Annotated in this window: 348 protein-coding genes, 3 tRNA genes and 4 pseudogenes (2 of these 355 running past the window's edge); 176 read left to right on the top strand and 179 right to left on the bottom strand. The window is 53.5% G+C overall.

The window, feature by feature from the left end:
- Positions 1 to 2712, bottom strand: partial view of a hypothetical protein gene (locus Pla144_RS08430; RefSeq protein ID WP_197530507.1) — the 5' portion only. Its footprint begins 741 nt before the window's first position; the window shows 2712 of its 3453 coding nt (coding positions 1-2712); it begins with the start codon at positions 2710 to 2712; its stop codon lies beyond the left edge, outside the window.
- A 454-nt stretch (positions 2713 to 3166) separates the two neighbouring features.
- Positions 3167 to 7201, bottom strand: a complete 4035-nt coding sequence (locus Pla144_RS08425) for a beta strand repeat-containing protein (protein ID WP_146449993.1) — start codon at positions 7199 to 7201, stop codon at positions 3167 to 3169.
- 659 nt (positions 7202 to 7860) lie between these two features.
- Between Pla144_RS08425 and Pla144_RS08420 the strand changes: the two genes are divergently transcribed.
- Positions 7861 to 8319 carry a hypothetical protein gene (locus tag Pla144_RS08420; protein ID WP_146449991.1) on the top strand — a complete coding sequence of 153 codons (459 nt, stop codon included), beginning with the start codon at positions 7861 to 7863 and terminating at the stop codon, positions 8317 to 8319.
- Between the two features lie 312 nt (positions 8320 to 8631).
- Here the strand turns inward: Pla144_RS08420 and Pla144_RS08415 are convergent, their stop codons facing one another.
- The 7 genes from Pla144_RS08415 to Pla144_RS08385 form a co-directional block, all read right to left on the bottom strand.
- Positions 8632 to 9108, bottom strand: a complete 477-nt coding sequence (locus Pla144_RS08415) for a hypothetical protein (RefSeq protein ID WP_146449989.1) — start codon at positions 9106 to 9108, stop codon at positions 8632 to 8634.
- A gap of 258 nt (positions 9109 to 9366) precedes the next feature.
- Complete coding sequence (locus tag Pla144_RS08410) at positions 9367 to 9744, bottom strand: hypothetical protein (RefSeq protein WP_146449987.1); 378 nt, start codon at positions 9742 to 9744, stop codon at positions 9367 to 9369.
- Positions 9745 to 9872: 128 nt separating this feature from the next.
- Positions 9873 to 10211 carry a hypothetical protein gene (locus Pla144_RS08405; protein WP_146449985.1) on the bottom strand — a complete coding sequence of 113 codons (339 nt, stop codon included), beginning with the start codon at positions 10209 to 10211 and terminating at the stop codon, positions 9873 to 9875.
- A gap of 3 nt (positions 10212 to 10214) precedes the next feature.
- Positions 10215 to 11855: a tetratricopeptide repeat protein gene (locus tag Pla144_RS08400; protein WP_197530506.1), complete on the bottom strand. Its 1641-nt coding sequence runs from the start codon at positions 11853 to 11855 to the stop codon at positions 10215 to 10217.
- Between the two features lie 435 nt (positions 11856 to 12290).
- Complete coding sequence (locus Pla144_RS08395; protein WP_197530505.1) at positions 12291 to 12683, bottom strand: zf-TFIIB domain-containing protein; 393 nt, start codon at positions 12681 to 12683, stop codon at positions 12291 to 12293.
- A 318-nt stretch (positions 12684 to 13001) separates the two neighbouring features.
- Positions 13002 to 13823, bottom strand: coding sequence for a PEP-CTERM sorting domain-containing protein (locus tag Pla144_RS08390; RefSeq protein ID WP_146449978.1), 822 nt, complete (start codon positions 13821 to 13823; stop codon positions 13002 to 13004).
- Positions 13824 to 13952: 129 nt separating this feature from the next.
- Positions 13953 to 14966, bottom strand: coding sequence for a PEP-CTERM sorting domain-containing protein (locus tag Pla144_RS08385; RefSeq protein ID WP_146449976.1), 1014 nt, complete (start codon positions 14964 to 14966; stop codon positions 13953 to 13955).
- Between the two features lie 342 nt (positions 14967 to 15308).
- Here Pla144_RS08385 and Pla144_RS08380 point away from each other — a divergent pair, with 342 nt between their 5' ends.
- Both Pla144_RS08380 and Pla144_RS08375 read left to right on the top strand, forming a co-directional pair.
- The gene (locus Pla144_RS08380; RefSeq protein ID WP_197530504.1) at positions 15309 to 15941 is read left to right on the top strand and encodes an ECF-type sigma factor; all 633 of its coding nucleotides are present in this window, start codon (positions 15309 to 15311) and stop codon (positions 15939 to 15941) included.
- Positions 15938 to 19243 (top strand): serine/threonine-protein kinase, encoded by a 3306-nt coding sequence (locus tag Pla144_RS08375; protein ID WP_146449974.1) that lies wholly within the window; start codon positions 15938 to 15940, stop codon positions 19241 to 19243. Before Pla144_RS08380 ends, Pla144_RS08375 begins: the two co-directional genes overlap by 4 nt.
- Before the next feature lie 243 nt (positions 19244 to 19486).
- Here the strand turns inward: Pla144_RS08375 and Pla144_RS08370 are convergent, their stop codons facing one another.
- The 3 genes from Pla144_RS08370 to Pla144_RS08360 form a co-directional block, all read right to left on the bottom strand.
- The gene (locus Pla144_RS08370) at positions 19487 to 19783 is read right to left on the bottom strand and encodes a hypothetical protein (protein WP_197530503.1); all 297 of its coding nucleotides are present in this window, start codon (positions 19781 to 19783) and stop codon (positions 19487 to 19489) included.
- Between the two features lie 332 nt (positions 19784 to 20115).
- Entirely contained in the window at positions 20116 to 21171 is a 1056-nt protein-coding gene (locus Pla144_RS08365; RefSeq protein WP_197530502.1) for a hypothetical protein, read from the bottom strand.
- Positions 21172 to 21269: 98 nt separating this feature from the next.
- The gene (locus tag Pla144_RS08360) at positions 21270 to 22037 is read right to left on the bottom strand and encodes a hypothetical protein (RefSeq protein ID WP_146449967.1); all 768 of its coding nucleotides are present in this window, start codon (positions 22035 to 22037) and stop codon (positions 21270 to 21272) included.
- 235 nt (positions 22038 to 22272) lie between these two features.
- On the opposite strand from Pla144_RS08360, the gene Pla144_RS08355 reads away from it, so the two are divergent.
- Positions 22273 to 22503: a hypothetical protein gene (locus tag Pla144_RS08355; RefSeq protein ID WP_146449964.1), complete on the top strand. Its 231-nt coding sequence runs from the start codon at positions 22273 to 22275 to the stop codon at positions 22501 to 22503.
- Positions 22504 to 22775: 272 nt separating this feature from the next.
- Here the strand turns inward: Pla144_RS08355 and Pla144_RS08350 are convergent, their stop codons facing one another.
- The 5 genes from Pla144_RS08350 to Pla144_RS08330 all read right to left on the bottom strand — a co-directional run bounded on the left by Pla144_RS08350 (position 22776) and on the right by Pla144_RS08330 (position 29319).
- On the bottom strand, positions 22776 to 23921 hold the full coding sequence (locus tag Pla144_RS08350) for a thioredoxin domain-containing protein (RefSeq protein WP_146449961.1): 1146 nt from the start codon (positions 23919 to 23921) through the stop codon (positions 22776 to 22778).
- Positions 23912 to 24541, bottom strand: a complete 630-nt coding sequence (locus Pla144_RS08345; RefSeq protein ID WP_146449959.1) for a DUF1566 domain-containing protein — start codon at positions 24539 to 24541, stop codon at positions 23912 to 23914. Before Pla144_RS08345 ends, Pla144_RS08350 begins: the two co-directional genes overlap by 10 nt.
- A 15-nt stretch (positions 24542 to 24556) precedes the next feature.
- Complete coding sequence (locus tag Pla144_RS08340) at positions 24557 to 25813, bottom strand: PEP-CTERM sorting domain-containing protein (RefSeq protein ID WP_146449957.1); 1257 nt, start codon at positions 25811 to 25813, stop codon at positions 24557 to 24559.
- Positions 25814 to 26032: 219 nt separating this feature from the next.
- A complete protein-coding gene (locus Pla144_RS08335; RefSeq protein ID WP_146449955.1) occupies positions 26033 to 28705 on the bottom strand; it encodes a serine/threonine-protein kinase in 2673 nt (890 codons plus the stop codon).
- The gene (locus tag Pla144_RS08330; RefSeq protein ID WP_197530501.1) at positions 28702 to 29319 is read right to left on the bottom strand and encodes a sigma-70 family RNA polymerase sigma factor; all 618 of its coding nucleotides are present in this window, start codon (positions 29317 to 29319) and stop codon (positions 28702 to 28704) included. Before Pla144_RS08330 ends, Pla144_RS08335 begins: the two co-directional genes overlap by 4 nt.
- 501 nt (positions 29320 to 29820) lie before the next feature.
- On the opposite strand from Pla144_RS08330, the gene Pla144_RS08325 reads away from it, so the two are divergent.
- Complete coding sequence (locus Pla144_RS08325) at positions 29821 to 30015, top strand: hypothetical protein (protein WP_146449950.1); 195 nt, start codon at positions 29821 to 29823, stop codon at positions 30013 to 30015.
- A gap of 623 nt (positions 30016 to 30638) precedes the next feature.
- On the opposite strand, the gene Pla144_RS08320 is transcribed toward Pla144_RS08325, so the two are convergent.
- On the bottom strand, positions 30639 to 31709 hold the full coding sequence (locus Pla144_RS08320) for a tetratricopeptide repeat protein (protein WP_197530500.1): 1071 nt from the start codon (positions 31707 to 31709) through the stop codon (positions 30639 to 30641).
- Positions 31710 to 31996: 287 nt separating this feature from the next.
- Here Pla144_RS08320 and Pla144_RS08315 point away from each other — a divergent pair, with 287 nt between their 5' ends.
- Positions 31997 to 32842, top strand: a complete 846-nt coding sequence (locus Pla144_RS08315) for a fumarylacetoacetate hydrolase family protein (RefSeq protein WP_146449945.1) — start codon at positions 31997 to 31999, stop codon at positions 32840 to 32842.
- 13 nt (positions 32843 to 32855) lie between these two features.
- Positions 32856 to 33986, top strand: a complete 1131-nt coding sequence (locus Pla144_RS08310) for a DUF4185 domain-containing protein (RefSeq protein ID WP_146449942.1) — start codon at positions 32856 to 32858, stop codon at positions 33984 to 33986.
- A 14-nt stretch (positions 33987 to 34000) separates the two neighbouring features.
- Here the strand turns inward: Pla144_RS08310 and Pla144_RS08305 are convergent, their stop codons facing one another.
- Both Pla144_RS08305 and Pla144_RS08300 read right to left on the bottom strand, forming a co-directional pair.
- A complete protein-coding gene (locus tag Pla144_RS08305) occupies positions 34001 to 35815 on the bottom strand; it encodes a sodium:solute symporter family transporter (RefSeq protein WP_146449940.1) in 1815 nt (604 codons plus the stop codon).
- A 52-nt stretch (positions 35816 to 35867) separates the two neighbouring features.
- On the bottom strand, positions 35868 to 38573 hold the full coding sequence (locus Pla144_RS08300; protein WP_146449937.1) for a sialate O-acetylesterase: 2706 nt from the start codon (positions 38571 to 38573) through the stop codon (positions 35868 to 35870).
- 426 nt (positions 38574 to 38999) lie between these two features.
- Between Pla144_RS08300 and Pla144_RS08295 the strand changes: the two genes are divergently transcribed.
- Entirely contained in the window at positions 39000 to 40040 is a 1041-nt protein-coding gene (locus Pla144_RS08295; RefSeq protein WP_197530499.1) for a DUF1559 domain-containing protein, read from the top strand.
- Between the two features lie 76 nt (positions 40041 to 40116).
- Positions 40117 to 40779: an EF-hand domain-containing protein gene (locus Pla144_RS08290; protein WP_146449932.1), complete on the top strand. Its 663-nt coding sequence runs from the start codon at positions 40117 to 40119 to the stop codon at positions 40777 to 40779.
- 68 nt (positions 40780 to 40847) lie between these two features.
- Here Pla144_RS08290 and Pla144_RS08285 read toward each other — a convergent pair whose 3' ends face one another.
- A complete protein-coding gene (locus Pla144_RS08285) occupies positions 40848 to 42644 on the bottom strand; it encodes a DUF4185 domain-containing protein (RefSeq protein ID WP_146449930.1) in 1797 nt (598 codons plus the stop codon).
- A 312-nt stretch (positions 42645 to 42956) separates the two neighbouring features.
- Between Pla144_RS08285 and Pla144_RS08280 the strand changes: the two genes are divergently transcribed.
- The 3 genes from Pla144_RS08280 to Pla144_RS08270 all read left to right on the top strand — a co-directional run bounded on the left by Pla144_RS08280 (position 42957) and on the right by Pla144_RS08270 (position 47190).
- Complete coding sequence (locus Pla144_RS08280; protein WP_146449928.1) at positions 42957 to 43850, top strand: hypothetical protein; 894 nt, start codon at positions 42957 to 42959, stop codon at positions 43848 to 43850.
- A gap of 118 nt (positions 43851 to 43968) precedes the next feature.
- Positions 43969 to 45084, top strand: coding sequence for a PEP-CTERM sorting domain-containing protein (locus Pla144_RS08275; protein ID WP_146449924.1), 1116 nt, complete (start codon positions 43969 to 43971; stop codon positions 45082 to 45084).
- Between the two features lie 33 nt (positions 45085 to 45117).
- Entirely contained in the window at positions 45118 to 47190 is a 2073-nt protein-coding gene (locus Pla144_RS08270; RefSeq protein ID WP_146449922.1) for an alkaline phosphatase family protein, read from the top strand.
- Here Pla144_RS08270 and Pla144_RS08265 read toward each other — a convergent pair.
- From Pla144_RS08265 to Pla144_RS08255, 3 genes are all read right to left on the bottom strand, one after another.
- Positions 47138 to 48052, bottom strand: coding sequence for a GNAT family N-acetyltransferase (locus Pla144_RS08265; RefSeq protein ID WP_146449920.1), 915 nt, complete (start codon positions 48050 to 48052; stop codon positions 47138 to 47140). The genes Pla144_RS08270 and Pla144_RS08265 overlap by 53 nt on opposite strands.
- An 80-nt stretch (positions 48053 to 48132) precedes the next feature.
- Entirely contained in the window at positions 48133 to 49146 is a 1014-nt protein-coding gene (locus Pla144_RS08260; protein ID WP_146449917.1) for an N-acetylglucosamine kinase, read from the bottom strand.
- Positions 49147 to 49192: 46 nt separating this feature from the next.
- A complete protein-coding gene (locus tag Pla144_RS08255) occupies positions 49193 to 50371 on the bottom strand; it encodes a GntR family transcriptional regulator (RefSeq protein WP_146449915.1) in 1179 nt (392 codons plus the stop codon).
- Between the two features lie 222 nt (positions 50372 to 50593).
- On the opposite strand from Pla144_RS08255, the gene Pla144_RS08250 reads away from it, so the two are divergent.
- Genes Pla144_RS08250 through Pla144_RS08230 form a run of 5 tightly spaced genes read left to right on the top strand, consistent with a single transcriptional unit; the run spans position 50594 to position 57211 of the window.
- A complete protein-coding gene (locus Pla144_RS08250; protein ID WP_197530498.1) occupies positions 50594 to 52393 on the top strand; it encodes a class I mannose-6-phosphate isomerase in 1800 nt (599 codons plus the stop codon).
- Positions 52394 to 52407: 14 nt separating this feature from the next.
- Positions 52408 to 54633, top strand: a complete 2226-nt coding sequence (locus tag Pla144_RS08245; protein WP_146449913.1) for a hypothetical protein — start codon at positions 52408 to 52410, stop codon at positions 54631 to 54633.
- Between the two features lies 1 nt (position 54634).
- Complete coding sequence (locus Pla144_RS08240) at positions 54635 to 55423, top strand: SDR family NAD(P)-dependent oxidoreductase (protein WP_197530497.1); 789 nt, start codon at positions 54635 to 54637, stop codon at positions 55421 to 55423.
- 32 nt (positions 55424 to 55455) lie between these two features.
- A complete protein-coding gene (locus tag Pla144_RS08235; protein ID WP_146449908.1) occupies positions 55456 to 56424 on the top strand; it encodes a mannonate dehydratase in 969 nt (322 codons plus the stop codon).
- A gap of 46 nt (positions 56425 to 56470) precedes the next feature.
- On the top strand, positions 56471 to 57211 hold the full coding sequence (locus Pla144_RS08230) for an SDR family oxidoreductase (protein WP_146449906.1): 741 nt from the start codon (positions 56471 to 56473) through the stop codon (positions 57209 to 57211).
- 62 nt (positions 57212 to 57273) lie between these two features.
- Here Pla144_RS08230 and Pla144_RS08225 read toward each other — a convergent pair whose 3' ends face one another.
- The 8 genes from Pla144_RS08225 to Pla144_RS08190 all read right to left on the bottom strand — a co-directional run bounded on the left by Pla144_RS08225 (position 57274) and on the right by Pla144_RS08190 (position 64910).
- Entirely contained in the window at positions 57274 to 58140 is an 867-nt protein-coding gene (locus Pla144_RS08225) for an SMP-30/gluconolactonase/LRE family protein (protein ID WP_146449903.1), read from the bottom strand.
- A 75-nt stretch (positions 58141 to 58215) separates the two neighbouring features.
- On the bottom strand, positions 58216 to 58683 hold the full coding sequence (locus Pla144_RS08220; protein WP_146449901.1) for a hypothetical protein: 468 nt from the start codon (positions 58681 to 58683) through the stop codon (positions 58216 to 58218).
- 124 nt (positions 58684 to 58807) lie between these two features.
- Positions 58808 to 58882: transfer RNA gene (locus Pla144_RS08215), tRNA-Pro, on the bottom strand.
- 85 nt (positions 58883 to 58967) lie between these two features.
- Positions 58968 to 59948, bottom strand: a complete 981-nt coding sequence (locus tag Pla144_RS08210; protein ID WP_146449899.1) for a ParB/RepB/Spo0J family partition protein — start codon at positions 59946 to 59948, stop codon at positions 58968 to 58970.
- Positions 59941 to 60687 carry a ParA family protein gene (locus Pla144_RS08205; RefSeq protein ID WP_146449897.1) on the bottom strand — a complete coding sequence of 249 codons (747 nt, stop codon included), beginning with the start codon at positions 60685 to 60687 and terminating at the stop codon, positions 59941 to 59943. Before Pla144_RS08205 ends, Pla144_RS08210 begins: the two co-directional genes overlap by 8 nt.
- A gap of 319 nt (positions 60688 to 61006) precedes the next feature.
- Positions 61007 to 62368 carry a DUF1015 domain-containing protein gene (locus Pla144_RS08200; RefSeq protein WP_146449895.1) on the bottom strand — a complete coding sequence of 454 codons (1362 nt, stop codon included), beginning with the start codon at positions 62366 to 62368 and terminating at the stop codon, positions 61007 to 61009.
- Between the two features lie 168 nt (positions 62369 to 62536).
- Positions 62537 to 63892, bottom strand: a complete 1356-nt coding sequence (gene ahcY / locus Pla144_RS08195) for an adenosylhomocysteinase (RefSeq protein ID WP_146449893.1) — start codon at positions 63890 to 63892, stop codon at positions 62537 to 62539.
- 298 nt (positions 63893 to 64190) lie between these two features.
- Positions 64191 to 64910 carry a phosphoribosylanthranilate isomerase gene (locus tag Pla144_RS08190; RefSeq protein WP_197530496.1) on the bottom strand — a complete coding sequence of 240 codons (720 nt, stop codon included), beginning with the start codon at positions 64908 to 64910 and terminating at the stop codon, positions 64191 to 64193.
- A gap of 163 nt (positions 64911 to 65073) precedes the next feature.
- Between Pla144_RS08190 and Pla144_RS08185 the strand changes: the two genes are divergently transcribed.
- The 6 genes from Pla144_RS08185 (at position 65074) to acs (ending at position 71490) form a co-directional block, all read left to right on the top strand.
- Positions 65074 to 66588 (top strand): ExeA family protein, encoded by a 1515-nt coding sequence (locus Pla144_RS08185; protein WP_197530495.1) that lies wholly within the window; start codon positions 65074 to 65076, stop codon positions 66586 to 66588.
- Positions 66589 to 66628: 40 nt separating this feature from the next.
- Positions 66629 to 67363 (top strand): polyprenol monophosphomannose synthase, encoded by a 735-nt coding sequence (locus Pla144_RS08180; RefSeq protein ID WP_146449889.1) that lies wholly within the window; start codon positions 66629 to 66631, stop codon positions 67361 to 67363.
- 199 nt (positions 67364 to 67562) lie between these two features.
- A complete protein-coding gene (locus Pla144_RS08175) occupies positions 67563 to 68771 on the top strand; it encodes a 6-phosphofructokinase (protein WP_146449887.1) in 1209 nt (402 codons plus the stop codon).
- 123 nt (positions 68772 to 68894) lie between these two features.
- A complete protein-coding gene (locus Pla144_RS08170; protein ID WP_146449885.1) occupies positions 68895 to 69149 on the top strand; it encodes a type II toxin-antitoxin system Phd/YefM family antitoxin in 255 nt (84 codons plus the stop codon).
- Positions 69150 to 69194: 45 nt separating this feature from the next.
- Positions 69195 to 69404, top strand: coding sequence for a Txe/YoeB family addiction module toxin (locus Pla144_RS08165; protein WP_315851787.1), 210 nt, complete (start codon positions 69195 to 69197; stop codon positions 69402 to 69404).
- Positions 69405 to 69534: 130 nt separating this feature from the next.
- Positions 69535 to 71490, top strand: a complete 1956-nt coding sequence (gene acs, locus Pla144_RS08160; RefSeq protein WP_146449883.1) for an acetate--CoA ligase — start codon at positions 69535 to 69537, stop codon at positions 71488 to 71490.
- A 6-nt stretch (positions 71491 to 71496) separates the two neighbouring features.
- Here acs and Pla144_RS08155 read toward each other — a convergent pair whose 3' ends face one another.
- From Pla144_RS08155 to cimA, 3 genes are all read right to left on the bottom strand, one after another.
- On the bottom strand, positions 71497 to 72804 hold the full coding sequence (locus Pla144_RS08155; RefSeq protein WP_146449880.1) for a PHP domain-containing protein: 1308 nt from the start codon (positions 72802 to 72804) through the stop codon (positions 71497 to 71499).
- A 32-nt stretch (positions 72805 to 72836) separates the two neighbouring features.
- Positions 72837 to 76118 carry a valine--tRNA ligase gene (locus tag Pla144_RS25065; RefSeq protein WP_231936246.1) on the bottom strand — a complete coding sequence of 1094 codons (3282 nt, stop codon included), beginning with the start codon at positions 76116 to 76118 and terminating at the stop codon, positions 72837 to 72839.
- Positions 76119 to 76212: 94 nt separating this feature from the next.
- Positions 76213 to 77772: a citramalate synthase gene (cimA, locus tag Pla144_RS08145; RefSeq protein ID WP_146449879.1), complete on the bottom strand. Its 1560-nt coding sequence runs from the start codon at positions 77770 to 77772 to the stop codon at positions 76213 to 76215.
- Between the two features lie 364 nt (positions 77773 to 78136).
- On the opposite strand from cimA, the gene Pla144_RS08140 reads away from it, so the two are divergent.
- Entirely contained in the window at positions 78137 to 79732 is a 1596-nt protein-coding gene (locus Pla144_RS08140; RefSeq protein ID WP_146449878.1) for an SPFH domain-containing protein, read from the top strand.
- Positions 79733 to 79826: 94 nt separating this feature from the next.
- Here the strand turns inward: Pla144_RS08140 and Pla144_RS08135 are convergent, their stop codons facing one another.
- From Pla144_RS08135 to truB, 3 genes are all read right to left on the bottom strand, one after another.
- Entirely contained in the window at positions 79827 to 80633 is an 807-nt protein-coding gene (locus Pla144_RS08135) for a PEP-CTERM sorting domain-containing protein (RefSeq protein WP_146449877.1), read from the bottom strand.
- A gap of 396 nt (positions 80634 to 81029) precedes the next feature.
- Positions 81030 to 84062, bottom strand: coding sequence for a DNA translocase FtsK (locus Pla144_RS08125; RefSeq protein ID WP_146449876.1), 3033 nt, complete (start codon positions 84060 to 84062; stop codon positions 81030 to 81032).
- A gap of 480 nt (positions 84063 to 84542) precedes the next feature.
- Positions 84543 to 85415: a tRNA pseudouridine(55) synthase TruB gene (gene truB / locus Pla144_RS08120; RefSeq protein ID WP_146449875.1), complete on the bottom strand. Its 873-nt coding sequence runs from the start codon at positions 85413 to 85415 to the stop codon at positions 84543 to 84545.
- Positions 85416 to 85559: 144 nt separating this feature from the next.
- Here truB and rsmG point away from each other — a divergent pair, with 144 nt between their 5' ends.
- Positions 85560 to 86240, top strand: coding sequence for a 16S rRNA (guanine(527)-N(7))-methyltransferase RsmG (gene rsmG / locus Pla144_RS08115; protein ID WP_231936245.1), 681 nt, complete (start codon positions 85560 to 85562; stop codon positions 86238 to 86240).
- Between the two features lie 110 nt (positions 86241 to 86350).
- Positions 86351 to 86689 (top strand): DUF3467 domain-containing protein, encoded by a 339-nt coding sequence (locus tag Pla144_RS08110; protein ID WP_146449874.1) that lies wholly within the window; start codon positions 86351 to 86353, stop codon positions 86687 to 86689.
- Positions 86690 to 86764: 75 nt separating this feature from the next.
- Here the strand turns inward: Pla144_RS08110 and Pla144_RS08105 are convergent, their stop codons facing one another.
- Both Pla144_RS08105 and Pla144_RS08100 read right to left on the bottom strand, forming a co-directional pair.
- Positions 86765 to 88534 (bottom strand): TIGR03545 family protein, encoded by a 1770-nt coding sequence (locus tag Pla144_RS08105; RefSeq protein ID WP_197530493.1) that lies wholly within the window; start codon positions 88532 to 88534, stop codon positions 86765 to 86767.
- On the bottom strand, positions 88531 to 89046 hold the full coding sequence (locus tag Pla144_RS08100) for a TIGR03546 family protein (RefSeq protein ID WP_146449872.1): 516 nt from the start codon (positions 89044 to 89046) through the stop codon (positions 88531 to 88533). Before Pla144_RS08100 ends, Pla144_RS08105 begins: the two co-directional genes overlap by 4 nt.
- 217 nt (positions 89047 to 89263) lie before the next feature.
- Between Pla144_RS08100 and Pla144_RS08095 the strand changes: the two genes are divergently transcribed.
- Positions 89264 to 89337 (top strand) — tRNA-Met (locus tag Pla144_RS08095).
- Positions 89338 to 89459: 122 nt separating this feature from the next.
- On the opposite strand, the gene Pla144_RS25060 is transcribed toward Pla144_RS08095, so the two are convergent.
- The 7 genes and pseudogenes from Pla144_RS25060 to Pla144_RS08065 all read right to left on the bottom strand — a co-directional run bounded on the left by Pla144_RS25060 (position 89460) and on the right by Pla144_RS08065 (position 94824).
- Positions 89460 to 89630 (bottom strand): hypothetical protein, encoded by a 171-nt coding sequence (locus tag Pla144_RS25060; RefSeq protein ID WP_231936244.1) that lies wholly within the window; start codon positions 89628 to 89630, stop codon positions 89460 to 89462.
- A gap of 413 nt (positions 89631 to 90043) precedes the next feature.
- Positions 90044 to 90559, bottom strand: a pseudogene (locus Pla144_RS25505) (phage integrase SAM-like domain-containing protein); the annotation flags it as partial.
- 3 nt (positions 90560 to 90562) lie between these two features.
- Complete coding sequence (locus Pla144_RS08085) at positions 90563 to 90790, bottom strand: helix-turn-helix domain-containing protein (RefSeq protein WP_146449871.1); 228 nt, start codon at positions 90788 to 90790, stop codon at positions 90563 to 90565.
- Positions 90783 to 91163, bottom strand: coding sequence for a TubC N-terminal docking domain-related protein (locus Pla144_RS08080; RefSeq protein ID WP_146449869.1), 381 nt, complete (start codon positions 91161 to 91163; stop codon positions 90783 to 90785). The genes Pla144_RS08085 and Pla144_RS08080 overlap by 8 nt, the downstream gene beginning before the upstream one ends.
- 14 nt (positions 91164 to 91177) lie before the next feature.
- Positions 91178 to 93601 (bottom strand): DUF3987 domain-containing protein, encoded by a 2424-nt coding sequence (locus tag Pla144_RS08075; protein WP_146449866.1) that lies wholly within the window; start codon positions 93599 to 93601, stop codon positions 91178 to 91180.
- Positions 93588 to 93842 (bottom strand): helix-turn-helix domain-containing protein, encoded by a 255-nt coding sequence (locus Pla144_RS08070; protein WP_146449863.1) that lies wholly within the window; start codon positions 93840 to 93842, stop codon positions 93588 to 93590. The genes Pla144_RS08075 and Pla144_RS08070 overlap by 14 nt, the downstream gene beginning before the upstream one ends.
- A 184-nt stretch (positions 93843 to 94026) precedes the next feature.
- Positions 94027 to 94824: a hypothetical protein gene (locus tag Pla144_RS08065; protein WP_146449861.1), complete on the bottom strand. Its 798-nt coding sequence runs from the start codon at positions 94822 to 94824 to the stop codon at positions 94027 to 94029.
- Between the two features lie 423 nt (positions 94825 to 95247).
- Here Pla144_RS08065 and Pla144_RS08060 point away from each other — a divergent pair, with 423 nt between their 5' ends.
- Positions 95248 to 96144, top strand: a complete 897-nt coding sequence (locus Pla144_RS08060) for a class I SAM-dependent DNA methyltransferase (RefSeq protein ID WP_197530492.1) — start codon at positions 95248 to 95250, stop codon at positions 96142 to 96144.
- Positions 96145 to 96414: 270 nt separating this feature from the next.
- On the opposite strand, the gene Pla144_RS08055 is transcribed toward Pla144_RS08060, so the two are convergent.
- The 3 genes from Pla144_RS08055 to Pla144_RS24505 are packed head-to-tail and all read right to left on the bottom strand — an operon-like array spanning position 96415 to position 97690.
- Positions 96415 to 97002, bottom strand: coding sequence for a proprotein convertase P-domain-containing protein (locus Pla144_RS08055; protein ID WP_146449858.1), 588 nt, complete (start codon positions 97000 to 97002; stop codon positions 96415 to 96417).
- Positions 96981 to 97502 (bottom strand): hypothetical protein, encoded by a 522-nt coding sequence (locus Pla144_RS08050; RefSeq protein WP_146449855.1) that lies wholly within the window; start codon positions 97500 to 97502, stop codon positions 96981 to 96983. The genes Pla144_RS08055 and Pla144_RS08050 overlap by 22 nt, the downstream gene beginning before the upstream one ends.
- A gap of 17 nt (positions 97503 to 97519) precedes the next feature.
- Positions 97520 to 97690, bottom strand: a complete 171-nt coding sequence (locus Pla144_RS24505) for a hypothetical protein (protein WP_197530491.1) — start codon at positions 97688 to 97690, stop codon at positions 97520 to 97522.
- A gap of 166 nt (positions 97691 to 97856) precedes the next feature.
- Here Pla144_RS24505 and Pla144_RS08045 point away from each other — a divergent pair, with 166 nt between their 5' ends.
- The gene (locus tag Pla144_RS08045) at positions 97857 to 99437 is read left to right on the top strand and encodes a class I adenylate-forming enzyme family protein (protein ID WP_197530490.1); all 1581 of its coding nucleotides are present in this window, start codon (positions 97857 to 97859) and stop codon (positions 99435 to 99437) included.
- A gap of 210 nt (positions 99438 to 99647) precedes the next feature.
- Here the strand turns inward: Pla144_RS08045 and yciA are convergent, their stop codons facing one another.
- The 5 genes from yciA to Pla144_RS08020 form a co-directional block, all read right to left on the bottom strand.
- On the bottom strand, positions 99648 to 100085 hold the full coding sequence (gene yciA / locus Pla144_RS08040) for an acyl-CoA thioester hydrolase YciA (RefSeq protein ID WP_197530489.1): 438 nt from the start codon (positions 100083 to 100085) through the stop codon (positions 99648 to 99650).
- Positions 100086 to 100526: 441 nt separating this feature from the next.
- Complete coding sequence (locus tag Pla144_RS08035; protein WP_146449850.1) at positions 100527 to 101351, bottom strand: enoyl-CoA hydratase/isomerase family protein; 825 nt, start codon at positions 101349 to 101351, stop codon at positions 100527 to 100529.
- Between the two features lie 53 nt (positions 101352 to 101404).
- Positions 101405 to 102193 (bottom strand): enoyl-CoA hydratase/isomerase family protein, encoded by a 789-nt coding sequence (locus tag Pla144_RS08030; RefSeq protein WP_146449848.1) that lies wholly within the window; start codon positions 102191 to 102193, stop codon positions 101405 to 101407.
- 166 nt (positions 102194 to 102359) lie between these two features.
- The gene (locus tag Pla144_RS08025; RefSeq protein WP_146449846.1) at positions 102360 to 103532 is read right to left on the bottom strand and encodes a CaiB/BaiF CoA transferase family protein; all 1173 of its coding nucleotides are present in this window, start codon (positions 103530 to 103532) and stop codon (positions 102360 to 102362) included.
- Positions 103533 to 103612: 80 nt separating this feature from the next.
- A complete protein-coding gene (locus tag Pla144_RS08020) occupies positions 103613 to 104077 on the bottom strand; it encodes a MaoC family dehydratase (RefSeq protein WP_146449844.1) in 465 nt (154 codons plus the stop codon).
- 904 nt (positions 104078 to 104981) lie between these two features.
- On the opposite strand from Pla144_RS08020, the gene Pla144_RS08015 reads away from it, so the two are divergent.
- Complete coding sequence (locus Pla144_RS08015) at positions 104982 to 106313, top strand: porin (RefSeq protein WP_146449842.1); 1332 nt, start codon at positions 104982 to 104984, stop codon at positions 106311 to 106313.
- Between the two features lie 192 nt (positions 106314 to 106505).
- On the opposite strand, the gene Pla144_RS08010 is transcribed toward Pla144_RS08015, so the two are convergent.
- From Pla144_RS08010 to Pla144_RS07995, 4 genes are all read right to left on the bottom strand, one after another.
- Positions 106506 to 108818 carry a HoxN/HupN/NixA family nickel/cobalt transporter gene (locus Pla144_RS08010; RefSeq protein WP_197530488.1) on the bottom strand — a complete coding sequence of 771 codons (2313 nt, stop codon included), beginning with the start codon at positions 108816 to 108818 and terminating at the stop codon, positions 106506 to 106508.
- Between the two features lie 43 nt (positions 108819 to 108861).
- Positions 108862 to 109854: a class A beta-lactamase gene (gene bla / locus Pla144_RS08005; RefSeq protein ID WP_146449837.1), complete on the bottom strand. Its 993-nt coding sequence runs from the start codon at positions 109852 to 109854 to the stop codon at positions 108862 to 108864.
- A 41-nt stretch (positions 109855 to 109895) separates the two neighbouring features.
- Positions 109896 to 111566: an amidohydrolase family protein gene (locus Pla144_RS08000; protein WP_197530487.1), complete on the bottom strand. Its 1671-nt coding sequence runs from the start codon at positions 111564 to 111566 to the stop codon at positions 109896 to 109898.
- 70 nt (positions 111567 to 111636) lie between these two features.
- Positions 111637 to 113259, bottom strand: coding sequence for an amidohydrolase family protein (locus Pla144_RS07995; RefSeq protein WP_146449835.1), 1623 nt, complete (start codon positions 113257 to 113259; stop codon positions 111637 to 111639).
- On the opposite strand from Pla144_RS07995, the gene Pla144_RS25500 reads away from it, so the two are divergent.
- The 4 genes from Pla144_RS25500 (at position 113240) to glgC (ending at position 122096) form a co-directional block, all read left to right on the top strand.
- Complete coding sequence (locus tag Pla144_RS25500) at positions 113240 to 113593, top strand: helix-turn-helix domain-containing protein (RefSeq protein WP_146449833.1); 354 nt, start codon at positions 113240 to 113242, stop codon at positions 113591 to 113593. The genes Pla144_RS07995 and Pla144_RS25500 overlap by 20 nt on opposite strands.
- A gap of 1011 nt (positions 113594 to 114604) precedes the next feature.
- Positions 114605 to 118807, top strand: a complete 4203-nt coding sequence (locus tag Pla144_RS25370) for an isocitrate lyase/phosphoenolpyruvate mutase family protein (RefSeq protein WP_197530486.1) — start codon at positions 114605 to 114607, stop codon at positions 118805 to 118807.
- Positions 118808 to 118869: 62 nt separating this feature from the next.
- Positions 118870 to 120678, top strand: coding sequence for a bifunctional isocitrate dehydrogenase kinase/phosphatase (gene aceK / locus Pla144_RS07980; RefSeq protein WP_146449831.1), 1809 nt, complete (start codon positions 118870 to 118872; stop codon positions 120676 to 120678).
- Between the two features lie 155 nt (positions 120679 to 120833).
- Positions 120834 to 122096 carry a glucose-1-phosphate adenylyltransferase gene (gene glgC, locus Pla144_RS07975; protein WP_146449829.1) on the top strand — a complete coding sequence of 421 codons (1263 nt, stop codon included), beginning with the start codon at positions 120834 to 120836 and terminating at the stop codon, positions 122094 to 122096.
- A 613-nt stretch (positions 122097 to 122709) separates the two neighbouring features.
- Here glgC and Pla144_RS07970 read toward each other — a convergent pair.
- Complete coding sequence (locus tag Pla144_RS07970) at positions 122710 to 122955, bottom strand: PEP-CTERM sorting domain-containing protein (protein WP_146449827.1); 246 nt, start codon at positions 122953 to 122955, stop codon at positions 122710 to 122712.
- 299 nt (positions 122956 to 123254) lie between these two features.
- Here Pla144_RS07970 and csrA point away from each other — a divergent pair, with 299 nt between their 5' ends.
- From csrA to Pla144_RS07935, 7 genes are all read left to right on the top strand, one after another.
- Positions 123255 to 123479, top strand: a complete 225-nt coding sequence (gene csrA / locus Pla144_RS07965) for a carbon storage regulator CsrA (RefSeq protein WP_146449825.1) — start codon at positions 123255 to 123257, stop codon at positions 123477 to 123479.
- A gap of 360 nt (positions 123480 to 123839) precedes the next feature.
- Positions 123840 to 125285, top strand: coding sequence for an outer membrane protein assembly factor BamB family protein (locus tag Pla144_RS07960; protein WP_146449823.1), 1446 nt, complete (start codon positions 123840 to 123842; stop codon positions 125283 to 125285).
- A gap of 9 nt (positions 125286 to 125294) precedes the next feature.
- On the top strand, positions 125295 to 126125 hold the full coding sequence (locus tag Pla144_RS07955) for a hypothetical protein (protein WP_146449821.1): 831 nt from the start codon (positions 125295 to 125297) through the stop codon (positions 126123 to 126125).
- A gap of 12 nt (positions 126126 to 126137) precedes the next feature.
- Positions 126138 to 126755, top strand: a complete 618-nt coding sequence (locus tag Pla144_RS07950) for a 4Fe-4S binding protein (protein WP_146449819.1) — start codon at positions 126138 to 126140, stop codon at positions 126753 to 126755.
- A gap of 5 nt (positions 126756 to 126760) precedes the next feature.
- Entirely contained in the window at positions 126761 to 127831 is a 1071-nt protein-coding gene (locus Pla144_RS07945) for a 4Fe-4S binding protein (protein ID WP_146449817.1), read from the top strand.
- On the top strand, positions 127828 to 130620 hold the full coding sequence (locus tag Pla144_RS07940; protein WP_146449814.1) for an NAD(P)H-dependent oxidoreductase subunit E: 2793 nt from the start codon (positions 127828 to 127830) through the stop codon (positions 130618 to 130620). Before Pla144_RS07945 ends, Pla144_RS07940 begins: the two co-directional genes overlap by 4 nt.
- Entirely contained in the window at positions 130620 to 132179 is a 1560-nt protein-coding gene (locus Pla144_RS07935; protein ID WP_146449811.1) for an FAD-dependent oxidoreductase, read from the top strand. Before Pla144_RS07940 ends, Pla144_RS07935 begins: the two co-directional genes overlap by 1 nt.
- 187 nt (positions 132180 to 132366) lie before the next feature.
- On the opposite strand, the gene Pla144_RS07930 is transcribed toward Pla144_RS07935, so the two are convergent.
- The 5 genes from Pla144_RS07930 to Pla144_RS07910 all read right to left on the bottom strand — a co-directional run bounded on the left by Pla144_RS07930 (position 132367) and on the right by Pla144_RS07910 (position 136955).
- Positions 132367 to 132867 carry a hypothetical protein gene (locus Pla144_RS07930; RefSeq protein WP_146449809.1) on the bottom strand — a complete coding sequence of 167 codons (501 nt, stop codon included), beginning with the start codon at positions 132865 to 132867 and terminating at the stop codon, positions 132367 to 132369.
- A 17-nt stretch (positions 132868 to 132884) separates the two neighbouring features.
- Positions 132885 to 133628 (bottom strand): PEP-CTERM sorting domain-containing protein, encoded by a 744-nt coding sequence (locus Pla144_RS07925; protein ID WP_146449806.1) that lies wholly within the window; start codon positions 133626 to 133628, stop codon positions 132885 to 132887.
- Between the two features lie 700 nt (positions 133629 to 134328).
- Positions 134329 to 134607 (bottom strand): hypothetical protein, encoded by a 279-nt coding sequence (locus tag Pla144_RS07920; RefSeq protein WP_146449804.1) that lies wholly within the window; start codon positions 134605 to 134607, stop codon positions 134329 to 134331.
- A 187-nt stretch (positions 134608 to 134794) separates the two neighbouring features.
- The gene (locus Pla144_RS07915; protein ID WP_146449801.1) at positions 134795 to 136396 is read right to left on the bottom strand and encodes a FecR domain-containing protein; all 1602 of its coding nucleotides are present in this window, start codon (positions 136394 to 136396) and stop codon (positions 134795 to 134797) included.
- 22 nt (positions 136397 to 136418) lie between these two features.
- On the bottom strand, positions 136419 to 136955 hold the full coding sequence (locus tag Pla144_RS07910) for a sigma-70 family RNA polymerase sigma factor (RefSeq protein ID WP_146449798.1): 537 nt from the start codon (positions 136953 to 136955) through the stop codon (positions 136419 to 136421).
- Positions 136956 to 137459: 504 nt separating this feature from the next.
- On the opposite strand from Pla144_RS07910, the gene Pla144_RS07905 reads away from it, so the two are divergent.
- The 13 genes and pseudogenes from Pla144_RS07905 to Pla144_RS07845 all read left to right on the top strand — a co-directional run bounded on the left by Pla144_RS07905 (position 137460) and on the right by Pla144_RS07845 (position 157158).
- The gene (locus tag Pla144_RS07905; protein ID WP_146449796.1) at positions 137460 to 138464 is read left to right on the top strand and encodes a DUF1559 domain-containing protein; all 1005 of its coding nucleotides are present in this window, start codon (positions 137460 to 137462) and stop codon (positions 138462 to 138464) included.
- 58 nt (positions 138465 to 138522) lie between these two features.
- Entirely contained in the window at positions 138523 to 139053 is a 531-nt protein-coding gene (locus Pla144_RS07900) for a carboxypeptidase-like regulatory domain-containing protein (protein WP_146449793.1), read from the top strand.
- Between the two features lie 57 nt (positions 139054 to 139110).
- On the top strand, positions 139111 to 140067 hold the full coding sequence (locus Pla144_RS07895; protein WP_146449790.1) for a hypothetical protein: 957 nt from the start codon (positions 139111 to 139113) through the stop codon (positions 140065 to 140067).
- A gap of 242 nt (positions 140068 to 140309) precedes the next feature.
- The gene (locus Pla144_RS24500; protein WP_197530485.1) at positions 140310 to 141164 is read left to right on the top strand and encodes a PEP-CTERM sorting domain-containing protein; all 855 of its coding nucleotides are present in this window, start codon (positions 140310 to 140312) and stop codon (positions 141162 to 141164) included.
- Between the two features lie 177 nt (positions 141165 to 141341).
- Positions 141342 to 144002: a right-handed parallel beta-helix repeat-containing protein gene (locus Pla144_RS07885; protein ID WP_197530484.1), complete on the top strand. Its 2661-nt coding sequence runs from the start codon at positions 141342 to 141344 to the stop codon at positions 144000 to 144002.
- On the top strand, positions 143999 to 145753 hold the full coding sequence (locus Pla144_RS07880) for a right-handed parallel beta-helix repeat-containing protein (protein ID WP_146449785.1): 1755 nt from the start codon (positions 143999 to 144001) through the stop codon (positions 145751 to 145753). Before Pla144_RS07885 ends, Pla144_RS07880 begins: the two co-directional genes overlap by 4 nt.
- On the top strand, positions 145750 to 147534 hold the full coding sequence (locus Pla144_RS07875; protein WP_146449782.1) for an alpha-1,3-galactosidase-related protein: 1785 nt from the start codon (positions 145750 to 145752) through the stop codon (positions 147532 to 147534). Before Pla144_RS07880 ends, Pla144_RS07875 begins: the two co-directional genes overlap by 4 nt.
- A gap of 865 nt (positions 147535 to 148399) precedes the next feature.
- Positions 148400 to 148555: pseudogene (locus Pla144_RS07870) on the top strand (ECF-type sigma factor); the annotation flags it as partial.
- 189 nt (positions 148556 to 148744) lie between these two features.
- Positions 148745 to 149305, top strand: a complete 561-nt coding sequence (locus Pla144_RS07865) for an ECF-type sigma factor (protein WP_146449780.1) — start codon at positions 148745 to 148747, stop codon at positions 149303 to 149305.
- 117 nt (positions 149306 to 149422) lie between these two features.
- On the top strand, positions 149423 to 153640 hold the full coding sequence (locus Pla144_RS07860; protein WP_197530483.1) for a serine/threonine-protein kinase: 4218 nt from the start codon (positions 149423 to 149425) through the stop codon (positions 153638 to 153640).
- Positions 153641 to 153823: 183 nt separating this feature from the next.
- Positions 153824 to 156226 carry an SUMF1/EgtB/PvdO family nonheme iron enzyme gene (locus Pla144_RS07855; protein WP_146449775.1) on the top strand — a complete coding sequence of 801 codons (2403 nt, stop codon included), beginning with the start codon at positions 153824 to 153826 and terminating at the stop codon, positions 156224 to 156226.
- An 83-nt stretch (positions 156227 to 156309) separates the two neighbouring features.
- Positions 156310 to 156393, top strand: a pseudogene (locus Pla144_RS25495) (PEP-CTERM sorting domain-containing protein); the annotation flags it as partial.
- A 579-nt stretch (positions 156394 to 156972) separates the two neighbouring features.
- Positions 156973 to 157158, top strand: a complete 186-nt coding sequence (locus Pla144_RS07845; RefSeq protein ID WP_146449773.1) for a hypothetical protein — start codon at positions 156973 to 156975, stop codon at positions 157156 to 157158.
- 160 nt (positions 157159 to 157318) lie between these two features.
- Here Pla144_RS07845 and Pla144_RS24495 read toward each other — a convergent pair whose 3' ends face one another.
- The 10 genes from Pla144_RS24495 to Pla144_RS07800 form a co-directional block, all read right to left on the bottom strand.
- Complete coding sequence (locus Pla144_RS24495) at positions 157319 to 157489, bottom strand: hypothetical protein (RefSeq protein WP_197530482.1); 171 nt, start codon at positions 157487 to 157489, stop codon at positions 157319 to 157321.
- A gap of 666 nt (positions 157490 to 158155) precedes the next feature.
- On the bottom strand, positions 158156 to 160489 hold the full coding sequence (locus Pla144_RS07840) for a glycoside hydrolase family 3 N-terminal domain-containing protein (protein WP_197530481.1): 2334 nt from the start codon (positions 160487 to 160489) through the stop codon (positions 158156 to 158158).
- A gap of 87 nt (positions 160490 to 160576) precedes the next feature.
- Positions 160577 to 161728: an endo-1,4-beta-xylanase gene (locus tag Pla144_RS07835; RefSeq protein WP_146449770.1), complete on the bottom strand. Its 1152-nt coding sequence runs from the start codon at positions 161726 to 161728 to the stop codon at positions 160577 to 160579.
- 38 nt (positions 161729 to 161766) lie between these two features.
- Positions 161767 to 163164 carry an MFS transporter gene (locus Pla144_RS07830; protein ID WP_146449768.1) on the bottom strand — a complete coding sequence of 466 codons (1398 nt, stop codon included), beginning with the start codon at positions 163162 to 163164 and terminating at the stop codon, positions 161767 to 161769.
- Between the two features lie 42 nt (positions 163165 to 163206).
- Positions 163207 to 163518, bottom strand: coding sequence for a mannonate dehydratase (locus tag Pla144_RS07825; protein WP_197530480.1), 312 nt, complete (start codon positions 163516 to 163518; stop codon positions 163207 to 163209).
- A 100-nt stretch (positions 163519 to 163618) separates the two neighbouring features.
- Positions 163619 to 164065 carry a hypothetical protein gene (locus Pla144_RS07820; protein ID WP_146449762.1) on the bottom strand — a complete coding sequence of 149 codons (447 nt, stop codon included), beginning with the start codon at positions 164063 to 164065 and terminating at the stop codon, positions 163619 to 163621.
- Between the two features lie 41 nt (positions 164066 to 164106).
- Positions 164107 to 165186, bottom strand: a complete 1080-nt coding sequence (locus Pla144_RS07815; protein WP_146449760.1) for a DUF1559 domain-containing protein — start codon at positions 165184 to 165186, stop codon at positions 164107 to 164109.
- Between the two features lie 110 nt (positions 165187 to 165296).
- The gene (locus Pla144_RS07810; RefSeq protein ID WP_146449757.1) at positions 165297 to 166652 is read right to left on the bottom strand and encodes a hypothetical protein; all 1356 of its coding nucleotides are present in this window, start codon (positions 166650 to 166652) and stop codon (positions 165297 to 165299) included.
- Positions 166653 to 166870: 218 nt separating this feature from the next.
- Positions 166871 to 167575: a PEP-CTERM sorting domain-containing protein gene (locus Pla144_RS07805; protein ID WP_146449754.1), complete on the bottom strand. Its 705-nt coding sequence runs from the start codon at positions 167573 to 167575 to the stop codon at positions 166871 to 166873.
- 147 nt (positions 167576 to 167722) lie between these two features.
- On the bottom strand, positions 167723 to 168727 hold the full coding sequence (locus Pla144_RS07800; protein WP_197530479.1) for a LacI family DNA-binding transcriptional regulator: 1005 nt from the start codon (positions 168725 to 168727) through the stop codon (positions 167723 to 167725).
- A gap of 617 nt (positions 168728 to 169344) precedes the next feature.
- Between Pla144_RS07800 and Pla144_RS07795 the strand changes: the two genes are divergently transcribed.
- Positions 169345 to 171333, top strand: a complete 1989-nt coding sequence (locus Pla144_RS07795) for an endo-1,4-beta-xylanase (RefSeq protein ID WP_197530478.1) — start codon at positions 169345 to 169347, stop codon at positions 171331 to 171333.
- 90 nt (positions 171334 to 171423) lie between these two features.
- Here the strand turns inward: Pla144_RS07795 and Pla144_RS25660 are convergent, their stop codons facing one another.
- The 10 genes from Pla144_RS25660 to Pla144_RS07750 all read right to left on the bottom strand — a co-directional run bounded on the left by Pla144_RS25660 (position 171424) and on the right by Pla144_RS07750 (position 184498).
- Positions 171424 to 171546, bottom strand: coding sequence for a hypothetical protein (locus tag Pla144_RS25660; protein WP_449240209.1), 123 nt, complete (start codon positions 171544 to 171546; stop codon positions 171424 to 171426).
- 519 nt (positions 171547 to 172065) lie between these two features.
- On the bottom strand, positions 172066 to 172281 hold the full coding sequence (locus tag Pla144_RS25490; protein WP_197530477.1) for a zf-TFIIB domain-containing protein: 216 nt from the start codon (positions 172279 to 172281) through the stop codon (positions 172066 to 172068).
- Positions 172282 to 172676: 395 nt separating this feature from the next.
- The gene (locus tag Pla144_RS07785; protein WP_146449744.1) at positions 172677 to 176132 is read right to left on the bottom strand and encodes a HEAT repeat domain-containing protein; all 3456 of its coding nucleotides are present in this window, start codon (positions 176130 to 176132) and stop codon (positions 172677 to 172679) included.
- Between the two features lie 179 nt (positions 176133 to 176311).
- Entirely contained in the window at positions 176312 to 176578 is a 267-nt protein-coding gene (locus tag Pla144_RS07780) for a hypothetical protein (RefSeq protein ID WP_146449742.1), read from the bottom strand.
- A gap of 172 nt (positions 176579 to 176750) precedes the next feature.
- Complete coding sequence (locus tag Pla144_RS07775) at positions 176751 to 177176, bottom strand: hypothetical protein (protein WP_146449739.1); 426 nt, start codon at positions 177174 to 177176, stop codon at positions 176751 to 176753.
- Positions 177177 to 177647: 471 nt separating this feature from the next.
- Positions 177648 to 178958 (bottom strand): MFS transporter, encoded by a 1311-nt coding sequence (locus Pla144_RS07770; RefSeq protein WP_146449736.1) that lies wholly within the window; start codon positions 178956 to 178958, stop codon positions 177648 to 177650.
- A gap of 9 nt (positions 178959 to 178967) precedes the next feature.
- Positions 178968 to 180014, bottom strand: coding sequence for a glycoside hydrolase family 130 protein (locus tag Pla144_RS07765; RefSeq protein ID WP_146449734.1), 1047 nt, complete (start codon positions 180012 to 180014; stop codon positions 178968 to 178970).
- Positions 180015 to 180029: 15 nt separating this feature from the next.
- Positions 180030 to 182189, bottom strand: coding sequence for a hypothetical protein (locus Pla144_RS07760; RefSeq protein WP_146449732.1), 2160 nt, complete (start codon positions 182187 to 182189; stop codon positions 180030 to 180032).
- A gap of 192 nt (positions 182190 to 182381) precedes the next feature.
- Positions 182382 to 183971 (bottom strand): LamG-like jellyroll fold domain-containing protein, encoded by a 1590-nt coding sequence (locus tag Pla144_RS07755; protein ID WP_197530476.1) that lies wholly within the window; start codon positions 183969 to 183971, stop codon positions 182382 to 182384.
- On the bottom strand, positions 183968 to 184498 hold the full coding sequence (locus Pla144_RS07750) for a sigma-70 family RNA polymerase sigma factor (RefSeq protein WP_146449727.1): 531 nt from the start codon (positions 184496 to 184498) through the stop codon (positions 183968 to 183970). Before Pla144_RS07750 ends, Pla144_RS07755 begins: the two co-directional genes overlap by 4 nt.
- 595 nt (positions 184499 to 185093) lie before the next feature.
- On the opposite strand from Pla144_RS07750, the gene Pla144_RS07745 reads away from it, so the two are divergent.
- From Pla144_RS07745 to Pla144_RS07705, 9 genes are all read left to right on the top strand, one after another.
- The gene (locus Pla144_RS07745; RefSeq protein WP_146449725.1) at positions 185094 to 186269 is read left to right on the top strand and encodes a PEP-CTERM sorting domain-containing protein; all 1176 of its coding nucleotides are present in this window, start codon (positions 185094 to 185096) and stop codon (positions 186267 to 186269) included.
- A 149-nt stretch (positions 186270 to 186418) separates the two neighbouring features.
- The gene (locus Pla144_RS07740; RefSeq protein ID WP_146449711.1) at positions 186419 to 187564 is read left to right on the top strand and encodes a DUF1559 domain-containing protein; all 1146 of its coding nucleotides are present in this window, start codon (positions 186419 to 186421) and stop codon (positions 187562 to 187564) included.
- Positions 187565 to 187672: 108 nt separating this feature from the next.
- Positions 187673 to 189112 carry a PEP-CTERM sorting domain-containing protein gene (locus Pla144_RS07735; protein WP_146449708.1) on the top strand — a complete coding sequence of 480 codons (1440 nt, stop codon included), beginning with the start codon at positions 187673 to 187675 and terminating at the stop codon, positions 189110 to 189112.
- 75 nt (positions 189113 to 189187) lie between these two features.
- A complete protein-coding gene (locus tag Pla144_RS07730; RefSeq protein ID WP_146449706.1) occupies positions 189188 to 191668 on the top strand; it encodes a hypothetical protein in 2481 nt (826 codons plus the stop codon).
- Between the two features lie 871 nt (positions 191669 to 192539).
- Positions 192540 to 194480 carry a BBP7 family outer membrane beta-barrel protein gene (locus tag Pla144_RS07725; protein WP_146449704.1) on the top strand — a complete coding sequence of 647 codons (1941 nt, stop codon included), beginning with the start codon at positions 192540 to 192542 and terminating at the stop codon, positions 194478 to 194480.
- An 84-nt stretch (positions 194481 to 194564) separates the two neighbouring features.
- Positions 194565 to 197255 carry a DUF11 domain-containing protein gene (locus Pla144_RS07720; protein ID WP_146449702.1) on the top strand — a complete coding sequence of 897 codons (2691 nt, stop codon included), beginning with the start codon at positions 194565 to 194567 and terminating at the stop codon, positions 197253 to 197255.
- Positions 197256 to 197686: 431 nt separating this feature from the next.
- On the top strand, positions 197687 to 198334 hold the full coding sequence (locus Pla144_RS07715) for a hypothetical protein (RefSeq protein ID WP_146449700.1): 648 nt from the start codon (positions 197687 to 197689) through the stop codon (positions 198332 to 198334).
- 43 nt (positions 198335 to 198377) lie between these two features.
- Entirely contained in the window at positions 198378 to 199556 is a 1179-nt protein-coding gene (locus tag Pla144_RS07710; protein WP_146449698.1) for a TadE/TadG family type IV pilus assembly protein, read from the top strand.
- 118 nt (positions 199557 to 199674) lie between these two features.
- Entirely contained in the window at positions 199675 to 200130 is a 456-nt protein-coding gene (locus tag Pla144_RS07705; protein ID WP_146449695.1) for a TadE/TadG family type IV pilus assembly protein, read from the top strand.
- Between the two features lie 334 nt (positions 200131 to 200464).
- On the opposite strand, the gene Pla144_RS07700 is transcribed toward Pla144_RS07705, so the two are convergent.
- The 4 genes from Pla144_RS07700 to Pla144_RS07685 form a co-directional block, all read right to left on the bottom strand.
- The gene (locus Pla144_RS07700; RefSeq protein ID WP_146449693.1) at positions 200465 to 200875 is read right to left on the bottom strand and encodes a GlsB/YeaQ/YmgE family stress response membrane protein; all 411 of its coding nucleotides are present in this window, start codon (positions 200873 to 200875) and stop codon (positions 200465 to 200467) included.
- A 114-nt stretch (positions 200876 to 200989) separates the two neighbouring features.
- Positions 200990 to 201235 (bottom strand): cyclic nucleotide-binding domain-containing protein, encoded by a 246-nt coding sequence (locus Pla144_RS07695; protein WP_197530475.1) that lies wholly within the window; start codon positions 201233 to 201235, stop codon positions 200990 to 200992.
- A 147-nt stretch (positions 201236 to 201382) separates the two neighbouring features.
- Entirely contained in the window at positions 201383 to 201739 is a 357-nt protein-coding gene (locus Pla144_RS07690) for an NAD(P)/FAD-dependent oxidoreductase (protein WP_146449688.1), read from the bottom strand.
- The gene (locus Pla144_RS07685; protein WP_146449686.1) at positions 201708 to 202061 is read right to left on the bottom strand and encodes a hypothetical protein; all 354 of its coding nucleotides are present in this window, start codon (positions 202059 to 202061) and stop codon (positions 201708 to 201710) included. The genes Pla144_RS07690 and Pla144_RS07685 overlap by 32 nt, the downstream gene beginning before the upstream one ends.
- Positions 202062 to 202472: 411 nt before the next feature.
- Here Pla144_RS07685 and Pla144_RS07680 point away from each other — a divergent pair, with 411 nt between their 5' ends.
- Entirely contained in the window at positions 202473 to 204341 is a 1869-nt protein-coding gene (locus Pla144_RS07680) for a hypothetical protein (protein WP_146449684.1), read from the top strand.
- A gap of 65 nt (positions 204342 to 204406) precedes the next feature.
- Here the strand turns inward: Pla144_RS07680 and Pla144_RS07675 are convergent, their stop codons facing one another.
- Complete coding sequence (locus tag Pla144_RS07675; RefSeq protein ID WP_146449681.1) at positions 204407 to 205510, bottom strand: aldose 1-epimerase family protein; 1104 nt, start codon at positions 205508 to 205510, stop codon at positions 204407 to 204409.
- Positions 205511 to 205609: 99 nt separating this feature from the next.
- A complete protein-coding gene (locus tag Pla144_RS07670) occupies positions 205610 to 206389 on the bottom strand; it encodes an AraC family transcriptional regulator (RefSeq protein WP_146449679.1) in 780 nt (259 codons plus the stop codon).
- A 200-nt stretch (positions 206390 to 206589) separates the two neighbouring features.
- Between Pla144_RS07670 and Pla144_RS07665 the strand changes: the two genes are divergently transcribed.
- The 5 genes from Pla144_RS07665 (at position 206590) to gyrA (ending at position 216260) form a co-directional block, all read left to right on the top strand.
- Entirely contained in the window at positions 206590 to 207810 is a 1221-nt protein-coding gene (locus Pla144_RS07665) for a hypothetical protein (RefSeq protein WP_146449676.1), read from the top strand.
- A gap of 96 nt (positions 207811 to 207906) precedes the next feature.
- Positions 207907 to 208965, top strand: coding sequence for a sugar phosphate isomerase/epimerase family protein (locus Pla144_RS07660; protein WP_146449673.1), 1059 nt, complete (start codon positions 207907 to 207909; stop codon positions 208963 to 208965).
- Between the two features lie 44 nt (positions 208966 to 209009).
- Positions 209010 to 210146: a Gfo/Idh/MocA family protein gene (locus tag Pla144_RS07655; RefSeq protein WP_146450435.1), complete on the top strand. Its 1137-nt coding sequence runs from the start codon at positions 209010 to 209012 to the stop codon at positions 210144 to 210146.
- Between the two features lie 34 nt (positions 210147 to 210180).
- Complete coding sequence (locus Pla144_RS07650; RefSeq protein WP_146449670.1) at positions 210181 to 213396, top strand: family 16 glycoside hydrolase; 3216 nt, start codon at positions 210181 to 210183, stop codon at positions 213394 to 213396.
- A 149-nt stretch (positions 213397 to 213545) separates the two neighbouring features.
- On the top strand, positions 213546 to 216260 hold the full coding sequence (gyrA, locus tag Pla144_RS07645) for a DNA gyrase subunit A (RefSeq protein WP_391580961.1): 2715 nt from the start codon (positions 213546 to 213548) through the stop codon (positions 216258 to 216260).
- Positions 216261 to 216280: 20 nt separating this feature from the next.
- Here the strand turns inward: gyrA and Pla144_RS07640 are convergent, their stop codons facing one another.
- Both Pla144_RS07640 and Pla144_RS07635 read right to left on the bottom strand, forming a co-directional pair.
- Positions 216281 to 217657 (bottom strand): DUF1552 domain-containing protein, encoded by a 1377-nt coding sequence (locus Pla144_RS07640; RefSeq protein WP_197530474.1) that lies wholly within the window; start codon positions 217655 to 217657, stop codon positions 216281 to 216283.
- A complete protein-coding gene (locus Pla144_RS07635) occupies positions 217647 to 219764 on the bottom strand; it encodes a DUF1592 domain-containing protein (RefSeq protein ID WP_146449668.1) in 2118 nt (705 codons plus the stop codon). The genes Pla144_RS07640 and Pla144_RS07635 overlap by 11 nt, the downstream gene beginning before the upstream one ends.
- A gap of 250 nt (positions 219765 to 220014) precedes the next feature.
- On the opposite strand from Pla144_RS07635, the gene Pla144_RS07630 reads away from it, so the two are divergent.
- Positions 220015 to 220098 (top strand) — tRNA-Leu (locus Pla144_RS07630).
- 197 nt (positions 220099 to 220295) lie between these two features.
- Positions 220296 to 220802, top strand: a complete 507-nt coding sequence (locus tag Pla144_RS07625) for a ferritin (RefSeq protein ID WP_146449665.1) — start codon at positions 220296 to 220298, stop codon at positions 220800 to 220802.
- A gap of 77 nt (positions 220803 to 220879) precedes the next feature.
- On the opposite strand, the gene Pla144_RS07620 is transcribed toward Pla144_RS07625, so the two are convergent.
- From Pla144_RS07620 to Pla144_RS07590, 7 genes are all read right to left on the bottom strand, one after another.
- On the bottom strand, positions 220880 to 221101 hold the full coding sequence (locus Pla144_RS07620) for a hypothetical protein (RefSeq protein ID WP_146449662.1): 222 nt from the start codon (positions 221099 to 221101) through the stop codon (positions 220880 to 220882).
- The gene (locus tag Pla144_RS07615; protein WP_146449660.1) at positions 221070 to 221909 is read right to left on the bottom strand and encodes a hypothetical protein; all 840 of its coding nucleotides are present in this window, start codon (positions 221907 to 221909) and stop codon (positions 221070 to 221072) included. The genes Pla144_RS07620 and Pla144_RS07615 overlap by 32 nt, the downstream gene beginning before the upstream one ends.
- A 277-nt stretch (positions 221910 to 222186) precedes the next feature.
- The gene (locus Pla144_RS07610; protein ID WP_146449657.1) at positions 222187 to 223500 is read right to left on the bottom strand and encodes a hypothetical protein; all 1314 of its coding nucleotides are present in this window, start codon (positions 223498 to 223500) and stop codon (positions 222187 to 222189) included.
- A gap of 11 nt (positions 223501 to 223511) precedes the next feature.
- Complete coding sequence (locus tag Pla144_RS07605; RefSeq protein WP_146449654.1) at positions 223512 to 224300, bottom strand: class I SAM-dependent methyltransferase; 789 nt, start codon at positions 224298 to 224300, stop codon at positions 223512 to 223514.
- A gap of 45 nt (positions 224301 to 224345) precedes the next feature.
- Positions 224346 to 226226 (bottom strand): hypothetical protein, encoded by a 1881-nt coding sequence (locus Pla144_RS07600; RefSeq protein ID WP_146449652.1) that lies wholly within the window; start codon positions 226224 to 226226, stop codon positions 224346 to 224348.
- A gap of 13 nt (positions 226227 to 226239) precedes the next feature.
- Entirely contained in the window at positions 226240 to 226461 is a 222-nt protein-coding gene (locus Pla144_RS07595) for a hypothetical protein (protein WP_197530473.1), read from the bottom strand.
- Positions 226462 to 226541: 80 nt separating this feature from the next.
- The gene (locus Pla144_RS07590) at positions 226542 to 227195 is read right to left on the bottom strand and encodes a DUF374 domain-containing protein (protein WP_146449647.1); all 654 of its coding nucleotides are present in this window, start codon (positions 227193 to 227195) and stop codon (positions 226542 to 226544) included.
- 351 nt (positions 227196 to 227546) lie between these two features.
- Here Pla144_RS07590 and Pla144_RS07585 point away from each other — a divergent pair, with 351 nt between their 5' ends.
- From Pla144_RS07585 to Pla144_RS07550, 8 genes are all read left to right on the top strand, one after another.
- A complete protein-coding gene (locus Pla144_RS07585) occupies positions 227547 to 227876 on the top strand; it encodes an RNA recognition motif domain-containing protein (protein WP_146449644.1) in 330 nt (109 codons plus the stop codon).
- A 93-nt stretch (positions 227877 to 227969) separates the two neighbouring features.
- On the top strand, positions 227970 to 228188 hold the full coding sequence (locus Pla144_RS07580; RefSeq protein ID WP_146449642.1) for a hypothetical protein: 219 nt from the start codon (positions 227970 to 227972) through the stop codon (positions 228186 to 228188).
- A gap of 114 nt (positions 228189 to 228302) precedes the next feature.
- On the top strand, positions 228303 to 228821 hold the full coding sequence (locus Pla144_RS07575; RefSeq protein ID WP_146449640.1) for an FKBP-type peptidyl-prolyl cis-trans isomerase: 519 nt from the start codon (positions 228303 to 228305) through the stop codon (positions 228819 to 228821).
- Positions 228822 to 229030: 209 nt separating this feature from the next.
- On the top strand, positions 229031 to 230251 hold the full coding sequence (locus tag Pla144_RS07570; RefSeq protein ID WP_146449637.1) for an NF038122 family metalloprotease: 1221 nt from the start codon (positions 229031 to 229033) through the stop codon (positions 230249 to 230251).
- 203 nt (positions 230252 to 230454) lie between these two features.
- Complete coding sequence (locus Pla144_RS07565; protein ID WP_146449634.1) at positions 230455 to 230784, top strand: hypothetical protein; 330 nt, start codon at positions 230455 to 230457, stop codon at positions 230782 to 230784.
- A 140-nt stretch (positions 230785 to 230924) separates the two neighbouring features.
- A complete protein-coding gene (gene smpB, locus Pla144_RS07560; protein WP_197530471.1) occupies positions 230925 to 231395 on the top strand; it encodes an SsrA-binding protein SmpB in 471 nt (156 codons plus the stop codon).
- A 165-nt stretch (positions 231396 to 231560) separates the two neighbouring features.
- Positions 231561 to 233447: a DNA primase gene (gene dnaG, locus Pla144_RS07555; RefSeq protein WP_197530470.1), complete on the top strand. Its 1887-nt coding sequence runs from the start codon at positions 231561 to 231563 to the stop codon at positions 233445 to 233447.
- A 66-nt stretch (positions 233448 to 233513) separates the two neighbouring features.
- On the top strand, positions 233514 to 235247 hold the full coding sequence (locus tag Pla144_RS07550; protein ID WP_146449626.1) for a sigma-70 family RNA polymerase sigma factor: 1734 nt from the start codon (positions 233514 to 233516) through the stop codon (positions 235245 to 235247).
- Positions 235248 to 235321: 74 nt separating this feature from the next.
- Here the strand turns inward: Pla144_RS07550 and Pla144_RS07545 are convergent, their stop codons facing one another.
- Positions 235322 to 235669 (bottom strand): ATP-dependent Clp protease adaptor ClpS, encoded by a 348-nt coding sequence (locus Pla144_RS07545; protein WP_146449624.1) that lies wholly within the window; start codon positions 235667 to 235669, stop codon positions 235322 to 235324.
- Positions 235670 to 235819: 150 nt separating this feature from the next.
- On the opposite strand from Pla144_RS07545, the gene Pla144_RS07540 reads away from it, so the two are divergent.
- The 3 genes from Pla144_RS07540 (at position 235820) to Pla144_RS07530 (ending at position 239364) form a co-directional block, all read left to right on the top strand.
- A complete protein-coding gene (locus Pla144_RS07540) occupies positions 235820 to 237211 on the top strand; it encodes a dipeptidase (RefSeq protein ID WP_231936240.1) in 1392 nt (463 codons plus the stop codon).
- A 6-nt stretch (positions 237212 to 237217) separates the two neighbouring features.
- Positions 237218 to 238504: a serine--tRNA ligase gene (gene serS / locus Pla144_RS07535; RefSeq protein WP_146449622.1), complete on the top strand. Its 1287-nt coding sequence runs from the start codon at positions 237218 to 237220 to the stop codon at positions 238502 to 238504.
- 83 nt (positions 238505 to 238587) lie between these two features.
- On the top strand, positions 238588 to 239364 hold the full coding sequence (locus tag Pla144_RS07530; protein WP_146449619.1) for a creatininase family protein: 777 nt from the start codon (positions 238588 to 238590) through the stop codon (positions 239362 to 239364).
- A gap of 50 nt (positions 239365 to 239414) precedes the next feature.
- Here Pla144_RS07530 and sppA read toward each other — a convergent pair whose 3' ends face one another.
- The gene (sppA, locus tag Pla144_RS07525) at positions 239415 to 241265 is read right to left on the bottom strand and encodes a signal peptide peptidase SppA (protein ID WP_146449617.1); all 1851 of its coding nucleotides are present in this window, start codon (positions 241263 to 241265) and stop codon (positions 239415 to 239417) included.
- 316 nt (positions 241266 to 241581) lie between these two features.
- Here sppA and Pla144_RS07520 point away from each other — a divergent pair, with 316 nt between their 5' ends.
- Together Pla144_RS07520 and Pla144_RS07515 are read left to right on the top strand one after the other, a co-directional pair.
- On the top strand, positions 241582 to 242775 hold the full coding sequence (locus Pla144_RS07520) for a hypothetical protein (RefSeq protein WP_146449614.1): 1194 nt from the start codon (positions 241582 to 241584) through the stop codon (positions 242773 to 242775).
- A 3-nt stretch (positions 242776 to 242778) separates the two neighbouring features.
- The gene (locus tag Pla144_RS07515) at positions 242779 to 243399 is read left to right on the top strand and encodes a non-canonical purine NTP pyrophosphatase (RefSeq protein WP_146449611.1); all 621 of its coding nucleotides are present in this window, start codon (positions 242779 to 242781) and stop codon (positions 243397 to 243399) included.
- A 719-nt stretch (positions 243400 to 244118) separates the two neighbouring features.
- Here Pla144_RS07515 and Pla144_RS07510 read toward each other — a convergent pair.
- From Pla144_RS07510 to Pla144_RS24485, 3 genes are read right to left on the bottom strand one after another with little or no spacing between them, the layout of a single operon-like run.
- The gene (locus Pla144_RS07510) at positions 244119 to 245363 is read right to left on the bottom strand and encodes an ABC transporter permease (protein WP_146449609.1); all 1245 of its coding nucleotides are present in this window, start codon (positions 245361 to 245363) and stop codon (positions 244119 to 244121) included.
- Positions 245364 to 246248: an ABC transporter permease gene (locus Pla144_RS07505; RefSeq protein ID WP_231936239.1), complete on the bottom strand. Its 885-nt coding sequence runs from the start codon at positions 246246 to 246248 to the stop codon at positions 245364 to 245366.
- 29 nt (positions 246249 to 246277) lie between these two features.
- Entirely contained in the window at positions 246278 to 248194 is a 1917-nt protein-coding gene (locus Pla144_RS24485) for a peptide ABC transporter substrate-binding protein (protein ID WP_197530469.1), read from the bottom strand.
- Positions 248195 to 248241: 47 nt separating this feature from the next.
- Between Pla144_RS24485 and Pla144_RS07495 the strand changes: the two genes are divergently transcribed.
- Positions 248242 to 248736: a TrmH family RNA methyltransferase gene (locus Pla144_RS07495; protein ID WP_231936238.1), complete on the top strand. Its 495-nt coding sequence runs from the start codon at positions 248242 to 248244 to the stop codon at positions 248734 to 248736.
- 1 nt (position 248737) lies between these two features.
- Here the strand turns inward: Pla144_RS07495 and Pla144_RS07490 are convergent, their stop codons facing one another.
- Together Pla144_RS07490 and Pla144_RS07485 are read right to left on the bottom strand one after the other, a co-directional pair.
- Positions 248738 to 249637, bottom strand: coding sequence for an aminotransferase class IV (locus Pla144_RS07490; protein WP_146449604.1), 900 nt, complete (start codon positions 249635 to 249637; stop codon positions 248738 to 248740).
- Positions 249638 to 249714: 77 nt separating this feature from the next.
- On the bottom strand, positions 249715 to 250794 hold the full coding sequence (locus tag Pla144_RS07485) for an alpha/beta hydrolase (RefSeq protein WP_197530468.1): 1080 nt from the start codon (positions 250792 to 250794) through the stop codon (positions 249715 to 249717).
- 483 nt (positions 250795 to 251277) lie between these two features.
- Between Pla144_RS07485 and Pla144_RS24480 the strand changes: the two genes are divergently transcribed.
- Both Pla144_RS24480 and Pla144_RS07470 read left to right on the top strand, forming a co-directional pair.
- Positions 251278 to 251769, top strand: coding sequence for a hypothetical protein (locus Pla144_RS24480; RefSeq protein WP_197530467.1), 492 nt, complete (start codon positions 251278 to 251280; stop codon positions 251767 to 251769).
- 298 nt (positions 251770 to 252067) lie between these two features.
- Complete coding sequence (locus Pla144_RS07470; protein WP_197530466.1) at positions 252068 to 253186, top strand: transglutaminase-like domain-containing protein; 1119 nt, start codon at positions 252068 to 252070, stop codon at positions 253184 to 253186.
- A 64-nt stretch (positions 253187 to 253250) separates the two neighbouring features.
- Here the strand turns inward: Pla144_RS07470 and Pla144_RS07465 are convergent, their stop codons facing one another.
- The 14 genes from Pla144_RS07465 to Pla144_RS07400 form a co-directional block, all read right to left on the bottom strand.
- Positions 253251 to 253790: a TlpA family protein disulfide reductase gene (locus Pla144_RS07465; protein WP_146449593.1), complete on the bottom strand. Its 540-nt coding sequence runs from the start codon at positions 253788 to 253790 to the stop codon at positions 253251 to 253253.
- 535 nt (positions 253791 to 254325) lie between these two features.
- Complete coding sequence (locus Pla144_RS07460; protein WP_197530465.1) at positions 254326 to 256089, bottom strand: dockerin type I domain-containing protein; 1764 nt, start codon at positions 256087 to 256089, stop codon at positions 254326 to 254328.
- Positions 256090 to 256438: 349 nt separating this feature from the next.
- Positions 256439 to 262414: a hypothetical protein gene (locus Pla144_RS07455; RefSeq protein ID WP_146449589.1), complete on the bottom strand. Its 5976-nt coding sequence runs from the start codon at positions 262412 to 262414 to the stop codon at positions 256439 to 256441.
- 137 nt (positions 262415 to 262551) lie between these two features.
- On the bottom strand, positions 262552 to 263700 hold the full coding sequence (locus Pla144_RS07450) for a hypothetical protein (RefSeq protein WP_146449586.1): 1149 nt from the start codon (positions 263698 to 263700) through the stop codon (positions 262552 to 262554).
- A 203-nt stretch (positions 263701 to 263903) separates the two neighbouring features.
- Positions 263904 to 265301 carry a prepilin-type N-terminal cleavage/methylation domain-containing protein gene (locus Pla144_RS07445; RefSeq protein WP_197530464.1) on the bottom strand — a complete coding sequence of 466 codons (1398 nt, stop codon included), beginning with the start codon at positions 265299 to 265301 and terminating at the stop codon, positions 263904 to 263906.
- Between the two features lie 79 nt (positions 265302 to 265380).
- Entirely contained in the window at positions 265381 to 266535 is a 1155-nt protein-coding gene (locus Pla144_RS07440) for a prepilin-type N-terminal cleavage/methylation domain-containing protein (protein ID WP_146449580.1), read from the bottom strand.
- The gene (locus Pla144_RS07435) at positions 266535 to 267668 is read right to left on the bottom strand and encodes a type II secretion system protein (protein WP_146449578.1); all 1134 of its coding nucleotides are present in this window, start codon (positions 267666 to 267668) and stop codon (positions 266535 to 266537) included. Before Pla144_RS07435 ends, Pla144_RS07440 begins: the two co-directional genes overlap by 1 nt.
- Before the next feature lie 297 nt (positions 267669 to 267965).
- Positions 267966 to 269294 carry a type II secretion system F family protein gene (locus Pla144_RS07430; RefSeq protein ID WP_146449576.1) on the bottom strand — a complete coding sequence of 443 codons (1329 nt, stop codon included), beginning with the start codon at positions 269292 to 269294 and terminating at the stop codon, positions 267966 to 267968.
- A 167-nt stretch (positions 269295 to 269461) separates the two neighbouring features.
- Positions 269462 to 271177, bottom strand: a complete 1716-nt coding sequence (locus tag Pla144_RS07425; RefSeq protein WP_146449574.1) for a GspE/PulE family protein — start codon at positions 271175 to 271177, stop codon at positions 269462 to 269464.
- A gap of 92 nt (positions 271178 to 271269) precedes the next feature.
- Positions 271270 to 272373, bottom strand: a complete 1104-nt coding sequence (locus tag Pla144_RS07420) for a type IV pilus twitching motility protein PilT (RefSeq protein ID WP_146449571.1) — start codon at positions 272371 to 272373, stop codon at positions 271270 to 271272.
- 128 nt (positions 272374 to 272501) lie between these two features.
- Positions 272502 to 274205, bottom strand: coding sequence for a GspE/PulE family protein (locus Pla144_RS07415; protein WP_146449569.1), 1704 nt, complete (start codon positions 274203 to 274205; stop codon positions 272502 to 272504).
- Between the two features lie 347 nt (positions 274206 to 274552).
- Positions 274553 to 275029 carry a hypothetical protein gene (locus Pla144_RS07410; protein WP_146449567.1) on the bottom strand — a complete coding sequence of 159 codons (477 nt, stop codon included), beginning with the start codon at positions 275027 to 275029 and terminating at the stop codon, positions 274553 to 274555.
- Positions 275030 to 275153: 124 nt separating this feature from the next.
- Entirely contained in the window at positions 275154 to 275771 is a 618-nt protein-coding gene (locus Pla144_RS07405; protein WP_197530463.1) for a DUF2513 domain-containing protein, read from the bottom strand.
- 203 nt (positions 275772 to 275974) lie between these two features.
- On the bottom strand, positions 275975 to 277228 hold the full coding sequence (locus tag Pla144_RS07400) for a hypothetical protein (RefSeq protein ID WP_146449563.1): 1254 nt from the start codon (positions 277226 to 277228) through the stop codon (positions 275975 to 275977).
- 246 nt (positions 277229 to 277474) lie between these two features.
- Here Pla144_RS07400 and Pla144_RS07395 point away from each other — a divergent pair, with 246 nt between their 5' ends.
- Positions 277475 to 279172: a CTP synthase gene (locus Pla144_RS07395; RefSeq protein WP_146449561.1), complete on the top strand. Its 1698-nt coding sequence runs from the start codon at positions 277475 to 277477 to the stop codon at positions 279170 to 279172.
- A gap of 18 nt (positions 279173 to 279190) precedes the next feature.
- Complete coding sequence (locus Pla144_RS07390) at positions 279191 to 279595, top strand: DUF1844 domain-containing protein (protein ID WP_146449559.1); 405 nt, start codon at positions 279191 to 279193, stop codon at positions 279593 to 279595.
- 263 nt (positions 279596 to 279858) lie between these two features.
- On the opposite strand, the gene Pla144_RS07385 is transcribed toward Pla144_RS07390, so the two are convergent.
- The 3 genes from Pla144_RS07385 to Pla144_RS07375 form a co-directional block, all read right to left on the bottom strand.
- The gene (locus tag Pla144_RS07385; RefSeq protein ID WP_146449556.1) at positions 279859 to 280344 is read right to left on the bottom strand and encodes a division/cell wall cluster transcriptional repressor MraZ; all 486 of its coding nucleotides are present in this window, start codon (positions 280342 to 280344) and stop codon (positions 279859 to 279861) included.
- Positions 280345 to 280591: 247 nt separating this feature from the next.
- Positions 280592 to 281971 (bottom strand): excinuclease ABC subunit UvrC, encoded by a 1380-nt coding sequence (locus Pla144_RS07380; RefSeq protein ID WP_146449554.1) that lies wholly within the window; start codon positions 281969 to 281971, stop codon positions 280592 to 280594.
- Positions 281972 to 282053: 82 nt separating this feature from the next.
- Positions 282054 to 283859: a phospho-sugar mutase gene (locus Pla144_RS07375; protein WP_146449552.1), complete on the bottom strand. Its 1806-nt coding sequence runs from the start codon at positions 283857 to 283859 to the stop codon at positions 282054 to 282056.
- A gap of 517 nt (positions 283860 to 284376) precedes the next feature.
- On the opposite strand from Pla144_RS07375, the gene Pla144_RS07370 reads away from it, so the two are divergent.
- Positions 284377 to 284640 (top strand): hypothetical protein, encoded by a 264-nt coding sequence (locus tag Pla144_RS07370; RefSeq protein ID WP_146449550.1) that lies wholly within the window; start codon positions 284377 to 284379, stop codon positions 284638 to 284640.
- A gap of 191 nt (positions 284641 to 284831) precedes the next feature.
- A complete protein-coding gene (locus Pla144_RS07365; protein WP_146449548.1) occupies positions 284832 to 285413 on the top strand; it encodes an RNA polymerase sigma factor in 582 nt (193 codons plus the stop codon).
- A gap of 67 nt (positions 285414 to 285480) precedes the next feature.
- Here Pla144_RS07365 and Pla144_RS07360 read toward each other — a convergent pair whose 3' ends face one another.
- The 5 genes from Pla144_RS07360 to pilM all read right to left on the bottom strand — a co-directional run bounded on the left by Pla144_RS07360 (position 285481) and on the right by pilM (position 296100).
- The gene (locus tag Pla144_RS07360; RefSeq protein ID WP_146449546.1) at positions 285481 to 285897 is read right to left on the bottom strand and encodes a DUF423 domain-containing protein; all 417 of its coding nucleotides are present in this window, start codon (positions 285895 to 285897) and stop codon (positions 285481 to 285483) included.
- Positions 285898 to 285994: 97 nt separating this feature from the next.
- Complete coding sequence (locus tag Pla144_RS07355) at positions 285995 to 289732, bottom strand: type II secretion system protein GspD (protein ID WP_146449543.1); 3738 nt, start codon at positions 289730 to 289732, stop codon at positions 285995 to 285997.
- A 558-nt stretch (positions 289733 to 290290) separates the two neighbouring features.
- Positions 290291 to 292357: a hypothetical protein gene (locus Pla144_RS24475; protein WP_197530462.1), complete on the bottom strand. Its 2067-nt coding sequence runs from the start codon at positions 292355 to 292357 to the stop codon at positions 290291 to 290293.
- A gap of 52 nt (positions 292358 to 292409) precedes the next feature.
- Entirely contained in the window at positions 292410 to 293840 is a 1431-nt protein-coding gene (locus Pla144_RS24470) for a hypothetical protein (protein WP_197530461.1), read from the bottom strand.
- Positions 293841 to 293865: 25 nt separating this feature from the next.
- On the bottom strand, positions 293866 to 296100 hold the full coding sequence (pilM, locus tag Pla144_RS07340) for a type IV pilus assembly protein PilM (protein ID WP_146449541.1): 2235 nt from the start codon (positions 296098 to 296100) through the stop codon (positions 293866 to 293868).
- A gap of 570 nt (positions 296101 to 296670) precedes the next feature.
- Between pilM and cmk the strand changes: the two genes are divergently transcribed.
- Positions 296671 to 297330, top strand: coding sequence for a (d)CMP kinase (gene cmk, locus Pla144_RS07335; RefSeq protein ID WP_146449538.1), 660 nt, complete (start codon positions 296671 to 296673; stop codon positions 297328 to 297330).
- Positions 297331 to 297712: 382 nt separating this feature from the next.
- Here cmk and Pla144_RS07330 read toward each other — a convergent pair whose 3' ends face one another.
- From Pla144_RS07330 to Pla144_RS07320, 3 genes are all read right to left on the bottom strand, one after another.
- On the bottom strand, positions 297713 to 298339 hold the full coding sequence (locus tag Pla144_RS07330) for a SpoVG family protein (RefSeq protein WP_146449536.1): 627 nt from the start codon (positions 298337 to 298339) through the stop codon (positions 297713 to 297715).
- 28 nt (positions 298340 to 298367) lie between these two features.
- Complete coding sequence (gene ispE, locus Pla144_RS07325) at positions 298368 to 299315, bottom strand: 4-(cytidine 5'-diphospho)-2-C-methyl-D-erythritol kinase (RefSeq protein WP_146449535.1); 948 nt, start codon at positions 299313 to 299315, stop codon at positions 298368 to 298370.
- 377 nt (positions 299316 to 299692) lie between these two features.
- On the bottom strand, positions 299693 to 301384 hold the full coding sequence (locus Pla144_RS07320) for an alkaline phosphatase (protein ID WP_197530460.1): 1692 nt from the start codon (positions 301382 to 301384) through the stop codon (positions 299693 to 299695).
- 279 nt (positions 301385 to 301663) lie between these two features.
- Between Pla144_RS07320 and Pla144_RS07315 the strand changes: the two genes are divergently transcribed.
- Positions 301664 to 302920 carry an endonuclease/exonuclease/phosphatase family protein gene (locus tag Pla144_RS07315; protein ID WP_146449532.1) on the top strand — a complete coding sequence of 419 codons (1257 nt, stop codon included), beginning with the start codon at positions 301664 to 301666 and terminating at the stop codon, positions 302918 to 302920.
- A gap of 29 nt (positions 302921 to 302949) precedes the next feature.
- Here the strand turns inward: Pla144_RS07315 and phnD are convergent, their stop codons facing one another.
- The 3 genes from phnD to Pla144_RS07300 form a co-directional block, all read right to left on the bottom strand.
- Positions 302950 to 304011 carry a phosphate/phosphite/phosphonate ABC transporter substrate-binding protein gene (phnD, locus tag Pla144_RS07310; RefSeq protein ID WP_146449530.1) on the bottom strand — a complete coding sequence of 354 codons (1062 nt, stop codon included), beginning with the start codon at positions 304009 to 304011 and terminating at the stop codon, positions 302950 to 302952.
- Positions 304012 to 304039: 28 nt separating this feature from the next.
- Entirely contained in the window at positions 304040 to 305215 is a 1176-nt protein-coding gene (locus Pla144_RS07305; protein WP_197530459.1) for a DUF1559 family PulG-like putative transporter, read from the bottom strand.
- 187 nt (positions 305216 to 305402) lie between these two features.
- Positions 305403 to 306707 carry an endonuclease/exonuclease/phosphatase family protein gene (locus Pla144_RS07300; protein ID WP_197530458.1) on the bottom strand — a complete coding sequence of 435 codons (1305 nt, stop codon included), beginning with the start codon at positions 306705 to 306707 and terminating at the stop codon, positions 305403 to 305405.
- A 431-nt stretch (positions 306708 to 307138) separates the two neighbouring features.
- Here Pla144_RS07300 and Pla144_RS07295 point away from each other — a divergent pair, with 431 nt between their 5' ends.
- From Pla144_RS07295 to Pla144_RS07250, 10 genes are all read left to right on the top strand, one after another.
- Entirely contained in the window at positions 307139 to 307990 is an 852-nt protein-coding gene (locus tag Pla144_RS07295; protein WP_146449525.1) for a PEP-CTERM sorting domain-containing protein, read from the top strand.
- A 200-nt stretch (positions 307991 to 308190) separates the two neighbouring features.
- Complete coding sequence (locus tag Pla144_RS07290) at positions 308191 to 310287, top strand: PEP-CTERM sorting domain-containing protein (RefSeq protein WP_146449524.1); 2097 nt, start codon at positions 308191 to 308193, stop codon at positions 310285 to 310287.
- Positions 310288 to 310465: 178 nt separating this feature from the next.
- Positions 310466 to 312133, top strand: a complete 1668-nt coding sequence (locus Pla144_RS07285; RefSeq protein ID WP_197530457.1) for a lamin tail domain-containing protein — start codon at positions 310466 to 310468, stop codon at positions 312131 to 312133.
- A gap of 203 nt (positions 312134 to 312336) precedes the next feature.
- Positions 312337 to 313410 (top strand): PEP-CTERM sorting domain-containing protein, encoded by a 1074-nt coding sequence (locus Pla144_RS07280; RefSeq protein WP_146449519.1) that lies wholly within the window; start codon positions 312337 to 312339, stop codon positions 313408 to 313410.
- 105 nt (positions 313411 to 313515) lie between these two features.
- Positions 313516 to 315345, top strand: a complete 1830-nt coding sequence (locus tag Pla144_RS07275; protein WP_197530456.1) for an endonuclease — start codon at positions 313516 to 313518, stop codon at positions 315343 to 315345.
- 159 nt (positions 315346 to 315504) lie between these two features.
- The gene (locus tag Pla144_RS07270; RefSeq protein WP_146449515.1) at positions 315505 to 317847 is read left to right on the top strand and encodes a hypothetical protein; all 2343 of its coding nucleotides are present in this window, start codon (positions 315505 to 315507) and stop codon (positions 317845 to 317847) included.
- Between the two features lie 266 nt (positions 317848 to 318113).
- Positions 318114 to 318860 carry a PEP-CTERM sorting domain-containing protein gene (locus tag Pla144_RS07265; RefSeq protein ID WP_146449512.1) on the top strand — a complete coding sequence of 249 codons (747 nt, stop codon included), beginning with the start codon at positions 318114 to 318116 and terminating at the stop codon, positions 318858 to 318860.
- Between the two features lie 262 nt (positions 318861 to 319122).
- On the top strand, positions 319123 to 321012 hold the full coding sequence (locus tag Pla144_RS07260; protein ID WP_197530455.1) for a polymorphic toxin-type HINT domain-containing protein: 1890 nt from the start codon (positions 319123 to 319125) through the stop codon (positions 321010 to 321012).
- 313 nt (positions 321013 to 321325) lie between these two features.
- Complete coding sequence (locus Pla144_RS07255) at positions 321326 to 322003, top strand: protein kinase domain-containing protein (RefSeq protein WP_197530454.1); 678 nt, start codon at positions 321326 to 321328, stop codon at positions 322001 to 322003.
- A 125-nt stretch (positions 322004 to 322128) separates the two neighbouring features.
- Positions 322129 to 322971: a PP2C family protein-serine/threonine phosphatase gene (locus Pla144_RS07250; protein WP_146449505.1), complete on the top strand. Its 843-nt coding sequence runs from the start codon at positions 322129 to 322131 to the stop codon at positions 322969 to 322971.
- A gap of 24 nt (positions 322972 to 322995) precedes the next feature.
- Here the strand turns inward: Pla144_RS07250 and Pla144_RS07245 are convergent, their stop codons facing one another.
- Positions 322996 to 324681, bottom strand: a complete 1686-nt coding sequence (locus Pla144_RS07245; RefSeq protein WP_146449502.1) for a hypothetical protein — start codon at positions 324679 to 324681, stop codon at positions 322996 to 322998.
- A 172-nt stretch (positions 324682 to 324853) separates the two neighbouring features.
- A complete protein-coding gene (locus tag Pla144_RS07240; RefSeq protein ID WP_231936236.1) occupies positions 324854 to 325654 on the bottom strand; it encodes an undecaprenyl-diphosphate phosphatase in 801 nt (266 codons plus the stop codon).
- Between the two features lie 177 nt (positions 325655 to 325831).
- On the opposite strand from Pla144_RS07240, the gene Pla144_RS07235 reads away from it, so the two are divergent.
- Positions 325832 to 326434: a DUF4339 domain-containing protein gene (locus Pla144_RS07235; RefSeq protein ID WP_146449497.1), complete on the top strand. Its 603-nt coding sequence runs from the start codon at positions 325832 to 325834 to the stop codon at positions 326432 to 326434.
- Positions 326435 to 326527: 93 nt separating this feature from the next.
- On the opposite strand, the gene Pla144_RS07230 is transcribed toward Pla144_RS07235, so the two are convergent.
- From Pla144_RS07230 to Pla144_RS07220, 3 genes are all read right to left on the bottom strand, one after another.
- On the bottom strand, positions 326528 to 326998 hold the full coding sequence (locus Pla144_RS07230) for a hypothetical protein (RefSeq protein ID WP_146449495.1): 471 nt from the start codon (positions 326996 to 326998) through the stop codon (positions 326528 to 326530).
- Positions 326999 to 327564: 566 nt separating this feature from the next.
- On the bottom strand, positions 327565 to 328125 hold the full coding sequence (locus tag Pla144_RS07225) for a hypothetical protein (RefSeq protein WP_146449493.1): 561 nt from the start codon (positions 328123 to 328125) through the stop codon (positions 327565 to 327567).
- Between the two features lie 171 nt (positions 328126 to 328296).
- Positions 328297 to 329793 (bottom strand): hypothetical protein, encoded by a 1497-nt coding sequence (locus tag Pla144_RS07220; protein ID WP_146449491.1) that lies wholly within the window; start codon positions 329791 to 329793, stop codon positions 328297 to 328299.
- 376 nt (positions 329794 to 330169) lie between these two features.
- On the opposite strand from Pla144_RS07220, the gene Pla144_RS07215 reads away from it, so the two are divergent.
- Positions 330170 to 330601: a DUF6960 family protein gene (locus Pla144_RS07215; RefSeq protein WP_146449488.1), complete on the top strand. Its 432-nt coding sequence runs from the start codon at positions 330170 to 330172 to the stop codon at positions 330599 to 330601.
- Between the two features lie 550 nt (positions 330602 to 331151).
- Here Pla144_RS07215 and Pla144_RS07210 read toward each other — a convergent pair.
- The 3 genes from Pla144_RS07210 to katG form a co-directional block, all read right to left on the bottom strand.
- Entirely contained in the window at positions 331152 to 331517 is a 366-nt protein-coding gene (locus Pla144_RS07210; RefSeq protein ID WP_197530453.1) for a VOC family protein, read from the bottom strand.
- Positions 331518 to 331662: 145 nt separating this feature from the next.
- A complete protein-coding gene (locus Pla144_RS07205; protein ID WP_146449486.1) occupies positions 331663 to 333249 on the bottom strand; it encodes a glycosyl hydrolase in 1587 nt (528 codons plus the stop codon).
- 133 nt (positions 333250 to 333382) lie between these two features.
- Positions 333383 to 335629, bottom strand: coding sequence for a catalase/peroxidase HPI (katG, locus tag Pla144_RS07200; RefSeq protein WP_146449484.1), 2247 nt, complete (start codon positions 335627 to 335629; stop codon positions 333383 to 333385).
- Positions 335630 to 336000: 371 nt separating this feature from the next.
- On the opposite strand from katG, the gene Pla144_RS25290 reads away from it, so the two are divergent.
- The 7 genes from Pla144_RS25290 to Pla144_RS07170 all read left to right on the top strand — a co-directional run bounded on the left by Pla144_RS25290 (position 336001) and on the right by Pla144_RS07170 (position 343632).
- Complete coding sequence (locus tag Pla144_RS25290) at positions 336001 to 336123, top strand: hypothetical protein (protein ID WP_261342317.1); 123 nt, start codon at positions 336001 to 336003, stop codon at positions 336121 to 336123.
- 1011 nt (positions 336124 to 337134) lie between these two features.
- Positions 337135 to 337491, top strand: a complete 357-nt coding sequence (locus Pla144_RS07195; RefSeq protein ID WP_146449482.1) for a hypothetical protein — start codon at positions 337135 to 337137, stop codon at positions 337489 to 337491.
- 855 nt (positions 337492 to 338346) lie between these two features.
- A complete protein-coding gene (locus Pla144_RS07190; protein WP_146450427.1) occupies positions 338347 to 339018 on the top strand; it encodes an ABC transporter ATP-binding protein in 672 nt (223 codons plus the stop codon).
- The gene (locus Pla144_RS07185; RefSeq protein ID WP_146449480.1) at positions 339015 to 340355 is read left to right on the top strand and encodes an ABC transporter permease; all 1341 of its coding nucleotides are present in this window, start codon (positions 339015 to 339017) and stop codon (positions 340353 to 340355) included. Before Pla144_RS07190 ends, Pla144_RS07185 begins: the two co-directional genes overlap by 4 nt.
- 415 nt (positions 340356 to 340770) lie before the next feature.
- Positions 340771 to 342366, top strand: coding sequence for a hypothetical protein (locus Pla144_RS07180; RefSeq protein ID WP_146449478.1), 1596 nt, complete (start codon positions 340771 to 340773; stop codon positions 342364 to 342366).
- Between the two features lie 55 nt (positions 342367 to 342421).
- The gene (locus Pla144_RS07175) at positions 342422 to 343144 is read left to right on the top strand and encodes a DUF4190 domain-containing protein (RefSeq protein WP_146449475.1); all 723 of its coding nucleotides are present in this window, start codon (positions 342422 to 342424) and stop codon (positions 343142 to 343144) included.
- Positions 343141 to 343632 carry a DUF3299 domain-containing protein gene (locus Pla144_RS07170; RefSeq protein ID WP_146449473.1) on the top strand — a complete coding sequence of 164 codons (492 nt, stop codon included), beginning with the start codon at positions 343141 to 343143 and terminating at the stop codon, positions 343630 to 343632. Before Pla144_RS07175 ends, Pla144_RS07170 begins: the two co-directional genes overlap by 4 nt.
- A 3-nt stretch (positions 343633 to 343635) precedes the next feature.
- Here the strand turns inward: Pla144_RS07170 and Pla144_RS07165 are convergent, their stop codons facing one another.
- On the bottom strand, positions 343636 to 345861 hold the full coding sequence (locus Pla144_RS07165) for a hypothetical protein (RefSeq protein ID WP_146449470.1): 2226 nt from the start codon (positions 345859 to 345861) through the stop codon (positions 343636 to 343638).
- A 207-nt stretch (positions 345862 to 346068) separates the two neighbouring features.
- Positions 346069 to 347673: an AMP-dependent synthetase/ligase gene (locus Pla144_RS07160; RefSeq protein ID WP_146449468.1), complete on the bottom strand. Its 1605-nt coding sequence runs from the start codon at positions 347671 to 347673 to the stop codon at positions 346069 to 346071.
- Between the two features lie 104 nt (positions 347674 to 347777).
- Here Pla144_RS07160 and Pla144_RS07155 point away from each other — a divergent pair, with 104 nt between their 5' ends.
- Together Pla144_RS07155 and Pla144_RS07150 are read left to right on the top strand one after the other, a co-directional pair.
- Positions 347778 to 348059, top strand: a complete 282-nt coding sequence (locus tag Pla144_RS07155; RefSeq protein ID WP_146449466.1) for a DUF2442 domain-containing protein — start codon at positions 347778 to 347780, stop codon at positions 348057 to 348059.
- Positions 348052 to 348312 (top strand): DUF4160 domain-containing protein, encoded by a 261-nt coding sequence (locus Pla144_RS07150; RefSeq protein WP_146449463.1) that lies wholly within the window; start codon positions 348052 to 348054, stop codon positions 348310 to 348312. Before Pla144_RS07155 ends, Pla144_RS07150 begins: the two co-directional genes overlap by 8 nt.
- A gap of 11 nt (positions 348313 to 348323) precedes the next feature.
- Here Pla144_RS07150 and pheT read toward each other — a convergent pair whose 3' ends face one another.
- The 7 genes from pheT to thrS all read right to left on the bottom strand — a co-directional run bounded on the left by pheT (position 348324) and on the right by thrS (position 355341).
- Positions 348324 to 350339, bottom strand: coding sequence for a phenylalanine--tRNA ligase subunit beta (gene pheT / locus Pla144_RS07145; protein WP_146449461.1), 2016 nt, complete (start codon positions 350337 to 350339; stop codon positions 348324 to 348326).
- A gap of 19 nt (positions 350340 to 350358) precedes the next feature.
- Complete coding sequence (locus tag Pla144_RS07140; RefSeq protein WP_146449458.1) at positions 350359 to 350745, bottom strand: four helix bundle protein; 387 nt, start codon at positions 350743 to 350745, stop codon at positions 350359 to 350361.
- Positions 350746 to 350789: 44 nt separating this feature from the next.
- Positions 350790 to 351815 carry a phenylalanine--tRNA ligase subunit alpha gene (gene pheS, locus Pla144_RS07135; RefSeq protein WP_146449456.1) on the bottom strand — a complete coding sequence of 342 codons (1026 nt, stop codon included), beginning with the start codon at positions 351813 to 351815 and terminating at the stop codon, positions 350790 to 350792.
- Between the two features lie 21 nt (positions 351816 to 351836).
- On the bottom strand, positions 351837 to 352193 hold the full coding sequence (rplT, locus tag Pla144_RS07130) for a 50S ribosomal protein L20 (RefSeq protein WP_146449454.1): 357 nt from the start codon (positions 352191 to 352193) through the stop codon (positions 351837 to 351839).
- Between the two features lie 112 nt (positions 352194 to 352305).
- The gene (rpmI, locus tag Pla144_RS07125) at positions 352306 to 352509 is read right to left on the bottom strand and encodes a 50S ribosomal protein L35 (RefSeq protein WP_146449452.1); all 204 of its coding nucleotides are present in this window, start codon (positions 352507 to 352509) and stop codon (positions 352306 to 352308) included.
- 226 nt (positions 352510 to 352735) lie between these two features.
- Positions 352736 to 353239 carry a translation initiation factor IF-3 gene (infC, locus tag Pla144_RS07120; protein ID WP_146449449.1) on the bottom strand — a complete coding sequence of 168 codons (504 nt, stop codon included), beginning with the start codon at positions 353237 to 353239 and terminating at the stop codon, positions 352736 to 352738.
- A gap of 92 nt (positions 353240 to 353331) precedes the next feature.
- Entirely contained in the window at positions 353332 to 355341 is a 2010-nt protein-coding gene (gene thrS / locus Pla144_RS07115; protein ID WP_146449447.1) for a threonine--tRNA ligase, read from the bottom strand.
- 1215 nt (positions 355342 to 356556) lie between these two features.
- Here thrS and Pla144_RS07110 point away from each other — a divergent pair.
- The 22 genes from Pla144_RS07110 to mutY all read left to right on the top strand — a co-directional run bounded on the left by Pla144_RS07110 (position 356557) and on the right by mutY (position 382032).
- Entirely contained in the window at positions 356557 to 357372 is an 816-nt protein-coding gene (locus tag Pla144_RS07110) for a PEP-CTERM sorting domain-containing protein (protein WP_197530452.1), read from the top strand.
- A gap of 243 nt (positions 357373 to 357615) precedes the next feature.
- Entirely contained in the window at positions 357616 to 358197 is a 582-nt protein-coding gene (locus tag Pla144_RS07105; protein WP_146449443.1) for a PEP-CTERM sorting domain-containing protein, read from the top strand.
- 272 nt (positions 358198 to 358469) lie between these two features.
- The gene (locus Pla144_RS07100) at positions 358470 to 359489 is read left to right on the top strand and encodes a PEP-CTERM sorting domain-containing protein (protein WP_197530451.1); all 1020 of its coding nucleotides are present in this window, start codon (positions 358470 to 358472) and stop codon (positions 359487 to 359489) included.
- Positions 359490 to 359878: 389 nt separating this feature from the next.
- Complete coding sequence (locus tag Pla144_RS07095; protein WP_146449438.1) at positions 359879 to 360346, top strand: hypothetical protein; 468 nt, start codon at positions 359879 to 359881, stop codon at positions 360344 to 360346.
- Between the two features lie 134 nt (positions 360347 to 360480).
- Complete coding sequence (locus tag Pla144_RS07090) at positions 360481 to 360723, top strand: hypothetical protein (RefSeq protein WP_146449436.1); 243 nt, start codon at positions 360481 to 360483, stop codon at positions 360721 to 360723.
- A gap of 38 nt (positions 360724 to 360761) precedes the next feature.
- A complete protein-coding gene (locus tag Pla144_RS07085) occupies positions 360762 to 362642 on the top strand; it encodes a UbiD family decarboxylase (RefSeq protein WP_146449434.1) in 1881 nt (626 codons plus the stop codon).
- A gap of 104 nt (positions 362643 to 362746) precedes the next feature.
- The gene (locus Pla144_RS07080) at positions 362747 to 364132 is read left to right on the top strand and encodes an MBL fold metallo-hydrolase RNA specificity domain-containing protein (protein ID WP_146449432.1); all 1386 of its coding nucleotides are present in this window, start codon (positions 362747 to 362749) and stop codon (positions 364130 to 364132) included.
- Between the two features lie 123 nt (positions 364133 to 364255).
- Positions 364256 to 365101: an LOG family protein gene (locus Pla144_RS07075; protein WP_146449430.1), complete on the top strand. Its 846-nt coding sequence runs from the start codon at positions 364256 to 364258 to the stop codon at positions 365099 to 365101.
- A gap of 219 nt (positions 365102 to 365320) precedes the next feature.
- Complete coding sequence (locus Pla144_RS07070; protein WP_197530450.1) at positions 365321 to 366562, top strand: TlpA family protein disulfide reductase; 1242 nt, start codon at positions 365321 to 365323, stop codon at positions 366560 to 366562.
- A 137-nt stretch (positions 366563 to 366699) separates the two neighbouring features.
- Entirely contained in the window at positions 366700 to 367764 is a 1065-nt protein-coding gene (locus Pla144_RS07065) for a hypothetical protein (RefSeq protein WP_146449425.1), read from the top strand.
- A gap of 95 nt (positions 367765 to 367859) precedes the next feature.
- Complete coding sequence (locus tag Pla144_RS07060; RefSeq protein ID WP_146449423.1) at positions 367860 to 369374, top strand: Nramp family divalent metal transporter; 1515 nt, start codon at positions 367860 to 367862, stop codon at positions 369372 to 369374.
- Between the two features lie 90 nt (positions 369375 to 369464).
- On the top strand, positions 369465 to 370094 hold the full coding sequence (locus Pla144_RS07055) for a type II secretion system protein (protein WP_146449420.1): 630 nt from the start codon (positions 369465 to 369467) through the stop codon (positions 370092 to 370094).
- A 210-nt stretch (positions 370095 to 370304) separates the two neighbouring features.
- Entirely contained in the window at positions 370305 to 371468 is a 1164-nt protein-coding gene (locus Pla144_RS07050) for a Gfo/Idh/MocA family protein (protein ID WP_146449418.1), read from the top strand.
- A gap of 52 nt (positions 371469 to 371520) precedes the next feature.
- Positions 371521 to 372672, top strand: coding sequence for a Gfo/Idh/MocA family protein (locus tag Pla144_RS07045; RefSeq protein WP_146449415.1), 1152 nt, complete (start codon positions 371521 to 371523; stop codon positions 372670 to 372672).
- Between the two features lie 203 nt (positions 372673 to 372875).
- Positions 372876 to 374474 (top strand): hypothetical protein, encoded by a 1599-nt coding sequence (locus Pla144_RS07040; protein ID WP_146449413.1) that lies wholly within the window; start codon positions 372876 to 372878, stop codon positions 374472 to 374474.
- Positions 374475 to 374714: 240 nt separating this feature from the next.
- Positions 374715 to 375923 (top strand): Re/Si-specific NAD(P)(+) transhydrogenase subunit alpha, encoded by a 1209-nt coding sequence (locus Pla144_RS07035; RefSeq protein ID WP_146449410.1) that lies wholly within the window; start codon positions 374715 to 374717, stop codon positions 375921 to 375923.
- Positions 375924 to 375927: 4 nt separating this feature from the next.
- A complete protein-coding gene (locus Pla144_RS07030) occupies positions 375928 to 376290 on the top strand; it encodes an NAD(P) transhydrogenase subunit alpha (protein ID WP_231936235.1) in 363 nt (120 codons plus the stop codon).
- Between the two features lie 28 nt (positions 376291 to 376318).
- Positions 376319 to 377791, top strand: a complete 1473-nt coding sequence (locus Pla144_RS07025; RefSeq protein WP_231936234.1) for an NAD(P)(+) transhydrogenase (Re/Si-specific) subunit beta — start codon at positions 376319 to 376321, stop codon at positions 377789 to 377791.
- 110 nt (positions 377792 to 377901) lie between these two features.
- Positions 377902 to 378168, top strand: coding sequence for a FeoA family protein (locus Pla144_RS07020; RefSeq protein ID WP_146449408.1), 267 nt, complete (start codon positions 377902 to 377904; stop codon positions 378166 to 378168).
- Positions 378165 to 378392 (top strand): FeoA family protein, encoded by a 228-nt coding sequence (locus Pla144_RS07015; protein WP_146449406.1) that lies wholly within the window; start codon positions 378165 to 378167, stop codon positions 378390 to 378392. Before Pla144_RS07020 ends, Pla144_RS07015 begins: the two co-directional genes overlap by 4 nt.
- 12 nt (positions 378393 to 378404) lie before the next feature.
- Complete coding sequence (gene feoB, locus Pla144_RS07010) at positions 378405 to 380657, top strand: ferrous iron transport protein B (RefSeq protein ID WP_146449404.1); 2253 nt, start codon at positions 378405 to 378407, stop codon at positions 380655 to 380657.
- Between the two features lie 268 nt (positions 380658 to 380925).
- Positions 380926 to 382032 (top strand): A/G-specific adenine glycosylase, encoded by a 1107-nt coding sequence (gene mutY, locus Pla144_RS07000; protein WP_146449400.1) that lies wholly within the window; start codon positions 380926 to 380928, stop codon positions 382030 to 382032.
- Positions 382033 to 382039: 7 nt separating this feature from the next.
- Here the strand turns inward: mutY and Pla144_RS06995 are convergent, their stop codons facing one another.
- Both Pla144_RS06995 and Pla144_RS06990 read right to left on the bottom strand, forming a co-directional pair.
- Positions 382040 to 382510, bottom strand: coding sequence for a hypothetical protein (locus Pla144_RS06995; protein ID WP_146449398.1), 471 nt, complete (start codon positions 382508 to 382510; stop codon positions 382040 to 382042).
- A gap of 164 nt (positions 382511 to 382674) precedes the next feature.
- A complete protein-coding gene (locus tag Pla144_RS06990) occupies positions 382675 to 384114 on the bottom strand; it encodes a trypsin-like peptidase domain-containing protein (protein WP_146449396.1) in 1440 nt (479 codons plus the stop codon).
- A 456-nt stretch (positions 384115 to 384570) separates the two neighbouring features.
- Here Pla144_RS06990 and metG point away from each other — a divergent pair, with 456 nt between their 5' ends.
- Together metG and Pla144_RS06980 are read left to right on the top strand one after the other, a co-directional pair.
- Positions 384571 to 386628 (top strand): methionine--tRNA ligase, encoded by a 2058-nt coding sequence (metG, locus tag Pla144_RS06985; RefSeq protein ID WP_146449394.1) that lies wholly within the window; start codon positions 384571 to 384573, stop codon positions 386626 to 386628.
- 32 nt (positions 386629 to 386660) lie between these two features.
- Entirely contained in the window at positions 386661 to 387518 is an 858-nt protein-coding gene (locus Pla144_RS06980; protein WP_146449392.1) for a hypothetical protein, read from the top strand.
- Positions 387519 to 387580: 62 nt separating this feature from the next.
- Here Pla144_RS06980 and Pla144_RS06975 read toward each other — a convergent pair whose 3' ends face one another.
- Both Pla144_RS06975 and Pla144_RS06970 read right to left on the bottom strand, forming a co-directional pair.
- Positions 387581 to 388420, bottom strand: a complete 840-nt coding sequence (locus Pla144_RS06975; protein ID WP_146449390.1) for an MBL fold metallo-hydrolase — start codon at positions 388418 to 388420, stop codon at positions 387581 to 387583.
- A 260-nt stretch (positions 388421 to 388680) separates the two neighbouring features.
- Positions 388681 to 389433: a segregation and condensation protein A gene (locus Pla144_RS06970; RefSeq protein WP_146449388.1), complete on the bottom strand. Its 753-nt coding sequence runs from the start codon at positions 389431 to 389433 to the stop codon at positions 388681 to 388683.
- 168 nt (positions 389434 to 389601) lie between these two features.
- Here Pla144_RS06970 and Pla144_RS06965 point away from each other — a divergent pair, with 168 nt between their 5' ends.
- The 7 genes from Pla144_RS06965 to Pla144_RS06935 all read left to right on the top strand — a co-directional run bounded on the left by Pla144_RS06965 (position 389602) and on the right by Pla144_RS06935 (position 397136).
- Positions 389602 to 390162 carry an HIT family protein gene (locus tag Pla144_RS06965; RefSeq protein WP_146449386.1) on the top strand — a complete coding sequence of 187 codons (561 nt, stop codon included), beginning with the start codon at positions 389602 to 389604 and terminating at the stop codon, positions 390160 to 390162.
- A complete protein-coding gene (gene dgt, locus Pla144_RS06960; protein ID WP_146449384.1) occupies positions 390152 to 391237 on the top strand; it encodes a dGTP triphosphohydrolase in 1086 nt (361 codons plus the stop codon). Before Pla144_RS06965 ends, dgt begins: the two co-directional genes overlap by 11 nt.
- Before the next feature lie 117 nt (positions 391238 to 391354).
- Positions 391355 to 392377: a PIN/TRAM domain-containing protein gene (locus Pla144_RS06955; RefSeq protein WP_146449382.1), complete on the top strand. Its 1023-nt coding sequence runs from the start codon at positions 391355 to 391357 to the stop codon at positions 392375 to 392377.
- A gap of 14 nt (positions 392378 to 392391) precedes the next feature.
- Complete coding sequence (locus Pla144_RS06950; RefSeq protein WP_197530449.1) at positions 392392 to 393540, top strand: glycosyltransferase family 4 protein; 1149 nt, start codon at positions 392392 to 392394, stop codon at positions 393538 to 393540.
- 406 nt (positions 393541 to 393946) lie between these two features.
- Positions 393947 to 394558 carry an ECF-type sigma factor gene (locus Pla144_RS06945; RefSeq protein ID WP_231936233.1) on the top strand — a complete coding sequence of 204 codons (612 nt, stop codon included), beginning with the start codon at positions 393947 to 393949 and terminating at the stop codon, positions 394556 to 394558.
- Positions 394545 to 396314 (top strand): serine/threonine-protein kinase, encoded by a 1770-nt coding sequence (locus Pla144_RS06940; protein WP_231936232.1) that lies wholly within the window; start codon positions 394545 to 394547, stop codon positions 396312 to 396314. The genes Pla144_RS06945 and Pla144_RS06940 overlap by 14 nt, the downstream gene beginning before the upstream one ends.
- 288 nt (positions 396315 to 396602) lie before the next feature.
- A complete protein-coding gene (locus Pla144_RS06935; RefSeq protein WP_146449378.1) occupies positions 396603 to 397136 on the top strand; it encodes a hypothetical protein in 534 nt (177 codons plus the stop codon).
- Here the strand turns inward: Pla144_RS06935 and Pla144_RS06930 are convergent.
- Genes Pla144_RS06930 through Pla144_RS06920 form a run of 3 tightly spaced genes read right to left on the bottom strand, consistent with a single transcriptional unit; the run spans position 397120 to position 399799 of the window.
- Complete coding sequence (locus Pla144_RS06930) at positions 397120 to 397941, bottom strand: glycosyltransferase family 2 protein (RefSeq protein WP_146449376.1); 822 nt, start codon at positions 397939 to 397941, stop codon at positions 397120 to 397122. The two genes, Pla144_RS06935 and Pla144_RS06930, sit on opposite strands and share 17 nt — an antisense overlap.
- A gap of 3 nt (positions 397942 to 397944) precedes the next feature.
- Entirely contained in the window at positions 397945 to 398730 is a 786-nt protein-coding gene (locus Pla144_RS06925; protein WP_146449374.1) for an FkbM family methyltransferase, read from the bottom strand.
- 34 nt (positions 398731 to 398764) lie between these two features.
- A complete protein-coding gene (locus tag Pla144_RS06920) occupies positions 398765 to 399799 on the bottom strand; it encodes a glycosyltransferase (protein WP_146449372.1) in 1035 nt (344 codons plus the stop codon).
- 205 nt (positions 399800 to 400004) lie between these two features.
- Between Pla144_RS06920 and Pla144_RS06915 the strand changes: the two genes are divergently transcribed.
- From Pla144_RS06915 to Pla144_RS06890, 6 genes are all read left to right on the top strand, one after another.
- Positions 400005 to 400802 carry a hypothetical protein gene (locus tag Pla144_RS06915; protein ID WP_146449370.1) on the top strand — a complete coding sequence of 266 codons (798 nt, stop codon included), beginning with the start codon at positions 400005 to 400007 and terminating at the stop codon, positions 400800 to 400802.
- A gap of 95 nt (positions 400803 to 400897) precedes the next feature.
- On the top strand, positions 400898 to 401539 hold the full coding sequence (locus Pla144_RS06910; RefSeq protein WP_197530447.1) for an FkbM family methyltransferase: 642 nt from the start codon (positions 400898 to 400900) through the stop codon (positions 401537 to 401539).
- 8 nt (positions 401540 to 401547) lie between these two features.
- A complete protein-coding gene (locus Pla144_RS06905) occupies positions 401548 to 402363 on the top strand; it encodes a class I SAM-dependent methyltransferase (protein ID WP_146449366.1) in 816 nt (271 codons plus the stop codon).
- A 51-nt stretch (positions 402364 to 402414) separates the two neighbouring features.
- On the top strand, positions 402415 to 403158 hold the full coding sequence (locus tag Pla144_RS06900; protein WP_146449364.1) for an SGNH/GDSL hydrolase family protein: 744 nt from the start codon (positions 402415 to 402417) through the stop codon (positions 403156 to 403158).
- Positions 403159 to 403172: 14 nt separating this feature from the next.
- Entirely contained in the window at positions 403173 to 404090 is a 918-nt protein-coding gene (locus Pla144_RS06895; protein WP_146449362.1) for a mitochondrial fission ELM1 family protein, read from the top strand.
- A gap of 215 nt (positions 404091 to 404305) precedes the next feature.
- Positions 404306 to 405100: an IS5 family transposase gene (locus Pla144_RS06890; RefSeq protein ID WP_146449360.1), complete on the top strand. Its 795-nt coding sequence runs from the start codon at positions 404306 to 404308 to the stop codon at positions 405098 to 405100.
- Positions 405101 to 405289: 189 nt separating this feature from the next.
- Here the strand turns inward: Pla144_RS06890 and Pla144_RS06885 are convergent, their stop codons facing one another.
- From Pla144_RS06885 to Pla144_RS06870, 4 genes are all read right to left on the bottom strand, one after another.
- Positions 405290 to 405910 carry a phosphoesterase gene (locus Pla144_RS06885; protein WP_146449357.1) on the bottom strand — a complete coding sequence of 207 codons (621 nt, stop codon included), beginning with the start codon at positions 405908 to 405910 and terminating at the stop codon, positions 405290 to 405292.
- Between the two features lie 162 nt (positions 405911 to 406072).
- On the bottom strand, positions 406073 to 406564 hold the full coding sequence (locus Pla144_RS06880) for a DinB family protein (protein WP_146449355.1): 492 nt from the start codon (positions 406562 to 406564) through the stop codon (positions 406073 to 406075).
- Positions 406565 to 406640: 76 nt separating this feature from the next.
- Complete coding sequence (locus Pla144_RS06875) at positions 406641 to 407441, bottom strand: TrkA C-terminal domain-containing protein (RefSeq protein WP_197530446.1); 801 nt, start codon at positions 407439 to 407441, stop codon at positions 406641 to 406643.
- A 78-nt stretch (positions 407442 to 407519) separates the two neighbouring features.
- Positions 407520 to 409844, bottom strand: coding sequence for an ATP-dependent helicase (locus Pla144_RS06870; protein WP_146449352.1), 2325 nt, complete (start codon positions 409842 to 409844; stop codon positions 407520 to 407522).
- A gap of 346 nt (positions 409845 to 410190) precedes the next feature.
- Here Pla144_RS06870 and Pla144_RS06865 point away from each other — a divergent pair, with 346 nt between their 5' ends.
- Positions 410191 to 410451 (top strand): DNA-directed RNA polymerase subunit alpha C-terminal domain-containing protein, encoded by a 261-nt coding sequence (locus Pla144_RS06865; protein WP_146449350.1) that lies wholly within the window; start codon positions 410191 to 410193, stop codon positions 410449 to 410451.
- 75 nt (positions 410452 to 410526) lie between these two features.
- On the opposite strand, the gene Pla144_RS06860 is transcribed toward Pla144_RS06865, so the two are convergent.
- A complete protein-coding gene (locus Pla144_RS06860; RefSeq protein ID WP_146449348.1) occupies positions 410527 to 411357 on the bottom strand; it encodes a bestrophin family ion channel in 831 nt (276 codons plus the stop codon).
- A 569-nt stretch (positions 411358 to 411926) separates the two neighbouring features.
- A complete protein-coding gene (locus tag Pla144_RS06855) occupies positions 411927 to 412196 on the bottom strand; it encodes a hypothetical protein (protein ID WP_146449346.1) in 270 nt (89 codons plus the stop codon).
- 256 nt (positions 412197 to 412452) lie between these two features.
- Between Pla144_RS06855 and Pla144_RS06850 the strand changes: the two genes are divergently transcribed.
- On the top strand, positions 412453 to 412797 hold the full coding sequence (locus Pla144_RS06850; protein ID WP_197530445.1) for a hypothetical protein: 345 nt from the start codon (positions 412453 to 412455) through the stop codon (positions 412795 to 412797).
- Positions 412798 to 412896: 99 nt separating this feature from the next.
- On the opposite strand, the gene Pla144_RS06845 is transcribed toward Pla144_RS06850, so the two are convergent.
- On the bottom strand, positions 412897 to 414396 hold the full coding sequence (locus tag Pla144_RS06845) for an AAA family ATPase (protein ID WP_231936231.1): 1500 nt from the start codon (positions 414394 to 414396) through the stop codon (positions 412897 to 412899).
- A gap of 289 nt (positions 414397 to 414685) precedes the next feature.
- Here Pla144_RS06845 and Pla144_RS06840 point away from each other — a divergent pair, with 289 nt between their 5' ends.
- From Pla144_RS06840 to Pla144_RS06805, 8 genes are all read left to right on the top strand, one after another.
- On the top strand, positions 414686 to 415540 hold the full coding sequence (locus Pla144_RS06840) for a formyltetrahydrofolate deformylase (protein ID WP_146449342.1): 855 nt from the start codon (positions 414686 to 414688) through the stop codon (positions 415538 to 415540).
- A gap of 163 nt (positions 415541 to 415703) precedes the next feature.
- Positions 415704 to 416507 (top strand): peptidylprolyl isomerase, encoded by an 804-nt coding sequence (locus tag Pla144_RS06835; protein ID WP_146450420.1) that lies wholly within the window; start codon positions 415704 to 415706, stop codon positions 416505 to 416507.
- Positions 416508 to 416847: 340 nt separating this feature from the next.
- On the top strand, positions 416848 to 421170 hold the full coding sequence (locus Pla144_RS06830) for a beta strand repeat-containing protein (RefSeq protein WP_146449339.1): 4323 nt from the start codon (positions 416848 to 416850) through the stop codon (positions 421168 to 421170).
- A 29-nt stretch (positions 421171 to 421199) separates the two neighbouring features.
- Positions 421200 to 421688, top strand: a complete 489-nt coding sequence (locus Pla144_RS06825; RefSeq protein ID WP_146449336.1) for a TraR/DksA C4-type zinc finger protein — start codon at positions 421200 to 421202, stop codon at positions 421686 to 421688.
- A 131-nt stretch (positions 421689 to 421819) separates the two neighbouring features.
- The gene (locus tag Pla144_RS06820) at positions 421820 to 422203 is read left to right on the top strand and encodes a GxxExxY protein (protein ID WP_146449334.1); all 384 of its coding nucleotides are present in this window, start codon (positions 421820 to 421822) and stop codon (positions 422201 to 422203) included.
- 170 nt (positions 422204 to 422373) lie between these two features.
- The gene (gene rlmKL, locus Pla144_RS06815) at positions 422374 to 424530 is read left to right on the top strand and encodes a bifunctional 23S rRNA (guanine(2069)-N(7))-methyltransferase RlmK/23S rRNA (guanine(2445)-N(2))-methyltransferase RlmL (RefSeq protein ID WP_146449331.1); all 2157 of its coding nucleotides are present in this window, start codon (positions 422374 to 422376) and stop codon (positions 424528 to 424530) included.
- A 328-nt stretch (positions 424531 to 424858) separates the two neighbouring features.
- Positions 424859 to 428818, top strand: a complete 3960-nt coding sequence (locus Pla144_RS06810) for a beta strand repeat-containing protein (protein ID WP_146449329.1) — start codon at positions 424859 to 424861, stop codon at positions 428816 to 428818.
- Between the two features lie 328 nt (positions 428819 to 429146).
- Positions 429147 to 432074 (top strand): hypothetical protein, encoded by a 2928-nt coding sequence (locus Pla144_RS06805; protein ID WP_146449326.1) that lies wholly within the window; start codon positions 429147 to 429149, stop codon positions 432072 to 432074.
- Between the two features lie 29 nt (positions 432075 to 432103).
- Here the strand turns inward: Pla144_RS06805 and nadE are convergent, their stop codons facing one another.
- The 3 genes from nadE to Pla144_RS06790 all read right to left on the bottom strand — a co-directional run bounded on the left by nadE (position 432104) and on the right by Pla144_RS06790 (position 436084).
- Complete coding sequence (nadE, locus tag Pla144_RS06800) at positions 432104 to 434086, bottom strand: NAD(+) synthase (RefSeq protein ID WP_146449324.1); 1983 nt, start codon at positions 434084 to 434086, stop codon at positions 432104 to 432106.
- Between the two features lie 21 nt (positions 434087 to 434107).
- A complete protein-coding gene (locus Pla144_RS06795) occupies positions 434108 to 435367 on the bottom strand; it encodes a CinA family nicotinamide mononucleotide deamidase-related protein (protein WP_146449322.1) in 1260 nt (419 codons plus the stop codon).
- Between the two features lie 75 nt (positions 435368 to 435442).
- The gene (locus Pla144_RS06790; protein WP_146449320.1) at positions 435443 to 436084 is read right to left on the bottom strand and encodes a glycine zipper domain-containing protein; all 642 of its coding nucleotides are present in this window, start codon (positions 436082 to 436084) and stop codon (positions 435443 to 435445) included.
- 574 nt (positions 436085 to 436658) lie between these two features.
- On the opposite strand from Pla144_RS06790, the gene Pla144_RS06785 reads away from it, so the two are divergent.
- The 7 genes and pseudogenes from Pla144_RS06785 to Pla144_RS06760 all read left to right on the top strand — a co-directional run bounded on the left by Pla144_RS06785 (position 436659) and on the right by Pla144_RS06760 (position 442975).
- Positions 436659 to 437909, top strand: a complete 1251-nt coding sequence (locus Pla144_RS06785; RefSeq protein WP_197530444.1) for a trans-sulfuration enzyme family protein — start codon at positions 436659 to 436661, stop codon at positions 437907 to 437909.
- A 45-nt stretch (positions 437910 to 437954) separates the two neighbouring features.
- Positions 437955 to 438326, top strand: coding sequence for a four helix bundle protein (locus Pla144_RS25485; RefSeq protein WP_146449317.1), 372 nt, complete (start codon positions 437955 to 437957; stop codon positions 438324 to 438326).
- Positions 438327 to 438368: 42 nt separating this feature from the next.
- Positions 438369 to 439517, top strand: a complete 1149-nt coding sequence (locus tag Pla144_RS06775; RefSeq protein WP_146449315.1) for a trans-sulfuration enzyme family protein — start codon at positions 438369 to 438371, stop codon at positions 439515 to 439517.
- Positions 439518 to 439747: 230 nt separating this feature from the next.
- Complete coding sequence (locus Pla144_RS06770) at positions 439748 to 440713, top strand: DUF7453 family protein (RefSeq protein WP_146449312.1); 966 nt, start codon at positions 439748 to 439750, stop codon at positions 440711 to 440713.
- A gap of 15 nt (positions 440714 to 440728) precedes the next feature.
- Positions 440729 to 441001: pseudogene (locus Pla144_RS25655) on the top strand (DUF7453 family protein); the annotation flags it as partial.
- Positions 440978 to 441436, top strand: a complete 459-nt coding sequence (locus tag Pla144_RS06765; RefSeq protein ID WP_449240212.1) for a DUF7453 family protein — start codon at positions 440978 to 440980, stop codon at positions 441434 to 441436. The pseudogene Pla144_RS25655 and the gene Pla144_RS06765, both read left to right, overlap by 24 nt.
- A gap of 627 nt (positions 441437 to 442063) precedes the next feature.
- On the top strand, positions 442064 to 442975 hold the full coding sequence (locus Pla144_RS06760) for a sugar phosphate isomerase/epimerase family protein (RefSeq protein WP_146449308.1): 912 nt from the start codon (positions 442064 to 442066) through the stop codon (positions 442973 to 442975).
- A 49-nt stretch (positions 442976 to 443024) separates the two neighbouring features.
- On the opposite strand, the gene aat is transcribed toward Pla144_RS06760, so the two are convergent.
- Positions 443025 to 443681, bottom strand: a complete 657-nt coding sequence (gene aat, locus Pla144_RS06755; protein WP_146449306.1) for a leucyl/phenylalanyl-tRNA--protein transferase — start codon at positions 443679 to 443681, stop codon at positions 443025 to 443027.
- Positions 443682 to 443838: 157 nt separating this feature from the next.
- Here aat and Pla144_RS06750 point away from each other — a divergent pair, with 157 nt between their 5' ends.
- From Pla144_RS06750 to Pla144_RS06740, 3 genes are all read left to right on the top strand, one after another.
- Positions 443839 to 445074, top strand: coding sequence for a S1C family serine protease (locus Pla144_RS06750; protein ID WP_146449304.1), 1236 nt, complete (start codon positions 443839 to 443841; stop codon positions 445072 to 445074).
- A gap of 222 nt (positions 445075 to 445296) precedes the next feature.
- The gene (locus Pla144_RS06745) at positions 445297 to 446304 is read left to right on the top strand and encodes a zinc-dependent metalloprotease family protein (RefSeq protein ID WP_146450418.1); all 1008 of its coding nucleotides are present in this window, start codon (positions 445297 to 445299) and stop codon (positions 446302 to 446304) included.
- Between the two features lie 613 nt (positions 446305 to 446917).
- Positions 446918 to 447160 carry a GlsB/YeaQ/YmgE family stress response membrane protein gene (locus Pla144_RS06740; protein ID WP_146449301.1) on the top strand — a complete coding sequence of 81 codons (243 nt, stop codon included), beginning with the start codon at positions 446918 to 446920 and terminating at the stop codon, positions 447158 to 447160.
- A gap of 75 nt (positions 447161 to 447235) precedes the next feature.
- Here the strand turns inward: Pla144_RS06740 and Pla144_RS06735 are convergent, their stop codons facing one another.
- Both Pla144_RS06735 and Pla144_RS06730 read right to left on the bottom strand, forming a co-directional pair.
- Entirely contained in the window at positions 447236 to 448219 is a 984-nt protein-coding gene (locus Pla144_RS06735) for an alpha-L-glutamate ligase-like protein (protein ID WP_146449299.1), read from the bottom strand.
- Positions 448220 to 448283: 64 nt separating this feature from the next.
- Positions 448284 to 449849 (bottom strand): 7TM domain-containing protein, encoded by a 1566-nt coding sequence (locus tag Pla144_RS06730; RefSeq protein ID WP_146449296.1) that lies wholly within the window; start codon positions 449847 to 449849, stop codon positions 448284 to 448286.
- Positions 449850 to 450126: 277 nt separating this feature from the next.
- Here Pla144_RS06730 and Pla144_RS06725 point away from each other — a divergent pair, with 277 nt between their 5' ends.
- Positions 450127 to 451056: a putative ATP-dependent zinc protease gene (locus Pla144_RS06725; protein ID WP_146449294.1), complete on the top strand. Its 930-nt coding sequence runs from the start codon at positions 450127 to 450129 to the stop codon at positions 451054 to 451056.
- Between the two features lie 84 nt (positions 451057 to 451140).
- Here the strand turns inward: Pla144_RS06725 and Pla144_RS06720 are convergent, their stop codons facing one another.
- From Pla144_RS06720 to Pla144_RS06705, 4 genes are read right to left on the bottom strand one after another with little or no spacing between them, the layout of a single operon-like run.
- The gene (locus Pla144_RS06720) at positions 451141 to 452385 is read right to left on the bottom strand and encodes a BaiN/RdsA family NAD(P)/FAD-dependent oxidoreductase (RefSeq protein ID WP_146449292.1); all 1245 of its coding nucleotides are present in this window, start codon (positions 452383 to 452385) and stop codon (positions 451141 to 451143) included.
- 6 nt (positions 452386 to 452391) lie between these two features.
- Positions 452392 to 453168, bottom strand: a complete 777-nt coding sequence (locus Pla144_RS06715) for an NIPSNAP family protein (RefSeq protein ID WP_146449290.1) — start codon at positions 453166 to 453168, stop codon at positions 452392 to 452394.
- 35 nt (positions 453169 to 453203) lie between these two features.
- Complete coding sequence (locus Pla144_RS06710; protein ID WP_146449288.1) at positions 453204 to 454517, bottom strand: PQQ-binding-like beta-propeller repeat protein; 1314 nt, start codon at positions 454515 to 454517, stop codon at positions 453204 to 453206.
- Positions 454518 to 454570: 53 nt separating this feature from the next.
- Complete coding sequence (locus Pla144_RS06705) at positions 454571 to 455944, bottom strand: Gfo/Idh/MocA family protein (protein ID WP_146449286.1); 1374 nt, start codon at positions 455942 to 455944, stop codon at positions 454571 to 454573.
- A gap of 227 nt (positions 455945 to 456171) precedes the next feature.
- Here Pla144_RS06705 and Pla144_RS06700 point away from each other — a divergent pair, with 227 nt between their 5' ends.
- From Pla144_RS06700 to Pla144_RS06690, 3 genes are all read left to right on the top strand, one after another.
- On the top strand, positions 456172 to 456819 hold the full coding sequence (locus Pla144_RS06700) for a 3-keto-disaccharide hydrolase (RefSeq protein ID WP_146449284.1): 648 nt from the start codon (positions 456172 to 456174) through the stop codon (positions 456817 to 456819).
- A gap of 272 nt (positions 456820 to 457091) precedes the next feature.
- Positions 457092 to 458339, top strand: coding sequence for a hypothetical protein (locus Pla144_RS06695; RefSeq protein ID WP_146449282.1), 1248 nt, complete (start codon positions 457092 to 457094; stop codon positions 458337 to 458339).
- 47 nt (positions 458340 to 458386) lie between these two features.
- Positions 458387 to 459418: a DUF1559 domain-containing protein gene (locus Pla144_RS06690; protein ID WP_146449280.1), complete on the top strand. Its 1032-nt coding sequence runs from the start codon at positions 458387 to 458389 to the stop codon at positions 459416 to 459418.
- A gap of 184 nt (positions 459419 to 459602) precedes the next feature.
- Here Pla144_RS06690 and Pla144_RS06685 read toward each other — a convergent pair whose 3' ends face one another.
- The 3 genes from Pla144_RS06685 to Pla144_RS06675 form a co-directional block, all read right to left on the bottom strand.
- Positions 459603 to 459983: a hypothetical protein gene (locus Pla144_RS06685; protein ID WP_146449278.1), complete on the bottom strand. Its 381-nt coding sequence runs from the start codon at positions 459981 to 459983 to the stop codon at positions 459603 to 459605.
- A 252-nt stretch (positions 459984 to 460235) separates the two neighbouring features.
- Complete coding sequence (locus Pla144_RS06680; protein ID WP_146449276.1) at positions 460236 to 461030, bottom strand: hypothetical protein; 795 nt, start codon at positions 461028 to 461030, stop codon at positions 460236 to 460238.
- A 223-nt stretch (positions 461031 to 461253) separates the two neighbouring features.
- Positions 461254 to 461373: the end of a superoxide dismutase [Ni] gene (locus Pla144_RS06675; RefSeq protein ID WP_146449274.1), read on the bottom strand. The gene runs 327 nt beyond the window's last position; 120 of the gene's 447 nt are visible here — the last part of the coding sequence; its start codon lies off the right edge, out of view; its stop codon occupies positions 461254 to 461256.

The raw sequence follows: 461373 nt of genomic DNA, 5'->3' as shown, positions 1-461373 counted from the left end.
CCCATTGGCTACGTCGAGCATACCGCCGGTAGTGAGAGTGGTCAGCGCGCCGAGGTCGGCGGCGTTCGAGTCGTTCAGCGTAACGGTGTTACTGCCCACGTTCAGCATGCCATCGCTGGAGAATCCGATGGGTGTGGCGCTGTCACCCAGCGAAAGGCTGCCGTTAGCAGAAATCGTGGAACCAAACCCCGCGGCAAGCCTGGTGTTGACGTTGCCATTACCCGAGATGTTGTCGCCGATGCCCAAGACCACGCCATTAGCAGCGGTGATTGTGCCGCCAGCTAGTGTCGTCAGTGCCCCGATTTGGGCGAATCCGGCAGATTTTAAATTAGCTATGTTGCTGCCGACATTAAGCGTGCCCTCGTGGACGAAGCCAAGGAAGCTGGATGGATCACCTAATATATAACTGCCGCTGGTCACAGTGATCGTCGAACCGAAATGGCCATGAATCTCTGCTTCGACATAACCGCTGCCATCAATGGTTCCTTGCTGCGGAATGACCACGGGGGAACTGCTTTGAAACACGTCGCCAGTCATCGTGACCGTACCACTACGAAAGGTAAACGTTCCCCCAGCGAAGTTATTTAACTGTTCAGCAGTCAAGTGGCCGCCATCGAGCACTAATTCGCCTGAAGCGCCGATAGTCAATTCACCGGACGTAAAATGATGACCGTCACGAATTGTCAACACTGCGTCTCCTGTATTCCCCACGGTCACAATGCCATTGATTGCAGAAGACGCATTTCCCTGGAGAATCAGCATTGCTGTGCTGTTGCCATTGAGTGAATAGTCGCTGGAGCCCGGATCGAACGTCCCACCGTTGACAGTAACTGTGCCACTGTTAAAGGCGAACGTGCCGCCGTTGTTGCTCAGTGAAGTGGTAGTGAGTGAACCTCCGTCGATGGCGAGCGAACTGTTGGCATTCTGGATGACCGTCGAAGTGCCGACGGTGACCTGGGCACCTGCTCCAATTGTCGCCGAACCCGTGCCAGTGCCCCCGCCGTTACCCAGGGACAGACCAATATCCAATTCCAGTCGCGAGCCAATGCCGGCGACCGTCACGCTGCTAGTCGACGTGTCCGTACTCGCTACGCTCATCGATCCAGGCGTAATCAAGGCGCCACCGTCTGAGATGTCCAGTGTGGCGTCCCCTACTTTTCCAAGTTCGATAGTTCCCGAGCCGGTCACATCCCATCTTGACCCCGCCCCGTTGATGTTGATGTCGCCTGCGCCTTCGCCTGCTTCTGCAAATCTACCGACCGATCCGGTAAGACTTGTGACCAACGCACCACCGGTGATATTGAGCGTACCGTAGCCTCTATCGCCAACTACCAATAAGCCCGAGTTGTTCCAGTGGCTACCGCCACCCGAGACATTGACAGTTCCGATGCTATAGCTAGCAAGGCCGATAAGGGAGGAGTTGCTTGTGACAGTCGCGCCACCTGCTATATGCAGGGTGCCGTTGCCCTCGTGCCCGATGTGAATGGACCCAGAATTAGTCCAAGTCGATCCAGCGCCTTCGACAGTAACAATTCCCATCGAAATGCTTTCGAAACCGATATTTGCGTCCGTATTCTCGACCGTTCCACCGTCGGTGATCAAAAGAGATGCTTTGCCGCCGAGAAAGCCCAGATAGAGTGAGTTGCTGTTGGCCCAGATCGAGCCGTTGTCTCGCACAATCACGCTGCCGTTGCTACCTGGGTTGGAAGCTACTTTCCCAAGGGTGTTTTGGACACGCCCACCGCCACTAATCTCAAGCTGGCCGGTGCCTCCGTAACCGACTTCGAGCGGCGAGGCGAGGACCCAACCTGAGTCGGTGCCATCGACCCACACTCGGCCGACTCCAGAGGTATTGTAGGCGATAGTACCAATGCTCGTTGAGGTCACCGCGCCACCGCCACGGATTTCCATGGTGCCTGTGCCACTGCTGGCGATTGTCATCGAACCTGTGTTGGTCCAGATGCCAGCCGAATCGACCATCACACTGGCGACAGAGGTGGAACTTTCAGCGATAACAGAATCATGGTTCGAAACAGCAGCCCGGTTAGAAATGTTCAAAGAAGCTAACCCAGACGAACCCACGGTTAAGGAGCTATTAGCTCCAGTGAAGTAAAGAGTTGAGCCAGAGCCGGAAATATCGACCGTCCCAATGCTTGTGGAGCTAAAGCCAATAATGCCGTCATCGGCTACGACCACATCCGCTTCAGAACTGATGTGGAGCCGTCCTTCACCGCTATTGCCGACATAGAGGTCGCTCAACAGGCTATTGGTGATGTTCCACTGTGAAAATTCGCCGCTGATGTTTGCAGTGCCGAAAGAGTTGCCGTTTTGTCCTATGTACGTAGTGTTGGTAGTCAGTGTGCCAGCAGACATGTCCAACGTTCCTTCTCCATCCAAGCCAATATCAAGATTGTGAAGAGTCACGACCGCACTGCTATCGATTTCAATTCGCCCACCGTAGGTGATGTCCACGTCATTGGTGTTGAGGCCGGCAATGTCGAGAAAACCGATTTTCAAGAAATCGGCGGGATTGGGGGGAGCCACAGGACTCCAGTTCGACGGATTAAACCAATTGTCAGTCGCACCGCCGCCGCTCCAGACTCGAGAGACTCCTTGCGCAGCCACAGAAGTGGACAATAATGACGAAAGCAGAACACAACTTAAACCAAACTGGCATAAGCGAAAGCGCAATAACAAAGATCGACGAGTCATGACTAGAGCCCTACCGAAAGGATGAAAAGTAGCTCGTCTCAACCTGCTCCACATTCAAGTATCACCGTGGAGCAAGCCGAATGCAAGGAAATACAATCAGATAGGGTGGGAATATCAGGGAACTAAGCTCCGAGACGGCACCAATCGGTGTCGGTGACGACCCGGCTCCCAAACCATACTGTGCCTGCCAAAGCGCCAAATCTCCGATGTTGATTCCATTGGGTGATCCACCCTGTTACCTGAATTAGGACAATCCTGGCCATCAATTTCGTCGTAGGTAAAGTTGCCAAGCAAACGTGGGTTTGATGACGCAGTTAGGCGGGTGTTAACCAAGATCTGTGTCAAAATCCCGATCAGACGTTTTCGGCACAGTAATCCATGTGCCGTAAAAGCGTGTCACTTAGGTCGGTTCTTGGAAGTCTCGAAAACTGTTTGAGGTTTTCGCCAGCCTCTACTACCCGAACACGTGCTCCAGCAGTTCTTCGGTAAGCCACCCACAGGAAGGTTCCTCGGCATCGTAGGAATCAAGGAATCCGAAGTCCATTTTCTCAGCGACATTTGCCGCTGGCATGAGATCGTCCGCAGAGAACGCGGAGTCGACCATGGCCTCCTCCGAAGTTGATCGCACGACTGCCAGCAGATCTTCTTCAACCGTTGCCTTCCTCATCCACTCCACCGCCAGCGCCAGATCAACGAGTTCGCTATTCAACAGAGGCAAAGAACTTCCACTCTCAGCACTCAACCCTAAACTCTCACCCGTCACCAACGGCGGCGGTGCCACTCCAAATTGCCCCTGCCACACACCAAGGTCCAAGCCATCAACAAACATATCGTTGTTGGCATCGCCATCGCCCTTCTGGGCATTGGGCATGCCGAAGCCGCGTTGCCAGGCGAGAAAGTCGCGGCCATCGATGACGCCGTCGCCATCAAATTCGGCGGAGGCGATGATCGGGCCGGTCTCGAAGCCGGTGTAGGTGATCGTTTTGAGGTTGGTGGAGGTGACGTTACCATTGGACGATGAGCCATTCACCAAATAGTTCTGCGCTGCAGCCAGAGTCAGGTTGAGAGTATCACCAGGCGCGGTGGTCGGGTTGTTGCCCACAATACTGACAGTGGCATCGAGCAGCGGCTGGGCATAGACGGTGTCAGCACCCGTGCCAAGTGTGAGGGTCAGGGCGGTGATGTCAGAAAAGAACAGCGAGCCGCCGTCGCCGAAAAGATTGTCGCCGGCATGGGAACCCAGACTATTCGAATCGAGGTGGACAGTTTTGGCGTCGGAGTGGGCACTAGCCGAAACGATGAGGTTGCCGCCGTCAAATGGCGCCACGTTCCCTGCATCGAAATCAATCCGGCCGTGCAGCATCGACAGCAACGTGAGCGACCCGCCGATCAGCCCCGGCTGAAGCGTGTCGAAGCCGCCGTGGCCGTTGAAGATGGTTCGCGACCCGAGTGGCGTGCCAGCGGCGCGGAACGAGTCGCTTCCCGGACCCGCGTTGACGGTTAACTCCTCGTTGTTGGCGGTGCCAAGTACGAGCGAGTAACCGAAAAATGGTGCGCCACGCTGGATGCTGATATTCGAGACATTGCGCGTGTACCCCCACTCCGAGATCTCGAACGTGTTGTCGATATTGAATCGATCGAAGCCTCCCTGTCCGTCAAACGTAAACCCAGAAATGCTTGGGATGTTGGCTATCAGGTTACTGCCGCCGAAGTCGAGAGTATCATCGCCGAGGCCACCGTAGATAATTACTGGCGTCCCAGAGGAATACTGGTTCATCGTGAACGAGTCGTTGCCCGAGCCGGCGGTGAGTGTAATCTGATCCATGCTAGAGGTGGTAATTGTTTCAGGGATGAGGCCGCGGGCGATTTCAATTCTGTTCGTGCCGATCGTGTAACTCTCGTCGGTGGTTAGTGCGCTAGCATCGAGGGTAACAGTGTCGACACCCGGTTGACCGTTAAGAGTCAAAGCTCTGAACGTGTATCCACTTGGCTGCGGCGCAAGGACAAACGTGTCGGAACCCGACCCGCCGTTGACCGTAAAAGTGCCGAATGCGTGGCCAGCAGAGTAGATCGTGAACAAGTTGTCGCCCGAGTTTCCGGTCACAACGGTCGTGTTCATATTGCTGAACCCGAATACGTTGTGATCGTCGGCACCGAAACGCGGGATAAAGTAACCAATTCCGAGTTCATATCCGGTGGCCAACGGCTCGATGACGTCCATCGTATTGAACCCGCCGCCGCCGTCCATGGTCACGCTACCGGCCAGGCCGATGGAGGCGTCGTTGATTGTGAAAGTATCTCCTCCACTGCCGCCGACGAGTGCGACAGCGTTGGAAAAGAAGACCGAGTTCTGATAACCGAGTGTAAAAGTGTTCGACCCGGACCCGGCGTCAATATTGAAGAACTGGCCGAGGACGCCCGCGAAGGTGATTTCGTCATTACCCGTACCCGCAGCGATACCCACAGATTCAAAACTACTTGTGGAGAGGACGATCAGTCCTCCGAAAAAGATTTCGTTGTTGCGGACGTCCCAGATGCGGTTGGTCGAATCGAGATGATCGTCGAAGGTGATCTGGTCAGTACCATTTCCACCGTCGAAGCTCTGCGGTTGGATGCCGGTGAGGTCACCGCCGCCGATGATGAAATTGTCGTTGCCATCGTTGCCGTGGGCTTCAACATTGGGAAAAACTCCGTTGGCGATGTCTACGGTGTCGTTACCGCTGCCGAGATTGAGGACGATGCGGTCGATGTCGGAATAAGAAAAGCCTCCGAACCCAAAGCTCCGCGTGACCTCCGCCGCCGTGACACTATAAAGTGTAGAAGTCGTGTTGGTCTGGTCGTTCAAAACGACTTTGTCCTCAAAGCCTCCTCCACCGTTAAACGTAATGAGTGCGGCTATCGAATCGAGTGTGCCATTGCTGAGGTTGAGGGTATCGGCACCGCCCCCGCCATTGAAGGTGACGGCAGACTTGATCGCGTTGGCGCCTCCGTTGGGGGCAATACTGACAACGTCACTACCCCCTCCACCGTTAATGGTCACATTAGAAAACGCGTTGAGTGAATGCAAATTCAATGAACTGCCTCCTGAGTTCAGTTCGACCGTGAAAGGCACGAACCCTCCCATTCCATAGATATCATCCACACCCTGTCCCGGTCTGAGGACGATCGCATCGATCGAGGATCTCGATGTGATATTCACGCCTGTACTGGTAAGTGTTGAAGATCCGACCGTAATTGAGTCACTACCACTCGAACCGACCACAATCAGCGTATTGTTGCCGCTGTCGCCGCTGACGCTGATTGGTATGAGGGATTGCAGAGGATTGATTCGAATCGAATCGTCGCCGTCACCGGCCTCGATGACTATCGAAGTGACTGCTGATGCCAGAAAACTCGATTGCATGACGCCGGAAATACCGGTTCCAGGTACAGTGTTTCCGAGATCGATTTCGACGACGATGTTCGGACCCGAGGCGAAGATATTGATACTGTCACTACTGGGGAAGCCGAGCCCCGCGGGAAGCCCGCCGCGAATTAGCAACTCGCCGTCGCTTTGCAGCATTGTGTGAAATGTTCCGAACGCGATTGGCTCCGTGGTCGTATAGCCGTACACGTCCTTGAGCATGCTGACCATCAGATGCGATGGCAGGTAGCGAATCGAGGAATCGCCGCCCGCGGTGCCGACGTCGGCGACGCCGGTGTATGATAGTGAGGGTCCGAAGTATTGGTTCGGCGGATAGGCAACATGCACTGGCATTCCAGTGTCTGTTCCGCCGCCTCCGCCATTATTGCTCGTCATTAGCCCCTTAACACTCGGCCCGTCGAACGTCCAGAGAGTTCCCGGTGCATCACGCACATCCGCTTGAAAGGTGTTCGTGACGAAGGCGTTGTTTGTCCACGCCAGGCCGCCGCCATTGGAGATGCCCAAGATGTGGGCCATCTCGATCGTGATCAATGTCATGAAATCCGCCTCAATCCCCGAGCCGGGATTGGGAAGTGCTGCGAACGGGTTGAGGATCGTCCCACTATTGTATTCGGAATTGTCGAGCGGCGTAGAATCGAGGAACCATTGGCCACCATCGCCGAGACCATCTCCTGTGGTATCGTCCCCCCGGTTCAACGTGATCGTTCCAGCGCGCGGCTTGCCTCCGAGTACAGATGTGACCTGTCCCTGGCCTCCGAAGCCCGTACCCACCGTATTCATGTTGATAGTAACATCAAGTTGATTGACGCCACCACTCTGATTGAGGTTAGTAATGACTTGCCGCCAGAGGTCGATTGCTCCCTGTGCGGTGTTCCGCGCTATGTCGGCGTTGTTTCCGAAGACGCCAGCAAACCCATCGCTGTCGTTGCCTGGCACTCCACGGTTGGTCCACTCAATGCCCGACAACATACGTCGGTCTTCCAGAGACTCGAAAGCCAGATGCCTTGTGAGCAGATTAGGGGACTTCACATGGTTCGGTCGGCGAGAACTGCGGAATTTGCGCATTGTTTTTGGCTCCATAGTTTGGCCACACCCTGGGCGCAGAACGCTCACATGGTTGGGTGGTGACTAATCGTCACGCGGGGGAAACACTACGAGAAGAGGTCAGCAATGCAATCGCATTCTGACGCCAGTTCCATTTTCGAGCGGGACAGCAACGCCCCGCATACAGAACAATGCTAAGATGCCCTCCAATTGGACATTCCATATTGTGGAGTGCTTCAGGGGAGGAAGTCAATCAAAATCAATACTTATTTGGGGAGATTCCCCGCCGGAGCCGCAATTGCGGTTTGAAAAGAGTGGAAAACCAGGACGAGAACACTCCAAGTCAAATGAGTTGGTTTGATGACGCATCCGACGGGGCAAAAATCCCAAGCGTCTCATTCCGGGAAAACGTATGGCTTTCAGGTAGGCCGAAATCTGTGTCAGGAAGCTGCCGCATTGAAGGGTTGAGAGACGCCAACCGACGCTAGTTTAGAGTTAGCGGACGGATTTTTTTGGGCATCCTGCAGGCCCTTAGCTTGCGCGTTTCGGAATCTGGCTATCTCCAACTTGCCTTGTAACAAACCACAGATTCCTCCGCTTAAAGTGCTAGAGGCCGTCTTCCTGGCTTCGCCTAATGTGGCAAGGTCATGCCGCACTATGCTTCATGAAAGGAGCTAAAAATGTTGAGTTCACTGAAATCTCGCCGCCTGGTTGTATTGTCCGCCGCCGTTGCTGTTTTCGCCGTCTGGGCGTTTGCCCAGGGGGAAGCCGACGCCCGCGTCCCCACTGGCCCGCGTTTGGACAGCGCATCAGTCGGTTGTGGACAGGTCCAAGACAAGTATGACAAAGCTGTTAGGGACCTGGAAAATGCCTCCAAGAACGGAACCCAAGCCCAGTACGATGCCGCTTTGGAAAACTTAAAGTCCATTATTCAGCAATGGAACGGTTCGCCTTGTTCACGCACTTTTGGCAGCCTTATCTACCGCAAGAGCCCGGGCGGGAAGGTAAATGGAGCGACTCCGACATTGGCCGAGCCCAATGCGAACAGCGGCACCTCCACCGGCGGTTCACCAAACGGCGGCAACAAAGGTGCCGGCAAAACCAAGAGTATGCTGAAGCGAAATCGATCCGCGAGCTAGTAGAACCATTGGATCGTCCAACTCGAGCCGGGCGTCACCGAGACGCCCGGCTTTAGGGTTGCGCAACCGGCGGTTCGCCTACCGGACTGAGCATTCTTACGAGGCTTGGGCTTGAGGGTTTAACTCACCGAATCAACAAGAGTGGATTGATGGCACTCGTCGACATTAGTCTAAATACCGCAATATCTTCGCACCACACTGTTTCTAAACCCATGTCATCAGCCATGGTGGCAGACTGCCATCGAATCGACGCCGGTTGAGACACCCTTATAGATAGTTCTACCCCGCATTGGAGTCAATTCTCACCCGGATTTAGAGTGACCGTTTGGGTGCGGAGGTGAATCCGACTTCGCTCACTTTGGCAACTGGAGAACTCGCTGAGGGTGCATCATTCTCAGCGGCTAAGGGTTTCGGTGAACTGCAAGAGGTGTCCTCGCCGAAACCACACCGCTGCAGGTTAAAGTCTGCGCCTTGCTCCAAGTGAGACAGATTCTGTTCAGCGAATCGAACTTGCAGTAGCATTCGTTTGATGTCGTAATCAGCAACAGATTTATTGACCAGACGGTTCTGTTCACGAGCCTCTGCAAGCTCGGCCTTGGCAAGTCTTAGACAAGTGCGGGCGTAAGCAATCGAGAGATTGTCTTCTGGCATGTTTTCGGAAGGGGAGTTTCGCGGCGCCGGAGATACGCTGTCACCGCTGTCGTCACCCTGCTGTTGAGTTGTCGCAGTTGAGCACATCGCTAACACAACGAGTGCGATCGAAATACGAAGCGTTTTTTGAATGAACATGATTCAAGTCCTCCTTCTCCCAAATGTTGACTTCAGAATTCCACTTTGCCCGCCAACCACAGCTGGGGCGACTATTCGAGGACATCGCACGCACGAAGTCGCTGTTTCGTCGGATCTCGGCATAACATGCAGACATGAGATCACCACGCTAAACCACAGCTAGACTAGTTCCAATTCATGGAGTCCAACAGCAACTGTGGAGAATTAGGCGGATGAAATTCATCGCGATATTTGTTTTGGTTAACAAATACACATAACTCAACTGGCCTTTCTCCAACGCAAAACTCTGTGAAACAGCACGGCCAGCACATGAAATAAAGCTGGTGCGGCCAGCATGAAGACAATTGGGTCTGGAAGCTGATTGACACACATCCGGCACCAAATCCAGTAACCGGCCATTGCAAAAAGTGCTAAAATGCTGCCTGAAAGCTCAAATCGATTCTTCCAGGCGAGCAAATAGCCGACAAAAACGAGCAAGATCAGCAAGATTTGCATCCATTGGGCTATCACAAGGTTGGCGGACAATCTCGGATCGGTGAGAAAACCAACCGCGAACAGGATCGCGGCAGCGACCGATCCCCAACGGGCAACCGAGCGATTCACTGTTTCGAATTCAGACAGGGACGAGGTATTCATCACACACCTCCTTCTGCCTTGACGGCGTAGCGTAGAGAGTCACTGGTGACTCTCATGTTCGCGCAAAAAAAACTTCCACATGAGTCGTCCTTATTGTGCGAATCTTTCTGACGGTCGTGATGCACCTTTCACAGAGAGAAAGCATAGAGTCCCGACAGGGCTGCCACGAGCGTGGTCGCAAGCAACAGCGCTCGGAGACTGAATCGCACTTCGTGGGTTCGGAAATACCAATACATGATTCCAGGTGTTGCAAAACCAATAGGTCCGGCTAACCACACGAAGCAACCGGCCAGAAACCCCCTGTAGTATTCATAATTGTCATGGTACTTGAGTCCGAGATTCATCAAGAATGTCACACTATACATCAAACCCGCAATACCACCTGCCAGCATCAAGAAGGCGATGCCGAGGAAAATCAGCGCCTTGTTTAATGTCGATTTCGGATGATGAATCGCTAGATTGGTCATGGTTCACATCTCCTCGTAGACAATACCCAGCTCATCTGCCTTCGCTTCATCCGCCCTTGCCTTTTCGAATTCACCGAGGGAGTAGTACGCAGACCCCCGCGCGGCATAGATCACGGCATTTTCGGGATCGAGTTCGATGGCTCGATTGAAGTCGGGAATCGCCTTTGCGTCTTCGTATTTAGCGCAATACAATAAGCCACGATGGTAATATGCTTCCGCATTGCTTGGATCGATTCGGGTGGCCTGATTAAGATCAGCAATTCCTTTGTCATAGGTCAGAACATGCCCACGTATCTTTCCGCGTGCGGTGTATAAGTGCGTGGACTGTGGGTTGATGCGGAGTCCGGTGTCACAGTCCTCGAGTGCTTTTTCGAATTCAAGCAGCATGGCCCAGGAGGATGCACGAGCACAATAGTAGAGGTCATTATCAGGATCCAACCGAAGTGCCTCACTATAGTCGGCTATGGCCTTTCGATACTCTTTTTTGTCAGACCAGCAGACACCGCGGCCGGCAAAAATGCTCGCTCGCCAATAGTCGTCCGCATCGAGTTTCAGGAACCGTGTGTATGACTGAATTGCTTTATCAAACTCGCCCTGATCTCGGCATAGCACGGCATTTCTAACATAGGCGAGTTTGTGGTCCGGCTTGAGGCGAATTACATTGTCAAGCTCTTGAATGGCGAGTAGATTCTCTCCGCGGGCTTGATGGATTTCGCTCCGGCCCCAGTAGGCACTCCAGAGTTCAGGATCGTACCGTATCGCTTCTCCAAAGTCTTGTAAAGCTTCGTCGAGCTGCTCCAACTTGAGACGTATTCCGCCACGGAGGACATGAGCTTCTGCACTCCCGGGATACAACTTGAGGCTCGCGTCGAGATCGGCGAGCGCCTGCTCATATTTCTCCAATTGGTAGAGATTCTGGCCTCTGTAGTAATGGGCCTCACTGTTGTCAGGCTCTTTTTGAAGAACGACGTCATAGTCCGCGACGGCTTTCTCAAATTCACCTAATTTGGAGAGCAGTTTGGCGCGAAATTCGTAGATATAAGTGTGATGAGGAGCCAAGCGGATTGCCTCATCGAAGTCACGCATAGCTTTTTGTAGATTTCCGCGCGATTGATGCACCAGTGCGCGCCCATAGTAGGCTTGCGGTAAATTTGGATCGAGTCGGATTGCTTTGTCATAGGCTTCATACGATTCTTCTAGTCTCCCCTGATCTCCATAAATGGCACCTCTTAGCCAGTAACCATGAGCCGATTCGGGGGCAAGCTTGAGAAATGATTCGCAATCCACAAGAGCTTTATCTAATTCCCCTTGCAATTGCAACGTGACGCCGCGACGAAAATAGGCGATCGAATATGTGCTGTCTTGGCGAATGACTTCGTTGTAGCAGTTGAGTGCCTCGTGGAAGTCGTGGCGACGATCGAACTCGTCGCCCCGTGCCATAAGTTGCTTCAATTGGTCATGAGAAGCAGGAGGTGCTTGCAGAGATTCTTGTGACTCTGCACGAGAGAAATCGCAATGTACCAGAGCATTGAGAACTAGTAAACTTAAAACGCTAAGCAGTCGAACTGCCATTGCGAAGAGCCGATTCACTAACTCCGCTTCTTGAGATGTCAATCCTAATGTTTTTGAGGAATTCGCGTTCATCGAACACCTCCTCTTCTTCTGCATGTAATTATAGGTTTACTCGAGCAGAAAATCTACATCTTGACTCGTCGAATAGATCCTAAGTTTTGGTCGAGGATGGATATAGCTCTGCAGGTTGCGTGTCTTGCTAGGTGAGTGGCTCGATAGCGAGAATCATAGCAATCCAGACTCCGTAACCGATGCAAATCGCCCATATAAGTCTCCCCTGCCAGAGTGGCAATATGGTTGCCACGGCGAAATATGAAGTAAACTGTTGAAACACATATATAGGATAGCAACAGTCAACTCGGTCGTTTTGAAGTAGTTGGGATTACAGCTTCGCCGGCCGGATTTTGTGATTCAACTCTTAGCAGATTCTTATTTACTCTCCTAGGTTCGATTATTCGTTGTCCCTTTATTCCTTCAGTTCAGATTCTCCGACCTCAGCGGCACCAATTAAATCATCCGCAAATGTGCTATCGATAATTCTTCATCGAGCGTCTGCTTTTCCTGCACGATCACGTCCAATTCACCATGGTCGACCCAGCACCCTAAGCATTGATCACAGCGATCAATCCTAACCGGCCGCAAGATTGTGTAAGTTATCTGTTGCAGTCGACCGTTGGGGCACCGTGGGCACCGCATATAACCTGCGACCGCGTCGGTGTTGTTGACTATCTCATCAACCTCCTCCCGAAGATGACTTTCGACATCGGCAAGTTTCAGCCCACAGACTGCCTCCAACTCATGAAAGTCGAGCCAGATTCCTGCACATTCAGGGCACTTCTTGAGTCGAATACCGTCGATCTTGGCTCTTGATAGTCGCGAGCCGTCACGTGGACATTTCATCACACACCTCCTTTCCTTCATCGAACCGAAGAACAGATCAAGGGTGTGGGTTCAATTATTGTACAACTAAATATCAAGGCGACCATTTGAGAACCGCTGCTAGCGCGTCCGACGGTCAATCATGAAAGTATCGATGGAAGAACCGTCGGCGCTAACTACACGGGTCATCACAACGCTAGGTTAATGGCCGGGGCACTCGCCTAGTTGCCCAGCGTTTTGACCATCCCCACTTTGGGCGACAGCCGAGTCGCAACTACGACTGCCGCCCATGCCATTTGCTATCGCATCATGTTCCTCCGTTTCTAGGTTATTCTCCTATTAAAGACTTTGTTGATTTCGATGTGACATGGGTCCCCGCATGCAAGCGAACGCGAATCCTACCAGTAGCAGCAACACCGTTGCGGGCTCGGGGACCGCAAAGAAGACAAAATCGTCGAAGGTTGCGTCGGCCCGAGCGGGTATCGTATTGCCTAACGCCTTGTCTGACGAGAACCCGAGCATCCCGCTGAGGATCGGATCGGGGTCGATCCAGTCGAACTGAGGCAGTGCCGGTTCCATTTCACCCATTTTCCAGACCTTCCCAGTAATGCGGGGCCCGATGGCCCCCAACTCCACATTCCAGTCCTCACCGGGAAGATACTCAATGCCACTCAGCCAGATATTGGTTTCGACTCCATTGACGAACTTACTCATGAAGAACATCCCGTCTAACTCTGGCATCTGCCCAGGCGGCTTGGCGAAGCCAAACAGCAGGTACCCTGTTACCGTCGCTAGGTCGGCCCGCAGCAGGATCGACGTGCTGTTCTGTTGCTCGTCCGTCCGGATCTTCGCCCGCAGGTAGCCATTTGAGTACAGCGGGTCGGTCGAGGCGTTCCACAGGCCGAACATGGCAGTCGTCGCGAAGGGCGTCCCCGGCGGGACCAGCTCGCTCCCCGAGTGGTACACCCGCAGGGCGCCGGAACTCGGGTCATAATCGCCCGGACCCCAGGGTTGGCCGGCAGATAAATCAGCTAAGGTCCAACCAGGCAGGGCTGGATTCATGTGGTCGAAATCATCAATCGGAATGACTTGCCCCTGCAGACAAACAGGCATGCCCGCCAGCAGTCCAGCAGTCGCCAAACATAAAATTGCCTTTTTCATCAGATCACCCTCCTATTTAACAGGAACTCTTTAACACACGATTCGACCACATTCATTCAAATGGAGTAGCATGTTACCTCAATGTGAAAGCGGTCAGTTTTCTGTCATGAATGGTCCTCCCATGGGTTGTTAAAGTTTTCTCAGGGCAAGTGCTGCCGAAGAGGCCAGCGACAGCAACACAATGGTCGCCGGCTCGGGTATCGCTGCTCTGCTTTCCGACAGTGGAGTGGGTGTGCCGTAGTTTGCTTGCCAATCACCAAGGCTGCCGATAGTGGGGTCGCGTTGCCACGCCAGGAAATCCGCCCCATCGACATCGCCGTCGAGGTCGAAGTCGCCCTCAATCGGTGGCTGAACCATCACATCGCTTAATGCCATGCCGAAACGCCACTCATCCACAGAAGCAGCGGGGCCGAAGTCTTGCGTAGCGACGCTAAAACGTCCCATGGTCTGATCGAGGTTGAGTCCGGGGAACGCCTGACTTGCGACCTCAACGGACGAGCCGTTATAGATCGTCGCGGTCACCGTGTCGGGTCCTGACGTGGTGAAGTCGTATTGCAGCAGAGCAAAGAAGGTTTCATCAACCGGCACTTGGCCGGCGCTGAGGAGTTGCGTGATGCTTGCCCCAGGACCACTGAAGAACGAAATGCCGCCGTCAACGAAGCCGATCCAGGTCCCATCAATTGAAAAAATGCCTGTTTCTGCGTGTTGTGCACGGCCCAGTCCGGCGAGAAGATCGACACGTGTCGATGGGGCGTTCTTTCCAAGCAGCAAGCTCATGTAATACGTTCCGTCGACCGGCGTATAGTCAATCTCGCGACTTAAATTTCGAGCCTTGCCCCCCCCAACAGTACCGTCTTGCGTGAAGGAAACCAACTGGCCGTCAAAAGTATCTCCGGGGGTCAGTGGGTGCGTCAAGCCACCAGGGACGACCACCATGGAACCTGTGGATGAAATGCCCCAAGCACCAACGAAGCCGCTCGCGCCGACCGTGGGATTCTGGTTAAAGATAGATGTAAAAGCAACATAGTCGTTGCCGCCGGCCGTCGTGGCGAAGGAATCGCTCGCAATCGGCGCGGCGTGGGATAACATCCCCAACAATGTGTTGCATACGAACGTTGTCAAGAAAATAGATGTAGTTTTCATCTCTGCTCTCCTTATTTGCCAAGGGTGCGCTGGTCACTCACGCTTAGCAACTCTAGCCAAACGCTGAGTTTTGCCTCCAGCACTCCGGTGGTTGTCGCTCCCACCGAAGTGCCTCATATAGTTACTCGTAAACCGTCCAAGTTTTCCGACATTTTTCGTTGAAAGCTACGAAAGCTTTTATTCAGAGCCTCTATCGATCCCATCAACAAGTGGTGGGCAGGTTGGCGCTCGGGTGGGCGGAATCGCTCACTTTCCCCTGCAAGTTATTACACCCACCTGAATAGGCACCCATGATGCCAAAGGTACAAGATTTGCGACTACGAATGAGTAGATAACTTGGTTGTGACTCTATCGATCAAGGTGCAGGCCAAGAGTGCCTGCCGACCAATGAACAGCGGGTCCATCACGCACTGGATCGAGCGAGTTAAAACGGGGAGCGAAAGTGTCGCTGAGAAGGAGTTGTGGGACCGATACTTTTTACGCTTGGCCGCCTTGGCACGCCGGAAGCTTGACGACTTGCCGCCGCAAGTTCGCGACGACGAGGATGTGGCTCTTAGCGCGCTGAACACTTTCTTTACGCGTGCCAAGGACGACAACTTCCCCCAACTGCACGACCGCAGAGACCTCTGGCAGCTTCTCACCAAGATTACTGTCAGAAAAACCGCTGATCTGCGTCGCAATACGCTCGCACAAAAGCGAGGATTCGGTCAATTGCTGGACGATTCTCTCAACGATGAGTATTTCAAGAATCTAGCAGGGAATGAACCCACGCCGGACATGGTGGCCGCAATCAACGAAGAGTGTTGCCGCTTGATGGAAGTATTGGAGCCATCTCTGCAAACAGTGGCTCGGATGAAACTAGAGGGCTACACCAATCGCGAAATTGCAAAATCGATTGGAAGAGTCGAACGTACGGTCGATCGCAAGCTCGACTGCATCCGACAGATCTGGTCGAAAGGGGTCGAATTACAATGATTCCAAAGCGGACTGCGGACCCTAACGAAATCACTCAGACCCATCTGCTCCACAAACTCGACCAGATTTGTGATCGTTTCGAGGAGGCATGGTGTGATGGGCTGCACCCCCTCATCGAGGACTATATCGAGGGTCTGCAGGAACCGCTTAGAACACGCCTGCTCCAAGAGCTCGTCGCGCTGGAGGTCTCTTATCGTCGCGAGAGTGGCCAGACACCAGTTGCTTCTGAGTATGAATCAAGGTTTACCAACGATACTGCAATCGTCCGCGAAGGTTTAGGCGTTTGCAGGTCGACCGCGCAGGTCGAGACAGGTCCCCTCGATCGTACTGAGATACCCTCGCTTTACTTAGACATTCGTTGCCCCAGTTGCAATGCGCCGACGCAGGTGGCTGTTGACACGCCGCTTACCGAACTGATCTGCAAACGTTGCGGAATTCATTTCAGCCTGGTAGATCAAAGTCATACCACACAGAGAGCGCCTCCGCTCTCACAACTCGGGAGATTCGAACTTGTCGAGCGTTTGGGGGTCGGCAGCTTCGGAAGTGTGTGGAAGGCGCGGGATAAGGAACTCGACCGCATGGTCGCCATTAAGATTCCACGCCAGGGTATGATGACCTCCGAAGAGAAAGAAAGATTCTTTCACGAAGCCCGCGCTGCCGCCCAATTGCACCATCCCAATATCGTGAGCGTCCACGAAGTTGGCCGCGATGGAGAATCGATTTATATCGTCAGTGACTTTGTTCACGGCTTAACGCTCAGCGATTGGCTCACCGACCAAAAGCTGACTGGCCGAGAAGCAGCCGAGTTATGTGCGAAAGTTGCTGAAGCCGTGCACTATGCTCACGAGCAAGGTGTGATCCACCGCGACCTCAAGCCAGCGAACATCATGATAGACGGCGATAGGGAGCCACACCTTATGGACTTTGGCTTGGCACGCCGTGATATGGGAGAGATGACAGTTACGATTGACGGGCAGCTCCTCGGCACTCCCGCCTACATGTCACCCGAACAGGCCCAAGGCGAAGCACATAAGGCCGACCGCCGCAGCGACATTTACTCTCTTGGTGTGATCCTGTTCCAACTTCTCACGGGCGAGCTACCATTCCGCGGAAACACCCGCATGCTGATTCACCAGGTAATCAACGACGAGCCGCCCAGCCCCAGAAAGCTGAACGCTAATGTTTCACACGACCTGGAAACCATCACACTCAAGTGTTTGGAGAAAGAACCCCAGGAGCGGTACGCTAACGCCAGGGAGTTGGCTGATGAGCTGCAAAGATATTTGCGAGGAGAACCAATCCATGCACGGCCCTTGAGCCGACTGGAACGCTGCTGGCGATTATGCCAACGCAGGCCGTTGGTAGCTGGGTTGTCTGCGGCGATCGTCTTCTTGTTAATTGCAGCTACCTTGTCTGCAACGGTAGCGGCAGCCCGGTTTAGGTCCTTGGCTCTAGAGCGTGAACAGGCATTGGTGAAGGAAACCTCTGCCCGTAAGGAAGCCGAGGATGTGACTGATTTCGCCCTTGAGATGCTTCAGACACCGAGCCGATTCGACTCATTTTACGACTCGCAAGATTTCAGCGTTGCCGAGTTGTGTCAGCAAGCCAGTGTACGAGTTCGCGAGCGATTCTCCGGAAAGCCAGCGATTGCAGCTCGACTCCAATTTGCCTTGGCAAAGTTGTTATTCGATTTGGGTAAATTCCCGTCTTCGCAAAATCTCGCTAGCGAAGCCGCAGAGTTGTCTCAAGCGGTTAATGGTTCTGACTCGGAGACAACTCTGATGGCAGAGCGGTTGGTGGCTTCGTGTCTGCGTTTTCAGGGTCAATTCAAAGCTGCCCGCCTCAGGTACGAGGAACTCGCCACCCGGGCCGAACACACACTAGGGTCGCGTCATCCGGCCTACCTGCTTGTATGTACGGATCTTGCGACAGTCTACGCGGAACAACTACAGCCTCAGGCAATTGACTGGATTGAGAAGGTAATCCCCTACTACACAACTGCTCTGCCAGAAGAGCACCCAGATCGCAGGTTTATTGTAAACCGTGCCGGTTGGGTCTACTGCATGCTTGGAAAGTTTGAGCTCGGACGCAAGTATTTCGAAGAGACTCTACGTCTACGGAGAAAATACGACGGTCGACTGGCACATGCCACGCTTCGCGTCCAGCATGCCAATCTGGCATGGGCTTTAACTAATTTGGGACGCCACGAAGAAGCGATCACGAATCAGATAGAAGCGCTCCGTGTGTTCCAAGAAAAGTATCCTGATGACCCAAGTCGCTGGTTGTGGCCCCAAAGCTACCTAATCCACAGATACGTTTGTGCGGAACAATACGATGCAGCTATCGGCGCTGCAGTAGAATTCCTACAGAACTGCCGCAATTGCTTGGAAAATCCCGACAACCATGACAGTTGGACTGTTTGGGAATTACACGATGCTCTCTATCAAGCGGGCCATGTGTCGAAGGCAGAAGGGCTGTCCGAGCAAATCACTGAATGCCTGCGTCATGTCCTCGGCGAAAACGATCTTGCCGTACACCGCTCGGCTCTTCGTCATCTAAGGAGTGCTTCTCAGTACGATTCAATCGATGATGACGTCGAGCGTATTGTTAGCAAGGTGCAGAAGCTCTTTACAACCCAAAGGCAGTTACTAGGTGATGGGCATCCTCAAGTTGCCAAAATCGCAACTGTGTTAGCCAGTGGATTAGCCTTGACTTCCACGTCTACTCGGAGCCAATGGAGTGAACTTCTGGACTGGTCAGCTTCCGCGACAGCCAGAAAACCGGACGAATCGGAGATCCTTTATCAAGCTGCGATTGTCTCACTCGCCCAAAACAACTTAAGGGAGTACCGGCAACATTGTGCAGAGATGATGTCTCAATTTCGAGAGACTGGCGATGAGGCGATTGCAGAACGGGCGGTCCGTGCATGCGTTGCTGCGCCTGATTCCACGCCTGCTCCAGAAGAGGTTGTTCACTTGGCTCGCGTGACGGAGCAGCCCTGTCTTATAGGAGCAACTCTTTACCGAGCCTACGAGTACGATCAAGCTTTGGAGAATCTCAACGCAGCTACCGATGCTGGACACAAGTACGGCCCTTGGGATTATGCCTTCCGGGCGATGACGTTGCAGAAGCTAGATCAACCAGATGGAGCAAAGCAATCGTTTCTAATGGCCCAGCAGATTACAAGTCAAGTCAGCACGTGGCAAGAGGAGGTGGAAGTGGCGCATCTGATTCGCGAAGTAGAGGCTCTGCTGAAATCTGTCGAAGCGACAATGCCCGCAAGCGAATTGCATGGGCAGTGATACGACCTATCACGCGCGGCAAATCATCGAGACACTTCACAGGGAGTACGTCCATCGGCTACGTATCGACGGTGGACGAAACCACCATACCGAATCGCGCATCGGGCGCCCCCTTCGAACGCAGTGACAGTCACCTGATTCGCCGCGTCGGTGACGCCCACCTCTGTTTCTTTGGCAGAATCCCAACTCGCCGCGGATGCATCACCCGCGGGGGCTAAGGGCTGCAGCCAACTCGCATCGGTGTCAAATCTCGGAGGCCACCTCTGCGAGTTTGGCCACGGCGCAACTCGCTGGTGTTGGTCCAACGAGGCGGCAAAGGAGTTGGCCGAAGTGAGCGAGGTGTCCCCGCCAAAAAGAGACCGTTGCAGCTGACAGTTCGTCGCTCAGCCGCATGGGGCAAAGGGAAAAATGATGAGTCGAAGCGCGGGACAAGACATTGACTGGCTGGACCGAGAGCATTAACGCCCCATGTCGGCCTGCATCGAAGGATTCTGCCGTGCGTTGAGAAAGGGTCACCTTGTCCTTCGCATCACCCTTCATAAATCTCTGGCCCGCGATAGCGTTTGACCATGACGGGAGCCGACGCCCTATCGCGGATTCCGCCTATCAAGAGCAACGACCTCTGCCTCTGACAACCGCTGCGATCCGGAGCAGCAGTACACGAACCGAAGCGTGCTTACCACCCTACGCCGTCTCTCCGTGATACCGGCAGAAAGTGAACGGGCCTACTGACTGAACTTCGAGCCGTCTGTACGGAGACAATGAGCAGCGCGGACGACAAGGGCGCCATTCACACGGGGGTGATTCCACGTTCAGGATGGTCGTGCTGAAGAACTGCCGACGGATCAGTCCCGATCCCGCTTTGTCCCTGCCTACGGCTGTTCAATTCCGGCCGCCTCCAGATCGAGCAGGTAGATCCGTCCCCACCCCTGGCCGAACCCTCCCTGCGATTCCTGGAATGCTACGTAGCGGCCGTCCGGGCTCACGATTCCGTTGTTGGCTTTCCAGAGACCGACGTCGGCGAAATGGGTCAGGCGAACCGTCTCACCCGATCCATCGAGCTTCAGGCTGTAGAGGTCCAGGTGAGAGACGCCGCGGCCATCGTCGAGGTCGCTCTCGATCAGGGTGTGCTCTCCACCGGGGAAGACTCCTTCGGGCTCCGCATACCGTTTCGGCAAGTTGGAATAGTTGACTAACGCGCCGGTCTCGCGGTGCCAGCCCCACGTCTCGGACAAGAACCCGTCTGCTTCAGAGTACGAGTACCGCGAGAAGATGAGCTCTTTCTCTTCCGGCGGACGCCAGTTCTGGGGCTCGATCATGCCGGAGTACGCTACGCCCTCCTGGGCTGGGAGGTCGTGGCCGTCGATGACGAGCCGGTCATCTTCGAGGACCGGCGTTCCGTCCTCGCCGTATCGCAGGGTTGCGAAGCGGATCTTGTCCTGGCCCTCCGGGCAGTAGGCGATCTTGACGGGCAGGGTTACGCGGCTGACGGCGGGGCCTTCGATCACCTTGACGCCCATCTGGTGAGGTTCTCGGTCCAGACTGGCGTCAAGTACCTGCATGTAGGCGTCGTGTCGCTCGGGGCCTCCTGTGAGAATTAGATTGCCGTCGGCCATGTACATGACACGGTAGTAGTTGCTGAATTCTCCCAGGTCATAGTGCGTGGAGAGGCCCCGGACCTCGCCGGACGCGAGATTCTTCTCCATCACGTCGCCACCCTCTTCGGTCACGAAGGCAATCGCATCTCCGCCAATGGACCAGTCGGGGCGCTCGCCGCCTTCATGGAGAATGGTGATGTAGTCGGGGAGGTGCTCTTGGGGAAACCGGTCCTGTACCTCCGCCCCGTCGTTCGAGCAGCCCGCCGGGCAGACCACGAGGAAGAGGGCCAACGACGAGCGGAACCTCAGCAGCGAGTTGCAACGACTCATTTGTGTTGACATGGCGGAGAGGGGCATAGTGTCGTCAAGATGGCGCGGGTTCCCCGGAAGCGTGATCGCAGGGTGCAGAAGGGGCTGATGAAGGATGCCTAGTTCTGCCGACTCCCGAACTCGGCAAAGAAGTCGCGGGCGTCAATGAGTTCGTTGAACCCGAATATCCAGGTAGTTTCAGAAACGTCGGAAAAATCCAGGCCACCCTTCTGGATGGAGGTGTTCAGGTAGCGGCCGTCCGCGCCGTTGTAAGTGTTCGCTATGTCGATAGCTCGCTCCCAGAGATTCGACAGCCGGAGGTTGTCCACGTAGGCGCGCCAGTCGATCACGTCGTCGGATCGGAAGCCGGGTGTCCCATTCCCGGATGCATTGCCATCCTGGATCCTGTGGTACGTTGCGGCTTCTTTCACAAAGGTTAAGTTTTCGGGCGCCGTGACCTCCTCGTTCCAGTCGGCGTGCTGGACGATGTGAATATGGCGTTTCGTGTCGAGATCGCGGTGTTCCGCCTGGACGGCTCTTACGATGGCGGCCGAAAAGTCCGACTGGCCGCCCTCGGCAATCCAGACGGTGCCCCCGGATGACAACACGTCCGCGACAAGAGCAGAGACCTCACTCAACGCCGCGTCAAAATCTCCGTGGGCGTCCGACCAATGCTCGCCGAACGCTAGGCCGAACAGCTCATTGGCCGGTACGTAGAGACCCTCCTGTGTACCGTACGCACCAGCGACGGCGTGGTACCGAACCTCGGCGAGGCGGGGGTCGGCCATCATCGTAGCTACACCCGCTACGGCATGGAGATCGTCGACATCGGTCTTCAAGTCGAAGTGCGCGAGGAAGAGGTCGCGCTGGACATCGAACTTGCTCACCTGACCCGCTCCTGCAGGGCGTTCGCCCGCGCAGGAACACTGAAGCAGGGCAATGGCGAGAAGAGCCAGGTGGCAACCCTTCAACACCGATGAAGAGTCGCCCTGGGTGGGATGCATACGGAGGAGCATGGATCAGTGATAGCGCAGTAGAATGACAAAGCTAAATTTCCCGCCACACAACGCGGCAAGATTTAGATGGATCATACAGAGTCCGACCGGAAAACGCTAGCCGACGATGCCAGTCGTTTCCACACCACTTGCATTGGTACGACTGTGGCATTCGCGACGGTTGCTGAGATCGAGATACCGCAGAGCCAAGGGCGTTCGACCTCCCGTCTGCGATTCCGATGACAGTGACACCCGCGTCGGTGTAGCTCATCTCAGCAACTTCGACGACGTTATACCGCGGTTGGATGCATCATTCTCAGCGGCTAAGGGTTTCGGCGAACTCGCAGCGGTGTTCTAGCCGAAATCACACCTTTGCAGGTTAGCTTGACAGCTAACTCGCTGAGAATTGTCCATCCTCGTTGACTTTGCGACCCTGCTAATTGCTGGCGGTGGCGACACCGACGCGCGCATTTGGGCCGCAACCTCAAACCTGTGGTCGCATCCGGAACTCACACCGTCAGCAAATCATCCGGCTTGCCGTCGTTGGCGGAATTGTCTTCCAGGTCCAGACTGAATGGATTCCAAACAAAGCCTGATAGGTCTAGGCCATCGGCATCAGAATCGCGAACCCTATTTATCTATCTTCATCGCCACTCCGTTAATAAACACCATCGGTGTAAACTTTAGTCCCGCTGCGTCAGCGGCTTCTGTGTCTGCGCGCACATTGGCGATGGCGACTTCGCTAGAAAGGGCCGCTTGGAATGCTGACTGATCGAGCTTGATCTGATTAGTAAACTCCACCAACTCAGCGTCGGTGAAATCCCCCCTGTGCTCGAACAGCCAATCGTGCATCTGCCAAAAGGCTTCGGGCCCCCCGGCGATGCCTGCCACCTCAGCGGCGATGGCTGCGCGGCAGGCGTTGGGGTGGCGCGTCTTGTCGACATGGTCGTTGCAGTCTGTGCAAAAAGGAAAGTGGCGTACCGAGATGGAAACTTCGTCACGCCCCGCAGTCATCGCAAGGAGCGTTGCATCAATATGCCTACAGGAGGGGCATTGGTAATCGGAAACGACCGTCACATGCACCTTCGCGTCTCGTGGGCCGAGGACATAGCGACCTGGGGCGAAGCGGGTCGTTTCGTCAGTAGCGTTTGAGCTTTGACTGAGTGCGACCTCCAATTGCGAACGGGTAACCTGCCCGGCGGCCTCGTGCGATTGCTGGTCCAGCCACGCCAACAGTAGCGACGTTGATGCAAACGTCGCCGCAAAACAGGCGAATGTAGCAAACTGATTGCTCGCACGATTTCCTGGCGGCGTACGCCACTGCCTGACTTCATAGCAACCCACGAGTAGCAGATTGGCTGTATGAATCACCAGGCAGTAACCGCACAGGTAATCGCTGACCAGCATCACACCAATGAGCAACAGCGACGCGCCTGCCCCCAGCATCAATACCACACGGAGCAAACCAGGCAGTCGCCCACCGCCGACAAGCAGGGCTGCGGCGAGCGATTGAAAGTAGGCAAATCCTACAAACGACAGCGGCCACTCGGTTCCTGGCACTTTGCCCCAGTGACTGGCCGCGGCTTGGGAGCAGTCACTCACCAAGCCGCACCCAGGCAATTCGATCGTTTCCAACTGCGCCAAAGACATCAACAACGTCGCTACCAAAGCGACCGCCAACGGTAAGACGAGAGTGAAACCCCGAACCAGCCCTCTGGAGCGCGACTGCGGGGTATCACTCAACGATCCTTGCGTAAGCTCGGCCGTTAAAACCATCGTCGCTTCACGCTACATCCAGCAACGACCAAGCAAAGTGGGAACAGGAGGATTGCGCCGGTAGTCGTTCGGGGAAGCCACATAGAATGTTTGGACCCGTTGCCGCCACCTTTTTTATTGCTCGGGCAGTCATTATCGGAAGGCGCTCCGCGAACGCACAAAATGCCAGCGGTTCCGTTTGTTAGTTTAGTGTCGCCATCACTAAATCGGATCGCATACCATAAACGAACCCCCCTCTGCTTTATGGAGCAAGTTGTGTAGCGATAGGAGCCGTCATCGGGACCTCCGTCCAAAAAAAAGTCTAAGTGGAAGTTAAGTCCATTGGCGACCGCCTCTTCGACCTCGCCGAGTGTAGGAACACGCCAGTCGGAGTGTCCATTGTAGGGGTTCATGATGCCTGCCCTCTCACAGTAGAAGTCAGGAGCGGCAACCCCTTGGGCATTCGGATTGCCAGTGATGCCTCGAAGATCCGGGCTCCATACAAGCCCTGTAAACAGGTCTTTGCAGCCACCATCTTCGGTGGAGAAGTAATCGTCGTCGACCACACATTGTGCTGACGAGAAGCCAGATGTCGCGGAAACAATAGCCAATGTGGCCAGAACCAATCGAATGGTACTCATCGTAGGTCTCCTATACTAGAAACAATAAAATGGGGTAGAAAGCGGACTCTCACGAGGATTTTTGCTGCGCCGGCGCACCAGTAGCACACCTGCAAGCCCGACGGAGCCAAGCAGCAGCGAAGTCGGTTCGGGGACGGCGGAATAGAGGTGTGCTTCGCCACTTAGTGGGCTGGAAAAGGCAGCTATGCTCCCTCCAATCAAGATTCGATTCCCGTCCATGGCAACTTGGGTGCCAAAGTCACTCAGTTCATTGGGCGTGGGGTCGAAAAACGTTTGGACCACTTGACCGGTTATTGCGTCAAATAAATGAGCTTGGCCCCTTTCTCCTATGAGAGCTCGGCTGCCAACAAGGGCGACGGATATACCAAATTTTGAGGGTCTATCATCACCGGGTGGGTGAAACGTCTGTAGCACATTGCCTGTCAAAGAATCCAGCAAGTACGCCACACCCTCTGAATCGCCGTTGCGGACACTCGGTGCCCCGATCAATACGAGGTCTTCACTCATAGCTACAGATAAGCCAAACTGGCCGTCCAGACCGATGTCAAAAGTCTGTAACAAATTTCCAGTTGATAAGCTAAATAAGAAAGCTTTGTCCCCTTCGTCAGCACCAACCAACACGCGATCGATGTCGGACGTTACGGCAACTCCAAACCCATTAAGTCGCGTAGCGGTAGGATCGTCGTAACTCTGAAGTAAGTTCCCGGAGATAGTGTCAAATAAGTGTGCACGACCCTGCCTATCTCCCTGTGTACTGTCTAAATTGTCACCCACGAGTAAACGATTGTTATCTAATGAGACACTACGCCCAAACCGATTGCTACCAGAAACTACAGTGCGATTGAATTCATGAATTAGAAGGCCTGTCAGCGCATCATAAAGTAAGACTCGGCCACTGCCGTTATCTCCAATCGCAACATACTGATCCGAAACAGCTATGGCGTTTCCAAAACCGATCTGTTCACCAGGAACGAACCCAGGGTCATCAAATGTATGTACTAGACCACCCGTTGTGGCGTCAAACAGGAACACTTGATCCACAAAATCACGACTGTTAGAGCCCCCCACGAGTACCTGATTACCGTGCAGCGCAACGGCATTACCAAACGACCATTTCTGCGTAGCTGTTACAGGAGGCGCGAAGGAATAGGTTAGGGCATATTGTTCGGCAACTGCGGGGCGTTCAAGATTACTGGTGACAAAAACTCCGAATAGAAACAAACCGTTGAAATAACGTTGTGTAAGCGTGGTCCAAATCTTAATTTGTAGCATGTTCTCTCCCGGAAATTAAATGGCCGAATTAGTTGGTAGCGAAAAACAACTGCGATACCGTCTAAAGAAATGATTTGTCTCAATTGGTCGATCCACGGATATCGGACGATGAATTCGTGTTAGTCTCCTCAAACTAAATTGATTGGTTACAAGTTAACCAGGACCCAGCTGCGACGAACTAAATGTCAGCACTGGTGAAACTCCCCGTTGTTCAATCCACTAGCGACTGGCCTCCGGGGGAGTGGGAGGTTGGTTGTCTCTCTCTTTCACTGAGTTTTCTGCATCCATAGCGTCAGATTCCGGAGAAGTTTGTCGCTGCTCAAGTTGGGAACTTATTCGACGCTCCAGTTTGCCGATGGTTCGGGCGAGTTGCTTGCGGTCGTAAGCGTCCTGCCCATCTGACGCGGCATCCGGGAGACTGTCGCAAATGGAATTTGCCTGCCGCACACGCGTCTGTGCTTCTGCAGGCTGACCGGCATCGAGCAAAACCTCGGCTACATCCAACAACACATAAACGCATCTGGTTTTTGCATCAATTCTGTCGGTCTCCTCTTCCATCTTTTGTCGAGCGGCTGCCTCCGAGTGCCGCAGATCGATAAGACTCTCTTCAAAACGTCCAATTTTCGCCAATGCGATTCCGCGATTGTGCTGGGCGACGAAGTCATCGGGATGATGCACCAAGCACCCATTCCAGGCCTCCACCGCGGCCTCCCATCTTTTGGCGCCGTCCAAATAGTATCCGATGAAGAACAAAGCGTTGTAGTAATCAGACTCGACTCGCAGCATTTGACGAAAGTATGCAAATCTGTCGTCCAAGTCTTTGAAAGCCCAACGAAACGGCTCCCGCTCGACTGTGCCTGAACTCCCATCAGCACAACCCCAAATGCGGTCCGTGGCAATGTAAAGCAGGTCGGCTGCGTTTTGTGGAGGCGTTTGATCTGCCAGGGCACGCAAGCGAAGCGCCTCCGCGTCGTGATGCTTGCGTACTGAGCCCTCTGTCAGGTCGCCCATGCGCTGTGAGCATGTGGCCAAAACCCAGTAGTAACCCTTCGTCGGAGGTCGTAATCCTTCCGCCTTGGATAGTAGGGAGTTCGACTCGGAGATTTTCGTAAGCTTCATCTCGTTTGAGTCACTGTGTTTAGACCAAAGAATTGATTCGTTAGCGCACATGACCAGCAGTTCATAAACATTTTCATTGACACGCCGGATGAAATCCTCCGGCAGGTTGGCTTCGCGCAATGGAGCTTGCCAATCGACGGTCTCCTCGACCTGATACACGGCAAGGGCTTCTTTGGCCAACTCGATGGCTCTCGTTCGTCCCCAGCGGGCTCGCTGATACTTCTTGTCGAACGCTTCATATCTTGCGAGTTCGCGGTTAAGCACGTCAATCCGCTCGCGGAGCGGATCACTTGCGTCCCATGTCTCGCCTAACTGCAGCTCGGCACGCTCAACGGCGCTTCGTGCCAGTGCAACCTGGTTGGCGGAGATCGCATCGCTTGCTTGCAGTAGGCTGGACTCGACTGCGGCAGTGACGGCCCGCTGCTCGAAGACTTGTTTGGTCACTTGCCAAGTCGCCAGCACACTCATTACGAGAACAGATGCGGCGAGCGACCAAGCAACCCCTGTGTGCCGCCGTGACCATCTGGCCATGCGCTGTGCCAAACTCGGCGGCCTGGCAGTGATCGGTCGGTCGTCGACAAACGCCCGCAGGTCGGCGGCCAAATCACCCGCCGATTGATAACGGTCGGCCGGTTCCTTTTCGAGCGCTTTGGCGGTGATGGTGTCCAAGTCTTGCGGAATTCGGGGATCGATTTGTCGCAGGCCAGGTGGAGTCTCTTCGGCAATATGGCGTAAGAGTTTCGCCCGGTCATTTCCTTCAAAGGCGGGACGCATTGTGAGTAGTTCGTACAATGTCGCACCCAGCGCATGGATGTCGGTGCGGTAGTCGACTAACCCCGGTTTGCCGGCCGCCTGCTCGGGGCTCATGTAGCGAAGTGTTCCCAGCATATCGCCGGTCATAGTAACTCCAGCGTCGGCTTCCAGCCGTGCGAGGCCAAAGTCCGTTACCGAGACTATTCCATCATGGTCCAACAGCAGGTTTCCCGGCTTGATGTCGCGGTGGACGATGCCACGATTGTGAGCGTAGTCGAGCGCATCGGCCGCGTCCGCGATCAACTTTGCGACCTGCCTATAGTAGTCTTGCGGGTTGTTGGTGCGGGCAGTGGAGAGGGCGGCGACCGGTGAAGTCTCCGCTGTATCTGACACTTCGGCAGGAGGAGTCCGCAGCTGGTTCCCAATTCCACTCAGCTCGACGATTGCTTGGGCCAAGCTGCAACCTTCGATCAATTCCATCGCGTAGTAGTGGACTCCCCGTTCGACCCCTACCGAGTGGACGCTGACGATGTGCGGGTGCTTGAGCGAAGCGGCCAACCTCGCTTCATTCTTGAAACGTTCGAGCTGTTGCACACTCAGCGTGGCAGCCAGCGGTAACACTTTAAGCGCCATTCGGCGGCCGAGGGAAAGTTGTTCGGCTTCGTAGACAATGCCCATGCCACCGCGGCCGATTTCACGGATGATGCGGAAGTCGCCAAGATTTGCTAATGGCTGGATTGTTGTTTCCGGTTGTCGGCGCTTGCTGTCCGATTCTTCAGCAAGTTGCGGGGCTACGTTTCGCATGAAGTCGAGCGTGTCGATACAGGACTTGAGCTCATCAGCAACGTCGCTGTAGTTGGCAAGCAATTCGTCGAGGTCGATGGGTCGTACTTCTTCGAACGAACGGAGGTATTCTTCGACCGCCTGGCTCAGTCGTTGGTCACGGGTAGCCAAAGCTTGGTCCTGTTTGTTCGACGGACCTCGCAGTCGATCCGCGCGTGCGTCGACATGATTGGTCATAGCCGATCCTCCATCAGCCGTCGCAATTCCACGACTCCACGTGCCAGAAGTTTCTGGACACTATCGACAGTTCGGCCCATTCGTTCGGCGACCTGGCTCATCGAGAGGCCTTCAAAGCGATTCAGAATGAGCGCTTCTCGGTAGTCGTCTGGAAGCTGCATCAGTGCCTGCGAGAGCACCACGGCCCGCTCTCTGCGCGAGACCTGTTCGCTCGGACTGCCTTCAGCGCTGGTAAACATCCGGCCAACCAGTTGAGACGACTCCTCGAACTGTTGTTCGAGTTGCTGCTCTGCGTTCGCATCTCGCTTCTGAGCTTCGTAATGTCTTCGATGTTGATCACCGACCCTGGACATTAGTGTCCTGAGCCAAGCCGCGAACTCAGCTTCAGTCCCACCACGAAACTGTGAGAGGTTGCGGTGGACCTGCACAAGCGTTTCCTGGACCAAGTCCGAATCATCATATTTTGCCTGCAATTGTCGGCGATTCCGCAGGCGCGCAAGGAGTTTCAGGTAAGGTCGGTAGTGGGACAGCAGCGTGTCGACCGCTTGGTCACCACCGTCTCGCGCCCGGTTTAGGAGCATTTCTGGGTTTGTCACAGGCAATGCATCAGTCATGGAAAAGTCCTCTATTAGTCTTAGTGGGGAAAAGAGCTGACAGATCGCCGCGCAAAATCCAGAAAAATTCCGATTTGTCGTAACTGCTGACCATATGAAGAGATACGGCGACCATTTTAAGGCCATCGAGCGGCAGGTCACAAGAAGTTAGGGGCGGAAAAAGTAGCCAACCCGGTCGCTGGTTGGCTGAGGGAGCAGTAAGTGTGCTTCGAGCAGAGACATACCAACACCCATTGAGTTGAGATTGGTATTCGGCCGACGGTAGTTCGGCAGCCGTGAATTCGCTTGGATGAGACCCGCCTGTACACCTTGGTGATATGTTTAATCGAGCCGCGGGCTAAGCGACACCCGCAGGCTACTGCAGTTCTATGGCGCAGTGGTCGGCTCACCTCCGACAATTTGCCGTCAACTGAAGGCGCTGAGGATGCATCAGCTTCAGCGAGTTCGCCCCATTTCTTGGACGCAGTTTCCCTGCGAAATTGAGGTTAAAACGAGAGAAGTGTGCAGCTACGCGGCTGCCTGACTTTTCCTCTAAGTGACAGGAGGTCCAGCAAGGAGCCTAACGATGCCTTTCGGCTGGCGGAGCCGATCAGGAAGGTGCGTGTCGACGACCAGGGAATCGTCGCCATGTTTATCTCCCTTGAGAACGTCGTCGCGAAGTACATGGCCTCCAAGAAACTCTCGTCAGGAACCTAAGGAATACCGGTTAACCGCCACCAAGTGGACAGCTTGCGGCAATGGAGTTGCCATTGGTGAGATTGAGCAAACACAAATTCGAGACTTCCTCGATTGGGTTCACGAGAAGGCGGCGAACGATGGAGGATCCTATGCCGGAAGAACGGCCAATAAGGCCCGAGTAAATTTGAGTGCCATCCTGTCATGGGCCTGGTAGCAGGTTTATTTGCAGAAGCTGCGGAGGTTTACTAGTACCGCGACAAACTAAGCACGAAAAGGTTAGGAGGGATTAAAGGCCGGCGATTTCAACTTCCGCCTTTCAAGGGACTTACTATGCCGATTCGAAGAGCTCAAAGATCCTCGGCAGGTCACATCAGGGAGGTTGTCCCGGGCACCTAATACGGTTCCAAATCGGGATCGAAATGCACCAGTTCGGTGCCAATTGCACCGGATTCTGCAGTGATTCGCAAACCGCATTGGCCACAGTTGTTTGTGACCCAAGTAGTTGGATGATGGAGTCCAGGAATTCACGTTACTGTCATTTCGAGGTGCTCCGAGAAATCTGGTCCAATCCCTCGGAGGACCTCGGGATGACAAGTTGCTTCGCATCTGGTTTTCACAAATTCTATTCCCGGACACCTCAATTACTTGGGAAACTTCATTTTCTCTATCAGTGCTATAAACCTTGGTTCAGTCCGGAGTTCATCGAGCCATGGCTCGACCTGCATGAAAACCAATTCCCACGATCGTTGCTCATAGGCCTTTTCAAGCAAGTCAATCGCTTCTTGGTTTTCACCAAGCCCAACATGTACGAAGGCGATTTGCACCGGGGGCACGTGCCAACGCTTAGCAAGCCGATGTAGCTTGTCGAGCACTTGCCGTGCTTCTTCTTCACGGCCGGAAATAGCGTAGGCGTGGCCCAACCCGGCCAAAACTTCTGCTAGAGAATCAGATAGTTCAACCGCGCGGCGATACGTTTCAATTGCTTTATCGAACTGCTGTTCTTGCACGTAGGCCATGCCGAGCCAGTCGTAAGCGGGTCCGTAGCTCTCATCCCGCTCAATCGTCGGCTTGAGCAGATCGATCATCCCCTGCCAATCACGTTCGAAGTACAGAATCGAGCTCCTCCCGATAGTCATGCCCGACGAGTAGTCGAGTTCAAAACTCCGCAGCGATTGCTTTCTTGCCTCGTCGTGCCGACCCATTGCGGCCAAATAAAGGGCATACCAATGCTGCGCCTGGGCTCGAGTTGGTTCCAATTCGATCCCTAATCGCAAGTGGCGTTCGGCGGCGTCCCAGTCTCGCTGGCCAAGTAATACTACTCCTAAAGTCGTATGAGCGGCTGCTAGATTGGGATCGAGTTCCAGAGCCTTCTTGACTGACGTTTCACAAAGTGGCATCACTTCAGCGTGCGGAGCGAATCCGTAACACCAAAGGAATATCTGGACATCTGCCAAGCCAACATAGTTGGCAGCTTCGTCGGGATCGTCCTGGATTAATGCTTCGATTTGCTTGGCGGAGTTTAAAAAGCCTTCTTTCATCTCCTTACCTGGATAGCGGAGCGCCTCGATTGTGTTAGTTGCGGGAGAATCGATGGTTTCTAGTTCTGCCGCCGGCGCCGTAGTTACCGATGCCAATATCATCAAGGTCACCGCAGCGGACCATTGCCTCAGAGTGAATCCCCATTTTGCCATTGATAGTTCAGAGATTCTCATCTTGGGACTTTCGTTCGAAAGAGTGAGATGGTATTTCGCACAAGTCTCGTCCACAGCTTTTGAGTATACTCCCAAGTTGCAACATTTTTTTGTTTGAGAGATTGCCGTTCGACTCTCGTAGGACAATAGTTCTATCGCTTCCATGATGCCAAGTGCCACGGAGTATGAGTTGCTGCGGCAGTCGAAGATTGCGGATTCGCGCCGGAATTTCTTGAACGGTCGGACGTTCCAGCCTTGTTTTCTAGCAACTGCAGGGTAGTTTGTAGGTTAAGGAGGAAAGAATCAATATGAAATTATTGCGTTATGGTGATTCGGGATGTGAACTCCCAGGTCTGTTGGATAGCGATGGTCGAATTCGCTCGCTGGAGGGAATTGTTCCCGATCTGGCAGGCGAACTACTCTCCGACGAGTCCATCGAGAAAATCCGACAACTCGATGTTGCCAAGCTACCATTAGTTGAACAAGGCGTTCGCTTGGGCCCTTGCGTTGCTGGCACGAGCAAGGTCATTGGCATTGGGCTGAACTATGCAGACCATGCCGCCGAGGCGGGGGTTGAGGTTCCGAGTGAGCCGGTGATTTTCATGAAAGCTACTACGTCTATCACAGGGCCAAACGACAATATCGAAATCCCCCGTGGTTCAGGGAAGACCGATTGGGAGGTAGAACTCGGTGTCGTTATCGGCAAACGAGCTAAATACATTACCGAGCAAGATTCATTCTCCCATGTTGCCGGCTATTGTGTCGTAAACGACGTCTCCGAGCGCTCGTTTCAATTGGAACGATCTGGTTTGTGGGATAAGGGAAAAGGCTGCGATACATTCTCTCCATTGGGTCCCTGGCTCGTAACCCGCGACGAAATTGGTGATCCCCAAGACTTGAACCTGTGGCTGGAAGTCGACGGACACCGCTATCAAAACGGTTCCACAAGTACGATGATTTTTGGAGTGACAACACTAGTAAGTTACGTCAGCCAGTTCATGTCTCTGATGCCTGGCGATGTGATCACCACTGGCACCCCTCCCGGCGTTGGAATGGGGCAGAATCCCAAGGTTTTTCTCAAACCGGGCCAAACAGTACGCTTGGGTATTGAAGGCCTTGGTGAGCAAGAACAGCAGACTGTCGCAGCAAAATAGGAGAGTCGTTGAGATGACATATCCGATCTCTCGACGCCAGATGCTTAAGCTGTCTGCCAGCGGAATGTTGGCTACGCACTCCGATTGGTGGCAAGTACGAGTTGCTCGGGGGGAAACAGAACTCTCAAAACGTGTTGCTGCGGTTCGCTACCTTGGGAATCAATTCCAAAAGAATCCCATGGGTGTTACGGGACTGGATTGTGCCTCGAGCGTCGTCTTACCATCGGGTGAATCCTTATGGGTCTTTGGCGATACCATTGAAGGTCCATTCGAGTCGATACGTGGCCTGCCGCTCGAGGACAAACTTTCCAATACAGCGGCTCTCGTTCCCAAACAGGATGTTTCACAGGGAATCAAGAAGTTCCAGTTTCTCACTCAACAAGACGGCAATCGGCCGATACAAATAATCCCCTTTGCCGATGATGAAAATCCTGCCGACGAGCGCATTTGGCCAATTCACGGGATCTGCAGCGGTGAGAATATCTACCTCTTCTATCACCGAATTTCCTTGATACCCGGCGTCGATATCTTCGAAAACTTTGAACTTGATGGCATGGGCATCGCTCAAGCGAAAGTCGGCGAGTGGAAGTTCAAACGATTGGAGTCTCCCGATGGGACAGATTTTTTCTGGAAAGGTGATCAACCCAGTTTCGGAGTCTTTGTCCAGCAGCAGGAAGAGTACTCCTACGTCTGGGGAAGCCTGATCACGGGTATGTTTCTCGCCCGTACAACCCCGGATAAGATTGGTGATTTCTCCAGCTATGATTATCTGGTCGAGGCGCCAATCGCGAGTTATCCCGAGATCAAGCCTCGCTGGTCGAAGTACTTCGAACCGATGGCATCGCTGTTCGATTCTGTGCCGAACGAAATGTCGGCTTCCTACAATCCCCATCTCGGCTGTTACTTGGCAATACATTCGCATCTACGCGACAACAAAATTGTTATGCGAACTTCGCCGGAGATCACTGGGCCATGGAGTGATTCCGAAATCGTCTTTCGCCCAGAACAGGTCGGTGATGCGGATCTGATCTATGCCGCCAAAGAACACCCCGAACTTGCCCGCGAGAACGGGAAGATCATTTACATCACCTTTGTAAACTCGGCGACCTACGTGCCACAAATGATCGAACTGACGTTCCTTTAGGAAGGATCTGGTCCTCAATTCTCCGAGCTTAGTTCCTCGGACTTCGGTAGATGTTCGTACCAGGTGAACTTCAAGAAAATGATGGCGACTACCGACACGGCAGCCCAGCAGAGCGCCCTCCAGTGCCAGTGTCCCACCAAGTACATGGGGGCTACGTAGGCACCGAAAATAGCCAAGCACGCCAACCCTACATTTAATGCGGCGTAAGTTGCACTCTCGCCGGGACTTTGCAGCTCATCTGCCGTGAGCCCCGAACGACTGCGAATCGGTCCCCACCAGCCGAATGGTCGCACGTTGCGATAGAAATTGACCAAGGTCGTCTCATCGGTTGGTCGTGACAAATAGGTCCCGAGTATCGAAGCAATCAAGGAAATCCCACACAAAGCCGGAAAGGTGATGTAAATCGGCGGCTCCACCCCCTTGAGCGACATGAACAGCAACGGCATTGCTCCAGCCAGACCCACGAGGGTTCCAGCGGCGTAACCGGTTCCATTAAACCTCCACCAGTACCAGCGGAATACATTTGGAATGACAAAAGCCGCCCCCAGTGCCATCATGATCCAATCCCACACCTGACGGATCGAACTTGCATAGAGGCCGATGAGCGTTCCAGCGACGACGATTGAAATCGTGGCAACGTAACTGGCCCGCACAAGATGCTTTTCATCCGCATGAGGGCGAAAGATTGGTTGCCACAAGTCCCGCACAAGATAGGAAGCTCCTGAATTCACTGTAGCGGCGAAAGTCGACATGAAAGCAGCTAACAGCCCGGCCAGCACAAGTCCCAGCACTCCAGGGCCCAGGTATTTCGCCAGCACTCTGGGCATGACGATTTCTGCGTCGACGGTTCCTTGTCCGTCAACAATCTCGATACCAGCGCCGATCGCCAACAGGGCAATCCCCATGACCATTGCCCAGCGAACGACTAAAAAGGCACTCCAGGCAGCACCTACCTTGGCCGCGTCGCGGGGATCGCGCGTGGATAGAAACATCTGGAAATCAAACATCTGTCCTGGTCCACCGAGGTTCAGCAAGAACCCTTTTGCAACCCAAGCGACGACCAATAGCCCGAACATATGATAGCCCTGATAGCCGCTCGGTAGTGCTTCGATGTTATCTAATTGCCATTTGGGCCAGAGGCTGGTAAAGCTATCTCCATCCACCGGCGTTAAGGCCGCAAGAATCTCGGGAGTAAGTTCAAAATAAGCGATGGCAGCAATCACAATACTGGCAACTACTAGTATGCATGTCTGCAATACATTTGTGATTACGACGGCTTCCAACCCACCCAGTAAGGTGTAAATCGTCGTGATGCCAAATACCACAAAAGCACAGAGCCGAATATTATCTTCCGGATCCAAACCGGTTTTTACGTATTCAGCTGAAAATTTGCCGATCCCTTCGAAGCCGTAACCCGTGAGTCCGACAAGCGTAATCACTGCCATCAGGGCGTAGGCATATCGCGCCGCCCGACCGTCGGCTTGATCGCCAAAACGAGTGATCATCCACTCCGCTCCAGTCATAACTCGCGACCGACGGACCCACTTCCCCATGTACGACATGAAAAAGGCAGCCATCATGAAGCCCCACATCCAGTGGTTCCAAACCGATTTCATGCCAAACAAATAGATCAACGTGACCATCCACATTGTGCCGCTGATATCGAAGGTCGATACCGACCCCGACATTGCCAGAGCCAGCCAGTGAATCCGATGTCCGCCGAGAAAATAGTTATCCAGGCTCTTGGAGGCACGACGCTGTTGCCAGACGCCAACACCAATTAACGCGACAAAAAATAATAAAATGATCGCGGCATCGAGAGTAGACACAGGGTTTGCCTTTTGGGAAAAGTGACCGAAGACCCATTTGAGTCGAAAATACTTATGGAGCCTTTGACTGAGAAAACTTTACTTGCAAGAAACGTGGAAAGTACAGATCGAGACTGCCAATCAGATGTTTAATGTCAAAAGTATTGGAGCAATAGGTCATGGCCAACCCGTCGGATGCCAACTCGGGATGTGCTTTTGCGGCGTAAAGCATTCTTTCAGCGTCAGGGGGTTGGTTCTTTCCCGGCTGCATCTCTTCGGGGCTGCAGAACTCCTCAAGTTCTGTCCAAGGTCCAGTCAAAGATCGTGCCGTTCTAAGACCAATGGGTGCCAGCGGAAACCCCGAAAATTGGACTTGAACGTAGCGATTCAAATTTGGAGAGAAATGCACTGTGAATTCAGTTTGCCCCGATTTAATAACTGGTGCGGGCAAGCTATCGAGCTTCTTCTGATCGACCCAACCATTTTCAGAGCCTGTCCACCATTCAGGAGCTGAGAGGTCTCCTTGGGCAGCCTTGGCAAGCCTCCAGCGAACGAGATAGACGTCGTGAGATTCGCTCGCCACGCTATACGCAAAGACATACTCTCCGTCTTTGATGAGCGTTGCCGAGCCGACCAAAACATCGAAACGATTTGGGGGGGCATCCACCTTGCGGATTTTCCATTGATCAGGGTTTTTCTGGATGTTGTCGATTAAAACAGCCCCCCAACCTGTCGTCTCAAAAGCCATTTTGCGATTCGCATTACGCGCCCGCATCATAAGCATCAAGATCTTGCCGTCGAGCAGAAGCGAACCCCCCGGCCAGAAAAATTCCTCCCCCTCGTCTGCAATGAATGATTGTGGCTTGTCGTTGGCCTCTTGCCAGTAGGCTTCGAATTCTGCACTCGTTGGTTCGTAGCCGGTTTGGATTCCCACGCTATTGCGCACCATCGTTGTGCTTCGACGCTCGCCCTGAAGGGTAGGAGCCACGAAACTATCACCAAAAAACCAGGCGACCCGTCCATCTCCCAAGTCAAGTGAATAGGCATCATCTCCGCCAAGCCAACTGGGGTCGCGATGAAACAATGCATCCGCCTCGGGCCAGGCTGTGGCTGTCGCTGATGATCCATTGCCCGTATCAATTTCCAATTCCGAATCGATATAGTCGCCAACTAGATCCGCCCACATTCGACCATGCTCCGAGAGCCCTTTGGGACTGAAATGGATACCCGCACCACCCAGATCACGCCGATCCCCGGTGAGAGTGTCGGTATCCGGGCCTTCCAGAGCAATTCCCTCTTTCCAAAGTCTCGCTTGGGCACTCCGGACCGATTTGAAACTTGGCTTCTCGGGATTGTGATAAGAAGCCTGTGCCACAAACCACGGGACGTACCCCCCCACATCTGTTCGTGACGAAAGGATGATGTGTCTCAATTTGTCGTAATACTCTTCAGAAGGCATTTCGACGTCACTTTCACCTTGATGCCACAGCAACGCACGAAAACCTCTTGGTCCCAATTGATACATGCGTGTCATCATCCAGGGAAACAAATCGCCATCAGGCTGCCATTGGTTGACGCTTGTGCCACCATAGCCCGTTGCTGCCACGCCGATAGGAACTCCAAACCGAGCGTACATCGCGTCGCCGAAAGCAGGCCAAAAGCTGCCCCCTTGGCTCCGATCTGCTACTCCAGGCTGAGGATCGTTGGCAAGCTGCCAGGCTGTGCCACTGAACGAAGCCACCATGCCAGACGTTTGCTGCGTACATATTTCTCCGCAGTTGGTCGAGTTCGACTGCCCTGCCCCGACGAAGACCTCACCCACTCCAAACGGTTCGACGGTTGATTCCGCCAGTACCTCGCCCTCTTTGAGCGCTTGTACATTGAGTGCATACCAGCCACCGGCTGCGAGAGGCAGTGTGCCAGAAAAACTGCTCGTTTCTGGTGCTAATGGCAAGGTTTGCCACTTGCCTGACAGTGGCCCCTCGATGGAACTACCGGTAATCCGAAATCTAATTGCGTCGGCATGGGTCGTTGTGTGCCCGTTCAAGAAGATCATTCCCTTCGCTGCGCTGGAACGTTGAAAGACTTGATGTTCTCGAGGTGAAAAAACTTGGAGCTTGGACTCAGAAAGTTTCGGGGTTATTGCTCTAATCTGCTCACGCAACTCAGGAGTTACTTCACCTACGGACAATGTAATAGTCTTCTCTTCATGGGGCTCCAGCGATACCTGACATACTTGATGGGGTCCTTGCCAAGGCCCCCACAACTTGTCGCAGCCATGAATTTTGAGTAGTGAGTCTCCCTCCACCAGAGTAACTTCCGTCCATGACTCGTTCACTGGAAGCATGAAAGCCTGCCCCTCATGATTGAACGCTGCATTTACGTCCTTGGATAAAACCATGAAAAATACAATCGCATTATCCGACTTATTCGTAAGCTGCCATGTCATCCCCGCATCGTCAAATCCATAGCGAATCGCTGCGGTCTCATTGCTGGCAGTAACGATGTTGTCTGCGGCTTGTTCGATGCTGCTGAGCTGGAGGGGCCCACCCGAGAAGAAGTAGCTCCCACGAGAGATGGAAACTCCTGGAGCTAAAAACTCATGGCCGCCGATTCGCAAATTCGTCAAACAACCATCTGCTTCAATTCGTGCCTGATACTCTTGGCTCGACACCGAAAGGGGGCTGCTTTCGGTACGAATGGCGACTTCGGCAAGAACTTGCTCCGCAAAATATGACCAGCACATAGCTGCCAGGTAGCAAATGATTGTTTTTGTCATCAATCGTCTCCGTCGTTGCAACTCAGCGCCGGACTAAAGCAAAAGAAAAGTGAACAAAGAAGATACGGTTACAAGTCCAACCCAGAGCAATTCTCCGCGACTAGCGATGTCCATTGTAATGGAAACGAATCGCACTGCCAGCTTGGTTGCCTGGCATTAAAGCGATGGCGATCACAACGAACCCCGCTCAAACCTAGGGTGTTCTCAATTGATACATCATTTGAATCGGATCAAGTTGCAATAGCAACTTTGCAAGTTCAACCGAATTGGTTTGACCTAATGTGGGGGATGAGCAATAATCAGGGTGGATAGCGAGCTTGAATTACAATTCAGTTCAACCGCTGACTACCTGCTTTCAATTTGCTTGTCGTGATACAGCCGATTTGCGACAGCTCGTTTCTCACTCTTCAGCTCGGAGTTTCCATTGTGGACAAGTCACGTCGCTTACAAGGTTTTACGCTTGTTGAGCTCTTGGTTGTGATCGCTATCATCGGAGTCCTCGTGGGCCTGCTGTTGCCGGCTGTCCAAGCGGCGCGAGAGGCAGCGCGCCGCATGCAGTGCGTGAACAACTTGAAGCAGATGGGGCTTGGCTTTTTGAATCATGAATCTACTCACGGAATTCTTCCTTGTTCCGGCTGGACAGCTGTGTACTTGGGCGATCCGCTACTAGGCACGGGCCGCGAGCAGCCTGGGGGATGGATCTACCAGATATTGCCATATGTCGAGCAGCAAGCAATTTACGATATCACGGATGATGGAGATAAGCTAAATATTACGGCTGCCCAACGACAGCAATCCATCGACTTACAAGGTAAACCAATTTCCTTTTTCAATTGTCCTTCCCGGCGGCCCGCACAGGCGCAACCCTATGCCTTGTCCAATTCATGGACTCCAAGGAACGGGGCTCGTGCACCATTCGTGGCTCGTAGCGACTACGCAGCGAATGCTGGCGATGGGGAAAAAGGAATGGAGTTTTGGTTGGAGGATGAAAAGAAATATGAAACGAAAATTGAGTGGCTGTTTTTCGATTACAAAACTTTAGGAGACAAACAATGGCCTCCGTTAGACGGTCAGACAGGGGTCAACTATCAGGGCGCGGAAATCGGATTCAAAGACATCACCGATGGTTCCTCTAATACCTATGCAGTCGGCGAAAAATACCTCAATCCCTTATATTATGAATCTGATGGAACCGATGACGGTGGTGATAATCACAGCATGTATCAGGGATTTGACTGGGATGTGAATCGCTGGACCAGCGTGAATGATCCGCCACTGCAAGATCGTCTCGGCCAAGAATCCTACGGCAGCTTTGGCAGTGCGCATCCTGGAGGGTTCAATATGGCCAATTGTGACGGGTCGGTCCAAATTGTATCATACGACGTTGACCCGGATGTGCATCGTCGCGCCAGTCATCGAAACGATGGGGGGGGTATTCTTCCCGTTCAAATTCCGATTACGCCTTAGTGAGGAACAGTCTAGTATAGGTCTTTGTAAGGTTGTGATCCCGATAATGTTTGTAATCTGACCACAATAGGTGCATATGAAATTCGTTGCTCTCACCATGAATTTCAAAAACTGCGCATTCCGGAGAGTTTTTCTTCAGGTCTCCCTGGTAGTGGCCTGCTTCATGTATCTCGAAGGGTGCAGCCGGGGTCCGGCCGCTGTACAGGTGCCTGATGTTGATCCGGCTGATGCTAGCCAGCAAGCCATGGAGCTTTATGATACGGACCACGATGGTGCGCTGTCAGACAAAGAACTTGTCTCCTGTCCCGGAATCCAGCGCCACATGCAACTCTATGACAAGGACGGCAACGGGTCCCTCTCCTTAGAAGAAGTCGAGGAGCAAATCCGCCAGTTACTATCTTCACGAGTAGGGGTGACCAGTCTTCGCGTTGATGTACGCATGAATGGACGTCCTTTACCAGGGGCACAAGTGAAAATTGTCCCGGAAAAGTATTTGGGAGAAAATGTGAAAACCGCATATGGAACAACAAACCCTCGCGGGACCGCTGCGATGGATATCCGGGATGAAGATTCCCCAGCGTCGGAGCACGGCCTACGTGGCGTCCACTACGGCACCTACAAAGTGGAAGTCACTCACCCCGAGATTTCCATTCCCGAAAAGTACAACACACAAACGACACTTGGGTACGAGACTGAAAAGGGCAACCCAAACTTCGTTGTCGAACTCAAGAACCGCTGAGAACTTCGAGTATCACGTAGGCCGCGACGAGTACCACGAGTTCCGGCAGGCGATGCTAGTTGATCGATTCATGCCGGTACTCGCTCCACTCGTTCCGGCCGACGTTTCAAGCTCAGCATCATCAGGTTACTTATGACAAGCAGCACGCCGCCTGGTTCGGGGACTCTTGCTGCCGACAAAGATGCCGACCCCGTAAAATTGCGCTGCCAAGTAAGAAAATCCTCGCCGTCTGTGTCTGCATCACCATCCGCATCTGCGATGCTACTCTCGTTGTCTCCATATCCCTTTTTCCAGATAGCGAGATCTGAGCTATCAACAAAGCCATTGTGGCCAAAGTCCCCCGGGATTGCCGCCATTGAGAGAGATGGGATCAAAGACAAATCCAAGCGATACATGACCTGGTTGTAGTCATAGAGCGGTGTCGCGATGGGGTTTCCAGAAAATGTATTCGCGTAGGTTCCCTCGAAATAGATATACCTCCCCCCCTCCTCACTGAAGTACGGATGTTGCTTGGGGTTGTAGAGCGTGTAGTTTTCAGCTCCGTCGTGGTGAGTAACTACTTTGACGGCGTTTTCCCATGGCCCTTCAGGCGTGGGTGCTTCGGCAAACCAAACTTCTCCCAAAAAACTGTCGCCGAATGCCTGGTTGCCAATCATGATCCAATTCTCGCGATATTCGTTCCAGTAGACCGACGCCCGGTGCAAACGCACATCATCTCCCGTGACAAAATCCTTCAATCGAAACGGAGATTCGTCTCGCTGAATAAAGCCGTTTTGGGCCAGCTGCTCCATCATGTCGGTGTTCATAGGCTGGGTGTTCTTTTTCCACCCGTAAACTGGTTTTCCTTGGAAGTCGAGTTCCAGCGGGGGATCGGCCGGGTCGTACAACGAACCCTCTATCAGGGGTGTAAACGCTTCCCATTGAGCCGGATCGTTTACGTCGTTCCAGTTCTTCTTCACGCGGATGTTGGGATAGGACTCGGCAAAGTAAATATATTCCTGACCCCCTAGTGTGTGCTCAAAGGAATGCCCAGACGCCACGATGGGGGCACTGAGCGGGTAAACCTGGTGACGCTGGAATAGTTCCTGCGAATCATTGAAACGTGCCAAACCATGCTCAACCTGAGCCCCGAGGGCATTTTTCGGATCGCGCCGCGAGTAGTGGGTGAGCATCACCTCGCGACCACTGTTGTCGTGGACCGTGAACAGGCCATCAATCCACACCGGCCCAGGTTGTGACAGCGGCATCATCTGTTTCGACGATCCCGCTGCGTCAACATAGTAACTCAGGTCAACGCCGACTGCAGGATCCAGCCCCCCTTGCCCAGGTATTTGAGAGGTTGCTCCCGACGTGCGGAAGTTTCCAAACCCGACGTCATAAAGGGTGTCCCCCCAGAACCAATGGAGTTGGCCTTTATAGATCACTGACTGCACAGAATCCTGACCCTTCACGTTGGCATTGATCAAAGGTTTCTGGATGGGCGCGATCTGGCCGAGTAGAACCGTGTCTTGATAGATGCCCTTACCCGTCACACGATAGAGCCTCTCGGCAAACTGTTCACGTTGGATCGTCACCTGACTCGTGGTGCCAATTGTCGTCAGCAGAGGCCAGACACTGCTGGTGTATCCATAACTAGAAAGCGAGAAATCTACGTTCTGATCGAGTTCTCCCTGTGTGCCAAATGCCAGTAGGCCATTGCTATCGGTAAAGTAGTCTTGCCCGTTGGCCTGGATTTTTACGAGCGGCACTCCCCGGCCAGTCTCTGAGTCGAGCACCTGTATCGCGTGATAATCTTGGGCCAGGGCTGGCAGGCCACAGGTAAAGAGCAGGAGGCAACCACGGAGTATCTCGAGCAGACGATGCATGTCGTGCCTCGTTTACCTTGCGGCATGAAATTTGGCAGGAATAGTGATTCAAAGTCTCTCTGCAGTATAACAGACGCGAGAAATCAAGCTGCTAAGGATGCATGTTCAAATAGGTGTCTACCAGTCAAATGATGTATCATATACAGCTCTAATAGCCAAATTATCTCTGAATTTGCTTGACGATAATCGAACATGCGTTGATACTGAGGTTTGGCGGCGGGTGCTTGCCGGACTCTTCATTTGCCTTGTTAACTCGCCTCGGCCAATTTGACTTGCTCTTGAATTTAATCAATCTTCTTGGGAGGTGCTCTAATGAATCTGACAACTGGTAACGATCTAACAACCACCGTTGACGGCGATACGAATTCGCAACTCAACGGAAAGCTGGCCGCCTACTTCGCTGTTGGCGGGGCCATGGCAACAGCACTCTCATCTCAAGCACAAGCGGCAGTCGTTTTCAACAACACGGTGCAACCCTTTGGCATCAACGGCAACGTCAACATTGATTTCAACAACGACTCCCAAGTGGATTTTCAACTTGATCATGACCAGGTTGATCTGGGGGGAGGTAACATTGTCGACTACTTGCAAATTGACAAGAACGATGTCAATGGCGCAAGCCTAGGTGAGAATCCGCTGCCTATCAACGAGTTTGGTACGTTCCCACTGAATTCGACTACCATGCCAAATAACACAATTACTGCCGCTTACGCAATCCCCGGTATCCAGGGCGATTATCCGTCTGCTTTAAGCCAAGGTACTTTGATCGGACCGGCAACTGCCTGGGACTTTCAAGAGACTGCCAACTTTGCTAGTCTCGGAGAAACTATCCGAGCAAACCGCCTGATCGATGAAGATGCCGGTCAAGTCGACATGACATTGGGAGGGCTCACTCCCGCGCAAATCGCGGTACCGACCAATGGTCCCAACTTTCTGGGCTTGGCTGGCGAAGTTCGCTACCTCGGTGTACGAATGGATTTCGCCAGTAGCGGTGAAACCAATTACGGCTGGATTGGCATTCGCATTGATAACGATGCCGATGCTACGGGAGCGGTCGTCGGATACGGATACGAGACGATTCCTGGAATGGCTATTGCTGCTGGAACTATTCCCGAGCCTACGACTATCATCACTGCAGCTTTTGGCGCGGCGGCCTTGATTGGTGGGCGCCTGTTTGGCCGAATTAGGCGTGGCCGTAATAAGTAACCCTCCCTGAGTCGCTACAATACCGCGGCGGAACAAGAGATGGCACTTTCGTTCCGCCGCCGCTTTGCTTAAACTTCTCAAGTTTAGTTTTCTCAATTATCGTCTGCGAGTTTCTGACATGGAAAATAATCATCGCCACGGTGGGGCACACGCACAACCAACAGTCCTTGATCGGCGGATCGGGTTTTATTTGACTGCCATGGGTGGTGCCAGCAGCTTTTTGGCATCGCAATCAGAAGCTGCGGTGGTTTCCCACACCACTCCCCAAGCTTTTGGCATCAATCAGGAAGTGAACATCGATTTCAATCAGGATGGCCAGATTGATTTTCAGATCGATCACGATCGTATCGACGTGGGTGGATCGATTTTGGATTATTTACAAGTTGACAAGAACGATGCCTCAAGTGCGGCAAACCCAGCGCCCATAAATAATTTCGGTACTTTTCCGCTCAACGGTTCCCAGGCCAATGGAGATACCCAGTACCTGGCATTCACTAATAGCTTTGGTGACCAGGGTGGTTATGCCGTAGGTCTCAAAGCTGGTGATATGATCGGGGCAACAGGGGCGGACAGTCTTGTCTCTGGCACATTTTGGGATTTTCAAGAAGGTGAAAATTTTCTTGGGGGAGGAACAACCATTCGCGCTAATCGCCTCATCGACGAAGATGCGGGGCAATTCGATACAGCAAATGGCAAAGTAGTTACGGAACCCTTTGGTCCCCAACCAGAGTTTCCCCTCGTCGATGACTTTATTGGCAACAACGGCGAGGTACGCTATCTTGGCGTTCGCACAGATTTGAATGATGTCGGAAAACTTGGCTTGAACGACGGCAACATGCCCGATCAATGGTGGTACGGTTGGATCGGCATTCGCATCGACAATGAAGCTGACGCTACAGGGACGGTCACTGGCTGGGCTTATGAGTCCATCAAAGGAATGTCAATTGAGGCTGGAGACGTCGGATCGCCAATGGGCCAGGCAGGCGACTTCGATGGCGACAACGATGTGGACGGTAAAGATTTTCTCATCTGGCAAAGAGGCAATTCAGATAATCCACTTTCTCCAGGCGATCTGAATTTGTGGCAAACGAATTATGGTGCTGGACCCTCGGTGGCAAACGCGACTACAGTGCCTGAGCCTGGTTCGATGCTCTTGTCGGCACTAGGAGGCATGTGCCTCGTCAGCGGATTCGCGGGACGCAAGCTATTTTCCCGTGGAAGTGGCCGGGCGTAGACTTCGCCCTCCACTTTTGAGAAGATCGCCAGAGTGGTTCCTCTGGAAATATCAACGCCGAACGATACCAATACGATGAGTGGCAGCAGGCTGGCTGATCGTGTGTTGCTCCTCGGTTGGGACGGAGCAGAGCCTGAAACCCTCAGAACGCTACTTTTAAATGGCCGACTGCCCGTCTTGCAATCGCTTCTCGAACGCGGTTCATGCCTGGAGCTTGCAACACCCCGCCCACTCTTTGCGCGATCTGCCTGGACATCTCTGGCCACGGGAAAATATCCTCACGAGCACGGCGTGCTCCACGATTTGTGCATTAACGTATATGGCGACCAGCTTCAACCAATCACGCGACACAATCGAACAACGAGTGCATTGTGGAATATACTTCACCGCGCGGGCCTGCAGACGCACATCGTTGGCTGGCCGGTTTCGCATCCAGCCGAATCGTTGACTGGTATTTTCGTTTCAGACCGCTTCGCGTCTCCTGAGTCTACGCCACTCCTCACTCAACAGGATGGGCCTACCGTACTGCCTCGCGAGGCTTTTTCGCACCTTGATGATCGGCGAGTATCTCAATCAGAGGCCGAGGAAATCGCCCTCAGTCAGCTCTTGCCCGCGCAATTAATCGGCCTTCGCGAGTATTCCCGCGTGGAGGCCGCCTGTCGCGATATACTTGCCCAATCAGCGACACTCTTTCGCACTATCCGTTGGTGCCTTGATGTCCAGCCTTGGAACTTTTCCGCCTGCGTGTTTCCTGGGTTTCACCGTAGCCATGAGCTGGCGCACTCACTTGAGCGTCTCTCGCCCACAGGACCCGAGCTGAGCAAACATCTGATCTCCGGCTGCTATGAACACCACGATCTCTTGCTCGGCCAAATATTGTCGCAAGTTGATGACTCTACATACATACTTGTGATCTCTCCGACTGGGCCACAGGCTGCAACTTCATCGGTACTTGGCGCACATAATAACCATGCGACATTTGGCTCAATGAATCGAAATGCTGGGTTGGCTGTTTTCAAAGGCCCCAATGTGCTTCGCCTCACAAGAACTATGTCGCGGAATCTTCTCGACATCGCCCCCACAATTCTGACCATGTTCGGGTTGCCCTATGGAGAGGATATGGGTGGTAGGCCCATGCTGGAGTGTTTCGAGCCTGGACTTACTCCTTCATCTGTCGAGACTTGGGACATTCAGTCAACCAACACCACACCTCAAAGTAATGAGTGGAAAGAAGATAGAGAAGATAATCCTAAGGAAGAGGTTTACCATCTTGCCGTGGAATATTTGATTGAGTTGGGTTACGTCGATCCTCTTGACATCGCAGCCCAGAACTCGGTAAACCTATGTCGCCGCACGACTGAATTGAATCGGGCAATCTCTCTCCTTGATGCTGGACAAATTGACAAGTCAATCGATGTCATAAATGATCTCAAGGAAGATCATTACGACTCTCACAGGGCACATTTTCTGCTCGCTGAAGCACTCTTTCGAGCACGGCGATTCGAAGCATCTCGCCAAGAAATCGATTTGCTCATGTGCCGGGGATTTGAGAATCCACAACTCTACTATCTTGCTGCGGCAAACGAATTTGCAGATCGACGTTATGATCGGGCTTTGGATGAATTGGCTTGTACACAGCGTGGCATTAGTCGATTTCCTGGCGCCATGCTCCTGGCAGGAAATGTCCACCTGCGGAAACGCGACTTTTCTGCAGCGCAGGAGGCCTTCGAGCAATCGATCGTATCCGACGGACCTACAGCCTCAGCCCTCGACGGCTTGGCAGCGGTAAAAATCCACCTGGGTAAACCTGAAGAGGCTGCGATGCACGCCCTCGATGCAATTGATCAGTCTAGCACTTTAGATAGGGCACACTACCATCTGGCAATCGCATTGATCTTGCTCAACAAACCCAACGAGGCAATTGGAGCCCTTCGAAACTGGGCGTCCCTCGATCCAATGGCTGCTGCTCCCTATCGTTGGATGGCCCGAGTGCACCAACTGCAGCTCGCAGATCCGGTTCGAGCCAATGCCTGCCGGTTGTTGGGAAAAGAAGTCATTCGTCGTCGGCGAACTTCGCTTGCGAATCAGCGAGCGGCAAGTACATGAGAACTAATTTTTCTACCATGATCCCTTGCAACCTGTCGGTAAAGCTGCGCGTGTCGGTATAGTGATCAAAGGTTGTGAAGACAAATTTCTTGATGCCCCACTGGATAGCACCTTGAGTTGCTTCGAGTTTGAGCCACACATTTGCCCATCCCCCCCGGATTTTCGGTGCGACAATATTTGCGTCGACATGGACAATCTCTCGCGACACACGGTGTCCAAGAATGACTCCTTTGATCTGTTGGTCGATTAGCAAGACTCGTGAGTAACGCGGCGAAAACGATTCCGGTACTTCGCCACGAAGTTTCTGCATGAGACTTGTGGGATCACCACCCATCGTCGCCAGGTGTAGACGAGCAACCTCTTCTAGATCGGCCTCAAAAAGTGGGATGATTCTCGCAGATTCAGGGATTTTGCCACGTTGACGCATTCGATCAAGCAATGGGGCCAGCTGCGGGACAAACTCGTCCAGGGGCAATTCATGTTTTTCGACGGTCTCGCAGACGGAAAACCCGAGTGCTTCCCAAGCAGATCTTTCCTGGCTATCACTTGCCACTTTCTGAGTGGCATAGATTGCCTCGGCACCACGTTGGAGGGCATGTGTGGCAAGTCTTTTCATTAGCTCGCTGCCGATTCCCTGTCGTCGAGCTGGTTCGATCACATGCAGTGTTACGCCAGGACCAACTAGTGGCTTGGGCCGTTCACTTCTGGTCAATCCCCCTGCTGCCACAATTCGGACCGGATCACCGCTTTCAGCGACTAAAAGATATTCGAAGGTTTCAAGAGGCGCGGAAAGCAACATCCGAACGGCTTTGGCGTCTTCGCGAGTTGCAATGCGAGTTGAAAAGCTTGAATCCAACGGCATGGCATTTCTTTCAGCGTACGCTACTCGGTCTGAACGAGCCCATCAGCAGAAAAAGCCTGATTCCTCCGAGGCTGCATGGCTCAGTTGACTGCACATTCTTCTTTCTTGGCAGAGTATGCTTCCACGAGTCGACTTGAAACCTTAGTTGTTACCGAACTGCCAGCCAACTCGATGGCAAGTAGTGCTGCTCCCAAAACAGGCGGCAGCAGCGACTCCGTTAGCTTGGCTTGTGGCATCTGACAATGCAAAGCTTCGGTCAGGGGTCCTAGGAACACATCTCCGGAATTCGTCAGTCCGCCAGTCACAACCACGGGGATCCGCTGCATAGACTGCAAATTTTCGAGGCTTGCCACTACTGCTGCTACCATAGCAGCAAGTTCAACTGCCCCCCGTTTAAGAATTCCGCAGGCGACACTGTCTCCCTCTGCTGCAGACTGCGTCACCAGTCGGGCCAGTGCAGCGATCTCAGTACGCGTCATTCCTTCGAGCTCCACTCTGCGGAGAATATGGTGCATAGCCGAGAGGCCCAGTTTTACCAGAATGCGAGAACGCAGGCAGGTAGATTCGCCACGTCCGTCGTAGTCCCGTATTGCAGCCACCATCGCTTGCCGACCCAACCAGTAACTACTTCCCGGATCATCCAATATCGGTCCCCAGCCACCTGCCTGCCAACTGTTGCCCTGGTCATCCCTGCCGTAGCACGACGAACCTGTTCCAGCAATGAGGACAATTCCTGCCTCACCGGCCAAGCCACCCATTAATGCCACGCGTAGATCGTGGTCAACTCCTATGGCATCTTCAGGAACAATAGACAATTCACGTACGATTTTCCGAATCGTCTCTTGGTCTTCCTGGGTAACAATGCTCCCCAGTCCCAAAAAGATCGAGTTGGCCTGCCGAAGCGCTAGCTGCGAATTACTCCATGCGCTTTGAATAGCTGTATCTAGGTTGCGACGCACTTCATCCGCCCCTACATCATGATAATTACCCGACCCGGCTTCACCAATTCCGAGCAGTTCACCTTCGACTGAGACTAATGCCGCACGCAGACGAGTCCCTCCTCCATCGATGCCTATGACTATTTGTTCGCTCATGGCAAGGAGTCCACTTGGTAACGATCGGTGTTGGGTAAGGGGAAGTTTACTTAGCGGAAGTAGAATGCGCCAAAGCAAGCGTTGGCGGAGAGTCTAATTCTAAGTCGGTTGAATTGCGAACCACAAGCTCCGTATCAACGATGATCTGCCTAGCACTCTTGTCTGCTCCAGTGAGATTGTCCAACATCGCTTCATACGCTGCTTTAACAAAAGTGCGAATTGGGAGCCGTATTGTTGTCAAAGATACTGGTAGTAACTCTGCTATGGGATCATCATCAAATCCAGCCATCTTCACGTCACGGCCAATCTGCAAACCTTGTTCGATCAAGTGTCGACCTATCAGGGCAGCAAACCGATCCATCTTACTAATGATAGCGTCCGGCTTGGCGTATCGCATCAGCTCATCACAAAAGGAGCGTGTTAATTCATATTCGTCGACCATATGTACCAGATTACGATCAACACTCATACCATTCATGCGATGAGCTTCATGATAACCTGCCAAACGATCGGCCACCGCAGTTGAGATCTCAGGTATTCCGACGAATGCGATTCGCCGACATCCTTTCTCAAACAAGTGTTCCGTCAAAATGAAGCCACCCCGACGATTATCGTACCCAATTCGTGTGAATTCACTGCGATTGGGGAATGAGGCGATGTCTCTATCAATCAAGATCACGCTGATACCTGCATTGGCTAACATATCTACGACAACTCGGTTGAGCTGCATTTGATCGCCGGGCAGCTCAGCGGGATAGAAAAAGACGCCATTGACACGTAAATCAATCAACGACCGAGCAGTATTCAGGACACGTTCCCTAAGCGTTCCTTCTCCAGAAGGGCATTTGAGGATCAGCGTGGAGTGTCGCCGAGAAGCTAAATCTGCCAGCCCTTGATGAATTAAACCTTCCACATAGGGCAAGGAAACTCCCGACTCCATCCAAGGCACGAAGAAAGCTAGATCATATTGCTCGCTCGCATCAGCCATCTCTTTCACGTAGGTGCCTGAACCGCGTCTGCGGCGGATAAATCCTTGCAACTCCAGATCTCGCAATGCACGCGAAACAGTCGTGCGTGAGACAGCGAAATGCTGCATCAATTCGAGTTCCGTGGGGAGCTTGGCACCTGAAGCAAGTTCACCTCCCTCAATCCGTTCACGGATGGCCTCATATACCTGCTTTGAACGCGGCTTCTTGGGGTCGATATTGCCAAGCCAAGAGATCATTGGGGATTCCACGCGATGAAAAGCTATTTATCAAGCAAGAGGAGTCACTCTCCCCACACTACAATATGCCACAGCATTATTCAATCTATTTAATGTTGATTAGCCTCTTTTTTTCTGACCAAAAGCATTGAACCTTGGTAATGAATTGGTATCTTGAAGTTTGTCTCCTCCGGCAATTAACACGCTTGCGAGCGTGGGTCTGCAGAAAGAAAATCAGACAGCGTGTCAAACTCCACGATAGCTACGCAAAAAGCCGTCTCGTTTCGCAAGTCCGAGCAACTGCTTTCTCCCCTGTACCCAAGTAGTAGTTCCGAAGAAGCTTATCGACTTTTTCCGGCTTTTCCTCTGGAGGGCGAGAAAGTGGGGCACGGTTTTGATTCCCTGGCTGACAAGTTGACTGGCCACAGTCAAATCCGCATCGACGGCTATGTTGGTACTTTTTGGGAGTCATTTCGAGAGCAACTCCAAGAAGCCCTTTCAGAGAAAGGAATCCAAGTAAATTGGATCGACGTATCGCAAGCTCAGAAACCGGCTGCCATCATTGAGGCGATGGTGAAGCCTTTTCTCGGTGGTGACGACCCGTTATTCGGCAAGCGATTTCCAGGCAAGATGCTGGACTTCTTCGACGCAGACCGGCTAGGTTCTTTTCAACCCGATCCGGAATCAGCCATCACGATCCTCTTCGGTTGCGGGGCAGCACTTGTTGAATGGGAAAGCCCCTTGATCTATGTGGATCTTCCCAAGAATGAACTTCAGTATCGCTCTCGTGCCGGATCTGTTTGCAATCTTGGCTTGCAGACTCCCATTCCACCCAAGGAGCAGTACAAGCAGTTTTACTTCGTTGATTGGCAAGTTCTCAATCGTCACAAGTTGGCAATCATCGGCAGCATTGATTGGTTTGTCGACGACCAGCGTCCCTGCGAACCCACCTTTGTCTCTGGGAACGGATTGCGGGAGGCACTCATTCGAATGAGTCGCAATGTATTTCGGGCACGACCGTGGTTTGAGGCAGGCCCTTGGGGGGGGCAGTGGCTTAAGAAACTCATCCCGCAGTTACCCCAGCACGAACCCAACTATGCCTGGTCATTCGAACTTATCACTCCAGAGAATGGATTGGCATTCACAGATGGCCGGGTTCAGATCGAAGTCTCCTTCGATTGGTTGATGTACCATAGCCATCGGGAAGTGCTTGGCGAAAGTGCTGATCGGTTTGGCTACGATTTCCCCATTCGCTTCGATTTTCTCGACACTTTCGACGGGGGAAATCTCTCCCTGCAATGCCATCCCTACCCAGAGTATGCCCTCGAACAATTTGGCGAGCCCTTCACTCAGGATGAGACCTACTATATTCTCGACTGCAAACCTGGTGCCGAAGTCTACTTGGGTTTTCGTCAGAACATAAATTCTGAAGAGTTTCACAATGCACTTGAAAGTAGCTTCCGAGATTCAACGCCAGTTGATGTGAAAGAATTCGTCAATACAGTACCAGCTCGCCAACATGACCTGCTACTAATTCCTCACGGCACAATCCATTGCTCGGGAGAAAACATTCTTGTCCTAGAGATTAGCGCGACCCCCTACATTTTCACCTTCAAGATGTATGATTGGTTAAGGTTGGGACTCGACGGCGTTGCTCGTCCGTTAAATATAAATCGTGCTTTTGAAAACCTAAATTTTGATCGGCAAGGGGAAGAAGCGCGGCGACAATTGCTCAGCCGACCCGAAGTCATCGCCCAAGGTGAGGACTGGAGTCTTGTTCACTTACCGACGCATCCCGATCATTTTTACGACGTGCATCGTTATGAATTTGAAACAGCTGTAACTGGCCAAACTGACGGATCTGTTCAAGTACTCATGTTGGTCGATGGCACTGGCATAGAAGTCTCAACTCACCATGGCATGGTTGAGCAATTCTATTTCGGTGAAACTTTTGTCGTTCCGGCAGCTGCCATCTCATATAAGCTTGTCAATCTCGGCCAGCGCCCCGCTAAGGTGATCAAAGCATTTATCAAGAGCCCCTAGAAGATGGACAAACCATGTTTTTTCTCATTTCCCCTCGGAGCTTGAAACAGCTACTTCTTATAATCTCTATTTCCATCTCTTCGTTTTCTCAATTGCTATCCGATGGCTCTGCTGAAACAAGAGGCAACCAATCGGCAATTCCAAGCATTGACGAGATGGCGAGTGAGTGGCTCGAAGTGGACGAACTCGCCCACATGCCGTCGCTCCATAACTTTCATGATATGGCGGCCTGCGCCCCTGACCTTATCGGTGTCAATTACAATCCGGATGGCCAGTTGTTTGATTGGCCTACTGGTCCACGCTGGTTTCGTTATCTAACCTTGCCTCTCCTGCAATTAAGGGTCAATGGTAGCGAATGCGAAACAACTGATTGCCGTTGGTATCCTTACCAAGCCGTACGGCGATGCAGCATCGACGGCCTCGATTTCGAGACCACCGTTCGCATGGAATTCGAAGGTTCAGGGCTTTTTTACGAAATACTTGTGACCAATAGTTCGGACAAGGAGCGGTCGGTAGATCTCGCACTGGAAATTCCTGGGGTCAGGCTGGCTGAAACCAAAGACGCACTAGTAGCATACGAGTCCAATGATCCTAAACTCGAGACAGCGCATGCGTTTGGCGACTCTACTCCGGAGTCGGAAGGCACTAAGACGACACTGGAAATGGTTCATGCTTTCGCCGACACGCCAGATAAGATTCGAGAACTTCCAGAAGCCATCGAAGCGAGCTGGAACCGAGTCCTAAAACCGGACGAGTCGACTATGCTGCATCTAGTCATGGCACACGGGCAAAATAACGGGGAATTTCCCTCTCAAGAAGTCGTGAAGCAGGCCTCTGCCTGGGCTGCTGACTTTGAAAAGTCGTGGCAGGCCGTCAAATCTCATTGGGAAGAACGCTGGAACGATGTATTTGCTCCCGGTAATGGTCATTTCTCAGGCAACCTTCCCACTTTGATTACAACCAACGATAAGCTAAGCGACATTTATTATCGAAGTATTCTCACTTTGCTGGTATTGCACCGCACCAACATGGCGATGTGCGACCGTGTCTTTGTCACCAGTGGGGAAAGGGACAAAGGAGTCGTTTTTTTCTGGGACACGTCGATGTGGTCCAAGGTTTTTGCACTGCTTGAGCCGAAAGCCATGAAAGAGCATGTGAAGATCTTTCTCTCCTGCGATCCTCATAAAGGGCCCGTATATGGCATGGACGATGGCCATCAATGGGAGGGCTGGTACGCGGCAAACGATTCGACCATCTTCACCTTTGTGAGTGAGTATCTGAATACGACAGGCGACGTTGCCTTTCTTGACGAAAAGGTCGGCGACAAGACGGTCTTGGAGCACCTCGACTCCTTGGCGACCAACTGGAAGAAGTTGCAGCGAGACAAGAGCGTGATGCTAGCCGACTATGGCGAAAACAGGAATCTACTAGAATGCGCACCCGCTTATGTCCATCGCGTCCCCTCTTTCAACGCGGCAAATGTGTGGATGATGCGTACTACGGCTGACTTCTACGAGCAACGAGGAAACACGAAACGTGCTGCCGAATTGCGCAATTGGGCAGACCAATTTGCCCAAGCTGTACTTGATCTGTATAAATCGGGGGACGGTGTCTGGTATGCATTGCATCGCAATGGTGATCGCGTTGAGCTTAGGCATTGCTACGACTTTGTATGTATTGGTCGGTTTATGCCCGATGATCTCACTCCTCAGATGAAAGAAGAAATGGTCGAATTCGTAGAACGGGAACTTGTGACAGATCACTGGATGAGAGCAATGTCGCCTTTAGACAAAGCGGCTGCCGAGTCGGATCGACCCGATCATGGTCCAATGGGTGCCTACGATGCCTGGCCCGCGCTGACTGCAGAAACTATGTGCATTCTAGGTGCTTGGGGTCCCGCTTTCAATTTCCTGTGCGACACTCAGGACGTACTGTATGAAGGCGTATACGGCCAATCGCGCGAGTTCTACGGTGAGCATCGCGCTGATCACGACGCACCTGTTCGAATTGCCATGCGAGGGGCCTGCATGCGTGAAAGTGTTGGCGGAGGCGCCTTTGCCGAGATGATTATTGGCACCCTTTTCGGTTTCCGCCCTCAAGCAGACCAAGAACTGTCACTTTTTGAAGCCGACACCGATCGTGGATTCGAAGGAAAGCTCTTGAATGTTTCATTCGACGGCAAATTGCTCGATATCTCCAGCGATAGTGATGGCGTGAGCTATCGCTTTCAGGATGAATAACATGGTGAACGATGCCTACCCAGGACTCTCCGGAAAAACCGCCATTGTAACAGGTGGCGCGAAGGGAATCGGTGCTGCGTGTGTTCAATTCCTTGCCGAGCAAGGAGCCAATGTCGCTTGCTTAGATCTCGACAAAGAGGCTGGCAACTCTTTGGCTGCCACGATCGGACCGAATGTCATGTCCTATGGACTGGACGTGAGCAAATCTTCCCTGGTTCATGAGACGGTCAAGAAGGTTGCCGAGGATCTTGGTTCGCCAACGTTGCTTGTGAACAATGCGGGCATCAGCCACTACGGAACGGTGACAGAAACAACCGATCAGCAGTGGGATCGCATTCTGGATGTCAACCTAAAATCGTATTTTTTATGTGCTCGTGAAGTAATACCTTACATGCTCTCAGCAGGCAAAGGTGCCATTGTCAACGTCGCAAGCGTTCAAAGTTTCATGAGTCAGCAGCGGGTCGCAGCGTATTGTGCGAGCAAGGCGGGCATCATCGGCCTGTCCAGGGCGATCGCCGTCGACCATGCTCCTACGATTCGATGCAACGCCATTTGTCCTGGCACGGTCGATACTCCCATGTTGGCCGACGCCATTGCTGATGTCTCCGACAAGGAAGCGATCTTGCAGGAATGTCGCGACATGTACCTCATGAAACGAATCGCGGAACCATTGGAAGTTGCGCAGTTGGTGGCCTATCTCCTCAGCAATTTATCCTCTTTTATCACTGGACAGGCAATTCGAATCGATGGCGGAATTGGCTTGGAAATCGGAGCAAGCGTTCGTGACTGAGTGGATATCTTGAACTAAGAGGAGTTCGCGCTATGCAAATTGCTGGAGTTGCTAAGCATCTTAATAAAACGAACTTAAAGCTACTCAAGCAGCTTGGTGTCGAAGATTTCGTCTACTATAGCATGCAAGGCATGCCCAGTACGCTTGACGAACTTTCGGCGACAAAAGACCTGATTGAGAACTGCGGTCTCCGCCTTGCTGTGATTGAGGGAGGGCCGCCAATAGACCAAATCGTACTTGGTAAGGAAGGTCGAGACCGACAAATCCACCAATACATCCAATCGATTCAACACATGGGACAATTAGGGATCCGAGTCTTATGCTATAACTTCATGCCCCAAGTAACCAGCGCTGCAATGGTTGTGCGTACATCAATGGCATTCGAAGAACGCGGCGGTGCATTAACGAGCCAATATCGCAAGATTGATCTGCGCGAGGAAGATATTGCTCACAATGAGCAGCCCACTACTGACGAGCAAATGTGGGACAATATTGAATACTTTTTAAAACGCGTCGTACCAGTTGCCGAGCAAGAAGAGGTTTTGCTGGCGATGCATCCAGATGACCCACCCCTTTCACCTCTTTGTAGTTTAGCCCGCGTCATGAGGTCCGTGGAACACTTTGATCGACTGCTCAGTATTGTCGATTCGCCTGTCAATGGCTTAACGCTTTGCCAAGGTTGCTTTGCCGAAATGGGAGCCGACTTGCCAAACACCATTCGCCATTTTAAAGAGCGCATTCATTTTGTGCATTTCCGCGACATTCAGGGAACGCCCACTGATTTCTACGAGACCTTTCCCGATAATGGATCGAACGACATGTTGGACGTTATTAGCACGTATCGTGACATCGACTATCGGGGGTTCATCCGTGTGGATCATGTGCCACTTCTCGCTACGGAATCAGGCTCCTACGACGGCTATGGTATGTACGGTCATACCTTTGCCATTGGCTACTTAAAAGGCTTGATGGAAGCAGTGTTTGGAAAACCAGCTTCATAGTGCCGTATGAACATGGCGTAACAAGAATCAATTCGGGACTGCTCTTATGAATCGACTCGCTGGAAAGAAAGTATTCATCACGGCTGCAGGGCAAGGTATTGGCAAGGCAGCTGCTTTAGCATTGTGCCGTGAAGGAGCTTCCGTTGTTGCAACAGACCTTAGCACGGAATTACTCGATACTCTGAAGAATCAAGAACCCTGCTTGGAGCTTTTCCAGCTTGACGTAAGAGATAAGAAGGCAATTGGAAAGCTCGCGGGTGAAGTGGGAACTATCGACATCCTGTTGAATTGTGCAGGATACGTTCATGACGGAACCGTCTTGGAATGTGACGACACCGATTGGAGCAACACATTTGACATCAACGTCACGTCCATGTTTCTCACAATCAAGAGTTTTCTTCCAGCCATGCTGGCTGCCGGAAAAGGAAACATCATAAATATATCCAGTGTCGCATCCAGCATTAAAGGCTTTCCTAATCGATTCGCTTACGGAGCGAGTAAAGCAGCTGTAATCGGACTCACCAAATCAATTGCAGTCGATTTTGTGAAGCAAGGGATTCGTTGCAATGCGATTTGTCCCGGCACAATTCATAGCCCGTCGCTGGAAGAAAGAATTGCCGCTCAAGGCGATTTTGAGAGTGCGTTCGCCTCTTTCGTCGATCGGCAACCAATGGGACGGCTTGGCAAGCCCGAAGAGGTCGCTGAACTCGCAGTGTACCTCGCTTCAGATGAGTCTGCGTTCACAACCGGTACTGTGAGTATTATCGATGGGGGCTGTTGTATCTAGTGAGGGAGAGGTCGAGGCTTTGTGGAACTTCAAGGATTCGCGAGGAGCCTGCCTTTCTTCGTTCATGCCGTGCCTTTAATTCTACCAATGGTTGGATAATGCAAGGGGCAACCAGCTACTTCAACATTTGCACACGCTAAATGCCAGCGAGAAAGGCTAGCCACTACCATCGTCTTCAATTGCTCACCGACAAAGGTCACATTGGTTGGCGAAGAGATTGTAGTGCTTTCCCAATCTTCTGCGAACACGGTTAGTTCACCGTTGGACGAGTGGCGATAGATAATGTCGGGAGTGTAGCAAGCAATATAAAGACTCCCCTCGGCATCAAATGCCAACCCGTCTGGTATGATACCGGGCATCTCAACAACCAATTCCGGTGTCGCTAACTTGCCGTCAGGCAAGATCTTTGCTTTCGCGACACTCGGCACGTTGGATAAAGCGACATACATTTCACTTGCATCGGGACTAATTGCCAAGCCATTGGGAAACTCTGCAAATTCGTAACTGGCGATTTCCGTTGGCCCTCCCGGTCGAATTCGATAGATACACCCATCCTTCTTATGCCAATTTCCAGAATCGGCAACGAACAAATTGCCTTGCGAGTCGAAGACGGGGTAATTCGGGGTCACCATTTTGCGATCGGTAGTCCCATTGGAGTAAACCTCTACCTCACCAGTGGGACTTATTCGAAAAACGGCTTTGTGCTTGATATCGCAAGCAAAAACATTAGATTCCGCATCAAGGCAGAGCCCCAGTAGGAAACCACCCGTTGTTGCAATCGTATCCACGGTCCCGTCTGAATGAACTTTATAAACTTGGCCTGCTTCACCACCTGCATAAACCAGCCCATTGGGACCACGCGAGACACCTTCAGGATGGTCAAGACCGTCAGCAAAAGTTCGAAATGACGACAGAGGAATCTCTGACATTGTGGTGTCCTATGGCAGCTATGGTGTCATCATTCAGTTAGGCCTCTAAAAAAGAAACCAGATTTGATCATAGCATTAGCTGCAAGTTGTATCACAATCATTTGTCTCATTGTAGCAGCGCATAGCTGCCTGAGTTGTTCCCGTCAGCCGTCTCCCTTGCAGGACCATGCGATTCATCACCGATTCCAAGGCCAACGGTCCAAATGCAACAGCCGAAGTACGATCGTACAGTTCTCTCAGGGGACGCAGAGCGGATTTTAGGGCACTTATTTCGTTCGTTGGCTGACCGTTCTTCCTGTAGAATCCTTGGGCGAAGACCCAGTATCTGGCAATGAGTTTCGACACCGTTAGGCTGGATGAGCCCGAGACAAATGGGTTTCGATTGCAAGCTAGCCATTCGCTAATCAGTCGATCATATTCGATTCCGCTAGCTTTGCTACCATGAGGGCCAAGATAATTATCGCGGCCGTTTAGGGTCACAACGGCCTGTCCGCTCGCTTGATGCTTGCGATATTTCGGCACAGAATTAGTTAGTCGAGGCATAGTGCAGTCTCCTATGGTTAGAATCCCAAAACGGTAATTACCGTTTTGTAGTTCCGAAACAACAGGCTGCACTGCCTACCGACGGCAGGTAATTCGATCTAGAATTCAGCGGTTCTTCTAATAGTCGGGGCGACATGATTCGAACATGCGGCCTCCTGCTCCCAAAGCAGGCGCTCTAGCCAGGCTGAGCTACGCCCCGTTTTCCGACAGCCATGGGCTGAGCGGAGATCACAGATCATACCGACTGGCGAACAAGTCGGCAATCGATACTGTTCATATGTATATTATCCTGCCTCGCGGTAGGGCACTTCCGAACCCGACAAAAGTTCTCGAAGGCGGTCAAATTCCTCGTGGCTGGCGAAATGGATCGTGATTTTCCCCTTCCCTTTGGCAGACTGCTTGAGGTCCACTTTGGTTCCCAGGGCGAGGCGCAGTTGCTCTTCGAGCTGGGTAAGATGACTCGTTCCCGATGGTGTCGCGACCTGCTTGCCAGGTTTTTCTCCCGAAAATATGGTCAATTGTTCCCCATCAGCATTTTCGATATGTTCCTGGACCAGCCTTTCGGTTGCCCGGACGGAAAGCGATTCCTGGCTGATTTTTTTGGCAAAGGCGATCTGCTCTACGTCGTCACCCAGAGGCAACAAGGACCGCCCGTGGCCCTGGCTGATTTCACCGGCCAAAATCATGCCCTTCACCTCTTCGGGCAGTTCTAAGAGCCGGATTAAGTTGGCGACGGTCGAACGGTCAATATTCACTCGACTGGCCAGTTCTTCCTGGGTGCATCCATACTCTTGAATATAGCGTTGAAAAGACGCGGCTTTTTCCAGAGCATTGAGATCCTTGCGTTGGATGTTCTCGACGATGGCCAACTCGGCCAACTCCCGATCCTCCACCTCACGGATCAGCACAGGAACCTGCTGCCAATTAGCCAGATTCGCGGCCCGGTGGCGACGCTCACCGGCGATGATCTGGTAGCGTCCTTCAAACGGCCGGACGACGATGGGCTGCAAGAAACCATGAGTACGAATACTGTCGCAAAGATCGGCAATCTCGGCTTCATCGAATTGCTGACGCGGCTGATAAGGGTTGGCATCGATTAGTCCCAAATCGATCCATTGCTGGCCTTCACCAGATATGGTTGCTTGATGTCCGTTTGAAATCGACAGCCCTCCTTCGGAGGAAGGCTCCTGATTTGTGGGAGCGTTGTCGGGAGAGAATCCCAGCAATGCTTCCAGGCCACGTCCTAATCGGCGATCTTTATTCACGGTCCATTACCTCCAGGCAAAGTTCTACAAAAGCACGTGCTCCCCGCGAACGGGGAGAATATTCCACCACTGAGCACCCGTGACTCGGAGCCTCCGAGACGGCCACATCGCGTGGAATGACAGTTTGAAAGACAACTTCTCCAAAAAACTCCCTCACCTCTCGGTCCACCTCGGCGGTCAGTTCGAGGCTGGCGTCGTACATTGTGAGCAAAATCCCACCAAAGGATAATCGGCTATTGGGCCGCTGCATCACTTGTCGGATTACATCGATCATCTGGGTGAGGCCCTCCATCGCAAAAAACTCGCATTGGATCGGCATCAAGACTTCGCTAGCACTCGCCAGGGCAGTTCGCGTCAGTTGCCCCAATGACGGGGGGCAGTCGATCAACACGGTGTCGAATGAACCAAGACTGCCGGCAAGGTGAGTCGCTAGCATGCTCGACTGACTATCCGTTGAGTGGGCCAAGGCGTCGACATCTTGGAAGCTGCGAGCCCCAGGTAGTAGCGAGAGGTTGGCCTGGGCGGTGGTGACAAACGACTCTCGTAGTGGGCGTGTATCGATCAAGGCATGGCGCGCCGAAGGCTTATGGCCCAATCCACTCGTGGCATTGCACTGGGGATCCAGGTCAACGAGTAAGGTCCGCTGACCGGCAACAGCAAGCAGCGTGGCCAGATTGAGGGCCGTGGTTGTCTTGCCCACTCCCCCTTTCTGATTGGCAATACAAATGACTCGGCCCATAATGGAGTGCGGATTTCGGAATGCGGAATTCGGAGTGGGAGACGGCGGACTACAGAAAGGGTTATCGGCCAGAGGTGGTCACGGATGTCGTTTCACGTGAAACAATCATCCTGGTCAGCCCGTTCCACGTGAAACACCCATTTTGCCACGATAGCCTGCGCGGGAGACTCACTGCCATCGTTTCACGTGAAACGCGGTCGGAACTCTGTCGGGGATCTTTCCGTCCATTCTGGAAACGAGAATTCAGATCGTAAAAACTCGATTTTCGCGTACTCGGGAATTACGAAACCTACGGCATGCCGAAGTCCGAATTCCGCTTTCATTCGAGAGGGTTGAAGAGCAACCCGCTGAGCAGCTTTGGATAGAAGTAGGTGCTCTTGGCTGGCATCCGTTCGTTGGCGTTGGAGATCGCCCGAATATGATCGACCGTCGCGGGCATCACCATCGCGGCGAGTTCAAAGCGGCCGCCGGTACCTTGTTGACCAGTGTGGTCGCGGCCAGCCGAGTCGCCCTGCTGGAGGCCCTCGACGACTTCTTCAATGGCACGGACATATTTTGGTGCGGGAAGATTTGGCTTGTCCAGTAGATGGTCCATCACTAGTCGGTGCAAGAGACTCACGCCGAGACCTTGCCAGTCGGAACAGTGGTCACTGGAAATCTCAGCCATCTTTTGTTGGCCCTCGGCGGTCAGTCGAGCAACGGTCCACGTTTGGTCTTCGGCTGTGTAGAACGCCATCGTCCCCTGGTCACCCTCCATCTCGATCTCTTCCCACAGGCCGGGGGCAGTTTCGGGACCAGTGGAGGACACATCACAATTGAAGCATTCCCCAAGTTGTTTCTGAAGATCCTGGGAGGTCATCGCATGCAGACCACGAAAGAGCCGATGCGTCGGCAACACGATCATGCCGGGATCGCTCATCGATACGCACATCATTAGCACAAAATTGGCTGGGTGCTCGGGGTCCAATTGCTCTCCCTTGGCAGCAAGTTCGGCGGCCAACTCGTCACGGTAGTTGCAAGCCGTCTCGTATCGGTGGTGACCATCGGCGATGTAGATCGGCAACCCTCCCATAGCAGCAATAACATCCGTAATAGTGGCGATGTCGTTCACAGGCCAGATACGATGGAGTACGCCCAGATGGTCAGTAGCCTCAAGCGGTGCCACACCTCGTATGGCTTCTTCCAAGATTTCTTGAGCAATGTTTGACTCATCAGGATAGAGCCCAAAGATCTGGCTGCAGTTGGCTTTACACGCCTTCCATAATTTCAACCTGTCAGCCTTTGCCCCGCCGTGCGTTTCCTCATGCGGATAGATATTCCCCTTGCCAAATCTTTCTAGTCGAGTACGACACATGAACCCTCGGCGGGTCAATTCCTGTTCCCCTTCAGTGAAGACCTGGTGATAGACATAGATTGCCGGTTCACCTTCAGCGAACAACACCCCTTCGCGGAGCCAGTTACGCATTGTGCGGGCAGCACGGGTGTAGCGGTTGTTGGTGTCGTCGTCCCCGTCCTGGTCCTGGCCAAGAACAATCCGCACACAATTGGCGGGGTGCTTGTCCAATAGTTCCTGTTGCAATTGGGAATCGATCACGTCATAAGGGGGAGCGATCACATTGCTGAGCGAGCCAACTTGGCCAAGGTCGTATCGGATACCATGAAAGGCAGATATGTCGGGCATGGATGGGGCTTGGGGCTGGAGGCTTGGGGCTGGTCTCAGTCCAAGAGTGTACGGCAAGTCGGCGAATAAAAAAACCGCCGTCTAGGGCATTTGGCTTGTGATAAAGAGCAACGCCCAGGGATTGCAATCCCTGGGCGTTGAAAGGTATCTATCTCTATTCAGCGGGGCCTAGTACCGGTAATACTCCGGCTTGTAGGGACCGTCGATTGGCACACCGATATAGTCCGACTGCTTTTGCGTCAGTTTGGTGAGTTTCACACCGAGTTTCGCCAAGTGGAGTCGGGCGACTTCCTCGTCGAGCTTCTTAGGCAAGACATGGACTCCGAGCGGGTACTTGTCTGATTCCTGCCAAAGGGCCAACTGGGCTAGTACCTGGTTTGTGAAAGAGTTGCTCATCACGAACGAGGGGTGCCCCGTGGCACAGCCCAAGTTGACTAAACGACCCTCAGCCAAAATCAGGATTGAGTTGCCAGTCTTGTTGAGCGTGTACTTGTCGACGGCGCCCACTTCGGCAGGCTTGATGCGATCAACTGTAGCCCGGCCGGCCTTGACCTCGCCGTTCAGCCAAGCCATGTCGATCTCCAGATCGAAGTGGCCGATGTTGCAGACGATGGCGTCGTTTTTCATGCGGCTCATGTGCTCGCCGGTAATGATGTCGCGACAGCCGGTCGTGGTGACAAAAATGTCTCCCTGCTCAACGGCATCTTCCATCGTGGTGATCTCGTACCCTTCCATGGCGGCTTGCAAGGCGAGGATGGGATCGATCTCGGTGAGGATCACGCGAGCACCAAGGCCTGCCATGGATTGAGCACAACCTTTGCCAACGTCGCCGTAGCCAGCGATCACGACAACCTTGCCAGCGATCATCACGTCGGTCGCGCGCTTGATGCCGTCGGCCAGCGACTCACGGCAGCCATAGAGATTGTCGAACTTGCTCTTGGTGACTGAGTCGTTCACGTTGATAGCCGGCACCTTGAGTTCACCTCTCTCATGCATCTGGTAGAGGCGATGGACTCCCGTGGTTGTTTCTTCCGAGAGGCCACGGATATCGCCCAACAGTTCGGGATACTTGTTGTGGACCATGGCTGTGAGGTCGCCACCGTCGTCGAGGATCAGGTTCAACGGCTTGCCTGAGGGGAAGAAGATTGACTGTTCGATGCACCAATCAAATTCTTCCTCGCTCATTCCCTTCCAGGCGTAGACAGCAATCCCTGCCTCGGCAATCGCACACGCAGCGTGATCCTGGGTCGAGAAAATATTGCAACTGCTCCAGGTGACTTCTGCGCCGAGCTCAACTAGTGTCTCGATCAGTACAGCAGTCTGAATGGTCATGTGCAAACAGCCAGCAACGCGGGCACCTTTGAGCGGCTTCGAGGCTCCATGTTTTTCGCGTAAGGCCATCAGGCCGGGCATCTCGTTCTCGGCCAATTGGATTTCCTTGCGGCCCCAGCTAGCGAGGCGCTCGAATTCGGCGGGAGAACATTTGAGTACTTTGTAAGGAAGCCTGGTTTCAACTTGCGCCACGATAGGGAAACTCCTGAGGAAGGTCTGAGGGATGGGCGATGATTTGCTTTGAACTATGAGCCAAACCGCCCGATTGTGTGGAATTTAACGGTAGTAACGAGTTTACCCAAAAAGAGTGGCAACTGACAAGCGGATGCGGATTGCAGCTATTATGGCCGGTTTTTCGACCAAGTCGGGGTTTCGAAGGTGCGCGGTGACTGGGTCTCTGCACGATATTATTTTGGAAGACTTAGCTCGCTGCTTAGATATGGCGGCGTCGACGCGCTCCGCCTCGTGAGACTCGGCAGTCGCGTCGCGGCTAACCTAGTGCCTGGCGCGCTTCGGTGACGAAGCTTTTAATCAACGCTGGGTCTTTGATGCCGGGGGCGGATTCGACTCCGCTGGCAACATCCACGCCATCAGGGCGGGATTGAAGAATTGACTCGGCCACATTCTCTGGGGTGAGCCCCCCGGCCAGTATCACCGGAAGGGACGAAAAGAGGTCAGAACTATTTATTTTGTCGCGGGCGAGAAATAGTTCTGACACCTTTTGGCCGGTGCCGCCGTATTCGCCAGGGACGGCGGAATCGATCAGGATTGCGTTCGGCAATTTTCCCGCAGACTCGCATGCTGCTAGGTCAGCTATGACGGGGGCCATTCCTTCAGGGCCAACGCGGTAGACGCGGAGAACTTTCAGCTTCTCTCCAATTTGGATCAAGAATTCGGGAGGTTCGTTGCCGTGGAGTTGGACCCAGTCGAGCCCCAAAGTTTCGGCAATGCTGTTCACTTCGCTAGCGGGACTATTCACGAAGACTCCGACACAGGCAACAGAATCGCCCACGGCAGCAACGATTTGTTGCGCCGTCGCGGGAGTTACGTAACGTTTGCTCTCTGGGTAGAAATTCAGCCCAATCGCATCGGCCCCAGCGTCGACAGTGTCGAGTGCGTCCGAGATACGTGTTATGCCACAAATCTTGATACGTAACATGGATTGGTCAGCACGAAGGTGAGTCTCAGCCAAACATTGAGGATTATGCATTGTGCGTGTCAAAATAGTGAGGTCAAGCTGTCTTGTTCCGAGACGCCTTAGTGGAGGATGCTCGCACTGATTGCCGATGCTAGACCTTGAGTACCCTTGTACCGTTCGACAAGAGATGTTGCTCGAAAACGCATATTGGCCAGTATTTCCAGGATCCCACACCATGGAAGAGAGTTCCTCAATTAGCACAACACGGCGTGCCTTCATCGCAGCGCCCGATCCTGACCGCTATTTTCCAGGAAAGACCGTGGAGGAGGCGCGACGCAGGATTTCTCGTGCGATTGAACGTGGAGAGGGCCCTGCGCTACTCATTGGTGGCACGGGAATGGGAAAGACGATGTTGCTGGAAGTTCTAGCCAGACAGTTCTACGGCAAACTCAGCACAGTTCTCTTGCCAGGGGCACAACTTTGCACTCGGCGCGCGTTGCAGCAGTCGATCTTGTTTCAACTGGGCTTACAGTATCGCGAGGTCGAAGAAGGGGAACTGCGGCTCTCGCTGCTGAGCCATTTGCGACCGCGCGATGGGCAGCCACAACGCTTGTTGCTCTTAGTTGACGAGGCCGATTCCCTCCCGACGAGACTTTTAGAAGAATTGCGGGCTTTGACAAACATCACGGCGAACGGGCAGGTACTAGTAAGTCTCGTACTCGCGGGTAAACCCGCACTCGAAGAGCGGTTTTCGGAACCAGAACTCGATGCCTTCAGCCAGCGGATATCCCAGCGTTGCTATTTGGCTGCCTTCGGACGCGAAGAGACGTTTCAGTACTTGCTGGCTCAGGTGTCAGCTGCAGCGATCGAAGGGAATTTCTTTGCCCAGGATGGACTCGAAGCCATTTTTACGGCAACCGATGGAGTGCCGAGGCTCGTCAATCAACTGGGGGATCAATTGGTCTGGCTGTCCGATGAAACAGGTTACGCACCGATTGATGGGCCGATTGTCCAGCAGGCTTGGTCGGAGATCCAGCAACTCCCAGCACCCTGGAATATGCAGAATGCCGAACCCGTTGGTACGTCGGTGGAGTATGGCGAGCTTTCCATGGATGACGAACTTCTTTTGGATGAATCAGACGAGGAGGTACCGTCGCTTATTCCGATGTTGGGTCGAGATTCTGGCGGTGCCTTCGGAGGAGAAGATGCTTTCTTTGAGCCTCTGCCTAATGCCGACAATTTAGTAGACGAATTCTCAGGATTGGAAATTGCCGAGCAAGAAAAAAGCAATTTGTTCGATACAGTCGCAATTGCCAGGAATCCCTTTCAAGAGGAATTCGCTTCTGAAGAAGTGGTCATAGATCAGTATATTGACTTCGAAGCGAACGTACTAACGTCGGCACCGCGAGTGATCAATCGCCTTGATACGGCGTTTGCCCAACAACTTAAGATGTGTGAACAGGCAGCCACTGCCGACCTTCCGGTCAAAGAACCGGAGACGATTGCTTCCACTAGCAAGAAAGAAGCGGACATAGCAATTGTTGAAGAAGACTTAGAAGAAATCTTCGAACTTGAAGAATCACTTCCCATGCCTAATTCTCAGACTGCAAAGTCTGCCCCGGCATTAAATCGGGAACTCTTGGTGATTGAAGACGAAGTTGTCGCCGGGCCCACGGTAGTCTCCAGCAAGTGTTTTCGCCAATTATTTAGCAGCTTGGAAACCGCAAACACTTCGCAGCGTTTCGCCTGAAGTTGGAGGCGATAGTCTTTCTTGCTGAGTGGACGCTTATATGGCGGCAACCCAAAAAGACTTTCGGCTCCTACTTGTGGGGCTGGCGACTTACAATGAAATGGAGAACCTGCCCGCGCTGGTGGCGAGAATCCATGTCGAGCTTCCCATGGCGAATGTGCTGGTTGTGGACGATAATTCGCCCGACGGCACAGGTCGATGGTGCCGTGATTTCGCCGCTAAGAATTCCTGGTTTTCTTGTATGGTGCGAGAAGGGAAGCTGGGCTTGGGGTCAGCACTGGCCCTCTTGATGCAGACTGCCATCGAGCAAGGGGCGACTCATCTGCTGACCATGGATGCCGATTGGAGCCACCCGCCGGAACAACTCCCGGCGATGGTTGCAGCCGCGGAGCATGCCGATGTAGTCATTGGGTCACGCTATTGCGAAGGGGGAGCGATAGAGGGCTGGCCCGCGCGTCGTCGGTTAATGAGCCGCGTCGTTAACAAAGCATCGCGAATCATTCTCGGTATTCCCATCGGCGACTTCAGCGGTAATTATCGTGTATATAGTTGTCGGCTTCTGGCCGAAGTTTCTTGGGACGAGTTGCGCTCGGACGGTTATGCCTTCATTGAAGAGGTGCTGTGGCATCTCAAGGCGGCTGGGGCCACGTTTGCTGAAGTGCCAATTACGTTTGTGGATCGCATGGCCGGCGAATCCAAGATCTCCTGGCGCGAGATGGTGGGGGCTGGCAGGATGCTCGGATCGCTCGCCTGGCGGAGAATACGCAGCGAGTAGTCTTCTGGCGACTTTCAAAAGGCTTAGACATCCAATTTGTCTTGGCCAACGGCGTTGGGTGTTCAGATCGTGACGATTCTCCCAGATATGAGCTTGGGAGAGAAAAATCTGCCATTCGGCAAGAGATTTCCTCAAGTTTCCCGACCTATGCTTGGTGAGCAGAAGCTCATCTTAAGTTCTTATCGGAGAGGGAAAAGAAATGTCGCATAAGCGGATTGGAATTCTGACCAGCGGAGGGGATTGCCCCGGACTGAACGCCGTCATTCGAGGCGTCGTCAAAGCATCGAGCCAACTCGGTTACGATTGTGTGGGATTCCTCAAAGGTTACGAAGGGCTTTACGATCCCGTCCGATACATAACCCTTACCCACAAAAACACATCGGGAATTCTCAATCAGGGGGGCACGATCCTCGGTTCCACCAACAAGGGGCGTTTTGCGGCTACTGTCGGTGTGGCTGACCGCGTCGAAATCGACCCCGAACTATTGGCAGGTGTGAAGCACACCATTGATCAACTCAATATCGCCGGCCTTGTTTGCATCGGGGGAGATGGTTCGCTGGCAGTCGCCCAACAGTTCCATGAATACGGAATCCCTGTCGTGGGAGTTCCTAAAACCATCGACAACGATCTCTCGGCGACGGCGTTTACGTTTGGTTTTGATAGTGCCGTCGAATGTGCCACGAATGCACTGGACCGACTACACACCACGGCAGCCAGTCACGAGCGGATCATGGTGATCGAGTTGATGGGGCGGCATGCCGGTTGGATCGCTTTGCACGCGGGAATTGCCGGTGGCGGCGATGTGATCTTGCTGCCTGAGATAGGTTGGACCTACGAAAATGTCTGCCACAAAATCCTCGACCGAGAGAGCCATGGCAAGCGATTTTCACTGGTCGTAGTTGCCGAGGGGGCAGAGCTCCCAGACGGAGGCTTGGTCGGAGAAGAGCAGTCAGGCGCACAAGCCAAACTGGGTGGCATCGGACAGATCGTTGCGGCGGAAATCGAACGACGTCTCCACCGCGAGGTGCGCGTCTCAGTACTTGGCCATCTGCAGCGAGGTGGAGCTCCGACAACTTTCGATCGAGTTCTCGCGACTCAGTACGGTGCCCACGCGGTACGCTTGATCGTGCAAGGGAGACTTGGCGAGATGGTATGTTATCACCCGCCGGAGATCGAAAGCGTACCGATCATCAAAGCCGTGAACAAGCTACGGACAGTCGAACACCATGGATCCGCCGTACAAGCTGCCCGGGCGCTGGGTATCAGCTTCGGCGATTGCCCCGCCGACGAAAGCCCGTTCGCCTGGAACGATATATCCGATGTGGCTACCAGCGACGACATAGAGATCGACGCCGAGTTCACGCTCGACATCGCCGAAGCGGCCGCGGAAGAAGCGCTAGCGGAGTGAGGTTCTGAAAGGACTTGTACGACGCTGTTTCAAGCAAGCATTTCACCAAAACCAAGCTTATGGTTAGAATAGGGACGTACGACTATCTCCTAGACACCATAAGTTTCAAATGTTGCGACCATCATGGATACCGTTCATCTAACTGGCAGTTCGCTTGATTCTACAGACGTTGTTGCAAAAGTAATTGCTGACGCTCAGCCAACACTTGTGAAGATTGATTCCGGCGAAAGCGTCGTCGTGATGCCACTCGACGAATTCCATTCATGGCAAGAGACTGCCTATCTGCTTAGCAATCCAGCAAACGCGATGCATCTTCGCAAGTCAATTGATCAAGTACGAACCAAGACCTATAACGAACGTGAGCTTGACGAAGCATGAGGATCGTCTTCACGGAAAGTGCTTTGGACGACGATCTGGTTACAATTGAACGATCGCAAGTTGCTCAAACGCATCAACTTGCTCATCAAAGACTCCCTGCGAGAACCTTTTGGAGGAATTGGCAAACCTGAGCGATTGAAGGCTGATCTCACGGGATATTGGTCGCGACGAATCAACGACGAGCATCGCTTGGTGTATACGGTCGCTGAGAATAGTCTGATTGTCGTGGCATGTCGGTATCATTATGAGCAGTGATTTTCCTGATGCTCTCTTTGCATTTCTGTAGAATCAGAGCAAAGCACAACTGGAAATATTTGCCCAGTCCTGTAAGATCAGGGGTTCGATAAACGGTCCCTTTTCACGATTTAGGCAGGAGTCTTTTCTCATGACGAGCCAAACGGGCAGACAGATTGATACAGTCATGCAGGAATCGCGGTTGTTTCCGCCGCGGCCCAGTTTTTCGGACAAAGCGCGGATCAAGTCGCTTGCGGAGTATGAGGCTCTGTGGAACAAGGCTGCAGCAGATCCGGCGAATTTTTGGGGAGAATTGGCACGCGAAGAGTTGCATTGGTTTGAGCCTTTTACCGAAGCACTCAACTGGAAGGAACCGTTCGCTGAGTGGTTTGTTGGAGGTAAGACGAATGCGAGCTACAATTGCCTCGATGCTCAGGTCGCGGCGGGGCAGGGGGACCGAGTCGCCATTCTCTGGGAGGGAGAGCCGGGGGATAGCCGCCAGCTCACGTATGCGGAACTGCATCGAGAGGTCTCTAAGTTTGCCAACTGCCTGAAATCACTCGGCGTCGGCGAGGGAGATGTGGTTTCAATCTATATGCCGATGGTGCCAGAGCTGGCGATCGCCATGTTGGCCTGCGCACGGATCGGGGCAATCCATTCAGTGATTTTTGCCGGCTTTTCCGCTGAGGCGATTGCCGACCGCAATAATGATGCCCAGGCAAAAGTGCAAATTACTGCCGATGCTGCTTGGCGTCGCGGGAAGGCGCTACCACTGAAGCAAACTGTCGACGAAGCGCTAGCGAAGTCGCCTTCAGTTGAACATTGCATCGTGCTCAACCGCGTCAACGAAGCAGTCGAGATGAAGTCCGGTCGAGATCATTGGTGGCGTGATCTCATGGCGAAGGCATCTGACGACTGTCCTGCTACGCCGCTCGATAGCGAAGCACCGCTGTTTATACTTTACACAAGCGGTTCGACAGGAAAACCAAAGGGGATTAAACATACGACTGCCGGGTACAATCTGTTTGCTAAGAAAACTTTTCAATGGGTATTCGATCATCGCGAGGACGACGTTTTTTGGTGTACTGCCGACTGCGGATGGGTAACTGGCCATAGCTACGTGGTTTATGGCCCACTTTCAGCGGGTGCGACGTGCCTGATGTATGAAGGTGCGCCGAACTTTCCGGACGAAGGCCGTTTTTGGGAGATTGTTGAGAAGTACAAAGTCTCGATTTTCTACACGGCCCCGACAGCCATCCGGGCATTTATTAAATGGGGGGACGAGCACGTCGAGAAGCACGATCTCTCGAGCCTGCGGCTGTTGGGTACCGTTGGGGAAGGGATCAACCCCGAGGCTTGGATGTGGTACCACAAGAAGATCGGCGGCGAACGCTGTCCGATTGTTGATACCTGGTGGCAGACCGAGACGGGGGGGATCATGATGAGCCCGCTGCCGGGTGCGATTCCTACTAAACCGGGGAGTTGCACGAAGCCGTTGCCGGGAATCATTCCTGAGATTGTAGACGAGTCGGGTAAGTTGGTGGGTGCCAACCAAGGAGGTTGGCTCACGATCGCACACCCCTGGCCTGGGATGCTCCGTGGAATCTGGGGCGACGATGACCGGTACAAGGAAGTTTATTGGAGCAAGGTGCAGGGAAAATATCTCGCGGGGGACAATGCCCGTTGCGATGACGATGGCTACTACTGGATCATGGGTCGCATCGACGACGTGTTGAATGTTTCAGGGCATCGCTTGAGCACGATTGAAATTGAAAGCGCGCTCGTTTCACACCCCAACGTAGCGGAGGCCGCGGCGGTCGGGCGACCAGATGATCTTAAAGGTGAGGCGGTCGCCGTATTCGTGACTTTGAAAAATGTTGAGCCTAGCGACGAACTTCGCAGCGCCCTCAAGCAGCATGTCCGCAAGGAAATCGGAGCCCTCGCTCAGCCGGACGACATTCGTTTTACCAATAGTCTTCCTAAAACACGCAGCGGAAAGATCATGCGCCGGCTCTTGAAAGACATCGCAGCGGGGAAGGAAACGGTCGGTGATACGACAACGCTGGAGGATTACACCGTGCTGGCGAGTCTGCGTGAGGAAGAATAACGCTGCTCACCGCGCTTTGAGTACTACTGGCTGACACCAAGCTTGTTTTGGACCATCTTGAATTGATGAGTTCGCAGATTTTGCCGACGAAGTAACGCGAGCCCGCACATAGAGTTCGTCCCCTTGAAACTTGTAACTCGCTTGCGGTCCGCGCACGGTGGACAAGGTTTCTCCGATGGCATCGCTATAGCGATGTGTGGTGCGAACTTCTTCGCCGTTCTCGTTGACAACGGGCTCGCTCGACCAATTGTATCCCTTGCGTGTGCCGATGAACTCGATTGTGTACTCTTCGCCTTCAACTGGTTCGACTTCCACCGAGAACTCCTGTGGCGTGACGGCAATGCGTCGTAAAGTTACTCCGCTGGAGGCATAGAACTGCCCTGACTCCAATGCTTCGATGAGCGATTCGATGGACAGGTCTTTTGCTAAGACCATCACCCACCCCCGGCCGGGATTGCTTTTTGTCTCGCCAAAATTGTGATGGTCGTGCGAATCATCCGTCGCCAGACCATACAGCACAGGCAATTGGAACTCTCCCAGACGGCCAGTCAAAAGGATGTCCCAGATTCGGTCGCAACTAGCGTGCAAGGAATCACCCTGGTCATTGACCCCAGGGTGGCCATTGTAAACCTCGAAGAACTGTTCGCCGCGAATGAGCATCATGTCTTCGGCGGTGAGACCATAGCCAAAGTTGGGATGATTGACATGAACCACCATGGGTTCGCCGGTCTTTTCGCGTTGGCTCAGTACAGCGCGGATATTGTTTTGAATCGTTTCGGCAACACTGCCCCCACGCATCGGGGGAATTAACTCCTGAATATTGCTGGCATTGAGATGGATTGGCGCATCTTCAAATTTGTCGCTGATCTCTTCGCCTTGAACTAAGAGATACTTGCCGGGAATATCGAGGCGGCTGGCTACTTCCTGAAAGGTGTTCAAGCGTGCCTCTTGCTTGCCCTCTGCGTTGGTCCGTTCCTGAGCTTGTTTAGGGAACTGGGATTTGAATTTCTCAAAGGCAGCTACACCACCTTTGCTGGATTCCACATCGATCCATCGCTCTGTGTTGGAAAGCACATTATGGTCGGTGAATACCAGGAACTGGTAGCCATTATCCCGGTACCAGAGGGCGATATTGTCCAGATAGTCGTCGCCGTCACTCCAATGGGAATGCGTGTGCATGTTGCCACGATACCACTGTCGCCCATCGTTCGCTTGTAGGTCAAAGGTATCAGTTCCCAAAGCATTTTTATTGAAATGACAACTCAAGTATACCGTGAGAGCAACTATTCCGAGGGTACGAATGAATTTAGTCATAGTAAAAACTCCCTCTTGTGTTTCGAGTAGATCTAGCCAAGCTTCCCCAGCGCCGATTCGACTGCTTGAAATTGTCCCTGGACCTCAATTAGCTTTTCCCGCTGTTGCTCAACTACGGCGGCGGGGGCGTTTTTCACAAAGTTCTCGTTGCCAAGGTTTCCCTCTATGGATTGGACGAACTTGGCGAGTTGGTCGCGTTCCTTTTCAAGTCGAGTTCGCTCGGCGGCGACATCGAAGAACTCGCTGATGTCGACATGCACTTCCATTCCTTCGAGTGGTTTGCTAGCCACGCGCTCGGGGGGCGTCACCTTGGGCCCCCAGTCAGTTGCCGTTGCACCTGCCATCGAAGCGAAGTAAGGCTCCATGGGTTGGAGTAGTGCGATCGCTTCTTCATCACACCTCACAGAGAATTTGATCGGAGTGCGGGGAGGGATGTTTTTCTCTTGTCGAATATTTCGCACAGCACCCATCACAGTTTGGAACTGGGCGAATTGTGCCTCAATCGCTTTGTCGATACAAGTTTCTTTCACTGTTGGCCACTGGGCAACACAAACACTCTCTCCCGCCGTTTGCGGGTCAGTGAGCCCGCGCTCCGGTGCAACCTCACCCAACAGATGCCACACCTCCTCGGTCAAGAAAGGTACCATCGGGTGCAAGAGTCTGAGCAACGTATCCAGGGCATACGCCATCACCCGCTGCGCAGTCGCTCGTTGCTCTGCTACAGCAAAACGTGCCTTGGACATCTCGACATAGAAACTGCAAAACTCATCCCAGGCAAAGCCGTAAAGTGCCCGTGCTGCGTCGGCAAAGTGATACGACTCCAGTGCAGCCGTCACTTCGCCTGTTACTGTCGCCAACCGCGACAACAGCCAGCGATCCTCGAGCAGCAAATCGTCCGCCACAAGATTGCCATTGGCGGAAGTTTTGTAATCCGCGAGATTCATCAGCGCAAATCGCGAGGCATTCCATAACTTGTTGCAGAAGTTGCGGCCCAGTTCAAACCGTTCGCTCACCGCCGCCCCGCGGGGTAACGCTTGATCTTCTGCCGATCCGTGCGACTGAGCCCATTGGGTGCCAAACGGTTTGCCGCATTTGTCGCACTCGACCCGGGGCAGGGTGCGATTCTTCTTCGTCTGAGGGATGAGTGCCTGGCAATGGGGACATTCAAACTCCACGGGTAGCCGCACGTCCTGTGTTTCGGTGGTGAGATACGCCAGCCCAAACCGCAGCGAGTCGGCCCCAAATTTGTCGATCACGTCGAGCGGATCGACGCCGTTCCCTTTCGACTTCGACATCGTTTCGCCGTAGCCATCGAGGATCTTCGGATGAATAAACACCTCGGGGAACGGGACTTCATCCATGTTGTACAGCCCCGCCAGCACCATCCGCGCGACCCAGAGCGTGATAATATCCCGCGAGGTGATGAGTACGCTGGTGGGATAGAATGTCTTGAGCTCGGGAGTTTCATTCGGCCAACCAAGCGTCGAGTGCGGCCAGAGTGCAGAAGAGAACCAAGTGTCGAGGACTTCCTCTTCGCGGACGAATTTCCCAAATCGAGTAATTTGTTTTGCCGCATCGGATGCAGCCTTAAACCCAGGCACAAATGTAAGAATCGGGCTTGAGGCATCATGGACTCTTCCGGGCTTGACTGCATCTAAGCCGCCCTGGAAATATTTGTTGAGTGCATTAATTGCGTCATCGACTTTAGGATTTTTGATACATAGGCGCATGTACACATCATCAAATTCGATTCTGAAATCTTCCTCCGAAAACCCTGCAGCTACCAGATAAAGACGTAATTGATCTCGCGCTTCTACAAACATTTCCTCCGGGATATTGCAAGCTTCAAGTTCCGATTTTGGCTCAACCAAATTGTGCCACACCGGTATTCGATGTCCCCACCATAATTGACGCCCCACAGGCCAATCACGCTTTTCACTGAGCCAGTCGAGATAAGTCTTCGTGTATCGTTCAGGAAAAATCTTGACTCGCTCATCGGTGACGGCATCCATTGCCGACTGCGCCAACTCGTCCATCTTCACAAACCACTGATCGGCGAGGTACGGTTCAATGGGCGTCTTGCTCCGGTCGCTGTGGGCGAGGTCGATTTCGCGATCTTCGATCTCAACAAGCAACCCCGCAGTCTCCATATCCTCCACGACCGCCGCACGGGCCTTTTTCATCGTTAGGCCGCGATATTTTTCGGGCACGCTGTCATTGAGTGTGCCGTCGCGGTTAAGGATGTTGATCGCGCCGATCTCAAGATTCCGCTGCCAGACCTGATAGTCGTTTTCATCGTGCGCGGGGGTAATCTTTACACAGCCGGAGCCGAGTTCGGGCTTGGCCCATTCGTCGCAGATGAGCGGGATCGTGCGGCCAGTCAGGGGCAACTCAAGCTTAACACCCCGTAAAGCCATGCCGCGGAGTATCTCAAGCTGCGGAAGCATTTTGGCGCGGCGTTCCAACAGCAGAGTGGCTTCCTCATCGAGTTCACCTTTTTCCTTGGCGCTGGCAGCGATGATTTTCTCGCGGAGTTCGGTGCTGAGCTTGTCAAACGCCGCCGCGGGGTCGGGGTGAACAGCGACCGCCGTGTCGCCGAGCATCGTTTCGGGGCGTGTGGTGGCGATCGTGACATGTGTCGGCTCGCCCGGCTTAGGGTCGACCACAGGATAATTGAAATGCCAGAAATGACCCTTGGTGACTTCGTGGAAGACCTCGTCGTCGCTGACGGCAGTTTGTAGATAGGTGTCCCAGTTCACGAGCCGCTTGCCACGGTAGATTTTGTTGTCGGCAAAGAGTTTGAAAAACGTCTCGCGCACAGCCCGGGCACATTGATCGTCCAGCGTGAAACGGGTCCGCTCCCAGTCGCAGCTACAGCCGAGTTGCTTAAGCTGGCCAAGGATCCGCTTCTCGTATTGGGCCTTCCACTCCCAGATACGGTCCACCAAGCCTTCACGTCCCAGATCGTGTCGCGACTTGCCTTCTTCTTCCAACAGCCGCCGCTCGACGACAGCCTGCGTGGCGATCCCCGCGTGGTCGGTCCCCGGCATCCAGAGCACATTAAAACCCTGCATCCGCTTCATGCGGCAGAGGATGTCTTGCAGTGTGTTATTGAGCGCATGCCCCAGATGCAGTGCCCCCGTCACATTCGGCGGCGGAATCACAATCGAAAACGGCGGCTTTTTACTGTTGGCGTCCGCATGAAAAAAGCCTTGCTGTTCCCAAAATGTGTACCATTTTTCCTGGGCGGCTTGGTGGTCGTAGTGAGAGGGAAGCTCTGTGGGCGGCGAATCTGACATCGTGTCGTTGGTCATGATATAAAGTCACTGGAAAATCACGAAAATGTTGAAGATGCAGTGAGTATAAAGCATGAGTGGCTTCGTGTCTCGATGCCCTCGGTGACAGAAATTACGTATCCTCTTTGCATAATTTGTATTCGATACTATCTACTAAGGCCTGCCAACTCGCCTCAATCACATTCTCGTGAACTCCGACCGTGCCCCAGGTATCAGATTCGTCGCGGCTCTCGATGACGACCCGCACGCTGGCCGCTGTGGCGGCGTCGGAATTGATGACGCGGACTTTGTAGTCAACCAGATGCATCTTGTTCAAGGTGGGGAACAATCCGTTGAGTGCTTTTCGTAGGGCTGCGTCCAACGCGTTCACGGGGCCATCTCCTTCGGCGACTTCGTGGCGGAGTTGGTCGTTGACGATCAATTTGATGGTCGCCTCGGTGACAGGTTCTCCGCCACGGCTGACGACGCTGGTGTGGTACTGCACCAGCTCAAAATGCGGAGTGTGTGTGCCTGCCAGTTTACGGACCAGCAATTCAAAGGAGGCCTCAGCCGCCTCGAACTGGTAGCCGCGATTCTCCAAGTCCACCACTTGCTGCAGCACGCGGTCCATCAGGTCCTTGTCATCCTGCATATTCATCTTGGTTGCCAGGGCGATGATATTGGAGCGGCCTGAGAGTTCGCTTACCAAAACACGGCGTTCGTTACCAACCTGTGCTGGATCGATGTGCTCGTAACTTGAAGCGACTTTGTTGACGGCATGGACGTGCATGCCTCCTTTGTGGGCGAATGCACTGGGACCGACAAAGGGTTGGTTCACGCGGAAATGCATGTTGGCGATTTCGTACACGTAGCGGGAAAGCTCCGCCAGATGTGCGACCCCACGATCGTGCAAGACCTGATAACCTTGCTTCTTGAGGGCCAAATTGGCAACTACCGAGATCAAGTCAGCATTGCCACAGCGTTCCCCCAAGCCATTGATGGTGCCTTGCACTTGCGAAGCCCCGGCGTCGATTGCGGCGAGAGAATTGGCGATTGCCAGATCGCAATCATTATGGGTGTGGATGCCGAGAGGCTTGTCGATTTTACTCGACGCTTCACGAGTGATAGTTGCGACTTCCTCGGGCATTGTGCCGCCGTTGGTGTCGCACATGACGATGATCGACGCCCCCGCCTCGGAAGCGGCTTGGATCGTTTTTGCCGCATAATCGGAGTTTGCCTTCCAGCCGTCGAAAAAGTGTTCGGCATCGTAGATGACCTCGCGTCCCTCGCCGCACAAGTAGGCGACAGTGTCGCGGATCATTGAGAGATTTTCTTCCAGCGAGACACTGAGTACTTCGTTGACGTGGAAATCGGAAGTCTTGCCAACAATCGTAATTACAGGAGCCTGTGAATCGAGAAGTGCCTTCATTCCAATATCGTCGGCAGGTTTTACACCGCGGCGACGAGTCATGCCGAAAGCACAAACGCGGGCATGCTTGAATGGTCTTGCAGCGATCCGCTGAAAGAATTCGGCATCCTTGGGATTGGAGAGAGGATAGCCTCCTTCAACGTAATCGAAGCCTAACTCATCGAGTCGATGAGCGATGAGCACCTTGTCCTCGAGAGAGAAGTTTACCCCCTCGCCCTGGGCACCGTCGCGCAGTGTCGTGTCGTAGATCTGGATTTGTGGCATATGTCTTGTAGGGTTAGTGAGCCTTAAAATGACCCGTCATTCCCGCCTGCGCTGGAAAGACGGAACCGGATATTCTAACGAATTTCCTAGCTCCTAGCGTAGACAGTCGCCAAGGAAAATGGGTTCAGCAGCCCTAATTTTCCCGATAAACGCTAGAAATGGATCTGGGCACCCCTCGGAATCAGGGCAAGATCGTTGGTTGCGAGGCGAATTAGCAGGTGAAACTACTACTAGAGGAGGAAATGCCCGAGAACAAACCGCGGTTATGCTACCCTTGAGCATCAACCGCCCATCGAAAGTGGATTCTCTAGTCCCTGTAGTGGCGGCGATATTGGCTCAATTTAACCGATAGGGATAACGACTCATGTCCTCTGTACTTTTTTTAATCTTGGGAGTGGTTCTGGCAGGAATGATTATCGCCAGTGCGACTCAGATGCGCTCCCCCCAGTTGCGTATAGCTGGGTTTGCTTTTGCCTTGCTCGTGTTGTTGGCGGGATTCTCACTCGCTTCATTCCGCTATGTGGGCGAAGACAAGATCGGCATTGTGACTAAGAATATTGGCTTCACCTCATTGCCCCCTGGCAAGATCATCGCCACCTCCGGCGAAAAGGGTTTACAGGCCAAGATACTGCCACCGGGTTGGCACCCTTGGTACTGGCCTTTTATCTACGACATCGAATACGGCGAAGTGAACGAGATTCCTGCTGGGAGCGTGGGGATCTTGAACGCCTCAGATGGCCAACCATTGCCTCGCGACACGGCTTATGCACCTGAGTGGGAAGAAAAGGACGAGCGACTCATGGCACAAGATGCCGAGTTCTTCCTGGGTGATGGGGGCGGCTACAAGGGGCCTCAGACTTCGGTATTGAAGCCGGGTTCCTACCGCATCAACCCGAGGCTGTACGAACTGGAAATCTTTCCGGTTACGACCATCGAAAAAGCCACGGTGGGTGTTGTGAAATCTAATGTTGGCGAAAGATCAAGTGCAGAGGAAGACGAAGCTCGGATCGGCGAATCGCGGCATTTGGTGTCCCGTGGCGATCGCGGTATCTGGCGTGTGCCCTTGCTCGAAGGTCAGTACTATCTAAATACCAAAGCGTATGAAATCACCAAAGTCTCAACCAAGAAACACATCGTGCTTTATACCTCACAGCAAGGGGCACGCGCTGGGGGAGACGAGGAACGTGAAATCATGGTCCGTACCTCAGACGGTTTTACCTTTCCGGTTGACGTGCGGATTGAATTTGAAATCAAACCAGAGAATGCCCCTTTGTTGGTTGCTACTGTGGGAGACGATCAAGATGGATTGCGAAGCATTATGAACTCAGCCGTGCGAGCGATCTTCCGCAACAATGCCGAGGGGGTTAAGGCGCTCGACTACGTCAAGCAGCGATCGCATCAGGAATCGCAGTCCTTATCTATGCTCAAGGATGAAATGGACAAGATCGGCGTCACCATCACAGGAGTCCGCATCGGGGATGTTGGAAACGAGGAAACCCTCGGAAATCTCTTAAAGACCCAGACAGATCGCGAAATTGCCCTTCAAGAGCAAGATACCTTCAAGGAGCAACAACGGGCCGCCGAACAGAAAAAGCAGCTCACCAAGACTGAACAGGAAGCTGAGGAAGAGAAGCGGCTTGCCACGGCGGCCTATGCTGTGCAGATTGCTGAGAAGGATAAGGAGAAGCAAATCATAGCGGCGGAGGCCGAGGCTCAAGCCGTGCAAATCAAGGCGGAGGCCCAGTCCGAGGCTTATCGAGTGATTGCCGAACAAATCGGTGGCGGCAATGCGGCGCTATTAGAACTACTTAAGATCGTGGGTGAGGGAGACATCGAAATCACCCCCCGCGTGATGGTTGTAGGTGGTGCTGGAGGCGGGAAAGACCAAGAGACCACTGCGCTGATCGGCACGATGCTCGACACGATGATCCAGGACGCACCGAAAAAGACTGGAAAGTAACGAACCGTGCCTCGCGGCAAACAGGTTGAAAAACAACAACGCCCAAGGATTGCAATCCCTGGGCGTTGGGTGGCAGTCAAAAAATTAACAGAGTTCAGCAGGCTCTGCGTAGGCTAATGAAGCCCAGCGATACGACCATGATTAGCAAGGAACAAGGTTCTGGGACAGCAACTGCAGGAAGCCCCCATTCTTCGAAGTTAGCTGAGGCGCCAAAATTCCCGGTAAAGCCTGCAGGATCCACCCCTTGCAAACCAAATTGAGAGTACAGCGTCACAACATCCGGGCCACTGAAGGAATCAAACAGCGAATCCGGCAGATAGAAAAACATGTCTCCCGATCCACTGCCATCATTTAGTGAATAATCTAGAGCAACCCAGTTATCCATACCGGTATCCATCCGATAAACGAGTGTTCCATCGTGGTCAAGAATTCCAGCTGTAAAGCTGGTAACGCTAGAGTTGGCGGTACCACCGACGAAGACTTGTATTTCGTCGAGCGATAGGAATTCGTCCCCGTTGCCTTTCGATTCATTGATGTCAAGGCTAAACCGACGGTGAGGCACACCGCTTAGATTCTGAATAGGAATATCGCTCAAGAGAATGGAGCGATTGAAGTTATCAGAAGCCTTATTGTCCAGCGTATTGTTTACTGTCGTATTATAGGCATGAGAAGTCGTGCCGTTGCCTTGAGGTGATTGTTGACTGAAAGTGTCAAACCCACCTGTGCCTGTGGCTTGCTGAACATTCGTATCAAAAAAGCCGACACCGATGTTACCGGTGTTCCCTAGCGTAGTTAGATCAACGATGGTTCCGGCCTGAAGTAGTTGCTGGCTATGAGTGAATACCAGCGAAAGCGAGAATAAAATCGCTGTGCAAGAAATCGAATTGTGTGTCCTGTTCATGAGCGGGCCCCTCTAAAGAAAGTGTGTCCTAGGTGTAAGTTTAAAGTGCTACTTTACCGAGTTTCCGCGCTTGCTTATCGGCATAATTCTGGCAAATCGAGCGGTCCCCGCACCATCCTAATCCGTGCGCTACGATGCAGCTTCTGAACTGCTATCAACTATTCAATCTACCAGAGTGCGACAATTTGTCCATAAAATTCTCAGGATAAATAGGCGTGTTGCTAGTCGAATGACCCCCATTTGATTTGGCCAGAGGGAAATTAAGAATGCGCAAGATGATGTATTATAAGCACTTAGGGCGGATTTCCCCAAGAATAAGGGGGGGTAGATACTCCAGCATTCGGCAGGTTGAAAGTAGTAACTAAGGGCAGTCAAAGTTGTAGCTATATTCAAGATTCAAGCAGACCGTTGGCCTGGCTCGGTGGCTGGAGTTTCTTCCTCGGATTCATCCTCCCAAAGGTCTTCCTCCTCTTCTTCGTATTCCCACTCAGAGTCCTCTTCACCTTCGTCGGACTCCGCTACTTCCCCGTCTCCTTCGGTTTCCTCTTCTTCGTATTCATATTCATATTCGTATTCAGCATCGTCACCCTCGACTTCGTCGGCTTCAGCTACGTCGTTCTCTTCATCAGCAGCTTCTTCATCCATTTCATCATCTTCGTATTCGTACTCTTCCTCCTCCTCATCCGAAGAAGCTTCTAAATCTGATCCCTTTTCGGCGTCGTCAGAGAGTTCTGCTTCTTCCTCTTCATCGTACTCATATTCTTCGTCGTACTCGGCGTCGGATTCGGGAACGGATGGTTCTAGCTCGCTTTCTTCGCTGATCTCGTAATCCAGATCGGAGGGTTCTTCCACAGCCGTTTCTGGTTCCAAGTCACTCAGTTCATCCGTGCCAGGGACTACTTTGTTCGTGCGCCGAGGTTTTGGGGGAACGGTTACGGCGGTCAACGGACCATCCTCAGGTTGCTCCACCGAATCCCCTCCCGCTTGCATCGTCTCCCAATCTTCGATCGAGATCGCCACCTCGCGGGCCTGCGAGCCGTTGTATTCGCCCACGATGCCGTCTTCGGCCATAAAGTCGATCAAGCGCGCAGCGCGGCCATAGCCGATGCCGAGACAGCGTTGTAGCAGCGACACACTCCCTCGGCGTTCGCGAACGACAATATCTACAGCGGCCTCGTAGAGGTCGTCGCGATTTTTGAACTGTCCAGGGACTGCTGCTTCCTCTTCCTCCTTGGTTTTGAGCTCGATCAGCTCCTTGGCAAACTGCGGTGCATCGGTCCCCACAAAATCGACCACTCGTGTAATCTCGTCGTCCGAGAGGTAGGTTCCCTGGCCACGGAGCAATTGGCTGGTACCAGGTGAAAGGAACAGCATATCGCCGTTGCCCAGTAGTTTGTCGGCGCCCATCTCGTCGAGAACTACCCGGCTGTCCGTGCGGCTCGCCACCTGGAAGGCAATTCGCGCGGGCAAATTCGATTTGATGAGGCCAGTAATTACGTCGACGGTTGGCTTTTGGGTGGCCAGAATGAGATGGATTCCCACCGCACGACTCTTCTGAGCCAAGCGGATAATGTGTTGTTCAACATCCTTGCCGGCAGTCATCATCAGGTCGGCCATCTCGTCAGCTACGATCACGATGAACGGCAGTTGCTTGGGAATCTGCTCCCACTCGGCCTCGCTGGTAGGATCGATCCGCTGGCGGAGTTCTTCTTCGCTCAATTGGTTGTACACCGTGATATGTCGCACACCGGCACGGGCCAGTAGTTGGTACCGCTCTTCCATTTTGTCGACGCCCCAGGCCAGAATCGCTTCGGCCTTTTTCATGTCGGTAACGACCGGGTGCATCAAGTGCGGTAGTTTGCGATAGCCACTCAATTCGACCATCTTGGGGTCGATCATCAGCATCCGCACTTCGTCGGGACCCCGACTCATCAGCATCGAGAGGATAATCGAATTCAGACACACGCTCTTACCGGTGCCTGTACGACCAGCAATCAAGAGATGCGGCAGGGTAGTGAGATCAACCACAAGCGGATTGCCCGATACGTCCTTGCCGAGGTAGATGGGGATCTTCATCCGTTTTGCTCGACCGTTGGACTCCTCGATCACTTCGCGCAGGCGGACCAACTGCCGGTTCTCATTCGGGACCTCGATGCCGACAGTGTTCTTGCCTGGAATGGGAGCCACGATTCGCACACTGGGTACCCGTAAGGCAATCGCGAGGTCGTCGGCCAAGTTGGTAATCTTGGCCAACCTTAGTCCCGCCTCCAGTTGAACCTCGTACTGTGCGATCACAGGACCGGTCTCAATCTCGACGACCTTAACGTTGAAACCAAAATTGCGGAACGTCTTTTCAAGAATCTTTGCCTTGCGGCGAACCTCTTTTTCGTGTTCTTCGTAGCAGACATTGTCCGATTCCAGTAGCAGATCGAGCGGCGGGAGTTCGTAGTCGAATTCCGTTTCAGGGAACTGCTGCTCAGCCGCTTCCAGCTGACTGATGACTTCCTCTCGCTCGCTTTTCTTGAGTAGACTTTTCTTCTTGCCGATCCCGAGTGCCGACGCCAGCTTGTTTTTCAGAGGACTTTCCGCAGCTTCTTCCTCTTCCTGTTCGGCGGGTTCATCCTCTTCTGCTATGGCTTCAGCTTCTTGTTTCGAAGCAGGAGTTCGGATCACGACCCCTTCCTCGTCTGCTGCATCGGATTCCTCCTCCTCGCCTTCGTCCTCATATTCCCACTCTTCCTCTTCACCTTCATCTCCGTCGTCTTCATACTCGTATTCGTACTCTTCTTCACCCTCAGCTACTTCGTCGGCACTCTCCACATCACTCTCGGGGCGCGACTTTCGCAAGAGAGGTTTGGACGTGCTGAAATGCCCAAGCGTAAGGATTCCGCGGCCTGATACGCGGGTAGTCACCGCGGCGGCTTGAAAAAGGAAGTAATCCGTCGAGAGCAGCCAGCCTGCCAGCAACACGCTGAGGGTGAGGATATAGGCCCCCGTGGCAGCAAAATGTGCTTCAAGGAGGACTCGACCCATCGCCCCCAGAAATCCCCCTGCACCGATCTCGGGGCCAGGAGACATGTTAGGCAACAGCATGTTGGCGAGCGTGCTGACTGCAACGAGAGAGAGGGCCCATCCAACGGCCCGCAGCACAGGTTGATCAATTTCTCCCCGCCACATCAACACCACCGACAGCACCGCTAATGACCCCACGAGATAATAGGCCCCTAGGCCGATGCTCTCGAACAGGTAATGAGCTACATAGGCACCGATTGGACCGCAGGCGTTTTGGAATTCAGTCTGTGGGGGCTGAACGAGCGTGCTGGGAGGGTCGGCGGGGTTGTAAGTGAACAGCGCGACACCCAGCACCGCCGTGACGGCGAGCAGCATCAAGGTAAATAGATCGATTCGCAGGCTGCGATTCTCGAACATGCGTGGTCTCAACGATCAACTTGTATCGTCCGCGGCGCCTTCATGGCTGCTTGCGGACCGATCGTGGGGGCCAGTCCATGCCCGAATGTATTTCCCTAGTGGTTCATCCTGGTAGCGATATGCGTCCGAGCGCACCGGATGCGCACTCGGACTTCTATCTTCTGTTTCGACGTAATTTACCGCGAGATTCAACTCGCTTTGATTGGCACTCTAAGGTTTCCCCCATGCAACAGATGCCTATGACAGCGTCCATTGGCACAATCCATACAGCCGCGAGTCAATTCAGACTATTCATCATGTGGGGTGCGCTAGCACCAAGTTGACCTGCAAGAATGGTCCAATCAGTTTCACTCGCGTTGCGGCTGATTGAAAGCTCGAGAAGGACCTCCTCATGATTATTCACGCAAATGAGTAGCGAGTGGTTCGAGTGAATGCCATTTCAGCGGAAAGTGGCAAGATATGCTGGCATAATCGTACCGATCATGCGGATGGCGCAAAGTTGCGGTACGTGGCGAGTAGGCCGGGGTTCTTTTCCCGCAAAACGGCGATTAATTGGCCCTGACCATCAATGCCAGCCAGATCGGTGGCCAGCGGGTACTTCTCAACAGCAATCGGCCGACCAAACTCAAGCTCTCGTATCTGCTCCGAGGTGAGTGACAACTGCGGCAGGTGACTGACTGCTGCGGCCAGAGAGAACAACTTTTCGGCTACTCGGTCCTGAGTAAGCTCTTCAACTGTCATCGATTTGTCCAGCGTGAATTCTCCAATTGCCGTGCGGGTAAGTTGACTCATGACGGCTCCTGTGCCGAGGCTCTCAGCCAGGTCGCGTCCCAGGCTGCGGACATAAGTCCCGCTGCCGCACTCTATGGTGATTTTAAGCTCTGGGTATTCATATCGGACAATTGATAGATTAAATACTTCAACAGTGCGCAAGGAGAGTGAGACTTCTTTTCCCTCTCGAGCCAGGGCATACGCAGGGCGCCCCGCAACCTTGATTGCCGAATAGGCAGGAGGACGCTGTTCAATGCTTCCGAAAAATCGTGGCAGTAATTTCTCAATCTCGACCTGAGTCGGCACCTTAGCCCCGGCGACCTCGCTCATTTCAGTTTCCGTGTCGTCGCTTTGGCTCGTACGACCCAACAGAAACGTTGCCTCGTATCGTTTCGGCTTCTGTTGGACATATTTCAATATTCGAGTCGCCCGGCCAACCCCCACGACAAGCACTCCAGTCGCGAGCGGGTCGAGCGTACCCGCGTGCCCGGCCCGTGCGGGTCGGACAAGTCTCTGCACCCGATTGACCACATCTCGCGACGTCCATCCCGGCGGTTTGTTGATATTGAGAAATCCGAGCATGTTCAACTTCCGTAGTGTTAGCTTCCTGCCGGCATTTCACGGCAGCTAAGATGGCCGCTCCTCGATTCGCCCCCTTTGCACACTGGCCAGCTTGCAGGATACTAAACTACTGAGACTTCGCTACCAACTAGATCGAGAATCGTTTTGTCAGAAACCGAAAACACACAACCTACTATTGCCGACTTGGGCCAGGCCCTGCGAGATGTCGATATTGAACTGCCTGACGAGCAAGTTGAATCACTGGACCAATATCGTGCCGTCTTGTGGCGATGGAACGAGCAGATCAATCTTACGCGACACACCTCGCTCGAGAAATTCGTCAACCGCGATGTATTTGACAGCCTGGAACTTGCCAAGTTGCTGACTCAGCGCGAGCGAGTCCTCGACGTCGGCACCGGCGGTGGTGTTCCCGGGCTGATTCTCGCGATCTGCCGGCCCGATTTGAAAGTGAGCGTCTGCGAATCGGTCCAAAAAAAAGCCAAAGTAGTCGAGGCAATTGTTTCCGAGCTACATTTGCCAGTGACAGTCTACGGTTGCCGGGCCGAGGAAGTATTACAACTCCAAACATTTGACACGCTTGTCGCTCGGGGCGTGGCGGCGCTGGCTAAATTCCTCCGTTGGGTCGAACCCCATTGGTCCTCGGTGGATCGCCTTTTGCTCATCAAGGGCCGCAAGTGGGTCGAAGAACGGGGCGAGGCGAGGCACGTAGGTCTGCTCAAGAATTTGGAGTTGCGAAAGGCGGCTACCTATCTTACCCCAGCAACGGATGCGGAAAGCGTAATCTTAAGCATTACCAACCCAAAGTCCTCGTTGCGCCGGGGATAGCGTCTCACAGCCGATTCATTTAAACTCGATGGAACTCCTTTCCTGATACCTACAGGATAGGTACGAACCAATACTTACAATTAACACTAAACCATAAACGGAGCTGAACCGTGGCAGACGAGAAAAAAGAATCAGTAGAAGTCCAAGCAGACAAGCAGCAAGAGCAACAGCGAGTGCAAGTCGACGACCACAATGCGTCCTGTTCCTACGCGAACTTTTGCCGAGTCACGGGCACCCCCGAGGAATTGATCATCGACTTCGGCCTGAATTCGCAGCCTTTTGGCGTCCCCACCGAGCCGGTCATCATCACTCAGCGCCTGGTGACTAACTATTTTACTGCCAAGCGATTGCTCCACGCCTTGCATCTTTCTGTCCAGCGGCACGAACAAGCTTTCGGCGTCCTGGAAACCGACGTACAAAAACGCGTCGTACAAAAACCCAGCAATTAGCCGCGACGCAAGAAAGCTAGCCGCGATGCGCCTGCCGAGTCTCACGAGGCGGAGCGCGTCACGAAGCCCACCAATCTACTTCCGCAAGATTTGCTTTCCAAGCGTGGAGCCCAACTGGGGAACTGATAAACCCCGTCCATTGGTACCGCTTAGACTTGCGAGGTCTTCGAAGAGTTTTTGATTTTCGCCCAGGTTGGAGAGCAATTCTTGTTGCAAAGCGGACTTAGTGGCATTGAGTTTCTCCAGCTGGCTGTTCATCTTGGAGGTAGTTTCAGCCAGGAGAGTCTCACCCCTTACGCGTGCCAATTTTGCTACCGCGGTGCTGATTTCACTTGCCAGCTGCGTGCCCAATGGAGAGTTAATTTTGAACTGAGGCTTTGTCAAAGTCCCTGCCAATTCAACTTTTGCAGTGACCTGCTCAATTTTTCCCAGGGCTTCACCCAGTACAGTCGCGAGGTGCTTATTCACTTTCGGGTTAGAGCATGGGCTGAGTCGAAAATCCTGTTGTGCAAAGTTAATCTGACCGGAGAGACTGTCGCCGACCAGTTGTAGATCGACCGAAAGGTCTGCCGTGCCGGGTGCAAGATCAACCGCAAGCTTTTCGCCACTCCCTAAGGTTCGTCCTTCCATGGGGAGCGCTGGACAGTCAAAGTGCAATTCTTCACAGGGGACATGGCCGCGATGGTCTGACACCATGAGCAATTTCATGGGGACATCCCCCAGCGCTGCTATTTCCATTCTCGCAGGTTCTTCAAGGAGCTGCGGTGCCGACGAAATGCCACTCACGTAGCCCACGAATTGCAACTCTTGCCCAGCGATCTGTGCGGTTAATTCCACACCAAGGTGTCGCACTTCAAACTGCGGCCGTGCCCGCCCATAAGTAACCATCGTGCCGCGACCGCGCTGGGAAGCAAGTTGTTTGGCAGCATTGCCCGGGGCTTTTTTACGCGCCCAGGCGATCCACTCGCATGCTTCCTGCAACTTTTCTGCAACGGACTGCCCAAGCAGGATTTGTGTGAGGTTATCGCCATTGAGTTGTTCAAATTCGAATTGCTTGCGTAGGAAGGCTTCATCCTGCTGACGAGCCGCCAGGAGTGCCTGGTGATCGGTCTCTGCCTGCTGGGGGAGCCCTTTAATTTCTTGCTGCAAGGACTGCAGTTCCATTTGATTCGTTTTCAACTCGGCTTGGAGTTGCGGAATTCGTTCGACGCCCCGTAAGGGGTTTTTCTTAATATCGCGAAATTCCTCAGCCAATTTTTGGCCGCGCAGCTTGAGTTGGTTGGTACGACTACGCAAAGCATCGGCCTTTGATTGCCATTTTTCGGAGAGACTCTCGGCAACCTGTGGGGTTTGCAATTGATCGACAAGATCTGCGTCGAGCCGCTTGCTAGCTTCGTCGAGCCAATCACTGGCCAGGTCCCCTGCCTTGGCGACAAGTGGATCGAGCGCGGAGGGCGCATCGTCGATGGCATCGTCTATGACGACTAACTCGCCCGATGTACTTCGTTCGGTGTCAAGTTCTATGCCGGTAATGGCACCATTGGTGACGACAACTCGATTGTGCAGCAGAGCCAGCGAGTCTAACTGCAACACGATGTGATCCGCCTGGACCAAGTTTCGCATGACTGCATCAGGATTGGCGACTTGTAAGTCACGCAATTCAATTTTTCCTGCTCGGATCCAAGACGTCAGCTCAGCGATTTCCACCTTTGCCCCGGTGGCTGATTGACCACTGGTTACGATGGCCCACTCAAGCAAGGGATCGCAGCCAAAACGCACTGAAATGGCCAACATTGCAAGCATCATGATTCGAGGAGCGACGTATTTCCAACGAATGAATTTCAACTGTCGATCCCCCATTGCGTGCCGATCTCCAGGCCACGCAGCCAACGAACGGCTCGAAATCGCAATAGCCAGCGACTTACTCGAGCCTGTACTCGAATCGCAAACAAATGCGACAGTCGAAAAGCGGGATACGCAAGGTACAACGCTATCACCACTTGCCCGACGACTACGGTATTGTTGAGCCCGAGCCAGGGACTAACGGCTGATTCGTAGAGAAGCGCATTGAGCGGGCGGAGCGGTTCCCACACCAAAACCAGAGTGCCGATCCTATGGGCAAGCGGGTCCAGCAACATCCCCACAAAAGCAAAGAGCCCAACTCCCACCAGGCCGGCAGATTTGTTCACCCGCAGGGACAGGAGTATCATCCCCAGCAGGATAGCCAGCAGATTCCCCTTAGGAACGAGTCCGATGACCATTCCCAGGACAAACCCCCAGGCTACCTGGTTGGGTGAGTCATTGGCCACGAGGGCCTGAGCGAACTGGCGCACGGGTCGAAGAAGATAGGTGATCATTGCGTTTGTGAATGGTCGAAAAGAAGCGGTCAAGCGAAGAGTACGCGCACATTCATATTCTTCGGCATACTGTGACGATCACATAAAGGATGATGCACTGCTGGCGGCAATTCTCCCCCTTGCCAAGCCGTGCGGAGAAGGTAATCTGGAGGATTCGCCCAGCGAAATCGGGCCGAAACGAGAGAGTGCCTGCTGATAGCAGACGGCATTTTTTCGCGGCGGAGTAGCTCAGTTGGTTAGAGCAGCGGAATCATAATCCGCGTGTCGGGGGTTCGAGTCCCTCCTCCGCTACTCGGGCATTTTCGAGGATGCCCACAACTTCCGAGAAACTCGCTTTTTCTCGCACCGAATGGACGGTGCGGGGTTTCTTGTGCGAGTCGTTGCGACTCAAAGCGGGCGTTTGCATCCCCAGTTTATCCCCAGTTTTGGTCGCCGCCGCGAAGTGGTCGTCGGTCACCGTTAGGTAATGCTTGTGGGCTACCGTGGGTGTGTTTCCAAGCCAGGCACAAACGACGTAAGTTGGGAACACTTGCTCCAGCTCGGTCTGCCGGCTGGACCGACAATTCTGGAACGGTTTTGGCCATGGCTCAATTCCAGCGCGTTGGATGATTTTCCGAAACGTCGTTCCGAGGTTCTTATCAGCATTACCCGCTAGCATGGGAACCACCCAAGTTTTGTCTGCGTCATCGTGGAAGTAAGCCTCATCCAGAAATGGCCGTAATTCCGGGAAGATGGGAACAACGCGAGTGGCCTTGCCATACCGTTTCGTTTTCGGGCTGGTCACTGTGATTCGTTCAGCGTCCCAGAGGATGTCTGACCACTTCAACAATGCAACCTCGGACGAACATCTTAGCCCTCCATACCGCGCCAAGGCGACCACAGTTCGCCACTGCCAATTCGGACACTGGTCCAGCACTCGCTGGATAATGTCGCGCTCAACAAATACGCGCCGGTCGTCGTTGGTCGCCTTGCCAACAGTCACTCCCTCGAAGGGATTCCGCTCGATGAGTTCTTTGCGAAAGGCATGCCGGAAGAACTGGGCGGCAACCTGACATTCCTTTTGGGCCGTAGCTGGGGCGAGTCGCTTTAGGAGCCATCGGCTGTATTCGTCTGCTGCGCCTGGCGTGACAGCGTCTAATCTCACGTCTCCGAAAAACTCAATCAACCGGTTCTTGGTGTTGATGAATTTACCTAAGCGGCGATCGGTCACGTCGGAGCGACCGGCGATGTAATCGTCGATAAACGTGGCGAGTTTGCCTGCCTTCACTCTCGGCTCAACGAGTCCACGTTCAACCAGGAGTACGTATAACGTGTCATCCAGGTCCGCTAGCCAGTTGGAAACTTCCCGGCTGATTGGCAGGTTGCAGCGACGTTCGTGCAGCAAAGTATCTATGTTGTTGGCAAACCGCTCAGCCGTTTTCTTTGTAACTCTGCCTAGAGCGAACGCCTGCCTTTCTTTGTTGACGTAGGCAACCACCCGCGTCGATCGGGCACGATGTTCGATGCTGGCCATATTTCACGATCCTTTGTTGTCGGGCTTGCGGCCCAGGTGAATAGTCAGTTCTAAAAACTCGCCCAGTGCGTTCAAGGCTTTCATCGAAAGGCCACGATGTCCGTTGTAGAACTTCGCCAAGGCGCTTTCGTCGATACCGGTTTGCTTGGAGATTTCGTATCGCGTCAGCCCGCAATCGTCGATTGCTTGCCGCAATTGGTCTGTCATTTTCTTGGTTTTCTTCTTAGCCACTCAAGTATCTTACTAGATGCTGGTCTTTATGTCCAGTATTCTTGCCATACCAAACGGGAAAACTGAGGAACCTCCCGCAACGTCCACAGTCTCTCCGAACGGATTGTCCGCCGTGGATCGCCACGTCCCGCCAGGTGGTTCCGCTGCATCGGCAAATGGACCTCGATTGTTGGGGTTGAGTTACTGGTTTAAGAAAACCTGAATCGCGGTTCGACAGGACCGCTTCAGGTACGGACTGAAGTATCTCCAGTAGCTCGCTCTTGTGGGCCTTCATCCGTTCGGCCAGGTCAGGCGTCACAGCCAACCGGGGCGAGTATCGCAGCCGATCGCCGTGAGCTTCGATGCGGATTCCCAATCGGGATAGGTCGGTCATTAGCTGGACCACGCTCACAGTTCCCCCCAATCGGCATCAGATTGCGTTTTAGGAGTGTCTACACTGTCTACGTCTACGGTATTGCCGTTTTCGTCGGGTTTCAGGGTATTTCCGTAGACAGTAGACACCGTAGACAAAACAAACCGTCGCGTCGGTTGCCCGCGCCGGCCAGGGGGTGTTGGCTCCCAAATTCCTACGCCAGCTTTGACCAATTCCGCCAGGGCAGCTTCGGCGTCGGGCGTGGTTTGAAACCGCCGATTGCCGCGTCGCACTTCGGTTGGAGTTACCGATTCGCCTCTGCGTTCAATCCACTCGATCAGCCGGCGTTGGTCACGGTCATTGTCCGATTCGCTCAACAAGGCGTAGACCCTTCGAGTTTCGGCCTTAAACCATTGGGCTAGTTCGATGCCAGCCTTCATGCTGGCCAGGTCTACGGCATCAGGGCTCTCTAGAGTTGGATCGTCAGCCGCCCATCGGGCGCAGTGAACCACCAGTGCCAGTCGGGCCGCGTACTCTTCTAGCTTGCTCCATGCTGCGGACAGATCGCCGCTTAGGTCGTTTTGTTCCTCGGCGTGTTGGTTGTAGTATTCTATCCAGGCAGCTTTCGCCTCGGGGGTTAATTTCACAACTTGTGGGCAAGGGCGACCAGCGTCGTCAGTAGTGGGTTTTAAATCGAGTAGCCTCTCAATTAGTCTTGCTATTTTGGCTTCTTCCTCGGGGTCAATGTCAGCTTCGGTCCACCGTTTCTGCTTTCGCGGTGGGCAGGATAGCAGTAGTCGTGCTGCCAATCCCGATTCACGATGCTCGCTGCCAAGAGCGCGGTGTAGTATCGATGGTTGAATGCCACCCGTTATCGACACGGATGCCTGGGGAATGTATATCGTGCGCGGTGTGCCAGTCTTACGATCAACCACAATGCTTTCGCCGTTGTGCAAACTGAGCCAGTGCGATGCATCGGTTCCCCCTTTGCCGCCTGAATAGCGATCGAAACTTCCAATCCAGCCGGCTAGTTCATCGCAGGCCAGAAGCAACCCGCGCGGATTCTCCAGAAGCAGCGGGGATAGAGCCTCCACCGTGGTATCACTCACGAAGTATCGGATGGCCCGGGGCGCTTCGGGTTTCTCTGGTGGCAGAGTGTTGGCTTTTTTATCTCTTTTCCATTGCAAGAATTCCTTTTCGTATTGGGCCAGTTCAACTTCATAGCGCTTCATCGCTTCCATGTATTCTTCCAGCGCGTTGCGTTGCAATTCCCGCAATGGCTTCATTACCAACTTGTAGGCGGGAGTTTTCGATGTCCCACTTTCACCCACAATTGCGGTCCAAATAATCGCCTGCGCACTCCAGCCTCGCATCAGTTGAATGCATCGCGTGTTCCCGATCAACGAAGCCATCACGGACAGCATCGGAAGTGCCAAATAGGACGCATAACAGCCTATTGCCTTTGCACCCGCTATTACAAATCCGCGAACCGGCTCGGGTAATGCTTTCGTTGGGAATGGTTGGTATCGTTCGATGCAAGCAGTAGGTCGCTCAACTTGGATCGATTCGGCTTCGTTGGCCAAAGCCTCTAATTGTCGTCGAAGTTCGTCGGCGTCGACATCTCGCCGTGCTTCCACCCAATCGGCTGCGTCACCGTGGTCTGGCAAGTCCGGCAATTCGAGTACCTTGACAGTCGAGGGCGGCGTGAGCGTGGCCAGTTGTGCCGCCACGCTGTCAGCGTACTTGTAGCCCGGGGGATCGTTGTCAGGCAGGATGATAATTTCTTTGCCAGCCAGAGGCCCCCAATCGGCTTTGGTCGCTGATTCGCAACCATGCGGGGAAGTCGTGGCCACTAGGCCAAGTGCGCGAATCGCATCAGCTGCTTTTTCACCTTCACAAATATAAACGCGACTCGCGACGGCCAGGTCTGGCAAGCGATAAAGGGGGCGCGGCTCAGACATCCCGCCAATTCGCCAACCATCGCCTTGACGGCTAACTGGCCGAATGTCTTTCTTGCCGTCAGTAAGGTCCCAACGGACCACCAGGCCGGCCGGCTCACCCTCAGCCTCTTGGTATGTCCACAAGGCAGACCGAGGACCGTGCTGGCGTTCCAAATATGCCACCGCCTGCTGGGGAGTAGCGAAAGTCTTGTCAGCCTGCTTGGGCGTCAATGGAATTGCCGATTTCTTCGATTTATTGTGATTACCGTTGACATAGACATCGCTTGCAGGCCAATTGTTAGCCGTGGTCATTAGGTCCAAGACGGTTAACCCCATCGCATCGCAGATTTCTTCGACGGTACAGCCGGCGTGACACTTAATCAGTGCCCGGCCGTCTTCGCCTTCGTTGATCGAAAGGCTCGCCCGCCGGTCCTCATGCGCCGGACAGCACGCCGACCAACCCTTGCCGCCCTGCTTGGCATCTGGCAATGTTTCCAACACTCTCTCAACAGGCGTCATTGTCGCCCCCTTCCTCGGCTTCAACTTGCTGACTCTCAGCTTCAGCTTGCTGACTCAGCCAAGCCTGAAGTTCTGCCACAGGGTACAGCACGCTTTGCCGTTTGCCGTGGCCGATCCGAAGACAGGGAATCGGACCACGCGGGGCTGTTTGCCCCCAAAGAGTGCGGGCACTAATGCTCAAGGCCTTCGCTGCCTCGCGGGGCCGCAAGGCAAGGGATTCAACAGATTGAATATCCATCATTGATTGCTCCAACAGGTCATGTGTTCCGAACCACGCGGTTCGCCTATCCGTTGGCGCAGCGTTCGGCGAGAAGATGCCGAACAGTATGGGATTCGCACGAAAACGTCTAAGAAAGCTGCGATTCGCACAGTAAAGAGATTTTTCAGGTGTTCGGCAACTGTTACCGAATGATCGAACGCGCCGGCTATTCGTCGTCTTCCCGTTCGACTTCGCCGGGCGGTTTGCCACCGTATAGATCATGTGGCGAGAATTCTTGATTCAGCAGCTTTAGCCCAGCAATAAGGCTCGTGGCGTCAGCACAGATTGCCCGATACTTCGTATGCCCACCGAACTCCTTGCTAAAAAATGCCGAGGCCGTGGATACGGAAACGCCCGCCAGCCGGGCTAGTTCATTGCTGCCAGCGGGCTCTAAGTTGAGGCAACCATCGTCGGCGTACTTGTGGTATTTCGTGAGGGCCGCAATAAGCTTGGCCCGGCCTTCCCCACGCTCCGTACTACGTTTGGATTTCGTCTGGATAGGTTTCGCCGGATTCTGTTGGTCTGCATCCGCCGCCGGCTCGGCGTCACTTGCGGGAGGTCTGTCCAGGAACGCCCAAGGATCCTCCAAACGCTTTGCCTTAACTGCTTCCGTAACCGCTATGTGTCCATCGAAGGCTATCTGATTCAGGCTCGGCCATTGATCCAGGAGGTCCCACCCATCCATTAGAGGAAGGATACGGGCGAGTTGGCAAGCTTTAAGGAGTTGCTCAGCCACGGCCTCAAAACCTTCGGGAGGGCTTTCAATCGCGTCGCGAAGGTCCAGAGTTGCTGCGATGAAATCGCTGATTTTCTTTCGATGACCTTCGCGGGGCGATTCGTCTAACACGAGCATTGGAACTTGCTCGCGATTTTCGTTCTGAAAGCCCCTAGCTAACGAGTTTGCCATACCGAAGACTTTGCTGGCGCGATCCAACAGATCGGCTGACGGCGATGAATCCGCCATGATTATTGCCTTTCGTTTTCCGGGCCGGCTTGGGCCGACGGGGTGAAAGGCAAAAGAATTCCCCGCGCCGGTCCAGGCCGCTTGGCGAATCGGTTTGCAACCCGACGTTCGCCTTCCCTATGCATCCATCCTACGCCGGTAGGTGATTAACTATCAACGGGATGCAAAAAGAAAAAGGCCGATTGTCGATATGCCGCACCGGGATTCAACTGCCGTGTACCCACATTTCGCCCCACTCGGGAGTTTCGTGGCGAGTGAGAGTGGAGAACGGGCGTTGATTTTGACGGCAATGCGGTCGGATGAATTCTTTACTCCTTTATAGAACGGCCTGGCACCCGCTACCAAGGCCCCACCCCATAGAGCTATACTGGCCGAGCACATTTTCCACTCTTCTACTGCTAAGTGACAGGAATCGCCGAGTCGATGGCCATTAAGAAATCCGACCTTTACTCCTCCCTGTGGGCCTCGTGCGATGAACTTCGTGGGGGCATGGATGCCAGCCAGTACAAGGACTATGTCCTGTTCATGCTGTTCATCAAGTACGTCTCCGACAAATACGGCGACTCCGATGATTTCGCCCCGCCGGTCAAGATCCCCCCGGGCGCCAGCTTCAAGGACATGATCGCCCTCAAGGGCAAGCCCGACATCGGAGACAAAATCAACAAGCAGGTCATCGCGCCGCTCGTGGAAGCGAACTCCCGCCTTGCACGCAGCGATTTCCCCGACTTTGACGATCCGAACAAGCTCGGCGAGGGGCAGGCCAAGGTGGACCGCCTCACCAACCTGGTGGGCATCTTCCAAAAGCCCGAACTGGATTTCTCGAAAAATCGGGCAGAGAACGACGACATCCTCGGCGATGCGTACGAATATCTCATGCGGCACTTCGCCACCGAGAGTGGCAAGAGCAAGGGACAGTTCTACACCCCGTCGGAGGTCAGCCGCATCATGGCCCACGTCATCGGCATCTCGCCCGATAATGCCGTGGCCTCGACCACCGCCTACGACCCCACCTGCGGTTCCGGATCGTTGCTGCTCAAGGTAGCGGCCCAGGCCGGTAAGGACTCGAACGAATTGCATATGGTGCGGAGTCAGTTAGATTCGCTCTCGAAGCGCTGCAAAAGTGTATGCAATTCGAGCCAGAAATCTGGGAACATTGCGTCACCGAATGCAACATCCCTCCTCACCTGCCTCTACCGCCTCCACAGCTATCTGGAGCGCGGCCGACTCGGTACGACCAAAGAATCCCTTCCCATAATTCTCCCTGGACACATAGCAGGCCCACCTGGGCAGAAAGGGTATAGTCGAAGTGGGCTTCGCTAGCCAGGGCCTATTTGCTATTGAGTTGGTGTCGCAGCTGCAGAGGTCGCCACCACCTCCTTCAGTTTGAGGAGTGGCTAAGAAACTGAGGTTGGTCCACCCGCCAGCAGTTCTGAATCTCGCAAATCGACAGCGGTGGAGGCGACCGACGCACGCTGGACGTCGACGCTGCGTTTCATAAAAGGTCGTTTGACGATACTTTAAAGACTAAAGGTAAATTCAGATTCCAGCGCCAAGTCGAACGCTGCGACGAAGTCATCAGTAGCTTCTTCCTCAAGGAATTCGCCTGCAGCGTCCGATTCCTGTAACATCCCGCCAGTTTCCCCGACCGTAGCCCCTTGCATGTCGGACGCTAGCTCGGCGAACGCCTGTTCCTCCGCCAGCACGTAAGAGCCTGCCTTCGATTGGGTCGTTGAAGCCGACTGCAAAGGCTCGAGGGGCATCTGAAGAACAACCGGAGTAGCCACGTACGAGAATTGCAGCGACCAACTGAGGAGCGTACCCGTGTTTTGCAGGGCCATGTCGGTAATCTCCAGCTTCCACGCCAGCCGCATCGATGCCGTTCAGCACGCTCAGGAGCGACTCCGGGCGATAGCTACCGCTGAACGGCCCCGAGCCGTTGGTAATTGACGTATTCGCTTGGTCGTCAAAGGTAGTATTCGTGAAGTTGTCGGTCGCTCCGCCGACACGTGAGAACAGCTTCACGCGTGTACCGTTGGGCGCAACCAACTCGGCAATCAAATCGCTGTTGTGCGAGTGCGAAATGTTCAGCGTCGCGTTCACGTCGGTGATGTTAAACGACTCGGGCACGGTAAGCGTTGAAAAATAGCGGTTCCGGTTTACAAGAAGCTTGACGTACACGGTCGTAGCTGCTCCTTAACCCGCGCGAGACGAAGATCAGCCGACGTTGGGTCTTGGAGGAATTGACGATTAAGGTATGACTCCCGCAGAGCGAAGGGTACTGCGAGGCCGACGACAAGCAACGTACATATCCAAAGTGAAGTGCCATACAACGGTACGAGGGGTTCTTCGCGATGCTTGAAGAATCGTACAATTGCGATCTTTGCGATCAGAATTGCGCCGATTAGCATTCCGCACGTAAGGTGTACAACGGTCCGAGGTGGTAATTCCACCTGATACTGCCAAACTCGCGGGACCATCTGAACCATCAGCACAACATAGATCGAAAGATAAATGTAGCCGAGAGCTCGATGGACGTTCGTTAACCAACGGGGAGCCGAACTGCGAAGCTTCTCCTTGTCGAATGGATATCCCCAAAGATGGTACATCAAAAACGTAGCCCCGGTGCCCACGACAAGGAACGCGACACCTAGTATGGAGTTGAACGTTGGATTGGCCATGCAATTTGTCTGGGGTTTTATTGCGAAGAGTTGTTGCTGAGTTCGTACTGATAGGACTGCATCAACAGAAAGTCTTCGGCGCATGCCTCACCAGCATCCGCCCTGCAAAGAAGGACTTCCCTTTCATCCGCGTAGAGCACCAACTGGACAGCTTCGAGAAGTTCGCTAGATTGATCTTGGTGGGTCATGGGAGGCTCCTTTTGAATGTTTTAAGACGCTTACAAAAGAAACCGAACTGGCCCACCTTTTCAGCCACGCGTTAAATTGAATTTACAGAATGGAAGTTACACCACCCTCGACTTGGCGCAGAAGGCCTCGGCGTGGTTTTGGGCGAGTGAAATGGAGATGACGAATATGTTCGATGACGACGCGTCCAGCCTCGCGCGGCTGTGCGACACCGGCCTATCCCTAGACCCGCAGCGAGTCGCCCTCATCCAGGGCAAGCGGTCGATGACGTATGCAGAGCTCGAGCAGCGCATCAATCGGGTCGCCAATGGGCTGATCTCGCTCGGAGTCGAGCGGTTCGAGCGCGTCCTCGTCATCTTCGAGAACGACATCCGCTTCCCCGAAGTCCTGCTCGGTATCGTCAGGGCCGGCGCCGTAGCGGTCCCGGTCAACTTCAAGTTCAAGCCGCCGCAGCACATCGAGCTGGCTCGAGACTGTGGGAGTCGCATCGTCTTCGGCAGCGCCGGGACGGCCGAATCCGTCCTCGCCTGCCTGGCCGACAGGGTTGCCGAGGTCGGTATCGTCGTCGATGCCGACCGGGGTCCGCTTCGAAGCTATGAGGACTGGCTGGCCTCATCTTCGCCCGAACGCTGCGATCATGGGTCGGCCGGCAGCGACGTCTGCATCCAGGCGTACACCTCGGGCTCGACCGGACGGCCCAAGGGGGTTCTTCTCTCGCACCGTGGCCTACTGCGTAACGTTCAGCTCCAAGCGGCGTCCAACCGGATCGACGAGAACTCACGGGTCTTGTTGTCGACGCCGCTCTTCCACATGAACGCCACTGCCGCGGGGCTACTCCCGTGCCTGAGCCAGGGCGGCTCGGTGGTCATTCTCAAGGAGTTCGACGCGGAGCGCGTGATCGATGCGATTGAGACGCACGGCTGCACGTACACCACCGGTGTACCGGCCACCTACAAGCTGATTCTGGCTGCCGCGCGGCAAAGAACGCACGTGGATGCCTCCAGCCTCGAGTTCATCGCAGTGGGATCTGCTCCCATGACACGCGCGCTTCTCGACGAACTGGTCCAGACCATGCCTGGTGTCGATGTGATCGAAGGGTACGGGCTGACGGAGTCTGGGCCCATCATCACCCTCAACCCACGCGGCCGAAACAAGCTGGGCACGATCGGTCCCGCTCTTCCGGGCTTCGAGTGCAAGGTCATCGACTCCGACGGGAACATTTTGCCACAGGGAGAGGCGGGGGAACTGGTCGTGCGGAGCGAGTGCAACGCCCTCGGCTATTACAACCGGCCGGACGCCCAGGCGGAGCGCTTCCGGGACGGCTGGGTCTATACCGGGGATATGGTGTCGTGCGACCCCGACGGCTGGTTCACCTTTAGGGGGCGCGTCGACGACCAGATGAACGTGGGAGGCGAGAACGTCTTCCCGGCCGAAGTCGAGAACATCCTCGCCACTCATCCGGAAGTGCGGGACGTCTGTGTCGTTCCTGTCCCCCACGAGGTGAAGGGCCAGGTTCCGGTGGCCTTCGTCGTGCGCAACGTCGGGTCGAACCTCGGCGAGAAGGAACTCATCGACTACTACATAGCGCGCGGACCCGCGTACTCCCATCCGCGCCATATCTACTTCATCGACGAGATGCCGCTCTTGGCGACCGGGAAAAACGACCTGCAGGCTCTTGAAAGGCAGGCTCTTGCAAAGCAGGCTCGCGAGCCAGGCCCAGGAACGGGGCCCTCTCCCCTCGCCCGCTGACTTGCCATAGCGAGTGTTTATCGGACTTGGAGCCCGGGACGGGGCTTGAATCGCCTACCCACGAAGATAATCGATCAGGACATCGGCACCATCACGAAGACCTTCTCGCTGACCCGGTTGGCCAGGCCAGGAAGATAATCGCCAAATGAAATGCAGCCTGACCGGGTGCCAGAGTCTCGATACCGGACGAAAGGAGTATCGCCGTTTCGGTTACCCGGCCGCACGCGCCGAGTCCGGCACCGGTCGTTTTTTTCCGGCTTCATCCACCGCCACGTAGGTGAAGGTGGCCTCGGTCACCTGAAACCTCGGCTTCTGGGGCTCGCCCGTTGGTGTGAGCGGCTTGACCCAAACCTCCAGCTTCAGGGTCACGGACGTGGTTCCAATCCGAATCACCCGCCCATGGCAACACACCGCATCCCCCACCTTGACCGGTTGTTGAAACTTGAATGCGTCCACCGCCACGGTGACACAGCGTCCGCGGGTGAGCTCCCGCACCAGCATGGCCCCGGCCATGTCCATCTGCGACATCAGCCAGCCCCCAAAAATATCACCGCTCGGATTGGTATCCGCCGGCATGGCCAACGTGCGCAAGAGCAATTCGCCGTGTGGTCCGGCAGTTCCGGAAGCATGCTCCTCGTCATTATTCATTGATTGGTTCATTGCATCCGTGTGCATCAAATCTCTTAGTGCCGTTCTCGATTGATCGGGTTGCGGATCTCCATCGTGGCGAACATCACGGCGTCAAAGGGCCGCACTCAATCGCGGTAGTTCAACGTTCATTATCCGGTCGTTCTCGGAGTAGTCCACCGGTACATCGATCAGATGATTGCTAGGAAATTGCTTTTTCAGGTGGCGGCCTTCATGCGGAAATTTGGATAAATCGGATACCCGCGTGAAGGAAATTTCTCGGTGAGATCTGACCGTTTCGGGGATTCTGCGTGAGCGCCACTCGCAGGTCGTCCATTGGTGCCTTATCGATAAGCCAAACCCAAGGCAAGAAGGCCGAGGTCCTCGGCCTTCTTGTGCAATTCGTTCGCCAACTCAGGCCTCACCACCTGAGTGGACCCGCGTTTCGTACGGGGCGTGAGCTTATTTTGGAAAAATGCAGCCAACGAATTTTGAGGCGTCCAGCGGGTCTTGAAAATTCGCTTTCCGCTTATTCATGAAGGCGTCGGCTCCCTCGCGGAGGTCCTGTGTACGCTGTAGCACATCGAGCACGTCAAGCAGCTTCGCGATTGCCTGCTCCTCGGGCAAGTAGATGCCATACCGCAACGCCTGCTTGGCGGCACAAATGGCCTGCTTCGGAGCGCTTGCAAGCCTTGCAGCAATTTCTTGCGCGTGTGAGAGCACCTCGCCCTTAGGCTTAATGTGATTGGCGTAGCCCCACGCGAGCGCTTGCTGTGCATCGATCATATCGCCCAGCAAAAACAACTCACTGGCGCGGCCAAAACCGATACGCCGTGTTATACGCACTGAGCCTCCACTGCCGGGTATGGCGCCAAGGTTTATTTCGGGTACGCCAAATTTTGAATTTTCGGCGACTACGATGATGTCGGCGCCGGCTGCGAGTTCCATGCCGCCGCCTAGCGCATAGCCTTCAATGGCCACGACTGTGGGTTTCGTGAAATTGGCGAATTTGGTGAATGTTTCGTTCTCAGGACCGAGCTTGGTAGACACGACGGTACCGTCCGCCAAAAGTCCAGGAAATTCCTTGATGTCGGAGCCAGTACCGAAAGCGCGGTCACCGTCGCCTGTGAGTACAATCGACCCTATCGCTGGGTCAGCCTCCAGGCTGGTCAGGGCCTCGTCCAACTCTCGTCTCATGTCCAGTGTCATCACGTTCATCGGCGGGTTAACCAGGAACACGGTTGCTACGCCGCCATCGATCTCCACGCGTACTTTTTGGTCACTCATTTTTTTCTTCCTCTAGTAGATATAAGTCGTATGTGAGCTACACGCTGATCGTTCTAGCTTCTTGTGAACACTGGGTGTCTTTTCTCTACAAATGCTTTGGTCCCTTCCGCCTTATCATTAGAATTAGCAACTACTCCAAAGACTGACGCTTCCTGGTGGATACCATCTTTATTTGACATGTCATTTCCAGCATTCATGACCTGCTTTGCACTTGCGACGGCAAGTGGACCATTTCTTCCTATAACCTTTAAACACTCAACTGCTGCTTCCAGGCAGCTTGCCTTATCATCTGTGACTTTATTCACCAATCCCCACTCATAGGCTTTATCAACATCGATAAAAGTGCCCGAATAGATCAGCTCTTTTGCCCGGTTTCGACCAATGTATTTTGGAAGTCTTTGGGTTCCACCAAAAGCAGGTAACACACCCCATTTAACCTCAGGCTGTCCAAAAACTGCTTGCTTCGACGCATAAATGAAATCGCAAGACATTGCCATTTCACATCCACCGCCGAGTGCAAAGCCTTGAACACAGGCAATCAGAGGCAGGGCCAAGTCTTCCATGGCCAAGGTGACGGCCTGTCCTGTTTCGGCAAAGACTTGTGTTTCTTCCGGCGTCATTTGAGACATAGCAGCTATATCTGCACCTGCCATAAAAGCCTTTTCTCCAACACTTGTTAGAATAGCGCCTTTGTATTTTGAAACATCGATACTTTTTATCGCATCCAACATTTCATCCAACACTGTTTTATTTAGTGCATTCAGCTTGTCAGGCCTGTTTACTTCTAAATAGAAAATATCATCTTTTTCAAATGTATTGATTGTTTTATAGCTAGTGCTCATATCTTTCTGTCTTTCTTTATTGTTTGTCTAATTGTTTGTTTTTCTGCTGGCTTAAGCCCGCCCCAGATTTCCTCCAGCCTCATCTGCCTGGAGGTATATTGCATTCATCCTCGTTGGACGATCAATCGCAACCCGAGTACGCCGTCACTTGTGTCAAACAGGACACTCATCCTGCGCTCTTACCGTCATCTCCGGCCAAACCGAATTCGCGAAGGATCTCTTCGGTGTGCTCACCGAGCAGTGGCGGCATTATTCTCACAGTAACAGGGGCGTCACTGATATGAACGGGGCAACTGACGACCGTCAGTTTGCCAAGAACCGGGTGATCCATTTCGAGTAGCATATTGTTAATCGCTGTTTGCGGGTCTTCCAGTGCTTCACTCAATTTCCGGACCGGGGAACAAAGTACATCCTGCCCTTCTAGACGTGCCAAACAGTCGTCCCTTGTGTATTTGGCAACTTCCTTGCGGAGTGTATCCTGTATAACCGCTTTGTTTTCGATCTGAGAAGCCATATCCGGATAGGGTATGGTGAGATCATCTATTTCGAAAGCAGCGCACATAGCCTTTAGCGGGTTGGGCATAAACGCTCCAATCACCACAATTGGCCCATCCTTGGCCTCGAAGTGACCAGCGAGTGGCATTGCCGCCCAGTTCAGAACCTTTTGATATTTGTTCCAGTAGGCCGCTTCCTGCGTTTGCATCGCAATCATCGAGTCATAAAGCGACACCTCCACTTTTCGACCAGCGCCGGTTTTGTCCCGCCCAATCAACGCGGCCATAATGCCCTGACAGAGATGCATTCCGCCGGTATAATCGCAGAGGGCGGTTGGATAAATCGATGATGGAATTGACGGGTCCGCGGTTACAGCCATTACACCCGACATGGCTTGGGCCACCATATCCTGCCCGGGTCTTTCGGCGTATGGGCCGACAGGTCCATAGCCTGTTGCGGCCGCATAAATAATGCGTGGATTAATCGCTTTGAGCTTCTCATAGCTAAAGCCCATTTTATCCATCACGCCGGGGCGAAAATTGTTTACGACCACATCCATCTCTTTGACGAGACCATAAATAATCTGCTTTCCAGCTTCGCTTTTCGTATCAACTTCCATCGAACGCTTGTTGCGATTCATGGCTACATACGTCGGATTGTTCGTCGCCTCTAGAGATGTCCCGCCAACGGTATGCCGACTCAGATCACCCACGCCCGGGCGCTCGACCTTGATCACATCGGCACCAAAATCAGCGAGTTGTAGAGTGCCAATGGGGCCCTGCTCGGCCTGTGTGAAATCCAGAACGCGAATTCCGTCTAACGGAAGGTTGGAAGTATCTGACATGTACGTCTCCTTAGATGATGGTTAGATGATGGCTCGCTCACCCTGTAATATCGGGTGAGCGAGCCGATTCGGCGGTAATCTTAGTCGACGGTTTCGTAGTAAAGTATCCATTCGGCGTACAGCGCTGGCTTTTCCTCATCTTCAATTTCAACGGTCACACCAACCTTGAACTTGCAGTTGTGCTCATCCTTCCAATGGACATCCTGAACCACGCCGTGCATGCGTACCCGCTTACCTGTGCGTACCGGGGACAGGAAACGAACCTTATCATACCCATAGTTCAGACCATGTGGCATATTCTCAGGTACTGGAAAGTTATCCATCAGATAAGGTGTCAACGACAGCGTCAACAAGCCGTGAGCAATGGTTCCACCCAGATCAGTTTTTTTCGCTTTTTCGACATCAACATGCATAAAGTAGTTATCCCCTGTGCACTCGGCAAACATGTTGATGCGTTCCTGCGTAACTTCATACCATCCGGTTGGTTCAACCTTGGTCCCAATGTAATTGACGAGCTCATCTTTAGGTACGATTTTGTTTGCCATGTTCTTCTCCTATTTTTTAAAAGTGAAATCATCACGACGCTATTTACGTCTCGCCTCGGTAAGCACCAAGACATGACGCTCTGAAACGACGTACAATTTCATTTTGAAGTTATCGTCCCGACTGTTCGGCGTCAACGAACAACCGCGAGGCGGCAGTCCACGCAACAGGAAAAAAGGTTCAACTCCTCCTTTACTGGGATTTTTCGGCGGAGTCGAGTTGGAAACCCCTGGCTGGAAAACGGCGCAAAAACCGAGGAAATGCCCGCGCCATTCCGCGGAAGGCTTGAAGCCGAGAAATCAATATGCAAAACTCGCAATCGACGTTCGGTGCGCTAATAGCGCTCCCAAATCGTTCAAGTGCAAGACGCTTCGGTCGGCACGTGCTACCGCGACGCCTGAATATTCAAGGTTGGACAGATGATCAGCTTGTGTGGATGCCAGCCCCATTCGGGCCGCGCTATGTCCAGCAGGTAGCACATGGCAAGGAATGCGAACACGATGCATACGTAAAGAATGCCCAAACGCCATGGATTCGATCAATCAGCATGCAAAAAGCGCAGGAATACCGACCAATTTTGTACGTGTTGTAGTGGTTTCCGCACAGCGAAGAACGAGGGAGTAAAACCCAGAACCCTTATCTAGCTACAGTGGTCGTTCGCGACTGCGTCGATGGTATCTCTGATTGTCAGTTGGTCTCGTGGCCTAGTATTCCGTGTAGTCGCTCGGCACTATCTAGGCATCTCTGGATAAGCCGTGGAATAATCGAATTAGACTGCCTATTCGTTAAAGTTAAGACCTCATTCGTGCCGATTCTTTAGAAAATCGAATCGTGCCGAAAAGGTACAGCCACCAAGCAGTTCAAGGACTTTCAATTTACCAAGGCCTCATTGCAAGAATTGCCGTCATGTGGAGGCTGTTCATTTTCATCTTGGTTTTTGGCATTCTGGGCGTGCCATTGGCCAAGCAAGGACTCGCACAAGACTCGGATGCCAAAACACGTTTGTCACCGACGGAGAACGCCGACGTTGAAGAACTGCGTTCGGAAGTCGAAGAGTTGCGCAGACTGGTAGCTGAACGCAACGTTTCTACGCAGGACTTGCTTGAGCCGCCCATCGATCCACAACGATTGGTTCAAGCAGGTGATTCTCGTGGAGCCATTCTTTTACCCGGAACGGATGTTTCACTTCGCATTGGTGGCTACGCGCGCGGGGAAATGATCTACGATACTGGATATGTTGGGTCCGGGACGTTACTGGTGCCAAGCACCATCGCCCTTGACGGGTCACCGCTAGCGCAAAGGCGAGGCCAGACAACGCTTACGGCGAATCATTCTCGATTGAATTTTGACGCCCAGTCCAGTACAGATTTTGGCAAACTACGTGGGTTTATCGAATTTGATTTCTATGCGCCTCAAGCAACAGTACCGCGACTCCGGCATGCGTTCGGAGAATGGAAATTTGACAACTTTGAACTATTAGCCGGACAGACTTGGTCAACCTTCATGGACCCCGCCACCTTGCCTCAGGCTCTTCCTGAAACGGCACAGCCTGGCTCGATTTTCGTTCGACAAGGGCTCTTTCGCGTTACTCGTCGCGTCAATGATTGTGTCAACATTGCGTGTGCTTTTGAAGACCCTAGCTCCAACGACGTCACGCTGCCGGATCCCATCAACGATCAGCCGCTGGAACGCTGGCCCGACTTCGTTTCGAGGATCCAGTTCGCCAGCAACGATATCGGCACGTTTCAAATCGCTTCGCTGGTCCGGGGCATCGGGTATGAAGATCAGTTCGGGGATGAACACTTGCGGACCGGCTGGGGCGTCGCGTTGACTTCTCGGGTACAGCTCGCCGGAAAAGACAATCTCCGGATGGGTGTCACTGGCGGACGAGGCATCGGACAATACATGTTGGGACTGGCCGCAACGCAGTCCGCGGCCGCGCCCGATGTGGACGGTTTCCGAACCCTGGGGGCAACGGGAGCCTATATATCGTTGCAGCATTTTTTTTCGGATGAATTCCGCACGAACATGTATTACGGCCTGACGCGTGTTGAGTCGACTTCGCTGATGGCTTCCACGGCAGCCCGCGATCTTCAAAACGCCGCGATCAACCTGATCTGGTCACCGCGCCCCGGTTTCGGAGTGGGAATCGAATACAACTACAATTGGCGGGAGGTTCGGGACCTGACGATCGGAGATAACAATCGAATCCAGTTCACCATCCAATTCGGACTGTAATGAAACTGCGGGGTTAAAGCTAAGACGAGTCATTAAGCGAACCATTTACGATCCAACCGAAGGGGTGCCGTGAATTGGATTGCATTGCCGAGGTTTAGCGTTGCGTTTGGGTCGAAAGATGAATGTGCAGCGAATCGGCTGCGGTAACTATTACGCCCGCTCAAGAGCATCTTGGACGCGGCAGTGGCTTCTCTAACCGTTCTGCCCTAACGTTTGAGAGTCGCCGAGACTCGGAGACTGTGTTGGGACTGTCAGTTGACTGGCGTTGGAGTAGGTCAGGCCGAAGAGTAAGGTTCCGATCAGGAGAACGCACGCCGCACCGGTGATCCGCAATCCGGAAGTGAAGCGAGCCCGCCGAGGATCGTCAGCCTGCATCCGGCGGAAGGCGACGCGCCTGCCGAGGATGGCGAGCACGCCGATGCCGGACATGGCGAGTGCCATTCCCGCGGAGATGGCAGCGACCATCAGGATGGCAGGAAAAAGGAGGTCGTTGGCCACGCCGAAGAGCAGCACCAGAAGCGCGCCGGTGCAGGGGACAACTCCCACCGCGAGGGCGAGCCACGTGCCCGCACCCTTCTTTTTTTTCTCAAGGGCGGAGCAGGCGAGGCAGTCGTGATGAGCATGGTCGTCGTGGTTGTTACCATGATTTTCGTGATGGTGATCGTGACCGGCGTGGGCGTGATCACCCGTCTCAGATTCCAGGCTTTTCTGCGATTGTCTCGAGGCTTGGATGGCACTGCGCAACATCACGGCTCCGATGGCCATGATCAGGGCGTAGCTGCCGAGGCGGATGGCGCGGTAGTCCGACGGAGCCTGGCCGGTGGCCTGCCTCAAGGCAAAATCCGCCACCAGCACGACGATGATCGAGGACAGGACATGAAAGACCGCGATCAACACTCCCATCTTGAAGCCTTTGCGCAAACTCCCTCCATCGCCAACAAAGTAGGAGATCACCACCGCCTTGCCATGGCCGGGACCAAGCGTGTGCACGAGGCCGTAGCCGAAGGCCACCAGGATCGCGAACCAGAATGCCTTCGAGCTTCCATCGTCGCGGAGGCCGCTCATGGCGCGCGTGAAAATCAGGGAAACCTTTGCCTGCGCAATTTGGAACCAGCTGTGCCCTGCGAAGGCACTCTCGGGAATTTCCACCTTGGCGAGGTCGTCCGAATCGGCCGCTGAGTAGTCGCTGATGACATCGGTCACCATGGTGTAGGCGACTTTCACCTGCATGCTGCCATCGACGAGGAACAGGTCGTAGCTCGCCGGTTTCACTTCGACCGTTCCTTCGATCCACACAGGAGAGAATTGCCCTCGCGGGTCCATCCCGCCAGGAACCGAAATGTGGATCATTTGATTCGGAGGCGGCGGAGGCGTGTGGATGCAGGCACCTACCCACGGAACGAGCAGGAACTCCGTGATCTTCTGCCCACCCGTCCCGAGTGGCAGGACATAACCGGCGAGTCGTACCTGCTTGCCGTTCAGGGTTCCGTTGACCGCTGCCATCGCGTGCGCTCGCTGGGCGACAATCTCTCCGCGCAAAGCGATCAATCCATCCATGTCGATATCGTCCTCCTCAAGCCGCTTTACAGCGCCAGTGAGCTTCTCCATTTGCTCTGGCGTAATGTCCACGCCTGCCGACTGTAGCTCCCGTATTCTGGAGGCTATCACGAGGTCGAGTTTCTGATCAGAGGTCAACTCGAGAAAGGGATCGCTATCGATCTCAACTTGCGGGACGAGATTTCTCCACGTGATTGGCTGCACCTTTTCAGTGGAGGCAGCCAAGTCGATGCCGTTAGTGAACGTTTGATGGAACGCATTAACAGCGCTATCATCTCGCAAATCTTCCCTTTGATCGACGGTGTTGGCGTCAAGAGTCCAGCCGCTGAACATATGCGACTCTCCATCGAGGATGAATATGGTGGCATCGCTTGGTTCGACACGCAGCAGGCCAGTCACCTGAACCGGCACATAGAGAGACTGGCCCTGCGGATCTTCTTTCAATTTTACCCGCACGAGTTCGTTCGGCGGAGGCGGCGGAAGATGGCTGCACATTCCCACTTGAGAGACCAGATAGCCGTAGTAGGTGCCATCTGCGGCCTGCGGCGCCGGGATCAGATAGCCCGCTAGCGTCACCTCGGCCTTGTCCAGAGCGGGGTTCGTGGCAATGAGCGCGACCCTCCGCTTCTTGGCGACCTCCCAGCGTTGGCTCAAAAGCTCATCGACGTCGTAACCGTTGATCTCAAGCATGTCCTTCGCCGCGGTGCGTCGGGTTTCGAACCGGGCACGCTGCTCTTCGGGAAGATCGTTTTGCGAGAGTTTCTCACCCACCTGAAGAATGAGCTTCAACTCATTCAGCAGTTGGAACCCCATGTCTCGGTAGGGATCGTCAAAGACAACGGCCAAAGGATCCGCAAGGTCTGAAAACTCGATCTCTTCAGGGGCAGCAGAAGCCCTGGTAGCGGCCAATATGGCCGCCACCGCAAAAACGAATCGTAAGAACCGCATATTACACATTCTGTGTTTAACACTGCGTTAGGCATGACAAAAGTCATTTGTCTTTTGCCGTTAAATAATAAAAATCGTAAAGAGTCCGGCCAACTTCCGCAATCGCCCGATCTCTGTCCGCCACGGGTGTCTTGCTGCTGTTCGTGAACACGGCGATCGCAAACCGCCGACCGTCGGGGAGCGTGACATAACCGACGTCGTTGGCAATTCCGCCTGCGGTTCCGGTCTTGTGCGCTACAGACGCTCCCTTCGGCAACAGCCCCTTGAGTCGGCCAGCGCCGGTGCGCGTGCGCGACATGACTCCCAGCAGGAACTTGCTGCTTTCCGGGCTCATCGCCTTGCCACCGTCGATGGCAAGCAGGAGTTTCAGCATAGCAAGGGGCGTTGTGTGATCGCGGGGATCCGCCTCGAAGTCCGGATTGGGATCAACCTGGGCCGCCACCAGTGCCGGGTTGTTTTTGATGGCCTCAGGGATAGCTTCCGGCGTGACCGCCGACAAGCCGTAGAAATCCATGAGAATCTCGCGGGTAGTCCGATCGACCCTGAAATCGGTGATCCCGAGCCTGCGCAGGTTCTTGGTCACCGCCGCTGCTCCGCCTGCCAGTTCCATGCAGACGTCCGTCGCCGTGTTGTCGCTTTCCGTGATCATCACCTCGATCAGGTTCGCCACCGAGAGCTTGATCCCGGGGTGCGGGAATGTCTCGGCAAGCGCAGTGACGCCGGTGACGTACATGTCGGGCTGGACTTCGACCAGTTGGTCGAGACTGAGTTCCCCCTTGTCCACGCGATCCAGCACGGTCGTGGCGATCGCCACCTTGTAGGTGCTGGCCATGGCGAAGGTCTCATCACCATTGACCGCGATGACCTCGTTGCCGCCGATTTCCTGAGCAGCCACGCCAATGCGGCCAACCATTCCCTGCGTAACCTTCTCAATTTTCTGAGAAATATCCTTAAAATGATATTCCTGGGCAATGGCCGAGGAAACGGTGAGAAGGCTGGTCGCCAAAAGCAGGCTGATTTTTTTTCGAATTTTCATGATGTCGTATGGTAGGTATCTGATTGTGGAATGTGACGTGATCACTCTTCGACCTTCTCTGGGAAGCCACCCGAGAAGTCAGATGGCAAAGGCATACCGGTCGAGAATTCGGCATTCCACGCCTCCGCCGAGATCGGCTCGAAGCGCGGTTTGGCTTCGGGTTCAAAGCGGATCGGCTGACCAGGAAAAACCGGAAGCAGCACGTCGTCACGCACAACCACCTGACCGTTGACGATCACGGCTTTCATGCCCGTTGAAGGGATAGCGCCCTGTTGATAGGTTGAATTGTCCCTGAAGAGTTCGGGATCAAACACCACGATATCGGCAACCATGCCTTTCTGAATGCGGCCGCGCTCTTGCATGAACTTCAGACCGGTATCGCCCAGATGCTTGGCAGCGTTGTAGCTGAGGATCGAGATCAGCTGCATCATCGGGATGTTGTTTTCCCGACCGAGCCTGATCGTAGCGCCTCGGGCACCAGCCGTGCGCGGATGCGTGCCACCCAACTTTTCCAGAGGGTAATCCCACGGGGCGTCGTAGGGCGTGGCGGCAGTTGCATCGCTGGCCATGGTCACGCCCTTCAGCGTCAGCCACTTCGCCTGGTTTTCTTCGGGCTGCTTGAAGATGACGATCATTGTGGTGGGTTCAGATGCGATCGTCTCCTTGTAGGTTTCCAAGGTGTAGTACTTACCCGTGACCGGATCCAGCATGGTATCTTCATAGCGTTTGCCAAATTCGTCGATCCAGCTCTCAGGCTCCAGGAACTCGGCATTGATCGGGGTGGAACCGGCAGCATAAGGGTAGATTTCACCCCAGATATTGTGGCCCTGTTCCTGAAGCTTGGTAATCATCTCGTGTGCAAGCTGCCAGCCGTCGTTGTTGTAGTGCAGCACGATCGCCGGGGCGCCAAGCGCCAGGGCGTTGGCGACGAGTTCCTGCGCGCCGTTATTCTCGGTCGTGGCGGTGCCGAGCGTATAGCGTGTATGTGCACCGGTCGGGCGGCCATAACGGGCCCCGACTTTCTGCACCTCGTACATCTCGCGCGAAGAGACGCCTTCTCTCATGTACCCCACGGTGCTGCCGACGCCGGGGGCGCCAGCCTGCAGGCCCTTGTCAATCTCCTCGAGAATCGCGTTGCCCTGTTCCAGGGTCGGGCGCGTCACGCTCCAGCCCGTTTTCTTCCGGGTTTCCAAAGCGGAAAGGGGGCCGTCTTTCATGTAATCGCCGTCTGACCCGTCGATCACCATCGCGCGGGCAGATTCGTGGCTGACCGCGCAGCCATAGTTGGCCCCGGTCACGCCGGCGCGTGCTTTGTACCAGCCGTCGATATAGGATCCCGCACAGCCCATCTCGAAATCAATGCTGGAGGTCAACCCATCGCGCAACCCGAGCGAATAGCCGACCGGCATTTGAAAGTGGAAGTGCGTGTCGATAAAGCCCGGTGCCACGATCTGGCCGGTGGCGTCCACGGTCTCGGCACCTTTGAGTGGTTCTTTGCTGATCGTGACGATGCGGCCGTCCTTGACACCGACATTGGCGATGTCGTCAAACAGTGTTTCAGGGTCGATGACCCGGCCGTTGTTGATAACGAGGTCGTAGTCCTGGGCAAAGGCCGAGCAGACGGTGAGAAGGCTTGTTGTTAACGCCGCAACAAGGGTGAACACAGTAAACTGCTTGCGCCCTTGTTCAAGAACTCTTCTTATTAGATTCATTTTGATTTTCCTTTTTAACGTGGTTGTTTCGTTGCTCACTCTTCAACAGGCCAAGCCCGGATTGCATTGCTCACTGGTTCGGATCAAAAATCCTTGGTTCGATGGTAATCTGATCCAACCGGCCCTTTTCCTGCACCGGAAAACGGATCGGTTTGCCTGGAAAGACCTTTTGCACTTCGGAATCTCTCACGACCACGACACCGTTCACCAGCACGTAGGGAATGCCGGTAGAGGGCAACGCGCCCATGCCTGGCTCGTACGTGCTGTTATCAGTGACCGTGTCCGGGTTGAAGACGACGATGTCGGCATCGGCACCCACCTGCACCCGGCCCTTGGTCCTGAACTGGCTGATGCCGCCCAGTTCATCAAAGTACTTAGCGTGCAGGTAGCTCATCTTGGAAATGGCTTCCATCAGGGGCATGTTCTTATCTACACGCACCATGCGCAGCACCTTGGCGCGGGTACCTGCACAACGCGGGTGAACTGACTTGCCTTCATAAGGTGAATCCCATGGGTAGTATTGGCCCTTTGCATCCTGGATCGCCATCCCGTCAGAAACAACAACAACTCCTGGCATAGCCATCCATTTAGCGATGTCCTCAGGGGAGTTGTTGAAAATCAAAATCGTTCTGCCCGGATCATTCTTGCGAACGTCCGCATACATCGCCTTATCCCAACGCGTGCCGTCAAGGTTGGCGACGTCCGAATAGGTTATATTCATCTGAGCCATGCTCGACTCTGTGAGAATATCTGTCGAAGCAACGGTACCGCCCGCTGCATAGGGGTAAACCTCACCCCATACTTTGGCGCCTCGCTTTTCTCTTGCGTCGTTGATGAGCGGGATCGTGTACTCCCAGTCCATGTTACTGTTCAGGTGTGAAGCCAGGAAAGGTGCATCCAAAACCATGGCATTGGCCAGCATTTCCTGAACACCCAATTGTCCCTGGGTCGGAGGCCTGACACCCGCAAAGCGGACATGCGCATTCGAAACACGACCGTATTTTGATGCCAACTCCTGGTATTTATACAATTCGTACTGGGTCACGCCCGTGGTCATATAGCCGACTGGAATGCCCACGCCCAAGGCGCCTTGGCGAAGGCCTTCATCGACGATACTCATGATCTTGGTCATCTGCTCTTTATTGGGCAAGGTGGCAGTCCAGCCTGGCTTGCGTCCTTCTTTCTCAGCCTTTGCGGCGGCGCGACCCACCATAGGGAACAGGCCGCCCATGTCATTAGCACCAGCCACTACTTCAGGTCCGTCCAGCACCAATCCACGGGCAAGCGTTGCGAGCACGACCATACCGTAGTTGGCCTGGGTTTTACCCTCGGCCTCTGCATACCATTTAGCGATATCGCCGGCGCCTGCTTCGAAATCCATCTGGGTGGTCAAGCCATCACGCAAATTCACCTTGCGACTGAACGGGTCTGTCGCGTGCTGGTGCCCCTCGATAAAGCCGGGGGCGACGACGTGACCCTTGGCGTCGATGGTCTCTTTGCCGGTGATGGCGTCCTCGGTGATCGCAACGATTTTGCCATCCTTGATCCCCACATTGCGCACGCCATCAAAGTTGGTCTCGGGGTCCATAACCCGGCCGTTGAGGATGGCGATGTCGTAGTCCTGGGCAAATGCCGACGAAACGGTGAGAAGGCTTGTCGCCAGGAGTAGGCGGATGCTGTTACGAATGTTCATGGTGCTGATTGTATGGTATTTTGGTTGTGGATTAGAAGTCGGGACTCAGGCGGCGGCCGAAAAAAGTGCTCCAGCGCTACGAGTTGTGCAAAGAGCTTTGCGTCAGTGCCCGAACGCTGCAAATCACTTTCAAGCAGGCCTACGGAAATTCCCCGATGCGATTCTCACAATTCGCCGGCTCCACACAGCACGTGAGCGCCTCGTGACAACCAGTGCCGCTGAGATGCGTGTAAAAAGAGCCGCCCTGGAAAGCGGTTTCTTCGATCGAAGCCGATTCGCGGGGGACTTCAGGAAGTTGTTTGGTCCTCTGCCCTCGCAGACTCCAAGAGCCTGACTCGACAGCAGAGTCTACCATCACGTTCTCTACACATAGCTCTTCGGCGTGAACGTCCACCAGTCCGATTGGTGTCGTTTACCGCTGACTTGAACCCCAAGACCTTCATGGCCTCAGTTGCCTCGGCATAAGGCACATTGCGTCTTGGTTAAGTTGTGTCCGTCAGTTCAATACCCAGACACCGTAGCTGCTCAAAGCCCAAGACAAATCGCTATCGGATGTAGTAAAAGTGACGTATCCGCAACTTTGACAACTTACCCAGGAGGGCGTGTCCTGAGCGTGCAACCCAGCGGCTCCGAATCTGCTCCGATTCGACACACTTCCGACGCACCGACGCAAGTTCGAGCGTTCCCAACTCACTGAAGTTGCATCAACCGACCGCTCGGACGGTTTTTCCCATGGCGCAGCGGTGTCAAATCTCGAAGTACACCTCTGCGAGTTGGCGTCGAGCGAAACTCCAGTCGGGTGGTCCATCGGCAGCTTGATAACCGACCAGATTTGCAGCGGTGGATCGACCTCAGCAATTCTGCCTATGCACCCAGGACACGCCCTCATGTGTGATGTTCCACTAAGAAACTTCTGAATTCTGGTCATAGACAACAGAGGATGACTCTTCGAGAGCTGATGTGCGATATCGCACACTGCAACCCTGAAAGCGCGCTTACAGACGCGAACATTTTGTGTTTGCGTTCTAAGATACCAAGGCACTGCATCCCTCTCAAGGCATGTCAAAATGAGATTCACAGAAGTGAAATCTACCGTCTTACGAGCAAAAGCTAAGGATATTTATCCTTGGTGTGTGTTGTATTGGGCTGGTGGCTACATCCTTGAAAGTCGGCGATTCTGACTCTCGCGGCGCGGAAAAGTAGGTACGCATAATCGGTGCAGTAATTGCTTGTTCATTGTGATGTGGTTGTCGAACAATCACCGCGCCCGCAACTGTGGGCATCTGACTAGTGACAATAGGAGTGTCTCCACAATTTTAGAGTGCAAGAAGAAGGGGACGAATAAATGAGTACCTGTACTGAGGTGCCCATGATGGGCCGAAATGCGACAACTGGTGGCCGAAACATCCAGGTTCGAGGTGCTCTGAAGTCCGACTATGCGGACATCTTTACTTCTGAGGTCCTCGACGCCTTAGAGGCTATGGCGAGCTTCAACGAGGACCAGAAATCACTGATGGCCAAGCGCAGCGAGCGGCGACTGCGTCGTTTCCGCGATCACGAAAAGATCCAATTTCTGAATGCAGAAAGCCTTATTCCGCGCACTCAGATCAAGGTGCAAGCCGCCCGCGACGGCAACTTCTTAGGATCGGAAATTCCCACAGACTTGCAGAGGCAATGGATTCAGGGAACGGGCCCGGCGACGAAACCGAACTCCCCTGTCGAATCCGGTATCCGCAATGTGGCGTATGCGCTGCTTTCAGGGGCCGACGGCTGGATGTTTGACGGCGAGGACGCCCTAGGTCAGGTCCGCACCATGGCTCTTGACAATCAGCGGAACTTAAAGCTTGCCATTCACCGAGACCCAGTCTTCATGAGGGTGGCTGCCGAGGTTGCCGAGGAGATGAACGCCTGGGCACTGGAATTCCACGGTAGGAAGATCGTCCGGGACTGGCAGTCCCAACTCGATTTCACGACTAAGATCTTTCGCGCGCGGGGCCTGCATTTAGACGACCGCCACCTTCGCACGGCCGATGGCCAGTCGTTTTCAGCTTCGATCGTCGACCTGTCGCTGTATGTCGTCAATAACTTTGAGCAGTTAAATCGAGAAGGTTCGTCGATTGTTCTCTATCTACCCAAGATTCAGACCGCCGAGGAGGCCGGATTTTGGAACGACATGCTCTCGGCGCTCGAAGACCACTTGGGACTTGGCCGCGGAGCTATTAAGGTCTACGTGCTTGTCGAGCAACTCGAAGCAACCTTCCAGTTGATGGAGATTCGCGCCGCGTTGGGTGAGCACTTTGTAGGGTACAACACGGGTCGCTGGGATTACATCAACAGCGTGTCCGACGCGTTGGCATGGAACCTTGATTTTATTAACCCGAACATCGATGCCATCACAATGACCTATGGCTACATGCGAAACTATGAAGACCGGGTTCGTCGTGCTGTGAACACACCGGACGCAGCAGGCCGCTGCGCGTTATGGCAGGGGGGCATGGAGCCGAACATTCCGGTCGGATCTCCTGAGGGTGTTACCAATGGCATGCAGAAAGCAGTAGCCGGGGGGGAGCGTGAGCAACAGGCAGGTGCCAGTGGCAAATGGGTGGCACACTGGAAGATGGTACACATCGTGCGGCCGGTGTGGGAGAAAGTGGGGCAGGACAATCAGCTTGGTCGAGAATTCCCACGGCTTACTTATACTCCAGCGGATGCCGACGGCCTCATGATGCTGGAGGACGCTCCGAGGACGATTCGCGGCGCTCGAGATCTGATTAGTGTCGGACTGCAATACGGAAATGCGTTCGGCCAGGGATTTCAAGCCGCAGCGTTGAAACCGGCAGACTTTTTCGGCAACGACGACATCCTCTATCTAATGGAGGACGCGGCCACCGGCGAAATCCGCCTTAGCATCCTGTGGGAGTGGATTCACAAGAAAGCACGACTTACCGATGATGATGTTGAAACAGGGGCGAAAGCCGGAGATGTCTTCACGAAGGGAACTTTCCGCAGATTGCTGGCGGAGGAGTACAAAAAATTGTCTCTGGCAGATGACAAAGATGTCCATTCGGACTCGAAGCTGACCACGTTGCCGATTGCTCGAGAAATTGTTGAGAAGTATGTGCTCGACGAGATCAAAGTGCCTTGGTACATCGATCTGCTGAATATCAATCTTAATAATGCAAGTCTTCCGAAAGCTCAACAAAGGATTGGCCTGTATCTGAGTACGCTCAAGCTGGATGGTACACGCATTACAGAGAACCTGGATACAGCGGACATGTGCGCGGACGAAGAGGCAACGGCGTTTGACCGGGAGGTTGAGCAAACCAAGCTTTGGATGGGGGGTCCTCGATTCAAGGGGATACGAAGGTTGTATAGTGCGCGTCAGGTGGTTGAACAACGCGGCTCAATTGCGCAGGACTATTCCATTGCGAAGATAGCCAGCGAGGGCATGCATTCTCGACTACGAGAGCTCTATCGCAATCAGCAAGCGATCACAACCTTTGGACCCTATTCGCCAGGTCAAGCGGTCGCCATGAAACGTGTTGGCATCGAAGGAATCTATCTCGGCGGGTGGGCCACTTCCGCGAAGGGGTCGGTTACCGAAGACCCAGGGGCTGACCTCGCCAGCTATCCACTCAGCCAAGTGCCCGACGAAGCAGCCCCGATTGTCCGGGCACTGTTGACCGCTGACAAGAACCAACAATTCGCCCGCTCGCGTATGACCGATGAAGAACGTGCCACGACTCCCAAAATTGACTATCGGCCTTTCATCATTGCCGACGCTGACACGGGCCACGGAGGAGACGCCCACGTGCGGAATCTCATCCGTCGGTTTGTCGAAGTTGGTGTGCCGGGATACCACATCGAAGATCAAAAGCCTGGATGTAAGAAGTGTGGCCACCAAGGAGGCAAGGTGTTAGTGCCGGTAGACGAGCAGATCAAGCGTCTCAATGCGGCTCGGTTTCAACTCGACGTGATGAAAGTGCCCGGCATCATCGTAGCGCGGACCGATGCCGAAGCCGCGACGTTGCTGGACGGAAACAGTGACGAGCGGGATCAGCCCTTCATCTTGGGAGTTACCAATGCAGCGGTGCCGGCTTGGCGGGTTGCCTATCTCTCGATCTTGAAAAGATTCAATGAGCTGGGGGTGGATGAAATCAATGGCCATTTCTTGTACGAGTTGACGGACTCCGCTTATGAATCTGCCTACGCGTGGCTAGACCGAGTGGGAGTCTTCTCAACCATGGAGTCGCTACTCAATGCTCATCGTCAGGATCGCGTGCTTCCAGCCGAAGCGTTGTTGAATGAGGTATCGAATCTGTTTGCCGAACGTTGGGAAGCGGAGGCCGGATTCAAGACCTTTGGCAAGGCCGTTGCCGACGCCATGAATTTCCATCTCGACGAGGGCCAAAAGTTCGACGTCTCGGTCGACGAATGGCTTGCATGGACTAGCGGTGCGTCGCACGAGGAAGCGTGCGAACGGGCACAGTCGATGGGTGTCAACGTGACCTGGGATTGCGAGCTGGCGCGGACGCCCGAAGGTTACTACCCCATCGAAGGCAGTATCGAATACGCCATTGCCAAGTCCCTGGCTGTGGCGCCCTACTGCGACATCATCTGGATGGAGACCAAGACGGCCAATCTGCCCTACGCCAAGCGTTTTGCCGACGCGATCCATGCCCGGTATCCAGAGAAAATGTTGGCCTATAACCTCTCGCCTTCTTTCAACTGGGATACCACCGGCATGACAGACAACGAGATGCGGGAATTCCCAGCCGAGTTGGGCAAGTTGGGGTATGTGTTTGACTTCATCACCTATGGGGGACATCAGGTCGACGGCATGGCGGCAGAGGAATTCGCCACCGCCTTGAAGCAGGATGGAATGCTCTCGTTGGCCCGCTTGCAGCGCAAATTAAGGCTGGTGGAGTCTCCTTACAAAACTCCCCAATCGCTGGTAGGAGGACCTCGCTTGGATGGCGCTCTCATGGCCTCATCCGGCCGCACGGCGACGACCAAAGCTATGGGTAAGGGGTCAACGCAAGTTCAGCACCTAGTCCAGACCGAAGTCCCCGTGCGCTTGTTGGAAGAGTGGCTACAACTGTGGGCAAAGGAGAATCGAATCCCCGGCCCCATGCGGGTGGAGCTACGGCCCCATTCCGCTGGCTCAGAGCTACTTTCGATAAGTGTCGTCAACCCCGGTGGCGCCAGGGTTGCAGGCATTGTCTTTGCAACCATTCAAGATCGACGCGGTGAGCGGATCCTCTCAATGCGAGACCAAGAGACCTACGACAGTCAACTTCGCAGGAAGCGTCTGATGACCTTGCTTCACCTCTTTCTGATCCACCGGTATAAGATTGCGTCGGTGCATTACGTCAGCCCGAACGAAGAAAACCAGAAACAGAGCCAGCGTTTGCAGGAGATCGGCATCTTCGACGAGGTCCGTAGTGAAGTCGGACAAATCATCGTCGCTTCCGTGAATCGTGATCTGGTAACCGCGCTGCTGCATCCGGATCACGTTGAATTGGAGAGATTAATCGCAAAACGTTAACTTCACTCGCTGACTCAACTAGGAAGTTCTGTGGAGAGTGTTTGCTTGAAGTCGAGGCAATCATGACAGCACGCATGCCCATGTCGACAAGTCGGCTTGCGAACGGCGTGTCACGCGCGATCTGCGACGGCTTTGCTGACTTTCACAGCAGGTTCCGCAGCATCACTCAGCAGGCCGCCCACCGGTTTGCGCAACGCGATTGGCGTGGTTTGCAAGAAGACACGCGTCGGCGACTTGAGGTTCGCGATCTCGTACTCGCGCAGCTCTTGACGCAGGTCCGTGCTCGACTCGGAGATCGCCTTCATTCGCGATTAATCTGGGTCGGCATTAAGGCTGTCTACTCAGGGCTGATCGAGCAACGAGACGATTGGGAAGTCGCGGAAACCTTTTTTAATTCGGTGACGCGACGTGTCTTCACCACCGTCGGAATCGATCCCGAGATCGAATTCTTGCACACTGACTACGCGGCACCGCCGACACAGTCGCGAAAACCCGTTTTTCGCACCTACCGGGCCGAGACGACGGCCGATCTGATTCGCAAAGTCCTGTCGGATCACCCCGAGTTGCATCTCTCTGCGCATGCCATCGACATGGACGCCGGTCGTGTGGCGACGCGACTAGCGTCTGAATTGAAATGCCATGGCGGCTTCACAAATGTTGTGACGGCGATGTTTGCGAACGCCGTCTTCTACAGAGGCGAGCACGCTTATCTGATGGGTCGCACTACAGTACACGATACAACCATTCCGTTGGTACTGTGTCTAATCCACGACGACAGAGGCCCGCGCGTCGATGCAGTACTTCTGACGGAAGAAGACGTCAGCTTGCTGTTCAGTTTCACGCGTTCCTATTTTCTCGTAGAGGTCGAGCGTCCTTATGACATGGTAGCGTTCATCAATTCTCTGATCCCGCACAAGAAAGTGGCTGAAATCTACATCTCGATGGGCTATAACAAGCACGGCAAGACGGAGCTCTATAGAAACGCACTCCGCCATCTGGCCGATACGCACGACAATTATCAATTGGCTGAGGGTCAGAAAGGCATGGTTATGATTGTATTCACCATGCCTTCTTACCCTGTGGTTATCAAAGTGATTCGTGACAATTTTGAATTTCCCAAGGATTGCAGCAGGGAAAGTGTCATCAATCGATATCACTTGATATTCAATCACGACCGTGCGGGCAGGCTCGTCGACGCACAGGAATACGAGTACCTCGTACTAGATCGAGCTCGGTTTTCCGATGGCCTGCTAGCTGAACTTTGCCATGATGCGAGCAAGACGGTTTCGATCGACGAAAACCGAGTGGTCATCAAGCACTGCTACGCCGAACGGAGGGTGACACCATTAAACGTCTATCTGCGACAGGCCGACGTTGAGGCCGCACGGGCCGCAGTTGTCGACTACGGCCAAGCCATCAAGGATTTGGCTCTGACAAATCTGTTTCCAGGCGACCTGTTGCCAAAAAACTTTGGCGTCACCCGAAACAAACGAGTCGTGTTCTATGACTATGACGAGGTCTGCTTGCTGACAGAGTGTAAATTTCGAAAGATCCCTCAAAGTCGCGACTACGACGATGAGTTCGCTGCCGAACCTTGGTTCGGAGTCGGCCCCCATGACATTTTCCCAGAGGAGTTCCTGCAATTTCTCGGACTAACGCCTGAATTGAAACAAGTTTTTTCAGTATATCACGGCGATCTGCTGCAAGCCGATTTCTGGAATGGCCTTAAACAGCGGCTCGCTACGGGTGAGCTGTTCCATGTGGCTCCCTATGCCGAAGATAAACGCCTGGCCTATGCCCTGCCCCCGGAGCGGAAAGCCCGAACCTCCGACACTGTTCCTGAATCCGAAAGGAGCATTACTCTCGGTTGATGGAATCTCCCAGGAAATGCCCGAGCTGACTTATTGTCTAAGGAAGTTCGCCCCATTTCAACTGCTCGTTTTGCATCTGAATAGGGTACAGTCTGCTGCTTAAGTTGGATCTTGCGAATCTCACCCTGACAGTTTTTCGAAAGTTGATTTACCAGATGGAATACCCTGAACTACCAACACAGATCGTTACTGATATTAAATATACACTCGCTCTGGTATTGGCAGGCGGGCGCGGTACACGGCTGAAGGACCTGACTCGGTGGCGGGTGAAACCGGCAGTGCCATTTGGAGGAGAGTATAGAATCGTAGACTTCGCCTTATCAAATTGCATCAACTCAGGAGTACGTAAAATCGGGGTCCTCACCCAGTACAAGTCCCAGTCGTTGATCCGCCACATCATCCACGGGTGGGGGGTGCTGCATGCCGAATTGGGCGAATTCATTGAAATTCTTCCCGCTCAACAACGTATTGCCGAGAAGTGGTACAGTGGTACAGCTGATGCTGTCTACCAGAACATCGACATTGTCCGGCGCTACAATCCGGATTATGTGCTCCTCCTTGCCGGAGATCACATCTACAAGATGGACTACAGCCCCCTCATCAGCTATCACCGCCTGAGGAAGTCAGACTTGACCATCAGTTGCATTGAGATTCCTGTGGAACTCGCCAGCGAGTTCGGCGTCATGCAGGTGGACGACGAACAGCGAGTGGTAGGATTTGAAGAGAAACCTAATTCGCCCAAGCCGATACCTGGGACAAGGGACCGGGCACTGGCTTCCATGGGCATTTATGTGTTTGATACAGCTTTCCTCTTCGAACAGTTGATCCTAGACGCTGACGATGCCAACTCATCTCACGACTTTGGTAAAGATATCATTCCATCCCTGATTCAAAGCCACCGAGTGTTTGCCTGTCCTTTTCAAAGTGTGGGGGGAGGCCAGTACTGGCGAGATGTAGGGACACTCGATGCGTATTGGCAGACCAACATGGAGTTGGTGGGTGAGGCCCCTGAACTCAAACTACATGACCGAAAGTGGCCAATTCGGACAAATTCCAGACAATATCCCCCGGCCAAGTTCATCTTCAACGAAGCCCACCGCCGGGGACTCGCAGTGGACTCGTTAGTCACCAACGGGTCGATCATCTCTGGCGGCTATGTTGAAAACTCACTGCTGTTTTATGACGTAAGGATCGAAGAACAGGCCGAAGTTCGTCAGTCTGTAATTCTACCGGAGGTTGTCATCGGTTCGAAGTGCAGGATCCGGAAGGCCATCATCGACAAAGGTTGCAAAGTACCTTCCGGGACCGTCATCGGGGAGGATCCGGCAGAGGACTGGGAGCGGTTCCACGTCAGCCCCGGCGGGGTGGTCTTAGCGACACCGGAGATGTTTGGTCAGATGATACACAAGGTGCGTTGAGGAGTTTAGTGGTGTAACAGAACACATAGCAGTGTAATCAAGGTAGCGACGATCTGTTTTTGGTCAGTGGTGTCGTTTCATGCCTTGTTTTTTTGCTTTTCTCAGCGTTGGATCCCGGACACTCTTTACGAGCAATCACGATCAGTACCGACCCGAGTCGCATGATCCTGAAAATTCCTTTGGAATCGCAAAACACACCTTTAATGAAACTCGGTCGCCTGGGTATCACCAGCAGTCTAAATCGCATCAGTCGTCTGGACCTTTGGGTCTGGCGTTTTAATACCTGTTGACGTGCTTCAGATGGCCTGACGAGGTCGCGAACGGCACCTCGCTTCGTGCGGTCGGAGTGCACGACCGACAGCAGCAAGACGATTTGCTTCGTGATGGCGGTTGCATCACCCGACCGCCGGAAGAGATTTTGCTACGGCGCTGAGGTGTCATTTCTCGAACAAGACCGCTGCAAGTTAGCCGACTGGCCAACTCGCTGAAACTGGTCCACCCGCTGACAATTCGAGGGAACTCAAACTGAACGAGGATGTGCACACCGCCGCATGCAAAGAGTTGTTAATCTGCGTCTCAGAAAATGGTCCGTTGGATAAACAGTGTCATATCATCAATGAGTTATTGCGATTCGCTCGACGATTCGTCGCCTTATGGCGAAGTTGCTTCCCAATACTGCGATCGAAAACAGAACCAAGGTTGATGGCTCCGGCACAGTAGTGCTTGTTGCCGTGAGTGGTGCGCCGTAGTTTGCCTGCCAGTCAGACAAGTTCCCTACACTGACGTTACGCTGCCAAACGAGAAAATCTCGCCCATCGACGTCTCCGTCGTGGTCGAAGTCTCCGGGGAAGCCCAACATACTTCAAGTTGACTTGTTCGAACTGACCGTGCTGCCCTGTGCGAAATCAACAAAGGGCGCGCTAGCTTGCTTGCCGGTTTAAAATACTCTCACTTCTCTGCAGCATTGCCGATCAACTGGCTTTCATAGCATTGTAAGACGAATCGAGCATCCTCAACTGTAACGGTACACAATTTGCACGTTTTGCTTTGTTACACACAACTCACTTTTTGGGTGCGGTAACATGAGCACAAACCCGCTTCGGGATATGGGACAAATTTGCATCCCTCAATTACTTCTGGTTCATGGAGGATGGGACCATGTTAGTACTTAGCAGAAAGATCGGTGAGTCGATCTACATCAACGGGAAGATCATCGTGAAGGTCGTGAGAATCAATGGCAACCGCGTGAAGATTGGGATTGAAGCTCCCAAGGACGTTCACATTATGCGAAGCGAGTTGGGCGAGTTGTCGGAACGTTCTTTTCGCCGGCACAAACCAACTGATGCAAGCATCGGTTCGAACTTTATGGCTTCGATGATCTAGTGGTATTTCGCGCTGCTTTAATGATGTTCGATTATTAATCGGGGGATCATTGACCGTTTGACGTGTTGATGAGTTTTGAGAGTCTCAAGCCTTAGAGCTGCCGATCCGACCCGGGGATCGGCGATACCGAGCTCGAATAGGCCGGTCGCCCTACCTAAATGTGCGTTTACGCACACTAGTCTGCGGACCAGTCGGAAGACCTTATGCAATAATTGCTTTCGTCGAAGTATCAGTGGATTCCTGCTGTAAATTGGCGCGATTTTTGCGACGTATCAGTGCCGAGGGAAGAGATCTGGGTTCAGACTTCGACTTTCACTGGGCTCGAATCCAATTCCTACGTATTCGATCGAGGATACCCTGATGAAGCAGCCTATTTTTCTTGGTATGGCTTTGGTAATCGCGACGTGCCTAGGCTGCGGCTCCCAGGGAGCGGTCCACTCCACTCCTCAGGAAACGCCGTCGGCACTCTCGGCGGAGACCGCGCCAGCTAAAGTGGTGATAACTACTCGCCGCAAGGAGGAAGATCTGCCTCGACCGGTCACTCTCACCCTAGAAGACTGGCCACAATATCGCGGTCGAAACCGAGATGGTATCTCCCAGGAAACTGACCTGCTCAGCAGTGGGTCGGCAGGGGGCCCCCTTGTACTCTGGGAAACGCCGGTCGGTCAGGGCTATGCTGCTCCGTCAGTGGTTGGGAGGTGCGTTTATTTTAACGACTATGACGAAGGGGATAGCTTGTGGATGGTGCGTTGTCTCGCACTCGACAGTGGCGTGGAGCAATGGCGGTACGAGGTTGAGAAACGCATCAGACCCAATCATGCGATCACGCGATCGGCTCCAGCAACAGATGGTGGCTATGTGATCGCAATCGATCCCAAGTGTGAAATCCACTGCCTCGACGCCCGAGATGGAACGCTGATTTGGAAGAAGGCTTTGCCGGTTGAGTACGATAGCCCGATTCCCGCCTGGTACAACGGCCAATGTCCACTACTAGAGGGTGACCGCGTATTGATCGCCACGGGGGGACGGGCGCTGATAGTGGCGTTAGACATAGCGACCGGGGACCCGATCTGGGAGACTGAGAATACCGAGCAGTTCTTGTTATCGCATTCGTCGATAATGCCTGTTGAAATTGATGGTGTGAAGCAATACACATACACAACTCTCAAGGGCTTGGTTGGGGTCGATGCTGCGACGGGAAAACTGCTATGGCATTTTCCTTGGAAGTTCAACACGGCAGTCTCGTCGACGCCGTTGCCCCTAGGTGATGGGCGATTTTTTCTCACGGGTGGTTATCACGCGCAAACGGTGGTCTGCGAGGTGAAGCGTAGCGGCGACGATTGGGTTACTAGTGAAGTAGTAAGTCTCCCGCCACCAACCGCAGGATGGAACTCGGAAGTACAGACTCCTATTCTCTCCGGTGGCCATGTCTATGGCATCGGCAAGAAGCAACGCGGGCTGTGGACCTGTCTCGACCTGGAAGGGAATGAGGTGTGGACCAGCGAAGGAGAAGCGTCCTTTGGTATGGGAGGCTACGTCTTGGCAGACGGGAAATTCTTCGTCCTGGAGGGAAAGACGGGTGTGCTGCGTGTTCTCGATGCGAGGGCGGATCATTACGAAGAATTGGCCAACATAAAATTGCTCGAAGGGCCGGATGTTTGGGCGCCGCCAATCATCTCGCATGGCAAATTGCTGATACGTGACTTGGGCAAGCTGATCTGCCTGGACATCGCCAAAGCGGATGCTCGTGTGGCAGCACTTTCCCGACGGCATAGCGTTCAACCCAAGATTTCCCCAAGAGAATAGCAACGACACATGCAATTCACCCATTCCCACACACTGAGCGGCAAAGGCGATCGGGCGGAAGAGTTTCATGTGCGACTGGCCGGAATCGCAACGGATGCGGAACATCGCTTGTATGCTTTGGGCGATCGCGAGATCAAGCGATTTACTCCCGATGGAGAGCTGGAGGCGCAGCTTCCTACCAGCGATGCGGGGTGGTCAATCGCGGTGGGTGAAGACTCATTGTGGGTTGGCCTGCAGGGAGGAATCGAGCAATTAGATTTCGATGGAAAACCCCTCCAGCGGATCGAAGATGCGGACCGTCTCGGGCTTGTCACCGGATTGGCCGTCGTGGGAGAGACGCTTCTGGCCGCCGATGCGACGAACCGCACGATTCATTTGTATCGCAGTGGCAAATGGGTGCAAGAGGTAGGCAACAAGGTAAACACTCGCGGCTTCATGATCCCCAATGGGGTTCTCGACTTGGCTCTGGACGCCGACCATGCATCGGTCGTGGTCGCGCACCCGCAAAAGCATCGTGTCGAACGATACAATTTGAAAGGTGTTTTGACCGATAGGTTTGGCCACTTTGGAATGAACGACCCTGCAGATTTTGGGGGCTGCTGCAATCCAACTAATATCACGGCCACGGCAGAGGGCATGATTGCCGTTAGCGAAAAAGCGCCCCCCCGTGTGAAGGTTTTTACATCCGAAGGTGAGTTCCTAACTCAATCCCCTGATGGGGTATTCGATTCTAATACGAAAAACATTGATCTGGCGGCTGACGGACACGGACGACTGTATGCGACTGATCCGCTGCGTTGCGCTATCGAGGTATTTCTCTTGCAAGCCACAGGCCATTGAAGGAGGTGCGCGGTGAATGATCCCGACAGGCGGCAGTTTCTGCAGCGTACGGGACGAACAACCTGCGCGGTCGCGTTGGGGGGGACAGGGATCGTTTTGGGTCGCCGGGCCTGTTCGGAGGATGCCTGGGCGATTGTGCCGAACAAATGCGTGAATATTCGGTTGGGTGTCACGGGCTCTGAACAGGTCTGCGATGTGTGCGCGACCGACTGTGTTTTGCCCCTTTCGGCGGTGCGGGCCGTGAACGACCATGCCGAGTGTGGTCGCTGTTGCATCTGCCCAGCTTACTACGATGTCCGTGGCCCAATGGGTCCCGACGGATTGCCGGCAAAGAAACTGTGCCCACGAGACGCGATCGTGCGGACCCCGATTGGTGAGGTGGATCCTTATGATCCGCTGAATAATTTCTACGAGTACACGATCGACGAATCCAAATGCAACGGTTGTGGCCGGTGTGTAATGGAATGCAAGGACCCGGCAGGTTTGGGTTCCATCCGGCTGGAAGTGCGATACGATCTCTGCGTTTGCTGCAACCAGTGCTCAATCGCGCAGCATTGTCCTGAGGAGGCCTACTGCCGTATTGGTCCGCAGCCAGCACCGGCAAGAACCCTCGAAGGGGGCCATGTGTGATTCTCATGCGCACTCAATCCGACCCAATCTTGGTGTCGATGCGAAGCGGCTTGTCCGCTTGGGCACAGGGGTGCGGACTGCTGACTCTGTTGTTCCTGATGCTGGCCACCGTCATGTTGCCGGTGAGAGGGCAAGAGGAATACTCGCGGCCAGTGACTGCGGCCCCACAACCCGAAGACATTGGCGATTCCTATCAACTTCCCGCCGTGCAGCATGTCGCTCCAAGGTCGACCTGGTGGTATGCGGTCGATGTGGTGCTGTTGTTCGCGGCGCTGGTGGCGGCAGCGCTGGTCGCGCATCGTTGGCGACGTAGATGGATGGTCGTGACGATCACCGTGGCTTCGCTGGCATACTTTGGTTTTTTTCGGCAGGGATGTGTCTGCCCAATCGGTGCTATCCAGAATGTGGCTGCTGCGATTGCCGATCCCACGTTGGCGGTTCCGTTTGTGGTGGTGCTGTTTTTTCTGCTCCCGCTGATTGCAGCGTTACTAGTAGGGCGCGTGTTCTGCAGCGGAGTCTGTCCGCTGGGGGCGATTCAAGACTTGGCGGTGTTGTGGCCGGTGCAACTGCCGCGCGCAGTCGATCGCTGGGGTGGAATGCTGAAATACTTGTATCTTGCCGCGGCACTATGGTTTGCGGTGCAACCGGCTGGCGAGCGGGATTTCATCATCTGTCGGTTCGATCCATTCGTAGGTTTTTTTCGCCTGAGTGGGAGTGCCTGGATGTTGCTTTTGGGTGGCGGCTTGTTGGTATTGGGAATGTTTGTAGGCCGACCTTATTGCCGATTTCTTTGCCCCTACGGGGGACTTTTGGCGATCGTGTCGCGATATGCCTTGAAGTCGGTCTGCATCACGCCCGATGAGGAACTCGACTGCGGACTGTGCGCGGAAAGTTGCCCGTTTGGTGCGATTCGCAATCTCAGGGCAGACCGCGCGGACTGCATGGCTTGTGCGCGTTGCTTCGCCCATTGTCCTCGGCAACAGGTTAAGTGGGGCGAAATCGAGCTGGTGGAAATCGAAAACACCAAGCCCATTCAACTAAGAACCCCACTAGCTCCCGTGGAGGCCAAAACATGAAATCGCACCGGAAACAAATGGCCTGGGCGATCACGATGGGGGTGGCGCTCGTGGTACTCACCGCGGCAGTCTCCTTCCTGACTGTCAATTGGATTGTGCAAGTCGGCAGTGCCGACGAACTGGCCGAGCGACTCCGCTTGACCGAGGATGCTGCCCGCACAAATCCCGCAGCGAGGGATGCATTCGATGCGGAGGTCGAACGACAAACGGCGTCTTCGCTTACGCGAACTCACCACCAACGACTAGCGGGGATCACCGTGTTGGTTGCCGCGGGGTTGTTTATCGCATTGATCAAGGCGAAACAGGGTGGCAAGCCGATGGCACCTCGGTCGCTCGCTGCAGTGGTACAGATTCCTGCGACCGTTTCTGCAAATGAGGAACGCAACGGTCACCCCGCTGCTGTCACCCCGCTGCTCCTTCGGGAGGAGTTGCCACTGGTGGATCTCACGCTGATTGAACGTTTGGTACGGCAAGTTGGTTGCGAGGATCGTCACTTGATTCCGCTTTTGCACGCGATCAACCAGCACTACCGGTACTTACCTCCGCAGGCGCTGACGCTCTTGGCAGAAGTGACGAAAATCTCTCATGAAAACATCGCGGGGGTGGCGTCGTTTTACACGAAGTTTCGCACCAAGCCGCGAGGGGAACACCTCGTGCGAGTTTGCCGTGGCACGGCCTGCCATGTGGCTGGGGCGGATCGGCTCGAAGCCCAATTACGGCGGTCGTTGGGGATTCCTCCGAGGGAGGATACCGATGCCGCACAGATGGCGACGATCGAACAGGTGGGATGCCTGGGCTGCTGCACTTTAGCTCCGGTACTGGAGGTGGATGACGAAGTGGCCGGCCACGTTTCAGTGGAATCGCTTTCGTCGCTCGTAGATTGGAACCGCCAGACGTGCGACCACACGGGTAGGGCGCAACAACCGATTGTCGCGGTCAACGGACGCAGCGGCCTAGCAGCCCCACCGGTGGAGATTCGCATCGGCATCGGTTCGTGCTGTGTGGCGGGGGGAAGTCGCGATGTAATGGATTCCCTGGAACGCGAGATAGTGGCACGTCATCTCAATGCGGTGATCAAGCCGGTTGGTTGTGTCGGCATCTGTCATTTGACTCCGTTGGTGGAAGCGGTAGCCCCAGGAATGGATCCGATTGTAGCTACCCGTGCTACACCGGCTGATGTGCGCAAGATATTGCGAAGCTTCTCCGACGCAGCAGCTTGGCCGCAACGCTGGCGGAATCGCTTGGCCGATCTCTGGCAGAGCGAGAAAGCGCCCGAGCAAGAAGCTGCCAGTGTTTGCCAGATCTGTCCCGTAAGCGACGTGCAGGTGCGACGATTTGTTGATCCTCAGATTCGGATCGTGACCGAGCACAGCGGACTGTTGAACCCGGCGAGTCTGGAAGAGTATCACGCCAGGGATGGCTTTCGTGCCCTCGAGCTGTGCTTGCGCGAGCGGAGTCCAGCTGCGATAATTGACGTGATCGAGCAAAGCTGCCTCCGTGGCCGTGGTGGGGCCGGGTATCCCACGGCGGTAAAGTGGCGGAAAATGAGTGATGCCAAGGGTGAAAAGTTTCTGATCGCCAATGGCGATGAAGGGGATCCCGGCGCATTCATGGACCGCATGGTCATGGAATCGTTTCCGTTTCGGGTGTTGGAAGGAATGGCCATTGCAGCTTATGCGGTGGGGGCCCGACAGGCGATAATCTATGTTCGACACGAGTACCCGTTGGCTGTCGAGCGACTACGGCATGCAATCGAGAGGATGACCACGACCGGTTGGTTGGGAGACTCGATTCTGGGAACTAACTTTTCGCTCTCGGTCGAGGTGGTCGAAGGGGCCGGTGCATTCGTTTGTGGCGAAGAAACCGCCATGCTACAGTCCATCATGGGCCGTCGCGGGATTCCCCAATTGCGACCACCATATCCTGTCGAGCGAGGACTCTTCGGCAGGCCCACGCTGGTCAACAATGTCGAGACCTTTGCGAACGTCCCCTGGATACTCCGCAATGGACCGCAGCGATTCGCTGCGTTGGGGACTGCGACCAGTAAGGGGACTAAAGTCTTCTCTCTAGCCGGGAAGATTCGGTATGGGGGGTTGATTGAGATCCCAATGGGGCTCTCCATCCGGGAGATCGTCGACAACATTGGCGGAGGAGTAGCAGAAGGCAAGCAATTCAAAGCCGTGCAGATAGGCGGGCCTTCGGGAGGCTGCATCCCTGCCTCGCTGGCGGACACGCCGATTGACTACGAGAGCCTTCGTGAGGTCGGAGCGATCATGGGTTCTGGGGGGCTTGTCGTACTGGACAACGAGGACTGTATGGTCGATGTCGCCCGATACTTCCTTGAATTCACGCAGCATGAGTCTTGTGGTCACTGTACTTTTTGTCGCGTTGGAACGCGCAAGCTGCTTGATATTCTGGAACGGCTATGCGCTGGGAAAGGCAAGCCGCGAGACTTGGATGAAATCGAAGCACTCGCACAAGCGGTCTCGCAGGGGAGCATGTGCGGTCTGGGAAAGACGGCGCCCAATCCGGTCTTTTCAACCTTGAAATATTTTCGCGATGAATACGCCGCACACCTTGAGGGGCGTTGTCCGGCGGGACGCTGCAAGGCGATCATTCGTTACGAAGTAACTCGCGAGTGTGTGGGCTGCACGCTGTGCGCGCAACACTGCCCGGTGGGGGCAATCCCCGCGACCCCTTATCGCCAACATGTGATCGATTCGAATCTCTGCACCCGTTGCGATGCCTGCCGCTTTGTGTGTCCAGAGGAGGCAATTAGGGTAATCTGATGGTCGTTATCTGGATCGACAATTTGAAAATCGAAGTCGCCGAGGGTGTCTCGATCCTCAGCGCAGCCCGCAAGTTGGGAATTGACCTCCCCGCACTGTGCTACCAAGAGGGGCAACCCGCGAATAACGCTTGCATGTGTTGCCTAGTACGAGTGGACGACAAGGAGGGGTTGGTGCCGGCTTGTTCGACGCCGGTTCGCGCGGGGATGCGAGTTGAGTCGGAAACGCAAGCAATTCGTGAGTTGCGACGCACCGGGATAGAACTCCTGCTCGCCGACCATGCCGGCGATTGCCATGCCCCATGCGAGAATACATGCCCCGCGGGGATGGATGTGCCCGACATGCTGCGGCAGGCTGCCACGGGAGACTACCGGGCCGCGATTGAAACTGTCAAACGCGATATTGCACTTCCGGCGATTCTTGGCCGAGTGTGTCCTGAAGTGTGTGAAGGCGCCTGCCGGCGCGGACAGCATGATAGCCCGGCCGCCATCTGCAAGATCAAGCGCTATGTCGCAGACAAGGATCTTGCCTCGCCCTCACCATATCAGCCCCCGACGGCTCCACCCACGGGTAAGCGAGTAGCCATCGTCGGTGGAGGTCCCACGGGATTGACGGCCACCTACCATCTCAGCCAGCAGGGGCATCAGTGCACCTTGATTGAACAGCGAGCAGAGCTTGGTGGGCGGCTTGGCGAGGAGTTTTCGCGAGACAAGTTGCCGAGAAAGATCCTCGAGCACGAAGCAGAGGCGGCACTGGCGTTGGGTACTACGCGGCGACTCGGCCAATGCCTGGGAGAACAAATTGCGGTGGAAGAACTGGTATGTGAGTTCGATGCCGTGTTACTGGCTACGGGGCGCTTCCTCGTGAACAGGTTAGACACGGCTGGGATTCAAACGACGACCAGTGGGATCCGGGTTGACTCCCACTCACGGATGACCAGTCGGGAGGGGATGTTTGCCGCCGGAAATGCTGTGAGGCCTTACAATCTCGTGGTTCAATCTGTGGCCGAAGGAAAGCTGGCGGCACAGTGTATCGATGCATGGCTCCGGGGAATCAGTATTCCTGACCGTCGTCACAAGTTCGAGACTCGGCTGGCACGGCTTTCCGCGGGCGAACTCTGCGACTTTTGCGAGGGGGCTCCGACCACGGCCCGGTTGGATGATCGACTGCGGGTGGAGGATTTGTCCGAGGACGACGTGCGGCAGGAAGCGGAACGCTGTTTGAGCTGCGATTGCCCGGCCCTTGATACCTGTCGGCTGCATCATTATGCGGCGATGTATCATTGCGATGCCCAACGATTCCGCGGAAACGAACGCCGCTTTGAAGGACGTATCGTTGGGCAGCGAGTAGTTCTGGAACTAGGCAAGTGCATTTTGTGTGGTATTTGCGTGCAACTCGCCCGCGAAACATCGGACGCCGTCGGATTGACATTCTTAGGACGCAGTCTAGAAACCCGTATCGGCCCCCCACCTGGAGTAACACTTGATCAGGCCCTTGGCTCCGCAGCCCTCCGTTGTGCCGACGCCTGCCCCACTGGAGCAATCACGTTTAATCGATAGAGTGTCAGCAAAGCAAAGATGAAATTCGCATCAATTCTTAATGCGACGACAGACTTTGGAGTGTCCAAACTTTCGTTTGATGGCTCAGTCACTCGGGTGTTATCCAAGATCTGTGTCAAATGCTCCGAACAGACGTTTTTCGGTACAATAATCCATGTACCGTAAAAGGTGTGTCTAAAACGGTGGTTTATCGGCTTCTGTCTCGCACCAATGAGTTGATGCAACCCCCAATGGTCAGCACACCGATGATGGCGATGACAAAGTTTACCCCCACAAACGCCGATTTCGACAGGGCGATCGCAAAGATCGTCAGATACCATAAGCCAACGCCGATCCCCAGCCAAAGCATCCAGCGCGGGGACTCTGGACCCCAAATCCCCATCAACCAGCCAATTGGATAGGGCATCATCAGAACAGCCCACCAGGGCGAAACTCCAGATGAACCTCCAATGCCTCCAACCATGCTTAGCCCCCACAGCGCACCCACGCCAATCGCAATCAGAACGAAAACCCACACCCTGTATGCGATCAACCAGCGCTCGTTTTGACCAAGGAAGGTGCCTATTGCGAACAAGCCGCTGCCGGGGAGGATGAGGAGCGACCCCTCCATCGGGTCGATTGCTCCGACCAGCATGGCAATACCACCGACAACGACTAAAATGCGTGACCAAAGGCGTCGTGCGTTCATCTAAAGCCGCCTAACCTTTATGTGCCAAGAATGCGGCGGCAGAGCATGCCCACCATCGCCAGTAGCATGAGGCCAGAGGTTGCCGGCTCAGGCACAGCAGAGAATTCCATGCGGAACGCCATGTCGGAGTTGGAAGACGTACCACTGAGGCCTAGCGGGCCGGCGCCCACTCGCATTTTTCCGTAGGGATAGGGGTCTCCGACGCCGCCATCCTGCGGACCATAGTCGATGCCGACGAAGGCCGCCCCGTAGTTTTCGTTCTCCCCGACGCTTGAGATGAACCAGCCATACTTGACGCCCGTTTCCAGACGGAGTGCGCCGATTGGCACGATGAAGGTCTGCCAGCCTGCAAGGCCGTTGGTCATTAACAGGTCACTGCGGAACAACTCCTGAGCAGGGTCTGGAAAGTCGTAATAGGTGTCCCAAGAATGGACATAGAGGCGGAACTTGATCTGTGCGTGGGACGCAGAGCGATCTGCGTAGTCATCGACAAAAAAACGGATCGAATCGAGCACCGCGTCCTCACCAGGTTGCAGGGTGAAGGTCTCCCCGACGTTTTGGTATTGCGAGCCGCTGGTGCCACCCCACACCGGAGAACTCCATGTGCCCTCCAGGTTGGTCTCGATGGTCGTCGCGGCCACGTTCGAAACGGTAACAAGGGCGCCCAGAGTGACACCCATCAGAAACATGCGCAAAGCATTCCCTGCGACACCTCTATTCGCCCGCTCGTCGGCGGGCGTTGCAGTGATAAGCCATCGCATCACGCACCTCCCTTGATCGAGACTTCCGTCCCCACAGGATTACTGGCAAAACGGCCTGATTACCCGACACCTTTTCTGCCTGTTTTGACGGTGATTTGATAAATGCCCTTCTTCTATTGTGTGCTGTCCTATCCCACTTAACGTGCGTTTCCGCACGCGCAGCCGCCACTGCAGGGCCCTTTGCTAGGGTAATTCGGCCCCTCTTGTGTCTAAGTCAACAGGGTGCAAGTTCTGTTCCAAAACCTTGCTTTCCGGCTGCTCGGGACCCTGGCAGTGCTCGCTTGAACTAGCGGAGGTGAATCTGACCTCGCTCACTTCGGCGACTGGAGAATTCACTGAGGATGCATCATTCTCAGCGGCTAAGGCTTCGGGCTAACTGCTCGAGGTGTCTACGCCGAAAGTAGACCTCAGCAAGTTCGGGCAGGGCTTAACTTGCTGAAACTGGTCCAACCGCTCGGAGGATCGAAGAACTCGAATGCGCAGCGGTCTAGTGAATCGCTACATCCATTCTGCACTTCCAAGATGCCCAGATCATGTGCTCCGCACAGGGCGTGAGGCCCTACTTTCCGGCACCGCGGTATCGTTCCTCCAAGGCCTTGAGTGCCTTCTCGACGCCAAAACACGAAGGCGGTGCGCTCGGCGGGTATTCCTCGAACGATTCTAGGAACTGGCCTACGACCGTAGTTGCTGGAAGAAAGGTTTACATGTTCTCACCCCACCAGCGTCCATAGAGCACCGATTCCGACTGATTACGTTCCCCAGGATCCATCCGAAGATTAGTTACCGGTGCTGCGTTTGTGCTTCGTTCTGGGCCATTGAACAGATTGCCGACGACAGCCTTGAAGCTAATCTTCCAATCGTCGTAGCGGACGGCGTACAGATCGCCGCTATCAGAAAAAGTAGATGAACTCGTGGCGCGGCGAGGCGTCGGTCTTCCTTTGAAGTAGGGAAGAAAGCTGTAGCCATCAAGGTGGTTCATGAATGTCTTGTCGCACACCTCCATTCCCTTCAGCAGCTTTTGGGATTACGGGTGGGCATATTTGCATCCACCATTGTTGTCAGGCGAAAAAAGACAATTCCGGAGGCTCCGAAAATGACGCATGCTATGCGATAGTGGCTGAAACCCATAATTAGTAGGCAACACCGAGCCGATGAGTGGAATCAGACTAGTCAGTCCACCACGGATACGTAACAGAAGCCCAGGAGCTACCTATCCGCAGTTCATCGAGTCGCTGCTCCCGATTGCAGTTGAAATAGATGCTCGCCAACTCGTACGAATCATCACTATCGGATGTGGGAGTCGTAACCGTCCAGCTGCTGGTCTCCCGCTCGCTGATTGGCTCGTTGGGCTGGAACACTCTGATCATGAGCTGATCAGGATTGTCAGCCGCTGCGACGATCTTCATTACCACCAAGTATGTTGAGCCACTCTCCATGGGCAATGGGCTTTCCCCCAGCACACCACACAGCTCGCCGCGAATGTTCCCTCGAGCGACGTCGATGCCGACGGCAATCCGGTGCTCTAATATCCCCTGATCAGGATTTTGGAATATGAGCTTCACGGTATTCTCGGGACTGCTCCATAGCCCGTCAGGGCGAAACAGGAAGCTGACATAGCAAACGTCATTCTCAGCCAAGCTAACTTTCTGTTTAAGCGGTCGGTGAACAAGCCACTCACCGACGTAGCCAAGTGAGCCGCCCTGCGAAGGTGCGTCGAGGCCTCCGAACACGAGACTCTCATCAGTGCGAAGGGCAACGTCACCTTCGTTGTGACCGGGGAGCTTCTCTCCGTTTGGCCACCACATGGAAGTCCAGCCCACCCCCCCTTCGGCCACCACGTCGATCACAGCGCGTTCATCCTCGTACTTGAAGGACTCAATCGCTCGCAGCTCTTTTATTGGATCTTCATGTTGGTTGGCAAGTTCGCGAACGAATTGCGTGGGATCGGCTTGAATGTCAACGGCCGAAACATGACTATCCTTAGAGTAACGCTTCGCCTGACCACCCACCAAAATATCCACAGAGGAGGCATTCTCGCTTGGCTGCTTGGTTCTCTCGACGATGCCCGAAAAAACGTGTACTTCGTCGGAATTACCGTTTACCGACAAAGCATACTCAGTACCATGGTCGATGAATCGAGAACGCGGTGTTGTCAGTCGAAAAGGCAACCCGCCGGTTTCATCTCGAAAGAAGACCTTTCCCGAGGTCAGTTCAGCTTCGGACGCATTACGGACCTCCAACCTTGCAGGTCCCTCGACGATCAGAGAGGGGCCGCTATCGAACCGTAACTCCACGGCACCTCGACTAACAGCAAAACCTCCAGTAGGCACCCGGCTGCCAATGGGATGAGACGCAACAGCGTCCCAATCCTCCTGAGAAACAACGGTTGCCACAAATTCCGAATGGAAAGGAGGCTCGTGCGAGTTCTCAGTATCGCCGTCCCATTGAAGTCCCACGGAAAACGCACCGATCAGAAGACAGGCCGCCAAAGCGGCGAAGTAAAACCCTCGGTTGCCCAATAAGATTTTTGGTATCGTCCCACTGGTGCGTTCATCGCCTTGGAGTTGTCCATCGGCAGAGACCGCAAAAGCAGCGACATCATGCAGGTCGTTTACGAGCGCCATCGAAACAACAAATTGGTCCAGCAGTTCAGAGTCTTCTTGGAGGAGCGATTCCAGGCGATCCTCTTGAGATTTCGATAGTCCATTGCCGTCCAGCATCAAGGCCAGCAATTCATCTAGCTCGACAAAACGCGACTCTGGACTCATAATAACAACTCCCGTCAATACGCTACGATTCGGTGGAAAGACGTAACGAAACGCAATCTCTCAGTACCCGGCGAAGCCGTTGCAGTGATTTGTACGCCGCCTGAGTTGTTCGCCCAGCGACCTGCGCGGCACGGGCGACGCTACCTCCAGGCTGGTAACGCGCCATGAGAAATTCATGGTCGCGCTCGTCCAGTCGCTTTAAACATGCGTCCAGCGCCTGGCGCCTGGCGTCGAGCGTCGGGACAATTTCCACGGTTCGCTCTGAGAGCTTGTCGATGAAGTCGTCGCTGAACAGTAGTTTGCTTCTAGCGAGGCTCCTGCGGTAGTTCTTCACCTTCCAAAAAGCCACCTGACACGCCCACGCGACGAAATCGGTCCCTAGCTCAAAGCTGTCGAACCTTGCGAAAAGGGTCACTGCAGTTTCCTGGAGCAAGTCGTCAGCAACATTGCGATCCCCAACCAGCGTGAGCAGGTAGCCCAAAATCCGATGCTGATTGGGCACGTAGAGCTGCATGAAAAGGGCGTTCTTCTCGTCTGGCTTGTCGTGTTGGTTCGTCACAGACTCACTCAGCAAATTAGTTCGGTTAGAAACGTGACTGCATATTGTTGTTTCCAAGGTACTCCTCAAGCCTGCCGTTCAATACTCAGGACATGTTGGGCAAATACTTTTATCACCTTAGTAATGTCCGGACCGAGCAAAATTGGGACATCTTTGCTTCCAGATTGAGGATAGTCACGGCAATCTGCACTCACCCCTGACGACCAACATTTCACCCTAAAAAACCGCCGAATCTGCCGCCAGCACTTCCAATTGAATTAGCAGCTGGAGAGAGAATGGTGGGATTCTCTAGTTTTTCTAGTCCGAAACGCCGTAGTCGCGAACATTCCCTATGTAGAAAAAGACTAATCAAGAATTTTGAAACTCGTTTGCACCTTCGCAACGGCTTATTAAGCTGTGGCTTGTTATAACACAGTAAACTAGGTTAGGGCGTTGAGGTAGGCCAGCTGGCGTTAGCTGAGCTTCTCCGCTTGTCGTTCAGGCTTCTCAAAGGGGATCTTTATTATGCGAACTAAGTGCTACGGTGATGCGAACGCCGCACAACGCAAACATGACAAGTCCGGTTTTACGCTTGTGGAACTTCTGGTCGTGATAGCAATCATCGGCACCCTCGTGGCTCTCTTATTGCCTGCTGTGCAGGCCGCCCGTGAAGCCGCTCGGAGATCTCAGTGCACTAACAATTTAAAGCAAATTGGGCTTTCAATTCTCAACTATGAGTCTGCCAAAGGTAAACTGCCTCCCGGGGCCCGTCTCATTATTGACACATCAAAGGGAGGCTGGGACGTCTTAAGGGAGGACAGCACGATTTTGCTCGACATTCTCCCCTATTTGGAAAATGGTGCGATTTACGAGCGGATCGAACTCGATGGCTACGTTACGGATCAGAAGCAGCTCGCCCAGACGGTCATCGCCGGTTATCTCTGCCCTTCTCAGACTCACACTCCCTTGCTTACTCGACCGTTTACGTTCGATGAATTGGCTTCGTTCGACTATGCTGCCTCGAACGGGTCCTCTATGGTGGGCAATAGTTCCAGTTGTACGTGCAGCCAGCAGTCGACGTGGAACGACTTCGCCATTCGTGTGCGACAGTTTCTCGACCCGAATGACATGGACTTCTCGGGCCCGTTCTCGCGATTCGGTCAAGAGCTCGAACTTCGACAGATCACAGATGGCTTGTCTAATACCATTTTTTTCGGCGAGGTCCGACCAGAGTGTTCCGAGCACTTGTTAGGGGGGTGGGTGTACACCAACAACGGCAACGGGTTGATGAGCACGGTGATTCCCTTAAATTTTGACTCCTGTGCAGATCGGCGAAGCGGGGTGGACGGTTGCTTAAGAAACTGCAACTTCAATTCTGAATTGGGATACAAAGGCATCCATCCGGGCGGGGTCCAGTTCCTCTTCGGGGATGGCAGTGTGCATTTCCTCCCTGAAGATATCGACCATGCGACAGTGTATCAGGCCCTCGGCGATCGCGCGGACGGTCAAACTTTCTCGCTGAGCCTATAGGGCCCTTTTCAAACACCGAGTCGCTTGAGCAATGAAACTAAGAAGGACACCCGGGAAGATGACGCGCAACAAACAGATCGAGTTGTTGGCACAAGCGTACGAAGCTGTTGTCGCACCCGGTAAAGAAACTGGCGGGTTAGCGATCACTGCCATAGCACTATTCTCCCTAGTTTTAGTTGGTTGCGGTCAAGGCGTCGAAATGGCTCCCGTAAGCGGAGTTGTCAATGTTGATGGCCAGCCGGTTGCGGGGGCGGGTGTCACATTTATACCCGTGGATGGCGGTCGGCCCGCCTGGGCAACTACCGACGAGGCGGGCCGTTTCGAGCTTAGCAGTAAGGACCCAGGCGACGGTGCGCGTGTTGGCGATTACTTGGTCACCCTAGTGGATGCCCCATACCCTGTGTCCTCCGGACCGGAGCTTGCAGATCCTGGCCTCGCTTCTGTCTTCGAGGGCCGTCAGCAAAGCCGGAAGAACACGAAAAAAACAATGATCGATTTGAAGTATGCGAGCCGCAGCACATCCGACTTGCGATTTACTGTCGTGGCTGAAAAAGAAAATATGGCTGAATTCAATTTCACTAACAATTAACGAAGAAACATGATTGTAATCTTGTAACTTTCACTTTTCTGGGAGGATCAACTTGAAATGAAAATCGTATCTCATTGTCTCGCGCTGTTGTTGTGTTTAGTGGCTCCAGTCCACGCGGTGGTGGTTTTTCAGGACACTTTTTCGGGGCCAGCAGGACCACTTACGGCACATGTTCCAGACGTAAACGACGCAGGCGGAACCTGGACTTTTTCTGACGGCTCGCTTACGCAACCGCAACAAGACATTGTCTGGACTATCGACGGGAACGGCAACATGTATAACGATTTTGTTATAACCACCGTGTTCATCGATATCGAGCCTGGCGACATTACCGACAAGATTGTGACGCTGACCTTCACCATCGACATTGTGGACAACCCCGGGCTCTTCTTAATTGGTTTTGGTAATGATGACTTTCGTGGAATCGACCAGCGAAGTGTGGGCCCTGTTGTGGGTGTCGAGAGTTCCGCGACGCTTAAGATGTGGAATCCCGGCGGATTGTCTGACGTGGCTTTCGAGGAGAACCCTGTGTTGAACCAGGTGAATGACTTCTCAACGGTCAGCGTCGCGTTCAACACCTCAGACAATTCTTTCGAGATCACCGGAGATCACGATGATCCCGCATTTCAGCAATTCTCGGGAGCGATAGATCCCAGCAACATTTACGCGTTGTTTGAAGATCCTGGGCCATCGGGGGTGCTCGAGTTTGATTATCTCTACATTCAGAGCAATAGTGCTTCTTATCCGTTGCTCAGCGAAATCATTGTCGACGTGAGTGATATCCCCGAAGGACAGGCTGGTGACTTTGATATGGACGGTGACGTGGACGGGCACGATTTTCTCACTTGGCAGCGCGACCCAGGCGTTGGCAGCTTGAGCGATTGGCAGAATAACTACGGATCCCCTCAGATTGCCCCTGTTTTGGTTGGTGTTCCTGAACCGACCGCCCACCTGCTATTGCTCATTGGGGTAGTGGGGATGGCCCAGGGGGGAAGCCTGGTCCGCCGTCATTAAGATGAAAAGCGGGTTCGTCCGCAACTAAGGTAATCTCATGAGTGTAGTGTCTTGTTTTGTTAAGTCGGTTCAGCACAGTAATCTGCCGTCCCGACACATCGTTTCTAAATCCTGGAGGCAAAATTCTAATGTAATCTCATGTTGATAGCGTGTTGATAGTTTAATGTTTTTGGGTAAGTCGGTTCAGCACAGTAACCTGCCGTCCCGACGCATCTTTTCTTAATTTTGGAGGTAAAGTTCTAATGAGTATTCAACATCGTGAAAATCAGTTAGCAGTTCGGGGCGTCCTTGGACTTATCGCTGTCATCCTTTTGGTCTCGCCTGCCGGCGCGGCGATCGTCTTTGAAGACAATTTCACAGGTCCGGGAGGCAGTGCCGAAGGTCGTTCGACGGATGGATCGACAGCGGGGGTTAATGGAACCTATTACCACGCAAACCCGAATCTCGTCTATACGGATGGCGTCAGCAACCTGACCGGGGTCGACCCAGCGACGCAGACCGGAAATTTCGGCACGGTAGCCGTCGACGTTTTGGCTGGCGGTGATTTGAACACCACGAATTCGATCGTCACTGCGACGATGCAGATTAACTCCAATCGCCCAATCGACGGCGGAAACGGCGATGAGTTCGGAACGCTTTATGTAGAATTTGAAGATTTTGGATTCCTGGGTGTTTCTCACCCCCAGTCTGGACCGTCGTTCCAATTTGATTCGCTTGGTGCTCCCTTTAAGCTGTTCAAGCCGGGGCTTAACTTCCAGACTCTCGTGTCGAGTGACACTGGAAATGGCACTCCTGCATGGTTGGAACAGACAAATAAAATTGAGTTTATTTACAATACCTCAACCCATGCGTTCCAGCTCAAACACAACGATACCTTGGTGCACTCTGCATTGCTTGATCCCGCTAATGCAACGGAGGCAATTTTCTGGAACTATCCCACGTTCGACAATCTCTTTTTCCAGTTCAATAGTACGAATTGGGTTGTTGATTCCCTTTCGCTCGACGTGAGTCGCATCCCCGAGCCCGGCACGGTCGCCCTGCTCGGACTTGGCCTGTTGGTACCGGCCTTTGGACGGCGGAGGCTTCGCGCCTCCTGACAGCGTTAATTCCATCACGGCGTCTGGGGCAGCGACGTCGTTGGTGGGTAAGATGTAACGACGATGAGACAATCACGGACTGTTGCGATCATCAGGGCCAGCAGCCCGTGGTTTTATTACATACGACGGGCAGGTTATTGCTCTCTGAGTTTAGCGATGTAATGCGGAATGGTTAGAATGGCTGGCGTTCAGAATATGCAGAAACTTTTGCTCACGACCACATGTCAATTTGCAGAACGCTCGTCCACAGGGATCGGCAAGAGTCGACTTCCAGCTTCGGCTATGCGTGTCGTAAAGCCTGTGATGATCTGTATCATATCATTAGCCTGTTTGTCACTGGAGAAAGTGTCTGCGTCCACTCCAGCCGAACGAGCGACTGCGCAGTCGCTCCTGAATCAGATAAATGCGGCTATTGTTGCTGGTGCGCCGAGTGTTACGATTGCGCCAGGCGACTACCGCATCGGCTCCTCATCGAACACCATTCTGCCGATCTACGGAGCTAGCGATCTAACCATTATCGCTGATGGCGTGAATCTGATCGCCACCGACTTGAAACAGGTGATCAGTTTTGGTGGTGCATCCAATGTTACTTTCCGCGGTGCGACTATCGACTACGACCCACTACCTTTCTCACAAGGAACTGTCGTCAATATCAGTGGCTCAACATTCGATGTTGAGATTCACGACGGCTACAAGACCGTGACTGGCAATCAACGAGTCATCGTTTATGATCAGGCGACCTCCCGTGTAAAAGACGGCACGGTCACTCGCTACGGCACAGGGATTACCTCTCTAGGAAATGGTAATCTGCGGTTAGCTCGAGGTAACACCCAAGACGCACTAGCCGTGGGCGATTATGTATCCATTACTGGAGATACACTTATTCCCCATGGCGTACTCTTGCAGGATTCGACGAACGTTACACTGCAGGACGTAACTCTGCATGCTTCCACAACGTTCGGTTTCTTTGAAAACGGTGGTGGTGCCAACGAGTACCACAACGTCCAGGTAGTGCCTGGGCCGTTGCCGACAGGTGCTTCCGTACCTCGTCTACTTTCAAGCAACGCGGATGCGTTTCACAGCAAGAACACTTCTGTGGGGCCGAAGATCATCGGCTCACATTTCGCAAATCAAGGTGACGATGGAATCGCCATCAACACCGATTTTCACCTCGTTGGCTCCTCGAACGGCACCGTCTTAGAGGTCGGTGCCAAGACGACTTACGATCAATTGCGATTTCAAGTCGGCGACCGAGTCCGAGGCTTCAATGTAGATACCGGCGAAGTCACCGAAGCCATCGTACAGTCGATCACCAGAGACCCGTCACTCGACAGCGGCTTGACGAATATCCGAAACACTTATCTACCGAGCGCGGTTAACCCACTGAACGTAGGCTATCGGCTGACACTTGATCAGCCTTTGAATCTCAGCCCGGGCGATCTTATCGCAAGCCCTGATCGCAATGGCAATGGGTTTGAAATTCGTGATACCACCGTAGAGAACCACCGCGCGCGTGGAATTCTCATAAAGGCGTCCGACGGATTGATAGAGAACAACCTAGTCGATGGTAGCTCGATCGGCGGGATAGTCCTGGCGCCTGAGCCATTCTATTGGTCAGAAGCCGCCTTCACCGAGAATGTAATCATACGTGGCAACACAGTGATGAACACGAGTCGACAGTTCGGTCAGCCGGGCCAGACACAGGTTGCCGGCATCGCGGTCACAAGCGACTATGGATGGGTGGGACGGAACCACTCGAACATCCTCATTGAAAACAACGTCGTCGACAGCGTTGCGGGACCAGGCCTGATCGTCAGCCTGGCCGATGGCGTGCAGGTCAACTCGAACCAGTTCATCAACACCCACGAGATCTATACGAACAACGGCACGAGTGTAGCGGTCGACCCAACCGCGGTTGTCTGGGTCGATCGCGCCTCGGACGTCTCGTTCTCGGGCAACACCGTTAAGAACCTGGGCTCCTTCGGGGATAACCTCCTTCGCGCGTCCGCCGCGACTGGCGGCCTCAGCGGTGAGGACACGGGAATCCGACTGATTCACGACGAGCCTTCGTTGACGATCGCCAACTACCGCGACGACTTCCAGTTCAACAGCCCAGCGGCAGGTTGGCAGTACCTATGGAACTCGGGAGGCCCCGTCGGGGACCCCCTCAACTACACCCCGCTCGTCTCGGCCGGCGTGGACTACACGTCGGACGGGTCGTCGACTCCCACCCCTAATCCCGCTGCATATGCCCGGCTCGGTCCAGAAAATGGGCATCCGGGCCTCGGCTCCACTCAAGGTGGTGCCTCGGGCATCGCGCGATCGGTGATTGCCTCATACACTGTCACCAGCGACGGCGAATACGCTATTCGCGATAGTTTTATTCGCTCAGAAACTAACGGTACCGAGCTGGACGTGCTCGTACACATTAATGGCGATGCGCCGACTCACTACGATTTCATTGAGTCAGGGGCTACGGCTTCGTTTGACACTGGCCTTGGCCAACTCAGATCGGGCGACACGATTTACGTTACCATCGGGCCCACTATTATTGACGCTAACGACTTCTTCACCTTTGATTTCAGTATTGATATGTTCGTGACCGCAGGTGACTTCAACGGTGATGGGAAAGTCGACGGCCGTGACTTCCTCACCTGGCAACGCAACCCCGCAATTGGCAATCTGGCTGAGTGGCAGGCGAACTACGGCATGCCGCTTGTCGCCACTTCGGCGACCGTGCCCGAGCCGGGTGCCTTTTTGCTCGCACTCGCGTCTGTCCTGCAATTGGGTCGAAGTTCGATCCTGCGTCGCTGCACTCGACGGGGGATGCGGCAGTGAGACAATCCCGCCAACGGAGTCGTCGCATAGTCTGCAGCGTTGGATTCCTGGCGACGCTGCTTCTTTGCTTCGTTCGCCCAGCACAGGCTACCCCTCCCCTCCCGGGCAATACAGTGGGCTTGATATTCGATCTTCAAGCTTTCATTGACGGCGAGATAGCCACTGGCCTCAGAAGGGTGGTTGTACCCCCAGGCCGCTATCGCGTTGAGCCGACCAACGGCGTTCATCTGCGGCTGCACGATATTGAGAATGTGGAAATTATTGCCGACGACGTCGAGATGATCTGCACTCAAACAACGCGTGCTGTCGACATCGAAGGCTGCCGCGGCTTGACTTTGCGGGGACTATCGATCGACTACGATCCATTGCCCTTCACCCAAGGGCGGATTGTCGGTTTATCCGCTGATAAAAGCGTCCATGAGATCGAGATCCTCGAAGGCTACCCGCCCGCCGATACTGCCTTCGACTTCAAGTACCAGGTGTTTCGGGGCAGCGACCTCGAATTGCGCGGCGTCGACTACTACGACTTGGATGTCGAGGCAGTGAGCAGTAAGCGGCTCCAAGTGCGGAAGACAGCCCTCGGCCCCATAGCCCTCGAGCAGGTGGGCGACATTGTAGCCATCGGCTCACGCAACGCTCGAGGCAGTGAGCTCTCGCATGCCGTCTACTCGAAGGATTGTGAGGATTTGCACCTAGACAAGATTACCGTTTTCGCGTCCAACTGCTTCGCCTTTCTCGAGATCAATTGTCACGGCGTCACCTATGAGCGGTGCCGAGTCAAGAAACGAGACGCAGGCGGCGATCCGTGGCAACGAGACCTTCCTCGACTGCGATCGGCGAATGCCGATGCCTTTCACAGCAAACGCGCTTCTGCAGGCCCTAGGATCATTGAGTGCTACGCCCATTATATGGGGGACGACTGTGTCAATATCTGTGGCGACTATCACCTAGTAACATCATCGAAGGACACGAAGCTGCGTGTGCTCGCCAAGCAAGGAATGGATATCGTCGAGGGAGACCTTGTCGAACTGGCTAGTTTCAATGGTGTCTCACTTCCCGACGCCAGGGTTGTCTCTATCCAAGAGCTGGGAGCACTGACGCCTGGCGATCGGTCGCTCGTACAGTCTTTTAACCTGCATCAATCTTTCAAGAACCACGAAGGTGGCAGTTTAACGAAAGTCTTCGAGCTGACTCTCGACCGTGCTGTCACACTGGCAATCGGTTCCCTGGTCTCGGCACGCGGGCGCCAGGGGCAGGGATTCCTCGTTGCTGAATGCGACTTCGGCCACGTACGGTCGCGGGGGATCTTGATCAAAGCCAGTGACGGCGAGATCCGTGATAACTCCTTGACCAAGTGTCGAATGGAGTCGATCAAGGTGGCCCCTGAGTACCACTGGTTGGAGGCGGGATCGTCTTCCTATGTGCAAATTCTACGAAACAGCGTGTCGGATTGCGGAGGTGTTGGCATTGCAATTTACGACTGCGGCTGGGATGGAGAGTTCGCTTCCGGCATTTCACATCGAGGCATCTCCATTATCGACAATCGGATCGTCAACTCTCCCTTACCGAATATCCTCGTGACATCGACGAGCGATCTCATAATTACGGGCAATCATTGTCTTTTGGGAGGCACCGTCATTTCTGCCCAAGACGAGCTGATTCGACTTATCCAGGACTTCAAACGTCTCGAACAATCAATCCTCACACTTCACTGTCAAGAAGTCACGATGCAAGGAAACCGAGAGCAATGATTTTTTCCAGAAATACTAGCCATCGAACGATCACCTCCATGATCCTCGCCTGGTTGATTGTCTTTGCTGCAACCGGCACGCTCAATGCAGAAGAGCTCAACATCGTCGACTTCGGCGCGCGGCCTGACGACGGTAGTGACGACACCCGCGCCGTCAGGAAAGCGATTCAAGCCTGCCAGGCGCAGGGTGCGAAACGGCTGGTACTCCCGAAGGGGCGATACGATTTCTACCCCGAGTTCGCCACCGAGATGTATTTCTTTATTAGCAACAATGACGAGGGGCTAAAGCGAGTCGCTTTTCCACTCGTAGAAATGCGGGACTTGGTCATAGATGGCCAAGGGTCAGAGTGCTGTTTCCACGGTTTCATCAATCCCTTCATCCTCGACGGGTGTCACAAGATTACTCTGGAAAACTTCTCTGTCGATTACGCCCGCCCTTTCCACAGTGAGGCGATCATTCTCGGGCACGACGCGGAGGGAATGGATGTGGAGATTCGAGAAGGATTCCCCTACAAGGTGCATCGAGGGACCCTCCTTTTCACTGGCGGGCAAGAAGAAGACGGCCCCCTAACCACCGTCTCCCAGGGCGAGATATACGGGAGCTCCCATATGTTAGAGTTCGACACCGAGAAACGCGAAACTGCCTACCTGGCCAATGACTTCTACTTTAGCCCCGTCAACGGATACCCGGCCAAGAAGCTCGACGGGCGCAAGGTGCGGATTCGGGTTCCCGAGCTTGAAGGTGTTCCCGGTAATACGATGGTTTTCGGACCAAACCATCGCAACTTCCCCGGGTTTGTGGTTTCTGATTGTGCGGATGTCTTATTCCGCAACGTCACCATCCACCATGCCGGCGGCATGGGCATACTCGGCCAGCGCACGCACAATGTGACGGTCGACCACTGCAAGGTCACTCCTTCCCACGGACGGATGGTCAGCACCACCGCCGACGCTACCCATTTCGTAAATTGCACCGGCAAGATTGCCCTGACGCACAACCTCTTTGAGAACCAGAAGGACGACGCCACGAATATCCATGGCATCTATGTGCAAATGGCTGAACAAAGCGGCAGCGACGAGGTGATTGTCAAGCTTAAACACCATCAGCAGCACGGCTTTGACTTTCTCCGGCCAGGGGTTCAGGTTGAACTGGTGCATGCCAGGAACATGATGACCTACGCTACTACCACGGTGAAAGCAGCTGAACGCCTCAACAAGGAATGCACAAAACTGGTTCTTTCCAGTCCTCTGCCCGACGAATTCCAGCCCGACGACGTCCTGGCCGAGGTTCTCGCCGACTCGGAGGTGACCATCGCGAACAACGTCGTCCGCAACAACCGAGCGCGCGGCGTGCTACTCAATTGCCGCGGCAAGACGATCGTCGAGAACAATTACTTCCACACGCCGGGGGCGGCCATCCTCTTTGCGGGCGACTCATCTTACTGGTTCGAGCAGGGTGGCGTGCGCGATTGCGTCATTCGCAACAACACCTTCGACAATTGTCTATTCGGCGTGTGGGGCAAGGCGATTATCGACTTCAAAGCGGGTATTCGCGAGGACAAGGAAATCAGCCGTTACGACAAGAACATTCGCATCACCGGCAACTCGTTTCGCGTGTTCGACCAGAGCACTTTGCTCAACGCTTATTGCGTGGATGGCCTTATTTGGAACAACAACACAGTGGAGCGGACCAACGCTTATCCATCCCGCGATAAACCTCAGCCTCCTTATGTGATTGAGTTCTGTGACAACGTCACAATTGATGGAAAAGCCTACCAGTAAAGCCTGATCCCTTTAGGCCAGCCACTTCACGGAGCCTTCCGAGCCTCTAAACACGACTGTACAATGTCGGCCCCGGTACCTGTTGTAGAGCAGTCTATTAGTTTTCCGCTAGCTACCGGTAATCGCCCCAAACGAGAATGCATCATTCGGGACGAGGGGGGGGGCCCCTTTCATAGCGACCTTACGAGCCTATACCACTGTCTCAGGGGGATCCCTATCAAACCGCCGTTAAATTGTCTCAGATTCGGTCCAAATGGAAATTTGGACCATGGGCTTCTACGGGCATCTTGCTGCGCAAATTGCAGATCTTCGCACCTGCAAGACTGAAACGACGCAGTGACATTAAACGCTAAATGACAGAGGTAGTATTCACTTCTTTCACTTCGGCGAACGGTCAACTGCAAGAGGATGCATCAGCCTGTGCAGCTAGGGCTCTAAGCGAACTGACAGAGGTGTCCTCGTGGAAAGGAGACCTCTGCGCTTACGCCGACTCTCCAAGCTGCAGCGAGTGGTCCAACTTCAGTGAGTTTGACTTTTTTCAAATTTCAGTCGGTCGAGATACCGCCGCAACCATCAAAACGTCTTTTTCTGTCTGAGGTCGTGAACGCCGCATGCAGCGCGGTGCGATCTTAATCGGCGCATAGCGACCACTCAAGCAGCTACATCTCGCGGTGAGCGTCGTCATTCGAGCAGGCATTTCCCGATACTGCCGGGGGGCCGTATGCCAATCTGCTAACCAGAGTCCTTTTCCTCTACCAACTCATGTCAGTCTTGCGAAGTAGCGCGCTTCAAAGTCGCCAGCTATATTGGCGCTCATGAGAGACGTCACGCACATTCTTCAATAAAGCAATAGGGTCGCACCGAAGCAAGTACCGACCTCTTTCCGGAGGTCTACGCTGAACTGCGCCGTCTGACGGCTGCAAAGATGAAGCAGGAGCGTGTCGACCACACGCTCTCCTCAACCGCTCTGGTGCATGAAGACTACGGGAGGCTGGTCGATACGGACTCCCCACCCACCTAACCTGGCACGCGATTCGCGGTAGATACCAGGAAAGGTCTGACGACGAACGGCTGCTGAAGAATTGGTGCGAGCGGTTGCGCTGGGTGTGCGGAAACGCACAAAAGAAGTGTGTCGGTAAAAGCACCGCATGGTGGCTGACGGCGTCGCGAAGACTTGGCCACATTTTGCCAGAAGAAGATTGTCAACTGCATGACGGACGTCACGCAAATCCTGTCGCAAATCGAATCGGGCGATCCTTCGGCCGCGGATCAGCTCTTGCCACTGGTCTACGGCGAATTGCGGAAACTGGCGGCAGCCAAACTGGCCCATGAAAAGCCGGGGCAGACGCTGCAGGCGACGGCACTGGTTCATGACGCCTATATCCGACTCGTGGACGTCGAAAAAGCACAACACTGGGATAGTCGGCGGCACTTTTTCTCCGCGGCGGCCGAGGCAATGCGCCGGATTTTGATCGAGAGTGCACGACGGAAGGCCCAAGACAAGCGCGGCGGCGGCTTGAATCGAATCGACCTGAGCGACGCTAGTCCGGTCAATGCAATTACTCCCGAACAGATTGTGGAAGTCGACGACGCCCTCGCCCAATTGGAGCTCAATTCCGCCGAGGTTGCCACGGTATTCAAGTTGCGATTCTTCATGGAGTACTCCGTGGAAGAGGCGGCGGAAATGGCCGGTGTGTCGCGCGCAACCGCTTATCGACATTGGACTTTCGCTCGTGCCTGGTTGCTCCACGAGTTAGGCGTTAAAGAGTAGCGGCCTGTTCGTGGAATTTCTTATTCGGGGCGTGAGACAAATACGCCTTCTACTTCGCATAGATATACAGAGGCAAATCAAAAAGGTCGTGCAATGGCTGTTGAATTCGACAGATTGATGTCCGTATTTCAGGAGGCTTTAGAAGAGCACTCTCCTGAAGAGTGGGATGGGTTTGTACGGAAGGCGGCGGGAGATGATGAGGATCTTTACCGTAAGGTAAGCCAACTTCTTCATGCACATGTCCATGGAAACAGTCTTTTCGATAAGCCGGCGATGTCCAATCCCACCATCGACCACCCGATGACCGAGCAGCCCGGCACGACCATCGGCCCCTACAAGCTGCTGCAGGAGATCGGCGAAGGGGGCATGGGCGTCGTGTTTATGGCCGAGCAGTCCGAGCCGATCGAGCGTCGCGTCGCGATGAAGGTCATCAAGCCGGGGATGGATACGCGGCAGGTGATCGCCCGGTTTGAGGCCGAGCGCCAAGCACTGGCCATGATGGACCACCCAAACATCGCCAAGGTGTTTGATGCCGGCAGCACAGACACCGGCCGGCCCTACTTTGTGATGGAGTTGGTCAAAGGGATTGCAATTACTGAATACTGCGACCAGCACCAACTCTCGCCCCGTGAGAGGCTGGAGTTGTTCTTGCCAGTCTGCCAGGCAGTGCAGCATGCGCACCAAAAAGGAATCATCCACCGCGACATCAAGCCGTCTAACGTGATGGTGGCCCACTACGACGACCGGCCCGTTCCGAAGATCATTGATTTCGGGGTGGCCAAAGCCATCGAACAGCGGTTGACCGAGAAAACCGTATTTACCGAGTTCGGCCAAGTTGTTGGCACCATCGAGTACATGAGCCCCGAGCAGGCGCGGCTCAACCAACTCGATATTGATACGCGTACCGATGTCTATTCGCTAGGCGTCTTGCTGTACGAACTCTTGACGGGAGAAACGCCCTTCGACGGTAAGCGACTTCGCAGCGCCGCCTTCGACGAGCTACTCAGAATCATTCGCGAAGAAGAACCGCCCAGGCCAAGCCTGCGGCTGAGCACCAGCGAGTCGCTCCCCTCGATCGCCGCCAACCGGCACCTTGAGCCCAAACAGCTTAGCGCCCTGGTCCACGGCGAGTTGGACTGGATTGTGATGAAGGCGCTGGAAAAGGATCGCGCACGGCGGTACGACACAGCTAGCAAGTTTGCCGAGGACGTGCAGCATTATCTCAACGACGAAGCGGTCGAGGCCTGTCCGCCGTCGTCGGCTTACCGGTTTCGCAAGTTCGCGCGGCGGAACAATGCGGTGATGGCAACGACCGCTGCCATCGCGGCCGCACTACTCATCGGTACCGGCTTGGCCACATGGCAGGCAATTCGAACAACCCAACAACGCGACCGAGCAGTGATTGCTGAGGCGACGGCTGAGGAAGCAGCGGATCGGGCTAATTCGGAGGCCCAACGTGCCAACCAGCAGTCCAAGAAGGCTCTCACCGAAGCCGACCGCGCCGACGAGCAACGCCGCGTCGCACGCCAAGAACAGTACTACGCCGAGATAGTGGCCGCTCAGGCGGATCTAAAGGCCAACAATATCAGCAGTCTGCAACGGAACCTGCTGGGCCATCTGCCGCTGGGCGACGAGTCCGACCTGCGAGACTGGGAATGGTACTACCTCTGGTCCCTCTGCCGGCCGGAAGAGCGCTCCCTATTTCATTCCGACCATTGGCCCCACATCGCCTGGAGCCCGGATGGCGAGCTTATCGCCGTCGCGGGCCAGATATGGGAAGCGGACACCGGCAAGTGCGTCCGCGTTGTCGAACCCTCCCGAATTGCCCAAGTGAAAGTTGCCTGGAGCCCCGACAGTCGACAATTTGCTTGGGCGACATATCCCGATGACCGAACCCTATACATTTGGGATCGGATGGCCGATACGGTTCGACCGCTGCGTCACGAAAAGCCTAGCCCAGGTGATCATGAGTGGACGAAAGCCACCGTCATCGGCGTAGCTTGGAGTCCTGACAGCCAATTCGTGTGCACAGGCGGCAGGGACGGCGTACGAATTTGGAACGTCCAGACCGGTTTGGAAACCAGGAGGCTCTCGACGAACGACGATAGCGAACCAGACGTTGCCTGGAGCCCCGACGGAACGCAAATTGCTGCCATCAGCGGGCAAAAGGACACCTTTTTGCGTGTATGGGGCGCTGCTAGCGGAGAGTTGCTCAATGCAATTCATTCTGCCAAGGAGGCCAGTTCACTGGCCTGGCATCCGGATTCAAGCGTCCTGGCGGTTAACTCCGGAACTCACGTGTATTTGTACTCCGCTGTCGACTGGCAAGTCGAGTCCGAGCACGACTTTCTTGATAGTGTCTCCGAGGTGGACTGGATTTCCACGGGCACCCAACTTGCGGTTGGTCATGGCACCACGGTCACGATCTGGGATGTGGGACTGCAGCAATCGACAGCGGATTTTTACGGTCGCAGCAAGGTCCGGTCGGTCTCTTGGAGTCCAGACGACCATCGTGTCGTCTCGATCGCTGAAAACGGTGACATCAAGATCTGGAATTTGGACGCGCCCCGTCAACCGCTAGTCATCTCAACCCAGTCAGCCATCAATTCCCTCTCCTGGCTGCCAGACAACAAGACGTTGGTGACCACGGATGACGCGAAGGGGGCGTTTTGCTATTGGGCTTTGGCTGATAACCCTCTCCAGACAGAAGAGACTGGCGTCGTGGACGGACTAAGAACATTCAGTCCGGACCGGCGACTTGCGGCGGTGGGGCCACAGACTGACGGCAACCAGGAAATTCGGGTCATTGAGGTACAAACGGGCAACCAGCGTGCAACGATTCAACTCGAACCGTCGCACGGATTGCGGTCGTTAGCGTTCTCGTCCGACGGTAATCGACTGGCAATTGGAACCAAGTTTACGGACAAGTTCGTCCTTAGTTTTTGGGATATTGCCCGCGCTAGTTTTGTCTCTAGTTGGAAACCGCGATGGTGGCAAAGCGGGATACGGCAAATTAAATGGTCGCCCGACGGCCGTTATGTCGCCGTTACATCATCGGGAGACCTAGGCGACAGCGAAAGGGTGGGTCACGTACATCAGCTTCACGTCGTTCGGGTAGTCGATGGTCAACGAGTGCTCAAACATCGTCCCGCCGGTGTCAACGTTATGGGTGGCGGCATCTTGTCTCTGGCCTGGGCCGACGACTCAAGTAGGATTGCGATCGGGTCGGACTTGGGATTTGTTGAAGTACTTGATGTCACTACGCAACGCGTGGTAACGAGCAACGAGACATTTTCGAGTCCCGTGACTTCGATCGCTTGGTGCCGCGGCGATCTGCGGTTCGCATGCGGAGCAAACGACGGATCGGTCAAGATCTGCTCAGCCGTCGACGGCAAGGACGTACTCACCTTGGACATTCCTGACGATTACGCAACGCACCTCGCCTGGAGTCCCGACGGGAAACGGCTCGCCGGAGCCACGCAGAAGGGCGATATTCATATCTGGGACGCTGCACAAGGCTACGATTACTCCAGCGGTGGAAAGCGCAGCAATGACCTGGCCATCGACTACTATCAACTGTCGAAGAGCCAGTTTGGACCGTACAACCAAACGGCCTTACGGAGATTCCTCGATTTGGCGCCCGATGAGCTGGGGTTTTGGCGTTTTCGAGGAGATGCATTCGGTGGACTGGGCCAGTTTGACCGGGCCGCGGAAGAGTATGCGAAAGCAATCGGAGCGGACCTGAAATATGCGATCTTCGCCGGTATCCGCCGCGCCTATGCGTTGCTGGGAGCCGGCGAGATGGAAGCCTTCCGCGAGCAGTGCTCGTCGATGACCAAGGAGTTTGGTACCAGCGAGGTACCGTCCAACCAAAATTCCGCTGCCTGGCTCTGCGCACTGTCAGACAATCCTCCGATCGCCCCGCCTGAGATCGTACGCATGGCGAAGAAGCGGGAGTCCGGTCCAGAAGAGGAGATAGCAGACGACTTTACGCTGACCTTGGCCGCCAGCCTCTACCGCGACCGGCTGTTCGACGAGGCCGCGCGGTTACTCAGAGAACTGGTCGAGCGGAATCAGGGCGGCGATCTACTCGACCGCTATGAGCTGGCGTGCAGCGAATATCTTTTTGCGATGACGTTGCACGAACTGCACGACGAGCGGCAGGCCTCCACGTCCCTTGCCGCAGCAAACCGTCACGCGACAGACCTGCAGCACATGAATCCGTCGTGGCAATATACGGTGGTGCTCGACACACTCCGGCGCGAGGCGGAAGCCCTATTCGAACACGACGAGACCGAGGCAAGCGAACAGGAAGAGAGTCCAACAGAGAAGTGAATCGACCTAGAAAGTATTAGAGCGAAACTGCTTGTAGCAGATTCGAAAAACCCGGCCGGTGAGCCAGTAGCGCGAACCACCACTCACCGGCCGGTGCCGCATGCCCGAGCGCACGGTCCGCGCACCCGGGGCGATGGCTGTTTTATTGTACTGCGGACCGCTTACCGTGAAAGGAGAACTACCATGTTACTCTCCAGAAACGCCGCGCTGATCATGATGGCCGCCACCGCTGCGTCACTGCTTTGCGTCGCACCGACTCAGGCAAAAAAACCAGGCAATCCGGGCGGAGGAACGCCGTCGTCGTACGAATTGGTTGATCTGTTGGGATTTGACAACGGCGGCTTAGGGCTCCAGAGTTATGCAGATTTCGTTACCAATCGAAACTTAACCGGTGACATCCTCATCTACGGAAGATCGTATCAGCGCTACCCGAATGCCCCATCCGATCCTCACCCGGCACTGTGGCATGTCGACAACAATGGGAGTTTTCCCAGCACCGACCCAGTCAATCTTGGAACACCGTCGTTTGCGTGGGAAGTAACCCCGACCGGCATCAACAGCTTTGGAGTCCGCGTTGGAGGGACGAGCCGGGCTTTAGAACAGGACGACCAAGGCAATTGGGTGTCTCCCGGATACGTGGACGTGCCAGGCATTTCTTACCAAGAAGTTCCCTCGCCAACGGGTCGAAACACAAATCCCTCCGCGATCAACGACGACGGTGTGATGGTCGGGACGTACGACATCGTGCATGATCTGAATCATCGGGAAATAGTGGGCAGCGTCTGGCAGGTGCGTCACGACGGGACCATCGACGACCCAGTCAGTCTCGGCAACTTCTATCCAACCGACATCAACAACTCTGGTGTGATGGCCGGCAGCTACGAAGGATACGCGGCAATCGCTTGGTTTGAAGAATCTGAACTCGCGATACAGCAACTGAACAATTCCCTGCGTTACCTAGGTTCAAATATCAATGCAATCAACGACTACCCTATCGGTGACGAGCGGCTCACAGTTGTGGGGACTGCGCGCGCCGACGAAACTGGAGATTACAACGCCCCAGATCGAGGCTTTGCGTGGAGACCGTTTGATTCCGCTGATCCCACGACCGTGTTAGGAACTCTGGGAGGTAGAACCAGCGACGCGCTCGACGTGAACAAACTTGGCCAGATCGTTGGTTGGTCCGACACGAAACGACAAGGCCAACAGGCCTTTATCTACTCCGACGGGACGATGTCGAACCTGAACACGCTGGTCGACGCGGGAAACGCAACCTTGGGACACGCGAACGGAATCAATGATGACGGTGACATCGTCGGGTTCATGGGAATTCCTCGGCCAATCAGCGAAGCACGAGGTTTCTTGCTGCGGCCCATACCGGCGGCCCTGTCCGCCGCCTCCGTTCCCGAACCATCGACGGCCACATTGTTGATAGTCGCCTTCGCTGGAATTCTGTATTGCACCACGAATTCGCGGCGCGGGCGAACGTGTGTGGGCAGCAACAGATACTTCAGAATTGTATTGAACCGGGCCGCATGCCCGAGCACACGGTCCGCGCGCCCGTGGCGATTGCTTCTTACTGCACCGCGGACCACTGACTACGAAAGGAAAACGAACATGAAACCTTACATACTCTCCAGAGCGATGCTGGCGATTTCCGTGGCCGCGCTAATGGTTTGTGCCGCGCCAGTATTAATTGGGATAGTCACAGCCGACACGTTCGGCAGCGGGCTGAACACGTTCGACATCGAGTTTGTCACGATCGGAAATCCGGGCAACACTGCGGACACAACGGGTAGCCCAGCCCCAGTTGGTTCGGTTCCTTATGAATATCGCATCGGCAAGTTTGAAGTCTCTGAGAACATGATTGACAGGGCCAACGCCCTAGGAGGACTGGGTATCACTAAAACCACTCGCGCACCGGACAAGCCCGCGACCGGAGTGACTTGGTTTGAGGCTGCCCAATTCGTCAACTGGCTCAACACGAGCACGGGGAATATGCCTGCCTACCAATTTGGTGCAGGCGGCTTCCAACTATGGCAGCCGGGCGACGCCGGCTACGATGCCAACAATCTCTATCGCAACAGTTTGGCGCGGTATTTTCTGCCCAACGTTGACGAGTGGTACAAGGCGGCCTACTACGACTCAAGTGTTGGAGTTTACTACGACTATCCCACTGGAAGCGATAGCGTTCCAGACGGGATTGATTTTCCGGGCGATTCGGCGTTTGACGCTGTCTTCTTTGATGGCGGTTCCAATCCGCAGCCGAACGACATCACCGATGTAGGCGTGTTGAGCCCCTACGGTACTGCCGGACAGGGCGGCAATGTTCATGAATGGGAAGAGACCGATTTGGACCTAGTGAATGACTCAGCTTTGTCTGCTCGCGGCCTTCGTGGCGGCGACTATGTCAATGTTTCTAGCAGCCTGAAGTCGCTCGATCGGAATAACAACTTACCGACCACCGAGACAAGCAATGGTGGGTTTCGCGTCGCACGTATCGCCATTCCCGAGCCAAGTTCGCTGCTGTTGGGAGTGTTGGCTGCTGTGGGTTTCGTCTTCAGAAGGAGACAATTTTCAAAGTAAAAGGAAACTCGGTTGTAGCAGACCAAGAGACCGGCCGGTGAGGCAGTAGCGCCAACCACTTCTCACCGGCCGGGTCGTCCGCAAGTGTCCCTGAGCCCAGTTTGCTGATGTTAGGAGCGTTGGCTGCTGTGGGTGTCGTCTTCAGGAGGAGACGAGTTTCAAAGTAAAGTAAGACTCGGTCGTAGCAGATCAAGTGACCGGCCGGTGAGGCGTCACGGCGACGTAACGCTCTCACCGGCCGCGTTATGTGCAAGCGTCTCTGAGCCAAGTTCGCTACTATTAAGAGCGCCGGCTGCTGTAGGACTGTTGCTGCGGAGATGGTCGCTACGGTGGTGCCGTAATGTTGCTTAGGGCACGTAGGGCATGGCGAGTCCCAACAACTCCTACATTTCTCAAGAATCCGATATAACGACCGTTTTTCGGAACTTTCGTGTCTGACGAGATACTCGTTCAAGCGAGCTGAGGACGCGCCCTACTGCAACGTAACGCCGCAGAGGTGTGACCACCGCTGTCAATTCGCCATCGCTCAAACTCGCCGCGGGTGCATCAACCTTCCTCCGGAACAGATTTTTCAAACTCGCAGCGGTGTCTCACTCTGAGACACACCTCGGCGACTTTGCTCCACCCGAAACCCGCGTCGAGTGGTCCACCCTCGGCCAGTTTGGAAATCCGCGAACTGCCTGAGGTCGAATTCACCGACCGCAGTTTCAGCAGGTGTCAGCTGCCGAAAGTCTCGGAAAAAAACCTTGTGTAAACCTCAGTCTGAACCCAGTTCTGATGAAAAGTCCTACGCCAAGAAAGTAGTCTTTTACATCAAGCCAAATGCAACGGACGAAGCGTCTCTCATGGAGCTATCCAAAAAGATCGTCAAGCAGATGCGTAAGACCCTCAACGAGTGGCTAGCGCGTCAAAAGCAGTTGCCGCCGAGCTGATTGAGTTCCGCTAAATAGGCTAGGTGAGACTTTGCGTCGACGTGGTCTTTTGATCCGCTTGTGGTTGACGACTAATTGGTCGATCAATTGAATCACTCCTGCCACCCGACGACAGCATTCAATACATAACCATTTGGCATGTCGAGAGGGCAACTTCCCTCTAAACTACCACGGTCCCCAACTTGGCCATTGTCTGGATGCCTTCGCATCCTGGAACGTTGCGATGATAGAGGTAATTCGCGATACGGTTTTCAAGACTCACATCGTTCGCGGTACGGTAGGATTCGACCCTCAAACTTCCCTGTAACGTGTCCATTTTGATCTCCTTCATGTAGATCTTTCCGCACGAGAATTCTACCTATGCATCATCAGAATTTTATTGACTGCTGAGGCAGGAAGGTAGGCAATGCAGGAGAACTCTGCCGAGAGATACTGCCAACTGATTGTGCCGCTCAAGGCCGAGCACTCTGCTCAACAAGGCGGCTGTTCCACAGCTTGGCATAATTCATGAGGAATATGTCGGTGGTAAACCGCCACTGTTTTCTTATCGTCTATTCTCTAATGAGATTATCAATAGAATACGACTAATCACAAAAGCTGGGATTCCTGTCAGCTACAATTGCTTGCGTTGCTGCGCCGTTAGCTGCAAAGCAGGCAGATTCCGGCTACGGCATTTTTCCCGCTCTTCTTCGGTGAACTCAATTAAAAACACAAAGCCCTTCTCACTTGAATGGCTTGATCACCGAGATTGAGTTCTGTGACATGGTTACCCTCTAAATGAAGATCAGTTTCTTTCACCGATGTCGGATTTTGGTAAAACATATGTAAGTCGGCTGACAAGATATGAACCTACAACATCTGCATTCCACAACTCGATTACATTTTCGCATAGATAGTAGGAGGGAGTATTGGCATGGGGCTCAAGCAACGCAATTCTTCATGGGATCATTTTGCTTGAGACCTGAGTCATGAGCGATTTGTCCTTAATTTTCGGATACTACTCTACGACTTTCAAAACTGTGGTTTGAAGATCCGAGTCTCTAGAAGAGTCACCCACCATAACTTTGAATTCACCAGGTTCGACGACATGGTTCATCTCAATGTCATAAAAAGCCAGGCTATCTGGTGTGATTTCTAGATTAATTGTTCGGTTTTCCCCGGGTTCTAACGTCACTCGTTGAAATCTTTTTAGCTCTTTGATTGGACGAGTTACCGAGCTAACACTGTCGCGGATGTACATCTGCACGACCACGTCACCTAAGCGCTTGCCGATATTCTTCACATCGACTTGAACAAATGTCGATTCTCCTACAGCGATCCTTGAATGAGCAAGTCTTGGTTGCCCGATTTCGAATTGTGTATAGCTCAGTCCGAAACCAAACGGATACAGAGGTGTCGCGTCATCGAATAAGTAACCACGTCTGGCAGAAGGTTTGTAATTGTAAAAGCATGGTACATGTCCGACGGAACGTGGAATCGAGATTGGTAATTTACCTCCTGGGTTCGCGTCTCCAAACAAAACATCCGCAACTGCTCGCCCTGACTCTTGTCCGAGATACCAGCACTCAAAGAGAGCGTCCGCTTTCTCTGACAGGTTGCCAATTGCCAACGGTCGCCCGTTGAACAGAAAGGCTACAATCGGTTTGCCTAGCTCAACGAGTGCATCGACCAAAGCATCTTGCATTCCGAAGAGTTGCAAAGAGGTGCGATCACCAAGGTGGTTTCCCATCCAGGCTTCGCGGGAGGTCTGCTCATTGCCGCCAACAGCGAGTACAATCACGTCGGCTTTCCTGGCGATTTCCACTGCCTCTGCAATACTGCGACGATCTTCCTCGACATCGGACGGTACCACTGTGTCTTCGAACCAGGACCCTCCCTTGGTGATCTTGCATCCTTCGTGATAGACCACTTGAGCCGACGTGCCTACATGGTCTTGTATCCCCTTAAGTACGGTTGATTGGAAACGTGGCAAACCGCTATAGCCACCCAAGAGAATTCGATCTGCGTTGGGACCTATCACCGCTATGGTGCTAATCTTGTCCAAATCGAGCGGTACCGTCTGATTTCTGTTCTTCAACAGAGTAATGGTCTTGTGGGCAGCTCGCAAGGCAATCGTGCGATGCTCTTCACTGCCAGAAATTTGCTGGGCGACCTCCGGATCGACGTATGGATTGTCGAACAACCCAAGTTGAAACTTCTGCTTCAAGAGTGGACTGACTAATTCATCGATATTGCCCTCGGTGACCAGACCAGCGTCAACACTCTCGATTAGCGATTTGTAGCAATCGGGCTCGGGAAGTTCGATGTTTACTCCAGCTCGGACAGCTAGTTCGCCAGCCTGCTTGCCATCGGCGGCCAAATGGTGCCCGTAGAGTTCGGGCCTCTCGTTGAGTTCACGAACGGCGTAATAATCCGATACAACTATACCTTCGAAGCCCCATTCATCCCGCAATACGTCACGTAAAAGCCACCGATTGGCATGCGATGGGACACCATCGATCTCATTGTACGAAGCCATCACGGCCAAGGCCTTGCCGTGTTTAATTGCTTGTTTGAATGGGTAGAGGAAAACTTCGCGCAATACGCGCATTGACACGTTGACCGGAGCACAGTTGTTTCCTGATTCTGGTTGACCATGTGCGGCAAAATGTTTTAATGTCGCAATCACGCTACGGCCGTCCTGAAATGACCGATCTCCCTGTAGTCCTAGCACTGCAGCGATTCCCATCGTGGCGACTAGATAGGGATCTTCTCCGAAAGTTTCTTCCACACGACCCCAGCGCGCATCGCGGGCAACGTCCACAACGGGAGCCAAAGCATGGTGCCCGCCACGGCATCGTGTTTCACTCGCAGTGACTTGGAAGACCTCTCTAACCAAATCGGGATCGAACGTTGCAGCTAAGCCAATCGGCTGAGGAAAGCTCGTTGCGTCCACCGCCATCAGTCCATGTAGACACTCTTCATGAAAGATCACGGGAATGCCTAGCCGACTGTTCTCGATAAACCAACGTTGGATCGTGTTTGCGAGCTCAGCCATTTGGAGAGCGTTTCGTCCCGAAGCGAAGCTCTTTCCCATGTTACTACCCGCATCGCTCAATCGTCCTACTTGTCCAAGACCATGGCCATGCCCAAAGCGAGATTTGGCGCGCACCGGATCAAAGCATGCCTGCTCGTCGAGAAGCTTATCGTTCTTCTCGTTCCAGACACAAACCATCTGCGCCACTTTTTCTTCGAGCGTCATCCGAGAAAGCAAGTCGGCAACGCGCTGCTCAATTGGCTTATCCGCGAGCTGATAAATGGGAGTGGAAACAGTAATAGCATCAATCGACAAACTAAGAATCTCCTGAGTTTAGCGTTCTATTATGTGGTAGTGCATTCTTCATTGCCTCTGCACTTAAAGTATTCTATGTCCAGTAGTTTATTTTTCATCTTCGGCTACCCGCAAAACAGCGTAAAAAGCAGGTTTGGGCTGGTAGTTGCGATCAAAAAGCAAGGGATAATTTGTTCGACCGGCAATCGGCCAATAGTTGAGCCACGATTGCCCATCGTCGACACCCCAAAAGGTTACTCGGTCGAGACTATCCCGATGGTCGTGAAATATGCGGAAGATTATCTCATACCGATTGGCTAGTTGTTTTTGCATATCATCGGGTAGACCAGTGGCAAATGGATTGAATTCTGGTCGATCCTGAAAGCGGACCGCCACATCTGCACCCGTATGGCGGGACGGCCTTGGCAATACGTTAATGTCAAGTTCTGTGATCATCAACTTCACGCCAAGTTGGCTTAGGTCTTGAAACATTAATTCCATTTCGGTCACCGTGGGATAGTCGAGCCCCCAATGACCTTGTAGGCCGATGCCATCAATGCGAATGTTGTTGTCTTTGAGATTGGAGACGAGCTTGGCTATATAATCTCGCTTGCCGAGCTTCCATTCGTCGAAGTCGTTGTAGTACAATTCGGCGTCGGGGTCGGCTTCATGTGCATATTGGAATGCTTTTTGGATGTAATCAGGGCCAATAATCATACTCCAGGGCGTCTCGCGCCAGGCGCCCTTTCTCTCGTCACGCGGCTCGGTGACGATGGCCTCGTTCACAACGTCCCAACCGTGGATTCTTCCCTTGTAACGACCAACGACGGTGTGGATATGGTCCCGCATTCGCTCAAGTAATGCGTCACGTTCGAGGGGTTTTCCTTGTTCGTCCTCGAAGACCCATTTCGGCGTTTGACTGTGCCAGACCAAGGTGTGGCCGACGATAAACATGTCGTGCTTTCTACCGAAATCCACGAGTTGATCCGCAGCCTTGAAATCGTACTTGTCCGGCTCAGGATGCACACTTTCCCACTTAAGCAGATTCTCGGGAGTAATTGAGTTGAACTGCTTGGCCGCCAACTCCAAAGCGGCAGGCACCTTACCGAGCACCTGCGCATTACCTAAAGCAGTTCCTACGAGGAAGTCCTCTTTGAAGGCCTCCTTCAAGGTGGCTTGCTGGGCCGATGCCGTATTCACTTGCACGCAAATGCAACAGAACACTAGTTGAAATAGAACGTTTGAATCGGTTTTATTCATACTCAAATCGACCAATGGGATTGAATCTTAGTTTCTAACTACAGGGTTGCATGGAGTCGTCTGCGACGTTCCGTGAGCTCTTCGTGCATTTCCAATTCCGTCGCCTTTCCAATTTTGTAATAGAGCAATGCTCCAACTCCGAGGAAGAACGAGATGGCTGGAAACACGCTCATGAGCAATCGGATCCCTTCCATGGTGCGCTCAGATTGCGCTGCATTAGGAGCATACTGGTAGTAGTCGAGCAGCCAGCCTTGCAAGGCCCCCCCTAGGCTCAGTCCCAGCTTTAATGCGAATACGGTCAAAGCAAATGTCATGGCGGTCGCTCGGCGACCCGTCTTCCACTCGGTAAAGTCTGCCACGTCTGCCATCATAGCCCAGAGCAAGGGAATCGTCGTGCCATAAACAAACTGTAGCAACATCTGCAATAACAAGATCGCTAGAAGTGCAGTGGGTGGCAAAAAATAAAAGGCAGCCATGCAGATGGCTGTCAGAAAAAGACTCACCCGGAAGACATCTCTGTTCCCGAATCGCATTGCTAGTGGCTTGGAAAGCAATACCCCGGCGATCGTGGTCAGTGTTCCCAATCCATTAAACCACCCGAATAGATCCTGCCAGGATGGGGCTCGTCCAAAAACCTCCCCTTCCCGAATATAGTATTGAAAATAGTAATATGTGCTCCCGCCTCGCATAGAAAGGCAAATAAAGATAAATACTGTGGCCACCGCAAGCGCCACCCAATTGCGATTACCAAATAAGTCGGCCACGTCTCCACGAAGCGAACTCTTGATCTGTGGGTCAGGTTTTACTCGCTCTTGCGTAGTGGCAAATGTGACGACAAAAAACGCTACGGCAATGATGGCCCACAACGCAATTGTCTTCTGCCATGCGCCAGCAGGATCTGCTTGCCCACCAAAAGAAGCCACGATATTGAGCGTATAGGTCTGCACCACAAACTGGGCTATCATCGCAAAAACAAAGCGCCAAGTTACCAGGCTACCACGTTCTGCCCGATCACCTGTCATCACGCCGGTCAGTGCGGAATAGGGGATGTTATTGGCCGTGTAGATCATCATCAGAAGATTGTAAGTAACCACAGCCCAAATAATCTTTCCAGTCGTGCTAAGATTGGGGACTGTGTAGCAAAGCACAAAGAGTATCGCGAATGGAATCGCTGTAATGAGAATCCATGGGCGGAACTTTCCCCATCGCGTATCAGTTCGATCGGCAAGCGCACCCATCATGGGATCGTTGAAAGCGTCCCACAATCGCGAAATCAGAAAAATGTATCCGGCAGTCGAGGCAGCAATTCCAAATACGTCGGTGTAGAATCCCATCAAGAACATGATTTGTGTTTGAAACACAAAATTGGCAGCGCAATCGCCCAGGCTGTACCCGGTCTTTTCCAATACCGACAGTTTTTGGGAGTCTTGATGCATAGGAATTCTCTTAAGATCTGCTTCTCGTAAAAAGTGTTTGACTCACCAAGTCTCGTGATTGTGAGGCAGCTTACCTGCGAAGTTGCCAACGTAAACATAGGCATTCATCATGTGACTGCTGTATTGTTCCGTTGCTTCGTAATCACCCCCTTTCGTTATCGCTGAGAATGTGCCGAGGCAGTACTCCTGTGCATTTGCAGTACTAGTACATAAGTCGAGCAATCTCTGATACAACTTCGATTGAGCTACAAGACGAGGTTGGCCGCACATTGTGGGCATGGGAGGATCGCTAGGGTGGACCGCTTGTTCAGCACGCTCGCCATTAAAACGTTGTGGGCACAGGAGCCTTGCCATACGAACTGAACTTCTTTGCCACATTTAGCTTGACATACAACTTCGAAAGTAACCTCTAGAGTGGGACTCAATAGTCAGTGAGTTTAAGGGGCCATTTAGATTACTTCGAGCTCAACTCAATATCGATGGTGTTGCTGCCAGGCTCAACGGTGAATTCCAAACCCGACGTGGTAACTTGCAGATATTTTTCGGGGACCAGCGGTTCGGATGGTTCGAAGCTGCGTTGACCTTCTGGAACATCCGGCGGACGGAAGGCCTGTACCGACGCACGGTACTTACCTGGTGGAAGACCTGGCAGTTTGTTCGTCTTGAGCTCGAATTTTCCGTTCGAGTCGAGGTTGCTTATCGACGGTACGGCAGAAGGATCCTCAGGGACAAAAGTGACGAGACCAGGAGAAACCGGCGTTCCATTCACGGTCACGATTCCGACGGCCGTTGAGTCGTATTTGCTCCCGCACCCGGAAAGACAGGTGACAAGAACGGCTAGGACAAGGCTGCCCCGAACACAACCGCTGCTTGGGAGGTGTCTACAGAATAAGGTTTGCATCCATTTCGCTCCTTGGAATTTCTGAGTGTGCGACATGAATGTCAATCTCTGGAGCTAGTTTCGCCACGGTTGCGCGTCGAGAGAGCTCGATAAACCAACGGGTTAACATCGTCTTGCACAAACGACACCGAGCCATCGACCATTGCAAAGTTGGCACCGCCAGGATGATTGCTGCGAAAGCCACGATTTTGGGTCCAGCACTCCCTTGCACCGGGATTCGTGCAGGCGCCCGATGTCTGAGGGTCCCAATTCAATTTGATCGCGGTGATGGCCCAATCGCCGTCACTCGACCATGCGGCGCTGTTACCGTCAACCGGGGAGGATTCTCCGATAAGAAACGTGTTGCTTGCACCGTCACTTACTTGACGTAACTCAACGCCACCGCGGATGTAGGTTGTCCTCCAGAACATCCCTACGCAGTCATCGCCAGTGTAGCATTGAAATAATGGATCGTAGGTATAGAGTCCGGGAGGTTGCGGGGCAAAACTAGGCAAGAATTCGAAGTGTCCATCGCCTGCATTTCCTTTGTAGCACGTTGTCGCAACAGTAAGCTCCCTGCCAAATGGCACACTACTATCAGAATAGGGAAACTGATTTGGTTGCAGCCCGCCAAATTCGTCCGAGGGACAAACGAGGACCGCGGGCTGCGTTTCCACCGCAGCGCGGAAGGTCGGATCGAGAGTGTAGTTCATCCCCAAATTCTGCCTGTCGTTCCAATCGCCGTTCAGTCCGTGGCCGGGGATATCAAATCTATCGTAAAGTGCTTGTTGTTCGAGGTAAGGCAAAACGCGGACAATCCAGCCACCACCGTCGAGGCCTTCTTTCGGAATACCGAATTTAGTGCGTGGTTGCCAAGAAAAGGTGAGTGAGTCGAGATCAACTTCCTGGACAGAATTGCCGTTGAAGTAATCCTCGTCGATCGGAAAAGCGCCACGCTGGTCATGATGGTTAATTGCAGCTAACGCAACATTCTTCAGGTTGTTAACACAACTCATACGCCGTGCCGCCTCTCGTGCGGCTTGAACCGCCGGCAGCAGCAACGCGACAAGCACTCCTATGATTGCAATAACGACCAGGAGTTCGACCAGAGTAAAACCGCGTCTGATGATGGGACTTGTCATGACTTCCGTTCCCAAATTGGTTGAAAAGCTCTGGCGCGTAATGCACGGCCAGCGAACAAATGATTAGCGGCGCCGATGGGCTGCCCAACCCACCGGCGCCATAACTTCAATTAGGACCTCTCTGTAATTCGGCGAATGGGCATCGCGCCAGTAGCACACAGCAGGAGCATCCAGGTGGCTGGTTCAGGAACACTCGTTGCGGCTGCCAGCGGCGGCGCTCCATAGTTAGTCTGCCAATCGGACAAATCTCCGACAGCAGGATTTCGTTGCCAGACCAGGAAATCATGTCCATCCACGTCGCCATCGCCGTCGAAGTCACCTGCAATACCTGGAGGACGCTCGACGATCGAGAACCGCAAGATTTCTATGCCCAGCACACCAGGATCATCGCCACTCGCCTGGATCTGCATCTGGCTTAGCCCAAAATTCTGCAGGCCATCGCCACCATTAGTGAAACCGAAGGTTGTCACAAAGTCGGTTTCAGAGCCGCTCCCCAACGGGATTGTAAACGTGCTGAAAGTACTTGTGTTGAAGTTGGCTGTATCGACGAAGAAATTAAAGTCTTCACTGCCTAATCCTGGGCCGCTATCATCGCCATCGTTGTCGCCTAACAGCAGATTGAACTGGTCGGCTGTATTGTTTCCGAGCAGCCTTGCCTCGATCTCGATTTGGTAGTCTGCGGCGTCGAAGTCAACATTCAATCCAGTGAAGCCAAAACCACCGCTGGGCCCACCGGTTCCGGCTGGGTCGGCGTTGATCAAGAAAGTTGAGCCGGAGGCATCGAGCACACCCGTCTCGCTGAAGGTACCGAAAGTAAACTTTTGTGTTTGAGCTTCATAAGTCGTTGTGTTGAACTCGATCAACAAGGGATCGTCCGGATCGACCAGCTTGACGCTATCCACGTCGATCTTCAACCGGTCGGTGCCGCCAAACGCACTCTGAATTTGGATTTGACGAAGTCCGTAGTTCTGGATCATATCTCCATCCATCTGATTGAAGGCGGCCTGGCGAAAAACTGGACCAGGGCTGACGAGTGACTGGGTTAGCAGCGTCGGCAGACCGGGTGTTACGCCAGTCAGGTTAAATGAGAATTGGTATTCCTCGCCTGTGTCGACCCCATCGTTGTCCACAAGCACGATGTTGAAGCTGCTGGCGACGTTCAGTGGGTCGACAGTCAGCATGATCTCTAGCTGGGTCGTTGCAGGGTTAAAATCTGCCACAAAGTCGGCCCCCATGCCACCGAACAAGCCGTTTGCCATATCGATATCATTGTTGATGTCGATGCTCATTACGCCCCCCGACGTATCGACTGCAAAGAAGTCATCGAAGTCAGCGAATGCAAATCCTCTCGCATCGTGAACTGCTGCATCGTAACTCGCGAATTCGGCGGCATCGCTTCTGGAAGTAGTGAGTATAAGTAAAAGTGCCGCAATGGCACCAATCTTTCTGCGATTTATCTTAGACATGTCTAAGTCTCCGTTGATAAGTATTTCCGCTGAGAGAGTAGGTAAAGAATTTGTAGTTGGAGTAGACGAACCAGACAGGCATGCAATTGATTCCCCACAGTTTGTTATCTATCCGGTTTCTCTGTATCTATTCGAAGTGAAACAAACGGCTCCCCGCCTACTCTACCCCAGGCAAGCAGGAAGCCAATTCGCAAAAAAATCTGTCTTTCAAATTCTGATTAGCTCTTTCTTCTGCGCTGAACGATCAAAGCAAGCATTCCAGTGCAAAAAAGCGAAGCAGTCATAGGCTCAGGAATCATCGTGAGCTTTAAGTTGTCAACATTCAAAGCTTGCGTAAAAGGTGCAGCACCCGTGCCATTAAACTGGAAAGTAATCTGAATCGTGCCACCAGACATATCAATGCCGGAATCTGCCATGAAGATCGCCGTATCACCCAAGTTCAAATCGTAGTGAGTGTAAGTATTGTTTAGTAGTTGATCGTTCCCGAAACCAGGATTGTCTGGAGCGGTATTGAGCTTGCCAGTGACTCCCCCACCAAATCCTGGTAATGCAAAGGTTTCAATCTGGATATTCAGGCTTCCCCCATCAGCCTTGGCATCAAAAGAAAGCGTGTAATCACTTAAATTCGAGCTTGTATTGCCCGTAATAGCGCCGTTTTGATACTGTGCTCCTACCCCAGAGAAGCCATTTCCATTCGCGGCCGTCGTGTTGACGGTCTGCCATGAGTCACCAGTGAGTCCGGCACCAACTCCAATACCCGTAGAACTGCTTGCGGTATCTCCAAACGTGTAACCAACTTGAAGAGCTGCTCCCCCTGACAAAGGATCAAAGTTCTCAGAAACAATAGTTACGCCGTAGCTGGCCGTAGCCAACCCAACTAAAGTCAAAGCAGTAAGACAATTACAGAAAACAAATCTTCTCATGAGACTCTCCCTCCAAAACGTGACAAGTTACGCCGCTATTCTACGCAGAACAACAACTCAGAAAAATTCCAAACACTACGAACGGCCAAAACGGCCGATTCAACTCTTTAAACTACACAACCTAGATTCACTAAAACTACGCCTCGGCTAGTTCCTCGTCCCTGGTGGGGCCGTCGTGCCGCGAATGACCAGTTTCTGGCGTAGCACAATATTTTCTAAATCTACTGAGCGAGGATGCTCGATGCGCTGCACAAGCATTTCGGCCCCGCGATGTCCCATCTCTTTCATGTCGAACCCAACTACCGACAGAGGGGGTGTCATGCAGCGAGTAATCATCATATCGTTAAATGCGATGAGACTTAGATCGGTCGGGATCGAAATCCCGTGAGTCCAAGCTGCATGTGTGATTTGTAGTGCTTCCACATGGCAATAGCCAAGCATTGCAGTTGGCCGTTTGCTGTCTAGTAGTCGGCCGATCGCTTCGTCAGTACTAATGTTCCATACTTCTCCCCGCACAGAATCCCCGGCCTCTTCAATGGCCTGTCTGAAACCTTGTTCACGCTCGCGGACACTCACATGCGGACGAATCGATTCATCGATGTAGAAGACAATATGTTTATGTCCGAGACCAATCAGATGACGAGTAGCCGCATAGGCGCCCCCCACATCGTCCGGCACGACATGAGGCACATCGTCGTCAAGCTTGTCTCCGAGAAGAATCGTCGGAAGCCCACTTTTCGAGATCGCTTCTTCAGTGCCCTCGGGGATATGTAATAGCATTGCCAGACCGTCGACTGCACCGCCGAAAACAAGTTCCTTCCAATGATCCTCTGAATTGGCGGGTATCAGCCTCAAATCGTAATTGTGCTTTTGCAGTGACTCTGTAAAGGAGACTGCAATTTCATTCATCGGATCTTCAAAAATCCAGTTTGGATTGGAATACAGCAGGCCAATCGTCTGTGTTTTGCGGCGCGACAAGGCCCTCGCCCGCCAATCAGGCTGATAGCCCAATTCTTCTGAGAGGCGTAAAATCTCAGCTGACTTCTCGGCACTGCGTTTCTGTGCACCTTTCACGTCGCCTCTCAGAACGCGCGCAACTGTCGAGTGCGATACTCCCGCTTTTCGAGCAATATCATTGAGAGTAGCTGACAAGTAGTGATCCTCCGCAATACTTTCTAACAATCTTCAGTCAAAAAGGAGGCAATTGCCAACCTATTTCGCCCGAAGAGTTGTGTACTCGTAGTGAATGAACCGAATTACAAATTGGAAGAGAATAAACGCCTATTCTGGTAGCGCTGTCAAATAGCAATTGACCACATTTCATGGCAATTTTTCGATAATAGTCCTATTTCAAATAGATGTCAACAATTCGGCGGGAAATATTTGACAGCGCTGTCATTCTATGAGAGAATTCACGTTAATACGCTGTAAACATCCATGTTTCCTGCTCCCTCTAGTGCTTCCTTCTAGTGCTTTGAGTGCAGTACTTTGGCTTTTTCATTGGAAGGGATGAGGCAAGTGGCCTCATTTCGAATAATTGTCCAGGTGACCACAGATTGGCATGCAGCAGCCTCGACAGTCTTCTTCATTCTATTGCATTTTACTTCTTAGAGTCACTTGAAACGATGCAAAAAATATCGGCTCGAAATACCGCTCCACTAACTATCAGGTCCAGTTGCACCCTGCGGGCGGCCTTCATCAGTTTTCAGTTTGCCATCTCGATACTTTGCTTTCTTTTTGCCCGACCGATAGTTGCACTTGAGCTAACCTTGTCCGACTTCAACGGCACAGGCTTCGACTACACATTTGGTGGCTTCAATCAAACCGTTGGAGCGAATTCGGTTCGACTCCGTGACTTAGTGGATGACTCGGGTGGTGCCGGGACTGGTCAATTGCTCAACTTGTCATCGTACTCCGATAGCCGATTCGTCGTCGATATGCTTGCTAACCCTGGCAATGGAGTTGATAAATTTGATCTCGAATTGATCGACTCTTCTGGGAGAACCGGTAAGTGGACGCTCGGCGTCTCAAATCTTGATGTCGGCGTTCCTGGCACCTTAGTTTCTGCCACGACGCTAGCCAATCCAACCCATGGTGTTGGTGATTTTGCCAATTTAGACCTAAGCAACATCACCACCTGGCAGGTTCTTGGCACGTTTAGTTCCCCTTCCCCGTTTGATTTGAATTTTGATAGAGTTGCGATCTCCGACGCTGTCTCAGCTCCTCCAGCCTACCCGGGAGCGGAACAGGATGCCCCTTGGCGTGCCCAAGCCGCGGCTCGAATTGAAGCCAACCGCAAAGCAAACCTCCAGGTAAATGTCACAGACGCCCTGGGAAACGCGATTTCCGGTGCAAATGTCTCAGTGCAAATGACTGAGCATGAATTCGGTTTCGGATCAGCAGTAGTGGCGAGTAGATTGCGCGACAACAACCCTGTCCATGCAACTTATAAGCAAAAAGTTGCTGAATTGTTCAATCTTGCGACTATAGAAAATAATCTCAAGTGGCCACCATGGGAAGGTGAATGGGGTGGCAGTTTCACCAAGTCCGGTGCGCAGAACGCGGTCAGCTGGCTCAACGGGCAAGGAATCGACGTACGCGGGCACACTCTGGTTTGGCCGGGTTATAGCAACCTGCCGACCTCTGTAAAAAACCTGCTAAACAACACTCCGCTCAATGCAGCTCAGCAACAACAAATGCGAACTCTTATCTTCGATCACATTGCCGACATCGCTGGTAATTTTGCCGGGCAACTCGCGGCCTGGGACGTGATCAACGAGACACGCACCAATCATGACGTGATGGACAATCTTGCCGAGGGCGATCTCGCGATGGTCGATTGGTTCAACGCAGCCCTGGCTGCTGACCCTGCGGCCAAGCGTTACATAAACAATTTTGGCATTCTCTCCTCGGCCGGTGGAACGAACACTTTTAACCAACAAGAATACTTTGACACAGTGCAATTCCTTCTCAACAATAGCGCCCCGGTCGACGGCATCGGCTTCCAAGCTCACTTCTCGGAAGGTGATTTGACAGGTCCAGAAGATCTTTGGACGATTTTTGATCGGTTCGATCAACTAGGACTCGATATGCAAATTACTGAGTTCGACTTCGGCACCACTAATGAGCAACTACAGGCGGACTTCACTCGAGATTTTCTTACGGCCGTCTTCGCTCATGAAGGCATCGATGACTTTCTGATGTGGGGTTTTTGGGAAGACGCCCATTGGCGACCGGAAGCGGCAATGTTCAACAGTGATTGGTCCATCAAACCGAATGGCCAGGCCTATCTCGATCTAGTCTACTCCGACTGGTGGACCGACGAGGAACTCACTTCCGCACTAGCTGGTACAGTCGATCTGAGGGGCTTTAAAGGCGAATATGAAATAACTGTGACGCAGAATGGGGTAGAACAAGTTGTCATCGCCACACTTACTGACGGCGGCCTGATTCTTGACGTCTCACTTCCAATGCTTAGTGCTGACTTCAATGGTGACGGTGATGTTGATGACAAAGATCTCACGATCTGGTCAACTGGTTATGGGACTACTTCTGGTGCAGTACAATCATCAGGCGATGCAAATGGAGACGGAATTGTCGATGGCAATGATTATTTACTGTGGCAAAGACAATTCGGCAGTTCTCCAAATCTTCCTCTTGCAGTAGTCCCGGAACCAACTTCATGGAGTTTGTTCCTATTATTCGTTCTCGTTCAAAACTGCTTCTACCGAAGAAGAAAGCATCTTGAATTTATTTGAACGCCACGAATTCAACAATCGACTATCCGAGCGAGCTTCTACCTTGCCACATCCGACAAATTTGGCAAGTGTGCAAAGGATTGCTGCCGGCTACCAGCCAAAAGGCTTGCGTTCAAACTCCTCGATGACACTTTTTATGGTTGTCCGCAATCTTTTCTGACAATTGCGATTGATGAAAGAGAGAATCTCGGGTTCCTCCTCGCTGATGGCCACCTACGCCCAATGAGGGATAGTTACTCTGCAATGCGGGTAGTACTACTCGGTCATTTTTCAGTAACTTTCAACCTCCGGCTGGGGTTCCTTGTAAAACCATCGCCCAATATACACTTTCGAAAAGAGCGGTCATCATTCGAACCAGTGACCTGTGGGTGCACTACCTAACGCTTCTCAGTGCCTGCAAATTCGCCGCCGCTTCCCCCGTAAGAGAGTGTCCGCTCGCAGAGGTGAGACGCGACTCGCTCAGTTTGGAGATTGGCCAGCTGCAAGCTATTTTACCAAGTCGCAGAGGTGTCAAATCTCGGACAAGACCTCTGCAAGTTCGCATCGAGCACAACTCCGATCGGGTGGTCCATCTTCTTTCAGTTTCGCATCTCCCAAACTGACGTCGGTAGTGGCACCTGTGCGGGTTTGAGTGGAGCGTTAGAATTGGTTTTTGTACAACCGTCCGCAGTTTGGCTTACTGGGAATTGACGTCGGTTTCTTGGACAGGGATGCAAGTTCTTCGCTCTGAACTTAGGAGATCGAACTACTCGGCCGCCTCAGAACTGCGGTGAGGTGCTCAGGCAAGAATTCCGACTCGAGCCACTTTTCTTCATGGAGAATGGCGTCCAGTTCGGTCTCATCGATCCACAGGCCCAGGCACTTCTCACAGCGGTCGATTCTTATCGAGTTAGAGAGGGTGTAAGTGATGCCTTGCAGCCTGCCATCGAGGCACCTCGGGCACCGCATGTACCCTACCAGGTGGGGCGGCGAATTTTCTTCCGCACGCAGATGAAGTCGATCGCATAAGGCGCCGCCTTTCGTAATGGATTGATGCAGTTCAGGGTATCGCGGAAAGTTATATTCGCAAGTTACAGCGGAACCCCCAGCCGGATGAGTTCCGAAAACCTTCGTTTGAAGGAGCATTTCCTGGCCCGAGGCCAAGCGTCTCAGTCTGAGAGATCGTATAAGTTTCCGGCACGAAAAAATCTGTGTCAAGAAGTTACTGCATCGACGGGTTTAGAGATGCTGATCGATGCGGGTCAGCTGGTTCTAAAACGGTGGTTAAACGAATCACTGCGGATGCGCAAGACGGGATTCTGCAAACTTATAAGGTATCCAGAGCCAGTCCTCCACCGACCAGTCTACTGATCGCTCCACTGAGCCACGCGAATAGTTACAATACGATCCGAAGAAGCTTCGAGGATACGGTTGGGGAGTTCCTTGTTATTCTTGTCTTTTTCAACCGTTTCCCAACTGCCGCGCGTAATCTTGTATTGGATGTTGCTGCCCTTCGGCAGGCGAACCTGAACCTCGTACACTCCCGAGTCCTTTCGCTCCAGTGACAAACCTTTCGGATTCCAGTTTCCTAGAGCGAAGTGGTTTCCGGTGATGTATAGCACGTCGTCTGCCGGGGTTGATTGCGGCACATGGACTTGAAACGTTACCGAGCGGGAAGTTGCCAGATTTGCTGGGGCGCGAGCCTCGTTGGTCTGTCGATTAGTGTCGAGCAGTCGGCCGTATTCCGGGTGAAGCTGGATAAGCCGCGCATATACTTCATGCCCTTCTTTTCCAATGCTTGCGAGTACCTGCAATAAACCGCGGCGGGCGGCATCTGTCGGAGCCTGTTGAATCGCCGCTTGGACTGCGGAAATCGCCGACGGGCCGATACGCCGAATCACAACCGCAACATCTGCTTGGACGCGGTTGGTTGGGTCCTGAGCACTGACCAGGCTATTGAGCAGAGCAGGCAAGAGCGGTATGAGTTCGTCTCTCGGTGCGCGTGATAACGCACTTCGCGCCTCACCTTGCACCGTCGGTGGTGTTTCCCTGTCGGCTATGAGCTTCACTGCGTAGGCGAAGCTCGGGGGTTGAAACATCTGAAGATAAGCATCGGGAGGATTCGTACCAGTCTGCGGAAGGGGTGACGGAACGAGATGTCCGGCACGCTCAAGCGCTTCGCGAATCGCCGTCTGATACTGACGGATCTCACGACTATCCCACGATTGGCGAAAGGCTGCCCACCAGATTGGCTCGGCTTCGATCGCCTCATTTTCGTGCAAGAATTCCTGCAAAGAGCTACGTCCCTCCTTGCCTAGACCGCACAGCACAGCAGCCAACCTTTGGCGTGCTCGGCTGTCCGAGGCGGCTTGCAGCGCGTTCAGAACCACCGGCACGGCCTGGGGGCCAATCTTATAAATCGCGCGTGCCGCCTGTTGACTGACAGTCTCATCAACGTCGGCAGCCGCGATGAGTATCTCCGGCAGCGCCGGTAGCGCGGCCTCGCCTAACAACGCGAGATTACTGGCAGCCTTGATCCGATACTTAGCATCCGCATCTTTATTGGCAATTACTCGCCGTAGCCAGTCCAATTTCGGATTTTCTGCGAAGCGCTCCATCAGCAACTCCGGTGCGCCGTCTGGAGCACTCACCGCAACAAACGCGGCTTGGAGCACCGGTAAGCCGCGTGGGTGCCCAGGTGCCATCACCGCGATGGCACGCGCGGCACTTAAACGTGCCGCAGGATTATCGGAACCGGTCAACTTCACTAGCCGTGCTGGCGGGTCTTGCTCGCCTTTGAAAAGCAGTGCCAGAGTGTCTGCCGCTTCGGTGGCCACTCCGCCGGGTACCCCTTGAGAGGAGCAGACATCCGTGGCATTAGCCGCTTCGATGACGTTCAACAAAGGTTCGACCGTCGCTGCTGCTGGCGGACCAAGTGCCCCTATACCAGCGGCCGCCGCGCGGCGTATCGGTTGCGCGCCGCTCTTCAATGTCTCGAGTAGCGTCGGCAAGGCGTCTGGCCCGCTGGCACGAATCGCAGCCAACGGTTCGTCCGGGCTGGGACGACCGAAAATCTCATTAGGCATGTACGAAGCGCTCAACCGTCCCAGCCACTCTTCCAGCGACCGACCTTGATAGATGAGTTTGCCGTCGCGCCGCTCAACTCGCTCCACCACCGGCCTTCGCAATTGGGCCTGTTCGGCGACCTGTTTATACGCCTTAGGATCTAACTCTTTGAGCGTTCTTTCAGCAGCATAACGCACGTGTGGGCTCTCATCGTTGACAGCAGCCTCGACTAGCGCCGGCACGGCCTCCTGGCCCATATTAGCTGGAAGTAACGCAAGCATCGTCGCTGCCATGGTCCGCACGTCAGCTGCTTCGGCGGTGCGAAGAGCTTCGATTACTGCAGTACGGGCCTTAGGGTCCTGGCTTGCAATGAGAGCAAGCGGGTGGAGCAAGCGTTGCTTGCCATTGACCCGGGGATTCTGCAGCGCGTCGATTAAGATAGGCGTTGCCGCCTCACCCTGCGGACCCGCAAGGACCGTCAAGGTTGCGTCTTGTCCCATCCACGGGCCAGCAAGTGGAGGGTACGCATGCCGCAACATGTCCATCGTTGCCGCACCCGCATTCATCATCCACTGATCTGGTTGCGGCGCGGACAGCTCTTGCACCATGTCCGTCGCCGCCTTCCGCGCACGCTCCGCCAAATGGTCAGCATCAAGAACGTCGGCCGTCTTCCAAATGGCAAGGCTAGTTTTCCCCAGTTGCCGGCCTGTGGGCGATCGTTCGGCACTCGCGTGCGTGATCGCCAGCGACGTTCCATCCGGAGAAAAGGCAGACGGTCCGCCGGCCAGTAATGTGCCGACCACTTGCTGCGTATGCACGTCGTAGATGGAAGCGGCACCATTGTGGGCAAAGGTTAATAGCAGCCGGCCGTCTTCTGAGAAAGTGGCTCCGTCGATAGCCGACCCCCACCTCTCTCCCGTGAAGGACATCTCATCCACAAAACGCAAGCCGCCAAAGTCATTCGGCTCGATCCGCCACAACTTTTTGCCGCCCATGCTGTCCGCGACGGCATGTTTACCTTGCCGATCCACAACAAACAACGGTTTCAGCGCGACGCGCACCACGGCTAGCTGCTCGCCATTGGTCACGCGCCACTTAACCGCAGGGCTATTGTTATCATCCGTCACAAGCAAGGTGCCGTCGGGCAAGAATGCAACGTGACCGCGGAATCCAATCTCGAACTCGCCTACCACTTCGCGCCGTGCCGAGTCCCACAGCCGCAAGCGGCCTTGAGTTCGTCGGGGTTGTCCGAGGATTACGTTGTCGGCTGCCGCGAGCCATTTGCCGTCTGGAGAAAATGCGATCGAGATGACGTCTTCGCGATCTTGCTGATCATTGTTGCCATAGCCGGCGAGCGTTGCCAACTCCTTGCCGCTAACTGGATCCCACAGGTTGAGCCCCATCGCGGCAGCGACGGCCAACACTTTGCCATCGGGAGAATAGGCCAATGCTCGAATTGGGTTTGGCATGCGTAAGTCACGATCGACCTCACCCGTGTGTTGCAACTGCACCTGCTGCTCACCTTTTTCTACGTCGATGAGCAGCACAAGGCCTTCATTGGGCCCGTCGAGGAGGGCGTCCTGCCCGCCTACAGCAACCTGTTTGCCATTGGGCGAGAACGCTACAGCCATCGTTGCCTCTAGGGGCAATTCGACGATTACCGAATCAGCCCCAAATAGCGGGCCATACGTCAGGATTGGAATTGAGAGGACGAGAACAAAGATGACGCCGGCGATTGGGTTCGATCGAAACATGCCACTGCCTCCCGTAACTCGAACAGTCTAGTCTACTCTTTTCTTTGCGACTTTCCACCAAGTGTCGTTGGGCTGCGATGTGCAGTTACGCACACTCAACTCCTGCCCAGCATGCTGTTTTGCTGCTGCGGGCAGAAATATGAGTCGCCTCCCTCTAACAGTGCAAGCGGTGTGCCTTTCTATTGTACCTGTTGTAAAACTCGAATGGTGTCTAACTGCCTCAAGTGGGGGGCTGTCACCTCAAGCAGACTGCCAGTTCTTGCCGAAGTCACCCCGACCGCTGTTGTTTCGCCGTCACCCAAACTAACCGAGGATGCATCAACCTCGGTGCCAAACCGAATTGGCAAACTGCCGTCGGTGAAAATCACCTCTGCAGTTAGTGCCCCCCTAACGGGGGAAGCGTCGACGGCCATGGAGAAACCGAGAAACGTCAGTTTATTGGACACCGATTGCCGTCAGCAATTTGGCCGATGGATCTTCTTGTGCCAACGTCACTAAGATTTTGCCCCGAAATCGACGTGCCGAGAACTGACCGAAAATCAGCTGCTAGGTGCAGCTGCCCATGATCGTTTGCTTGGAACAGCCAACTGGACACGGGGACCAATGCCCGGGCACTTGCTACTTGCCGCTGTCTTCATCAACACCGTGCGAGAAATTCACTTGATAACCTTGGGCTTCCAGAGTCTTTTCGTACTCCAGCCGTTCCTGAATCTTCTCCAGCAGCCGATTGAGGTACTTCTGCTGCATAGCCCCAGGCGACATGCCAGCGACGCGAAATTCTTCCCCCTCCGAGGCTGAAACTTCAAGTTGCATGAGGGGCTTGCCCATCGCAAATTCCATGAGCAACCGGGCAGCCGCCACGGAACCGCCCAAGGCCTTTTCCCGCATCGTATCGACGATCTCTGCCAGCGCACCAGGACCAAGAACATGGCAGAAAGCGTGCATGTAGAGCGATTCCCGCTCCTTACGAGGTCTGCCAGGTCCACCAGGATTGCCTTTGGTGAACTTTCCATCCCGCCCACGGTCGCCTGTTTGAATATCCATCCGTTTTCCTTGCCGTTTAAACGGTGCTTTCGATCAGTAACAGAATGCTCGCCTTGGTTGCCACCTTGGGAGAAGATCAGGCTTCTAGCTGGAGGCTATCAGAACATGTTTTTCTCTGCATGTCTGCAGGAAAAAGCCTATCAATTTGGTGCGATTATCCCCAGCTGGTCCCCCGCTTTGCTAAGAATGTAGGTTTTTCCCTGGAAAAGAACACATAGTTCAAATCCCTCCTCCGCTACTTTTGCTCACCAGTGAATAGTGGTGACTTAGGCTGAAAAACCCCTGGGAAAAGGTTTTTTTTATTTTTGGACTTGGAGTCGCACAGAGGTCTCAAGTGAGGGTCGTTCGTGGTACTGGTTGACTGCGCTACATTTGACGAATCTCTGCGGCAGTTCTTGGACGAATGATTCAAGCTGGGTCCGGCGAAACTTTGCGACGAGCAACTTCCTGGCTAATGCCATTCTCTGCCGCTCAACCCAAACCTGGGACCTGCTTCTCAAGTATCATATCGCTACTTTGTTGCACGGGTGCCTCTTTGGAGGGTGCCGATTCTCTACAACCACGGAGGACGCGATTGGCTACCCAAATTGACAGCAACTGAACGATTCCGATGATCAGCAGTGCGTAGCGCAAAGCGAAGGTATCGGAGATGTTGTTTGCCAATAGAATAAACAAGCCGCAACCGGTGAAGCGTCCGATAAAAAAACCAAACTCCTGATTGAAGATGTACGCGAATTTATTGCGGTGTTCGATGGCCGAGACCGTGTCGATCACTTGCATTTGTATGGGGAAGTAGGCGATGTCGTGCAGCGGTCGGCCCAGCAGCAGACACACCATGAAGAGCAGTACGCCGGTGGCATTGAAGAGCAGAGCGTTTGCCAGCCCTCCCAGTGCAAACAGTCCCAGGCCGACAGTGAAAATAATGATGCGGTGCTTCGGCTTAGTAGTGCGGCCAATAAAATAGAGCAGGAACGCTGAAAGGATCCCTCCGATTGCTTGAATTGTTCCCAGCGCACCTTCTTGTCCGACCAAGAGCATTACCAGCATGGCTGGAGCGGTGACGATATAGCCTTGCGCTAAGCCTTTCAAGATGGCCAGTACTTGCATTTGGTTCCAGAGCCAATGAAATCGAAAATAGATGAAATCAGACTTCGGCGGATTTTCGAAGCGACCCTGATGGATGAGGATAGACGACACAATGGTTAGCAGGAACACCATTGCTGTGACGATTTGATAGGCTATGACGCGATCCCCGCCAAACCATCCCCACAGCCCAGTACCCTCAATAAACCAGCCGATAAAGACTGGCACGACGACGTAGGTGTTTGTGTAAAAGAATGTTTCGAGACCGTAATAGTAGTTACGGTTTGAGTCATTAGTCGTGGAGAGCGCAAGAAAGTCGCGGTTGGCCCAGAACAAACCAAATGACATGCCCATCATCAAGCCCGCCACGCCGACGCCCGTCATGCTCAGCTTTCCCAATGACATCATCACGGCCATGGAAATTCCGCTCAGTAACATGCCTGCCGAGTAGAGTCGCTTAATACTAATGTGTTGGAGCAAGAAGCCGTTCACTAAAAAGGTGAATGGAATGCCTGTGTAGACGGCCAGTTGGTAAATGACAACCATTTTCACGTCCTGCGTGTTACGCATAACGTAAGCGCCCACGAAGATGTCGATCACGGGCAAGACAAAGGCATAGATCAAGTTCGTGAGGAGCAAAATCCGCATGTTGTGCGGATAGGAGAGGAAGTGAAGAAATTCGTTGCGAAGCTTATTCATGGATCAGTTTCAGCTGAGAGTTTGAAGTATCTCTTCAATCGAGAATCGTGCCCCACAGATCACGCTGTCGGAGGCGCCGTAGTATATTGTCAGCACGTCACCCGTGACCAAGTGACCATTGGTGAAGACGACATTACCGAAGAAACCGATGCGTTCATATTCGGCGATGGGTTCCATAATAGGCTCACTTGAACGGGCCAATACATTCCAGGGTTGCTCAAGATCCAATAGCAGCGCTCCCAGACAGTAACGGTTCTGGTCATCTGCACCATGGTAGATTTCCAACCAGCCCTTCGGAGTGCGAATAGGAGCTGCCCCAGCCCCCACGCGAGCACAATCCCACATGCCTGGGCGACTGTGAGCCAGACAGCGGTGCTGGCCCCAATGGACGAGGTCCGGCGATTCGGCGAGCCAGATGTAGTTGCCGCCAATGAACTGGCTGCTGGGACGGTGGAGGGCGTAATACTTGCCACCGATGCGTTCGTCAAAAATTGCGCAGTCTTTATTGTGGGGGGGAAGAATCATCCCATGTTTGTGGAATTCCTGCCAGTCCTTTGTACTACGCAGACCTACCCCCACTCCATGAGCCGACACTTGCGTGAAGGTGAGATAGAAAATTTCACCAATTTGCGTGACGCGGCAGTCTTCGATTCCATAGGTTTCTAATTCGCCCTGGCCGAACATTGCTGGATACGAGGTGGCTTCTGAAAAGTTGATTCCGTCTTCGCTGGCAACCAATCGCAAGTGAGACATCGTTGTCAGATAATCCTTGTCGTCATAGCTTATGATTCTGAGATCGGAGAGATTAAGCTTAGGATCTGCGTTATCGAATTCCAGAATTTGGAAGCTGCCGTCATCGGCGATTAAAGGGAATGAAGTCTTGCCGGGGCTTTGCTCGGGACGCTCGGCAACTCGCAAGAGCAGCCAAGTCTTGTCGTTGAATCGGAAGACACCTGGATTCAGGAGACATTCAACATTCATGCCCTCTAGACTCGGAGCAATATTTGACGGCCTGAGGAGGGGGTTTTCAGCGAATCGCTTAGCGATGTCAGCCATGATGCGATATTTCTCCTAAGGTGTGTAACGCACTACGACGTCGTTGATCAGAGTCCGATTTCCTTCGCGTCGGATTTCCTCTCCCGCCGGAGTAAGTACCACGATCCTCGCGGCATCGTTCGGAATGGTGAACGACACAAGACCACAAACATTTTTCTGGAGAAAATCGTCGCTTGCAGCATCGTAAATATCCTTCGCATCGGATCCGACATCGACTTCAACAACCTTGTTAGATGAGTAAGGGTTGTAATAGAGGTAGGTGGGATACGCTTTGCCGTGGAAGTAATCTGTTTTCAGCAGGTCCAATTGTAAAATAGCTTCGACATTAGTCCGCCGAATAATGCCGCCAAGTATCCCGACATGGGAACTGCCGTACAGCCCGAGATCGGTGGCTGCCGAAGCGGGACGATAGAGCACGATGGGGACGGTGGCTTCGTTGAGGAGGTCAATGAAATTGACGACTAGGTCTCCTTGGGCAAACGGGCCGATGTTGGATTGATAGGAAATTGCCATAGCGTCCACCGAGAGTTTGTCCTGTCCACTTTCGCAGGTGGATTGGTCACTGCTCTGAGCCTTGACGTAGAGTTTGTTACCCAGTTCGGTGGGGAGTTCGACCACATGAGCTGAATCTGAGTCGGACACCGAGAATGCGGGAGTGTATGGACCTTCAGGCTGGGAGGAAAATGAAAAGTGGAAAGCATTGCCGACGTGTCCGCCATCGATCCGCTTCGCAGCCACGACGAGCCAACGATCAGGTTTATCTGGAAGCTCAAAAACCCAGATGTGCTCAAACGAGGTCCCCTGACTGGACTCCTCTTCAAATACCTGAAGATCGGGAGGTGCCTCTGCACGATAATGAGTGGAAGCGAAACTTCCATTCACGATTTTACCTCGTAAAGTCCGGAAATCGGATCGGGCGGTCGCCGAACCGCGTTTCCATTTACGGATTCCCTCGTAGGCGATCACTGATTTACCGTCGTGTGCATTGGCCCATTCGAAACTGGATTGATGCTCGGCGTCATGGGCATCGGGATAAAAAAGTCGCGATGCATTCGCTAGGTTCAATATCCATTTACCTATGTCGTGGGCATACCTAATGTCGTAGCGCGCTAGTGGCACAAGTGCGCCAGCCCATTCGAACGTGTTCATGGCGAAAGCATAGCCTTCGCCATCGGTGGTACTCCCGACCAGACCGTGCGCGTCGAATTCATTCCAGCGATCAGAGATCACTCCCCACCCTGGCCGGGCTTGAGGTCGGCCAAGGGGTTCAAAGCAATCATTCACTAACCTAGCGACGTCGTAATCACGACCCAGTTCGGCGTTCATGCGTGCGGCGACCAGCGCGCCGTAAGGCAGGAGTACTTCATAGAGTGGACTTTGATCGGCCGGCCTTTCCTGGAGCGATCGGATCGCCCAGTCTGCAGCCGTCAGGAAACGCGGATCTTGGAACTTGACCCACGCCATATACTCCAGCCATGCGATCCCAGCGGCAGCTTCGGGTTCAATGCGGCCCAATTCCACGGGCTTCATGGTTTTGAGATTCAATCCAGTGTGATCAAAGTTGGGCAGTGTGAGTGGATCAGTCCCACCTCCCAAGGCCACACAAGCTTCATGCCACTTTAGCGCCACGGAAAGGGCCTGTTGTGTGCGGACAGGATCATCGGGATACAAGTCGTTCAGTTGGTAGAAGAGGACATTGGGAAAGATGTCGTACCAAAAGGATGTACCCGAACCGCGGTGCAGCCGGTTCAAGTAGACTCCTTCATCCGCGCGGAAGAAATTCATGCCCATCGCCACCCAGTCCTGGCCGAGATGAATTCGCATGTCTAAACCTACAAGGGAACCGCTGATAACTGCTCCCAGAAAATTGATCGCTTCAGGATCGCGCGGGCCACCGATAAATGCTGGCATTGAGACCATCGTCTTCTTCTCGTCCAACCACCGGATGAGTGGTAGGTGATCTCCACTCTGTTCGAAATCGAACACCAGGTCGATGTAATCTCGGGTCACCTGGGGCCAATCGCGCATTGCATACGGCTCGGGAAGTTTCGGCATCGGCTCAACGCGCGGAATCGAAGTTTGCGAGAAGTCTTCAACCGCGCATAGGGGACTGGCGCCGCCAATCGTCAGCAAGCAGAAAATGACCAACTGAATTCGCAGAAAGGCGATTTGCATTTTTACAACCAACACTTCCCAAATGACGTATGTCCCGAGCAAGCGGCCCGTAGAAGTTTCTCTAGAGAATCGCCTTCATTCCATTCTCGTAACATTCTGATTAAGGACCAGTCTGACAAACTACGACGCACAATCGAGCAGCGAAGCGGCCAAGGATCGCAGCGACCAAACAGACGAGCGTGATAGATGGCTTCAGTCGGCCCCACCTGCCAACTCATAAAGCTCTCGAACTTGACCTGCTGTCAGAGCGTGGTTGAAAATCGCCAACTCATCAAGGCGGCCATCCCACATGTTGAAATCGTGCTCTTCAGGAGCTTCTCCGCGCAAGTTTAGCTTGGTGCCTATTGCCAACGCACTAATCCGAGGATCGCGTTGCATTTGGTGATAGGCAGCAGCAGCCACCTCTTGCCCGTTGCGATAGAGCCGCAGCATTGATCCATCTGCGACAAACGCAACATGGTGCCACTTGTCGAGTGGCAGAGGCTCATGGTCGCTCACGAAAACTTCTTCGCCACTGCTGTCAAAAATATGTACCTCAAGTTCGCCGTCATCTTGGAATAGTCCGAAATGAAATTGCCCCTTGTCCTCATCGCCCCCTGCCCAATTCTTAGCAATGCTTGCCCAACGAGGTCTTGAGTTGGCGTAAACCCAAGCGGCTACGCTGAGCATGTTTCCTTTCGCCTGAGGATACTGACTTGCCGAGGCGTACGTTTGCTCCGCGGGTCCGCCCAATGCCAGAGCGGCACCCACTTTACCAGCAGTCCAGGCAGGCATATTTTCTTTCCCAAAGTGAATCGTCGCATCTGCGCCGCTGGCGGACGAATCGATAAGTCGCTTTCCATCACTGGTTGGTTCCATGCGGTAATAAACCGCAGGATCTAAGTCTAAGACAGTTTGGGCATAGGAGCTTGTTTCGCCTCGTAAGCTGCGTAGGAATCGCTTTGCATCCAGATCGATGCCGGAGGGCATCCCCGTGAAAAAGTCGACCCGCGCCGCTTCGCCTGAGACCAACCGTAACTTTTCCACGGACTTGCTTTTTCCGCCATGCAGATCGACGATTACTTCTCCCTGAAATACGTGGACCTCGGATTCTTTGTTCCTCACTGCTTGGACAGCGAAGTCGGTGCCCAGGTCGATCACCGTTGCTCCCGGCGATTCGATTCGAAAACCTTTAGCAGCAGGTGGCACATGGGCTGAAAGCTGCCCATCTTTCAATTGGACGCTGGCAGAATCAACTAAGTTAAACGTGGCTGGAGCTCTCAAGACGAGAATAGCTCCCGACTCGTATTGAATTTCAATCAAGCCGTTGAGTAACTCGTAAAGACCCTCTCGCAGTCGAACACCTTCGGAGGGCCTTGTTTCTCCATTCACACCATAATTAAAGCGAGCGCCAACCACTTTGCTAAGTACGGCAGTCTCGGCGCCTCGATAAGGAGGTTTTTCTCGAGAGTTCGTGAGCAGTGCTATTCCAAAGGCTGCGATCAGAATACTTGCTGCCGCTGTCCAACCGAATAAACCACGCCTTGATATCCACTTGTCTCGGACATATGCAAGAGAGGCCTCGTCGGATCGATTCGAGGGTGTCGATATGGCAGTCAGAAGTCCATGTTCCGACCTGAGAATCGCATGCATCTGGCAGTAATCCAGATAATGGTGTCTCAAGGTCGGATCTGATTCAATCAGTACGCCCAGCCGCTGGTGCTCAGTATGACTCAGACCTCCCTCGGTCATATGACCGAGGAGTCTCTGAAATTCCAATTCTTGATGACTGCCATCCATCATATGGCTTCCGGTTGGACATCTTTCTGAACACATTCGATCAACCATTTGCGAGCTCGGAACAGAATCTGATAAATCGAGTTCGCATTGCAGCGGAGTTTCTGGGCCATGTCACAGACCTTGACTTCCTCCGAATATCGAAGTCGTATCGCCTCACGTGAGCGAAGTGGCATAAGGGCCAGACATTTTTCCAACGCCGCAGCGCGTTGCTCGTGGCATTCATCAAGTTCTCTTGCTTCCCAGGCGAGAGTGGATAACAGATCGTCGCTGTAGAGCACTTTGTCTCGAATGATCTTTTGTCGATACGCCATAAATTGAAAATGTGCAATTCGAAAGGACCACGCCTTAAAATTAGAGCCTGGCTCGAATTGGTCCCACTGCTTCCAGAGCACGATGTTCGTTTCCTGGAGTACATCGTTAGCTGCATCGGTGTCTCCTGAAAGCGACAAGATATACCCATAGAGTCGCCCTTGGTATTGCGTCATGAGTTCGACGAAATCGTGATTGACGGCCGAAGCATTGGCTATCATGGCATTGATATCCTTCCTTAAGAAAAGAACACTTAACACCCGTATCTTACACGAAATCCTTGTGAAACGTACGGAAGTGCTTGAATTCAGTCGTTCTACCGTTGGGAGTTGTTTAGCATTTGCGATCAATAAGAATGTTGCGCAAAGCTTTCAAGCGATCGCCTTGAGCAGTGAGCCGGACGCCTTTTCAAGGTAATCGCAACGGATTTCGTGCTCGATAGTGCCCCGCTGTAGCTCAAGGAGCTTATTCTTCTAGTGGATTTGGGTAAGTAGATGAATATTAGCAGAATAGTTTTCGAAATTGTAAGATTCTGACCGCTACTGCTATATACTATGGTCAGCAGATGACGGGCGTCGACGATCACGTCCTCATCACACAGGGCGTCCGCCCACAACGAAATAACGGGGAAAAGAGTGGACGCCGGCTCGTCACTGCTCTCTTTTACTTTTTCTGGCCCAAGAGCCGCGGGCAGCGGTTGTTCTTTGGGCGGTTTGGGTATTAGCCGGCACGCCATGCGTCTTGGCTGTGTCTTGCCATTTCTTCTTGGCATCCTGTTCAGGAGTTTCCATCTGTTTTTTTGAGGGAGAAAGTGTAATGAAGAAGTTTTCTGTAACGAGCCTCGGCCTACTGCTGGCCCTTTCAGTGATCAGCACGAATAGCTGGGCACTCATCTTTCAGTTCGATGGGGGTGGCGCACCGGCTGACGATTTCCAGGTGGCGGCCAACTGGAATGATTTCGCCGCTGGCCCTGACGCTGTGCCAGGCACTGGCGACCGAGCAATCATCAACGACAACTTCGTTGTACAACATAACACCGCCGTCACGACTACCTTGGGGAGCCTAATCGTAGGTGCTGATTGGCCGATGACGGGGGAATTCGGAACCGATGGAACGCTCAACCTGTCATCCGGAAAGATCATCGTCACAGGTGGTGGCGACAATTTCCAGATCGCCCGCGCACGCGGAGCTGTCGTTGGCGATGCCGACGGTGATGGCTTGATTGTCATCACCAATGCCGATTTAGAGATTAGTGGTTCAGACCCGATCGTAGGCACACGCGATCATGGTGTGCTTGATGTCGGCCTGAATGGCAAAGTGTACAACACACCGGGCAACGATAATTATTGGCGGCTGGGGAATTACGGCCCGAGTGTTGATGCCGGTCTCGAGGGAAATGGCCTGCTAGATGTCCATGACAATGGCACCTTCAATGCACATGTCATCTTCATCGGGGACCGAGACTCGACTGGCGAGTTGCGGGTTTCCGACACCGGTTCGGTAGTGCTGACAGGCAACCTGGTAGCAAGACCCTCTGGATTTGAAGCGGGTGGGTCAGCCAAGGTTCAGATGAACGGTGCGACGGCGACATTGAGTGCCTTCAATCTCGAGTCGGAAAGTTTGGTGGGAGAGGTTCCTACACTTTATGAGTTTAACGCCGATTCTTTGCTCGGTGTTTCAGCTATCAAGTTGCAAGATGCGATTAATATCACCAATAACGAGCTCGTAGTTAACTTGAATAGCTTTCCTATGGCGAATTTGTCTTCGATCTTGCTGTTCGATGGAGACCAGTCGTTAGTGGGAGGCAAGGTTTTTGGAACGTTTGCTTCGACGACCGTTAGTGGCGGTGCCCTCGGTGCACAATACTCAGTGGTTTACGACCAAGCAGTCGGGGACATTCTCCTGCAACGTATCCCTGAGCCGTCGACGATATTACTGTTCGGTCTCAGTTTGATGTTTGCAACCTGCGCAAGACGTCGGCAATCGTGCTGAGTAGGTAATAGTTTGTGACCATTCCTATTGGAACTGACAGAACGGCCATCCCGCTTTAGGGATGGCCGGCTGTCGGTAACGAAGACTATCTAGAAATGGACATTCACAGAGAACAAAGGTGAGTCTGGGGACAAAGCACGGAGCAAGGCATGAGTAATTCGGTTACTAGGAATGCAATAGTCGGAATCAGGAAGCGATGCTCGACGAACGAGAGGCATGGTTTTACTCTCGTTGAACTGTTGGTGGTGATCGCCATTATCGGCATTCTGGTAGCGTTGCTGTTGCCGGCGATTCAAGCTGCAAGAGAAGCCGCTCGACGCACTGACTGCAGGAATCGGCTTAAGCAAATGGGCCTGGCAATTCAAAATCATGTCAGCACACAGCGTGTATTTCCGACGGGAGGAGTCGGCGTTTATCCAGATATTGCGAATTTTGTCGCGGGTGGAAGGCCCTTTGGGCCCGATAAGCAAGGTCTCAACTGGTGTTACCAGATTTTACCCTATCTGGAACAAGGAGCAATTCAAGGCCTCACCACGCAAGTTGAACTACAAGCTCAGTCTATCCCGCTCTATGTATGTCCCTCTCGTCGGACAGTCTCAGCGGCTTCGAGCAACGCCTCGATTCTCGGCGACCAGCAGGTGTTTCTCATTGACTATGCCGCCGTGCAGCCGTGTACCGACGATTGCCCGCCGGGCTCCCCTGGCTGTGCAACGCCAGTTCCATACAACCCTCAGGATTCGGTGCCCCTTACCAGAGACGGCTACGTAAAAAATCAGTTGTCTTTCTGGGGAGGTAAAAATGGGGAAGTCGCGGGTATCGTGTCCAAAAATAACCAAGTCTACGACGGCGTCATTGTTCGTAGTGCCTGGGACTATCAGAACAAGATATTCACGAACAATTCGCGTCCGATAAAATTTGCCCAAATCACCGACGGAACCAGTAATACCTTCTTGCTTGGCGAGAAGTATGTCCGGACCGACTTGTACGAGGGGGGAAGTAAATCAGACGACAAGGGATGGATCGATGGCTGGGATCCCGATGCGATCCGCTCGACTTGCTTTCAGCCCTACAGCGATGGCGATGGATACCAATTTCAGCCTAATAACGGTCCCGGCGACTTCTTCGGGAGAGATAGAGACGTTTACTACTTTGGATCAGCCCACCCGGGTGGGCTTAACGGCATCTTTGCCGATGGGTCCGTGCGCTCGATTGGTTTCGACGTTGATATCCTGTTATTTAACGCCCTTGGAACTCGAGATAGAGGGGAAGTAGTCGACACATCACAGGTGAATTGAGTGAGTAAGAGAAGTAACCCGGGAACCGGTGCCTAACTATAGCCGCAGAGCGGTTTCTTCGAGGAAATTCTGCACCTCCCAATATTACGCAATTATTTTGGAGTCCGTATGATGAAAACTGCAAGACTTTCGGCCAAGAAAATGACACGTTTTACCCTGATCTTGGCTCTATCTATTGTCAGCCAAGATTGTTGGGCAGTTTTTGTGTATTTCGATGGAAGTACGAATACTGACTTTAATCTCGCGACAAATTGGACACCTGAGAATGCACCTGGCAGCAATCTTGTCGACATCTATGGCATCGACGATGGCCTCTCTTCAACGTATTCCGGCGGCACTACTCAGGTGAAGGGGTTGAGAGTCGGATCGGCAGCCAAAGAGCATCAGTTTGGGGACACACATTTCGGCAGGTTAACGATGTCGGGTGGGACGCTCGAAATAACTGGCTCGGGTGCGGAGGGTCTGTTTGGCATCGGCCGCGAAAGAGAACCCATTATCACCGACGACGCCAAGAAAGGGGGCGAACTCATCATGAATGGCTCGTCTACCATAATTGCTAATGGACTCATCGTCGGTGAACGCACAAAGGGGCTACTTTCTATTGGCCAGAACTCTATCGTTGAAATGAGGACCTGGGATACGACTGTCGTCCCCAACCAGTTTGGTGGCACGGAAGATATTCGCATCGGCAACTATGGACCTGCCTACGACGATTTTGGTGCCGAACCGGGACTGGACGGCAGGGGCTTGGTTGACGTGCATGGCTCCTTCATGGCTAAAGACATGTATTTTTCCGAGCATGGCGCGCAAGGAGAACTTCGTCTCTCTGGTGGTACGGTAAACTTGAACGGAGGGCTGATCATGGACCTCTGTGATAATTGTCAGTCCAATCCAGTCCTCCTGGCCCAGCGTTTAGCCAAGGTATCCATCTTTGGCTCTAGCGGAACCTTTAACGTAGGCGTCGACCCTGACCCTTTGGTTGTCGACCCCATGCCCCCCCTCCGCGATATTCTTGCTGCTTCTCCTACTGCCGTCTTCTCTTTCACGGCAGACTCGGGAGGTGTTACTCCAATCACGCTTTTTCAGAACGCCAGCGAACCCTCCGGTGGAGCTGAAATTCAGGGTGCACAACTTGAGCTCAATCTCGATGCATTCCCCTTCACACCAACATCCAAACTAACGCTCATTGACGCTACTGCCTCGCTGCTCTTGGGCCAGTTCGGTTCCGTGACTTTCCTGGGCAATACGACCGCCAGCGTCAATTACGATTTTACCAACGGCGATGTGTTTCTCAACAACTTCCAATCGACCGGGGGACTTGCCGGTGACTTCGATAACGACGGTGACGTGGATGGCCACGATTTCCTTGTCTGGCAACGCGGAAATTCGACCACCCCTCTTAGCCCTACGGACCTTGCCGCGTGGCAGAATGATTATGGCACTCCTTTGAACGCGACTTTGGCCTCCGTTCCCGAACCAAGTGCAGGGTTCCTGGCAATGATCGCAAGTGGAGTAATGGGATGGTATTCGCAGAGACGAAAGCGATAATCTTGATCGACAATAAGTCTCAGCAGTGGTGATCCCGTGCCACATTCGATCATGCGGGGCTAGGAGATCTGTGTTATGCCGCGCGACCGATTGTATTTTGCTTGTCTGACGAGAAAACCATTACCTTGTTTATGCGTTTCCATCGTTTTTGTGTTGCCGCTGCTCACAGGAGATTGCTGCGGCCAATTTTCTCTCCCTGCGATTGATTCGCTTCCTAATGCCCCAGCGACGTATCAAATGCGCGACTGGCATCAGACGGCAATTGACTTCGACACGTTGGCTTTTGATACCACCGCGACGGGGCAGTATTTGCCTCTCGTGAGAATCGACAACACCCCCGAATCTGCTCAGCTTCAGAAGGCTTTCGGATTGCCAGCCTATGTAGGCGAAACGCGCACCTTCGGCGAGAATGGTGAGCCGGTTCACGAGGCCATCGCGTCGCTTGCGGCAGTGTTGGGAGGAACGTTTGTTGGGGTGGATAAGTCCGCTGGCCCAAATAATTGGGTCTCGATGGCGCGGGAGTATTACGTCAATCGCAATGGCCAGTACGTCGTGCTCAACAATCCTTTTGCTTCCTCGGGAGGGTCAGCATGGTACGACATATACCCGAATGTTTTGTTCTATCAAATCGCCGATCGCTATCCGGACGAAACCTATCTCGGACCGATCATGGATCAGATAGACCAGCGTTTCTACGATGCTGTTGGCGTATTAACAGCCAATGGAGCGGCGCCCAACTTCAACCATACGGCCTACAATTTCCGCACTCGTCAGCCGGTCGACAATGGTGTCTGGCGCGAGCCTGACATGGGACTGGGCATGGCATGGATGCAGCATGCCGCTTATTGGCGAAACCAGGATTCGAACCCTGGTCTAGCAGCTCAGCATCTGACCGCTGTCGATTGGGCACTTAGCTATTATGAACAGACGTCGGCCAACCCTGACTATGAAATTCTTGCGCCGTTCGGAGCCTACACAGCGGCTCGCATGAATGCAGAGCACGAGAGAAACTACGATATTGAGAAGTTTGTGAACTGGGTTTTCGATCGCAGCGACGCTCGCCCCACCAAGATTATGATCAGCGGCGAGCAATGGGGGGGCGAAGAAGTTGGCGGCTTGATGGGATTCACGATCCCGAATATCGGGGACGTTCGCGGATACGCTTTCTCTATGAACACCTTCGCGACCGCCATGCCGATGGTACCGCTCGCACGTTATGAAGATCGCTACAGTCAAGCTATCGGAAAATGGATGGTCAATGTCGCTAGCGCCGCGCGATTGTTCTACGGGGACGCCCATTCGAATCAGAATCAGTCGTCGGAGTTCTGGACCGGGGACCCAAACAGTGCTGTCTCGTACGAGGGGTTACGCCACCATTGGTTAGGCGGTGAGTTCGACGGCGAAGAATTATATGCAGCGGGCGATCCACTCACTTACAACTGGGGTCCTGAGACGAATTTTGCCATCTACGGCTCGGCAATGGCAGGAGTTTTTGGGTCGATCATTAAAACGACGAACGTCGAAAAAATTCTCCAACTGGATTTATTGGCAACTGACTCCTTTCGTGGCGCCGCTCATCCGACGTATCTGTACTACAATCCTCTTGCAAACACACAGTCGGTTGCGATCGATTTGGGAGCGGGTGCCTTCGATTTGTACGACGCCGTAGCGAATCGTTTTTTGGCGCGTTCCGTCAGCGGACAGCAAATGTTCGACGTGTCAGCCGGCGAAGCGGTGCAACTCGTGCTTGTTCCTGCGGGAGGAATTGAAAACCGCCAAGGCCGGAGGTTGCTCGTGAACGATGTGGTGATCGACTATAACGCCTCGCTGCTGGCGAACAATCTGATCCGTAACGGCGACGTGGACGAACGAATCTCCCCCGGCACCGCTCGTCCTGCTTTCTGGCACTACAGCAGCGGAGCGAAGTGGTCCGCTGAGGTGGCCCTGAGTCCTACGCATTCACTCGAAATCGTCGACAATAGCCAAACTAAAAGCGAAGAATGGCGGAGCTACGCGACAGATATTCCAGCCGGCGAAGAGCGATTCCTCCAGTTGCGTTGGTTCTGGAAGTTCGATGTAGCCGCTGGTGAAGAATTTCAGGCTCGGTTGCGCTTATCCGATGATCTCGTCACGTCGCTTGATCTGACCAATCCGCTGCTCGAATTCAACTTTGTTGCCACGGGATCGGCCATTGATTTTGAAATGTTTGAAACGATGATAGAACTGCCCGATGGAGTGAGTTCCTTCGATCTCACGTTCATCTCAGGCGGCTCAGCGAATGCGACCGGCACCATGTTTATCGACGACATCTCAGCGAACTTGGTCGAAATAATTCCAGGCGATTTCAACGGCGACGGCTTTGTGGATGGAGCAGATTTTCTCAAGTGGCAACGCAATCCGGGCGTGGGGAACTTGGCCGATTGGCAAGCGAACTTTGGTGCGCCGCCGCTGACGGCAAGCTCAATCATCGCGAGTTCTGAAGTGCCGGAGCCCACGTCCTTCATGCTCGCTACTTGTATCGCAGTTGGCCTATTCGTTTCCAGAATTACTTGCTGATCGTTTCCTCTTCGTGATAAATCTTTGTGGCGCCTCACAAAGTATCGCGAGTTTCCTGTCGACTTGGTTGAAACAAATATTGACTACTCGCTGCTACGTTCTGAATTCTGGTAGTAGAAGGTTTTAAGGTAGACACTGGGTCTGTACTTTGCATATCCCACGAACGGCAATTAGTTCGTCGAGTTTGACTTCACGTTACCTTAGTTTGTCGGCAGTCTGAGTCCGCTCAGACTCGCAACAAACAATTCGGTCTATGTTTTCTCAACGGGTCTTTTTAGGCAGAGCGCTCCATAGTATTGCGCCTGAACCCACTTGATGGGAACAAGGTTACTAGTCCGACCCGATGTCCAGGTAGAGTAACCAATTTGTCAGAGGTTCTTGGGCGGGCAGGTTGAGAGGAGGTAACTAGGTTCCATGGCCCTGGGCAAACGGGGGAGATTGTAAAAGTTCTGGACTCGATGGTCCCCCGGCAACATTTTTTCAATAGTTACTCCGCTCTCGCCCGGAAATGATCGAAGTCCTTGATCGCTAGCAGGCGCCATTGTTCCGAACTCAAGAGCTGACCAAGCATGGCAGCTATCAGAGGCCAATCGACGTCAGTTGCTTCAGATTTTGCACCGCCTTCTAGCGACACAGCGTTGTTTTCGAAGATTCGCTAGGTTGGCCGAGTCCCGCTTCCGCTACTTGCGACTGGTCTGGAGCGAGTAACTAAGCAAGATATCTACCGGAAATATTGCCCTTGCGAGGGTTTTGCCGAGTTTGTTACAGTCCCGCCGCTTTTCGTGACTTTCTTTTCTTCTACCACTTAATCCAGTCCCGATTGGCCGTGCTGACTCTATGTCTGCGCTGGACCACGGGGAAGGACAAACACATGACTGTCGCGCGATTTTCATCGTACGCTGCGCTGGGTGCTGCGTACTTGTCGCTATTTCTCTCCTCGCAAGAGGTAAGTTACGCCCAACAGCAGCGATCCTATTCCAACAGTACCAATCGGACAAACGAAACCGATCGGGCTGCGGGGAATATGGTGGATGCGATCTTCGACAACAACGCCCCAGGTCCGTTGGGAGCGAGAAATCCCTCGCGCACCAGGCGACCAGCGCCGCTGACCAAACGGTCGAAATTGCAAGCCAAATTGGTGCGTAATTCAAACAAAGCGGATGGCACACCTCCCTACGCCTTGGTTGATCGCTATGGCGGCGTGCTCCGCTATGTCGAACCCGTGGACCGTTTGGACCTCAAGCCGTATTTAGGCAAAGTGGTCGGGGTGAAGCATGATACAGGAGACATCTTGCTTGCGTCACAATTGCAACTACCGAATCTCTCCAAAACAAAGACAGCTAGTGATGTGCAACTCGCTGCGTTCCAGGAACCGATCCCCGCAGGCAGTGAATCGGGAGAAACGTTGCTGGAACCAACCCCAGCCGACGAATCTGATTCGCAGGGCATGACCGGCGAGACCTATTCCTACGATGGCACTTTCGAAGGTGAACCCATTTACATGGGCGAAGAAGGCATTGAGTTCGGCGGCTGTCCGCATTGCGGTCAAGTCGGGTGCGATTTGCAAGGTGGCTGTGGAACAGGAGTCTGGCGGCCAAGTCGAGCCTATTTGCGGGCAGACTATCTGCTCTGGTGGTTCGACGGCATGAATACTCCGCCATTGGTGACGACTTCTGATCCGCAAGACGGTGGTGTCTTGCCGAATCCTGGGCAAGACGACAACCAATCGACGTCTATCTTGTATGGTGGAACTCCAATACTTGAAGACGCCCGAAGTGGATTTCGAATTCAAATCGGATCGTGGGTTGACGATTGCGCGACTCAAGCCATTGAAGCTGATTATTTATTCCTTGGAAGACTCGACGAAACTTATTCCGCCAGTGGTAATGATGGAGTTCCTGTGATCGCGCGACCCTTCTTCGACTTTTTCCCAGTCGGGGGTGGACCCCCTCAGGAAAACGCTGAGGAGGTTTCGTCCGATGATCTAGATGGCAGTGTGACTGTTATGTCCCGAAGCCAGTTTCAGGGTGCTGGGATCGGATTAAGGCACAATCTGTGTCGTTGTGGCACCGCAGACTGCGTCGGTTGCGGTGACTGTGTCGGATGTGGGTCGCTCATGGATTGCTGCGCCGGACCTATTGGCTGTGGAAGTTGCTGCGGTGCGGGATGCAGCGATCGCCGGTACGTCGACTTCCTGTTTGGCTTCCGGTGGTATCAACTGCGAGAGCAATTGCAAGTGATGGAAGACCTAATCGTCGATGTGCCTCCTGAAGGAGATATTGGCGACAACGGTACGCAAATCATCGTCATGGATCGATTCAACACGGAAAACAACTTTACCGGTGGTGAACTTGGTTTCGATTGGGGAATCGAACGCAATCGCTGGTCGATGAATATTCTAACGAAAATTGGGATCGGAGGTACTCACCAAGAGGTCTCGATCAATGGCTCGACTCAGACGATTCCTCCCAATACAGATCCTGCTCCGGATCCCGAAGTGGGGGGATTGCTAGCACTTAGCTCGAACATCGGAAACTACGAGCGGGATCGATTCAGCATGATCCCGGAAGTCAATTTCAATTTGGGCTACAAACTAACACCGTCTCTCAAACTTCGTGCAGGTTATACGCTGATGTACTGGACCAATGTGGTGCGGCCTGGGGATCAGATTGATCGCCAGATCAATAGCACGTTGCTTCCAGGAGTTCCAGCTGAGGATGTCGAGCCGATTCCATTGGCGCCGCTTTTTACGTTTAACGAGACTAATCTGCTAATTCAAGGACTAAATTTTGGCGGGGAATACTCCTGGTGAACTGCGGGGGTATGAACTGCCGATAGAACTCTCACGGACTACTCTTGTCGGAACAAGTTTGCTAGCACTCGTGAGGGATTTTCTATGGCTGTCAACGGCCCTGAGTCTTCGAAGTTTTCATTTCGCACACGCCTTTTTGGTCGCAAGAATCAACATCGTTCCTTGCAACGTTCGCAATTGAAATTCGAAACCCTCGAAGCCCGCCAGATGCTCGCAGCCGATATGGCTGAGATCATCGGTACCGTTCGTACCGATTTGCAGGGTGACGGCAACTCGGCCAATGACGTTGTTGTTGCCGGTGCAGGAGTCACGCTCTATCGTGACAACGGCAATGGCACTTTCGATGCCAGCGATGTCCAGGTCGCTTCCAAGCAGACTAACTCCTTGGGCCAGTATGATTTTATCGGGATCGAGGCTGGGACGTATTTCGTCAAAGTGGCTCTCCCCTCCGAATTGCAATTCAAGCCAGGCACCGACACACAAAAAGTGGTCATCTCACTCGCAGAGGCTGAAGGTGTGGTTGGTCCAAAGATTGACGATTTCGAAACGACTCAGATTGTTACGGCTTCCCCACCGCTTCCAGCCAGCCAGAATTCGACAAAGATCGATAGCGGCGTCCTGGGCGGCGAGCGAGACATGTATGTCGAACTCACAAGCGGAACGGATCCTTTTTCTTCTGTTTCACTTACTAGTGCCGTAGGTCTGTTACGGTTAGCAAGCGACTCGATCGTCACCGGAAATGCCAAGATCGTCTGGGACGGCATCGACGGCAATGCTCAAAATATCAACGCTACGGGATTGGGTGGAGTCGATCTTACTGAGTTCAATGGCAACACTATGACCGGCATTGCACTGACGTCTGGTGCCGACCATCCCAACGCCAAGATTAAACTGCGAATATACTCGGACGCGAACAATTGGTCAGAATTTATCACGACGGTCCCTGAATCTCCCGGTGGTGCTGCGACAGGGCAGGCCGTATTTCGTTTCAACGATGATTTGATTGCCAAGGGCGGCAACGGGGCAGACTTTTCCAACGTCGGCGCCTTGGAACTAACCTTCGAGGGTGTCTCGGCTGTTGATGGCCAGGTATCCCTAGTGGGATTGGTGGGACGCACAACCAAACGAGTAAACTTCACGTCCTCACCACGATTGAGCATTGGCGATCGTGTTTGGGCCGACATCGATGACAACGGCCTCCTGGATGCTGGAGAAAAAGGTATCGCTGGCGTAAAGCTCAATCTCTATGAAGATACCAACGGCGACAACAGCTATACCAGCGGTGTGGATGCCCTTATGGGGATGACAACCACCGACTCGAATGGCAACTACCTGTTCTCGGACTTGCTACCAGGCAAGTACATTGCGCAGGTTGATCCGACGAATTTCCTCACCGGTGGGAAGCTAAGTGGCTTGGTCTCAAGTCTGGGAAATACTCTTGCTGCCGATCCAGACAATGATGTGAACAACGACGACAATGGTTCGCCATTGGCAGGTGCGGGAGTCGTCAGTCAGGCAATCACACTTGCAGGTGCAACTGAACCGACCAACGATGGTGATGCTAATAGCAACTCGAATTTGACCGTTGATTTTGGCTTCTTCGGATTCGATCTTGCACTGGACAAATCTGTTCAGCAGACCTCCATCGCACCGAAGGAAACTCTTAGTTATTCAGTGAAAATTGATAACATGGGGCCGAGTGCAGCGGCTGGGACTACGTTCAAGGATACGCTTCCGTCGTTCGCCACATTCGTGTCGGGAACCGTGAGCATACCTGGCGTTACTCTGCAGCATTCAGGTGGAGTAGTGACTGCCGACCTGGGGACCATGCAACCCGGTGCTACAGTGATTATCACCGTTCAAGCACTTGTTTCTGACGATGCAACGGGCACTTTAGTCAACACGGCCACAGTCTCTGCACCGAAGGAAGTGAATCTTTCGAACAACACAGACTCGGTCTCCAATCCAGTGACGCCCCGCATCGACCTGGCCATCACGAAGATTGATAGTCGCGACCCAGTCGAACCAGGCAGCACATTCACCTATACGTTGGAAATCAAGAACAATGGACCATCCAATGCCACAGGTGTAATCGTCACAGACACACTTCCTGCTACCGGGGTCACGTTTGTCAGTGCATCACAAACGCCCAGTTCGATCAATGGCCGAGATATCGAGTTTGCGATTGGTGACCTTGCTCGGGGGGCGACCCGCACGATCACAATCGACGTGAGTGTGAACCAAGGATTTGTGGGCACACTCTTGAACGTAGCCCATGTAGAAGGGAACGAACAAGAAATCACGCTTGTGAACAATGACGACGACGAGACGACGTTGGTAAAAGTCAATCCAGCGAGCTTGGCTGGTACCGTCTATGCCGACAAAAATGACAATGGAGTTTATGACTCCGGCGAGCGTCCCATCAGTAATGTTTTGCTCACTCTTAAGGGCACAGATATTACTGGTGCTTCGGTAAATCGCACCACAAGAACGGCATCCAATGGAACCTATCTATTTGACAACTTGGTCCCTGGAACCTACCGGGTTATCGAAAGCCAGCCCAGTTCCTATAAGGACGGGAAGGATAGCATCGGGACCCACGGTGGCTACTTAGGCGAACAACCGGGCCCCTTTGTGATTCCCAACGACGTAACTGCGGATGAGGTCAAAGACCTGGTGCTCGGCGTAGAATTGGCAGGCGGTCAGAACGCAACGAAGTATGACTTTGGCGAGTTGGCGGTATCAATTTCTAAGCGTAGATTCCTTGCGCGTTAAATTGCCGCCTAGCATCTCGAAATATCGCTAAAATTAAGTTGCAAGCGGGGACTTTGGTCCCCGCTTTGCTTTTTCTTGTTGCCCTCTTGCAACCAGTCTGTGGCATGCCTGCCACGTTGAGTGAAATATGCCATTCCATTTCGTAGCGTTGTCCACGTTTGTGCGAGTCTTCCTGGCAGCGCATGATTTCATGACCTATGCTTCCCATAGAGGAACACTGGATATTTATCCGATCGAGGTTTCAAAAAGAATCGTGACCTTGAGAGAAATCGGACAATTGTAAAAGGCTTTCAGTTGTCTCTCTCCTAATCCTAAAAATGACCTCAGACAATCTTGTCCAAGTTTCTGTTACGTGTCTTCTCTAGTGCTTTTCAAAATAGAATTTCGTTGCTGAATGGCGATATGATCGCTCTAAGCAGGAGGAAACTCAGATGAAGAATTCGATGCTGCGGACTGTAAAGAGCGTTCTGCAATTGGGCTGCTGGATTGTTGTGCTGGGGAATGTTTTACCAGCATTTGGTGATGATTCAGATGTCATTCAGATCGAGGAACATTGGCAACTGCATGTCGGAGGTCCCGATTTGGGCCGCACCGCCCCCCAAGTTACGATGATCATGTCCCCTACAAACACCTTAAATGGGGCATTCTTTGCCTTTACTTTGAACCACTGGAGTTATCCTGAATTCGAACCAGGAGGATACCAACTCCAACTTTGGCAAGGTGAAAATTGCGTTGACGTAAAGCACGGGGCCCATTCAAATTCTTTTGCTAACGACGGTGAAACCATCACCTGGGTGCAGCGCATCACGCTCAATGAAGGGAGTCTCAAGTTTCAGGTTGTCGATGGACAGAGTGAGTCTTGGGGCAGTTTCGGTAACGAAGGATTTTGCCTGGACATCTCGTCGCAATTGACTCGTTTGAATTCCTACCTCCCGGCAATATCACTAGGTCAGTCTGGAATAGGTTACGCAGGGAATCGAGTGTCATCACTCACGCTGACTCGCCTGCGTTGGGTAACCAAGGATGGAGTAGAGCATGAAATGGTAGCCCCAATCGATATCGATACCGATCTAGATTGATTCTTTGCGATTCCATCAAACATTCAATAGTGAGGCGCCTCTCATGCAACTTATTTATAGATTTGATAACAGATTGATACGGAGTGCACGCAAGGGTTCGGTGACTATCCTGGCAGCAATTCTGTCCATCGTTATGCTGGCAATGGTTGCTTTCTCTGTTGACGTAGGTTATGTGCTTTCTGTCAAAGAGGAGCTCCAAAGAACAGCAGATGCCACTGCCTTGGCCACTGTTTGGGACTATGGCAAGAACTTGGTCGATAAGGTTGATCCTCAGACCAGTCAGAGCAATGCTCGCCTCACTGCTCAGCAGTATGCTACTTGCAATGCGGTTACTAACAGCGGACCGCAACTCGATTCAAACGCCAACAACTCCTCAGGTGGAGACTTGGTGTTTGGTTTCGTGGACAATTTTTACAATCCTCATATGACTACGGGAAATTCCTCGCCGACCAAGCCATTTAATGCGGTACGCGTGCTTGTTCGGCGAGATGGTGAGCTCAACGGTGAAGCCCCCATGTTCTTTGGAAGAATCTTTGGATTGACAGGGACTCCGCTCCAAGCTGAAGCCACGGCGGCAATCATACGAGATGTAAAGGGTTTTTCGACGCCTCACAATGGCGAGAACCTCGATTTACTTCCTTATGCTCTCGATCTCGAAACTTGGGATGACTGGTGCAATCATAATGGAGGCGAAGACGACTGGAGTTGGGATAGCGACTCCAAATCTATTTGTCCCGGGGGTGATGGTTGGAGGGAAGTAAACCTCTTTCCCCAGGGGACCGGATCGCCAGGGAACCGGGGTACGGTAGACATAGGTAGCAGCAACAATAGCACCAGCGATATCGCCAGACAAATACTCTATGGGATAAATGCTGCAGATATGGCCTGCATGGGAGGGTCGATAGCCTTTAACGATTCCGGCGAGCTGTATCTCAATGGGGATACCGGAATAAGTGCAGGTGTGAAAGATGAGCTCGCAGCGATCAAAGGCAAGCCGCGGTGCATCCCGATTTTTAGTAATGTCACTAGCCCTGGTAACAATGCCACGTACACCATTGTCAAATGGATGGGCATTCGCATCATGGATGTAAAACTTACCGGCCCGATGTCGAAAAAGCATGTCACAATCCAGGCGGCACCTATGGTCGGGCCGGGAGTCATACCATCGACGACAACTGGCACGAGTTCCTATGTCTACTCACCAGCGGTCTTGATTCAGTAAATCCACTTCGCGTGAAGCTCTATCGGCGGTGTTGCAGAACATCGCCGGTAGGGCAAGTTTCTAACGAATAATTATTCACTATTGATACTTGCTTAAATGCTAGATAATGGAAATCACTATGAGTTGTATTAATCGCAACCGAAGCAAGGCACCTCGCAGGAAAGATGTGCGGAGAAGACTGGGAAGAAAGCGGCGAGGCACAGCGACGGTAGAATTCGCCCTAATCGCTCCACTGTTTTTCATGCTGGTGCTCGGCTGTATTGAGTTGAGTAGAGGACTCATGGTTCAACAGGTGCTGACCAACGCATCACGCGTCGGTGTCCGCAATGCAGTTATGCTGTCAGGAACTCAGTCTTCAGCTGTCTCTGCGGCAACCAATTTCGCCAATGGCGCCAGTGTGGGAGGAATTGAGGTCTCTGTCACTCCTGACCCTTCGGATGCCTCGGCAGGTGACATGATTTCACTCACAGTGTCGGTGCCTTTTGCCAATGTCTCGTGGGTTCCAGCCCCGAAATTTCTGGGAGGCACGACGCTTACCGCGACCTCAGTAATGCGTAAGGAAGGCTTTGAATAGCAGAGCATGAAAGCTACGACTGGACCACTATGGAGACGGGATTTATATAGCGAGAGCTAATAGTATGTTTCTATCAATTAAAAAGAAATAAGGATTACAGAGTATCTAAGCCTTGTCACCCCTTCCCTCTTGAGGTCGGAGGCGCAAGCCGGTGTTTGGTGTCCTGAACCGTCTTAGCCACCGATCCTCACACGCCGTCGCCTAGTGCGGCGGCGTGCTTTTTACAATGAGAACCGCGAAGCGCCAACCTTGTTAGCCACTACTCGCCGACCTGGTTAGCCGCAACGCGCCTGCCGCGCCTCACGAGTCGGAGCGGGGAATCCCGCTGCAACTATCAGTCCTCGTAAGCCGCTGCATCATAGCGGCGGCGACGGCTTCCAGTTCGTCGGCGGCGACGATGCGACTGAGTGACATATTCTCCTTCGACGAAGTAATAGCCACCGAGCATCTTATAGAAGAATAAGATCACGAGTGTACCCAGAATTCCCACGAACATCCCCAACGGACTGATAGGGATAATCCGCTGACCGTGGTTGAAGTAGCTGCAGATGCCGCAGCCCATGATAGTTCCACCAACGCCCATCAAGATCGTGGCGATTGCCCCGCCGGGATCACGGCCGGGCATGATTCCCTTTGCGAGCAGCCCTACTGCTGTGCCGAAGCCGATCCACACCAACACATCGTTTACCAATTGTTGAAGTGAATCGTGGAGCACAATTCCTTGAGCGGGGTCAAAATTTTCCATGTGTCGGTTCCCTAAATTCAGGACCTCTCTAACAAACTACGGTAGTTAGCGGCTAGGGTCGAACTGTAATGAACAGCTTCACGCAGGGAAAGAGAGACCTCGCTGCTAGCAGTGCTATTGGCTGACGCTCTCGCGAATACTGTCTGCCGCGAGATGTCGGCTCATGATGTCGTCCATGGCTTCCTTCACCCCGGGGAAGTGGGCCACCAGTGTGTGGAACGTGTCGCTCGGCACGCTGGCTGTCGCCAGATAACTCTTGGCACGGACTGAGGCTGTGCGAGGAGTTTCTTTGACCAAGGCAATCTCACCCACCACACTTTCGGGACCTATCGTGGCGACGACCTGGCCATTTGCTTCCACCTCTGCCTCGCAGGAAACATATGAAATAGATCCGGTCGCCGACGTCCCCTTGATGAAACATCACTTCGCCCGCAGCAAAGAATTACCGCCGCATTGCAGCCGGGGGTAAAATCCGCAACTCGGTAATGTCTCGTGGCAAGACCAGATCTATGAGCCAATCCCCAAGATACGAATCTTGCGGTCCCAGACTGGAAACTTTGTCAAATAGATTGCCCGCCACATGATCCAGGCAATGAAGCCTGACAGGCTATCCCCCATTGCCTCCGCCACGGCGGAGCGGCGCCCCAGAGAGGCCAACGAACCGAGCGATTGGAAACGAAACGGCGTAAGAGCTTGGCCAGTCAGTTCCGCTACTATATTGTCCGCGCAGATTCGGGCCTGGCGCACTGCATGTTGAGCCATAGGTGGGGCAAAGCGATTTTCTGCCTTCGGAACTGCTGCACAATCCCAAATCGCCCAAAGGTTGGGGATATCAGCCGCCCGCAATAACTCGTTGACCAGCAACTTCCCTCGTTCCTTCGCACAAGGTAGAGAATTCGAGAGAGGATGCGGTTCGACCGGCACAGTGGCGACCACAGTCCGAGTGGGGATTGCTTTCACCTGCCAAGACAAGGTGATCGAACTTCAGGTGGTGAATCCGCGGTATGTAACCGGGTTCCAGAGCGAGCGATCCCCCTGCTAAATCTTTCGCTTGCACAGCTCGAACACGTAGAGCGGCTTCGGGTACGATGCGGCGAATCGGACTGATCTTAGGCAACATTTGCACCGTGCCACCGATGACTTCCGGCAAGAGGGGTTTAAAGGCGAGATAGTTCTCCCTGCTCACGAGAGCGACTTCGATGTCATTGAGCCGAGCTCGCCGCAATGCCCGCAAAGATACTTGGCTACATAGACACCAACAAATCCACCACCGACAATAACGATGCGTTTGTGCACCCCGGGCATGAAGCTCGACCTCGCAGACCAAAAGGCAAAAGAAAAGTCGCCAGCACGCTTTCATGCCATGGGGCGAAACTCAAGCTGATGTCTACTCTGCAGTGGGCTATCGATTTATCGGCCGGACTCGGAGGAAAAAACAGACTTTTTCCAGATTCTAGGCAATCTTGGCTACTCCGCTGCGAATTCCAACTGTGATCTCGATCACTACCTGGTGGCAATTCTCCGACGAGTGCTTGAGAATACACAGAGAGGGTCATCCCACAGACTTAAATCTCAACCTGTAATGGAGGTCTATTAGATGAAAGCATTGACTCTGACATTAGCATTGTCGTTCCTGATCGTTGCACCGTGGGCTTATGCTCAACAAACGGCCGTTGAGGTAGACCTACACCGCATTGCGCCTCAGGATGCCCATCTGGCTGTCTATGCCAAACACAATCCCGAACGAGATTACCAGCAACCACTCTTTGCCAACGTCTGGAACAAGTTCAAAGCAGAGAAGTTGGATGAGCGATTGCTAGAGATCATCACCTCGCGGATGTCTGAAGAAGATCTTACCAAGGCTCAGGATGTGATTGATGAATTCCGCGCAGCCCTGGAGCCCGTGTTGAATGAAACCGACTGGGTATGTGAGGAAGTGGTCGTGGCTCAGATCATGCAGTTTCCTTCAAATCAAACTGTAGTTGCCATGCGGATTCCCCTGGGAAGCGCCGAGAAGCTCGAGACAAGTTTCAAGAACCTGCTAGGCCTCGTAGAGAAATACAGTGAGGGCAAAGTTCCCTTGGTCACTTCGCAATTTGGCGACACGCAAATCACCGTCCTGGGACTGCCCGCTGAAATTCATTTCCAGCCTTCATTTGCCCGCATCGACGACATCGTCTTCTTCTCGACCACTGAAGCCTTGTTGACTAACGCTTTGGCTGCACTGAAAGACGAAACCACGGTCTCGAAGTTTGATGACCCACGTCTCATCGAGGCACTCAAGCATTTACCCACTCCGGAAGACAGTTTGACGTTTTTTGATGGTCAGCAGCTGTTTAAACAATTGCGTGGCCTTGGCGATTTCGTCAAACAACAGGCTGGCGCCAAGGGCAACGGAGAAAAACTCGAACGATTCAAACAGATATTCAATTTGGTCATGGATGAGATATCAATTCTCGACTATGAGATCGCAGTGGAGACCACCGACGGACATGAGAATCGCACGATTGCCCTCGGTCGCTATCCAGAGGGTGCTGAGAATACGCTGCTTGGCAAGCTTGCCCTTGGAGGTAAGCCTTTCGAAGATTGGCAGAGTTGGATTCCCGCTGATGCGGCTGGTTATTCGCTGTCTTCAGGTGTGCGGCTGCATCCTGCCTACGAGCAGCTCATGGGAATTCTGCACACCCAATTTCCAGAAACTCACGAGGCACTCCAAAAGTTTCAAGAGGTGCAGGACAAGATTGATCTGCATCTGGATAAGGATTTATTTCAATCCTTTAGTGGTGAGAGTGTGTCAGTGACGCTTCCCAACAAAGAGGGGGGGCAAGAGAATTTCTCTGCCATCCGCTGTACCAATCCTGATCGCATCCGAGAGTTGCTACATCGGTTGGTTGATAAACTCGGCCAGATTCCAGCCATGGAGTCTCAGAAGTTGGCCTTGGTGGAAACTGAGGGTCTCGAAGGATTCGAAACAATCAATGCCTCAATCCTCCAGGCTTTTAATCTGAAGCCAGTCATAGGATTTCATGAAGGTTGGCTCATGGTCGGTTCGAACGCGAGTTCTATCGAGCGTGTTCTGGCTGCCCGCGCCGGCACGGCAGAGAGAATCGGCAGCAACGAGCATATTGCCAGATTCCACCTTCCTCTCCAGGAGGCTGTGCAATCGCTTTCCTACACGGACCTCAATGCGAGCATCCACCAGGGGGCTGACATCATTCGCAAGGTTGGAGGCATCGCACCGATGTTTATTGGTATGGCAGCAGCGAACGCCAACGCGGATACAGACCAACTCAAGCCCGTCGCAGAACTGATTGCACTCTTGCCTAGTGTAGCCAGCGTGGTCGAGGAATTTGATTTCTATGACGCAAACCTGACGACCGTAACGGAAGGCCCTATGCCTAGAACCTATCTCAAACAATCGGTCACTTTGATTCAAGTTCCTGAAACGACGTCGGCGGATGATTAGGCAAGGAAAAAACGTGTTGCCTGATTGCTAAGCACAGAGCGACATAAAAGGTAGACGCGTCGCAGCTATAGGCATCGAATGACTTGCTCAGTAGCAGAGACTTCGCTAACGCTGGTCAGCCAGTTGAGTGTGTATTCTGCGTTCCAAGATTTGCCGGGTTCTAAGTGAACCACGTGGCCTGCTTCGACTTCAGTGGAGTGCTGTTTGGGGAAATTGGTCCCCGGCTCGATGCCGGTGACATAACCATCGGCGCTGGCGACCATATTTTTCCACAGCGTGAAACAGGGCAATTGATTGGTGCTGAATTCCAAAGCCGTGCCTGCCGTGCCATCCGCATTTTTGACCAACACCTGAGTCCGACCCAATTCGTTGGCTCGTAACCTCATCAAGTAACATTCTTCGGGCGAGCCCGCTACTGCAGGGCCCGTCGTTTCCCAGCCTTCAGCAGGTGGTTCCGCGGTAAGGGTTTCGATGGATTCGACAGCCGCAACAAATTGCGACCCTGGCACGAGCAGCGGTTCACCCACGTTAATATGGTAAAGCATCTGCATCTGGGCAGGAGTGCCGCCGAAATTCTCGACTTCGTCCGAGATGGTAAATGATGTGGAATTGAATGCCGTGGTTAGCGTCGCCGTGAGTCGCAGCTTTTGGAAATGAAAACGGGTTTCCTCGACGACGCCCCGCAGCGTGATCGTGCCGGCCGCTTCATCGACAGTGACATCAACAAAGCTGGCCGGTCGATTGGCAATGCGACCATGCAAGGGATACTTAAGTCGCCCCTGTTCGTCGAATTCAGGTGCGCCATTGCTTTCAAGTCCACAACGCACGATAAATTCATCAAATCCCTCTAGCCAACCGAGACCGCTATGTTCGGTTATCGGCACAAACATCGGATGCACGGGTCCGCGCACCGGGGAACGCCAACCGAGGGTGTGTTCGCCTATCTCAGCCCGCCAGATGCCCATACCGCGGGTGGGAAGGACAAGGATTCGCATGAGTCCGTTGTCGATTTCGACGAGATCGACCCCTTCCTGTAGGCCACCACGGAGCGTTCGTTGAGAGATTTTCCAACTCCCTTTTGCGGACGCTACTTCGGCAGCACTGACAGAAAATGAACTTTCGCGTAGGTTGCGAGAAACATCGGTGAGCGTCCAGGATTTGACATGCATGGCGACAGCCCCATGAGGTGTTGAAAGAAAAAGTTAGTCGGACTAGAGGTCATACCAAATGGATTGTCTCTATTCTCATGTCTGTGACTTCTTTGAGACTCATTCGCTGGTGGCAGCAATAGTGCTTACCCATTGTTCCCGGTATGTCTTGGGAGTGAGGTTCATGACTTTCTTAAACTGTCGTACAAAATGGCTGGCATCGCAAAAGCCCGTGCGGCTGGCAATGGTTTCTATACTATCCGAAGTCGATCTCAGTTGTGAACAGGCGGCATTGATGCGGACTCGATTGATGTATTGAGCCGGGGTAATTTTGAACAACTGCTTGAAGGTTCGATTGAACTGGCTTACCGAAAGATGCACCAGAGAGGCGAGGGAATCAAGGGTGATTTTTTCTGCAAAGTGATTGCTGATGTGCGTGATGGCTTGGCTGAGGCGCTGATAGGGAGCAAGCGTTGCGCCTGCCTTCTCAAGGTCGTGCATGATCCCTGCCACTCCAATGGGCCGGTTCTGTCGGTCGTAGAGAGGGATCTTGGTTTCAACGTACCATCGCAATATGCCCGACGCGTCGGGAACGCCACAGACATGGTTTGTAAGCGGCCGACCGGAGGTCATCACTTGTTGATCTTGATGGCGATAGCGATCAGCGACTTCAAGCGAGAAGAAATCATAATCGGTTTTTCCGATCACATCTGTCTCTTCTGAGAGTCCTAGTACGTCGAGCAGTGCCCGATTGACGTGCATGAAACAGCCCTGATGATCCTTGGCGAAAAAGTAAATCGCAGGAAGATGATCTAGTAATGCCATGAGAGACCCAGGGCTCTCAAGATGTGAAAAGAACTCGTTTTGCGACTCTGGGTGGAGGGGAGTGGTCGTTCGCATGCGCTAATTGTACCATAACATGGCAGCATTATACATTGATTCGAGAAGCACCTTTTCTAAATAATGGCATGACAAAAGCTCTTCTTGATGATTCGATTATCCATGAGGTGTTGGGCGGATCTCATTTCACTTAAAGTGGAATGGCTCGCTACACACTTTGGAAATAGAAGTTTCCTCTTTTCAGTAAAGGTTAAGTTGCTATGAGTACTGAGGGCTTAGCAAATAAGGCATTGGACCAGGGGCAAGGAGTCGTACGGCTGACCCCCACTTGGGTTCCCCGTTCGTTTTGCGTTCCGGGCAGGAGAATCAAGCTTCATCCGGACGACTATTATGCACTCGGCGCGAATCGGGGTGGCATAGATGAACGGTGGTTCTCCTCGACCACTCCAGCGGACAATGGCCCCCTCACAAGCAAGAACGAGGGCCTCAGCAATATCGTTGTTGAGGATAGCGGCAAGACGGAGTTGATTGTCCTTCGAGATGCCGTGTCGGAACTCAAAGGAAAACTAATTGGAGAGGATTTGTGGAGGGACCATCAATGCTGGCCGATGTATTCCAAGTTTTTCGACAATCAGGGGGCTCTCCCCTTTCATATCCATCATAACGACGAATATGCAGCGCGAGTTAACGCCAAAGGAAAACCCGAGGCGTATTACTTCCCACCCCAGGTAAACAATCACGGCGGAGATTTCCCGTACACCTTTTTTGGATTGCAACCGGGTGTCACTAAAGCTCAGGTCCGCGAAACTTTGGTCAACTTTTCCAAGGGAGCCAATCGAATCACCGACTTGTCGGCTGCACACTGCCTCACGCCAGGTACGGGCTGGGATGTGCCCCCCGGCATACTACACGCCCCGGGGAGCCTCTGTACCTACGAACCGCAAAAGGCATCGGATGTGTTTGCGATGTACGAGTCGGTTTCTCACGACAAGGTCATCCCCGAGGAATTGCTCTGGAAGGATACTCCCAAGGATCAAGTCGGGAACTTTGATTACCTGGTCGAGGTGATCGATTGGGAAATGAACGTAGATCCGAATTTCAAGGCCAATCATTTTATGGCTCCAATTCCGGTGGCTGATTTGGCTCAGATGCAGGACGAAGGCTATCAGGAAAAATGGATCTGCTACCGTAGCGAGGCGTACAGCGCGAAGGAATTAACGATCCTTCCAGGTCGCCAGGCAACGATCAAGGATGCAGGTGCCTATGGTCTCATCGTGCTGCAAGGGCACGGCAAATTGGGGGTCTGGGATATCGAAACACCTTCATTGATTCGCTTCGGGCAACTGACTCATGACGAATACTTTGTTTCTGCCGATGCGGCCAAAGAGGGTGTCACGCTGACCAATCCAAGCAAGACCGACCCCATTGTGATGCTCAAACACTTTGGTCCGGGAGTGAATGCGGTGTTGTCCGTAGAGTAAAGAACCGTCATCTCCGCGCAGGCGGGGACCCAGTTGCCGAGACACAGAATATGGTTTCCCGCCTGCACGGGAATGACTATTCCTTTGGTAGTAACAATGACCTCTTCTTCTCACATTTACCCAAAGTTGCACAATGCCGCTTGGCCTGGATTGGTAGGTAAAGGAGGTGATGGTGAACCTCCGATAGAGCTAGAGACCTTGCTCGACCTAACGGCTTCTGCAAAAGTCGACGGTATTCGCTTCGATGGAATCGATCTATTCGTTTTCGATCCTCATGTTGACATCGATTCAAGTGAGGAACAAATTCAGGCGTTGGCTGAAAAGGTCGCTGCGCGAGGATTGGTGGTCGGCACACTGGTCGCTCCGGTGTGGCCTCCCACCGGTGGTGGGTCAGCCATGGGCGAACAAGCTGAACGTGACCAGTTTTTGCAGCAAGTGGAAAAAACTTGTCGGATTGCTGCTGATTTGAGATCACTCGGCGTCAGGCCTTATGGCTGTATTAGGATTGACTCGGCAAGTAGTCCTAGTTTGTGGACCGAGGATCCGGACAACAATCAGCGCCAGATTGCCGACACTTTTCGGCGCGCCTGTGACATTGCAGAGAAACATGGGGAGCGTCTCGCTGCGGAGGGGGAAATCTGCTGGGGGGGCATGCATAGCTGGCGGCGCATGGTCGAACTGCTCGAGATGGTGGACCGGCCACAGACCCTGGGCTTTCAGGCGGATATGGCCCATACACTCCTATATCTCTTAGGCCACAACGCCCCGGAGGATGCCCTCCTAGAAACAGACCATGATTGGCAGAACATCGAGCTGTTTTATGCCAAGTACCAAGAATTAACGGATGCCTTGCGGCCCTGGACGATAGATTTTCACGTGGCCCAGAATGATGCGACCGTCTTCGGTTCGGGTTCGCATGACAAGACTGGCAGGCACTGTTTGCCGGATGACCCCAGTGGCAAGTTGGACATCCCGAAGGCGGCGGGTTATTGGCTCCGCGACAGAACCGGTAAGCTCACCAAAGCTTGCCAACACATATGCTGGGATGGCTGCATGTTTCCAAACGAGATCATGCTCAATCCTGCAACTTGGAATAACGTCTTAGCTTCAATGATCAGCGTGCGTGACGCACATGGTTGGTCAGTGGATGGCTGAGACAAAGAGATACCACGATTACGAACGAGGATTATCAAGCTGTGATTAAACCTTTAGCGATAGGCATGGTTGGCTATGGATTCATGGCTCGTGCACATACGAATGCATACAAGCGTGTCAATGATTTCTTTCCGGATTTAGCCTACCGTCCCGTCTTGCAGGCAGTTTGCGGTCGCGATGCCGAGAAAGTGAAAGCGTTTGGGGACCAATGGGGTTATGCATCGCACGAAACGGATTGGCGTAGTCTCGTATGCCGCCCCGATATCGACGCGGTAGACATATGTGTTCCCAACAACCTTCACAAAGAGATTGCCCTGGCAGCAGCCGCAGCTGGTAAGATGATTCTCTGTGAAAAGCCTCTGTCGATCACCACGGCTGAAGGCAAAGAGATGTGCGAGGCCGTTGAGTCTGCGGGAGTTGCCAACACGGTGTGGTACAACTACCGGCGCATTCCTGCCATCACTTTGGCCAAGCAACTCATTGACTCAGGTAGGCTAGGACGTATCTACCATTTTCGGGCAAACTTTCTTCAGGACTGGACCATCTCCAGCGACGTGCCACAAGGGGGTACCGCGACCTGGCGCCTTGATTCGACTGCGGCAGGTTCGGGTGTCACTGGCGACTTGCTTTCCCATTGCATCGATACAGCCCTTTGGCTCAATGGAAAAATCAAGGACGTCAGCGCGATGACTGAAACCTTCGTCAAAGAGCGTGTGCACGCCGATACGGGGCAGGTGCAACCAGTAGGGATCGATGACGCGTGTGCGTTTCTCTGCCATTTCGAGAACGGCTCATTGGGCATGTTTGAATCAACCCGCTACGCACGGGGTCATAAAGCCCTGTTTACCTTTGAAATCAATGGCGAGAACGCCTCGATTCGTTGGGATTTACACGACCTGAATCGACTCGAATACTTTGAGCATGGAAAGGACTCCATCGTGCGTGGCTGGCGTACGATCCACGTTACCGAGGGTGAAATGCCGTATATGAATCATTGGTGGGTTCCAGGGCTGAGCATCGGTTACGAGCATAGTTTCGTCCATCAAGTGGCTGATTTTCTTGGTAGTCTGGAACAAGGGGAACCCTGCCAACCCGATTTTCGTAGTGCACTCCAGACACAAGCCGTCTGCGAAGCAGTTCTGCAGTCGGGTAAGACACGTGAATGGGTTTCTATCAAATAAAACAAAGTCAATTGCATCTGCGAGATATAATCCAATGATTTTTGGGAAACGCACGAACTCTTGGGCCTGCTCTGTGCTACTAATCGCAAGTTGTCATGCAATCCCATTGAGAGGAGCCGAAGAGCAGTCACTTTTCGATGGCCAAGATCTGGAGGGGTGGTCTGGCAATGAAAAGGTTTGGTCGGTAATAGACGGTCAAATCGTCGGTTCAACGGTCGACAACCCCGTCGCAGCGAACACATTCCTTGTCTGGCAAGGAGGAGAAGTTGGCGATTTTCGTTTGACATACAAGGCAAGACTGAAAGGCGACAACAACTCAGGGGTTCAGTATCGTAGCACGCTAGCCGATCCTAAGACATGGAAGGTTATTGGCTACCAAGCGGATATGCATGCGAACCCCGAATACCTGGCCATGTTGTATAGCGAAGGGACAGGACGGGGGATTGTTGCCACGCGAGGGCAAAAAGTTGTCGTTGACGAGGAAACAGGCCAACTGAAAGTTGTTGGTAAGACAACGGATCCGACCCCCGTCGATATTTCGCAGTGGCACGACTATGAGATCATCGCTCGTGGCAATCATCTCATTCACAAGGTCGATGGCAAAGTGACTGTGGATGTCACCGACAACCACAAGAAGAAGCTTGATCGCGGAATCATCGCCCTGCAAGTACACGCTGGGCCCCCGATGACGGTGTTTTTTAAGGACATTCTGCTCGAGAAGTTAGAGAATGTGGCAGACGAAAACAGTGCTGAAGAAACTACCGATCAAGGAGTGCAGGATTTAGATCATGATACGCCACCAGAAATTGAATCGATAGCAAACGGTTTCCAAGTTGAAAAAGTGTTCGAGGTTCCCCCTTCGATGGGGTCCTGGGTCTCGCTTACTAAGGATGATCGGGGACGCTTGATAGCCTCCGATCAGCAAGATGCTGGGCTATTTTTGATCACGCCGGGAAAGCCAGGCACTTCGGAGCAAGCCCAGGTTCAAAAGCTGCCGGTCGAGTTAAGCGGGGCGCAAGGTCTTGTATGGGCTTTTGATGCACTCTACGCGGTGGTCAATGGATCGTCCGGTTACGGATTGCATCGCTTGACGGATTCCGATAGCGACGGGTTGATAGATTACGACGAGTATCTGCTAAAGATTCCTGGCAAAGGCGAGCATGGCCCACATGCTGTGGTGCTCTCCCCGGACGGCAGGTCGCTGTATTTGGCATGTGGCAATCACACTATGGTCCCACCGGAGATAGTCGATAGTAGAATGCCAATGAATTGGGGTGAAGACCTATTGCTCCCGAGGCAGTTGGATGCCCGCGGTCATGCGGCAGGGATCCTCGCCCCTGGAGGTTGGATCTGCCAGCTAGACCAAGAGGGCAAGAACGCTGAAATCGTCAGCAGTGGCTATCGCAACGAGTACGATATCGCTTTCAACGCCGATGGAGAATTGTTTGCCTACGATGCCGACATGGAATGGGACCTTGGCATGCCCTGGTATCGTCCTACACGTTTGGTGCATGCCACCAGCGGCAGTGAATTTGGTTGGCGGAGCGGCACCGGAAAATGGCCAGCGTATTACGAAGATTCGCTTCCTCCCATAGTAGACCTCGGTCCCGGTTCGCCAACTGGGATTGTCTTCGGCTACGGCGCTAAGTTTCCTGCAAAATATCAGGAGGCGTTGTATCTTCTAGACTGGACGTTCGGCACCATCTATGCGGTCCACCTTACACCTGATGGTGCGAGTTATCGAGGTCAGCCTGAGGAGTTCATCACTGGCAGACCATTACCTGTCACCGACGCTGTAGTCGGCACCGATGGGGCCATGTACTTCACAGTCGGTGGGCGTGGCGTGCAGTCGGCCCTCTATCGAGTGACCTATGTAGGAGATGAGCAGACAACTCCCGTTTCTGCCAGGGATGCGTCAGGCAGCGATTTGAGAGCTTTACGCCACAAGCTCGAAGCGATGCATGGTAACAGCGGAGGTGACCTCGAACTTATCTTCGCCAACCTAGATAACCCGGATCGATTTATTCGCTATGCTGCCCGAATTGCGTTGGAGTCTCAGCCAGTTGAGACATGGCGAGAGCGAGCACTCTCTCAGTCCGATCCTCGTACTGCGATTACGGCCCTGATGGCTTTGGCCCGGCAGGGGGAGCCCAGCGACGAAGCACCGACCCTGGCAGCGCTCGACCAGATCGATCTTGGTGCTCTCAGCGAGCTAGATCAGCTCGCTTTGCTGCGCACCTATGCGCTGGTGTTTATTCGGCTCGGAGAACCGGATGAAAAAACCCGGCAAGGTTTGATCGACAAATGGAGCCCGCTTTATCCTGCGCCCGTTTCAAAGGATCGTCTCAATCGTGAGTTGGTCCAGTTGTTGGTTTATCTAGGCGACTCGTCAGTGGTTTCAAAAACATTGGACCTAATGGAACAGTGTGGCCCGGAGCCGATCCCTGAATGGGCCACGCTTATTCAGCGGAACGAAACCTATGGCGAGCCGATTCAAGCCATGATGGACGACATGACACCACTCCGCGCAATCCATTATGCCTTTGTGTTGCGGAATGTTAAAAGTGACTGGACGCTTCAACAGCGGCGCAAGTACTTCCAGTTCTTTTCGGAAGCGGCCAAACATCTCGGGGGCGCGAGCTATACTGGCTTTTTGAACAATATTCGCGACGAAGCTTTGGCTAACTGTTCGCCCCCGGAGCAAGTTGCATTAGAAGCGATAGTGGAGCAGCCTCTATCTGGTGAAACATTCCAGTCCACTTCCCCCGTTGGGCCAGGACACCCATGGACCAAGGCAGAAGCATTGGCAGTTTTGAGCGGTGACCTGAAAAGACGCGACAAAGAGCGTGGCCGTAATTTGTTTCATGCGACGTCGTGTGCCAAGTGCCATCGTTTTCGTGGCGAGGGGGGAGCGATTGGCCCCGACCTTTCGACTGTTGCCAATAAGTATTCGCTCTCCGATCTGCTTGATTCGCTTCTGGAACCGAGCAAGGTGATCTCCGATCAATATGGTTCTCAGCGAGTCCAGACCGCCGATGGCTTGCTCGTCACGGGACGTGTGATCGAGTTCGAAGACGCGTATCATGTATTCACTGAGGACCCAGATGCGCCTCCTACAATCATCAAACGAGAAGAAGTAGAAGAAATAGTCCCTTCTAACATTTCTCAGATGCCGGTGGGCCTTATCGACCCACTCAATAAGGAAGAGCTAAAAGACCTCGTGGCCTACCTGATGTCCGTGGGAAAATAGAGTCCGATTGCGAGATTTTCGGCCCGTTGTTGAGTGGTGCGAAAACTGGTAAAATTTCTGCTTTTACAGGGTGTGCCCTGCGGTGCTTTGCATCGCGGCTACGCTGAATCTAAAGTAGCGTTTTTCTTGATGCGAAAGGACTCCTCCACGTGTCGACTGACTCGAATGAACCCCGCGAACCCTCCTTCGATCCCGCGTACGCAATTGCCGCTCGGCTAATCGATTTGCCTATCGAAGATGAGCTCAAGGATAGCTACCTCACCTACGCGATGAGCGTGATTGTGAGCCGTGCTCTGCCCGACGTGCGCGATGGGCTCAAGCCCTCTCAGCGCCGCATCTTGGTGGCGATGAATGATCTGAATCTCACTCCCGGAGCAGGTCGAGTGAAGTGTGCCAAGATCTCCGGTGACACGAGCGGTAACTACCATCCCCATGGCGAGAGCGTCATCTATCCGACGCTAGTCCGCATGGCCCAGGAATGGAATATGCGGCATGTGCTGATTGACAAGCAGGGGAACTTTGGCTCGATCGCTGGACTTCCTCCGGCAGCCATGCGATATACCGAAGCCCGAATGTCCCCGTTTGCCGCGTTGATGCTCGACGATCTCAAGCTTGATACGGTGGATTTCGTTCCCACCTACGACGAGCGGCATACCGAGCCGACTGTTCTGCCGGCTAAATTTCCTAATCTGTTAGTAAATGGTGCCAACGGTATCGCGGTGGGCATGGCAACCAGCATTCCGCCGCACAATCTGGGTGAAGTCTGTAGTGGCGTGATTGCGCTGTTGGACAATCCTGAAATCACGGTTCAGGAATTGATGGAGCATGTCCCTGGGCCGGACTTTCCTACCGGTGGTATCATCTGCGGCCGATCATCAATTTGGAAGGGCTACGAGACGGGCCGGAGCACTATTGTCGTTCGCGCGCGTACGTCGATCGAAGAATCAGGCAAGCGGACCCGCATCATCATTCACGAAATCCCTTACCAACAGGCCCGCGACCGGGTCGAGGAACGGATCGCCCAACTGGCACAGGATGGAAAAATTCCTGGAATCGCAGCCACTCGCAATGAGAGCGATCTCAAAGAGCCTGTGCGGCTGATCCTGGAGCTGAAGCGTGACGCAGACCCCGATGTGGTGCTGAACCAGCTCTACAAGTTTTCGCCCCTGCAAGAGACTTTTTCGGTGATTTTCCTCTCGTTGGTAGACGGCAAACCCCGCGTGCTAACGCTCAAGGAAATGCTGGGCGAATTTATCCGCCACCGTGAAACGGTCATCCGCCGCCGCACACTATTCCTGCTCTCCAAGGCCCGCAAACGCAAGCATACCGTTCAGGGTCTCTTGCTCGCACATGCCAATATCGATGAAGTGATCCGAGTTATTCGGGCGTCCAAGACCCAGCCCGAGGCCAAGCAGGCTTTGATGGCGATCAAGACCCCTGGTGCTCTACTAAAACGAGCATTAGGGGACGATGGTTACACCCAATTTCAAGAGGAACGCGGCATTGCCGAAGAGTATTCACTTACCCCTGTGCAAGCCGATGCAATTTTGCGCATGACCTTGGGGCAATTGGTCAACCTCGAACAAGAGAAGCTTGCCGAGGAGCACGCCAAACTGCTTGAAGAAATCATCGAGTACGCTGGCATCTTGGCCGACCAGGAAAAGATTCGCAGCATTATTCGTGAAGATTGCGAGATGCTGATCGCGAAACACTCGGACCCTCGCCGCACAGAGATATCGAACGAAGAGCTGGGCGATGTTGATCTGGAAGACCTGATCGAGGAAGAGCAGATGGTCGTTTCTATATCGCACAACGGCTACATCAAGCGTACGCCATCGAGTGTATATCGTGCCCAGCGCCGGGGAGGAAAGGGAATTAAAGGTGCCAAGGTTGACGAAGACGATCCAGTTGAGCACTTGTTCGTCACCAGCACTCATGACTATCTGTTGTTTTTCACATCTAAGGGCAAGGTCTATTGGCAGAAAGTGTACAACTTGCCGCAACTTTCCCGAGATGCCAAAGGTCGGGCGGTCGTGAATCTTTTAAATCTGGCCGAGGATGAGAGCATTACTGACTGCCGGGCAGTCCGCGATTTTGATTTGCCAGATCACTATCTGATGATGGCCACTCGGCAGGGCCTGGTGAAAAAAACCGAGCTCAAGGCGTACAGACGCCCCTTGAAGAGTGGAATTATCGCGCTCAAGCTTCGCGAGGACGATGAGTTGGTCGATGTGGCGATCACTAAGAGCGGCGACGAAGTTGTCCTCTCCACTGCTAAGGGAATGGCAATTCGCTTCAACGAGTCCGACGCCCGACCTATGGGCCGCAACACGAGCGGTGTTAAAGGCATCAAGCTCTCGAAGGGGGACACGCTAGTGGGTATGGTGGTCGCCGACCCCGATGCCACGCTGCTCACCGCATGTGCCAACGGCTACGGTAAGCGAACCCCCTTTGGGCCCAACGCCGTCCCAGACGAAGGGGAAGCTGATTCAGAAGGTGCAGAATCTGAAGACGAAACCAGCAGCTCCTTCCGTTATCGCACGCAGAATCGCGGCGGCAAGGGAGTCCGTGATATCAAGACCACCGAACGTAACGGACCGGTGGTAGATATTGTGCGGGTCGACGATCACGACGAATTGATGATGATGACCGCTCGCGGAAAGATTCAGCGCGTGAAGGTAAGCGACTTCAATCCCATTGGCCGCAACACTCAGGGGGTGCGAATCATGACCCTCGACGAAGGGGACACTCTCACCGCTGTTGTCCGTGTTCCACAGGAGGAAACCTCCGACGAGGAAGTTCTCTCAGAGTTGCTTGATACATCAGAACCATCTGCTCCGAATGGGCCAGAGCAAAGTGAGTGAGTCGAGTAGGAGTGCAAAACTCACACGTCTTCAAGTCGCCCCGTCGAATCACCGAAGCGGTCTAGGCCTTGTACTCCCATGCGATCTGCCAGGGTGAGGTACAGGTTGCAGAGCGGTTGAGAACCATGGTGCTGATAACGGCCTGGTGTGAGTGACCCTCCGCCGCCGCCGGCTAGAACGATTGGGAGATTGGAATGCGTGTGGCGATTGCCGTCGGCGTTGCCGCTGCCATAGACGATCATCGAATTGTGCAGAAGCGAATTTCCATCGGTATCCGGCGTGTTTTGAAGTTTGTCGAGAAATTTGGCGAATTGCTCGACATACCAGCGATCAATTTTGGCAATTTTCTCGATCTTTTCGGCATTATTTTGATGGTGCGACAGATCATGATGGCCTTCGGTAATGCCGATATGATCAAACGCGCGATTGCTGCCGTCGTGGGCCAGCATAAGAGTTGCCACACGTGTCAGGTCCGATTGAAATGCCAATAGAAGCATGTCAAATGTCACGCCAACATGTTCGGCGATATCCTGCGAAATACCTGCCGGAGCCTCAATCTGAGGTCCCTCCTCTGCTGCAAGTCGTTCAGCCCTTTCGAGCCGCTGCTCGATTTCTCGGACTCCGTTGAGATATTGATCGAGTTTTTCTCGGTCTCGTGCGGCCAGCCGATTGTGCATCTCACGAGCGTCTGCCAGGACATAATCGAGAATCGACTGTTGTTGGACCCTTCTGCGGGCGAGGTTCTTGGCCCGCTCTTCCGAATGGCCGCTCCCAAAAAGCCGCTCGAACATAAGCCTGGGATTCGACTCAGGAGGCATTGGCTGGGTCGGCGATTTCCACGAGATATTAAATTGATAGGCACATGCATAGCCGGAGTCGCAACTACCAGACTGCCGCTGTGCATCACAGGTCATTTCAAGTGAAGGAAACAGTGTTTGCTGACCGGCTTGCTCGGCAATGGCCTGATCAATCGAGACCCCAGCGCGAATATCGGTGGCACTCTTGTTCAAACGGACCCCGGTCAAGAACACTGAGCTGCCCCGGGCATGATCGCCGGCCCCATCCGCTCCCCCTTCGGCATTCACCTGATCCAGCCCACCAAGTATCTGCAATTGCTGCTTCAACTTATCCAACGGGGCCAGGCTGCCGGCTAGTCGCGGGACACTTCCCTGTTCTGCAGGCCACCACTGGGCAGGGATTGCGCCGTTAGGAAAATAGATAAACGCCGTTCGCAACGGAGCACCGCTGGCCGTCGTCGCCAGGTTGGCAGTCGATTGCTCAGCCGCAAAGAGCTTGCTCCCCCCAAACGAGACAAACCCAGGCAGTGCAATGTTGACACCCACATTGCGCAGAAAATGGCGTCGATTAACCTGCGAATGAACGTTGTTAGAAAGCACGATCTGTTCCCCTAGTTTCTGCAACGAGCGGTTTTGCAACACGGCATTTTTGAAATGCAGCACTATCGACGATTCCCTTTATCAGCACCGAAGGACGACCCCCCGACGATTCCAGTTGCTCGACTATCGCATCTATCGTCTCTATATCATGATAGTCGATTCCACGGCCTAGCGCGTAGATGAGCATTTTCTCGGTTAAACATCGGTAGAACTCCTGTCGGTGTTCTGTCGCCAGTATTCTTTTGAGTTCTCGAATATCGGTAAACTGTTCGCCTGTAATCAATTCTCCCGCAGTAACAACTGGCTTGCCATGGTCGGTTTCACGAATGATTCCCAAAGCGTTGAACTGCTCCAAGGCCAGTCCGAGCGGGTCCATTCGATTGTGGCACGAGCTGCATAAGGGCTCCGCACGATGTACGGCGAGCGCTTCGGCGACGGTGAAAACTCGCTTTTCGCCTCCGCTGCCCGCATCTTCCAGGTCAGGTATGTTCGGCGGCGGCGGGGGTGGTGGAGTCCCCAATATGTTGTCGAGAATATAGAGCCCTCGCTTCACGGGAGAGGTGCGATCCGGGTTCGAAGTGACCGCCAGCATGGTTCCCTGTGTGAGAATCCCGCCGCGCAGGCTTCCTTCAGGAAGTACTACACGCTGCATCTCGTCGCCCTTCACCCCTTCGATTCCGTAGTGTTTGGCAAGCCGCTCATTGAGAAACGTGTAATCACTTTCGAGCAACTCCAAGACGCTCCGGTCTTCCCGCACTATGGTCTCAAAAACAAGCTCAGTTTCCTGCCGCATCGCGTGACGCAAATCGCGATTGAGTTCGTAGCTCTCGAAGTGTTGTTTGAATTTGATGAACTCTTCGCGGATTTTTTCTAGCTCTTCACGCTCGACTACCGTCATGTCTGCATCGGGGATTCTGCGTAAGTGCCGAAAACGCTTGCGTTTCTTGTCCAAATCCACGTCGGGCGATATGTCATGTCTTATTACTTCGGGACCATTGATGATGACGTATTCAATATCACGAGACCGGAGCCATTGGCCCGCAAAATTGCGGGTCAATTCAATCGCCTTTCCACTTTTCAGCATGCGTTCTAGCTGGGCAGGCAAGTTTTCTCGCAACTTGTTCTCGGCCGCCAACTGGAACAACTCTTCATCAGGCATCGTCGACCACAGAAAATAAGACAGTCGCGTGGCAAGTGAGTAGTCATCCAATTCTGCATAATCACTATTTTCTGAGGTCCGCTCAGTGAAATCTTCGCGGAACAAGAACCGAGGCGAAGTCAGCACGGCGGCCATCGCCTCCGCCACGCCCCCCTCAAACGTACCGCCGGGCTGAGAATAGACACTCTCCGCTAGAAGAGCGAGACCTTCCGTTGTATTGCTGTCGACAGGTCGGCGATAGGCGCGGGAAGCGAACTTGCTCAGTATTCCTCGAGCATACGCGCGCCTTGCAGAAGCTCCTTTCGGAATCGGACGTGGGAAAAACTCTTCGGAACCCGGCGTTGCCTCTTTCGGCACCGCTTTTGAAACAATCTCCCGGGCAGCAGCCAGATATTTTTCCAACAGCAGAGGCGAGACGGTCAGTACTTCTCCCAAGTTGTCAAATCCATGTCCACTATCGTCCTGGGGAAAGTTCTCTTGAACATCATATTCGACTCCAAATAGATCGCGGATCGTGTTGCGATATTCCACTCGATTGAGCCGTCGAAGCGTCACATGTCCCGGATCGGGATTCTGGGGATCACCATGAAAAACGGATGACTTAATCCAGGCTTCGACCTGTTGCATTTCTTCTCCCGAGAGCGGCGGCATCTCGGCAGGAGGCATTAGTCCGGATCGCAACATGCGAAGGGCGCGATACCACAACTCAGGTTTGGCAATCAATGCTTCGTCCGACTCGAAGCCGTCAAAGGCAACGCTCCCCTCTTGCATCCCGTAGGCATGGCAATCAAAGCACTTTTCTTCCAAGATGGGCTTGATCTGCTGCTGGAACTGGGCAAGAGCCAGTGGGTCCTCTGCTAGTGCTGAGTGTAGACACAAGCAACAGGAAGTGAAGACAAGGAGGATGCAGCCCCACTTCCCCCGGTTTGTACCACAATCTATTGCCATAGTTCGGCTGTAGCTTGTCACTGAGAACCGCCAGGCGAGGATTTGGGAGCGGAGATACTTGGAGGGGGACCCTGAGTGGGATTACCGCCATTGTATCCCAATTAACGCTTGCAGAAAACTACGCGAAATGGGCTACTCTAGCGATTCACGTCCGCCTGAATCGCTACCCCGCTATTGCCCTCCTTGACGCCGGAAGCTCTCCAGGTAGACTCGATTGTCTGCCGCCAAACAATTCGTTTGGCAAGACACTGGGCTCGTGGCGAAATTGGCAGACGCGCATGCTTGAGGGGCATGTGCCCGAAAGGGCGTGCTGGTTCAACTCCAGTCGGGCCCACTCCATTTGCCGCTTGCGGCTGAGCGAGTGATAGCTAATTGAGATTGAGGCTCGTCGTCAATACGATTGACGACGAGCCTCAATTCCTTTCCATGGCGAACTCTCCCTATCTCCCGGGCATAGACACCCAGGGAGAGACTTCTAGAATTGAAGAAGCAAAAAACAACTGCCCACAAATATTCCGAGGAGTTCTACCTATGCTCACCCAAGTCATGCAAGACGCGATCAACGCCCAAATCAATAACGAGTTGTTTTCCTCCTACAGCTATTTATCCATGTCGGCTTGGTGTGAAATCAATCAATTTCTCGGCTGTGCACATTGGATGCGTATCCAAAGCGAAGAGGAGCGAACACACGCCTTAAAGCTGCAAGACTTTCTGCTCGCTCGCAATGCCAGAGTTCTGCTGAAACCTATCGCACAACCGGAAGTCGATTTCGAATCCGTGGTCGAAGTGTTTGTGAAGGCTCTCGCACAGGAAGAAAAGGTCACGGGGCAAATTGACAATCTTTACGAGTTGGCTTTTCAAGAAAAGGCATTCGCAGCCCTCGTCGAACTCGAGTGGTTTATAACCGAGCAGGTTGAAGAAGAAAAAACAGCACGGGAAGTCGTTCACAAGTTCCGCATGGTGAAAGACGACCCCGCGTCTCTGCTGGACCTTGACCGCGAACTTGGCGGCCGAGTCGCTGAACCTGCCGAGGCGTAAGGATCGCAGCGCATCAACCCGGGTCATTCAGCGATCCGGATCAACCGAGTATTAGCGCAGTGAGGCTGATTGAAGGGCTACTTCAAGAAGTCCAGTGGGAGTGGGATTGAGATTGATCCCACACTGCCGCGGAAAGCGCCAAACCCGCCGTAAGAGCGGATTTCCAGAAACAGGAACAAACACGCCATCAATAGAGAAATCAGCGCCACGACCAACAACATGAAGTAGATGTTGTACTGGGGCTTCTTATTGATAACGCTCGGCACACTAACCGATTCTAAATCGGGTTGCGACATCATCCCCCTCCTCAATCTGGCCTTGCTGGAATTGGCGAAGGACGCGCCCCACGGCACGATCCGGCTCGGTCTTAAGTATCTCGGCCCGACCTAAATAGCGATCTCCACGGAACACCTCAATCGTGTGCCCTGGCTTAAGGCCATCGTCAGCGCCGACAGTTACCTCAATCAATTGGCTGCCAGCCGAACGTTGCATCTTGCTGACGACTCCGCGGACTTTGGGAACCACGGCATCCGGAGAGGCGTTGGGATCAATGTCGTTGTGTTCGAGCAGCGCCATCTTGTCTGCCACTTCTTGAGCCAACTGACGATTGCGGTCCAATAGAACCGTAAGCTCACCCTGGGCCTGATGCAATTTATCAGTTGCGCCAATGGTCACGTCAAACGATTCATCACGAGCCTGTTGCTCGGAGCGAATGTCTTTTCGGAGCACACCCACTTCGGTTGCCAACTTCTCGTTGTTTGCTTGCGTACTTGCGGTGGCGGCAGTGTTAGTGCGTTCTTGCTGGCGCAGTTGATCCAGCTCTTTTTGGATGAGTAGATTCTGGGAGAGCAATTGCTCACGTTCGGTGGCCAGTTTGCTCGCTTCCTGGCGCGCGATTTCCAACTCTGCATTGAGTTGGCTATCGAGGCTGTTCTTTTGACTCTCTAGTTGTTCGTTCTGAGCGCGGGCCGAATCGAGTGCCGTCTGCAGCGCCTCAGCATCTTCACGCCAATTTTTGTGCGTTGCGTAGACGAACATCGAAATGATCATCACGCCAAATGCCGCGAAGCCAACAAAGAACGTGAGCATTTTACCTAAGAAAGTCATCGATCCAGTTCCTCAAATCTCTGCCTGTGCAAGAGTAATTCCTCTCTTCGCAGTATAGTCAGGGTAGGAAAAGAGTGTCAAATTTTTGCCTGTCAAATCAGCCCTAACAGCACGATTGGGGGCCGATTCTGCCGATTCTGCCGTTACGATTCCAATTCCCCACCGATTTCAGCCATGTTTAGACAGAAAGTGGAGCCATGGGCTGGCTCAATCCCTACGACAATTATGATTCAACCGAGGCAGGCAGGCTGGGTACCGCCCGCCAATTGCAAGTTGTCTAACCCAGTATTTCGTCCTGGTGTTCGGGAAGCACGGGGGTCCACGACTTGGCAAAGCGACTTGCCTTGGCAAGATGGCGGACAACCAGGGTTTCCTTGTCTACGACCACCAAGAGTCGTTTGAGGAGACTGGTCGCTTCGGCGATGTATACGTCGAGCGTTTCAGCCAGTTGCCAGTTGTTCCAGCGATCGAGGCCTGCGTGTTCCCCCATAATCCACACCAGTCTGGGGTCGTCTTTCTTGATCTTGTGTAGGCCGCGACAAGCCGCGCATGCATCCTGAGAAATTACCGATTTGCTTACCTGCTGTTGGCAAACGGGACAGGTGGAAAATTCATCCGTAAGTGTTGGTCTGCCTGAAACTGGGCAGGGCTCGGTAAGAACCTTCTTGACTCTCTTTCCCGTGACGCTGCAAGTGACGAGCTCATCAATGAGTACTCGCTCGCCGGTGACCGCACAGGGGGCAATTTGCTCGAAGGCATCAATGCGACCGTCGTCGGTGGCAGCCAGGTGAAATGTGCTCGCGCCGGAATGCTCGGCGACAAAAGGCTTTGGCTTGATCAACTTGGCCCATCCAGAAAAAGGGAGCGTGGCGGTAGAATCCGCGATCGTGAAGTGCAGTTTGCCATTGGCTTGCTTGACCCAGACGATTGCGGTAGCTAAGGGTTCACTACTCACAGCCTGAGGATCACGAGAGCTGGCTCCCTTGGCAACCACCCGTCGACCTGCAGCGACAAGTGCATGGAGTGCTGTCTCGTCGATTCGCGGAAAAGGCTTGTCGGCAGGTTCCAAATTCAACAGTCCAAGATCGATGGCCAGTGTGTCAGGGACCGACGAACCGTCGTGGGCAATGAAGACATGCACGACCTGGTTCGGATCATCAGCCGCCGCAAACGTCAGCCGCAGAAAGGGAAAGTCAGTAAGTTGGCACCCTCCCAGGTGCGTCTTGCCGCCGTCGACCTGGTAGCCAGAAAACAATCTTTGGGTGATTTCACTGACAGCCAGGGGCTGCTCCCGTGGCCTCGTGTGGACGGCTGTGCCTAGTTCTTGCAGCCTCTCTGTCAGGTGCTGCTCCGAGAGATCCTGCTCGCTGCCCGTCTCGTTCTGGCTGTGAGCTGCAAGCTGGGTATCAACCCACTGCCGAAATGAGGCGATACTTTCACGGTGTGCCGAGTCGGGGGCAACCGGATGATCTGAAGGTAGTGCGGCGGCTGGGGATGCGGAGGCAGTCACAGAAGGATAGGCCGTGGGACAAAGTTGAAACGGAATTAAGGACTGGCTTAAGACTTGATTCTTGCCTCTAATCTCGCTCATGCGAAGTGCAATTATTGCGACTTCTTTCTCAGAACATAGACTACGTCCTCCGTCTCGGGTCCGATGGCAATAGGGGAGTCGATGTCGTAACCAAAGTCATAGACTTGAGTTAGCTCAAATTCGGGGACTTTGGCGAGGAGCATTCGCATCTGGCTAGCGGAGTAAGTCCGGAATACAACCCGGTCTTCAAGTCGGAATTGCTTGGTCGGAGTGTAGACATCGAAACTCATTCCCACCTCTTCCCTGCGATGGCGGCGGTCGCAATCCAGCACCCATAATCGCGAGAGGACAGCTAAATTCCCCCGCCTTGCCGACCAGCTTTCTTCCTGCATCGGTTCGACGATTTCGGGCGTGAGATGCAGGCCCAAGACATAGATGCCACCAGGACGGAGTGCTTTAGCTACGGTATGCAGGTGTTGCTCGGCTTGGCCCTCTGTGCTGAGATGCCGAAAACTATTGATCGGATTGAACGCTGCATCGATGGGAGTTTTAACTGAGAATTCGCACATGTCCCCCACAAACGCCGACCGCGGATAGCCAAACCGCTCCAGCCGATCATTGCAGAACTCAACCGCGGCCGGATTGAGGTCGACCCCCGCCACCTTGAACCCAGCCTGGGCCAATTTTACCAGCAATCGCCCCGTCCCGCAGGCAGGCTCAAAGACTTGCTTCACTTCCCCCGTGGCATGCCGCTCAAAACAAGCGAGCAGAAAATCAAATTCAGCTTTCCAATCCGAGCCGTAGACCAGATCGTAGTATTTGGGGAAATCGTACAGACTGGCCTGGGTAGTAGTGAGCATGGGGGGAGTTCTCATGTAGACTTAGGAAAGGCGCAATGTATCAATCTACTCACCTGAAGGAGTAGTCTCTTCTTCAGTGACACTTTCTTTGTCACCAATCGACCCTGCATTTACAGGCGGATCAGGAGCATAGTGAATATCAAGCCGCAGGTCGCCTGTCGCAGGATCACGATATCCACTGCCATCATCGTCCGGAATCGTGCCACCTTCGTCGATTTCATTCTGCCCCACGCTGTAGAGCACAAAGCCATCGTCGATGCGCACATATTGCAACGGTTTGCCGTCGGGGGAGAAGGGATCGATCGGCACTGCGGGAATGATCGCGGGTACCAATTCCGCTAGCGACTCGGGCCATTCGTGGTGTTCGGCTTTCCACGCTCGCAGCGCGAATTCGAGTTGGAGCAGGCGGAGGACGGCGCGATTTCGTCGGTCAGAGTTATAATAGGCATAGCTCGACCAGAAGCTCTCTTCAGAGACAGCCTCTAAGAATTGCATGAGGTGTGCATGCCAGCCTTGGGTATGTTGCGTCCAAATCCGATCGCGGTAAACGACGTCCTCGAGAGGTTCAATATCGTTTTCTATCCTTGCCAGTCCAGAGGCGATGTCTAGACATTGCTCGACTGGTGTTTTATCGCGAGTGTGATAAAGGTCATGGCAACCGATTCCTGTGCAGGCATTACCCACAAGAGTATCAATCATCAACCTGCCGCGACCAATCCCGATGCCAAACTGAATCAAGTCCAGAGAGATTGCTGCGGCTTCTGTGTAGTCCCTCTCTTTTCCGGCAAGTTTGCTGCTGGCACTCATACCCCGAGCTATCGAACGAAATTGCTGGATACTCTCGAGCCACAGATCATCGGAGGTGTAATCCACTTGGCCCAAGATAGACTTTGACAATCCTTTACACATTCTTTCAATTGCGGGCCGCATTTCACTCTCTGCAGCACGCAACTGGCTAAGCGTGGCCGTGTCCGTATCAAAGTTGCCGCCATTAACAATCATATTTCCTGGCAGCAAGTTGACAGCAGCTAGAAAGTCATCATATCCATTCGGATTCGGCAGATCCGCTTCAGGAATCGGCAAGGGGTTCATCAGCTCGTAATAGGTACCCGCTGGGGGGGCGAGCAGAACGCTTCCGAGAATAAGTAAAGTTGCAACAATCAATCCTCTCTTCACTACTGCCGTTTGCCCTTGGCCCTCGTTTATCAACGAAAAGTAAACGATCAAAAGCGATTGAACCAAGGCGACTATCCCAATGAGCAGGCTAATTATCGCAATCCATGCAGGTTCTTGGTGATAGTCATCGTAACCAATTGAATAACCACTTCCATCATCTACTGGGGGTGGCCATCCCCATAAGCTGTGAGTCGCAGCTATGGACCAATCGCCCGCCATCAAAACTAAGGAAAGGACACCAACGATGAATACTCCTATTGGCAACCGTAGCCACCAGCGGACGGATTTACCGCGGGCAATCCACAGTCCCGTGAGAGTAGCCACCCCGGCACACACCCCGATTAGCAAAACACTTTGCCACGCGGGAAAGTTTAATGCAGGCAGCCGCACAGCCACCGCACTCAATACGGCCACCGGGACCATTGCCAGCAGATTCGTCCGTATGCCAAATCTCGCGCCGGTGCGTTCAACTTTGTGTTTTCTAATCTCCCACCAACGAGCAAGTTGCACCGCCGTCGCGACGACCATTCCCTGGAGTACAAACGCCACGAATGGCTCGTAAGCGGGGATCAAGAGCACCAGCGACATCACACCAAGAAACAGCATGGTCCGCCAGAACCAATGGTGCGGCGAGGTGGCCGCCCAGATGGCCAACAGGCCTACGCAGGTGAGAGAAGAAAACAACAATAAGGCTAGCGCATAGACCATGGCGATATTGTAGCAGGTGCCGAGAAAATCGTTTATCGTCAAGCCACAGGCGTGGTTAGCCGCGACGCGTCTGTCGAGTTCTGCTCGTCAAAAGCGGAGCGTTTATTGCTGCATCAAAGTTGTCTAGAGCAATGAAATCAGTGATGGCTGGGAGATCCTCTTCAGCACGACTAGACTTGCGATGAGTCTGAGGGTCTTCGGCATAGGCGAAACCGTGGCCAGCATCGATTGCGGCAACTTGCTCGGGAGTCTGTGTCGTGTAGCTAAGATTGCTCAAGTCTTGCAATTTTACTCTGGCTCGTATAGCAGAGCCAACGCAAAGTAATCTGTGAAATATTACGACCAGCGGTCGCAGCTTTATGGTGGAGTTGATTCGGTCGGATCATGCTCTCGTTCCAGCGCATTGATCGCCGCTTCAATTCTCCGCCGGAATTGTTCGACGCTTTCGCCTTCTTCGGGATACAGCGGATCGCCGAAGTAGCCATCAATCGTGCAAAATGGTTTGGGGATTTGCATCTGATCCCATGCCTTGCGTAGTATCCAGCGGCGCGTCGGGATCGCCACTGCCACAAGCACCGCCGCACTAGCGCTGATCGACAGTTGAGCAATTCCTTTGCGAATGCGATTGCGCGGGCCACGTGGGCCATCGACCGCGATGTAGGCCGGCTTGCCACTAGCCACATGGGCAATCATCTCATCGAGAGCTTGGATGCCCCCTTTATCCTGGCCTCGACGGCGACTCGAACCTCGAATGGGTTTTACCCCAACAAGGTTTAGAACAGGAATTAACAGATCGCCGTCGGCTGAATGCGACACCATGGCTGCAACGCCGGGTTCTGCGTCAAAGATTGTCGCTAGTTGGTGGGCGTGTAACACGGCATAGACATAGGGTTTTCCTGCTGAGCGTAATTTGGGCCTTGGGTCGTTGTGGAGTCGTACTCGGCAGGTGCGTTTCAAAATATTGACGAACTGAGCGATAGCGTGGCCAGCAATTCGGGTGGAAGTCTTCATGGAAGCTTAGCCATTGGTGTGGTGGGAGTTTCGGCTAGGTTGGCAAGAATTGCGGGCTCTGAACGCACCTGGAAAGATAAAACCGGCCCAGGCAAGCGAGCGATTATGCAAGAAAACAAGCATCGGGACAAGAATTGCGCATTTTCTGGGGAAATAACCATACCAAAATTGTGGCGAATACCGTAAAATCAACGGCTGCTCGGCTCGTCGAACGGGTTACCGCCGCTGCTTCTCTAATGAAGGGCCCGAAGACTCTTTCGCCGGTTGTTGCGTTTAGGCCCCCGTGTGGGTCTGCTCTTGTGGCCCCGAGATTGAATGGGGGCCGAGTTTGCGTTTTCGAGGAGAGTTTTGGTGGGTAAGAAGCTTTATTGTGGAAATCTGAGTTATGGGATGACGAACGCGGATTTGGAGGCCTTATTTTCGCCCTTCGGGCCGGTTCGCAGTGCCGACGTGATCATGGATCGAGAATCGGGCAGGAGCAAAGGATTTGGGTTTGTCGAGATGGAAAACAACGCGGACGCTGACGCGGCCGTGGATGCTTTGAATGATAAGGAGCACGAAGGTCGTCCACTCAAGGTGAACGAAGCCCGTCCCCGTGAAGAGCGTCCGCGCGGTGGCGGCGGCGGTGGCGGTTATCGTGGCGGCGGTGGTGGCGGTGGCGGTGGTGGTCGTCGCTACTAAACCCCCCTTAATAATTTGAAACCCCTTCCCTCCCCAGATTTCTGGGGAGGGAGTCGGGGGATTCTGCACTATCATTCAACCGCTGGGGAATTCATGTTAACTGCCGCCGAGAAGTCTGTCCTGGATGTGTTTCGACAATATCTTATGGATCAAGGCGAAATGCTTTGTTTTCATGGTCCCTTGTGGGACAAGCACCATACATCTCTTCGTCAGTTGACCGAGAGAGACTTGCTTTTTCAAGAGAGCTTCAAGGGAGGCTATAGCCTCACCGAGACAGGCTTCGCGGCAATGAAGTCTGAGATGTTGGCCTAACACTAGCGCCTGACACAAAGATTTCATTTGCGGTACTCATTTTAGCTTGAGAGCGCTCTCTTTATTGCTTTCCCCCCACCAACGATGACTTGCGCGACGGCGAGAGTTCCTTCAATGCAGATTGCCAAACACAAAATTGTCGCCATCGAATATCGTCTCACCGATGAATCAGGAGACGAAATCGACTCCACCGCTGGTGAAGGCCCGCTTACCTACCTCCATGGCATGCAGGAAATCATCCCTGGTTTAGAAGCAGCCCTAGAAGGTCGTGTTGCCGGTGACAGTTTTCAGGTAACGGTTATTCCCGAAGAAGCTTACGGTGATCGTCTAGAAGAATTGTTGGTCGAGCTAGCGAGAGAAGAGTTTGAAGATGTCGGAGATTTGGAAGTCGGCATGCAGTTCTCTTTGGCTGACGAAGAGGATGAGGAAGTCTTTGTCACGGTTGTCGACTTTAATGACGAAACCGTAACGGTCGATGGCAATCATCCGCTGGCAGGCCTGACACTCCATTTCGATGTGAAAGTCTGCGAAGTTCGCGATGCCACAGCGGAAGAAATCGAAATGAGTGAGTCCCCTGGCGAATGTGGACCCGATTGCGGCTGCGACGAACTCAATGGCCATGCTGACGCCTAGTCTCGTGCCTGATATATCTTCTTCCCTGATGTCTTCGGGCAGGTTCTCTGTAGTGCCTTGCATGATCACGCTGTGGGTTATTTCTACCATTTTCCCAAGAATTGGTTGACTCGATTGCGCCGCAGATTAAAACTGGGATATTTGGTTCGCAGTTTTCGTAGTGGCGAGGCCTTTTCCAGCAGGGCTGGATTTCATCGGCGGAGAGTCTAATGAATCGGACATCAGGATTGTGTTATGCCGCACGGCGGACAATGTCGTGTTGCGCGCTTGCGATACTTTTCGAGATGTCTTTCTCCACTTATGCCTTCTCTTTGATGGTTGACAATGGGCAGACTCAGCAGCCAGCGTCGGTTGCTTCCCAAATGGTGCCAATGCCTGTCACCAATCCTTCTTTCTTGCGGGTGTCCCACAAGAACATCGTATTGAGTTTGAGCACGTTTGATATTGTCATCAACGCAGGTCCAACGCTCGCCGGCAATGCCCCTGCTTTGGCAGCGTTCAATCGAGCGGCCCAGCAATGGGAAGCATTTATTGCAGACCCTATTACCGTAACAATTGATGCTGATCTAGGGATGTTGGATGCGGGAATACTGGGTGGAACAGACCCCGTGCTGTTGTTTGATACCTTCGACGTGATTCGCAACGCAATGGCCGACGATGCGGCTGACAATGAAACTGACGACAGTATTGTCTCATCTCTCCCAAACTCTTCTCAGTACGTAGCATTTGTCCCGACAGGCTTTGGCTTTAACGGAGATCTTTCGCTTACCAAGGCCAACGCCAAGGCTCTCAATTTCGATAACCGGTTCGGCGATCTCGACGCTCAGTTTGGCGTTGCAGACGCTGAGATTATCTTTAGCTCCACTTTTGCTTTCGACTTCGACAATAGCGATGGGGTGACACCTGGAACCTTCGATTTCGAGACCGTGGCAACTCACGAAATAGGCCATGTCTTGGGATTTCTCAGTGATGTTGATTTCGTCGATTTTGTACTCGATCTGGGTGAGACTTCTACTGATATCACTCCCACAACATTGGACTTGTTTCGCTTCGAAAGCGGTACGAATCCCAGCTCACCTGCAGAGTTTACGAATACTCCACGGTGGATGGTCCCGGGATTCAACGCAATCTTCGACCAGATCGATGGTAGCTTTGGGGGAGACGCTGAGGTGTTGATGGCCACTGGACTGAATTTTGGCGATGGTCGCCAGGCAAGCCATTGGAAGGACGGTTTGTCGCTGGGAATCATGGATCCAACACTCAGTTTCGGTGAGATTTCTCCCATTAGGCCCAATGATCTGCGGGCCCTTGACCTGATCGGCTATGAGATTAGCATTCCTGAACCAGCAAGCTTAATCCTGTTATTGGGTATTTCCTGTTTTGCAACTGGCTTGCGAACCCCCGGTTTAATTGAAACCGCTTCGAGATAATGACAACCTGCTATCATTCGACCTCAATCGTTTCGCGCTGAGTAAGGGCAAGTTCTTTCGGCACGGACTGCCACTCAATTCAGCATCTGCAACGAATTGCTAGTCCTGTCAGTTCTCTATTGTGGAGAATTCTCGTTTTCTGTACATCGGCACATGATTTGCCATTACTTATCCTCTGGTTCTGAGCAGAGAAGGAAAAAATCATGAGCGCCGACAACCAAAATTCGTTAGAAAATACTCAACAACTTCTGGATGAAGCCGAGGCTCTAATTTGGGGCTTGTTGGATGAGAACATTGATGCTGCGAGTACTGAAAGGCTTGAGAAGCTGCTTGCCCACAACGAAGTTCGTCAGCGGTACGTGCAGTGTGTCGAATTGCACAGCGATTTACAGCACCTGTTCAATGACAAGCAGGAAAAGCAACAAGAGACCCCGCCAAAATCGCCCGTGTTGGGATCGCTTTCAGATAGTTTCCCTCCCATCGCATTTCCCATCCAGCCGGGCTTGAATTCACTGCCTCCTCTGAGCGAATAGTCCAGCGGCAGTTGCGATTCTGATAAGTCAATCTCTGTCTGGGGGGTGCGGCTAGAACCCCGTTCTGAATATTTGCTATACTGTCTCCCTTTCTGTTCTCAGGGGAGGTACCTACTACGTCTAAGCAAAAAAAAGACAAAGTGTCTGCCGCCAAGGCCGACAAGAATGAGAAGGTCATTGCCGACAATCGCAAGGCCCGTCACAACTACACTGTGGTCGATACCCTGGAGTGTGGCATTGTGCTGGTGGGTAGCGAGGTCAAGAGCCTGCGCAACGGTCAACTCTCTCTTGAGGAAGCCTATGCCCGCCTCGAAAAAGGCGAGGTTTGGTTGGTTGGCTGCGATATTCAGGAATACAGTTTTTCCCATCAATTGAATCACGTTCCCAAGCGTCGCCGCAAGCTGCTCATGCATCGCCGCGAGATGGGCAAATTTGCCGCTCTCGCCACCGAGAAAAATCTAACGCTCGTTCCGCTAAAGATGTACTTCAAAGCCGGCCGCGCCAAAGTCCTTCTGGGACTCTGCAAGGGTAAGAAACTCTATGACAAACGCGAAACGATGAAGAAGCAGGAAATGCAACGTGACATCGATCGAGCCATGCGCCGCGGTTAGCGAGCTGGATCGTCGAGGCTTTCTCGCTGAAGTGCTCTCGAACATCGATAAACTTCTAGGTTTCCTTGCAATTAGGGATTCGTTGTTTTCTCCCCCTATCTGAAGGGTGCCTAACAGCTTCTAATAGGCGTTTGCTTTTCCTGGTCCTTGAAGGGATGATGTATTGTGCCACTTAGTGATCTGCAGGATGCGAAAGAACAGGTTCGTCAGGCCGTCGATATTGTCGACCTGATCGGTGGCTACATGGCTCTGCGCCGCCAGGGTCGCAATTTCGTTGGTCTCTGCCCTTGGCACGACGATTCGCGACCCAGTCTGCAAGTGAATCCCGAGCGGCAATCGTTCAAGTGTTACGTATGCGACATTGGTGGCGATGTCTTCAGTTTCATCATGCGGACAGAGGGTTTGGAGTTTCGCGAAGCGCTGGAGATGTTGGCCGAGCGAGCGGGAATTACCTTGACCCCGACAAAGAGTAAGGGCCAAGCCAGCCAGTTTGACCGTCGCAATCTGCTCTCAGTGATGGCATGGGCAGAGCGTGAATTCCATCACTGCTTGCTGAAAGACCCAATTGCCGAGGGTGCTCGGCAATATCTTGCCGAGCGCGGAATCAATGATGAGAGTATCGCGCAGTTCCACCTTGGCTACTCGCCTGATGAGTGGGACTGGCTTCTGAATCGCGCAAAGACGGCTGATTTCTCTGGTGAAGTGCTCGAACGCGTGGGGCTTGTTCTGCGTCGCGAATCAGGCGGATTCTACGACCGTTTTCGCGGGCGGCTGTTGTTTTCTATCCGTGATGCACTTGCTCGACCAATTGCTTTCGGAGGGAGGATATTGCCCGGCACTGTCAGCAGCAATCCGGATCGTACCGAAGCTAAGTACATTAACAGCCCTGAAACACCACTATTTAGCAAAGGATCGCAACTCTATGCCCTCGATCTTGCGCGGGATGCTATCTCTAAGCAACAAGGGCTGGTGGTTATGGAAGGCTACACAGACGTGATTATGGCTCACCAGTGTGGAATTCAAAATGCAGTCGCCGTTTTGGGGACTGCGCTCGGTGAGAAACACATCCCATTGGTGCGACGGTTCACTGATAGCATCACCCTGGTGCTCGATGGCGACGAGGCAGGCCAGCGCCGTACGATGCAGATTCTTGACGAGTTGCTAGCACTCTTTGTGGCGCACGAAATAGATTTACGGATTTTGAGCTTGCCAACGGGGGCCGATCCATGTGATGTTATTTCATCGCAAGGAAGCGAGGCCTTTCAACAAAGGCTTAACGAATCACTCGACGCCCTCGATTATAAGATTGACGCTGTGACCAACGGATTGGCATCAGCCCCTGGTACTCATCGCTCTGCATTAGCAGTCGAAGAACTTATAGGCACACTCGCCCGCGCGTTGCCGGCGAGCGCCCGTTCTACTTCAAGCACGCTTGTGCGTGAGCAGCAAGTCTTATCTCGACTTTCGCGCCAGTTCAGTGTCGGCGAAGAGACACTTCGGTCCCGACTAGCTGCGGTGCGTCGTGAGCAGAGTTCACGTGCTGTACGGCGACCACTTGAGCAAGATCTCTCGACTCCTGTAAAGACGACCCCTCTTCGCTCGTGGGAGCGTGAACTCGTTGAGTTGATGATTCATCATCCGACGGTGTTTGCCCAACTGTCAGATCACATCACAGCAGAGGATATTCCTCATGAGTTATGTCGCCATGTATTTGTAATCTCACTCGACTTGATGCATGCCGGTCAAATCCCCACGTTCGATCAATTGATGCTGGCTTGCGACGAAGCTGCCGTGAAAAATCTGCTGGTGGATTGCGACGAATCTGGCCGCGATAAATCCAATAGCGACCTCCAGCAACGCGTTAATGATTTGTTGAACTTATTAGCGAATCAAAAACAATCGGCCCGCCATCAGGTGGCAATGTCTGAACTAACCCAGAAACGTCTCGATCCAGGCGAAGAAGACCTGGCTCTAAATGCAATTTTTCAGGATCTGAAAAGAAAGGATGAATCCCAACGCCGACAGGCTGGTTCCTTACCCACGGATGGGTGAGATGTCTGACTCGGTTTTCCCGCTGCAACTTTTTCCATTACACAGGAAGTGTAGGAGGAGTTTTCGATGACCCCCGCTGCGAAAATCAACGCTACGAAATCCAACGACTGCATTACGACGATTGTACCCAAGATATCTTTTGCTGAGCTTGTTGACTTGGCTAAGTCCCAAGGTTTTCTGACCTATCAACAGGCCGATTCCTACTTGCCAGATGAGTGCACAGACTCGGTGCATGTCGAGCGTCTACTCAATCTTGTTGATGCCCTCAAGATCGACTTTGTCGAAGGCGAAGGCGCCTCCCGATTCTCGGAAGAAGTTGCATTAAGCGACCGAGATGCTATGTTCGCTGAAGGTCTCCCCAAGCTGACCGATGATCCGATTCGCATGTACCTTTCTCAGATGTGCCGGATCCCTCTTTTAAACCGCGAAGAGGAAATCGTCCTTGCTAAGAAGATCGAACTTACTCGCAAGCGATTCCGTCGCAACCTACTGCGTTCGTTCTGCGCTTTGGCCAATACCGTCGAAATACTTCAAAAAGTTAATGCGGGCGAATTGCCTTTTGATCGCACGATCAAGGTATCGCTCACGGAACGGCTGACCAAGGAGCAGGTATCTAAGCGAATGCCAATCAATCTGCCCACACTAACCCATTTGATGGGACAACAACAGCAAGACTATGCTGTGCTTATCAGTCGGCAGGCTTCTGCTGAAGAGAAGCAGTCTGCAAAAGACCGATTCATGAGTCGCCGACGCAAGATGCTGCACTTGGTTGAAGAGATGAGTCTGCGAACTCGTCGGGTGCAACCGATGATGAAAGTACTCGAAGATCTATCCCAAAAAATGGACCGCTTGCAGAATCATCTTCGGCAACTGAAAGAAGAGGATGCCTCGGCGGCCCGCATGGAGCCAGTTCGGCGCGAGTTGAAGGAACTCATGCTCCGCACGCTCGAAACTCCTTTGAGTCTACGCAATCGTTGCCAATTGCTCCGTAAGCAATTGAAGGAGTTTGAACGAGTAAAACGAGAACTTTCCAGTGGAAATCTGCGGCTGGTTGTTTCGATCGCCAAGAAATATCGCAATCGCGGCATGAGTTTCTTGGATTTGATCCAAGAAGGGAACACAGGTCTGATGCGAGCGGTGGATAAGTATGAGTATCGTCGTGGTTTCAAATTCTCCACCTACGCTACTTGGTGGATTCGACAGGCGATCACGAGAGCCATAGCCGATCAGGCCCGCACCATCCGCATCCCAGTTCACATGATTGATGTTCTGAGTAAGTTGCAACAAACTGCAAAACGGTTGCAGCATGAAATGGGTCGCATGCCCACACACGAAGAGACTGCCCTGGCCGCAGGGATCGATCTCGACGAAAGTTTGCATGTGCTGGACATCGGCCGCACACCTGTGAGCCTCGACCGCCCCATTGGTGAAGGAGACGATTGCAGCTTTGGCGAATTTGTAGAAGACTCTCACAGCGACAATCCCTTGAAGCTTGCCAACAATGGTCTGTTGCGAGAGAAAATTGATGAGCTATTGAAAACTCTCACCTACCGGGAACGCGAAATCGTACGGCTACGCTACGGCTTGGCAGACGGTTATTGCTACACGCTTGAGGAGGTGGGTCGCATCTTCAAAGTGACCCGCGAGCGTGTTCGCCAGATTGAAGCCAAGGCAGTCTCCAAGTTGCAGAACCCTGTCAGAAGCTCTGAACTGAGTGAGTACGTTGCCGACAGCCCGATCCTTGCCGTTGAAGAGGTCTGGGATACCGTCCCGGCGAGCGACGAGCTTGCCGCCGCCTGATTCGGATTAGCATTTCTGGAATCGCAATACACCCCGGTCAGCTTGGCCGGGGTGTATTTTTTAGTACTACAAGTCTATTCCACAGCCTCAATCGTGCTCCACATCGAGCCCTTGCTTCCTTCGAGATGGTCCTTGCCGTAGGCATGAATCTGATCGCGTTTTAGCTCGGCATGTTCGAGTGTGGTGGTAAGCACCACCGCTTTGCCGTCCTTGTCTACTGCCTTGGCAATCTCCTGGCACTGCTCTTTTTCGTGGCCAAATAGCTCGCGTAGCATTTTCTCCACGTACTCAAACGTGTGGTCATCGCTGTCCCACAGCAGCACGTTATATCGGGGCTGCCGCTCGTGGACACGCTCGGGAGCTTCCTCTTTGACCGGGGCAACCGTCACCCCTCCACCTGGATCATCATCTTGCCAGTTCATCGCTTCTACTTCCCTTTGGATGTGTGTCTGATAAAGGCATGCCAAGTCTTACCAGATCAGGTGGCATAAAGCACGACTTAGCATTATATTGGATGGCCCCAGTTTAGGGAAACTCCTAGCCAACCCTCCAAGCCAACTACAATCCCTGCCGTGCCATCTCCAACTGTCAAAAACATTCTTGAGCATATCGAAGAGCAACGTGAAAGTTATGTTGCTGATCTCACGGAGCTCTTGAGAATTCCAAGTATTAGCGCTGATTCCACGTATGCCGGTGACGTAAAACGTGCCGCCGAGTGGCTCATTGATCATCTTAAAGGCTTGGGGATCCATCCTGAATTCATTGAGACCAAGGGACACCCTTTGGTATACGCTGAAACACCTCCAGTGCCGGGGGCACCCATAGCATTGGTCTATGGGCACTACGATGTGCAGCCTCCGGATCCGCTCGACAAATGGATTACGCCGCCGTTCGAGCCGACGATTCGCGAAGGTCGCATCTATGCGCGAGGGGCAACAGACGACAAGGGCCAGATGCTCACGCATGTGAAGAGCGTAGGAGCCTGGTTGAAGACTCAGGGCTGCCTACCGCTGCAAGTCAAGTTTCTGATCGAAGGCGAAGAAGAAGTCGGGAGCGAACATCTGGAAGGGTATCTCTGTGATCATGCCGAGAAACTCGCCTGCGATTGTGTTGTCATTAGTGACACGAGCCAGTTCGCCCCGGGTGTTCCGGCTATTACCTACGGCTTGCGAGGGATCGCCTACTACGAAATCCATCTCACCGGCCCCAACCGCGACCTCCATTCAGGAGTTTTTGGCGGAGGAGTGACCAATCCGGCGATAGCCTTGAGTAAGTTGCTCTCGGCGATCATTGACGACGCTGGCCGGATCCAGCTTCCAGGGTTTTATGATGATGTCGTGCCTCTGACAGATCGCGAACGCGAAGAGTTTCGCGCGCTCCCGTTTGACCAGTCAGCTTTCGAACAGGAGTTGGGAATCAATGGTGTGACCGGCGAGGCGGGCTTCAGCACGCTAGAACGCCGTTGGGCGCGACCAACTTTTGACGTCTGTGGTTTGACCTCGGGCTATCAAGGGGAAGGGGCCAAGACAGTGCTCCCCTCGCGGGCATCGGCAAAGTTCAGTTTTCGCCTGGTGCCCAATCAGGATCCCAAAAAGGTCACAACAGCACTCCGACAGTTTCTCGAACCCCTGGTTCCACCTGGAATTTCGATGGAATTGGTCGATTTTCATGGCGGCCCTGGAATCGTGGTTCCGCTTGAAAGCCCCTACCTCGCCGCTGCTGCCGACGCCATTGAGGTCGGGTTTGGCAAACGACCAGTCTTCATGCGTGAAGGAGGTTCCATACCCATTGTAAAAACATTTGCGGAACAGCTCGACGCCGACGTGTTACTCTTGGGCTGGGGACAGAACGATGACAATCTTCATTCTCCCAACGAAAAATTCACTCTAACAGATTTCCAGGCCGGTATTCGCTCAAGTGCCGCATTATGGGACGCATTGGCCAAGATCAATCAGGATGCTTAGACGAGTATGCTCGACAAAAAATACATTCTTGAAAACCCCGAAGTCGTTCAGAAGAACTGCGCAAACCGCGGCGTGAAGGCCGACGTAAATCGCTACGTGGAGTTGGAAAGCCAGTGCCGACAGATTCAGCAGGAAATCGAAGAGCTTTCTCGTCAGGCGAATGTCGTGAGCAAGAGTATCGGTCAGGCCAAGGACGATGCTGAACGCGAAACCCGTAAAGAAGAAGGTCGCACCCTGCGCGAGCAGAAAGAAGCCAAGCAGGAACAGATAGACCGGCTGACGGCAGAGGCAGGTGCGATCTATCGCAGCATGCCAAACCTGACGCATCCTGATGCACCCGTCGGGGAGGAACATCACGCCCGTGAAATTCGCCGGGGAAAAACCGAGGTCCGCAAATTTAGTTTTCCCGTGGTCGATCATGTCGCGATTGCCGAGCAGCATGATCTAATCGACTTTGAGGGTGGGGCAAGAATCGCTGGCAACGGGTTCTATTTTCTTAAGAACGAAGCGGCCCTGTTAGAACTAGCACTCCAACAATACACAATGCATTTTCTCGTGGGCGAAGGTTTTGTCCCTACGATAACCCCCGACGTCGCCCGCAATGAAATCTTGCAAGGGGTCGGCTTCATTCCCCGTGGTCCAGAGACACAGATCTATAGCATTGAAAATAATGACCTCAATCTAGTCGCTACGGCCGAAATTACGCTGGGTGGATTGTACTCCGGCGAGGTCCTAGACCGGGAGCAACTTCCGCTAAAACTCTGTGGCGTGAGCCATTGCTTTCGCACCGAGGCTGGTGCCGCCGGCCGGGCCTCGAGGGGACTCTATCGGGTACATCAGTTCACTAAAGTCGAAATGTTCGCCTTCACGCTCCCCGACCAGAGCGAGGAGATGCACCAGCATTTCTGCGACTTAGAATGCAAGATATTTGACGGCTTGGGGATTCCTTATCGCGTGATCGACACGGCCACGGGTGATTTGGGCGGACCGGCCTATCGCAAATTCGATCTGGAGGCCTGGATGCCAGGTCGTGGTAAGAATGGTGAATACGGCGAGGTCACCAGCACCAGCAACTGCACCGATTATCAGTCCCGTCGCCTCAACATCCGCTACAGAGTACAGGGCGAAAAGGGTACCAATCTGGTCCACACTCTCAATGGTACTGCCGTTGCCATCAGCCGAGCTCTAATCGCAATCCTGGAAAATTACCAACAAGCTGATGGCACTGTCGTCGTGCCAGAGGTATTGCGGAAATGGATTGGGAAGGACCGAATTGGCTCGTCGGAGGAGTGATATAAATCTCGTTCCTCAGTTAGGTGGTCTGGCTTTGTGAATAGTGAATATCCAACCTCATCGACTTGCAATAGGAGCCATCATTGCAAAATAAAAAGCATTGGCGACTCTCCGAACTCTCACTGCCAGATGTAAGTTCCCAGATTCCAAAAGTAGTCGTCCTTCCGTTTGGTGCGACCGAGCCACACGGCCGACATCTGCCTTACGGTACGGACATCATAGAAGTAGAAGCGATAGCGGAACGTTCTTGTCAGTTGGCAAATGAATGTGGTGTTGATGTCGCCTATTTGCCTGTGATTCCATTTGGTGTGCAAACCTCACAGCAAAGTTATCCGCTAGCAATGAATCTCTACCCTAGCACTTTGAACCAGATAATCTCCGATCTCACGGAATCGATGGACAATTCAGGAATAGAGAAGGCTGTGTTGCTCAACGGACACGGTGGGAATGATTTTTACATGCATCTGAAGGAGCTCTTCGGCAAACGACGTGTGTATCTTACTCAGGTGAATTGGTTTTCATTGTGCCAAGAGTTGGCAGGAGAAATCTTCGCGCCTGGCGGGGATCACGCTAACGACATGGAAACCAGCCTTGTTCTACATCTGTGCCCCGAGTTGGTGGATATGGCAGGTGCTGGATCACAACCTACAGCCAAATTCCGCCTGGCAGCTATGCGGGCGGGGTGGGCGCGGGCTCCTAGGCCTTGGGACAGATATACAGAGGACTCCGGCGCGGGAGACCCGCGGAGCGCGACGGCCGAGAAGGGAGAGCAATTCTTCAATGCGATTTGCAAAGAACTAGCGGACTTTCTCGTCGAGCTGGCAGGTGCAAATATCGACGATAAGTTTCCTTTTTGCTGAGCCACAATCGGCTTGGCGATCAATTAACGAGCTAATCGCTAAGAGGGTGCTTACTTCACATCAATCCAAAACGGCATCATCAACATCGCCCGGTCGCGCATCAGGCCGCGTAGCTGGAATGCGTGGTTGAGTGGACCGCGAAGCTCGGGGACCAATTGGCTCAAGCCACCCAGTGCACGAGTCTCGCGCTCTTTGTCGAGGTCAGAGCCGAACAACTCTTCTAACGGATTCACAGGTTCCGGCAAGACGAGCAGTTCGTGTTTCTTCTCAGGATCCAGACCCGCCATTGTCTTTGCCAGTTGGAAAGCGTCTTTGAGTGTACCGACTTCGTCGATGAGGCCGTTGCGCTTGGCGATACGGCCCGTGTAAACCTGTCCTCCGGCGAGAGATTCCAATTTTGCAAGGTCCATTTTCCGGCCCGAGGCTGCCTTCGTGGTGAATAGTCGATAAATATCCTGCATCATGTCGGTGACGACCTTGCGCTCTCCTTCTGAGAATTTATTCGTGGCAGAGAACATGCCGCTATTGTCACCGCGGGTGATCGAGTCAGTCGAGATGCCGATCTTGTCATAGAGACCAGCCATGGAAAGTTTGCCTCCAACCACACCGATCGAACCAGTTATGGTCCCCGGCTCGGCGATAATTTTGTTGGCACCCATGGCGATGTAGTAACCACCGCTGGCGGCGACGTCCCCCATACTAGCAATAATGGGTTTATCGATCGCTTGGGTAGCTCGCCAGATCATGTCGCTGGCCAAGGCCGAGCCTCCCGGGCTGTCGATGCGGAGCACAATGGCTTTGACAGTCTCATCTTTGGCTGCTTCGTTCAATGCCTTGACGATTGTCTCAGAGCCCATCATTTCCGAGCCAAAACCAGTCTCACTCTTGCCTGAGGTAATGGCACCCACGGCATACACTAAAGCAAGTTTCGGGCTTTTACTTCCATCGCTACTGGACGAGCCGCCCATGATCGATTGAAAGAGTTTGATCATCCCCATCGGGCCAGAGAAATCAGTATCGATCTCCTGTTTGCCGTAATTGACTACATATACCAACTTGTCGGCTTCGTATTCTTTTTCTAGTTCAGATCGGAACTGGTCGAAGTATTCCACCCGATCGATAAGTCCGGCGGCCTTTGCCTGATTGGCGGTCAGCAAACCACGGTTGACGATCTTTTTCACCTCATTGATTTGCAGTTCACGATCCGCAGCGATCGTGATAAGCATCTGGTCATACAAGTCATCAACCAATGCGGTGAGATTCTTACGGACTGGTTCGCTCATGTTGTGGCGCGTCAGTGGCTCGGCCGCACCTTTGGACTCGCCCACATGGAGCATATCGGCTTCTACGCCGATTTTTCCAAGCAGGTCCTTGTAATAGGCGATCTGAAGCTGCATCCCTGGAATTACAAGAATGCCTGCCTCAGGCATAATGATCTCGTCACAAGCACTGGCTAGGAGATATTGCGGACCCTCGGCAGACTCAAGTTGTGCATAGAACTTTTTGCCCCCTTTTCGAATTCTGGCAATTGCATCTCGCAGCTCATTGAGCTTTCCCCGCGACAAGGAAGCATTTCCGATTTCGAGTACGATGCCAGCAATCTGCTTGTCATCTCCGGCCTTATCCAATCGGGCAATGGTCTTGCGGAGATCGACCCCCAAGTCTCCGAACAACGAAAACTGACCTGGAGATTCGGGAAGTTCCCCTTCGATCTTGATATGCGCTAGGCGCACTTTGGTTTGCTTCTTGGCTGGGGAATCTTTGGTTGGAGCTGAAGTTGATTCTTCAGTGGCTGCGGGCTTGTCGGCGGTAGTTGTCTCAGCGCGGAGTATCGTGGCGGAAGACAGGATCGCTAGCAGAGCCAGCAGAAGAGTGTCGGTCAGATTAGAACGTGATCGCATGGTTGGACCTCTTTGTGAATACTTCGAGTGTTTGAGGATTCAATAGACCGTCACACGGCGCGCTGAGTCGTGTCAGGGTATTCGCTTTGATAGCAGACTTCTTGGATTATACCGTGATTTTTGGCAGATTTCTTTGCGACTAGTGAATGATGGCCTAATTTTTGTAGGATTTGGGCGCAATTGCTGGAAGCTCTTGCACCCAACTCGACTAGTAAAGCCGAGATCGATCTGGAAGTTCAGTGGAAAGTCTGCTATTTTTTCCGCCGCTATCATTACCATCCGGAATGATTCCGCCTATTGAGGAGAATTCCCATTCATGCGATGCCTATTGCACCAATTAGTTTTTAGTATCTGCTACCTAGCCATCCCGGCCTCAAGTTGGGCGGCCCCCCCTCTTTGGCAGCAGTTGATGCCTCGCAAGCAAGTGGAGACTGATCCGCAGCAGGATTACTCCCTGAGTGAAACCCGTGGCCCCTGGCTGGTAATGGCTGCCTCGTTCAGTGGAGAAGATGGAAAGTCTCAGGCTGACGAATTAATCGTAGAACTTCGTAACAAGTATAATTTACCCGCCTACTATTATGGCATCAAGTTCGAGTTAGACGACGTGAACCGAGGTATCGACCATTATGGAGCACCCATTAAGCGTCGATATAATCGGGGTGAAGAAGTGGTGGAGCATGCCGTTCTTGTGGGTGAGTTTCCTGCGGTCGATGACCCTGAAGCTCAAACTGTGTTGGAAACTATCAAGCATCTAAATCCCGAATCGCTCAGTGTTTCGGAAAACGAAGAAACAAGCCAAAGCCTGGCAAGTGTCCGCCAGTTCTATGAATCAACACGACAGAAGCTCAACCCTAACAAAAAACGCGGTCCGATGGGCCACGCGTTTCTTACCAGAAATCCTCTCTTGCCGAAGGAATATTTTGTGCCGCAAGGGGTCGAGTCTGAAGTCGCTAAATGGAATGAGGGACTCGAATTCAATCTGATGAAATGCCCAGGCAAATACTCGATTCGTGTAGCCACATTTCGCGGCAAGGTAAGTCTTATTTCAAATTCTAAAAAGGAAGAGGAGAAGCCCCGAAGGTCTTCCGATGAAATTCCATTGGCTACCGAAGCCCAGAATGCGCACAAGCTGGCACTTGCACTGCGTGAAAAGGGTTGGGAAGCTTACGAGTTTCATGATCGCCTCGAAAGCTACGTAACGGTGGGTTCGTTCGACGATGGACAGCGGCTTGCCGACGGTCGGATTGCTCTCACCTCGCGCGACGCACAGATTATCATCAATACGTTTGGTGCCGCTACGCCGAATAATGTGTTTGAGAAACCTGCCGCTCAAGATCGCGAGTTGGAAAACCTACAGAAGAAGCGATTCGACAATCTGTTCTCACAAGGCTACGGCAAGACTGCCGCTGGTTTTCATCCCAAGCGATGCGTCGGTGTGCCACTCGACATTATTCCAGAACCAGTTTCTGTGCCGCGAAAGTCGATCAGCTCAGCCTACGCGCGGAATTAGAGCATGAAGGTTGAACCTCGGCGGTTGGTGATTGGGACAACGAACGCCCACAAGGGGCGGGAGTTGGCGGAACTGCTTGAACCTGTCGGGTTTGCGATTCAAACACTGAAAGAATTCCCCAAATATCTAAATGTTGTTGAGGATGGAGATTCATTTGCCGCAAATGCCTGCAAGAAGGCCGCCGAGCAGGCAGTTTACCTCAACGCCTGGGTGATGGCTGACGACAGCGGCCTTGAGGTCGATGCCCTCGCTGGGGCACCCGGTATCTACTCAGCCCGCTACGCCGGGGATGACGCCAAGGATACCGACAACAACGCGAAGTTACTTTCTGAGCTGGCTGATATTCCCTGGAAAAAGCGTGGCGCGCTATACTACTGTCACATTGCGGTGGCCGACCCTACTGGCGCAATTCGTGCGGAGAGCTGGGGCGAGTGTCGTGGAATTATCCGTGCAGTAGCTGCAGGCAACAATGGCTTTGGCTATGACCCGCTCTTCGAGATCCGCGAATACCATCAAACATTCGGTCAACTCGGGCCCAGCGTTAAGTCGGCCATCAGCCATCGTGCACGTGCATCGAGGGCCATCGTACCGAAGTTGGTCGCACTAGCCGACGAATGGCAGTGATTTCGACCTTCCAACTCTTTAAAGATAAAGAGCCGTTTCGAAGCGATAGCTTTCGAAACGGCTCAATAAAGAGAACAGCCAGATGAATGCCGTGAGTTTAACGATTTGCGATCGGCTTGTCAAAAATAATCTTGGAAAAAGCTGCTTCAAAAACTGCCCAAATTACCATGGGCATATTTTTCTTGTTATCGAAGCATGCTCTGCCAATGATACCTCGTAGCCGAATACGCAAGAATTCGGAGCCCCCTGCAAAGTACGCCATTCTGAATTCTTGCGAATCCAGCTACGTATTGCCCAAAGATTTTCGTAGAAAATGGGCCACTCAATCAAATACAATCAGCCTTGCCAACCTTTTGGCAAGCTCTTTGAAATCCGAACCGTTTATCTACCTACCACAAGCAGTGAAATCAGCCGCATCTCGTTAGCAACCGGCTTGTCTATTAATGCGCGCACAACCAGTTGCTAACGTAAGGCGGCTGATGAACTTCAGGACCTCCGAAATACTGCACAGCCGTCCGGGTGCCGCAAGCTTGAAGCACATGAGTTCTTTCCCAAGGAGTCGGAGTTTTGTTTTACAAAACTCACAATACTCGATGACCCTGGCGATGACGTAAACCTCAATATGCCAACGAGTTGTAACAAATCTTACCCACAGAAAGTCAGGGGGTTTTGTTTTTGAAAAAAAGTTATCGCCAGTTTCGAATGAAAAAATCTCTATCTCAGGCGTCACGCAAACGCGGATCGAGTGCGTCGCGTACGCCATCCCCGAGAAAGTTTAAGGCCAGCAACGTAGTCCCCAGGGCCAGGCTGGGAAATAAGATTAACCACCAATAAATCTTCACAGGCGAGATGACCTTGATCCCTTCATTGGCCAGCAATCCCCACGAGACCTCCGGTGGCTCGACCCCTAGTCCAAGAAATGAAAGAAACGCCTCGAACAACATCACGCGGGGAATAGTCAGTGTGAGATACACCAGCACAACGCTCATCAGATTTGGGAGTAAGTGAAGAAATACGATTCGCGATTGGCTGGCGCCTAGAGACCGCGCCGATTCGACAAAGAGTTCATGCTTTAGCGAAATCACCTGGCCCCGAACAACTCGGGACATGGTCAGCCAGTAGATGGCACCCACGACCAGGAAAAAGACTGTGATACGATTGATTCCCCAATAAGCCAACTCATCGGCGATGGATTCTTCTCCCAGGATAGTCAACAAGAAGATCACCACGAAAATGAAGGGCACGGAATAGAGCACGTCGACAAAGCGCATCATTGCATCGTCGATCCAGCCACCGCAGTAACCAGAGATTGCGCCGTAGTTGACCCCAATCACCAATGAGACAATCGTGGCCACCAGTCCCACGATCAGCGAGATCCTAGCTCCCCAGAATAATCGCGAGAGCAAGTCTCGGCCGAGCAGGTCTCGACCGCAGAGTGAATTGACACTCCAATTTCCAAACAGGGCGAAACGCGCACGCACCATTGAGCGGCTCAGTAACCCCATCGGAGGATATCCCAGCTTGCGAAACGGAGCATGAATCGTGTCCTGAATCTCAGCTTCCTTACGTCGCAATTCTTTCCGTACATTTGCCAGTTCATCCTGACTGGTCTGAGCTTGCTCGTATCGCTTTTTCAAAGCAGCAAGTTCCTTCTCCATTTTTTCCACCAACTCCGGAGTGCGAGCGATTTCGTCGGTATCAAGTGGCCTGTTCGCCACCCACAACGGCGTCGCGGTAGGCTCCTCATATTGCAGCTCCGTCTGGGCATGGTCGGGAGCTTGCAGAGGCAGTAGGGGCGTCAGAAATGCCAGGACGCAGATGGCGATCAGCGTCCCCATAGAGAGCATCGCAACGCGGTTCTTGCGGAGCCGACGCCAGGCGTCTTGGGATAGTGACATCCCCATATTTGCCGCTTGCGGCGCTACTGCGGTCTCACCAATTTTCGCGGTTTGAATCTCAGGCATCTATCCAAGTTCCACGCGGGGATCGAGCAATGCATAAGACAAGTCAACGAACCAATTCATCATGTACAACAGCACCGTGTACAACAAAACCAGGCCCATCGCGAGTGTATAATCCTTCTGCAGCGCGGCTTGGACAAAGTGCGAACCGAGTCCGGGGATCGCAAAGATTTGTTCCACCACCAGTGAACCAGTTAGAATCCCTGCGACAGCCGGGCCGAGAAACGACACCACTGGCAACAGAGCCCCGCGGAGGGCATGGACCAGGATTACCCTCGATGGACCCAGCCCCTTGGCCTTCGCCGTACGGATGTGATCTTGCGACAAGACATCGAGCATGCTTGTACGAGCAATTCGTGCAACATATGCGGCATAGGGGGCACCCAAGCAAAAGGCAGGAAGTACGAGTTGGTTGAAATCTCCCCATCCTGCGGCGGGAAAAATAGGAATCAAAAACACAAATAAGATTATACAGATGCCAGCAATGACAAAATTTGGGAGCGCAATCCCCAGAGTTGCAATTAGCATCAAGAGGGCATCGCTCCATGTACCGCGCAGCACGGCAGACGTTACTCCTGCGATCAACCCCAGGGTGGTGGCGAATACCAAGGCCAGCGATCCCAACGCAACGGAGATCGGTAACCCTTCACGGATTACCTCATTGACCGTGTAGTCATTAATCTTATAGCTGTATCCTAAATCTCCCTGAACCACTTTCCCAAGCTCCAGAAGGTATTGCTGATAGAGTGGTTTGTCGAGATTGTATCGCTTTTTGATGTTCTGCATGATCTCAGGTTCCAAGACTCGCTCTCGATCAAACGGCCCCCCTGGAACACTTCGCATCAGAAAAAACGACACTGTATAGACCACCAGAAGAGTGACTGCCATCCAGACGAGCCTTTTAAACATGAAACCGATCATGGTCCACTCCGCATAAATTCATTGGAACCCTCAGTCGAATGATCGATCCACATCGCCCAGATGTAGTGCTCATCTTGCACATTGTTGTAAAACCCTCGCACATAGGGTTTCACCATATTCTTGGAGACGTACGTGTAAATGGGGATGAGTGGAAGCTCGTCGAGAAGAATTCTCTCTGCCTTTTCCAACAGGCGAAAGCGCTTTTCAGGATCCACTTCCTGCCTGGCATTTTCAACCAACTGGTCATACTTTGCGTTGCTCCAACCAGTGCTGTTTTGTTCGCTGTGAGAAATAAACATGTCGAGAAATGTATTGGGGTCAGTGTAATCGGAGATCCAACCTCGACGCGCGATGTCGTACTTGCCTTGTCGCAAACTAGTTTGATAAGCGCCCCATTCTTCATTTCGTGTCTTCACGGTGATGCCCAATGCTCGTTGCCATTGCTTGCGGATCAATTCAGCGATGGCCAGATGCGTTTCCTGCGTATTGGTAAGAATCTCGAGGCGTGGAAAACCATGTCCCTCAGGATAACCCGCCTCGGCAAATAAGCGGCGCGCCTCTTCGATGTTCTCAGCATCCGCAGTCTGCATCTGATATCCCTCTATGCCGGGAGGGACTAGACTCAAACTCACCGGTTCCCCGGCAGGGAGTAAACTGGAGGTTATTTCCTCCCGGTCAAGGGCCATCGATAAAGCTCGACGGATGCGGACATCATTGAGCGGTTCGCGCAGCGTATTGATCAAATAATAGTAACTTGACAAATAGGGAGCAGGATTCAGGTCGTTGCGAGGGGGATCTTCACGGATCAATTCGCGCATTGCCGGGGGTGGAACATTACTGATCCAATCGGCTTTACCGGTCAAGTACAAGTTGAGAGCCGTCGTAAGCGACTCCACTGCCAAAACGTCTACCACTTCCAACCGGACGTTTTCCCGATTCCAATAATACTTGTTTTTTACCAAACGAATTCGATCTCGAATCCGTCGAAAAGCGATGGTATATGCACCGTTGGTGACGATGTTCCTGGATTTGGTCCAATCAGGTGCGCCGTACGTTTCTAAACATCGTTGGTTGACGGGAAACAGAGGATAAAACCCTAGCAGCCCGAGGAAATATGGAGTCGGGTTCTCCAACGTGACCTGCAAGGTCAAATCATCAAGCACTTCGATCCCGACCTCTCGAAAATCTAGCAGCACCTGTCTACACCAAGCGACACCCTGAGGAGGATCGTAATCGGCCGCTTCGCTGTCGTCAGTCGGCCGATAAGTGATTTGCTTGCCGCCGATCTCCACGATGAAATCCCGTTCGTCATCATTTCTCGGCAGGATACGAACCAGTTTTCCGTGAAGAATTTTTCCTCGCAGCGTGTTCTTGGCATCAGGAGAAAGATTCAATTCCACTTCGACGGGGTCGTCCGGCTCAATGCCACTACCCCCGAGGCTGTAGTTGTGGGCATTCTTGATGTACCAAGCTTGATAGGCATATTCTGCCGCCGTGCGAGGATCAAGAAAACGTCGCCAGGAATACGCAAAATCATGGGCCGTGACCGGCTCGCCATTGGACCAGCGTGCATCATTTCGCAAGTAGAAAGTGTATGTTAGGCGATTTTCAGAAATCTCCCAGCGAGCTGCCACGCCAGGGATCGGTTCAAGGGTTTTGGGATCGTTTCGAACCAAACCTTCAAAGATTGCATAAGCAATACGACCCTCAGGTTGACCCGATATAAGTGCAGGGTCGACGCTCTTGATCTCACTCTCATTAATTACAGTAAAATCAGCAGGAGGCAATCCACCCCCCAGCGTCGCCCACACGGACCCTAGCAAGAGGCACGCAAACAACAGTGCGGCAATCAGACTGCGAGACGTGTCAGACATATAGGATGCAGCAGAGGGGTAGTAAGTGATAAACTGCATGTCAGCTTACCCTGAATGGGCAATTCACTCAAAGGAGAATCTCACGATTGTTTGAACATCAGCGCCATAAGCCTCCGCGTTCGCTAACCCAGCCTCGTGAATTACTGCTCGTGTGCGCACCGCTGCGGAGCAACATAAATCTCTCACGGATAGCTCGCGCTGCAAGTTGTTGCGGACTCGACAAGATTCTCTGCACTGGACCCGCAAAGTTGGAGCGCCGCATCGCCCGCGACGGAGCCGACACCATCCTTATTGAGAGCCATCGCACATTGTCACCAGTACTCGCCAACCTCAAGCGCGAAGGGTATCGGCTAGTGGGCCTGGAACAAACGACTGACTCGGTAGACATCCATCAGTACTCATTTAAGCGAAAAACCGCCTTAGTGATAGGCAACGAGCGCACCGGCCTGACGCCCACAGAACTGAAATTCCTTGACGACGTGGTGGAGATACCGGTATGGGGCATGCCCTACAGCTACAACGTGGCGACCGCCACGGCCATGGCACTCTATGAATACTGCCGTCAGTGGCCCGAGGGGTAGTTCAGCGAATCGCAAACTTCTGTGCCTGGGCAGCAATGTCCAGCCCAACATGCTCAGACCACGCATCCAGTAACTGGCCGTAAATTGTTCCGGTTTGGCCAGTGCCAATCGGCAAGCAATCCAGACGAACCACTGGAAGTAAACAGATTGAAGTGCTTGTGAAGAAAAGTTCGTCCGCCTCGGCCAGGTCCGCTGGAAGAAGGTCTTGTTCTTGACATGGAATACCTAGCCTTCTAGCCAGTTCAAAGACCACTTGCTGGCTGATTCCTGGAAGAACTTTGTCGAGACGGGGTGTGACCAATCCCCGATTCGCATAATAGGCAATGACGTTGGCGGTAGACCCCTCTCCTACATAGCCCTCTTGATCCAGCAGGATCGCCCGCGACTCGGGGCCATCACGCATTGCTTCGAGATCTGCAAGATAATAGTGCATTCGACTGCGACACTTGAGCTCAGGCGGCCAACTGTTTGAAGGTACCTGACGCGTATCGACAATGACTGCCGAGACCCCTTGCACAAATAGATGGGCCCATTGTTGAAAGGGCAGGGGATGGCCATGCACGCAAAGGGTTGGACTGGCGGCATCGACTGTCTTCCCAGGCGTCATGAAGACCACGATATTCCAGTCATCTCCCTCGATAAAGAACTCCGCGTTGCGGACCATGAACTCGTCGACAACCGCTCCGGCCTCGGAGCAGAGCGAACCGGCTTCCCAGCCCACGATCTCCAGTGAATGCCGTAGTCGAGCGAAGTGTTCCGCCGTGCGGTAAGGCCGTCCGTTAAAAGTACGTAGCCGCTCGGTCAGAGTAACGCCCATCAGGAAACCCAAATCGTCCACAGGGACGCTGAGTTGGCTGGCGGGAAGCCAAGTGCCGTTGAGATATGCGACAGAAGTGTTCATCCTGGCCAATATGACGAGTCCTGTGAGGTTTAGGAATCGTCAATTCCGGCAATCCGCTCAATTGGGCAATAAACAATTCACTTGAGTTCGGTGTGCGGACGGATGTGGGCATACGCTGGGATGATTGTATCGCTTTGTGAATCACCCGAATCTTCGAGTAATTGCCGCCACATGCTTGTCATTTTGGGCTCGTCGGCCAGATAATCGTAGATAACATGACTTCGGCCCACCTCGTGGGTGACATCGATAGTTCGAATCCGGTTCAAAGCGGTCCCCAGTTTCTCTCGGTGATCGACGCCTGCCAGTCCCATCGCATCGACGCGGCTATGCTTGGTGCTGAGGCGAAAAAATCGCATCGCCGGATCCAAGCGATTGGTCACGACTACCATTTGTTCGATCTGAGTTAAGGCTCGCTCGTGAACTTCCCCGGGAACAACCCAATCTGCGTCGAAGGCCGCTGCCACCAGAGCGACTCGTGCCGGCGACCGCTCAGGATGTCGCCGACTTGTAAATCGCAATTCGTTGAGATGCCCACCACCCAGGAGATGCATAGTCCCGCTTACCGTGCGTGCACCGTAACTGTATCCCATCAATGCCAGCGGCATATCCGCGGGCAATTGGTCCACAAACCAAGCCAATTGCCAGGCCACTTCGTTGGTGCGCTTTGCTTTTACTTTATAGTCTTTGATTAGTCCTGGAATTTGCTCCGAGGGCCAGGACCAGATGATATAACGAAGCGGTTCGCCGCTACGTCGTGCTCCGACCAGCGATTCGTAGACTGCCATTCCCTCGGCCACGTCATTGCCAAGCTCCACTCGATTGCCATGCACGTAGATCACGGTCTTACGAGTACCCGTGGAGGGATTCTGCAGGTTGTGCCAATCGTAGGTCATCCAAGTGGGAAGCCCGTCGGCATCAAACGTGAGCCGTCGGCAATCCATTTCGCGTTCCATCCGATTAGGATCACACGTGGTCCCCATTTGCCGAGTACTGATGAGCAATATCTCATCGGCCACCGGTGGTGCCGGAGGGGGGGCAATCGGCGGGGCCGCCAGGGCATCCCTTCCGAGTAGCAGAAACAACGCAAGCGCAGCGGTGACCAGGGACTTGCAGCTTAAACGAAGCGAATAGATGAGCGAATTGTCGTGTTCGTTCATGGATAGGTTCCGTCCGAGAATTACGTGCCAGTTTCCGATACTGCCGACATTCCGCAAGAACGTTAGTTCCGCGAGGCCAAGCAGTTGGGGGGGCATCACAAGAGAATGAGGCCTGACAATCCTAAGCAGATCGCATTCCATTGTGATTGCATGCCGCATTGCCGTCGCGCATATTTGGCGCTTGCGAGCAACTCCATTGCGGCTAATGTAAACGTAGCATACTTAATTCGCGCGTGTCGGAAAAAAATTCAAAATAATTTCGACGTTGCGTTTGCACATCACTCAGCATGTTGTAGAGTTTCGTGGCCAACCGATTTATCGGGGGCTCTAGCGATTGGGAAGGCCTTTGGCCCGTTCGATCACACTTGCGAACCAAACAACCGTTACGAAAGTTACGATTGTTTCCCACTCTACTAGCCGCTACGAACCGCCCCGTCCCTCCCCACTCCACCCACCACGGGTGCCCCGCCGAGGAGACTACGAATGAGAAGGAATGTATTGCTATTGCTGACGTTGACGGTCGTAACGACCGCCAATGTTGGTTGTTGTTCCAGTTTTCGCAATTGGCTCCATCGCGGGGCACGTTGCGGAACCAGGACCGTTGCCCCGGCAATGATGGGTTCGCCCGTCGCTTTGGGTGCCCCGGTCGCTGCCCCCACGATGCAACCCATGATGGCCGCCCCTGCGATGCAGCAGATGGCCGTCCCCCAACAACAGTGCGTACCCCAATGTGCTCCGCAATGTGTACCTTGTATACCGATGTGCCAACCATGCTTCGACCCCTGTGCCAACATGTGCTGTCCCAGCGACCCTTGCAGCCAAGGATCCTGGTACGGAGGGTTCAGCGATGGGGACGAAACCTATATGCCCAGCAGTGAAACCTTTGTGCCGCAAGGATCGTCCAATACGATCACTCCCGGACCTGCCCCCGAGGTTCGCACGAACTACCCTGAACCTGAAAAAACCGAAGAATAAACCAGAGAATCACCCACCCAAAATCATAATCGTCCATTGGATGCGCCGCTCCGCGTGGCCCGCTGGTAGAGAGGAAACCTCCCGCCACCCAGTAACTGGGTCTGCCAACACCGCCCGGGGCAATGCGCCATCCGCCTTCTATCTTGAGTGCCGCTCGACCGTGCCATCCTGAACGCGGTCGAGCGGCTTTTTTATGCGCCGCATTTGCAGGCAATGCGTGAAATCCGCTACTCACCGAGCTACAATAGTAAAGTGGACATTGTCCCCCTTACCTGCTCGGTGGCACAGAGGTTTTGGCATGATTTCTCGATACCCTTGCATTGGCAACCTCGCCTCGCTTGCGCTCTTGCTCTGCCTCACTGCATCCCAACCAGCTGCCGCGCAGATCAAAGACACTGCCGTAGAGGATTCCCTCGTCACTTACGGCAATTCTCAAGTCGTCCGATATCGGGTCGGCGCGTCGATCACTGCCAATCGGGGTCCCGTGCAAGACGTGCTGGCCATGGTGGCAGTGCCGTTCGAGTGTGCTGAGCAGCAGGTGCAAATCGCTGAAGAAGACATCTCCCCTGAGGTGGATCAGCTCGACTATCGACTTCTCGACGGCGGGGCGCGCCAGATGCTAATCAGGATTCCCTATCTCCCCAACGGGAAAGAAGCCCACGCGATCATCACCTTCGACGTCACCACCAGCGCGGTCCTCCCTCCCGAAGAAGATCAAACGGCCCTGCTCGTGGTCCCTCAGAAGCCCGATCGCCAACTCAAAAAGTACCTCGGCCGCAGCGACTACATCCAAACCACTGACAGCAAAATCCGCAAAACGTTGCGCGAAATATTCGCCCCAAAAAAGCAACCCGCTGAAGCTTCCGAGAGCGAACCCGCAAGCGATGAACCCGACGGCGAAGCCGCTTCAGCGGCTGTGGATGCAGGCCCCGAACAATCCGCCGATGACGAGGAAACTCTCACCCCCTGGCAACGCGTCGAAACCATCTACGACTACGTCCAGGACAACGTCCAGTACGTCGAAGGTGACGACAAGACCGCCGTCGAAACCCTCACCGATGGCACTGGCGATTGCCACGACATCAGTGCCCTGTTCGTCGCCCTCTGCCGAGCCGACAAGGTCCCGGCACGCCTGGTCTGGGTCCACGAACACTGCTACGCCGAGTTCTGTCTGGCCGACGCTGATGGCGACCTGCATTGGTTCCCCTGCGAGTCCTCCGGCACACGAGGTCAAACCGCCGGCGTGCGGGCGTTTGGTGCGATGCCTCAGCCGCGGGTCATCATGCAAAAGGGAGACAACTTTCGCGTCCCCGAACGTCCCCGCGAGCGGCTCCGCTATGCTACCGACTTCTTCATCGGCGTCCCGGTCCGCGGCAGCGGCAAACCCCTAATGAAGTACATCAGGGAACAGCTGTAAGGGGATAGTTTCGAGTTGAGAGCTGCGAGTTTCGAGTAAATGGTCTTTCCTCGCAACTCAAAACTCACAACTCGCCACTCTTCCCTAACGCCTCATCCAAGGCGTCTTCTAAGCCGTAGGTTGAGGTGCTTGCCCAGACTGCGCGGCCTTCGGCGTCGAACACAATCAGCGTGGGAAAGTACTGGATCCCCAGCATGTCCAGCGTTGGATTCGCACCATAACCCACGGGCCAATCGAAGCCGGGGATCGTCGCCATGTAGGACTCAACCGCTTGACGGGCAGAACCCCCTTCCGGCGTGAGGCCGACGAACTCCACCCCCAATGGTTGGTACTTGGCATAGAGGCGGGCCAGCTTGGGAAGCGACTCCCGACAAGGTCCGCACCAGGTCGCCCAACAGTCCACCAACACGATCTTCCCGCGCAGACTTGTCGGCGACGGCACGTTGGATGAATTCAACCACCCCTCGGCCATCAAATCCGGCAGTGGCGCTCCGACCGCAAACGGCGAATCGCCGCCACCGCGCGGCCAGACGATCACCGCCACCGCCGCTATCAATAACAGCAGCCCCAGCTTCTCGCCCCAACCGGTGGATCGTTTTGGCATTTGAATAGAGGGTAGTGGTTAGAGGTTAGAGGTTAGTGGTTAGTGGGCTGGATTGACGATGCTTTGCGTTACCCGAATCCCCAGCCTCTAGCCACTTTCCGGTGTGATTAGTGAGATTTTTGACGGGGCCAATTGTTCGAAAACTTTTTTTACAAAACAAAACTCCCGCTCTTCGCGTGGGCCTGATTTTCTTTAACTCGTTATTCTGATTGGGGTTGCGTCATTGCCGAGGGTGTCGCTTATTGTGAGTTTTGTAAAACAAAACTCTCGACCCCGGGTGCAAAATTAGTGGTCAGTGCTTGGGATTCAGAAACGCGCCGTTTTACGTGAGCGGATTGGCGCTAGCCACCGGTTATTCAACGCATCTATGGCCAATGTCCAACGGCTAGCCGCACACCATTATCGCGATATTCTGGCGCACCGCCACCGCGATTATTAGCCGGGAAGAATGGACAGGCGCTAGCAAATAGGCGCTAGGCGCTAGTCAGAAATGGCTCTGACTAGCGCCCAGCGCCTCATAACTAGCGCCTAACTACTAGCACCTTCTTCGAATCAGCCCCAATGAAGCCCCGAGGAGCAGCACGAGTGAACTTGGCTCGGGGACGTTAGCCAACGCAGCGACCAGTGGTGGGCCGCCGAATTTCATTTGAATGATCAACAAATCTCTCCCATCCACATCACCATCGCCGTCGGCGTCGCCGAGACCGGCCAAACTAGGTGGAGAGGTCCGTCCGTAATTCGTCTGCCAGATCTGCAGATCGAGCTGATTGACGATGCCATCGCCATTGAAGTCAGCACCCACAGGCGCTGCGATTGCAGCAGTCGCAGTGGCAAAGAGCGTATCGGTGGTTCCCAGTTGATCGATGTCCCAGAGTAGTCCTCCTGCCGCGGCCTGCTGCGGGACGAAATTAGTAATGCCACCGCTCGCACTTAGCAGTTGATAGGTGTCGCCAGGTGTTGGCGATACTCCGGCTGAGTAGTCCAGTGCGACAATCGCGCCGGCTAAATCGGCCGTGCCCGTGATGTCGAGTGTTCCCGACGAAGTACCGGCTGCGAGCCCCAGCAGGCCCGCGGCGGTGAAGGTCAGGTCACCTACAAACAGAACTTCACTGCCGGCAAGAATCTGCAGATCACCGCCGTTGTTATTGAACTGACCATGCAAGGTACTATTTCCACCAACAGTAACGGTGCCTCCGATCTCGTTATCCAGCCCCGCAGGATAACGCATCACCCCGTCGCGGACCACGATTTCGCGTGTATTGATGAGTGGGACAAGCGTGGCATTGAAATCCATTTCGCCACCGAGGATTTCAATCGTGCCGTCGTTGACGACCGGGCCCGAGAAGACCAGCTTCTCTCGCAGGTTGGCAATCCCAGCAGCATTTCGTAGTTCGCCTAGTGGGCCGACTACTACTGCCCCATCGACAAATCCATCGCCAGAGATGACCCCTTCGAGAACAATCGGATCGAAGATTGAAGTTAGTTGCCGGAGTCGTCCACCGGTAGTCAAATTTACTCGACCATCCCGATTAACAAACGTTGTCCCGGCCACGAGCACCTGAGCCTGATTGGCAATGTTGAGCGTTCCTTGTCCATTGGTGAGAACCCCTGCACCATTGCCGATAATCAGATCGGCGTTCGTAAGAGACGTTCCAACGTTCCAGCGCGAGCCGATGTCCGTCACGGTGACAACGCCAACTCCGCCATCGTCGTTGCCGATGATCGAATCACTGCCGAGATCTCCCGAAAAGAGAACCGCTCGGGAGTTCACTTCCAGTTGTCCATAGCCCAGATCGCCGACAATAAGCCCATCGGTTCGGATTCGCGAACCTTGACCATTGATCGTGCCGACGCCGGACCCAGTCTCTAATGCACCAACGATGAAGTCCAAAGCCGTCACACTAGCACTATCAAACAGGTCCAGAAACCCTTGGCCGGCATTACCTAACGTAAGGGTATTGGCGACAACCCAATCACCTCCTAGAAAGTCTTCAAACGTTGCTGCACCGATGCTTCCTTCTTCGTTGCCGATGATGCCGTTGTCGGACTCCAGCGGAGCGAGAGTACCGAACAACGGAGGGGCAAAATCCATAAAGAGGCCCGCGATGCCGGTATCGCCGATGATCAAGTCGCCACCGATTGAACCGCCAGCATCGGGGATGTTGATGGGCAGAGGGTTGGTATCTCCCGCTGCGGTCACATCCGCGCGGGTTGTCGATTGCAGGCTGAGTAAAGTCAGCACAGCCAGCAGGGTCAATAAACTCGTGGCTCTGTGCAGGGGACTAGTCTTATTACTCATAGATGAACGCATAGAAGTGCCTCTCTCGGATGGGTTGCCAGGGGGCTTCCGGAGACCCGTCTGGCTGGTAGTTCCATTTTCATTGGGAATTTGGAGGGTGTCAAGGAAAATAGAGGTTAGTGGTTAGTGGTTAGAGGTTAGAGGTTAGAGGTTAGGGAAAAAGCGAGACTCCGATTCCCCCTAGCCCCCAGCCGCTAAGCTCTAGTCTCTTTCAAGCGTGATTGGATGTTAATGATTAAAGGGGTCCGAGGGACTAGGATCTGGAGGCTAGGGATTGGAGATGCGTAGACGCATCCTTTTCCCCCCGGTCCCAACTAACCTCTAAGCTCCAGCCTCTAACCTCTAATCCCTACTCAATCTCCCGCTTCAAGCGGATCGTTTCTTTCACATTATGGTTTGCCCCGGGTTGGAAGCCGACGGGGATGGTGCGGTCGACGATGGCGAACTCTCGTACGCGGACCTCTTCGCCCGTATCACTGCCTGCCTCTTTGGTGAATTGGTAGCCGTCGGGGTAAATGCGTTTGTACAGATCAACCGAACCCCCCCATCGTGGATCTGTGGCATCATAAGTCGGCGCTTCCTCGACTTCAAAAAACCCGACGGTGATCCACACCGCAAACACATTCGAGCGGGTAGTGGTCATGCTCGATAGCCGTGAAACGGGCGAGTAGCGGAAGTATGGATTGCGGAATGAATTTCGGAAGTTGTTAGCAGGGTTTACAGCGATGGTCGAACAAAGCGGATCCCCAGCAGGCGCAAGTACTGTTCCACCTGATGTAGATAAGTCGGGCAAGACCACACTTCGCAACAAAGTTGAGTCCAATCCTGCACGCATTAGCTTCGCTAAGGGAACAAAATCGCCGGTGTTCGCTGAGCGAAAAGGATTCGCAAATAGTGTGGGACTCTCACTATCTAAGATAGTGGGATCCGTTCCAACTGTAGATTGATAGCCGCGCCGAGAAGGCCATAAATCATCGTCATCAGGACCGGGATGGACTCCATTTCCGCCCCCGCCATTCCGTTTTGCACTCCCGTGGAAAATTCCATCCCATACTGCTTTGTTCGTGATCGTATTGATATTCACCTTTCCAGGCTCGCGACGAGCCGGAAGCCGATTGAACGGAGGCTGCCATTGGTAACGAGGATCGCGTGGGTCCTTGTTTGGCGCTCCCGCAACAGGGTGATCCGCCAAAGCTGTTCCAAAAGTCGTTGGATTGAGCCAAGTCTCGGTACCGACGTAGCGGCTGGGGACCTCGACCAGATCGAGGACTCGATATAAACCTGGGATTGCCCGGTTTTGAGTATCTAGTTTCGTCCGGAAGAAGTTCATCAAATGGCCATAGGGACCATCTAATTTGTACTTCAGCGAAGTCGACAAGGTGATTTCAGGTATGGTGCCATCGTATTTTTCGGCAGACGTCGAATTCAACATCGAAAACGTCTGCAAGAGCTGCGAACTGCGGCGATTGGGCACCTGCATCAGTTCACCGGGATTGGCAAAGGGGCGATTGTTCCAATCGATCCAGGCAAATGGCTGTTTGGGCACGACGCGATCACGGATCGGATCGGTTGGGTTAGCATCGCGGAACGGTTCGTTCATGAATCCCAGCGTACTATCCGGCATGCCGTTGAAGTTATGTGTGTTAGCCCCTTCAGTACCAGAACCATTAACGGATTCATTCTTGAAGTAGCCGCCCACGGTACCGCTTGATGTAATGCCGATCCCTTCGGGATTCCAAAGATTCTCGGCTGGTTGGCTAGCATGTGGTGCATTGTCTGGGTCCGTCGGTCCGCTGCGACGTCTGGCGGAGAGGGCTCTCGACTGCAAGTCACTTAATCGTAGGGCAGGTTCGGTTGGGGCATTAACCCTGCCTCGCTGGACGCTCGAAAAGGAATCGATCGCAAAATTATTGCGAAATCTGAGAGCTCGATCATCAGGAGTTGTGCGGAGTTCTTCCATATCCCGCAGACCGTTAAAGACGGTGACATTGGCGCCCATCGAATCGACGGTCAGGTAGGGATTGATCGGCTCGTTGGCCCGGTGACCTGTTTTGCCGGCGGGTGGATTCCAAGGCAAAAGTGGATTTGCCAACCGCTGCAAGTAAATCCAGCTGAAACCGGGAATCGTGCGGCGGGCCTGGGCCGGATCCGAAGCAGCTCCTCCTCCACCTCCTCCGATACCTCCTCCCGCAGGGGCTTGACCCGGCAAGGTGAGTCGTGTTTCTCCGTCGGCAAACGACGAAGGTTTGCGATCTGGTGGAGCTCCGATGCCGCCACGGCCATTGCCACCCCCAGCCCCGATGCCTCCACCCGCGCTTGCTTGAGAGCGCTGATCGTCCAATGGAATGTCAATGTATCTGGGTGCGTATTGGGTTCCATCCCAGCGACTTCCTGCCCAATTGACCGGATAGCCGTTAGCGGGTTCTGAAATGGTAAAACGTCGCGGTTGATCGATGATTGCCACATCCGCCACACTGGGGCTGCTACTCCCCGGTACGGGAGACAGAATAGAATTAACTTCCGCCTCGGTAGGTGACTCCACACGAAAATTTGCTTTTTGATCCGTGACCGTCGTGCCACTATCACCATGCAGGGCAACGGCATTGGCGGCATTCGCCGCCGTTCTTGTTTTGAGCATGATGCCGCGATTCGAAGTGCGCGTACCCGTTTTTGCGCCAATTTCTGCCAAATATTCACCAGGTCCCATCGACTTGCCGGCCCCTACGACCAGATAGCGACCGGGACGCACCGACGGCACCGTATTTGTAAGATCGTTGTAATAAGCGACGCCATCATTATCCCACGTCGCGTTTCTGGAATCAGGATCAAACCCGGCAAAGTAGATACTGCGGTCAACCGTCGTCGGGACGTTCTGATTGTCCAGGTCGTCGGGGTCTTTGTCCGGACCAGCGATATTAGTTTTGGCCGGAATGGTGGGAGGAATCCCCGGGATCTGCCTCGTCTGATAAACACTCAACCGCCACACGGGTGAGACATCGTTACCAGAAGGTGTGCGAGGAGCAGATACCGCTGCTAGATTTACTCCCAGGTCGTGGCCATTGCCATCGACAAAGTGCGTATCGGCATTCGCGCCAGGACTAGGCGACCAGGGATTATAGAGTTCGATGAAGGCCGCCCCGATGGGTCGCTCGCGTTGATCGTAACTCCGGTCGTAGGTGTCCTTGTCGTCGTCGGTCGATCCAATCTTGCCAGAATCGGCTTCATCGAGGTCGGGGTTTTCCCCTTTGCCATCTTCAGTCCGACGATCGTGCCAGGCCAAGGTCTCGGTCATCACGAGTTCGGGTCGTTCGCTGCCCCAGACCAACGTGTCGTCTGACGTACCAGGACTTGCGTCCGCGCCGGCATGATCGGCGGTGGTCGTGAGATCGCCGTCGGGGGCCCAGCCATCTGCGTCGAACGGATCAAGATCATATTCAAAAGCAGTCTGGATATTATCCGCGTCGCGGAATTCGACGGCGTTGATTGCCCATTGGGCCAACAGGCGCGCACGATCACGCTTATCTTGAGCCGAGCTAGTAGATGGCAAGGGATCAACTACCGCCATTGCCATCACGTAAAGATGTCGCGCCAAGAGTTGGCGTCGGAAATTGTGCAAACTCACCAAATCATCGTTGTTGTCAACGACGCCATCGCCGTTGCTGTCACCCCGTTCTGCCGCTGTGATCGTGCCGTCGCCATCGCGGTCAAAATCATCGTGGAAGACAGCGTTCACAAAAGCAGTCGTCGGCGGAGAGGCTGAAGTTCCAGCTCGGGTGTAGTCGATGGACCACCCGTTTGGCTCATATTCCCCCGGTTCATCCACAACACCATAACCTGGCTGGCCAACCGGAGTATCATCCCAGCCATTGCCGAGCGGCCGATTGAGATCAAGCTTCAACCCCGCCATCATTTCAGGTGCAACAAGCTGTGACATCTGGCGGCGAATTGTTTGAATTCTCGTAGGATTCGTTGAATCACCACTAACCGGCCAGTTTTGAGAGGATCGAAGCCGATACTCTATCAAATCAGCAAACGTGGCGTTCACTGGCTGGCGATCCATGATGGCGAAGTAGTCATCGGCGTTGTTCGCCGTGCCATCGGGTCCATTCTTTACCCACTCAGGCATTTCAAAGCCCGGTTCGGGGAGGTCGTAGCTGTCTGTGGTAAGCAGAGACCGCCAATTATTGAGGTTGTTAATATTGGGCGTGGTGGTGTTGCCCTTGAGTAATTCGTAGAGTCGAGGCGGGAGGGTCGGGGAGTCAATGTCGTACGCCCGCAGCAGTCTTTCTAGTTCTGCCAGCGAGAACGGATTGTCGACGCTCGTACCTGTACCTCGTGCACCGGAGGCGGAAAGATTTAGTTCATAAGGGGAGCCTTCATCAAGAAACACTCTTCCCGATGTTTCGTAAGAAGCTTCGTGGCTTGCCTGGCCAAAATCATTGAGTCCCAAGGCATAGCGTCCCCGAAAGTCAGGTAGAGACCCGTAATTACTGCGTGCTATCTGGTTGAATTTCGCAGGCACGCCTTGCATTTTGAGTTGCGCTTGCAAATCAAACTGGCCCATGATTCCCGCTGATTGAGCGATGTTTGCTCCAGTAGTCGTACCATAGCGACCAGGATAGTAAGTACCATTCACACTATCTCCGCCAAGAATCTCACTGAAACGATTCCCCACGACATCCCGCAAACTAATCTCCGCTGGTCCAAAAGCGAGTCCCTTTGGGAGGTCTCTCGACGAAACTCCTCCAGCCATCGGGATGTTAATGTTTGTGCCATTTTGCTGAATATCGACAGTCCCATGCGCATTCACATTCAACCGTCCATCCATATCGAGCACCAAGACCGCAGCGAGCGGTTTGACCAACTTGCCATCGGGACCGGCGATCACAGGGGCACCGAAATCGACCCACACACTGTCGGGGATACCGTCTTTGTCGTTGTCCACATCCCAAGGGCCGTAAATCATGCGGCGGAGTTTATTGGAGTTGTCGACAGCTGAATTACCTGTTGGAAAATAGGGATTGCTGCCAGTAAAGCTGGGATGGTCATGCCAGTTGGGTCGCAAAAGAATCTTCCGCAACAGGCTGGCATAGACGGGATCCGTGCCCAACCTTGAATTAGAGAGTGGATCGCCAGGGGAACCCAGGAAATCATTGTGCCGAGCCCAGTAGTTCAAAAGGGCTGGCCGATGGAATGAGGGCAAGACCATTGCACCCAAAGAGGCAGGATCGGGATCTGCAAAGTTCGCCAAGACAGAGGCCTGAGGACCGGGCGGACTCCACGCCAAGAACATATTTTGAAAGTCGGCCGCATCGTAGGTCTCATCACTATCCCCCAAGCCGTCAAAACGACGCATGTGGAGCGGAACAGGCATGGACGAGAAACCGAAATAGTTTGAATTCACCGTGGAGAAGTTTGGGTTATTGCCAACGTCAAAAAAGGAAGCATTTGGCATGAGGGCAAGCAAGCGCGGGTCGCCATTGACATCCTCACCGGTACCAAGCTTGCGTGTAGTGGCGGCGGTGACCAGTGGATCGTACCCCACCCCCGTGCCATTAAACGGCCGGCCATTGATAACGAATCGAGTCCCGTTGAGGATCGTCGGGTCGGTCAGCAGCGTGCCGTCACGACCAGGGAAATTCAAAATGCGGAGTAAAACGACATTGGTAGTGGGATCATTAAAGTACCCCACGATGCGAGTTGTTCGGCAGGCTGCTTCACCATCAAGAAAGGTTAGCAAGCGCCCACTCCAGGCATTGTCGGCCACCGGCAGGGGTTGCGAAATCAGGTTTGCCGGCGGTGGAGTAGTTTGCGTGAAGCTATTCCCGTAAAGATCGAAGTAGGGGTTCGTCAAAAAACTAAGCTCGATGAATTGGCCATTAGTGACATTGCCTATACCAGGGGAATTCACGCCAGCAAATACGGCAGTGGCCGGTTGTACGGTTGCCATGATCCCTTCTGAAGATCCATACAAATCCCGCAGCAAGCTGTGATACCGCAGCACGGAGTTCTGGTTGTTGGTGTCGCGGACCAGTTGGTTAAGGACCTCGTCGAGAAACTTGTGCTGCGTGGTCGAGATGTTTTCCTGGTTGCCGGCCTGTTGGTAGCTGCGGTTCGCCATGCGGAACTGATTCGACGAAATCACGAAGGCCGTGCCGATGAACAGAAACAAGGTCAATAGGCCGAGCACGACGAGCAGGAGGATACCGCGGCGGGGGGGATAGGCGCTAGGCGCTAGGCGCTGGGCGCTAGTCAGATAGGCGCTGGGCGCTAGACGCTGGGCGCTGGTTAGGCAGGGGATTCGTAGTTTGTATCGGTTGCTCATCGTTCTTCTCTTCTAACTGGTAAAGGCGCTAGTTGCCAGGCGCTAGGCGCTAGTCAGATGTATCAAATACGGTTCTCTTGTTCATTTCCTAGCTCTTCTCTTCTTCTGACCAGCGCCTGCCGCCCAGTAACTAGCGCCTACTCACAACACTCACAGCTCAACGTCATTTGCCGGGTTTGCACGTGGATGACTCCGGGGAGGATCGCTACTTGCAGATTTTGCCAAGAATCCGACGGCCATTCGCCCCCTTCGGAGACCATCAAGGTGCGCGTGGCTTGAGATCCTGCACCAGGAAGGCTTTGATTGAAGAAATCATCTTCAATCGCCAAAATGCGATACCACTTCATCATGAACTGGCCGCTGGTTTGGTTGACCCCCATGACGCAGACCCAGTTGGTGGGCCTGATACCGTCGAGTGCCGTTTCGAGCGTTTCATCATCTGAAGTATTGGCATCGTAGAGCACCAACTCTCCCTGGTTAAGAAACTCTGCATTCATAAGCCGTTCGCTGCCGACGATGCCGGGTGAGCTGGCAGAGGGTAACACCTCGCGTTTGTAAAACACGGCGACTGACACATCGTATAGTTCACCGAGCAAATTTGCCGCTGGCTGAAGACCCAAGAGGGCATTGCTACTGGTGGGGACCACAGTCGCCAGCCAGGAATAGTCGCCCTGGTATTGCCGAGCGAGCAAAGTGTCGTCGGAGGGATTCGCAGGAGTATTGTTAGCATCAAAAGTACTCCAACGCTGCATTGCGGGGCGATCTCCCTGGTCAGGTTGTTCAACGGCCAGATCGTCGCGGAGCCGGAAAATGGTCTCGGCGGTGGGAGTGTTCATGGCGACACCATTAAGCTGTGGGAGAGTTACTCGACGAACGGGCCAATTTGACCAATTGGCGAGAGGGGAAGTCGCCGAAAATGGCCCCGGCCAAGTAATGGCATCCCCATTCAAGAATGGAAAGTACTGCCTAGAAGCCGGCAGGGAACTTAATTCCGCTCCCCCCATCCCATCAATTACGAAAGCCGCACCTGGACCAATGTTATTCGCAACTGGGTAATAAAACAGTTGTGTGGTCTGATCGATGAGCGGGTAGCCGATGGAGTTCCCATTGACATGCGCCGCGTAATACCAAGATTCCGGTCGCATCAAACCGCGCGTCTCGATCTCGGCAAAGGCGTTGGCGGCCAGGGCGTCGCTGCGGTCTTTTTGGTCCCCTTGGGTCAGATAGTGACTTGCCACGGGAAAGATCGCCGCCACTCCCATCAGGCCAAACAGCAGCACAAACATCGAGATCAGAATCTCAATGAGGGTGATTGCGTTGCGAGTTACGTGGCGCGAGTTGCGAGGTGCGAGTAGGGATTTCCTACTCGAAACTCGAAACTCGAAACTCGAAACTGAATCCGGCGCGAGGCACGAGTAGCGAGGCGCGAGCGAGAAATTCTGGCTCGAAACTCGAAACTCGAAACTCGAAACTAAGCCCCTCTTTCTAATCACGGTTTCTGTCCTCCGACATCTGTGTGGACGTGGGCTAAGCCGTGGGCCAGTTCGATTTGTTCAACCATGGCGTTGTAGGATTCATCACCGGGTCTTGTGGTTACGTCGCTCGGGTTAACAAGTGCGTTTTCCACTACCCGCAGTCGACCACCAGCCGAGTCGAGCATCAGCCAGCGGCTCTCAAGATTGAGCCAGTTGACCTTCGAGCGAACTTCCTTGAGTTTTTCCTCCGAGAAATTCTGGCCTAGGTACCAAACACAATCTTGCTCGGTATAGGGATCGCCTAACACTAAACCACCGTTTTCTCCCCGGCCAACGAGCAGGAACAACTTTTCGGCATTTTTGATTTCGTTTCCGTTCTTCCACACAGTCTCGATTCCCCCATTCGGCGAGAACAAAATCACGGCAGAAATCGCTGTCGGACTTGTGACATTGGTTTCTACGAAAAAGACGGGTTCTCCATCTGCTTCGTATCCCGAGGCCTGCATATCGATCGCAATCCCGGCGGGGAGCTGGAAGGAAGGCTGGACGCTGAATGCCGCGGTGCCCGCAGGTTGTCGCGCGATCTGATAGCGCTCTCCGGCGGGAGAGTTAGCAAGCGGAGGCACCTTCCCCTGGCCCTGACTGGCTTCATCGAGCCAGACACAAATCAGGCGATTCTGATAATCAGCTGAGTTCTGCCTAGGATCCAGAAACTTCTCGCTATAAGGATCCTGGGGATTCAAGGGTTCATTGCTCTGGCGGGGGTCGTCGATAATCTTGAACCGCTTGCCTCCGACTTTCACAATATCCCCTACGCGGATCATTCCGGGGGGGAGAGGATCGCCGGCAAGAGTTGTCGCAACCATACTGCTCACGACATAGAGTCTTGCTCCATAGAATTTTGGGTATATTTTGCTCCCATTTCCGCCCGTTACTGGTCCGTAGAGGATTTTGTTGTCGGTAAGTCCCTTTTGCGCGAGAAAATCGGTGATCTCTTGGACTCCCATGCGCGATTCGTTGCTGGACCCCGAAAAGGGTGCCGGCACGGCCAATTGATAGGCCTCGATCGCGATACCGCTGCCAGGGGTGTTTGTGGAGGTGTCTCCAGAACTTGTTTCGCGAAAACCGATGCCCACGGGTCGACCCGTGCGGGCTGCCTCGGCCTGGGCCGACATGAGGAACGTCTTCAAGCCCCGGGCGGCCTCGCGGATTTTGCGGGCGTCGTTATTGGGCGAGACCAGCGGCAGCACCCCGGCCACCAACGTGACCAGAATCACCACGACGACCATCAGCTCGATGAGGGTCATTCCGTGAGGCGCGAGTTGCGAGGCGCGAGTTGCGAGTGGGGAAATAGATTCTTTTCTCGAAGCTCGAAACCCGAAGCTCGTAACTTTTTCTCTATTGTTGTTCATGGTTCTGTTCCTCTGTTCTCTGCCCCTTGCCCCTCTATCTCTCTTACTAGCGCCTATCAACCAGCGCCTAGCGCCTTCCTCATCTATTATCAAGTACGTGGTTGTGGATGTTGTCGACGGAGTTGTCTTCGCCATCGTTGTTACCATCAGAGGGGAGACCTGTCTGATAATTGGGAGTCGTAGGAGAAAATGATAAAGTGGAGAAAGCCGGATCAATAGCATATGGATCCAACGCAATTCCACTTGAAATTATGCTCCTATTGCCAGCAGTATTGATGTCTGAAATCCCATCCGGACCCGACGAATAAATTAAAGGCACCAGACGAAATCCGGTTAACTGATTGGACGTAGAATTGTTAGTTCCTCTTAACTGGTCTACCGCTTGTCTAACGAACACATCATTCAACGGATAGGCACTTCCTCCTGCAGGAAGCACATCAGCAAGGTTTCTTTTGAAGGGATCGAAAGGATCATGATCCGTCGTTGTGTCGCCGGCCATAAGAGAGGAACGTGCGACAAAACCAGCAGGCCAGCGAACCCAAGCAATAGGATTGCCCCAACCGTCAAGGAATTCAGGAGCACCATCTCCATCGGTATCACCGATGTCCTGGGAACTGAAGAGCGTTCTCGCCTCACCATCTCCTGTGAGATACATGATTGTTAGATATAAGCATTCAGCAGCTTGATGTTGGACTACTTTAGCTAATTTGTCTGAGTCGCCATTCGCCCAGTTCAAGACTTTCTGATAACGCCGATCATAAATACTGGCGACCGCAGGCTTTCTGAACAACATGACTGGATTATCATTTAGGTCTGACCAATGATCAGGCATTTCGTACTTCATTTGTTCACGCAATGCCAACAGCCTCATATCTTGCGTTACTGCTGTCCGGACATTGGCTGGGAGGCCATTAATTGATTGTTTAAAGCCTGGGGCGAGATCAATAGTTCTCGTCATGTAACTCGCATACTGCTCCATGAGCAGCGTGTGGAGTTTGCTGATCGTGGTTTTGGTGCGGGCAGCGCGGGCGGACTCCATGGCGGAGCGGGATGCCCCTAGGAACACGGCACTGAGCGTGGCGATGATCGCGATGGCGATCAGAAGTTCGATCAGGGTGACGCCTAGACGCGATTTCTGATTTATGATTGCGAATTTATGATTTGTGCGCGCAAGGAGAGCGTGTCGCCTAGAACGCGTGTTCAGATCATCAATCACAAATCCTAAATCAGACATTATTCTTGTGCGCTCTCCAGTGTGCCGGGAGTGAAGTTGGTGAGCGTATCGGCCACGTCGCCAGTGAAGGGGCCGGTGGGGAAGAGGAACACTCCACTGGCATCGCCGGTATTAACATTGCCAGATGCATTAAGAATGCTGAAAGGCTTAAAACTGCCCCAGGCATCGTCTAAGCCAGAATGGAGTATTTGGAACTTACCTTTGTTCACGAACACAATGTCCTTGGGGGCAGGAGTGTTCGAAGTACTAAAACCTTCGCGAAGTTTTTTGAGGGCGTAGATTTGAACCGAGTCGTTCTGCCCCAGACCTGTCAAATTTTGATCGTAATCAATGGGATCGTGACGAGAGGCATCGAAATACAAGTAAGGCCGTTCGGAACCTGACGGGTTGTACCGCCACAGGTTGATGCGAAGTCTTGCAGGCCCCGTATTTTTTGGATTATCATACGTTACATATCGCCCTTGCCCGCCATTGTCAGTATCGTGGAAAACACCACTGTCATTTCGTGGCCCAAGCCGCCCGAGATCAAACTCGTATTCGCGATTACGGCTTTCGAGCACTTCCCCGGTCGTTGAAGTGGGATCAAAGGCAGGTCCGCCAGGACCGGAGAGAGGATACTGAGTATCCTCACTAAATCCACCAAGCCAAAAATAAACGGCTTCGGCGGAATTCATGCCGTTTGGTAGTAAGGAAGGATCGCCTGGATTCTGATTTCCCGTTGCTCCACCCAATCGACGGATCAAACCAACAGGTTCCTGGCTACGAGGAAACGCCTTCTTGAACATTCGCTCGAAGTCGCTGGTCGTAAGTTGAGAGACAACAGTTCCACTGTAGTTGGATTCACCTTGGAAACTCATTCCGTTCGGCGGATACGCCCCGTACTTGTTCTTGACCTCTTCGATGGACTGTCCCAGTTGGTTGATCTCCAGAGAGATACGGGCCCGTTTGGAAGCGTTCAGCGCGTTCATAGCACCGGCGGTGATCAAGGCCGCCAAGATCGCGATGATCGTGATCACGACCAAGAGTTCGGTGAGCGTGAAGGCGCTAGACGCTAGACGCTGGGCGCTAGTTGGATTCCAAGCCTCTAGCCTCCAGCCTCTAACCTCTATCTTCTGTTCTTTTTTCCGTGCCATTTGAGAATCTCCTGTTTAACTGGTTGAATTACGTGCAAATCATGTGCGCAAGGGGGCTAGCAGGGACTATTTGCCGGGAAATGGAAAAATCTCATTTTCAGAGGCCTGGAAAGTCTCAAAATGCGATTCATACCCCCCTGTAGGGCTAGTTGAAGCAGCCCTCAGTACCCAACACCCTGTGCTGCCAGCGCAGTTTATTGTAGCGAAATAGTACAGGAGAGGCGCGAGTGTCGGGTTGCGAGACGCGAGACAATACTGTTACTCGTGACTCGAAACTCGCGCCTCGCAACTTGCTCCTTATCCCGTTAGTCCGTTGATTAGTTCCACCAGAGGGATGAAGAGGGCGATCACGATGAAGCCGACGGCACCACCTAGGAACAAGATCAGCAGCGGTTCCATCAGCTTGGTGAGGCCATCGGTGAGCACTGCGACTTCTTCGTCATAGGTGTCGGCCACCTTGTAGAGCATCGTATCGAGTTCGCCTGTCTCTTCGCCGACGTCGACCATGTTCACGACAATGTCGTCGACGACCCGTTGGCGGTATTTCATCATGTAGATCAATAACCCGATGGGGCCACCGATGAAGCAAAACCAGAAGAAGGCGGCGACCGGGTGGAAGCTGAGCTTGGAGTATTCCTTCATCGGCTGGGCAATCGCGTCACCCTCGCGGATCCGCTCGCTGATGCGGGCATAGAGTTTTTCGAACACAGCATTGCCGGCGGTCTCACGGGTAATGTTCAGGGCTTCGAGGATTGGCACACCCGAGGAGATAAGCGTCCCCAGGGTTCGCGAGGTGCGGGCCATGATGTTCTTCTCGATCAGACTGCCGAAGATGGGAACCTTGATTGTGAACTGATCCCAGCCCATGCGGCCGGCCTTGAACTTGCGAATCAGTTTGATCAAGAGCCAGATAGCAATCGGCACGCCGGGGATCAGGTACCAATAGTTGACGCACCACTGGGAGAAGGCAATCAGATAAACCGTCATGAGCGGCAGATCGAGATCGAAATCGTCGAAAATCGCTTGGAAACTCGGCACGATCTTAATCATGATGAACGTCAAGATACCGACGGCCACGGACACGACGACGATCGGATAGATCATCGCACCCTTGACCTTGCGCTTGAGCGATTCAGACCGTTCTTTGAAGTCTGCGAGGCGCTGCAGAATGATTTCCAGGGCACCACCCGCTTCGCCCGCCTTGATCATGTTCACATAAAGTCGGTCGAACGCCTTGGGGGCCTTGGCCATCGCTTCGGAGAGCGTGTCGCCGGCTTCGATCGCTTCGCAGGTGTCTTCAAGCGAGTACTTGAGTCGGCCCGGCTTGGACTGTTCGCCGAGGATGCGTAAGCTCCGCAAGATCGGCAGGCCCGCGTCTTGAAGAATCGAGAGTTGGCGGGTGAAGGCGGTGAGATCTTTTGATTTGACGCCGCCGAAGACGAAGCCACGTTTCTTCTTGCCGGGTCCCCCCTCGGATTTCTTGCGTGCCTTCTTGACGGAGATCTTGGTGACGAAGTACCCCATCTGCCGAATCGTGGCTTGGGCATCTTCCTCGGTCGCCGCTTCGATCACGTCTTTGATCTCAGCGCCGGTCGAATCCATCGCTTCAAATTGAAATGTTGGCATAGTAATTGAGAGGTTAGGGGTTAGAGGTTAGAGGCTAGGGGAAGTAAGAATTTTCCCGCTAACCTTTAACCTCTGACCACTAACCCCAACTCCTTCGTTCCAATGGAGAGAAGAGAGATGTACGATAAATGACAGAGCGTTCATTCTCCAATCTCTAACCTCTATTCCTATCCATCGATGATCGTTTCTCGGACAACTTCTTCGGGAGTGGTGACTCCTTCGTAGGCAACTTTCATACCGGCATCACGCAAGGTGAACATGCCCCCCTTCTGTGCTGCTCTGCGGAGTTCGTCGGTTGAACAGTTTTGCATGATCATCTCTCGAAGCTCGTTATTCATGATCATGAGTTCGAAAAGTCCCACGCGCCCCTTATATCCTGTATTGTTGCAGTTTTCGCAGCCAGAGCCACGATAAAATTTCTTTCCCTTCAGATCTGCGGTAGAAAGCTCCAAATCGTCGAGAATTTCCTTGGACGGGACATATTCTTCTCGGCACTTGGCACAGACCTTGCGGACCAGCCGCTGGGCCAGGATGGCCTCGACTGTGGCAGTGATCAGGAACGTGGGAATCCCCATATCCTTCATGCGGGTAATCGTGCTGGGGGCGTCGTTTGTGTGCAATGTGCTGAACACCATGTGCCCCGTGAGGGAGGCCTGGACGGCAATCTCGGCGGTCTCGAGGTCGCGAATTTCGCCGACCAGGATCTTGTCCGGGTCTTGCCTGAGAATCGCTCGCAGACATTGTGCAAACGTGTTGCCGATCGCGGCATCGATTGGCACCTGGATGATACCTTCCATGTCGTACTCGACAGGGTCCTCGGTCGTGATCAATTTATCCGAGATGACATTGAGCTCATTGAGAGCCGAGTAGAGCGTGGTCGTTTTTCCGGAACCCGTTGGGCCTGTCACCAGGACGATGCCATTGGGTTTGGAAATCACGTCCCGGAAAATGGCGAGCAAGTCTTCATTCATGCCTACTTTTTGCAGGTCAAGCGACACGACCGACCGGTCGAGTACCCGCATTACGACGCTCTCACCAAACATCGTGGGGAGCACACTCACACGCAGATCGACCGGGTGGCCACCCACTGTGAGCTCGATGCGTCCGTCCTGAGGCATGCGACGCTCGGCGATATCGAGGTTGGCCATCACCTTGATACGAGTGGTAATTGCAAATGCGAGGTGGCGAGGTGGAGGAACCATTTCATAGAGCACCCCGTCGGCCTTGATGCGGATGCGGAATTCGTCTTCAAATGGCTCGAAGTGCAAGTCGCTCGCGTGATCTTTGATTGCCAGCAGCAGCACCATGTTCAGCAGTTTGCGGACCGGTGCGCTGTCGGCCATGGCCTCGACGCTTGCCAGATCGACCGAATTCCCCTCAGCCGCGGCAACTGCCGCTGCGAGGTCCTTGTCGATCTCCAGGTCGTGGACGATGCTTTCGACACTCTCAGTGTTCTCACCGTAATATCGGTCTAGGGCGGCCAAAACAGCGGGTTCCGTCGCCACGGCGACGCGGATGTTGTATCCGAGGAATGTGCGAAGTTCGTCTTGAACGCTCAGGTTCTGTGGATCGCACATGGCGATGGTAAGTGTGTTGTCGTCGAACTCGATGGGGATGATGCGATACATCTGGGCCATTGGCTCGGTGACTTTTTCCAGTGTTTCAGGATTTATAGTCAAATCCCCGAGCGCTACGGTGCGCAGCGACATCTGCTCGCCGAGGGCCTGGACAAGCTGATCGTCGTTTACCAGTCCCATGTCCATAGCGACCTGCCCCAAGAGCTGACCTGGGCGTTGCTCTTGTTCTTCGACCAGCGTTTCGAGCTGCTCGTCGGAAATATATCCGAGGTCAACCAGGATTTGTCCAATGCGACGTAAGGCCATGAATAGAGGTTAGCGGTTAGAGGTTAGTGGATGGTAGGGGAGCCGGATGCGTCAGCTTCCGGTAGTGTTTTCATCAATCATAAATTCTTCCATCACTCTTCGCCCGGTTCGGGTTCATCGAAGACTCCGCGTTCGGCGGAAGCGATCCGCCGGGCGAGTTCATCGGGGATGTTTGCTTTGGCGAGCACGTCTTCTTTGGTGGCAAGCTCATTCTTCCAGTGCTCGAACAAGTGGTCGTCGAGCAATTTCATGCCGTGCTTGGCGCCTGTTTGGATCGAGGAAGTGATTCTAAAAATCTTGTTTTCGCGGATCAGGTTCGCAATACCCGGGGTCACCACCAGGGTCTCGAACGCCGCAATACGGCCTCCGCCGATTTTCGGTATCAATTGCTGGGCGAGAATGCCGATGATTGAACTTCCCAATTGAGTGCGAATTTGGTCCTGCTGATTCGTGGGAAAAACGTCGATAACGCGGTTGATTGTGCCAGCCGCACTACTCGTGTGCAGGGTGCCGAACACGACGTGACCTGTTTCTGCCGCGGTGATGGCAGCTTCGATCGTTTCCAGGTCGCGCAACTCACCGACGAGGATCACGTCGGGGTCCTGTCGCAAAGCGCGGCGAATTGCTTCGGCGAAGGACGTTACATCGACGCCGACCTCGCGCTGGTTGATCGTCGATTTGCGATGGTTGTGGTAAAACTCGATCGGGTCTTCGATAGTGATGATGTGATGATCGATCGTCGTGTTCAGATAATCTATCATCGCGGCCAGGGAAGTTGATTTTCCTGATCCCGTCGGACCGGTCACGAGAATCAACCCGCGCGGTCGCATGATAAGGTCTTTGAAGACAGGGGGTATCTTAAGATCCTCCATGCTCATCAAATGCACGGGAATCTGCCGCAGCACCATGGCCACCATGCCACGTTGGCGAAACACTGACACGCGAAAGCGGGCTTGATCTCCGAAGGCGAACCCAAAGTCGGTACTGCCGGTTTCTTGGAATTCTTGCTGGCAGCGGTCTGGGGTGATGCTTTTCATCAGGCCCATGGTGTCGGCTGGCTCCAGCACTTTGGTCTTGAGCTTTTGCATGTGACCATGCAACCGGAGCACAGGTGGTTGGCCCACCGTGATATGCAAATCGCTCGCTCCTTGCTTAACTTGCGCGGAGAGCAGTTTGTCGATAAGAATAGTGCCCATAAGTCTCTTTGTTCCGTGTGTCGCATTGCGAAGCGGCTAACAGTCGTTGCGCTGCAACGCAGCTATTTGTTGCGTTTTGCCGCGGCTTTCTACTAACTCTTATTCTAATTGCTCAGAATTGTGTTGGACTAACTTTCTGTCCGCTTGGAGACGCGGAAAACCTCCTCCAAAGTGGTGATTCCCCCGAGGGCCTTGCGGATTCCGTCGTCGTAAAGCGTGGTCATTCCAGATTTTATGGCCGCTTTGCGAATTTCAGGAGTCGATGCTCCCGCGAAGGAAAGTTCGCGAACCTTGGAATTCATCATCATAAGCTCAAAGATGCCCAGTCGGCCGCGATAGCCGCTCTTGCCGCAATGCGAACATCCTTGCCCCTTCATGAAGGTAGCCGAGGCAGCTTGCTCGGGAGTGATGCCAGCCGATTCGAGTTGGCCATCTGTGGGAGTATGAGGGTGCTTACACTTGGTGCAGACCACACGCACCAGCCGCTGGGCAAGAATACCAATGATGCTTCCCGCTACCAGATAGGCTGGCACACCCATGTCAACCATGCGGGTGATCGCCCCAGGGGCATCGTTGGTGTGCAATGTGCTAAATACCAAGTGACCGGTAAGCGAGGCTTGAATACCCATCGAGGCGGTCTCGTGATCGCGCATTTCGCCGACCAGAATGATGTTGGGTGCCTGACGCAACATCGCACGAATAATCAGAGCAAAGTCTAGCCCGATGTTGTGTCGAACTTCTACTTGGTTAATTCCAGGGAGATAATATTCGACAGGGTCCTCAGCAGTAATAATCTTACGGTCAGGTCGATTGAGTTCGTTGAGGGCAGCGTAGAGTGTGGTCGTCTTTCCGGAACCTGTAGGGCCAGTCACGAGAAAAATGCCATTGGGACGGCGAATGAGGGTGCGGAATTTACGGAAATCGGCCTCAGAGAGCCCCAATTGTCGGACTCCCACCTTGATATTGTCCTTGTCCAGCAGTCGCATGACGCAGGATTGGCCGTGCGTCGTGGGCAACATACTCACGCGAAGGTCGAGTTCTTTTCCACCAGCGGTAATCTTAATACGTCCGTCCTGGGTGCGACGACGCTCGGCAATATCCATCCTGGCAAGGATTTTGATACGGGAGAGCAAGGCTCCCAAGAGTCGCCGAGGAGGACTGTCGCGTTCCACCAGCACACCATCTATGCGATAGCGGATACGGACCCGATCTTCAAAGGGCTCGACGTGAATATCGGAAGCACGCAACTGCACGGCTTCAGTAATCATCAGCTGCACAAGACGCACGATGGGGGCACTGGTCTCGTCGACCACGTCGTCATCGCCTGCGTCATCGTCCCCTTCGGTTTCGGTGAAATCGATGGCCGTGTCGGTGAATTCCTGCAACATCGAGTCGGCAGACTCGCCGTCCATCTGGCCGTAGTTGCGGTTGATGGCCTCGAGGATGCTTTCCTTGGTGGCGATGCCGATTTCAACTTTGCGGTTGAGAATGAATTGAAGCTTGTCAAAAGTTTCGAAATCCTCGGGATCGCTCACGATTACTTTCAACTTGCCGTCGTCCTCAGAGAATGGAATCACGGCATTTTCGCGAGCAACAGACTCGGGCACCAATTCCACAACTGCAGGCGGGATCGGCACGCTGTTGAGATCGTAGTACTCATACTTGTGCATATTGGCCAGGGCCCGCCAAACCTGCTCGGGCGCGGCATAGCCTAATTGCACGATCGCTTCTTGGAGCTTCAGCCGGCGAGAAGTCGACACCGTCTCGGCTTCTTGCAATTGCTCCGGACCAACGACCCGTTTCTTGACGAGATAATCACCAAATTTCGACATCGAAGATAAGTCTCTGTTCGCTTTGCCTCGGATCAGGCGGCAAAGGGGGAGAAGTTGCGCTCGCAGTGATCGTTCCTACCGGCTAATTAGCCGCCGAGGAAACCAACACCACTTAGCAAGTCAAGAACGGCCCCGCCAGAACGCAAACCATCTCCCAGCCCGACTGGTTGATCATTCTGAACAGAAGTCCGTGCCCCCTGGGGAGTTACGTAATTCCCCATCTCACCGCATAGTCTCTAGGCTACTGGTGATAAGGCAAAATGTCAATTATGTAAGAGACCAGAGCTGAGAGAGGAGAGTTTAGTGCCAGAATTCTGACTCTGGACTCTCGTCTCTCGGTTTTTAGCTTATTTCTGCTGAGATTTAATTTCTCGGGCATCGCTGCGTAGGACAGCTGCCGTCTCACGCACCGCATCCGCCTGATCGTAGAGGTCGAGCGATTCCAACAGATGTGCCGATTGTTCGAGCTGCCAGGAGGTCTGCCGCAAAGCTTCGACGGGGCTTAGCGTCCGAGGAACCCAACTAGAATGGGGTCGAGCTGGGGGAGTGGAAGAGACCGGGGGAGGATTCCAGACAGGAGCATGGCCTTGCGCTGGTTCCGCGAAATCACTTACGATCGAGCCTCCCAGTTCCTCCTGTATTCGCAGTAATTCGAGGGCCACATTGACAGCATCCTGAGAGCTCGCGGGGGATTCGTCCGACGCAATCGCGGCCCCAGGGTTGCTGGGCTCCGTTGAAACATTCTCAAGGGTTGCCGTGCGTGCTGACTGCGCCTGAAGAAGAATCGCTGCGAACGTCACTATCAAAACTTGATTGAAGCACATTTAATTTGCCTTTCTGGTTTCAAGTTGGCCGGGTATCGAGGACGACCCGGCTCACCGACGAAAAAGGGCGCTGCTTTTAGAGAGCAGCGCCCCGATTCATCACCGATCTGGAGTAGATCGCTGCTTAGATCAATTGGGTCGGAAACGTGGTTTCGAATTCGCCATTCAATCGGGGTTCTTCATCCCAGTCGGACACATAACTCAACGGGCGGTCGTAGTGATCAGTCATCTCTGGACGAATCCGCACATAGCGATACCTGTCTGCGTCGAGCATCTCGTCGGCGTCCTCACGCTGAAGATAGCGAATCGGCTCGATGCGATCTGTCTCGAGCCTAGGACGTCGAGCCAGGTAAGTTCGTCTTGTCCGGGGGAGGGTACCGCTCGGTCCAACCGCTAGTCGCACCATAAACGTGCGAATCACCGTGAGCGACAGGCCGCCCGTTCGTTCCTGGCAGAGCCATTTCGCTTCACGCCAGAGATTTTCATGCCGGGCCAGCTCCAAGAGCTCATGTCCCTCATGCGTGAGGCGGACGCAAGGAATGCCTGCCGTCGTGCGATCCACTTCTTTCAACAGGCCTGCATCGATCAGCAAGCGGAGGTGGTACCGAATCCGCTCCTCCGATTCGTGATTTGCCACACTGCTGTGATTGACATTAGGGCGTAGTACGCTCACTGAGCAGTCAGGCCCCCGAGATTCGATGTCCAGCAGCAATTGCCGGGCGAGATCCAATTCGCGTTTCATAGATGTGCACCTCCATTTGCACAGGGAAATAGTTGGGGTGGCCGAGCGCCGATAGCTCGGACCTGGGTCGTGATTCATGTTTCCAGGATGCGGATTCGAATCCCGGAAACGGCCTGAATTTGTCCCAATCAGCCGAACGGGTCAAGATCGGTTCGATTGCTAGCTGGGATCGGACCTGGTAGCAGATGTCTCCGGATACGTCGTTAGAATCGCCTAGGACCAAGTCTTATTGGCCAAAGTCCCAGAATCACCCAGCTGATGAAGTAGGGTTCTGGAACTCGGGTAGCCGATGGCGGTGCCCCTCCAACGGATGCGTACTGAGCTTGCCAAAGTGCCAAGTCCGCTGGCCCCAATTCAGCGGGCGATCCACCTCTTTGCCATAATAAAAAATCTCGTCCATCGACATCACCATCGCCGTCAAAGTCTGCCGGGGATATAGGAATCGTTACGAATTGGTTGCCGGCGATGTTTGCGAGATTCACCGACCCCGGGCTGCCGAGGTTTCCCAGCAAGACACCGACTCCTGAAAACTGATTGGAGACGTGATTGTGAGCACCGTTGCCGATAAACGCGAGAAGCTTGATTGCGCTGGTAGGATTGCCGAGCACCGCTAGGGGCAAGGAAAACTCAATCCCTGTCAGGACGCTCTGCGGATTGCCGGTTGCTGCTCCCGATCCGCCATTTACCCCTGCCGTGTTGCTATTGTCGATTGCCATCAGGATGTCGATGTTGTTGAGAAAGTTTCGATGGTTGCGGCTGTTGGTGGGATCGTTGATCAGATCAACAGGTTCTGCGAATTCGTGCTCAAGTGGCGAACAGGTGGTATCTGCGGGGCCGGTACAACCATTGTTGAGTTGATCGATGGGCACGCCGATTCCGAATCCGGGTTCCACTCCAGCGGCAAATCGTTGGAATCCAATCTCACTTTTATTGCCTTCCGTTCCTTGAGTGAGGTCAGCGTAGTAGGCCGAGAGAGTCCAGATATCTATTCCCGCTCCGAAAATGTGATTTCCGTTGGAAAAGGTGAGAAAGTGATCGGCCTCGAAACCATTGTCAAAGCGTAATCCGTTGAATCGTTGCAATGCACCGCTGCCGGAACAGCAAAACGGATCGACCTGCGTTGGCAGACTGGTTCCTTCGATCTGGTTCATCCCACCAGGATTCGAATCGATAAATACATTGAGCTTGTTGAAATTGCTCTCCAAGTTGCCCGTGATGAGCACGTTGAGCCTGCCGTCGGCTACTTGGGCGAAGACTTGGTCAATTTCCGAGCCGCTCGAGGCAATTCGTGGATCGCCATTGGTTGCATTGCCGTATTGGGTGTTGGTGTTCTGGATAGAGAGTGCTGTCCCATACCCAGACTCGTCACCCACCAGAGAGCCATCGATGGAGATCTGAGCCCTGGAGAAATCGGCTAGGGCGAGGGTGGTCAGAGCGGCACACAGAAACTTGACCATTGAAAAACACCCGCCCAGAAGTTCCGTATGAGAGATAAATGTAGATCGCACCCTATTCTACCTGCCGTGGATAGCATTGGCCAGTTTTGTGCTGTAGGCTTCGTGCCTCGATTGGCTGCCTGGAAGGTTGCCCCACGGGACCCTCCCCAGTCCGCTAGCAATTCGCTAAGATGCACACTTGCAGGGACCCCTGACCCGGTAAGCGATGCCGTGGTCAATTGCCAGCCAGGAAGGTAGATCAAAATCATGACCAAACACATTTTTGTCACCGGTGGTGTTGTCAGCTCCTTAGGAAAAGGGCTCACTAGCGCGTCGGTCGGGATGTTGTTGGAAAGGCGGGGTTTGAGCGTGCGGATGCAGAAGCTTGATCCCTATATCAACGTCGATCCTGGCACGATGAGCCCCTACCAACACGGCGAAGTCTACGTGCTGGACGATGGCAGTGAGACCGACCTCGATCTGGGCCATTACGAGCGATTTACTAGCTCTCCACTCACCCGCGACTCGAATTATACCACCGGCCAAATTTATCAGTCGGTCATCAACAAGGAACGGCGTGGCGAATTCCTGGGAAAAACCGTGCAGGTGATCCCGCACATCACCAATGAAATCAAGTCGGTCATCCACAAGGTAGCCAAGGATACCGATGAGCGAGTCGACGTAGTCATCACAGAAATAGGCGGGACTGTGGGCGACATCGAGAGCTTGCCGTTCTTGGAGGCGATTCGCCAGTTCGCTCTCGATGTGGGCAAAGAAAACTGCCTGTATCTGCATCTTACGCTGGTTCCCTACTTAAAGGCCGCCAGGGAACTCAAAACCAAGCCGACTCAGCACTCGGTAGGACAGCTTCGCGAGATCGGTATCCAGCCCGATGTTCTAATCTGCCGCACCGAACAGCCTATCAGCCGTGAAGACCGAGAGAAAATCGCCCTGTTCTGCAACATTTCGCTGGAAGCTGTGATCGAAGAGCGAGATAAGGATTTTTCCATTTACGAGGTCCCCTTGAGCTTGCTGGACAACAACCTGGATGGCTTGATCTGCCGCAAACTTGGCCTGCAAACGCCAGAGCCCGACCTTGAGGATTGGCGAAATCTGCTCAAGCGACTTCGCAATCCCGACTGCGAAGTAAGCATCGCCGTCGTGGGGAAATATGCCGAACACCGAGACGCCTACAAGTCGATTTACGAAGCACTCGATCATGCTGGAATGGCTAATGGAGCCCAGATTCGGCTAGCCCGCATTCGTAGCGAAGATGTCGAAGACGAGGGTGCCGAGAAACTGCTCGCGGGTTTTGATGGCCTCTTGGTCCCCGGTGGTTTCGGCGAGCGGGGCATTGAGGGGAAGGTCGCCGCGATTCGCTATGCCCGGGAGAAAAACATTCCCTTCTTTGGGATTTGTCTGGGGATGCAGTGTGCGGTAGTCGAAATTGCCCGCCATGTATGTGGCCTGGAGGGTGCTCATTCCACTGAGTTCGACAAAGAGACGCGTCACCCTGTGATCTGTCTGTTGGACGCTCAGAAAACGATTACCGATATGGGTGGTACGATGCGACTCGGTGCCCAGCCCACGAAACTAGCTGCTGGGAGTCATGCTGCCACCTGCTATTCGGCCGAGCAGGTTTCCGAACGGCACCGTCACCGCTATGAAGTGAATAATGATTATCGTGATCGGCTCGTTGATCAGGGACTGTTGCTGGCTGGGACAAGTCCCGATGGAACGCTGGTAGAAATAATCGAATTTCCATCACATCCCTGGTTTGTAGCGGTTCAATATCACCCTGAGTTTCAGTCCAAGCCCACAGCATCTCACCCGCTCTTTGCCGGTTTTGTCGGTGCAGCTGTCGAACACCGTCAGGCCCGAGGTGATCGGCCACACGAGAATTCTCAAGAGAAACCGTCGTCGGAAGAGGAAGAAACGGTTCCATTTCTCCGCAAGGCGCGCTAAACCATTTCAGAAAGATTCATGATGAGCGAAGAAAAGAAAATCTTTGTCGACGAAAATTGGAAAGACCAAGTAGAGGCTGAAAAAGCCTCCTACGACAAGCAGGCCAAGCCAGACGGGGGAGAGGATCCTCAAACTCAAGACTTACCCCCTGCGAGTTTCGAGATGCTGGTCAGCACCTTTGCCTCTGAATCCTTAATCGCGCTGGGGCAGGTGCCTAATCCAGTCAATAACGAGTACACGATCAGTTTTGAACATGCTCGCTATACGATCGACATGCTTCAGGTACTTGAGGACAAGACCAAGGGAAATCTCACCACTGACGAGGCAGCTATGCTAGAGGGCCTGCTCCATCAACTTCGGATGGCGTTCGTCGCATTGCAGAACCAAGTTGGTGAGCAGACCAAGTCAAAGCTTGAACTGTAGAGCCTGGATATCAATTTAAGCTCATCTTACCAAAAAGAATCACCATGCCCAGCCGACGAGTACGCGGCCTGTTGGCCCAATAGCCTGTTAGTATGCGACTTGCATTTCCCACCCGGGTGACAAACGGAGGGGTTGTAATTGGCTATCGTGCCGACCGGGCATGGTGACAATATAGGTGTTAGCTATTAGCAGTTAGTCTTTAGCCAGAGAAGTCTTCCGATCATTCTGGCTAAGGACTAATAGCTAATATCTAATTGCTTTTCCTAATCTGCTAACTCATCAAACAATCTTCGGAACTCTGGCATGTGGGTGCCGATGTGCTCGCTCCAGCGATTCGGATTCCAAACTTCAACACACACGGCGGCACCGACGACCAGTAATTCCCCCGCGGGTTCTACTTCTAAAAATGTTCGAAAACTGTCAGGGACCGCGATGCGCCCGCGACCCGCTATCGGAACTGTCTTATGTCGCGTGGAGAGCAATCGACCAAAGAGTTGAACTTTGTTGATCCGCCCTCCAATTCTTCCGCTACGAATCTTGCCGGTGACCAGCGAGACCCCTTCGCTCAGCCATTTATCCCACTCCTGTGGGTGCCATATGCTGACGCAACCGGGTTGCTCCTTGGCCAAGACGCATTCGCTGCTGTCATCGGTCAGTGCCTCGGCCCACTCCGCAGGGAGCGAAAACCGAAACCTCTCGTCCATCGACCGAGCCCATTCACCGAGAAACAATTCGGAGGTTTCAGCCATGGACTTGGTACAGCCGACTGACGGCAATGATTACGCCACGACAAAACTCCTTTTATGGCTTGTTTCCCCAATAAAATGCTTTTAAAAGCAGAAATTGGGTTAGATACCCACTTGATATGCAAGATTTTACTAAGTCTCAGGAGCCATGCAAGTACAGGAGAGGAAGAAAAGTGAGATTAGCAGAATGGCAGCGAGTTTCCGCTACTTTGAATTCCAGCAGAATTGCTATCCATGCAACGAGAGGTGCCTATTCGAGGTCGAAAGTCTTCTTCCGCCGCAACAGATGATGATAATGCTGGGCAAAACGGTGGGCTTCGTCGCGGATATATTGAAGCAACCGCAGGGCGAACGAATGGCGTGTGAGACGCAAAGGAGTTTCGCGACCTGGAACGAAGATAAGTTCTTCTTTTTTTGCCAGTGAGATGATCTGTGGGGGCTCGATACTCAGCGAGGCGAAGGCTTTCAGCACGCTGTTAAGTTGCCCTTTGCCGCCGTCGATCAATAAGAGATCAGGGAACAGCTCCGTGTCGTCACGAAGCTTGGCGAATCGGCGGGAAACGATTTCCTGCATGCTCGCATAGTCGTCGATCCCTTCAACTTCGCGGATGCGGTAGCGTCGATAACCTGGCTTGAAGGGCATGCCGTCAATAAACTGCACTAGACTGGCCACCGTTTCGTCACCTCCCAGGTGGGCGATGTCCATCCCTTCGATCGTCCGTGGAACAGCCTTTAGCTTGAGGACTTTCTGCAGCCCCACCAACCCCTTTTGCGGGTCGATATAAAAAACCTCTGGCTGGACGTGTTTGTCGAGGTCACCCCGTTCGTGCAGCGATTCGAGCATCGCGATTTCGTCCCGCAAACGTGCTGCCTGCTCGAACCGTTTCGCAGTCGCCGCCTCCAGCATCTCCTTCTTCATTTCCTTGAGCAGCGGCTTGCGTTTTCCCTCCAGGAATTTCTTCAGTCGGCCGATGTCTTTGCGATACTCGTCCTTGGAGATTCGCAAGTTGCAAGGAGCTGTGCACTGCTTGATCGAGGCCAGCAGGCAGGGCCTAAACCACCGCCAACGTTCGTCTTCTGCATCTATGTCCAGCGAACAAGTGCGAAACTGAAAGACGCGTTGCAGTACCTGGATCGCGCCGTTCAGGCTCCCCGCGCTGGTGAAAGGGCCATAGAGTTTCACGCCGGAGGTCCGTGGCTCGCGGGTGACCTCGATGCGGGGGAAATCTTCATGGGTCGTAATCTGCAAATATGGAAACGATTTATCGTCTCGAAGCTCTTTGTTGAACGGCGGCTGAATGTCCTTGATCAGTCGCGATTCCATCAAGAGCGCATCGACTTCGCTCTCCGCTTCCATGAAATCAACGTCGTAGATCTCTCTGACTAACTTACGAGTACGCTGATCCTCGGCGGCGGCTTTGAGGAAATAGCTCCCTGCCCGTGACCGCAGGCTCTTGGCTTTGCCGACGTATAAGACTCTGCCCGATTGATCTTGAAAGAGATACACGCCCGGGGATTGGGGGAACTTCGCCCGCACCTTCTCCGCAGCCCGCAGAAAAAAATCCGCTTGAGTCTTTGGTTCCTTAGGCAGGGATTTATCGCCAGATTGTTCGATAGGTAGTTCGGCCATGGCACGGTAATCGTAGGCCACTGTGCCCTAAACGGCTAGTTGAGCCAATACGAGCAAGCTCAGCTTGACTGCAAGACACCCTTCACACTCCCGCAAATGCGCGCATGTCTGCTTCGATCTTGTCGAGCCGTTCGTTGAGCATTTCCTTGGCACGATCAAGATTCGCGAGTTGCTCGGGTGGCTCGTAGGTGAACATGTAGAGCTTGATCTTCGGCTCGGTACCGCTGGGTCGGATTGCCACGTAATTGCCTTCGATCTCCAAGTCGAGAATCACCAAGTCACCCTGGGGGCCGACGAGTTTTTCCTTAGATCCATCGGGGAGTGCAGTTTCGAGGTTGAGATAGTTTCGCATCTGTCGGACTGCAAAACCAGCCAATGAACGGGGTGGATCTGAGCGGAACTGAAGCATGACTTCCTTCATACGATCCATCCCTTCGCTTCCAGGCATCTGGACAGAGACCGTACGTTCCGAATGCAACCCGTGTTGCCAATACAATGCGTCTAGTTTTTCGTGCAATGTCTGCCCTTCGGCCTTGAGTTGGGCAGCCAGCTCGCACAATAGTAATGAACCGACAGCACCATCCTTGTCGCGGACATGCTGTCCTGCCAAATAGCCGTGCGATTCCTCTGTGCCAAAGAGGAAATTGTCGGCCCCTTGTTCGTCGATCACTCCTGCAATCCATTTGAAGCCGACAAGCAAATCACCGAAGGTTTGCACACCGTAGCTATCTGCAATGCGACGGGTTAGTTGTGTAGTCACGAGGGTGATGATGATAAAGCTCTCGGGAGTTATTTTGCCCGCCGATTGCCGCGACTGCAAAACATAGTCCGCCAGAAGTGCTCCGATCTGGTTGCCGGTGAGCGTATCCCAGGCAGAGCCCTTCGCAGCGGTAAGAGGAGCTGAGCAACCGATGCGATCACAGTCTGGATCCGTGGCCACGGCCAGGTCCGCACCGACTTTCTTAGCATGTTCCACAATGGAATCAAAGACTTTGGGATTCTCAGGATTGGAGACATGCCCCGGCACGTTGGGAAAATCTCCATCCGGCTTGGCATGCAGGGCAAACAATTCCACATCCTTGAAGCCTGCTTTTTCAAGCACTGGACTAACAGCACTGGCCCCCACGCCATGCAAAGGTGAATAGACGACTTTCAAATCTCGAGGTCCGGGAGATGCCAACTGGACCACAGCGTCGATAAACTCTCGGTCTACTTCTTCCTGACATTCGATGATCTGCCCTGCAGCCAAGGCCTTGTCAAAATCTACCCGCTCGATTTGCTGAACGGACATAACCTCGTCAATGACGCCTTGATCGTGAGGTGGGAGAAGTTGTCCTCCTGTGGACCAATAGGCTTTCACGGCGTTGTCACTGGGTGGGTTGTGACTGGCAGTAACCATGATCCCGCAGGAGCAATTCATGTAGCGAACCGTAAACGAAAGTTCCGGTGTGCTGCGGAATCCTTTTAGGTAGTACACTTTGAACCCCGCGGCAACCATGATCTCGGAGCAGAGACGAGAGAAGTGTTCCGAGCGATGTCGAGTGTCGTGAGCGATTGCGCAGGCCAACGGTGCATTCGCGCCAAGCTGCGACTTCACATAGTTGGCCAGTCCTTGGGCGCTCTCACCAATCGTACGGTCATTGATGGCATTGCTGCCGATGGGGTACATCCGGCCTCGCCGACCCCCTGTTCCAAAAGGGATGATGGTCCAAAAAGCGTCGTCTAGCTCTTGCCATTTGCCCTGCTGGATGTGTACTTGCACTTGGGGAGCATATTCTGCATAGCGTGATTCGGTGAGCCACGCTCGAATATTCTCTGCAGCCGCTGGACTTAGATCGTCAGCAGAAACGGCTTTGTCGACCTGTTCCAAGTCAGCAGCAACAGTCATCGCATAATCCTTGTCTTTAGATTTTAAAGTTCACGACTTCATTCAAACTACGCCAAATTACACCAAGGTGTCCTATCAGACCAGTCAGCTCAAACTCTGAGGGAGCTGTAGAATCTGAAGTTCTATTGCCATTCACCCTGAACTGCTGTCGTTCGATCAAAACGCCAGGCTAGCTGGACGAAATCGCCAACTGTTCTGGCGATCAGACCATTTGCTTCTAACCGCAAACTATTGCAGCATAGGAGTTTAGATGTTGTCGGACGACTCTCCGGTTTTTCTCGAATTTCTAGGAGAACAAGCGAACCTTGGTGCCAAGAATGGGCTCCTTCTGGTGTCTGTGAGCCGATTATCTTGAAAAAACCGGTCAAGTTTCGCTTGACCTCAGGCAATCGGCTAGCGAAACTCAAGTTATTGGGTCGATAACCAGAGCATGCGACAAGTGCGACTTGTCTGCTCTCGAAATCGACGTTTTTCCTTCGGATCTCTCTAAGCAGCGCTCGGCGCAGCGAGGGTTATCATGCGTAATATTTCAAGCACTATCAGCACCTTCGGCATCCAAATTATTAGCCAGGGTATTTCGCTGATCGTTCGCCGTGAAGCATTCCGCTCCCTTTGCGCCAATTCTTCACGAACGCTGCAGTGGTATACGTCACACCTCTTGGGTGACGTACTGTGGCATGCGATCAGCGGCAAACCCGCGATGCGCATGGCCTCCTGCTTTGCACTAGCCAAGCAGGAGGAGCGGCACCCGCGAGTTACGGGTTACCGCTCAGTCAGCTGAATCTGGGAATCCCAGGCACTAGCAACGCCTCCCCACTATTCGACTGACCGCTAGCAGCCCCAAGCCCACATTGCGCATGGCTGCTCAGCATTTGCCTTCCACATGACCACCGGTCTTTAATCCGTTTGCGATTTGGTCACCCCAAATGACCAAACTGCTCGCGGTTAGATTTAAGAGATAACGAGAGAACCATGAGTACTTTGTATTTGGATGATATCGAGACTGAAGAAACCAGCAATGAAGACCTCGTTCGCGCTGCCCAACTGGGCGATTCCAACGCGTTCGGGGACTTGGCAAGCCGATTTGAGCGGATGGTCTATGTGGTCTGCTGGCAGCGCCTGCGAAACCACGACGAAGCACTCGAAGTAAGCCAGGATGTGTTCATCAAGGCCTTCGAGAAGCTTTATCAACTTGAGGAGCCTGCGGCGTTTGCTGGATGGTTGCGGCAGATCGCCGTCAGACAGGCGATCAACCGTGCTACCAGACGGCCTCCGTCGATCGCTGTCGAGCCAAACAGTCTGGACAGCACTGATAACCGAAACGTCGCACCTTTGGATTCACTCCTGGCGATCGAACGGCATGATCAGTTGCACAAGGGCTTGCGGCGACTAGAGTCACTCGACCGGAGCACGTTGGTAGCGTTTTACCTGGACGGTCGATCAATCATGGAAATGAGCGACGACTTTGACGCGCCGGTTGGCACAATCAAGCGACGATTGCACGTTGCGCGAAAGCGGCTTGCCAGAGAGCTTGAGTGCTTGCAAGCGGTATGAAAATGTCTCCCCCCCGAGTTCGAGTCGGGGATCGGCCACGTGGCTGGTTCCCTACTCGTTCTTTTGATCAGGATGGAGCTCTGAGGGACATCGCACCACAAGCCACCGCGATCCAGCCTATAATCATGGCCAGCCCTCCTAGAGGGACAACCGCTCCCAGCCAGCGCCAGCCTTCCGGAGCCAGTGCCATGGCATAGAGCGATCCGCTGAAGAGCAGAATTCCGATGAGAAACAGAAGCGGAGCAATTCTCAGCCAGCGTGTCGGACGGGAGAACTCAGCAATCAAGACCGCGATTAGGATGCCCAATGCGTGGTACAGGTGGTAGTGAACCCCGGTCTCGAACCAGTCGATACGTTTGACCGCATCAGCTTCATGCCCTAGCTCGAGCAAAGTGTCTTGCAGGCCGTGAGCCCCAAAGGCACCCAAGCCAACCGCCGCTGCGGCAAGCAGCGCTCCCAGTGACAAAGCGATATGATTAGGCATGGCAACGGCAAGGAACTATACTCAACCTCATCTTAGCCGGACCGCAACGCGTTCCGGGCTACTCCGATCGGCTAAGTGATCCGGCCAGGCAATTCGACTATTGCGAAATGCCCAGGCGTTCCTCTTCCTCCTCTTGAATGATGATGTGTGGCGTCACCATCATCATCAAACTATCAGTTTCCCGACCTATACCCACATTGCGGAATAAACGATCGACATACGGAATCTTGCTCAAGAGTGGCACACCAAATTCATTTCGACCTTCTCGCAGTCGTTTCACGCCACCGAGTAGGACCGTTCCCCCATCGGGGACGCTCACTGTCGTCGCAACGGTGATGACTTGGAATGTCGGTAATTGGACGGTTGTACCGCTCCGAGTCACCTGCTGCGCGGCATTCTCCTGCTCATCGTTCCCGTCTTGTCCGGAGTTTGAACTGTTACTCACGGAAGTGGTCTCTGAGCCTTCGAAAGTGAAGGTATCGACATCTCCAATCTGGCTGAAAAATGGCACCAGGGTGAGCCGCACATAGCGGCGATCGTCGGAGACGACGGCCTGGACGGTCAGTAGTGTTCCTTCCGAGAGCACTACAATGACCGGCTGTTGGGCGGCGGCAAATTCTCCCACAACGGGGATCACGCTGATTACGAATGGACGTAATGCGGTATCTGCCACAATGCCCTGTTGGCCGTTGAAAAGCGTCACCTTGGGTGCCTGCAAGATATTCGAACGTGAATCTCCTTGCGAGGCGTTAATCAAAAAGAACGCTTCAATATCACTAAGGATGGCAAACCCAAACTGACCGACATCCTGTGGTGAACCAAACTGAGGTGTTGAAAGGCCAAAGCTACTATTGCGGTAGGGAATGTCGAGGTCGACCGTGAAGTCAGGCAATGGGTCGGACAAGCTCGTAGGATTGCCCGAGATACCCACAGTTGCACTGGTTCGATTCGGTTCGAAGGTGGGATTCGGTGTGTTCGTGAGATTGGCGATGCTCGACCCGTCTTCAATGTTGAAATCGAAATCAATGCCGATTCTCTCAAAGAAACTATCCTGCAAGCGAATGAAGCGGACTTCGATTGTGACCTGAAGATCTTGTAGTCTACGCAGCTGTTCGAGGAGATCGCGAATCTGGTCGTGCACCTTTTGCGTCTGGCTGATTACGAGGCTCAAGTTGGTTGGGAATGGTTGGATTTCTCCCTCTCCACTGCCGTTCTCCATCCAACTATCATATTCCACTGTCGTGACGATCAGATCGATCAATGAATCGAAGTCGGCATTTGCCGCACCACCTAGACCGCCAGGTCCGCCTCCTAAAGGCACCGACGAAGCACCCGGAGGACTGTTTCCACCGAACTGCTGCGCCATCGCCCCGCCAGGAATCATTCCATCCTGGGCAGGAGCGCCGGGGACCATTGCTACGGGTCCCGACTGACGTGCACCGTTGCTAAACGGCATCGCAGCATAAGCGTCGTTGATTAGCCCTTGCAAACCCATATTGTTGCTAGGCACAAAATTGGGGATCGGGATCACCAAGTCTGCCACGTTGTAGGTTTGGGTGATGAGATCCCCGTCACGGATCTGCTCACTGGTGATTTTGAGCACCTCGTCTTTGATCATGTATGTCAGATGCAAAGGTTCGAGGATTAGATTCAGGGCACTCTTGAGAGAAATCTCTCGACCGAGGCTGAGGGAGACGGTTGTATCGCTTTGCACACCCTCTTGGCTCAAACCGCGGGGATCAAGATGGATGTTGATGCCGGCAATTTTCGACAACCCATCGACAACTTCTGTCAGTGGCATATCGTTGTAGTTGGGTAGAATTGGCGTACGAAGTTTGCGTTCTATTTCTAGTTCACGCTCGGAGCGGTAGGAGTTGCGGTCACTGGAGCCTGCGCGTCCCTTAATGTCTGCCCAATTCTCACCATAAGTGATCGGATTTTCAGATTGTACAAGTCCTTCCGCAGCACTTCTCTTGATGCCTTCTTGAATCCTCATGAACCCTTCTTCAGACATATCGCTAAGCTCTCGGTTGAGCTTCTCTCGACGGATGAATTTCGAGCTTTGCCACACCTGCTGGGCAACGGGTTCTTCGGGAGCCATTTCATAGAGTCTTTGGGCGACCACCTCCGCTTCTGCATAGCGGTGTTCGTCTATCAGCCGATTGAATTGATCAACCATTTCCGCAATTTTTTCACGAACCTGAACTTTGACGGACCTTTGGCGATCCACCTCAGCCAAGACTTTATTATTGGCCTCGTCCAGCTCAATTTCTGATTGATGCTCTTTGATGTATCGTTCTGTTTCGGCGATGCTCAACGCAAGTCGCCGTTGCAATTGCGTCTTGGTATTCTCATCCAATTCAGACTTGCTGACCAATTGCCCTGCTTCTTCCAAAATGCTGAGCGACTGCCGCGGATCCGTTTCGCGTAGTTTGGAAGCTTCCGTCTGGCGCTTGCCAATTTCTGCTGCCAACTGACGCGCAACAACAATCTGTCCACTTGTGGTTGAGTCAAGCAGCGTCGTTCCGGGGGGGCTCGAAGGACTTTTCTCGGGGGCAGAGGACAACATTTGAAGATGGTCCTGCAACTGTTGCTGATTTGTGAGATCGAGCTGACCTCGCTTGGTGTAAGCCAAACGGAACAGTTTTAGTGCTTGGGCGCGATCGCCAGCTCGCAATGCGATTTCACCTTCCTGCAGAAGTGCAAAGGCATCCATCATTTCGGGGGCCAGGCTTTCAGTCACCGGCAGTGGCTCGGGGGTGTCTGTCGGCAATTGCGCCAGTTTCGGTACTGAGGAGTCTTGTTCAAAATTTGGAAGGGTTAAGTCAATGGGTACCGCAGCGCTGGCAGGTGCAACCGCCTGATCAAGTAGCATCCGATTGGCGTCTGAACCCTGCAGAGGAGAGGCATTGCCTGAATACTCTGTTTTTTGGGCATCCTGGGCGCGCGCAAGTTTGAGCTTCTCTTGCTGAGCTTCACGAACACGGCTCAACAGCTTTAAGGGAGAAGTATCTTCGATTCCCAACGAGGCATTCAGCCCTGCGGCTTCGGAGGCTGCTCGCTCAGAATTCTCCAGGTCGCCCCATTCGAATAGCGCATTGCCCTGGGAGACGAGGAACTTGGCGTAGCTGTGCTTCCAACTTGCTGAGTTATCTTTGCTAGCTTCTAATTGCTGGAGTTCGGCCAGGGATTGAGCTAACCGTGTAGGAGAGTCTTCCGATTCGGCATACTCCACATTGAAGGAGCGAGCCTTTTGCAAATGTTTCGTGGCTTGAACCGAATCGCCAACTACCAGTGCTTGGCGGGCTGCCAGAAGCAATCGACTGGATTGCTCACGATCTGTTCCCTGATTTGCTGTGTCGCTATCGGCTGCAGTAAAAGTACTGACTGAAACCTCATCATTGTACCTCGAGTTTGAGGCAGGCAATTCTTCAGCTTCAGTTTGTGCAGAATTCGCGAAGGGGTTGGCGACTTGATTTCCCTTGGGAGTAGCAGAGGCCGAATTCGTCGAATTAGAAGAAGCGTTGGGTCGTCCGCCCAAGAGTTTTTCCAGGTCCCGGCGGACACGCGCAGGAGTGTCGCCAAAGTGCAAAACGGGGTATTTCGGCTTGGCTGCTTCAGCGCGCTGCAGCAGGGAATCCGCCTGGGCATAGTCCCCTTGGGCCATCGCCTGACGGGATCTCGAAAGCAACGAGTCTATGTCAGTCAGTGAGAGCGCAGCGCTGCTTTGCGCAGCGTCCCCTGATTCTTTTCCCGTGGCTGGTAATGCCGGAATGAAAAGGGCAAGAACCCATACTGAATAGCAGCAACCAACTCTTTTGATGAACCGGTTCAACTCGATACTCCTTTCGAGATCTGAGGCCGTTCCGTGGCCGAGTCTCGCAACACCGCGTCAGCAGATAGAATCATGCTATGTGCTCGAATCACATCTACTGCCGAGGTGATACCACCCCAAATGATTAGGTTGAAATGTACAATTCCCCGTCTGATTCCGAGAATCCTCAGAGACGAGAGGCAGTTAAATACTTGGCAAGCAGAAGAGCGTCAAGTGCAGAAATGAAGTGGCCGGATATTTGTCAATTTTGTGACACATTGGCCGGGGGGACTTCAAGGTCGATTTATTGCTAGAGCTGAATAACCAATTTCCAAGGCCTCGTGACCAAAGGGTCCTGCACAGCAAACCAAGCTTGCAGTACTCACGACAAATTAGCGTAAGACACCGGTGCTAGCATCGCTAAGGCTTGCAATCTGGAGACCGCACTTTAGAGTGCTTTGGCAACTGTGGTAGGGAACTCCTTTCCTCTGAAGAATGGCTGACTGTCCAAAGGCTGAGATCATCGGCTTCGATAGGTGGTCAATAAGAATATCTCCAATAGTGAGGATTTATTCTTACTCAGAACTCGCCGCGACCTCCGCGACCGTATCCCCCGCCACCGGGGAAACCCCCTCTCGACTGTTCATTTCGACCTTGTTCGAGGATAAATTCGAACTCTTTAACGGCAGGTTCATCCTTCAACTCCTCTTGAACACTGAGTTTCCCAGCCGCATCCATGAGGACCACTCGAGAAGGTGCTACCAAGTCACGATTTCGGGAGCTGAGGTCTTCGCCGCCCCGCATATCAATAACCGTTGCACCTGTGCGGAAATGAAATTCAGGATGCTTGAAAGTAGGGTCCTGCTCCGCATTATAAAGATTGGACCAGATAACCAACGCCTTTTCGTAGAGATTCATCACACTCCCACGACCGAAGGTTTCCTGAATTGCAATTTCCGCTGCGTATTCACTGTTGAGGGCCTTTATCAGGATATCTGCCTCGGGCTGCGAGTTGAAAGTAGTATCCTTCGCTGGCTCGGAACTAACCAAATAGATTCGCGCTGGTAGTGGTACGCTTGCCACAGGACTCGGCTTGCTCCAGTCTGTCAATCGATAGGCTTTCTCTGATTTAGATAATGACTCCCGCCGCTGGTTCACCGAAGGGGCAAGATAAGAGAGAGAGACTCGATTGTTCACATCTGCCAACGCTAATTGCACACGATAGCGGTAGCGATGGCCTGGTTTGACGCTGTTGTCAAAAAAGCGGAATAACGCGTTTTCGGTTCTATGATCCCATACAAACTCGCCAATCTGTACACCACTACCGGCCCCGAGTCCGTAACCTCCCATTCCACCATAACCGCCACCATATCCTCCCTCGCCGCCCATCATGCCACCATATCCACCCTCGCCACCCCGCGTACTTCCATAACCCCCGCGTCCACCAAATTCTCCTCCCCCATAGCCGCCCTCCATGCCTCGCATTCCGCCAAATTCACCACCTCCGCGCAAATCCATCTGACTGCCGGGAAGCCGTGCGTTACCAAATCCAACTTCATCTTCTTCATCATCTTCCAAGGGCTCCTCGACAGATTTTTCCATCTCTTCAGCCTCGAGCAAGGCGGCCTCCACTGCCAACGGCATTGAAGAATGGCTCACACGATTGTCCCATTCCTTGAGAATCAATGGCGGCAAAGGATGGGTAAGCAAGGGATGCACGTAGCGGCTGTCTACCACTTCCGGAGGGTTCACTGGATAGGTCGAAAGCTCTTTTTGTAGTGTTTTTCGCACCACCTTGGCGATCTGCTTCCATTCCCCTTGGCCTTTGCTGGTAACTTCCGCACGTTCAATGACATAGCCAAGATAAATAGGGATATCACGCGTTGATTGAAAACCTCGAGCGTTCAGGAGGGAATCATCGTACATCTGGTGCTGGGCTTTAACAGGAATTTTGGCCAGTACAGTTACCCAAGATTGGGGCTCCACTTGTTCGAAGCCCTGGAGGGCAATACCTACCGAGGGGGGGACCACTAACGGGTCGTTGCGACTGCGGGTCGGCGCCTCTGCGGGTCCTCCCTCTCCGGGCCTATTTCCTCGACCTCGACGACGTCCTCTCCCTTCGTCACCACCCTCATTTTGCATTCGCTCTTGCTCGGCTGCGGCTTCCTGCTTTTCGCGTTGCTGCTTGGCCGCTGCTGCGAGTTGGCGTTGTTTGATCGTGTCGGGGTCGGCAGAGGCCCACAGCCCTGAATCGGGATTCACTTCCAAATCTTCTGGGGCAAGCAGAACCGGATCTGTGCGAGGCTCGACGGGAGGAATGACAGGGGGATTGATGACAGGGATATTGGGGAAATCCTGCTTCGTTGGAGCCTTCATCGCATCAAGATTTGGCGGAAAGGCTTTCAGGACTTCATCGGGTGCAATTTCTGCGATTTTCTGATAGGTAAAACTCTCAATATGCTGTTTCGCTTGTTGAGCATTGCTCGTGAGCGTTGCCGGGTCTTTGCCTGATTCGAGTCGGCTGACGTTCATGGCCGACCAGAGCAGCCACCCAGCAACCGCCACAATCGCAATCATTCCCAGCTTTTCGCCATGTGCCAGCAATAAGCGAACGATAGCGTTCCCGCCTTTGAGGTTTGCCTTCATGGTCATTGCTCCGTTACGGATGTATTCTGATACGAGACAACTGTATTCTTAATCACTGAAATTCAGCTTCTGCGATTTCCCCACTTGGCGAACCAAGTTGTTCTTCATTGGGCTGCATGTAGATATACACAACCCCTTTGATCTCTACCTGGGCGAGATACGGCGAGGCTGGGATATCAAGGTTCGTGGAGTAGCCCCCTCCCATCATGCCACCCTGCTGTCCGAATCCTTCTTCCGACTTGTCTGGATTGACTCGCACTTGATTCACTTCAATGGGAAGCGGAGAGTTGGCACACTCGACCAAGAGGCGGGGAAGCCATCTTTGATCCATCATGAGATTCATGCGAATGGGCAATTGCCGGTATTCAGTTCCAAACGATTCTGGATCCCCCGCTGGCAAAGGAGTGCCATCTTCTCCCAGATAACGCGAGCCCAGCAAGAGCTCGTCCCCTCCTCCTTCCATGCCTTCACCACCGTAGCCACCCATGCCACCGCCAAATTCACCGCCGTAGCCTCCTTCGCCCCCTCTACCACCGTATCCACCACCTTCGCCACCATAGCCACCCATCTCGCCACCATAGCCCCCTTCGCCCATGCCGCCGCTACTGGCTACAGGGATATAAACTCTTCCGGGCTGGCTTGAGGCCAAGGATGCAGCCTGCCCCACTTCCAGGGCCAAAATCGCTCGCACGGCAGTATTGTCTGGCCGTGTCGCCTTGCGGGCTTCGTTGGTCTTGGCAATCACATTCAGCAGTGTTTCGTAGACCCATAAATCTTCTTGAGTGACCCAGATTTCCATTGCAGAGGGTTTCTTGTCGAAGAAAAGCTTCGCACGTAAGTTGTCCTGATCAAGCCACTGGACAAGATAATCTTCGTCCTCAGCGGCTCCTGTAGCCCCAGCAGGTTGGTAGGCTGCACCGCCGCCATATTCCCCACCATATCCGCCGCCACGCCCACCTTCGCCGCCATATCCCCCCCGTCCACCGAATTCTCCTCCGCCGTAGCCTCCGGCTCCAGCTGTGCCCTCGATCTTTTGAGCTTTGACGATATCCAGGAGTCCATCGATGCGGTTTTCGATGTAGTTCTGATAGATAGTACGCATCTTGATGCTTATTGAATCACCAAACTTGCGTTTATCGATGTAGTCAGTGAATTCGTCTCCTAGCTCTTTAGGCCAAGAAAGCACCGCACTCCGCTGGCGTTCGTACAAATTCTTCCACAAGTCGAGAACGTGCACTTTTTGTATATCGACTTCTTTCTTGTCGGCGGCAATCACGTCATTGTTGTGATAAGTCTGCTGACCGCTGAGGCTCTGCATGTCGGAGAATGCCTTTTGAATTGCCGTCTTGCGCTGAGCAAACTTGGCATCCAGATCACTAGCTGCCATCGACCAGCAGACGAGCGCAATCACCACAGCCATGACGCTGAGAATCCAGAATCGCTGTTTCCACATCACTTTCAGGATGGCACGAATTTGATCCATAACAGACTCCAAGCACTAATAAAGCTTAATTCTCTGGTTCTTCTAAATCTGCACCACTCTCATCTCCTGCATTAGCTGCAGCAGCAGCGGCTGCTTCCTCTGCTGCCAATTTGCGTGCCGCATCCAACTCCTCGCGTTCTGCGCGAGTCTTGGGTTGCCAGACAAATTGCACGATGAAATCATAGCGACGCAGAGTGATTATTTTGGATTGTTCTCCGTCTACGCCTGGAGTCAATCCTGCTCCTTCGCCGCCACGACCATAGCCTCCGCCGTAGCCACCCTCTCCACCGTAGCCGCCCCCAGTTCCACCGGCGCTCGTATTGAGTGCGGCGTCGGGATTGATTGGCTCATCCCGCAGCTTCTGGTCTCTGACAAGCCAGACATGGCTGATTGCCAAGTCCTGCATAGGAACGTCGATCATTTCGCCATCTTCCCCATCAGGGAGTTGGACGGTGCCCTCTTCCAGATTCTTGATCAGCGTATTCTTGACGAATTCACCCGTCTGGTTGGTGCGGTCCGATTTGCTATTGTGGTAGTGGTAGCCAGTTAATTGAATAACCCAGCCTGCTCCTGAGAGATCGCCACCCCCGCCTTCGGCAGTCGCTTCCTCTCCCATGCCTTCCATCCCCATCGCTGGGTCCATCGGTTCAACATCTGCTCCTTCAGCGGCTTGCTTTCCCTTCGAATCGTTGTAAGCGGCCTCTACCAGGGAGAACCACTCCGTTGCCAAGTCTGTGAATTTTTGCGATTCCATCGAAACAATATGCAACTCTTCTCGGCTGCTGATGTCCTCTGCCGTCTGTTTGCGCTCTTCGGCAGGACGAGGATCTTTGGGAAGAGCTGAGTCTACTGCTTTGAGTAGTTCCAACCAGCGCAGGCGTCCCTCGACATTGCTAATCAGCTTCTCCCCGGTCTGAGAAACGGACTCAAAATCGCCATGGATAGTGGTTTTCTCACTCTGATAGCCCGCAGCGGTTGTTTGGACTGATTGAGCCTGTTGCTCAGCTTGTTTCATCGCTTCGTTGTCAGTTTCTCGCCAGGCAGAAACGTGGGAGAAATAGTTGAATGTAAGCCCGGCCAGAATGGCTGCCGCACCAGCTACGGCCCACGGCTTCTTGCTCAAAACGAGTCGTGTCCGAACGATCTCCTCGGGCAAGAGATTCGTCCTGAGTTCGGCCTTCCCTAGGCCTTGCAGGCATAACCCATAAGCCACCGCAAAACTCAAGGTGTTATCCTTGAATTGGGGCTTCCCTGCAGCGCTTCCAGCACTGAGTTGCATGAACTCGGTAACCGGTTTGACATCGTACTCCAGATTTTGGGAGAGATATCGCTGTAAACCAGGCAGCTTCATCGCGTTGCCTAAAGCCAGCACATTGCCGATCTTGGCCGACTTGTCGATACTGGTGAAATAACCCAGCGATCTTTGAATCTCCGAAAGTAAGTCACTAAAGACAGGGCGCATGGCCTGAAAAACTGCTTTTGGATCGTCCGCTTCCGTCGCATTCCGTTTGAGATGCTCGGCCTTCACAAAAGTGAGCTTTAATTCTTTGCTCAAGGCACGCGTGAAGTGGCTGCCGCCGATAGGAATATTTCGCTGCCAGACCCTGAAACCGTTGGTCACCACCAGATCGGTGGTGTCGGTGCCGAGCGAAATTACCACCGTTGAATTGGGCGGCTTCTGGGGATTATAGGTTTCTGCTTTGAAGTCACCTAACCGATCGAAACAAATAAAGTTGTAAACTGCCAGGGGCATAAGCTGAATGAAGTCAACTTCAATCCCTGCGTCCTCGAGTGGCTTCAGGGCTCGGGCCACTTGGTCTCGTTTCATAGCAAAGATGCCGACTTCCGGCTCCAGGGCAAACCCGTCTTCTTCACTCCCACCTGTAAGCTGTTGATAATCCCATACCACGTCGTCAAGCGAGAACGGGATTTGCTGGCGGGCTTCGTATTTAACGATGTCGGGAATCTTTTTGGACTCGACCGGTGGCAATTTGATAAATCGTGCTAGACCGTTCTGGCCAGCAACCGAGATGGCGACCCGATCCCCTGCCACCTCGTTGCGAGAGAGGAACTGAGTGAGTGCCTCACGGACCAATTCTTCGGGCTCGGATTCCGGCTGAGAGAGTATCTTGGGATATTCGATGTAGTCGAAAGATTCGACGACGATGCGATCAGCTTCTTTTTCGTGAGGCCGACACAGCAGCGCTTTCAGCGCGCACTGGCCAATGTCAATTCCCCATACGGCAATGCTATTCGCCATACCTCAGACCCCTGTTCCCTATTATTTCTCGTGAGTACGCCACTCTGGCAAATCACGATCCTTACGCAGCAGAAGGATTAGTCCGCGCCTATTTAAGAGGGACAAAACGATCGCTGCTGCCCCAAAATGCCTCTCTGATAAGTCTATCGCCTACCCCCAAGCGTCGTCAATTTTCTGCACCAGCGCAGAATCTGAAACGTCGCTTCAAGTAGCGAACTTCCCTCTCCCCAGTTTATTTTAGTCAGTAAATAGGATTTGTATAGAATTGGCGTGAAACCCTTTCAGTTGAAGGAATTGACCTCAGAACAGGGAATTTCGGGAAAAAGTACGAGAAAATCGACTGTCAGACGAATTATTGCCAAGTTTTGGTCACTCTAGGTGAGAGACTAAGTCAATCAATTCAGGCGAAAGAAAGTTGGAAGTACAAGCTCAATTCGCTATAAGTCGGCAGTCTAGAATTGGACATTGGGGATTGTTGGCACGGCAACTATTCTGTGAGCTACCAAGGCTTCTTGATTCCAACACCACTGTGCATTGACCACTTCCAACCCCCTCGGCTCTATTGGACACATGATTGTAACTATTGACGGGCCCGCCGGGTCGGGTAAGAGCAGTGCGGCTCGCCAACTAGCCAAGCGACTAGGGTTTCTGTTCCTGGACACTGGCTCGATGTATCGCGCCGTTGCCCTGGCGGGACACCAGCAGCAAGTCGACTGGCAAACTCCTGGCGAGTTGGCCCGAATCGCTGCCAACTGCCGCATCGAATTGACCGATGATCGGGTACTCCTCAACGACCAGGATGTAACCGAGCAGATTCGCACGGTTGAAATTACCCGATTAACCAAGTATGCAGCCGACAATCCAGAAGTTCGCAAGACACTTGTCGAGACCCAGCGGAGATTTGCCGACGGGCAAAATGTCGTTGCAGAAGGACGTGATCAGGCGACGGTCGTCTTCCCTCAGGCCGAGTGCAAGATCTTCCTTACGGCCGACGAAACGGTCCGTGCCCAGCGCCGCTATTTGGACCTGGTCTCGCGTGGCGAGCGGGTTTCACTGGATTCGGTACTCAAACATCAGCGTCAAAGAGACCAGCAAGACGAAGAGCGGCCCATCGGAGGGTTGCGCAAGGCGACCGATTCCATAGAAATCAAGACCTGCGGGATGTCGCCAGCTGAAGTCGTTGAACGACTTGAAGCCCTTGTCCGTGAGCGAATGACCACTGACCACTGACTACTATCTACTTGCAGTGGCTCTTCATGATTTGCTATTCTCTAGCTATGAAGCCTGTTCAGGGTTTCTCTATTCCAATTGAGGAGACCCAACCATGGGCGATCGCGGTAGCAAAGACAAAGGCAAGAAGGAAGATCAGAAAAAGGCCCAACACACCGCCAAGGAAAAGCGGCAACTCAAGCGGGAGAAGAAAAGCAAATCGTAGGGATTGCGAGCTGGTGCCGATTGGCCGCAACGTGCCCTCCTAGCTTGAATATCATGGGTGCTCTGAAGGCCTGGCTGCGTTCTCAGACTAGGCACGCCTTAGAGCTCGCACAGGCTTAGTTTCCATTTCTCAAGTAGCCTAGCCGAGTCTCAGTGAGAATGGCCGAACGGCACAACCTTACCCCTCGGGAAATATCCCTGAGCCAAAAGAGTCTTCCATTTTTTGAGGAGGCTTGCTGGTGGGAACTCGTTTGCCAAGTTCTTCCTCGGCTCGGCCTCCGTGGCTGATGCCCTGGGGCGATTCATGCGGTGCGGATTGATTGTGGGCTCGGTCGAAACGAGTGTCCCGTTTCTGCGGTAGCTGGGGCGCATCGCTTTCAAAACCAAGATCTACGTCGACGTCGTCATATCTCGAAACATAGCCGGGGAGTTTCGAGCGGTCGATTTCATCATAGAATTCGTTAATCACGTGCTCCTGAATCATTTCTCGACAGGAGGAATTGATCGGGTGAGCGATGTCGGCATAGAGCTTGGCCCGGCCGTCTGCATCTAACGGCATGTGATCGTGACTCAGCCCCGAGCCGCATTGATTGCAGTACTGTGCCCGCAAGTGATTTTTCATCCCACACCGCGCACAGTGAGAGGTCAGCTTTCGGCTGGGCATGGCTACGAACGGGCCGTTCGAACCGTCGATGATTTTCAGATCGCGTACGACAAAACAATTGTCGAAGGTGATCGAGCAAAAGGCCTTGAGTCTTTCGCCTGGATCTTCCATTAATTTGATCCGCACCTCGGAAATATACACGGTAAGTCTCCTTGCGAACTTAAACGCCTTACCAACCACTTGATGTAACGAACACAGTACCAATTCTCTGAGCCGTGAGCCGCCGGGCAATCCATCTCGCATGAGTTGCGGACCGGGCAATTCCAAAGACCGTCGAGCCGCTGCCGGTCATCATTTGACCCCAGCAGCCCGCAGCTCTCAACGACGCCTTGATTCTCAGAACCTCTGGAGCCATTTGCGCAGCAATTGCTTCCAGGCGATTTGTCATCCATTGGCAGGCAGCACCCACTGCCCCAATTTGTAATGTCTCTAAAAGCTTGCTCAGTCTGTCAACTTCCAATGATTCTCGTTCCGGCAAAGCTGCCACTTCCTGAAAGACTGCCGCCGTCGAGAGGCCAAGGGGTGGTTTCACCAGCACAAAGTGCATCTTTGGCAAGCCAGAGGTAGTTGATACCAATTCGCCCCTCCCCCGGCAGACCGCGGGGCCGTCTTGCAAGAAGAATGGAACATCGCTTCCCAATTGGGCAGCAATATCTGTAAGTTCGACTTCAGACAGCCCTCCGTTCCAACAGGCGTTGGCTAGTCGCAATGTGGCTGCAGCATCGCTACTGCCGCCACCGAGCCCAGCCTGCAAAGGAATTCGCTTCGTCAATTGGAAGTGACCGCGCGGTGGGCAACCAATCCGTGTGGCGAGCAAACGGGCCGCTCGTGGCACCAGATTTTCCGAGGATTCGAGCGAAGTCACTTGCTCTGGATGCAAGTTAAGAGCCCGAGCATCGACGGAGAAAGACAGTCCTTCGGAACCGATCTCTGCTGCAGGAGCCGTATTTCCCGAATTCGAGGGACTCCAACGCAAGTGATCGAATAATCGCACCGGCACCATGAGCGTTTCCAGGTCGTGAAAACCATCGGAACGCTTTGATTGTACTTGCAAGTACAGATTCAGTTTCGCCGGAGCGAGGACCTCCCAGTCGGTGCCAACCTTACGGGGAACCATGGTGTACGTCCAGAGTCGATATCACGTAAAGCTGCTTGTCCAACCCATCGTCGGACGAAAAAACAGCATTTTCCTTGTGTTCTCTTCCCTTGCGACTTTAGCTTGTCGCGCCTTCAACTCTCCGCATGTAGTAAACGAATTATGAACAGGCTATGAAAACAAAAATGAACAGCAACCAAAACAATGCCGGGTCAGGGCTTCATTGGAGCATTGCTTGCGGGCTGCCTTGCCTGCAGTGCATAACTCCAATTGATAGCACATTTTAGAAAAATTTCCGATCACGGTCAACGTAAGTCTGCACGAGTCTAATGAAGTGCAAACTAGGGTATTTGAGTAGAAGAATCGGGAAGTCCAAGCAAGTTACCCAGGGAATACACCTATTTCCCACGGATAATCTCAATCATACGCTTTCCCACGTCCGTAGCATGGAGAATCCCAGTGAATCGCTCAGACTCTGGACCGAAACCGGCGATCATCACAGGAGTGCTGGTGTGTGTGCCAGTTCCCCAGACGACGGCTTGTTGTTTCCCCAAGATGTGGCCTAGACGGTTCATACGGAGATTTTCGCCATAGACAAAGAATGCCTCTTGATCCGGGATCTGGGGTAAGGTCGGTGTGCCGAGGTACGGATGTCCCTTCTGGTAATACTGATTTGCCATGCGATTAAGCAATTCTGTGGCATCGGCGAGCGTAATCGAGAGTGGCTGTACAGCCTCGTTCACAATCGCCAATAGCTTCTCGGCGGTTCGCTCTTCGGTGGGCAGGGAGTCAAATTCAGTAAATATCTCAAAATAACTTTTTTGTTGGGCTGCCAATGCATTGAGAACGTGAGGGGGGCCGTAACTGAAATTCGGAGCGAACAGTTCCTCGCCAAAGACATTCCCTCCAAGGGTTTGGGGTTCAGGAATCTCGTAGCCCGAGTAGCTGAAACCAAATGAGCCAGTTTCGTGGTCGGCGGTGACCAACACGAGGGTATCGTCTCGCTTGCTGGCCCATTCGAACACGTTTCGCACCGCGTCGTCGAATTGAAGGAGCTCCCACAACATATCGCCGGCGTCGTTATTGTGTCCCGCCCAATCTATCTGGCCACCTTCGACCATCAAAAAGAACCCTTGAGGGTTCTTATTCAAGATTTCCAGCGATTTCTTGGTCATTTCCACCAATGTCGGCTCAGTGCGAACTCCGGTCGCAAGGGTTTTGCGTTCCCCGATCGCGTCGAGCATTTCCGAATTGGCGAACAGGCCTAGCACCCTGGCTTCGGTCACCTTTTCAAGCGCCGAACGATCAAAGACTAATTGGTAGTCACCTCGGGCTTCAAGCAGCAGGTTGCGGTTGTCTTCTCGCTTGGAGTAAGGATCGAATGCACCGCCAATCATTTGAACCAGCGCCATATAAGCGGCCGAGTCTTTTTTATTGACGGCTTGCGGCACCCAATGGCGCAGACCCCCGCTCATGAGAACGTCCACTTTGTTCTCAAGCATGTCGACAGCGATTTCGTTTTCCATGGATCGATGTCGCTGGTGGGCCGCGAATGCGGCGGGTGTCGCGTGGGTCATCCGTGTATCGGAGACGAGTCCCGTCGATTTGCCAGAGTCGCGAGCGACTTCTAGCACCGTCTCCGCTCGATTCCCTTTGTAATCGACGCCGATCATTTCTGAACCAGCCGAGGCACCTGTTGCCAGCTGAGTGGCGGCCGCTGCCGAATCGACAACTAGCGCTCCGTGGGGATTAGTCCGTACGATGCCGACATTGCCTTGAGTTGCCAGTTGTTCAATCGCAGAGACTTTCTCTGCCGTTTCCTTCTCAGGCACTTGTGACGACCCGGCATGACGTGCGTAGGCGAACAACAGCCCCAACTGCTGGGGCCCCATCCCATCGCCGATCATAAGAATCACATTGCGAATCTTTGGCTGTGGAATACTCTCCGCTTGGGTCAGTGAAGAGTCGAGAATGGCCTGTTGGGGTGATTCCAGTTCTGTGGCAATTTCCTCGCCACGAAGATTTTCCGCGTAGCCCGACCAGCAAACGGCCAGCAGGCACATCAGAGAGTAGAATTTGGCAAGACGCATTGCGAGGTGGGCCTGGCTAAGAAGGGGATTATGAGCAGACAAGCTTGTATTATAGCTTGACTCGCATGAATTCGGGCCAGGCCCCCAGCCAATTTCTGCAAAAATTCCTGTTCCGTGGCCTGGGAACGTTCTTTTTGCTCTGAACTCGCTGAACTCTACTCTGATATTGGGCCTGTGCATTTCAGCAACTTTCACAGGGTCATTGATTGTGGATTGCATCTAATCGTGGCAAAATGAGCGAACGTAATTACCTCCGCCCCCCTCTCAAGGTGAATCATAATGCTCCGCAAAGCTGCCTGCTTTCTACTCATCGCATCCCTCGCACAAGCCCTCCTCTTTGCTCGCCCTCCCATTGATCCCGATGAAGGTCTCAAGCACATCAGTTGGAAGGACGCAGGTCAAGCGATTGGGCAGACTGTCTTTGTGAGCGGCAAGATCGTCAACGTGGGAAGCGCTGGGCGGATCAATTTTCTCAACTTTGATCACGAACGTCCGCCAGGGTTTGTGGGAATCGTGTTCCGAGAAAACCTCGATAGATTTCCCGGCGAACTCAAACAGCTCTACGAGAACAAGTATGTCGAAATGCGAGGACTAGTTACCACCTACAATGATAACCCTCAAATGGTGATCGCGAGGTCGGATCAAATTCGCATTCTCGATGCTCTGCCAAAAACAGAAATTCTAGATAAGCAGCCCGTCACTACCTGGTCTGCGGATCCCAATGAAATCGTCGTGGCCACTTTCAATGTACTCAACTTGTTCGATGAAGTGGATGATCCTTACCATGCCGACGAAGGAACTCGAACCAAACCACGAGATGAGTTGGACCATCTGGCTGCCACGATTCGCAAGGTGAACGCCGATGTGATTGCGCTCCAGGAAGTCGAGAATCGCGGTTATCTCGAACGATTCGTCAAGGTGTTTCTCCCCGACATGGGTTACGAGCATGTCGTGCATTTTGAAGGAAATGACGGTCGCGGAATCGACGTATGTCTTTTGTCTAGAGCTCCCATTGGTGAGGTTGCCTCCCGCAGGCATCTGACGTTTACAGAGCCGGATGGAGTGAAACGGCGATTCAATCGCGATGTCCCTGCAATCACCGTGCTTCCGCCGGTTGGCGATCCCCTGGAGATATGGGTCGTACATCTCAAGAGCAAAGCCAGCGGGGCCGATTCTTCTGAGCCGATTCGCTTGGCTGAAGCCACGATGGTGAGAAAACTACTCGATCAAGAACTGGAGAAGAATCCCTCGGCGCGGATTATCGTTACGGGTGACTTTAACGACACGATCGAAAGTGCGTCGATGAAAAAGATCCTGGGCAGCGGTCCAATGGCAATGTGGTCCCTTCCAACAGAGGACACCCCGGATTCGATTCTCGACCCAGAGCAAGCTGGCTGGGATCCTATCGACTTCATCACCTGCTCACCGGCGTTGGCAAAGCTTTACGTAGAGGGTTCCTGCCAGAAAATGCGGGCTCCCGCTGAAATCGACGGTTCGGATCACGATCCCGTTTCTGCGCGGTTTCGCTTGAAGTGAACATAGGACTGCAATGGTGCAATGCGATGTTACTTCATTGCCAAGTCAGCGTGGGCCTTGCTGGCGGCAAGATCGACGTGGCGGACCAGTGCCCAGTCGTCCTTGAAGACGATTGGCACAAACTTTGTTGTTCCTTCTGCGCCAAACTCAGCTGCGATCTTCGTCCCTTCCCAGTTGAATTCCAGCAAGGACTGGCGGATCGCTTCCTGAGTTTCCGGCGTCAGATTGTAGGCGATTCCAAACGCCGCAGGGGGGAATTTCTCTGACTGGTAGATACTGCGTACGGCATTTTCCGGAATTTCACCTTTAGCAATCATGCGAGCCAACACGTCACTGGCGATTGGAGCAGCATCCACCTCTCCCGACAAAACAGCGTCAATTGAACCCTGATGGCCGTAGGTATAGCTCCATTGGTAGTCGAGTTCGGGTTGCAGGTTTTTTTCTTCCATCAGAAACATTGCCGCGGCCTTACAGCCAGAATTTGAACGTGGCCTGGTGAAGGCAATTGTTTTTTCCCTCAGGTCATCAAGGGATTTGATGGGGCTGTCTTCCTTGACGATGAACTCCATCGTGTAGCCGCTCGTCCCATCTTCGCGACCAAATGTGCAGACGGGGATGAAGCCAGCGGTGTTCACTGCGGCGGGGACTTCACCCGTGCCGAGTGCCGTGATGTGCAGCCGCCCGTTGCGCAAGGCCTCATACTGCTCTCGTGAATCAGTCAGCCGCAGATAGGTCACCGGGATGCCCGTCTTCGCGGCAATCGCATCCATCAATTCCTGCCATTGGTCGGGCTCGTTGGTGGAATCTTCCGAAGTGATGAAGGAAAACACCAGTTCCGTGGGCTTCACCTGCAAGGCAGCATTCTCGGGCGTATCAGCCAGGAGGTCACCATCGGCGTCAGTGTACACCGAGTCGAGTCGCGTGATCGGATTGAGGCTCATAAAGAAATTACTCATCGTCCGATTGACGTATTGCTCCTGGGCGGTTTTCTCCCAGCTCGAAGCAACATATGAGGCATAGCCAGCGGCCAGCGCGGCCACAGCAATCGCCAGGAGCACCCTGGGACGCACAAATGCAGAATTGGTGTTCAAGAAAAAAATCTCCCCAGAAAAGGCTTAATCAAAAATCAGTATCCATTGGCTCTGGACCCTTTGTCGCATCAAAACGCCCATCGCGTGTTCCCAAGGCCCGCCAAATGTCTAAGTTGATGCTATCACTTACTACTGCAGTATGTCCATCACCGAAGGCTACAACCACTGACCCAGGATGATCGCTTCGTGCAGCAATAATCGCATGTTCTGCCGGGGTATCAGGGATTCCGTTCTGCAGTGTGCAGTCTATTCCTGTCCAATTTGGCGGCGCAACATGGTTGTATTGAGTGGCATCATAGCCTGCAAAAGGCCAACCATTAGACCAGTCGTCCCCGGGTATCCAGCTACCAGCACCGGTGAACACGTAGCCCTGCTCTGTTGGAACATAGTTATTGGCTGCTGCTAAAGTCACATCAATATCGACGTTGGGCGCCCCTTGAGAAGGACAGTTAATAATATCTGCCCTCGTCGGAAGCGTCGAGGCAGGGTAGATCACACTGGCACTCCCCTTGATTCGTTCGGAAAAAAAAGCTGTCTTAGAAAGTCCATCTGTAAAAGCGCTAGTCTTTAGTCCCTTCTCTCCTATTGTGAAAGCGCCGCTGCCACCAATATGCCAACGATCTCCAGTGGGGCGTGGTTCTGTAATTGTCATTGAACTAGTACGTACACCTGCCCCCGGACCATCGCCCCCGAAGTTAGTCCGATAATTGTTTTCCGAAATCGTAAGACCAGTGTTCCCGTCGCTCGGGCAAAGAAAGAGCCCAGCTGCCGTAGCAAATGCATTATAATTTACATTGGCCGGTGTTCCATTGTTAGCCATGCGTTTGGTGAGACCGATATCGAAATTAATTTGTTGGTAGACGTTGTTGGCCTCCATGTAGGGCAAGAGCCAAGTGTGGACGGAATAAAATCCTGCTTTGTCAGCAGGATCGGGTCCGGGTTGGTAGCTTGTATAGCCCCCTTTGATATTCCCCCCACTGACCCAGTCAGGAAAAAGTCGACCAGGGGGAAATGTACCGCGCGCACTCTCGTAGTTGGCAGCGGCCAATCCCATCTGCTTGACGTTGTTAACGCAAGAAGTGCGCCGAGCTGCCTCACGGGCCGCTTGGATCGCAGGCAATAGGAGGGCAACGAGTACGCCGATGATTGCGATCACCACCAAGAGCTCTACCAAGGTGAACCCTTCTGATTTGCGATGCGTCATGTAATAAATCTCCATCAAGGAAGAAAGTAGATCACAGTAATAAATAATCCAAGAAATTGCTTTGAATCATAATGGTTTTGCTTACAAGTAGGCACTTCGTAAACAGAGTGGTACGACAGTAGCCACAGGAAGTTACTAATTTAATAGTCGCTAATGCCAACTCACGCTCATAACTCTATACAGTCGCCTATTTCAAATCCACATCCACCCACACCAGCCGATGGTCGGAACTGGGAAAAGGGTAGACGCCAACTAACGAAAACAACTTATCTGTATTGTCGGGCCAAAATACGCCGCTGGCAACTACTTTTAAGTCTTTTGATGGTAAAACGTAGTCCAAGCGTAAGTTTCCCGGACCATTCTCATCAGCGGCATCGAGCGTATCATTGCGGGAATTACCCCGGTGTTTCGCGTTAACACCTCCCTGGAGGCTTGCCTGTTGGGCTCCACCATCACTTTCAGGTGGCGTGTACTCGGCAAGTGCCGGCGATCCCAAGAGTTCGGATATCCCAGCGGATCCCTCTCCATCAAGCGGGTCACCATTGAGGTCCCCCATGATGACAAAGCTCTCACCTGACGTAAGACCGCCTCGAATTCCAGCATCGTCGTAAATGTATGCCCCCTCCTCCCCAGAGACGTAATCAGCCCACAAACGAATCTCGTCGTGATTCCGCCGACCGTTGCGATCCTCGGCACCATCGAAGATTGGTGGAGTTGGATGACTAACTAGCGCATGAATCGTGTGACCATTGATCTGAATCGGTACATCCCAGTGACTTTTAGACGAAAGCCGAAATTGATTTAAGGCTTCCTCCGAGTACCAGTCACCAGGTACGTCGGTTTCCGGGTCGTCAGGGACCTGCGCATCTGGCATGTCTTTCCACAGGAACTTTTGAAATGTGCGGACATGCTCAGTATCAATCGGATACTTGGAGAGTAGCACCATGCCGTATTGCCCTGGATACTGACCAAAGCCCCAACAATCGCCTCCGTACTCCCTACTTCCGGGCTGGTCGACAGTCTTGCCATTCCGATCCAAGTCGAGTCCAGAGGGCATGCCGGTGTTCACCGGAGAAAGATATCGATAAGGGAATTCTATCGGCTTAGCAGGCCCTGCTTCCGATTCGGAGACATTCTGTGGAACGGACAAATACTTTTCTTGGAATATCTGCACAAGCTGGCCATCGGGATCGAAATCTACTTCATTCAGGAGCAACAGATCCGGACGAATTCGCTGGATGATCTCCGCTTCGCAGCGAGCTTGTAGATCGTCTCCTGAAGTGAGACGCTCAGCCACTTCTACCTCTGAACGGGCAAAGAGCGAGACATTAAATGTTGCAAATCGGACTTGTGTATCGGCCGAGGCTTGTTGAGCTCTGCACGACGCAAAGAATAAGCACAGAAAGAGGCTAGGAATTGCCAAGCTCAAAAAGTGACTAGAGGTAGTAGTGCCAGAAAAATGATTTCTGCGTTGTTTTTTCCAGGTTTTCACTGAGATCTCTGCTCCTCATCTTATCAATATTTCTGAATCCATTAGGGAATTAACCTATCGACCAACACATTGCTTTGAGAATTCTGCATATTTCCCTTTTTCTATTTCCCTTTTTCCCATTTCCCTTTGGATTCAGCACAATCGTGCTAAGTAGCCTGATGACTGAGGTTTATGACAAATCGGGTTGAAAAACTTAGGGAACGGTTTCCAGCGGGATCGCTAAAAATGTTCGATTTCCTTGTTTAACAGAAAATTCATTTTGATTTATTTGCAAAATAAGCATAATCATCATAAAGTAGATAGATTGAAACAACATTTAATAAAATGCGACGCGCTTCGTAGGCGTGTTCTCAGATGTAGTTAGAAGCCAAGTTCGGTGGACTGCTTATGTTGTTTGTTTCTTTCTCACACTTAGACGGGGAGAAGTTCTAATGAAGAAACTGAGTTTAGTTCTGTTCGCAATAGCGATTACTGCCATGTTGGGCAGTAATGTAAGTGCGGGAACGTTTATGTCGGACACGTTTAGTTACGCCGATGGGGACCTGACTGTTTTCGACGGTACCGGAGCTAATGTTTCCGGCGGAGCGTGGGTACCTCACAGTGGTACGAATTTTCCAATTCCAATCGCCGTTTCTGGCGGTCAGGCTGTCTTGGCTCAGGGTAATCCCGCCAGTGAAGATGCGAACCGCAAGGCTACGGCCGGTGGGTCGCGAGCAATCGCTCTAGGCGAGACTTGGTACTACGCTGCTTTAGTAACTGTGAATGACACGCGAACTGATCCTAATCTCTCCCTTGATCAGGATTCTTATTTCATGCACTTCAAAGACGCTGGTAGTGGATTCAGAGGTCGTGCTTACCTTGATGACCCTAGCACGGGAGTCGGCGGAGCAGGATTTTCTTTTGGTCTATCTGCCACTTCGGGTGGAATTGTGAGCAACACTGGCGATCTCAACTTTGGACAGCAGTACAAGATTGTCGTTTCGTATGCGGTTGATACTGGTACCTCGGATCTTTGGGTTGATCCGGTTGATAGTAGCAGTCCAAAAATTACCGATACGAACTCCGCAGGTGCTTTCACTTTAATCGATTCGCTCGCTATGAGGCAGGATTTCGTCTCAGCCGGCAACACTGCTACAGTGTTGGTAGACTCCGTGGCCTTAGGCAATGACTTTGATAGTGTGCTGCTCAATGCCATGAATGGGTCGAACATCCCCGAACCTGGTAGCTTGGCCTTGGCTTTGTTGGCTTTTGTCGGTTTCGCCGGTTCGCGCCGGTCGCTGTAGCTGCCTGGCAGTGCAGAACGCTATGGTACTTAGCTGTCTATATCCTGCTTTTCAGGAATTTAGAGCTATGGTGATGGAGTAATTTGCACAGAAATCGGGCTGTCGTCGGCTGCTTTTACCGTCGGCAGCTCGTTTTGTTTTTCGTATTGAGTCCAGGTTATTTACATTCGTTGCTTTGAAGGACACAAGGATAGATCGTCATGGAAATCAACCGCCGCTTGTTTTGTACCCTCTCGATGTGCATATTCGTTACTGGCCATTGCCTCGGATTTGCTCAAGCGGCAGCGCCCGCGCCGCAGAAGATTTTTGCTGTCTCCCAAACTCAGCCCGGTGGGGTAGCCGAGGTCCCAGGTGCTCCCTCCGATTCCCTCATTTTTTATGATGTGACCAGCGTTGGTAATGGGGCTGCCTCGGGGGTATTTAACAACGATCCCCTGTTTTCTGTTTGGATGGGATTCGAAATTTTCCAGGGAGAACGCAATGGACTTCCTGAAGGACTGCCATTTGGTAACCGCGAGGAGTTCTCTGCATTTACAGTTAATCCAGCCAATGGCACGATCTACGCCATTGCTTTTGATAGTGGAGCACCTCCGGCGGTTGATCCGGTCGGTGATTCTCAAGGCGATTTCGATCTTTATCGTATTGACTATCAAGCCATGCTTAAAGACTTCACCGATAACGCCCGTCCCAAGGGCACTATTTATGCCCCGAAGACTCTGAACATTGAAGTCTCGGAAGAGCAATTCCTTTCTAATATCAGCAGCCCTCTTTTTGACGGCGTGGTTGATGGATTGGCTAACGACATTCCCCATCCGTCTCTAGTGAACACAGTTCACTTGCCTGGCGCTTTCCAGAAGATTGGAGAGGTGGGCCGTTCGCAATCTCCAGCTTCCTTTTTCGACTACCAGATAGATTTCGTAAACCCGGAGCAGCTGGTAATGATGGATGCAAATTTTGGCACAGCAACTCCGGCGACTCAAGATTTTAACGTTCGTGTTCTGAGCCGCGTGAGCACAAGTCCTGGTGCCGCAACACCACCAACGCCACCGTTCCCTGCCCCCGCCGATCAACAGGGGGGATACAACAGTGTGAGCAACACCGAGTCGTGGAACTCCAAGATTGCTGGATTCTTAAATCTCGATGCCGCTGGTATCACCACTCCCCGTGGTTGGACACTCGTAAAGAATAACGGAACACTTGGCATCTGGGCTGCAGATAGTGATGGCGGTGGGGACGACTTCGCTTTCTACGAGCTTGACCTGTCCGGGCCAAATCCTACGGCAACGAAGAAGGAGTTATTTACTTCGCCAACCGGAGGACCCTATGCAAATCAAATAAGCTTGGCTGAGGATCCCACTTCGGACACCACAACCAATGATGGCGAAATAGACCATCTTTTTGTGGACAAGAATGGAAATCTGGTGATTGTCGAAAGCGGATACTTCGACACGACGATGGGCAGCACGACTCCCCAGACTGGCAACGGAGGCGAAACAGCCCAGGAGCCTCGAGTATTTACCGTCGGAATTGCTGACTACAACAGCCCCGATTCAGACGCCAGTGGTTTCAATGAAGTGATTCCCACGGGACCTGCCGGGACGGGATTCAATGACACGTCGCCCTGGACAGTCACTGCCAGTATTCCTGTTACAGGCGCAATTGACAACGACACTGAAGTAACTAACAGCACTCGCGTTGCCTATGACAAGAGCACGGGTTATCTCTACATCGTTGACCAAGACACGGGATTCACCGAAGACATTTATGTTTTCGACCCTGCCACCGGCACGATTGTTTATTCCGAATTGAATCCATTTGATATCGGAATTTTCAACCGGGGAACTCTCAAAGTGTTTACTCGTGGTGACATCGATGGAAGCGGCGAAGTCACCTATGCCGACATCCAGGCTTTGGCCGATGGAATTGCTGACCCTACTTTGGGTGGGACGGTTTCTGCCTCCGTAGGTGCTGAGTGGTACGACTTAACTAGTGATGGCGCCTTGACTGCTGCCGATCTTTCCGAATTGGTCACGAATATCCTCGGGACTGCTCTGGGTGATTTTGATCTCGATGGCGACGTCGATGGACATGATTTCTTGGTCTACCAGCGAGGCGCAGGCTCACTCTTTGACTCCGGCGACTTGTCGGATTGGCAGTTAAACTACGGGTTCACTAACATGCCTTTGGCAAGTGGCACGGCAGTTCCCGAGCCGGCCACGCTAACGATGATCCTCTTGGGATTCGTGGGCCTGGGATTTCGTGGACGTGGCTGTTTAATAGGAGGTAAGAGAGCCTGATTTGCACAAATGCCCCGGCATTGGCGAGCATGGCGTGAAGCATGCCTTGGATTTCTTTACCGAATGGCGACAGCGGTATAATAAGCATACTTGTCGCACGGAACACATAATGTGGATTTTCAAGTCTCACGGGGGGATAAACTCCCTGCGGAACACAATTCTTCAGAAGAGGACAAATATGAAAAGCAGCTTAGCAAAACAAGAGCCGTTCATCCGAACTTGGCTCACCCGCGTTAGCATTTTTTTCCTAGGCTTGGCATCAAGCAACGCCGCCTTTGCTCAATTGCAAGTTACCGAGGTGATGTACAACCCACTTGACGAAAACGTTTGGGAATGGATTGAAGTTCGCAACACGGGGGGCGCTTCAGTTGATTTGAACAATTACTTGGGATTCAATTTAGGTGACACTGAGATAGTCTCTCCCAATCCCACCATCCTTACTGGACAATCTCAAAACACCATTATTGGTCCTGGCCAAGTTGCTGTCATTTATGATGCGAATTACGGAAGTAGCTTTGCACCCGCAGCCAACCCTAACAATTTTGTCGATGCTAATTTTCGTAGTGCTTACGGACTCGCCCCTACAGTTCCGTTGATTGGTGCTAACTTTTGGCCAGAAATGGTCAACACGGTAGGCAGCCAAGGTCAATCCATCGGGTTCTGGGCTGACGCGACCGCTTATGCCCTGGATATTAGTCCAGTAGAAGATGATCCAATCAACGATCCGGGAGTATTTACAAATCGCGTGACCAGTTTCTCTAATGCTGCCTTTAGCCTTGATTTTTCTGGGGCTTCCTTTCCAGCAGTTGATGGCATGTCATCGATCGCCTGGTCTGGCAATGGAAGCAATTCCGATGGCACCAAATGGGTGAAGAGCGTAAGTGGGACAAACAATGCAGTTACAAGTGTGCAAGTGCAGGTGCCTGGCTTTATCAATAGTGACGCCGACACTGGCAATCCAGGTATAGCTCCCCCTGGGACGCCTGCCACCATGGGACTACACATAACCGAAATCATGTATGACCCCGCAAGCAGTGAACCGAACTGGGAATGGGTTGAGATCTACAATAGCACTGGATCACCCATCAATTTGGCAGGCTACGTACTCGACGATTTTAATACTACAGCCCACACTTCAGCGAATATCGCTGCTGGATCTGTTCCGGCAGGAGGCACGGCTATTCTTTACAACAGCATGGTCTCCGCAGCCGACTTTGCTGCTGCATGGGGAGCAGGACTCAACCTTGTGGAAGTAACAGATTGGACAACCGCCGCAATGGCCTTGAACAACAGTGTTAATAACACAACTATGCGACAAGACTCTGTTGCACTATGGAGTAGCTTCGCTAGCTACATGGGCGACAATGTAGATCAATTGAATGCCGTGGCTAGAGTAGAATACAACGAAAGCACTGGTTTTCCTACTCTTTCACAAGGTCCTTCGATTAGCCTAGCGGACTTAAGCCTTGATCCTTCTGACGGAGCCAATTGGGACAATGCAGTCGTGGGAGATTCGATCGGATCATTTAACGCCAATCTAGTTGCTGGAGCAGGTGGTTTGGTTACTCTCCACGCTGGCGGCGACGTTGGCAGTCCTGGTTCCTTCTCAGTAGTCGCTAGTAACCCTGGCGATTTTGATGGAGACGGAGACGCGGACGGCCATGACTTCCTCATTTGGCAACGGGGCGGATCGCCGACTGGGCCGCTTAGTCCTGTAGACTTGGCTGCCTGGAAGGGTGCCTATGGCACACCGCTTGCGGCGGCAGTGGGTGCTGTGCCCGAACCGACTTCGATGTCGATTGTACTATTCGGGTTGGCCGGTCTGCTACTTGGCAAAAGACGCTAGTTTCTCGCTTAAATAGAAGATGCATCGGCCACGTTCTGAGTCATCAGAAGTGGCCTTTGCTCTTTTAATGTACAATGGAATTCGGGTCTCGATCACTTGGACCAGGGTCCTAGAATCGGCAATGGGCCGGACGACGTCACGAATTGATTGATATAGTCTTTCGTTTTTCTTCTTCTGCTGTATCGAAGAGCGCGGCTTGCTTTATGAATCGCTGTTTATTGTTAACACCTGTGCTAGCGCTCAGCTTCGTCTTAACAGCTTGCGGAGAGGTTTTTTTCACCGAAGCGTTTGACTACTCCGACGGCGATCTAACCACTCAGTCAGGAGGGCTCTGGGCCAACCATAGTGGTGGAAGCCCGTCGATCCAAGTCGCGAACGAAGCAGCGGTCGTAAAGATCCCTGGCTCTGAAGACGTGAATCGACTTACTAGCACAGTGCTTACGCCAGGTGACACGTGGTTGTACGCTCTGAAGTTCTCTGTCTCCGATACGCGTATTAATCCGTCAGGTCAACCACTAGCTACAAACTTTTTCGCACACTTCAAAGATGCTGGCCCGGCTAATTTTCGAGGTCGTCTTTACATCACTGCAGGAACAGCCCCAACAAACTTTCAAATGGGAATCACCTCATCCAGTGGATCTTTGAATACGATTTGGGGAAGTGCTATGGAATTTGATACCACCTATACTGCGGTGGTATCGTATACAGCTTCTTTAAATGACCCACGTACGGAGATTCCTGTAAACCCTGTGAATCCTTTTGATGATTCTGGCGTAATGCCCAATCCAATCCCTCAGCCTTTGTCCGGAATGGATGGCTGGGCCAGTTTGTGGATCAATCCCACGAATTTCGAAAGTCCGCGTATCATCGACATGGCCCCTGATTCCAACGTTGGCAATGACTTGCGTTCTGGCATGAACTCTCTTGCTCTCCGGCAAGCAGGTGGCTCAACTGCCAACGCCGATATTCTGATTGATATTGCGGCGACTGGTGATGATTTTGAGGAAGTAATGTCTGCAGTCGGCGGAATCGCATCGACTCCTGGCGACTTCGATATCGACGGCGACATTGATGGTCACGACTTCCTTGAGTGGCAACGGGGCAATTCTACACCCGTTGGACAGCTTAGTGCTTCTGATCTGATGGATTGGCAAAATGCCTATGGCACGCCACTAGTTGCCGCCGTATCCGCAGTTCCCGAGCCGGCTACGTTGGCCCTACTTGGCTTGACGCTGGTGCCTCTCGCTTGTGGTCGCAAGCGGAAGTGGATGGTATAATGTGGTTCTCTTTCGGCCGTGTCCGCTGAAGCGGGTGTGGCCGTTTAATTGGTTTCTTCTCGGTACAGAGTGATGGGGCGACGACGGATACAATCAGTGTTGGGAATGCTTTGCATTCTCTTTTTGTCGCTAAGCCCACAAGCGATTGCTGCGCCGTATGATCCGCCAACGACCTACTACAACTCGGCCACCGGGACGGGAGCGACTCTCAAGACCCAGTTGCGTTCGATTATCAGCACAATGGATGGAGTCAGTTACGGCGACGCCCGCTACTCTGCACCCTATACTGATACAGATCCCAATAATGCGAACAATATCCTTCTCATTTACAATCGGGCTTCGGTAACGGGCACCTGGACAACCAGTCCCACCCTGATTTGGAATCGTGAACACATTTGGCCAGTCTCTCGATTAGGAGTCGCTACTCCGTCAAATGGAACCACTAATATTTCAACAGATCAGTTTAATTTGCGGCCTGCGGATGACGGAATCAACTCGAATAGGGGCAATGATCCCTTTGGTTTCGATTCCACAACCGGCAGCTATGGCCCCGTTGGTTCTTACTGGTATCCAGGTGACGCCGATGCAGGCGACGTAGCTCGAGCCCAGTTTTACATGGCCACTCGCTACAGCCAGTTATCCTTAACGGATGGTTCTCCTTCGGGGACGCAAATGGGAGACTTGTCCTCTCTGTTGGTCTATCACTACCGCGACGTGCCGGATGACTTTGAACGCCGCCGCAATCACGCAATTTATGGCTTGGCAGGTGCAGGGGCACCGGCGATTTCGAATCCCTATCGTCAAGAAAACCGCAATCCCTTTGTCGACCACCCTGAGTACGCCTGGTCGGTGTTCAAAGATCAGCAAAACGATTCGCAGCTCTACGTCGGCGCGTCACCCAATGCAAATGGTAGCTCGTCGCTTGATGTGAGTTTGGGGAGTGTCCTGGTCGGGGCCGCAGTTCCGGGTGCCCAAAATGTTACGCTCCGTAAGAATGGTCTCGACGGTACCTACTACGAGGTAACGCCTTCCGGTGGTGCCACCTCCTCAGTCACGGGTCGCCTCAATGCATTTCCGATCCTCACGTCTGGCACGAGTAGCAAGAGTATTTCCGTGGGTCTCAACACCACCACCGCGACCGCTGGCCTGCGATCGGGGAGCGTGACCATCGACAACCTCGATATTACCACTGCTGGCGGCACAGGCCATGGGGCCAACGATGCCAATGATTCGATCAACGTGTCGCTTAGTGTGCTTGACCATGCGAATCCTTCGTTTGCGCTCGGCAGCGACATCAATACACTCTCGCTGGATTTTGGCACGGTCACGATGGGCAGCGTTGCTCCCTCGCTCAACTTCGACGTCGCCAACCTCGTAAACACGGCTAGCTACACGGCCCGGCTAGATCTCGATTCGATTCTTCCATCAGGCAACTCGACTGTTCTGAGCACTGATTTAACCACCTTCAGCGGCGCCTCCGCTCTGAATGCCGGGCTGGCGAATACTTACACGGCCATGCTCGACACTTCTTCGGTGGGAATATTTTCGGCCAGCTACACGCTCAACTTCTCCGACGAAAACCTCGCCGGGGCGCTAGGGCTTGGGAGTCTCACCCTGAACCTCACCGGCAATGTCGAAGCGGCCTTTATGAATTCGGCAGACTTCAACGAAGACGGCGATATCGATGGGGAGGATTTTCTCACTTGGCAGCGCGGCTTTGGATCGGGTACGACCCTTGCCACTGGAGACGCCAACAACGACCAGGAGGTTAATGTTGCAGACCTCGCAATCTGGCAGACTCAATACGGTACCTCGCCAGGACTTTTGGCGAGTGCCACAACCATCCCTGAACCCGCTACCCTGACACTTCTAGCCCTGGCTTCCATGTCTCTGATTCGTTTTGGCCGAGCCCGCTTTAGCGGGCCGGTGGCGTAATCCTGGTTCTCCGGAAATGTCTCCAATTTTACTGAGAAATAGTGATTTTCAGCGCAAATCATTTGTCTGGCACAGAGCTTATGGGCAGAATGGAGTAAGGAACATGGGTGGACTCTATCCGAGTCAGCCGAGAATGGGCAACTTCTAACGGAGCAATTGATGGCAAATGTCTCTTTGCGAGCGCTGGGTCTAATATGCGCCGGCTACCTAGCAATTATTGCGGGTCCCGAAGCACAAGCGCAGCTGCGCGTGGTGACTTACAACACTGCGACTGCGCAATCCGGTAGTGGAACCCAGACGGCGCGGTTGCCATACTCGTCCACGATCATGGAAGCAATCGGCCTGGAAAACGTGAATGGCATCGCGCGGCCGTTGGATGTGTTGTTGCTGCAGGAGCAGTATGAGCTTGATATCACAACGGATTCTTTCGTTGATGTGCTCAATGATTTGTACGACCCCGTTAATCGCACGATGTATGCCCGCGGGGATGTTAGAGGGCTCGCCAGCAGCGACTTTAGTGTGGATTTTCCCGGCGCGGGTGGACGTCCCGCGATGATTTATAATACTCAGACTGTCGATCTTATTGGTGAGATTGCATTTGGCTCCGTGGGTAGTTCCTCTCAAGCAAGACAACACTTGCGCTATCAGTTCCGGCCCGTTGGCTATGATTCCAACGCTGACTTTTATGCTTACAGCACGCATTATCGAGCTGGAGATTCCGGGGCAAACGCCGCAAGCCGACTTCTGGAGGCGACCAATCTACGAACCAACGCAGATGCCCTAGGCGAGGGGGTCCATGCTATCTATGCGGGTGACTACAATATTCCTAGTAGCAATGCCGATATGTACGCGTATCTGCTCTCCAGTGGCAACGGGCAAGCCTTTGATCCGGTCAATTCGCCTGGATCATGGCTCGACAACGCTGCCTTCAAAAATCTCCACACGCAATCCCCAGCCGCAACGGGTGAACAGATCCCTGGTTTTGCGGGGGGAGGTCTGGACGACCGCTTTGATTTTCAACTTGTCACCGGGGAATTCTTGGACGGTGATGGACTTGATGTCATTCCTGGCAGCTACCATGCGTTCGGCAACAATGGCACACATACTCTCAATGACAGTATCACGACCGGTACTGGTGCATCGATGAGTGTCTTGAACGCCTTAAAGTCTAACAGCGATCACCTCCCTGTCGTGGCCGACTATCAGCTTCCGGCCAAGATGCTTGCGACACTCGCATCTATCCCAATGAATGTCTCTCAAGGGGCAACCGTCGGCATTGACGTATTCGTGCAGAATGTTGCCAATGTGCTGACAGCCAATGCTGCCGACGAACTCGATTACACTATCAACGTCAGCGGTGCATTGCTTGGCAGCGCCAATGGCTCGATTCTTCCTTTGGCCGGGACAGATACTCGTCAGATATTCTTGAATACTGGCACGGAAGGGTTCCGCTCCGGAGTGGTCACGGTTTCCGCCACCAGCCAAGGTGCAGCGAACTCGTTATTTCAGTTTCCAGTGCAGTTTATTGTCGGGAGCGGCAATGGTGGGCCAGTGTTCGGCGTGATTGCCAAAGACACTTTTGATGAAAATAAGCGTCTGCTGAGTTATTCTCAAACCCCCGCAGCCGGCACTTTTTCTGATTCGCAAGATGGTTTTCAGCAATTTCAGGTTGGCGTGAGTAGTTCGATTCCCAATGCCCTCAAAGATGATTCAACTAACGGATTATCTGGCGATAACCTGGGAGTGGTCAACACCGCAGTCAAGACGGACGCATGGTTTGGTATCAACGATCTGGAAAATCCTAATAATACAGGCGGCACTGGAACAGTCACTTGGCAATTTGATGTGACCGGAGCCATAGATATGCAGGTCTCGATTGATATGGCGGCAATGGGCGATTTTGAAGCCGCCGACACTTACAATTGGACCTATCAAATTGATAGTGGAAGCATCCTGCCCCTCTTCACGTCTTCAGTAAATGAAGACATCACTGCAGATTACATTATGGCACGCGGCGGCGCCCCGGTCACCCTTCCTGATCCGTTATTCATGACCGACGCCGAGAATACACTTGTACAACTCACCAACAACTTTCAGACGCTTACGTCGCAGTTGTCAGGTTTAGGTGAGGTGCTGACTATCACACTCAATGCCGCCAACAATGCCGACGAGGCTTACGCCTTTGACAATCTCATTATCGAGGGGACGACCTTTGTCAGCTTCCTGGCCGCCGACTTTAACCAGGATGGAAACGTCGACGACCTGGACCTTGACAAGTGGCAGATGGACTTCGCGATGGGCAGTGGCTCCGACGCCGACGGCGATGGCGACACCGACGGAGCCGACTTCCTCTTCTGGCAACGCCAATTTGGCCAGAGCACACTGCCACCATTGGTGGCGTCCACGGCGGTACCCGAGCCGACGGGGCTGGTCCTGATGAGTCTGGCAGCCCTACTGAGTGGAAACCTCCATCGCCTAAGCCGCGTTTATCAATCGACTTAAGACGACAAATCGCTCACTCCTAGCCGCAAGGTAATGCTTTGCAGGGAAGTGGACCACATCCACTAAGATTTGCGGTATCAGGGTAAATGATGAAGTTTTGGCGAAAATTACATTAAATAGGCGACAACGAATATGACGGTCGGTATCATGGAACTCGGAAGACCGACATGCTGACTAGATCAGATGTGCTGACTGGATTACATGTCCAATGGCGGGGTACCGAATTCACAATTTGTGCAGTCGAAGTTTCAACAGGAGAATAGCTAATGCGATCCAGAATTCTGAACACTTTATCCCTTTTGGGATGCATCTTTGCAGTCGCGGTGTGCGGCTCGGTGGCTTGTGCCACCACTGTGTCGACTGACGACTTCAATTATCCCGATGGTCCGCTCAGGGGCCAGGGGACTCCTCCCTGGGAAAACCATAGTGGAACAAACGACACCCTGCTAGTCAGCAGTGGAGCTGCGGTGGTTTCGGAAGACAGTGGGTCGGAAGATCTCCATAAGCTGTTTGACGCCGGAGCTTCTTTTGCAGGTGGTGTAGTGACCGCCAGTTTTGACATCGTTGTAACTGCTCCCAGCCCGATTACCAGCAATAGCAGCGACGAGTACTTCGCTCATTTTTGGCAGTCGGCCAATCCTAATAACTTTCGTGCTCGTACTTTCGTTCATGCTCCCACCGCCGGTGGCGACTATACTCTATCCATTTCTACACTCAGTTCCTCAGTGTCGACTGACTTGCCAACTGATTTCTCCTTTGGCGCCACCGTACCTGTTTCGATTTCGTTTGATATTACAGCGGGCACTTCTTCGCTGACCGCTGGCGGTAACACAGTCTACGATCTCACGTCCAGCACGGGCCAAATCATCGACGCTTTTGCCTTGCGTCAATCGAATTCAGGGTCTGACGAAACGATACGTGTCGACAATTTGGTAGTGACTCACGTACCTGAACCAACCAGCATCGCAATGCTGCTCGGTTGCTTGGGCATGCTGACCATTCGTCGTCGATAAGCTTGTTTGACGACAAGAACTCGGAATCCTACGCGGCTGGTCACCTATGTGTGACCAGCCGTTTTTCGTGGAATAGGTATGAAGCAAGTTACAACAGAATTATTGGTGTGGGCTTCAAGGCAGGCAAGTAGAGGCTAGATATCACCCGAATTGAGCTACTTGCGCCGCAATTTTGACACACTTGGCTCCCCAAGGCTCAATGAGTTACAATACTCCAAGCATTCGTTTTCTAATCTACCTGGGGAGGGAACGGAGCAGGGACATGCAAAGCTTAGTGAATTCTTTGTTCGTGATCGCACTCCAAGCGATCCTTATACTGGCAAGTTCGGCTGAGACTCGAGCCGAGCAATCAGCTCACAATCTATTTCGCCAAGCGCTGGCGGCGGATGTCCAAGGGGACTCAGCCAAACGAGATCAGTTGCTGATCGAGGCCGAGCGTGCCGATCCTGAGTTCAATCTTGCGCACTGGTATCGGGGCAAGGTCCTGTTTGACGGTAACTGGAAACCCATCGATGCCGTCCAGCAACTTGTGGCGAGTGATCCACGATGGGATGAGTACCAAACTCGGTTGGTCGAATCAAATGACTCTTTGGCATCTCAAGCAGCACTTGCGCGTTGGTGTCGCGACGAAAGTCTGACCTACGAAGCCAAATGGCATTGGTTCAAAGTTCTTTCTCTAGATCCAAACAATCGCGAAGCCCTAGGAAGTCTTGGCCTGCGTTCCTATAAAGGCCAGTTACTGACTGATGTGCAAATCGACAACTATCAGAAACAAGAGAAACAAGCTACCGCCGATTTCAAACGCTACTCGAAGCAATTCCAAAATTGGATTCGAGCTGCTGCGAAAGGGGACGTTGCCGAGCGCTCTGAAGCACTGCACGAGTTTTCCTCGGTAAGCGATCCTGCTGCCATCCCAGCGCTCATGGATGCGGTATTCGTTAATTCCCAGAATGAGAAGCTGATTCGTTCCAATTTGGACCCTTCGACCGAAGAGCAATTCTTGCAGGGACTTCGCCAAAGTGCGGTCACGGCCCTTAGCGAGATACAACAGCATCTTGCCACAGAGAACTTGTTGCTGATCGCCGTCGAGTGGTCCGACCCCGAAATTAGCGGTGCGGCAGCCGAGGCCCTCAAATACCGAGAAAGAACTAGCTATATGCCACAGCTTATGGCAGCGCTGGCAGCACCCGTTGAACTTGCTATCGCCGTGAACGTCCTTCCTAGTGGTGAGGTAACAGTTTTTGAAGACATCGCAGAAGAAAGCCCTTTGGCAGAATTGAAAGTAGATAGATCGAGCACTTTTGCCACCAAATATTCAGGGCGTTTGGGCCGCAATCCTCGACTCACCCTAACCAATAGTGGCGGTCGTCCATTTCAGCCTCTACAAGGCCCCACTCCCCATCAGTATTGGAATAATAGAATTCGAGATTACTCAAACGCAGTTAATCAGGCGTCTAGCACTCAGCATCGAGTTGCTTCGGTCAACGCCTCGCGAGAATCAAAAAACAGGCGAATTATCGAAGTAGCTGAGATTGCCACGGGAGAACAGCTAGGTGCAGAACCTCGTGCCGTATGGGATGCCTGGGCACAGTTTAACGAACTCGATACCCCTGAAACGTTACCCGTTTATCAAACATCTATGGTTAATGATTACACTCAATATACGACTTTTCCTCGCACGATGTCGTGCTTCATTGCCGGTACACCCGTCTGGACGCAGGCCGGTCCCGTGGCGATTGAGACGATTCAAGTAGGGGACATGGTCCTTAGCCAGGACCCGGTAACAGGGGAATTAGATTTTCGGCCTGTAACGCTGACCACAGTCCGGAAGCCGAGTCCCACGGTCGAGTTGGGCCTAGGCAGCGAAACGATCATTGCCACGCGGGGGCACCGCTTTTGGATCGCCGGTGATGGTTGGCAAATGGCTAAATTTCTCAAGGCGGGCGATCAACTGTGGGCCGTCGGCGGGGCGTACCTCCTCGATACGGCCGAGCCGAGTTCCGATGCCGAGGCGTTTAACCTCGAAGTAGGGCAATTCCACACTTATTTCGTAGGACATAGCAAGGTACTCGTGCATGACAACCGGTGCCCGCTCCCCACTACCGCCGTGCTGCCTGGAGTTGAAAAGTTGCCCCCTTTGGCCCAGCAATAACTGGCGAAGTGGATTGGGAAACTCCCTCTGATAATTGCCTGCTACTATGCAATTTTTCCTTCCCGGGCCTCTTGATGGTAGGGAGCGGATGGCGTTCTTTTTTGAGGTTCTCCCGGCGCAATTTGCTCCTGTCCGAGGTATGATAGTATTAGGCTCGACTCGGTCGATTGCACCTCCCCGGCGATTCAATTGAGCCCCTCTGGAAGAACAGATTCACCGCCGCGTATTAGCCCCTTTAGATCGACAACAAATGCCCAGTCGGCCCTCTAACTCGCAATCGATCTCCACGTTTCAACTCCCCCCAGGAAGAATAATGGCGGGCAAGTATGAAATCATTTCTCGCTTGGGACGAGGATGGGAGGGAGAGGTTTATAAGCTCCGCGAATTGGAAACCGACATTGAACGAGCCGGCAAGTTTTTTTTCCCCCAGCGAAATCTCAAAGGCCGAACCTCGCGTATTTACGCCCGCAAGTTGAACAAGCTACGCCACTTGCCAATTTTGATTCAGTACCACACCAGCGAGTCGTTTGTCTTCAAGGGACAAAAGGTGACGTTTTTAGTGTCGGAACTCGTCGAGGGCGAACTATTGAGTAAATTCTTAACACGCCAACCTGGTCGACGACTCAGTGTTTTTCAGGGTTTGCATCTGTTGCATGCCCTCTCGCTTGGGATGGAGGGGGTGCATAATGCCCGGGAATACCACGGCGACCTGCACATGGGAAACGTAATTATTCGGCGACTGGGTATCGGTTTTCACATCAAGTTGCTAGATTTCTACGATTATGGCACGGCTCGAGCCCATGACCTGCATGACGATGTTTGCGATTTAATTCGAATCTTCTATGATGCTATCGGAGGAAAGCAGTGGTATTCAAAGCATCCTCCTGAGGTCAAAGCCATTTGTCGAGGCTTAAAACGTTCGTTAATCTTGCGTAAGTTTCGTACAGCTGGCCAATTGCGGCAGTATATAGACACGATGAGCTGGTCGTAGCAACCGACCCAAGAATGAATTACAGCATCCCGGTAAGGAGTGCTGACCGGTATCTTGCTTGTAGCGATCTTACCGGGAGTTCTCGTCGAGACCGAGGTTGAATACGGTGTTTAAGGAGCGATGCCGTGCCGCCCCAAACTATGGATGCACCTTACTTCACTTTTCATGCCGAGTCTGACCACCTGGAGACACGAAACGTTGCCGGAGGGGTAGCGGTTGTCGCTTCACGCACTGCTCCAGAAAAGACTACTGCCAACGAGGACTGCGCCGCAGTGATTCCTGTCGGGGAGACACAAGCCATTCTACTCGTTGCAGATGGATTAGGGGGCCATGCTTCGGGCGAAATTGCCTCAAGGATGGCAATCGAAACAATGGAAGAGTCGCTCCGTGAGCGAGCCGAAGAAAACGAGGGTGCCCTTGACGCAGAGCAGCTCCGAGCTGTGATCATGACCGGCATCGAGCGCGCCAATGAAGCCGTCATGGATCTTGCAAACGGTGCTGCGACCACCTTATGCATCGCAGAGATTCAGGGCGATACGGTTCGCGTCTACCATATCGGCGACTCGGTGATCATGCTCGTAGGTCAACGAGGCAAGATGAAATTTCAGACTCTTGCCCACTCACCTATCGGGTACGCAGTTGAATCTGGATTGATCGATGAGGCCGATGCCATTCATCACGAAGAGCGGCATTTAATCTCTAATGTCCTTGGCTCCCCCGAAATGCGAATAGAAGTTGGCCCTCCTCGAAAGATGTCGCTAAGGGACACGCTAATTTTGACTTCGGATGGTCTTCTCGACAATTTGCTCACGGATGAGATTATCGAGCGTTGCCGCAAAGGTCCTCTGCCTAAAGCCGTAGAACGATTGGTAGCCGATGCCCGCCAGCGTATGGAGGCAGGGCCCACCGACGACCATCCTTCGAAGCCTGACGATTTGACAATTGTCGCCTTTCGCCGGAGCGGGTGAGTTTCATTGGGTGCTCCGAGTGCATCAACTTTCTATTAGAGACACAGTTCCAGACCGAATGAACCGTGGAGTCATTGCTGCGGCACACGCCAAAACCAGCAAGAAAACTAAGCTGCTCGGTTCTGGAACAGCCGTCAGGGACGAAAAAGACGTATTGCCGAATTGCGCTTGCCAAACAGCCAAGTCTTGGCCGTCAACGTTTCCGTTGTGCTGTGCATCCCCTACGCTTGGCAATGTCCCGGCGCCAAAACTTCGCTGCCACGTCAAGAAATCCGCCCCATCAACGTCGCCATCGCCGTCGAAATCGGCGTCGTCCATTTCCGCGTACGGATTGATCAATACCGAAAGTGAAGATTTGGTTCCCTGGTTGCTAGTCAACAAGATGCTCCCGGGGTTGTAACCCAACAGAGTGGAGATATCAAGGATTCCTGAGGTCTCGGTTGCAGACGAATTCCCTGCCGTGTCGCCGATTCGCGTCAGGTCACTCCCATCGGGGGCGTTCATCCAGATTTCACCGTTGCTGTTGTCTTCGTTGACGAATATTAAACCCTCAGCATACTTCCTACCGTTCAGGACTGTGGGGGCAGTCCAGTCGACGTTGTCAGGGTCACCAAATGTGCCAAGCGTATTGGAGATATCATTTTGGATCTTGGAAAGCGAGAAACTCGACGATCCCGAACTAAAACTACCGCCAAAGAAATCGAGATCAAAATTGAATGTGAATAAGCCAAAATCTTGATTTCCCAGGACGACACGTGTGGGATCACTGGGGCTGGTGTCGATGTCCTCGAACTTACTGGCAGTCAACGCGCCAGTGGATGTGGTGTCGAATGTTCCGCTGGAAGGTGTTCCGATGCTGGGGAGCACACCCTTTAGATAGTAGGTACTTCCATAAGCCAACCCATTGCGAGCTAGGAAGTCATTGGACGAATTGCCGTCAATATCCTTTCCCTTCTCACCGATGTAAAGTTGCATTCGTGAAGTCCCACCGTCGGGCGAAAGTAATAAAGCAACGTGATCGGTCTCACCTGTATCAAGTAGCGCGGCATTCTCCCATGAGTCACGGGGCAAGCCACCAATGCCTCCACTTGCGATGCCAGTGACGCCGCTAAGTTGATAGAAATCGCGATTGTTCATATCCAAAGCGAACAGTCGATTGAACGAAAAATCGCCGAAGGTTTCCTCGCCGGTGATATAAATGTTGTCGACGAATCCCCGCCCTGGTCCGAAAGTGTGGGGAAGATACGATTGGCCAGAACAAAACCGCTCAAAGCGAGTGTTGTTCTTATCAGACGCATTAATCCAACTGGCGCCGCCATTGCTACTCCAACGTTCGAAAGCTTCGCGAGCTGAAGTGACAAAACTGGCGCCGTCTGTACTACCACTATTGATCGTATTGCTGATAGCCGTGCGAAAGGAGGAAAGATTAATGTTTACCTCGCTAATAGTGGTGTAACTTATTTCGTGATTGATCAGAATACGCAATGTCGAGGCGTCCGAGAGACGCGCACCTAGCCCGTCAAAAGTGGATGGCATCGTCCAATCAAAACCGTCGTCCACTGGATTGTCGCCTACGGTGATGATTTCAAAAGCGCGCCAATTGTTGCGCGGATTCAGTTGCAGAGTATCTCCGTTGAGTGCATATGCAGAAGAGAGCAGGGTGACACTAGCCACAACAAAGAGTAGGTTTGCCGAGAGAATTCTGATCATTGGGGGATAATCAATTCTTATCCGAAACAAGAAAATTAGCCTGGATAGACTCAGGCTTGTAGTTTACCCATTCTATCAACCCCAGGCTCGATTTGCGTGAATAATCCCGCTCCTTTTGCCAGTTTCAGCACAACTGGGGGGGCGACTGGTCAAGATCGCGTTGCTTCTGTTGCTAGCCAACCAACTGCCACCCAACGACCGCCAACCCTAGCGGAACTAAGTAGTAAGCAAACACTGCCAGTCGCCCACTGCGGACGAAGCGGATCAAGAGAGTCAATGCCACAAGCCCGACTGCAAATGAAATTGCGAAGCCTACGGCCAACGTGTCCATTGGTGTTCCCGTCGTTCCTTCCTTGATGGCTTCTAGCATTTCAAGAAGTCCCCCTCCTGCGATTGCTGGGATGGCAAGCAGAAATGCAAAAGTGGCGGCCGATTCTCTTTGTAGGCCAACGCTTAAGCCTCCGGCAATAGTCGAACCGCTCCGCGAAATGCCTGGCAGAAGAGCGACGGCTTGGAAAAGTCCGATCTTTATCGTGTCCTGCCAACTGAGTTGCGTGTAGTTAGTCGTTCCCTCAGATCGCTGGGAAGCCCACCACAACAGTCCTGCAGTAATGGGAAAACATATTCCCGCTACCAGCGGATTCTCAAGCACGAGGTCGCTCGTCGCGTCGGGGAGCCCCTTCTTCAGATAGATGCCTATCACCGCAGCCGGGATTGTACCGAGTATTAGTAGAGGAATCACTCTACGATCAGAGGTGAATAGCCGCATGATTTCCCGACGATAGTAGACCAAAACGGCGAGCAGGGTCCCCAAGTGGAGGACGATTTCTACTTCGACTAGATCTTGTACGGGCTCGCTGCCAAGCGATTCAAAGATTGCGTTGGCCACGACCAAGTGTCCCGAGGAGCTAACGGGCAAGAATTCAGTCAACCCCTGCACAACGGCCAGCAAGATAATCTCTAGAAAGGTCATGGGAATTGCGCCGAAAGTGAATTATCCGAGCCAGGGGAAAACTATTTCAAAGTCACTACTATAATTTGCGATCCCATTGGTGTCTGCCGCGATTCCTTCACTTCTCGAGAGCTGAACTGCCGGTTAAGCTAAGATTAGGTTTCTTCCTGGCAGAAATACTCGTACGAACGAACTATCATGGGAATTCGCTTCCTGTGCCCGAACGGCCACAAGCTTAATGTGAAAGAACATCTCGCCGGCAAACGGGGCATCTGTCCCGATTGTGATGCTCGCTTTCTGGTTCCCTCAAAAAGTGGAGGCCAAGTAGAGGGAATCATCGAAGCCCCTCCTCGCCAAGGTTTTCCACCATCTTCAAATAGTGGCATGGGAATACCCACAGATTCAGGTGTCACGATAGCGAGTGATGTCTGGCATATCCGCACCGCGGGAGGGGAACAACTCGGGCCGGCCAACACTTCTCTAGTAAAAGCCTGGATCGGAGAAAAACGTATCGATCAAGACAGCTGGGTCTGGAGGTCTGACTGGCTTGATTGGCAACGTGCAAGTGATGTCTTCCCGGAGTTAGGAGCTCCGACCGGCCCTGGAATCACCGCAGGCACTGCGCAGCCACAACAGTCCCCGATATTGGCAGATGAAATAGTACCTCAAGAGTCTGAGATCGTAACGACCCACCGCCGTCTTCAGCGTGCACGCCGTCAGCGTGCAAGGGCGATCGCGATCGCCCTAACAGGTTTGATTTGCCTGATGGCTGTGATTCTGGCAATCATCTTGTTGAAGTAGCCAACCACTGCACCCCAACAAAAAAACCGGCCCTCACATTAAGGGCCGGCTTTTTGATTTTTACAACCTTGGTACTCTGCTTAAGCAGAATGCTCAGGTGGTGGAATCGCTCTGGGGAGCCTGGGGAGCTGCTTCAGGAGCCATCTCGCCAGCGGCTTCGCCACAGCTGCTGCAACCCTCGATTGCGGGGGCGCCGCAACCACAAGGAGCTTCGCCACAGCTCGAGCAAGTCGAGCAGGTGCTGCACTGGGTGCAGCAACCAGCACGCTTAGCCTTACGGGCTTCGCGACGGGTCATGCATTGGCAGCTGCACTGCTGAACTTCGCAACCGCAAGGAGCGGCAGCTGAGCAACCACAAGCAGGTGCAGCTTCGCAACCGCAAGGAGCGGGAGCGGCTTCACATGGGCAAGCAGGTGCTTCGCAGCAAACAGGAGCTTGGCAGCAAACTGGCTGGCAGCAAGGCTTGCACTTCTTGCGATTGAACAAACCAGCTTCAACATCCGTGGCGGCAAAGCCGGCCATGACCACAACTAGGGCGGTCAACACGATCAAAACACGTCTCATAACGTAATCCCTCCTCATTGGGAAAAACCAGCGTCGTTGTGCTTAGGAACACAATTCCTTCAACGACGCTACAAATTCTTTTCTTCTCTCACCGTCAAAATCTTTTACCCCAAGGTGCTACGACGGCGGTAGCTGTGGGGAAACCAAAAATGTATTGTTTCAGCTGCCGGAGGTATCTCGCCTAGAGGCATCCTACGCACGGCCACGCTGTTTAGCTTACCAACTTTGAGCATTAGAAAACATAGGCCGATAAAATAACATGGCTACTTTTTGTGTCAAGTGGCCCACTAGCCTAAAAGAACCAAATTACCTGACATTACCAATTGTGATAGAAATCAACTGATTAGCAGTATTCCCAATAAGTCCAGAAGGAGCCGAATTCCCAAGGAAATGGTCTTCACTATGATCGCCTTCAGGCAAGCCAAAATTGTCCTGTGACCGAGAGATTGAAAGCGACATCCAATGCGTTAACTTAAGCAAGATAAGACGACTAGGTCGACACCAGTGCCGTGTCGGGCAAAGTCTAGAAGGATGATCGATTTCTGTCAGAGAGTTGACAGAAGATACTATCGAGGCCCAGAAAGAAACGGATCCTGTTGAGGCTGGGAAGCCTGTCGTGGGGCGGAAGTATTCGGGCCCTGAGAAGTTGGCGCCGCGAACTGGCCCGGATTTTCAAAATCCATCACGATCGGGGGCTGATCCTCGCCCAATTCGGCAGCCATTCCTGAGATCCTCCACTGCCCCTGGTTCAGCTTCAACGCCCAAGTGATCTTCTCTTCGTGGGGTTGACCATCGGCGTCCAGGTCTTTCCAGGTGGACTCTACCACTGATTTGTCGGAATCGATCATCTCTACTGCCCCGACCTCAAAGGACGCCGTTGCGCTTCCGGGAGGCGAAAAATTCAGTTCCAATTCGCTAGTTCGCTGCAAAGCCAATGGGGTAAGCCGCACACTCGCCGCTTCTGTCTCTCCGGCACGGACGGCGTTCAGGAATTCATAGACAACCTTCGCTACCGGATCGTTGGGGACATCCCCTCCGGCCGAATCGCTTGAAGTACCTTGCGTTCCACACCCGATCGATACCGCCAACAATGGGAGTGCCAGAACGTGAATCAGGGAGCAACGCATCGGAGACCTCGATTGGGGAACTAATAAGATTTGTCCGGCTATTAGCCAACCGGCATGGGGCGGGAGTCTTCCAGAATCCCCAAAAGTGGTCAAGAGCTAACCCAAGTGGGGCAGCCATCCCGGCTGTCTCTTCAGTTCACCCAGGCTGGAAGCCTGCGCCACTTCAAGCAATCAACCTGCACTTAACCCCTCATCCACCGCCTGCTGGTCCCGCCGGTAGAGTGCTAGCTGTGACTCAAACGTAGCCGCGCTGATCTTCCACGAAGGTTCGCTACTGACATAACTCTGGCAGTGGGCAACCAACAAGCGGTGGAGAAACTTGAACAGATGCCGCGGTACTCGCAGCGCAGAAAAAGCCTCAATCAATCGAGTGCTCGTCACCCCCTCGTCAAATAGCTCTTGCAACTGAGGCGAGGCCCCCGGTTTCGCGCACGCAGCAACGCGGGAATTTGCCAGGTCATAAAGCGACGCGCCAGTCCACTCCAGCGACGGAATCATATTCTGCTTGTCCAGCCGGGCACGCTGGAAAAAATCATGGCCCTCCTGCTGCATGGACTTGGCTAACTCAATCGGCAACAGGAGCTTGAGTCCCAAGCCCGGCTGTTTGAGAAACTTGTTGTCCAGCATTGACCATACAAGCCCCTTCATGTTTTCCTGCGAACCGTTGATCAGGTGCGGCTCATCGACGCGGTCTACCAGTACAATGATCCCCGTAAAGCCAAGTGCCCGCAGCAGACCCTGAAATTTATAGAGCAGTTCATAGCGATCATCGGTTCGCCACTTGTTAGGCAGCGGCTGGCCGTTGATGTCTTTCCCTGAGAACTGCATCAGCACTTTTCGCAGAGGGTTAGCATCTCGGGTGACACTTCGCATGTGTCGGCCTACGCTAAACGCCTGCATCCACCATTTCCATACTTGGGCAAGCCACGGTGACCAACCGATTGCCATAATCAACCAGGGCCAAACGGTCTTGAGCCATTCGTAGTGCTTCACATGGAAGATCGTCCCCAGTACGGCCAAGGTGGTCACGATTCCAAGGCCCCGAATCCCCCAACTCTGCCACGGCCAATAATGGACCTTATTGCGTAAGCGGAACCAGCGCGAATCGAACGATTCCGTAAAGGAGTTATCGTAACAGGCAGCCAGCAGCAAAAGGTCGCGGCGCTGAAAGCGATCCAGTCGACTCAAGGCATTTTCGGGCAATGCATTCCCGGCTGGACCCGACGGTTGCGAAGCCCCCAGCAATCGGTCGACCACGTCGGTAACCCCCAGCGAGAGGATCGCATCCATGTGATCCCACATTTTCCATTCTTCGAGGACCTTCGTAGGCTTGCGACGGGTGCGACTACTCAGCCGGTCAGCAAAGCGATCCAGAAAAGGATTGAAATCGTCGTACTCGATCACAAACGCGCGAGTGTTTTCATGTGTTTGGTTGAATTCTTCAATCTGGGAGGTCACCTGCAATCGCATTGCAGTCTTGCCCGCCCCCTTTTCACCAAACACAATCGACGTGCCCGGGTTCGCGGGATCGCCATACACCTTGTCCCAATTCGGATGATATGTGCTGGTCCGGCAACTTCCCTGAAATACAGGATCCGTCTGCGCATCTTCGTCCGCAAACGGGTTCGTAGCCATTCCGTGGTGATCTAGTAGGTCGTGAAGATTCATGGCATGTTAGTCGGGGGGATTATAGGGAACACAAACAAGTGTCACCTAAGCAAGGGCAAATTTCGTTCCTTCAAGTATAGGTCGCCAACTCTACAACCCCACGCCAAAGTGCCAAAACGCCCGACCGATACAACCCGCGCAATCTGGTCACCTTCGCACTCATTGGTTAACCTATAAAGAGGTTTGATTGGTAGCGAAAATAAGCACCAAAAGTTACGAGGATGAAAACTAGATTGCCGAACAATTACATCTCTTTTCGTACATTTCTGTGTTTTTCGTGACCAGGACAATTCACCTTCTGACCTCACAGTACACTTGGTGGTTCAAAAACTGACATCCTATCGCGCTCCTAAATCGTGACTTGATTGGTAGCTCAATGTCGAACGTACCCCCCATAAAAACCGATCCCAAATACGGCTATTATCCCTGGTGGCCCGAAGATGGCGACGACTGGATCCATCCCGAAGACGCCGAGTTGGCCCGCGGCATTATTCCTAGTCCGCGCGTCTTCCGCCGTGACGGCGAACAGGGAGAGTACGTCCTGCTGCACTACGGCGATCTTCAACTTCGCGTCAAGCGTACTCTCTGGCAAGCCGTCGAGCCCGAGGGCTTCGATATTGGTGACTGGGTCGAAGTCCTCTCTCGTGGCATGCGCAACACCCCTCGTACCGCCATCATTCACGAGATCCACTGGGACCCCAAAGCGCGAGCACTCAGTTACCAGGTAACAGAAAACGGTGTCCCCGTCCCCAATCAATATTCCGGCGAAGACATCCGCCACGTCGATCCACCGAAGATCGAGTCGTGATCCCGTGCTGCCTATCAGTATTGGTTAGCCGCGACGCGCCCGCCGAGTTTTACGAGACAGAGCGAAGCGAGTTTTCTCCAGCCACCACCAGTCACCAACCACCAAACCAAAAAATGTATAGTGGCAAAACGCCAAGCTCAGCAAGAATCCACCATAGGCCTTAAAGGCTTCGCTAAAACCGAGACGTGCTTGGTCCAGATTTTCACCGATCGATCCAACATAAAGGCTGTTTTTCGGAGCAAAAAGAGACGAGAATCAGGAAGTATCTTCCGAAAACCACTCGCATTCGTAACCCATACGGGCGGATCGGGCCGACGCATTTCAATAGTATTGCCAACTCTACATCGTAGGGGGTGACCTACGCGGCATAGTCATTGCTCTCACGTGACCATCGAGCATCCATGGATGTTTATTGTTTGAACCAAATCATCAAGGTCACGCGTTCCTTAAGCCGCTATAGTCAATAGGCTCAGTTGCCGGCCGCCGCCAAGAGGGCCCACTAAGACAATTCTAGTGACCGTTGTGGGCGTCAGCGGTCGACTGCGACGGGCTAGAGGTCACGATAGAATTGCAATCCATTTTGGTCAGGGTCTTGCATTTGGAACTCATAAGTTCCCCAGGTCGTCTCGCGCGCTTCAGTATCCATTGCTACGACTTCGGATTTCCTAAGCTCGTCCAACAATGCGTCCACGTCTTCAACAACGAAACGGTAAGTCGGACGATCATTGGGATATTCCCATTCCACAGCATCGTGCCATTGCAGGTGGAGCTCGATATCATCGCGACGAACACCCGCATAACGTGGCCTCGTCGCGTCGTCTCGGAAACACAGAACAAAACCGATTTGGCCGTAGAATGCGATGGATGCTGCCACATCTCGCACCATCAGGACCGGCTGCACACTTTGAATTCGCACTCCCACTGATACCTTGCCTCCTAACAACCGCGATAAGCGAGTCGCGGAAAGTGATCTGTCAAGTAAAAGTCGCTTAGCTCCGTGACTTAGATCAGGATAAATACCTAGGTGTTGCTCGAACTTACGTCTCCTTTTTCTTCCCGGATCAACCTGTTACAAGATGACCAGAAGACTGCTCAGGCTCGCGCATTTTCCGGAGATCAACGTCGTAAAGTTGCATTCTGGCGGATTCAAGGTAGACGCCGAAGAGTCCTTCCGTGAATGTTGAGTCAGCAAGCGAGAGAACCACGCGACCGTCGACAGATAATTCCAGGTAGCTTCCAAAAGCCATCAGACTCAGCTCTGCTTTTCCGGGCGCGCTGCCATGCCAATTGCCACCCTGAAGTGCGCGGAATTGCATCATGTGCTCTCCGCTGCCTGGCTCGCCGGTATGCCACGCCCGCAGTTGAGCGATCCCCTTCAGGAGATCGAGCGACAGGTAGTAGCCGTCTTGGGTATCTGGGTCGACACGGAACACGATTCCGCACTTGCCTAGTCCACAAAGGTCAATCTTTGCATTAAACCTCGCCGAAGCGATCGAGCCATCGAACACAAACGCTTGAAACCCTGCCTCGCAAGCCAGGTCGAAAGCATTACCATCGACCGAGCAAATTTGGTCGTCCAGGTCTGAACGCAGCGGTCGCACGCAGCGAGTGTCAACCCGCTCACCCAGCCATTGTTCGAGTCCTTCAAATGTGGCTGCACGCAGCAAGCCCTTCTTTGTCCGGTACAATCGTTTTGGAGGTGGCATCAGGTTCTGGGACGTGCGATCCAGGTCAACAAGTGAGAAGAAGTTCCACAGCAGCCATCCATGATCATCTTGGCACACCCGAGCGGCATAGTTTCCTTGAGCGAGCAATACATTGTCGTGGTAGCTTCGCCACGGCGCGCCAATTTGATTCGTATGCCAGTAACGAATCTTCGAATCTTCCCGGATGCTGCCGATCAGGTAGTATTCATTTTCGATTCGAAGGAGGTTGGGCACCTCGATATCGTCGTAGAGTCCCGGGTGATGCAATGAGGGGCGGGCAGCGAACTTACCCGGCGCGGTCTCTTCCATCACTCCCACGCAGCCACGCCGCACGATGGGGCCCTCCTTAGTGCGTGCGGCCATGATCAGCCAGCCGCGTTCCCCTTCGCGGAAATAGAATGGGTCTCGGAAGCTGACCCAACGGCGGCCCTCGTCGAGGGACGACTCATAGAACTCTGGAGGTGCTTCCAGCGGAAAATGGCTCTCTGGATCAAGTGTCGCGTTGCGATCACTCGTGGGCTGCTGTCGGGCGATCTCACGGGCGCGGACCACTGCGGCTGGGTCCTGGGGGCCACGCTCGTCACTCCAGTTTACCGGCGACTTCCGCCAATGGAAAAGATCGTCGCTAACGGCTAAACCGATCCTCTGAACATTCCCCTGCTCCCTACGCGAGAGGCCAGTATAGAACATCCGCCACTGGCCAGGCTGATACGGATCCGGCGACACCGCCATTGTCCACAACATGAGATCGTCCCACGAACCGGGATCGCCGATAAACAGCGCATTGTTCACGCGACGCCAGTTAATCGCGTCGGTGCTGACAGCGTGCGCGATGAAGTCATGATTCGGCAACACCAGGTGGAACAGATGATAAAGGCCCTCATGGTAGAGGAGATCGACGTCACCAATCGCCTTGCGACTACCTGCGGTTTCAGTAAACACGATAGATTAACTTCCGAGGATGCTGGAGAATCCCCACCGACCAGCCGCGATCCGCAGGGGAGCGCGAGATACTGCGGAGCGCGGAAAAATGAAGTGAGTAGGTGTTGGTGGGTGAAGATCTCGCTCGCTTCCTTTACGCGAGGTCGAAGCGGTCGAGGTTCATCACCTTGTTCCAAGCTGCGACGAAATCGTCGACGAACTTCTTCTCGGCATCACTGCTTCCATAAACTTCTGCCAGGGCGCGAAGCTGGGAGTTTGAGCCGAACACCAAATCAACCCGCGTGCCGGTCCACTTCTTTTCGCCGGTCTTGCAGTCGCTTCCCTCAAACGTGTCTGCGTCCTTCGACGTCGGCTTCCACACGGTACTCATGTCGAGCAGGTTTACGAAAAAATCGTTCGAGAGGGTTTCGGCTCTTTTGGTAAACACGCCGTGACTCGACTTGTCGGCATTGGTGCCGAGCATTCGCATACCGCCAACAAGCACCGTCATTTCTGGCGCGGTAAGCGTCAGCAATTGCGCCTTATCCACCAGCAGTGCTTCAGCTGGGATGGTGTATTTTCCCTTGAGATAATTGCGGAAACCATCCGCAATCGGTTCGAGCACTTCAAAGGCTTCTACATCGGTCTGCTCTGCAGAGGCGTCCATGCGCCCTGGCGAGAAGGGAACCGAAACCTCGTGCCCGGCATTCTTCGCAGCTTGCTCGACCCCTGCGCATCCTCCCAGCACAATCAAATCCGCCAGCGAAACTTGCTTGCCTCCGCCAGCGGCGCTGTTGAACTCGCTCTGGATCCCTTGTAAGGTCTTGAGCACTTTGGCTAGTTGGGCAGGTTGATTCACCACCCAATCCTTCTGGGGTTCGAGGCGAATCCGTGCCCCATTCGCGCCACCCCGTTTGTCGGAACCGCGAAACGTCGACGCCGAGGCCCAAGCCGCCGAAACCAGCTCAGAGACACTCAGACCAGAAGCAAGGATTTTGCTCTTGAGCGAGGCAATATCCTTCGCATCGATCAAGGGATGATTTACCTCGGGGATCGGGTCTTGCCAGATGAGTTCTTCCTGCGGAACCTCCGGGCCGAGGTATCTAGTCAGCGGGCCCATGTCGCGGTGCGTCAGCTTGTACCAAGCCCTGGCGAACGCATCGGCAAGTTGCTCTGGATGTTCCAGGAACCGTCGCGAGATTTTCTCATAAGCTGGATCCATCCTTAGCGAAAGGTCGGTGGTCAACATCGTCGGCCGATGTTTCTTTGAGGGATCATAGGCATCTGGCACCGTCGCCTCGGCATCTTTCGCCACCCACTGATGCGCACCAGCAGGGCTCTTAGTCAGTTCCCACTCGCAGCCGAACAAGTTCTCGAAAAAGTTGTTGCCCCACTTCGTGGGTGTCGTGGTCCAGGTGACTTCCAAACCGCTGGTGATCGTGTCGCCCCCCTTGCCCGAGCCGAAGCTGTTTTTCCATCCAAACCCCTGCTCTTCCAGGCCAGCCGCTTCGGGTTCCGGTCCAACATTCGTCGCCGGGGCGGCACCGTGGGTCTTGCCGAACGAGTGTCCGCCGGCAATCAACGCCACCGTCTCCTCGTCGTTCATCGCCATTCGCTTGAAAGTCTCGCGAATATCGACAGCCGCCGCGACCGGGTCGGGATTGCCGTCGGGCCCTTCGGGGTTCACGTAGATCAAGCCCATTTGCACTGCGGCCAGCGGGTTCTCCAGATTGCGCGAGTGCTCGTCCACACCCGCATCGTCGTCGGACGAAACCACCCCGTTTTTCTTACCGACCCCTTCCGAACCGTCCTCGTAGCGAATGTCGCCCCCCAGCCAAGTGGTCTCGGCACCCCAATAGACATCCAGATCGGGCTCCCACACATCCTCGCGACCCCCGCCAAAACCAAACGTTTTGAAACCCATCGATTCGAGGGCCACGTTTCCGGTAAGAATTATCAAATCGGCCCAGGAAATCTGGCGGCCATACTTCTGCTTGATAGGCCAAAGCAACCGGCGAGCCTTGTCCAGGCTGACGTTGTCCGGCCAACTGTTGAGCGGCGCGAAACGCTGCTGACCCCGGCCACCCCCACCGCGACCATCCCCGGTGCGGTAGGTTCCCGCGCTATGCCAAGCCATGCGAATGAATAACCCACCGTAATGGCCAAAATCCGCCGGCCACCAGTCCTGCGAGTCGGTCATCAGGGCTGTGAGATCTTTCTTCACCGCCGCGAGGTCCAACTTCTTGAACTCTTCGGCGTAGTTGAAGTCCTCGCCCATCGGGTCAGACTTCGCCGAATGTTGACTCAATAGCTCAAGTTTCAGCCTGTTTGGCCACCAGTCACGATTAGTAGTGCCGCCACCTGCGGCATGTTTAACACGGTATTTTGGTTGGGTAGTCATGGGTCTCCTCCTGGGGTTAGCCTGAAGTTTACCCATTCTCGCCTGCCCCGACAATGAACCGAATAACTTCCGTTTCCACCCAGACAAATGGTCCTCACCATCGCCTCTTCACTCGTGGCTCACACCACTCACCCGGAGGCCGAAATGTGCAACGCGAGTTCCGGCAATTCAATACGGTCCAGAGCAGGAAAGAGGGCTCACGACTTTCAGATTTCAGCCTTTGCCCAGGAACTTCCCACAGCAAGTCCAAAGGGAAGAGCGTGACCTACAGGTTGGCTTGCTGAAGTACACGGTTCGGGCATCAACAAGCACATCGGCACCGACATTAGCAGCGCCTGGAATACCGTCCGCTGCTGATCGACAATCTAATCGTGCTGGCCGGTGTAGCAGGACTGGTACCGGGAAGCGGCTTCAAAGACATCTATGGCAACTTCCCCGATCAGCAGTCCGACAAGTTGTTCGCCGGATTCATTGAGGTGGCGGCGACCTATTGAAACTTTGGAACAGGAGGACACTGAGTAAACTGAGATTGGCCGATTTCAAGGGGGTGGATGTTCCAGACAAGGCGTCCGCTGGCGAGCTGCGTAAAGCCAACTATCTTTGCTCGCTTCTGCGCAACGCGGCAAGGGTTTTGTCACGGTCATTTCGTAGAAAACTTTTTTTACAAAACAAAACTCCCTCATTTTCTATTGTTCACGTTCGTTTCAACTCATTTGCAGGTCAGGACTTGTGTAGCAAACGACTCTTTAGGTTTATGTGAGTTTTGTAATACAAAACTACCTCTCCGCGTGACAAAAATAAATCGCTTCGCGCAATCGAAGGCCAGGCACTCTACCGATGGATCCCTAGCCCAGTCGCTGCGAGCGAGGTGGCTACCTGAGCTAGGGAGAAATGATTCGATTGTCAAAGATCTGCGCAGCACGAACGTGGGCCACGGCAACTTTTGCGAGGGGTGATTCTAACTCAAAGTGAAAACAGTTGCCGACCCAGTAACTTGAATCCACGGTGTTTGCTGCTTCAGGCTTATTAGCTATTAGCATTTGGCCAGAAAAAAGGCGAAACTGCGGCGATCTCTGGCTAAAAGCTAAAAGCTAACGGCTAACAGCTTACTTTGAGATTCTAACAAACCGCGCGGCCAAAAGCGTGAGCAAACTTTTGACAAACTGCCTCTCCCAATACCCTCCCCCGGGAGGGTCGGACGCGGTAGCGGCCGGGGAGGGGATTAGAGAAATTTCGGTATAGGGTTAGGCCCTGACTGCCAGAGCAGAAAATGCCGCCACTCACGCCCAGGTATCGGAGCCACCCCAATTCGATGAACCCAGCACATGCTTTACTCAGATGGACCCTATTTGGCTGGATAGAAGGAGGCAAGCCAGGGGACCGATGAAGAAAAGGGGTCAGAACTATTTATAGAAAATAGTTCTGACCCTTTTTCTTCTCAGCGTCGACAAAAGGCCATCGAGGCGTATCATGCCCAACTGGAATTCAAGCGGAGAAAGCTCGCCTTGGGAGTCGCCCGAACCCATCGCAAGTACCGCACGGACGGCTGCAGCTTTGACGAAATACTGGAGCTGACCAGTCCGCTTGAGCGGACCGATGTGATCGAGCAATACTGCATCGAGCATGAGCTCTCACGGGCCAAGCGAGCCCAGTTGCTGAGTATTGCTGCTGGGACCGTGCCTTGGTTCGTCGCGTTGTCGCTAACGGCATCGTACGTATCGACGCTCGTCTGGGTTGTGTCGACGCCGCCGATCGTGGTTTGCGATCCGGTCTTTGTGGCCGAGATGCCAGGATCGGATGGGGTGGTTCTTAAGATTGGCCACTTTGATGAAGTTGGTGGGGTGACGCATGTGGAGATTTGAGTGGTGAGTGGTGAGTGGTGAGTGGTGAATGGTGAGTGGTGAATGGTGAATGGTGAATGGTGAGTGGTTAGTGCGAGAGAATACGCGCTCCGCTCTGCCTCGCAGGACTCGACTGGCGCGTCGCGGCTAACGGGGAGTGGCTGGGCGGGTCGCGGCCAACGGTTTGGGCGGGCGCGTTGCGGTTAACGGGGAGGGTGCTGCGCGCATAAAAAAAGGGTCGACGAGGTGCGGGAGACCTCGTCGACCCTCGGAGGGGGGGAGACTTTTAAGGTGGGACTTTTCACATGGTGATCGGCGGACCGTCTGGCTCTGGCCTGGTTCGCCCGCGGGTCTGAGCCGCCTGCCGACCACATTCTCTTCTACCGTCGGATTGATAAAGCAAAGGGGATGCCAAAAGTCTGGCTCGGGGCAGGGCAGGGACCCTCAACAAGTACAAAACCCTTGAAACCGCAGGAATCATGCTGGTTTCTGGCCATCGATAGCACCTTGGGCGCAGGTTTGTAAAATTGTAAAAACTGCAATAGTTGCTTGTAGGACTTGCTAAGAGTGGCGAACTTTTGGGTCTGGTATTGCGTACTAGCACTGCGTGGGGCAGCCATCCTGGCTGTCATAGTTCAGATTGATGGTTTGCCCTAGAAATTGAAATGAGCGGTACGGCGCTAGCCGCCGGCCTGAAATTACCGGTGGCTAGCGCCATTCCGCGCACGATTGCAACCAGATTTCCTAGAGTTAGACGAAGCACCGGAAGCCTACTCCGCGATTTCGCCTGTCGGCTGCTGAGGTCTGCCGCTAGGATATTCTGCTTGCTTGCCAGCCATTCCACTGCAATATCCTTCCTTTCCCCGCTCACCCGCCATGCTTTCGCTTGAACTCGTCCGCAAGTCCTATCGCGAACCGAATGGCGAAGAACTCTCCATCTTGGATATTCCTACCTTCTCGGTGGCCAAGGGGGAGCAAGTTGTGTTGAAGGGTCGTAGCGGCTGTGGCAAGACGACCCTATTGAACTGCATCGCCGGGCTGACCACCGTTGATTCGGGTCGCATCAGCATCAATGGCACAGACATTGTGCGGCTGCAAGAGGTGAGCCGTGATCGTTTTCGCGCCAAGTACATCGGTTTTGTGTTCCAGACATTCAATCTGCTGCCAGCTTTCACGGCCCTGGAGAATGTGCAGCTAGGAATGTCGTTTACCGGGCAACGGTCCGATGCTGCTCGTGCGGAAAGTCTGTTGCGAGACGTCGGGCTGGGACACCGGCTGACCCACAAACCGGCGGCATTGTCGGTGGGCGAGCAGCAGCGCGTGGCGGTAGCCCGGGCACTGGCCAACCAGCCGGCGCTCTTGCTGGCCGACGAGCCAACGGCCAACGTCGATCCGGGGCATCAGCAGCAGATCATCGATCTCTTGCGCGAGGCATGCAATCGTGAGCAGGTGGCGATGCTGCTGGTAACCCACAGCCCCGAAGTAGCCAACCAGTTCGACCGGGTCGAGGTCTTAGAAGAAATTAATCGAGCGGTGAGTGCAGTATGAGCTTTTGGAAAATCGCCTGGCGAAATATGTGTCAAAGGGCACTCGCTTCCTCGCTCACGGGGCTGTCGATGGCACTGGGGGTTGCGCTGATGATCCTGGTGATCGTGATTCACGATGTCACGGTCGAGCAGTTCGAGAACGACGCCCAGGGGTACCATCTGATTGTCGGTGGCAGTAAGGGAGGGGATTTGCAACTGGTGATGACGACGGTTTTTCACCTGGGCCGGCCGCTCTATCCGATTCCCTATAGCTACTACAAGAAATTCACCGAGGGAGAATTTGCTCCCTACACAAAAGTTGCCGTGCCGTATTGCCTGGGAGATAGTTTTCAGGGTGGGGATCAACAGTTCCGCGTCGTGGCGACGACTCCTGATTTGTTCGACAAGCTTCCCTACGGCGCCAATCCTGATGGGACTGACAAGCTGTACCAATTCCAGGAAGGCCGCAACTTCAAGGCTGACCATTTCTTTGAGTCGGTGATCGGCTCGACGGTCGCACGCAAGACAGGTCTGAAAGTTGGCGACAAGTTTCAGCCGACCCACGGAATGAGTGCTTCGGGGGACAAGCACACCGAGTTCACAGTCGTCGGCATCCTGGATCATACTGGGACTGCCAACGATCGGGCAGTCTTTGCCAATATCGAAGGGTTTTATTTGCTCGAAGGACATGCTCTGAGCACTGATGAAGGGGAAGTGGCTCATGTCTCGGCAGACAAATTGCACAAAGAGCATGTTGAGAGCGACGATCCTAATTACGGGTTAAAGCCACTTCCCGAGGCGCAACGTGAAGTGACGTCCATTCTAGTTAACTGCAAAGACGAATTCGGGCCGATGATTTTGGATACGAAAATCAACAAGGATAAAGAGCGGATCGCCCAGGCAGTGGCTCCTGGTGGGGTTGTTACGCGATTGTTGGAAGGCATCGTCGGCCCGGTACGGATTATCCTCATGGTGCTCACGGTATTGATCATCGTCGTGGCGGGGGTCAGTATCCTGGTGAGTATTTACAATTCGATGAGCGAGCGGAGTCACGACATTGCCGTCATGCGGGCCTTGGGAGCAAGCCGCACGGCAGTGATGGGCATCATTCTCGCTGAGTCGATTCTGTTATCGCTACTAGGAGGACTGGCAGGAGTGCTGTTAGGCCACGCACTACTTGGACTGGCCAGCCCCTATGTCGAAGAACACACAGGAGTCGCGCTGCGGTTTTGGGATTTTAATTGGAAAGAGAGCCTGCTGATCCCAGGGCTCGTCGTGTTCGCATCCTTGGTCGGCTTCCTACCTGCACTGACCGCCTATCGGACGGATGTCGGCCGTATTCTAGGGGGTGGACGCTAGGGCAGAACGCGAGAGTGTTCTCCCGGTCGATAACTCGTTAGAATAGGTAAGCGTTAAGTGCGGTAAATCATTTATTGGTCGCGGACTTTCAAAGATTGAACACGGATTATTCAAGGCCTAAGAAATTAATCCGTACTACTAACGATTCAAATCTTCGCAGCTTGTGTAAATTATTTGAATAGGAGAAAAAAGAGACAACAGAGAGAAAGAAAAGTAGATTGGAAGACTAATTTTCAGTAGTCGAAACAAACTAACTTGGTGAAGATGTGCGAGGATAAGTTTTCCTCTCTTCATTCCGCGAATTCTCTCTGTTAGCTCCGTTACCTCCTGTTTCATGAAAGTTGGTTGCAGCCAGCGGCCGCACTGGGTTTCATTCGTGGCGAAAAATTCCATTGAGAAATGGTTGGGAATGAACATGAGATATCACGAGATCAAATATCATTTGACATTTTCCTTGATTGCCGCCACCGCTGTTTGTTGGTTGTCGGTCGACGCGAATGCTTGTCCTTTCTGTAATGCGACTTCACAAACGCTCAGCGAAGAACTCGCTGCGGCTGATGTTACGGTCATCGCAACTCTTGAGAAACCGGCACCGACGGCGGACTTGAACGATCCCAGTGCGGAGAGTGCCAGCGATGCCTACACTGGAGCAATTTTCAGAGTGCAAAAAGTGCTAAAAGGGGAAGACCGCGTTAAGGTGGGAGACGAGATCGAGGTGGTTTATTTCGGTGCAGACCCGGTGGACAAACAATTTCTGATCAATTCGCTGGGGGGTGAGAAGCTCGATTGGACAACTCCGTTGCCCTTATCGCCTCGGGGGGTGGAATACATCGAGAAGCTCCCTTCCTTACCCGCAAACGGCAAGGAGCGACTCAAGTTTTTCATGGGGCATTTGGAAGACGCCGACCCGCTGCTGGCTCAGGACGGTTACGACGAATTTGCGCGGGCTCCCTATCAAGAGCTGATTGACTTGAAGGACGATCTGGATCGCGAGCAGTTGGTCACCTGGATTAATGATTCAAAAGTTGGGCCCACGCACCGCCGCTTGTATTTGACAATGCTCGGGGTCTGTGGGACGGCCGAGGATGCCGTGATGCTTGAATCGCTGTTGAAATACGACTACGAATCGATGCGACCAGGGATTGCAACGCTTATTGCCACGATGGGTGTAGGGGGCTCCTCGCTGGGCATGCCACTGGTGAATGAATTGGCACATGCCGATGTGCGGGCTAAGCAACAATGTCTTGACGCCTTGATCGCTGCTTATTTGAAATTGAAGGGACCCGAGGGATTGAAACTTGTCGAAGAACGATTCCTTAGCAATCCCCAGGCGGAGTACACACAGCTCTACTCGACAATCATGGCCCTGAGATTCCATGGGGAAGAATCAAGTGAAATTCCACGGGAACGGCTCGTGAAGTCCTTGCGGTTGTTGTTGAACAATACGGAGATTGCCGACCAGGTAATCCCCGATCTTACCCGTTGGGAGGATTGGGAAATCATGGATCAACTGGTGCAACAGTTCAAAGATTCGGATGAGGATGGCTGGATCCGCCAACCCGTGTTGGCCTATCTGTTGACTGCCGCCGAGCAGCCAGATGATGTCGGCACAAAGGCTACTGCAGCAGTCGAAGAATTGGAAGCAATCGATCCCACGGCTGTCAAACGGGCCCGCAGCTACCTCTCATTCGGGCTGATGGCGCGGGGTGGAGGGAGTGTGGCTCCTGTAGAAGAAAAAAAAGAGGTGCAGAATGTGGAAGAGCTCGCAGACGAGTCCGACACTACCGAGCCGATCATTCCTGAAATTGAAGAGGAGCTTGACCCCCAGACAGGAATGGCAGTATCAGAGTTGGCCGAAACCGGGAGTGTCATGGCAAAGGGTCCCCTCGAAGTGGACTCGGAGCCACCTGCGCCGAGCCGGACGATGATAATCGTCGTACCGCTGGCGATTGGACTCTTACTCGTCGGGTTGTTTGGCGTCATGCTCCGCGGCGGACACAGCACCTCCTGAGAGAACTTTCCCGAATCCACTCACCAGCCTACTTTGAGACTAGATAGAATCGACCATGGCTACTTCAGAATCATTGACCGATTTCTCTTCTGCGGCTCGAGAAGGAAGCGAATTTGAATATCAGGCGCTCAGCACGGGAGCGATCGTGGCTGCCATATTTGGAGCTTTGTCGCCGCTGACCATCTTCGCAGGCCGCGACAGCCTGGAATCCTGCTTGCTGCTGGTCCCTATTCCACTGGTCGGGCTCGTGGTAGGTATCCGGGCACTCGCTTCGATCCGTGCAATGCCGGACCAATTGAGTGGTCGCAACCTGGCGCTTGGAGGCGTGATTCTCTCTGCAATTGGATTGATTGGTGGGCTCAGCTATGCAGGGTATGTCCATGCAACCGAAGTGCCACCGGATGCCATACGCACATCGTTTCAAGAGTTCCGTCCCGAAGAGCAGCAGATGGCTTCAGGGATGTTTATTCCCAAGAAAGTGCAGGACTTGGATGGTAAGCGTGTGTTCATCAAAGGCTATATGAGGGCCGACTCTACGCCTGTGAGGCACAATGTCCGCCGCTTTTTGTTGGTGCGCGACAATAATCAGTGTTGCTTTGGCGATATGTCGAACCTGAAATACTATGATCAGGTGCTTGTGCAGCTTGCAGACAACGTAACAACAGACTATTCGACGGGCCTGTATCGGATTGCAGGGACGCTCCACTTGCACCCTGAAAATCTGAAGGATGGGCTCAGCGCCCCGGTCTACACCTTGGAAGCCGACTACGTACGATGAATGTTCTACGGCACTCAGTATGGATACTGGCCTTCTTGCTGCTGAGCGGAAGCATAGGCTGCGAGCGAACCCCTGTGGCTGCTGTCACGGGGGCGAAGCCCTCGACCAATACGGCAGAAGTCAGGGAAACGACCTTCGACGATCTCAAATTCGAAATGGAGAAGACCGACGATTTTGCGCGGTCAATGATTACTCCGAAGATCGAGGATGTCTTCGATCGCAAGATTCGCATCCGTGGCTACATGTATCCGACGCTCAAACGCAAAGGTCTCAAAGGATTTGTCCTGGTGCGAGACAATCTTGAGTGCTGCTTCGGGCCAGGGGCAGCCTTGTACGATTGTATTCGCGTCGAGATGGATACCGATGAGACTGCGGAATTTTCAATCCGACCTATTGCCGTCGAAGGGGTCCTGCGATTCGAGGAATTTGCCGACATGGATGGCACTACCAGGGCCATTTATCTCTTGCAGGAAGGATCCGTCGATTGATGACTATTCCTGCGTCGTTTCCTCGTCGCCTAATCCTAAGGCGGATAACCAGCGCCGGCGCGGCTTGCCATCGCTAGTTCGTGATATATCTGCAGCAGCTTCTTCGGCAGCGGCCATCATCTCTTTCAACTCTGCTTCCTTGCGTGCCAGGGCAGCTCGTTGCGTGCACATTTCCAATTCTGCCCCGCGTAGTTTCTCGCGCCACTCGGCCTGCAACTGCTCCAATTTTGCCCGTTCGGCTTGAATGAGTTCGTCTTTGTCGCAAACGTCTGCTATGGGGTCCTGGCAGGTTTCCTCGGCACGATTAGCCAGTTGATCCTGCAATTCAGCGATCTCGCGATCCTTGTCGGCCACGACCTGATCGGTGATGTCGATTGTCCCTTGGATCGTCAGTTTTTCCTGCGCTCGCTCTGGTGTTGGCTCATCGTCAGTCTCATCCGAATCCAGAGATGCCAACAGGCGTGCCTTTTGCGATTGCCAGTCCATCGCGCCGCTGTCGACTTGCGGAGCAGCCCCATGAGAGGCATTTGCTAGTCTTTCCTCGAGTTGGGCCTTTTCTTGTTTCACCTGGCGGAGATCGTCCACGGCCAACTCAAAGCGACGCCGTAAATCTGCCATGCTCTGCTCGGCGTCCTCGTCGACAACTTGAGCGGGCATTTCCTCCAACTCCACAACGCGAGCAGCCAAGGCATCTCGTTCTAAGCGGAGACTGACCATCTCGGGAGATTCCTGATCGCTCACTTCAGGGCGGCTTGCCAATTCCTCTTGTAACGCTGCATTCTCGCGTTTAAGTTTCTGGACATCCGCTTGAACTAACTCGAACTTGCGCTCAGATTTCTCGAGTTCGTCAGCCTGTTCTCGCTGATCAGGCAGTTCACGTAATTGTTTCTCAACTTCTTCCAATCGGCCCGCTGATTGTTCGACCTTGGAGTTGGCTTCGTCTAACAGCTGCGAGAGTTCTTCGCGACTAATCTCCAACTGCTGCTTCTCAGCAACCGTTTGAGATAGTTGCTCCTTGACGGCAGCATATTCTGATTCCCACTCGGCTGTCTCTGCTGTCGATTGCGATTCCTTTCCGGATAGTTCCTCGCGAAGTGACTCAAGTTCTGCAGAGAGCTTCTCTTGTTCAGTAGAGAGTGCCTGGAATTCGGACTGCGTTCGTTCCGCAAGTTCTTTGGCTTCCGCAAGCTCTCTGGTCAGGCGGTCGCTTTCTGAGTCTTTTTCGTTTTGAAGTAGTGCTACATTAGCCTGAACCTCTGTAAGTTCTTCGGCGAGAGAATCTCGCTGCTGTTGCAAGTTCTTAAGTTCTTCCTCAGCACTTTCGAGTTTCTGGCGTTCTTCGGAAAATTCGTTTTGACAGCGAGATTCCAGGCCCGCTGCCTCTTCTTTGACACGATCAATCGTCGCCATTGCCTCAGCAAGTTCAGCAACTAGAGCGTCGCGTTCTTGTTGGATATTTGTTTCGTGCTCTTGCGCAGCGGTGATCTGCTCCAAGGCAGCTTCCAATTCAGCGCGCAAGTCAGATTCGGTGCTGGCTGCATTGGTCAACTGTTGCTCTAGATCAGAACAGACAGTTGAGAGTTCTTCGGTAAGGGAGTCACGCTCAGAGGCCAGGGTTGCCACCTCTTCGCTAAGTTCTCCACATCGCTGCTCCGCCTGTTTTGCTTCTTCGCGAAGTCTGGCACACTGTTCATCCTGAGAGGCCGCTGATTCTCTCCAAGACTGCAACTCAGCGATTTCCCTGGAAGATTCCTCGGCTTCTTGCTTGAGCTGGTCAACTAATGATTCCGCTTTTACGGCTCTATCTTCAAAGGAAATAAGGTTCTCGCGCAACTCGGAGCATTTGCTGCATTCTCTCGCTCGCAACTCCTCTGCCTCAGCCCTTTCGGATTCGAGTTCATCATGCAAACTCGTTTTTTCAAGTTCCAAGTTGGCTAGCTGGGCTTGCAGTTGGGAGATAGCATCATCTCGCTCCGTGAGAGAATCTTGAAGTTTGGCAACCCTCTCTTCATTGAGAAGGGCCGTGGCCTGGGCTTCGGTCGACTGTTCCGCGGCCATCTCTTCGGCGATTTGAAAAATTCGCGCGATGATATCTGCTTGGCTCTCGGTGGCAGTTCGACCGTCTGGTTCCTGACGTGTCGCCAGTTTTGCGCGCAGGACGTGCAGGGCCTCGCCGGTCTTGGTCGACCAGTCTTCAGCAGGTGGAGATCCTTGTTGTGCTTCTTCCATGACCAAAAATACCGTTGCCGCGCAGATTAAGACTGTGGGAAACTCTAAGCGTCACTTGTCAGTGAACGTCACCAGGAAAGCAGTGGTTTCCCTATGTTATATAGGTCGCTGCAGATGCTCGGTCAAAACCTAAAACCGCCAAATTCGGATCTTAGGGATTGTGAGGATACGAGGGCCTTTTGTGACCGCTAAAGGCTCCAGTCTGGTTCAAGTCGCGCGTCGAAAAAGTACTGCAATCTCGCGGCCAAAATTGGTGGCAATCGTCTCACGGCGTAGAGAGAGTTTCGCCGTGATTTCACCTCGTTCTTGTGAAAATGCTCGATCAAGAATTACAAATGGTCCAACTTTCTCTTCGCGGCTGGCCTCCGATAAGAGGCGGTCGATCTCTTCACGATAGAGTTTTACGATTTGAGGATGAGTCACTGCCCTGTGACGTGACCAGACCCACAACCGCCTCTTACGAATCTGCTCACGCAGGGCCACCGGGTTTGGAACAATGAGTGCCGCCAGACAACTTCGCCCTTCCCCGAAGACACAAACGCTCTCCACAAGCGGCGAGCCAAGAATTCTCTGCTCCACCGCCATTGGGGAAACATTCTTGCCTGTCGAGAGGACTATGATCTCTTTGCGTCGACCGACGATCCGCAGATTGCCCTCTCGGTCAAATTCGCCCAGGTCTCCCGTGTAGAGCCACTCATCGACGATGGCCTCGCGCGTTGCGGCATCGTCCTGCCAATAGCCTTGCATCACATTGGGGCCGCGAACCTGTATCTCCCCATCCTCAGCAATACGTACCTCGACACCCGGGAGCGGTCGCCCGACGGTGCCGGCCTGGTAGTTTTCCAATTTCGTCGCTGAGATCACCGGCGACGACTCGGTCAGACCGTACCCAGCAAGCAATGGCAAATCTTGACTAGCAAACAAGGACTCGGTCTCGGGCGCAATGGCAGCCCCCCCGCAAAACAGCATCTTGATTTTGCCACCGAATACCTCTCCTAAGACGCCCGGCTGCCTTGACTTACCGGCGGCGTACAGTTGTTGAGCCACCTTCTGATAGAAGTACGGCACGCCATTGAGGACCGTCGGCTTCACCAATTGGCAGTCGCGCAGAATGGTTTCGCGGCTTTCGGCAAGTACCAACCGGCTCCCGCGGAAGATCCAGGTGTAGAGATCGCAGGTACGGGCGTAGATGTGGCTTAAAGGGAGAAAGCAGAGCCGTGTTTCATCGCTTGGCGAGCCAACGGCCTCGGTCGTTGCGATTGCATTCCTGACCAGGTTGCCGTGGCTGAGCATCACGCCACGCGGTTGACCCGTTGTGCCAGAGGTAAAGAGGATTGTCGCAAGATCTTCCGATTGCGGATTGCGGTTTGAGGATTGCGGAATTCCAGAAGCTGAGCCATCGAGTAAGGCTGAATACGTGAGGCATTTTCCATTCGGCTGCAATAGCGATGTCTCCGGCTTGCCCGTTTCGCCGTCGAGAATCAGCAAGCAAGCTTCACACTTGGCGACCTGCTCCGACAGTTGCACCGCCGCCAGTGAAGCATGCAGCGGAACATGCACCGCTCCAAGCGAGAGAATTGCCAGATCGGTAAGAATCCACTCGTAACTGTTAGGTGCAAACTGGGCGACTCGATCACCAGGTTTCACTCCTTTGCGCTGGAGGGCGGCGATGAATCGCTGCACGTCGTCAGACACCTGCTGCCACGTTCGCCAGGAGAGCTGGCTTCCGAGAATCGTCCCAAGGGCAGGCTTATCTGGATATCGAGCAACTGTGTCCGACAACAACTCTGGAATGGTGTAATGTTCTGGCATAGCAAATTCTGCCTGAGTTTAACCAAATCACTTCTTGCCGGAAGGAGGGACATCTTCGATAATAGACAGATGGCTCATTAACATCGGCCAACTAAGGACTAATCATGCCGAGTCTCGTTGCTGTATCAGCTTTGCCCAGTTACTATCTTCAGGTTTCCTATGAAGATGGTACGACTGGCAAGGTCAATTTATCTCACCTTGTGGGACAAGGGGTGTTTTCCGCTTGGCAAGATGTCAGCTTCTTCAATCAAGTGAAAGTGGGAGAATTTGGAGAATTGACGTGGGGGCAGGGTATCGATCTTTGTCCAGATGCGCTCTACTTGCAATTGACCGGAAAGTCGCCCGAAGAAGTTTTTCCAGGTTCGAGTCTTAATTCGCATGCCTGAGCTGAGCCGTTTTTACGGGATCGTAATCCGCATGTATTTCGGTGATCACGATCCACCTCATTTCCATGCCTATTACGCAGGCGCGAAAGCGGTCTTTGCCATCCCCTCCTCAGAAGTCATTCATGGCAACCTCCCCACGCGTGCCACCAAGCTGATCGTGGAATGGGCGAGTCTTCATCAAGATGAGTTGCTGCAGGCGTGGGACTTGGCTGTGGCATTGCAACAACCAGATCGAATTGAACCGCTGCCATGAGAGCGATAAGTTCAAGCCCGTAGTTGTCCTCCGAGTTGTTTGCCTAACTCTGCCACCAGATTGTCCCGGACTTCGTCTGCTTGTTCGTTGGTCAGCGTACCCTTGGCCGAGCGAAGTTGAATCGAAAATAGCAGGCTCTTCTTGCCCGGTCCTAACTTTTCTTTGCTGCGGAACTCTTCCTGGAAAACGAGTGTTTCCAGCAGCTCGCCGCTGCCGGCCCGGACGATTTTCTCGACGTCCGCCCACGCCACCTGCTCGTCAACTACGATGTTCATGTCGCGGCCCATCGGAGGGAAAGGTGATAATTCCTCTGCCGAGCGGACAAGGACAGCAGTGTCAATCAAAACACTGAGATCAATTTCCGCGACGGAACTCGCACTGCGGAGCTCAAACTGATCGCAAGCCAATTGGCTAACTTCGCCGAGATAGCCGAATATCCGATCACCGAGCTTTAGTTCTGCCCCTCGCCCTGTCGCAAAGAGAGGTGAATCGTAAATTGTTGCATCGAGCTTTGAGCCGGGTGAGATACTGTCTAGAAAGGTCTCGATCACTCCCTTGAGTTCCAGGAATCCACCACCGCTGGAGAGGCCCAACATCCTTCGTTGATCGGGCAGACCACTCGACTGCGGGAGATAAACCTCCGCGATTTCAAAGAGTTCGATCACATTGTTGGAAAGTGTTTCATTGATCCGACGGGCCGCCAGAAGGCTGGGGAGTAAGCTTTGACGCAGATGGTTGGCCCCTCTTAGCACAGGAGTGCTGGTGGAAAGCGGCGTGGCCGAACTCCAGGGTCGAAATGGATCGACCCAGGTGCTCTCGACCGCACTAATGGTCATCGCTTCATCGAAGCCAAGAGCCACCATCGAATCACGAACCTGATCGAGCACACGATCTTCTCGACTGCGTGTTGATGCGACCATCTTTACCCCCGCATCCTCGGGGATTTCTTCGTAACCATGAATTCGAGCAACCTCTTCAACTAAGTCGATTTCTCGCGTGAGATCGGCCCGCCAACTCGGTGGCACTACTTTTACGCAGTGATCGCAAACATGAGTTTCGTCGTTACCCAAGGCGGTAAGGATCTGTCGAACACGCTCGTCAGGGATGCGGATTCCCAAAATCCTTTCCAATTGATCGAACCGCAGTTTTACCGGTTCTCGTGGAGGAGACTGCGCGCCGACATCAATGACCCCGTCGGCAAGTTCTCCCCCGGCCAGTTCCAGGATCAGCTCGCAGCACCGGCGACTGGCCCAGTCGATTCCCTCGGGATCGACCCCTCTTTCGAATCGATAGGAGGAGGGGCTATGCAGATTCAGCCGACGGGCTGTGTTGCGAACTGAGAGTTGAGAGAAGTCGGCGGCTTCGATCAAGAGGTCGGTTGTCGCGTCGCTTACTTCGCTGGTTGCCCCTCCCATCACACCACCCAAGGCGACTGCCTTTTCTGCATCGGCAATCACACAGGTGTCTGCGTTGAGTTCGTAGGTCTGGTGATTGATAGCGACAAACTTCTCGCCTATCCGCGCGCGTCGAACGATGATTTTGTGACCTGAGAGCTTCGCAAAGTCGAACGCATGCAACGGCTGACCACATTCCAGCATCACGTAATTTGAAATATCGACCACATTATTGATAACCGCGATTCCCACGCTCCGCAGTCGGCCCGCAAGCCACTCGGGACTTTGGCCGACCTTTACTCCGCGAATCACTCGGGCTGTATATCGCGGGCACAAATCGGGACATTCCAGCGCGACGCTGGCCAGTCCATCAACACCCGGCCCCTTCGCTTGCGGTTTCGCGTCGGGAATCTTAAGTTGGCTCTCCCACAGCACCGCCACCTCGCGCGCCACTCCAATATGTCCCAGGCAATCGGGCCGATTACTGGTCACTTCCAGATCAATGGCCGTGTCGTCACCAATCTGAGAAACCCCTTCCAGATTCAGACCTGTGAGCGTTAGCCGCTCGGTCAGCTCATCTGCGGACATCGAGAGCGCGACGTAATCTTTTAACCAATTCCAAGAGACAATCATAGAGGTTAGAAGCTTGAGGTTAGAGGTTAGAATTATTGAGATTTGACATCAGAGATTTTTGCAATCCACGCAGCATTCGCCCTTCCTCTGCCAATAGATTCATCAATTCCTGTATGTGTTTAGAATTACCATATTTCAATCGTAGACTGAGTTGCAAGAAGGTCTCGACTTCGCACAATGAACCTACAGCAAACGAGAGATGGTGCAAATATTCTCTTGTCGAATCTCGCCCGTTGCCTTCAGCAATATTGGCTGGAATTGAACTTGCCGCTCGACGTAGTTGGCTAGTGAGACCGTACATTTCTTCCCGGGGAAAGGAATTTGTAAGCGTATATATCTTCTCAGTTAGATCCATTCCCAGTTGCCAAACTTTTAGGTCATGATGGCTGCGAATGTCAGAACCCATTGTATCCCTCACTAGCCTCTAGCCACCAACCTCTTACCTCTACTCTAAAATTGCTCGAGAAATCGGACGTCGTTCTGGTAAATCGCCCGAATATCAGTGATGCCATGCTGTCGCATGCAAACCCGCTCGACTCCCAAGCCGAAGGCAAACCCGGTCACTTCTTCGGGGTCGTAGCCGACTGCACGCAGCACGTTGGGATCGACCATGCCGGCACCTCCCATTTCCATCCATCCTCCTTGCCAGTTCATGTCTACTTCGACACTTGGCTCGGTGAAAGGGAAAAAGGACGGACGAAAGCGGATGTGCACTTCGTTATCCCCGCCAAAGTAGCTTTGACAGAAAAGCCGCAGCACACTCTTGAGGTCGGCCATCGTCACGCCGCGATCTACCAACAACCCCTCGATCTGATGAAACATCGGATAGTGTGTTGCGTCTGCCGTGTCTGGTCGATACACCCGACCGAGCGATATGATTCGAACCGGCGGCGGCGTCGATTCCATCACGCGAATCTGCACAGTACTCGTCTGACTTCTCAAGAGAAGAGGTGAGGCCGCTTCGGCGGCCGCGTTCTCACCGCCTAGATAAAAATTATCAAGCGGGTCCCGGGCCGGATGCACTAACGGGATATTGAGCGCCTCGAAATTATGCCATTCGTCTTCGATCTCAGGCCCTTCGACGGCAGTGAAACCAAGCCGCCCCATGATCTCCTTCATCGAGCGGATGGTCTGAGTAATCGGGTGCAGATGACCAATCCGGCGGGCCTTTCCAGGCAGCGTTACATCGAAGGCCTCGCCGCTTGAGGTTTCGCCGGAAGTTAGCCGCGCCTGGGCGCCCTCAAAAGCAGCTTCAACGAGAGTCTTAACTTCGTTGAAACGCTTTCCGGCTGCAGGCTTGTCTGCAGGGGGGACCTTGCCGAGACCCTTTTGCGATTGGCGAAGCTTGCCCGCCTTAGCTCCCAGAAATGCAACCCTTGCTTCTTCGAGCGCAGCAGCATCGACAGCGGCTGTGAACCGAGCCTGAGCCTCATCGGCCAGGGAATCCAGATTGGCGAGAAAGTCGGCGAGGGCCACGTATCGTTGCCTCCGCTTGCTCTAGCCAGCCAAGGCTTCGCGAGCCTTTTCCACAACCGAGTCAAAGGCCGCCGTATCATGGACTGCCATTTCGGCCAACGTCTTGCGATCCAGTTCGATCCCGGCTTTGTTCAGACCGTTGATCAATTCACTGTAGCGCAGACCCCGTTCACGGGCAGCGGCGTTGATGCGGATGATCCACAACTTGCGGAACTCACGCTTGCGGACACGGCGATCGCGAAACGCATAGGCTTCGGCCCGGATGAGCGTTTCCTTGGCCGTACGCAGCAGATTGTTTCGTCCGCCACGGTAGCCCTTTGTCTTTTTAAAGAGACGATTCTTGGCCCGATTGCGGGCACTTCCTTTGGTGGTTCTCATAGGAGAAACCCTCTCAGCTTAATGTCGCGCCCAGGCCCCTTTCAACAATGAAAGGCGTTCATTCGCCCGGCGTGCTTGAGATCTAGCAACTTATTGCCAGACCAGCCCTGATCTAGTAACTGTTACCAGCCAGTGCTTTTTTGATCCCTTTTTCGTTGCAAGAAGCCGTCGTCTGGGTTCCCCGCAGGTTGCGCTTGCGTTTCTGGCTCATGCGAGCAGCTAGATGGCTCGTACCAGCAGAACGGTGCATCACCTTGCCAGTTGCCGACAAGCGGAATCGTTTCTTGGTGCCTTTGTGGGTCTTTTGCTTGGGCATGGTGGACTGCTCCGGCTAATGATCAAGGGAATTGGTTAGCCCCGCATCATAGCAGATTTCCCACAGCTGAAAAGGTGGCTGTTTCTGGAAAAGCTGCACCCGTCATTCCCGCGCAGGCGGGAACCACGTGATAACGGTTGGCGGCTGGATCCCCGCCTGCGCGGGAAGGGCGAATGTCGAACAGAATCGCTCGAGACTCTCGACTCTCAGCCCTCGACTTCTCTACCTACTTCGGAGCGAGAATTAGCACAATCCGACGGCCCTGCATCCCGGGTGCCTGCTCGACCTTACTTACATCTTCCAACTCTGTGATGAGTCGCTTGACAAGCTTGAAGCCCTCTTCGACGTGAGCATTCTCACGGCCGCGAAAGATCACCGAGCAAATCACCTTGTCACGGGCCTTCAGGAATTGCCGCGCATGATTTGCCTTGGTCATAAAGTCGTGGTCACCAATCTTGGGACGCAGGCGGATTTCTTTATTCTTGCCGTGATGGACGTGTCCCTTGCTCGTTCGCTTCTTCTGCTGATACTTGAACTTGCCATAGTCCATGATTCGGCAGACTGGAGGCTTATCTAGGGGAGCTACCTCTACCAGGTCGAACCCCAACTGTTGTGCCTGTTCCAATGCCTCATCACGAGTTATTACCCCCAATTGAGTGCCGTCCGGGCCGATCACCCGCAATGGCGAAGTGCGGATCTGGTCATTGATCCGTTGCTGTGTTCGTTCGATCTTAAGTGCCTCCTATCAGGTTAGAAAATAGACGAAAGACAAGTATCGGTCACAAAGCGACGAGACGTCAACACTGTCCCAATGCATTCAAGTCAATATTCGTTTTTCTTGCTACGATCCACCAGGGCTGCTCCGCCAGTGTCGGCCACCTGCCTGACCGTCTTATCCGCCACTTCCTGCTGGAGTTTTGCCAGGGCTTCCGCAACTGGCAGAGCCCCCAGATCTCCTTCGATCCGGTCGCGGAGGGTGACTGTGTCGTTTTGGGCGTCCTTCTCGCCGACGACCAGCATGTAAGGAATCAACTCGAGCTGTGCTTCCCGTATCTTGGCACCTAGTTTTTGGCCGCGATAATCGCCGGTTACACGAAATCCGGCCGCTCGAAGTTGTGCTTCGATTTCCCGGCCGTATTCCTCGCTTTTCTCACTAACTGTGAGAACCCGAGCCTGCTCCGGCGCTAGCCAGAGCGGAAATGCCCCCGCAAAATGCTCGATAAGAACCCCGACAAACCGCTCCATCGACCCCAGCGGGGCCCGATGGATCATCACAGGTCGATGGGGTTGATTGTCGGCACCGATGTATTCCAGGCCAAACCTCTCCTCGCTGGGAAGGTTGTAGTCAAGCTGAACGGTCCCCAGCTGCCATTCCCGGCCAATACAGTCGGTTACCACGAAATCGATTTTCGGCCCATAAAAGGCAGCTTCCCCTGGCTCCGGTTCGCGTCCGGGCAGGTCCATCTCCTCGGCCACCTGCTGGATGGCTGCCTCGGCCCGATCCCAGACTTCAATGTTGCCAACGTACTTATCGCTCTCCGGGTCACGGAAGCCGAGCCGTACGCGGTATTTATCCATGCCGAGCGATTTAAGCACCTTGAGGGTCATCTCCAGGCAACCGCGGATCTCTCCGGCCACTTGATCTTCGGTGCAGAAAATATGCGCGTCGTCCTGAGTGAACCCGCGAACTCGGGTCATGCCACTGAGCTCCCCCGATTGCTCGTACCGATACACCGTGCCGAACTCGGCCAACCGCACGGGGAGATCGCGGTAACTGCGGGGCTTGGACTTGTAGATCATGATGTGATGAGGGCAGTTCATCGGCTTGAGCAGATAGCGCTCGCCGTCTTCCATCTCGATCGGCCGAAACTGACTGTCGCTGTAATAGGGGAAATGCCCCGAGATCTCATAGAGATCAACCTTGCCAATGTTGGGGGTATATACCGCATCGTAGCCACGCTGTCGTAATTCACTCTTGAGATAGTCTTCGAGTGTCTGGCGAATGATCGCTCCTTTGGGGAGCCACAACACGAGTCCTGATCCCACCAGTGGACTGATTGTAAACAGTTCCAATTGTTTTCCGAGTACACGGTGATCGCGCCGTTTGGCTTCCTCCAACAAACGTAGGTAGTCGTCGAGTTGCTGCTTGTCGAAGAAGGCGGTCGCATAGAGACGCTGTAGCTGCGGTCGTGCTGCGTCGCCTTTCCAATAGGCTCCGGCAAGGCTGGTCAGTTTGAATGCCTTGCCGATGTGACCTGTGCTGGGAATATGTCTGCCTCGACAAAGGTCTAAGAATTCTCCTTGACGATAGAACGACAAGGTCTCTTCGTCAGACAGTCCGGTATCAATGTGCTCGACTTTGAATTCTTGGCCCAATTCCTGACACAAACTGAGAGCTTTAGAACGAGGAACATCCATTCGCTCGAAGCCGAGGTTTTCTTTGACAATCTTAGCCATTTCCGCTTCAATTGCCGGGAAGTCCTCTTCAGAAAGAGGCTCCTTTAGCAGCATGTCGTAGTAAAAACCATTGCTCGTGCAGGGGCCAAAGGCCAATTGAACCCCCTCGTGTAAACGCATCACCGCCTGGGCCATCACATGCGCGCAGGAATGCCGCAGAATGTCGAGCGACTCGGGGTCGCGCTTGGTCAAGAGCCGCAGATTAACTGACCCTTCGGCAGGCAGAGGAGTGGTCAGATCGATCTGCGCGCCATCCACTTCGGCAGCAATCGCAGCCTTGGCTAGGCCTGGGCCAATCTCTGCCGCTACGTCGTAGGGAGTTACCGAATTAGAGTATTCACGCCTGGTGCCGTCAGGCAAAGTTACGCTTAGCATGGATTCCTGGTTTTAGCCTTCTCGTCGCATGAAAGAACGGTTCGCATTAATTATCATCTACCCAATATGAAAAGAATTGAACCACAGAGGTCACTGAGGTGAGGAATGAAAGTGACACCAAGGAGAATGATGTATGCTCTCTACCTGCTTCACTTGCTTCGACTACTTGCCTAAATTCCTCGGTGTTCTCCGTGTGTTCTGTGGTAAATTATTCGTCTCTTTTCTTTTTGGGATCGTGAGTAGCAAGTCCATGGGTGAACGAAAGCGGATAGCTTAGTCGCTCGCAAACAAAGAATCTACGGCTGTTGATTGTCAACTGCTACAACACGGTGAAAGCGATTCCTTTGGTCATCAATCCTACCCAGCCATGCTTGTGCTTCAAGGAATAGATTTCTCTCACAGAGACACGGAGATCGCAGAGCATATATTGCTATCCTCTGCATGTCTTTGCTCCTCTGCGAGAGACTATTCTTCTCTTCGCTAGCATACTGGGGTAACAAGGTTTGTCAGGATTCAGAATTTCGAACGAAAGTACCTTTGAGCTTAGACTCCAAAACTCCTTTGGCAGTTCAAATTGGTTGTCTGCTAGCTAGGCTCAAGTCAATCGCGATCTAATGGTTGATTGTTCGGTTATTAGATCTGGTAGAATTTTTTAAAAATTGTCCCCGAAAGCGGCCCAGAATCCCCAAAGTTCCCCAAAAAAACCAACATGGGCAATTTGACGCAAGTTGTTGGAGCATAAGAAGATTCGCCGATCCCTTTGCTTACCGGTTAAGTTTTCCTAGAAAATATTCCTTTTCCAAGCGCCAAAACTGTTGCAACTGGTTAAATCCTTGGTAAAGTGACAGAGGAATGGCAGAATTGGTCTGCCATCGAATCGGGTTTCTTGTCTTGTCAACGACCTTGAAGTTACACCGCTTTGATTTGACAACAATGTGAGGTAACCAGCGTATTGTGAGGAAAAAAAGTCGCACGTGGCTCGCCGCCGTCAAAACGTTTTTGAGGCACAAGGCACAATCGACTCAGGCTCCTAAGTAATACGAGCAGAGTCACGTCACGCGTGGGGCAGAATCTAAAAAACTTTTTTTTGACAAGTATTCGCGTGCAATTTGCGTTCGTTGTTGATACAATGGACGTAAACCCCAGCAAACAAGGAATTCTACAACAAGTTTTATCTTCTACCTAATTGAAAATGGGGAAACTGGAGAAATGAACATGAAGCGAAGCCTACTACTGTGTTCTGTTTGTGCAACTCTGATGGCTCTTCTGCCAACAGCCAACACACAAGCTGACAACTTGCAACTCACTCTTGACCTGAACAACACAAGTCGCTCGAACAACATGAGCGGCGGAAGCTGGACGCTCTGGGCCCGCGTAGTTGATACCGGTGCTGGCGTCGATGGCTCGACTGGTATTGCCGGTCTTCGGGCACTTATCGACAACATCACCCCTACCGGAATTACGTTTAACGGTGCAATCAATGCTAACGGCGCTGCGAACACGCAGGTTCTTCCGAGTGACCCTGAAGGCACCGTTGAGATCGTTTACGGTCAAGACCTCAGTTTGGCCACTACGGCAGGTATCGGCGTCAATTCACCAGCCACCAAAGACACACTCATAGCCTCGGGTACTTGGCCCGCAGGTCCTCGGCCTGTCTTTGGTAATGACAACAAGCCTACCTTCCCTGTCTATCTGAGTGACGGCGGCTTCTTGGCTGGTGGCGGTGCTGCTACCGTGGCTGATAGCATTCTGACCACGGTTGTCACGCTTGGTGACTTTAACAGCACGGGGACTATCTCAAATGCTGATACGGCTGGTTATGTTGCTGCTCTGACAGGTGGAGCTGGTGCTTACAATCCTGCTGGTGACTTCAATCAATCGGGTACTGTCAGTAACTCTGACACTGGTTCTTACGTTGCTAAGTTGACCGGTCCTCTTGGGGCAAGTGTTGCTGCTGTTCCTGAGCCATCCAGCATTGGTTTGGTTATGTTCGGGGCTATGGGCCTGCTTGGTTTCCGAAGAAATCGTTAAGCTAACTGGTGACAGGTTGAGCGGTTTTAAGAGATACGTAAAAAAGATTTGATGTGATTTTAGTTGAGGTGCTCGTGAGCTTTAATGTGGCTGGGTTGCGACAGTCTTAATAACGCAAAGCGGTAGGTTGTGTCTTCCAGGGTACTACGGTGGTGCCTAAGAAGAGGCAGCCTTGAATCGACACTGATTGTAGTTTGATCCATTAAATCAATCTGAATAACCAATAAAAAGAAAGAATCTACTATGAAGAAAATCAACATTTTTGCTTTGTCCGCAGTTATCGTCCTTTGTGCTTCCGTTGCCACACAAGCCGCTTCGTTTTCGATCGTCGGTGGCGGTGATTTGACCATCGGAGCTACTGGGCTCCTCGACATCGTTTACGATCCTGCTCCGCAGGGTGCTTCGTTCCAGAATGGTGGCCTTGGCCTTCAGCTGACCAGCGGCACTCCAGGTGTTATTGAGTTCACCAGTGCTGAAGTATTGAATCCAGCGGGTCGTTGGACTGCTGTTCAGGCGTCCTTTGGTGCTGATGCGGCGTCTCCTTTAAATGGTTTCTCCGTTGGATCGCCTGGCTTGCCTACCGGTGCAACCTCGATTTATGCCCAAGTTGGCTACAAGGTACTGGCTGCAGGTAGCACGTTGCTTTCTATTGGAGTCCAGGGCGAAGATCCGATCTTTGATGGTTCCCAGGGCGATCTTTCGTCTGCCACTATGCTTGGTACGGCTGAGGTAAGAGTTGCCGGTGCACCTATTCCTGAGCCAGCCACTTTGGCTTTGGTCGGTATGAGCCTCATTGGTTTGGTCGTGCGTCGTCGCAACGGCTAAGCTTAGTTAGCTCTTAGTTACGTAACTAATAAACCCCTGCATCAGATTGGTGCAGGGGTTTTTCTTTTTTTGTAACTTTAGATGTTGCAGTTTGAGCTCAATTCTGCCTCTTTTAATGGGTACCTCTCAGGGGAGTGAATTCGCAGGAGTTCACGTTTTTCTATTCTGAGTGAATTTGATTCTTTCGCTACACGTTAGAGAATTTGGCAGAGACAATGAGTAAAGCATCTTTCTTCTTGCTGATGCTATGGGGCGCTTCAAGCTTGCCATGCATGGCAGCTTTATTCTCTGTGCAAGTGACTCAGCCGGCACTCGAAGTGGGAGATACTGGAATCTTGCAGATTCTCTATGATAGTGAACCGGACAACTTTACATTCGCTAATGGGGGAATTAGCCTCAATCTCTCGAGCTCCAGACAGGGTGTCATTCAGTTCACTGCCGCCCAAGTGAACAACGATAAGGAGAATTGGGCACTAGTGGTGGCTAGAGACATCTCCAGCGATTCTGTTGGTGAACTGAGGGCCTTCTCAGTTCTGACCCCGGGATTTGTTGAATCGGGAACCCAACTTTTCGCCCAGATCGAGTATACCCTTTTGGGAACAGGTTTCACTGAACTCTCGATCGATGTAGAAGGAGAGGACCCCTTATATGACGGTACTGAGGGAGACGTATCCAGCAATGTGTTTGCCCAGGGGCTCTGTCTGGGAGAATGTAATGGAGTTGAACTGCCCGAACGAATAAATCTCGGAGAGCGACTAGCAGCGCAGATCGCAGCCGGGAAAATTCCCGCACCCTTCATACTAGAAGAGACCACTATCCCGGCGTGTTCAAGCAATTGCTCCACAAGGAAGCCTACACCTGCTATTCCATCTCAGCCGTCGTCACCACCAACGGCATCTCCGCCAGTCACACCAGCGCCACCTTCATTGGAAGAACCAATTGAGCCACCGCCAGTTAGTGAAGTGGTAGAGAATCCCGTCGAACTGGACTTACCAGGCGAAATTCGTGTGCTTCCTTACATCGATCTTAGCGAGTACCTCATTAACGTCGATTGGATGCCCCGCTACACTCCTGCCAGTGGATTGAATCTTGTCGCGTTTGATGGAGTGGGCCATTCAAGCAGAATCTTCGACTCGGCCGATGGAACGCTGATGGAGTTCGGCGTGCCCATGAATTTATCAGATCAAGACAGCGGCTTGGCGTTGGGCCATTTGAATGTTCCCGAGCCAGCCACCCTCGTCTTGGTCGGATTGAGCATGATCGGTATCGTCCTTAGTCGTACCAAGGACTAGGCGAGATTTCCACTTCATCTCTTGCCTGGTCCCATTCTCCGCTACATAGGGAACGGGGGATTTCCCAAACTCTCTGAATTTCCCCGTGTTGCATACCTGATCGCAATTGCATCTCAATCGCGACACTTTTATCTAGCCAAATTCCCTTAAACAGATCGGGGGGATTCTCTTTTTGGTAGAACCCCAGCTACACTTAACCGCTTCTACCGCAGTACTTTTCGGCGTTCCGTGAGGGGGGCATGCTGCAGTACAATGTTTCTGCCTGGGTTCTGGGGACGAATTGGCATTGCGGTTGCACTTTTGGGGTCAGGGACCCGAGGGCTAGGGGTTGAAAGCATTGATATCAACCTCCAGCCCCCGAATCCCAGTCCCTAACTTCAGTTCCGAACATGAAATACTTACCCAGTGATCTTATTGGCCTGATCCTGGCCGGCTCTGTTGCCGCCTGTTTCGCTTCTCCATTTCTCTATGGGCAGGGCTCGCCCCCTGGAAATGATCCTTTGGCCATGTGGCGCGAGACCTCGCCGGGCTTAAGTTCCAACGCCGCCTTGGCGTTCTATCGGTTGCGAAGCTCCTCGACGGCTCCCAGCGTCTTGAATCCGCGCCTTCAGCCTGGGGCAAAGAACCAGCAATCGACTGGCTACTATCCTTCGGCAACGCGTGGCAGGGGTCAGCAGGGCATAGCATCTTCCTCGACTGGACGGCCCGGATACGGACTAACCCCGACAAGATATGCCACCGGCAAACCATTCGAAGGCATCCGACCTGCTCCCACAGCCTTTGAACGCTATTGGCCACTTTTGTTAGAAGGGCGCCAGGATCCCCACACGGGAGTAATCATCTGGTCGCTGCCGTAAGAGGGGCCTAGGATTTGGGGGCTGGGGGCTAGAGTTTGTAAATCAAGATCTTGCAAATTCCCCCAGCCCCCAAATCCTAACGCCTGTTAAACTATAGGAAACACTACTCAGGCGTCGACACGCTAGGCGGATTCGTGGGGGCAGGCGTAGACACACGCGTGCCGTTTGCCGCCGAGGCTGCTGCACTGGTCGCAGGCTACGGCTCGTTCGGCCACCAGTTTTTCTTTGATTTCTTCCTGCTCACCAGCGATCAGATCCAGGCGGAGATTGAAGTTGGTGTTGCCCAGGGCTACGGGTGCGGTCACGCGGGCCGAGACAGCATGAAACTGCCAGTCGCAGCTGGCATCGCTTATTCTACTGTCTTACCAGCAAGTTAAGCCACTAGAATTCCTGCGGACTGAAAATAGGAACAGTGATGGGTTATCAAAGCCTTCAGCAATGTGTTGACGATCTCCAGCGGCAGGGGCAACTGGTGCACATCGATGCTCCCATCGACGCGAATCTGGAGGCGGCGGCCATACAGCGACGTGTGGTAGCCGCGGGTGGGCCTGCCCTCTTATTCACGAATGTCGTCAATTGCCGATTTCCGATGCTGGCGAATCTATTCGGAACGCGAGAGAGGACGCGACTAATATTCCGCGATGGCATCGAGGCGATTAAGCAGTTAGTGCTATTGCGAAGCGACCCCCAACAATTGCTACGCCGGCCATGGCACTTTCGGGGTGTGCCGCTGGTAGGACTCTCTATGCTTCCCAAGAAAGTCGCACGAGGACCAATACTCGCCAATCGTACTACGATCAGTCAATTGCCACAACTCAAGAGCTGGCCCCAGGATGGCGGGGCGTTTGTTACTCTGCCGCAGGTCTATACAGAGGATGTGCGCCAGCCCGGCCTGAAGCACAGTAATCTGGGGATGTATCGAGTGCAGTTGTCCGGCGAGCATTACAAGCCAGATGAGGAGATTGGGCTCCACTATCAAATCCACCGTTCGATTGGCGTGCACCATGCAGCAGCACTCGCGGCTGGAAAACCTTTTCGTGTGAATGTGTTCGTAGGGGGACCGCCGGCGATGACGGTGGCAGCAGTGATGCCCTTGCCTGAGGGAATGAGTGAACTCGGCTTTGCGGGGGCATTGGGGGGGCACCGGGTCCGAATGATTTCACGCCCTGGAGAGTTGCCTTTCCATGCGGATACTGATTTCTGCATCGTTGGGGAAGTGATCCCTGACCGACTCGAACCGGAAGGGCCGTTTGGTGACCACCTGGGGTATTATAGTTTGACTCATCCATTCCCCGTCATGCGCGTGAAAGAAGTTTACCACCGCGACGGAGCTATTTGGCCCTTTACTGTGGTAGGCCGGCCGCCGCAGGAAGATTCGATGTTGGGGGAGCTGATTCACGAAATCACGGGGCCGCTCATCCCCGAGGTCTTGCCGGGGGTGCGAGGTGTGAATGCCGTCGATGCCGCCGGGGTACATCCATTGCTCCTGGCAATCGGTAGCGAACGTTACATGCCTTTCCTCACAGCGGGCCGCCCACAAGAGATCCTTACTCAGGCAAGTGCCATTCTGGGGCAAGGGCAATTGTCACTTGCCAAGTTTCTTTTGATAGTCGCTGAACAAGACGATCCACAACTTGATATCCACCACATCGAGCAATTTCTGCGTCATCTGTTACAGCGGGCTGATTGGTCCCGCGATTTACATTTTCATACTCAGACCACGGTCGACACACTCGACTACAGCGGGACGGAGTTAAACGCAGGTTCCAAGGTAGTGATGGCCGCCGCTGGTCCGGCACGCTATGAACTAGCAACAAGCGTCCCCAGTGACTTAAAACTTCCCTCTGGCTTCCGCGATGCACGCTTGGTTTTGCCTGGATTGATGGCGATCACTGGTCCACGATGCCCGGCACCTTCGTTTGACTACGATGTCTCACACGTTGCGCATCAGGAGTCTCGCCGCGAAGTTGCCACGCCTTTGGAACGATTCTGCGCCGAGATTTCACCCGTAAATTTGGACGGAATACGTTGGATCGTGGTCGTAGACGAAAGTCAGTTTGTCGCGGAGTCTCTACGTAATTTCTTGTGGGTTACTTTCACACGCACCAACCCAGCCGCAGATCTCTATGGAATCGAGAGTTTCGTTTTTGACAAACATTGGGGATGCAGGGGACCGCTGGTGTTCGATGCCCGCATTAAGCCGCACCATGCCCCCGTGCTGGAGGAGCCCCCAGAAATCACCCGCCGAGTCGATTCCCTTGCCACTCCAGGTGGACCACTTCACGGAATAATTTAGCGGAATCACCGTTGGTGGCCTACAAACTCCTGTTCAGGAATGGCACATTTATCGTTATCTTTGAGGGAACAACATTGTCCATTCTCACAAGAGGACTCCTCTAGATGGTTAAGCTCACATTTCACGGAGCCGCTCAGACGGTGACCGGTTCTAAATATCTGCTTGAGGCCGGCGATGCTAAAGTCCTGGTGGATTGCGGCTTGTTCCAGGGTTTGAAGAAGCTGCGCGAGTTGAATTGGGAGTCACCTGCGTTTGATGTTCGACAAATCGATTCGGTCGTGCTGACGCATGCCCATCTCGATCATGTTGGCTATTTGCCGCGAATCGTGAAACAGGGTTTTCGCGGCAAAGTCTACTGCACCCCTGCCACAGCAGAGTTGGCGGAGATCATTCTTTTGGACTCGGCCAAGATCCAAGAAGCAGATGCGGACTACGCCAATAAGAAAGGTTTCTCAAAACATATTCCAGCGTTTCCACTCTATGAAGGGAGCGATGTCAAGGAAACATTGAAGTTGTTTCGCACCCAGGCCCGCGAACACTGGTTTTCGCCGGCCGAACCGATCGCGATGCGATTCCATGACGCGGGGCACCTCCTGGGTTCCAACCTGATCGAGGTCGAGATTCGAGACCGCAAACAACCTCTGCGAATTGTCTTTTCCGGCGACGTCGGTCGCTACGATGGACCGCTCTACCACGACCCCACACCGCCACCAGCCTGCGATTACTTGATCTGCGAGAGCACCTATGGCAACCGAGACCATCCCGAAGTTGATTTGATGCAGAGCTTGGCCGACGTAGTGAACCGCTCTGCCAAACGGGGCGGGTTAATGCTCGTAGCGGCGTTTGCCATTGGCCGTTCACAGCAGTTGATATATCTCTTGCAACTACTGAAGAAGGAAGGCCGCATCCCCGACCTGCCAATCTATTTGGATAGCCCCATGGCCTGCAATGCTACTGGAGTCTATCGCGAGCACAATGAAGACCACGACCTTAGCGAAGGGGATCTTGATCGCGACCATCCGCTCCTGGCTGGCCCACGTGTCTTTCTTTGTCGCAAGGCAGAGGAATCGAAGGCCCTTAATCGGCATCCTGGACCCGCCATTGTCATCGCCAGCAGCGGCATGATGACAGGTGGCCGGATCGTGCATCACCTCAAGCGACGGCTCCCCGATCCGGAAAATACCGTTGTACTCTCTGGCTACATGGCCGAGGGGACGCGAGGCCGATATCTCCAAGAGGGCGCAAAAACACTCCGCATGCACGGACAGGAAATTCCTATACGGGCTGCAATCGAAAAGATTCCCGGCCTTAGCGGTCATGCCGACCGGAGCGGACTATTGCGGTGGCTCAATCCACTCCCCGATCCCAAGCGGGTATTTCTCACGCATGGGGAAGTAGAAAGCAGTGAGTCGCTTGCTGCGGAATTGAAGGATTCTCGCGGCTGGGACGTGCATCTTCCTACCCTGGGAGAAGCTGTAGAACTTGAATAATGGGAAGTTACTTGCCCTCTCGTGCCAAGCTTGTCGATAAGTTAAAGTTGCAAAACAAGGTAATACTGCAGAGCGACCCAGCCCATCCCTGGGCCCGACAAGTCCCCAATCAGAAGAGAAACGATGGACCTTCCCCCCGAAGTTGAAGAAAACAGACAGGCGATACTTCGTTCGCCAAGCTATCGCATGGCTGAAGTCGATATCGACTTTTTGGGGCGGGCTGCGCAAAGACCGATCCGAATGCAACTCGAACTGCACAAAGTTGAGACGCTGCTGCGCGAGAACAAAATCGACTCTACCATCGTCGTATTTGGAGGAACTCGAGTCGTCGAGCGCGATATTGCCGAGCAAAGACTCGACACGGCAAAAAAGCTGTTTGCCAAGAATCCCTCCGACGACTCTGCTAAACGAGGAGTTGTTCGCGCCGAGAGCGTGCTTTCCAAGGCTCGTTTTTATGACGACGCAAGAGAGTTTAGCCGTATCGTTTCGTCATCTTGCCAACACGATGGCATATGCAACTTCGTTATTGCAACCGGCGGAGGACCGGGTGTAATGGAGGCTGCCAATCGGGGTGCTTTTGAAATCGGTGCCAAGAGCATCGGGTTTAACATCGAGTTGCCTCATGAGCAAGAACCCAACCCGTACATCACGCCGGAGTTGTGTTTCCAGTTCAGCTATTTTGCGTTGCGGAAATTCCACTTCGTGTTGCGCGCGGCAGCGCTGGTCGTATTCCCTGGTGGGTTTGGAACACTCGACGAACTTTTTAATACACTCACGTTGCGCCAAACGGGGCGAATGCAGGAGATTCCCATCATTCTCTATGGGAAAGAGTACTGGAAAAATGTGATCAATTTCCAATACCTGTCTGACCACGGTGTCGTGGCGGATGACGACCTGGAACTCTGCTACTATGCTGATACCCCGGCAGAGGCGTGGAAGATCATTGCCGATTTTCATCACGTTGGCTGATTTTCTCCCTTAATTAGCGCATATCTGTGGTTCCAGGCTATATTCGAGCCTTGCACCAGGGCTACCCCTTGGGATAATTACCGAGACAGTTACGTAGCCGAGTCTCTCCGAGACTCGGATTTCATTCGACAGCGTCGAAATGACTGACTCTGAGAGACAGACCTACGTGATGCAACCAGAGTCGACACAGCAACCCTTTCAACCCCAGCGATGAGATTCATGAATTTTCAAGATAAACCTTCTGTGCGTCCGTTTTGTATCTGCTTGATGCCAGTGATCGCCCTTTTGACAATGACATCGATTCCTCAATTCACCTTTGCTCAGCCAGCACCGATTAACCTTGCCGATAAAGACGCCGATTCGATACCCGTACCAGCCGATGCTCAGACTGCCGAGGAGCTGTTCGAGTTCATGGACGGACTGGGAGAGATGGAACCTGAAGGCAAGAGCGATGAGGAAGTGATCGACCACCAGAAGAAGATATTTCGCACAGTGCTAAATGCGGCAAACAAAATCCTCACGATGGAGATCACTAATGAGCAAGCGGTAGAGGCGAGTTTCTACAGGCTGCAAGCTCTGCAGTATTTGCGGGAACTGGGTGAGCCCGGTGCTCCCGATCTTTTCGGCCAAGCCATCCAAGCGGCTCTCGCCGACGAGCGCCCAGAAGTGAACGATATAGGTATGAAATTCAATATCGAACTTGGGTTGGGTATGTGGAATAAGTTGGATGAAGCGCAGCGAAACGAAGTCATTGATTCGCTCATCGCATTTGTCACCCGTGGGACACCCGATGGAAAAAACTTGCAGATGGTGATGTCCGTGGTTGATTTTTTAGGGGATCGAGGAGGATCTGCCCAAGCCAAACGGCTCCTGGATGCTACGATTCCCATCTATAAGAATTCCGACGATCCGGACTTACAGCAGATCGTGCCGATGCTGGAAGGGATTGCAAGGCGGATGGCGTTGCCCGGCAACCCAATTCTTGTCGAAGGCACATTGCTCGATGGCACTAAATTCGATTGGTCAAGCTATCGCGGCAAGGTAGTTCTCGTAGATTTCTGGGCGACTTGGTGTGGACCGTGTCGAGCAGAAGTGCCGAATGTTCTCAAACTCTACGAAGCCTACCATGGAAAGGGATTTGACGTGGTCGGAATCAGCCTCGACGAAAAGCGAGAACAAGCCCAAAGTTACATTCAACAAACAGGCATCCCCTGGGTTACAATTTTTAGTGAGAACGATGCCCAACGAGGCTGGGAACAACCACTAGCTGTTTATTACGGAATCACCGGCATCCCTCGCGCGATTCTAGTCGATCAGGCTGGAAAAGTCGTAAGCATGAATGCCCGAGGCCCCATCCTAGAACGCGAACTCCGCAAACTCTTGGGAGAACCTCAGGCGAGCCATGAAGCTTCCCCTGAGAGCCAAACCATCGAGGTCGCTAAGCCTGTGCTCAGTGATTAAAATTGGAACTGTTGGGAGTGTAGGTGACGATCCGGCCTCGGTGGTCTTCGATTAAGAAGTAGTTCGCAGTTTCTACTCGCATGTCAGCCTCGTCCAGGACGAGTGCTAATTCGTGGCAAAGTGAGCGTAGGCTTAACTTGAAAACAGTTATTCACTCTTGTAGCGTACTTGTCTTTCTCTTGATTGGCCAATCAAGCACCTTCGCTTGGTGGAATCACGGTCATCGCCACATCACGGAAGGGGCGATTGAATATCTTCCCTATCCGCTGAAGGGTTTCTTTCAATCTCAAGCTGCAGACTTGATCTTTATGTCGGGGCAAGAGCCCCCTGGTGCTCACTACATCGATATTGATGTATATCCTGAGTTCTTCGCCGGCACCTTTCCTCGAGACTTGGATGTCTTAGTTGGTATCTATGGGGCTCCCTACGTTACAAGCGTTGGCAAAGGGCCATGGACGTTTGTTGATTATGTCGAGACTCTGACTGCAGCGATGGCAGCAGCTAGTAGCCAGCAGGATTGGATTGACCTGATATCCCTAGCCGCTGCTCAAGCACATTACATTGAGGATTTGCACAACCCGTTGCATCTAACCTACAACTACAACGGACAATACACGGGTAACACAGGCATTCATGCGCGATATGAGGGAGAAATGATCTTCCGCCACCTCGATGAACTGACTTTTTCCGAAACAGAAGCTGCCTATGTGCCTTCAATGCTAGATTTTGTTTTCGATGGAATAGACTCCCACTATGGGTTTGTTGAGGACATCTTGGCGGCAGACACTATGTATACTGGTCCACACGACGAGGCCTATTATGCAGGCATGTGGGCAGAAACGGGCGAATTCACGCACGATTTATTTCAACAGGCGGCCGAGGCTGTTGCAGCCTCCTGGTACACCGCTTGGGTGAATGCGGGATCTCCTCGGACTTTCCTGGCATACTCTGCAGATTTTGAAGGAGATGGCGATGTGGACGCTCTTGATCTCGATCTTTGGCAGACAGCTTACGGAATTCGAAGCGTGGCTGATGCAGATGTAGATGCCGATACAGATGGGGCTGATTTCCTTCAGTGGCAACGCCAGTTTGGATCCAACTTCTCGACGAGTTCTACGTTGAAGGTCGTTCCGGAACCGATTAGTAGGTCTTTGTGTTTTTTAGCGTTGACTTTAGCAGGATGCTGGCCACGTTTGAAATGACTTGTCGAGAATCATACCGTCTAATCGAATTTGCCCTGCATGATTCTTAGGGCTTCTTGTGTTTCATTTCGCTTCTTAATTCAGCTCGGCATGGCATGGCGGATTCCTCAAACAAGATCGTCCCTTTGGAGTACACTGGTGCGCTGGCCGAGCCGTGGTCTGGAGGAAAACTTTTGCGGCTCTTGGCGGTGTTTGGCCCGGCGGCCATAGTGGCCTCCGTCGCCATCGGGGCTGGAGAAACAATTGTCGTGGTGCGAGCCGGTTCCTGGGCCGGTTACGACTTGATGTGGCTTGTGCTTCTGAGTGTTCTTGTAAAGGGAGTGTTCGTCACCTACATGTTGGGCCGCTACACTGCGGTAAGTGGAGAACCACTGAGTCACAGGCTGGCCCGTGCGCCGGGTCCACGCGGCTGGTTGCTGTTCTTAATCGTTTTCTTGGAAATGGCCGCTGCTGGACCCTTGTGGGCTGCAGTTGCTCGGCCTTGTGGCGACCTGTTGTATTTTCTCTTGTTCGAAGATGCTTCTGCAGCGCCAGGCCGTGAACTCCATGTCGAGCGCTGGATTACCACGCTGTTTATTCTCGCGGCGTTGGGGTTTAGTTTTCTACTCAATTACAGTCGCCTGGAAAGGCAGCAGGTGGTTATTTGTTGCCTGCTGGTCGTAGGTACGTTGCTGGGTACGATCTTGGTCCGTCCTGATCTTTGGGCCGCTCTCAAAGGAAGCATTTCCTTCGGTCATGTACCATCCTATCCAGAATGGGCACCAGCAGGTGTCCGCCAGCAACCTGCAACTGCCTTGGCAACGACATTTGGCTACGTAGGAGGAAGTGTCCTCGGCTACATTGTCTATGCTAACTGGATCGGCCTGCATGGCTGGGGACTCACGGGTCATCCCCAGATTGATGAGATTCGCATGCGGGCCGCTGCCGGTGTTCCTGGCGATTATCTCCCTACCGAACCGACACAAGTGGAAAGGATTCGCCGCTCGCTCCTGCCGCTTAAGTGGGACGTCGGCTGCGGGGCACTTGTGCTGTGGATAGTGAGTGCGTCGTTCATGATGGCCGGGGCAGCTGTGCTCTACCCACTGTTGGCCAGTGGTAAGCTTCCTGAAGCATTTTCCGATTGGAGTTTGTTAACCGATCAAGCGCAGGTGTGGAGGAATATCCACCCCGCACTAGTCTGGGTCTATTATGTATGTGTGCTAATTGCGCTCTGGGGTACGTTGCAGGCCTTTCCGGAAATCTACTCTCGCGTGATTCATGATTTTTCCCAGGCGATCTGGCCAGAAAGTCATTGGACTTACCGAAAGGTCCATCTGTCGGTAATCGTCTATGTTTTTGCCGCTGCATCGCTCGTTGTATGGAGCAATCTTAAGTTCGACACCATTACCCATATCGTGGCCTTCCTAACCACAAACCTCGCTGTGGCTATTTCGATGCTTGCAGCGCTATATCTCAATTTCCAGCTCCCTCCTGTTTATCGCACCCGTTGGTGGATGCTGTTGGGAAGTGTTCTTTCCGCCGTGATCTTGCTAGTAGTTGCTACAGTGAGCGGGGCTGGACTCTGGGCTGAGGTGTGGGCCATGATGTGGCAGACCTCGGTCCTAAAATAGCATTTTAAGGTGTCTACGCGAACATTGTTCAAAGTCGTCATTAGCAAACGATCTACTTGATTAGACAGTGTTTACGGCGATAATTCTGGGATGGCAACTCCACTCCCCGCCGTCAGTTCTCGTCGGAAGCAATCTATGCAGTCACGGGAACGATCCGCCGCCTCGCTTATCGAGTTGTTGGTTGTGTTGTTCATCATAGGAATCATGATGAGCCTCCTACTCCCTGCTTTGCAAGGTGCCCGCAATCGTGCCCAGGACACTGTTTGCGAAAACAATATACGTCAACTTCACTTTGCGATGTATCAATTCATAGACGTGAAAAGAACATTCCCGACACCTAATCGCTGGCCGGTCGACATTCTCAAGTGGATGGAACAGAGACCCCTGGCCGACATGATGAAAGACAATTACGATCGAAATGCTGACTTCCCACGGCCCCCGTTGCTCCGCTGTCCGATGCAAGACGATTTCGCTAGCCGTGTGCCAACTGTGGACGTATGCCACTATGTACTTACGGTTACCCGCAATGACAACGGCAAGCCCGAGGGGCCCGGATGGGAAATTCACGATCGCAATCTCCTCGACGACGACGTCATCGAAGAACCGTGGTATATCGGCCCTGAAATGTCGCACCTCTCTCAGCAGCGAATGTTCGCCAACGAACAGGGCCCCCATAATTCCGGACTGTTCATGACTCGTGGGGGTTTGGTACCTCGGTAATTTGTAGGCCTGACCGAGCCACGCAAGTCCCGGCAATCGATTAGCGGTTTCAGGGTCAGTGCTGGAAATTGTAGAACTTGTACCGGCCTACATTTTTTTTCTGGGTTTATCCTTTGATGCAAGACGAGCCTAGTCGCTCCCAACTCATTTGCTAGAATGGCCGGTCTAATTTCTGTGCGATTACTTATTTAATATTTTCTGGAAATTGTTATGTCGAATAAGCCACTCAACATCGCTCTGATCGGCTACAAGTTCATGGGCAAGGCCCACAGCCAGGCTTGGCGAACGGTCGGTCGTTTTTTTGATCTTGATCTCGATCCCGTGATGAAAGTGGTTTGCGGGCGAGACACGAAGGCCGTGGCAGAATTCGCGGAGCGCTGGGGCTGGGAAAACTCTTCCGCCGATTGGCGAGAGGTTGTCGGTCGCGATGATGTCGACGTGGTCGATGTTTCCACTCCCGGGAGCACCCACGCCGAGATAAGCATTGCCGCAGCCCAGGCGGGCAAACACGTGTTCTGTGAAAAGCCACTCGCTTTCACGGTGGCTGAAGGAAAGAAAATGCTTGCCGCTGTTCGCAAAGCGGGGGTGAAGCATATGGTCAACTTCAATTACCGCGTCTGTCCTGCCGTCGCGCTCGCCAAGCAGATGATCGACTCAGGAGCGATTGGCGAGATTCGCCACATCCGCTGCACTTATTTACAAGATTGGTTGGTGGACCCTGAGTTTCCGATGAATTGGCGCCTTCGCAAAGATGCCGCCGGCTCGGGAGCCCACGGCGACCTGGGTGCGCACTCCATCGACTTGGCCCGCTTCCTGGTCGGCGAGATTGATGAAGTGGTCGGCACGAAGAAGACTTTTATTACCGAGCGTCCTGCTGAAGGGACTTCCGATGGACTCACTGCCACGGCGGGCGAAGGGACTGAGCAAGTGACCGTTGACGATTCGTCGCTCTTTTTAGCCAAGTTCACTAGCGGTGCCTTGGGCTCCTTCGAGGCGACACGCTTAGCACCTGGTCGTAAGAACTTCAACCGCTTTGAAATCAATGGCAGTACCGGATCGCTTGTATGGTGTTTTGAGGATTTGAATTATCTCGACTACTACTCAACGGATGATCCAGGCAATCAACAAGGATTCCGCCGGATCATTGCTACTGAGGGCGACCATCCTTACGCCGGAAACTGGTGGCCGCCCGGGCACATGCTTGGTTACGACCATGGTTTCTCTCACGCGGCCTACAACCTCACGCAATCCATTGCCAAGGATCTGCGTTGCGTTCCCGACTTCCGCGATGGTGCCCAATGTGTAGCCGTCTTGGAAGCAGTAGATGCCTCGGTTGATTCAGGCAGTTGGGCTAAAGTAGAAATGATCGATTGAACCTTGCGGCCACGTAAAGCTTCTCTTAACCAATATCTAACCGAGTAAAGAAATGAATCAAATCAAGGCTGGCATCATCGGCACGGGATTCATTGGCCCCGCACACGTCGAAGCTCTGCGTCGTCTTGGATACGTCCAAGTCGCGGCAGTTGCGGAACGCGACACGGCTCTTGCCCAAGCGAAGGCCGACGAATTATCGATTCCTAAAGCGTACAGTGACTACCACCAGTTGCTTGCCGATCCCGATATTCAAGTCGTGCACAACTGCACTCCCAACCATCTCCACTTCGAAGTGAATCGCGACATCCTCGCAGCCGGCAAGCATGTGATCTCCGAAAAACCGCTGGCGATGAATTCTACTGAGTCGAGGGAACTGGTAAAGCTCGCAGAAGCCGCCGGGGTTGTGCATGCGATCGACTTTAACTACCGCTATATGCCTCTCGTGCAGCAGGCCCGGTTGATGTGTCAGGCATCGGACGAAGTCGGGAGAATCCTTGCCGTTCACGGTTCCTATCTGCAGGATTGGTTGCTTAAAGAAACTGATTGGAACTGGCGATTGGTGCCCGAGATGAGTGGCGACTCCCGGGCCGTGGCTGATATCGGTTCCCACTGGTGTGATCTGATCCAGTTCATTACTGGACAAAAAATCGTAAAAGTGATGGCCGATCTGGTCACGATTCATCCCTCGCGGAAGCGCCCCAAGGTGGAAGTCGAGACTTACGCCGGCAAAGTACTTCAACCCGAAGATATGGAAGAAGTACCGATCAGTACCGAGGATTATGCATCGATACTCTTGGAATTCGATTCGGGCATGCACGGCGTTCTTACTGTTAACCAATGTGCTGCAGGGCGAAAGAACCGGCTCTACTTTGAGATTGATGGAAGCAACAGTGCCTTGTCTTGGAACCAGGAACGGCCCAACGAATTGTGGGTGGGCCGTCGCGACGGACCGAATCAGACGATCATGAAGGATCCCAGCCTGCTCTATCCTGCGGCCCGCGAGTATGCTCACTACCCAGGCGGGCACAACGAGGCCTATCCCGATGGGCCGAAGAATCTGTTCCGCAATGTGTACGGATTCATTGCTGGCAAGAGGGCAGGGGGCGACTTTGCCACTTTCATTGATGGCCACAATGAGATCGCGATTTGCGATGCGGTGCTCAAGAGCGGCCGCAAGAAGCAGTGGACCGCCGTGGAATATTGAGTGGCTTTCGACTCCTTTCGAATCGAAGCAACCGCTACAATCCCCCCGCATTCACCGCATGTGCTGGCAGAAGGAAAATCCTTCCTCGCTTTCATCGCGATTCCTGCTGCATTGGAGGCGGTATTGCCGTAAAATTGACGGTATCGCACGAATGAGGCTGCATTCAACTTAGCGAATTGGTAGAGTCCTGAGGAATCACGTTCATGGCGAAACTGGCCACCTGTCCTGGCTGTACTACTCAACTGGCGTTGCCTGAAGAAGCGACGCTTAGTGACGAGGCCCGTTGCCCTCGTTGTGGTGAAGAGTTCCCTTTGATGGAAGCAGTACAGTTTTCCATCCCCACTGCCGAATTGATACCAGCGAACGAACGGAATACCTCCAGCGAGGTTGTCGAATGGGCCGCGAAACCCCTAGAAGGCAAGCAGACAGACTTCTGCGCAGCGGTGGATGAACCCGTTGAATCAGATGAAGAAGAACCTTATCAGTTTCAACCGAAAATGCCGGAGAGCATTGATCCCGACCTGAATGCCACGCTCTCCGACTGGGAAGCTCGGCTCAAACGAGCCATTTCAGATACTGCGCCGAGCGAGATGGTAGAAGATTCTACCGGCGACGATCCTCAACTATCCTGCGAAACAGAATTCAAGCTGGAAAATAAGAGTATCGACGAACTCAAAGACTTCTCCTTTCCCCACGAAGACCTTGAACCGCAGGTTGAGCCTGAGTTGGAGCCCTCAACGGGCCCATTGTCGGCGGCAGAAACTGAAGAGTTCGAGTTCGTTTCCGCTGAATCGACCATAAGTACGTCTGCCGATGCTACTACAGCTAATCTCGTGCAGCCTACCTCACCGGAAATGGTGATCAATACCACTCAAACATCAAGTCCCCGTAAGAAGAAAAACCGCAGTCTCTCTCGGACAATGCTCAGTGCTAGTCTGGGCGTCGTTGGGATCCCTCTGGGGCTGTATGCCTTGTTGTGGATCAAGGGCCCCGCAGCAGATATGGCCCATCTGGCAAACTACTTGCCCCAATTCATTTTGCCTCCCTCGATGCAATCTCCAACTTCGAGTCTTGAGGAGAATGCAGAGACTCTTGCACTAAACCGTTCCGAACCCTTGCCGTCCAAAGATGAGCAAGCGACGCCACCCTTAGTGGCCGATCCCGAAGTCCAGCCGGCTACTGCGGAAGTGCCAGCTTACAACGGCCCACGATTCGAAATGGTTGATGGCGAGGAGTTTAGTCAGCTGTTATCTGTCGCCTCTCAAGCCGCGCCGGATCTTATCGCGGGAGATCTCGCGGCTCAATCAGATAAGTCCCGCATGGGACACGCGTACATCTCCCTCTGTCGGCTCGCCGACAAGTGCTCGTTCATGAACCAGCCCGGACATTCTGCCGAGGATGCCGATCATGTCGCCGAAGCCCAGGAATTGTTGGAAACTACTTTTTCCAGTCCCGATGTCCTAGCAGATCTTCCGCAGATCGCTGGACCATGGTGGGAGTTTGTGTCCCGACCCTCACCGGGAATTGTGCTGACCGGAAGTGTTGAGCGTGTTGAGAAGACCGCTGCTGGTTCGCTAGCCCATGTGAAATTGGGAGAAATGGGAGCGTCGATTTCTGTACTCTTGGGAGGTGATTCTCCTCATCTTGGGACACAACTTGGGGTCGTTGGCAGTATCGTGAGCGACCCGTCCTCGAAAATCCCCGCACTTTCAGGACTATCAGAGCCCATCGTGGTTGCCCATTTTTCATTTCCAATTGCTGGTCCCAACCTTGGCGATATGCTGTCGGTACGGCCCCATTGATACCACAAAATCCCTCTCGCATGATTTGGAGAATGTGGTTCCGCTGGATAAAATGGGATAGCTACGCAGTATGCTACTGTTGAAAGAGACGGATTTGTGCCACAATCGGCCAACCAGCAAAGTGTATATTCAGCCGCATAGCGCTAGCAACATGTTCCTTTTGCGATGCAAAAACCGCATGCTAACTTACCGCGGCTGATTTAAAATCCATCGCCTCCGACTTGCCACCCCAGAGTCACTATGAAAGTTGCTGTCCTCCGAGAAACGTACCCAGGCGAAAATCGTGTGGCGCTGGTGCCTGACCTGCTTGCACCCCTTATAAAGGCAGGCTGGCAAGTGATTATTGAAACAGGGGCCGGAGTGGCCGCCGGTTTCCCAGACGCCGATTACCAAGCCAAGGGTGCGGAAATTGTTCCCGATCGCCAGGCGGCATATTCCCAGTCAGACGTTATCTTGCAAGTCCGTTGTCTGGGTGCCAATCCTGAGGCTGGTCGTGCAGATTTAGACCTTATCCGTCGTGACCAAGTCCTTGTAGGATGTTGCGATCCTCTCGGCAAACCCCAAGCGATCCAAGAATTGGCCGAGCGCGGCGCGATAGTGTTTGCGATGGAACTGATCCCGCGCATTACGCGTGCACAGAGCATGGACGTGCTTTCGTCGATGGCGACCATTGCGGGGTACAAATCTGTATTGAAGGCCGCCGATCACTTGCCGAAGATGTTTCCCATGCTCATGACTGCTGCGGGTACTCTCGTCGCTTCAAAAGTTTTAGTCATTGGCGCAGGAGTGGCAGGACTACAGGCAATCGCTTCGTCCCGTCGTTTGGGTGCCATCGTGCAGGCCTACGACGTACGGCCCGTGGTGAAAGAGCAGATCGAAAGCCTAGGAGCAAAATTTGTCGAACTGAATCTCGACACTGCCGGTTCCGAAGACAAAGGGGGCTACGCCAAGGAACTCAGTGAAGACCAAGTCCGCCGACAACAGGAACAACTGGCCGATGTGATCGCCGATTGCGATGTGTGCATCAGCACGGCTGCTATTCCCGGCCGACCATCGCCTTTGTTGATCACCGAGGATGCGGTCAAGCGAATGCGACCGGGCTCGGTGATCGTAGACCTGGCAGCCGAACGAGGCGGTAATTGTTGCCTTTCGCAGCCGGACCAGACAGTGGTAGAGCACGGTGTGACCATTCTTGGCCCCACCAATCTCCCCGCCGGAGTCCCCCAACATGCCAGCCAAATGTACGCCAAGAATTTGGTCACTTTCCTCCTGCTTATGACCAAGGCAGGAGAACTGGAAATGGATCAAAAAGATGAAATCATCCGCGACACGCTGGTTGCCAAGGATGGCCAAGTCCAAAACAGTCGTCTGCGCGGCATGTTAGGTCAAGAGCCGCTCGTATTACCACCAGCATCACCTCCCGTAGATCACTTGGCGAGCGAATCATAGCGATTTGCTAACAAGAGGTACTCCGGTCGCTAACACTCTCAGTTCGCCGGATGTAGACAAACAACACCAACCACTAGCCACTTACAACTATTCCGCTATGGATATCATCACCGGACTTACCATCTTTGTTCTCGCGGTCTTTGTTGGCGTCGAAGTCATTACTAAGGTTCCGCCGACACTGCATACTCCTCTCATGAGTGGCTCGAACGCCATTAGCGGCATCACCCTCGTGGGGGCTCTGCTTGCAGGCGAAGGATTCCTGGGAGGCATGCTAGGATTCCTGGCGATCGTATTTGCGACGACTAATGTCATCGGCGGATTCCTGGTCACTCACCGCATGCTGGCGATGTTCAAGAAAAAGAAGTAACTCCTACCCAAGCTAAGGGCGCACTCTAGTGTTTGACATCTTGCTGAAACAGTTTGTGATGGCCGAGCAAGGGCTCGAAAAGCCAGTTGCCAAGGCTGCCGAAAAGGTAGCTGAAGTAGCCTCTTTGTCCGAGTTTTCCAACCTGGGATATTTAGTCGCCTCTGTGCTATTTATCATGGGCATCAAGGGGCTGACCCACCCGAGGACCGCCGTCCGGGGGAATCTGCTCGGAGCCGCTGGCATGCTTATTGCCGTTTTGGTCACTCTGGTCGGAGGCCAAGTAAGTTGGCCAGTGGCGATCGCAGGCATAGCCGTCGGAACGGCGGCGGGAACCTGGTTTGCCAACACCGTCCAGATGACTCAAATGCCACAATTGGTGGCGTTGTTCAACGGCTTTGGCGGCATTGCCTCTGTATTGGTCGCGGGGGCTGAAGTCTTACGCAGTGCCCCCACATCGGGAAATATTGCGGTGGCGGGACTCGCTGCGGGGCTGGCGGGACTAATTGGTTCGGTCACCTTTACCGGATCCCTAGTAGCCGCTGGCAAGTTGCAAGAACTTTCGCAGTTCAAAAAGCCATTCAGCCTCCCTGGGCATCAAATTATCAATGCCGTCTTGATTGCCGTCACATTAATCCTGTGCCTCAACATGATGGATGGATCAGCTTGGGAATATTTTCTGCTAACGACGATAGCACTAGTGTTAGGGGTGTTCCTGGTCACTCCAATCGGAGGTGCCGACATGCCCGTGGTGATTGCACTCTTGAACAGCTACTCGGGGTTGGCAGCCTCGGCTGCCGGATTCGTCATCAATAACAATGTGCTGATCGTGGCTGGGGCACTCGTCGGGGCCTCGGGGATTATCCTCACAAATATCATGTGTAAGGCGATGAATCGTTCGCTTCTCAATGTGCTGTTTGCCAAATTTGAACCGAGTGCTGACGGCCCAAGTGACGACGAGGTCTACGCCGGCAAGATCAAGAGTACCTCTCCCGAAGAGGTGGCCATGCTGCTCGACGGAGTGCAACGTGTCGTCGTGGTGCCGGGCTACGGCTTGGCTGTCGCCCAGGCCCAGCACATAGTCCGTGAAATGGCCACATTGCTTGAATCTGAGGGGGTAACCGTCGAATACGCGATTCATCCGGTCGCAGGCCGCATGCCTGGCCATATGAATGTACTGCTCGCCGAAGCCGATGTTCCCTATGACCAACTCAAGGAAATGGACGAAATCAACCCGACATTTTCTCAATGCGACGCAGCAATTGTGATCGGTGCGAACGACGTCGTTAACCCCGTGGCGAATACCGATCCTTCAAGCCCGATTGCGGGAATGCCGATTCTCAATGTCGGAGATGCCCGTACGGTGATAGTGGTGAAACGGAGCCTTAGCCCTGGTTTCGCAGGTATTCCCAACCCACTTTTTGCAGCTGACAACTGCTTGATGCTCTTCGGTGATGCCAAGCAGGTCTTGATGGAATTGGTGGCGGCACTCAAGGATCGCTGAGGCGATAATTCCAGATAAATCCTCCCGCCCTCCCTGTTGCTAGTCTGAGAAATTGCCGCTAGAATCGTAGGTAGATATTGATACCCAGTCTCACTAGCGGATTTGTCGCTATGCCTCATGTCGAAAACATAGAGCCTTTGATTACCCTCGGTATGCTCCGGTCAGGTCAGCAGGCAACCGTGCACTCTCTGGTCGGTTCCACAGAGCTTGTACGACATCTCAGCGAGCTTGGCATCCATGAGGGCGCGCTGCTGGAAATGTTACGGCCGGGAAGCACCTGCATACTGCGGATCAATGGCACGAAGCTGTGCGTCCGTGGAGACGAACTCTTGCGTGTGATGGTCACACCGCTAACAACCACCAGGCAAGCTGGATGACGACGCTGGCACAGCTTGACCGCGGTCAGTCGGCCCAGGTAGTTCAGATCGCCCGGGGAGGTGAACTCGCGCAGCGACTCTTGGAGATGGGCGTGACGCCCGGTGTTGCGATCCGTTTCGTTGGTGCTGCTCCACTTGGTGATCCCTTGGAATTTGAACTCCGAGGCTATCGACTCTGCATGCGACGTACGGAAGCAGAGCAGATCGAAATCCAGCTGTCATAGTATGATCTCCAGATGTCCTCGACCGTCTCACTCTCGACTCTCCGCATCGCCCTGGTAGGCAACCCCAATACGGGTAAGTCGACGCTTTTTAATGCACTGGCGGGGATCAATCAACGTGTGGGCAACTATCCAGGCGTCACCGTAGAGAAAAAAGTTGGGCGGTTTAAAAATGTTGAGCAAACTTTCGAAATAATTGATCTTCCGGGCACATACAGTCTGGCTCCACGATCACCTGATGAGATGGTGGCGGTCGACGTGCTCTTGGGTCGCGGGAGTGGCATGTCGCCTCCTGATATCGTGCTCTCTATCATCGACGCCGCCAACCTGCAGCGTAATCTCTATCTAGTGAGCCAGGTCCTTTCGTGCGGGTTGCCGACGGTGATTGCGCTCAACATGGTCGACGTTGCTGCGGAACGTGGTATCGAAATGGATGTCGCGACACTCTCGGAACGCCTCGGCGTCCCTGTCATCCCAATCCAGGCGAATCGAGGGCAAGGGCTCGACGAACTGAAAACTGCTCTCATCAAAGCTGCTACGCAAAGTACTCCGCCAGATCATGACCCTTTTCCGCCGGTATTCCGTCAACATGCCGATCAACTCGCCAATGAGCTCAATCGGGATCGAGCCGAATCATTACCGCGCTACTTGGTGGGACGACTAATCCTCGATAACAACGGATACCTCGAACATCAGCTCCTCCCCAGTGAGACACCCGGTCAAAGGGAGCAGCTTGCAGCGATTCGCCAGTCATTGGCAGCGAAAGGACTCCCCGTGCCGGCCGTCGAAGCAATTTCCCGCTATGAGTGGGTCGCCAAAATACTCGATGGCATTGTGCACATCCCCGACGAACGGCATCTCACCGTGAGTGACGGCATCGACCACGTTCTTACGAACAAAGTGTGGGGCACACTTGTCTTGTTGGCGGTGATGGCCTTATTGTTCTCTTCGATCTTCGTTCTAGCTGAACCGGCTATGAATGTGGTCGACGATGGCGTGGGCTGGCTTGGCGACTCGGTGAGTTCGCTTTTGCCAGAGGGAGCGTTGCGTTCGCTCATTGTGGATGGCATCATTGGTGGGGTGGGAGCGGTCGTGATCTTTCTGCCTCAAATTCTTATTCTGTTTGCCTTCATCGCCGTATTGGAGGACTGTGGGTATATGGCCCGCGCGGCGTATCTGATGGATCGACTCATGGCCGGCGTGGGTCTGAGCGGCAGATCGTTCATCCCATTGCTGTCGTCGTTCGCTTGTGCCGTCCCGGGGATCATGGCCACACGGGTGATTGAAAACCGCCGCGATCGGCTGGCGACAATCCTCATCGCTCCGCTGATGAGTTGCTCTGCCCGGCTTCCGGTGTATGTGATTCTGATCGGTGCGTTTGTCCCTGCCCACACCTATTTCGGTGGCATCGTCGGCCTGCGAGGACTCACCCTGCTGGCGATGTATTTGGTGGGAATCATCGTGGCAGTGGTCGTGGCGTGGCTGCTGAAGAAAACGCTCCTTCGCGGCGAAACGCCCCCCTTCGTATTGGAACTTCCGAGTTACAAATTGCCTTCGTTGCGGACAGTCTTCTTTCGGATGAAAGAGCGCGGCTGGGATTTCTTACAGCGAGCCGGGACGGTTATCTTCGCCGTCACGATCGTCGTATGGGCTTTGGCCTACTATCCTCGTAACGAAGCGCAGGTAGCCGAAATGGTTGCTGCCGAACGCTCGGAATTGGAATCACAAGCAACCGCGACCCAGCCAGGAACTCCGGACTACGACCGAGCCCAACAGTCACTCGCCGAGTTTGACCAACGGGAGAATCTCGATCACCTCGCGGCCAGCCTGCATCAGCAGCAGAGCTTCCTGGGCCGTGCCGGCCAATTCATCGAACCTGCCGTGAGGCCTCTTGGTTGGGACTGGCGGATCGGTTGTGCTGCGATTGCCTCGTTCCCTGCCCGTGAAGTCGTAATGGGAGTTTTGGGTGTGATTTACAACTTGGGAAGCGATCTGGATGTCGGAAGCGAAGGAGACCAATCCCGCTTGCAGGAGCGTTTGCAGGCCGCCCGCTGGGACGACACCGGAGAGCGAGTGTATAATCTACCGGTGGCGTTGTCGTTGATGGTGTTCTTTGCATTATGTGCCCAATGCGCTGCCACCCTAGCAGTAATTCGCCGTGAGACCAACAGCTGGCGTTGGCCTGTGTTTACGTTTACCTACATGACAATGCTCGCCTACGTAGGGGCGCTGGCCACCTACCAAATCACCAGCCGTCTGTGGCTGTAATCATGCAAGACACTTTGGCCATATTGATCGTCCTCGCCGCCGCGGCCTACCTCGGTCGCCTAGCTTGGTTACGATTTGTAAAAGGAACTTCGTCAGGGTGCGGTAGTTGTGGCAGTTGCTCGTCAAATGCAAAAAATGTAGTGCAGATTGAGCGGCTTAGTTCTGTGAAGAAGGAATATTGATTGCCGAGGCTGACTTAAACTCCCTCCGCTTTGCCGAGCAGAACTCGGCGGACGCGTCGCGGCTAACCAAGGGAACACGAACTCTCATGGCAACGGATTGCACATCACCTGAAGTTGATTCCAAATGGAAGCAGTCATTTCGCCGACGACTGCTTGCTTGGTATGCCAAGCATGAACGTGATCTCCCTTGGCGAAAGTCGCAGGATCCCTATCGTGTCTGGGTCAGCGAAGTCATGCTCCAGCAGACTCAGGTGGAGACCGTCAAACCGTATTTCCAGCGGTTCCTCAAGGCTTTCCCCACCGTGAAGAATCTCGCGGCCGCCGAGGAGAGCCAAGTGCTGCGGTTGTGGGAAGGGTTAGGATATTATCGCCGCGCAAGGGGGCTTCATGCAGCGGCGAAACAGATTGTCGCTGAGCATGGAGGGCAATTCCCTCAGGATGTCGTTACGATGCAGTCGTTGCCAGGAATCGGACGCTATACGGCGGGGGCAATCGCTTCGATTGCCTTTAACCAGCGGGAACCCATCCTGGAAGCGAACACTATCCGGTTGCTTGCACGGCTGTTGGCCTATCCTGATGATCCAACGAAATCTGCTGGGCAGCGACTCTTATGGGCTACGGCTGAGGAAATCTTGCCGAGTACCAATGTCTCTCGCTTCAATCAGGCACTCATGGAACTGGGTTCGCTGGTCTGCACGCCAACTCAACCGAAATGTGAAGAGTGCCCCGTCTCTCGCCATTGTGGGGCATATCAAAATGGCTTGCAGGACGAACTGCCGCGCGCTGCGGCAAAATTGAAATTCACTGATGTTCACGAGGCAGCGGTTGTAGTGCGGAAGAATGGTCAAGTCATAGTGCGGCAATGCGGAACGGGGGAGCGTTGGGCGGGGCTCTGGGATTTCCCTCGCTTCGCGATCGAAAGTGAAGGGCCACTGTTCGTCGAAGAAGAACTAATCAAAAAGGTTTGTCAGCAAACCGGCGTAACTGCCAAGCCGGGGGCTTTGCTGACTACGATGAAACATGGGGTAACGCGTTACCGGATCACGCTTGATTGCTACTCAGCTCAATTCGTGTCGGGACGATTGAAAAGGCATACACGCTGGATCCGCCCTGCTGAACTTGCTGATTTGCCTCTCAGCACAACTGGGCGGAAGCTGGCGAATCGAATCGAAAAGAGTGTGAGTAAGAATTAGGTTCTACTCAAGTCGCAGCCAGCTCTTCTATTTCTTCGACTGCGGGTTCGCCATCGTCTTTCATATTGGCTAACTGTGCGCGGAACGCCTCGATACCAGCTAATACACTTTCTTCATCGACTGCTTCTGTAGTCTCTTCAGCTTCAACGGAATCAACTGATTCAGAAGCAGAATTGGTGACTACGGATTCTGGTTCTTCTACAGGCGCAGGTATTTCAGCAAGCAGGGGTTGTTCTTCTGGCGACGGTATAGGTGCAACCTCTTCAATGACAGCCGCAGGAACGTCAGGAAGTGTACCCTCCTTTTTCATGACTGGCGAAGGCGATTCATTGACTGCAACCGGCACGGGCACTTCCGCCGGCGCGGGTGTCACTATCGGCAAGGGTGTGAAGGGTTTCGAAGCTCGCTGGAGATATACTGCCAGCCCATAGCCAATGGCAATATTTACGAGCGACAAAAAGGCAACAATCAGTCCCATAACGCAGATTCCAATCGGCTACAATTTGAGCAACGAAACGTAGAGCACATCTAGGTAAGCCTACGTTGCTCAGCGATGTTTGCTGCAGCCGAATGAGGATTAGCGATTTCAGTGGGGCCGTGGGATGCGACGGCTATACTGATCGTAGGGGACGCGAGATCGAATTACTTCAGCAGTTGGCCGGCGGCGGCCGTGGCTGGGGAACGCCCCGCTGTAGCAGTTTGCTCTCTTACTAGTGATTCGACGAACTCCGGAGACATGCTGCCCAGGGTGATAACTTCGCTCTTGCCGGTCGGGTCCTTGGGTCGAATGATGCAGATTACTTCGGAATCACACCCACGACGCTTGATTTCTGCAAGAGCAGCATCCTCCGCTGGATTCAAGTTTTGCGGAATCGACATGGTACGATCACTGACGATTGGTGCCTGGGGTGCTACTTCCGCCACGGCATCTTGGCCACGAATCGCGAGAGGCTCTTGGACGGTTGCGCTGGCGAGAGAAACTTGAGGTCCACTGGCAGTCGGCGATTTTTCAGGTGACTCAAAAACCATCGCCAGATTCATGCTCTTGAGTTTCGCTTGAATTGAGGGGAGCGAAGCGTACAGTCCTTCGTTGCCTTGCGGATCAGCGGCAAAGCAGACACCAATCAGTTGACCCGCTGAATTAAATAGTCCGCCACCGCTGCGACCCTCGATAGGAGCGCCAGCTACTTCTACGTTGGGTGCACCCTGGTAGCGGTCAACCGTCGTGATCTGAGAAGAAATGACCGTGGGGTTCGCACCCTGATTGCAACCGACAGTGGTAACCGGCGCCCCAGGCGAAAATACTGTATTGGGCGGAGCAATCCGCCGCGCCTGCACCGGAGAACCCGGTCGGATGATTACCAAAGCCAGATCGCGTTCCAGGTCGAAGTCCATCAATTGGCCAGCAACCGTTTCGCGGACTTGAGCACCTGTAGGAGTTGCCGAGAACAGTGTCACTTTGATAGGCCCCTTGCCCTCGGATTCGCGGAAGATATGTCCACAAGTCAGCACCAACGCCGCCCCACCTTGGGCATCAACAATCGTACCCGTACCTGCCGACATGCCGTCGGCATCCTCGACGGATAGTTTTACGGTCGCTTCAAGAAGTTGGGCGGTCAGGGTCGGTGAACCTCCCAGTTGATTAGTTTGTCTCTGGGTATCGTTGGCAAACGTAGCTGCCGCGGATTGGGGTGCAATATTGGATCGCGCAGAGTCTGGCAAACTAGCAGAAGTTGCAGCTGCAGAACCCTCAGCAGTCGTGAGCATTTCCACCAATTGTTCGTAGGAACCAGGTCCCGTCATGCGAGCGACTTCGCGGCCATCGGTGACAGCAATGAATGTCGGCACGACATCAACTCCATATTGCCTCGCCGTATCGGGGTCGCGGCCAATGTCCACATGACGAACAGGATACCCCGCAGCAGAGAGCCGCTGGATAGTTGGACGCATTTGCTGACACGGTCCGCAAGTAGCAGAACTGAAATCCAAGAGGACAATTTCGGCCTGACAAGCGCTAGCCGAGAGAAGAATGCCTAGCACAATACTGCTGGCAGTAGAAAAGCACATTTTCAACGCGACCATCGGTTCCCTCCATGGATACCCGGTCTATCGGATTGGTAACATCCCGCCAGCGCATCGGGGCTAGCCGTAGGTTCATTGCCGGGAGATCCTTCTCCACAAGCAAGTAACTGAGCTGGGGAATCTTCAATTCAGATCGATAAGCGAATGAGCCAACCGAATCAGTTCCTAAACAATTTGAACGAGGGGATACTTACTTGATGACGAGTAAATCTTACAAGGGCAACTCGCGCGATGGTATCTGCCGTTGCGGCGCGAATCCGTTGTTTCCACGAGAAACTTGCCAGACAGCATTGCTGCCACGCAGGCATCAAAACTCGAACTTTTCCTGTCAGATGCACACGTCGTGCCAAAACAATTCTATTACCCTCCCGCCGAGGGAAATCTCTCGTTACAATGATCCGACTCCCCTCTCAAAAAAAATAGCCCTCCTGAACTGCTAGCAATCAACCCTTCAAGATGCCTAAACGCCGCCTGCTGGTCACCTCTGCCCTCCCCTACGTGAATGGCCACATCCACCTGGGCTACATACTCGAAACGGTGCAGACCGACATCTGGGTCCGCTTTCAGAAGCTCCGCGGTAACGAGTGCCTTTATGTCTGCGCCGACGATACCCACGGCACGGCAACCATGATCCGCGCCCAGCAGGAAGGACGCAGCGAGGCCGAGTTGATCGCCGACATGCAAGCGGCCCACGTCGCCGACCTCAAAGACTTCGACATCTCCTTCGACAATTTCGGCAGCACCAATGATCCTGAGAACGAACGATTCTGCCAGTCGATGTGGCATTCGATTCGCGAGGCTGGCTTGGTCAAAGAAAAGAATGTCGAACAACTATTTGACCCGGTGGTGGGCACCTTCCTGGCAGATCGATTTGTCCGTGGCACTTGTCCCAAATGCAATTCGGCCGACCAACCTGGCGATAACTGCTCAAAATGCGGTTCAACCTATGGCCCTGCTGACTTGCTTGACCCCAAAAGCACGCTTAGCGGCGCCACTCCAGAAGTTCGCTCGGCCAAGCACTTGTTTATCGAGCTTGAGCAATTACACGAATTTCTAGAGACCTGGTCCCAGAGTGGAAAGCACTTGCAGCCGGAAATTGCGAATTACTTGCAGGGACATTTTCTCGGTGAGCCGCTTCGCGACTGGGACATCTCGCGGCCTGCTCCGTATTTTGGCTTTGAGATCCCAGACTACCCTGGCAACTATTGGTATGTGTGGTTCGACGCCCCCATCGGCTACATGGCTTCTACGCAGCAATGGTGCGACCGCACCGGCGGCAACTTTGACGACTGGTGGAAGTCATCCGACACCGAGATTCACCACTTCATAGGCAAAGACATAACCTATTTCCACACCTTGTTCTGGCCAGGGATGCTCAAGACGGCGGGTTACAGCCTGCCGACCAAAGTGCATATCCACGGTTTTCTTACTGTCGATGGCGAGAAAATGTCTAAGAGCAAAGGGACCTTCGTCAACGCACGTACTTACCTCAACCACTTGGACCCCAGCTACTTGCGGTATTTCTATGCCGCCAAACTCAACGACCGTGTCGATGATCTTGACTTGGCACTCGATGAGTTCATTGCCAAAGTGAATACCGATTTGGTGGGCAAGGTGGTGAATCTTGCCAGTCGCACGGCCAAGTTCGTCGAGCAGATCGGGCTCTCGAAGGAGTATCCCGAGGACGGAGGACTATTCGTTCACGCGGCCCAACTTGGAGATGAGATTGCTGAAGCCTACGAGTCGTGCGACTATAGCCGCGCGATGCGACTTGTATTGGGTCTAGCCGATCGTGCCAACCCATTCGTCGAAGAAAATAAACCTTGGGAACTGCGCAAAGATCCAGGCAATGCTGCTCGACTACAAGATGTCTGTACCATCGCACTGAATCTTTTCAGACAAATCGCAATTTATCTCGCCCCTGTGCTGCCACGCTTAGCGCAGCAGACGGGCGAATTGCTCAATGATCCAATCACTTCCTGGGACCAGGCACAAACCCCACTCGTGGGCACCCCGGTCGCCAAATTCAAACACATGCTCAAACGAATTGAAGAAAAGGACGTACACGCCATGATCGAAGAATCCAAACCGGCCGAGGTCGCTTCAGCGCCCGGCGAATCAATAACTGAATCTGTAGACCGCTGGAACGACTCTGCCGATGCCCTCGCGGCCGAACCATTGGCCCCCGAATGCACCTTCGACGATTTCACGAAGGTCGATCTCCGCGTGGCCCGCGTCGTAGAAGCCGAGGCCATCCCCGAGGCGAAGAAATTATTGAAACTTAAGCTTAGCCTCGGTGGAGGAGAATATCGCCAAGTCTTCGCCGGAATCAAGGCCGCCTACGAACCCGAGAAGCTCGTCGGACGCCTGGTAGTCATGGTCGCCAATTTAGCGCCGCGACAAATGTCTTTCGGCCTCAGCGAGGGAATGGTCATCGCCAGCGGCCCCGGTGGCCCCGATGTGTTCGTTCTCTCGCCAGATGATGGTGCCGTGCCTGGACAACGGGTGCATTAAGGCACGTCCTAGCCGAAGCTTAGGGAGCGACATTGCAAACTTCAACAACGAACTTCCCTCGAATCAAGTTGTTGATTGCCATACACTTGCTCGTAGGCATAGCGCCGCTGGCGATGTTCTCATTGCCGGAAACCAACTGGATGTTTCCTGCGATGTGGGCTCTCTCATCCCTCAGTATAGCTCAGATAATGCTCTTATCCTTTTGGGTCGGGATGGGAAGGAACAGAGGAGTAGGTCGCACGATTGGTGCATTCGGTGGCACCGCTTATGTGAGCTTTTGGCCTATGATGGCTCAATTCTTGGCGTTCCCCGACAATGCCTATGATTCTTTGTTCACAAAAGAGTTCCTCGTCGAGTTCTCTTCGTATGGCGCTTTGGTTCTGCTTTTATCGTGCGCTTTCTTGTTGATTCGTCGTAAGGGGATTAGTTTAGTTCATCTCTCTGAATTGAATACTCAAATAGAAGTTACCCGCCTCCGATACTCGACATTTCACTTGTTGTTACTCATGTCGATATGTTCAGTCGTCCTCAGCCTGACAAAGATAGCGCAACCATCTGAGCAGACTTCCATTGGATTTGGTTCATGGACGCATGTAGCTGGCCTCATCTTGATGTTGGTAGTTTTTCTCATGAATAACCTTTGTGCTGCATGGGCAACCTTGAGCTTAAATTCACCCTGGTCTCGAATTGCACTCGTCATCGGTATTGCATTCTTGTCAGGAGTCTCATTTGCGGTTGCCTTTGGCTACCATTCGTTCTCGTGGTTCATGGTCATTTCTGCAAGTCTGATCCCGGTCCTCGCAACGACTATCGTCGTTGCCTCACTGCTGGTAGTTCGTTCCAATGACTATCGAGTAGTTCGAAATCAAATGCTGCGGGCAGCCACTTGATTTACTGCCTGGAAGAAGAGTAGCTCGTAGAAGTCAATGGAGCATAATGGCATTCAACTGACTCACAGCCACAGTTTCAACCGTCCGTTGAGCATGTCTGGTAGTGCCCGCTCCACATGTCGACGAACCGCGTTCGCGTGGTAGCGAGTACTCAGATGAGAAGCGACAACGATTTCATTCTTGAATCGTTCCCGGCGTTCGACGAAATCATCCAGATGCATGTGGCCGAACTTATGGATTCGTTCTTTGCGGTGCTCGGGGGAAACGAACGTCATTTCGCAGATGAGAATCTTCGCTTCAAACATCGCGGGGCAGTTGTCGAGACCTTGCGGGGCCGTGTCGCCCAGATAGCCTACGAGTGGGGTTCGCTGCTCTTCGGTCACATCTTTACCACTGAGTCGAATGTCGCGAATCTCGTTGCCGGCCAAACCTTGATACTCGGGCTTGAGTTTGTGGCGGCGATCCCACACGATGAATCCTAGAGACGGCAGCGTATGCTTAGTAGCCGATACGGTGACGACCAACTCGCGGCTAAGAGGAATCTCATCCCCTGGGCTAACGGGTAGCAATTCACACGGCATGCGACCCCGATCCAATCGCGTGAATTGCCGCATGATCCGCTGCATCGGATCGATGGTTTCTTCGGGCATGTAAATCCGTGGAGGCTCCATCTTCATCATCCGCCGTCGGGCCACATACACCGGCAAAGCAGCGATGTGATCCAGATGCCCATGGGAGACGAACCACGTCTCAGTCCCCATAAACGACCACGGCTGGGCACCCAGATCGAACCCGATCTTCAATTCGGGTATCCGCCAATAGGTCTGCACGGCAGCCCTCGAATACCCCTCAATCGTGAGTCCATCATGGACCAGAGTCTGTACGGGGGCGTTATCAATCATGGGGGATTTATTGCGGGGCGAAAGGCAGAATCCCCCATCGTAAACAGGTAAGTAGATTCAGGGAAGGCAGCAGTAGATATTGCTCAGCAGAATTGCAAAGTCGAAAACATAGCCAATCAAAAAATGGCCACAGAGCTCACAGAGATCTCAGAGCACAGAAAACAAGGTTTTCTCTGTGCTCTCGGTGTCCTCTGTGGCTATGCTATCTTTGGGTTTTCTGAATTTGCAGTTTTGCTGAGAGATTGCTTTCAGTGAGTGCTCTAAGCTGCGACCTGAGCGTCTTTGTCTTCGCCAGCCATCGCCGAGATCCAGATCTCACCGAAAAGTTCCTGCTGTTCGGCTCGGATATTGTGGTGGCGAATCAGCTCTAACACAGCCAGAAAGATGCCGATCAGTTGCGAGCGATGCATGTCGGCTTGGAATAAACTCTTAAATGAGAGTGACGATTCTGTCGCCAAACGTTCGCGGATGCGGTCCATGTAGACCTCGATAGGCGTATCGTCGTACCGAATCGCTGAGGGTCTGGCGGTCGCATTGTCACGCACCACTCGAGCGAATGCACTCACGAGGTCCCACATCTCGATTTCATGGATGGGCTGCTCCGAGGGATCTGCCCCGCCGGTGGGCAGATCGTTCACCCGCCGTGCAAAACGTCGCTGCCAGAGTTGGCCCCGCTCGGCTAGCATGCTGGCAGCATCCTTGTATTTCTTGTATTCCAGCAGTCGCTGTACGATGTCTTGCCGAGGGTCTTCGACTTCGCTTTCCTCTTTCTCATCCTCTTCGTGACGGGGCAGGATCATCCGGCTCTTAATCTCCATCAGCCGGGTTGCCAGCTCCAGAAAATCACCCACCGCATTGACGTCGATCTGCTCTATCACCTCGATCAATTCCAGGTATTGCTCGGTCACCCGGGCAATGGGAATGTCCATGATGTCCAGTTCCTGTTTGCGGACCAGATACCACAGGAGGTCCAAGGGACCGGCAAACAGTTCTAGCTCGACGCGAAATCGCATGAATTTCCTACAATGAAAGGAGGGGACTGGGCGGGGATTATGCCGATTCCACCCCCCGGACACCAGTCCACGTTGGCCTCGTTGGCCAAGGCGGTATTGCTGCAAGCAGTGCAGGGGCCTAAATTCCTCGGAAGATATACAGTTTCCCCCTAAAAAAGAAATCCACCCATGGACGAACAGCGAATCTGGGCACCTTGGAGAATTGGCTATGTTGCCGGTGATGAATCTCTCAAAGAGCAGACGCTGGTTCCCCAGCGATGGAGTCCCGGGGCAGAAGAAGACTGTTTCCTCTGCCGGGCAGCTGCAGAATATGCAGACCCAACTGGCGCAGATCGGCTCAATCTCGTTGTCGCCCGCGGTGAGCAAACCGTGACACTTCTCAATCGCTATCCCTACACCAACGGCCACTTGTTAGTTGCCCCCTTGCGACATGTCGGCCAACTGCACGAGTTGACCAGCGAGGAACATCTCGCCGCGATGAAAGCACTTTCCACATTTACTGAGCTCATTAGCGCACATCTCTCTGCCGCGGGATTCAATATTGGACTCAATCTGGGCCGTGTAGCTGGGGCGGGAGTACCCGGTCATCTTCATTGGCATCTGGTCCCACGCTGGTCAGGCGACAACAATTTCATGCCAACCGTGGCAGGAACACGCGTGATTCCTCAGTCACTCGATGCGGTGTGGGAAGTCCTGCGAAACGCCAGTGAGGGTGAAAATGGATCGTGAGCAGGCTTTGTTAGCACCCTATGCGATGCACAGCGAAAAATCTGCTGGTCGTGAGCATCCCGAGCCGCCTCATCCCTATCGCGGCCCATTCCAGCGTGATAGAGATCGTATCGTCCATTCCAGTGCATTCCGCCGTCTGGCACACAAGACCCAAGTCTTCACCGGCGAACTAGGGGACTACCACCGTTCCAGACTCACCCATACACTCGAAGTGGCCTCGATTGCCCGCACGATTGGTCGCGTGCTACGACTTAACGAAGATCTTATCGAAGCACTGGCCTTGATGCACGATATCGGTCATCCCCCCTTCGGCCACGCGGGAGAAAAAATCCTCGACGAGTGTTGCCGCGACTGCGGTGGTTTCAATCACAATCGCCACGCGCTGCGAATTGTCACGCTCTTGGAGAATCGATACCCCGAATTCGCCGGTCTCAATCTCACTGAAGAAGTCCTCTCGGGCCAACAAGTCCGTGCCGAGAAACACACCGCTTCGGCGTCCGCTCAGCCGCTGCTGGAAGTGCAGGTCGTCGACGCCGCCGATAGCATTGCCTACGACACCCACGACGCCGACGATGCGTTGGAATTGAGCCTCCTTGATTTCGACGACCTCCTCTCAGTGCCGTTGTGGAAGGAAGCAGCCCAACAGGTTCGACTCCGTTACGCCAACCTGGAACCTGAAGCCTTTCGTCGCACGGTCATTCACCACCTGATCGAGACTCTAGTTAGCGATCTGGTAGAATCCACCCGAGATCGACTCTCCAACGTCGCCAGCCTCGATGACGCGCTAAATTACGGAACCTCATTGGTCGCCCCCTCTTCGGAGGTCGCCGCCAAGAAGAGCGAACTTGAATCGTTCCTCTTTGAGCGTGTTTATCGCCATCCCACGGTGCTGGCCGAACGGGCGATCGCTGCCGATGCGGTTCGGGCCTTGTTCGCCAAGTATCGACAGGACCCCGACCAATTGCCTGCTCGCTTCCATTCGCGGCTACCACAAGATGGGGAAAGTCGATCAGTATGCGACTATCTGGCAAGTATGACCGACCGCTTTGCCCTAAGCCGCTTTCGAGGAAGGTAGCGATAAATGGGCTGACTCGCCAGCGGCCTGGTGGTAGAATGAAGAGTTCATATCCAGTGCCGCGAGATAGTCAATACGGCTCTGACCCAACCCATTATCTCTCCCCTGCATAATTCTATGGCCCTCCTGATTCTGCGTTGTTTGTTCCTCATGTTGGCCATCACTTTGGGGTTTCAGCTTCTGCAAACCGATTCGCTCAGAAGTGATAATGCTTTGCTACCCTGGGGGGCCTTCCTGGGAGTCTTACTCGTAGCGATCGGGGTTCTTGTAGCTGACGCTCGTATCCGGCGAAAACAACTCAACACGATCACAGCCGTTTATTTTGGCATGATCATTGGCTTGTTCCTTACTTACGTCCTGCAAATCGCACTCCAGCCTCTCTTGCCAACACAACCTACGTGGTTGCCTGACTGGATAAGGCTTGCATTAGCTACGGTCGTCTGCTACTTGTGCATTAGCGTGCTGTTACAAACGAAGGATGACTTCCGCTTCATAATTCCCTATGTGGAATTTGCGAAGGAAATCAAAGGTCTCAAACCTTACGTGCTCGACACGAGCGTGGTAATCGATGGTCGCATCGCCGACGTGGTCGAGACTCACATCATCGATAATCAATTGATCATGCCGCAATTTGTGGTGGCCGAGTTGCAGGCAATCGCCGACTCGAGCGATCGACTCCGCCGCGCCCGTGGACGTCGAGGCTTGGATATCCTCAATCGACTTCGCTCAGACCCCAAGGTCGACCTGCAAATCTTCGATCGCGAGTTGCCCCAGTTTGCCGGCCACACTGTCGACCAGAAACTGGTGCTATTGGCCAAACACCTCGAAGGGAAGGTCGTAACCAACGACTACAATCTCAACAAGGTGGCCAAACTGCACAGCGTTGGTGTGATCAATCTCAACGACCTTTCTAATGCCCTGAAGCCGATCTTCCTACCTGGCGAACAGCTAGAAGTTCGAATCATCAAAACGGGCGAAGAGGCGGGCCAGGGGGTAGGCTACCTGGAAGATGGCACCATGATTGTCGTCGAAGGAGGCCGCGAATACGTAGGTCAGAATGTGGGGGTCAACGTAACCAGCGTCCTGCAAACCAGCGCCGGGCGCATGATCTTTGGAAAAGTTGAGAACTATGACGGTTAAAGGCTTTATGCCACTTGAATCATCTCGAAGCAATTAAACATGATCGCCCGCTGACAGTTGTGCAAATTCTGCCTGCGCTGGAGAGTGGGGGAGTGGAGCGGGGCACGCTGGAAGTATCTGCCGCTCTTGTCGAACGGGGGCACCGCAGCATCGTAGTCTCTGCGGGGGGAAGGTTGGTCGAAAAGCTGCAAAGTGCCGGCGGGGAGCATATCATGCTCGATCTGGGCAAGAAGTCCCCACTCACACTCTTGCAGGCTGGCAAACTACGTCGGGTTTTGCAACATACTCAGGCTGATTTGGTCCACGTACGCTCGCGGATGCCCGCGTGGGTGACGCTACTGGCTTGGAAGCGTATGCGACCTGAATCGCGCCCCCGGCTGGTGACCACAGTACATGGGCTCAACTCTGTGAACTGGTACAGCAAAGTGATGACCTATGGCGAGCTGGTGATCGCTGTATCAAATTGCTGTCGCGACTACATCCTCAAAAACTATCCCAATACTGATCCGAGCAAGGTGTTGGTTATTCATCGCGGGGTCGATGCGCAGGACTTTCCCTACGACTATCGCCCCGATGAAGCCTGGACTTCTCAATGGAATGTAGAGTTTCCTCAACTTGCGGGGAAGTTCGTCGTCCTCCTGCCTGGCAGGCTAACTCGATTCAAGGGGCACTTTGATTTTCTCCAGGCGATTAGTAAACTCCGGCCATCCAAGATACCCGTACATGGCTTGATCGTAGGAGGCGTTGACCCGCGACGCCGACAGTATGCTGAAAGCCTTCACTCTGAGGTCACGCGACTTGGGTTGCTGGATAGCGTCACGTTCACTGGGCATCGTTCCGACTTACGTGAAATCATGTGCGTCAGCGATGTCGTCGTTTCCACTTCAATCAAGCCCCCCGAAAGTTTTGGTCGTACGGTGCTGGAGGCAGTGAAACTCGGCCGGCCCACTTTGGGATACGATCACGGCGGGGTCGGCGAGGTCCTTGGCAAGGTCTATCCCCAGGGTCGCGTGCCGCTGGAAGACACCGATGCCATGGCGGAGAAAATCAGTGCCGTTTATCGAGGAGAACTTCCCCCACCCGAACCCACGAATGAATTCGACCTACCAACGCTGCTCGCCAAAGAAATTGACTTGTATGAAGAGTTAGTTGAGCAGGTGTGACTGCAATGTATGCAGGGCAAGGTCATCCTAATTGGGCCACCCGCACGTAGCTGAACGTTGATTGCCGCAGAGGTGAATCCGACTTCGTGCAGTTCGTGAGCAAGCAAGCTGGCTGGTGTTTGTCCAGCCGACACAGATTCGTGATTTTTGCATTCGGCCAGAAGGTGTCTCTACCGGCGAAGTTCCGTGGGGCGTTCCAAAGCCAGACGGAAGCAACATTATCCTCTGATCTAGTTCCCGTCTGGATGGTATGAGACCTCGAATTTAGAAGTAGTTATTGGGCGGACTGTTTTGAAACTCCATCTGGCCAGGCAACATCCGAGTTCGATGATGAGGGAAGATGTGGTACCATTGACTTACGTGCCTCTGTTCCTCCTTCCATTTTTTCATCTGTCGGCCTTCCTGTATGTCCAAAAGCACGAATATCAGCCACTGGATTGAATTAGTGAAGGCTGGTGATTCGGCCGCCGCGACTCGCATTTGGCAGCACTACTTTGACCGACTTGTGCGTTCAGTTCGAGCCCGGCTGAATGGGCAAAATCGAGCCGTCTCGGACGAGGACGATATCGTGTTGAGCGTCTTCGACAGTTTCTACAACGCGGCTGAAAACGGGCGTTTTCCCGACTTGTCCGATCGAGACGATCTGTGGCGGCTTTTACTTCGAATGGCAGCTAGGAAGGTGGTCGACAAGCGAAGACACGATTTGCGGCAGCGACGTGGCGGCAACGTACGACTCCATTCATTGGACCACGCTGGTGAAGATAAGCAAGTTATCGAAGCGATCGGCGACGAACCCTCTCCGGAAATGGAGCTGATGATGCAGGAATCTGTGGAACAACTTTTTTCTCATTTAGGTGTCGGGCAGATTAGGGATTTAGCGGTTGCCAAGTTAGAGGGGTATACAAACGCGGAAATTGCACAGCGTTTTGGATGCTCTGAACGGACGATAGAACGTCGTCTGAACCTAATTCGAGAAAAATGTCAGCAGGAATTGGTCGACCCCCATGAGCATCCGTAAGAAAAAACTACCGATTGCAGCCCTGGAACGCATTGATGATCTCTGCGCAGAATTTGAACGAAAGTGGCAGTCCAACGAGCCGCCGACGATCGAATCCATGCTTGCTAAGGATATCTCACCCGTCGAGCAAGACGTCTTGCTGGCTGAACTTATCGTTCTGGACATCGACTACCGGCGACGTCGCGGTGAAACGCCGACTAAGCAGGAATACCTCGATCGATTTCAGGAAAAATCAAAAGTAATCAATGACGTTCTCAACGAAGGTGACCGACGGATAGGCGCTTTCGAACCACCGACTGTGGGCCGACTAGCTGAACTTTTTCCGGCGCTGGAAATCATTGAGCTCATTGGCGCAGGCGGCATGGGCGCCGTGTACAAGGCGCGTCAATCGGGGCTCGACCGCCTGGTTGCGCTGAAGATTCTGCCGGAAGAATTTGGTCACGACGTTAAGTTTGCACTACGTTTCACGCGGGAAGCACGGACTTTGGCAAAACTGAGTCACCCCAATATCGTGTCCGTCTATGAATTCGGAAATGTCGAAGACACCTACTACTTTCTCATGGAATTTGTGGATGGTTCAACGCTCCGAGATATTGTTAAAGCAGGACAACTGGCGCCCGAACACGCGCTAGCCATTGTGCCGCACCTCTGCGATGCACTGCAGTTCGCACACGACAAGGGTATTGTCCACCGCGACATCAAGCCCGAGAACATCCTGGTTGCCGTTGACGGCGTCGTGAAGATCGCCGATTTCGGTCTCTCGCGGATACTCGGAAACGAGAGTCAACAGGAGATGCTCACAGGAACGCATCAAGTCATGGGCACACCTCGGTACATGGCGCCCGAACAGTTGGAAGGCTCTCACAACGTCGATCACCGTGCGGACATCTATTCGCTAGGTGTGGTCTTTTACGAAATGCTGACCGGCGAACTCCCGATTGGACGTTTCGCAGCCCCGTCGAAGAAAGTCGAAATCGACGTACGACTTGATGAAGTCGTACTACGCACGCTTGAGAAAGAGCCGCAGCTCCGCTATCAGCACGCCAGCCAGGTTAAATCTGACGTGCAATCGATTACTTCGACTAGCAATTCAGCGCTTGCGCGTACCGTTGTCTACGAGGCGAAACCTCAAGACGACCAAGAATCCGCAACCGCAAGTTTGGCACATCAGGAACTCGCCGGGCGGATGTTATTGACCCGACGCCAACTGTTGGAAAGAGTCGAGAAATCACTGCAACCACTCTTCCGCGGACAGGTGCTGCAGGTGCTGTTCGGCATTGCACTGATCGTGCTAGGAGTACAGTGCTGGGCTCGCAATACGGAGATTCCGCATCGAGTTGTGAGCGGAGTCATTTTGCACGTGTATGGTGTGATCGTGATAGCGCAAGGGTTGCTCGTCTGTACTAGAATCCGAAAAATCGACTACTCCAAATCGGTTGTCGAAATCCGCAATAAGCTCGACAGCCTGCGATCTGGCTATCTGCGTGCCGGCGTCGTCATTGGATTTGTGTGGTGGCTGATGTGGATTCCCGTGGCCGTTGCCTTGGGCTTCGACGCCGTGGTGGTCTACCGAAATTCGCTTGTTCCGTCGTTGGTTATCGGGATTATCGGCTTAGTTGTCTCGGTTTGGCTGTACTGGCGCGCACTGAGAACTGGCAACGCGTCCGCTGAATCGTGGAGAAGGAAACTAGCTGGTGAGAGCATTGCCGCCGCGTATCTCGCTCTCGACGAAATCGAAAACGCCCAAATCCACTGATGCATCGGCGAAAGAAGTCGGTGCCCGCATCTCTTTTACCTGCCCCGCATATCGGTGTGCAGTACTTGATTTCTCAGGAGCAAGAAAATGATCACTACAGCCATCAACGCAGAATGCGAACCTGCGTCTGGACGTGCATCGGAACGGGGCGAAAAGAGTCCCCTTGATGCACTCAGGAGAAAATGTACGATCTTTAGTTGTTACTTTGCGACAAGGATTCACTTTTGTAGAACAACTTACGAAAGTGCTCGATTCTAGCTGGGGGACTTAATGTTCAACTCTTTTCCTATGCGATCCGTAATTGCTACTGCCGTCTTCCTCTTGCTGCCGATCGCTACGTCGCAAGCGGCTGAACCGCAGTCTGCTGCCCAATTAACTGAATTCAGGTCGAAAGAGGGGAAATTCAGTGTTCACCTGCTAGGGGAGCCGGTTCACGAGACTACTGAGGTGGGTGACGCCAAGGAGACGCAGCACCAGTTCTCGACTCCAGCGGCACAAGGAGTCTATCTTGTTTCCTACCAAGATAATCCGAACTTGAAGGGAAAGCCGCCGAAAGAAATGGAGCTCGCCCTTGAATCTGGCCGCGATCGACTTCTAGGTGCGTTTGAAGGGGAGCTTCTTGAGAGTAAGAGTCTCAAGTTAAATGAAGTCCATCCCGGCCTCAACTTTCGATTGACCATTCCACGCGCTCAGGGGGAGGCACGATGTCGCTTCTATATGGTCGGGACGAGACTGTACCAAATTTTGGTAATAGGCGCACCCGACTTTGTGAATGCAGAACAAGCAACTGAAGTCATCGACTCGTTCAAGCTGCTGCCGTGAGGTCGCTTGAGGATTGGGTCGCACTCTCCTCGCGAGTGAGTTGCCGTTTGGCTTCTGCGGTTTTTAAGAGCCGCAGCAGATTCAAATAGGCAACCGTGATACTCATCGCCAGTCCCATGGAACCTCGCAAGCAGAATCGCCGCCCAAAATAGCATTTCAAGAATTGGAGGGGAAATTCTGTAAAAAGCCTGAGTCCCAGCATCGGCATCCGCCGATGGACACGGTCGCGGGCAACTTGCGAAGAATAAAAATTGAGCTTCGCGACCGTCGCTTCCCAACTCCGGAAAGAATGGTGCCAGATGCGTCCGGACAATTCGCCCAGATTATTGCCTGCTATCTCGACACGGTCTTGATACGCGTGGTTGGAGCACCTTCCCCGCTGCCGGTTGTAGAGCCTCAGGATCGTGTAGCTGTAAGCAAACCACTTGGGACGATCTTCTCCGGGCAGCATATCCGTCACCTGCATCCAGAAGGCGTCGACGTTCACCGGCAGGCGAAATATCTCCTGAATTTCGCTCGCCAACGCAGGGCTTACCTCTTCGTCGGCATCGAGCATCAACAGCCAACCGTTGCGGCATTGATCCTCGGCGAATCGTTTCTGCGGGCCATAGCCGGACCATGGATTGTGCATCACCCGCGCCCCGGCCTGCTCGGCGACTTGCGCGGTGTCGTCATCGCTCCCGGATTCAACCACGATCACTTCATCGACCCAATCGCATACAGAGCGAATCGCCCGACCAATGCGATCCGCTTCGTTTTTCGCAATAATGTAGACTGAGACTGGTATGCGGCTGGATTCTGTCATGATTTAGGCGGCTGCTTTCTGCCGTTCGATGGGCAGGAATAGAATGTTATTGGAGCGGACATGAGGATTGTGTCTGTCCCAGACTTCCGTCAGGTGGTTCATGCGGACGGCAAGGCGATAGTCGATGATTCGCTTGTCAACAATAAGGAAGCTGCGATACCCTCTTCGCTCGACGAATTCAACCGACTCGCGCAGCTCCCCTTGGGTCAGTGAGTCCATCATTTCGATCAGTAGGACTGGGTGATCGCGCTCGATCACTCGCTGTGCACCTAGCAAGACCTTGCGTTCATGTCCCTCGACGTCGATTTTCATAAACCCCACATTGGAAACGCCAAGATCGTCGAGCCTCGCTGTCGGTACCTGAAACCGCACAAGATCTGGACTTGCTTCGGCGAGTTGATCAACCTCCAGGCTGCCGGCATTATTGCGAAAGAATGTCTTTGATTTGGGGACTGCAAATTCAGCTATGCCGCTTTCATCCGACAAGGCCGCTTTGGAGACAGTCACGTTCTCAGCGGCCACACGTTTGAGAATCCACCTCATCGCGGGATTGGGTTCGTAGGCGTAGACGTGCTGCGACAAGCGGGAGAGAAAATAAGTGTAGCTCCCACGATTGGCGCCTGCATCGACACTGGTTCGATTGGGATCAACTAGCAGCGGCAGAATGCTTAGTTCTGGTTCGTAGCGACGTAGATTGCGCCGTGCCTTTATCGCTGCATAAAGCTTCATCGGCAGAATTCGATAGCAGAGCTTCTGCGTTGCAGTCAGGAGGTCTGGTATATCGTTCATGTCTGGTTGCCTCGGTCGCTATCTCAGAATTTGATTACGCAGCTTGTGGAATGAGTTTGGAGTAGACCTGGGCCGTGGCGGCAGTCATATACTGGACAGTTAATTCGGATTTGGCCCACTGCCAGGTTGGAAGGTAGGCCTGACGGGAATTTTCTAGAGAGCTGAGCGTGCGATGAATTAAGCGGTGTAAGCCAGCTTCATCTCCGTAGTTGACCAGGAAATTGTTTGGCAAGAATCCATGTGCGCCAGGAAAGTGCGTCGAAACGATCACCTTCTCCAGGTGCAAGGCTTCCACCATCGCATAGGGGAAACCTTCGCGCTCAGAGGAGATTACCACCAGATCACTTTGGGACATTAATCTAGGTACATCGCGACGGAACCCGATAAGGTGTACTGAGCCGCGTAGATTGATTCTCTGAATCAAGGTTTCCAGTGCAAATCGCTCCGGACCCTCCCCGGCAATTACCAAGTGGGCATCGATCCCTTGCCAGGCACGAATGAGTCCCGCGTAACCTTTGACGGCTGCCAACCTTCCGGCGGCAATTGCTATGGGTCGGTTGTCATGAAGGCCAAGCTCGCGCTTGAGATAATCCCTGTCTGTTTCTGGAATCGAGAGTGGTTCAATCCCGTTCGGGATTACCACTGCCTGTGGCAAATCGACTTGATCACGGATGGCGGGGCTCACGCAGATCACCGTATCAAAATGGCGAAACACACGATTGTTTGTCTTGAAGCCATGCACAGTCGCCACTCGAGTAGCCCCTTGAAACAAACGAAGATTGGCCACCATCTGGGAAGCTTTGTTTGCATGGGTGTGGACCACATCAGGACGAAACGATTTCAACACGCGATGGAGACGCAAGAGAGTGAATGGATTGCGCCGGCTGCCTGCAAATTCTAACGGGCAGAATTGAACACTTGCAGAGAGATGACTTGCTTGGGCGGGATCGGCAATCGCCAGAACTTGGTGCTCGACCGATAGACCGCCACATAGGTCAGCAAAATGCTTCTCAAGCCCACCCATTACTGGACCGCTGGCCATGATTTGAGCTATGCGAAGCGGTGGCATGTTTCATCCATGCAGGGAAAAAGTGGTGGTTGCGCTTGGCGAACCTTAGTGAATCGGCCAACAACGAACAACCCCGCCCTCAAGGTCAATTCACCGAGGCACTTGCTAGCGGTGCATGCTTGATTTGCTCGATCTCTCCTGTTGGCGCAGCATCACCTGGCCCGTATCCTCCCCGCACCCCATCCCGCCCACAAAATCTCGACCCATGTTCTTACTCACCAAACAGCAGCGCAAAGCTTGGCGCAATCGACTCACTCGAGAGCGACTCGCGCGCCTGGCAGAAGTAGAGACAACGCCAACCCAACGGTCCACTGGATTGGTGCTGTCGATCATGCTGACCACAAAGCCCGATCCCCAACGCGGGGAAAAGATCAGTACCAACTATGCAGCATATTTACGCCCTTGGTGGACCACAGTGAATCGAGTGGGTCTCAACGGCGTCGTGTTGCACGATGGATTGCCCGCAGACTTCATCGCCTCGGCCACTACTGAGCATGTCCGCTTCCACCGCGTCGAACCGGGCGAGTGGCCTATCCTCCACGATCGCCACCGACTCTGCCGCGACTATCTGCGAACGACCGACGAACCCCATGTAATTTTGACGGACATTTCCGATGTGGCATTCAAGCGAGACCCCTTCGCATTGATCGAGCAAGACTCGGGAAAACATCGACTCTTTCTCGGGTCCGAGGAAAAGACGGTCGGCTCAAGTCGTTGCTTAAGTCAGGAGGTTGCCAAACAGTTCGGTATGCTTCTTCATGCCGAACGCCAGGTCATCAATCCCGGTATTCTGGGTGGCCAACGAACCGAAGTCATCAAACTCTTGGACCGCATCATAGATTGCATCAGCGAGCAGTCCGATCTGGTAAATTCGGACATGTCGATTGTCAATAAAGTGGTCCACGACCATTACTCGCCCAGCGAAATTTTCACCGGCTTTCCGCTCCATTCGCGATTCAAGAAGTGGCAGTATCAGAGCCGCGCCGCCATCCTCCATAAGTAGCCCTTGCCATGAGCAATTTTTTCATAAGATCTGCCATTTGGATGCGGTATCAATCGCGAAAAATATTCAGACCGCGGACGGTCACGAATCGAGGATTGCGGATATTTCTTGGCGACCACGCCTCATCGACCTACGCTCGGTCGATTTATCGTGATTCCCACGAAGCCGAAGAACGCGAGATCGTGCTACGCAATCTTGCGGACGACGATACTGTGCTGGAATGTGGGGCAGGCTTGGGGCTGGTCACCATTCTTTGTTGCCGCAAGATTGGCTCTGACCGAGTTCACACCCTGGAAGCGAACCCAGCCTTGGAAAGCGTGTTGCGAAAAAACTTTGCTTTGAACCATGTCTCGCCCGATTTGCAGATCAAACTGGTTGCCTTAGAGGAAGGGGAAGAGGACTTCTATGTCGATGAGAAGTTTGTCACATCCAGCCGCTTTGGCAGCGACGAAGATGTAGGTCGACAGCAACAAAAGGTCCCGGCAGTCTCGCTGCAAAAACTGCTTGATTCGATTCGCCCCACGTTTCTCATCATGGACATCGAAGGGGCAGAGGTGGATCTGGCGGATTCGAGCCTGAATCTCAGCACCGTACGCAAGCTCTGCATTGAGATGCATCCACAAATCGTTGGCAATGAAGCAATCACACGGGTTGTAGCCCGCCTTGTCGAGCAAGGGTTTACCTGGCAGCTTCGCGAAAGCAAGCAAGACGTACTTTTCTTCTCCCGAGCAGCCTGAAAAAAATCATGCAAATTCACGCGGCAAAGAATATGACCGAAGCCCTGGAAACTTCTTACGAGCAGACCTTGGCTACGATGATCAAACTGACCGACGGGGATCAGCGGCTCTCGAACTACATCAGGGTCCATGCCGGACGACACCTACACACGCTCGAAACACTTTGCAAGCGAGGGGCCTTGCAAGGCAAGGTACTGGACCTGGGAGCGGCCCCATTCTTCCTCTCCGAGTGTTTGACTCGCATGGGAGTCGACACCACGGCAGCCGACTACGATCCCACCCAATGGAAATTTCGTGACCAGTTGTCATGTCCCATCGTTTCGTTGGATTGCGACGGAAAACGCTTTGATCTCCCAGACTCTGAGTTTGACGTCATCATCATGACTGAAGTCTTTGAGCATTTGCGTCAGGACTTGATCTTCACCGCCCAGGAGATCCTCCGTGTGCTGCGGCCTGGAGGCATCCTTTATCTCACGACGCCCAATCTGTTTTCGTTGAGGAAGCTCAGCAAAATCGCTCGCAAGGGATATATCAACAATCTCCATGCAGAATACCGCAACCTCAAAGAACTGGGCTACATGGGCCACGTTCGCGAGTATACTCCCCGCGAGATCGAGATGTTCTTCGAAGCTTGTGGTTACAGTTCGATCGATGTGTGGACAGCTAATGTCTATTCCAAGTCCAGCGGATTCGCCTGGCGAGTTGTTACGGCAGGCCTCCCTAGAATGAGAGAAACGATCTGCGGGGTGATGTCGAAGCCGTTGAAGCCAACACTCGCCGTGAAATATGCCGAAGAACACTTCTCGCCCGCCAAGGCCGCCTAGCCAACCATTGACCAACAGACATCCCAACGACTCAATCCTGATCTACGAAAAATGACTACAATTAATAAAAGATCTACTCCTGCCCAAGAGCACAAATTGCAAGTGCTTGCCGTCGGGGATTGCAATACCTACGGCATCCAAGAACCTCCCATCGGCAACACGATCCTCGATAAGTTCTGCCGATGTCTGGAGCAAGCCGGCTATCCAGCCAGCAGCCAGAATCTCGGTTTCGGGATGGGCACCTCTCGCGAAGGAATCGCCCTGATGGAAGCGAAGGCAGCGAGGGCAGATATTTTGCTGTTGAACTTTGGGCTTGTGGACTCATGGATCACTTCCATTCCGCGGGTCTATGTTCCCTATTTCCCCGATTCTAGAGCGAAAAAAGTCAGGCGTAAATTACTGAAATTTACCAAACGGAGATTGCGTGCTCCCTTGCTGCGCCGAGTGATTCCCAGCGGTAATGTGGTTCCACTTGCTGAATTCCGAGCCAACATTGAGCAAATTATCTCGCTGGCACGTCAGGCAAATCCATCCGTCTGGGTTCTTCTGTGGGGCAGTCCCCCCGTTCAGTATGACGCGGAACGCAATGGGCACCTGCTCCAATACAATGCCGAGCTACACGACGTAGCCACGCGCAAGAGGGCAATGTATCTCCCCACTAAGCCCATCATCGACAACCTCCCTTCGGCAGAGGCGTTCTTGGATAACGTCCACCTGAATGAAGCCGCGACGACTTCCATTGCTGCGGAAATGGCCCACGCGTTTCTCTCACAAAGGCAACGAACCGCCGCCTAGGATTTGCCTCGCCCATGAACACTGTTATCTGGCGAATGCACGACGGCAAGCCGGGCCATGCCAACCAGACACGAGGGCTGGTCAATGCCTTGAGCGACATCCTGCCAGTGCAATGTCACGACTTGCTGGCACCCGCACGGACCCAGAGCTTGAAGTGGTGGTTTGCCAAACAATTTCCCCCAGGAAAGACTCTCCCTCGGCCGCAACTGATTCTCGGAGCAGGTCACTCTACTCATCTAGCTATGCTCGCCGCCCGCCGCTGCTATGGTGGCAAGGCCATCGTATTGATGAAACCTTCCCTGCCTCCTAGGCTGTTTGATCTCTGCATCGTCCCCGAGCACGATGGGTTGGCTGCTGCGCCGCATGTGGTCCTCTCGCGTGGTGTACTCAATCTCGTTTCCCCGTCGTTCATGAAGGAAGCTGGGCGGGGACTCTTGCTCGTCGGAGGCCCATCCGCAGCACATGGATGGAACAGTCTCGCGATCGTCGAGCAGATTACGACGATCGTTACCGATCAACCAAAGTTCACGTGGAAGCTCACCACCTCGCGAAGAACACCACCAGATTTCCTCGGTTTGCTACGCACTCACCAGTTGGCGAATCTTACGATTGTCCCCCACGAAGAAACCGACCCCGACTGGGTGCCGTCCGAACTTTCCCGATCCTCACAGGTATGGGTCAGCGAAGACAGCGTCTCGATGGTCTACGAGGCACTCACCAGCGGTGCCTCGGTAGGCTTGTTGGAAGTTCCCCAGAAGCAAGTCGGCCGCGTCGCCCGCGGAGTACAAGAACTTCGTGCCCAGGGCTGGGTCACACGATTTTCCGATTGGGATCGCAGCAGATCGCTCCCTGCGCCAGCACACCCTCTCCACGAAGCCAATAGATGCGCCGCATTAATCTGCGAGCGTTTCCAACTGGCAGATGCTGCCTGACACCATAAGTGGGCCAGTTTCACGTAGGTAGGGCTGAGTGGAGCGATCACCGGCAAGCCACCGAGTAGACTCCGATCATTAACTTTCCCGGCTCGCCGTGGTCGCGGACTGGCCTGACCAAAGATGTTCTTAGAACGTGTTTTGAAATTGCCTGCATTGTAAAAAACAGCTACGGCTCCCTCTTTTGGTAAGCAGCCTTTGGAAGGAGCCGCAGCATGAAGACGGAGATAAAGTATTCCAGCGATTTGACTAGCCGACAATGGCAATTGATTTGCCAACTGCTGCCACGGCCCTCGCGGCTGGGGCGTCGTCCGATAGACCGCCGACGGATTATCAACGCGGTTTTGTATGTCGTACGAACTGGTTGCCAGTGGCGAATGCTGCCGAGGAACTTTCCGAATTGGAGCACCGTCTACAATGTCTTTTGGAGGTGGCGAAATGACGGAATTTGGCAAAAGATTCATGATGCTTTGCGAGCGAAGACGCGGAAGGCTGCTGGCAAGAAATCGACGCCTACGGTAGCAATTGTTGACAGTCAGTCGATCCGCACGGCTGAGGGAGGTGAGGAAAGAGGCTACGACGCGGCCAAGAAAATCACGGGCCGCAAGCGACATGTGGCCGTCGATACGCTGGGATTGTTACTGACGATCGTGGTTCATGCGGCAGACTGGCAAGATCAAGACGGCGCGGAATGGGTCATGGAAAAGCTGGGAGAACAATACAAGCGGATCAAGGTGGTCTTTGGAGATCTTGCTTACGGTCGTGGAGGTTTGCCCGAATGGGTAATGGAAACGTTCGGTTGGATTCTGCAAACGGTGTTGCGGCCGGTTGGTGCTCAGGGCTTTGACGTGTTGCCCAAACGCTGGATTGTCGAACGGACCTTCGCTTGGTTGGCACGCCATCGACGTCAAAGTAAAGACTACGAAAAAACAGCCGCCTCCAGCGAGGCGATCACCTATATCGCCATGATTAGACTCATGTCAAAAAGACTCGCGAAAACCAATTATTGAATTTCAAAACACGTTCTTAGGTGGATTGGCTTCTCCGACTCTTCTTTCTTCCTCGTAGCTGGATATGGTGGCGCCGACTTAATACCCAAAAAAGTCAAGAAATCGATTGTGGCCATATCCACGACTAGCTAGCTGACTGACAGATAGCTGGTCAGCTTCCTAAGTCGGATAGAGGGCTCTCAACCGTTCTCACCCAAATAGCGCACGCACGACGATCTGGGACCAGGACTCGAAGTCGTCCAATTCGTTTAGCAACTCGCATATGGGTCGAAAGCCGGCGTTGAGGATTTCTGCTTCGCGGGGTGATACGAGCGGCTCGGCAAGGTCGAAGAGATGCACGACTCCCAGATGAACCTCTCCTACCGGAGTTTCGTCGTCGTTGATCAGGCCGACGCACTCTTCGGTGTAGGCCGTTTCGAGGGCGACTTCCTCGGCCAGTTCCCGCTGCATGCCGACGCGGTAAACATCAGCGATCGTGCCGGCGTCGGCATCGTCGGTTGAAATGTGCCCGCCAATGCCGACGCTCCGTTTGGCATGGAGTCGTTTCTCGCCTTGTCCTCCGCCTCGAGTGTATTGGAACAGGCAGGGGATCCCGTCGGCATCCGTATGACGAAAGACCATGTAGGGGATCAATTGCTTGAAGCTGGGGTCCTGCTCCATCTCGCTGCGTGGTCGGTAGCTGAGTTGCTGGCTTTCGAGCAGTGCCGGCAAGTAGGTGCTCAGGTCCCGCGAAAAACCTTGAAAATGGCCCAGCGTGTGAAACTCGCTGGTAGGCAGGACAAGAACACGTTCTTCGGCAACGGTTGGCATGATGAATCCCTTCGGGTTTGGTGGCATATTGACTGAGCAACTAGCTTAGTTTGCTGACAAGGAGTCTACGAAAATTGTCTCGAAAATTGTAGGGGCTTGAACTTGAGAATCCCGCAAGTTACCGAGGGAAACTGAATCGAAACTGGCTTGGATCCTCATTATTTAAAATAGTGGCGGATGGCCCATCTGGCGGCGCCAGTTCGAGAGATGTCCCAAGTGAGATGCCTCGTGGGTGCTCATCAGATGTGCCATCAGGTCTCCAGCTGTAGGCAGCATAGCTTTGAGAAACTCGAAGGGAAGCGGATTGGGACGCTCCAAGAGATCGGTAGGGACTTCGGTGCTGAGTGCCGTCACGGCAGCGTGGCCGGCTGAATAGGCATGCCATAGTTCGCCTTTAGTCGGATACGGAAATTCTTTCGAAAGGGGTAACGACTGAGGGGCAAATTCTTTGTGCCAGTTTTCAGGTAGTTGCTTCATGCCTCCCATGAGTTCGAGTGCGAAATCCGTACAGATCGCCAGATGACCCAAGAGCCACGCTGGCGGATTAATCCCGGGCGATGGTTGAGCCCGCATTTCTGCTTCGGGAATATCCTTGAGCAGTGCTTCGCAGTAGCCAAGATTAAAAGCATATACTTGTCGGAGATAGTCGTTCATTATGTTCCTTTGGATTGGGGGTTGAATCTCGAGGGTTAAGTGATGATCAGGGACTACAAACTACGGACAAATCCTACTAACTACTTTCCCTGCTGTCTTCCTTCTCTCGCCACTCGGCGTCTTCCTGTTCCAGCTCTTCCTGTTCTACGACGGCTTCGCGATGTTCACGATCTCCACTCCACCCTGCTCGGCGGCGGTCAAGCTGTTCGATGTCCTCAATATTTCCATAAACGATCAAGGTATCACCGGCATGGATACTATCATCGCCGCGTGGGGTGCCATGGAATATGCCCTCGGGAGAGCGAATGCCGAGGATGAGAATTCCTTCGTCGGACAATCGCAACTCCATCAGCGGTTTATTGGCCAACCAGTCTTGCGGCTCAACGATCATTTCGCTTACGGCATACCCCCCGGAGAGTTCCAGCAAGGCCACATAATCGCGGACATCGAGGTCGGTAAAAGTTTTGAGGGCCCACGCAATCACACGGTTCATGTGCCGCTCGACCCAGCGACTGGAGAAGAAAAACCAGAGCGTGATCAGCCCTCCGCAGAGCGAAGCAGCGATCAGGAGTTTTTGCTGCCAAGTGGAACCCACAGTTCCGCTGACTGAAACCATGATCGTAGCGATGACCGTGGCCACACCGACATTACCCATCAGCATAAGCAGCATGATAATCTGTCGTCGCACCGGGTGATTCACCGTCGTTTCTGCTTCGGTGGTGGTATATCCCACCCCAGTGAATGCAGAACGGGCCTGAAACTTGGCCGACTCACGAGAGAGTCCCGTAAACATGAGTGCCAAAGCTGCGACCCGCGTGACCATTAGCGATAAGGCCAGGGCAACCAAGAGAGAGAAAACGCCAACCAATGCATTCAATGAATGATCTCCTTTGAGAATCGACTATTTGATTCAAAGGCTGAGTATAGCGTAGTAACGATACGTGTAGAACTGTCGTTACTTCCCCGCAGGTCGCAGGGGGCTATAAGCAAGGATAAAACGTTTCTCGCCAACCGTGACAAAGCGGACCGTCGCTCGGCGGTTTTTTCCTGAGCCGGAGAGTGCCACGATCTTGCCCACGCCATGTTTCGGATGAACCACCGTCATTCCTTGGGCAAATGCATCGGGAGAAACGCGGGGCTCGGAGTCTTGCACCACGCCGGCGAGCGCTGCCGCTGTGGTAATCTGTCCTGCCACCGTCGGCCAATCTGCAGATTTCTCTGCGGGGGACTCAGCTTTTGGCTCCGCAGCTGCACCGAAATCGAACGAAACATCAGCGAACTCGTCCGATTGATCTTCTTCCGCGTATTCTTGTTCTTCATCGAGCCAGGATTCGTCGTGCCAGTTTTCCATGTCTGGCGAGGACGTGACAAGCTCAAGAGCATCGCGAGGAATCTCCATCAGAAATGAACTGGGGACCGTATGGCGCCGCTGGCCGCGGAAGTCTCGCTCGATGGCGTAGCTCAACTGGAGTTCTTCCTTGGCCCGGGTGATTCCTACGAAAGCCAGGCGTCGTTCCTCCTCCAGTTGTGCTTCGTCGCTGGTGCTGCGTTCGTGTGGGAGGAGGCCATGTTCGATCGCGATGATGAACACCACGGGGAACTCAAGTCCCTTGGCGGCGTGGAGCGTCATTAGCGTGACCTTATCGGTTTCGCTCTCCCAATCATCGGTCTCGTTCACTAACCAGGCGTTTTCCAGGTAGGTTTCCAACTGACCGCCGCCAGGATTCTGCTCGTCGAATTGACGGGCATCGGTGAGCAGTTCCTCGATGTTGGCCAGACGGTTGAGGTCTTCCTCGCTGTCGCTTTCACTCAGGGAGGCCCGGTAGCCGGATTCCTCCAAAACCGTGCCAAGGATTTCTTCCAGGTCACCATTCGCAAGTTCACAAAGGTGGTCCATCAGAGCCACATAAACGGCAACTTTCTTGGCAGAACGGGCCGCGATTCCAGCAATCGATGATGCTTCGCGGGCTGCGTCCAGTAGGGGAATCCCCTCTCGGTAGGCATGATCGCTCAAGAGATCGACCGTCTTGCGGCCAATGCCACGCGTCGGGGTATTGATCGTGCGGAGGACTGCCTGATCGTCGCGTGGATTGTTGATGAGTTGGCAGTAGGCCAGCACATCTTTGATCTCTTTGCGACCATAGAACTCCTGACCTCGGATGATTTGATACGGTACCCCCGCCTCGCGTAGTCCCCGTTCAAGCGAGCGCGAAAGAGCGTTGACTCGGTAGAGGATGGCGAAATCTGAGGCGCGGCGCTGGCCTGCCTCAATGGCTTCGGCGATAGAAGCCGCGATGCCAGTGGACTCGGCGTCTTGGCTCGCGAATTCCACTAGTCGGACGGCGGGACCTTCGGCATTGTCCGTAAACAATGATTTCTGTTTGCGTCGCAGATTATGTTGGATTAGATCGTCGGCCACGCGCAGGATTCTCTTGCTGCTGCGATAGTTCTGCTCCAAACGGACCACTTTGACTTGGGGGAAGTCGTTCTCGAACTGCAGAATGTTCTTGATGTCGGCACCGCGCCAGCCGTAGATCGATTGGTCGGGGTCGCCGGTTACTGCCAGGTTAGGATAGTCCACCGACAGGGCCCGGAGCATGACATATTGAACATGATTGGTGTCTTGATACTCGTCTACCAGCAGGTATCGGAACCGTTCGTCGAGCTCCGCACGGACCTCGGGGCTCTGGTAAAGAAGCTGCGCGACGTGGAGCAAGAGATCGTCAAAATCGACCGCTGACGAAGCGATCAGCCGCTTTTGGTAGGCCGGATAAACCTCGGCCACGATCTGGCTTAGCGGACTCCCAGGACGCGGCTCGAACTTGTCGGCTGTGATGAGCTTGTTCTTGGCATCGCTGATAGCGTGGGCTATCCGGTCAGGAGTGTAATGGAGCGTATTGACTCGGCCGGCGTCGATCACTCGGGAGAGCGTCTGCTTGGCGTCGGCCGTGTCGTAGATCGTAAAATTGGGAGTCAGTCCCACCAGCTCAGAATAGTGCCTCAGAAGTCGAGCCCCGAACCGGTGAAAGGTGCTGACCCAGACTCGCTCACCGGGGGCCAATTCCTCAACCCGCTGGTGCATCTCGGCGGATGCCTTGTTAGTAAATGTCAAAGCTAGCAATTGAGACGCAGGGATCCCTTCCCGCAGCAGGTGGGCAATGCGGTGGGTGACGACGCGAGTCTTCCCGCTGCCCGGGCCCGCCAGAACGAGCATTGGTCCCTCGACATGGCGTACCGCCTCGCATTGGGCAGGGTTAAGTGCTTCGAATAATGGGTCCACAAGATTCCTTTTACTTCTCCCAGCCGGACGCTCGCCTTCCTCCAAGAGCAAAGTGTGCGGTTCTAACAATCGTTTGTTCCAGTAAAAAACTGTTGGCCCGGCTGAGGCAACATCTCTATCCTACGCCGTGCAGTTTACTCGCGCCAATGACAGCATCTCTGAAGGAAGTCGAGAAATTTTCTGCTCAGAGAGGTTTTTTCTAGCGTTCATTGCCAACTAATTGCTATACTTCCGGCCATACGGAGTAATTGTTCGACGAATCTTCGAGTGAATCGCCGAGCATTGCGGCAAGCTTTTCGGCCCCGCATAATTTACCAGACATCTAGACCCAGGGAGGGAACCCACGATGACACGTGTCCCACTGAATCATGCCGAACTTGCCAACCAGGGCATGAAAGATCGCCTCGAGATGAGCACGGCCGAAATCGGCCTCGCCGTACGCACGACCAACTGCCTTGAAGAAAAAGGCGTCTTCACGGTCGACGACCTACTCCATTGCACGCGGGAAGACCTGCTGAGCATTTCCAACTTCGGCGAGAAGACCCTCGACGAAGTTTACAAAGCATTGGAGGAAATTGGCTTCCGTCGGCCGCAGGCGCCGAGGTGAGTATAGTAGGTCCTCCTCACCGAGGCAGACATTCGGGACCTCGGCGCAGAATTCCATGTCACGGAGTGACATCGGCTACGGAATGAGGGTTTCCTCGACAAAGCCCGAGATAGAGTTGCAGATCTGGTCCAGCGGTAAGTCATCCGCCTCTTTGCCGAATGGCTCTTCAATAACCTCGGCGGTGACTTCCATGGCAAGTAAGAAGGCAATGGCCAATAGTAGAATTGGCAATGCCGTGATCCCCCGATCAAATGTCACGGTCCAGGGGGAGATGACGATAAATGCCACTGTGCTCCACCGCAGCAGGGATCGATAGGACGAGGCGAGTGGCGTGGACTTGATGCGCTCGCAGCCGCCGCAGATTTCCAACAAGGCACGGGCATGCTTATCCAGAATCCAAACCGTCTCCTTCAGGGACCCTGCACGGTTCCAACGGTTGAGCAATTCATGGATCTGACCGGCGAGATAACCTGGTAGATGTGATCCGGGTAGTGTTTCGTTATCAAAGCCAGGAAGCGGCTCAATGTATGCCTCATCGCGAAGGTGCTGACGCAACGCGTGAGGATAGGCGGCCAGCAAGCGTCCGAGTTTTTGCAACTCGCCTGCATCGACATCCGCATGGGCTCTTGCTTTGAGCGCAAGATTTCTACAATCGTTGACTAATTGCCCCCACAGTTTGCGACCTTCCCACCAACGGTCATTCGCCGCATTGGTGCGATAGACCAACAGGATGCCGAGCGCAAAGGTCAACAATGTCGCCGCCTCATCCCCCTCCTGCCAAACGGGAAAGTCCACAAATCTACTGAGAACGGCAACGCCAAGCTCATACACGGCTGCAATGGCAAGCCAGCGGATCACGTGATGTCGCACGTTGAATGCGGGCAGAAAATGGTTGTCACCGATCACTTCGGAGCCTTTCGCAAAAGTCGAGAGCTAAAAGTCGAGTGTCGAAAGCCTGACAGAGTTTTCTGGCCCTCGGCTCTCAGCCATCCAAGTGTCTTATGCTGGCAGTGAATAAAACCAATTGAACGAACTGGCAGGCTATTACGTAGAAAAGTTGCAACATCCGGGCTTGCAGCAGGTTGTTTTTTTTCGACATCAGGTTGCTCCTTTTCACCATTTACTAATTATTGCTACCGCCGAGCAAACTGTAGGTTAGAGTTGTTTAACTTTAGTGGCTGCAGTTAGAAGCTGACTCGAGCGATAGCACTAATGGCAGGCAAAAAAGCTACTCCTCCGGCCAACTTATCCCAGGTCGTAAAGTCGCCCTAACTTGAATTCCTCGCCAAATTGGGGATCGATGGCAAGAAATGATTGCCAAGCGGAGATCTCGGAGATTAAACTATTTCGTAGGGGGGCAACTATCCCCCTGTACCTTTTTTATGTGAGATTAACATGAAATGCTCTTGGAAATCGGTGACTACAGGTTGTTGTCTTGTGGCGCTGACTCTTATGGGGATGAACTCCGTCAGTGCTCAATGCAGTACCTGTCCAACTCCTGTTGTGGCTTTTTCACCAGTAGTGCAACCAACTACGGTGACCTTTACACCTGCCAGAGGTTGGTATCCTGGTAAAATGCTCGACAACTGGCGAATGCGTCGTTGGGGTTTTTCTGCTCCTGTTGCAGTAACCACTGTCGCACCGACCACCGTTGGTTTCGCACCAACGACCGTTGGGTTTGCACCGACAGCGTCCAGCTTCGTTCCTACGACGGTTGGATTCGCTCCCATGGCAACCTCGGTCAATCATGTGACTGCTTTTGCGCCACTAGGCCAACGCCAAGTGCTCATGCGACCGGTCATCGTGGGGAGCCCCGTAATCACCAGTGGCTGTTCGACCTGTGCTGCACCCGCGCCTTGCTCGGCCTGCTCCAGCTGCAATCCTTGTTCGAGCTGTGCTCCAGCAGTTTCTCAAGCCAGCTTCGTTCAGGCGGCACCAGCATGTTCGAGTTGTGCCGGGGGGAGTTCGATCACATATGCAAGTCCGAGTTCTTCCGCTCCAATGTCATCCTCTCAAATGTCTGCTCCCTCGCTGACCCCTCAAGAGGCTGCCCCCTTGCGGTCTGACTATCCACCGGAAAGCGACGATGTGACTCCTTCGAGCGATCCGGGTCCTGCAGGCTCGGAATCGAGTACTTACTTCGAGGCTCCGAAATTGTTCAATCCCCAGGATCGGACAGCCCAACATGAAACAGCAAAGCCTATCAATCGCTCTCCAAGCGTTGACGTCTGGACCGCCGTCTACAGCAAGCGAGTAGCGACGGACAACATCAGCACGACGACAGCACCCCGTAGCCAGGCGGAAATCGATGCCGCTGGCTGGCACTCGCTTCCTGCTGACCGGTAGGCAACATTACACATGCCAAACAAGAAACCCTCGCTGGTCGGTTGACTGGCGAGGGTTTTTCTTTGCGCTGTTGGGTAACGCCAAGCCGCTATTGGCAGCTTACATGATGGCGAAGTAGTTTTCGATGGCGTAGTCAAAATACTCTCGGCACATCGTCGGAGTGGTGTCCAGGTAGTTGCAGTAATTGCGAATCTGCAACAACAGGTCGCGAGGTTGGCAACAGCGAAACGGACGATTGATGGGCTTGTAATGCGTGTCGATCAAGTAGTCGACCGAATCCTGATTGTATTCCATGCCAAGGATTGGCGCCATGATCGTGAAGAGCTTGCGAAACTCTTCCTCGCTCGGATCCGGGACTTCGATCTTGTAGGGAATACGTCGGAGGAAGGCGTCGTCGACCAGATCTTTTGGTTCCAGATTCGTTGAGAAGATGATCAACTGATCGAAAGGGACTTGAATCTTCTTTCCGTTCACTAGTCGCAAGAAGTCGTACCGCTTTTCCAGCGGCACAATCCAGCGATTCAACAACACATCGGTCGTCATGCGTTGGCGACCGAAGTCGTCAATTACCAACGTGCCGCAGTTGCTTTTGAGTTGAAGCGGAGCTTCACTGACATTGTTGCCAGTGCCTGCGGTGACTTCCAGAAAATCCATGGTTAATTCGCCACCGACGACGATCGTAGGACGACGAATACGGACCCAGCGTTTGTCAAAGGCCCGCGAATGCAAAGGACCGGAAGGCATCTCCAAGGGCATCTCTTCGTGAAGCGCCGGGTCAAACACCCTCATGATCTCGCCCTGGATACCGATGGCACGTGGGATCCATACCGAGTCACCAAAGGCCTTCGTAATCCGCTCGGCAATGCTCGTTTTTCCATTACCAGGAAATCCAAACAGGAAGAGTCCACGACCAGAGTTAACCGCAGGACCAAGGCGCCGTAGCATGTTTTGATTTACCAGTAGATCCGAGAAGGCACGCTCCAGATCTGCTTTGGTAGGATGAACTTTGGTCAACGTTTGCTCGGAGACACTGTCGATGTAGGTCTCCAGGGGGACCGGCGCGGAACCGAAGTAGCTGCAATATTCCGTTAACTTTTTTGACTGCTCGCGTCCCAGGTCAGTGAGTTGATAGACGTAGTCGTTCATCGGTGCCGAGCCACGATAGGCAACGAATTGGGCCTGTTTCAGGTTAGCCAAAATAGGCTCGATCAAGCGGAACGGTACGCAGTGGTTCTCGGCGAGTTCATGCCCTGTTAGATCACCACAAGCTCCTAAGCACTTCAAGGCCAAGTGTTCGAGCTGGCCATCGGTGATTCCCGCTTCGGCGAGTGTTTTTGGCTCAACTGGACACCATTCTTTGCGGTCTTTGCCTGCTTCTTCGGGCTCGCGGAAGGGAAGAGCTGCTGAGGGTCGCGGTCGAGCGGGGGCGGGTGCCGGTTTCTCAGCAACGATCTGTTGAGCGGGACGCTCTTCGAGTGGTTCCTCACCACTCGCGAGCCGATTGATGCGCTCTAACAATGCTTCGAGATCATTGCTGGGTGTTTCGCAATTTGCATCTTCCGAGACAATATCTTCGAGAGTGTCGGGTCGTGTGTTCATGGGAGGATTGGTTCTTGGCGGGGGAGGACTGGCGGGGCACCGTTGCCATAGGTGGGGGAACATCGCTAGCGATGTCCGTAGCAGCGGCGGGAAAAAACCCACACAAATTTAGGTTGCAAAATGACCACATGCAAATGAATCGCCTGTCGCTCATGCCAATGGTAGCGACTGTGTGGACAATTCCAGGCCGACGGACTTTACCTGGAATCCCGCTGACAGGCCCGAGACGATGATCTATGCTGTCTTTCTGCAGAAACCTGATCCAAACCCTCAAGAATTATGCTATTCCATGCAATTTATTATTACTGCCGTTGGACCTGACCATCGTGGATTGGCTGACCCAATCGTCCACTGTGTGACGGAACTGGGTGCCAACATCTCAGAAATCCAGATGTTCGACCACGACGAAGAGTCGCTCTTCTCGATGCTCACGCGGGTCGAATTGGCTCCAAACCGAGTGCGTGATCTCAGCGAGGCGGCGAATGAAATCAGCGTCCGCACGGGACTTTCAATCCGGACCTGGTCACCGGATATTGTGGATCGAAAGCCAAGGCTGGCTATTTGTGCGACGTACCGTACGGAAACGCCGCGTGCTGTGCTGCAAGCAGTTCAGGACGGGCAAATAGCAGCCGAAGCGGCGGTGATGATCAGTAATCGGCAGGCATGCCGATCACTTGCCGAAGAGTACGACGTGCCCTGGTTCACGATAGGAGATGCCGAAGGCAAAGCTGACGACGACCAACTGATAAACATCTGCGACGAGCATCAAATCGATTACATAGTGCTCGCCCGCTATATGCGGATTCTTCCCCCTTCGAGTGTCTGGAAATATGCCGGTGGGAGAATCATCAATCTGCATCACGGGCTCCTCCCGAGCTTTCCGGGCATGCGGCCTTACCACGATGCTTTTGCCGTGCGAATGCTCACTTACGGGGCAACTTGCCACTTCATTGTTCCGGAATTAGATGCGGGCAATCAGATCATCAATCAGTCGACTTTCAGTGTCCCGCCCGGCACTCCGATCGACGCAATTGTCCGTCGCGGGCAGGAAGAAAATGAGCCGGCGTGTCTCGTCGAGGGGGTCCGCCGGGTAGTCGCTGGCGAAGTAAGGCTCCACTTCAATCGGATTGTAGCGACAGCATGAATTGTGCGAGTCCTCCCGCGAGTTGGGGCGTCCCAAGTCCCGAAAAGTACGGGGCCAGGGACTACCCGGCTCGCTAATTTCTTGACGATTGCGTTGTCCCTGAATAGGGTGGAGATATCGGAATTGAACAGAGGCCTCTTCCATCACCCCCGGTGAACCCCCCATGAATCGACTATTTCTTTGCGCCATTGCCCTAGTCTTAATCGCAACCCCCAATCTTTCTGCACAGACAGTTCGCTTTGATACGAATGTCGGCACGTTTGACATGTTGCTCAACCCCACCGGGAATCCGTTCCTGCAGGGTCATGTGGACAATTTGCTCGCCTACGTGGAAGCCGGCCGTTACAACACGACCGTGATCAATCGGGCAGCCACCAACTTTGTCCTCCAAATGGGTGGCTTTCAGGCTCCCTTTCTTTCTTTGCCTGGTAATTTCAATGCTTTTCCTGCCGTGGCGTCATTTGACCCGGTAGTTGTCGACGAAGACGGTGATGGACAAGTTGACTTTGATCTGGGAGGTCTCTCCAACACTCGGAAAACAGTATCACTGGCATTGAGTGGAAGTCCAACAAATCCCAACTCAGGTACAAGTAGTTTCTTCATCAATCTGAGCGATGACAACGACTTCCTGGATGCTTCGGGCTTCGTTCCTTTTGCTGAAATTGTGAACATGGCGACCATCGATCTAATCACGTCGCTTCCGCAGCAGAATCTCGATCCGAACGGCGGTAACCTCGCGGCGATTAATATTCCTGTGTTGGAAGACAACCACTTGGTGATTATCGAACGCGCGTTTGTCGTCCCGACTCCGCAGGCAATGGTGCAAGCGAATCTAGTGCCAGGGAACACTGTCGGTCCGACGCTGCCTAGTGCCGCTGTGCTATCGGTGCCCGAACCCTCCACCGTATTGCTAGCAGCAGGGGCACTAGTGTTTCTAGCCCTGCGAAAACGCGGGCAGTTTGCATGATAGCAGCCCGAATCTATAGATAACTCAACGCCCAAGGATTGTATTCCCTGGGCGTTTTTCTTGCGCGAGATGGTTTTCTGACACCCTCTCAAAAACTGCTCTTGCGACGCCGGGAGGCACTTTCTACGATTCCGCCCGCCTCGAATCGTCCGAGGCGTGAATCTCTTCTACTACCAACTTATCTTCGCAAGATTTTTGTCTCGATGGGTGACTACTCGTGGGGAACTTTCGCGCACAATTGCCGCGAGAAGTGTTTTATCACTTCTCCGCAGGGGATTCGCGCGCTGCAATGCCACACGAAGCAGCCGACCGTCGCGACGCCTGACAGGAGAAGCATCGCATGAGGAATACAATTCGCCTCTTGCTAAGTTACTGGCCTACAATCATCGTGGCACTGCTTTCGCTGAGCATCCCCCACGGAGGACTTTATGCGCAGGTCGACCAGGCCCTCGCAACTTCCTCCGGGAGTGAATCAGTGCTTCCGGTCAGCTACACAAGTTCGGGTAACTATTTTAGTCGCGAGCTGGGGACACCTTTGCGTTTTGGCTATCACACCGAAGGGTACGGCACCGAAACGGGGGTCGTAAGTTTGGGAACCATGCCGGTCTTCCCTCTCGACAACGCTGTTTGGTTTGTGGATGCCGCCGGTACGCTTAGCGAAGACTTTGGAGGTGGCTTCAATCTGGGTGTCGGTTATCGCGAGATGGTCGATTTCAACCGCGGCTTCGATTCCGAACGCATCTTAGGAATGAGCTTCTGGACGGATGGGCAGAGTACCAAGGCTGATAACTTTTTCACCCAGCTCGGTTTCGGACTTGAGTCGTTGGGCGAGTCCTACGATTTGCGACTCAATGGCTACTTTCCGCTGGATCGCACCCAAATTGGGGACCCCACGCTGATTGATTTCGACACACCGAGTTTTTCAGGTAACGAGCTATTTGCCGGCCTAGAATCGATCACTACCGACACCGCCTACTCGGTCGTCGACGCCGAGGCTGCCAAGCGAATCGGCGACCTCGACGCCTGGGCTATCTTGGGTGCGTACTATCTCGGTGGCGGTGGTGCCGACGATGCTGGGGTTCGCGCCGGGATGCGAGGCTATGCACTCCCCGACCTGGCGGTCAGTTTGCAAGTGACTGACGACGACATCTATCACACGAATGTGATGTTTGGCATCACGTGGTTCGTAGGTCGCACGCATAGTGGCAATGCGCCATGTGGTGTGCTGGCCGATCGCTTCCGTGACCCAGTCTGGCGGAATGATTTCATCGCGACATCCTCCGTGGCTACCACCCGTGCTGCTGGCAATCCGCTGACTGATGCTGACAATAACGAATTGTTCAACTTCATCCACGTCAACAGTAATGCACCGTTGGGTGGGGATGGTACCTTTGAGAATCCCTATACCACGTTGGCTCAGGCTGAAGCCGCACAGCAAGACGGCTCCTATGTCTATGTGTACTCCGATTCGGTGCTCAGCGGGAATTTCACAGCGGTCGACAACGTCAAGGTACTCGGCGAAGGCGTGAATCAAGACGGCGACATGGTAAACCACATTGTCGACAGCGTGGAACTCGGCACATTAACCTTGCCAGAGACATCCATGGGCGCTGGCAGTCTCCCCGCGCCGATCATCAACGGAGTTGGCGACGTCTTCACCTTGGCCAACGACAACCAGATCAACAACTTCACAATCAACGGCGGCACCAACGCTGTCGTGGGTAATGCAGTGAATTCGCCGCGATTGGCGAACCTAGACATTAATGCACCTACCGGCATCGGTATTTCATTCACGGATATCACGGGGACCCCCGTGGTCGAAAACACCGTCACGATCGATGATGCCGCCGACACTTCGTTCTTGATCGTCGGTGGTGAAGATGGAATGAACCTCAATCCGATCATCAACACTTCCGTAGGTCGTGCCCTAGAGATTCGCGATCGCACCGGGGGCACCATTGCCTACGGTGGTATGATCACCACCACCGGTGGCACGGGCGTGTATATTCATGACAACACCGACGCCAACATTACATTCACAGATGAGATCGCTCTCACCACGGATGTCGACGCGGCTGCCCTTACGATCATGAATAATAGTGCCGATACGGCTACGCCTTCGACGATTCGATTTAATGGACTGCTGACCACCAACACGACGGGAACTGGCAATGGTGTAGATATTAGCGGCACCGATGAGGATGTGACGTACCGGTTTGCCGACATTGTAATCAATTCAGTCGATGGTACAGGCTTCAAAGCTGCGGGCGACGGCACACTCATTGTGACGAGTGCCAATGGTACCAACGCGGTTACAGCCACCGGCACTGGAACGGCCATCGACATCGATGGGATGTTAATTGGTACCGGTGGTGCGAACTTCGATACGGTCAACACCGCGGGTGCAGCAGCCGAAGGTGTCAAGTTGGCTAATCTGGACGGCACCGCTCAAGTACGCATAGGCAGCGGTACCGATCCGGGTGATGGTGGCATCATCAAGTCCAATGGTACCGGTATTAGCATCGACAATGCGAACAACGTGGTCGTCAACAATGTCACCATTGATAACTCTGCCAACACTGGTGACGGCGTGAGAATTATCAACCAGGACGCCACGACCGATGCTGCGTCGTTTAACGGCGTTCAAGTGACTACTTCGGGTGCTGCGAATGGTGTGGTGATTGGCTCGGCGACTGTTCCTGCTGATGGAAATTCCGACGGTACGATAACCTTTACAGAACTCGTAGCTACCTCGGTCAATGGCAACGCGGTCAACGTAGAAAACAACACTGGTGGCACAAACATCTTTAACGATTTGACGGCTACGACCTCGGGAACTGGAGATGCAGTCTTCATCGACTCGAACGACGGCTCTACCACCACAATCAACGAAATGAATCTCACCGCAACTGGCACAGGCAACGGTTTCGTCGCCACGAACAAGGGAGCCGTCGCTGTAACGGGTGCTACTGAGATTAGTACTGTAAGTGGTGCTGCATTGACTATGAACGATGTGGAGGTGGATGCCGCAGGTGTTTCTATCGACAAGGCGACCGTAACTGGCGGTACCGTAGATAGTATCTCTCTCGTCGATCTGACAGGCACCGGTGCAGTAGTGGTCGGTGCTGATACCACCGATGCTGGTTCCATTACAACTGCAAGCCGTGGCGTGTTCATTGATAATGGCACGAACACGATCACGGTCAATACGGAGGTGACAGCCAACGGGGCCGGTCGTTCTCTGGAAGTAGTGGACCGCACTGGTGGTGTTGTCAATTACAACAGTACAACCACTGACAATGGCACTGGTATGCGGATTGCCAACAATACCGGTGGCTCGGTCAACGTGACCGATGACTTGACATTCAACACTGGTGCCAACGATTCGATAGCGATCACGGGCAACAACGGTGCCACGGTAAACTTCACGAACGCAGGCAGCATCGACCTCGGCACCTCAACCGGCAGCGGCGTTCACCTGACGGGACAGAATTCCAACGTCATAGTCAGTGCGGACATCACCGGCGGCACCGGCACCTCGGTCGATATCGAGGGCAATGCCACAGCAAGCGTCAACGGTAAAATTACCAATACTGCGGGCCGCTCGCTCCAAGTTCACAATCTCACGGCCGGCACAGTAAATATCAACGGGGAAGTCGAAGACACCGGCACAGGTATCTCGATCGACACCAATACCGGTGGCACGGTCAATGTTAATGGTATGACCAAACTTGATACGGGAGGCAACGACGCCTTAACGATCACTGGAAACAGCGCAGGTAACACCGTCAACTTCGGGCCAGGTAGTCAACTCGACATCGATACGACTGCCGGACGTGGTATGGTGATCAGTGGCAATGGCACGACAATTATCAACGGGACACATACCGTCGACACAGGAACTGGTGTCGGTATCGAAATCTCCAACGCTCGGAGCACGACGGTTAACGGCGTAACGGTCAACACGGCTGGTAACAATGCCGTAAACGTCACACACGGGAATACGTCTGTCGCCAATGTGACGTTGAATAACGTGACGGTAGAGTCCGGCAACCGCGGCGTGAATGTGTCAGCCTCTGGCTCCGGCCAGTTCGATCTGACCATGAATAACGTCGACATCAGTGGTATTAGCCAGGAAGGTGTCTTCTTTGACACCGCTGGCAACGCGAATCGCGTTGACTTCACCATGAGGAATAGCAACGTCGTGGCCGGAGCTGACCAAGCCTTGGAAGTAAATCTCGGTGCCGCAGTCGGCGATGTACGGTTCTTAGTTCAAGACAACGTATTCAATAGCAACAGCACTGACGCCACAGCGGACATTGTTGTCGCTGGAGGAACCACGTTTAGTGGGACGATTGGCTTCTCGTCGAACAGCAACGATCCGCCACCAGCTCCAATTGGAGACAACAATCGTTTCGTGAACACCTCAACCGGAAATCCCTTCGCCATCGAAGTCAACAATGCTGGAGCCACGATCAACCTCGACCTGCGCGACAACACTGCGGCAGGTGGTACGGTTTCCTATGAACTTACTCAGACTGCGGGTACATTCAATCTAGTTGACTCTGTGGACACGATTGCTGGCGACAACAATGTAGGCACCGTAAACACGGCCGGCACAATCAACAACATCAATCCGCCTGTCTTGCAGCCGACTCCGTAAGGCGTTCACCTTCCTGGTAGGAAACTGGAATGTTCTTCGGCAAAGCTTTGCTATGCTCCCAATGTGGCTGGCGAACTGTTTGTGGCCACGAAGAACTGGCCAGCAGGCTGCGAAAACTGGGCCTGTTTCGTCGAGCTTCCAATCCGCCGGCTGACTTGGTGGATGAGGTTCTGCAAGTCAACGCGCAGAGACTTACCTGTGACAGCTGTCATGCCACAGGGCTCTTGATCGTCGAAGCGGACGATGCCAGCCTTAGTAATCGCTCTGAGCAAGACGACTGGCAGCAGGCCATTCTCTGCGAAATCTGCCACAAACCGGTTCCGCCTGAACGTCTAGATATCTTTCCCACGGCTCGTCGCTGCGTCGCCTGCCAAGATGCGGCAGATCGCGGTGCAGAACCCCTCGCTGTGGAATACTGCACCAAATGCGGTGCGCTCTTGGAGATGCGTGTGAGCAGTGCTGGTGGCATCACACGCTATAAGCAGTTCTGCACAGGACAACCTGCTTGTCGCCTCTAGTTGGTGAGAAGCGGGTTTGTCATTATCTAGTAATGCCACCTTCATGCCAATCGTTGATCATAGGCTTATGACGGTCTCAACAGAATTGTGATACGCTACTAATCAAGAATAATCAGGCAGAGGAATAGTAGATGTTTGAAGACGAAGGTTACCAACTCATGGGTGCCGCGTTCGAGGTTTACAATGAACTTGGCTATGGAATGGCAGAGGAGATTTATCAACAGAGTCTTGAAATTGAACTTTCGAGACGCGGAATCCCTTTTCAATCGAAGTGTGTGCTCGCTGCGTATTACAAAGATCATCTGCTTGACACTTGCTACAAGCCCGACATGCTCGTCTGCAGTGGAATCATAGTGGAAATCAAAGCGTTAACTGCGGTGACAGCCGATCATGAGGCGCAACTATTCAACTACATGCGGATCGCGCGTCAGAAAGTAGGTTACTTGATAAATTTCGGAAGAAAGGGGGATCTTGAGTGGAAGCGATTTATTTTGTCAGATCTCCACCCACAATAGCAGGAACACTAATCGACACTAATCTCCACTAATACAATTCTTGTTAGCGAAGATTAGTGGAGATTAGTGTTCTTTTCCCTTCGCAGCAATATTTCACCTCTAGTCGATGTGGTGAAGGTCTGTCATTATTGGCATTCCCCTTCTGCAATTCGGATTACTTTTATTCTCTAATGCCGCATCAATTAGTCGCCACTGCTGCCTTTGGGCTTGAAGCCGTTGTGGTGCGGGAATTGGCTGCGCTAGGTTACGAGGGCCGCGTTGCGAGACCAGGGCGGATCGAATTCACCGGAGATGATTCTGCGATCTGTCGCACGAACCTGTGGCTCCGCTCGGCAGACCGGGTGCTCTTGCAATTGGCAAAGTTTCCCGCGCCTGACTTCGATGCCTTGTTTGATACAGCTATGGATCTTCCCTGGGAAGAGTGGATTGACCACGAATCAGCTATTCCCGTGCGGGGGCGTTCACACAAGTCTCAACTATCAAGCGTGCCGGCAGTGCAGCGCGCCGTGAAAAAGGCAATTGTCCAGCGCTTGCTCAAGCAGGTGCCTGAACTTCCTGAGACGGGCCCACCGGTCCCGGTGGAAATTGCGATTTTGGATGACGAAGCGACCTTGTCGATTGATACCTCGGGCGACGGGTTACACAAGCGGGGGTATCGCAAGTTGGCAGGACTTGCGCAGCTCCGCGAGACCTTGGCCGCTGCTTTAGTGCAATTGAGCTACTGGAAACCTGACCGACCCCTGGTCGATCCCTTCTGTGGCACGGGGACGATTATCATCGAGGCGGCCATGCTCGCGAGGCGCCTGGCACCGGGGCGCAATCGCGAGTTCGCCGCTGAACTGTGGCCGACGTTCCCCCGCGAACCGTGGAACCAAGCTCGTGAAGAAGCTGCGGACCTAGTACTGCCGCAACTCGAAGAGCGACCTATGGGGACCGATATTGACCCAGAAGCGTTGAGTCTGGCTCGCTATCATGCCGAGCAGGCGGGAGTTGCCGAGGACGTGCATTTTCAGCAACGGGCCTTTGCCGATCTCACGAGCAAGCGATCGTTCGGTTGCACAATCATGAATCCTCCCTACGGATTTCGGATGGGAGAAGAACGCGAGATCGCGGAACTCTATCGCACGTTTCCCGAAGTGCTGCGGCGATTGAAGTCGTGGTCACACTACATCCTCTCAGCCCGCGAGGACCTGGAACAACTCGTCGGCCAAGGGGCAGATCGTCGCCGCAAATTATACAACGCTCGGATCGCTTGTACCTTCTATCAGTTCTACGGACCACGCCCACCCCGCGAGGGGTCAAACGATGATCCTCCGGTTGTAAACAAGAAACCAATCGTCCGGACTCCTCCGGCATTCGGCGGTCTGCGGGATGAGGCCAACCGCCAAGCAGAAGAATTCTCCAACCGACTCAAGAAGCTCGCGCGGCATCTCCGGCGCTGGCCCACCAAGCGAGGGATCACTTGCTACCGTATCTACGAGCGCGATATTCCTGAGGTCCCGTTGATTGTCGACCGTTACGAAGACGCGCTGCATATCGCAGAGATCGAGCGGCCCCACGACCGCACGGCGGCCGAGCACGCCGATTGGCTTGACCTCATGTGTGCGACTGCTGCCGGGGCACTAGAAATACCGCGCGACGCTGTCTTCTTGAAGCACCGTGCCCGGCAAAGGGGAACATCTCAGTACGAACGTGTAAGCGACCGTCAGGTAACTCACACTGTCACCGAAGGAGGCCTCAAGTTCAAAGTAAACCTGTCGGACTATCTCGACACGGGACTGTTTCTCGATCACCGCCTTACGCGTTCGATGGTTCAAAAGGCTGCGGAGGGAAAGAAGTTTCTCAATCTGTTTTGCTACACCGGTGCGTTTACAGTTTATGCCGCGGCGGGTGGAGCGGCCTCGACGACTTCGGTCGATCTGTCGGCCAACTATCTCGACTGGGCCGTAGAGAATCTGCTACTCAACGGATTGGCAGGACCGCAAAATCGGTTTGTCCGTGCCGATGCCGAAGAGTTTTTGGCAGATCTCAATGCCGACGAAAAGTTTGATCTGGCTGTAGTTGATCCGCCAACGTTCTCCAACAGTAAACGACTGGAACATGACTGGGACGTGCAGCTCGGGCACGTTCCGCTGCTCAATCATCTCATCGAGCACATGGCACCGGAGGGTGTAATTTATTTTTCGACCAACTCACGGCGGTTCAAACTCAACGAAGCGGCTCTCAAAAACGTGAACATTCGCGAGATCAGCAAACAGACGGTGCCTGAAGACTTTCGTAATAAGCGAATTCACCGTTGCTGGCGATTGGTGTTAAATGGAGAGTGAAGGAAGAGAAGTCTAAACATCGCGTTCTATGCGCAAATGCGATATTCACACGCGAGCATTTGAGAAGAATTGTTTCATTTCGAAAAGCATCAAGAAGTACTTATTGGCGTGCCTTTGATGATCTACACGCAATGTTAACAAACGATGTTTTAGGGTTGATCGAGTCGCGATCCCTGGTAGAGTACCAGAATTGCCTGCTCTGCGGTTTTCACTTTACGCAAAAATAATTGTCGTACGGCTTGACCGTCTCCTTCGTTATTGTTTGACAATCTGTGTGCAAGCAAAGCCTCTGCTTTGCTTGGGCCACACTCAAAGGGGGATTCTCACGATGCGTTTCACATCTCGGTTTTTCGTTGCTATCGTTCTGGGTCTGTTAGCACTCAACTCGGCTCATTCGGTCGACCTGGAATGGTCAAAGACGACCGGCGGCCCAGTCTTCATCTACAACGATGCTACCAGTTGGACGGAGAGTGGAGGCGGCCTGGGAAAAATTCCCGATGACAACGATAATGTGACCTTCGCAGTCGATATCCCAGGTACGCCTCTTGTCTTTATTGCAGCGCTGAGCAACGGATTGAATCTCAACGTGCTAGACAACGACTGGGTCTTCACGAGTGCCGGCGGCTCGAACCTCGATACCGAGGGAACCGTCACCATCGACGACGCGCTTGGCACTGCACTGGCGAATGGCTCGATTCTCACTGTCAACGCCGCAGTCAATTGGGATACCGTCCTGGACTTGATCGTTGGCGATGCGGGTTACGGCACTCTGAATCTCGATGCTGACGCCGACTTCCGCGGACGGAATGTGTTCATCGGTAATCAATTGGGATCGGTCGGTGTTGTGAATGTCGATGGATCTGGCACAACACTTCAGACCGATGGCCCTGCAAGTGGCGATGGTTTTATTATAGGCAACGCAGGCATGGGAACCCTCAACGTTACCGGGGGAGGGCTCGCTCGGATCGTCAACGACACCAGTGGCGGCATTGCTGACTTCAATCTTGGCCTCACAGCGGACGGTGAAGGGACGCTGAATATTGACGGCTCTGGCTCTAGTGTGATTGCCGAGGATATGTCAATCGGCGTATCTGGAACGGGCCATCTGAACATCACCAATGGGGGCGTCCTTAACCAAAACATCGGCACCTCCCCCTACGCCTTCGTAGCACTGAACGCCGGTTCCAGTGGCGACGTTACGGTCAATGGCGTCGGCTCGCAGTGGGATATGGCACGATTGGAAATTGGCAACTTGGGAGACGCCACGCTTTCAGTCGAAGATGGTGGCCTCGTTCGCAGTAACAGCAACGACATGACCCTCGCCGATGCAGGCGGCTCAGGCAGAGTCGCAGTTTTCGGAACTCCCGACACGGGCTCGGGGGCCAACATCTCCACTCTTGACGTTACCAACGATCTTTATGTCGGCAACCTCGGGCTTGGCGAACTCCGCGTCGGCGTGGATCTTGCCGCCAACCTCAATGCCGATCCCCTCGGCGTTGGTCATGCAGATATTAGCGTCGGCGGCGACCTACGCATCGGCTCCGCTTCCACGAACCAACTCGACAATATCGCTTACGTCAGTGGGCCTAACACCATGGTCACCGTCGGCAATGTCCTCTACGTAGGTGATAGTGGCAAGGGAACTCTTGAACTCCGTGACGGAGCAACACTTTCTGCTGCATCTCCTCGGGTCGGCTCTGGTGCCTCATCCAATGGGACGCTTGAAGTCACCGGCACGGGCACTACTTTGACTGCGACCAATAACTTTGTCGTCGCCACCGACGGCACAGGCATTGCCACCGTCAGCGACGGGGCCATTCTCAATAATTCCGGCGACTTCTGGATTGGTTATCAGGGCAACGCGGACGGTTCTATTACCATCGACAATGCCATCGTGAACGCTACCACCAGTAACACTGGCAATGTGCAGATCGGTGGCCGCACCGACGGAAGTGGCGGGACTGGGTTGGTCACCATCCAAAACGGCGGCACGCTGAACGTCCTAGACGAGACCTACATCGGCGGCAATTCCACGGCCAGCGGAAAGCTCATCGTGACGGGCCCTGGCTCGACCTACTTTCATGATGATACTGGTATCAATGATATACTCCGCATTGGTTACGGCGGTGACGGCACTGCCGAGGTCAGAGATGGCGGACGCATCGATGCCGAAGGCATCGTTGTCGGGAGCCTGGCAGGTAGTGCTCAGGCTAATCTGCTCGTAACAGGCTCTAATAGTGGTACTCCTTCCACGGTCGATATCAATGGATATCTCTATGTTGGTGACGCTCGTAAGGGCACAATGACGGTCGAACAGGGTGCCGAAGTTCGGGCAGCCACCACTGACCCGTCGCAGCGCATCTTCATAGGCGACAATGCCGCCGCCGATGGCTCCAAGCTCACGATCACAGGAACTGGTTCGCGCGTCGATTACTTTGGCACAGGCGATGTCAGCGTTGGCAACGCGGGCGGCAGCACTAGCGACCGGGCCACGCTTGAAGTCACTGATGGTGGCGTCTTCTCTGCCGTCCAGCGTGACCCCAACGACAGCAACGTTATCCTCTCTGAGGCCCGCATCATTGTCGGCGATGTTACAGGTGGCAACGGACACGTAATCGTCATGAACCCAGGTTCCCGAGTCGAAGCTGAGGCAATGTACGTCGGAGATGGCGACAGCAGTTCATCGGGCATTCTCGATATCTCCAACGGGGGCGTTGTCGAACTCACTGACGAATTCCAAGCCGGCTCTTTCGGCAGCGGCGTCGGGACTGTCAACGTCGACGGACCAACTTCTTTGCTCGACGTCGGGACCACCTTCTCCCTCGGTGATGATACTTTGGGTGGCGCCACCAACGGCGCTAACGGCATGTTAAACGTCTCTGACGGCGGTACGGTTACCAACGGTGGTCAGGCATACATAGGCCACTTCACCGGAAGCTTTGGCACTGCGACACTCGGCAGTACCACGACCGACGTGTCTAGCTGGACCATTACTAACGCTAGTGGCGTTGGCGATGGAGAACTCACGATTGCCGGTACCGAGACGAGTTCCCAATTAAGCGGCTCTGGTACCCTGAATGTGAACACCGGAGGCCTTGTAACGATCGCCTCCAACCTGCGCATCCGTAATCTTGGCGATGCCAACCTCAACGGAGGCGAAATTTCAATCGGCGACACAATTCTCTTTACTGACGCAGGTTCGACATTCAATTTCAACTCGGGCACGCTTCGTTTTACCGCTGGACCCAGCTACGAATTGACCTCGACTCTCCTCGACCGAACACTTGGTCCGTCACCGACCTTAGCTGCAGACCAGCATCTCGCCGTCAACAACACGGCCGTGCTAAGTACACCTCTTCGGCTCTACGGAGGAACTCTCTCGGTTGGCTCAATGGCGAAGGCGAGCGCCGACAATCTCGATTTCGACGCAGGCATATTTAATCTCACAAATACCGGCTTGGTGGTCACCGATGCCGGCCTGTTCGGCTCAAACCTCGTTGTCGATGAGAACCAGACCGTCAATGTAACTACCTCGCTGTTCGTGCAATCCGATGGACTGCTCAACGTCGCGCGCGGGACCGTGTCGGCTGGTGTTGCAGTCAACTCCGGTACAACCGTCGTCGCCGAAGGGACCGCTTCTTTTGGTACGAGTCTGACCAATAACAACACGCTGGTGGTGATTGATTCGACCATAAACGGCGATGTTATCAACAATGGCAACCTTGAACTAGTCGGCAGCAATACATTTACAGGTAACGTATCACTTGCATCCCTCGGTTCGTTGGGGATCGATATCGGAGGTACAGCCCCAGATGAGTTTGATGCTTTGACCACAAGCGAGTTTCTCTCAATTGATGGCACGCTGAATGTATCCCTTGAAGGCGGTTTTCAACCGCAGTTGGGCGATTCATTCGGAATCTTGCGCGGCGAAGCCGGCTTTGCTGGAATGTTTGACACGCTCAATCTTCCTGCGCTCAATCCAGGACTTGCCTGGTTAGTGAATCCCGGTGGGATCACCGTGTCTCTCAATGTGGTATCAAGTGGCGCAACCGGTGACTTCGATGGAGATGGCGACGTCGATGGCCGCGATTTTCTTGTGTGGCAGCGAGGGGGATCGCCTAATGGCATCAATAGCGGTGATCTGGCAGTGTGGCAGGCACAGTATGGAAACCCACCCTTGGCGGCGGCGAGTGCTGTCGTACCGGAGCCGGGCGCTGGCATCATACTTTGTGTAGGGATCATGGCGTTGATTTGCATGCCACGACCCACTTCGGCTACTGGCGAATAGTGAAGTCCCACTGTTCAAGTGAGCCGTAAGCTGCAAAGTCATCTATTCGCTTTTACGCGTGGTCACCGCCGCCAATTTTAACTGCTAGCAATGCTATGCCAGAGCTGGAACCGCTCTGGATATCATTGTCCGGATACTGGCAAGATGCTTTCTACTGGGCCGGCGATATGATTCAAGAAAACTCCGATTTCAGTGTTTGCAGGAGATCGTGTTGGCGGTAACTTTGGACTTGGCGAAGATCAGCGGCCTGGCTTGATAGAGTTGCAAGAGGACGCACTCGAGAGACGGTGGATCGCCCACGTACCACAACTTGGAAAGGATTCACCCCATGACTGGATGCGTTCGCCGCTGCGGCGCTTTGCCGATTTCTTGTAAAGTTCTTCACTTGATTGCGGCCGCACTTTGGATAGGTACATCGGCTTTGGCCGCATCGCCGATCAAGCTCAACGGTCCGCTCGTGACGGGCGGTAGTGTGATTCCCGAAGGCCTGCAGTTCAGTCCCGATTCTAGCCGCGTACTCTACCTGGCAGACCAGACGACCGACAACGTCAATGAAATCTTCAGCGTCTCCAGCACGGGGGGCCTGGCAATAAAGCTCAACGGCTTGCTCCCACCAGGTGGGAATGTGTTTTCCGAGGGCCTGCAATTCAGCCCCAATTCCAGCCGCGTGCTCTATCTGGCCGATCAATTGACTAACAATGTGAATGAACTCTTCAGCGTCCCCAGTGGGGGAGGCATCATCATTAGGCTCAACGGCTCACTAGTGGCTAATGGCGATGTATTTTCCACTGGATTGCAATTCAGTCCCGATTCCAGTCGAGTACTTTATCGAGCTGACCAGGTGACCGACACTGTGAATGAGATTTTCATTGTCCCGAGCGCTGGGGGATTCACGACCAAACTCAATGGTCAGCTCGTCTTGAATGGCGATGTCTCCTCAAGCGGCTTGCAGTTCAGCCCCGATTCGAGCCGTGTTCTCTATCTGGCAGACCAGACAACGAGCAATGTGAATGAAGTCTTCAGCGTCCCCAGCACAGGCGGCTTTGCCACCAAGCTCAACGGACCACTCGCTCCCAATGGCGATGTCTCTGCGGCGGGCGTGCAGTTCAGTCCTGATTCCAGCCGTGTACTCTATCTGGCCGATCAAGTGACCAACGGCGTAGCTGAAATCTTCAGCGTCCCCAGCGGAGGCGGCATTGCTACTAAGCTCAACGGACCACTCACTCCCAATGGCGATGTCTCTTCGGCTGGCCTGCAATTCAGCCCTGATTCCTCACGCGTACTTTATCTGGCGGATCAAATAACCAACGACGTAGATGAAATATTTAGTGTCCCCAGCGGAGGCGGTTTCGCTATCAAGCTCAACGGCATGCTCGCACCTGGCGGCAACGTCGATCCCAACGGCCTGCAGTTCAGCCCCGATTCTACGCGCGTCCTCTATCTGGCTGACCAGACGACCAACGATGTGTTTGAAATCTTCAGTGTCCCCAGTTTGGGAGGAACAGCCACAAAGCTCAATGGTGCGTTGGTTTCCGGTGGCAACGTCGATTCCGCCGGCCTGCAGTTCAGCCCCGACTCCACGCGCGTCCTCTACCTGGCTGACCAGACGACTAACGACGTGAATGAACTCTACATCGTTCCGAGTGCAGGAGGAATGGCGACGAAGCTTAGTGGCACGCTGGTGGCCGGCGGCAATGTGGTATCAGAAGGCCTGGAATTCAGCCCCGACTCCAGCCGCGTGATCTATATGGCCGATCAATCGACGGACAATGTCAATGAAATCTTTATCGTTCCTAGCGCGGGGGGAACTGCAGTCAAGCTTAACGGCCCACTGGGGGCAGGTGGCAATGTGTTGTCACATCAGCTCAGCCCCGATGGCAGCCTGGTCTTATACCTAGCCGATCAGAATGTGGACAACGTCAACGAAATCTTCGTACGTATCGTCCGTCAGCATGCTAATGGAGGTGAAGGGGCTTGGGACTCGGGTACGGCTTGGAACCATGGGGGCGAGCCAGACGAAGCCATGCAGATTTTCGTCGATGCGGCGGGAACCGTAACCGCGTCCGGCGACGTAACGCGCATCGTTAACGAGTTATTCGTAGGAGGTGGCACGGAGGCTTCCACGCTCGCGTTGTCTGCCGGTGCGGAGATTACTTCGCTGCACGGGGCGACGATCAATGCGGGAGGCGTTTTTCGCGGCGACGGAGTGTTGGTGGCCGATCTTCTCATCGCCGCCGGTGGAGTAATCCGCGCCGGCTCAAGTGAGCAGTTAAACGTCCGAGGCACGAGTGTATCCAATGCCGGCCTCGTGGAAGCGATCGGCACGACCGTCGATCCGGCAGAGATTTGGTTCGAGGGCGCAGCAACCAATAACGCCACAACCGGCAGGATCTTCGCTACTAACGCCCTCTTGCGATTCGACGGAGGCCTTTCCCACGACAGCACAGCACCTTTGAGCTTCGACGCGACCGAAATCCGAGGAGATGTGGTCAACAGCGCTAGCGGTACAATTTCGATCGTGGGAGATAGCACCACAACCTTTTTCGACGATGTCACTAACAATGGAACAATCAACGTGGCGAGCGGATCGACAGCCGTCTTTGCCGGTTCGCTTTCTGGCAATGGCAGCGAAGGCAGCGGCGAGATCCAGATACTTGGCGAACTAACACCCGGCACAAGCCTCGGCATGATGAGTTTTGGTGGCGATCTGAATTTGGGATCTCTCGGCAATCTCGTAATCGAGCTGGGTGGCCTCACTGCCGGCTCCCTGTTCGACCAACTCGTCATCGCAGGGGACGCTACCCTCGCTGGCACACTCGACGTCTCGCTGTTCGAAGGGTTCACGCTCGCTGCTGGTCAGCAGTTTGAAATTCTTGATGTCGAAGGCTCGCTGACAGGTAACTTTGCCGGTCTCCCCGAAGGAAGCTTGCTCGGAAATTTCGGCGGCACGAATTTGTTCGTTTCTTACGCCGGTGGCGATGGCAACGACGTGACTTTGTTTGCAACACTCCCAGGAGACTTCGACCTGGACGGCGACGTCGATGGGCGAGATTTTCTCGTCTGGCAGCGAGGGGGATCACCTAATGGCATCAATAGCGGCGATCTGGCGTTATGGCAGGCGCAGTATGGAAATCCACCACCGCTTGCGCAGAGCCTTCAACAAGATAATATCGGGCGAGTCGTGCCGGAGCCTGGCGCAGTTGTGTTAATTGCTTTGGGTCTGGTTGTGATGAACTTTAGGGAACGCTCCGCTTAGGTGAGCAGGACTCGCCTGCCGCGTCGCGGCTAACCATCAGTCAACAGTTCGCGCAGCTCAGCGAGCTCGCGCTCAAAACCGCCGGAGAGGATCGGAAACCGACACCAGCTCTTTGGGTCCAGGTTCTCGTCATCCAGATGGAACGAAGGGGCGTAGCGTTCTCGCTTCCATTGGTTGCGGCACCAGAGGCGGAAGAATCGCTCGATCCAGATGCCGAGTTGCTCCTTCGAGTATTCCGGGAAGCGATCTTGCACCGCCTGAAACACTTCGACGGGCATGAGCTTGTCGCGGATCGCTGCCCGCTCGACTGCATCGAGAACGCGGTACGGCATCAGGTCCCCTTCGTCGGTTTGGCTTTCCGATACAGGACGCAACTCAGCAGTTGGCGTTTGAGCATTGATGACCGCCAGTTCAGGCAGGGGGCCGATTCCTTCAGGACCCGTGCGCTCCATCCATTTGAGCCACTCGAGCAAATAAGCCTTGTCAATTCCTGCAATAGGTGCCAGACCGCCAGCAGTATCACCGTCCATCGTAGCGTAACCGACGGCAGCCTCGCTGCGGTTACTCGTGGTCAGCAAAAGGGAACCACTGAGATTCGCCAGCAGCCAGGCCCCCGGTGCGCGGGCGCGAGCCTGGATGTTTTGCAGAGCCGTGTCATCCCCCTTCCAAGTTATGCTTCTTCCAATAGCTTTAGAAACGGTGTCGACGTAACCATCCACCATTGCGTCGATGTTCCACTCAAGAAAATTGGCTCCGATAGCCGAGGCAATCGTGCAAGCTGCTTTGAGGGTCGTCTCACCGCTATTACGGGTCGCTTGATAAACACATGTGAGCAGTGCACCGACAATCTCTTCGGCACTGCTCGCTTCAGCGAGCTGTGGAATCTGAGCAAGTTTTCGCGCAAGTCCTTCGTAGCCCAACTCCGCCACTCCGAATTTGGTCATGAGCCACACCATCGTGGCGACGGTAGCGGAGTCGGCACCGCCGCTGAGTGAGATCACAAGACCTCCCGCCCGACTTTTTCGCAGGTAATCGAACAACCCCAGGGAGACCGCCCGTGCGAATTCTTCTTCTTTCGACGGGGGAGATGTGTCCCAGGGACTCGGTTGAGTCGGTGCTATCGTTTTTGTCGCTGACGGTAATTGGAAGCCACAGTCGAGAGTCGCCCCATCCAGTTCAATGATCGGAAGATTCGCCTCTGCACGATCCGCGCGAGTAGCGTCCACGTCGACATCCGCATGGACCAGAATATAATCAGCGAATGAGAACCGCGGGCCGACCGCGACCAACTCTCCCCGAGTGGCAATCAGGGTCCCTCCGTCGTAAACCACGTTGCCCGCTTCATTTCCCAGCAAGTTTGTATAGGCGTAGCTGACGTGAAAATCACGACTACCTCTTAGCACTATGTCACGGCGGATTTCTTGCTTGGCAAAAGCAAAGTGGCTTCCGCTGGGATTGAGGATGACATCTGCGCCTCGCGCTGCGAGCCTCTTGCCAGTTCGCTCTACCACCCAGGCGTCACGGCAGACTTCCATGCCGATCTTTACGCCACCGCAGTCGAACATCACATCACCGACCGAAAATGATTCGCCGAAGCAAGTCACCTCGCCCACTTTGCCGGCTGGCCAGGGCTTAAACCAGCGGGGTTCGTAGTGGATGCCATCACCAGCGAGGCACTGCTTGGCCACGAAGCCGATCAGAAGTCCATTGCAGACAAAGGCGCAGGCATTGAATAGTTGCTCCTCGACAACCAGCGGCAATCCAAGTGCGACGGCCAATCCCTTTGTGGCTGGCAATATTTCGGCGAGGATATCGAGCGACGTTTGTTGAACACCATGAGCAAAGAATGCGTCCTCGCAGCCATAACCACTAATGCACAACTCGGGCAAACAGAGCAGGCTTACTTCCGACGCCCTGGCGGCGTCCAGTGCGGCAACGATATTCGCAAGGTTAGAGTCCCATGCGAGCGGGGTTTGATTGAGTGCGGCAGAAGCGAGGCGAAGTTGATTCATCTCTCAAATATACGCGGCAGGCTATGAAGCGTCATCCCTGGCATCCTTGAGCAACTCGAGCCGAAGGGCATTCAGTGCCTGCTTAGCTGAGCGGGCTTGGAGAATTGCTGGGTGACTAGCGCACCCAAAACGCCATTTGTGAGTTCGCTCTGCCGAAGCGAGTGCAACACAGACGTGTGAATCAGCCTGATAGGGATCGGTTGGGTACGCCGCAACCGCCAATCCATAGTCGGCGCGCAATCGGTGCCTTACCTCTTCAGCCATTGCACACGCGACAGTCGCATCGCAGTCTTCGGCGTCTGCTGCCACATTCGTCGATTCCACCAATGAATCTAACTCGGCACGATCTCGAATCGTCATTCCACCGACAAAATGATTGGCGTGCTGGTCTACCGCGGTGAGCCATTCCGATATTCGACCTGCTGTAGCCCATTCAGCCACAGCGAGGGTCTTCCCTCGTTCTTTTAACAATCGCAAGACGACATGCTCGAGTTCATCGTCTTCCTCTCCAAAGACAACAATTCCCAGCGACTGACGAATCACTTCAATTGTGGGTTCCATCAAAGCATAACAGTGCTCTTCACGATCGGCGGTAGCTGTAATTCGCAGTGTGATCGTCGCATCACTGACAGTAATTCCCACCTTCGGCTCTCGGCCTCGACGAATCAGATCCGGGAGCATCGCTTCAAGCTGGCTTTCTCCAAGTCCAAAGCACTTGATTCGGCGGTGTCGAATTACGGTCAGCTCATGCTGAAGTTGACTGATTCTTTCAGCGACCGTATGCGACCACATTTCGTGCATTTCAACCGGTACCCCCGGCAAAGCGAATAGGGCGCAGGGTTCGCGGCCTGTACGCGGGACCAACATCTCGACTCCCGGGGCCGTGCCGTGGAAATTGGGGATCGGTCGCGAACCTTCGGGGAAATCTGCCTGCACCTGGTTTCGCTCCGGCATCTCACGCCCGCGACTGGCATAGAGATGTTCGATGTGGGCAAGCGAAGCGGCATCTCGAACCAGCGTGGTTCCCGTGGCAGCGGCGATCGCCTCGCGAGTAAGATCATCAGCAGTGGGTCCTAGACCTCCAGTAATCACCACGACCTCGACCCGCTCAATGGCTACACACAGCACAGCGATGTTGTCTTCAAGCTCGTCGCCGACTGTCGTATGAAATGCGACCTCGCAGCCAAGTAGAGTAAGTTGCTGACTGAGCCACTGGCTATTGGTGTCAAGCCGTTGGCCGGTGGTAATCTCGTCGCCGATGGAAATGACTTCTGCTCGCATACTGAGCAGTGTTGCGGGTCAGAGAGGAATTGGGAAGGGGCGACATGTTGCCAGATATGGCAACCACTCCTTTCCTTACTTCACCACCGAGATCCCAAAGCTCGTCGATGGTCCGCAGCGAGGACCGTGGTGATAACCGTAGCGGGGGCCCCAGCAGGGTGGTGGTCCCCAACCGGGGCCACCATAATAATGTTCTTCTACAATCACGGGTTGTCCTTGGGCCATGGCTACCGGTGCCGGTGGAGTTTGCATGATTTGAATCACGTTCGTGGCTACTCCCTGATTGTGGAGATAGATTACATCCGCAGCAGTCAAAGGTCGTGCCATGCCAGATGTGCGAACATAATTCTGAATAAGCGATGGATCGACTCCCGACTGTGTCATGGACACCACTTCATCGATCGAGGCAGCCCCAACGGGCACTTGGCGTCCCAATTGAGCGGCGATCTCGGCGCGGTTCTGCGCCTGCATGGCGTCCATCTCGGAACCCACAACACCTCCGGTGACGGCACCGAGTCCGGCACCGATCAATGCCCCAGTTCCGGCGTTGCCTCCAGTGGCGTCGCCGATTATCGCCCCAGCACCCGCGCCGGCCAAAGCACCGAGCCCGGCCCCACGATCGGCATAGTAAGGCGATCGACAACCGAGTGTGAACACGCAGGCAAAAGCTAAACTAGATATTGCGACCGAATGCCAACAAGCAATTTGCTCACGCATGACGACACCAATTGTGGTAGTTCCAGAAACGGGACAGAAACACGGGGCGGGAATCGTCTCAAGCTACCGATAGTCGGTCAAGGTCAGCGAATAATTGATAGCAGCTTTGTTGCGGCAATAAAGTCAAAGAAGAGGGAATAGGGCGCGGAAGAACACGGATTTAGCGGATGAAGCGCGGATCAACGCTCTCAGTTAGTTCTGCGAAAATCCGCCCAAACAGCGTTGATCCGTGTTCTATTTCTTCCTTTGTACCCAGTTTTTCCCTGCAATGGTCAAAACAGCTTGCATTCAAAGCCGTCCAGTCGTAAACTTAAATCAACTCGGGATTTGTGGCCGCTTGCAGCCGAAACTGCTAAAGAGCCAGTGACACAAGCCTGCTGGCACATGGAATATCTAATTTGGGAATATCCAACTTGGATTGTGGTGCCGGTAGCAACAATTTGACGAAGCTTGCTTTTTCAAGCCGCATTTACCGAGAGTATGTGCGGCTTTTTTTATTGGCAGCGCGTTATTGCCAGTGCGTAATTGAAAGTGGCCGCGAGGATAATTCAAACCCCAGCCCAACAAGAAAACCATGAGTCACGTTGAAATGTCTATCCCTCCGACGCGTGCAGGATCATCGGACGATACACCTCGCGAACCCTTAGAAGGTTTCGGCGAAGATTTCTCGACTCTCTCCGTTCATGCCGGCGAAGCTCGGCAAAAGCCAGGGGACTCGATCACCGATCCGATTTTCTGCGCCTCGACCTACACCTTTACCGACACTCAAGCGGTAATCGACTACATCGAGCAAAACCAGACCCGGGAGGAATATGGTCGCTACGGCAATCCGGGCGAACGGGTGGTCGAACGTAAACTGGCCGCGCTCGAGGGTGCCGAGGATGCTGTGTTGTATTCCAGCGGCATGGCCGCGATGGTCGGCCTCTTGATGACGAAGTTGAGCGCATGCGACGAGGTAATTTTCTTTGACGAATGTTACCATCGCAGTCGTGAGTTCTGTACCAAGCACCTCTCGCGTTTTGGTGTGGTGACACGGCAGGTTCGCGCCTGCGATTATGAGGCGATGGAGGCAGCCATTAACCCGCATACCAAATTGCTGGTGAGTGAATCCCCGACGAATCCCCATATGAGCTGCGTCGACCTGGAGCGATTCGCTCAGATAGGCAGGGAGTACAAGGTCGAGACACTGATCGATGCCACGTTGGCCACGCCCTACAACTTGCGTCCCATCTCCGCGGGGATCGACTACGTGCTGCACTCGGCTACGAAGTATTTGGGAGGTCATAACGATCTGCTGGCAGGTGTCGTGATCGGTGAGAAGGACAAACTCGAACCAGTCCGCAAACTCCGCGGCATCATGGGTGCTATCAACGGTCCACAAAATGTTTACCTGCTTTCGCGCGGCTTAAAAACTTTTGAGCTTCGCATGCAGCGGCACAACGAGAACGGCCAGCGAGTTGCCGAGTTCCTGGAGAACCATCCTCGCATCGAGCGGGTCTTGTATCCCGGTTTACCCTCGCACCCATATCACGAAATCGCTCAAGAGACAATGCGCGGTTTTGGCGGGCTGATTACGTTCTTCGTGAAGGATGCCGACTGGCGCGAGACGGCCAACATCGTCGATGCGGTGAAGATCCCGCGAATCGCGCCGAGTCTCGGCGGTGTTGAGTCCCTCATCGAGCAACCCTTGGTGATGAGCTACTACCAATGCACCCCCGAAGAACGCCGCGAATTCGGCATCCACGACAACATGATCCGCCTCTCCTGCGGCATCGAGAACAGCGAGGATCTGATAGCGGATCTGAAGCAAGCGTTGCAACGGTAGTGATTGGTGATTGGTGAGGAGTGAATTGACAAAGAGGTTTCTGGCATGGTCCACTCGCACGAGGATTTGGAAGTCTGGAAACGTGCAATGGATCTTGTCGACTCAATTTATGGTATCACCAATCAACTGCCTGATTCGGAGCGATTTGGCTTGGTAAGTCAGATGCAACGTGCTTCGGTCTCGGTTCCCGCAAATATTGCGGAAGGTTGTGGAAGAGAATCCACGAAAGACCTACTTCGACACCTTGCTATAGCTCAAGGCTCTTTATCCGAATTAAGGACCCTGATCTTAATCACTCAGAGGCGCAACTATGTCAAGAAAGAGGTGACGACCGAGAACCTAAAACTAAGTGAAACAGTTGCGCGACTGCTTAGCGGATTTCGGCGTTCTCTGCGAAAAAAACTCTCAGAAGGCTAACCTTCTTTTCACCAATCACTAATCACCCCTCACTTCCTCCCTATGCAGTTTAGAACTCGCGCTATTCACGTCGGCAATGAACGCTGTCCCACTACTGGGGCGGTGGTGCCGCCTATTCATGTTGCTTCGACGTTTGTGCAACCTGGCGCTGGTGACTGGGGCGAGTTCGACTATTCACGCAGTGGTAACCCCACACGCAAGGCTTTGGAAACCACGCTGGCCTCGCTCGAAGGAGGCAGCGGGGCACTTGCTTTCGCCAGCGGCATGGCTGCCACGCACTGCGTTACTGCCATGCTTCGCTCGGGAGATCACATCGTTGCAGGAAGCGACATCTATGGCGGTAGCTACCGGTTGTTTCACAAAGTGGCCAACCGAGCGGGTGTCACCATTTCGTTGGTTGATACGACCAATCCCACAAACCTCGCAGCCGCGATCACTCCAGCCACGAAATTGGTCTGGATCGAAACGCCCGGCAATCCGCGTATGTCTATTACCGACATCGCAGCTTGTGCAGAGATCGCTCACGAGCATGGCGTACTGTTGGGAGTCGACAGCACCTTCGCTACTCCTGTGCTGACGCGACCCTTAGAATTAGGCGCCGATATCGTGATGCACTCGGCGACCAAGTATCTGGGCGGACACAGCGATCTCATGGGGGGAGCACTCGTCATGCGGGACTCAGTGCTTCGCGATGAGCTGTACTTTGTGCAGAATGCCACAGGGGCAATCATGGGGCCGCTCGAATGCTTTTTGTGTTCGCGCGGCTTGAAGACACTGGAGCTGCGAGTCCGCGAGCAGAGTCGCACAGCCCTCGCATTGGCAGAGTGGCTCAAGTCTCACGCTCAAGTGACACGGGTCTTGTATTCTGGTTTGCCAGATCACCCGGGTCACGAAGTTGCCAAGAAACAGATGGCGGGTGGCTTTGGGGCAATGCTCACTTTCGAACTCAACGGCGATTTCCAGCAAACCAAACAGTTCGTCCAATCCACCAAGCTATTCCAACTCGCCGTGAGCCTTGGCGCGGTCGAATCCCTCATCGAACAACCCGCCTCGATGTCCCACGCCAGCTACGACCCCGCCGACCGAGCCAAACACGGCATCACCGATGGGCTAATTCGGCTCTCAGTAGGATTAGAGGCGCTCGAAGATTTGCAAGCCGACTTGCAGCAATCTTTTGAAACGATTAATTGACGCCCGTAGGGTGGGCATTGCCCACCCTACGCCACTTTGAGTCCATCGCCGCCCCACCCGAGTTTAGCCGCAACCCGCAGGGGAGCGCTCACCGGACCAACACACGAGAAAATATGCCAAAAATGGCCAAAATCTAATCACGAATGTGAACTCCAGCGGATACAATAGCAACCAGACGTTTGCCCTGAGCTCCCCGCTTCTATGCGGGAAAATCCAAGAGAGAATTTGAAATGCTCTTCGGTTCACACCCCTGCCGCGTCTGCTTTACAGCGACCGAATTAGCTTGTTTGCTATGTCTGGCCCTGCCCGCCCAAGCCGACGGCGACCTACGAACCGTCGCGCTCTCCGGGGACCAGGTCCCTGGCGTTGACCCTGGCGTTATGTTCAGCAGCTTCGGAAGCTCTGTCTTAGAAGCAAGCGCCCCCATGATCGACGCCTCGGGTCGGACCGCCTTCCTCAGCCTCCTTACCGGTGCGGGCGTGAATTCGACGAACGACTTCGGAATCTACAGCGAGGGGGGTGGCACGTTGGCCGAGGTGGCTCGCGAGGGCAATCAGGCACCCAGCGCTGATCCCGGCGTCGTGTTCAGCAGCCTCCGTTCCCCCGTGTTTAGCGCCGCTGGGCAGACCGCGTTTGGTAGCTTCCTCACTGGTCCGGGTGTAAACTCGACGAATGGCATCGGCATCTATAGCGATGCGAGTGGCACATTGGCTGAGGTGGCCCGTGCAGGGAACCAGGCCCCCGGAGCTGATCCCGGCGTTGTGTTTAGCGGCCTCAGCTTCCTCAACCTCTCCGTGCTCAACGTCGCGGGAAACACTGCATTCATCGGCACTCTCAGTGGTACGGGAGTGAATTCAGCGAATAACTCTGGCATCTACGGCGGGGGGAGTGGCACACTGGCTGAGGTGGCACGCGAGGGCAACCAGGCCCCTGGCGCCGACCCCGGAGTCGAGTTCAGCAGCTTTAACATCCCTGTGATCAATGCCACGGGACAGACCTTGTTCAGCGGCGTCCTCACCGGCTCGGGAGTAAATTCGACTAACGACTCCGGCATTTACAGCATGGGGGGCGGTACAATGTCCGAGGTGGCCCGCAAGGGCAACCAGGCCCCCGGCGCCGACCCCGGCGTCGTGTTCAGCGGCTTCGGCAGTAACCTCGGGATCAGTAGCGTTCCCGTACTCAACGCCACGGGATAATCTGCTTTCTTCGGCGTCCTCACTGGCCCGGGCGTGAACGGATTAAACAACACTGGCATCTATAGCGAGGGGAGTGGCACACTGGCTGAGGTGGCTCGCGAGGGCAACCAGGCCCCCGGCGCCAACCCCGGTGTCGTGTTCTTCAACTTCTTTGACCCTGTGATCAATTCTGCAGGGCAGACCGCGTTCCACAGCCGCCTCATCGGTGCTGGAGCCTTTAACGACGAGGGTATTTACAGCGAGGGGAGTGGCAATCTGGCCGAGGTGGCCCGTGAGGGCAACCAGGTCCCCGGCGCCAACCCCGGAGTCGTATTCAGAAGTTTTGACTTAGGCTCCCTCGTACTTAACACCATGGGGCAAACCGCTTTCAGTGCGTCCATCTCGAGCGTGAATTTTCCTGATGACATTGGCATCTACGCCACAACCCTCGACGGACTGCTCGTCGAGATCGTGCGGGAGGGGGACCTCATCGATGTCAACGACGACCCTCTGATTGACGACCTGAGGACGATCTTTCAACTAAGATTCGTTTCCAAGACCGGCAACGAGGACGGTCGCCCGTCGAGCTTCAACGACCGCGGCCAGCTCGCGTTCGGGGCTACCTTTACCGATGGCACTTCGGGAGTGTTCGTCTCCAACCGCGTCGCTATTCCCGAGCCCGCCACCCCGACGCTTGTCGCCCTCTGCCTGCCGACCCTGCTCCGCCGGCGGAATAGAAATTAAGGTGGGCACCGCCCACCAAAATTCACTCGAATCATTTCGGTGGGCAAGGCCCACCCTACTTCTCGCGCCTCGGAACTCGCCACTCGAAATTGCTTTTGGCCCAAACATTCTTGTAGAAATTGTGCCACCCGATTCGAGATAATAGTGTTTGCAGCAGATTGTAGTCCGCTCGTTCAGCGGGCGGGAAATCTTCTGCCAAATCAGCCGCATCGCGCTAGCGACCTGTTCTTTTGCACCGACAGTAAAAAAACTGGGGGCTATCGCTAGGCGGCTCAGAGCCCTGGGGGATTTTGTCGGGGGGAGTCGAGGGTTTTGTTTTACAAAACTCTCTGACAAACACTGTAAAACAAGGGAAAAGCTCCGAGGTTTTGTTTTGTAAAAAATGTTTTCGACAAAACAGCCGGGAAAAAACTCACCGACTGTATCGTCGTAATACATCATTACACGGAACGATTCGGCCCAAGTATTCTTGTAGAACTCGTGCCACCCGATTTGTTATGATTTGAGTCGAGAGAAGAGAGTAGCTAGCTGTAAGGCGCTAGTCGCTAGTCAGAAGTGAACTCTTTTTCTCGCTTGAGTCTAGTTTCTTAAAGATCACCAATCACAAACCACCAGCCACATCCTGCCATGCAACTCGGATTCGTTAGCGCAATTTTTGGTGATCTTTCCCTCGAACAGGTCCTCCGCCATGCCAGCGACATCGGCTACGACTGCGTCGAAGTCATGTGCTGGCCACCAGGTGGCCCTGATCGCAAGCACGGTGGCGTGATGCACATCGACGTGACGGAGTTTTCTCAGGCTCAAGCGGATAATGTACTGGCACTCTGCGAAAAGTATCGCGTCGGCATTTCTGCGCTGGGATACTATTCGGTGCCTCTGTCCGCAGATGTAGAGCAAGCCAAAGCAGCGTGCGAACATATTCCGAAAGTGATTGACGCTGCCGTGAAACTGGGGCTGGGCAATGTGAATTCCTTTGTCGGGGCGAATCACACACTTTCGTTGGAAGAAAACTTCAAGAAGTTTGCCGAAGTGTGGCCTGCACTTGTGAAGCATGCTGAGGATAAGAATATTCGCATCGGCATCGAGAACTGCCCGATGCTTTTTGAGAACTCCTGGCCAACTGGACTCAACCTGGCACGGTCCCCCGCCATCTGGCGACGGATGTTTGAGGTGATCCCGTCGCCGAACTTCGGCTTGAATTACGATCCCTCGCATTTGGAGATGCAGTTGATGGACCCCATCGCCCCGATTCAAGAATTCGGCAGCCGTATTTTTCACACCCACGCCAAAGACATGCGAGTCAATCGCGACGAGCTCAACGACATGGGTTCGCTCGTCGTACCCATGCAGCGGAGCACGGCCAAAATCCCCGGACTGGGGGACATTAATTGGGGTAAGTGGATCGCGGCGCTTACCGACGTGGGTTTCGACGGTGCCGTCTGTGTGGAAGTGGAAGACGAAGCTTTTGAAGGCTCGGTCGAGAGGCGCCTGCAATCGCTCGCGATTAGCCACAACGTGCTGCGACCGTTGATCGCGTAGGAACGTGCGTTGCCGTCATTCCCGCCTGCGCGGGAATGACTTGATGGTTTCAGGTATCAACAAAGGTCACAGGTAAATCGACAACTTCCGCCAACCTTCCCAAGTATTCGTGCCGCGGGATTTCAATGACCCCCAGGCTGCCCGTGTGAGGAGTCCACTGCTGGACGTCGAGTAATTGATATCCGCGATCGTTGAGATGTTTGACTAGATGGTAGAGCGCGACCTTTGAAGCATCCCGTTCACGATGGAACATGCTTTCGGCGGCAAACAGTCCTCCGATTGACACACCATATACGCCGCCAATAAGTTGGTCGGCCCGCCATACTTCGACACTGTGTGCATGGCCGAGCTGATGGATTTCGCAATAACTGTCGATCATGATAGGCGTAATCCAGGTTCCTCCTTCACGCCCGGGACCTGATGCGCAGCCGGACATCACATCACCAAAAGCCTTGTCAAAGGTGACGGCAAACTGCCCAGAGCGAACTCGCCGCAGGAGTCGCTTTGAGGCTCGAAATCCATCGAGTGGTAGCACAGCCCGCGGATCAGGCGACCACCACACATGGGGCTCAAAATCTTCCATCGGCCAAGGAAAAATCCCGTGGCGATAAGCGTCCAACAGCCAATCTGGCGTAAGTTCACCTCCGGCAGCAACGAGGCCATCCGAGGAAGATTCTGCTGGATTTGGGAAAAACTTCGAAGGCATGGGAAAAAAGCAGCAAGCTAAGGTGGAAGATAACTCTTGAATGTCCGTGGCTGGGATACAAACTCAAAAAAACTAGTATAATAAATCTCTAAGCCCATTGCTGAGTGCTTGAGATGCAATCCAGTAACTAAGGCAGCAACCCACAGGTTCCTATTCTATGTACCAAGAACCGTCTGATCATGAAATCGGTGTTGTGTCGGCAGCCGACTTCGCCGTGCAACTCCCCTCCCCAACAAAGCCAAGAGATCTGCCTGCCGATCAACTGGTTACGCAGAAGGATCTCAAGCGACTGCGTCGCTTGCTGTGGATATTTGGAGTACTCTTGGCACTGTTGATCGCGCCTTCTTTTGTGGGACGCATTCAATATGCCTTAGTCGAGGCCGAGGAGCGAGCCAAGTTTGATGTCGCCAGCGACAATATTCATCAGCTTGATCTGATGCAACTCAACGACGCTTCGCGGATGCTGTTTGATTATGTCAGCCCCAGCGTTGTCCATATTCGCACCCATCGTGGGCGAGACATGGGGCAGGGTGCTGGGGTGATTGTTGACGAGGCTGGTTACATTGTTACCAACTACCATGTGGTCGAAGGGGTCGGTTCGCTGGAGATCCAATTGAGCGACGGCCGCCGCGGACCGGCGAGCGTCATCGGTAGTGACCCTTTAGTTGACGTTGCCGTCCTAAAAACAGAACTTGATGATTTGCATGCCGCCCAGTGGGGAGATAGCGACAACCTGAATGTTGGAGAATGGGTATGGGCCCTCGGCAGCCCCTTTGGATTCCAGAAGAGCATTACCTTTGGAATCCTCAGTGCCAAGAATCGACGTGGGATTACCACTGCTCGCGACCCAGGGGTCTCTACGGATCGAAGTTCCATCTATCAAGAGTTTTTGCAAACCGATGCCGCCGTTAATCCTGGCAATAGTGGTGGTCCGTTGGTAAACGTCGAGGGTAAAATCATAGGCATCAACACGGCGATCTACGGCAGCACCTATCAAGGCATCAGCTTTTCGATTCCGAGCTCGATCGCGCGGGCTAGTTACGAACAGCTTCGCAAAGTGGGGCATGTGGAGAGGGGCTACTTAGGCGTAGGTCCCCGACAGGTCCCCGATCCAGTGGCACGCTTGCTTGGCTTGGAAAAAGATCAAGGGGTTCTAGTCGCTGACATCCGAGCGGATACGCCTGCCCAAGAGGCCGGCATCGAATTGGGAGACGTGCTGCTAACTTGGGACGGCACGGAATATTCGGATCCCACATTGCTAAGCCGCGCAATTGCTGCCACGCCGATTGGCTCGAGCGTACCAGTGGACCTAGTCCGCCAGTATCGTGACGGAGCACAAAGACTCACCGTCCGAGTGACAGTAGGTGCTCGGCCGCAGGACGAATCGTTCTAGCTCTTAGCATGGATGTGAGAGCGAAAACAAATGCAAATCCCTTTTTGAGCGCATAGGTTTGCGCCTGATAAGGATTGCCACGGATTCTCCACGCTGGCAATGCTGGCGAGAAAAAAACTTGCAACACCCTCAGTTTTCTGGAATAATTCGAGCCTCATGTCCGCCGCATTGGTGCCGGAACCCAATGCTTTGCAAGTAGCAGATTAAGAGGAGAGGCTCTCCATGGCAAAACTACGTGATCGTCGTGCGCAAATTGCGCTGACTCTGGCATTCTTGTTTGTAGTCCATCTAGTGGGTGTCGCTCATGCGACCATCATTGTCAATTCTGCGCTTCCCATAACCCACCGGGTGGACGTCCAAATCATTCAAACTTCTCTTTCTAGTGGATCACCACAGGCCAATTTGTTTGGCAGTGCCGTGCAGCGTGCCAACATCGAAGCGAGCATTGACATGATCTGGGCACAGGCGGGAATCGATATTCACTTCATGCCGAGCGTAAAAAGCTATGCCGATACTGTTGCTTTCCAGGGGTTGTTGCCTCCAACCTCAACGCGGCCCAATGCTGATCTCTATACGATCGTTAATACCGCACAAGCCGCGGGAGTTGTGAGCTCGAATTCTCATGTCATCAATATGTTTTTTGTGGACATCGTGCCGGGTTTTATGAAACTCGGTTCCAATTCGGTCAATGGCATCGCCAGAATTGGTGCCAATGGTATCGCCGTTTACGTGGGGAGCTCTCTGCCCGGCTCGCAGGTGGGCCGCGACATCGTGGCCGGGGTAGTCGCCCATGAAATCGGGCACAATCTGGGGCTCACTCATACTCCTGTATCGGGCATGGCCAATCTCATGAGTAGCAGTGGCACCAGCGATCAGCTCACGCAGTCTCAGATAGATGCGATCTTTCAGATGAATACTTTTTTTCTGCAATCGGCTGCACCTGTGGGAGATTTCACCGGCGATGGAATGGTCAATGGGACTGATTTGACCGTCTGGCGCAACTCGTTCGGCATCAACGCCAACGGGGATTCTGATGGGGATGGCGACAGCGATGGGAGAGATTTTCTTGCCTGGCTGGAGCAATACGGTAGTAGCTCAGGTATCAGTGCTACTAGCCAAGTAGTTCCAGAGCCAACATCGGGTATCCTTCTTCTTGCTGTGATCGCCCTGATAGTCGCGCTGCAACGCATCTGTCGGAACCGGGAGGACATGGCACTACAGCTTCGCTGAAGGCTCCGAATTGCGCTAACTGCATAATTGACAGCGATTTAGGACTTTTTTCTTGTTGCTTTGAAATTCGACTCGTGTTTATTGTTCCATCAGTGTATAATTCAAAGTGCAAGGGCAACGCGGTCGTGTCTTTTATCGACGATCGGTTGCAGGCCTCTCTCTCACGCGTAGTTATAGGAGGGCAAGCAATGCAAGATCCGCCAGACCAGTCGATGCGAGAGATGGCTGCGTGGCCGTCTCTCGGGGATTTTCTTTCTGTAATATTCCTTTTTTGTGTCATCTAACTCGGCTGTAAACGTGTATCAGGTTTCCGGAGCCTAGCCGAAGGCGCCAGCATATCGAGGGCTCGTGTCCGATCATTCCTTTGCCATCTGCTATTGGCCCGATAACGGGCTATTGCCATGAGCAAGCAATGTCAGCGATAAGGAGAGATCGCCGAGTCGGCCCAATTGGGTTTGCGGCGTCATGACGCCAATGACTTACGGTCCTGTTCAAGTTTACAAGCCTCCCCAAATCAATTTTTCCTTTTGCCCTCGCTGACTCGACCCAGAGCAGCGGGGGTTTTTCAATGTTCCCCACAACGGTGCTGCAAAGCGGCACACGGAGAGATCGCATGAGTTTGCTCTGGTTTATTCTGATTGGCGTTCTGGCTGGCTGGTTGGCCGGGGTACTTATGAAGGGGGGCGGCTTTGGCTTGCTGGGAGACCTCATCCTAGGCATCATTGGTGCCATACTTGGTGGATTTGTTTTCAGGCTATTGGGATTCGAATCTACGGGGATGCTAGGAAGTTTAATCACCGCCACCGTAGGGGCAATCCTGTTCATTGCCCTGCTAAGGGTCATCAAGCGGGCTTAAATGCGACTCATAAGACGGGCAAGGCCCGGCAGGTACTTTCCAACCACCAGCCGCAAGTCATCTGCCACCGCCTAATCAGACCCGCCAGAAATCGCTGCTCTTGGTGGCGATCGATTCGATCACATTCCAGCGATTCTCTCCCGTGCGATCAGACACAGGAATTGAATCAACAAACTTCAATCGTGGCAAAATCCCCTCGCGATGGGCCAACTGAATGGCTAATCCCGGGCGGGCGTTCGCTTCCAAGACCACTGGCCCGGTATCGGCGTCGACTACGAAATCAATCCCGACGTAACCCATCTCGAGCGCGTCGCTTAGTTTCATCGACCCTTCCAGCACGTCCTTCCAGTTGGGAAGTTCGATCCCAGCAATCGGGAAGCTTGTATCAGGATGGAAGCTGATCGCACGGTCGCGGCATACACCGCCGTAGGTGCGACCAGTGTTGAGTTCAATGGCCGCGGCGATGGCTCCCTGATGCAGATTAGCCCGACCGCCTGACATCTTGGTCGGCAGACGAATCATGGCCATTACCGGCACTCCGCGATAAAGAATCACGCGAATATCAGGTGTTCCTTCGACAGCGATGCTTTTTAGCAGTGGGTGACTCACTATTCGCCGCTCAACGATGACTGAATCTGCCTGGCCTCCCAGAGAGTACAACCCTGAAATGATCGTCGAGAGATGATGCCTGAGATCGGTCCACTCGATCAAGCGACCCGAGGAGGTAAAGAAGTTGTTCCCCAATCGCCCTGCAACCACCACAATCCCACGCCCGGCGGCTCCGCTGGAGGGTTTCACAACAAATTCGGTTCGATCGCCCACCAGATCCAAGAAGCGGTGGCACTCGCTGTGCTCTTTGATGATGAAATAAGTCTCGGGAACCTGGATGCCATTGGCCTGACAGATTTCCTTGGTGAGCAGTTTGTTGTCGACACGTGGGTAGAACCCACGGGGATTGCACTCAAGAATAATATCGAGATTGCGCTGATTTATCCCGAGGATGCCGCGACGTTTTAGCTCATCAGGCCAAGCCCAAAATCGTTGGGAGTTATTATCCATGATGGTTAATCTTTCGATGATTCGCGAAGTAGTCCTAGTTGCGATTTCTTTGGTTTCACGAAGTCTATTTCACCATGTCACGGAATCGCCAGAGTTCCACTAGTCGATAGCCACTGTAACGACCTATCCAAATGAAGGCAGCAATCGTGAAGAAATGCAATTCAGGATAAATCAGCAATAGATCGCCGATTTCATTCCAACCCAAGATCAAGTAGCAGCAGGCTGCCACGACGGCCGTGCCAACAACGAGCTGCATGGCAAATGCCATCCCATCTTCTTCCGTGGTTACGAAATAGCGTTCGATCAAGGTTGTAAGAATGACTAAAGGAAGCAAGACGGCCCGCACTCCTGAAAGTGGATCAGCGTAGTCGATCAGCGAGACGCCAAATACGATGAGCAGGATAATCATCGTCAGTACGATGCTGGAACGTGGCACCATCAGTAGATGGAGTCGATCCAACATGATGCGGCCGAAGTAACCGGCTGTGAGTACCGCTACCAAGATCACAATTCCCGTCGCCAATTCGGCGTAAATAAAACTCATTGCCAACAGCGCGGGGGCAAACGTGCCCAACGTCCGCAGTCCGATAATATTGCGGAAAATTGCGGTGATGAGTGCTCCTAAAGGTAACAATAACATCAGCGACATGACTTCGTGCATCTCGACCGGTAAACGTGTCAGATCGAGCACCTGCGAAGGGCGCCGTACTTCCGCTTGCAGCACGTTTGCCGGAGGGGGCAACCGCAAGATGGTGTATTTGGCTATCAGGTCTTTGATCCCCTCCCCACGAACAATTTCTTCACCATCGCGCCGAATTGGAAGGTAATTGTATGGCATCTGACGGGCATGGCCGTACGTTGGATCAAACGGAACCCAGTGATGGCCGTAGTACGCTTCAACCCAAACATGGGGGGTTGCCGACTTGGATTGACGAACTTCGAATCCAGCCACAAGTCTTGCTGGGATTCTATATGCTCGGCAAAGCGTTACCATCGAGCGAGCACGACCTAAAGGGGTGGCCTGATGATTGGCTAATGCGTATCCGACGGCATCGAATCCTTCTTCGCTCTTTCCCGGTTTGAAACTCAACGAACAAAAGTCGAAAAGTTGTTGGACCAATTCGCTATCCGTCAAATCGCCACGAGGAATCTGTTGCATGACCTCCCGCACATTGGCACCTGCGGTATCAATCGTGGAATCGCTGCGCAAGAATCGAGACTTAGCAGTGGACGACAAGTCGGCGACTTCATTCTGTTCATCCCAGGATTTGCGGGGTTTGAGCCGAATCTCAAATTCGGCTCCCACTTGATAATTTCCAGTGAGCTGGGTTGTCAGAATTAATTCACGATTCTTGTTTAATGGGGAGGTATACTCCTCTGCATTGAGATTAATGTGTGTCTTTTCTTCTACTTCAATGATCGCCGCCGAGGAGGATTGGTCAGGCAAACCCACCCGGATTTCCGCTGCGGGGCTATCAACCTCGAATTGGATGTCGTAGCTAAGCCGCCACAAGCTGTCCTGTAAACCCTCCCGGACTTCGTGCCTGGCTTGATAGCGCAGGCCGAACGCCACTATCCCCAGGAGAATAAAGGCGATTGCCCAAATCTGACTCAAAACACGAGCACTCACGATGCTAAACCTTTAACCTGCCAGAGGTTGGAAAAATCGAGTGGGTAAGCTGGCATGGCGCAGTCGCGCGGCCAATTACCGTATTATAGTTTACTTGCTACCCGATTTCGCGCTGATTTTATGTCCCAAAAGGCAGGATTTTGAAACTTCTAAGGGTTATTCCGGCGGTTCCCTTTCCCTGGTCCACATGCAAGAATAAGGGGCTTCAAGTGACTTGAGGAAATGCGGAAGCGATTTCTCAACCTGAGTGAATACACCCTGTGGAGACTAATCGTCTGTGAGACCGAAATCATCTACCAAATGCATCGTATTCCCTTATCCGCTCCAGCGGCTTGGGTTGTTGGTGCTTGCCTTATTGCTAGCCAATGGAGTCGTACATCTTAATGTGCGGCAAGCAGTTTGTGCCACCGAGAAGGCCCCAACTTCAGAGGAATCGGAGTCCTCGACCGATCAAAAAGATCCAGCGGCAGACGAGTCCAAAAGCGAGAAGAATGCAAGCGAACCTTCGGAGTCGTCCAAGAAATCTTCTTCCAACAAGAAGTCTCCTCAGAAATCTAATGATGCCAAATCTGAATCGGAGAAAGGCTCTGACAAGAAAGCCAAGGCTTCGGATGAAGAAACGATTAAGAAAGATATAGAAAACGAAAAAGCCAAGGCTGAGGAAGCAGCAGGCGCAGAAGTTGAAGTAGTTGACGATTCGGAAGAAGAAGAGCCTGAGGAATCGATCGAGGAGGCACCTCCCATTGTAGAAGAAACCGAAAAGGAACCCCCCAAAGTGGAAAAGCGTGTGATTGGCGCCACTGCCACAATCATGGAGAAAAAGAGCGAACTGCTCTTTCGGGCACGGGTCGACTCAGGAGCCAAATCATGCTCTTTGCATATCGAGGATATGAAGATTGAAAATGAATCGGACAACATGGCTGATAACATCGGTAAAGTCGTGCGCTTCAATATTAAGAATGGTCACAAGGAATCGCATTGGCTCGAAGCCAAGATTGCCGGCTATGTGATCATTAAAACCTCTAACGCTTCCGATGATCGTAAGCGACGCTATAAAGTGCCCCTGACATTTCGCTACAAAGACTTTGAGAAGACGGTATTGGTGACCCTCAACAACCGCGAACATATGGAATTCCCGCTCTTGCTGGGCCGGAACTTTCTCAAGAACGATTTTCTAGTCGATGTGGACATAGAAAGTAATGACTGAGGAGTCAGCTATCCTTGGTCAGTTGTCAGTTGTCAGTTGCGTAGGAAATAATACCCAACTAACAACGGCCTATTGAGAACTAACCTATCCCTCTCCCACCGATTCCCCAGCTAGCCACCCGGTGCTAAAGGCTGCCTGGAAATTGTAGCCGCCGATGGGGCCGTCCAAGTCGAGGATCTCCCCGGCGAGGAATAGTCCGGGAACAAGTTTGCTTTGCAAGGTACGTGAATCAACTTCGGCTAGATCGATGCCACCGGCGGTCACTTCTGCCTTCTTGAAGCCGAGTGATCCGTGAATGGGGATCTGTTGGCACTTGATAGCGTCTATCAGCTTGCTACGGCCAGCTTTGGAGAGTTCAGCAATCCGCTGGTCGCTCGACAACCCCGCTTCTGCCACGAGTGCCTCGGACAACCGCTGAGGCAGCCATTGAGCGGCCACTGTCGGAACGGTTCGTTTGCCCCCGGCGGACGCATTCTGGGCAAGTGCCTCTGCAAATTGCTCACGGGAATGCCCCGGCAGAAAATCGCACACCGCTTGCCAATCTTCAGCGTCTGGACGAGCAGTGATAGTCCGGCTTAGGTCCATCACCACCGGACCCGAAATGCCAAAGTGCGTAAAGAGAAATGAGCCCCGACGCTCGGCCAAAGCCTTTTTCGTCGTGCCACTCTTGATCCCCACCCGCACATCTCCAATTGTCACGCCACTTAGTTCGTGGACCCAGCGGGCATCGGACAAGAGCGGCACTAATGCAGGACGCGGCGGCACAATCTTGTGTCCCAAATGCTTGGCCCAATGATATCCGTCACCCGTCGTGCCACAGCCAGGATAGGACTGGCCGCCACAGGTCAGCACCACTGTACTTGCAGTCAATTCGCCTCGATCGGTCTGAATTACGAATCCTGCTTCACAAACGTCGAGTTTTGTGACAGCCGTTCCGAGCTGCAATTCAACGCCAGACCGTCGCACCTTCCTCAGCAGTGCATCTCGCACATCAAGTGCTCGGTCGCTGACAGGGAACACTTTCCCCGTCCCTTCTACTTTCGTAGGTACACCTTCAGCCTCGAACAAGGCCACAAGTTCGTCGGGACCCAGTGCTGCCAGTGCTGAGTGCAGAAAGGGACCTTGAGAGCCAAAGGCTTCGACGATCCCTCGTCGGTCAGTCGCTTGCGTCAAATTGCACCGCGTCCCGCCGGACATCAGGATCTTAACACCTGCTTTGGTGTTCTTTTCCACGAGTACAACCTTCAGGCCGCGCTCACCAGCACGTGCAGCTGTCAACATCCCTGCCGCCCCTGCACCGATCACGGCAACTTGATAAGTGATGCCCATCGATTCTCAGACTTGAGAGAATGCTGTTGGCAGGAGAAATGTCTGGATGACTTTTGAAACAGTCTCAGCGTATTCAGGCAGATCTTTCATAGACACCCACTTGGGATGTTCGCGGAACTGTTGCCAGCTCTGCTGATTGGCTTCCATGGTTTCGCTGGCAAGTAGATATTTGAGATTTGGAAGCCGGGGTCCGACAAGCGTTTCACCAAAAAACACATTCTTGAAACCCGCTTCCAGAAAAATTGGGATCTCGCCGTTGTTGAACATTTCAATCTTGCGGCGGGCCTTGGCTTCGCTGTGACTCTGGTACTCGCGCAGTTCAAATATGCGGGGCAGTCGCTCAGGGGGACTCATCTTCGGCATCCCAGCAAACGCGACCATCAGCGAGCTATCGATCCGATCGAATGTGGGATCCTGTTGCGGGGCTCCCAGGTAATCAGCCGCAGCCTGTTGGTACGTAGTGTCTTGTTCGAGTCCCTGTCGTTCGCCGGCAAACACCTCGATCGAAACATAGGGAAGCAGCACATGCACCGAAGCAGTGGCCTCGGGACCTGTTTCAGTAAAGACCCCCACAGGGCCGATCCCCAATCGCTCCCACGCCGGCAGGGCAGCTTCCTCAAGATAACTCGTTAAAAGTGCTTGTTTATCTTCGCTGGGGATCTGGTAGGTTCGCCATTCGTAATACTCTGGTGCAGCTACATTCGCCTCTTCGGCCGCCAAACTAGTGGCACTTCCCAGGCAAGTCGCTGCGGCAGAAAGGTGAAGGAATTCGCGTCGCTGCATGTTAGGTGTACCTCGAAGTATAAAGTATCATGACTCTACTCTGCCGCGAGATCGACGCAGATGCACTCTTCATCGTTGCGAACAAAGAGCTTTCGGTTAGCAAATGCCGGCATACACCACACCACTTCCCGACCAAACGCGTTGTTGGTGGGTTCGATGATTTTCGCCCGATCGATTTCTTCGTATCCCTCGGGCGTGAGTCGAGAGATGATAAGTTCGCCTTGTTCGTTGAAGAGCCAATAGCGATCTGCTTGTCGTACGATAAATGCCGTGCCGCTGCTTACCGGGCGCTCGCTGATCGGTTTGGAGGTTTCCCAAAGTCTTTCTCCACTGGGAAACTCAACAGCCATAAGATCACCGCTACCGTTCACGCCGTACATTATACTCTCCTGAACAATGGGCTGCACATTCACGGGTGAGATTCCATGTTTCGATTCATTGCCCCAGAGAACTTCGGCGTCTGGCTTATCCGAGGCCAACTTGAGCATCAGAGACTGATTGTTGTAGCCACCAGCAAACAGGTAGTTGCCCGAAACAACTGGCGACATGATGATCGAACCGGAAGTAGCCTCGTAGGGAGCCCTCCAATACTCTTTGCCTGTCTCGGGTTCGACCGCCGCGACCTTGTCGGGACACAACAGAACGAGCTGCCTTACCCCCCCCGCATGAATAATTGTCGGTGGCGAATAGCCCTGATCATTGCAGGTAAGCGACTTCCAAATTTCGTTCCCGGTATTCAAGTCAAACGCCACGGCGTGACTCCCTTCCCCGCCAACAACGCAGAGAAGCTTTTCGCCATCCACCAAAGGCGACGAGGCATATCCCCAAAGCGAGGTCTTTGCCCCATAATCATTAGGAAAATCTTTCGACCAAAGGACTTCTCCAGATTCGGCGTCTAAGCAAAAAAGATTTCCTTCGGCACCAAGGGTATAGACCTTCCCCGCGTGGACGGCTGGAGTACAACGCGGTCCCGCCGGGTAGGAAATGGTATATGTCACCGGATATTCGTGCCGCCATAGTTCTTTCCCTGTCGCTTCGTCGAGGCACAACACACGCTCGACCCCCGTGGAATTCTTTCGCTCGAAGTTGGCAATCTTTATTTCGTCACCGGTCACGTAATCCGTGACAAACACTTTCCCATCAGCAACTGCGGGCCCGGCGTACCCTCCGGCGACATCGGTGCGCCACACCACTGGCGGCCCTCCATCGGGAAACGATTCTAGCAACCCGTCCTCATGCCACACGTTATCGCGAGTCGGTCCCATCCACTGGGGCCAATCTTCAGCATCTACTGGAGCAACTACCGCCACTAACAGTAGCCACCAAAAGCATGTTCCTCGAAGCAACATAATTCAGTTCCCTAATTCCCTTAGAAACACAAAGCCGGAATGAACTTAATTCGCTACGCAAAAAAACCTGGCCGACTAGTGCGGCTCATCAATGCATCCGCAGCCGGGTCGTCAACAAAATGTTCTTCGTCAGGATTCCATGCAAGTTCCCGACCCAACATCAGCCCGATATTACACAGGTGGCAAGAGGTCATCGAGCGATGATGGGTTTCGACATCGGAGATCGGCTCAGAGCCATCAGCAATGCATTCGAAGAAATTCCCCATATGGTTGCCTGGCTGCTTCCCTTTATAAAGTTTGACCATCGCCGCGGCGAGTTCCGCGTTGTCGGCCACGGTGAGCTCTTCAATAGGCTTGCCGGTCAATCTGTCGCGATTCACATAGATGCGACCCTTGCTCCCTTCGAACAGAATGCCGTTAGGAAAAGAAGTGCCATCGGGACGACTATAGTGGTCGTTGACACTTAGCGTGGCACCATTGGCATAATTCAGATCGATGTTGAATTTCACCGCTGTGTTGAACGAGTTCGGCAACGAGATTTTTCCATCAAGGAATGAATCCCAATCAAAGTTCTCAGGAACGACGGGAGGGAACTCCCCTTTGGCAGCAATGGATGTTGGGCCGGTGCGATCCAATCCCAAGGCCCATTGGGCGATGTCAATGTGATGGGCACCCCAATCGGTCATCTTGCCCCCGGAATACTCATAGTACCAACGGAACTCCTTGCGGCGCTCGTCGCAGTAATCCTTCTTCGGCGCAGGGCCAAGCCACATATTCCAGTCAAGCCCATCCGGAATCGGGGTCGTCTCAAAAGGCCCTCCGGTTGAGTCAGGACTTCCAATGGCGACATATGCGTTCACATTTTCTCCAAGCCGGCCACTTTGTACAAACGCAACCGCCTTGAGAAATAGTAGCCCGTGTTCGCTTCGCTGCTGCGTGCCAACTTGAAAAGTCTTGCCGGTTTCCTTCACCGCGTCACGAATCCGAAACCCCTCCTCGATGGTGAGCGTCAAGGGCTTTTCGCAGTAGACATCGCAGCCGGAATGCAGAGCAGCAATCGAAATGGGAACATGCCAATGATCGGGCGTGCCGATTGTCACCACATCAGGTTTTTCTTGTTCTAGTAGCTTGCGATAGTCGCTATAGGTATTTAGCTTGCCGTCGAAGTCCTGGTTGAACTCGTCGGTATGCAAATTGTCGACATCACACACGGCGATCATATCCCCAAATGCAGCAGCCCTACGCGCAATGCCTCCACCTTGGTTGTACCGTCCTCGACTTCCACCCACGCCAATCGCCGCGATCTTAGGTCGGCTACTGGCATCTTTACCAAATAGTTGCGTTCCCGTGAGAAGGTTAGGAGTGGAAAGGGCTGCCCCTAGGGCGACCCCCCTCTGTAAAAAACTGCGACGAGTCGAATGTTTCACAAGAATTCCTTTTTGATCCTAGGTGGAAATATATGGCGCGTATCGCGTTGCTAGAGAAATCTTTGCCAGATTGGTGAAAGATAGATAATCACTCTATTCCTGAAGCTTACGATCTTCTCTATGATAGGTGAAGTGAACGCTCCTTCGCAAGAACCCAATCAAGCCAATCTCCTTCAGTCACGGCCTTTATGGTTTTCTCGTATCTCGCACCCAGTTGGAATCTTCCCATGTATATTCGCACATTCCTTTCACTATCGTTTGTCTCGCTCTCATTGGGTCATTCACCGGTCTGCGCCGTGGAATCCGCAGAGTGGATTTCTCTCTTTGATGGCAAGAGTTTAGCTGGCTGGACACCTGCCAAAGAGAACCAAGGCTCCTGCAGGGTTGAGGATGGGACGCTAGTACTCGGCGGCGGCGATCGATGTCATTTATTCTACACGGGGGAAGTGGGCAATCACGACTTCAAGAATTTTCAACTCAAGCTCAAGGTCATGACCAAGCCGAATGCCAATTCTGGAGTATATGTGCACGTAAAATATCAAGAGACTGGTTGGCCCGATTCTGGCTACGAAGTCCAAGTGAACAACTCCCATGAAGACTGGCGCAAAACAGGTTCTATTTATGGCATCCAAGATATCAAGGAATCGCCAGCCCAAGATAACGAGTGGTTCGAGTATTTGATCACGGTCGATGGCAAAAAAATAACCGTTGAGGTCGATGGCAAGGTTATCAATGAATTCACTGAAACCGGCGAGATGCCTCATCTCAAAGACTCTCCCGAGCGGAAACTCTCCAGTGGCACAATTGCCCTGCAGGCCCACGATCCCGGGAGTACCGTTTACTACAAAGACATCGAGATCAAGCTTCTGCCGTAAATGGAGCGAATTTCATTTATCCGCAGCCGGGTCGCCTTTGCGAACTGGGTGGCATTGACGGTGATTCCACTGCCAGCGTCAATGCATTGACGCGAGTTGGTTCAATAGGGACAATGTTGGGTTATTCCGTATTGGGCAGCGGTTCAGTTCTTCAATACCCCACTCGCTATCCCTCCCTGACGCGCATCCAGGACTCAGCCGAGTCTTGTCCCCCACCGACGCACCTTTGTATTTGCAACCTTGAACGAATCAAGCACCAGGAGTTTCTCACCTTGCAATCACTTCGCTACAACATCAGACCCGTCCTGATCTATTGTCTCACTCTGTTCGCGGTTGCATCCTCGGCAATTCAGGCCGCTGAATTGTTTATTGCCGATCAGACTGCAAACCGCATCCTCTCATTTGATGAAGTCACGGGCGAATTCATCCGCGTTGTCACGGCCTCTGGGCTTGATGTACCGACTGGACTTACCTTTGGGCCGGGCGGGTTTCTATACGCGACGAACCTAGTGTCAGGTTTTCCAGGCTCTGCAGCCAGCGTGGTGAAGATCGATCCAGTCACCGGGACAACCACTCCGTTCATCACCGACGTAGGTGGTGCTGGGGGCATCACTTATCACTCAGCCAGCGATACGCTTTTTGTTTCTGAAATTGGCCAATTTAATGGCGATGAAGTGTTTCGTTACGATGCCGGTGGATCGCTCCTACAAACACTAGGCACCAATTCTGCTGGAACGGGCCGGGCAGGTATGACGTTTGATTCTGCTGGCAATCTCTACGTCAGCGAATTCAACTTTACCGGGTTTGGTTCGGTTCTCAAATATGATGCTCCAGTGGGAAGCCCCAGCAACGATTTTGGAACAACGGCGACACCTTTCGCGTCGGGGGCATCTGTTACGTTGAACTTCCCTGCTTTCGGCTTTAATGGTCTCGCCTTCGATGATGCCGGAGACCTCTATGTCGCCTCTTTGATTGGTCAAGCAGTCATCAAGTACACGGTTTCTGGCGGGGTAGTAATCGGCGAGGGTGCCCAATTCGGTGCAAGTGTTCCCTACCCCTCAGGTTTTCTCGTCGAGACGAACGGAAACTTGCTGACTACCAGCTTGGGCAACAACAACCCGATGGATCCATTTTATGGAGACACACTCCTCCCGGGGAAAGTGCTACGTATCGATACTAGCCTCGGAACTTCAGTGGATCTTCTCACAAGCGAAGAACCTGCAGACCTCGATGGCGATGGTTCCGTTGACGGTAGCGACCTCGTTGACTGGCAAGATGCATATAGCGTCGATGCCATGGGCGACATCGACGGCGACGAAGATTCCGATGGAAATGATTTTCTCGCTTGGCAGCGCGCCTATGAAAATCAAGTCATCTTGCAACCCACCGCCATTGTCCGCTACGACCCCCTTGCTAACACCTTGGCCGTTCCCGAACCCGCGTCATTGTGCCTGATATTATTGGGAGCGGCGACGCTAACGCTAAACCGCCAAAACTCAGTCGGCCGGAACAAGCGGTAGCGCAGTTCCGGCAAAGTATTCAATCACGCCGAGCATAGCCGGAACTCGTGTTACTCGTTACGGCCTACGATCCAATGGACCTTTGCCAGCCAATCTCCAAGCGCCGTGCATTCTCGCTCGTCGAGCTACTAGTTGTCATCGCAATCATTGGCGTGTTGACGGCCCTCTTGTTGCCGGCTGTTCAGTCGGCACGCGAGAGTGCCCGCCGCAGCACCTGCCTGAATCACTTGAGGCAACTAGCCCTGGCGATGCAGAGCTACGAAACCGCAACAGGACATCTTCCCTCGGGGTCAGTTGCCCAGCAAGATCCCTCCGATCCTGCCACGCCTCACACATTCTATCGCTGGAGCGCTTTCGCCCAGATTCTCCCCCAACTCGAATCTTCTGCAATTCGCGCCCAACTCGATCTTTCGCTCCCCATGTATCGCAAGGATTTTTCCACTCCCGAGAAGAACCTTCCTGCCCTTGGGCAAGTCATACCGCTCATGTTGTGCCCCAGCGATCGGCAAGAGCGAGTGCAAGAACAATTTGGGCCGACCAATTATGCCGCCTGCTCCGGCAGCGGCAACGACGGGGGTTCACCCCTCACGGCCGACGGCGTGTTCTTCATCAACTCGAATATACGCTTGGCCGACATTGCCGATGGCACTAGCAACACCATCTATCTCGCCGAGTGCTTGCTGGGCCAGCCTGTCGCGCCACTCTCAAAAAGACAAGAAATCGACGAGCGATTTGCCTACGTGTTCGCCACCGCAGCACCGCTCACCCAGTCTTCCTGCGATGGGTCTGGGCTATTCAACTACACCACCCCCTCAAGCTTCTCGTGGGCCAACGGCGAATTTCGCTCGTCACTTTACAATCATTATCGCATCCCCAACTCGGTCGAGTTCGATTGCGTCTCTGCTAAGTTGCTCGCCCCCATCACCGAACGCTATGCCGCCTTCGGTTGGCGTACTGCCCGCAGCCTCCATCCCGGCGGAGTGAACGCGGCACGTGCAGATGGCTCAGCAGGTTTCTTTGCCAACGACATTAATCCTCAGACATGGCGCTTCCTCTCGACCCGCTACGGTGAAGAATAGAGACGTGTCCAAAAACTGTATACGGACAGAGTAACTACCACATGAGATGGTAGAAACATTCGCCAGACTTGTTGCCAGCAATTAGAATCGTGGGTGCGGCGTAGAAGACTTGAAGGTTCCGGACGGCCATTTGTAATGACCCAAGAATCTTCCTTCAAATACCGCACCCACTTCCAGATGATCACTATGGACTAGTGTCGCCTCCCCGACGATCAAAGTTCCAAGCCAGCAAGGCCAGCACCCCAGGAATGGCAAACCAAAGCGCATCCAGACCTGGCAAGATACCCGTAGTGATCCAACCAATTGCAAAGAAACCAACCGTGCCTAAAAATACTAGCACGCTGCCTGTCAGCGCGTGACGCCACAGTAGTGCATAGCCTGCAAAGATCAGCACTAATGCGGCCGCTCCATAGAAGGCTTCCTTCGCAGGCATTTCATTGGTTTTCACCAATTCCCCGCAAACGAAACCGAGCCAGCCGACAAACAAGATCACACCGCTAACCTCAGCGCCCCAGCGTAACAGCTGGGTTGTTGACACCTGCTGATTTTGCAATTTGGTATTCATAATGCCACCTCATTATCTCCCGCGACAGCGGGCCCTTTCGCTAGAATTCCTACCGCAAGATTCATGCCAAATTGGCAAGGGAGATCTAGATTTGACTCCATTAAGGTATGTCACGGCTTTTTTGATTTGGCCGCAACTTTTCCACACCAAGCAAGAGAGATCAAATTCGAAAGAGTGTGCGGAAACGACACGTTCGCTGTGACAAGAAGTTGCGCTCGCTAGGTTACACTCGCGAAGCTGTCAGGCGGTGATTTATCCTCTCTCTTTCCCACTCACATACCGAATCGCCGCCTGCCGCGCCTCAGCATCGCCTGCCAAATACAAAGCCACGGGTCCGCACGTATGAGCCCAGGTCGCTTGTTGCTTCATCCAAAATACTTTCTCTGTCCCCGTCGCCTGACAGCAGACACGTACCGAGTCTCCCCGCCATTTCTCAGGCACGATGAACCGCACCGTCAAATCATGTGTCCCTTCGAGCGAACTTTGTGATGAAGATCGCAACTTGAAAAACACGCCATGTTCCTGCCCGATTGTCCCACTTGCCACGACGGCAAATTTGGGCGCCAGTCGCAGTTGCTTCTCGGTAATTGTCTCCGAATTCTTCGTACCCCCACTGATCGTCGGTGTAACGTGTGCAATCAGGCCACCCACCGGTGCCGGCAATTCCCCACCCAACGAGGCCCCCAGCGAGTGCCCTTCCTCGGTGGTTTTCGACCACTCGATGTCGCCACCAAAGTGACTTGCCATCTGCGTACTCGGAGCAAAACTGTGGACGCGCATACGATTGTCACGGTCCCCCACCTCGATCCGCACCTCCTCCACGTCACTGATTTTTCCCGCAAGCAAATGCACCGACACCCGCAACTTAAGCTCGACGAGCTTTTCCCCGGGAGTTAGCAATGCATCTTCACCAGCGATCTCTACACACTCGGCAATACGCCCAAAATCAAATGCCACCTGCGGACCACCGGCAAAAGTGACCCCAGAAGCTAGAGCAACAAGTGCGAAAGACAAGAATGCGTTTCCATACGGCATGACGTGCGACATAGTGAGCTTCCTTTTGTTCCGTCCCACTGCTTCGTTGCAGATGGCAGATCTCGGTGGGCCCCCCTGGGCCACCGAGACCTATCCCCCATTACGCATCACTACTCCAAAGTGTTTGCCAAAAAGAAAAAGGTTCAGCGCAGACAATCAAAAAACGCCCAGGGATTGCAATCCCTGGGCGTCCGGCGGTACTAGCACAGATATTTTTTGACTTTGCGCGAACCTCTCACGGCCCCTTACCGTAGGCCGCCTTGAATTCACCGATCGCCTTGTTCAGCGTCTCGACCGTCGCCGGCTCTGCCGCCTGTTTGCACTTCATCGCTGCGACCATGACGGCGTGCGCTTT

Origin of the sequence: Bythopirellula polymerisocia, assembly GCF_007860015.1 — a bacterium.
GTDB classification, from domain to species: domain Bacteria; phylum Planctomycetota; class Planctomycetia; order Pirellulales; family Lacipirellulaceae; genus Bythopirellula; species Bythopirellula polymerisocia.
The sequence above is the reverse complement of the archived record's forward strand: the minus strand, read 5'-3'. Positions and strand labels throughout refer to the sequence as shown.

What these genes read in the sequence shown, in the direction of transcription:
- Pla144_RS07020 (WP_146449408.1), top strand. Translation starts at nt 377,902, where the DNA reads ATGCCTCATGTCGAAAACATAGAGCCTTTGATTACCCTCGGTATGCTC.
- Pla144_RS08010 (WP_197530488.1), bottom strand. Translation starts at nt 108,818, where the DNA reads ATGCGGTTCTTACGATTCGTTTTTGCGGTGGCGGCCATATTGGCCGCT.
- Pla144_RS07150 (WP_146449463.1), top strand. Translation starts at nt 348,052, where the DNA reads ATGCCTGAGCTGAGCCGTTTTTACGGGATCGTAATCCGCATGTATTTC.
- Pla144_RS07700 (WP_146449693.1), bottom strand. Translation starts at nt 200,875, where the DNA reads ATGGAAAATTTTGACCCCGCTCAAGGAATTGTGCTCCACGATTCACTT.
- Pla144_RS07925 (WP_146449806.1), bottom strand. Translation starts at nt 133,628, where the DNA reads ATGCGATGGCTTATCACTGCAACGCCCGCCGACGAGCGGGCGAATAGA.
- Pla144_RS08000 (WP_197530487.1), bottom strand. Translation starts at nt 111,566, where the DNA reads ATGAATCTAATAAGAAGAGTTCTTGAACAAGGGCGCAAGCAGTTTACT.
- Pla144_RS08345 (WP_146449959.1), bottom strand. Translation starts at nt 24,541, where the DNA reads ATGAGTACCATTCGATTGGTTCTGGCCACATTGGCTATTGTTTCCGCG.
- Pla144_RS06865 (WP_146449350.1), top strand. Translation starts at nt 410,191, where the DNA reads ATGACACGTGTCCCACTGAATCATGCCGAACTTGCCAACCAGGGCATG.
- Pla144_RS08405 (WP_146449985.1), bottom strand. Translation starts at nt 10,211, where the DNA reads ATGACCAATCTAGCGATTCATCATCCGAAATCGACATTAAACAAGGCG.
- Pla144_RS07820 (WP_146449762.1), bottom strand. Translation starts at nt 164,065, where the DNA reads ATGCAAACCTTATTCTGTAGACACCTCCCAAGCAGCGGTTGTGTTCGG.
- Pla144_RS08335 (WP_146449955.1), bottom strand. Translation starts at nt 28,705, where the DNA reads ATGACCAATCATGTCGACGCACGCGCGGATCGACTGCGAGGTCCGTCG.
- Pla144_RS07815 (WP_146449760.1), bottom strand. Translation starts at nt 165,186, where the DNA reads ATGACAAGTCCCATCATCAGACGCGGTTTTACTCTGGTCGAACTCCTG.
- Pla144_RS06965 (WP_146449386.1), top strand. Translation starts at nt 389,602, where the DNA reads ATGGACGAACAGCGAATCTGGGCACCTTGGAGAATTGGCTATGTTGCC.
- Pla144_RS07405 (WP_197530463.1), bottom strand. Translation starts at nt 275,771, where the DNA reads ATGAAACGCGAATTGGATCTCGCCCGGCAATTGCTGCTGGACATCGAA.
- Pla144_RS06905 (WP_146449366.1), top strand. Translation starts at nt 401,548, where the DNA reads ATGCAAATTCACGCGGCAAAGAATATGACCGAAGCCCTGGAAACTTCT.
- Pla144_RS24480 (WP_197530467.1), top strand. Translation starts at nt 251,278, where the DNA reads ATGAGAAGGAATGTATTGCTATTGCTGACGTTGACGGTCGTAACGACC.
- Pla144_RS07875 (WP_146449782.1), top strand. Translation starts at nt 145,750, where the DNA reads ATGATTTTTTCCAGAAATACTAGCCATCGAACGATCACCTCCATGATC.
- Pla144_RS07620 (WP_146449662.1), bottom strand. Translation starts at nt 221,101, where the DNA reads ATGATGTCGCAACCCGATTTAGAATCGGTTAGTGTGCCGAGCGTTATC.
- Pla144_RS07805 (WP_146449754.1), bottom strand. Translation starts at nt 167,575, where the DNA reads ATGAGAAGATTTGTTTTCTGTAATTGTCTTACTGCTTTGACTTTAGTT.
- Pla144_RS08280 (WP_146449928.1), top strand. Translation starts at nt 42,957, where the DNA reads ATGAATCTGACAACTGGTAACGATCTAACAACCACCGTTGACGGCGAT.
- Pla144_RS07185 (WP_146449480.1), top strand. Translation starts at nt 339,015, where the DNA reads ATGAGCTTTTGGAAAATCGCCTGGCGAAATATGTGTCAAAGGGCACTC.
- Pla144_RS07755 (WP_197530476.1), bottom strand. Translation starts at nt 183,971, where the DNA reads ATGATGGATGGCAGTCATCAAGAATTGGAATTTCAGAGACTCCTCGGT.
- Pla144_RS06775 (WP_146449315.1), top strand. Translation starts at nt 438,369, where the DNA reads ATGCAGTTTAGAACTCGCGCTATTCACGTCGGCAATGAACGCTGTCCC.
- Pla144_RS08180 (WP_146449889.1), top strand. Translation starts at nt 66,629, where the DNA reads ATGGCGGCAACCCAAAAAGACTTTCGGCTCCTACTTGTGGGGCTGGCG.
- Pla144_RS07885 (WP_197530484.1), top strand. Translation starts at nt 141,342, where the DNA reads ATGGCTGGCGTTCAGAATATGCAGAAACTTTTGCTCACGACCACATGT.
- Pla144_RS06970 (WP_146449388.1), bottom strand. Translation starts at nt 389,433, where the DNA reads ATGCGATTTCGCGTCGAGCTAGAACTGTTTGCCGGTCCCTTGGACCTC.
- Pla144_RS07055 (WP_146449420.1), top strand. Translation starts at nt 369,465, where the DNA reads ATGGCAACTCCACTCCCCGCCGTCAGTTCTCGTCGGAAGCAATCTATG.
- Pla144_RS07235 (WP_146449497.1), top strand. Translation starts at nt 325,832, where the DNA reads ATGGGAATTCGCTTCCTGTGCCCGAACGGCCACAAGCTTAATGTGAAA.
- cimA (WP_146449879.1), bottom strand. Translation starts at nt 77,772, where the DNA reads ATGCCACAAATCCAGATCTACGACACGACACTGCGCGACGGTGCCCAG.
- Pla144_RS07550 (WP_146449626.1), top strand. Translation starts at nt 233,514, where the DNA reads ATGACCCCCGCTGCGAAAATCAACGCTACGAAATCCAACGACTGCATT.
- Pla144_RS08025 (WP_146449846.1), bottom strand. Translation starts at nt 103,532, where the DNA reads ATGTCAGATACTTCCAACCTTCCGTTAGACGGAATTCGCGTTCTGGAT.
- acs (WP_146449883.1), top strand. Translation starts at nt 69,535, where the DNA reads ATGACGAGCCAAACGGGCAGACAGATTGATACAGTCATGCAGGAATCG.
- Pla144_RS08365 (WP_197530502.1), bottom strand. Translation starts at nt 21,171, where the DNA reads ATGAGTCGTTGCAACTCGCTGCTGAGGTTCCGCTCGTCGTTGGCCCTC.
- Pla144_RS07675 (WP_146449681.1), bottom strand. Translation starts at nt 205,510, where the DNA reads ATGCATGTCAAATCCTGGACGCTCACCGATGTTTCTCGCAACCTACGC.
- Pla144_RS07155 (WP_146449466.1), top strand. Translation starts at nt 347,778, where the DNA reads ATGCCGAGTCTCGTTGCTGTATCAGCTTTGCCCAGTTACTATCTTCAG.
- Pla144_RS06795 (WP_146449322.1), bottom strand. Translation starts at nt 435,367, where the DNA reads ATGCGAGCAGAAGTCATTTCCATCGGCGACGAGATTACCACCGGCCAA.
- Pla144_RS07285 (WP_197530457.1), top strand. Translation starts at nt 310,466, where the DNA reads ATGAAAAGCAGCTTAGCAAAACAAGAGCCGTTCATCCGAACTTGGCTC.
- Pla144_RS06955 (WP_146449382.1), top strand. Translation starts at nt 391,355, where the DNA reads ATGGCCCTCCTGATTCTGCGTTGTTTGTTCCTCATGTTGGCCATCACT.
- Pla144_RS07670 (WP_146449679.1), bottom strand. Translation starts at nt 206,389, where the DNA reads ATGCGAACGACCACTCCCCTCCACCCAGAGTCGCAAAACGAGTTCTTT.
- Pla144_RS24485 (WP_197530469.1), bottom strand. Translation starts at nt 248,194, where the DNA reads ATGCAGTTTATCACTTACTACCCCTCTGCTGCATCCTATATGTCTGAC.
- Pla144_RS07450 (WP_146449586.1), bottom strand. Translation starts at nt 263,700, where the DNA reads ATGTTTGTGCTGCTGTTTGGCCTGATGGGAGTGGCGGCGATCTTTCCC.
- thrS (WP_146449447.1), bottom strand. Translation starts at nt 355,341, where the DNA reads ATGCTAAGCGTAACTTTGCCTGACGGCACCAGGCGTGAATACTCTAAT.
- Pla144_RS07380 (WP_146449554.1), bottom strand. Translation starts at nt 281,971, where the DNA reads ATGGCCGAACTACCTATCGAACAATCTGGCGATAAATCCCTGCCTAAG.
- Pla144_RS07385 (WP_146449556.1), bottom strand. Translation starts at nt 280,344, where the DNA reads ATGGCTGAAACCTCCGAATTGTTTCTCGGTGAATGGGCTCGGTCGATG.
- Pla144_RS07420 (WP_146449571.1), bottom strand. Translation starts at nt 272,373, where the DNA reads ATGGGCACTATTCTTATCGACAAACTGCTCTCCGCGCAAGTTAAGCAA.
- Pla144_RS06685 (WP_146449278.1), bottom strand. Translation starts at nt 459,983, where the DNA reads ATGAATACCAAATTGCAAAATCAGCAGGTGTCAACAACCCAGCTGTTA.
- Pla144_RS08285 (WP_146449930.1), bottom strand. Translation starts at nt 42,644, where the DNA reads ATGCATCGTCTGCTCGAGATACTCCGTGGTTGCCTCCTGCTCTTTACC.
- Pla144_RS06920 (WP_146449372.1), bottom strand. Translation starts at nt 399,799, where the DNA reads ATGCCACCGCTTCGCATAGCTCAAATCATGGCCAGCGGTCCAGTAATG.
- Pla144_RS07180 (WP_146449478.1), top strand. Translation starts at nt 340,771, where the DNA reads ATGAGATATCACGAGATCAAATATCATTTGACATTTTCCTTGATTGCC.
- Pla144_RS07190 (WP_146450427.1), top strand. Translation starts at nt 338,347, where the DNA reads ATGCTTTCGCTTGAACTCGTCCGCAAGTCCTATCGCGAACCGAATGGC.
- Pla144_RS07835 (WP_146449770.1), bottom strand. Translation starts at nt 161,728, where the DNA reads ATGAATAAAACCGATTCAAACGTTCTATTTCAACTAGTGTTCTGTTGC.
- Pla144_RS07100 (WP_197530451.1), top strand. Translation starts at nt 358,470, where the DNA reads ATGGCAGCTTTATTCTCTGTGCAAGTGACTCAGCCGGCACTCGAAGTG.
- rplT (WP_146449454.1), bottom strand. Translation starts at nt 352,193, where the DNA reads ATGAGAACCACCAAAGGAAGTGCCCGCAATCGGGCCAAGAATCGTCTC.
- Pla144_RS07470 (WP_197530466.1), top strand. Translation starts at nt 252,068, where the DNA reads ATGATTTCTCGATACCCTTGCATTGGCAACCTCGCCTCGCTTGCGCTC.
- Pla144_RS08220 (WP_146449901.1), bottom strand. Translation starts at nt 58,683, where the DNA reads ATGCCTCGACTAACTAATTCTGTGCCGAAATATCGCAAGCATCAAGCG.
- Pla144_RS06790 (WP_146449320.1), bottom strand. Translation starts at nt 436,084, where the DNA reads ATGCGTGAGCAAATTGCTTGTTGGCATTCGGTCGCAATATCTAGTTTA.
- Pla144_RS08290 (WP_146449932.1), top strand. Translation starts at nt 40,117, where the DNA reads ATGAAATTCGTTGCTCTCACCATGAATTTCAAAAACTGCGCATTCCGG.
- Pla144_RS07725 (WP_146449704.1), top strand. Translation starts at nt 192,540, where the DNA reads ATGACTGTCGCGCGATTTTCATCGTACGCTGCGCTGGGTGCTGCGTAC.
- Pla144_RS07710 (WP_146449698.1), top strand. Translation starts at nt 198,378, where the DNA reads ATGCAACTTATTTATAGATTTGATAACAGATTGATACGGAGTGCACGC.
- Pla144_RS07720 (WP_146449702.1), top strand. Translation starts at nt 194,565, where the DNA reads ATGGCTGTCAACGGCCCTGAGTCTTCGAAGTTTTCATTTCGCACACGC.
- Pla144_RS07485 (WP_197530468.1), bottom strand. Translation starts at nt 250,794, where the DNA reads ATGAACGAACACGACAATTCGCTCATCTATTCGCTTCGTTTAAGCTGC.
- Pla144_RS06925 (WP_146449374.1), bottom strand. Translation starts at nt 398,730, where the DNA reads ATGAACGATATACCAGACCTCCTGACTGCAACGCAGAAGCTCTGCTAT.
- Pla144_RS07765 (WP_146449734.1), bottom strand. Translation starts at nt 180,014, where the DNA reads ATGGCTGACATCGCTAAGCGATTCGCTGAAAACCCCCTCCTCAGGCCG.
- Pla144_RS06915 (WP_146449370.1), top strand. Translation starts at nt 400,005, where the DNA reads ATGTTCTTACTCACCAAACAGCAGCGCAAAGCTTGGCGCAATCGACTC.
- Pla144_RS08200 (WP_146449895.1), bottom strand. Translation starts at nt 62,368, where the DNA reads ATGCCCGACATATCTGCCTTTCATGGTATCCGATACGACCTTGGCCAA.
- Pla144_RS07255 (WP_197530454.1), top strand. Translation starts at nt 321,326, where the DNA reads ATGGCGGGCAAGTATGAAATCATTTCTCGCTTGGGACGAGGATGGGAG.
- Pla144_RS07170 (WP_146449473.1), top strand. Translation starts at nt 343,141, where the DNA reads ATGAATGTTCTACGGCACTCAGTATGGATACTGGCCTTCTTGCTGCTG.
- Pla144_RS07165 (WP_146449470.1), bottom strand. Translation starts at nt 345,861, where the DNA reads ATGGAAGAAGCACAACAAGGATCTCCACCTGCTGAAGACTGGTCGACC.
- Pla144_RS06810 (WP_146449329.1), top strand. Translation starts at nt 424,859, where the DNA reads ATGCGTTTCACATCTCGGTTTTTCGTTGCTATCGTTCTGGGTCTGTTA.
- Pla144_RS07770 (WP_146449736.1), bottom strand. Translation starts at nt 178,958, where the DNA reads ATGAATAAGCTTCGCAACGAATTTCTTCACTTCCTCTCCTATCCGCAC.
- Pla144_RS07680 (WP_146449684.1), top strand. Translation starts at nt 202,473, where the DNA reads ATGAAAGCATTGACTCTGACATTAGCATTGTCGTTCCTGATCGTTGCA.
- Pla144_RS25370 (WP_197530486.1), top strand. Translation starts at nt 114,605, where the DNA reads ATGAGTACCTGTACTGAGGTGCCCATGATGGGCCGAAATGCGACAACT.
- Pla144_RS07970 (WP_146449827.1), bottom strand. Translation starts at nt 122,955, where the DNA reads ATGTTGGGCTTCCCCGGAGACTTCGACCACGACGGAGACGTCGATGGG.
- sppA (WP_146449617.1), bottom strand. Translation starts at nt 241,265, where the DNA reads ATGCGATCACGTTCTAATCTGACCGACACTCTTCTGCTGGCTCTGCTA.
- Pla144_RS07390 (WP_146449559.1), top strand. Translation starts at nt 279,191, where the DNA reads ATGATGAGCGAAGAAAAGAAAATCTTTGTCGACGAAAATTGGAAAGAC.
- Pla144_RS07290 (WP_146449524.1), top strand. Translation starts at nt 308,191, where the DNA reads ATGGAAATCAACCGCCGCTTGTTTTGTACCCTCTCGATGTGCATATTC.
- Pla144_RS07895 (WP_146449790.1), top strand. Translation starts at nt 139,111, where the DNA reads ATGAAAATCGTATCTCATTGTCTCGCGCTGTTGTTGTGTTTAGTGGCT.
- Pla144_RS08175 (WP_146449887.1), top strand. Translation starts at nt 67,563, where the DNA reads ATGTCGCATAAGCGGATTGGAATTCTGACCAGCGGAGGGGATTGCCCC.
- Pla144_RS07320 (WP_197530460.1), bottom strand. Translation starts at nt 301,384, where the DNA reads ATGCGTCTTGCCAAATTCTACTCTCTGATGTGCCTGCTGGCCGTTTGC.
- Pla144_RS08070 (WP_146449863.1), bottom strand. Translation starts at nt 93,842, where the DNA reads ATGATGGATATTCAATCTGTTGAATCCCTTGCCTTGCGGCCCCGCGAG.
- Pla144_RS06720 (WP_146449292.1), bottom strand. Translation starts at nt 452,385, where the DNA reads ATGGGCATCACTTATCAAGTTGCCGTGATCGGTGCAGGGGCGGCAGGG.
- Pla144_RS07660 (WP_146449673.1), top strand. Translation starts at nt 207,907, where the DNA reads ATGACCTCTTCTTCTCACATTTACCCAAAGTTGCACAATGCCGCTTGG.
- Pla144_RS08060 (WP_197530492.1), top strand. Translation starts at nt 95,248, where the DNA reads ATGGCCATTAAGAAATCCGACCTTTACTCCTCCCTGTGGGCCTCGTGC.
- dgt (WP_146449384.1), top strand. Translation starts at nt 390,152, where the DNA reads ATGGATCGTGAGCAGGCTTTGTTAGCACCCTATGCGATGCACAGCGAA.
- Pla144_RS07465 (WP_146449593.1), bottom strand. Translation starts at nt 253,790, where the DNA reads ATGCCAAAACGATCCACCGGTTGGGGCGAGAAGCTGGGGCTGCTGTTA.
- Pla144_RS24500 (WP_197530485.1), top strand. Translation starts at nt 140,310, where the DNA reads ATGAGTATTCAACATCGTGAAAATCAGTTAGCAGTTCGGGGCGTCCTT.
- Pla144_RS06930 (WP_146449376.1), bottom strand. Translation starts at nt 397,941, where the DNA reads ATGACAGAATCCAGCCGCATACCAGTCTCAGTCTACATTATTGCGAAA.
- Pla144_RS25065 (WP_231936246.1), bottom strand. Translation starts at nt 76,118, where the DNA reads ATGACCAACGACACGATGTCAGATTCGCCGCCCACAGAGCTTCCCTCT.
- Pla144_RS06995 (WP_146449398.1), bottom strand. Translation starts at nt 382,510, where the DNA reads ATGGGACTGATTGTTGCCTTTTTGTCGCTCGTAAATATTGCCATTGGC.
- Pla144_RS07045 (WP_146449415.1), top strand. Translation starts at nt 371,521, where the DNA reads ATGAATCAAATCAAGGCTGGCATCATCGGCACGGGATTCATTGGCCCC.
- Pla144_RS07060 (WP_146449423.1), top strand. Translation starts at nt 367,860, where the DNA reads ATGGCGGATTCCTCAAACAAGATCGTCCCTTTGGAGTACACTGGTGCG.
- Pla144_RS07280 (WP_146449519.1), top strand. Translation starts at nt 312,337, where the DNA reads ATGAATCGCTGTTTATTGTTAACACCTGTGCTAGCGCTCAGCTTCGTC.
- Pla144_RS07610 (WP_146449657.1), bottom strand. Translation starts at nt 223,500, where the DNA reads ATGAGCGAGATTAGAGGCAAGAATCAAGTCTTAAGCCAGTCCTTAATT.
- Pla144_RS07590 (WP_146449647.1), bottom strand. Translation starts at nt 227,195, where the DNA reads ATGAAGACTTCCACCCGAATTGCTGGCCACGCTATCGCTCAGTTCGTC.
- Pla144_RS06820 (WP_146449334.1), top strand. Translation starts at nt 421,820, where the DNA reads ATGTTTGAAGACGAAGGTTACCAACTCATGGGTGCCGCGTTCGAGGTT.
- Pla144_RS07775 (WP_146449739.1), bottom strand. Translation starts at nt 177,176, where the DNA reads ATGGATATTCAAACAGGCGACCGTGGGCGGGATGGAAAGTTCACCAAA.
- Pla144_RS07435 (WP_146449578.1), bottom strand. Translation starts at nt 267,668, where the DNA reads ATGGCACGGAAAAAAGAACAGAAGATAGAGGTTAGAGGCTGGAGGCTA.
- glgC (WP_146449829.1), top strand. Translation starts at nt 120,834, where the DNA reads ATGGAATACCCTGAACTACCAACACAGATCGTTACTGATATTAAATAT.
- Pla144_RS08320 (WP_197530500.1), bottom strand. Translation starts at nt 31,709, where the DNA reads ATGAGAATCTCTGAACTATCAATGGCAAAATGGGGATTCACTCTGAGG.
- Pla144_RS07625 (WP_146449665.1), top strand. Translation starts at nt 220,296, where the DNA reads ATGCTCACCCAAGTCATGCAAGACGCGATCAACGCCCAAATCAATAAC.
- Pla144_RS08205 (WP_146449897.1), bottom strand. Translation starts at nt 60,687, where the DNA reads ATGGGCCGAGTCATTTGTATTGCCAATCAGAAAGGGGGAGTGGGCAAG.
- Pla144_RS08185 (WP_197530495.1), top strand. Translation starts at nt 65,074, where the DNA reads ATGGAAGAGAGTTCCTCAATTAGCACAACACGGCGTGCCTTCATCGCA.
- Pla144_RS07370 (WP_146449550.1), top strand. Translation starts at nt 284,377, where the DNA reads ATGCGTAATATTTCAAGCACTATCAGCACCTTCGGCATCCAAATTATT.
- Pla144_RS06830 (WP_146449339.1), top strand. Translation starts at nt 416,848, where the DNA reads ATGAGGAATACAATTCGCCTCTTGCTAAGTTACTGGCCTACAATCATC.
- Pla144_RS07220 (WP_146449491.1), bottom strand. Translation starts at nt 329,793, where the DNA reads ATGAATCTTCACGACCTACTAGATCACCACGGAATGGCTACGAACCCG.
- Pla144_RS08350 (WP_146449961.1), bottom strand. Translation starts at nt 23,921, where the DNA reads ATGGTTTTAACGGCCGAGCTTACGCAAGGATCGTTGAGTGATACCCCG.
- Pla144_RS24470 (WP_197530461.1), bottom strand. Translation starts at nt 293,840, where the DNA reads ATGGATCAAATTCGTGCCATCCTGAAAGTGATGTGGAAACAGCGATTC.
- Pla144_RS07430 (WP_146449576.1), bottom strand. Translation starts at nt 269,294, where the DNA reads ATGCCAACATTTCAATTTGAAGCGATGGATTCGACCGGCGCTGAGATC.
- Pla144_RS07860 (WP_197530483.1), top strand. Translation starts at nt 149,423, where the DNA reads ATGTCCGTATTTCAGGAGGCTTTAGAAGAGCACTCTCCTGAAGAGTGG.
- Pla144_RS24505 (WP_197530491.1), bottom strand. Translation starts at nt 97,690, where the DNA reads ATGACCCACCAAGATCAATCTAGCGAACTTCTCGAAGCTGTCCAGTTG.
- Pla144_RS08065 (WP_146449861.1), bottom strand. Translation starts at nt 94,824, where the DNA reads ATGGCGGATTCATCGCCGTCAGCCGATCTGTTGGATCGCGCCAGCAAA.
- Pla144_RS06850 (WP_197530445.1), top strand. Translation starts at nt 412,453, where the DNA reads ATGTCATCCTCTCAAATGTCTGCTCCCTCGCTGACCCCTCAAGAGGCT.
- Pla144_RS08300 (WP_146449937.1), bottom strand. Translation starts at nt 38,573, where the DNA reads ATGACAAAAACAATCATTTGCTACCTGGCAGCTATGTGCTGGTCATAT.
- Pla144_RS06750 (WP_146449304.1), top strand. Translation starts at nt 443,839, where the DNA reads ATGTACCAAGAACCGTCTGATCATGAAATCGGTGTTGTGTCGGCAGCC.
- Pla144_RS07810 (WP_146449757.1), bottom strand. Translation starts at nt 166,652, where the DNA reads ATGTCTAAGATAAATCGCAGAAAGATTGGTGCCATTGCGGCACTTTTA.
- rlmKL (WP_146449331.1), top strand. Translation starts at nt 422,374, where the DNA reads ATGCCGCATCAATTAGTCGCCACTGCTGCCTTTGGGCTTGAAGCCGTT.
- rpmI (WP_146449452.1), bottom strand. Translation starts at nt 352,509, where the DNA reads ATGCCCAAGCAAAAGACCCACAAAGGCACCAAGAAACGATTCCGCTTG.
- Pla144_RS07515 (WP_146449611.1), top strand. Translation starts at nt 242,779, where the DNA reads ATGAAGGTTGAACCTCGGCGGTTGGTGATTGGGACAACGAACGCCCAC.
- Pla144_RS07580 (WP_146449642.1), top strand. Translation starts at nt 227,970, where the DNA reads ATGTTAACTGCCGCCGAGAAGTCTGTCCTGGATGTGTTTCGACAATAT.
- Pla144_RS07650 (WP_146449670.1), top strand. Translation starts at nt 210,181, where the DNA reads ATGATTTTTGGGAAACGCACGAACTCTTGGGCCTGCTCTGTGCTACTA.
- Pla144_RS07855 (WP_146449775.1), top strand. Translation starts at nt 153,824, where the DNA reads ATGTTACTCTCCAGAAACGCCGCGCTGATCATGATGGCCGCCACCGCT.
- Pla144_RS25485 (WP_146449317.1), top strand. Translation starts at nt 437,955, where the DNA reads ATGGTCCACTCGCACGAGGATTTGGAAGTCTGGAAACGTGCAATGGAT.
- Pla144_RS25500 (WP_146449833.1), top strand. Translation starts at nt 113,240, where the DNA reads ATGCTGTTACGAATGTTCATGGTGCTGATTGTATGGTATTTTGGTTGT.
- Pla144_RS07040 (WP_146449413.1), top strand. Translation starts at nt 372,876, where the DNA reads ATGGCGAAACTGGCCACCTGTCCTGGCTGTACTACTCAACTGGCGTTG.
- Pla144_RS06975 (WP_146449390.1), bottom strand. Translation starts at nt 388,420, where the DNA reads ATGATTGATAACGCCCCCGTACAGACTCTGGTCCATGATGGACTCACG.
- Pla144_RS07740 (WP_146449711.1), top strand. Translation starts at nt 186,419, where the DNA reads ATGAGTAATTCGGTTACTAGGAATGCAATAGTCGGAATCAGGAAGCGA.
- Pla144_RS08265 (WP_146449920.1), bottom strand. Translation starts at nt 48,052, where the DNA reads ATGCCGTTGGATTCAAGCTTTTCAACTCGCATTGCAACTCGCGAAGAC.
- Pla144_RS07960 (WP_146449823.1), top strand. Translation starts at nt 123,840, where the DNA reads ATGAAGCAGCCTATTTTTCTTGGTATGGCTTTGGTAATCGCGACGTGC.
- Pla144_RS07260 (WP_197530455.1), top strand. Translation starts at nt 319,123, where the DNA reads ATGCAAAGCTTAGTGAATTCTTTGTTCGTGATCGCACTCCAAGCGATC.
- Pla144_RS06840 (WP_146449342.1), top strand. Translation starts at nt 414,686, where the DNA reads ATGCAATTTATTATTACTGCCGTTGGACCTGACCATCGTGGATTGGCT.
- Pla144_RS07445 (WP_197530464.1), bottom strand. Translation starts at nt 265,301, where the DNA reads ATGAACAACAATAGAGAAAAAGTTACGAGCTTCGGGTTTCGAGCTTCG.
- nadE (WP_146449324.1), bottom strand. Translation starts at nt 434,086, where the DNA reads ATGAATCAACTTCGCCTCGCTTCTGCCGCACTCAATCAAACCCCGCTC.
- Pla144_RS07730 (WP_146449706.1), top strand. Translation starts at nt 189,188, where the DNA reads ATGCCGCGCGACCGATTGTATTTTGCTTGTCTGACGAGAAAACCATTA.
- Pla144_RS07745 (WP_146449725.1), top strand. Translation starts at nt 185,094, where the DNA reads ATGAAGAAGTTTTCTGTAACGAGCCTCGGCCTACTGCTGGCCCTTTCA.
- Pla144_RS07565 (WP_146449634.1), top strand. Translation starts at nt 230,455, where the DNA reads ATGAGCGCCGACAACCAAAATTCGTTAGAAAATACTCAACAACTTCTG.
- Pla144_RS08310 (WP_146449942.1), top strand. Translation starts at nt 32,856, where the DNA reads ATGACATATCCGATCTCTCGACGCCAGATGCTTAAGCTGTCTGCCAGC.
- Pla144_RS07505 (WP_231936239.1), bottom strand. Translation starts at nt 246,248, where the DNA reads ATGGCAGTCACTCTTCTGGTGGTCTATACAGTGTCGTTTTTTCTGATG.
- Pla144_RS06825 (WP_146449336.1), top strand. Translation starts at nt 421,200, where the DNA reads ATGTTCTTCGGCAAAGCTTTGCTATGCTCCCAATGTGGCTGGCGAACT.
- Pla144_RS25490 (WP_197530477.1), bottom strand. Translation starts at nt 172,281, where the DNA reads ATGCGGTGCCCGAGGTGCCTCGATGGCAGGCTGCAAGGCATCACTTAC.
- Pla144_RS08260 (WP_146449917.1), bottom strand. Translation starts at nt 49,146, where the DNA reads ATGAGCGAACAAATAGTCATAGGCATCGATGGAGGAGGGACTCGTCTG.
- Pla144_RS07360 (WP_146449546.1), bottom strand. Translation starts at nt 285,897, where the DNA reads ATGCCTAATCATATCGCTTTGTCACTGGGAGCGCTGCTTGCCGCAGCG.
- Pla144_RS07110 (WP_197530452.1), top strand. Translation starts at nt 356,557, where the DNA reads ATGAAGCGAAGCCTACTACTGTGTTCTGTTTGTGCAACTCTGATGGCT.
- Pla144_RS08420 (WP_146449991.1), top strand. Translation starts at nt 7,861, where the DNA reads ATGTTGAGTTCACTGAAATCTCGCCGCCTGGTTGTATTGTCCGCCGCC.
- Pla144_RS06770 (WP_146449312.1), top strand. Translation starts at nt 439,748, where the DNA reads ATGCTCTTCGGTTCACACCCCTGCCGCGTCTGCTTTACAGCGACCGAA.
- Pla144_RS08425 (WP_146449993.1), bottom strand. Translation starts at nt 7,201, where the DNA reads ATGCGCAAATTCCGCAGTTCTCGCCGACCGAACCATGTGAAGTCCCCT.
- Pla144_RS08020 (WP_146449844.1), bottom strand. Translation starts at nt 104,077, where the DNA reads ATGGCAAACAAAATCGTACCTAAAGATGAGCTCGTCAATTACATTGGG.
- Pla144_RS07735 (WP_146449708.1), top strand. Translation starts at nt 187,673, where the DNA reads ATGATGAAAACTGCAAGACTTTCGGCCAAGAAAATGACACGTTTTACC.
- Pla144_RS07615 (WP_146449660.1), bottom strand. Translation starts at nt 221,909, where the DNA reads ATGACTTTCTTAGGTAAAATGCTCACGTTCTTTGTTGGCTTCGCGGCA.
- Pla144_RS06895 (WP_146449362.1), top strand. Translation starts at nt 403,173, where the DNA reads ATGAACACTGTTATCTGGCGAATGCACGACGGCAAGCCGGGCCATGCC.
- Pla144_RS07915 (WP_146449801.1), bottom strand. Translation starts at nt 136,396, where the DNA reads ATGAGTCCAGAGTCGCGTTTTGTCGAGCTAGATGAATTGCTGGCCTTG.
- Pla144_RS07240 (WP_231936236.1), bottom strand. Translation starts at nt 325,654, where the DNA reads ATGACCTTTCTAGAGATTATCTTGCTGGCCGTTGTGCAGGGGTTGACT.
- Pla144_RS07905 (WP_146449796.1), top strand. Translation starts at nt 137,460, where the DNA reads ATGCGAACTAAGTGCTACGGTGATGCGAACGCCGCACAACGCAAACAT.
- Pla144_RS07995 (WP_146449835.1), bottom strand. Translation starts at nt 113,259, where the DNA reads ATGAACATTCGTAACAGCATCCGCCTACTCCTGGCGACAAGCCTTCTC.
- Pla144_RS24475 (WP_197530462.1), bottom strand. Translation starts at nt 292,357, where the DNA reads ATGAAGGCAAACCTCAAAGGCGGGAACGCTATCGTTCGCTTATTGCTG.
- Pla144_RS07080 (WP_146449432.1), top strand. Translation starts at nt 362,747, where the DNA reads ATGGTTAAGCTCACATTTCACGGAGCCGCTCAGACGGTGACCGGTTCT.
- Pla144_RS07575 (WP_146449640.1), top strand. Translation starts at nt 228,303, where the DNA reads ATGCAGATTGCCAAACACAAAATTGTCGCCATCGAATATCGTCTCACC.
- Pla144_RS08035 (WP_146449850.1), bottom strand. Translation starts at nt 101,351, where the DNA reads ATGAGTGACCAAAAAGTACGCGTGGAGATCGATGGCGGCGTAGCAACC.
- Pla144_RS07955 (WP_146449821.1), top strand. Translation starts at nt 125,295, where the DNA reads ATGCAATTCACCCATTCCCACACACTGAGCGGCAAAGGCGATCGGGCG.
- Pla144_RS06745 (WP_146450418.1), top strand. Translation starts at nt 445,297, where the DNA reads ATGGCAAAACTACGTGATCGTCGTGCGCAAATTGCGCTGACTCTGGCA.
- yciA (WP_197530489.1), bottom strand. Translation starts at nt 100,085, where the DNA reads ATGAATAATGACGAGGAGCATGCTTCCGGAACTGCCGGACCACACGGC.
- Pla144_RS08235 (WP_146449908.1), top strand. Translation starts at nt 55,456, where the DNA reads ATGCAAATTGCTGGAGTTGCTAAGCATCTTAATAAAACGAACTTAAAG.
- Pla144_RS07425 (WP_146449574.1), bottom strand. Translation starts at nt 271,177, where the DNA reads ATGGCCTTACGTCGCATTGGACAAATCCTGGTTGACCTCGGATATATT.
- Pla144_RS07865 (WP_146449780.1), top strand. Translation starts at nt 148,745, where the DNA reads ATGACGGACGTCACGCAAATCCTGTCGCAAATCGAATCGGGCGATCCT.
- Pla144_RS06680 (WP_146449276.1), bottom strand. Translation starts at nt 461,030, where the DNA reads ATGTCGCACGTCATGCCGTATGGAAACGCATTCTTGTCTTTCGCACTT.
- Pla144_RS07570 (WP_146449637.1), top strand. Translation starts at nt 229,031, where the DNA reads ATGAATCGGACATCAGGATTGTGTTATGCCGCACGGCGGACAATGTCG.
- Pla144_RS08030 (WP_146449848.1), bottom strand. Translation starts at nt 102,193, where the DNA reads ATGAGCACTAGCTATAAAACAATCAATACATTTGAAAAAGATGATATT.
- Pla144_RS07265 (WP_146449512.1), top strand. Translation starts at nt 318,114, where the DNA reads ATGCGATCCAGAATTCTGAACACTTTATCCCTTTTGGGATGCATCTTT.
- Pla144_RS08225 (WP_146449903.1), bottom strand. Translation starts at nt 58,140, where the DNA reads ATGTCAGAGATTCCTCTGTCGTCATTTCGAACTTTTGCTGACGGTCTT.
- Pla144_RS06935 (WP_146449378.1), top strand. Translation starts at nt 396,603, where the DNA reads ATGCGATCCGTAATTGCTACTGCCGTCTTCCTCTTGCTGCCGATCGCT.
- Pla144_RS08355 (WP_146449964.1), top strand. Translation starts at nt 22,273, where the DNA reads ATGCCAGTCGTTTCCACACCACTTGCATTGGTACGACTGTGGCATTCG.
- Pla144_RS06700 (WP_146449284.1), top strand. Translation starts at nt 456,172, where the DNA reads ATGTATATTCGCACATTCCTTTCACTATCGTTTGTCTCGCTCTCATTG.
- Pla144_RS07940 (WP_146449814.1), top strand. Translation starts at nt 127,828, where the DNA reads ATGAAATCGCACCGGAAACAAATGGCCTGGGCGATCACGATGGGGGTG.
- Pla144_RS07605 (WP_146449654.1), bottom strand. Translation starts at nt 224,300, where the DNA reads ATGCTCACTACTACCCAGGCCAGTCTGTACGATTTCCCCAAATACTAC.
- Pla144_RS06785 (WP_197530444.1), top strand. Translation starts at nt 436,659, where the DNA reads ATGAGTCACGTTGAAATGTCTATCCCTCCGACGCGTGCAGGATCATCG.
- Pla144_RS08080 (WP_146449869.1), bottom strand. Translation starts at nt 91,163, where the DNA reads ATGACCGACCTATCCCGATTGGGAATCCGCATCGAAGCTCACGGCGAT.
- Pla144_RS07490 (WP_146449604.1), bottom strand. Translation starts at nt 249,637, where the DNA reads ATGAACACTTCTGTCGCATATCTCAACGGCACTTGGCTTCCCGCCAGC.
- Pla144_RS07920 (WP_146449804.1), bottom strand. Translation starts at nt 134,607, where the DNA reads ATGAACCACCTTGATGGCTACAGCTTTCTTCCCTACTTCAAAGGAAGA.
- Pla144_RS07175 (WP_146449475.1), top strand. Translation starts at nt 342,422, where the DNA reads ATGGCTACTTCAGAATCATTGACCGATTTCTCTTCTGCGGCTCGAGAA.
- Pla144_RS06990 (WP_146449396.1), bottom strand. Translation starts at nt 384,114, where the DNA reads ATGGTCGCGTTGAAAATGTGCTTTTCTACTGCCAGCAGTATTGTGCTA.
- Pla144_RS07075 (WP_146449430.1), top strand. Translation starts at nt 364,256, where the DNA reads ATGGACCTTCCCCCCGAAGTTGAAGAAAACAGACAGGCGATACTTCGT.
- Pla144_RS08140 (WP_146449878.1), top strand. Translation starts at nt 78,137, where the DNA reads ATGTCCTCTGTACTTTTTTTAATCTTGGGAGTGGTTCTGGCAGGAATG.
- Pla144_RS08395 (WP_197530505.1), bottom strand. Translation starts at nt 12,683, where the DNA reads ATGAAATGTCCACGTGACGGCTCGCGACTATCAAGAGCCAAGATCGAC.
- Pla144_RS07270 (WP_146449515.1), top strand. Translation starts at nt 315,505, where the DNA reads ATGGCAAATGTCTCTTTGCGAGCGCTGGGTCTAATATGCGCCGGCTAC.
- Pla144_RS07715 (WP_146449700.1), top strand. Translation starts at nt 197,687, where the DNA reads ATGAAGAATTCGATGCTGCGGACTGTAAAGAGCGTTCTGCAATTGGGC.
- Pla144_RS07365 (WP_146449548.1), top strand. Translation starts at nt 284,832, where the DNA reads ATGAGTACTTTGTATTTGGATGATATCGAGACTGAAGAAACCAGCAAT.
- Pla144_RS07400 (WP_146449563.1), bottom strand. Translation starts at nt 277,228, where the DNA reads ATGGTCAAGTTTCTGTGTGCCGCTCTGACCACCCTCGCCCTAGCCGAT.
- Pla144_RS07665 (WP_146449676.1), top strand. Translation starts at nt 206,590, where the DNA reads ATGAGTACTGAGGGCTTAGCAAATAAGGCATTGGACCAGGGGCAAGGA.
- Pla144_RS08315 (WP_146449945.1), top strand. Translation starts at nt 31,997, where the DNA reads ATGAAATTATTGCGTTATGGTGATTCGGGATGTGAACTCCCAGGTCTG.
- Pla144_RS06715 (WP_146449290.1), bottom strand. Translation starts at nt 453,168, where the DNA reads ATGCAGCGACGCGAATTCCTTCACCTTTCTGCCGCAGCGACTTGCCTG.
- Pla144_RS07225 (WP_146449493.1), bottom strand. Translation starts at nt 328,125, where the DNA reads ATGCGTTGCTCCCTGATTCACGTTCTGGCACTCCCATTGTTGGCGGTA.
- Pla144_RS08190 (WP_197530496.1), bottom strand. Translation starts at nt 64,910, where the DNA reads ATGCATAATCCTCAATGTTTGGCTGAGACTCACCTTCGTGCTGACCAA.
- aat (WP_146449306.1), bottom strand. Translation starts at nt 443,681, where the DNA reads ATGCCTTCGAAGTTTTTCCCAAATCCAGCAGAATCTTCCTCGGATGGC.
- Pla144_RS07050 (WP_146449418.1), top strand. Translation starts at nt 370,305, where the DNA reads ATGTCGAATAAGCCACTCAACATCGCTCTGATCGGCTACAAGTTCATG.
- Pla144_RS08125 (WP_146449876.1), bottom strand. Translation starts at nt 84,062, where the DNA reads ATGTTCGAGAATCGCAGCCTGCGAATCGATCTATTTACCTTGATGCTG.
- Pla144_RS07245 (WP_146449502.1), bottom strand. Translation starts at nt 324,681, where the DNA reads ATGATCAGAATTCTCTCGGCAAACCTACTCTTTGTTGTGGCTAGTGTC.
- Pla144_RS08390 (WP_146449978.1), bottom strand. Translation starts at nt 13,823, where the DNA reads ATGAAAAAGGCAATTTTATGTTTGGCGACTGCTGGACTGCTGGCGGGC.
- cmk (WP_146449538.1), top strand. Translation starts at nt 296,671, where the DNA reads ATGATTGTAACTATTGACGGGCCCGCCGGGTCGGGTAAGAGCAGTGCG.
- Pla144_RS07305 (WP_197530459.1), bottom strand. Translation starts at nt 305,215, where the DNA reads ATGACGCATCGCAAATCAGAAGGGTTCACCTTGGTAGAGCTCTTGGTG.
- Pla144_RS07945 (WP_146449817.1), top strand. Translation starts at nt 126,761, where the DNA reads ATGCGCACTCAATCCGACCCAATCTTGGTGTCGATGCGAAGCGGCTTG.
- Pla144_RS07750 (WP_146449727.1), bottom strand. Translation starts at nt 184,498, where the DNA reads ATGATAGCCAATGCTTCGGCCGTCAATCACGATTTCGTCGAACTCATG.
- Pla144_RS07095 (WP_146449438.1), top strand. Translation starts at nt 359,879, where the DNA reads ATGAAATACTTACCCAGTGATCTTATTGGCCTGATCCTGGCCGGCTCT.
- Pla144_RS06940 (WP_231936232.1), top strand. Translation starts at nt 394,545, where the DNA reads ATGAGCATCCGTAAGAAAAAACTACCGATTGCAGCCCTGGAACGCATT.
- bla (WP_146449837.1), bottom strand. Translation starts at nt 109,854, where the DNA reads ATGAAAATTCGAAAAAAAATCAGCCTGCTTTTGGCGACCAGCCTTCTC.
- csrA (WP_146449825.1), top strand. Translation starts at nt 123,255, where the DNA reads ATGTTAGTACTTAGCAGAAAGATCGGTGAGTCGATCTACATCAACGGG.
- Pla144_RS07930 (WP_146449809.1), bottom strand. Translation starts at nt 132,867, where the DNA reads ATGAACGCACGACGCCTTTGGTCACGCATTTTAGTCGTTGTCGGTGGT.
- Pla144_RS07275 (WP_197530456.1), top strand. Translation starts at nt 313,516, where the DNA reads ATGCTTTGCATTCTCTTTTTGTCGCTAAGCCCACAAGCGATTGCTGCG.
- Pla144_RS08330 (WP_197530501.1), bottom strand. Translation starts at nt 29,319, where the DNA reads ATGACTGATGCATTGCCTGTGACAAACCCAGAAATGCTCCTAAACCGG.
- Pla144_RS08400 (WP_197530506.1), bottom strand. Translation starts at nt 11,855, where the DNA reads ATGAACGCGAATTCCTCAAAAACATTAGGATTGACATCTCAAGAAGCG.
- pilM (WP_146449541.1), bottom strand. Translation starts at nt 296,100, where the DNA reads ATGGCGAATAGCATTGCCGTATGGGGAATTGACATTGGCCAGTGCGCG.
- Pla144_RS08385 (WP_146449976.1), bottom strand. Translation starts at nt 14,966, where the DNA reads ATGAAAACTACATCTATTTTCTTGACAACGTTCGTATGCAACACATTG.
- Pla144_RS08075 (WP_146449866.1), bottom strand. Translation starts at nt 93,601, where the DNA reads ATGACGCCTGTTGAGAGAGTGTTGGAAACATTGCCAGATGCCAAGCAG.
- aceK (WP_146449831.1), top strand. Translation starts at nt 118,870, where the DNA reads ATGACAGCACGCATGCCCATGTCGACAAGTCGGCTTGCGAACGGCGTG.
- Pla144_RS07760 (WP_146449732.1), bottom strand. Translation starts at nt 182,189, where the DNA reads ATGCAAATCGCCTTTCTGCGAATTCAGTTGGTCATTTTCTGCTTGCTG.
- Pla144_RS07705 (WP_146449695.1), top strand. Translation starts at nt 199,675, where the DNA reads ATGAGTTGTATTAATCGCAACCGAAGCAAGGCACCTCGCAGGAAAGAT.
- Pla144_RS08050 (WP_146449855.1), bottom strand. Translation starts at nt 97,502, where the DNA reads ATGGCCAATCCAACGTTCAACTCCATACTAGGTGTCGCGTTCCTTGTC.
- Pla144_RS07160 (WP_146449468.1), bottom strand. Translation starts at nt 347,673, where the DNA reads ATGCCAGAACATTACACCATTCCAGAGTTGTTGTCGGACACAGTTGCT.
- Pla144_RS08415 (WP_146449989.1), bottom strand. Translation starts at nt 9,108, where the DNA reads ATGTTCATTCAAAAAACGCTTCGTATTTCGATCGCACTCGTTGTGTTA.
- Pla144_RS07520 (WP_146449614.1), top strand. Translation starts at nt 241,582, where the DNA reads ATGCGATGCCTATTGCACCAATTAGTTTTTAGTATCTGCTACCTAGCC.
- Pla144_RS08340 (WP_146449957.1), bottom strand. Translation starts at nt 25,813, where the DNA reads ATGCTACAAATTAAGATTTGGACCACGCTTACACAACGTTATTTCAAC.
- katG (WP_146449484.1), bottom strand. Translation starts at nt 335,629, where the DNA reads ATGACTACCCAACCAAAATACCGTGTTAAACATGCCGCAGGTGGCGGC.
- Pla144_RS07935 (WP_146449811.1), top strand. Translation starts at nt 130,620, where the DNA reads ATGGTCGTTATCTGGATCGACAATTTGAAAATCGAAGTCGCCGAGGGT.
- Pla144_RS07415 (WP_146449569.1), bottom strand. Translation starts at nt 274,205, where the DNA reads ATGTCGAAATTTGGTGATTATCTCGTCAAGAAACGGGTCGTTGGTCCG.
- Pla144_RS06805 (WP_146449326.1), top strand. Translation starts at nt 429,147, where the DNA reads ATGACTGGATGCGTTCGCCGCTGCGGCGCTTTGCCGATTTCTTGTAAA.
- Pla144_RS07315 (WP_146449532.1), top strand. Translation starts at nt 301,664, where the DNA reads ATGCTCCGCAAAGCTGCCTGCTTTCTACTCATCGCATCCCTCGCACAA.
- Pla144_RS06760 (WP_146449308.1), top strand. Translation starts at nt 442,064, where the DNA reads ATGCAACTCGGATTCGTTAGCGCAATTTTTGGTGATCTTTCCCTCGAA.
- Pla144_RS08170 (WP_146449885.1), top strand. Translation starts at nt 68,895, where the DNA reads ATGGATACCGTTCATCTAACTGGCAGTTCGCTTGATTCTACAGACGTT.
- Pla144_RS07510 (WP_146449609.1), bottom strand. Translation starts at nt 245,363, where the DNA reads ATGCCTGAGATTCAAACCGCGAAAATTGGTGAGACCGCAGTAGCGCCG.
- Pla144_RS07105 (WP_146449443.1), top strand. Translation starts at nt 357,616, where the DNA reads ATGAAGAAAATCAACATTTTTGCTTTGTCCGCAGTTATCGTCCTTTGT.
- Pla144_RS06735 (WP_146449299.1), bottom strand. Translation starts at nt 448,219, where the DNA reads ATGGATAATAACTCCCAACGATTTTGGGCTTGGCCTGATGAGCTAAAA.
- Pla144_RS06885 (WP_146449357.1), bottom strand. Translation starts at nt 405,910, where the DNA reads ATGCCAACCGTTGCCGAAGAACGTGTTCTTGTCCTGCCTACCAGCGAG.
- Pla144_RS07635 (WP_146449668.1), bottom strand. Translation starts at nt 219,764, where the DNA reads ATGGCAATAGATTGTGGTACAAACCGGGGGAAGTGGGGCTGCATCCTC.
- ispE (WP_146449535.1), bottom strand. Translation starts at nt 299,315, where the DNA reads ATGGTTCCCCGTAAGGTTGGCACCGACTGGGAGGTCCTCGCTCCGGCG.
- Pla144_RS08155 (WP_146449880.1), bottom strand. Translation starts at nt 72,804, where the DNA reads ATGACTAAATTCATTCGTACCCTCGGAATAGTTGCTCTCACGGTATAC.
- Pla144_RS24495 (WP_197530482.1), bottom strand. Translation starts at nt 157,489, where the DNA reads ATGAAGGAGATCAAAATGGACACGTTACAGGGAAGTTTGAGGGTCGAA.
- Pla144_RS06880 (WP_146449355.1), bottom strand. Translation starts at nt 406,564, where the DNA reads ATGAACGACTATCTCCGACAAGTATATGCTTTTAATCTTGGCTACTGC.
- truB (WP_146449875.1), bottom strand. Translation starts at nt 85,415, where the DNA reads ATGCTCGGATTTCTCAATATCAACAAACCGCCGGGATGGACGTCGCGA.
- pheT (WP_146449461.1), bottom strand. Translation starts at nt 350,339, where the DNA reads ATGATTGTCTCTTGGAATTGGTTAAAAGATTACGTCGCGCTCTCGATG.
- Pla144_RS08135 (WP_146449877.1), bottom strand. Translation starts at nt 80,633, where the DNA reads ATGAACAGGACACACAATTCGATTTCTTGCACAGCGATTTTATTCTCG.
- Pla144_RS06900 (WP_146449364.1), top strand. Translation starts at nt 402,415, where the DNA reads ATGACTACAATTAATAAAAGATCTACTCCTGCCCAAGAGCACAAATTG.
- Pla144_RS06835 (WP_146450420.1), top strand. Translation starts at nt 415,704, where the DNA reads ATGAATCGACTATTTCTTTGCGCCATTGCCCTAGTCTTAATCGCAACC.
- Pla144_RS07230 (WP_146449495.1), bottom strand. Translation starts at nt 326,998, where the DNA reads ATGAGACGTGTTTTGATCGTGTTGACCGCCCTAGTTGTGGTCATGGCC.
- Pla144_RS07015 (WP_146449406.1), top strand. Translation starts at nt 378,165, where the DNA reads ATGACGACGCTGGCACAGCTTGACCGCGGTCAGTCGGCCCAGGTAGTT.
- Pla144_RS07085 (WP_146449434.1), top strand. Translation starts at nt 360,762, where the DNA reads ATGGGTTATCAAAGCCTTCAGCAATGTGTTGACGATCTCCAGCGGCAG.
- Pla144_RS07070 (WP_197530450.1), top strand. Translation starts at nt 365,321, where the DNA reads ATGAATTTTCAAGATAAACCTTCTGTGCGTCCGTTTTGTATCTGCTTG.
- Pla144_RS08410 (WP_146449987.1), bottom strand. Translation starts at nt 9,744, where the DNA reads ATGAATACCTCGTCCCTGTCTGAATTCGAAACAGTGAATCGCTCGGTT.
- Pla144_RS07900 (WP_146449793.1), top strand. Translation starts at nt 138,523, where the DNA reads ATGACGCGCAACAAACAGATCGAGTTGTTGGCACAAGCGTACGAAGCT.
- Pla144_RS08240 (WP_197530497.1), top strand. Translation starts at nt 54,635, where the DNA reads ATGGTGAACGATGCCTACCCAGGACTCTCCGGAAAAACCGCCATTGTA.
- Pla144_RS08045 (WP_197530490.1), top strand. Translation starts at nt 97,857, where the DNA reads ATGTTCGATGACGACGCGTCCAGCCTCGCGCGGCTGTGCGACACCGGC.
- Pla144_RS08015 (WP_146449842.1), top strand. Translation starts at nt 104,982, where the DNA reads ATGTGGAGGCTGTTCATTTTCATCTTGGTTTTTGGCATTCTGGGCGTG.
- Pla144_RS07395 (WP_146449561.1), top strand. Translation starts at nt 277,475, where the DNA reads ATGACCAAACACATTTTTGTCACCGGTGGTGTTGTCAGCTCCTTAGGA.
- Pla144_RS08255 (WP_146449915.1), bottom strand. Translation starts at nt 50,371, where the DNA reads ATGATCTCTTGGCTTGGCAATATCGACCCCAAGAAGCCGCGTTCAAAG.
- Pla144_RS07375 (WP_146449552.1), bottom strand. Translation starts at nt 283,859, where the DNA reads ATGACTGTTGCTGCTGACTTGGAACAGGTCGACAAAGCCGTTTCTGCT.
- mutY (WP_146449400.1), top strand. Translation starts at nt 380,926, where the DNA reads ATGGCAACGGATTGCACATCACCTGAAGTTGATTCCAAATGGAAGCAG.
- Pla144_RS07545 (WP_146449624.1), bottom strand. Translation starts at nt 235,669, where the DNA reads ATGAACTGGCAAGATGATGATCCAGGTGGAGGGGTGACGGTTGCCCCG.
- Pla144_RS08245 (WP_146449913.1), top strand. Translation starts at nt 52,408, where the DNA reads ATGTTTTTTCTCATTTCCCCTCGGAGCTTGAAACAGCTACTTCTTATA.
- Pla144_RS06945 (WP_231936233.1), top strand. Translation starts at nt 393,947, where the DNA reads ATGTCCAAAAGCACGAATATCAGCCACTGGATTGAATTAGTGAAGGCT.
- metG (WP_146449394.1), top strand. Translation starts at nt 384,571, where the DNA reads ATGCCTAAACGCCGCCTGCTGGTCACCTCTGCCCTCCCCTACGTGAAT.
- Pla144_RS07830 (WP_146449768.1), bottom strand. Translation starts at nt 163,164, where the DNA reads ATGCATCAAGACTCCCAAAAACTGTCGGTATTGGAAAAGACCGGGTAC.
- Pla144_RS07440 (WP_146449580.1), bottom strand. Translation starts at nt 266,535, where the DNA reads ATGTCTGATTTAGGATTTGTGATTGATGATCTGAACACGCGTTCTAGG.
- Pla144_RS06740 (WP_146449301.1), top strand. Translation starts at nt 446,918, where the DNA reads ATGAGTTTGCTCTGGTTTATTCTGATTGGCGTTCTGGCTGGCTGGTTG.
- Pla144_RS07410 (WP_146449567.1), bottom strand. Translation starts at nt 275,029, where the DNA reads ATGTGCTTCAATCAAGTTTTGATAGTGACGTTCGCAGCGATTCTTCTT.
- Pla144_RS07455 (WP_146449589.1), bottom strand. Translation starts at nt 262,414, where the DNA reads ATGAGCAACCGATACAAACTACGAATCCCCTGCCTAACCAGCGCCCAG.
- Pla144_RS07140 (WP_146449458.1), bottom strand. Translation starts at nt 350,745, where the DNA reads ATGGGTTCTGACATTCGCAGCCATCATGACCTAAAAGTTTGGCAACTG.
- Pla144_RS07460 (WP_197530465.1), bottom strand. Translation starts at nt 256,089, where the DNA reads ATGAGTAATAAGACTAGTCCCCTGCACAGAGCCACGAGTTTATTGACC.
- Pla144_RS06710 (WP_146449288.1), bottom strand. Translation starts at nt 454,517, where the DNA reads ATGTTGCTTCGAGGAACATGCTTTTGGTGGCTACTGTTAGTGGCGGTA.
- Pla144_RS07785 (WP_146449744.1), bottom strand. Translation starts at nt 176,132, where the DNA reads ATGTTTCGATCGAACCCAATCGCCGGCGTCATCTTTGTTCTCGTCCTC.
- Pla144_RS08275 (WP_146449924.1), top strand. Translation starts at nt 43,969, where the DNA reads ATGGAAAATAATCATCGCCACGGTGGGGCACACGCACAACCAACAGTC.
- serS (WP_146449622.1), top strand. Translation starts at nt 237,218, where the DNA reads ATGCTCGACAAAAAATACATTCTTGAAAACCCCGAAGTCGTTCAGAAG.
- Pla144_RS06845 (WP_231936231.1), bottom strand. Translation starts at nt 414,396, where the DNA reads ATGAACACACGACCCGACACTCTCGAAGATATTGTCTCGGAAGATGCA.
- feoB (WP_146449404.1), top strand. Translation starts at nt 378,405, where the DNA reads ATGTCCTCGACCGTCTCACTCTCGACTCTCCGCATCGCCCTGGTAGGC.
- Pla144_RS08230 (WP_146449906.1), top strand. Translation starts at nt 56,471, where the DNA reads ATGAATCGACTCGCTGGAAAGAAAGTATTCATCACGGCTGCAGGGCAA.
- Pla144_RS07035 (WP_146449410.1), top strand. Translation starts at nt 374,715, where the DNA reads ATGAAAGTTGCTGTCCTCCGAGAAACGTACCCAGGCGAAAATCGTGTG.
- Pla144_RS06890 (WP_146449360.1), top strand. Translation starts at nt 404,306, where the DNA reads ATGAAGACGGAGATAAAGTATTCCAGCGATTTGACTAGCCGACAATGG.
- Pla144_RS07215 (WP_146449488.1), top strand. Translation starts at nt 330,170, where the DNA reads ATGTCGAACGTACCCCCCATAAAAACCGATCCCAAATACGGCTATTAT.
- Pla144_RS08370 (WP_197530503.1), bottom strand. Translation starts at nt 19,783, where the DNA reads ATGAAGGGTGATGCGAAGGACAAGGTGACCCTTTCTCAACGCACGGCA.
- Pla144_RS25060 (WP_231936244.1), bottom strand. Translation starts at nt 89,630, where the DNA reads ATGGCCAAAACCGTTCCAGAATTGTCGGTCCAGCCGGCAGACCGAGCT.
- Pla144_RS07825 (WP_197530480.1), bottom strand. Translation starts at nt 163,518, where the DNA reads ATGGCAAGGCTCCTGTGCCCACAACGTTTTAATGGCGAGCGTGCTGAA.
- Pla144_RS08375 (WP_146449974.1), top strand. Translation starts at nt 15,938, where the DNA reads ATGATTCCAAAGCGGACTGCGGACCCTAACGAAATCACTCAGACCCAT.
- Pla144_RS08100 (WP_146449872.1), bottom strand. Translation starts at nt 89,046, where the DNA reads ATGATCACCTATCTTCTTCGACCCGTGCGCCAGTTCGCTCAGGCCCTC.
- Pla144_RS07295 (WP_146449525.1), top strand. Translation starts at nt 307,139, where the DNA reads ATGAAGAAACTGAGTTTAGTTCTGTTCGCAATAGCGATTACTGCCATG.